General features: G+C 61.9%; 402 protein-coding genes, 12 pseudogenes and 1 riboswitch (1 of these 415 running past the window's edge). Of the genes and pseudogenes, 224 read left to right on the forward strand and 190 right to left on the reverse strand.

Translation table 11 applies throughout. The annotated features are described in order from the left end of the window. The 7 genes and pseudogenes from BGP85_RS09875 to BGP85_RS09905 all read left to right on the forward strand — a co-directional run. On the forward strand, positions 1-770 hold the 3' portion of the coding sequence (locus BGP85_RS09875) for a DUF1302 domain-containing protein (RefSeq protein WP_103446991.1). Its footprint begins 1,096 nt before the window's first position; the window shows 770 of its 1,866 coding nt (coding positions 1,097-1,866); its start codon lies off the left edge, out of view; the stop codon is at positions 768-770. A 48-nt stretch (positions 771-818) separates the two neighbouring features. Then, positions 819-2,177: a DUF1329 domain-containing protein gene (locus BGP85_RS09880; RefSeq protein ID WP_103446992.1), complete on the forward strand. Its 1,359-nt coding sequence runs from the start codon at positions 819-821 to the stop codon at positions 2,175-2,177. 64 nt (positions 2,178-2,241) lie between these two features. Further along, positions 2,242-3,330 (forward strand): WD40/YVTN/BNR-like repeat-containing protein, encoded by a 1,089-nt coding sequence (locus tag BGP85_RS09885; RefSeq protein ID WP_103446993.1) that lies wholly within the window; start codon positions 2,242-2,244, stop codon positions 3,328-3,330. Positions 3,331-3,349: 19 nt separating this feature from the next. Then, entirely contained in the window at positions 3,350-5,875 is a 2,526-nt protein-coding gene (locus tag BGP85_RS09890; protein WP_103446994.1) for an efflux RND transporter permease subunit, read from the forward strand. 48 nt (positions 5,876-5,923) lie between these two features. After that, on the forward strand, positions 5,924-7,564 hold the full coding sequence (locus tag BGP85_RS09895) for a fatty acid--CoA ligase (RefSeq protein ID WP_103446995.1): 1,641 nt from the start codon (positions 5,924-5,926) through the stop codon (positions 7,562-7,564). A 111-nt stretch (positions 7,565-7,675) separates the two neighbouring features. Continuing rightward, positions 7,676-8,743: a BKACE family enzyme gene (locus BGP85_RS09900; protein ID WP_103446996.1), complete on the forward strand. Its 1,068-nt coding sequence runs from the start codon at positions 7,676-7,678 to the stop codon at positions 8,741-8,743. A 10-nt stretch (positions 8,744-8,753) separates the two neighbouring features. Next, positions 8,754-9,772: pseudogene (locus BGP85_RS09905) on the forward strand (AraC family transcriptional regulator ligand-binding domain-containing protein). A gap of 36 nt (positions 9,773-9,808) precedes the next feature. Here the strand turns inward: BGP85_RS09905 and BGP85_RS09910 are convergent. After that, entirely contained in the window at positions 9,809-10,657 is an 849-nt protein-coding gene (locus BGP85_RS09910) for a TauD/TfdA dioxygenase family protein (protein ID WP_103446997.1), read from the reverse strand. A 231-nt stretch (positions 10,658-10,888) separates the two neighbouring features. Between BGP85_RS09910 and BGP85_RS09915 the strand changes: the two genes are divergently transcribed. Continuing rightward, positions 10,889-11,320, forward strand: coding sequence for a multidrug/biocide efflux PACE transporter (locus BGP85_RS09915; RefSeq protein WP_103446998.1), 432 nt, complete (start codon positions 10,889-10,891; stop codon positions 11,318-11,320). A 4-nt stretch (positions 11,321-11,324) separates the two neighbouring features. Here BGP85_RS09915 and BGP85_RS09920 read toward each other — a convergent pair whose 3' ends face one another. Further along, complete coding sequence (locus tag BGP85_RS09920; RefSeq protein ID WP_103448236.1) at positions 11,325-12,071, reverse strand: TorF family putative porin; 747 nt, start codon at positions 12,069-12,071, stop codon at positions 11,325-11,327. Between the two features lie 81 nt (positions 12,072-12,152). Then, positions 12,153-13,892, reverse strand: a complete 1,740-nt coding sequence (locus BGP85_RS09925) for an amidohydrolase (protein ID WP_103446999.1) — start codon at positions 13,890-13,892, stop codon at positions 12,153-12,155. A gap of 105 nt (positions 13,893-13,997) precedes the next feature. Here BGP85_RS09925 and BGP85_RS09930 point away from each other — a divergent pair, with 105 nt between their 5' ends. Then, on the forward strand, positions 13,998-14,903 hold the full coding sequence (locus tag BGP85_RS09930) for a LysR family transcriptional regulator (protein WP_103447000.1): 906 nt from the start codon (positions 13,998-14,000) through the stop codon (positions 14,901-14,903). Positions 14,904-14,906: 3 nt separating this feature from the next. Here the strand turns inward: BGP85_RS09930 and BGP85_RS09935 are convergent, their stop codons facing one another. Then, positions 14,907-15,629, reverse strand: coding sequence for a FadR/GntR family transcriptional regulator (locus BGP85_RS09935; protein ID WP_103447001.1), 723 nt, complete (start codon positions 15,627-15,629; stop codon positions 14,907-14,909). A gap of 102 nt (positions 15,630-15,731) precedes the next feature. Further along, complete coding sequence (locus tag BGP85_RS09940; protein ID WP_103447002.1) at positions 15,732-17,465, reverse strand: IlvD/Edd family dehydratase; 1,734 nt, start codon at positions 17,463-17,465, stop codon at positions 15,732-15,734. Between the two features lie 184 nt (positions 17,466-17,649). Here BGP85_RS09940 and BGP85_RS09945 point away from each other — a divergent pair, with 184 nt between their 5' ends. The 6 genes from BGP85_RS09945 to proP all read left to right on the forward strand — a co-directional run bounded on the left by BGP85_RS09945 (position 17,650) and on the right by proP (position 25,371). Then, positions 17,650-18,972 (forward strand): MFS transporter, encoded by a 1,323-nt coding sequence (locus BGP85_RS09945; protein WP_103447003.1) that lies wholly within the window; start codon positions 17,650-17,652, stop codon positions 18,970-18,972. After that, complete coding sequence (gene araD1, locus BGP85_RS09950; RefSeq protein WP_103447004.1) at positions 18,963-19,952, forward strand: AraD1 family protein; 990 nt, start codon at positions 18,963-18,965, stop codon at positions 19,950-19,952. The genes BGP85_RS09945 and araD1 overlap by 10 nt, the downstream gene beginning before the upstream one ends. A 29-nt stretch (positions 19,953-19,981) precedes the next feature. Beyond that, complete coding sequence (locus BGP85_RS09955; protein WP_103447005.1) at positions 19,982-21,556, forward strand: aldehyde dehydrogenase (NADP(+)); 1,575 nt, start codon at positions 19,982-19,984, stop codon at positions 21,554-21,556. 178 nt (positions 21,557-21,734) lie between these two features. After that, positions 21,735-22,628 carry a PA4780 family RIO1-like protein kinase gene (locus tag BGP85_RS09960; protein ID WP_103447006.1) on the forward strand — a complete coding sequence of 298 codons (894 nt, stop codon included), beginning with the start codon at positions 21,735-21,737 and terminating at the stop codon, positions 22,626-22,628. A gap of 126 nt (positions 22,629-22,754) precedes the next feature. Continuing rightward, positions 22,755-23,729 (forward strand): porphobilinogen synthase, encoded by a 975-nt coding sequence (gene hemB / locus BGP85_RS09965; RefSeq protein WP_103447007.1) that lies wholly within the window; start codon positions 22,755-22,757, stop codon positions 23,727-23,729. Positions 23,730-23,868: 139 nt separating this feature from the next. Next, positions 23,869-25,371, forward strand: coding sequence for a glycine betaine/L-proline transporter ProP (gene proP, locus BGP85_RS09970; protein WP_103447008.1), 1,503 nt, complete (start codon positions 23,869-23,871; stop codon positions 25,369-25,371). Positions 25,372-25,374: 3 nt separating this feature from the next. On the opposite strand, the gene BGP85_RS09975 is transcribed toward proP, so the two are convergent. The 4 genes from BGP85_RS09975 to BGP85_RS09990 all read right to left on the reverse strand — a co-directional run bounded on the left by BGP85_RS09975 (position 25,375) and on the right by BGP85_RS09990 (position 29,752). Next, positions 25,375-26,076: a YoaK family protein gene (locus tag BGP85_RS09975; protein WP_103447009.1), complete on the reverse strand. Its 702-nt coding sequence runs from the start codon at positions 26,074-26,076 to the stop codon at positions 25,375-25,377. A 9-nt stretch (positions 26,077-26,085) separates the two neighbouring features. Beyond that, on the reverse strand, positions 26,086-26,712 hold the full coding sequence (locus BGP85_RS09980; RefSeq protein ID WP_103447010.1) for a riboflavin synthase subunit alpha: 627 nt from the start codon (positions 26,710-26,712) through the stop codon (positions 26,086-26,088). A gap of 81 nt (positions 26,713-26,793) precedes the next feature. Continuing rightward, positions 26,794-28,860: a maltose alpha-D-glucosyltransferase gene (gene treS / locus BGP85_RS09985; protein WP_103447011.1), complete on the reverse strand. Its 2,067-nt coding sequence runs from the start codon at positions 28,858-28,860 to the stop codon at positions 26,794-26,796. An 88-nt stretch (positions 28,861-28,948) separates the two neighbouring features. Further along, entirely contained in the window at positions 28,949-29,752 is an 804-nt protein-coding gene (locus tag BGP85_RS09990; RefSeq protein WP_103447012.1) for a DNA-binding transcriptional regulator, read from the reverse strand. A gap of 315 nt (positions 29,753-30,067) precedes the next feature. Here BGP85_RS09990 and BGP85_RS09995 point away from each other — a divergent pair, with 315 nt between their 5' ends. The 8 genes from BGP85_RS09995 (at position 30,068) to BGP85_RS10030 (ending at position 38,939) form a co-directional block, all read left to right on the forward strand. Then, positions 30,068-31,735, forward strand: a complete 1,668-nt coding sequence (locus BGP85_RS09995; protein WP_103447013.1) for a bifunctional 3-(3-hydroxy-phenyl)propionate/3-hydroxycinnamic acid hydroxylase — start codon at positions 30,068-30,070, stop codon at positions 31,733-31,735. Position 31,736: 1 nt separating this feature from the next. Then, positions 31,737-32,681: a 3-carboxyethylcatechol 2,3-dioxygenase gene (gene mhpB, locus BGP85_RS10000; RefSeq protein ID WP_103447014.1), complete on the forward strand. Its 945-nt coding sequence runs from the start codon at positions 31,737-31,739 to the stop codon at positions 32,679-32,681. A 19-nt stretch (positions 32,682-32,700) separates the two neighbouring features. Beyond that, positions 32,701-33,564 (forward strand): alpha/beta fold hydrolase, encoded by an 864-nt coding sequence (locus BGP85_RS10005; RefSeq protein ID WP_103447015.1) that lies wholly within the window; start codon positions 32,701-32,703, stop codon positions 33,562-33,564. A 15-nt stretch (positions 33,565-33,579) separates the two neighbouring features. After that, positions 33,580-34,374 carry a 2-keto-4-pentenoate hydratase gene (gene mhpD, locus BGP85_RS10010; protein WP_103447016.1) on the forward strand — a complete coding sequence of 265 codons (795 nt, stop codon included), beginning with the start codon at positions 33,580-33,582 and terminating at the stop codon, positions 34,372-34,374. A gap of 11 nt (positions 34,375-34,385) precedes the next feature. After that, positions 34,386-35,318, forward strand: a complete 933-nt coding sequence (locus BGP85_RS10015; RefSeq protein ID WP_103447017.1) for an acetaldehyde dehydrogenase (acetylating) — start codon at positions 34,386-34,388, stop codon at positions 35,316-35,318. After that, positions 35,315-36,325, forward strand: coding sequence for a 4-hydroxy-2-oxovalerate aldolase (gene mhpE, locus BGP85_RS10020; protein WP_103447018.1), 1,011 nt, complete (start codon positions 35,315-35,317; stop codon positions 36,323-36,325). Before BGP85_RS10015 ends, mhpE begins: the two co-directional genes overlap by 4 nt. An 84-nt stretch (positions 36,326-36,409) precedes the next feature. Then, a complete protein-coding gene (gene mhpT / locus BGP85_RS10025) occupies positions 36,410-37,594 on the forward strand; it encodes a 3-(3-hydroxy-phenyl)propionate transporter MhpT (RefSeq protein WP_103447019.1) in 1,185 nt (394 codons plus the stop codon). A 79-nt stretch (positions 37,595-37,673) separates the two neighbouring features. Continuing rightward, entirely contained in the window at positions 37,674-38,939 is a 1,266-nt protein-coding gene (locus BGP85_RS10030; protein WP_103447020.1) for an OprD family porin, read from the forward strand. Here the strand turns inward: BGP85_RS10030 and BGP85_RS10035 are convergent. Then, positions 38,926-39,864: a LysR family transcriptional regulator gene (locus BGP85_RS10035; protein WP_103447021.1), complete on the reverse strand. Its 939-nt coding sequence runs from the start codon at positions 39,862-39,864 to the stop codon at positions 38,926-38,928. The two genes, BGP85_RS10030 and BGP85_RS10035, sit on opposite strands and share 14 nt — an antisense overlap. Before the next feature lie 97 nt (positions 39,865-39,961). Here BGP85_RS10035 and BGP85_RS10040 point away from each other — a divergent pair, with 97 nt between their 5' ends. Beyond that, positions 39,962-40,813, forward strand: coding sequence for a type 1 glutamine amidotransferase domain-containing protein (locus tag BGP85_RS10040; RefSeq protein ID WP_103447022.1), 852 nt, complete (start codon positions 39,962-39,964; stop codon positions 40,811-40,813). Positions 40,814-40,820: 7 nt separating this feature from the next. On the opposite strand, the gene BGP85_RS10045 is transcribed toward BGP85_RS10040, so the two are convergent. The 9 genes from BGP85_RS10045 to BGP85_RS10085 form a co-directional block, all read right to left on the reverse strand. Continuing rightward, complete coding sequence (locus BGP85_RS10045) at positions 40,821-42,977, reverse strand: TonB-dependent siderophore receptor (protein ID WP_103447023.1); 2,157 nt, start codon at positions 42,975-42,977, stop codon at positions 40,821-40,823. Positions 42,978-43,100: 123 nt separating this feature from the next. Then, positions 43,101-43,940, reverse strand: coding sequence for a TIGR03915 family putative DNA repair protein (locus BGP85_RS10050; RefSeq protein WP_103447024.1), 840 nt, complete (start codon positions 43,938-43,940; stop codon positions 43,101-43,103). After that, the gene (locus BGP85_RS10055) at positions 43,931-45,151 is read right to left on the reverse strand and encodes a putative DNA modification/repair radical SAM protein (RefSeq protein ID WP_103447025.1); all 1,221 of its coding nucleotides are present in this window, start codon (positions 45,149-45,151) and stop codon (positions 43,931-43,933) included. Before BGP85_RS10055 ends, BGP85_RS10050 begins: the two co-directional genes overlap by 10 nt. A gap of 73 nt (positions 45,152-45,224) precedes the next feature. Further along, complete coding sequence (locus BGP85_RS10060) at positions 45,225-46,094, reverse strand: SdiA-regulated domain-containing protein (protein ID WP_258035884.1); 870 nt, start codon at positions 46,092-46,094, stop codon at positions 45,225-45,227. 89 nt (positions 46,095-46,183) lie between these two features. Beyond that, the gene (locus tag BGP85_RS10065; protein ID WP_103447027.1) at positions 46,184-47,740 is read right to left on the reverse strand and encodes an ArnT family glycosyltransferase; all 1,557 of its coding nucleotides are present in this window, start codon (positions 47,738-47,740) and stop codon (positions 46,184-46,186) included. A 3-nt stretch (positions 47,741-47,743) separates the two neighbouring features. Next, the gene (locus BGP85_RS10070; protein ID WP_079227811.1) at positions 47,744-48,016 is read right to left on the reverse strand and encodes a lipid-A-disaccharide synthase N-terminal domain-containing protein; all 273 of its coding nucleotides are present in this window, start codon (positions 48,014-48,016) and stop codon (positions 47,744-47,746) included. Next, complete coding sequence (locus BGP85_RS10075) at positions 48,013-48,756, reverse strand: glycosyltransferase family 2 protein (RefSeq protein WP_103447028.1); 744 nt, start codon at positions 48,754-48,756, stop codon at positions 48,013-48,015. Before BGP85_RS10075 ends, BGP85_RS10070 begins: the two co-directional genes overlap by 4 nt. 34 nt (positions 48,757-48,790) lie before the next feature. Continuing rightward, entirely contained in the window at positions 48,791-49,765 is a 975-nt protein-coding gene (locus tag BGP85_RS10080) for an NAD-dependent epimerase (protein ID WP_103447029.1), read from the reverse strand. Further along, a complete protein-coding gene (locus BGP85_RS10085; RefSeq protein ID WP_103447030.1) occupies positions 49,753-51,090 on the reverse strand; it encodes a UDP-glucose dehydrogenase family protein in 1,338 nt (445 codons plus the stop codon). The genes BGP85_RS10080 and BGP85_RS10085 overlap by 13 nt, the downstream gene beginning before the upstream one ends. Before the next feature lie 421 nt (positions 51,091-51,511). Between BGP85_RS10085 and BGP85_RS10090 the strand changes: the two genes are divergently transcribed. Next, a complete protein-coding gene (locus tag BGP85_RS10090) occupies positions 51,512-52,558 on the forward strand; it encodes a class I SAM-dependent methyltransferase (protein ID WP_103447031.1) in 1,047 nt (348 codons plus the stop codon). A gap of 138 nt (positions 52,559-52,696) precedes the next feature. Here BGP85_RS10090 and BGP85_RS10095 read toward each other — a convergent pair whose 3' ends face one another. The 10 genes from BGP85_RS10095 to BGP85_RS10140 form a co-directional block, all read right to left on the reverse strand. After that, on the reverse strand, positions 52,697-53,941 hold the full coding sequence (locus BGP85_RS10095) for a saccharopine dehydrogenase family protein (protein ID WP_103447032.1): 1,245 nt from the start codon (positions 53,939-53,941) through the stop codon (positions 52,697-52,699). A gap of 33 nt (positions 53,942-53,974) precedes the next feature. Then, a complete protein-coding gene (locus tag BGP85_RS10100; RefSeq protein WP_103447033.1) occupies positions 53,975-55,072 on the reverse strand; it encodes a carboxynorspermidine decarboxylase in 1,098 nt (365 codons plus the stop codon). Positions 55,073-55,263: 191 nt separating this feature from the next. Further along, entirely contained in the window at positions 55,264-56,181 is a 918-nt protein-coding gene (locus tag BGP85_RS10105; protein WP_103447034.1) for a pyridoxal-phosphate dependent enzyme, read from the reverse strand. After that, the gene (locus tag BGP85_RS10110) at positions 56,178-56,849 is read right to left on the reverse strand and encodes a helix-turn-helix transcriptional regulator (RefSeq protein WP_103447035.1); all 672 of its coding nucleotides are present in this window, start codon (positions 56,847-56,849) and stop codon (positions 56,178-56,180) included. The genes BGP85_RS10105 and BGP85_RS10110 overlap by 4 nt, the downstream gene beginning before the upstream one ends. Before the next feature lie 186 nt (positions 56,850-57,035). Then, positions 57,036-58,739 carry an amidase gene (locus BGP85_RS10115; RefSeq protein WP_103447036.1) on the reverse strand — a complete coding sequence of 568 codons (1,704 nt, stop codon included), beginning with the start codon at positions 58,737-58,739 and terminating at the stop codon, positions 57,036-57,038. A 136-nt stretch (positions 58,740-58,875) separates the two neighbouring features. Continuing rightward, positions 58,876-59,715: a glutathione-dependent disulfide-bond oxidoreductase gene (gene yghU / locus BGP85_RS10120; protein ID WP_103447037.1), complete on the reverse strand. Its 840-nt coding sequence runs from the start codon at positions 59,713-59,715 to the stop codon at positions 58,876-58,878. 161 nt (positions 59,716-59,876) lie between these two features. Next, positions 59,877-61,079, reverse strand: coding sequence for an NAD(P)/FAD-dependent oxidoreductase (locus BGP85_RS10125; RefSeq protein WP_103447038.1), 1,203 nt, complete (start codon positions 61,077-61,079; stop codon positions 59,877-59,879). Positions 61,080-61,173: 94 nt separating this feature from the next. Next, complete coding sequence (locus BGP85_RS10130; protein ID WP_103447039.1) at positions 61,174-62,229, reverse strand: GlxA family transcriptional regulator; 1,056 nt, start codon at positions 62,227-62,229, stop codon at positions 61,174-61,176. 39 nt (positions 62,230-62,268) lie between these two features. Continuing rightward, positions 62,269-62,871: a helix-turn-helix domain-containing protein gene (locus tag BGP85_RS10135; protein ID WP_103447040.1), complete on the reverse strand. Its 603-nt coding sequence runs from the start codon at positions 62,869-62,871 to the stop codon at positions 62,269-62,271. Between the two features lie 39 nt (positions 62,872-62,910). Continuing rightward, positions 62,911-64,863: an oxidoreductase gene (locus BGP85_RS10140; protein ID WP_103466458.1), complete on the reverse strand. Its 1,953-nt coding sequence runs from the start codon at positions 64,861-64,863 to the stop codon at positions 62,911-62,913. 188 nt (positions 64,864-65,051) lie between these two features. Between BGP85_RS10140 and BGP85_RS10145 the strand changes: the two genes are divergently transcribed. Continuing rightward, positions 65,052-66,095: an ABC transporter substrate-binding protein gene (locus BGP85_RS10145; RefSeq protein WP_103447041.1), complete on the forward strand. Its 1,044-nt coding sequence runs from the start codon at positions 65,052-65,054 to the stop codon at positions 66,093-66,095. A gap of 417 nt (positions 66,096-66,512) precedes the next feature. Here the strand turns inward: BGP85_RS10145 and BGP85_RS10150 are convergent, their stop codons facing one another. Beyond that, the gene (locus tag BGP85_RS10150; protein WP_103447042.1) at positions 66,513-67,910 is read right to left on the reverse strand and encodes a purine-cytosine permease family protein; all 1,398 of its coding nucleotides are present in this window, start codon (positions 67,908-67,910) and stop codon (positions 66,513-66,515) included. 234 nt (positions 67,911-68,144) lie between these two features. Here BGP85_RS10150 and BGP85_RS10155 point away from each other — a divergent pair, with 234 nt between their 5' ends. From BGP85_RS10155 to BGP85_RS10170, 4 genes are all read left to right on the forward strand, one after another. After that, positions 68,145-69,032 (forward strand): EamA family transporter, encoded by an 888-nt coding sequence (locus BGP85_RS10155; RefSeq protein WP_103447043.1) that lies wholly within the window; start codon positions 68,145-68,147, stop codon positions 69,030-69,032. Positions 69,033-69,091: 59 nt separating this feature from the next. Then, entirely contained in the window at positions 69,092-69,412 is a 321-nt protein-coding gene (locus BGP85_RS10160) for a YbjQ family protein (protein ID WP_103447044.1), read from the forward strand. Between the two features lie 135 nt (positions 69,413-69,547). After that, on the forward strand, positions 69,548-69,736 hold the full coding sequence (locus BGP85_RS10165; RefSeq protein ID WP_103447045.1) for a hypothetical protein: 189 nt from the start codon (positions 69,548-69,550) through the stop codon (positions 69,734-69,736). A 160-nt stretch (positions 69,737-69,896) separates the two neighbouring features. After that, the gene (locus tag BGP85_RS10170; protein ID WP_103447046.1) at positions 69,897-70,193 is read left to right on the forward strand and encodes a hypothetical protein; all 297 of its coding nucleotides are present in this window, start codon (positions 69,897-69,899) and stop codon (positions 70,191-70,193) included. Between the two features lie 47 nt (positions 70,194-70,240). Here the strand turns inward: BGP85_RS10170 and BGP85_RS10175 are convergent, their stop codons facing one another. Then, positions 70,241-70,573 (reverse strand): hypothetical protein, encoded by a 333-nt coding sequence (locus tag BGP85_RS10175; RefSeq protein WP_027916800.1) that lies wholly within the window; start codon positions 70,571-70,573, stop codon positions 70,241-70,243. 304 nt (positions 70,574-70,877) lie between these two features. Continuing rightward, positions 70,878-72,014 carry a class C beta-lactamase gene (gene ampC / locus BGP85_RS10180; RefSeq protein ID WP_103447047.1) on the reverse strand — a complete coding sequence of 379 codons (1,137 nt, stop codon included), beginning with the start codon at positions 72,012-72,014 and terminating at the stop codon, positions 70,878-70,880. Between the two features lie 133 nt (positions 72,015-72,147). Between ampC and BGP85_RS10185 the strand changes: the two genes are divergently transcribed. Further along, positions 72,148-73,140, forward strand: coding sequence for a bile acid:sodium symporter family protein (locus BGP85_RS10185; protein ID WP_374755300.1), 993 nt, complete (start codon positions 72,148-72,150; stop codon positions 73,138-73,140). A 23-nt stretch (positions 73,141-73,163) separates the two neighbouring features. Here BGP85_RS10185 and BGP85_RS10190 read toward each other — a convergent pair whose 3' ends face one another. Both BGP85_RS10190 and BGP85_RS10195 read right to left on the reverse strand, forming a co-directional pair. Continuing rightward, positions 73,164-73,757 carry an eCIS core domain-containing protein gene (locus BGP85_RS10190; RefSeq protein WP_103447049.1) on the reverse strand — a complete coding sequence of 198 codons (594 nt, stop codon included), beginning with the start codon at positions 73,755-73,757 and terminating at the stop codon, positions 73,164-73,166. Next, a complete protein-coding gene (locus BGP85_RS10195; RefSeq protein WP_103447050.1) occupies positions 73,744-74,307 on the reverse strand; it encodes a TetR/AcrR family transcriptional regulator in 564 nt (187 codons plus the stop codon). The genes BGP85_RS10190 and BGP85_RS10195 overlap by 14 nt, the downstream gene beginning before the upstream one ends. 87 nt (positions 74,308-74,394) lie before the next feature. Between BGP85_RS10195 and BGP85_RS10200 the strand changes: the two genes are divergently transcribed. Next, on the forward strand, positions 74,395-75,126 hold the full coding sequence (locus BGP85_RS10200) for an SDR family oxidoreductase (RefSeq protein WP_103447051.1): 732 nt from the start codon (positions 74,395-74,397) through the stop codon (positions 75,124-75,126). 26 nt (positions 75,127-75,152) lie between these two features. Continuing rightward, a complete protein-coding gene (locus tag BGP85_RS10205) occupies positions 75,153-75,746 on the forward strand; it encodes a 2-hydroxychromene-2-carboxylate isomerase (RefSeq protein ID WP_103447052.1) in 594 nt (197 codons plus the stop codon). Positions 75,747-75,784: 38 nt separating this feature from the next. Here BGP85_RS10205 and BGP85_RS10210 read toward each other — a convergent pair whose 3' ends face one another. From BGP85_RS10210 to BGP85_RS10225, 4 genes are all read right to left on the reverse strand, one after another. Then, a complete protein-coding gene (locus BGP85_RS10210) occupies positions 75,785-76,330 on the reverse strand; it encodes a cupin domain-containing protein (protein WP_027916793.1) in 546 nt (181 codons plus the stop codon). 78 nt (positions 76,331-76,408) lie between these two features. Next, positions 76,409-77,614 carry an MFS transporter gene (locus BGP85_RS10215; protein ID WP_103447053.1) on the reverse strand — a complete coding sequence of 402 codons (1,206 nt, stop codon included), beginning with the start codon at positions 77,612-77,614 and terminating at the stop codon, positions 76,409-76,411. 87 nt (positions 77,615-77,701) lie between these two features. Continuing rightward, positions 77,702-78,235: a cytochrome b gene (locus tag BGP85_RS10220; RefSeq protein ID WP_103447054.1), complete on the reverse strand. Its 534-nt coding sequence runs from the start codon at positions 78,233-78,235 to the stop codon at positions 77,702-77,704. After that, the gene (locus BGP85_RS10225) at positions 78,232-79,278 is read right to left on the reverse strand and encodes a catalase family peroxidase (protein WP_103447055.1); all 1,047 of its coding nucleotides are present in this window, start codon (positions 79,276-79,278) and stop codon (positions 78,232-78,234) included. The genes BGP85_RS10220 and BGP85_RS10225 overlap by 4 nt, the downstream gene beginning before the upstream one ends. A gap of 130 nt (positions 79,279-79,408) precedes the next feature. Here BGP85_RS10225 and BGP85_RS10230 point away from each other — a divergent pair, with 130 nt between their 5' ends. Continuing rightward, positions 79,409-79,930 (forward strand): sigma-70 family RNA polymerase sigma factor, encoded by a 522-nt coding sequence (locus BGP85_RS10230; RefSeq protein WP_103447056.1) that lies wholly within the window; start codon positions 79,409-79,411, stop codon positions 79,928-79,930. After that, positions 79,927-80,679: an anti-sigma factor family protein gene (locus BGP85_RS10235; protein ID WP_103447057.1), complete on the forward strand. Its 753-nt coding sequence runs from the start codon at positions 79,927-79,929 to the stop codon at positions 80,677-80,679. Before BGP85_RS10230 ends, BGP85_RS10235 begins: the two co-directional genes overlap by 4 nt. Positions 80,680-80,785: 106 nt before the next feature. Here BGP85_RS10235 and xthA read toward each other — a convergent pair whose 3' ends face one another. Then, positions 80,786-81,598 (reverse strand): exodeoxyribonuclease III, encoded by an 813-nt coding sequence (xthA, locus tag BGP85_RS10240; protein WP_103447058.1) that lies wholly within the window; start codon positions 81,596-81,598, stop codon positions 80,786-80,788. 163 nt (positions 81,599-81,761) lie between these two features. Here xthA and BGP85_RS10245 point away from each other — a divergent pair, with 163 nt between their 5' ends. Genes BGP85_RS10245 through BGP85_RS10255 form a run of 3 tightly spaced genes read left to right on the forward strand, consistent with a single transcriptional unit; the run spans position 81,762 to position 87,879 of the window. Beyond that, on the forward strand, positions 81,762-82,412 hold the full coding sequence (locus BGP85_RS10245; protein WP_103447059.1) for a GNAT family N-acetyltransferase: 651 nt from the start codon (positions 81,762-81,764) through the stop codon (positions 82,410-82,412). Between the two features lie 53 nt (positions 82,413-82,465). Continuing rightward, on the forward strand, positions 82,466-84,208 hold the full coding sequence (locus BGP85_RS10250; RefSeq protein WP_103448237.1) for an autotransporter assembly complex protein TamA: 1,743 nt from the start codon (positions 82,466-82,468) through the stop codon (positions 84,206-84,208). Next, the gene (locus BGP85_RS10255) at positions 84,205-87,879 is read left to right on the forward strand and encodes a translocation/assembly module TamB domain-containing protein (protein ID WP_103447060.1); all 3,675 of its coding nucleotides are present in this window, start codon (positions 84,205-84,207) and stop codon (positions 87,877-87,879) included. The genes BGP85_RS10250 and BGP85_RS10255 overlap by 4 nt, the downstream gene beginning before the upstream one ends. Before the next feature lie 37 nt (positions 87,880-87,916). Here the strand turns inward: BGP85_RS10255 and BGP85_RS29800 are convergent. From BGP85_RS29800 to BGP85_RS10270, 4 genes and pseudogenes are all read right to left on the reverse strand, one after another. Then, positions 87,917-87,994, reverse strand: a pseudogene (locus BGP85_RS29800) (DUF2589 domain-containing protein); the annotation flags it as partial. A gap of 73 nt (positions 87,995-88,067) precedes the next feature. Next, positions 88,068-88,536: pseudogene (locus BGP85_RS10260) on the reverse strand (hypothetical protein). 64 nt (positions 88,537-88,600) lie between these two features. Continuing rightward, a complete protein-coding gene (locus tag BGP85_RS10265; protein ID WP_103447061.1) occupies positions 88,601-88,981 on the reverse strand; it encodes a Mor transcription activator family protein in 381 nt (126 codons plus the stop codon). A gap of 233 nt (positions 88,982-89,214) precedes the next feature. Beyond that, positions 89,215-89,673: a hypothetical protein gene (locus tag BGP85_RS10270; RefSeq protein WP_103447062.1), complete on the reverse strand. Its 459-nt coding sequence runs from the start codon at positions 89,671-89,673 to the stop codon at positions 89,215-89,217. Positions 89,674-89,821: 148 nt separating this feature from the next. Between BGP85_RS10270 and BGP85_RS10275 the strand changes: the two genes are divergently transcribed. Further along, the gene (locus BGP85_RS10275; RefSeq protein ID WP_003248064.1) at positions 89,822-90,010 is read left to right on the forward strand and encodes a hypothetical protein; all 189 of its coding nucleotides are present in this window, start codon (positions 89,822-89,824) and stop codon (positions 90,008-90,010) included. Between the two features lie 34 nt (positions 90,011-90,044). Here BGP85_RS10275 and BGP85_RS10280 read toward each other — a convergent pair whose 3' ends face one another. Beyond that, positions 90,045-90,419, reverse strand: coding sequence for a fe2+ zn2+ uptake regulation protein (locus tag BGP85_RS10280; RefSeq protein WP_103447063.1), 375 nt, complete (start codon positions 90,417-90,419; stop codon positions 90,045-90,047). A gap of 203 nt (positions 90,420-90,622) precedes the next feature. Here BGP85_RS10280 and pvdQ point away from each other — a divergent pair, with 203 nt between their 5' ends. After that, entirely contained in the window at positions 90,623-92,935 is a 2,313-nt protein-coding gene (gene pvdQ / locus BGP85_RS10285) for a bifunctional acylase PvdQ (protein ID WP_103447064.1), read from the forward strand. Positions 92,936-93,059: 124 nt separating this feature from the next. Here the strand turns inward: pvdQ and lpxH are convergent, their stop codons facing one another. Together lpxH and BGP85_RS10295 are read right to left on the reverse strand one after the other, a co-directional pair. Continuing rightward, a complete protein-coding gene (gene lpxH, locus BGP85_RS10290; RefSeq protein ID WP_103447065.1) occupies positions 93,060-93,782 on the reverse strand; it encodes a UDP-2,3-diacylglucosamine diphosphatase in 723 nt (240 codons plus the stop codon). Continuing rightward, positions 93,779-94,282 (reverse strand): peptidylprolyl isomerase, encoded by a 504-nt coding sequence (locus BGP85_RS10295; RefSeq protein WP_103447066.1) that lies wholly within the window; start codon positions 94,280-94,282, stop codon positions 93,779-93,781. Before BGP85_RS10295 ends, lpxH begins: the two co-directional genes overlap by 4 nt. A 248-nt stretch (positions 94,283-94,530) precedes the next feature. Here BGP85_RS10295 and BGP85_RS10300 point away from each other — a divergent pair, with 248 nt between their 5' ends. Further along, a complete protein-coding gene (locus BGP85_RS10300; RefSeq protein ID WP_060507419.1) occupies positions 94,531-96,234 on the forward strand; it encodes a glutamine--tRNA ligase/YqeY domain fusion protein in 1,704 nt (567 codons plus the stop codon). 9 nt (positions 96,235-96,243) lie between these two features. Next, entirely contained in the window at positions 96,244-97,626 is a 1,383-nt protein-coding gene (gene cysS, locus BGP85_RS10305; RefSeq protein ID WP_103447067.1) for a cysteine--tRNA ligase, read from the forward strand. Positions 97,627-97,660: 34 nt separating this feature from the next. On the opposite strand, the gene BGP85_RS10310 is transcribed toward cysS, so the two are convergent. The 6 genes from BGP85_RS10310 to BGP85_RS10335 all read right to left on the reverse strand — a co-directional run bounded on the left by BGP85_RS10310 (position 97,661) and on the right by BGP85_RS10335 (position 103,530). Beyond that, the gene (locus BGP85_RS10310; protein WP_103447068.1) at positions 97,661-99,052 is read right to left on the reverse strand and encodes a sensor histidine kinase; all 1,392 of its coding nucleotides are present in this window, start codon (positions 99,050-99,052) and stop codon (positions 97,661-97,663) included. Beyond that, positions 99,030-99,710 carry a response regulator transcription factor gene (locus tag BGP85_RS10315; RefSeq protein ID WP_103447069.1) on the reverse strand — a complete coding sequence of 227 codons (681 nt, stop codon included), beginning with the start codon at positions 99,708-99,710 and terminating at the stop codon, positions 99,030-99,032. Before BGP85_RS10315 ends, BGP85_RS10310 begins: the two co-directional genes overlap by 23 nt. 146 nt (positions 99,711-99,856) lie before the next feature. Further along, the gene (locus BGP85_RS10320) at positions 99,857-100,876 is read right to left on the reverse strand and encodes a branched-chain amino acid aminotransferase (RefSeq protein WP_012272061.1); all 1,020 of its coding nucleotides are present in this window, start codon (positions 100,874-100,876) and stop codon (positions 99,857-99,859) included. A 158-nt stretch (positions 100,877-101,034) separates the two neighbouring features. Next, positions 101,035-102,639 carry an ABC-F family ATP-binding cassette domain-containing protein gene (locus BGP85_RS10325; RefSeq protein ID WP_103447070.1) on the reverse strand — a complete coding sequence of 535 codons (1,605 nt, stop codon included), beginning with the start codon at positions 102,637-102,639 and terminating at the stop codon, positions 101,035-101,037. 163 nt (positions 102,640-102,802) lie between these two features. Further along, positions 102,803-103,156 carry a hypothetical protein gene (locus BGP85_RS10330; protein WP_103447071.1) on the reverse strand — a complete coding sequence of 118 codons (354 nt, stop codon included), beginning with the start codon at positions 103,154-103,156 and terminating at the stop codon, positions 102,803-102,805. Continuing rightward, the gene (locus BGP85_RS10335) at positions 103,153-103,530 is read right to left on the reverse strand and encodes a glyoxalase superfamily protein (protein ID WP_103447072.1); all 378 of its coding nucleotides are present in this window, start codon (positions 103,528-103,530) and stop codon (positions 103,153-103,155) included. The genes BGP85_RS10330 and BGP85_RS10335 overlap by 4 nt, the downstream gene beginning before the upstream one ends. 271 nt (positions 103,531-103,801) lie before the next feature. Here BGP85_RS10335 and BGP85_RS10340 point away from each other — a divergent pair, with 271 nt between their 5' ends. Genes BGP85_RS10340 through ureG form a run of 8 tightly spaced genes read left to right on the forward strand, consistent with a single transcriptional unit; the run spans position 103,802 to position 109,358 of the window. After that, on the forward strand, positions 103,802-104,635 hold the full coding sequence (locus tag BGP85_RS10340; RefSeq protein WP_103447073.1) for an urease accessory protein UreD: 834 nt from the start codon (positions 103,802-103,804) through the stop codon (positions 104,633-104,635). Between the two features lie 9 nt (positions 104,636-104,644). Then, positions 104,645-104,947 carry an urease subunit gamma gene (locus tag BGP85_RS10345; RefSeq protein ID WP_027916767.1) on the forward strand — a complete coding sequence of 101 codons (303 nt, stop codon included), beginning with the start codon at positions 104,645-104,647 and terminating at the stop codon, positions 104,945-104,947. A gap of 19 nt (positions 104,948-104,966) precedes the next feature. After that, a complete protein-coding gene (locus BGP85_RS10350) occupies positions 104,967-105,284 on the forward strand; it encodes an urease subunit beta (RefSeq protein ID WP_103447074.1) in 318 nt (105 codons plus the stop codon). Beyond that, the gene (gene ureC, locus BGP85_RS10355; RefSeq protein WP_103447075.1) at positions 105,281-106,984 is read left to right on the forward strand and encodes an urease subunit alpha; all 1,704 of its coding nucleotides are present in this window, start codon (positions 105,281-105,283) and stop codon (positions 106,982-106,984) included. Before BGP85_RS10350 ends, ureC begins: the two co-directional genes overlap by 4 nt. 10 nt (positions 106,985-106,994) lie before the next feature. Then, on the forward strand, positions 106,995-107,480 hold the full coding sequence (gene ureE / locus BGP85_RS10360) for an urease accessory protein UreE (protein ID WP_103447076.1): 486 nt from the start codon (positions 106,995-106,997) through the stop codon (positions 107,478-107,480). 23 nt (positions 107,481-107,503) lie between these two features. Beyond that, complete coding sequence (locus tag BGP85_RS10365; protein ID WP_103447077.1) at positions 107,504-108,049, forward strand: HupE/UreJ family protein; 546 nt, start codon at positions 107,504-107,506, stop codon at positions 108,047-108,049. Then, entirely contained in the window at positions 108,049-108,723 is a 675-nt protein-coding gene (locus BGP85_RS10370; RefSeq protein WP_103447078.1) for an urease accessory protein UreF, read from the forward strand. The genes BGP85_RS10365 and BGP85_RS10370 overlap by 1 nt, the downstream gene beginning before the upstream one ends. A gap of 11 nt (positions 108,724-108,734) precedes the next feature. Then, complete coding sequence (gene ureG / locus BGP85_RS10375) at positions 108,735-109,358, forward strand: urease accessory protein UreG (RefSeq protein ID WP_027916761.1); 624 nt, start codon at positions 108,735-108,737, stop codon at positions 109,356-109,358. On the opposite strand, the gene BGP85_RS10380 is transcribed toward ureG, so the two are convergent. The 3 genes from BGP85_RS10380 to BGP85_RS10390 form a co-directional block, all read right to left on the reverse strand. Next, entirely contained in the window at positions 109,321-110,901 is a 1,581-nt protein-coding gene (locus BGP85_RS10380; protein WP_258035853.1) for a GGDEF domain-containing protein, read from the reverse strand. The genes ureG and BGP85_RS10380 overlap by 38 nt on opposite strands. A 119-nt stretch (positions 110,902-111,020) precedes the next feature. Continuing rightward, entirely contained in the window at positions 111,021-111,749 is a 729-nt protein-coding gene (locus tag BGP85_RS10385) for a DUF899 domain-containing protein (RefSeq protein ID WP_103447080.1), read from the reverse strand. A gap of 386 nt (positions 111,750-112,135) precedes the next feature. Next, positions 112,136-112,795, reverse strand: a complete 660-nt coding sequence (locus tag BGP85_RS10390; RefSeq protein ID WP_103447081.1) for an HAD family hydrolase — start codon at positions 112,793-112,795, stop codon at positions 112,136-112,138. Positions 112,796-112,899: 104 nt separating this feature from the next. Between BGP85_RS10390 and lexA the strand changes: the two genes are divergently transcribed. From lexA to BGP85_RS10410, 4 genes are read left to right on the forward strand one after another with little or no spacing between them, the layout of a single operon-like run. Then, positions 112,900-113,508 (forward strand): transcriptional repressor LexA, encoded by a 609-nt coding sequence (gene lexA, locus BGP85_RS10395; RefSeq protein ID WP_103448238.1) that lies wholly within the window; start codon positions 112,900-112,902, stop codon positions 113,506-113,508. Further along, complete coding sequence (imuA, locus tag BGP85_RS10400; protein WP_103447082.1) at positions 113,508-114,128, forward strand: translesion DNA synthesis-associated protein ImuA; 621 nt, start codon at positions 113,508-113,510, stop codon at positions 114,126-114,128. Before lexA ends, imuA begins: the two co-directional genes overlap by 1 nt. 6 nt (positions 114,129-114,134) lie before the next feature. Further along, a complete protein-coding gene (locus BGP85_RS10405; protein ID WP_103447083.1) occupies positions 114,135-115,553 on the forward strand; it encodes a Y-family DNA polymerase in 1,419 nt (472 codons plus the stop codon). After that, positions 115,529-118,642: an error-prone DNA polymerase gene (locus BGP85_RS10410; protein WP_219811524.1), complete on the forward strand. Its 3,114-nt coding sequence runs from the start codon at positions 115,529-115,531 to the stop codon at positions 118,640-118,642. Before BGP85_RS10405 ends, BGP85_RS10410 begins: the two co-directional genes overlap by 25 nt. 115 nt (positions 118,643-118,757) lie before the next feature. Here BGP85_RS10410 and BGP85_RS10415 read toward each other — a convergent pair whose 3' ends face one another. Then, the gene (locus BGP85_RS10415; protein ID WP_103447085.1) at positions 118,758-119,579 is read right to left on the reverse strand and encodes an aldo/keto reductase; all 822 of its coding nucleotides are present in this window, start codon (positions 119,577-119,579) and stop codon (positions 118,758-118,760) included. Further along, positions 119,567-120,472 (reverse strand): LysR family transcriptional regulator, encoded by a 906-nt coding sequence (locus tag BGP85_RS10420; protein WP_103447086.1) that lies wholly within the window; start codon positions 120,470-120,472, stop codon positions 119,567-119,569. The genes BGP85_RS10415 and BGP85_RS10420 overlap by 13 nt, the downstream gene beginning before the upstream one ends. Before the next feature lie 140 nt (positions 120,473-120,612). Here BGP85_RS10420 and BGP85_RS10425 point away from each other — a divergent pair, with 140 nt between their 5' ends. From BGP85_RS10425 to BGP85_RS10435, 3 genes are all read left to right on the forward strand, one after another. After that, entirely contained in the window at positions 120,613-121,311 is a 699-nt protein-coding gene (locus tag BGP85_RS10425; RefSeq protein ID WP_027916752.1) for a CoA transferase subunit A, read from the forward strand. A gap of 35 nt (positions 121,312-121,346) precedes the next feature. Then, positions 121,347-122,003, forward strand: coding sequence for a CoA transferase subunit B (locus tag BGP85_RS10430; RefSeq protein ID WP_103447087.1), 657 nt, complete (start codon positions 121,347-121,349; stop codon positions 122,001-122,003). Positions 122,004-122,147: 144 nt separating this feature from the next. Continuing rightward, the gene (locus BGP85_RS10435) at positions 122,148-123,566 is read left to right on the forward strand and encodes a short-chain fatty acid transporter (RefSeq protein WP_103447088.1); all 1,419 of its coding nucleotides are present in this window, start codon (positions 122,148-122,150) and stop codon (positions 123,564-123,566) included. 68 nt (positions 123,567-123,634) lie between these two features. Here the strand turns inward: BGP85_RS10435 and BGP85_RS10440 are convergent, their stop codons facing one another. Together BGP85_RS10440 and BGP85_RS10445 are read right to left on the reverse strand one after the other, a co-directional pair. Further along, on the reverse strand, positions 123,635-124,522 hold the full coding sequence (locus BGP85_RS10440) for a dihydrodipicolinate synthase family protein (RefSeq protein ID WP_103447089.1): 888 nt from the start codon (positions 124,520-124,522) through the stop codon (positions 123,635-123,637). Positions 124,523-124,555: 33 nt separating this feature from the next. Beyond that, positions 124,556-125,338, reverse strand: a complete 783-nt coding sequence (locus tag BGP85_RS10445) for an aldolase (RefSeq protein WP_103447090.1) — start codon at positions 125,336-125,338, stop codon at positions 124,556-124,558. Positions 125,339-125,489: 151 nt separating this feature from the next. Here BGP85_RS10445 and BGP85_RS10450 point away from each other — a divergent pair, with 151 nt between their 5' ends. After that, complete coding sequence (locus BGP85_RS10450) at positions 125,490-126,032, forward strand: helix-turn-helix domain-containing protein (RefSeq protein WP_103447091.1); 543 nt, start codon at positions 125,490-125,492, stop codon at positions 126,030-126,032. 10 nt (positions 126,033-126,042) lie between these two features. Next, positions 126,043-126,882, forward strand: a complete 840-nt coding sequence (locus BGP85_RS10455) for an AraC family transcriptional regulator (protein WP_103447092.1) — start codon at positions 126,043-126,045, stop codon at positions 126,880-126,882. Here the strand turns inward: BGP85_RS10455 and BGP85_RS10460 are convergent. After that, a complete protein-coding gene (locus BGP85_RS10460) occupies positions 126,867-127,448 on the reverse strand; it encodes a LysE family translocator (RefSeq protein ID WP_103447093.1) in 582 nt (193 codons plus the stop codon). The two genes, BGP85_RS10455 and BGP85_RS10460, sit on opposite strands and share 16 nt — an antisense overlap. A 260-nt stretch (positions 127,449-127,708) precedes the next feature. On the opposite strand from BGP85_RS10460, the gene BGP85_RS10465 reads away from it, so the two are divergent. Then, positions 127,709-129,280 (forward strand): TerC family protein, encoded by a 1,572-nt coding sequence (locus tag BGP85_RS10465; protein WP_103447094.1) that lies wholly within the window; start codon positions 127,709-127,711, stop codon positions 129,278-129,280. Here the strand turns inward: BGP85_RS10465 and rarD are convergent. Further along, positions 129,243-130,130, reverse strand: a complete 888-nt coding sequence (rarD, locus tag BGP85_RS10470) for an EamA family transporter RarD (protein WP_103447095.1) — start codon at positions 130,128-130,130, stop codon at positions 129,243-129,245. The genes BGP85_RS10465 and rarD overlap by 38 nt on opposite strands. 32 nt (positions 130,131-130,162) lie before the next feature. After that, a complete protein-coding gene (locus BGP85_RS10475; RefSeq protein WP_103447096.1) occupies positions 130,163-131,749 on the reverse strand; it encodes an EAL domain-containing protein in 1,587 nt (528 codons plus the stop codon). Positions 131,750-132,051: 302 nt separating this feature from the next. Here BGP85_RS10475 and hppD point away from each other — a divergent pair, with 302 nt between their 5' ends. Beyond that, positions 132,052-133,128 carry a 4-hydroxyphenylpyruvate dioxygenase gene (gene hppD, locus BGP85_RS10480; protein ID WP_079227918.1) on the forward strand — a complete coding sequence of 359 codons (1,077 nt, stop codon included), beginning with the start codon at positions 132,052-132,054 and terminating at the stop codon, positions 133,126-133,128. Positions 133,129-133,144: 16 nt separating this feature from the next. Here the strand turns inward: hppD and BGP85_RS10485 are convergent, their stop codons facing one another. Then, complete coding sequence (locus tag BGP85_RS10485; protein ID WP_103447097.1) at positions 133,145-133,954, reverse strand: CSS-motif domain-containing protein; 810 nt, start codon at positions 133,952-133,954, stop codon at positions 133,145-133,147. A gap of 130 nt (positions 133,955-134,084) precedes the next feature. Then, complete coding sequence (locus BGP85_RS10490) at positions 134,085-134,771, reverse strand: type 1 glutamine amidotransferase domain-containing protein (protein ID WP_103447098.1); 687 nt, start codon at positions 134,769-134,771, stop codon at positions 134,085-134,087. 276 nt (positions 134,772-135,047) lie between these two features. Here BGP85_RS10490 and BGP85_RS10495 point away from each other — a divergent pair, with 276 nt between their 5' ends. Further along, complete coding sequence (locus BGP85_RS10495; protein ID WP_374755301.1) at positions 135,048-137,063, forward strand: ATP-binding protein; 2,016 nt, start codon at positions 135,048-135,050, stop codon at positions 137,061-137,063. 6 nt (positions 137,064-137,069) lie between these two features. On the opposite strand, the gene BGP85_RS10500 is transcribed toward BGP85_RS10495, so the two are convergent. The 5 genes from BGP85_RS10500 to mexE all read right to left on the reverse strand — a co-directional run bounded on the left by BGP85_RS10500 (position 137,070) and on the right by mexE (position 145,850). Further along, complete coding sequence (locus tag BGP85_RS10500; RefSeq protein ID WP_103447100.1) at positions 137,070-138,674, reverse strand: response regulator; 1,605 nt, start codon at positions 138,672-138,674, stop codon at positions 137,070-137,072. A 104-nt stretch (positions 138,675-138,778) separates the two neighbouring features. After that, complete coding sequence (locus BGP85_RS10505) at positions 138,779-139,834, reverse strand: HEAT repeat domain-containing protein (RefSeq protein ID WP_103447101.1); 1,056 nt, start codon at positions 139,832-139,834, stop codon at positions 138,779-138,781. Positions 139,835-140,001: 167 nt separating this feature from the next. After that, entirely contained in the window at positions 140,002-141,420 is a 1,419-nt protein-coding gene (locus BGP85_RS10510; RefSeq protein ID WP_103447102.1) for an efflux transporter outer membrane subunit, read from the reverse strand. Further along, positions 141,417-144,596: an efflux RND transporter permease subunit gene (locus BGP85_RS10515; protein ID WP_103447103.1), complete on the reverse strand. Its 3,180-nt coding sequence runs from the start codon at positions 144,594-144,596 to the stop codon at positions 141,417-141,419. Before BGP85_RS10515 ends, BGP85_RS10510 begins: the two co-directional genes overlap by 4 nt. 12 nt (positions 144,597-144,608) lie before the next feature. Then, positions 144,609-145,850, reverse strand: coding sequence for a multidrug efflux RND transporter periplasmic adaptor subunit MexE (gene mexE, locus BGP85_RS10520; RefSeq protein ID WP_103447104.1), 1,242 nt, complete (start codon positions 145,848-145,850; stop codon positions 144,609-144,611). A 357-nt stretch (positions 145,851-146,207) separates the two neighbouring features. Here mexE and BGP85_RS10525 point away from each other — a divergent pair, with 357 nt between their 5' ends. After that, positions 146,208-147,329, forward strand: coding sequence for an MFS transporter (locus BGP85_RS10525; protein ID WP_181005068.1), 1,122 nt, complete (start codon positions 146,208-146,210; stop codon positions 147,327-147,329). Positions 147,330-147,395: 66 nt separating this feature from the next. Here the strand turns inward: BGP85_RS10525 and BGP85_RS10530 are convergent, their stop codons facing one another. The 7 genes from BGP85_RS10530 to BGP85_RS10560 all read right to left on the reverse strand — a co-directional run bounded on the left by BGP85_RS10530 (position 147,396) and on the right by BGP85_RS10560 (position 158,340). Continuing rightward, on the reverse strand, positions 147,396-149,891 hold the full coding sequence (locus BGP85_RS10530; protein ID WP_219811573.1) for an RHS repeat-associated core domain-containing protein: 2,496 nt from the start codon (positions 149,889-149,891) through the stop codon (positions 147,396-147,398). A gap of 319 nt (positions 149,892-150,210) precedes the next feature. Next, a complete protein-coding gene (locus BGP85_RS10535; RefSeq protein WP_219811574.1) occupies positions 150,211-152,742 on the reverse strand; it encodes an RHS repeat-associated core domain-containing protein in 2,532 nt (843 codons plus the stop codon). Positions 152,743-152,850: 108 nt separating this feature from the next. Then, positions 152,851-154,143 carry an MFS transporter gene (locus BGP85_RS10540; protein ID WP_103447107.1) on the reverse strand — a complete coding sequence of 431 codons (1,293 nt, stop codon included), beginning with the start codon at positions 154,141-154,143 and terminating at the stop codon, positions 152,851-152,853. Positions 154,144-154,181: 38 nt separating this feature from the next. After that, on the reverse strand, positions 154,182-155,339 hold the full coding sequence (gene tcuB / locus BGP85_RS10545; RefSeq protein ID WP_103447108.1) for a tricarballylate utilization 4Fe-4S protein TcuB: 1,158 nt from the start codon (positions 155,337-155,339) through the stop codon (positions 154,182-154,184). After that, positions 155,326-156,771, reverse strand: coding sequence for an FAD-dependent tricarballylate dehydrogenase TcuA (gene tcuA / locus BGP85_RS10550; RefSeq protein ID WP_103447109.1), 1,446 nt, complete (start codon positions 156,769-156,771; stop codon positions 155,326-155,328). The genes tcuB and tcuA overlap by 14 nt, the downstream gene beginning before the upstream one ends. A 115-nt stretch (positions 156,772-156,886) precedes the next feature. After that, positions 156,887-157,819, reverse strand: coding sequence for a LysR family transcriptional regulator (locus tag BGP85_RS10555; protein WP_103447110.1), 933 nt, complete (start codon positions 157,817-157,819; stop codon positions 156,887-156,889). A gap of 41 nt (positions 157,820-157,860) precedes the next feature. Beyond that, positions 157,861-158,340 (reverse strand): GNAT family N-acetyltransferase, encoded by a 480-nt coding sequence (locus BGP85_RS10560; protein ID WP_103447111.1) that lies wholly within the window; start codon positions 158,338-158,340, stop codon positions 157,861-157,863. A gap of 121 nt (positions 158,341-158,461) precedes the next feature. Here BGP85_RS10560 and BGP85_RS10565 point away from each other — a divergent pair, with 121 nt between their 5' ends. The 5 genes from BGP85_RS10565 to BGP85_RS10585 all read left to right on the forward strand — a co-directional run bounded on the left by BGP85_RS10565 (position 158,462) and on the right by BGP85_RS10585 (position 162,438). Continuing rightward, the gene (locus BGP85_RS10565) at positions 158,462-159,091 is read left to right on the forward strand and encodes a LysE family translocator (RefSeq protein WP_103447112.1); all 630 of its coding nucleotides are present in this window, start codon (positions 158,462-158,464) and stop codon (positions 159,089-159,091) included. A 21-nt stretch (positions 159,092-159,112) separates the two neighbouring features. Continuing rightward, positions 159,113-159,985 carry an alpha/beta fold hydrolase gene (locus BGP85_RS10570; protein ID WP_103447113.1) on the forward strand — a complete coding sequence of 291 codons (873 nt, stop codon included), beginning with the start codon at positions 159,113-159,115 and terminating at the stop codon, positions 159,983-159,985. A 100-nt stretch (positions 159,986-160,085) separates the two neighbouring features. Beyond that, a complete protein-coding gene (locus BGP85_RS10575) occupies positions 160,086-160,973 on the forward strand; it encodes a pirin family protein (protein WP_103447114.1) in 888 nt (295 codons plus the stop codon). Between the two features lie 78 nt (positions 160,974-161,051). Then, positions 161,052-161,963, forward strand: a complete 912-nt coding sequence (locus tag BGP85_RS10580) for a DNA-3-methyladenine glycosylase family protein (RefSeq protein ID WP_103447115.1) — start codon at positions 161,052-161,054, stop codon at positions 161,961-161,963. A 214-nt stretch (positions 161,964-162,177) separates the two neighbouring features. Then, positions 162,178-162,438: a DUF1652 domain-containing protein gene (locus BGP85_RS10585; protein WP_103448239.1), complete on the forward strand. Its 261-nt coding sequence runs from the start codon at positions 162,178-162,180 to the stop codon at positions 162,436-162,438. Between the two features lie 16 nt (positions 162,439-162,454). On the opposite strand, the gene BGP85_RS10590 is transcribed toward BGP85_RS10585, so the two are convergent. From BGP85_RS10590 to BGP85_RS10605, 4 genes are all read right to left on the reverse strand, one after another. Then, the gene (locus tag BGP85_RS10590) at positions 162,455-163,069 is read right to left on the reverse strand and encodes a Yip1 family protein (RefSeq protein WP_103447116.1); all 615 of its coding nucleotides are present in this window, start codon (positions 163,067-163,069) and stop codon (positions 162,455-162,457) included. Between the two features lie 88 nt (positions 163,070-163,157). Continuing rightward, a complete protein-coding gene (locus BGP85_RS10595) occupies positions 163,158-163,445 on the reverse strand; it encodes a hypothetical protein (RefSeq protein ID WP_103447117.1) in 288 nt (95 codons plus the stop codon). Between the two features lie 190 nt (positions 163,446-163,635). Beyond that, the gene (locus BGP85_RS10600; protein ID WP_103447118.1) at positions 163,636-164,529 is read right to left on the reverse strand and encodes a hypothetical protein; all 894 of its coding nucleotides are present in this window, start codon (positions 164,527-164,529) and stop codon (positions 163,636-163,638) included. Further along, a complete protein-coding gene (locus tag BGP85_RS10605) occupies positions 164,526-167,516 on the reverse strand; it encodes a T6SS effector BTH_I2691 family protein (protein WP_103447119.1) in 2,991 nt (996 codons plus the stop codon). Before BGP85_RS10605 ends, BGP85_RS10600 begins: the two co-directional genes overlap by 4 nt. 313 nt (positions 167,517-167,829) lie before the next feature. Between BGP85_RS10605 and mnxG the strand changes: the two genes are divergently transcribed. The 20 genes from mnxG to BGP85_RS10705 all read left to right on the forward strand — a co-directional run bounded on the left by mnxG (position 167,830) and on the right by BGP85_RS10705 (position 189,921). Next, positions 167,830-173,637 carry a manganese-oxidizing multicopper oxidase MnxG gene (mnxG, locus tag BGP85_RS10610; protein ID WP_103447120.1) on the forward strand — a complete coding sequence of 1,936 codons (5,808 nt, stop codon included), beginning with the start codon at positions 167,830-167,832 and terminating at the stop codon, positions 173,635-173,637. Between the two features lie 18 nt (positions 173,638-173,655). Next, positions 173,656-175,644 (forward strand): cytochrome D1 domain-containing protein, encoded by a 1,989-nt coding sequence (locus BGP85_RS10615; RefSeq protein WP_103447121.1) that lies wholly within the window; start codon positions 173,656-173,658, stop codon positions 175,642-175,644. Beyond that, positions 175,641-176,297 carry an SCO family protein gene (locus tag BGP85_RS10620; RefSeq protein ID WP_103447122.1) on the forward strand — a complete coding sequence of 219 codons (657 nt, stop codon included), beginning with the start codon at positions 175,641-175,643 and terminating at the stop codon, positions 176,295-176,297. Before BGP85_RS10615 ends, BGP85_RS10620 begins: the two co-directional genes overlap by 4 nt. 23 nt (positions 176,298-176,320) lie before the next feature. Next, entirely contained in the window at positions 176,321-176,956 is a 636-nt protein-coding gene (locus BGP85_RS10625) for an SCO family protein (protein WP_103448240.1), read from the forward strand. Between the two features lie 3 nt (positions 176,957-176,959). After that, positions 176,960-178,477 carry a cytochrome c/ABC transporter substrate-binding protein gene (locus BGP85_RS10630; protein ID WP_103447123.1) on the forward strand — a complete coding sequence of 506 codons (1,518 nt, stop codon included), beginning with the start codon at positions 176,960-176,962 and terminating at the stop codon, positions 178,475-178,477. Positions 178,478-178,488: 11 nt separating this feature from the next. After that, complete coding sequence (locus BGP85_RS10635) at positions 178,489-179,130, forward strand: SurA N-terminal domain-containing protein (RefSeq protein WP_103447124.1); 642 nt, start codon at positions 178,489-178,491, stop codon at positions 179,128-179,130. Between the two features lie 236 nt (positions 179,131-179,366). Then, positions 179,367-179,900 carry a response regulator gene (locus BGP85_RS10640; RefSeq protein ID WP_181004477.1) on the forward strand — a complete coding sequence of 178 codons (534 nt, stop codon included), beginning with the start codon at positions 179,367-179,369 and terminating at the stop codon, positions 179,898-179,900. A gap of 60 nt (positions 179,901-179,960) precedes the next feature. Beyond that, on the forward strand, positions 179,961-181,643 hold the full coding sequence (locus BGP85_RS10645) for a GspE/PulE family protein (protein WP_103447125.1): 1,683 nt from the start codon (positions 179,961-179,963) through the stop codon (positions 181,641-181,643). Further along, positions 181,627-182,406, forward strand: a complete 780-nt coding sequence (locus tag BGP85_RS10650) for a hypothetical protein (protein WP_103447126.1) — start codon at positions 181,627-181,629, stop codon at positions 182,404-182,406. Before BGP85_RS10645 ends, BGP85_RS10650 begins: the two co-directional genes overlap by 17 nt. Position 182,407: 1 nt before the next feature. Continuing rightward, positions 182,408-182,950 carry a PilN domain-containing protein gene (locus BGP85_RS10655; RefSeq protein WP_103447127.1) on the forward strand — a complete coding sequence of 181 codons (543 nt, stop codon included), beginning with the start codon at positions 182,408-182,410 and terminating at the stop codon, positions 182,948-182,950. Continuing rightward, positions 182,937-183,500: a type 4a pilus biogenesis protein PilO gene (gene pilO / locus BGP85_RS10660; RefSeq protein ID WP_103447128.1), complete on the forward strand. Its 564-nt coding sequence runs from the start codon at positions 182,937-182,939 to the stop codon at positions 183,498-183,500. Before BGP85_RS10655 ends, pilO begins: the two co-directional genes overlap by 14 nt. Beyond that, positions 183,500-184,009 (forward strand): hypothetical protein, encoded by a 510-nt coding sequence (locus tag BGP85_RS10665; protein ID WP_103447129.1) that lies wholly within the window; start codon positions 183,500-183,502, stop codon positions 184,007-184,009. The genes pilO and BGP85_RS10665 overlap by 1 nt, the downstream gene beginning before the upstream one ends. Further along, entirely contained in the window at positions 184,006-185,898 is a 1,893-nt protein-coding gene (locus BGP85_RS10670; RefSeq protein ID WP_103447130.1) for a secretin N-terminal domain-containing protein, read from the forward strand. Before BGP85_RS10665 ends, BGP85_RS10670 begins: the two co-directional genes overlap by 4 nt. Next, entirely contained in the window at positions 185,895-186,368 is a 474-nt protein-coding gene (locus BGP85_RS10675) for a type II secretion system protein (RefSeq protein ID WP_103447131.1), read from the forward strand. Before BGP85_RS10670 ends, BGP85_RS10675 begins: the two co-directional genes overlap by 4 nt. A 5-nt stretch (positions 186,369-186,373) precedes the next feature. Next, a complete protein-coding gene (locus BGP85_RS10680) occupies positions 186,374-186,748 on the forward strand; it encodes a type II secretion system protein (RefSeq protein WP_103447132.1) in 375 nt (124 codons plus the stop codon). Next, positions 186,723-187,250 (forward strand): type II secretion system protein, encoded by a 528-nt coding sequence (locus BGP85_RS10685; protein ID WP_103447133.1) that lies wholly within the window; start codon positions 186,723-186,725, stop codon positions 187,248-187,250. Before BGP85_RS10680 ends, BGP85_RS10685 begins: the two co-directional genes overlap by 26 nt. Beyond that, a complete protein-coding gene (csgE, locus tag BGP85_RS10690; protein WP_103447134.1) occupies positions 187,247-187,648 on the forward strand; it encodes a curli production assembly/transport protein CsgE in 402 nt (133 codons plus the stop codon). Before BGP85_RS10685 ends, csgE begins: the two co-directional genes overlap by 4 nt. Continuing rightward, positions 187,645-188,058, forward strand: a complete 414-nt coding sequence (locus BGP85_RS10695; RefSeq protein ID WP_103447135.1) for a curli assembly protein CsgF — start codon at positions 187,645-187,647, stop codon at positions 188,056-188,058. Before csgE ends, BGP85_RS10695 begins: the two co-directional genes overlap by 4 nt. A 34-nt stretch (positions 188,059-188,092) precedes the next feature. Further along, positions 188,093-188,944, forward strand: coding sequence for a CsgG/HfaB family protein (locus BGP85_RS10700; RefSeq protein WP_103447136.1), 852 nt, complete (start codon positions 188,093-188,095; stop codon positions 188,942-188,944). A gap of 740 nt (positions 188,945-189,684) precedes the next feature. After that, positions 189,685-189,921 carry a hypothetical protein gene (locus BGP85_RS10705; RefSeq protein ID WP_103448242.1) on the forward strand — a complete coding sequence of 79 codons (237 nt, stop codon included), beginning with the start codon at positions 189,685-189,687 and terminating at the stop codon, positions 189,919-189,921. A gap of 21 nt (positions 189,922-189,942) precedes the next feature. On the opposite strand, the gene alkB is transcribed toward BGP85_RS10705, so the two are convergent. The 5 genes from alkB to BGP85_RS10730 form a co-directional block, all read right to left on the reverse strand. Further along, complete coding sequence (alkB, locus tag BGP85_RS10710; RefSeq protein ID WP_103447137.1) at positions 189,943-190,587, reverse strand: DNA oxidative demethylase AlkB; 645 nt, start codon at positions 190,585-190,587, stop codon at positions 189,943-189,945. A 151-nt stretch (positions 190,588-190,738) separates the two neighbouring features. After that, positions 190,739-192,184: a curlin gene (locus BGP85_RS10715; protein ID WP_103447138.1), complete on the reverse strand. Its 1,446-nt coding sequence runs from the start codon at positions 192,182-192,184 to the stop codon at positions 190,739-190,741. 16 nt (positions 192,185-192,200) lie between these two features. Continuing rightward, positions 192,201-192,671, reverse strand: a complete 471-nt coding sequence (locus BGP85_RS10720) for a curlin (protein ID WP_103447139.1) — start codon at positions 192,669-192,671, stop codon at positions 192,201-192,203. 15 nt (positions 192,672-192,686) lie between these two features. Then, positions 192,687-194,921 carry an Ig-like domain-containing protein gene (locus BGP85_RS10725; RefSeq protein WP_103447140.1) on the reverse strand — a complete coding sequence of 745 codons (2,235 nt, stop codon included), beginning with the start codon at positions 194,919-194,921 and terminating at the stop codon, positions 192,687-192,689. A 32-nt stretch (positions 194,922-194,953) separates the two neighbouring features. After that, positions 194,954-196,282, reverse strand: a complete 1,329-nt coding sequence (locus tag BGP85_RS10730) for a hypothetical protein (RefSeq protein WP_103447141.1) — start codon at positions 196,280-196,282, stop codon at positions 194,954-194,956. 339 nt (positions 196,283-196,621) lie between these two features. Here BGP85_RS10730 and BGP85_RS10735 point away from each other — a divergent pair, with 339 nt between their 5' ends. The 5 genes and pseudogenes from BGP85_RS10735 (at position 196,622) to qhpG (ending at position 202,133) form a co-directional block, all read left to right on the forward strand. Beyond that, a complete protein-coding gene (locus tag BGP85_RS10735) occupies positions 196,622-198,535 on the forward strand; it encodes a sigma-54-dependent Fis family transcriptional regulator (protein WP_103447142.1) in 1,914 nt (637 codons plus the stop codon). Between the two features lie 49 nt (positions 198,536-198,584). Then, a pseudogene (locus BGP85_RS29205) lies at positions 198,585-199,278 on the forward strand (ABC transporter ATP-binding protein); the annotation flags it as partial. A gap of 174 nt (positions 199,279-199,452) precedes the next feature. Then, the gene (locus BGP85_RS29210) at positions 199,453-200,154 is read left to right on the forward strand and encodes an ATP-binding cassette domain-containing protein (RefSeq protein WP_258035885.1); all 702 of its coding nucleotides are present in this window, start codon (positions 199,453-199,455) and stop codon (positions 200,152-200,154) included. Next, positions 200,144-200,815: a subtilisin-like serine protease QhpE gene (qhpE, locus tag BGP85_RS10745; protein ID WP_103447143.1), complete on the forward strand. Its 672-nt coding sequence runs from the start codon at positions 200,144-200,146 to the stop codon at positions 200,813-200,815. Before BGP85_RS29210 ends, qhpE begins: the two co-directional genes overlap by 11 nt. After that, entirely contained in the window at positions 200,808-202,133 is a 1,326-nt protein-coding gene (gene qhpG, locus BGP85_RS10750; protein ID WP_103448243.1) for a flavin-dependent monooxygenase QhpG, read from the forward strand. The genes qhpE and qhpG overlap by 8 nt, the downstream gene beginning before the upstream one ends. Here the strand turns inward: qhpG and BGP85_RS10755 are convergent. Further along, on the reverse strand, positions 202,097-203,590 hold the full coding sequence (locus tag BGP85_RS10755) for an aldehyde dehydrogenase family protein (protein ID WP_103447144.1): 1,494 nt from the start codon (positions 203,588-203,590) through the stop codon (positions 202,097-202,099). The genes qhpG and BGP85_RS10755 overlap by 37 nt on opposite strands. Positions 203,591-204,035: 445 nt before the next feature. On the opposite strand from BGP85_RS10755, the gene peaA reads away from it, so the two are divergent. From peaA to BGP85_RS10780, 5 genes are all read left to right on the forward strand, one after another. Next, positions 204,036-205,601 (forward strand): quinohemoprotein amine dehydrogenase subunit alpha, encoded by a 1,566-nt coding sequence (gene peaA / locus BGP85_RS10760; RefSeq protein WP_103447145.1) that lies wholly within the window; start codon positions 204,036-204,038, stop codon positions 205,599-205,601. A gap of 49 nt (positions 205,602-205,650) precedes the next feature. Continuing rightward, positions 205,651-207,081, forward strand: a complete 1,431-nt coding sequence (peaB, locus tag BGP85_RS10765) for a quinohemoprotein amine dehydrogenase maturation protein (protein WP_103447146.1) — start codon at positions 205,651-205,653, stop codon at positions 207,079-207,081. A gap of 1 nt (position 207,082) precedes the next feature. Next, on the forward strand, positions 207,083-207,406 hold the full coding sequence (qhpC, locus tag BGP85_RS10770; RefSeq protein ID WP_027916687.1) for a quinohemoprotein amine dehydrogenase subunit gamma: 324 nt from the start codon (positions 207,083-207,085) through the stop codon (positions 207,404-207,406). A 32-nt stretch (positions 207,407-207,438) separates the two neighbouring features. Next, positions 207,439-208,560: a quinohemoprotein amine dehydrogenase subunit beta gene (gene peaD / locus BGP85_RS10775; protein ID WP_103447147.1), complete on the forward strand. Its 1,122-nt coding sequence runs from the start codon at positions 207,439-207,441 to the stop codon at positions 208,558-208,560. A 123-nt stretch (positions 208,561-208,683) separates the two neighbouring features. Beyond that, complete coding sequence (locus BGP85_RS10780) at positions 208,684-210,357, forward strand: fatty acid CoA ligase family protein (protein ID WP_103447148.1); 1,674 nt, start codon at positions 208,684-208,686, stop codon at positions 210,355-210,357. A 240-nt stretch (positions 210,358-210,597) separates the two neighbouring features. Here BGP85_RS10780 and BGP85_RS10785 read toward each other — a convergent pair whose 3' ends face one another. The 4 genes from BGP85_RS10785 to BGP85_RS10800 all read right to left on the reverse strand — a co-directional run bounded on the left by BGP85_RS10785 (position 210,598) and on the right by BGP85_RS10800 (position 216,216). After that, positions 210,598-211,041 (reverse strand): hypothetical protein, encoded by a 444-nt coding sequence (locus BGP85_RS10785; RefSeq protein ID WP_103447149.1) that lies wholly within the window; start codon positions 211,039-211,041, stop codon positions 210,598-210,600. Positions 211,042-211,275: 234 nt separating this feature from the next. Continuing rightward, positions 211,276-211,851 carry a molybdenum cofactor guanylyltransferase MobA gene (mobA, locus tag BGP85_RS10790; protein WP_103447150.1) on the reverse strand — a complete coding sequence of 192 codons (576 nt, stop codon included), beginning with the start codon at positions 211,849-211,851 and terminating at the stop codon, positions 211,276-211,278. Between the two features lie 61 nt (positions 211,852-211,912). Next, entirely contained in the window at positions 211,913-215,035 is a 3,123-nt protein-coding gene (locus tag BGP85_RS10795; protein WP_103447151.1) for an efflux RND transporter permease subunit, read from the reverse strand. Between the two features lie 11 nt (positions 215,036-215,046). Next, positions 215,047-216,216, reverse strand: coding sequence for an efflux RND transporter periplasmic adaptor subunit (locus BGP85_RS10800; RefSeq protein WP_103447152.1), 1,170 nt, complete (start codon positions 216,214-216,216; stop codon positions 215,047-215,049). Positions 216,217-216,400: 184 nt separating this feature from the next. Between BGP85_RS10800 and BGP85_RS10810 the strand changes: the two genes are divergently transcribed. Together BGP85_RS10810 and BGP85_RS10815 are read left to right on the forward strand one after the other, a co-directional pair. Beyond that, positions 216,401-217,102: a response regulator transcription factor gene (locus BGP85_RS10810; RefSeq protein WP_103447153.1), complete on the forward strand. Its 702-nt coding sequence runs from the start codon at positions 216,401-216,403 to the stop codon at positions 217,100-217,102. Positions 217,103-217,108: 6 nt separating this feature from the next. Continuing rightward, complete coding sequence (locus tag BGP85_RS10815; protein ID WP_103447154.1) at positions 217,109-218,407, forward strand: ATP-binding protein; 1,299 nt, start codon at positions 217,109-217,111, stop codon at positions 218,405-218,407. Here the strand turns inward: BGP85_RS10815 and BGP85_RS10820 are convergent. From BGP85_RS10820 to wecB, 5 genes are all read right to left on the reverse strand, one after another. Continuing rightward, complete coding sequence (locus tag BGP85_RS10820; RefSeq protein ID WP_103447155.1) at positions 218,382-219,473, reverse strand: GGDEF domain-containing protein; 1,092 nt, start codon at positions 219,471-219,473, stop codon at positions 218,382-218,384. The two genes, BGP85_RS10815 and BGP85_RS10820, sit on opposite strands and share 26 nt — an antisense overlap. A gap of 347 nt (positions 219,474-219,820) precedes the next feature. Then, positions 219,821-220,660 (reverse strand): DUF4434 family protein, encoded by an 840-nt coding sequence (locus tag BGP85_RS10825; protein WP_103447156.1) that lies wholly within the window; start codon positions 220,658-220,660, stop codon positions 219,821-219,823. Next, positions 220,660-223,662: a phage receptor gene (locus BGP85_RS10830; RefSeq protein ID WP_103447157.1), complete on the reverse strand. Its 3,003-nt coding sequence runs from the start codon at positions 223,660-223,662 to the stop codon at positions 220,660-220,662. The genes BGP85_RS10825 and BGP85_RS10830 overlap by 1 nt, the downstream gene beginning before the upstream one ends. Continuing rightward, on the reverse strand, positions 223,659-225,833 hold the full coding sequence (gene nfrB, locus BGP85_RS10835) for a cyclic di-3',5'-guanylate-activated glycosyltransferase NfrB (protein WP_103447158.1): 2,175 nt from the start codon (positions 225,831-225,833) through the stop codon (positions 223,659-223,661). Before nfrB ends, BGP85_RS10830 begins: the two co-directional genes overlap by 4 nt. Further along, positions 225,830-226,984 (reverse strand): non-hydrolyzing UDP-N-acetylglucosamine 2-epimerase, encoded by a 1,155-nt coding sequence (gene wecB, locus BGP85_RS10840; RefSeq protein WP_103447159.1) that lies wholly within the window; start codon positions 226,982-226,984, stop codon positions 225,830-225,832. Before wecB ends, nfrB begins: the two co-directional genes overlap by 4 nt. Before the next feature lie 196 nt (positions 226,985-227,180). Between wecB and BGP85_RS10845 the strand changes: the two genes are divergently transcribed. From BGP85_RS10845 to yiaY, 3 genes are all read left to right on the forward strand, one after another. Beyond that, complete coding sequence (locus BGP85_RS10845; RefSeq protein WP_103447160.1) at positions 227,181-227,612, forward strand: PACE efflux transporter; 432 nt, start codon at positions 227,181-227,183, stop codon at positions 227,610-227,612. A 183-nt stretch (positions 227,613-227,795) separates the two neighbouring features. Next, on the forward strand, positions 227,796-229,358 hold the full coding sequence (gene ilvA, locus BGP85_RS10850; protein ID WP_103447161.1) for a threonine ammonia-lyase, biosynthetic: 1,563 nt from the start codon (positions 227,796-227,798) through the stop codon (positions 229,356-229,358). Between the two features lie 78 nt (positions 229,359-229,436). Continuing rightward, positions 229,437-230,585 (forward strand): L-threonine dehydrogenase, encoded by a 1,149-nt coding sequence (yiaY, locus tag BGP85_RS10855; RefSeq protein WP_103447162.1) that lies wholly within the window; start codon positions 229,437-229,439, stop codon positions 230,583-230,585. Positions 230,586-230,657: 72 nt separating this feature from the next. Here yiaY and BGP85_RS10860 read toward each other — a convergent pair whose 3' ends face one another. From BGP85_RS10860 to BGP85_RS10870, 3 genes are all read right to left on the reverse strand, one after another. Further along, entirely contained in the window at positions 230,658-231,845 is a 1,188-nt protein-coding gene (locus BGP85_RS10860) for a hypothetical protein (RefSeq protein ID WP_103447163.1), read from the reverse strand. Between the two features lie 63 nt (positions 231,846-231,908). Next, on the reverse strand, positions 231,909-232,376 hold the full coding sequence (locus BGP85_RS10865; RefSeq protein ID WP_103447164.1) for a VOC family protein: 468 nt from the start codon (positions 232,374-232,376) through the stop codon (positions 231,909-231,911). A 110-nt stretch (positions 232,377-232,486) separates the two neighbouring features. Beyond that, positions 232,487-234,106 carry an NADP-dependent glyceraldehyde-3-phosphate dehydrogenase gene (locus BGP85_RS10870; protein WP_103447165.1) on the reverse strand — a complete coding sequence of 540 codons (1,620 nt, stop codon included), beginning with the start codon at positions 234,104-234,106 and terminating at the stop codon, positions 232,487-232,489. Positions 234,107-234,244: 138 nt separating this feature from the next. Here BGP85_RS10870 and BGP85_RS10875 point away from each other — a divergent pair, with 138 nt between their 5' ends. From BGP85_RS10875 to BGP85_RS10905, 8 genes are all read left to right on the forward strand, one after another. Continuing rightward, complete coding sequence (locus BGP85_RS10875; RefSeq protein WP_103447166.1) at positions 234,245-235,846, forward strand: putative bifunctional diguanylate cyclase/phosphodiesterase; 1,602 nt, start codon at positions 234,245-234,247, stop codon at positions 235,844-235,846. A gap of 357 nt (positions 235,847-236,203) precedes the next feature. Beyond that, positions 236,204-237,361, forward strand: a complete 1,158-nt coding sequence (locus BGP85_RS10880; RefSeq protein WP_103447167.1) for a hypothetical protein — start codon at positions 236,204-236,206, stop codon at positions 237,359-237,361. A 74-nt stretch (positions 237,362-237,435) separates the two neighbouring features. Continuing rightward, positions 237,436-238,554, forward strand: coding sequence for a glycosyltransferase family 61 protein (locus BGP85_RS10885; RefSeq protein WP_103447168.1), 1,119 nt, complete (start codon positions 237,436-237,438; stop codon positions 238,552-238,554). 232 nt (positions 238,555-238,786) lie between these two features. Further along, positions 238,787-238,963 (forward strand): EPS-associated small membrane protein EppA, encoded by a 177-nt coding sequence (eppA, locus tag BGP85_RS28870; protein WP_181004478.1) that lies wholly within the window; start codon positions 238,787-238,789, stop codon positions 238,961-238,963. 285 nt (positions 238,964-239,248) lie between these two features. Further along, a complete protein-coding gene (locus tag BGP85_RS10890; RefSeq protein ID WP_103447169.1) occupies positions 239,249-239,791 on the forward strand; it encodes a polysaccharide biosynthesis/export family protein in 543 nt (180 codons plus the stop codon). Positions 239,792-239,816: 25 nt separating this feature from the next. Continuing rightward, on the forward strand, positions 239,817-240,935 hold the full coding sequence (locus BGP85_RS10895) for a hypothetical protein (RefSeq protein ID WP_181004479.1): 1,119 nt from the start codon (positions 239,817-239,819) through the stop codon (positions 240,933-240,935). Between the two features lie 20 nt (positions 240,936-240,955). Continuing rightward, positions 240,956-242,521: a GumC family protein gene (locus tag BGP85_RS10900; protein WP_103447170.1), complete on the forward strand. Its 1,566-nt coding sequence runs from the start codon at positions 240,956-240,958 to the stop codon at positions 242,519-242,521. 11 nt (positions 242,522-242,532) lie between these two features. After that, positions 242,533-243,339 carry a CpsD/CapB family tyrosine-protein kinase gene (locus tag BGP85_RS10905; protein WP_103447171.1) on the forward strand — a complete coding sequence of 269 codons (807 nt, stop codon included), beginning with the start codon at positions 242,533-242,535 and terminating at the stop codon, positions 243,337-243,339. 44 nt (positions 243,340-243,383) lie between these two features. Here the strand turns inward: BGP85_RS10905 and galE are convergent, their stop codons facing one another. The 3 genes from galE to BGP85_RS10920 all read right to left on the reverse strand — a co-directional run bounded on the left by galE (position 243,384) and on the right by BGP85_RS10920 (position 248,556). Then, complete coding sequence (gene galE / locus BGP85_RS10910; protein WP_103447172.1) at positions 243,384-244,346, reverse strand: UDP-glucose 4-epimerase GalE; 963 nt, start codon at positions 244,344-244,346, stop codon at positions 243,384-243,386. Between the two features lie 75 nt (positions 244,347-244,421). Further along, complete coding sequence (locus BGP85_RS10915; RefSeq protein ID WP_103447173.1) at positions 244,422-247,025, reverse strand: cellulase family glycosylhydrolase; 2,604 nt, start codon at positions 247,023-247,025, stop codon at positions 244,422-244,424. A gap of 4 nt (positions 247,026-247,029) precedes the next feature. Then, the gene (locus BGP85_RS10920; protein WP_103447174.1) at positions 247,030-248,556 is read right to left on the reverse strand and encodes an O-antigen ligase family protein; all 1,527 of its coding nucleotides are present in this window, start codon (positions 248,554-248,556) and stop codon (positions 247,030-247,032) included. 359 nt (positions 248,557-248,915) lie between these two features. Between BGP85_RS10920 and BGP85_RS10925 the strand changes: the two genes are divergently transcribed. The 12 genes from BGP85_RS10925 to BGP85_RS10980 all read left to right on the forward strand — a co-directional run bounded on the left by BGP85_RS10925 (position 248,916) and on the right by BGP85_RS10980 (position 261,176). Then, on the forward strand, positions 248,916-249,056 hold the full coding sequence (locus BGP85_RS10925; protein WP_258035854.1) for a hypothetical protein: 141 nt from the start codon (positions 248,916-248,918) through the stop codon (positions 249,054-249,056). Next, entirely contained in the window at positions 249,053-250,519 is a 1,467-nt protein-coding gene (locus BGP85_RS10930) for an FAD-dependent oxidoreductase (protein WP_103447176.1), read from the forward strand. The genes BGP85_RS10925 and BGP85_RS10930 overlap by 4 nt, the downstream gene beginning before the upstream one ends. Before the next feature lie 121 nt (positions 250,520-250,640). Next, positions 250,641-251,258 (forward strand): acyltransferase, encoded by a 618-nt coding sequence (locus BGP85_RS10935; RefSeq protein ID WP_103447177.1) that lies wholly within the window; start codon positions 250,641-250,643, stop codon positions 251,256-251,258. Continuing rightward, complete coding sequence (locus tag BGP85_RS10940) at positions 251,251-252,207, forward strand: glycosyltransferase family 2 protein (protein WP_103447178.1); 957 nt, start codon at positions 251,251-251,253, stop codon at positions 252,205-252,207. Before BGP85_RS10935 ends, BGP85_RS10940 begins: the two co-directional genes overlap by 8 nt. 8 nt (positions 252,208-252,215) lie before the next feature. Beyond that, positions 252,216-252,740: a serine O-acetyltransferase gene (locus BGP85_RS10945; RefSeq protein WP_103447179.1), complete on the forward strand. Its 525-nt coding sequence runs from the start codon at positions 252,216-252,218 to the stop codon at positions 252,738-252,740. A gap of 27 nt (positions 252,741-252,767) precedes the next feature. Beyond that, the gene (locus BGP85_RS10950) at positions 252,768-253,745 is read left to right on the forward strand and encodes a glycosyltransferase family 2 protein (protein ID WP_103447180.1); all 978 of its coding nucleotides are present in this window, start codon (positions 252,768-252,770) and stop codon (positions 253,743-253,745) included. A gap of 7 nt (positions 253,746-253,752) precedes the next feature. Further along, entirely contained in the window at positions 253,753-254,700 is a 948-nt protein-coding gene (locus BGP85_RS10955) for a DUF535 family protein (RefSeq protein WP_103447181.1), read from the forward strand. Positions 254,701-254,722: 22 nt separating this feature from the next. After that, positions 254,723-255,928 carry a glycosyltransferase gene (locus tag BGP85_RS10960; RefSeq protein ID WP_103447182.1) on the forward strand — a complete coding sequence of 402 codons (1,206 nt, stop codon included), beginning with the start codon at positions 254,723-254,725 and terminating at the stop codon, positions 255,926-255,928. After that, positions 255,922-257,109, forward strand: coding sequence for a glycosyltransferase family 2 protein (locus tag BGP85_RS10965; RefSeq protein ID WP_103447183.1), 1,188 nt, complete (start codon positions 255,922-255,924; stop codon positions 257,107-257,109). Before BGP85_RS10960 ends, BGP85_RS10965 begins: the two co-directional genes overlap by 7 nt. Continuing rightward, positions 257,109-257,858: a WecB/TagA/CpsF family glycosyltransferase gene (locus BGP85_RS10970; RefSeq protein ID WP_103447184.1), complete on the forward strand. Its 750-nt coding sequence runs from the start codon at positions 257,109-257,111 to the stop codon at positions 257,856-257,858. The genes BGP85_RS10965 and BGP85_RS10970 overlap by 1 nt, the downstream gene beginning before the upstream one ends. Positions 257,859-258,054: 196 nt before the next feature. Beyond that, positions 258,055-259,479, forward strand: coding sequence for an undecaprenyl-phosphate glucose phosphotransferase (locus tag BGP85_RS10975; RefSeq protein ID WP_103447185.1), 1,425 nt, complete (start codon positions 258,055-258,057; stop codon positions 259,477-259,479). Positions 259,480-259,514: 35 nt separating this feature from the next. Then, on the forward strand, positions 259,515-261,176 hold the full coding sequence (locus tag BGP85_RS10980; protein WP_103447186.1) for a phosphoethanolamine transferase: 1,662 nt from the start codon (positions 259,515-259,517) through the stop codon (positions 261,174-261,176). On the opposite strand, the gene BGP85_RS10985 is transcribed toward BGP85_RS10980, so the two are convergent. Next, the gene (locus BGP85_RS10985; RefSeq protein WP_103447187.1) at positions 261,177-262,121 is read right to left on the reverse strand and encodes a LysR substrate-binding domain-containing protein; all 945 of its coding nucleotides are present in this window, start codon (positions 262,119-262,121) and stop codon (positions 261,177-261,179) included. A 146-nt stretch (positions 262,122-262,267) separates the two neighbouring features. On the opposite strand from BGP85_RS10985, the gene BGP85_RS10990 reads away from it, so the two are divergent. Beyond that, entirely contained in the window at positions 262,268-263,644 is a 1,377-nt protein-coding gene (locus BGP85_RS10990) for an L-serine ammonia-lyase (RefSeq protein ID WP_103447188.1), read from the forward strand. Between the two features lie 48 nt (positions 263,645-263,692). Here the strand turns inward: BGP85_RS10990 and BGP85_RS10995 are convergent, their stop codons facing one another. The 6 genes from BGP85_RS10995 to BGP85_RS11020 form a co-directional block, all read right to left on the reverse strand. Beyond that, on the reverse strand, positions 263,693-264,148 hold the full coding sequence (locus BGP85_RS10995; RefSeq protein ID WP_103447189.1) for a DUF1842 domain-containing protein: 456 nt from the start codon (positions 264,146-264,148) through the stop codon (positions 263,693-263,695). A 19-nt stretch (positions 264,149-264,167) separates the two neighbouring features. Then, entirely contained in the window at positions 264,168-264,749 is a 582-nt protein-coding gene (locus BGP85_RS11000) for a DUF1842 domain-containing protein (RefSeq protein WP_103447190.1), read from the reverse strand. A 249-nt stretch (positions 264,750-264,998) separates the two neighbouring features. Beyond that, entirely contained in the window at positions 264,999-265,676 is a 678-nt protein-coding gene (locus tag BGP85_RS11005; protein WP_103448246.1) for a DUF3313 domain-containing protein, read from the reverse strand. Positions 265,677-266,056: 380 nt separating this feature from the next. Further along, positions 266,057-267,352: an NAD(P)/FAD-dependent oxidoreductase gene (locus BGP85_RS11010; RefSeq protein ID WP_103447191.1), complete on the reverse strand. Its 1,296-nt coding sequence runs from the start codon at positions 267,350-267,352 to the stop codon at positions 266,057-266,059. A gap of 14 nt (positions 267,353-267,366) precedes the next feature. Then, the gene (locus tag BGP85_RS11015) at positions 267,367-268,455 is read right to left on the reverse strand and encodes a polyamine ABC transporter substrate-binding protein (protein ID WP_103447192.1); all 1,089 of its coding nucleotides are present in this window, start codon (positions 268,453-268,455) and stop codon (positions 267,367-267,369) included. A 66-nt stretch (positions 268,456-268,521) separates the two neighbouring features. Then, the gene (locus tag BGP85_RS11020) at positions 268,522-269,880 is read right to left on the reverse strand and encodes a glutamine synthetase family protein (RefSeq protein ID WP_103447193.1); all 1,359 of its coding nucleotides are present in this window, start codon (positions 269,878-269,880) and stop codon (positions 268,522-268,524) included. 153 nt (positions 269,881-270,033) lie between these two features. On the opposite strand from BGP85_RS11020, the gene BGP85_RS11025 reads away from it, so the two are divergent. Both BGP85_RS11025 and BGP85_RS11030 read left to right on the forward strand, forming a co-directional pair. Then, a complete protein-coding gene (locus tag BGP85_RS11025) occupies positions 270,034-270,933 on the forward strand; it encodes a helix-turn-helix domain-containing protein (protein ID WP_103447194.1) in 900 nt (299 codons plus the stop codon). A gap of 137 nt (positions 270,934-271,070) precedes the next feature. Continuing rightward, positions 271,071-272,984, forward strand: coding sequence for an AAA family ATPase (locus tag BGP85_RS11030; RefSeq protein ID WP_103447195.1), 1,914 nt, complete (start codon positions 271,071-271,073; stop codon positions 272,982-272,984). 35 nt (positions 272,985-273,019) lie between these two features. Here the strand turns inward: BGP85_RS11030 and BGP85_RS11035 are convergent, their stop codons facing one another. Continuing rightward, positions 273,020-274,405 (reverse strand): aldehyde dehydrogenase family protein, encoded by a 1,386-nt coding sequence (locus BGP85_RS11035; RefSeq protein WP_103447196.1) that lies wholly within the window; start codon positions 274,403-274,405, stop codon positions 273,020-273,022. 107 nt (positions 274,406-274,512) lie between these two features. Between BGP85_RS11035 and ptrR the strand changes: the two genes are divergently transcribed. The 4 genes from ptrR to BGP85_RS11055 all read left to right on the forward strand — a co-directional run bounded on the left by ptrR (position 274,513) and on the right by BGP85_RS11055 (position 277,396). Next, positions 274,513-275,379: a putrescine utilization regulator PtrR gene (ptrR, locus tag BGP85_RS11040; protein WP_218278049.1), complete on the forward strand. Its 867-nt coding sequence runs from the start codon at positions 274,513-274,515 to the stop codon at positions 275,377-275,379. A 60-nt stretch (positions 275,380-275,439) separates the two neighbouring features. Beyond that, positions 275,440-275,892, forward strand: a complete 453-nt coding sequence (locus BGP85_RS11045; protein ID WP_103447198.1) for a hypothetical protein — start codon at positions 275,440-275,442, stop codon at positions 275,890-275,892. A gap of 55 nt (positions 275,893-275,947) precedes the next feature. Then, on the forward strand, positions 275,948-276,694 hold the full coding sequence (locus BGP85_RS11050) for a phytanoyl-CoA dioxygenase family protein (RefSeq protein ID WP_103447199.1): 747 nt from the start codon (positions 275,948-275,950) through the stop codon (positions 276,692-276,694). Between the two features lie 180 nt (positions 276,695-276,874). Next, positions 276,875-277,396, forward strand: a complete 522-nt coding sequence (locus BGP85_RS11055) for an acyloxyacyl hydrolase (RefSeq protein ID WP_103447200.1) — start codon at positions 276,875-276,877, stop codon at positions 277,394-277,396. Positions 277,397-277,426: 30 nt separating this feature from the next. Here BGP85_RS11055 and BGP85_RS11060 read toward each other — a convergent pair whose 3' ends face one another. Both BGP85_RS11060 and BGP85_RS11065 read right to left on the reverse strand, forming a co-directional pair. Continuing rightward, positions 277,427-279,562, reverse strand: a complete 2,136-nt coding sequence (locus tag BGP85_RS11060; RefSeq protein WP_103447201.1) for a TonB-dependent siderophore receptor — start codon at positions 279,560-279,562, stop codon at positions 277,427-277,429. A 245-nt stretch (positions 279,563-279,807) separates the two neighbouring features. Next, on the reverse strand, positions 279,808-280,698 hold the full coding sequence (locus BGP85_RS11065; RefSeq protein ID WP_103447202.1) for a universal stress protein: 891 nt from the start codon (positions 280,696-280,698) through the stop codon (positions 279,808-279,810). Between the two features lie 148 nt (positions 280,699-280,846). Between BGP85_RS11065 and hisN the strand changes: the two genes are divergently transcribed. Beyond that, positions 280,847-281,638, forward strand: coding sequence for a histidinol-phosphatase (gene hisN / locus BGP85_RS11070; RefSeq protein ID WP_103447203.1), 792 nt, complete (start codon positions 280,847-280,849; stop codon positions 281,636-281,638). A 124-nt stretch (positions 281,639-281,762) separates the two neighbouring features. Next, the gene (locus BGP85_RS11075) at positions 281,763-282,494 is read left to right on the forward strand and encodes a hypothetical protein (protein WP_103448247.1); all 732 of its coding nucleotides are present in this window, start codon (positions 281,763-281,765) and stop codon (positions 282,492-282,494) included. Positions 282,495-282,496: 2 nt separating this feature from the next. On the opposite strand, the gene BGP85_RS11080 is transcribed toward BGP85_RS11075, so the two are convergent. Continuing rightward, positions 282,497-283,381 (reverse strand): alpha/beta hydrolase, encoded by an 885-nt coding sequence (locus tag BGP85_RS11080; protein WP_103447204.1) that lies wholly within the window; start codon positions 283,379-283,381, stop codon positions 282,497-282,499. A 519-nt stretch (positions 283,382-283,900) separates the two neighbouring features. Here BGP85_RS11080 and BGP85_RS11090 point away from each other — a divergent pair. Then, positions 283,901-284,857 (forward strand): helix-turn-helix transcriptional regulator, encoded by a 957-nt coding sequence (locus BGP85_RS11090; RefSeq protein WP_103447206.1) that lies wholly within the window; start codon positions 283,901-283,903, stop codon positions 284,855-284,857. A 6-nt stretch (positions 284,858-284,863) separates the two neighbouring features. Here BGP85_RS11090 and BGP85_RS11095 read toward each other — a convergent pair whose 3' ends face one another. Both BGP85_RS11095 and BGP85_RS11100 read right to left on the reverse strand, forming a co-directional pair. Continuing rightward, positions 284,864-286,015: an acyl-CoA dehydrogenase family protein gene (locus tag BGP85_RS11095; protein ID WP_103447207.1), complete on the reverse strand. Its 1,152-nt coding sequence runs from the start codon at positions 286,013-286,015 to the stop codon at positions 284,864-284,866. A 16-nt stretch (positions 286,016-286,031) separates the two neighbouring features. Beyond that, a complete protein-coding gene (locus BGP85_RS11100; RefSeq protein WP_103447208.1) occupies positions 286,032-287,102 on the reverse strand; it encodes an enoyl-CoA hydratase/isomerase family protein in 1,071 nt (356 codons plus the stop codon). A gap of 326 nt (positions 287,103-287,428) precedes the next feature. On the opposite strand from BGP85_RS11100, the gene mdcA reads away from it, so the two are divergent. From mdcA to madM, 9 genes are all read left to right on the forward strand, one after another. Then, positions 287,429-289,090, forward strand: coding sequence for a malonate decarboxylase subunit alpha (mdcA, locus tag BGP85_RS11105; RefSeq protein WP_103447209.1), 1,662 nt, complete (start codon positions 287,429-287,431; stop codon positions 289,088-289,090). Continuing rightward, positions 289,091-289,975: a triphosphoribosyl-dephospho-CoA synthase gene (locus BGP85_RS11110; protein ID WP_103447210.1), complete on the forward strand. Its 885-nt coding sequence runs from the start codon at positions 289,091-289,093 to the stop codon at positions 289,973-289,975. It begins immediately after the preceding gene. 1 nt (position 289,976) lies between these two features. Further along, positions 289,977-290,276: a malonate decarboxylase subunit delta gene (locus BGP85_RS11115; protein WP_103447211.1), complete on the forward strand. Its 300-nt coding sequence runs from the start codon at positions 289,977-289,979 to the stop codon at positions 290,274-290,276. Next, positions 290,269-291,117, forward strand: a complete 849-nt coding sequence (locus BGP85_RS11120) for a biotin-independent malonate decarboxylase subunit beta (protein WP_103447212.1) — start codon at positions 290,269-290,271, stop codon at positions 291,115-291,117. The genes BGP85_RS11115 and BGP85_RS11120 overlap by 8 nt, the downstream gene beginning before the upstream one ends. After that, positions 291,114-291,905, forward strand: coding sequence for a biotin-independent malonate decarboxylase subunit gamma (gene mdcE / locus BGP85_RS11125; RefSeq protein WP_103447213.1), 792 nt, complete (start codon positions 291,114-291,116; stop codon positions 291,903-291,905). Before BGP85_RS11120 ends, mdcE begins: the two co-directional genes overlap by 4 nt. A gap of 1 nt (position 291,906) precedes the next feature. Continuing rightward, a complete protein-coding gene (locus BGP85_RS11130) occupies positions 291,907-292,521 on the forward strand; it encodes a malonate decarboxylase holo-ACP synthase (RefSeq protein WP_103447214.1) in 615 nt (204 codons plus the stop codon). Continuing rightward, on the forward strand, positions 292,518-293,435 hold the full coding sequence (gene mdcH, locus BGP85_RS11135; protein ID WP_103447215.1) for a malonate decarboxylase subunit epsilon: 918 nt from the start codon (positions 292,518-292,520) through the stop codon (positions 293,433-293,435). Before BGP85_RS11130 ends, mdcH begins: the two co-directional genes overlap by 4 nt. 63 nt (positions 293,436-293,498) lie before the next feature. Continuing rightward, positions 293,499-293,900, forward strand: a complete 402-nt coding sequence (gene madL / locus BGP85_RS11140) for a malonate transporter subunit MadL (RefSeq protein ID WP_103447216.1) — start codon at positions 293,499-293,501, stop codon at positions 293,898-293,900. Positions 293,901-293,905: 5 nt separating this feature from the next. Beyond that, positions 293,906-294,670: a malonate transporter subunit MadM gene (gene madM / locus BGP85_RS11145; RefSeq protein ID WP_103448248.1), complete on the forward strand. Its 765-nt coding sequence runs from the start codon at positions 293,906-293,908 to the stop codon at positions 294,668-294,670. Positions 294,671-294,688: 18 nt separating this feature from the next. On the opposite strand, the gene BGP85_RS11150 is transcribed toward madM, so the two are convergent. Next, on the reverse strand, positions 294,689-295,603 hold the full coding sequence (locus BGP85_RS11150) for a LysR family transcriptional regulator (RefSeq protein WP_103447217.1): 915 nt from the start codon (positions 295,601-295,603) through the stop codon (positions 294,689-294,691). Positions 295,604-295,654: 51 nt separating this feature from the next. Continuing rightward, the gene (gene fni / locus BGP85_RS11155; RefSeq protein WP_103447218.1) at positions 295,655-296,701 is read right to left on the reverse strand and encodes a type 2 isopentenyl-diphosphate Delta-isomerase; all 1,047 of its coding nucleotides are present in this window, start codon (positions 296,699-296,701) and stop codon (positions 295,655-295,657) included. 428 nt (positions 296,702-297,129) lie between these two features. Beyond that, positions 297,130-297,339, forward strand: a riboswitch (cobalamin riboswitch). A gap of 96 nt (positions 297,340-297,435) precedes the next feature. On the opposite strand from fni, the gene cobW reads away from it, so the two are divergent. From cobW to BGP85_RS11175, 4 genes are read left to right on the forward strand one after another with little or no spacing between them, the layout of a single operon-like run. Next, positions 297,436-298,503 carry a cobalamin biosynthesis protein CobW gene (gene cobW / locus BGP85_RS11160; protein ID WP_103447219.1) on the forward strand — a complete coding sequence of 356 codons (1,068 nt, stop codon included), beginning with the start codon at positions 297,436-297,438 and terminating at the stop codon, positions 298,501-298,503. Positions 298,504-298,506: 3 nt separating this feature from the next. Further along, a complete protein-coding gene (cobN, locus tag BGP85_RS11165) occupies positions 298,507-302,268 on the forward strand; it encodes a cobaltochelatase subunit CobN (RefSeq protein ID WP_103447220.1) in 3,762 nt (1,253 codons plus the stop codon). 1 nt (position 302,269) lies between these two features. Continuing rightward, a complete protein-coding gene (locus tag BGP85_RS11170) occupies positions 302,270-303,271 on the forward strand; it encodes an ATP-binding protein (protein ID WP_103447221.1) in 1,002 nt (333 codons plus the stop codon). A 35-nt stretch (positions 303,272-303,306) separates the two neighbouring features. Next, positions 303,307-303,939 carry a vWA domain-containing protein gene (locus tag BGP85_RS11175; RefSeq protein ID WP_103448249.1) on the forward strand — a complete coding sequence of 211 codons (633 nt, stop codon included), beginning with the start codon at positions 303,307-303,309 and terminating at the stop codon, positions 303,937-303,939. A gap of 114 nt (positions 303,940-304,053) precedes the next feature. Here the strand turns inward: BGP85_RS11175 and BGP85_RS11180 are convergent, their stop codons facing one another. Continuing rightward, the gene (locus BGP85_RS11180; protein ID WP_054886513.1) at positions 304,054-304,320 is read right to left on the reverse strand and encodes a hypothetical protein; all 267 of its coding nucleotides are present in this window, start codon (positions 304,318-304,320) and stop codon (positions 304,054-304,056) included. A 344-nt stretch (positions 304,321-304,664) separates the two neighbouring features. Between BGP85_RS11180 and BGP85_RS11185 the strand changes: the two genes are divergently transcribed. After that, entirely contained in the window at positions 304,665-305,990 is a 1,326-nt protein-coding gene (locus BGP85_RS11185; RefSeq protein WP_103447222.1) for a sigma-54 dependent transcriptional regulator, read from the forward strand. Here BGP85_RS11185 and BGP85_RS11190 read toward each other — a convergent pair whose 3' ends face one another. From BGP85_RS11190 to BGP85_RS29810, 11 genes and pseudogenes are all read right to left on the reverse strand, one after another. Next, the gene (locus BGP85_RS11190) at positions 305,991-308,192 is read right to left on the reverse strand and encodes an LTA synthase family protein (protein ID WP_103447223.1); all 2,202 of its coding nucleotides are present in this window, start codon (positions 308,190-308,192) and stop codon (positions 305,991-305,993) included. A gap of 120 nt (positions 308,193-308,312) precedes the next feature. Then, a complete protein-coding gene (locus BGP85_RS11195) occupies positions 308,313-309,593 on the reverse strand; it encodes a hypothetical protein (protein WP_099813680.1) in 1,281 nt (426 codons plus the stop codon). Positions 309,594-309,640: 47 nt separating this feature from the next. Next, positions 309,641-310,387, reverse strand: coding sequence for a hypothetical protein (locus BGP85_RS11200; protein WP_103448250.1), 747 nt, complete (start codon positions 310,385-310,387; stop codon positions 309,641-309,643). 46 nt (positions 310,388-310,433) lie between these two features. Next, the gene (locus BGP85_RS11205) at positions 310,434-311,114 is read right to left on the reverse strand and encodes a C39 family peptidase (RefSeq protein ID WP_103447224.1); all 681 of its coding nucleotides are present in this window, start codon (positions 311,112-311,114) and stop codon (positions 310,434-310,436) included. 68 nt (positions 311,115-311,182) lie between these two features. Next, the gene (locus tag BGP85_RS11210) at positions 311,183-312,670 is read right to left on the reverse strand and encodes a heme utilization protein (RefSeq protein ID WP_103447225.1); all 1,488 of its coding nucleotides are present in this window, start codon (positions 312,668-312,670) and stop codon (positions 311,183-311,185) included. A gap of 56 nt (positions 312,671-312,726) precedes the next feature. Then, entirely contained in the window at positions 312,727-313,317 is a 591-nt protein-coding gene (locus BGP85_RS11215; RefSeq protein ID WP_103447226.1) for an adhesin, read from the reverse strand. A gap of 1 nt (position 313,318) precedes the next feature. After that, a complete protein-coding gene (locus BGP85_RS11220) occupies positions 313,319-313,750 on the reverse strand; it encodes a hypothetical protein (RefSeq protein ID WP_103447227.1) in 432 nt (143 codons plus the stop codon). A 297-nt stretch (positions 313,751-314,047) separates the two neighbouring features. Then, positions 314,048-314,599, reverse strand: a complete 552-nt coding sequence (locus tag BGP85_RS11225; RefSeq protein ID WP_103447228.1) for an AAA family ATPase — start codon at positions 314,597-314,599, stop codon at positions 314,048-314,050. Continuing rightward, positions 314,596-315,162 carry a nicotinamide riboside transporter PnuC gene (gene pnuC, locus BGP85_RS11230; RefSeq protein WP_103447229.1) on the reverse strand — a complete coding sequence of 189 codons (567 nt, stop codon included), beginning with the start codon at positions 315,160-315,162 and terminating at the stop codon, positions 314,596-314,598. The genes BGP85_RS11225 and pnuC overlap by 4 nt, the downstream gene beginning before the upstream one ends. 106 nt (positions 315,163-315,268) lie before the next feature. Next, a complete protein-coding gene (locus BGP85_RS29805; protein WP_445482625.1) occupies positions 315,269-316,003 on the reverse strand; it encodes a methyl-accepting chemotaxis protein in 735 nt (244 codons plus the stop codon). Positions 316,004-316,141: 138 nt separating this feature from the next. Further along, a pseudogene (locus BGP85_RS29810) lies at positions 316,142-316,942 on the reverse strand (cache domain-containing protein); the annotation flags it as partial. A gap of 260 nt (positions 316,943-317,202) precedes the next feature. Here BGP85_RS29810 and BGP85_RS11240 point away from each other — a divergent pair. Continuing rightward, the gene (locus BGP85_RS11240) at positions 317,203-318,033 is read left to right on the forward strand and encodes an undecaprenyl-diphosphate phosphatase (protein ID WP_103447231.1); all 831 of its coding nucleotides are present in this window, start codon (positions 317,203-317,205) and stop codon (positions 318,031-318,033) included. Position 318,034: 1 nt separating this feature from the next. After that, on the forward strand, positions 318,035-318,463 hold the full coding sequence (locus tag BGP85_RS11245; RefSeq protein WP_103447232.1) for a DUF1294 domain-containing protein: 429 nt from the start codon (positions 318,035-318,037) through the stop codon (positions 318,461-318,463). Here BGP85_RS11245 and BGP85_RS11250 read toward each other — a convergent pair whose 3' ends face one another. Together BGP85_RS11250 and BGP85_RS11255 are read right to left on the reverse strand one after the other, a co-directional pair. Continuing rightward, a complete protein-coding gene (locus BGP85_RS11250; protein ID WP_103447233.1) occupies positions 318,464-318,823 on the reverse strand; it encodes an MmcQ/YjbR family DNA-binding protein in 360 nt (119 codons plus the stop codon). Then, positions 318,816-319,718 (reverse strand): LysR substrate-binding domain-containing protein, encoded by a 903-nt coding sequence (locus BGP85_RS11255; RefSeq protein WP_103447234.1) that lies wholly within the window; start codon positions 319,716-319,718, stop codon positions 318,816-318,818. The genes BGP85_RS11250 and BGP85_RS11255 overlap by 8 nt, the downstream gene beginning before the upstream one ends. 133 nt (positions 319,719-319,851) lie before the next feature. Here BGP85_RS11255 and BGP85_RS11260 point away from each other — a divergent pair, with 133 nt between their 5' ends. Both BGP85_RS11260 and BGP85_RS11265 read left to right on the forward strand, forming a co-directional pair. Further along, positions 319,852-320,463 carry an FMN-dependent NADH-azoreductase gene (locus BGP85_RS11260; RefSeq protein WP_060507230.1) on the forward strand — a complete coding sequence of 204 codons (612 nt, stop codon included), beginning with the start codon at positions 319,852-319,854 and terminating at the stop codon, positions 320,461-320,463. 129 nt (positions 320,464-320,592) lie between these two features. Next, positions 320,593-321,627 carry an alpha/beta hydrolase family protein gene (locus tag BGP85_RS11265; RefSeq protein ID WP_103447235.1) on the forward strand — a complete coding sequence of 345 codons (1,035 nt, stop codon included), beginning with the start codon at positions 320,593-320,595 and terminating at the stop codon, positions 321,625-321,627. Here the strand turns inward: BGP85_RS11265 and BGP85_RS11270 are convergent. The 3 genes and pseudogenes from BGP85_RS11270 to BGP85_RS29215 form a co-directional block, all read right to left on the reverse strand. Next, complete coding sequence (locus BGP85_RS11270; RefSeq protein WP_103447236.1) at positions 321,598-322,791, reverse strand: MFS transporter; 1,194 nt, start codon at positions 322,789-322,791, stop codon at positions 321,598-321,600. The genes BGP85_RS11265 and BGP85_RS11270 overlap by 30 nt on opposite strands. 197 nt (positions 322,792-322,988) lie before the next feature. Further along, positions 322,989-324,575: an ABC-F family ATPase gene (locus BGP85_RS11275; protein ID WP_027919182.1), complete on the reverse strand. Its 1,587-nt coding sequence runs from the start codon at positions 324,573-324,575 to the stop codon at positions 322,989-322,991. Between the two features lie 20 nt (positions 324,576-324,595). Further along, positions 324,596-324,922: pseudogene (locus BGP85_RS29215) on the reverse strand (site-specific integrase); the annotation flags it as partial. 315 nt (positions 324,923-325,237) lie between these two features. Between BGP85_RS29215 and BGP85_RS11285 the strand changes: the two are divergent. Further along, complete coding sequence (locus BGP85_RS11285) at positions 325,238-325,546, forward strand: hypothetical protein (protein WP_103447237.1); 309 nt, start codon at positions 325,238-325,240, stop codon at positions 325,544-325,546. A 509-nt stretch (positions 325,547-326,055) separates the two neighbouring features. Beyond that, positions 326,056-326,295, forward strand: coding sequence for a hypothetical protein (locus BGP85_RS29445; RefSeq protein WP_103447239.1), 240 nt, complete (start codon positions 326,056-326,058; stop codon positions 326,293-326,295). Between the two features lie 255 nt (positions 326,296-326,550). Here the strand turns inward: BGP85_RS29445 and BGP85_RS11300 are convergent, their stop codons facing one another. Next, positions 326,551-326,994 (reverse strand): winged helix-turn-helix transcriptional regulator, encoded by a 444-nt coding sequence (locus tag BGP85_RS11300; protein WP_103447240.1) that lies wholly within the window; start codon positions 326,992-326,994, stop codon positions 326,551-326,553. 352 nt (positions 326,995-327,346) lie between these two features. Here BGP85_RS11300 and BGP85_RS11310 point away from each other — a divergent pair, with 352 nt between their 5' ends. Genes BGP85_RS11310 through BGP85_RS11320 form a run of 3 tightly spaced genes read left to right on the forward strand, consistent with a single transcriptional unit; the run spans position 327,347 to position 330,297 of the window. Further along, positions 327,347-328,345 (forward strand): NADP-dependent oxidoreductase, encoded by a 999-nt coding sequence (locus tag BGP85_RS11310; RefSeq protein ID WP_103447241.1) that lies wholly within the window; start codon positions 327,347-327,349, stop codon positions 328,343-328,345. 52 nt (positions 328,346-328,397) lie between these two features. Further along, the gene (locus BGP85_RS11315) at positions 328,398-329,186 is read left to right on the forward strand and encodes an SDR family NAD(P)-dependent oxidoreductase (RefSeq protein ID WP_103447242.1); all 789 of its coding nucleotides are present in this window, start codon (positions 328,398-328,400) and stop codon (positions 329,184-329,186) included. A gap of 43 nt (positions 329,187-329,229) precedes the next feature. Continuing rightward, on the forward strand, positions 329,230-330,297 hold the full coding sequence (locus BGP85_RS11320; RefSeq protein ID WP_103447243.1) for an alkene reductase: 1,068 nt from the start codon (positions 329,230-329,232) through the stop codon (positions 330,295-330,297). A gap of 231 nt (positions 330,298-330,528) precedes the next feature. Here the strand turns inward: BGP85_RS11320 and BGP85_RS29220 are convergent, their stop codons facing one another. Continuing rightward, entirely contained in the window at positions 330,529-330,762 is a 234-nt protein-coding gene (locus tag BGP85_RS29220; RefSeq protein WP_103448251.1) for a hypothetical protein, read from the reverse strand. Between the two features lie 435 nt (positions 330,763-331,197). Here BGP85_RS29220 and BGP85_RS11335 point away from each other — a divergent pair, with 435 nt between their 5' ends. Beyond that, positions 331,198-331,893: a lipopolysaccharide kinase InaA family protein gene (locus tag BGP85_RS11335; protein WP_258035856.1), complete on the forward strand. Its 696-nt coding sequence runs from the start codon at positions 331,198-331,200 to the stop codon at positions 331,891-331,893. A 20-nt stretch (positions 331,894-331,913) separates the two neighbouring features. Here BGP85_RS11335 and BGP85_RS11340 read toward each other — a convergent pair whose 3' ends face one another. After that, positions 331,914-332,105 (reverse strand): hypothetical protein, encoded by a 192-nt coding sequence (locus BGP85_RS11340; RefSeq protein ID WP_103447245.1) that lies wholly within the window; start codon positions 332,103-332,105, stop codon positions 331,914-331,916. Positions 332,106-332,329: 224 nt separating this feature from the next. Beyond that, positions 332,330-332,653, reverse strand: a complete 324-nt coding sequence (locus tag BGP85_RS11345; protein WP_103447246.1) for a YceK/YidQ family lipoprotein — start codon at positions 332,651-332,653, stop codon at positions 332,330-332,332. Positions 332,654-333,529: 876 nt separating this feature from the next. Here BGP85_RS11345 and BGP85_RS11355 point away from each other — a divergent pair. The 5 genes from BGP85_RS11355 to BGP85_RS11375 all read left to right on the forward strand — a co-directional run bounded on the left by BGP85_RS11355 (position 333,530) and on the right by BGP85_RS11375 (position 341,678). Next, a complete protein-coding gene (locus BGP85_RS11355; protein ID WP_103447248.1) occupies positions 333,530-334,378 on the forward strand; it encodes a helix-turn-helix transcriptional regulator in 849 nt (282 codons plus the stop codon). An 85-nt stretch (positions 334,379-334,463) separates the two neighbouring features. Further along, positions 334,464-335,858 (forward strand): aspartate aminotransferase family protein, encoded by a 1,395-nt coding sequence (locus BGP85_RS11360; protein WP_103447249.1) that lies wholly within the window; start codon positions 334,464-334,466, stop codon positions 335,856-335,858. Positions 335,859-335,989: 131 nt separating this feature from the next. Further along, on the forward strand, positions 335,990-337,132 hold the full coding sequence (locus BGP85_RS11365; RefSeq protein WP_103447250.1) for a MexC family multidrug efflux RND transporter periplasmic adaptor subunit: 1,143 nt from the start codon (positions 335,990-335,992) through the stop codon (positions 337,130-337,132). Between the two features lie 15 nt (positions 337,133-337,147). Next, positions 337,148-340,288, forward strand: a complete 3,141-nt coding sequence (locus BGP85_RS11370) for an efflux RND transporter permease subunit (RefSeq protein ID WP_103447251.1) — start codon at positions 337,148-337,150, stop codon at positions 340,286-340,288. Beyond that, positions 340,275-341,678 carry an efflux transporter outer membrane subunit gene (locus tag BGP85_RS11375; protein WP_103447252.1) on the forward strand — a complete coding sequence of 468 codons (1,404 nt, stop codon included), beginning with the start codon at positions 340,275-340,277 and terminating at the stop codon, positions 341,676-341,678. Before BGP85_RS11370 ends, BGP85_RS11375 begins: the two co-directional genes overlap by 14 nt. A gap of 88 nt (positions 341,679-341,766) precedes the next feature. Here BGP85_RS11375 and BGP85_RS11380 read toward each other — a convergent pair whose 3' ends face one another. The 4 genes from BGP85_RS11380 to BGP85_RS11395 form a co-directional block, all read right to left on the reverse strand. Then, positions 341,767-342,324, reverse strand: coding sequence for a TetR/AcrR family transcriptional regulator (locus BGP85_RS11380; protein WP_103447253.1), 558 nt, complete (start codon positions 342,322-342,324; stop codon positions 341,767-341,769). Positions 342,325-342,469: 145 nt separating this feature from the next. Then, positions 342,470-344,470: a peptidase U32 family protein gene (locus tag BGP85_RS11385; protein ID WP_103447254.1), complete on the reverse strand. Its 2,001-nt coding sequence runs from the start codon at positions 344,468-344,470 to the stop codon at positions 342,470-342,472. A 104-nt stretch (positions 344,471-344,574) separates the two neighbouring features. Then, positions 344,575-346,671, reverse strand: coding sequence for a TonB-dependent receptor family protein (locus BGP85_RS11390; RefSeq protein WP_103447255.1), 2,097 nt, complete (start codon positions 346,669-346,671; stop codon positions 344,575-344,577). A 59-nt stretch (positions 346,672-346,730) separates the two neighbouring features. Beyond that, positions 346,731-347,096 (reverse strand): RidA family protein, encoded by a 366-nt coding sequence (locus BGP85_RS11395; protein WP_103447256.1) that lies wholly within the window; start codon positions 347,094-347,096, stop codon positions 346,731-346,733. A gap of 134 nt (positions 347,097-347,230) precedes the next feature. Here BGP85_RS11395 and BGP85_RS11400 point away from each other — a divergent pair, with 134 nt between their 5' ends. Further along, positions 347,231-347,926, forward strand: coding sequence for a tRNA (adenine(22)-N(1))-methyltransferase (locus BGP85_RS11400; protein ID WP_103448252.1), 696 nt, complete (start codon positions 347,231-347,233; stop codon positions 347,924-347,926). A 1-nt stretch (position 347,927) separates the two neighbouring features. Here BGP85_RS11400 and BGP85_RS11405 read toward each other — a convergent pair whose 3' ends face one another. After that, entirely contained in the window at positions 347,928-348,188 is a 261-nt protein-coding gene (locus BGP85_RS11405; protein WP_103447257.1) for a DUF2790 domain-containing protein, read from the reverse strand. A gap of 125 nt (positions 348,189-348,313) precedes the next feature. Between BGP85_RS11405 and BGP85_RS11410 the strand changes: the two genes are divergently transcribed. Next, positions 348,314-349,246 carry a LysR family transcriptional regulator gene (locus tag BGP85_RS11410; protein WP_103447258.1) on the forward strand — a complete coding sequence of 311 codons (933 nt, stop codon included), beginning with the start codon at positions 348,314-348,316 and terminating at the stop codon, positions 349,244-349,246. A gap of 1 nt (position 349,247) precedes the next feature. Here BGP85_RS11410 and BGP85_RS11415 read toward each other — a convergent pair whose 3' ends face one another. From BGP85_RS11415 to BGP85_RS11425, 3 genes are all read right to left on the reverse strand, one after another. Continuing rightward, on the reverse strand, positions 349,248-349,799 hold the full coding sequence (locus BGP85_RS11415; protein WP_103447259.1) for a YbhB/YbcL family Raf kinase inhibitor-like protein: 552 nt from the start codon (positions 349,797-349,799) through the stop codon (positions 349,248-349,250). Positions 349,800-349,847: 48 nt separating this feature from the next. Continuing rightward, positions 349,848-350,153, reverse strand: a complete 306-nt coding sequence (locus tag BGP85_RS11420) for a hypothetical protein (RefSeq protein ID WP_103447260.1) — start codon at positions 350,151-350,153, stop codon at positions 349,848-349,850. 111 nt (positions 350,154-350,264) lie between these two features. After that, on the reverse strand, positions 350,265-351,563 hold the full coding sequence (locus tag BGP85_RS11425; protein WP_103447261.1) for an MFS transporter: 1,299 nt from the start codon (positions 351,561-351,563) through the stop codon (positions 350,265-350,267). Between the two features lie 414 nt (positions 351,564-351,977). Between BGP85_RS11425 and BGP85_RS11430 the strand changes: the two genes are divergently transcribed. Continuing rightward, on the forward strand, positions 351,978-352,853 hold the full coding sequence (locus BGP85_RS11430) for an AEC family transporter (protein WP_103447262.1): 876 nt from the start codon (positions 351,978-351,980) through the stop codon (positions 352,851-352,853). Between the two features lie 3 nt (positions 352,854-352,856). Here BGP85_RS11430 and BGP85_RS11435 read toward each other — a convergent pair whose 3' ends face one another. From BGP85_RS11435 to uvrA, 5 genes are all read right to left on the reverse strand, one after another. Next, entirely contained in the window at positions 352,857-353,498 is a 642-nt protein-coding gene (locus BGP85_RS11435; RefSeq protein WP_103447263.1) for a hypothetical protein, read from the reverse strand. Positions 353,499-353,612: 114 nt separating this feature from the next. After that, positions 353,613-354,755, reverse strand: coding sequence for an HlyD family secretion protein (locus tag BGP85_RS11440; RefSeq protein ID WP_103447264.1), 1,143 nt, complete (start codon positions 354,753-354,755; stop codon positions 353,613-353,615). Continuing rightward, positions 354,752-356,401, reverse strand: a complete 1,650-nt coding sequence (locus BGP85_RS11445) for an MFS transporter (protein WP_103447265.1) — start codon at positions 356,399-356,401, stop codon at positions 354,752-354,754. Before BGP85_RS11445 ends, BGP85_RS11440 begins: the two co-directional genes overlap by 4 nt. Before the next feature lie 77 nt (positions 356,402-356,478). Then, on the reverse strand, positions 356,479-358,233 hold the full coding sequence (locus BGP85_RS11450; protein WP_103447266.1) for an L-lactate permease: 1,755 nt from the start codon (positions 358,231-358,233) through the stop codon (positions 356,479-356,481). A 141-nt stretch (positions 358,234-358,374) separates the two neighbouring features. Continuing rightward, on the reverse strand, positions 358,375-360,891 hold the full coding sequence (uvrA, locus tag BGP85_RS11455) for an excinuclease ABC subunit UvrA (RefSeq protein WP_103447267.1): 2,517 nt from the start codon (positions 360,889-360,891) through the stop codon (positions 358,375-358,377). Positions 360,892-361,004: 113 nt separating this feature from the next. Here uvrA and BGP85_RS11460 point away from each other — a divergent pair, with 113 nt between their 5' ends. Further along, entirely contained in the window at positions 361,005-361,295 is a 291-nt protein-coding gene (locus tag BGP85_RS11460; RefSeq protein ID WP_103449915.1) for a hypothetical protein, read from the forward strand. A gap of 318 nt (positions 361,296-361,613) precedes the next feature. Here the strand turns inward: BGP85_RS11460 and BGP85_RS28690 are convergent, their stop codons facing one another. Continuing rightward, positions 361,614-362,186 (reverse strand): T6SS immunity protein Tli4 family protein, encoded by a 573-nt coding sequence (locus BGP85_RS28690; RefSeq protein ID WP_146048975.1) that lies wholly within the window; start codon positions 362,184-362,186, stop codon positions 361,614-361,616. A gap of 375 nt (positions 362,187-362,561) precedes the next feature. Here BGP85_RS28690 and BGP85_RS11475 point away from each other — a divergent pair, with 375 nt between their 5' ends. Continuing rightward, positions 362,562-362,804, forward strand: a complete 243-nt coding sequence (locus BGP85_RS11475; protein WP_103447268.1) for a hypothetical protein — start codon at positions 362,562-362,564, stop codon at positions 362,802-362,804. Here the strand turns inward: BGP85_RS11475 and tnpC are convergent. The 3 genes from tnpC to tnpA form a co-directional block, all read right to left on the reverse strand. Next, positions 362,786-364,321 carry an IS66 family transposase gene (gene tnpC / locus BGP85_RS11480; RefSeq protein ID WP_010792763.1) on the reverse strand — a complete coding sequence of 512 codons (1,536 nt, stop codon included), beginning with the start codon at positions 364,319-364,321 and terminating at the stop codon, positions 362,786-362,788. The two genes, BGP85_RS11475 and tnpC, sit on opposite strands and share 19 nt — an antisense overlap. Before the next feature lie 63 nt (positions 364,322-364,384). Beyond that, positions 364,385-364,720: an IS66 family insertion sequence element accessory protein TnpB gene (tnpB, locus tag BGP85_RS29225; protein ID WP_064613830.1), complete on the reverse strand. Its 336-nt coding sequence runs from the start codon at positions 364,718-364,720 to the stop codon at positions 364,385-364,387. Continuing rightward, positions 364,717-365,037, reverse strand: coding sequence for an IS66-like element accessory protein TnpA (tnpA, locus tag BGP85_RS11490; RefSeq protein WP_064613829.1), 321 nt, complete (start codon positions 365,035-365,037; stop codon positions 364,717-364,719). The genes tnpB and tnpA overlap by 4 nt, the downstream gene beginning before the upstream one ends. A gap of 269 nt (positions 365,038-365,306) precedes the next feature. Between tnpA and ltrA the strand changes: the two genes are divergently transcribed. Together ltrA and BGP85_RS11500 are read left to right on the forward strand one after the other, a co-directional pair. Continuing rightward, a complete protein-coding gene (gene ltrA, locus BGP85_RS11495; RefSeq protein WP_374755302.1) occupies positions 365,307-366,989 on the forward strand; it encodes a group II intron reverse transcriptase/maturase in 1,683 nt (560 codons plus the stop codon). Between the two features lie 68 nt (positions 366,990-367,057). Further along, positions 367,058-367,651, forward strand: coding sequence for a hypothetical protein (locus BGP85_RS11500; RefSeq protein WP_103447270.1), 594 nt, complete (start codon positions 367,058-367,060; stop codon positions 367,649-367,651). Positions 367,652-367,931: 280 nt separating this feature from the next. On the opposite strand, the gene BGP85_RS11510 is transcribed toward BGP85_RS11500, so the two are convergent. Then, positions 367,932-368,933 (reverse strand): metallophosphoesterase, encoded by a 1,002-nt coding sequence (locus BGP85_RS11510; protein WP_103447272.1) that lies wholly within the window; start codon positions 368,931-368,933, stop codon positions 367,932-367,934. Between the two features lie 940 nt (positions 368,934-369,873). On the opposite strand from BGP85_RS11510, the gene BGP85_RS11515 reads away from it, so the two are divergent. Both BGP85_RS11515 and BGP85_RS11525 read left to right on the forward strand, forming a co-directional pair. Beyond that, the gene (locus tag BGP85_RS11515; RefSeq protein WP_103447273.1) at positions 369,874-371,460 is read left to right on the forward strand and encodes a hypothetical protein; all 1,587 of its coding nucleotides are present in this window, start codon (positions 369,874-369,876) and stop codon (positions 371,458-371,460) included. A 390-nt stretch (positions 371,461-371,850) separates the two neighbouring features. Further along, positions 371,851-372,189 carry a hypothetical protein gene (locus tag BGP85_RS11525; protein ID WP_103447274.1) on the forward strand — a complete coding sequence of 113 codons (339 nt, stop codon included), beginning with the start codon at positions 371,851-371,853 and terminating at the stop codon, positions 372,187-372,189. Between the two features lie 190 nt (positions 372,190-372,379). Here BGP85_RS11525 and BGP85_RS11530 read toward each other — a convergent pair whose 3' ends face one another. After that, a complete protein-coding gene (locus tag BGP85_RS11530; protein WP_103447275.1) occupies positions 372,380-373,270 on the reverse strand; it encodes a LysR family transcriptional regulator in 891 nt (296 codons plus the stop codon). Positions 373,271-373,520: 250 nt separating this feature from the next. On the opposite strand from BGP85_RS11530, the gene BGP85_RS11535 reads away from it, so the two are divergent. The 6 genes from BGP85_RS11535 (at position 373,521) to BGP85_RS11560 (ending at position 380,821) form a co-directional block, all read left to right on the forward strand. Next, complete coding sequence (locus BGP85_RS11535; RefSeq protein ID WP_103447276.1) at positions 373,521-374,393, forward strand: TauD/TfdA dioxygenase family protein; 873 nt, start codon at positions 373,521-373,523, stop codon at positions 374,391-374,393. An 811-nt stretch (positions 374,394-375,204) separates the two neighbouring features. After that, positions 375,205-376,557, forward strand: coding sequence for an OprD family outer membrane porin (locus tag BGP85_RS11540; protein ID WP_103447277.1), 1,353 nt, complete (start codon positions 375,205-375,207; stop codon positions 376,555-376,557). 428 nt (positions 376,558-376,985) lie between these two features. After that, on the forward strand, positions 376,986-377,891 hold the full coding sequence (locus BGP85_RS11545; protein WP_103447278.1) for a LysR family transcriptional regulator: 906 nt from the start codon (positions 376,986-376,988) through the stop codon (positions 377,889-377,891). Positions 377,892-377,932: 41 nt separating this feature from the next. Beyond that, positions 377,933-378,748 carry a carbon-nitrogen hydrolase family protein gene (locus tag BGP85_RS11550; protein WP_060501428.1) on the forward strand — a complete coding sequence of 272 codons (816 nt, stop codon included), beginning with the start codon at positions 377,933-377,935 and terminating at the stop codon, positions 378,746-378,748. A gap of 2 nt (positions 378,749-378,750) precedes the next feature. Further along, positions 378,751-379,416 (forward strand): RraA family protein, encoded by a 666-nt coding sequence (locus BGP85_RS11555; protein WP_103447279.1) that lies wholly within the window; start codon positions 378,751-378,753, stop codon positions 379,414-379,416. A 37-nt stretch (positions 379,417-379,453) separates the two neighbouring features. Continuing rightward, positions 379,454-380,821: an MFS transporter gene (locus BGP85_RS11560; protein WP_232877757.1), complete on the forward strand. Its 1,368-nt coding sequence runs from the start codon at positions 379,454-379,456 to the stop codon at positions 380,819-380,821. 215 nt (positions 380,822-381,036) lie between these two features. On the opposite strand, the gene BGP85_RS11565 is transcribed toward BGP85_RS11560, so the two are convergent. Beyond that, a complete protein-coding gene (locus tag BGP85_RS11565; protein ID WP_103447281.1) occupies positions 381,037-381,963 on the reverse strand; it encodes a LysR substrate-binding domain-containing protein in 927 nt (308 codons plus the stop codon). A 637-nt stretch (positions 381,964-382,600) separates the two neighbouring features. Here BGP85_RS11565 and BGP85_RS11570 point away from each other — a divergent pair. The 6 genes and pseudogenes from BGP85_RS11570 to BGP85_RS11595 all read left to right on the forward strand — a co-directional run. Continuing rightward, entirely contained in the window at positions 382,601-384,181 is a 1,581-nt protein-coding gene (locus BGP85_RS11570) for an ABC transporter substrate-binding protein (protein ID WP_103447282.1), read from the forward strand. Further along, complete coding sequence (locus tag BGP85_RS11575; RefSeq protein WP_181004480.1) at positions 384,182-385,309, forward strand: NAD(P)/FAD-dependent oxidoreductase; 1,128 nt, start codon at positions 384,182-384,184, stop codon at positions 385,307-385,309. It begins immediately after the preceding gene. Continuing rightward, on the forward strand, positions 385,278-385,586 hold the full coding sequence (locus tag BGP85_RS11580) for a (2Fe-2S)-binding protein (protein ID WP_197080547.1): 309 nt from the start codon (positions 385,278-385,280) through the stop codon (positions 385,584-385,586). Before BGP85_RS11575 ends, BGP85_RS11580 begins: the two co-directional genes overlap by 32 nt. Further along, a complete protein-coding gene (locus BGP85_RS11585) occupies positions 385,583-386,983 on the forward strand; it encodes an NAD(P)/FAD-dependent oxidoreductase (RefSeq protein WP_103447283.1) in 1,401 nt (466 codons plus the stop codon). The genes BGP85_RS11580 and BGP85_RS11585 overlap by 4 nt, the downstream gene beginning before the upstream one ends. 124 nt (positions 386,984-387,107) lie before the next feature. After that, a complete protein-coding gene (locus tag BGP85_RS11590; RefSeq protein WP_041505939.1) occupies positions 387,108-388,049 on the forward strand; it encodes an ABC transporter permease in 942 nt (313 codons plus the stop codon). Beyond that, positions 388,046-388,201, forward strand: a pseudogene (locus BGP85_RS11595) (ABC transporter permease); the annotation flags it as partial. The gene BGP85_RS11590 and the pseudogene BGP85_RS11595, both read left to right, overlap by 4 nt. A 207-nt stretch (positions 388,202-388,408) precedes the next feature. On the opposite strand, the pseudogene BGP85_RS11600 reads toward BGP85_RS11595, so the two are convergent. From BGP85_RS11600 to BGP85_RS11610, 3 genes and pseudogenes are all read right to left on the reverse strand, one after another. After that, a pseudogene (locus BGP85_RS11600) lies at positions 388,409-388,726 on the reverse strand (DUF421 domain-containing protein); the annotation flags it as partial. A 9-nt stretch (positions 388,727-388,735) separates the two neighbouring features. Beyond that, positions 388,736-389,242, reverse strand: a complete 507-nt coding sequence (locus BGP85_RS11605) for a hypothetical protein (RefSeq protein ID WP_181004481.1) — start codon at positions 389,240-389,242, stop codon at positions 388,736-388,738. Between the two features lie 11 nt (positions 389,243-389,253). Further along, positions 389,254-389,771: pseudogene (locus BGP85_RS11610) on the reverse strand (CinA family protein). Positions 389,772-389,924: 153 nt separating this feature from the next. Between BGP85_RS11610 and BGP85_RS28875 the strand changes: the two are divergent. Next, positions 389,925-390,086 (forward strand): hypothetical protein, encoded by a 162-nt coding sequence (locus tag BGP85_RS28875; RefSeq protein WP_181004482.1) that lies wholly within the window; start codon positions 389,925-389,927, stop codon positions 390,084-390,086. A 54-nt stretch (positions 390,087-390,140) separates the two neighbouring features. On the opposite strand, the gene BGP85_RS11615 is transcribed toward BGP85_RS28875, so the two are convergent. Then, on the reverse strand, positions 390,141-390,995 hold the full coding sequence (locus BGP85_RS11615; protein ID WP_103447285.1) for an SDR family oxidoreductase: 855 nt from the start codon (positions 390,993-390,995) through the stop codon (positions 390,141-390,143). A gap of 196 nt (positions 390,996-391,191) precedes the next feature. Between BGP85_RS11615 and BGP85_RS11620 the strand changes: the two genes are divergently transcribed. The 7 genes and pseudogenes from BGP85_RS11620 to BGP85_RS11645 form a co-directional block, all read left to right on the forward strand. Then, positions 391,192-391,716 (forward strand): hypothetical protein, encoded by a 525-nt coding sequence (locus BGP85_RS11620; RefSeq protein ID WP_004573937.1) that lies wholly within the window; start codon positions 391,192-391,194, stop codon positions 391,714-391,716. Positions 391,717-391,748: 32 nt separating this feature from the next. Next, positions 391,749-392,804 (forward strand): peptidase M42, encoded by a 1,056-nt coding sequence (locus tag BGP85_RS11625; RefSeq protein ID WP_103447286.1) that lies wholly within the window; start codon positions 391,749-391,751, stop codon positions 392,802-392,804. A 105-nt stretch (positions 392,805-392,909) separates the two neighbouring features. Continuing rightward, positions 392,910-393,194, forward strand: coding sequence for a DUF6555 family protein (locus tag BGP85_RS11630; protein ID WP_326384403.1), 285 nt, complete (start codon positions 392,910-392,912; stop codon positions 393,192-393,194). Positions 393,195-393,240: 46 nt separating this feature from the next. Then, entirely contained in the window at positions 393,241-393,399 is a 159-nt protein-coding gene (locus BGP85_RS28880; protein ID WP_181004483.1) for a hypothetical protein, read from the forward strand. A 16-nt stretch (positions 393,400-393,415) separates the two neighbouring features. Continuing rightward, a complete protein-coding gene (locus tag BGP85_RS11635) occupies positions 393,416-393,640 on the forward strand; it encodes a DUF2188 domain-containing protein (protein WP_103447287.1) in 225 nt (74 codons plus the stop codon). Further along, positions 393,637-394,071 (forward strand): DNA methylase, encoded by a 435-nt coding sequence (locus BGP85_RS11640; RefSeq protein ID WP_103447288.1) that lies wholly within the window; start codon positions 393,637-393,639, stop codon positions 394,069-394,071. Before BGP85_RS11635 ends, BGP85_RS11640 begins: the two co-directional genes overlap by 4 nt. Before the next feature lie 82 nt (positions 394,072-394,153). Further along, positions 394,154-394,576: pseudogene (locus BGP85_RS11645) on the forward strand (response regulator); the annotation flags it as partial. Positions 394,577-394,583: 7 nt separating this feature from the next. Here the strand turns inward: BGP85_RS11645 and BGP85_RS11650 are convergent. The 4 genes from BGP85_RS11650 to BGP85_RS11665 form a co-directional block, all read right to left on the reverse strand. After that, complete coding sequence (locus tag BGP85_RS11650) at positions 394,584-395,000, reverse strand: low affinity iron permease family protein (protein WP_103447289.1); 417 nt, start codon at positions 394,998-395,000, stop codon at positions 394,584-394,586. Between the two features lie 120 nt (positions 395,001-395,120). Next, complete coding sequence (locus tag BGP85_RS11655; protein WP_103447290.1) at positions 395,121-396,302, reverse strand: PAS domain-containing sensor histidine kinase; 1,182 nt, start codon at positions 396,300-396,302, stop codon at positions 395,121-395,123. Beyond that, entirely contained in the window at positions 396,299-397,108 is an 810-nt protein-coding gene (locus tag BGP85_RS11660; RefSeq protein ID WP_103447291.1) for an alpha/beta fold hydrolase, read from the reverse strand. Before BGP85_RS11660 ends, BGP85_RS11655 begins: the two co-directional genes overlap by 4 nt. Before the next feature lie 111 nt (positions 397,109-397,219). After that, complete coding sequence (locus BGP85_RS11665; protein ID WP_232877765.1) at positions 397,220-397,717, reverse strand: response regulator; 498 nt, start codon at positions 397,715-397,717, stop codon at positions 397,220-397,222. A 179-nt stretch (positions 397,718-397,896) separates the two neighbouring features. Here BGP85_RS11665 and BGP85_RS11670 point away from each other — a divergent pair, with 179 nt between their 5' ends. After that, positions 397,897-398,175, forward strand: coding sequence for a hypothetical protein (locus BGP85_RS11670; RefSeq protein ID WP_103447292.1), 279 nt, complete (start codon positions 397,897-397,899; stop codon positions 398,173-398,175). Between the two features lie 56 nt (positions 398,176-398,231). Here BGP85_RS11670 and BGP85_RS11675 read toward each other — a convergent pair. The 3 genes and pseudogenes from BGP85_RS11675 to BGP85_RS11685 all read right to left on the reverse strand — a co-directional run bounded on the left by BGP85_RS11675 (position 398,232) and on the right by BGP85_RS11685 (position 401,040). Then, positions 398,232-399,558: pseudogene (locus BGP85_RS11675) on the reverse strand (SDR family oxidoreductase). 32 nt (positions 399,559-399,590) lie between these two features. Then, entirely contained in the window at positions 399,591-399,824 is a 234-nt protein-coding gene (locus BGP85_RS11680) for a PLDc N-terminal domain-containing protein (protein ID WP_103447293.1), read from the reverse strand. A 13-nt stretch (positions 399,825-399,837) separates the two neighbouring features. After that, entirely contained in the window at positions 399,838-401,040 is a 1,203-nt protein-coding gene (locus tag BGP85_RS11685; RefSeq protein WP_103447294.1) for a zinc-dependent alcohol dehydrogenase, read from the reverse strand. A 206-nt stretch (positions 401,041-401,246) separates the two neighbouring features. Here BGP85_RS11685 and ligD point away from each other — a divergent pair, with 206 nt between their 5' ends. Beyond that, entirely contained in the window at positions 401,247-404,027 is a 2,781-nt protein-coding gene (gene ligD / locus BGP85_RS11690) for a DNA ligase D (protein ID WP_181004484.1), read from the forward strand. 331 nt (positions 404,028-404,358) lie between these two features. Continuing rightward, on the forward strand, positions 404,359-404,751 hold the full coding sequence (locus BGP85_RS11700; protein WP_103447295.1) for an NUDIX domain-containing protein: 393 nt from the start codon (positions 404,359-404,361) through the stop codon (positions 404,749-404,751). Positions 404,752-404,810: 59 nt separating this feature from the next. Here the strand turns inward: BGP85_RS11700 and BGP85_RS11705 are convergent, their stop codons facing one another. Then, positions 404,811-405,173: a response regulator gene (locus tag BGP85_RS11705; protein ID WP_103447296.1), complete on the reverse strand. Its 363-nt coding sequence runs from the start codon at positions 405,171-405,173 to the stop codon at positions 404,811-404,813. 149 nt (positions 405,174-405,322) lie between these two features. Between BGP85_RS11705 and BGP85_RS11710 the strand changes: the two genes are divergently transcribed. Together BGP85_RS11710 and BGP85_RS11715 are read left to right on the forward strand one after the other, a co-directional pair. Further along, a complete protein-coding gene (locus tag BGP85_RS11710; protein ID WP_103447297.1) occupies positions 405,323-406,450 on the forward strand; it encodes a sensor histidine kinase in 1,128 nt (375 codons plus the stop codon). A 175-nt stretch (positions 406,451-406,625) separates the two neighbouring features. Continuing rightward, a complete protein-coding gene (locus BGP85_RS11715; RefSeq protein WP_103447298.1) occupies positions 406,626-406,916 on the forward strand; it encodes a hypothetical protein in 291 nt (96 codons plus the stop codon). A 126-nt stretch (positions 406,917-407,042) separates the two neighbouring features. Here the strand turns inward: BGP85_RS11715 and BGP85_RS11720 are convergent, their stop codons facing one another. Continuing rightward, the gene (locus BGP85_RS11720; RefSeq protein ID WP_103447299.1) at positions 407,043-407,552 is read right to left on the reverse strand and encodes an acyloxyacyl hydrolase; all 510 of its coding nucleotides are present in this window, start codon (positions 407,550-407,552) and stop codon (positions 407,043-407,045) included. 207 nt (positions 407,553-407,759) lie between these two features. Between BGP85_RS11720 and BGP85_RS11725 the strand changes: the two genes are divergently transcribed. Then, on the forward strand, positions 407,760-408,032 hold the full coding sequence (locus BGP85_RS11725; protein ID WP_103447300.1) for a PepSY domain-containing protein: 273 nt from the start codon (positions 407,760-407,762) through the stop codon (positions 408,030-408,032). A gap of 48 nt (positions 408,033-408,080) precedes the next feature. Here the strand turns inward: BGP85_RS11725 and BGP85_RS11730 are convergent, their stop codons facing one another. The 4 genes from BGP85_RS11730 to BGP85_RS29235 form a co-directional block, all read right to left on the reverse strand. Then, positions 408,081-408,533, reverse strand: a complete 453-nt coding sequence (locus BGP85_RS11730; RefSeq protein WP_103447301.1) for a four-helix bundle copper-binding protein — start codon at positions 408,531-408,533, stop codon at positions 408,081-408,083. Between the two features lie 109 nt (positions 408,534-408,642). Then, complete coding sequence (locus BGP85_RS11735; protein ID WP_103447302.1) at positions 408,643-410,703, reverse strand: TonB-dependent receptor; 2,061 nt, start codon at positions 410,701-410,703, stop codon at positions 408,643-408,645. Positions 410,704-410,777: 74 nt separating this feature from the next. Beyond that, a complete protein-coding gene (locus BGP85_RS29560; RefSeq protein WP_374755303.1) occupies positions 410,778-411,194 on the reverse strand; it encodes a DUF2946 domain-containing protein in 417 nt (138 codons plus the stop codon). A gap of 259 nt (positions 411,195-411,453) precedes the next feature. Next, complete coding sequence (locus BGP85_RS29235) at positions 411,454-411,705, reverse strand: hypothetical protein (protein ID WP_103447304.1); 252 nt, start codon at positions 411,703-411,705, stop codon at positions 411,454-411,456. A 170-nt stretch (positions 411,706-411,875) separates the two neighbouring features. On the opposite strand from BGP85_RS29235, the gene BGP85_RS29240 reads away from it, so the two are divergent. Next, a complete protein-coding gene (locus BGP85_RS29240; RefSeq protein WP_258035886.1) occupies positions 411,876-411,962 on the forward strand; it encodes a DUF4113 domain-containing protein in 87 nt (28 codons plus the stop codon). A 40-nt stretch (positions 411,963-412,002) separates the two neighbouring features. Here the strand turns inward: BGP85_RS29240 and BGP85_RS11755 are convergent, their stop codons facing one another. Next, positions 412,003-412,347, reverse strand: a complete 345-nt coding sequence (locus BGP85_RS11755) for a con-10 family general stress protein (protein ID WP_103447305.1) — start codon at positions 412,345-412,347, stop codon at positions 412,003-412,005. A 787-nt stretch (positions 412,348-413,134) separates the two neighbouring features. Here BGP85_RS11755 and BGP85_RS11765 point away from each other — a divergent pair. The 3 genes from BGP85_RS11765 to BGP85_RS11775 all read left to right on the forward strand — a co-directional run bounded on the left by BGP85_RS11765 (position 413,135) and on the right by BGP85_RS11775 (position 416,066). Then, positions 413,135-413,365, forward strand: a complete 231-nt coding sequence (locus BGP85_RS11765) for a hypothetical protein (protein ID WP_103447307.1) — start codon at positions 413,135-413,137, stop codon at positions 413,363-413,365. A 62-nt stretch (positions 413,366-413,427) separates the two neighbouring features. Continuing rightward, on the forward strand, positions 413,428-413,637 hold the full coding sequence (locus BGP85_RS11770; protein ID WP_103447308.1) for a hypothetical protein: 210 nt from the start codon (positions 413,428-413,430) through the stop codon (positions 413,635-413,637). A 338-nt stretch (positions 413,638-413,975) separates the two neighbouring features. Further along, on the forward strand, positions 413,976-416,066 hold the full coding sequence (locus tag BGP85_RS11775; RefSeq protein ID WP_103447309.1) for a hybrid sensor histidine kinase/response regulator: 2,091 nt from the start codon (positions 413,976-413,978) through the stop codon (positions 416,064-416,066). 11 nt (positions 416,067-416,077) lie between these two features. Here BGP85_RS11775 and BGP85_RS11780 read toward each other — a convergent pair whose 3' ends face one another. Then, on the reverse strand, positions 416,078-416,770 hold the full coding sequence (locus tag BGP85_RS11780; RefSeq protein ID WP_103447310.1) for a DUF421 domain-containing protein: 693 nt from the start codon (positions 416,768-416,770) through the stop codon (positions 416,078-416,080). Between the two features lie 261 nt (positions 416,771-417,031). Here BGP85_RS11780 and BGP85_RS11785 point away from each other — a divergent pair, with 261 nt between their 5' ends. Both BGP85_RS11785 and BGP85_RS11790 read left to right on the forward strand, forming a co-directional pair. Further along, complete coding sequence (locus BGP85_RS11785; protein ID WP_103447311.1) at positions 417,032-417,400, forward strand: histone-like nucleoid-structuring protein, MvaT/MvaU family; 369 nt, start codon at positions 417,032-417,034, stop codon at positions 417,398-417,400. Between the two features lie 825 nt (positions 417,401-418,225). Then, entirely contained in the window at positions 418,226-418,459 is a 234-nt protein-coding gene (locus tag BGP85_RS11790; protein ID WP_103447312.1) for a hypothetical protein, read from the forward strand. Positions 418,460-418,505: 46 nt separating this feature from the next. Here BGP85_RS11790 and BGP85_RS11795 read toward each other — a convergent pair whose 3' ends face one another. Beyond that, positions 418,506-418,892 (reverse strand): helix-turn-helix domain-containing protein, encoded by a 387-nt coding sequence (locus BGP85_RS11795; RefSeq protein WP_103447313.1) that lies wholly within the window; start codon positions 418,890-418,892, stop codon positions 418,506-418,508. A gap of 192 nt (positions 418,893-419,084) precedes the next feature. On the opposite strand from BGP85_RS11795, the gene BGP85_RS11800 reads away from it, so the two are divergent. From BGP85_RS11800 to BGP85_RS11820, 5 genes are all read left to right on the forward strand, one after another. Next, positions 419,085-419,360, forward strand: a complete 276-nt coding sequence (locus BGP85_RS11800; protein ID WP_103448256.1) for a hypothetical protein — start codon at positions 419,085-419,087, stop codon at positions 419,358-419,360. A 161-nt stretch (positions 419,361-419,521) separates the two neighbouring features. Then, positions 419,522-420,880 carry a DUF4041 domain-containing protein gene (locus BGP85_RS11805; protein WP_103447314.1) on the forward strand — a complete coding sequence of 453 codons (1,359 nt, stop codon included), beginning with the start codon at positions 419,522-419,524 and terminating at the stop codon, positions 420,878-420,880. 20 nt (positions 420,881-420,900) lie between these two features. Further along, entirely contained in the window at positions 420,901-422,076 is a 1,176-nt protein-coding gene (locus BGP85_RS11810) for a restriction endonuclease (protein ID WP_103447315.1), read from the forward strand. 652 nt (positions 422,077-422,728) lie between these two features. Next, positions 422,729-423,736: a putative phage abortive infection protein gene (locus tag BGP85_RS11815; protein ID WP_103447316.1), complete on the forward strand. Its 1,008-nt coding sequence runs from the start codon at positions 422,729-422,731 to the stop codon at positions 423,734-423,736. 50 nt (positions 423,737-423,786) lie between these two features. Next, positions 423,787-425,304, forward strand: a complete 1,518-nt coding sequence (locus BGP85_RS11820; RefSeq protein WP_181004486.1) for a DUF262 domain-containing protein — start codon at positions 423,787-423,789, stop codon at positions 425,302-425,304. 529 nt (positions 425,305-425,833) lie between these two features. Here the strand turns inward: BGP85_RS11820 and BGP85_RS11830 are convergent. Further along, complete coding sequence (locus BGP85_RS11830; RefSeq protein ID WP_103447319.1) at positions 425,834-426,637, reverse strand: tyrosine-type recombinase/integrase; 804 nt, start codon at positions 426,635-426,637, stop codon at positions 425,834-425,836. Between the two features lie 475 nt (positions 426,638-427,112). Here BGP85_RS11830 and qatB point away from each other — a divergent pair, with 475 nt between their 5' ends. From qatB to BGP85_RS11850, 4 genes are all read left to right on the forward strand, one after another. Further along, entirely contained in the window at positions 427,113-427,976 is an 864-nt protein-coding gene (qatB, locus tag BGP85_RS29450) for a Qat anti-phage system associated protein QatB (protein WP_308451369.1), read from the forward strand. Then, positions 427,973-429,349: a Qat anti-phage system QueC-like protein QatC gene (gene qatC, locus BGP85_RS11840; RefSeq protein ID WP_103447321.1), complete on the forward strand. Its 1,377-nt coding sequence runs from the start codon at positions 427,973-427,975 to the stop codon at positions 429,347-429,349. Before qatB ends, qatC begins: the two co-directional genes overlap by 4 nt. After that, the gene (gene qatD / locus BGP85_RS11845) at positions 429,346-430,113 is read left to right on the forward strand and encodes a Qat anti-phage system TatD family nuclease QatD (protein WP_103447322.1); all 768 of its coding nucleotides are present in this window, start codon (positions 429,346-429,348) and stop codon (positions 430,111-430,113) included. The genes qatC and qatD overlap by 4 nt, the downstream gene beginning before the upstream one ends. 69 nt (positions 430,114-430,182) lie before the next feature. Continuing rightward, a complete protein-coding gene (locus tag BGP85_RS11850) occupies positions 430,183-430,785 on the forward strand; it encodes a DUF5677 domain-containing protein (RefSeq protein ID WP_103447323.1) in 603 nt (200 codons plus the stop codon). Between the two features lie 426 nt (positions 430,786-431,211). Here the strand turns inward: BGP85_RS11850 and BGP85_RS11855 are convergent, their stop codons facing one another. From BGP85_RS11855 to BGP85_RS11880, 4 genes are all read right to left on the reverse strand, one after another. Next, positions 431,212-435,786, reverse strand: a complete 4,575-nt coding sequence (locus BGP85_RS11855) for a PIN domain-containing protein (RefSeq protein ID WP_232877466.1) — start codon at positions 435,784-435,786, stop codon at positions 431,212-431,214. A gap of 199 nt (positions 435,787-435,985) precedes the next feature. After that, on the reverse strand, positions 435,986-436,486 hold the full coding sequence (locus tag BGP85_RS28890; protein ID WP_181004487.1) for an HAD family hydrolase: 501 nt from the start codon (positions 436,484-436,486) through the stop codon (positions 435,986-435,988). A gap of 290 nt (positions 436,487-436,776) precedes the next feature. Continuing rightward, on the reverse strand, positions 436,777-437,610 hold the full coding sequence (locus BGP85_RS11870) for a hypothetical protein (RefSeq protein WP_103447325.1): 834 nt from the start codon (positions 437,608-437,610) through the stop codon (positions 436,777-436,779). Between the two features lie 648 nt (positions 437,611-438,258). Beyond that, entirely contained in the window at positions 438,259-438,576 is a 318-nt protein-coding gene (locus BGP85_RS11880; protein WP_146048977.1) for a hypothetical protein, read from the reverse strand. Between the two features lie 910 nt (positions 438,577-439,486). Between BGP85_RS11880 and BGP85_RS11895 the strand changes: the two genes are divergently transcribed. The 3 genes from BGP85_RS11895 (at position 439,487) to BGP85_RS11905 (ending at position 441,235) form a co-directional block, all read left to right on the forward strand. Beyond that, complete coding sequence (locus tag BGP85_RS11895) at positions 439,487-440,083, forward strand: hypothetical protein (RefSeq protein WP_146048978.1); 597 nt, start codon at positions 439,487-439,489, stop codon at positions 440,081-440,083. A 57-nt stretch (positions 440,084-440,140) separates the two neighbouring features. After that, positions 440,141-440,824, forward strand: coding sequence for a metallophosphoesterase family protein (locus BGP85_RS11900; protein WP_103447329.1), 684 nt, complete (start codon positions 440,141-440,143; stop codon positions 440,822-440,824). A 159-nt stretch (positions 440,825-440,983) separates the two neighbouring features. Further along, positions 440,984-441,235 carry a hypothetical protein gene (locus BGP85_RS11905; RefSeq protein ID WP_103447330.1) on the forward strand — a complete coding sequence of 84 codons (252 nt, stop codon included), beginning with the start codon at positions 440,984-440,986 and terminating at the stop codon, positions 441,233-441,235. 20 nt (positions 441,236-441,255) lie between these two features. Here the strand turns inward: BGP85_RS11905 and BGP85_RS11910 are convergent, their stop codons facing one another. Then, entirely contained in the window at positions 441,256-442,239 is a 984-nt protein-coding gene (locus tag BGP85_RS11910; RefSeq protein WP_181004488.1) for a tyrosine-type recombinase/integrase, read from the reverse strand. Positions 442,240-442,401: 162 nt separating this feature from the next. On the opposite strand from BGP85_RS11910, the gene BGP85_RS11915 reads away from it, so the two are divergent. The 4 genes from BGP85_RS11915 (at position 442,402) to BGP85_RS11930 (ending at position 449,245) form a co-directional block, all read left to right on the forward strand. Continuing rightward, positions 442,402-443,400, forward strand: a complete 999-nt coding sequence (locus tag BGP85_RS11915; protein ID WP_103447332.1) for a DNA-binding protein — start codon at positions 442,402-442,404, stop codon at positions 443,398-443,400. 180 nt (positions 443,401-443,580) lie between these two features. Then, positions 443,581-445,650: a hybrid sensor histidine kinase/response regulator gene (locus BGP85_RS11920; RefSeq protein ID WP_103447333.1), complete on the forward strand. Its 2,070-nt coding sequence runs from the start codon at positions 443,581-443,583 to the stop codon at positions 445,648-445,650. A gap of 46 nt (positions 445,651-445,696) precedes the next feature. Then, positions 445,697-446,839: a hypothetical protein gene (locus tag BGP85_RS11925; RefSeq protein WP_103447334.1), complete on the forward strand. Its 1,143-nt coding sequence runs from the start codon at positions 445,697-445,699 to the stop codon at positions 446,837-446,839. 162 nt (positions 446,840-447,001) lie between these two features. After that, complete coding sequence (locus BGP85_RS11930; RefSeq protein WP_103447335.1) at positions 447,002-449,245, forward strand: hypothetical protein; 2,244 nt, start codon at positions 447,002-447,004, stop codon at positions 449,243-449,245. A 792-nt stretch (positions 449,246-450,037) separates the two neighbouring features. On the opposite strand, the gene BGP85_RS29565 is transcribed toward BGP85_RS11930, so the two are convergent. Together BGP85_RS29565 and BGP85_RS29455 are read right to left on the reverse strand one after the other, a co-directional pair. Beyond that, on the reverse strand, positions 450,038-450,400 hold the full coding sequence (locus BGP85_RS29565; protein WP_338402280.1) for an HAD family hydrolase: 363 nt from the start codon (positions 450,398-450,400) through the stop codon (positions 450,038-450,040). After that, positions 450,315-450,728 (reverse strand): hypothetical protein, encoded by a 414-nt coding sequence (locus tag BGP85_RS29455; RefSeq protein WP_308451377.1) that lies wholly within the window; start codon positions 450,726-450,728, stop codon positions 450,315-450,317. Before BGP85_RS29455 ends, BGP85_RS29565 begins: the two co-directional genes overlap by 86 nt. 207 nt (positions 450,729-450,935) lie before the next feature. Here BGP85_RS29455 and BGP85_RS29255 point away from each other — a divergent pair, with 207 nt between their 5' ends. Together BGP85_RS29255 and BGP85_RS29260 are read left to right on the forward strand one after the other, a co-directional pair. Beyond that, positions 450,936-451,145, forward strand: coding sequence for a hypothetical protein (locus tag BGP85_RS29255; RefSeq protein ID WP_103447337.1), 210 nt, complete (start codon positions 450,936-450,938; stop codon positions 451,143-451,145). A 21-nt stretch (positions 451,146-451,166) separates the two neighbouring features. Then, a pseudogene (locus BGP85_RS29260) lies at positions 451,167-451,331 on the forward strand (transcriptional regulator); the annotation flags it as partial. Positions 451,332-451,385: 54 nt separating this feature from the next. Here BGP85_RS29260 and BGP85_RS11950 read toward each other — a convergent pair. After that, positions 451,386-451,796, reverse strand: a complete 411-nt coding sequence (locus tag BGP85_RS11950; RefSeq protein WP_103447338.1) for a helix-turn-helix domain-containing protein — start codon at positions 451,794-451,796, stop codon at positions 451,386-451,388. A 321-nt stretch (positions 451,797-452,117) separates the two neighbouring features. On the opposite strand from BGP85_RS11950, the gene BGP85_RS11955 reads away from it, so the two are divergent. Then, positions 452,118-452,327 (forward strand): hypothetical protein, encoded by a 210-nt coding sequence (locus BGP85_RS11955; protein ID WP_103447339.1) that lies wholly within the window; start codon positions 452,118-452,120, stop codon positions 452,325-452,327. 202 nt (positions 452,328-452,529) lie between these two features. Here the strand turns inward: BGP85_RS11955 and BGP85_RS11960 are convergent, their stop codons facing one another. Further along, positions 452,530-453,576: a hypothetical protein gene (locus BGP85_RS11960; RefSeq protein WP_232896491.1), complete on the reverse strand. Its 1,047-nt coding sequence runs from the start codon at positions 453,574-453,576 to the stop codon at positions 452,530-452,532. Positions 453,577-453,857: 281 nt separating this feature from the next. Continuing rightward, positions 453,858-454,085 carry a DUF7693 family protein gene (locus tag BGP85_RS29815; RefSeq protein ID WP_422121536.1) on the reverse strand — a complete coding sequence of 76 codons (228 nt, stop codon included), beginning with the start codon at positions 454,083-454,085 and terminating at the stop codon, positions 453,858-453,860. A 14-nt stretch (positions 454,086-454,099) separates the two neighbouring features. Here BGP85_RS29815 and BGP85_RS11970 point away from each other — a divergent pair, with 14 nt between their 5' ends. Further along, a complete protein-coding gene (locus tag BGP85_RS11970) occupies positions 454,100-454,351 on the forward strand; it encodes a hypothetical protein (RefSeq protein WP_103447342.1) in 252 nt (83 codons plus the stop codon). A 151-nt stretch (positions 454,352-454,502) separates the two neighbouring features. Continuing rightward, the gene (locus BGP85_RS11975) at positions 454,503-454,820 is read left to right on the forward strand and encodes a hypothetical protein (protein ID WP_103447343.1); all 318 of its coding nucleotides are present in this window, start codon (positions 454,503-454,505) and stop codon (positions 454,818-454,820) included. A gap of 415 nt (positions 454,821-455,235) precedes the next feature. On the opposite strand, the gene BGP85_RS11980 is transcribed toward BGP85_RS11975, so the two are convergent. Both BGP85_RS11980 and BGP85_RS11985 read right to left on the reverse strand, forming a co-directional pair. Next, entirely contained in the window at positions 455,236-455,454 is a 219-nt protein-coding gene (locus BGP85_RS11980) for a hypothetical protein (RefSeq protein ID WP_103447344.1), read from the reverse strand. 340 nt (positions 455,455-455,794) lie between these two features. After that, positions 455,795-456,265: a hypothetical protein gene (locus tag BGP85_RS11985; RefSeq protein ID WP_103447345.1), complete on the reverse strand. Its 471-nt coding sequence runs from the start codon at positions 456,263-456,265 to the stop codon at positions 455,795-455,797. Positions 456,266-456,585: the final 320 nt, after the last annotated feature.

Genomic DNA, 456,585 nt, shown 5'->3' on the forward strand with positions numbered 1-456,585 from the left:
ACATGACCGCCTACGCCGACGACATCGATATCTACGGCATCAGCCTGGCCAAGAACATCGGCCCGGTCAGCGTCGGGCTGGACGTCAACTACCGCGAGAATATGCCGCTGATCAGCAACTTCACCACCATCAACGGGCCGCTGTACGACGCCCTGGCCGGCACCGCTGGTGGTACCAACCTGATCGGTGAAGTGCCAGGCCATGGTGAAACCGGGCTGGCCCGCGGCAAGACCTTCCACGTGGTACTCAACGGCTTGGTGTCGTTCGGCGCCACGCCACTGTGGAACGCCTCGTCGCTGGCCGTGGAGGGCACCATGACCCACCTGGTCAGCGTCGACAAGGGCGAGCAGACCTTCAAGGGCGACTCCAGCTACGAAGGCGTCGACAAGGTCACCACCAACGCCTACACCCTGGCGGTCAATTTCACCCCGACCTGGTTCCAGGCGCTGCCGGGGGTCGATATCACCTTGCCGCTGTCCTACAACGTCGGCCTCAAGGGCAACTCGGCGGTGCAGTTGGGCGGTAACGAAGACTCCGGCAGCTACTCGATCGGCATCGCCGCCGACGTCTACCAGAAGTACAAGTTCGACCTGAAGTACGTCGACTCCTTCGGCAAGTTCGATACCTGCGCAACCGGTACCGACAACAACACCCCGGGCACCAACGGGCGCTACCAGTGCATCCCCGGGCAGATCACTTCGCAGGCCGGCCTGGCGCCGCTGCTGAAGGATCGCGGCATGGTCACCGCCTCGTTCAAGACCACCTTCTGAAGCTCCCTGAACAAAAACACGTCATACAAAAACAAGCGGAGAAACGCGATGAAGTATCTCAACAGCCTGCTGTCGGCCTCGCTTGCGGTCGTGATTGCCGGTAATGCCCATGCCGCCGCCCCGGCGCAGGACGTCGCCCGCTTGGGCAAGGACCTGACCCTGGTCGGTGCCGAAAAGGCGGCCAGCGCCGACGGCTCGATCCCGGCCTACCAGGGCGGCCTGAATACGCCGCCTGCCGGGTTCAAGCAGGGCGATACCCTGCGCCCGGACCCATACGCAGCGGAGAAGCCGCTGCTGGTGATCGATGGCAAGAACGTCGACCAGTACAAGGATGCGCTGACCGCGACCACCGTGGAACTGGCCAAGCGCTTCCCGACCTTCCGCATCGACGTGTACCCGAGCCACCGCACGGCGGCGTTGCCCCAGGCGCTGCTCGACAACACCCTGAAGAATGCCGCCAATGCCAAGTCCCTGCAGGACGGCATGGCCATCGAGAATGTGCTGCCGGGCGTACCGTTCCCGATCCCGCAGTCGGGGGCCGAGGCGATGTGGAACCACCTGCTGCGCTACCAGGGTGTGGCGCAGAAGGCCAAGTACGATTCGTGGAACGTCGACTCCGCCGGCGTCGCGGCCCTGGCCACCACAGGCCTTGCGTACAACGCCTACCCGATCTACGAAGACCTGAACAAGGTCATCGAGCCCAAGGACATCTACTTCCAGACCAAGCTGTACTTCGAAGGCCCGGCGCGCCGTGCCGGTGAGTCGATGATGCTCAAGGACGCCGCCAACCCGCTGGTGCAGGAACGCCGCGCCTGGCAGTACCTGCCGGGGCAGCGCCGGGTCAAGCTGGCGCCGAACCTGGCCTACGACACGCCAAACCCTGGCACCGCAGGCTCGGGCACGTTCGACGACATTTATGTGTTCAACGGTGCGCTGGACCGCTATGACTGGCACCTGGTCGGCAAGAAGGACATGTACGTGCCGTACAACACCTACAAGCTGACCTACATCCACGACCCGAAAACCCTGACCACGCCCAACCATCTGGCGCCCGACCAGGTGCGCTGGGAGAAGCACCGCGTGTGGGTGGTGGAGGGCACCCTCAAGGGCAATGCCCGGCACATCTATGCCAAGCGCCGCTTCTACCTCGACGAGGACAGCTGGGTGGCCCTGGCCTCCGACCAGTACGACGCGCGTGGCCAGCTGTACCGCGGCTCGTTCGCCTTCTTCACCCAGAGCTACGACGTGCAGACGCCCAACAGCAACCCGCACGTGGTCTACGACTTGGTCGGCAGCACCTACAACGTCAATGGCCTGATCGGCCCGCACGGCGGTATCGAGTACATCGCCCCTCTGTCCAAGGCGCAGTGGTCGCCGGAAGCCCTGGCCGGCGCCGGTATTCGCTGACCCCGACGATCCGTCTGACGGTGGCCCAGGCGTGGCCGCCGTCAGGTCTTGCAGAGGATGTGGCATGGCTTCTTTGAACAAGTATGCGCCTTGGGCGCTGGCAATCACGCTCGCCCTGGGCGGCCCCTGCGGTGTGGCCCGGGCGGCCTATGTCGATGTGCTCGACTTGCCGGCCAGGCCCAGCGCGCTGGCCGTGCATAGCGCCCTGCGCGACGTGGCGTGGGCCGGCGATCGGCTGGTGGCGGTGGGCGCTCGTGGCCATATCGTGTATTCCGACAACCAGGGCCAGGACTGGCACCAGGCCAACGTGCCGGTGAGTGCCGACCTCAATGCCCTGGCTTTCCCTACCCCCGAGGACGGCTGGGCGGTGGGCAACGATGGCGTGATCCTGCACAGCCCTGACGGCGGCGTGAACTGGGCCGTGCAGCTTGACGGCCGGCAGATCGGCGCCCTGGTAGCGGCCCATTACCAGGCCCTGGCCAAGGCCCACCCGGACGACGAGCGATGGACGCAGTTCGCCGCCGAAGGCCAGCGCCTGGAAGAAGAGGGCGCCGACAAGCCGTTCCTCGGCGTGTGCTTCGTCGACGCCAGGCACGGCTATGCGGTGGGCGTGTTCAACCTGATTCTGCGCACCGACGACGGCGGTGCAAGCTGGGTGCCGATGCAGGACCGCACCGACAACCCGCAAGGCCTGCACCTCAACGCCATCCGTGCGGTCGGCGATGACCTCTACGTGGCCGGCGAGCAAGGCTTGCTGCTTAAGTGGAACACCCAGCAGCAACGCTTCGTCGCCTTGCCCAGCCCTTACCAGGGCAGCTGGTTCGGCATTCTCGGCAAGCCCGGCGAAGTGCTCGCCTATGGCCTGCGCGGCCATCTGGCCCGCAGCCTCGACGGCGGCCAGAGCTGGACCGAGGTGGACACCGGGCTGGGCCAGAGCATTACCGCCGCCACCCTCGACAACCGCGGCGACTACTGGCTGTTCAGCCAGGCCGGGCATGTGCTGCGCAGCCACGACGGCGGGCTGAGCTTCGCCCTGCAAGCGCAGGTGCCGCTGGCCCCGGTGGCCGGTGCGTTGCAGGCCCGCGGCAACGGCACCGTGCTGGTGGGTGAGCGTGGCGTGCGCGTGCTGCCTGCCCGCCAAGACCCACAATAATTCCAAGAGAGCCCCCGTGATGGCCAACATCAAGCAAGACACCATGCCGGTGATCCGCGACCTGCGGGATTTCGATCGACGCTCCGGCAACCTGCTGGAACGCATGGTCTTCAACTATCGCCCGCTGTTCATGCTGTTCATGGTGCTGGTCACGCTGGTGCTCGGCTATGTGGCGGTCACGCGCCTGGAACTGCGCCCCAGCTTCGAGAAGATGATTCCGCAGAGCCAGCCCTACATCCAGAACTACCTGGACAACCGCAAGTCGCTGCGCGGCCTGGGCAACTCGGTGCGGGTGGTGGTGGAGAATACCCAGGGCGATATCTTCGACCCCGAATACCTGGACGTGCTGAAGAAGATCAACGACGAGCTGTTTCTCGCCCAAGGCGTCGACCGTGCCTGGATGAAGTCGCTGTGGAGCCCGGGCGTGCGCTGGACCGAGGTTACCGAGGAGGGCTTTCAGGGCGGCGCGGTGATGCCCGATGACTATCAGGGCAAGCCGGCCGACATCGAGCAGTTGCGCCAGAATATCAACCGTGCCGGCATCGTCGGCAGCCTGGTGTCGACCGATTTCAAGTCGAGCATGCTGGTGGTGCCGCTGCTCGACCACGACCTGGCCAGCGGGCGCGGCATCGACTACCGGCAGTTCTCGCAGATGCTCGAGCAGCAGTTGCGTGACAAGTACGAGTACGGCGGTGACAGCAAGGCGCGGGCGTCCGGCAAGGAAGGTGAAGGCAAGTACAAGGTGCGGGTGATCGGCTTTGCCAAGCTGATGGGCGACCTGATCGACGGCCTGATCCAGGTGATGATGTTCTTTGCCCTGGCCGTGGTCACATCGCTGGTGATCATCTTCCTGTATACCCGTTGCGTGCGCAGTACGCTGCTGGTGGTGTTCTGCTCGCTGGCGGCGGTGGTGTGGCAGCTGGGCATCGTCGGTTGGCTGGGCTATGCCATCGACCCGTACTCGATCCTGGTGCCGTTCCTGATCTTCGCCATCGGCGTGTCCCACGCGGCGCAGAAGATGAACGGCATCATGCAGGACATCGGCCGTGGCACCCACAAGCTGGTGGCGGCGCGCTACACCTTCCGCCGCCTGTTCGTGGCCGGGGTCACCGCGCTGCTGGCGGACGCCGTGGGCTTTGCCGTGCTGATGCTGATCGACATCCCGGTGATCAAGGACCTGGCGATCACCGCGAGCATCGGCGTGGCGGTGCTGATCTTCACCTCGTTGCTGTTGATTCCGGTGGCACTGTCCTACGTCGGCGTCGGCCGCAAGGCGGCTGAGCGGGCCCTGCGCATCGACCGCCGCGCCGCCGAGCACCGGGGCTTCGGCAAACTGTGGGACGCGCTCGACCGCTTCACCACGCGCAAGTGGGCCACCGGCGCAGTGCTGGTCGCCACGCTGATGGGCGTGGGCGGCTTGTGGATGAGCCTGCAACTGAAGATCGGCGACCTCGACAGCGGTGCGCCGGAGCTGCGCGCCGATTCGCGCTACAACCGCGACAACGCCTACATCACCAGCCACTATGCGCTGTCCAGCGACCTGTTCGCGGTGATGATCAAGACCCCGGCGGAAGGCTGCCTGAGCTACAAGACGCTGATTCTCGCCGACCGCCTGGCGTGGGAGCTGCAGCAGTACCCAGGGGTGCAGACCACGGTGTCGCTGGTCAACGCCGTGCGCCAGATCACCGCCGGTTCCTTCGAGGGCAACCCGAAGATGAACAGCCTGCAGCGTAACCAGGACATGCTCAACTACGCCGCCCAGCAGGCCTCGGTCAACGCCCCCGAGCTGTTCAACAACGACTGCTCGATGATGCCGGTGATCGCCTACCTCAAGGACCACAAGGCCCAGACCCTGGACGACGTGGTGGCCATCGCCGACCGCTTCGCCCGCGACAACAGCAGCCCCGACCGCCAGTTCCTGCTGGCCGCCGGCAGCGCTGGCATCGAGGCGGCGACCAATATCGTCGTGCGCGACGCCAACCGCACCATGCTGCTGTTCGTCTACCTGGCGGTCACGCTGTTCTGCCTGGTGACCTTCCGCAGCTGGCGCGCGACCCTGGTGGCGCTGCTGCCACTGGTGCTGACCTCGGTGCTGTGCGAGGCGTTGATGGTGGCGATGGGCATTGGCGTGAAAGTGGCCACCTTGCCGGTCATCGCCCTGGGCGTCGGCATTGGCGTGGACTACGCGCTGTACCTGCTCAGCGTGCAGCTGCACTACCAGCGCCAGGGCCGCACCCTGGGCGAGGCTTACCAGAACGCCGTGGCCTTCACGGGCCGGGTGGTCGGCCTGGTGGGTATCACCCTTGCCGCCGGTGTGGTCGGCTGGGCCTGGTCGCCGATCAAGTTCCAGGCCGACATGGGCATCCTGCTGACCTTCATGTTCCTCTGGAACATGCTCGGGGCGCTGCTGCTGATCCCGGCGCTGTCGCACTTCCTGCTGCCCGACCAGCGCTTTGTCGCCGCCGCCCCCACGCCCTGCGAGGCCCAACCGCAACCCTGTGACGACGCCCAGGTGCCGCGCGCGCAAGCGCAGGTGCAGGCGTAGCCGGCAGGTCTACTCGTCGAATCGAAAACGGAAATCGGACACAACGTCATGGCCAAGACAAAAATAATGCCGCCGGCACCCGGCGCCGACGCCTACCCCTTGCTGATCAAGCGCCTGCTGATGTCGGGCGTACGGCAACAGCCGGACCAGGAGATCGTCTACGCCGACAAGCTGCGCTACACCTACCGCGAGCTCGACCAGCGCGTGCGGCGGCTGGCCAACGTGCTGCGCGCGGCCGGGGTACAGGCCGGCGACACCGTGGCGCTGCTGGACTGGGACAGTCACCGTTCGCTGGAATGCTTCTTCGCCGTGCCGATGCTCGGTGCGGTGCTGCACACGGTGAACATTCGCCTGTCGCCGGAACAGGTGGCCTACACCATGAACCATGCCGAGGATGACCTGGTGCTGGTGCATGACGACTTCCTGCCGCTGCTGGAGCAGATCCATGGCCAGCTGGGCACGGCCAAGAGCTACCTGCAGCTCAGCGACGACGAGGCGGTGGCTACCTCGCTGCCGGTGCTGGGCGAGTACGAGGCGCTGCTGGCGGCGGCCAGCCCCGAGGCCGAGTTCGAGGACTTCGACGAGCAGTCGGTGGCCACGCTGTTCTACACCACCGGTACCACCGGCAACCCCAAGGGCGTGTACTTCTCGCACCGCCAGCTGGTGCTGCATACCCTGAACCAGCTGGGCACGTTCGCTGCCTACGATGCCCAGCCGCTGCTGCGCTCCGGCGATGTGTACATGCCGATCACGCCGATGTTCCACGTGCACGCCTGGGGCGTGCCCTATACGGCCACGCTGCTGGGGATCAAGCAGGTGTACCCGGGACGGTACGAGGCGGACAAGCTGGTGCGCCTGTACCGCGACGAAGGGGTGACGTTCTCTCACTGCGTGCCGACCTTGCTGCAGATGATGCTCGACAGCGAGCAGGGCCGGCATACCGACTTCAGCCGCTGGAAGCTGCTGCTCGGCGGCAGTGCCCTGACCCAGGGCCTGGCGCGTCAGGCCAGCGAGCGCGGCATGCTGATCTTCAGCGGTTACGGCATGTCGGAAACCTGCCCGCTGCTGACCCTGACTCGCCTGCGCGACGAGCACCTGGCGCTACCCATGGCCGAACAGGTGGCGCAGCGGATCAAGACCGGCGCCCCGGTGGCCATGGTCGACCTGCGCATCATCGATGCCAATGGCTGCGATGTGCCCCACGACGGCGCGTCGCTGGGCGAGATCGTGGTGCGCTCGCCATGGCTGACCCAGGGCTACCTGCACGAGCCCGGCATGGGCGCCGAACTGTGGCAGGACGGCTGGATGCACACCGGCGACATGGGCTCGATCGACCGTCACGGGGTGCTGGAGATCAAGGACCGGATCAAGGACGTGATCAAGACCGGCGGTGAGTGGATCAGCTCCTTGGCCTTGGAAAACCTGATCAGCCTGCACACGGCGGTCAATGCGGTGGCGGTGGTTGGCATTCCCGACGAGCGCTGGGGCGAGCGGCCGGTCGCACTGGTGGTCTGCATGCCTGGCGACAGCCTCGACCAGGTGGGGCTCGAAGCGCACCTGAAGCAGTTTGTCGACAGCGGCCAGATCAACAAGTGGGCGATCCCGCGGCAGGTGCACTTCGTGGCCGACATCCCCAAGACCAGCGTCGGCAAGATCAACAAGAAGCTGATCCGCGAGATGCACCTGTGAATGCAGCGCATACCGCGATTCTGCTGGAAGCACTGGCCCGGCTCTGCGCTGTGGCCGAACAGCCGTCGGTCTGCACCGACACCCTTTGACAATCACAACAAGGAACACCCGATGAACTTCCTCGATGGCCACCTGTTCACCGAAAACCAGCAGCCGCTGATCATCACCGCAGCACCCTATGCACCGTCGTGGGTACCGTCCGACTTCCCCGAAGACATTCCGGTAACCATGGCCGAGCAGATCCAGAAGGCCGTGGACTGCTACAACGCCGGTGCCACGGTGCTCCACCTGCATGTTCGCGAGCTGGATGGCAAGGGCTCCAAGCGCCTTTCCAAGTTCAACGAGCTGATCGCCGGCGTGCGCGAAGCGGTGCCGGAAATGATCATCCAGGTGGGTGGCTCGATCAGCTTCGCGCCGGAAACCGAAGGCGCTGCGGCCAAGTGGCTGAGCGACGACACCCGCCACATGCTGGCCGAGCTCGACCCCAAGCCTGATCAGGTCACGGTGACGGTCAATACCTCGCAGATGAACGTGGTCGAGCACTGGGGCTACCAGGACGTGCGCGGCACCTCGATGGAAGACCCGGCCGTCTATGAAGCCTACAAGGAAATGACCGTGCCAGCCCAGCCGGGCTGGGTCGAGGAGCACGTGCGCCGCCTCAGCGCCGCCGGCATCCAGAGCGCCTTCCAGTGCTACAACCTGAACAGCTTCGAATCGGTCGAGCGCCTGATGCGCCGCGGTATCTACAAAGGCCCGCTGGTGATGAACTGGGTGGCCATCGGCGGTGGCATGGACGTGCCGAACATCTACAGCCTGGCCAACATCCTGCGGGCCGTGCCGGACGGCGCGGTGCTCACCGTGGAAAGCTCGATGCGCAACGTGCTGCCGGTCAACATGATGGGCATCGCCATGGGCCTGCATGTGCGCTGCGGCATCGAGGACAACCTGTGGAACCAGGCGCAGACCGAGAAGATGTCCACGGTGCAGCAGATCGAGCAACTGGTGCGCATGTCGCGCGAGTTCGGCCGGCCGATCGCCACGGCCAAGGAGGCCCGCGAAATCAGCAAGATCGGCGTGTTCTACGACACCGTCGAAGAAAGCCTGGCAGCCAACGGCTTCGCGCCGAACCGCAACGGCGGCCAGCAAGGCTTCCTGCGCAAGACGGCTGAATGCGCGTAAGCCCCGCTGCATGCCCGTGCTGATTCGGGCTGGAGCCCTGTCCCACTACCTTGAGGTGTGCCAGCAGTTCGGGATCGACCCGGTGCCGCTGCTGGCCGAGGTGGGCTTGAGCACGGCCCGGCTACGACATGCCGAGCACCGCCTGTGCGGCGACGCCGCGGTGCGCCTGCTGGAAAACACCGCAGCCGCCAGCGGCTGCCAGGCCTTGGGCCTGAGCATGGCTGCGGCGCGGCAGTTTTCGGACCTGGGCGCGGTCAGCCTGCTGTTGTGCCACCAGCGCTCGCTGCGTGATGTCTTGCAGGTGATGCTGCGTTACCGGCACCTGATGAACGGGTCGGTGGCCATCGATCTGGATGAGCACGGCAGCCGGGCGATCATCCGCCAGGACGTGCTGACCCGCAGCGCAATGCCCAACCGCCAGGCCAACGAACTGGCCATGGGCGTGCTGTTTCGGCTGTGCGCCACCTTGCTCGGCAGGCATTGGCGGCCGTACGTTGTGCATTTCACCCATCCGGCGCCGGCCGACCTGCAGTTGCATCGGCGCCTGTTTACCTGCGAGCTGGTGTTTGGCAGCCACTTCAACGGCATTGTCTGCCCTGACGGCAACCTGGCGCGGGCTGCTGGCCAGGTGGACCCGGCGATGGCGGGCAATGCCCGGCGCTACCTGGTCCCGCTGCAGGAGGACGGTGGGCTGTCACTGGTCGAGGCGGTGCGCAGGGATATCCGCCAGTGGCTTCCCGCAGGCAGGGCGTCGATCGAGCATATCGCCCAGCAGCAGGGCATGAACGTGCGAACCCTGCAGCGCCGCCTGGATGACCAGGGCAGGTATTCAGCGCGTTGATCGGTGAAGCCCGCCGCGAACTGGCCCTGCGTTACCTGGGCAATGCGAACTACCCGCTGCAACGCATCGCCGAGTTGCTGGGCTTTTGCGCACCCACTTCCTTTACCCGCTGGTTCATCGGGCAGTTCGGCATGCCGCCGACAGCCTGGCGCAAAAAAAACGGCAAGCTGCTGGCAGCGTTGCCGTAAAGCAGACCGGTGCCAATGCACCGGTTGTGCGACCCATCAGTAAGGCGTGTCGCCAACGATGCCGGCGCGGTTCATCTTGCGGTGGCAGGGCGGGTAATCCATGACCGCGTAGTGCTGGGTGCTGCGGTTGTCCCAGATGGCAATGCTGTTGGGCTTCCAGCGCCAGCGCACCTGGTACTCCGGGATCGTCGCCTGGCTGATCAGGTAGCGCAGCAGCTCGCCGGCACCCGGGCTGAAGTCCTGGCCGAAGCGTACCCGTTCGGGCGTGTGGTAGTTGCTGAAGTGGGTGGCGAAGCTGTTGACGAACAGCACTTTCTCGCCGGTTTCCGGGTGCGTGCGCACCACGGGGTGTTCGGCATCTGGGTACCGTTCCTTGAGGGCCAGGCGCTTTTCGATCGGCATGGCGGCGCCAAAGCTGGCCTCGATGCTGTGGCGGGCGCGCAGGCCTTCGATCCTGGCCTTGACGTCCGCCGGCAGGCGATCGTAGGCCACCACCATGTTCGCCCACACGGTGTCGCCGCCCACGGGTGGGCACTCAAGGCAGCGCAGCACCGCGCCCATGGACGGGTTCTCGCGCCAGGTGGTGTCGGTGTGCCAGGCGTTCTCGTAGCGGTCTGGCGGGTTTTCTGGTGACTTGTGGATCTGCACCAGGCCAGGGTGGTCCGGGTGGCTGCCGACCACCGGGTGGTCTTCCAGTTCGCCGAAGCGCCGGGCGAACGCCACATGCTCGGCGTGGCTGATGTCCTGGTTGCGCAGGAACAGCACCCGGTGCTTGAGCAGTTGTTGGCGAACCTCGGCGAATAGCCCATCGTCATGGATGACGTCGGCCAGGTTCAGGCCTACCAGTTCCGCACCGATGGTGCAGGTCAGTTGTTCCACTTGCATGATGTGCCTGCTCTCAGAGTCTGCATTGTTGTTGTAAGCGTTGGGTCACGCTGGAACAGACTGTAGGCCGCAGGTGCCGCGTGCTGCTTCACATCAGGTGACAGTCAGCTGTCTTTTCGTGACAACGGGCCGGGCATTGCCTATTGATAAAACCGATAGGTGCTATGTCGCGAGTATCAGTTCCATCAAAGAAAATGTCAGCCACGACGTAACCACATGATGGAATCTGTTATGAAAAAGGTCTCTTTCACCGAACGCATGGTCCATGCCGTCGGCTACGAAATCTTCGCCGTGCTGCTGTGCGCGCCCTTGCTCTCGTGGATCATGGGCAAGTCGCTGGCCACGGCTGGTACCCTGGCGGTCACCCTGTCGGTGATCGCGATGATCTGGAACATGGTCTACAACGCACTGGTCGACCGTTTCGTGGCGACGCCGCGCATCCAGTGGAAAGCGCTGGCGCGCTTCGTTCATGGTCTGGGCTTCGAGGCGGGGCTGGTGGTCTGGTGCCTGCCGGTGGCGGCATGGATGCTGGAGATCTCGCTGCTGCAGGCGTTCATGGTCGAGCTGGGCTTCTTCGTGATCATCCTGCCTTACACCGTGCTGTACAACTGGGCGTTCGACCGCGCCCGGCACTTCATCCTGCAGCGCCGGGCCGTGGCCTGAGGCCTCAGAAGTGTTTGCTGACACCGGCCACCACGGTGGCGCTGCAGACGTCATCGAAGCCATAGTTGCTGGCGCATTCGGCCTGCGACAGGTTGGTATCCATATAGCTCAGGCGCCAGGTGAGGCCGAGGAAGTCGCGGGTGAATCTGGCTTCCCATTCACGGTAGGAATCGCGCGACTGGCCGCTCTGTGACCAGTAGCTCGGGTCTTTGAAGTCGGCGCGGCCGTAGCGCAGTTCCAGGCCGACTTCCAGCGGCAGCACCGTGTGGTAGCCCACCCAGGTGTAGAGGCTGTCCTGATCCTTGCCGTACTGCGTCGTAGCGTCCGTGGAGTAGTAGGCCGCCAGCTTGAAGCCATGCACATCGACGATGGCGTACAGCTCTGACTGGTTGTACCGGCTTTCCTTGGGGTAGGTGTACTTCAGGTAACCCAGGTCCAGGTTGGCGTGCTCACTCATTTGCCAGGCCCAGCCACCGTAGTAGTCGACCTCCTGGCGGGTCTTGCTGTCGAAGCCGAAATCGACGTTCGAGGTCCAGGCGCCCAGATACAGGCCGCTGGCATGGCTGAGCATGACCTCGGCCTGCGCGGCCGGATCGCCCTGGGTTTGCGAGATGCCGCGGCTGCGATAATCACTGACTGCGGCCAGGTCGAGGTCGAGCGCGAAGTCATCGTTGATGGGCAAGGCGATGGCGGCGGGGGCGAGCGCGGCGCAGCCGAATGCGCACACGGCTGCCAGGGTAGCGTGCTTCATGGTCATCCCTATCTTGTGTTGTGGTTGTTGTGGCAGATAGAAAAGGCGGCATGCCGTACAGGCATGCCGAGGTGCAGGGGCTTAGTGGGGGGCGTAGACCTGTTGGCCGCCGAAGTAGGTGGCCAGCACCTGGGTGTCGCCCAGTTGCTGGTCGTTCACCGCGAGCACGTCACGGTCGAGGATGACGAAGTCGGCCTGCTTGCCCGGGGCCAGCGAGCCGATCTGCTGCTCCAGGCCCAGGGCCTTGGCTGCATTGGCGGTGTAGGCATAGAGCATGGTCTGGCGGTCGAGGCGCTCATCGGCATTGAGCACGCCTTGCGCGCCCTTGCGAGTTGCCGCCTGGGCGATGGCCAGCCAAGGGCTGGGTGACGACACTGGCCAGTCGCTGGCGCCGGCGATGGTCACGCCATTTTTCTGCAGCGAATGGGCCGGGTACTGGTAACGGAACGCGGAGGCATCGACGTAGGGTTTGACCATGTCGACGGTGTAGTCGTCGCCGGCGGCCCACAGCAGCTGCATCGAGGCAATCACGTCGAGGGGCTTGAAGCGGGCGAAGTCCTGGGGGTTGACCAGCTGCAGGTGGGTGATCGAGTGATGGATGCCGCTGTTGCCGGCCTTGCGTGCCTGTTCGATGCCGTTGAGTGATTCACGCACCGCACGGTCGCCGATGGCGTGGATGTGCACCAGCCAGCCACGCTGGTCGGCAGCGCTGACCAGCTCACCGAAATGCTTCGGGTCGATCAGCAGTTCGCCAGGTTTGTGCGTGTTGTGGTACGGCTTGAGCAAGGCGGCCGACTGCGCGGGGTACTCCAGCACACCGTCGGCGAACACCTTGATGCCGGGCAGGGTCAGGTTCGGCACGCCAGCGAACTGCTTGCGCACGTTGTCGATGGTCTGCAGGTCGGCGGGGGTGCTTTTCGGGTTGACCACCAGCAGCGCCGCGACATGCGCGTTCAGCCCGCCCTGTTCGGCAAGGGCCTTGTAGGCTGGCAGCACGCCGACGGTCTGGTCGGTGGGTTTGATATCGAACAGCGCCTCGCCAGGCATGCTGTTGGCGGCAGGGTCCATCCAGGCGGTGATGCCCAGGCTGTTGTTGAACTGCACGGCGGCCTGTGCCCCCTTGAGCAGGGTGGCGGCATCGGCCTTGGGCAGGACGCTGGCGACCCGGTCCCAGCCGGCATCGACCAGAAAGCCGTTGGGCTGGCCGTCTTCGAAGGTGCCGATGGTGTCCTTTTCCTGCTTGCTCAGGGTGGCCAGCAATGCCTTGTCGATACCGGCGCGCTTGAGCATGGCCGGGTTGGCCCAGGCGGTGTGGTAGTCCTCGCCGATGAACACGATGGGCGTGGAGGCCCACTCGCCTTGGCCGAAGCGCTCGTTCAGCGCCTTGGCCTGGGCCCAGTAGGCCGAGCTGACCCCCAGGACCTGCAACACCTCGCCGTTGCGCGCTCGCCCGTCATCACGCCAGCCGCGCAGGCGAGCTTCGAACGCATCCAGCGGCGCCGCCTCGCCGCCCATGTCGGCGCCACTGAGTTGCAGGCCGCCGAAGATGGCGTGGGAGTGGGTGTCGATCAGGCCCGGAGTGACGCGCTTGCCTTGCAGGTCGATGACTTGGGTCTGTGGGTCAGCGAGTGCCCGCGCCTGGGCGTCGGTGCCCACGGCGACAATCTTGCCGCCTTCGATGGCGATGGCCTGGGCCTGCGGGTTGTTGCGGTCGGCGGTGAAGATCTTGCCGTTGACCAGCACCAGGTCAGCAGCAGCCAATGCGTGCCCCGAGGCAAAAGCCACGGCCAGCGCCAGCAAACCAGGTAGACATCTCGACATGTGTAGCCTCTTGTATTTATTGGTGTGAGGCGAGCCTACCCAGCCCAGACTTGGCATAGAATCGCCAGAACGCTAAAAAGCCTTTTGCCATTCAGGAAAAACCGCATGGACACCTTGGGTGCGATTTCGATGTTCGTCGCCACGGCCGAGCACGGCAGCTTCAGCCGCGCGGCCGAGGCGCTGGGCAAGACGCCTTCGGCCCTGACCAAGGCGGTCACGCACCTGGAGCGCGAGCTTAGCAGCCAGTTGTTCGAGCGCAGTACGCGGCGCATCGTGCTGACCGAAGCGGGCCGGCTGTACCTGGAAACCGCCCGGCAGGTGCTGAAGAGCCTGCATGAGGCCGGTCAAGAGATCAGCCAGTTGCAGGGGGTGTCTGGCACCTTGCGCCTGACCGCGCCACTGGCGTTTGGCCGGGCGTTCCTGGCCGACGCCTGCGCTGGCTTCATGCGCGACTACCCGCAGATCCAGCTGCGGGTAGAGTTGTCCGACACCTTCGTCGACCTGATCGAAGCCGGTTACGACCTGGCGCTGCGCGAAGGGCACAGCGACCTGCCGGGCCTGATTGCCCGGATCATCGGCAAGAACCGTATCTTTCTCTGTGCCAGCCCTGAATACCTCGAACGCAACCCGCTGCCGGTGACGGCGCACAGCATCGGCCAGCACCAGTGGCTCAAGTACATTCACCCAGCGCTGGATGCCAAGTTTTGGTGGATGCACTGCGAAGGCGTACGCATGCGCCTGCCGTACCCGCAGCGGGTGCGGCTGGAAAGCGACAACTACGACTTGCTGCTGCGCAATGCGCTGGCAGGGCACGGTATCCTGCACACCCCGGAGTGGAGCGTGCGCCGCTACCTGCAGGAGGGGCGGCTGGTGCGGGTGATGGAGCACTGCGTGATCGAGCCGGATGCGTTCGGTGAAGACATCCTGGCGGTCTACCCCAGCCACCGGCGCGCCAGCGGCAAGGTGCTGGCGTTCATCGACTACCTGCAGGGGTACCTGCAGCGGTTGTGAGGCTCAGCCGATCGGGTCCTGGCCGAGCACCTTGCTCAACGCTACCCGTGCATCCTCGAGTTGCACCAGCGAAGCATGCCGGGCACCGAGGGCGTCACCGTTCTGGATGGCAGTGAGGATCGCCTTGTGCCGCGGCAGCGCCAGCTCGTCGAAGTTGGGGCGCTGGTTGGAATAGCGCACCGACTCGCGCAGGGCCAGCGAAAGCATGTTGCACAGGTAGGCGAGCAGGTCGTTGTGAGTGGCGTCGGCGATGCGCGCGTGGAAGTCCAGGTCCGGTTGCAGGCGCTCTTCGTGCGTGCGTGCGGCTTCCATGCGCTGGTAGGCTTCGCTGATCGAGGCGACATCGTCGGCGCTGGCGTTGGTGGCGGCCAGTGCGGCGGCAGCGGGTTCGATGACCCAGCGTACGCTGGACAGGGTGTTGAAGAATTCCTGCTGTGGCGTGGCCTGCATCAGCCAGTGCAGCACGTCGGGGTCGAGCATGTGCCAGTCGTGGCGCGGGCGCACCTGGGTGCCGACACGTGGGCGGGCTTCGATCAGGCCCTTGGCGGTGAGGGCGCGCATCGCTTCACGAAACACCGGCCGGCTGATCGCATAGGCCTCGCACAAGCTGGCTTCGGCGGGCAGTTTCTGCCCCGGTTGGAGCTGGCCGGATACGATCTGCAGGCCGAGGTCCTGAACCAGGGTGGCATGCATGCTCTTGCGCGTGGTGGGCTGGCGGTAGTTCATGTGCGGTGCTGGCGGTCCATCGGAGCGGGGTGGTGATCATAGCATCACTGAACCTGTGCCGGCCTCTTCGCGGGTTCCAGCCGCGAAGGGGCCTGTGCAGCTTCAATGGGAGTGCTTAGGCACCGCAGAACCCCGGCAGCCGACCAGGAAATCGAAGTCGCAGCCTTCATCGGCCTGCATCACATGGTCGATGTACAACTTCGCATAGCCCCCGCTGATCAACTGCTGCGGCGCCTGCAGATCTGCCAGGCGGCCGGCCAGTTCCTCATCGGTGATATCCAGGTGCAGGCGGCCTTCATGGCAGTCAAGTTCGATCCAGTCGCCTTCGCGTACCGCCGCCAATGGCCCGCCCGCCGCAGCCTCCGGGGCCACGTGCAGCACCACGGTGCCATACGCCGTGCCACTCATGCGCGCGTCGGAGATGCGCACCATGTCGGTCACGCCCTGGGCCAGCAGCTTGGCGGGCAGGCCCATGTTGCCCACTTCGGCCATGCCCGGGTAACCCTTCGGGCCGCAGTGCTTCATCACCAGTACCGAACTTGCGTCGACCTCCAGCTCCGGGTCGTTGATGCGCGCCTTGTAGTCCTCGAAGTGCTCGAACACCACTGCGCGGCCACGGTGGCGCATCAACTCGGGGGTCGCCGCCGATGGCTTGAGCACCGCGCCCTTGGGCGCGAGGTTGCCGCGCAGGATGCAGATGCCGCCATCGGCCACCAGCGGCTTGTCGATCGGGCGGATGACCTCTTCGTCATACAGCGGTGCGCTCTGGCAGTTGTCCCACAGGCTCTTGCCGTTGGCGGTCAGCGCGCTGGGGTTGGGCAGCAGGTTGTGTTCGCCGAGGCGACGGATCACCGCAGGCAGGCCGCCAGCGTAGTAGAACTCTTCCATCAGGAAGCGCCCGGACGGCTGCAGGTCGACCAGGGTCGGCGTGCCGCGGCCGACGCGGGTCCAGTCTTCCAGTTGCAGGTCGACGCCGATGCGGCCAGCGATGGCCTTGAGGTGGATCACCGCGTTGGTCGAGCCACCGATGGCGGCATTGACGCGGATGGCATTCTCGAAAGCTTCGCGGGTGAGAATCTTCGACAGGCGCAGGTCTTCATTGACCATCTCGACGATGCGCATGCCCGACAGGTGAGCGAGCACATAACGGCGCGAGTCCACCGCCGGGATCGCCGCGTTGTGCGGCAGCGAAGTGCCCAGGGCTTCGGCCATGCAGGCCATGGTCGAGGCGGTACCCATGGTGTTGCAGGTGCCCGCCGAGCGCGACATGCCGGCTTCGGCCGAAAGGAACTCGTTAAGGTCGATCTGCCCGGCTTTGTAGGCCTCATGCATCTGCCAGACGATGGTGCCGGCGCCGATGTCGCGGCCCTTGTGCTTGCCGTTGAGCATCGGCCCGCCGGTGACCACGATCGCCGGCACGTCGCAGCTGGCAGCGCCCATCAACAGGGCCGGGGTGGTCTTGTCGCAGCCGGTGAGCAGCACCACGGCGTCCACCGGGTTGCCGCGGATGGCTTCTTCCACGTCCATGCTCGCCAGGTTGCGGGTGAGCATGGCGGTGGGGCGCAGGTTTGACTCGCCGCTGGAGAACACCGGGACCTCCACCGGGAAGCCGCCGGCCTCCAGCACGCCTTTCTTCACATGCTCGGCGATCTTGCGAAAGTGCGCGTTGCACGGGGTCAGCTCAGACCAGGTGTTGCAGATGCCGATGATCGGCTTGCCCTGAAACTCATGGTCAGGAATGCCCTGGTTCTTCATCCAGCTGCGGTACATGAAGCCGTTCTTGTCGGCGGTGCCGAACCATTGGGCGGAGCGCAGGGGGCGTTTGCTATCAGACATGACGGGCACCTTATTAGTATTACTATTTGTCGTTATGCATCGACTCTATCGCTAAAAATGCGCCATGTGAAGGGTTGTTGTTTTAAATAGTAATACTATATGATCCTTCCACCGCGCCGGAGGTCTGCCCACAAAACCCCGGCCATGTGCTGTCCCCATTACAAGAACAATCGGAGACCTCGCCATGATCCAGGAGCAGCGGCTCGTCCGCCTGATCACGCTGAAACTCATCCCCTTTCTGGTCCTGCTTTACCTGGTGGCCTACGTCGATCGTTCGGCGGTGGGTTTTGCCAAGCTGCACATGGGGGCCGACATCGGCCTCGGAGATGCGGCCTACGGCCTCGGTGCCGGGCTGTTCTTCATCGGTTACTTCCTGTGCGAAGTTCCCAGCAACCTATTGCTCGACCGCTTCGGCGCCCGGCGCTGGTTCGCCCGCATCCTGCTGACCTGGGGGGCGATCACTATCGGCATGGCATTCATCACCGGGCCAAACGGCTTCTATGTGATGCGTTTTCTGCTGGGGGCGGCGGAGGCGGGGTTCTTCCCCGGCGTGCTGTACTACATCACCCAGTGGTACCCGGTGCGCCATCGCGGCAAGATCCTTGGATTCTTCATCCTGTCGCAACCGCTGGCGATGCTGGTCACCGGGCCGCTGTCGGGCGCCTTGCTGGGCCTGGATGGCAACCTCGGCCTGCACGGCTGGCAGTGGCTGTTCATCTGCATCGGTACCCCGGCGGTGCTGTTGGCCTGGCCCACCCTGCGCCTGCTGCCGGACGGCCCGGACAAGGTGCGCTGGCTGGACGATGCCCAGCGCAGCTGGCTCAAGAAGCAGCTGGCCGAAGACCAGCGCGAGTTCGGCCAGACTCGCCACGGCAACCCGCTGCATGCCCTGAAGGATGGCCGGGTGCTGCTGTTGGCGCTGTTCTACCTGCCGGTAACCTTGAGCATCTATGGCTTGGGCCTGTGGCTGCCGACGCTGATCCACCAGTTCGGTGGCAGCGACCTGGTGACCGGTTTCGTCTCGGCGGTGCCGTACCTGTTCGGCATCATCGGCCTGCTGATCATCCCGCGCAGCTCCGACCGCCTCAACGATCGCTACGGCCACCTGGGTCTGCTGTATGCCCTGGGCGCCCTGGGCCTGTTCCTCAGCGCCTGGCTGACGGTGCCGGCGTTGCAGTTGGCCGCGTTGTGCCTGGTGGCCTTCGCGCTGTTCTCCTGCACGGCGATCTTCTGGACCTTGCCCGGGCGCTTCTTCTCCGGTGCCAGTGCGGCGGCAGGCATCGCCCTGATCAACTCGATCGGCAACCTCGGCGGCTACCTTGGCCCGTTCGGCATCGGCGCGCTCAAGGAACATACCGGCCAGCTGTCCTCGGGCCTGTACTTCCTGGCCGGAGTGATGGTGTTCGGGCTGGTGCTGACCGGCGTCGTCTACAACCGCCTTGAGCGCCGCCAGCGCCAGGCATCCGTGAACATTGCAACCGACAAGCGAGCACAAGCATGCGACTGATCCAATTCGAAACCGCCCCCGGCCAGCGCCGGGTCGGCGTGGTGGAAGGCGAGCGCGCCCTGGAAATCCGCGGCGTCAGCAGTACCCGTGAACTGGCCCTGCAGGCCATCGCCGCTGGCCGCGACATGGTCAGCCAGGTGCAGGCCGCAGGCCTGGGCGAGGGCCATGACTACCTGGCGCTGCTGGCCGAAGGCCGGGTGCTGCCACCGCTGGACCACGAAGACCCAGCGCACTGCCTGGTCACCGGCACCGGCCTGACCCACCTGGGCAGCGCCGCCACCCGCGACAAGATGCACCAGCAGCAGGCCGAGGGTGCCGTCACCGACAGCATGCGCATGTTCCAGTGGGGCCTGGAAGGTGGGCGACCGCCAGCAGGTGAGGAGGGCGCGCAACCAGAGTGGTTCTACAAGGGCGATGGCGCCATTGTCGTGCGCCCCGGTGCCGACCTGCCGCTGCCGGCCTTTGCCGAAGATGCCGGCGAGGAGCCGGAGCTGGTCGGGCTGTATGTGATCGGCGAGTGCGGGACGCCGTTCCGCCTGGGTTATGCCCTGGGCAACGAGTTCTCCGACCATGTGATGGAACGTCGCAACTACTTGTACCTGGCACATTCCAAGCTGCGCGCCTGCAGCTTCGGCCCGGAGCTGCGTCTGGGTGCGCTGCCGGCACACCTGGAAGGCCGCAGCCGCATCCTGCGCGATGGCCAGGAGCTTTGGAGCAAGCCGTTCCTGTCCGGTGAGCAGAACATGTGCCACAGCTTCGAGAACCTTGAGTTCCACCACTTCAAGTACGCCCAGTTCCTGCGCCCAGGTGATGTCCACGTGCATTACTTCGGCACCGCCACGCTGTCGTTCGGCGACGGCATCCAGGCCCGGCCTGGCGACACCTTCGAAGTCAGCCTCGAAGCGTTCGGCCAGCCACTGCTAAACGGCATCGTCGCTGCCGGGCAGGCCGTGCGACCGGGGCTGGTGAAAAGCCTCTGAGCCTTCAATCCTATTAACAGGAGTCAATCATGTCGGGAAGCAACTTCATCGGCGGCGCCCGCAGCGCCGCTGGCAGCGTGCGCCTGCAGAGTTTCGACGCACGCACGGGCGAGGCCCTGCCGGTAGTCTTCACCCAGGCCACGCCTGATGAGGTGGATGCCGCCGCCCGCGCCGCCGAGCAGGCCTTTGCCGGGTATAACGGCCTGGCGCCGGAGCGTCGCGCGCAGTTCCTGGAGGCCATTGCCGGGCAGCTGGACGCGCTGGGCGAGGCGTTCATCGACACGGTCTGTCGCGAAACCGCATTGCCCGCGGCACGCATCCAGGGCGAACGCAGCCGCACCAGCAACCAGTTGCGCCTGTTCGCCCAGGTGCTGCGCCGCGGCGACTATCTGGGCGCACGCATCGACCGCGCACAGCCCCAGCGCCAGCCGCTGCCGCGCCCGGACCTGCGTCAGTATCGCACCGGCGTCGGCCCGGTGGCGGTGTTCGGCGCCAGCAACTTCCCGCTGGCGTTCTCCACGGCAGGTGGTGATACCGCTGCCGCGCTGGCTGCCGGTTGCCCGGTGGTGGTCAAGGCCCACAGCGGCCACATGGCTACCGCCGAGTACGTCGGTGAGGCCATCCAGCGCGCTGCCGAGGCCACCGGCATGCCGGCCGGGGTGTTCAACATGGTCTATGGCGCTGGCGTGGGAGAAGCGCTGGTGCGCCACCCGGCGATCCAGGCGGTCGGCTTCACCGGCTCGCTCAAGGGCGGCCGGGCCTTGTGCGACCTGGCGGCGGCGCGCCCGCAGCCGATTCCGGTGTTCGCCGAGATGAGCAGCATCAACCCGGTGCTGGTACTGCCAGCAGCGTTGCAGACCAGGGGCGAGCAGGTGGCAGCCGAGCTGGCGGCTTCGGTGGTGCTGGGCTGCGGGCAGTTCTGCACCAACCCGGGCCTGGTCATCGGCATGGCCGGGCCAGCCTTCTCGGCGTTCGTTGCCGCACTGGCTGCACGCATGGCAGACCAGCCGGGGCAGACCATGCTCAATGCTGGCACATTGCGCAGCTATGCCAGCGGAGTGGCGCGCCTGCACCAGCACCCAGGCGTACGCCACCTGGCAGGGCCAGAGCAGAGCGGTGACCAGGCCCATGCGCAGCTGTTCCAGGCCGATGTCAGCTTGCTGCTGGGGGGTGATGAACTGCTGCAGGAAGAAGTCTTCGGTCCGACCACGGTGGTGGTCGAAGTGGCCGACGAAGCCGAGCTGCGCCGTGCGCTGGAAGCCTTGCACGGTCAGCTGACCGCCACGCTGATTGCCGAGGCTCAGGACCTGGAGCGGTTTGCAGCGCTGGTGCCATTGCTTGAGCGCAAGGCGGGCCGCCTGCTGGTCAATGGTTACCCGACCGGCGTCGAGGTGAGCGATGCGATGGTGCATGGCGGACCCTATCCGGCCACGTCCGATGCGCGGGGGACCTCGGTGGGGACCTTGGCCATCGATCGGTTCCTCAGGCCGGTGTGCTACCAGAACTATCCGGATGCCTTGCTGCCGGAGGCCTTGAGGAGCGCCAATCCGCTGGGGCTATTGCGCCTGGTCGATGGTGAGTACAGCCGGGAAGCCTTGGTTTAAGGCTGCTGGCCCTTTCGTGGGCGAGCCCGCTCCCACAGGATTTGCGCTTGCCCTGAAATTTGCGCTTTGACTGTGTGAGCCAGCTTGCCGGCGATCGGCCCTTGCAGACAAACGAGCAAGACGCCGCAGCCTGTGAGAGGATGTCCACCACCCCAGCCAGGACCCCGAACGCAGCCTGATGAAGACACCAAAACGAATCGAACCACTGATCGAAGACGGCCTGGTCGACGAAGTACTGCGGCCGTTGATGAGCGGCAAGGAAGCGGCCGTCTACGTGGTGCGCTGCGGTGCCCAGGTACGCTGCGCCAAGGTCTACAAGGAGGCCAACAAGCGCAGCTTCCGCCAGGCCGCCGAATACCAGGAGGGCCGCAAGGTCCGCAACAGCCGCCAGGCCCGGGCCATGGCCAAGGGCAGCAAGTACGGCCGCAAAGAGGCCGAAGACGCCTGGCAGAACGCTGAAGTGGCGGCGTTGTTCCGCCTGGCCGGTGCCGGTGTGCGCGTGCCCAAGCCCTACGACTTCCAGGACGGTGTGCTGCTGATGGAACTGGTGACCGACGCCGATGGCGACGCCGCTCCACGGCTGAACGACGTGCACCTCGAAGCCGAAGAGGCCCGTGAATACCATGCCTTTGTCATCCGCCAGATCGTGCTGATGCTCTGCACCGGTCTGGTGCATGGTGACCTGTCCGAATTCAACGTGCTGCTTGGCCCTGACGGCCCGGTGATCATCGACCTGCCACAGGCGGTGGATGCGGCGGGCAACAACCATGCGTTCAGCATGCTGCACCGGGACGTGGCGAACATGGCGCATTACTTCGGGCGCTTTGCCCCGGAGCTTAAAGCCACCCGTTACGCCGATGAGATGTGGGCGTTGTACGAAGCCGGCGAACTGCGCCCGGACAGCCCGCTGAGCGGGCAGTTCGAGGAAGACGACGAGGCGGCCGACGTAGCCGGGGTGATGCGTGAGATCGATGCCACCCTGCGCGATGAAGCCCGCCGCCGAGCGGCGCGGGATGAGGCTGAGCATGGGCCGGCCAAGGCTGAAGAGCCGACGCCGCCGTGGATGCAGTAATTGCACTAGCGCACCGGCAAAAACCGGCCATTGCCTTTGACGCAAGGCAGTATCTCGTCATCTGGCCTTTTCACTAACGTCCGACAGGCATAAGGTATACGCCGTTAAAAATGCCCTGGAGCTGTCATGTCCAACCGTTTTCCTTCCGTTCGTCCCCGCCGCCTGCGCCAGAACGAATCCCTGCGCACGATCTTCCAGGAAACCGAATTCCGCCTGGAAGACCTGATCTTGCCGATCTTCGTCGAGGAAGGCATCGATGATTTCGTGCCGATCACCAGCATGCCGGGTGTCAACCGCATTCCGGAAAAACTGCTGGCCCAGGAGATCGAGCGTTATGCCCGCGCCGGCATCAAGTCGGTGATGACCTTTGGCGTGTCGCACAACCTGGACGCCATCGGCAGCGACACCTGGAACGAGAACGGCCTGGTCGCGCGCATGTCGCGGATCTGCAAGGACACCGTGCCGGAAATGGTCGTGATGTCCGACACCTGCTTCTGTGAATACACCAGCCACGGCCACTGCGGCGTGCTGCACGACCATGGCGTGGACAACGACGCCACCCTGGCCAACCTGGGCAAGCAGGCGGTCATCGCCGCCGCTGCCGGTGCCGACTTCATCGCCCCGTCGGCGGCGATGGACGGCCAGGTGCAGGCCATCCGTAGCGCCCTGGACGGTGCCGGCTTCCACGACACCGCGATCATGGCCTATTCCACCAAGTTCGCCTCGTCGCTCTATGGCCCGTTCCGTGAAGCGGGCGGTACCGCGCTCAAGGGCGACCGCAAGAGCTACCAGATGAACCCGATGAACCGCCGCGAAGCGGTGCGTGAGTCGCTGCTCGACGAGCAGGAAGGGGCCGATGTGCTGATGGTCAAGCCGGCCGGCGCCTACCTCGACGTGATCGCTGACATCCGCGCCGCCTCGCGCCTGCCGCTGGCGGCATATCAGGTGAGCGGCGAGTACGCGATGATCAAGTTCGGCGGCCTGGCCGGTGCCATCGACGAAGGCCGGGTGGTGCGTGAAAGCCTCGGCGCGATCAAGCGTGCCGGTGCCGACCTGATCCTGACCTATTTCGCCATGGACCTGGCCCGCGAAGGGATCTGATCGTTGCCCAAGCGCCGCTTTTCAGCGGCGCTTCACCTGTTCGCAGAGCGCTGGCGCAGGAAAAAAGCAGTAAGCGCTGAATTATTTAGTGTCCCGTTGTATCAGATCCCATAGAGCTATCAGCAACAGGGAAACGGGCATGAAATCTCGCAAGAAAAGCGTCCAGCCAATCGGCCTCAAGGACATCACCATCGTCGACGACGCCAAGATGCGCAAGGCGATCACCGCCGCCGCACTGGGCAACGCCATGGAGTGGTTCGATTTCGGTGTGTACGGCTTCGTCGCCTATGCACTGGGCAAAGTATTTTTCCCCAATGCCGACCCCAGCGTGCAGATGATCGCGGCACTGGCCACGTTCTCGGTGCCGTTCCTCATCCGCCCGTTGGGTGGGCTGTTCTTCGGCGCCCTGGGCGACCGCTTCGGGCGGCAGAAGATCCTCGCCGCGACCATCGTGATCATGTCGCTGAGCACCTTCGCCATTGGCCTGATACCGTCCTATGCCTCGATCGGCATCTGGGCACCGATCCTGCTGTTGCTGGCGAAGATGGCCCAAGGCTTCTCGGTGGGCGGCGAGTACACCGGGGCATCGATCTTCGTCGCCGAGTACGCCCCGGACCGCAAGCGCGGTTTCCTCGGTAGCTGGCTGGACTTCGGCTCGATTGCCGGCTTCGTGCTGGGGGCGGGTGTGGTGGTGCTGATCAACACCGTCGTCGGCGAAGAGAAGTTCCTCGAATGGGGCTGGCGCCTGCCGTTCTTCCTGGCCTTGCCGCTGGGCATCATCGGCCTCTACCTGCGCCACGCGCTGGAGGAGACCCCGGCGTTCCAGCAGCACGTGGACAAGCTCGAACAGGGTGACCGCGAGGGGCTGGCCTCGGGCCCGAAGGTGTCGTTCAAGGAGGTTGCCACCCAGCACTGGCGCAGCCTGGTGACCTGCATCGGCGTGGTGATCGCCACCAACGTCACCTACTACATGCTGCTCACCTATATGCCCAGCTACCTGTCACACAACCTGCACTACAGCGAAGACCACGGCGTGCTGATCATCATCGCGATCATGGTCGGCATGCTCTTTGTGCAGCCGATCATCGGCCTGATGAGCGATAAGTACGGCCGCCGCCCATTTATCGTGGTGGGCAGTGTCGGGCTGTTCGCCCTGGCCATTCCGGCGTTCATGCTGATCAACAGCGGCGCGCTCGGGCTGATCTTCTCTGGCCTGCTGATCATCGCTGTGCTGCTGAACTTCTTCATCGGTGTGATGGCCTCGACCTTGCCGGCGATGTTCCCCACGCACATCCGCTACAGCGCCCTGGCCAGCGCCTTCAACATCTCGGTGCTGATCGCCGGTCTGACCCCAACCCTCGCCGCCTGGCTGGTGGAAAGCAGCGGCAACCTGTACATGCCAGCGTATTATCTGATGGTGATTGCCCTGATCGGCCTGGCCACCGGCCTGACCATGAAGGAAACCGCCAACAAGCCGCTGCGGGGGGCAGCACCCGCGGCGTCGGACATCGAAGAAGCGCGCGAACTGCTGCAAGAGCACCACGACGACATCGAGCAGAAGATCGAAGACATCGACGCGCAGATCGCCGAGCTCGAGGCCAAGCGCCAACTGCTGGCGCAGCAGCACCCGCGCATCGACTGAGGCTCAGCGTGGCATGTAGCCGCGCTGCCACGAGCGTGGAATGAACCGCGACACCAGCGCCAGCAGGCAGGCCAGGGCGCAACTGGCCGCCATCGCCTGCAAGCCCAGGTGCTGTTGCAGCCAGGCGCCGAGGGCGGCGCCCAGCAGCATGCCGGCCCAGGGCACCAGTTGCACCCGCCAGCCGTTGCGCCGCTCGCCCAGCAGCCAGCGGCCCAGGCCGCGGCCGAAGCGCGACAGGGCGCCGGTGACGTAGGTCAGGCCGATGGGCAGGCCGTTCACCTGCTCCACCACCGCATTGATCATGCCCATGGCCAGGGTGGCGGCCAGCAGCGCCGGGAACGTCGCTGCAAACGGCCACAACGCGGCGCAGGCAAGCAGTGCCGCGACCACCAGCAACACCGGCCAGGCCCGGCGCCGGAAACCGCGGGCCAGCAGCACGCCCAGCGCATTGCCGGCGACGAAGCCCAGTACGGCGCCGCTCAGGCGCAGCACCATGGCCAGGTCTGCCTCACTGATGGCCACGGCCAGGCGCGTGGTGTTGCCGCTCATGAACGAGACGAAATCGCCCAACGCCAGCAGGCCGATGGCATCGGTCATGCCGGCCAGCACCGACAGCCCGGCCACCAGGCCAAGGCCGACGCGGCCACGCAGGACTTGCAGGCGCAGGCGCCTGGCCGTGCGCGCGGGGAGGGTGTTGGGTAGCATGGGCGGGCTTCAGCGCGGCATTTCGCGGGCGAGGGTGCTCTTGATCGTGCGCTCCACCACGTCCACCAGCACCATGGTCTGGTGGTCCACCTCGATGTTCAGCAACTCGCCGGCCTGGTAGCGGGCGAAGGTGGTCTGGCGCAGGGTTTCCGGGATCAGGTTGATGGTCACCACGTTGTCGTCGACGTCAGCGACGGTCAGGCTGCAGCCGTTGACCCCGATGAAACCGCGTGGGAACACGTACTTGCCCCATTGCGGGGGCATGCGGAAGGTGATGAAGGCGCCGGTTTCCTTGATCGACAGTTCGACGACCTCGGCAGTGGTGGCGATGTGGCCGGCCATCAGGTGGCCGCCGACTTCGGCGTTCATTTTCGCCGAACGCTCGATGTTCACGCCCTGGCCAGCCTTGAAGCAGCGCAGGTTGGTGCGTTCGAGGGTGGCGGTCATGGCGTCGAACTTCACCTGGGTGCCGTCGATTTCGGTAACCGACAGGCAGGTGCCCTCGACACTGACGCTCGCACCAATCTTCAGCTCGTCGAGCAGCTCCGGGGTGAGGTCGATGGTGAACTGGTTGTGGCCCGGGTAGGTGGTCACATCAAGGAGAGGGCGAACGGCCTGGACGATGCCGGTGTACATGGAGTTGCTCCTGGGCACAGAGAGGGAAAACATCAGGAAGCTATGCCCATGGCGCTGCAAATGCAAGTTGCCGTACTGGCCTCAGACATGCCCACTGCTGTTCACAATCCTCAAGCACAGTGCCTCGTAAGGGTCCAGGTTGACAGTCAGCCGGCCATCCTCGGTCAGGTCGCCTTCGACCGTCTCGTTGATCATGTCCACCACTGGCCCTGGGGTGAAGCCGGTCAATTGCAGTTCCTCGACAATCACCTCATGGCCGAAGTTCAAGGCACTGATCTGGATGCCACGCCCGGCCGGCAGCTCATGCACCATCACCAGCAGGCCCGGGCTGCTGACATCGGGCACCAGCACCTGGCGGCTGGTGGCGATGCCATAGGCCTGGCGCACGGCCAGCAGCTTCTTCACCTGGCTGGCGAACGACTCGGGGTTGTCCAGCTGGCTGTCGAGGCTGCCATACAGCGAGCGGGCGCGCGGCATCCCGCGTACCGAGGCTTGTGTCTGTGGGGCAAGCCCGGCCAGGTCGTAGCCGCCCCGGTGGATCCAGCGGGTATCACCGTCAACCATGCGCTCGGCTACCGCCTCGGCCGGCAGCGGCAGGGCGCCGACCAGGTCCCAGCCGGACAGCGCGACCACGCCCGGTTGCATGGCGTTGTACATCACCAGCAGCAAATGCATCTTCTGGATCAGCGCGATGTCCGCCGGGCTGATCTGTTCGAGGTCGCGAATGCCCAGCGCCGCGGTGATCAGGCTGGCGGTGGTGCAGGCAATGCCGTTGGTGACGAAGCGCAGGTTGTACGGTGCATGCTCACCCGACAGCCGCTCGTAGATTTCCTCGCGGATGTGCTCGCGCAGAATGCCGCCGGGCAAGGTCTGGCCCTTGTACAGGTACATGTCATGGGCGTGCAGGGTCCAGAAGTGCACCAGCTCGACGGTCAGTTCGTCGTGGTTCTGCAGGGCGTGAATCAGCGACGCCGGGTCGATGCCGAAGGTGTGCATCTCCTTGAGCATCAGGCGCAGGAACTCGGTGTCGCCGGTCAGCAGGGCATGCTGGCAGGCGGGGCGGGTGATGAAGTCGTAGGACAGGTCGGCACCGCCCTTGGACATTTGCGCGATGTCGTCGAGGGTCAGGTTGAGCTCCTGGAAACTGAAGCCGCCGGCCTTGCGGATCATGCCGCCGATCAGCTGGTTGCCGACGATCGACAGCGGGTGGCTCTCGGACCAGGCGCTGCCGCTGGCGCGGGATTCCACGCCGAGAAAGCCGTTGGCATCCAGGCGCAGGCCGCGGGCCCCCAAGCAGTCCAGCGCGTGCAGGGCGTCGCCGATGATCATCTGCTGGGCGGCGAAGCTGGGGTCGAGCCAGTTCAGTGACGGCTGGCCTTCCTTGAAATAGTGCAGGTACACCCAGCGCCGGGTCTTGCCGTCGACCCCGGTGATCGGCGCGGTGGCGCTCCAGTCGGTTTCCTTGACCCCGGGCTCGAAGAAGATCACCCGCTGCAACTGGCCGACGATGTAGTGGCGCAGCTTGAGCTCGTCGCACAGTGCCGGCGCCAGGTTGACCGCATCGCGGCCCTCGGGCACGTCAGGCAGCAGCGGCCAGTCTTCCTCGCGGATCTCGACCATGTGGTAGAGCCCGGGGTAGGCACCGTGGGCCAGTTCGGCCAGGCGAAAGTCGGCGCCCTTGCCGGTGTGCGACGGGATCAAGTCGTCGATGGTCACGGCATTGTGCGCGGCGGCCAGGCGGCTCATCTGTACCAGTTCCTGCTCGTTGCCGTAGAGCGGGTCGATGTCGAAGCTGATGCGGTCGAAGTTGCCGTCGATGCTCGGGGTGAAGTCACGCCCGCGCACGCCGCCAGACTGCTTGATCGGGCCGGTGTGGATGCCCTGCACGCCGATCTCCGACAGGCGCTTCCACAGCGTTTCGTGACCGAGGGCGGCGAGCACCGAGCAGCCTTCGGGCGCGATGATCGCGTCGGGGTAGACCGTCAGCCACACCGAGGCGATCTCGGTGGCGCGGCGTGGCTGCGCTTCGGCGTAGGGATTCTGCCACAGGCGTGACTGGCCGGAGTACAGGCGGGCCCGTTCCTGCGAGGCCTTCAGCATCGAGCGGTCTTCAAGCCATTTGAGGTATGACGGGTCGGGCTGGGTCATTTCGCGTCCTCTTTGCGTGGCGGCACCGGCCAAGGTTATGACGGCATGGCGAGCGGATCGTTCGGCTTGAGGCTAGCGTTGCCTGCAATCAATCATCTTTGCGCGCCTCGCTCAACAGCTGGTCAATCCGCCCGGCAAACCGCTGCAGCGCCGGCAGGTACTTCACCACCGCCTGTTCGATACTCATCGCCTTGGCCACATACACCAGGTTCAGGCACCCCAGCAGCCGCCCACCAGAGTGCAAGGGCACGGCGATCGAGGCGATCTTCTCTTCCTGGTTCCAGGCCATGAAATTCTCCGCATAGCCCCGGTGGCGCACCTTGCGCAGCAGATTGTCGAGCGTCACAGGGTCACGCGCCAAGCGGTATTCGGGCCCTTCACGGCTTGCCAGCAGAGCGATGATCTGTTCGCGCTCGGCGTCGTCGCAAAACGCCAGGTAGGCCTGCCCGGTAGCCGTCTCCAGTAGCGGCAGGCGGCGCCCGACCATGGAGCGGTGGAATGACAGCCGGCTGCAGCGGTGGGTGGTTTCACGCACCACCATGGCATCCACATCCAGGGTACTGATGTCGGTCGGCCACACCACCTCCTGCAACAGCTCGGCGAGCAATGGCGCCGCCGTGGCGCTGATCCACTGCTCATCGCGAAACCCTTCGCTCAATTCGCGCACCTTGAGTGCCAGGCGGAAGCTGTCGTCGGACTCGCTGCGACGCACGTAGCCGTCCTCCTGCAGGGTCTCAAGCAGGCGCCGCACGGTGGTGCGGTGCAGGCCGGTGAGTTCGGCCAGGCGGGTCGGGCTGGCGCCGCCGTCCAGGCGGTTGAGGGCATTGAGCAAGGCCAGGCCGCGGCTCAGCCCGCGCACGCTCTTGTACTCGGAGTCTCGGTCTTTGTTCATAAAAAGCCTTATAAAACAACGATGTGCACCAAGTGCACAGCAGGGCGGTTTTTCATTGTAGGGCAATCCGCAGCATTCCTATACTCGCCACAACAACTACAAATGCCCTGACAGGGGAATACACCATGCGCCATGCCTGCCTGCCGTCCTTACCCGTTGCCTGCGCCTGCCCACATCCAAGCGTAGCGCCGCGCCGCTAATACCCGTACCAGCCAAAACGCCCATTCAACTGCCTTGCGCCTGCCTGCGCGAGGGCGGTAGCGGCTTGCCTGGAGTTACCGGGAGCGCCGTCGGGCCGTGTCGAGGATTACCGCAATGAACACGTCAAATTCAGATCACCTTCAGGCCGACTACACCGCTGACGTGGTGGTCATCGGTGCCGGCCCGGTAGGGCTGGCGATCGCCAATTACCTGGGCCAGGCCGGCGTGCAGGTGCTGCAGATCGAGAAGCTCGACCAGCTGATCGACTACCCCCGCGCCATCGGCATCGACGACGAGTCGCTGCGCACCGTGCAGGCCATCGGCCTGGTCGAGCAAGTGCTGCCGCACACCACGCCGTGGCACGCCATGCGCTTCCTGACGCCCAAGGGCCGTTGCTTTGCCGACATCCAGCCGATGACCGACGAATTTGGCTGGTCGCGGCGCAATGCCTTCATCCAGCCGCAGGTCGATGCCGTGCTGTACCAGGGTCTGGCGCGCTTTGCCAACGTACGCACGCTGTTCTCCCGCGATGTGGTCGAGTTTCAGCAGGACGAGCAGGGCGTGAGCCTGCGCATGAACGGCCCCGAAGGTCGGCAGGAGACGGTGCGTGGTCGTTACCTGGTGGCCTGTGACGGCGGCAACAGCCTGATCCGCCGCTCTCTGGATATTGCCTTCGAAGGCAAAACCGCGCCCAACCAGTGGATCGTCATCGACATCGCCAACGACCCGCTGGGCACGCCAAACGTGTACTTGTGCTGCGACCCGGTGCGCCCGTACGTATCGGCCGCGTTGCCCCACGGCGTGCGGCGTTTCGAGTTCATGGTGATGCCAGGCGAGACCGAGGCGCAGCTGAGCCAGCCGGAGAACCTGCGCAAGTTGCTGGCCAAGGTGCTGCCGGACCCGGACCGGGTCGAGCTGATCCGCAAGCGCGTGTACACGCACAATGCCCGCCTGGCCGGCCAGTTCCGGGTCAAGCGGGTGCTGCTGGCCGGCGATGCCGCGCACATCATGCCGGTGTGGCAGGGCCAGGGTTACAACAGCGGCATGCGCGATGCCAGCAACCTCGGCTGGAAGCTGGCGCTGGTGGCCAAGGGCTTGGCCGGCGAGGCGCTGCTCGACACCTACGAGCAGGAACGGCGCGACCATGCCAAGGCGATGATCGACCTGTCGGTGCTTGCCGGCCACGTGCTGGCGCCGCCCAAGCGTTGGCAGGGCATCCTGCGTGATGGCGTGTCGTGGGCGTTGAACTACCTGCCGGCGGTCAAGCGCTACTTCCTGGAAATGCGCTTCAAACCCATGCCGCAATACGCCAAAGGCGCATTGGTGGCCGAGCCGAACAACAAGGCCACGCCGGTCGGGCGCATGTTCATCCAGCCCAAGGTGGTCATCGAAGCGGGTGAGACGCGCCTGCTCGACGATGTGATCGGCAGCAATTTCGCCTTCATCGCCTGGGGCAACGACCCACTGTGGGGCCTGAGTGCCGAGCAGGTGCAGGCCTGGCGTGCACTGGGGGCCTGCTTCATCCAGGTACTGCCCCAGGTGCAGCTCAAGGCCGGGCGCGAAGTGCCGGATGGGGTGATTCGCGTGGGCGACTGCAGTGGCCGCCTCAAGGAATGGTTCGGTCGCCACCCGGTGTCTATCGTGCTGCTGCGCCCGGACCGTTTCGTAGGTGCGGTGGCCATTCCGCAAACCGTCGGCCAGGCCAGCGACGCGCTGTTGCAGGCGCTGGACGCTCGCCCTCAAACCACCCAGCAGGCGCCGTTGGCGTCCAAGGTGGCCTGAGATGAGCGCCTACCTGCATTGCTTGTCGCACACCCCGCTGGTGGGGTACGTCGATCCGGCGCAAGCCGTGCTGGCGGAAGTGGACGAGGTGGTCTCCGCTGCCCGCGCGCGCATCGCCGCGTTCGACCCGCAGCTGGTGTTCCTGTTCGCCCCGGACCACTACAACGGCTTTTTCTACGACGTGATGCCGGCCTTCTGCATCGGCATGGGCGCCACCGCCATCGGTGATTTCAACAGTGTCGCCGGCCCGCTGGAGGTGCCGCGTGATATCGCCGAGGCCTGCGCCGATGCGGTACTGCAGGCGGGTGTGGACGCCGCCGTGTCCTACCGCATGCAGGTCGATCATGGTTTTGCCCAGCCGCTGGAGTATCTGCTCGGTGGCCTGGCGCAGAAGCCGGTGATCCCGGTCTTCATCAACAGCGTGGCGGTACCGCTGCCGAGCTTTGCCCGTGCCCGCCTGCTCGGCGAGGCCATCGGCCGTTTCGCCCGCAGTACCGGCAAGCGCGTGCTGTTCCTCGGCTCCGGTGGCTTGTCGCACCAGCCGCCGGTACCGGAGCTGGCCCATGTCGATGCGCGCATGGCCGACCGCCTGATGGGCAGTGGCCGCGACCTGCCGGCCAACGAGCGCCAGGCCCGCCAGCAACGGGTGATCAGCGCGGCCGAAGGTTTCGTGCGTGACCAGCACAGCCTGCACCCGCTCAACCCGGCCTGGGACAACCACTTCCTCGACCTGCTGGAGCAGCGCCGCTTTGCCGAACTCGATGGCATGGCTAATGCCGAGCTGTCGGCACTGGCCGGCAAGTCGACCCACGAGGTCAAGACCTGGGTAGCCGCCTTTGCCGCGCTGGCCGCGTTTGGTGACTACCAGGCCAGCGCGCGCTACTACCGGCCGATCCCCGAATGGATCGCCGGTTTCGGCTCGCTCAGCGCCCATTCCCTTACCTGATCAACGGAGGACTCCCTTCATGACCCGCATCGCCATCAACGAAGCCGACAGCAGCCGTTTCGCCCATATCCGCGAAGGTGAACTCGACCTGCAGGTGCACTACAACGACCTCGGCGAAGGCGCCGAGACCGTGGTCATGCTGCACGGCTCCGGCCCGGGTGCCAGTGGTTGGGCCAACTTCAACCGCAACATCGAACCGCTGCTGGCCGCCGGCTACCGCGTGGTGCTGCTGGACTGCCCCGGCTGGAGCAAGAGCGACCCGATCGTCTGCCGTGGTTCGCGCGCGGACCTCAACGCCACCGCGCTCAAGGGCCTGCTCGATGTGCTCGGCCTTGAGCGCGTGCACATCCTTGGCAACTCCATGGGCGGCCACAGTGCCGTGGCCTTTGCCCTGCGCTACCCGCAGCGGGTCGGCAAACTGGTACTGATGGGCGGTGGCACCGGTGGCGCCAGCCCGTTCGTGCCGATGCCCACCGAGGGCATCAAGTTGATCAACGCGCTGTACCGCGAGCCGACCATCGACAACCTGAAGAAGATGATGAACGTCTTCGTCTATGACCCCAGCGACCTCACCGAGGCGCTGTTCCAGACCCGCCTGGACAACATGCTCGCCCGCCGCGACCACCTCGACAACTTCGTCGCCAGCCTGGCCGCCAACCCCAAGCAGTTCCCCGACTTCGGCGCACGCCTGGGCGAGATCAAGGCCCGCACCCTGGTGATCTGGGGCCGCAACGACCGCTTCGTGCCGATGGACGTCGGCCTGCGCCTGATCGCCGGCATCGCCGACGCCGAACTGCACGTGTTCAACAACTGCGGCCACTGGGCCCAGTGGGAGCACGCCGACACCTTCAACCGCCTGGTACTGGACTTCCTCCAGCACTGATTTGAGGTACACCCCATGACCATCGATTCAGCAACCCTCGAACGCCTGGCCGCCGGCCTGCGGCGCGCGCAACAGCAGGGCGAAGCCATTGCCCCGCTGCGCGACGCCATCGGCGCGGAAAACGCCGAGGCCGCCTATGCCATCCAGCGCCTGAACGTGGCCCATGCCCTGGCCACCGGCCGCCGCCTGGTCGGGCGCAAGATCGGCTTGACCAACCCCAAGGTGCAGGCACAGCTGGGTGTCGACCAGCCCGACTTCGGCAGCCTGTTCGCCGACATGTGCTACGGCGACAACGAAACCGTGCCTTTTGCGAGCGTGATGCAGCCAAAGATCGAGGCCGAGATCGCCCTGGTACTGGCCCATGACCTGCCCAGTGCCCAGACCACCTTCGCCGATGTGATCGGCGCCACGGCCTATGCCTTGCCGGCACTGGAAATCGTCGGCAGCCGCATCCAGGGCTGGAACATCCGCTTCGCCGACACCGTGGCCGACAACGCCTCCAGCGGCAGCTTCGTGCTCGGCGGCCCGGCCCGCCAACTGCACGACCTCGACCTGCGCGGCGCGGCCATGCGCATGAGCCGCAATGGCGAGCTGGTGTCCAGTGGCAGCGGCGCCGAATGCCTCGGCCACCCGCTCAACGCTGCGGTGTGGCTGGCCCGCACCATGGCCCGCCTGGGCGAACCGCTGCGGGCGGGCGACATCATCCTCACCGGGGCCCTCGGGCCGATGGTAACGGTGGCGCCGGGCGACCATTTCGAAGCCGAGATCGACGGCCTGGGCCGCGTCGGCGTGACCTTCAGCGGCGAATGACGGAGAACCCCATGAGCCACAAACGCAAAGTCGCCATCATCGGTTCCGGCAACATCGGCACCGACCTGATGATCAAGATCCTGCGCAATGCCAAGCACCTGGAGATGGCCGCGATGGTCGGCATCGACCCGGCCTCCGACGGCCTGGCCCGCGCCGCCCGCCTGGGCGTGGCCACCACCCACGAAGGGGTGCAGGGCCTGACCCGCCTGCCGGTGTTCAAGGACATCGATTTCGTCTTCGACGCCACCAGCGCCGGCGCCCACGTGAAGAACGACGCCTTCCTGCGCCAGCACAAGGCCGAGCTGCGCATCATCGACCTGACCCCGGCGGCCATCGGCCCGTACTGCGTGCCGGTGGTGAACCTTGAGCAGCACCTGCAGGCGACCAACGTCAACATGGTCACCTGCGGTGGCCAGGCGACCATCCCCATGGTCGCGGCGGTGTCGCGGGTGGCCAAGGTGCACTACGCCGAGATCGTCGCCTCGATCGCCAGCAAATCCGCCGGCCCCGGCACCCGCGCCAACATCGACGAATTCACCGAGACCACCAGCAAGGCCATCGAAGTGATCGGCGGTGCGGCCAAGGGCAAGGCGATCATCATCATGAACCCGGCCGAACCGCCGCTGATGATGCGCGATACCGTCTACGTGCTCAGCACAGCCGCCGACCCGCAGCAGGTGGCGGCGAGCATCGAAGAGATGGCCGCTGCGGTGCAGGCCTATGTGCCGGGCTACCGGCTCAAGCAGCAGGTGCAGTTCGAACAGGTGCGCGACTTGAAGCTGCCGGGGCAGGGGACCTTCACCGGCCTCAAGACCTCGGTGTTCCTCGAAGTCGAAGGCGCCGCCCACTACCTGCCGGCCTATGCCGGCAACCTCGACATCATGACCTCTGCCGCGCTGGCCACCGCCGAGCGCATGGCCCTGGCGATGGGAGCCCCGGCATGAACGGCAAGAAGCTTTACATCAGTGACGTGACCCTGCGCGATGGCATGCACGCCATCCGCCATCAGTATTCGCTGGATGACGTGCGCGCCATCGCCAGCGCCCTCGACCGGGCCAAGGTCGACTCGATCGAAGTGGCCCATGGCGACGGCCTGCAGGGTTCCAGCTTCAACTACGGTTTCGGTGCCCACACTGACCTCGAATGGATCGAAGCAGCGGCCGACGCGGTCAACCACGCCAAGATCGCCACGCTGCTGCTGCCAGGGATCGGCACCATTCACGACCTGAAGAACGCCTACGACGCCGGTGCTCGCATCGTTCGCGTGGCCACCCACTGCACCGAGGCGGACGTGTCGCGCCAGCACATCGAGTATGCCCGCGAGCTGGGGATGGACACCGTCGGCTTCCTGATGATGAGCCACATGCAGACGCCCGAAGGGCTGGCGCAACAGGCCAAGCTGATGGAGCGCTACGGCGCCACCTGCATCTACGTGGTCGACTCCGGCGGGGCGATGAACATGGACGACATCCGTGCGCGCTTCCGGGCGGTCAAGGCGGTGCTCGACCCGGCGACCGAGACCGGCATCCACGCCCACCACAACCTCAGCCTCGGCGTGGCCAACTCCATCGCCGCCGTGGAGGAGGGCTGCGACCGCATCGACGCCAGCCTCGCCGGCATGGGCGCGGGTGCCGGCAACGCACCACTGGAAGTGTTCATCGCCGCCGCCGACAAGCTGGGCTGGCACCACGGCACCGACCTGTACGCGCTGATGGACGCCGCCGACGACCTGGTGCGGCCGCTGCAGGACCGGCCGGTGCGGGTGGACAGGGAAACCCTGGCGCTGGGTTACGCCGGGGTCTACTCGAGCTTCCTGCGCCATGCCGAAGTGGCCGCTGCCCGCTATGGCATCAAGGCGGTGGACATCCTCGTCGAGCTGGGCAAGCGGCGCATGGTGGGTGGCCAGGAAGACATGATCGTCGATGTGGCGCTGGACCTGCTCAAGCGCTGACCCCTGTAGGAGCGGGCTTGTCCCGCGAATGGGGCGCACAGCGCCCCCTCTCGACCCCAATACAAAAACAAGACGGGTAATCCCATGACTTCTCCTGCAATCGACACGTCGCGTGTATCGATCACCATCGGCCTGTGCTTTCTCGTCGCGCTGCTTGAAGGCCTCGACCTGCAAGCCGCCGGCATCGCCGCCCCAGGCATGGCCAGCGCCTTCGCACTGGGCAAGCTGCAAATGGGCTGGGTGTTCAGCGCCGGTATCCTCGGCTTGCTGCCCGGCGCCCTGGTCGGCGGCTGGCTGGCCGACCGGGTTGGCCGCAAGCGTGTGCTGATCGGCTCGGTCGCGCTGTTCGGTGTGTTCTCCCTGGCCACTGCCCATGCCTGGAACCTGCCCAGCCTGCTGACGGCCCGCCTGTTGACTGGCGTGGGCCTGGGCGCGGCACTGCCCAACCTCATCGCGCTCACGTCGGAAGCCGCTGGCCAGCGCCTGCGCGGCAGCGCAGTGAGCCTGATGTACTGTGGTGTGCCCTTGGGCGCGGCGCTGGCAGCGGGCATCGGCATTGCCGGCTACAGCGGTGACTGGCAGCGGGTGTTTCATGTCGGCGGTGCCGGGCCGCTGCTGATCCTGCCTCTGCTGCTGCGCTACCTGCCCGAGTCGGGCCAGTTTCGCGCCACGGCCCAGGCCGAGGCCACGGCGAACCTGCGCCGAGAGCTGTTCGGCCAGGGGGCGACCTGGCTGCTGTGGCTGAGCTACTTCTTCACCTTGATGGTGGTGTACATCCTGATCAACTGGCTGCCGAGCCTGCTGGTCGGCCAGGGTTTCAGCAGCCATGACGCCAGCTGGGTGATGTTCGCCCTGCAGATCGGCGCCGCCATCGGCACCCTGGCCCTGGGCCTGGTCCTCGAACGTCTGCCGGCCTGGGCCACGGCGGCGCTGGTGTACTTGGGCATTCTCGCTGCGCTGGCTGGCCTGGGGCTGGCCAGCGAGTTGCGCGGCATGCTTGCCGCCGGCTTTTGCGCGGGCTTCTTCGCCACCGGTGGGCAGGGCGTGCTGTATGCCCTGGCCCCGCATTTCTACCCTGTGCGGGTGCGCGCTACAGGCGTTGGCGCGGCCGTTGCCGTCGGCCGCCTGGGGGCGATGAGCGGGCCGCTGGTGGCGGGCCAGATGCTGGCCCTCGGGGCAGGCTCTGCCGGCGTGCTGCTGGCCTCGGCGCCGGGTGTGGTGATTGCGGCGCTGGCGTTGTTCCGCCTGATCGGCCGGCGCCCCGCCTGACTTCGCGCTGTTCAACCTTGCGTGCTCCCTGCTGGGTCTGCGGCAGGGCTTTCTACAACTACAAAAAAGTAAAGTGACCATGCACAAGGCCCCGAAAACCTGCCTGGCCGTCGGCCTGCTCTGCAGCAGCGCTGCCCATGCCGCTGGCTTCGTCGAAGACAGCCATGCCGAGCTGGTGCTGCGCAACTACTACTTCGACCGTAACTACCTGGGTACCACGCCACAGGCCGCCGCACGCGAATGGGCCCAGGGTTTCATCCTCAATGTCAGCTCCGGGTTCAGCCAGGGGCCGGTCGGCTTCGGCCTGGATGCCAAGGGCATGCTCGGGGTGAAGCTGGACTCCTCGCCCGATCGCGCCGGCACCGGCCTGCTGCCGTTCGACCGAACCACCCGTGAACCCGCCGATGACTATTCAGAACTGGGCCTGACCGGCAAGATGCGCATCTCGCACACCGAGCTGCAAGGCGGCACCATCAGCACCTTTCTGCCAATCGCCTTCGCCAGCCCGACCCGGCTGTTGCCGCAGACCTTCCGTGGTGCCTACCTGCGTTCAACTGATATCGACCGGTTCAGCCTGCACGCCGGCTGGCTCGACCGGATCAACCTGCGCGATTCCACCGACTACCAGAAGATGAGCGTCGCCGCGCCCAACGGCCGCTTCAATGGTGCGGCCACCTCGGACCGCTTCACATTCGTCGGGGGCGACTACGCCTGGTCCGACGCGTTGACGTTGCGCTACTACCATGCCGAACTGGACCAGATGTACCGCAAGGACTACTTCGGCTTCGTCGACGACCGCGCGGTGGGGGCGGGCCGCCTGAAAAGCGATTTTCGCCTGTTCGTCGCCGGTGAGGACGGCGCTGCCAAGGCCGGCAAGGTCGACAACCGCAATACCGCACTGATGCTGACCTACGCCTGGGCCAGCCACAGCCTCGGGGCTGGCTACATGCGCCTGGACGGTGATACTGCCATGCCGTACCTGTACGGCACCGAGCCGCTGGTGATCACCGAGGGTACGCTCAGCTCGGAGTTCATCAACCCCAGGGAGCGCAGTTGGCAGGTCAAGTTCGACCAAGACTTCGCGCCGTTCGGCGTGCCGGGGCTCAAGGGCATGCTGCGCTACGTGCGCGGCGACAACATCGAACTGGCGCATCTGGGTGGCAGTGGGCTGAGCGAGAGCGAGAAGGATGTGGAGCTGTCGTACGCCGTACAGCAGGGCACGTTCAAAGGCGTGACGCTGCGCCTGCGCCATGCCTGGTATCGCAATGACTTCGCGGCGGGGGCGAGCCACCGCGATGACAACGAACTGCGGGTCAATGTGGACTATACCGTCAGGCTCTGGTGATAGCTGCGGGGTTGGCGTCAGTCCGTGCTGCGGCCTGCAGCTGTTGACGAAACCATTGCCGCAGCGGATCGGCATGGGTCCGCTCATGCCAGATTTGCATCACTTCGACCTTGGGCAGGGCCAGGGGCAAGGCGTACATGCACAAGTCTGTGTCACGTTCGGCGGCTTCTTCGGCGACCGAGCGCAGGCAGGTGAGCAGCAGGTCGGTGCCGCGAACGAGCCGTGCCGGCGCGAGGAAACTCGACAAACCGGCCACTATCCGTCGACTGTGGCCGGCAGCGCGCAGGGCGCGGTCCACCAGGCCATCGAGGTCGCCAGTGAGCGTGGTCAGCAGGTGGTCGCAGGCCAGGAAGGCCTCAAGGTCGAGCCCCTGCGTCAGGCGCGGGTTGCTGCGCGATGCCAGCACCACGAAATCCTCGCTGAGCAGGCGTTGCTGATGAAAGGTGTCTGGCAGGTCGGTGTAGAAGCCTGCGATGGCCAGGTCGCAGGTCCCCTTTTCCAGGGCTTCGCGCGGCAACTGGCCACGGGTGTTGTGGGTGATCAACACCAGGTTGGGCGCTTGGCGGCGCAGGACTGGCAAGAGCCTGGGCAGCAGGGTCTGCTCCATGAAATCGGTGCTGTACACGTGCAGGCGGGCAGGGCGGGCGAGAAATTCCTGGCCGTCGCACCGTTCATAGAAGGCGGCCAGGCCTTCGACCAGGCGCTGCACTTCGGGAGCCAGTTCATGGGCACGTGGGGTTGCCGCCAGGCCACGTGGGGCGCGCACAAATAGCGGGTCGCCAAACTGGTGCCGCAACTTGTTGAGCTTGTGGCTCAGGGCTGGCTGGCTCAGGGCCATGCGCGCGGCCGCCAGTGTGGCGTTGCGTTCCTGATACAGCACGTGGAACAGGTACAGCAGGTTGAGATCCTTGCTAGCGATATTCATTTTATGGATCACAGAAATAAAAGCTTTCGAATTATCGAATCATAGCTGCCTGATTAGGATGGGCCCAGTTCCCTCATGACTCGATAGGTAAAACCTGATGAACAAGACGACCTCCCTGGTGCTGGCGGTGACTGGGGCATTGCTCACCGGTGCTGCCCATGCCACGCCAAAAGGCGAAGTGCTGGTACTGCTGTCCAGTGAAAACAGTTTGATGTTGCAGGATGGCAAGCGCTATCCGACGGGTTACTACCTCAATGAATTCGGTGTGCCCGCCGACCAGCTGCTCAAGGCTGGATACAAGCTGGTGCTGGTCACGCCCAAGGGTAATGCGCCAAGCGTGGACGTGCGCTCAATCGATCCCCAGTACTTTGCTGGCGACGACACGGAAATGCGGCGCATCGAGCAGGTCGTGAAAGGCCTGCCGGGCATCAACGACACCTTGTCGGTGAAGCAAGTGCTGGCCGGCGACCTTGAACGCTATGCCGGTTTGTTCATTCCCGGTGGCCATGCGCCGCTGATCGACCTGGCCAACAACCCTGATGTCGGGGCTTTGCTGCGACACTTCCATCAGGCCGGCAAGCCTACCGCCGCTATCTGCCACGGGCCCATTGCGCTGCTGTCGGCGCAACGCGACCCGGCCAGCTACCAGGCCGCCCTGACGCGTGGCGAGCAGCCGGCGGCCGATGACTGGGTTTACCAGGGTTATCGGATGACCATCTTCTCCGACCCGGAAGAGCAGGTGTTCGAAGCTTCGCTCAAGCCGCAGCGCCTGCAGTTCTATCCGGCCAAGGCCATGGCCGGAGCGGGCGGTCACATGACCTACGCCCAGGCCTGGCAGCCTCATGTGCTGGTGGATCGTGAATTGATCACCGGGCAGAACCCATTCTCCGACAAGGCACTGGCCAAGGTGTTGCTGGAGAAGCTGGCTGAGCATCAGCAGGCCGACTGAGGCGGCACTAGAAGCTGTATTTGGCGGTCATCATCAGATTACGTGGCGCCCCCCAGGTATCGCCACCGTAGTCCACCGAACTGGCGACGGCCGAATAGTACTTGCGGTCGAACACGTTGTGGGCGTTGAGTTGCAGGTCGAGATGCTGACTGACCCGGTAGCCGGCCATCAGGTCGGTGACCGCATAGGCACCCTGGACCAGCCTGTACTCACTGCCATCGGCCACGGTGAAGTCGTTGTAGATGCGGCTCTGCCAGGAAATGTTGCCACCGACCCGCAGCTTCTCCAGCGGGCCCTGGAAGTGGTACACGGTGTTCAGCTTGAACATGTGCTCCGGGGTGTCGGTATCGAAACGCTGGTTGACATTGGCGGGGTTGGCGGCGTCCTTGATGGTGTGCGCGCGGGCATAGGTATAGCCGCCACCGATCTGCCAGTTTGGCGTCAGCGCGCCTTGCAGTTCCATGTCGATGCCCTGGCTGCGCACTTCGCCCGAAGCTTCGTAGCAGGAAGTCTGCGGGCAGTTCGCGACGAACACCTGGGTGGCACGGTTTTCCTGGTCGATGCGGAACAGCGCGATGCTGGCATTGAGCGCGCCGTCGAAGTATTCGCCCTTGATGCCGACCTCATAGTTCTTGCCCACGATCGGTTTCACCGGGGTGCCGGAGGTGTCCTTGGAACTTTGCGGGGTGAAGATGTCGCTGTAGCTCACGTACACCGAGTGGTGGTCGTCCAGGTCGTAGATCAGGCCGGCATACTTGGTGACGTTGCGGGTCACCTTGTAATCGCCGTCGCCATCACGGTTGTCATAGTCGTACCAGTCCAGGCGCCCGCCGAGGATGAGCTTGAGCGGGTCGGCCAGGTTCAGCCGGGTGGTCAGGTACACGCCATCCTGGGTGGTGACTTCACGCTGGTTGTCGGTGTGTACGAAGTTCGGTTTACCGCCATTGAGCGGCCAGAACATGTCGTACGGGCTGTAGTTGCGGGTGTCCATGTCGTAGATGCGCTTACTGGCACCTACCACCAGTTCGTGGGTGCGCCCGAGCAGCTCGAACGGGCCGCTGACGAAGCCGTCCAGGCCGGCCTGGTTCTCCTGATGCTTGGATTGGTAGACCGTGCGTTGCAGCGGTGCTTGCAGGCCAGCCCAGCGCGACTGGTAGGACCCGGTGAAGGTCGCATCCTGTTGCGCATAGTTGGCGTTGAGCTGCAGCGCCCAGTCATTGGCCAGGCGATGGCGCAATTCGGCGAACACGGTGTTGATCTCCTGGTCCTTGTTCTCCCAGTCGGTGCCCGGGTTGTAGGAGCGCGAGAAGCCCATGTGGTGGCCGTCGAGGGCGGTGGGCATGGCGCCCCAGAAGTAGTTGGTCTTGTCCTTCTGGTGCGAGAAACCAAGCATCAGGCTGGTGTCATCGGAGAGGTCCGCCTCGGTCACCGCATAGAACAGACCGTGGTCTTCCTCGACGTCATCGATGTAGCTGTTGGCGTCACGGTAGGACGCCACCACGCGTCCGCGCAGGGTGCCGCTGTCGTTTAGCGGGCTGGAGGCATCGACCTCGCCGCGGTAATCGTCCCAGCTGCCGGCGGCGCCGGTCAGGGTGACCTTCTGCTCGGCCAGTGGGCGCTTGCGCACCAGGTTGATGGCTGCCGACGGGTTGCCGGCACCGGTGACCAGGCCGGTGGCGCCGCGCACCACCTCGACTCGGTCGAACATCGCCAGGTTCGGCTGGGCGCCGACCACCCAACCGGTATAGCCGCTGGGGATGCCGTCGTACATCAGGTTGTCGATGTTGAAACCGCGCGAGGAGTAGCTCTGCCGGCCCGGGCCGCTGGAGTAGTCGAGGAACAGGCCGGGGGTGGCCTTGACCACGTCATTGATGCTGGTCATGGCCTGGTCGTCCATGCGCTGGCGGGTGATCACGGTCACCGCCTGCGGCGTTTCACGCATGCTCAGTGGCAGCTTGGTTGCGGTGGACATGGAGCCGGTGGTGTAGGAGCCCGAGCCCTCGGTGGTGCTGCCCAGCGCGTCCGAGCTGATTTCGGTGGCGCCCAGTTCCAGGGTGGTGGGGGTATCTTCGGCTACGGCTGGCGTGACAACAGCCATGCAGATGGCCATGGCGAGCAGGTTGCGAGCGGGAAGGGGGCGCGTGTGCGCGAGGGGCGACAACATGACGGGTGGGCTCCTGATGGTTGCTAATGCACATAAGCATGAGAATGATTAGCAATTAGTTTGTCAGGATGTGTCGCATCTTGGGAAGGCGGTATGCCAGATCCATTACAAAATTTTCACAAATCACCCGGAGCGGGTGATCCTCTTGCCACGCTGGCTGGCCACCTCCAGCGCCTGCCCGTCACGCTGCTTGCCTTGCCGCGCCAGGCCTTCGAGCTGGGGAATCAGCATCCCTTCCGGCAGGTGCCGCCAGAAGCGCCCTGGCATGTGCAGGCGTAGCGCGTCCGGGTTGAGCCGGGCCGGGTTGAAGGTGTGCCGGTAATAGGTACGCCACAGTTCGGCACCGGGGTCTTCGGCATTTTGTGCCCATTGCCGCCAATCGACCGGGCAACGGCGCTGATATTCGAAAGCCTGGCCGTCGAAGCGGATGCCGTCCTGTGGTGTCGCGATCAGCCAGCGCTGGCGCCCGAGGCGGTCGGCGAAGTGCGTGCTGGCGCTCTCCAGGATGTCGTGAGCGGGTTCATGGTAGGCCACCAGGTCCAGCTGCAACTGCTCGGCCAGCGCCTCGGGCAGCGGCACGAAACGTACGAACGCATGCAGGTGGTGCGCCTCGCGGCTGACCTGCTTGATACGCCGCTGCAATTCGCTGCCCAGGCGGTCACCCGCCAGCATGGCCGTGCGGTCGCCGTGGGCCACGCGCCAGAGCACTTCATACAGCAGGTTCCAGCGTTGTTCGCCGCGGTAGCGTGCTGCTTGCTCCAGTTGCGTCAGCAGCGTGGCGGGGACCTTGGCGCGGAATGGGCCAGGGCCTTCGGGCAGAGGTGTGGGCAGGGCCAGCAGGTCCTGGGTCGGGCCTTGCGCCCAGGTCACGTCGGCGGGGTCGATACCGTGGCCGAGCAAGGTGCGGGCCTGGTTGCGCCAAGTGCCGAACTGGTCATCGCAATCGAGCGCAATCACCCCCACAACCCCATCTGCTGTGGCGCCTGAGGTTCGCGCAGGCGCGCCCTGAGCAAGCCGCTGCGCAACTCGCCATCGGCGGGGCGGTAATCGCTGGTGACGATGAACGGCCGTGCCTTGTCCAGCACGCAGCGCAGCTGGATCAGGTCGTCGTAGCGTACGCGCCGCTCGCGGCGCAGTGCCACCAGCCGTTGCACGCTGCGCAGGCCGATGCCGGGAATGCGCGCCAGCAGCGCCGGCTCGGCACGGTTCACATCCAGCGGAAACACCTCGCGGTTGGCCAGTGCCCAGGCCAGCTTGGGGTCGATGTCCAGCGCCAGGTTGCCGGCCTCGCCGAGCAGTTCACCCGCTTTGTAGCCATAGCCACGCAGCAGGAAGTCGGCCTGGTACAGGCGGTGTTCGCGCAGCAGTGGCGGGGCGGCCAGGGGCACGCTGCCAGGGCTGTCGGGGATCGGGCTGAAGGCCGAGTAGTACACGCGCTTGAGGCCATAACCCTGGTACAGCGACTCGGCGTTGCGCAGCAGGGTGCTGTCGTCGGTGGCGTCGGCGCCGACGATCACCTGGGTGCTCTGCCCGGCCGGGGTGAAGCGCGGTGCTTTCGGCTCACCGGCCACGGCCTGCTGGCCCTGATGGATCACGCCCATGGCCTGGCGGATGGTATGCGCCTGTTTTTCCGGGGCCAGGCGCTTGAGGCTGGCATCGGTGGGCAACTCGATGTTGACGCTGAGGCGGTCGGCCAGGCGCCCGGCTTCTTCGATCAGCAACGGGTCGGCGTCGGGGATGGTCTTGAGGTGAATGTAGCCACGGAAGTTGTGTTCTTCGCGCAGCAGGCGTGCCACGCGGATCAGCTGTTCCATGGTGTAATCGGCCGAGCGGATGATCCCGGAACTCAGGAACAGGCCGCTGATGCAGTTGCGCCGGTAGAAGTCCAGGGTCAGGCGCACCACTTCCTCGGGGCTGAAGCGCGCCCGCGGCACGTTGCTGGAGCGGCGGTTGACGCAGTACTGGCAGTCATACAGGCAGAAATTGGTCAGCAGCACCTTGAGCAGCGACACGCAGCGGCCATCAGGGGTGTAGCTGTGGCAGATGCCCATGCCATCGGTCGCGCCCAGCCCATCGCTGCCACGCGAGCTGCGTTTCGGCGCGCCGCTGCTGGCGCATGAGGCATCGTACTTGGCGGCATCGGCGAGAATGCCGAGTTTGGCGATGAGCTGCATGGGGATGTCTCGAAATACTGAATATTCATACAGTATTTCGAGACTTGTACATTTGCAAGGGCCTGAATCGGCTTCAGGGCTTGCTGAGGACGTAGAACAGGTTCGGCTCGCTGACGATATAGAGGTTGCCGGCGCTGTCCATGGTCATGCCTTCGGGCTGCGGCGCATCACGGTGCAGCCCGCCGAGCCAGGAACGCAGCGAGCGGATGCTGACGAAGCGGCCATCACCAGCGAGCTCGGTGATGTTCTTCGACTGGTCGCTGAGTACCAGCAGGTGGCCGGTACGCGGGTCGTAGTAGCCGTCGGACAGATCGGTGGCGTACACGCTGCGCTTGACCCAGTCGCGGCGGTCGCTGACGGTAATTTGCAGGGGGCCGCCGCTGAGCGCCGTGAGCATGCCGGTCACGGTGAACAGCTGGCGTGGGTCGCGCTCCTTGATGGCGAACAGGCGGTCGTGCTGGCGGTCGTAGGTCACACCCTCGAAGCCCTTGTTGCGCAAGGTCGGGTTGATGTCGAGGGTGATCCACTGGGCCTCGCTGGCGTAGATCGGCTGCGGGTGGTCGGGCAGGCTGATCACGTCCAGCCGTTGCTTCTGCTCGTCGCTGATGGCCAGGCGGCCATTGCCCAGGTACGCCAGGCCCTCGGTGTCCTCGAAGTCCACCAGCGGGTAGCGCGCCACGATGTCGCCGGACTTGCTCAGCTCCAGCAGCTCCATGGGTACACCATTGGTGATTGCCAGCAGCCGGTCACGGTCGTAGTCGTAGGTGATGCCGGAGAGGTTGCCCAGGCCAGGGTCCACCACCTTGGCGTCGATCGTGACCTTGAAGTCCGGCAGCCAGATGTTCTTGCCAGGTGCGGTGTCGCCGGTCCAGCGGTTGCTCAGGTGTGCGTAGAGCTGTTGGGGCCAGAACGAGCGGGCGGCTTCGATGCCCAACAGGGCCATGGCCACCAGCACGCCGACTGCGCCGACTTGGCCCCAGCGGTTCAAGCGTCGCCACAGGTGCCGGCGCGGCACTGGCAGGGTCTGGGTCGTCATGGTGCGGGCCTCTGTGCTGCGGTTTGCAGGTTCCCGGGGGTGTTGGCCCAGGCGAAGTGGTAGACCTGTGCAGGTACGGCTGGCTGGCACTGGCCGTTGTCGGCATCGGCACCGACCACGTACCACTCGGCGCGCGAGGTATCGCCCAGCCGGTGGGCCTTGTCGGCGTTGAAGCAGCGGCCCAGTTCGGTTTCCGGGATCAGGGCGAAGGCCGAGGGGTTATGGCGCAGCCAGTACACGGCCGTTTCAGGCTTGGACTGGTTGGCGAAACCGAAATGGACGATGGGTTGTCGGGCGAACAGCCAGTGCCCTTCACGCCAGTTGACCAGCACCAGCTCGGCGCCACCGGTGGCGCGTGCGGCGTCGGCCATCAAGGTTTCGTGGGGGTTTTGGCCTTCCTTGAGCGGCTCGACGAAGCCGCGGGCGAACCACAGGCAGAACCAGGCCACGGCAATGGCGGTGAACGCCTTGCGCCAGCCGGGCCGGCGCTGCAGCCAGCGCTTGACCATCCATGGCACCAGCGGCGCGATGGCCAGTACCAGGCCGGGCAGGGCCGGGAAGATGTAGAGCTTGCGCTTGCCGCTGCTGAGGCTGAAGAACAGCAGCACCAGGGCCACCCAGCCGAGCAGGAGCAGGAAGCGCCCATCGCGTTTCTGCAACTGCCGGCGCCAGGCCGGAACCAGCCACGGCAAGGCCAGGATCAGGGGCAGCCAGTACTGCGGGATGACCTTGACGAAGAAGTACCAGAAGGGCTCGCGATGGTCCCAGGCATTGGCATAGCGGTTGGCGGTCTGGCGCAGGAGAATTTCCTTCAGGTAGGCCAGTTCCGCCGCACCGCCACCGTGGGCGATCGAGACCAGCAGCGGCAGCAGCCACACCGCGCAGCCTGCCAGCAGCCAGACGAAGCCCAGGCTCCAGCGCCCACCCTGGCCGGGATAGGCCACCACGCCGCGCCAGCCTTTGCGCACCGCCCAGGCGTAGGGCAGCAGCATCAGCGCCGGGACAAACCCCACGCCCTTGCTGATGATGCCCAGGCCCATGGCCGCGCAGGCCAGGTAGAACCAGCCCCAGGCAGGCCCGAGCAACAGGTGGCGGACCATGCCGTAGAGGCCCAGCGCCACCCACAGGCACAGGTAGCTGTCGATCTGCCCGGTACGCAGGATGCTGTAGCTCTGGTAGGTCGCCAGGAACAGCAGCGCGGCAATCACGCCGATGCGCCGGGTCCACAGGCGTCGCCCAAGGTCATGCAGCACCAAGGTGATGGTCGCCGCGGACATCAGCCCCGGCAGGTACAGGGCGACCTTGGGCGAGCCGGTCAGGTAGCTGAACAGGGCCACGGTCCACATGAATAATGGCGGCTTGTCGCCGTAGATTTCCGCTGCGCGGTGGGGGATGAACCAGTTGCCGCTCTGGAGCATCTCCAGGGCTACGCCGAGGAAGCGCTCCTCATCGACGTTCATCGGCTGGCGCCAGCCGATGCCGGCACCGACCAGCAGGACAGCGAGTGCAACCAAGGCCAGGCGTTCGGCCCCGAGCGTCTTGAACCTAGGCAAGGGCTATTCCTTCTGCTCTTTGTGTCGGGCAATCAATTGCAGGTTGCGCAGGTAGACCACCAGGCCGAACGACTGGCCGATGATGAACACCGGGTCTTCGCGGTAGATGGCGTAGATCAGCAGTAGGGCACTGCCGAGCATGCTCAGGTACCAGAAGCCCACCGGGATCACGCTGCGCTTCTTGAATTCGCTATACAGCCACTGCAGGACGAAGCGGCCGGTGAACACGACCTGACCGGCGAAGCCGACGATCAGCCAGAGGGTTTCGCGGGTCATCCTTCGAGCTCCTGGGGTTGGGTGTCGAGGCGTGTGCGGCGGATCAGCCACCAGACCCCGACCAGGTCGAGAATGCCGACCAGGGCACGGTCCAGGTTGCCGTACTTGGATACCCCGGCATGGCGCGGGCGGTGGTTCACCGGGTGCACCAGCATGCGACCCTTGTGGCGCAGGATCAGCGCCGGGATGTAGCGGTGCATGTGGTCGAAATAGGGCAGGCGCAGGAAGGCGTCGCGGTCGATCAGTTTCAGGCCGCAGCCGGTGTCCGGCGTGGCGTCCTTGAGCAGGCGGCTGCGCAGGCCGTTGGCAAAGCGCGAGGCCCAGCGCTTGCTGGCGGTATCGCGGCGGTTGACGCGGTGGCCGGCGACCAGCTGGATGCCGCCGGCGAAATCTTCGTTGCCGCGTACCAGGGCGAGCATGCCGGGGATGTCGGCCGGGTCGTTCTGCCCGTCGCCGTCGAGGGTGGCCAGCCAGCGGCCACGGGCAGCCTGGGCGGCATGCCAGATCGAGGTGCTCTGGCCCAGCGAGCGGTCGTGGCGCAGGATGCGCAACTGGTTGAAGCCCTGCTGCTTGAGCTGGCGCAGCATGTTGAGTGTCTGGTCGGTGCTGCCGTCGTCGACCACCAGCACTTCGTAGTTTTCATTGGCCAGTGCCGTGCGGATTTCCGCCAGCAATGCCGGCAGGTTGTCGACCTCATTCTTGGCGGGGATCAGTACCGAGAGGTCAAGTGGATCAGTCATTGAGGCTACCTGTGTTCTTGTAATGATTGCGTGGTCAAACCCGGTAGAAATCCCGGTACCAGCCAACGAAAGCGGCGACGCCGTGCTCCAGCGGGGTGCTCGGCGAAAAATCGATCCAGCGCGTCAGTGAGTCCACATCCGCCCAGGTTTCCAGCACGTCACCTGCCTGCAAGGGCAGGTACTCGCGCCGGGCCTTGATACCCAGCGTGTTCTCCAGGCAATCGACGAATTCCAGCAGGCGCACCGGCTGGCCGCGGCCGATGTTGAACAGCTGGCAGGGCGGTTGCCCGTCTTCAGGGCGTGGCGGCTTCTGGCGCAGGCGCAGGATGCTTTCGACGATGTCGTCGATGTAGGTGAAGTCGCGCGCCATCTGGCCGTGGTTGTAGATCTCGATCGGCTGGCCTTCGAGCATCGCCCGGGTGAACTTGAACAGCGCCATGTCGGGGCGGCCCCACGGGCCGTAGACGGTGAAGAAGCGCAGGCCGGTGATCGGCAACTGGTACAGGTGCGCGTAGCTGTGGGCCATCAGCTCGTTGGCCCGCTTGCTCGCGGCATACAGCGAAATTGGCTGCTCGACTGGGTCATCGATGCTGAACGGCTGCTTGGTATTGGCGCCGTACACCGAACTGCTGGAGGCATAGATCAGGTGCTGCGGCGGGTGCTGGCGGCAGGCTTCGAGGAGGTTGAGAAAGCCGGTCAGGTTGGACTGCCCATACACCGCCGGGTTGTCCAGCGAGTAGCGCACACCGGCCTGCGCCGCCAGGTGGATCACTTCGCTGAACGGCTGCCCGGCGAACAGTTGCTGCATGTCGGCGGCGTTGGCGATGTCGACCGTCTGGAAGCGGAAACTGGGGTAGGCGAGCAACTGTTGCAGGCGCGCCAGTTTGAGCTCGACGCTGTAGTAGGCGTTGAGGTTGTCGATGCCCACCACTTCGATGCCCGCTTCGCACAGGCGGCGTGCCAGGTGGAAACCGATGAATCCGGCCGCGCCAGTGATCAGTACGGGCATGGTGGATTCACCTGGCCACGGCCAATGCCGTAGTACGTGAGGCCGGCAGCGGCCATGTGCTCGGGTTCGAACAGGTTGCGGCCGTCGAACACCACGCGGTCAGCCAGTTGCTGCGGGACCTTGTCCAGGTTCAGCACGCGGTAGTCCTGCCACTCGGTGACGATCACCAGGGCATCGGCACCTTCCAGCGCATCGTCCTTGCACGGCACCAGTTTCAGGTCGGGGCGATTGCCGTAGTGCCGCTGGATCTCCTGCATGGCTTGCGGGTCGTGGGCCTGGACGCTGGCGCCGGCGGCCCACAGTGCTTCGAGCAGCACCAGGCTGGAAGCTTCGCGGATGTCATCGGTGTTGGCTTTGAACGACAGGCCCCACAAGGCGAAGACCTTGCCGTGCAGGCCGCCGGGGTAGTGGCGCTGGATCTTGCTGAACAGCCGGCTCTTCTGCCGCTGGTTGACCGCTTCCACCGCGCCCAGCAGCAGCGGGTCGATGCCTTCGGCCTCGGCGGTCCTGCGCAGCGCCTGCAGGTCCTTGGGGAAGCACGAGCCGCCGAAGCCGCAGCCGGGGTAGATGAAGTCGTAGCCGATGCGCGGGTCCGAGCCGATGCCGCGGCGGACCATTTCGATGTCGGCCCCCAGTTGCTCGGCCAGGTTGGCCATTTCGTTGATGAAGGAAATCTTGGTCGCCAGCATGCAGTTGGCGGCGTATTTGGTCAGCTCGGCGCTGCGCGCGTCCATGACCATGACTTTTTCGTGATTGCGGCTGAACGGTTGGTACAGCTCGCGCAGCAGTTCGACCTCGGCCGGTGCGGCGCCGCCGATGATGATGCGGTCCGGGCGCATGCAGTCATCCACTGCCGAGCCTTCCTTGAGGAATTCGGGGTTGCTGATCACGTGGTAGCGGTCTGCGTCGGCGACCGCCTGGCTGATTCGCGCCTTGATGCGGTCTACCGTGCCGACCGGCGAGGTGGACTTGTTGACGATGACCTTGGGGCCATCGGCATGTTCGAGGATGCTGTCGATCACGCTGAACACATAGCGCATGTCGGCGCTGCCATCGGCCTGGGGCGGAGTGCCGACGGCGATGAAATGCAACCTGGCGTAGTGCACCGCTTCAGCGGCGCTAGTGGTGAAACGCAGGCGACCGCAGGCCAGGTTCTTCTCCAGCAGGGGCGCAAGGCCGGGCTCGAAGATCGGGCAATGCCCCTCGCTGAGCGCCGCCACCCGCTCGGCGTTGATATCCATGCATAACACCGAGTGCCCCACCTGGGCCAGGCATACCGCCTGAGTAAGGCCGACATAGCCGGTACCGAAAACCGTAACCTTCATTCAAAGCTCCATGGTGTGAACCTGTACGGGCAGTACCCCTGCTGACGCAGGTGTTTGGCATTTGGCCGCAGAGATCCTTGGCGAAAAAGTAGAAAAAAAATGTCACATTTTTGTTTAAATCTTGTTACTTAAGCCCGGATATGAAGGCGCCTTGCTCATGCACACGTTTGCTTTGCAAATAAAAGGCAAACGCATCTTCCCGGCGCACAAAAGAGCGCCTGGCGCAGCCTGGAAGTTGAGAGGAAATTGCTCTAAGAAATGTCAGTTGTATGACAGTGGAGGCCGGTAAGTTGCCTCAAGTGGTGGTGGTGCCGAGGGGCTAAACTCATAACGGATATACATCCATTCATCCCACTGACCACCGCTCCCTCGAACCGGACTTGATCGTCGACGGTGGCCTTCTTGCAGAGGAGGGCAGGTCATGGACGAGGCAAGGCTTCACGAATTCATGGGCAAGCTGGTGAGTGACATGGGCGCTGCGGCGACCCTGGCCAATGTGATCCTCGGCGATGAACTCGGGCTCTACCGGGCCATGGCCGACAGCCAGCCGACCAGCCCCGAGGCACTGGCGGCAAAGACCGGCTGCCACCCGCGGCTGGTGCGCGAATGGCTAAACGCCCAGGCGGCCTCCGGCTACATGGTGCATGACAAGGGCATGTTCGTTCTGCCTGAGGAGCAGGCCATGGCCCTGGCCCTGGAAGATTCGCCGGTGTACATGGCTGGCGGCGCGGCGGTCATCGCGGCACTGTTCCATGACAAGGACAAGCTGGTGGCGGCCATGCGTGGCGACGGCGGGTTAGCCTGGGGTGATCACCACCCGTGCATGTTCAGTGGCACCGAACGTTTCTTCAGGCCCGGTTATCGCACCTTTCTTGTGGCGGACTGGCTGCCAGCGCTTGAAGGCCTGGTGGCCAAGCTGCAGGCCGGGGCCAAGGTGGCGGATGTCGGTTGTGGCCATGGCGCTTCGACCCTGGTCCTGGCGCAGGCGTTTCCAGCGTCCAGCTTCACGGGCTATGACTACCACGCACCCTCCATTGCCACGGCCAGCGAGCGTGCGCGCGAGGCCGGGCTGGCGCAGCGTGTGAGCTTCCAGCAGGCATCGGCCAAGGACTATCCGGGGCACGACCACGACCTGGTGTGCTTCTTCGATTGCCTGCATGACATGGGCGACCCTGTGGGCGCGGCGAAGCATGCCTACCGGGCGTTGAAGGCGGATGGCACGGTGATGCTGGTGGAGCCCTACGCCGAAGACTCGCTGGAGGGTAACCTGACGCCGGTCGGGCGGTTGTTCTATGCGGCGTCGACCTTCATCTGCACGCCTAACTCGCTGTCGCAGGAAGTGGGGCTGGGGTTGGGCGCGCAGGCTGGGGAGGCGCGGTTGCGGGCGGTGTTCGAGGAGGCGGGGTTCACAAGGTTCCGGCGAGCCACGCAGACACCGTTCAACCTCATTCTGGAGGCCAGGAAGTAGGTGTAATCCTGTGTCGGCCTCTTCGCGGGACAAGCCCGCTCCTACACGAAACCTGTTGGAGCGGGCTTGTCCCGCGAAGAGGCCGGGCCTGCAAAATGCAGAAGGGGCGCCTGATTGGCGCCCCTTCTGGTTCATAGCTTAAACTTCAGCGTCCCACGGACGATCGCCATTTTCATCTTTCACGCGGGTCGGCAGGCCCATCACGTCCAGCGCCTTGAGGAACGGCTCGGCTGGCAGCTCCTCGACGTTGACCATGCGTTTGGCATCCCACTCGCCACGGGCGACCAGCAGGGCCGCAGCCACTGGCGGTACACCGGCGGTGTAGGAAATGCCCTGGCTGTCGGTCTCGGCGTAGGCTTCTTCGTGGTCGGCCACGTTGTAGATGAACACTTCACGCGGCTGGCCGTTCTTGGTGCCCTTGACCAGGTCACCGATGCAGGTCTTGCCGGTGTAGCCCGGGGCCAGCGAGGCCGGGTCAGGCAGCACGGCCTTGACCACCTTCAGCGGCACCACTTCCAGGCCTTCGGCGGTCTTCACCGGTTGCTCGGAGAGCAGGCCCAGGTTCTTCAGTACGGTGAACACATTGATGTAGTGCTCGCCGAAGCTCATCCAGAACCGCACGTTCGGCACATTGAGGTTCTTCGAGATCGAGTGAACTTCGTCGTGGCCGGTCAGGTACAGGTTCTGTGAGCCTACCACCGGCAGGTCGTCGGTACGCTTGACTTCGAACATGGTGTTACTGGTCCACTGGCTGTTCTGCCAGCTCCATACTTGCCCGGTAAACTCGCGGAAGTTGATTTCCGGGTCGAAGTTGGTGGCAAAGTACTTGCCGTGCGAACCGGCATTGACGTCGAGAATGTCGATCGAATCAATGCTGTCGAAGTATTGCTGCTGCGCAAGTTTCGCGTAGCTGTTCACCACACCCGGGTCGAAACCGACGCCGAGAATGGCGGTAATGTTCTTTTGTTGGCACTCTTCGAGGTGTTTCCACTCGTAGTTGCCGTACCACGGCGGGGTCTCGCAGATCTTGCCCGGCTCTTCGTGGATGGCGGTGTCCAGGTAGGCGACACCGGTATCGATGCAGGCACGCAGCACCGACATGTTGAGGAAGGCGGAACCGACGTTGATCACGATCTGCGATTCGGTCTCGCGGATCAGTGCCTTGGTCGCCTCGACATCGAGGGCGTTGAGCGAGAAGGCCTGGATGTCGGCGGGTACCTTGAGGCTACCCTTGGCCTTGACGCTGTCGATGATGGCCTGGCATTTGGAGATGTTCCGTGACGCGATAGCGATACGACCCAGTTCGTCGTTATGCTGCGCGCACTTGTGGGCCACCACCTTGGCGACACCTCCTGCACCAATGATAAGAACGTTCTTCTTCAATTTACCTTTTGCTCCTTACTCGGAAAGCCGGTCTCACGACAGGCTGGAAACGTAGTCTTCGAAGCCGAAATCGCGAACCACCTCGACGCTGCCGTCGAGCTGCTTGACCACGATCGATGGCATCTTCAGACCGTTGAACCAGTTTTTCTTGACCATGGTGTAGCCTGCGGTGTCGATGAACGACAGGCGGTCGCCAATGGCCAGCGGACGATCGAATTGGTACTCGCCGAAGATGTCACCGGCCAGGCACGACTTGCCGCAGACCATGTAGGTGTGCTCGCCGTCATTGGGGGCCATCTTGGCGTTGAGGCGGTAGATCAGCAGGTCGAGCAGGTGCGCTTCGATCGAGCTGTCGACCACGGCCAGGTTTTTGCCGTTGTACAGGGTGTCGAGCACGGTCACTTCCAGCGAGGCGCTGTTGGTGATGGCGGCTTCGCCCGGCTCCAGGTAGACCTGCACGCCGTACTTCTCGGAGAAGGCTTTCAGGCGCGCGCAGAAGGCGTCCAGCGCATAGCCTTCGCCGGTGAAGTGGATGCCGCCACCGAGGCTGACCCACTCGACCTTGTGCAGCAGGTGGCCGAAGCGCTCTTCGATGTGCGACAGCATCTTGTCGAACAGGCCGAAGTCACCGTTCTCGCAGTTGTTGTGGAACATGAAGCCGGAGATCTGTTCGATCACCTGTTCGATCTTCGCCGGGTCCCACTCGCCGAGGCGGCTGAACGGGCGGGCCGGGTCGGCCAGCAGGTAGTCGGAGCTGCTCACCTGCGGGTTGACGCGCAGGCCGCGGACCTTGCCTTCGGACTGTTCGGCGAAGCGCTGCAGCTGGCCGATCGAGTTGAAGATGATCTTGTCGCAGTTCTCGAGCATTTCCTCGATCTCGTCATCGGCCCAGGCCACGCTGTAGGCGTGGGTTTCGCCAGCGAACTTCTGGCGGCCGAGCTTGAGCTCGAACAGCGAGGACGAGGTGGTGCCATCCATGTACTGCTGCATCAGGTCGAATACCGACCAGGTGGCGAAGCACTTGAGGGCGAGCAGCGCCTTTGCACCGGAGTTTTCACGCACGTAGGCGATCTTCTCCATGTTGCTCAGGAGCTTGGTTTTGTCGATGAGGTAGTACGGCGTCTTGATCATTTAAAGGCCCCCGGCCAGGCCGGCCAAAAAAAAGACCCGCATTGTGCCTTCACTTGCCGCAGATCGAAAGGGCGGATGGTGTATTTCGTCTGCGTGGGGCCAGTAATACAGAGGGAAATGAACATTCTGATGACAGGCTGACCAATGCCGGGTCGAACGCCTGCCAGCCATAATGCAATTCACCCTTGTACTCAATCGACCTGTTCCAACCACGCCCGAATCTGCTCCAGGGTCGCAGTAGCCCCACCACACACAACAACCAGCACGTTCTGGTAGCTGGCTAGCGCATCCGCATCATAAGCCACTGCCAACGCCGCCCCGCACGCCGGCTCCACCAGTACCCGATGGTCCAGCAGGAACCGCTCGCAAGCCTCCAGCGCTGCCCGGTCACTGACCAGGTGGCTGTGCACGGGATGCTGTCGGGTACAGGCCAGTGCCTGTTCGGCGACGCGTTTTGCGCCGAGCGAACTGGCCACCGAAGCGATACGTGGGAGCTCCACCGTGTGCCCGGCCTGCATGGCCACCTGCAGCGAAGCGGCTCCAGTGGTTTCCACCGCCAGCACCGGCACATCGCCCCAGCCATGGCGCTGCAAGCCTTCGACCACACCGCTGAGCAGGCCGCCGCCGCCCACCGACAGCACCACCGCATCCGGCTTGAGCCCGGTCGCCGCCACTTCGTCGACCAGGCTGGCATGCCCGGCCCACAGCAGCGGGTCGTCGAAAGGGTGGATGAAAGCATCGCCTTCACCGACAAGGGTCAACGCCAGCTCGTTGGCCTCTTGCCACGAGCTGCCATGCACCACCACCTTGGCGTCTTCCAGGCGCAGCAGCTGCCTGGCCCGCTCGGTGGTGGTCTCAGGTACCACCACGGTCACCGGCACCCCCAGCTTGCGCCCGGCATAGGCCACGGCCAGCCCGGCATTGCCGCCCGACGAGGAGACGAAATGGCGCGCGCCACGGGCGTGGTGCACCTCGCAGGCATGGCCAACCCCGCGCAGCTTGAACGAGCCGCAGGGCTGCAGGGCGTCGAGCTTGAGCCAGACCGAGCGGCCTGCGGCCAGCGACAGCGGGCGGGATTCGATCAACGGTGTCTCGATGTGCAGGGTCATGGGTTGGCTCCTCGCAATTGTTCCAGGTAGTTGTAAATGGTGTAGCGGGTCACACCCAGCGCCGCGGCCGCTTTCTCCACCCCGCCCTTGACGATGAACAGGCCACGTTCCTGCATGACGCGCACGGCCTCGACCTTGGCCTGTTTGTTCATTCGGCCCTGGCCGGTGCGCTGCAGCGAGTCTTCGATGATCTCACTCATCAGGATGGCCATGTCGGCGGGCTCGCCGGCCTCGGCAGGGGATGCGCCCAGTGGCTGCAGCTGCTGGAGGAAATGCATGGCGGCGTCGAGGCCGGTAATGTCGGTGTTGACGCAGAGGCTGGCGAACGGGTGGCCGTTGCTGTCGCGGAAGATCGCTGTGGCGCTGCGCAGGGTGCGGCCCTTGAGGGTGGTGGGGTAGTCGGGCAGTACCACGGGGGCAGCGCCTTGCTGATCGGCGCTGGCCTGCATCAGGGCCTTGAAGCCCTGGTCCTGCTCGGGGGCGGCGAGGATCGGGCTGCCGACCATGCGGCCGGAGAGGTGGCCGTTGACGATTGCCACCACGGAGTGTTCCGGGTGGTCGAGGTCGTGCAGGAGGATTTCCATGTTGCGCGCGGCAACGCTGCCCAAGGCCTGGAGGGCGGCCTTGAGGACGGTGAGGGTGAGCTGGCGTTCTTCGGCTGGGGACATGGGACATCACGAAATTCAACTTATTGTGTATTTTTACACATTAAGTTGAATTATGCGATGTGCCTTTCCAGGCCCATTCGCGGGACAAGCCCGCTCCTACAGGTACAGCACAGGTCGTGGGCCAGTGCTGTACCTGTAGGAGCGGGCTTGTCCCGCGAATGGGCCGCAAAACGGCCCCTTTATGCCTTAACTCAAGGCTGGCGTACGCGGCGGAATCATCCGGCGCGAGCCGGTCGCCTCGAAGGCCGCAGCAAAGCTCAGCAGCGCATTGTCGCTATAGGCCTTGCCGGCAAAGGTCAGCCCCACCGGCATGCCGATATCGGCCATCACGCCCATCGGCACGGTCACGGTCGGCACGCCCAGGTGGCGGATGGCCAGGTTGCCGTTGGCCACCCAGATGCCGTTGCTCCAGGCGATGTCGGCCGAGGCCGGGTTGACGTCGGCATCGGCCGGGCCTACATCGGCCACGGTCGGGAAAAGCACGGCGTCCAGGCCTTGCGCGTCCATCCAGTCTTCGAGGTCCATCTTGCGGGTCTTTTCCAGCCCGCGCAGGCCATCGGGCAGGGTCTCGATCTGGTCCCAGGTCTTCAGGCCGCGCTTGGCCATTTTGACGTATTCATCCATGCCGGCGGCCAGGTCGTCCTCACGGTTGGGCAGGGTGCCCGGGTCGTGCGGGAAGATCTGCGGGCCATCGACATCGGCCAGGCGGTTGAGCTTGGGGTCATCGTTGGCGCGCAGGAAGTCGTCGAAGGCCCAGCCCGACAGCTCCCACAGTTCGTCATGGAGGAATTCCTTGCTGACGATGCCACGGTTGTAGACGGTCGGCGCGCCAGGGCGGTCGCCCTCGCAGTTGGACACCAGCGGGAAGTCGACTTCCAGCACTTCGGCGCCGGCCGCTTCCAGGGCCTTGCGAGCCTGTTGCCAGAGGGCAATGACGCTGTCGCGGGTGAAGATGCGCTGGCCGGTCGGGCCGCCAATGCCTGGCTTCTCGGAGGTGCCGGCTTCGGCGTCGGCATTGATGTACATGCGCGGTACGCCAAAACGCTTGCCCTTGAGCGCGCTGGCGTCGACGGCCAGGTCCAGGTAGGACGCAGGGCGCACCGAGGAGGCGGCCGGGATCGGTACCCAAGGCTGCAGGCGCCACAGGTCGCCGCGCTTGTCGGCATCGTCGGCAACCACCACGTCGAGGATTTCCAGCAGGTCGGCCATGGTCCGGGCATAAGGCACTACCACGTCCATGGTCGGGGTCAGCGGCCAGTTACCACGTACCGAGATCACACCGCGCGAGGGGGTGTAGGCGCACAGGCCGTTGTTCGAGGCCGGGCCGCGGCCACTCGACCAGGTTTCCTCGGCCAGGCCAAAAGCGCTGAAGCTGGCGGCGGTGGCGGTACCGGCGCCGTTCGACGAGCCAGAGGCGAACGGTGCGGTCAGGTACTTCGCGTTGTACGGGCTTTCGGCGCGGCCGTAGACGCCACGCTGCATGCCGCCATTGGCCATCGGCGGCATGTTGGTCTTGCCCAGGCACACGGCACCGGCGGCGCGCAGACGCTCGATGGTGAAAGCGTCGCGCTGGGCGACCAGGTCCTTGAACGCCGGGCTGCCGGAGGCGGCAGTCAGGCCCTTGACCAGGTAGCTGTCCTTGGCAGTGTAGGGAATGCCGTCCAGCGGGCTCAGGGCCTGGCCCTTGGCGCGGCGGGCGTCGGAGGCCTCGGCTTCCTTGAGCGCTTCAGGGTTGCGTACGACCACGGCGTTCAGGGCGGTGGCGGTGTCGGCGCCATCGTAGGCGTCGATGCGCGCCAGGTAGGCCTTGACCAGCTCGACCGCCGTCGTGCGGCCCGTTTCGAGTGCGTCGCGCAGCTCGGCAATGGAAACCTCGGTTACCTCGATCATGCTTTCACCAAAATTTGTGCAGGTTGGGGCTAGTGCGAGGAGTGTACAAGAAGGGATCAGGGCTGGGAGGTTTGCGCGGGAGAAATGGTTTTTTGCAACGGGGCATTGTCGGGGCCGCGCAGCGGCCCCGTTGCCCTCAATCCAGGTCGGCCGCCGAGTGCCGTTCGGGCACCTGGCTGGCTTCATCGCCCCAGGTGCGATTGACCCGGGTGCCACGCTGTACGGCCGGGCGCTGGGCAATGGCCTCGGCCCAGCGCTGCACATGCGGGTACTCGGCCACCGACAGGAATTCGGCCGCACCATACAGGTTGCCGCGCACCAGCTGCCCGTACCAGGGCCATACGGCGATATCGGCGATGCTGTATTCGTCGCCACCGAGATAGCGGCTGACCGCCAGGCGGCGCTCCAGGACGTCGAGCTGGCGCTTGGCTTCCATGGTGAAGCGGTTGATGGCGTACTCGAACTTCTCCGGCGCATACACATAGAAGTGGCCGAAGCCGCCGCCCAGGTAGGGCGCGGCGCCCATCTGCCAGAACAGCCAGTTGAGGGTCTCGGTGCGTGCGGCCGGGGTGTTCGGCAGCAAGGCGCCGAATTTTTCCGCCAGGTGCAGCAGGATCGAACCGGACTCGAACACCCGCACCGGCGGCTCGACGCTGCGGTCGAGCAGGGCGGGGATCTTCGAGTTGGGGTTGACCTCGACGAAGCCGCTGGAGAACTGGTCGCCGTCACCGATGCGGATCAGCCAGGCGTCGTATTCGGCGCCGCTGTGGCCCAGGGCAAGCAGTTCTTCGAGGAGGATGGTGACTTTGACGCCGTTGGGGGTGGCCAAGGAATACAGCTGCAGCGGGTGCTTGCCGACCGGCAGGTCCTTGTCATGGGTTGGCCCGGCGATCGGCCGGTTGATGCTGGCGAACTGGCCGCCGGAGGCCGCGTCGTTGCGCCAGACCTTGGGCGGTACGTAAGGGTGCTTGCTCATGCAGGGTTCTCCTGGGAAGGCGCGAAGGCAGTCAGTCAAAGACGTTGACCTGCATCTATGCCACGGGTTCGGAGAAAAGCGCAAATGCATCGGGCGCGAGCGTGGGCTGCATGGAAAGGGGGTGGGGTGCATCCGCGGGGCATGCCCGCGAATGCGCTGGGTCAGGCCACGGGAATGGTCGGGTCCGCCGCCGCCAGGGCAGCCGCACGGTCCGCCGTCGGCGGATAGATCCAGATCGAATTGATCTGCGATTTCAGCAGCTTGGCCTCGGCCTTGTCGGTCGGTGGTGACACGGTGCGCTCCCAGCCCTCGGTATACACCGCGCCCCAGGCGCCAAGGTCGAGGCAGGTCACGTACTTGGGCTGGCTGTAGGTCATCGGTGCCACGCCGATCAGCTCGGCCGCTGCGTTGTTGCCGGCATAGCGCCCCAGCGCAATGGCATGCTGGCACGACATCACCGCGAAGTTGCCCTGGTTGTCGCAGGCGGCATAGGCCACGTCCCCGGCCGCGTAGACCGCGGCATTGCCGATGACCTTGAGATTGCCATCGACATGCAGGCGGCCTAGGCGGTCGCGCTCGCCGCTGATTTGTTCGGTCAGCGGGTTGGCCTTGAAGCCCACGGTCCAGATGACCGTGGCGGTGTCGATGCGCTGGCCGTTGTCCAGCAGCACCCCGTCGCGGTCCACCGAGGCGACAGTGGCGCCGCAGATCCACTCGATGCCTAGTGCCGCGGAGGCCTGTTCGATGGCCGGACGGATGCCATCGCCTAGCGCGGCGCCGATCTTCGCCCCACGGTCGATCACAACCACCCGCAGCCTGGTGTCCTCGCCGAGAATGGCGCGCAGGCGCGTCGGCAGTTCCGTGGCGGTCTCGATACCGGTGAAACCGCCGCCGGCCACTACCACGGTGTTGCGTGCGGGGCTCTCGGGCAGGTCGGCCAGGGACTTGAGGTGGGTTTCGAGACGCGTGGCGCTGTCGATCTTGTCGACATCGAAGACGTGTTCGATACCCACCATGTCCGGGCGATTGAGCACGCTGCCGCAGGCCATGATCAGGCGGTCGTAGGGCAGGCTGCATTCGGTGCCGGATGACGTGCGATAGCGTACGCGCTGCTCGGCTTCATCGACATGGAAGGCCGTGCCGTGGACGAAGCGCACGTTCACCGCATCGAACAGTTCCTGCAGCGGCGCGGCCATGGTATGCACTTCAGGTTCGTAGAAGCGCGGGCGTACATGCAGTTCGGCCTGGGGGGCGAGCAGTGTCACCTGGACATCCTTGCGGCCGTGCAGGTCGAGTTGGCGGATGGCGCTCAGGGCGCTCCACAGGCCCGCGAAGCCGGCGCCAATGATCAGGATGTTTTTCATCGTTATGCTCCTGGGGTGTCCATGAGGAAAGACCGGTAGACAAGGTAGACCGTCAGTGCGGTCAACGATGTTACGAGCGGCCAGCTGCCGCACCCTAGGCCAGAGAACCCTGAATTTCGGCCAAGGGTACCGTGCGGGCAAAGCGCGCCCGATAGTCGCGAGGGGTGACTGCCAGATGGCGCTGGAAGGCCAGGCGCATGCGCTCTTCGCTGCCGAAGCCGCACTGGCGGGCAACTTGCTCGATGTGGCCGTCACTGTTCTCCAGCCGCCGCCGCGCCGCTTCGAGGCGGAACACCTCGATGGCCTTGGCCGGGGTGCGGCCGGTTTTCTGCTTGTACACCCGGGTGAAGTTGCGCAGGCTCATGTGCGCCTGTTCGGCCAGGCGTTCGACGCTGAGCCGTGGGTCGTGCAGATGCTGGTTGAGCCATAGGTGCAGCGCCTCGAACGCCCCCGTGTCCTGGCCCTGGGACTTGAGCAGTTCGCTGAACTGGGCCTGGCCACCGGGGCGTTTGAGAAACACCACCAGCTCGCGCGCCACCTGCATCGCGACGTCGCGACCGCAGTCCAATTCGACCAGGGCCAGCGCCATGTCGATACCCGCGCTCACGCCGGCAGAGGTCCAGACGCTGCCCTGCTGGACGAAGATCGACTCATGGTCCACCTCCACGGCCGGGAAGTCGCGGCGCAATACCTCGCACATGGCCCAGTGGGTGGCGGCGCGTCGGCCATCGAGCAGGCCAGCGCTGGCCAGCAGAAAGGTACCGCTGCAGACCGAAGCGGTGCGCCTGGCGTGGTAGCTGGCACGGCGAAGCCAGGTGATCAGCGCGCCGTGATCGGGGAGGCTGCGGATGATGTCGGGGGCGCCGGGCACGATCAGCGTGTCGACGGTTTGCCTCATGACATCGTCCAGCCGCTCGCTGGCTACTACCAGGCCTTCGGCCGTTTGCTGCAGGCCACCTTCAAGGCTGGCGGTGTGCAGCCGGTAGCCTGGCAGGCCGCGCTCGGTCATGGCCTTGGTCGCGGCCCAGAACACGGTCTGCGCGCCGCTGAGGTCGAGCAAGCCCATCTGCGGATAGGCGACGAAGACCAGGACCCTTGGGTGGCCGACGGGGAGCAGTGGTGGGTCAAGTTGCTGGTTGGGCTCGGTCATTGTATCGGGCGTCGCCTGGTGGTGATGGCGTCCTCGGATTCAGAATGTCGGCGGGGTGATCACCCAGATGATCACGGCATCCACCTCGCCAGGGTTGCCATAGCGGTGCGGCTCCTGGCTGGAGAAGCTGAAGCTGTCGCCTTCGCCCAGCAAGAAGTGACGCTCGCCGACCCACACCTCGAAACTGCCCGAGAGCACATAACCCGCTTCGTCGCCTTCATGGCTGTAGCTCTGCTGGCTGTAGGTGCCCGGCGGAAAGCGCGAGTGCAGCATCTCAAGCTGGCGGTTGGGCTGCGGGGTGAGCAGCTGGTCGACGATGCCGTCCTCGTAATGCACGCTCAGCCGGCTGTTGCGCCGCACCACATAACCCTGGTCTTCGGGGGCGGTGCTGGCTTCGCTGGCGAAGAACCACTGGATGGTTACGCCCAGGCTGCGGGCGATGTTGAACAGCGCCGGGATCGATGGGTACGACAGGTTGCGTTCCAGCTGGCTGATGTAGCCAGCGGTCAGCTCGCTGTGCGCCGCCAGCTCCGCCAGGGTCATGCCGCGGCGCTTGCGCAGGCCGCGGATGCGGCCACCGAGGAACTGCGGCGCGCTGCCGCCGTCTTCGGCGGCGGGCGGGAACTGGGGTTGCTGGCTCATGCGCTTCGGTCCATCGGGAAAGCCGCAGTATGGACAGGCTCAGAGTGCCCAGGCAACTGTCAGGCCCTCATGGATCGCCTCCTCGACCGTGCGTGGGGCCAGGCAGTCGCCGATGCGTCGCACCTCCACCAGGCCTGCCAGTTCGGCGGCCAGGGTGTCCTGAGGCTGGTGGCCAAGGCACAGCACCAGGGTGTCGATGCCTTCGAAGATCATCGGTTCGCCGCTGGCGGTGTGCTGCAGGTAGACGGTGTTGTCGTCGCAGCCGTACAGGCGGGCGTAAGGGGTGATCGGGATGCCCAGGCGGTGCAGCTCGCCAGCCAGCTGGTCGCGTACGTACAGCGGCAGGGTTTCGCCGCAGTGGGTGCCGTTTACCGCCAGTTGCACCTGGTGACCGTCGCGGACCAGGCGCTCGGCGATGCCGGGGCCGATCCAGTCGCAGCGCCAGTCGATCACCAGCACCGAGCGGCCGAGGGGCGCTTCATTGCGCAGAACCTGCCAGGCATCCACTACCTGCAGCTCGCCGCTACGTTCGAACGATGGCCAGTAGGGCGTGGCGCCGGTGGCGGCGATCACCAGGTCGGGGCGTTCGCGTTCGACCAGGGTGCGTTCCACTCGCGTATTACGTACTACGCGTACACCGGCCAATTCCATTTCCCGCTGCAGGTTGGTGCTGGCTCCGCCGAATTCGCTGCGTCGGGGCAGCAGTTGCGCGAGCTGTATCTGGCCGCCGAGTTGTGTACTGGCTTCGTACAGCGTGACGTCATGCCCCCGGGCAGCGGCAACGGCTGCGGCCTTCATGCCGGCGGGGCCACCACCCGCCACCAGGATGCGCTTGCGCGCGGTAGCGGGTGCCGGGGTTTCGTACTGCAGTTCGCGGCCGGTTTCCGGGTGCTGGATACAGGAGATCGGCAGCCCCCGGTGGAAATGGCCGATGCAGGCCTGGTTGCAGGCAATGCAGGCGCGCACGTTTTCGACCTGGCCGCGCTCGGTCTTGGCCGGCATCTGCGGGTCGCAGATCAGTGCGCGGGTCATGCCGCAGACGTCGGCCTGGCCACGCGCCAGGATTTGTTCGGCTTCCTGCGGCTGGTTGATGCGCCCGGTGACGAACAGCGGGATGTCCAGGTGCTGCTTGAAGGTTCCGGCCTCGCGCGCCAAGTAGGCCGGGGCGATGGCCATGGGCGGCACGATGTGCACGGCGCCACCCAGCGACGCCGAGGTGCCGGCGACGATGTGCAGGTAGTCGACCTGGTCTTGCACGGCCTGGGCGGCGGCGAGCGATTCGTCTTCGCTCAGGCCCTCGCTGTCGCGCTCGTCGGCGCTGATGCGCAGGCCGACGATGAACTGCTCGTCGGTGGCCGCCCTGACCGCTGCCAGCACCTCGCGCAGAAAGCGCAGGCGCTGTTCCAGGTCGCCGTTGTAGCCGTCGTTGCGCTGGTTGACCCGCGGATTGAGGAACTGCGCAGGCAGGTAACCATGGCTGGCCACCACCTCGACACCGTCCAGGCCTGCCTGGTGCAGGCGCCGGGCGGCGCTGGCATAGCCCTGGACGATCTCGTCGATCATCGCCTGGTCCAGCGCCCGTGGCATCACGCGGAAGCGCTCGTTGGGTACCGACGAGGCCGAGTAGGCCACCGCCAGCAGGCCGTCCGCCGACTCCATGATCTCCCGCCCCGGGTGAAACAGTTGCGACAGCACCACCGTGCCGTGGGCGTGGCAGGCCTCGGCCAAACGCCGGTAGCCGTCGATGCAGGCGTCGTCGGTGGCCATCAGCACGTGCGAGGTGTAGCGGGCGCTGTCATGCACCCCGGCCACCTGCAGCACGATCAGGCCGACACCGCCGGCGGCGCGGGCGCGCTGGTAGGCGATGAGCTTGTCGTTGACCAGGTTGTCGGTGGGCAGGCAGGTGTCGTGGCCGGTCGACATGATGCGGTTTTTCAGGCGTTTGCCGCGGATCTGCAGGGGCTCGAACAGGTGGGCGAAGGCGGTCGTCATGCGGGCAGCTCCGGTACAGTGTCGTTCTTGTTTTTCTCATGAAAGTGTAGCCTCAGTAAAAAATCAACTTGTTTTTTTACTAGTGCCCGACTAGCTTTTTCCCAGCCACGGCAGTGGCGCGTGACCTCACTACAACAAGAAACGGGCCTTCGAGCTGATGCTGGAAGGTACCGACAGGAGGCAACTCGATGCAGGCATTTCCTCGCAGTACCGGCCTTTGCGCAGCACTGCTGGCCTTGGGCCTGGGCAGTGCGCAAGCGGCGCCGCAGATGGTCGTGGTCGGCTATGGCGGCGCCGGTCAGAAAGCCCAGGATGTGGCGATCTTCCAGCCTTTCAGCGCCCAGGACGGCAGCAAGTTGATCCAGAGCGAATACAACGGCGAGATGGCGCGCATCCAGGTGATGGCCGATACCGGCAATGTCGACTGGGACGTGGTGCAGATCGAGGGGCCGGATCTGATGCGCGGCTGCGACGAGGGCATCTACGAGCACCTCGACTGGCAGCGCCTGGGGCATGCCGCCGAACTGATCCCCGCTGCGGCCCAGGACTGTGGCTCGGCGGCGCTGGTGTGGAGCGTGGCAATCGCCTACGACCGCGACAAGCTGGCCCAGGCGCCGACCTCGTGGGCCGATTTCTGGGATGTGCAGAAATACCCAGGCAAGCGCGGCCTGCGCAAGCGTGCGGTGTACAACCTGGAGTTTGCCTTGCTGGCCGACGGGGTCAAGGTCGAGGACGTGTACAAGGTCTTGTCGACCCCGGCGGGTGTCGAGCGTGCCTTTGCCAAGCTCACCGAGCTCAAGCCGTATATCCAGTGGTGGGATGCCGGCGCGCAACCGGCGCAGTGGCTGACCGCAGGCGACGTGGTGATGACCTCGACCTACAGCGGCCGCATCGCCGTGGCCGCCCAGCAAGGCAGCCCGCTGGCGGTGGTGTGGCCCGGTAGCCTGTATGGCATGGATTACTGGGCGATCATCAAGGGTTCGAAACATGTCGACCAGGCCAAGCGCCTGATCAGCTATGCCAACCAGCCGGATACCCAGGTGCGTTACGTCGAGCAGATCCCTTATGGGCCGACCAATACCCAGGCAGCGGCCAAGCTTGACCCGGCGCTGGCCAGTTGGGTGCCGACCTCACCGGAGAACCTGCAGGGTGCCTTGGCGATGAATGTGGAGTTCTGGGTCGACCATGGTGAAGAGCTGGAACAGCGCTTCAATGCCTGGGCCAGCAAATAGGTGTCGGACTATCGCGACTGACTTGCCGGCCTTTTCGCGGGCATTACGTAGGGCGCGGCGACGGCGGCGCCGCAGCGCAGCACGCAGGCTTTCTGGATGGCTTGCCACTAGGGCTTTAGCGGCCTGGGCGCTGATAACCAGGCCCATGACGACAGCGCTGGCCAGTGTATTGCGGATGGGCGCGGGGACTGAAACGCGCATTTTTGACCTCTCCGTTGGAACTTGTTCTTGTAGGCACAAGGGCAAAGCTGGATCGCTGTGTGCTGTAGTGAGTGTTGTCATGTGTGCAGCGATGTATTCCGCTTGGGTCCGGGCGCGAAATGTTGTCAACGGGGAGTTTTCTGCAGGCGAAAAAAAGACCTGTGGGACGGGGCAGGCCCCTCGCCACAGGTCTTTTTGAATCAGAGGGTTAAGTGGTCAGAGCGACTCCGGCACAATCATGCTGGCGGGGGCTTCGGCGGCACGTCGGTGCGCTACGCAGTAGTACAGCACGCTCGGCACTACCAGCCCGATCAGCCACGACACATCCACGCCGCCCAGGTGCGCGACCATGGGGCCGGTGTACAGCTTGGTGTCGATGAACGGCATCTGCACCAGCACGCCAAGGGTGTAGACACTGATGCCAGGCCAGTTCCAGCGGCCATAGCGGCCCTGCGGGTCGGCCAGGGCCGGGATGTCGTAGCGCTCCTTGGTGATGAAGTAGTAGTCCACCAGGTTGACCGCGCTCCAGGGCACGAAGAAGGTCAGCAGGAACAGGATGAACGACTTGAACGCACTGAGGAACGAGTGCTGGCCGAGCAGGGCGACCAGGGTGGCGGCACCGACGATGGCCAGCACGAACACCAGGCGTTGCACGCGGCTGATCGCCAGGTGCCCACGGAAGCCGCTGATGATCGTGGCGATGCACATGAAGCTGCCATAGGAGTTCAGCGTCGAGATGGTCACCTTGCCGAAGGCGATGCTGAAGTACAGCAACGCTGCGGTGGTACCGGCGCCGCCGAGGCCGACGATGTAGGCCACTTCACGCCCGCTGAACTGCCCGCCGGCGATTGCCGCAGCGAACACGCCGAGAATCATCGACGCTTGCGCACCGACGACCGAACCCAGCCCAGCAGCGAAGAAGGTCTTCACCGGCGAGGTGCTGCTCGGCAGGTAGCGCGAGTAGTCGGCCACGTAGGGGCCGAAGGCGATCTGCCAGGAGGCTGCCAGCGACACCGAGAGCAGGAAGGTGGCCCAGCTGAAGTGGCGGTTTTCCAGCAGCTGGCCGATGTCGGCGAGCATCAGGATGCGGCTGAACAGGTAGACGAAGGCGATGATGCCCAGCACGCTGGCGATCCGGCCGATCCAGTGGATTACCCGGTAGCCGGCCAGAGTGGCGAGCACGATCACCGAGGCGAAGATGAGGATGCCGGTGCTGTCACTGACGCTCAGCAACTGGCCGATGGCTTGCCCGGACAGCACCGTGCCGGTGGCAGTGAAGCCCAGGTACATCAGGCAGACCAGCACCATCGGGATGGCCGCGCCGTACACACCGAACTGCACGCGGCTGGAGATCATCTGCGGCAGGCCCAGGCGCGGGCCCTGGGCCGCATGCAGGGCCATGACCGCGCCACCGATCAGCTGGCCCAGCAGCAGGCCGATCAGCGACCAGAACACGTCGCCGCCGAGCACCACGGCCAGGGCACCGGTGACGATGGCGGTGATTTGCAGGTTGGCGCCGAGCCAGAGGGTGAACTGGCTGTACAGCTTGCCATGGCGCTCGGCTTCTGGAATGTAGTCGATAGAGCGCCGTTCGAGCACGGATTTGCGGGACATTGAGTGCTCCACTTGATTATTTTTGTGTCAGGGAGAGGGCCATCGCCGGCACGCTGCGCGGGTGGCGTCTGCCTGATATCAGCATGTCTATACAAGTAGGGTCAAGTGAAGCTTGCAGGCCGTAACAGACCATCTGTTGCGCAAGGGTTGGCTGCAACTGTGCTGGTCCATCGTCGGAAAATGGCCTTATGCTGTTACCAAATATGTCTAGAAAGCCTGAAGAAGGAAGCAGCAATGCCGCTCAAGGACCTGCTGATCGCCCTGGTGGTGATTGTCGCCTGGGGAGTCAATTTCGTGGTCATCAAGGTGGGCCTCGATGGCCTGCCGCCGATGCTGCTGGGGGCATTGCGCTTTCTGCTGGTGGCGTTTCCGGCCGTGCTCCTGGTCAAGCGGCCGAAGCTGCCGTGGCGCTGGCTGATCGCATACGGCGCTACCATTTCCCTGGGCCAGTTCGCCTTCCTCTTTCAGGCCATGTACAGCGGCATGCCTCCCGGCCTGGCGTCGTTGGTGCTGCAGTCGCAAGCGTTCTTCACCCTCGGTTTTGCCGCGCTGTTCCTGGGTGAGCGGCTGCGCCTGGCCAGTGTGCTGGGGCTGGCGGTGGCTGCCAGCGGCCTGGCGCTGATCGGCAGTGAAGACAGCGGCCATGTGCCGCTGGTGGCACTGCTGCTGACCTTGTGTGGCGGGGCCATGTGGGGCATGGGCAACATCATCACCCGCCGCTTTGGCTCGGTGGACCTGGTGGCGCTGGTGATCTGGGGCGGTTTGATTCCGCCGCTGCCGTTCCTGGCCTTGTCGTGGCGGCTGGAAGGGCCGGAGCGCATCGGCCATGCACTGGCCAATATCAGCTGGAGTTCGGTGCTGGCGCTGGCGTACCTGGCATTCGTCGCCACCATGATCGGCTACAGCCTCTGGAGCAAGCTGCTGTCGCGCCACCCGGCGGGCAAGGTAGCGCCGTTCTCGCTGCTGGTGCCGGTGATCGGCCTGAGTTCGTCGGCGTGGTTGCTGGGTGAACGGTTGACGGCGGTGCAGGGCTGGGGCGCGCTGCTGGTGATGCTCGGCCTGTTGGTCAATGTGTTCGGGCCGAAGCTGGGGCAGCGTCTGCGGGCGGCCAGTGCGCAGTAGCGGAAGCGGCCGGCGCATTTGTTAGACTTGGCCTTTTTCGCAAGGCCAAGGAGCGCAACATGATCATCTCCACCACCAGCCAACTCGAAGGCCGCCCGATCGCCGAGTACCTTGGCGTGGTCAGCTCCGAATCGGTGCAAGGCATCAACTTCGTGCGCGATTTCTTCACACGCGTTCGCGACGTCTTCGGTGGCCGTTCGCAGACCCTGGAAAGCGCCCTGCGCGAGGCCCGCGAGCAGGCTACCGAGGAACTCATTGCGCGGGCACGGCAGTTGCAAGCCGATGCCGTGGTAGGCGTGGACTTCGAGATCAGCATGCCGTCGGTGCAAGGCGGCATGGTCGTGGTGTTCGCCACCGGTACCGCCGTGCGGCTGAAGTAGCCAAATGCCACTGGTCGGGTCTGCAGGTTTCGTCCGGGCAGTCCGCTTGTGACCGGCTAGTCTCACTGGCATAGGTCGCGTTTTTCAGGTCAGCCCATTGCTGACCGACGCGGGCGCCACGGAATGGAGACAGGCATGAGCGACACCTTTTTCGAAGACACGAACGATTCATTCCCGATCAACAGCCAGGTACGTTGCGGTCAGGCGGCATTCAATCTGGGCTTTGCCCACATGACCCTGGACGACTCGGAAAACCTCAAGCCTGCACACCTGCAGCGCATCAAGAAGGGCCGTTTCACGCCACGGGTGCCAGCCAGGAAGTAGGCCTCGAAAAAGTGAACCTGCTCACACTACCCCGCCCGATGGCGGGGTTTTTTGTGGGTGTTGCTTGACCCTGCTCATGGTATCGGTGGGTTGCCCTCGCGATGGCGGCGCAGTTGTGGTCTTCTGGCGCGGCATCCAGGAAAGCGAGGATTGATCTTTCATGCGAGTCAGGGACGAGACCTATTGGCAGTGGGCCGACACACAGTTGCACAGCCGCTGCCATGAGGAAGTGCTCAGCGACGGCACTTCGCTGGATATTCAGGTACGCCTGTCGCGGCTCGGCGCGACGCAACTGTTTCTTGGGTTGTATGGGCAGGACGGGCGGGCACTGCTGGAGGAGTACTACGCGTCGCGGCCTGGCGAGACCATGACCCGTGCGTTGGTGTGGGGTGTCGACCGGGCCCGGGCGCTGGCCACGGGGGCATTGCCCATGCCGCGGCAGCGCCGGCGGGCATGAAAAAGCCCGGCCTATGCAGGCCGGGCTTCATAAGTGGCGGCGAACCCTCAGTTGAGCGGTTCGATCACCTTGACTGCCTGCCGCTCACGGGCGGCGGGCCATTCTTGTTGCAGGGTCTGCAGCACGCGGCCGACGAACTCGGTATCGGCGGCGGCCTTCTTGCCGACGTAGCCCTGGCCACGGCGGTAGACCTTGAAGCGGGCGCGCATGCTGGGCAGGTGCGCTTCGAATTCATCTTCGACCGTGTTCGGCGGCAGGCGGTCGATGCGCACCTCGCCGGTCTGGCTGACCCACAGCAGGTGGTCGTCGAGGCTGTCCTTGCGTACCGCGAACAGCTGGGCCAATTGGTCGATAGTCGGATTGTTGTTCAAGTTCATCATAAAGCCCCCATCACCTATTTGTTGTTGATTCTCACAGTTGGCGCCACAGGTTGTAGCGCACTACCAAGGCTGCTACAGCAGCATCGCAACAGGGGCTTTCTCACGCTGCCTTTTGGACAGATTCCCTCTCCACGGACGGCCTGCGTTACCGCGCAAGCCGTCTGGAACACCCTTGCCACCGCTCCCGATCAGGGAGACGGCTTCATCATGCACAAGGCTGATGAACGGCGTCAATGCTTTTGTAGTGAATATTTTCAGGCACTACATTTTTGTCATATTGTCTGGCAATTCATTCAGCGGTGACTCAGCGGTCGAGGTTGGACAGGATCTGGAAGGCCGCGCGCACCCGGGCTTCGTTGGGGTAATTGCGGTTGGCGAGCAGGACAATGGCCTTGCCTTCGGACGGGATGAAGGCGGCGTAGGCGCCGAAACCGCTGGTTGCCCCGGTCTTGTTGTACCAGGCGGCGGGCAGGGCCGGGAGCGCCGGGTTGAGGCGCTGGGTTGCATGGGGGTCACGAATCATGCGCGGGCTGTTGCCATCGACCAGTGTCTCCAGCGTGACCGGGTAAGGGTAGCGTTCCCAGCCCAGGCCCTGGGTCATGGCGCCCACCTTGAAGTAGCCGGCCTGGGTGATGGCGGTGGCCTTGCGCAGGGCCGGTGGCAATTCGTCAGGCTGCATGTGCAGGCGCACGTAGCGCAGCAGGTCGCTGGCGCTGGTCTTGATGCCGTAGGCTTCGTCGGCGTAGGGGCCAGGGCTGACGCGCACAGGGTGGTTCTGCGCGTCGTAGCCCTGTGCGTACAGCGCCTGTGCAGCCTGAGGCACCTGCAGGTAGGTGTGCTGCAGGCCCATCTGCGCAAGCAGGTGCTGAGTCATGACGGCGGCGAATGGCGCGTGTTGCGCACGCGCCGCGAGGTCGCCGAACAGGCCCAGGCTCGGGTTGGAGTAGCAGCGCTGGGTGCCATGCTCGGTGTGCGGCTTCCAGTTGCGGAAGAACGCCAGCGTCTGCTCCGGCGTCTGAACTTCGTCGGGGAACTGCAAAGGCAGGCAGTCGGCGCTGTAGGCGCCAAACTCCAGCACGCTGGCCTCGCCCAGGGGCGCGCCGGCCAGCGCGGGCTGGTAGCGCCGGGCGGGTGCCTGGAGGTCGAGTTTGCCTTCGGCACTGGCCAGGGCGGCGAGGGTAGCGGTGTAGGTCTTGCTCAGCGAGCCGATCTCGAACAACGTGTCGGCGGTTACCGCGCTGCCGTCGGCCTTGCTGGCTACGCCATAACTGAAATAGTAGGCCTGGCCATTGGTGTAGACCGCCACGGCCATGCCGGCGATGTCCTGCTCTTTCATCAGGGGCCGGATGACCTCGTCCACCTGGGCTTGCAAGGGTTCGGCAGCTTGCGCACTGGTTAAGCCGAACAGGATGAGCAGTGGTGCAAGACGTACGAGCGGCATGCGAGGTTCCTTTTTTGGGTGTGGCCGTCGAGGGAGTGTCCGTTGAGCGACACCGATGGGGGTTCCGGCGTTAGCGGGAAAAAACCGAGGACCTTATCGTCTGGCCCTGCACAACCACAAGATGGAAACTGTTATGAAGTATTTGCGCATGTTGTTCGACAACTTCACCCTGTGCCTGCTCGGGGTGGTGCTGATCGCCACCGTGCTGCCTTGCTCGGGCGACGGCGCGGTGTATTTCGGCTGGCTGACCAACCTGGCGATCGGCCTGCTGTTCTTCCTGCACGGCGCCAAGCTGTCGCGCGAGGCGATCATCGCCGGTGCTGGCCACTGGCGTCTGCACCTGCTGGTGTTCTCCTGCACCTTTGTGATGTTCCCGCTGCTGGGCCTGGCGTTCAAGCCGCTGTTCGTGCCTCTGGTAGGCAACGAGCTGTATCTGGGCGTGCTGTATTTGTGCGCGCTGCCTGCCACCGTGCAGTCGGCCATCGCCTTCACTTCGCTGGCCCGCGGTAATGTGCCGGCCGCCATCTGCAGCGCGGCGGCTTCCAGCCTGATCGGCATCTTCCTGACACCGCTGCTGGTGATGCTGCTGCTGGGCGCCAGTGGTGACACCGGTTCGGGGCTGGATGCCGTATTGAAGATCACCATGCAGTTGCTGGTGCCGTTCGTGGCCGGGCAGGTCGCACGCCGTTGGATCGGTGCCTGGGTCAAGAAAAATGCCCGCTGGCTCAAGATGGTGGACCAAGGCTCGATCCTGCTGGTGGTGTACACCGCGTTCAGCGAGGCCGTGGTTACCGGCCTGTGGCACACCGTGTCGCCGCAGCACCTGGCCGGGCTGTTCGCGGTCTGCGGTATCCTCCTGGCGGTGGTGCTGTTCGGTACACGCATGCTGGGCAAGGTGTTGGGCTTCAGCCTGGAAGACCGCATCACTATTCTGTTTGCCGGTTCCAAGAAGAGCCTGGCCACCGGGGTGCCGATGGCTCAGGTGCTGTTCGTGGGGAGCGGCATTGGCGCGATGATCCTGCCGCTGATGCTGTTCCACCAGATCCAGTTGATGGTGTGTGCGGTGCTGGCGCAGCGCTATGCCAGTCGCGAGCAGGTGGGTGAGGGGGCTACTGCTTCTTCCTGAAAGATGTGTGTTGCCGGTGCAGGCTATCGTGCCTGCCCGGAACTGCGCTCGCGCAATGCCTTCCCCACCTCGGCCTCGATCTTGTAGGCCGGCCCTTCCAGCTCCTCGTAGTTGCGCGTATAGCGTCGGGCAAATTCATTCACCCCCAGTTGCTGATACTGCTGCACATGCTTGAGCTCATGGGCCCACAGTGCCACGTTGTCCTCGGCATCGCTGGCGTGGCGGAAGATGATGGTGTCGATCAGCGTCACCGCGTTCACGTCCGGGTTCTGCAGCATGGCGTTGGCCGCCGTGACCTGCTGCTCGTCACCGACCCGGTAGCGCGCGGCATCGAGCACGGCGAAGTCATACCAGGGCTCCAGCTGCGCGCGGATGTGCAAAGGGATCGGTTGAGTGCCGCTGGCAGTGGCCTCGTCGCGAGCCTGTTGCAAGGCAAACGCCAGGCTGCTGGACGCCACGGTCTCGACATCCTTGAGCACCTGCCCGGCCTGGCCGGGGTCGATCGGTGCGCAGAAACAGCCCATCAGGCACACCTGGTACTGACCAGGCGGGCAGGCCTGGTCGGCCAAGGCAGGCGCTGCCAGCAACAGCCCCAACAGCAGGTTAATCCGCTTCATTCAACGCCCTGTCGACAAAGCCCTTGCTGGCATCGAGCAACTGCTGTTGCACCTCTTCACTGGCCAGCATGCGCCCGACCACCAGTGCGCCGACGCACTGACTGATCAGCACCCAGGCCAGCGCCGGGTCTTTCAAGGTTTCGCTCCATGCGGCATGCAGCCCCACCAGCCAGTGCTCGGCCTCTTCGCGCACAGGCTGTTCGGCGCGGGCGATTTCCACCCCCAAGGGCGGCAGCGGGCAGCCGCCCTCGGCATTGTGCAGGTGTGCCAGGCTCAGGTACTGCTGCAGGCAGCGGGCCAAACGTTCGCGGCTGGCACCCTGGTTGGCCAGGCGGGCCAGCGGGCTGTTGCACAGTTCCTGGCGGACTATTTCGGTGAACAGGTCGTCCTTGGACGGGAAGTGGTTGTAGAAGGCGCCGCCAGTCAGGCCGATGGCCTTCATCAGCCCGGCCACGCCGGTGCTGGAAAAACCGCCGCGCTTGGCCAGCGCGCCGCTGCTGGCCAGCAGCTTGTCGCGGGTCTGCTGCTTGTGTTCGGTGGAGTAGCGCATGCACGGCCTCTTCGCGCTGCTTGACGATGGCGGCGATCATAACATAGCGTTCGTTTACTAAACGATCATTCACCAATGGAGGCAGGCATGGCAGAACAACAAAAAGTGGTGCTGGTGATCGGGGCTGGGGACGCCACGGGTGGCGCGATCGCCAAACGCTTCGCCCGTGAGGGTTATGTGGCGTGTGTTACCCGCCGCCAGGCTGAAAAGCTGCAGCCGCTGATCGATGAGATCCGCGCTGCAGGTGGCCAGGCCCATGGCTTCGGCTCGGATGCGCGCAAGGAGGAGGAGGTTGCCGAGCTGGTGGAAACCATCGAGCGTGATATCGGCCCGATCGAGGCGTTTGTCTTCAATATCGGCGCCAATGTGCCGTGCAGCATCCTCGAGGAGACACCACGCAAGTACTTCAAGATCTGGGAAATGGCCTGCTTCGCCGGCTTCCTCACCGCCCAGGCCGTGGCCCGGCGCATGGTCACCCGTGAGCGCGGTACCCTCCTGTTCACCGGCGCCACCGCAGGCACGCGTGGCGCTGCCGGTTTCGCTGCCTTCGCCGGGGCCAAGCACGGGTTGCGCGCCCTGGCCCAGAGCATGGCGCGGGAGCTCGGCCCGCGGAACATTCACGTTGCCCATGTGGTGGTGGATGGTGCCATCGACACGGCGTTCATCCGCGACAGTTTCCCGGAACGCTACGCGCTGAAGGATCAGGACGGCATTCTCGACCCGGCACACATCGCCGACAGCTACTGGTTCCTGCACGCCCAGCCCCGTGATGCCTGGACCTTCGAACTGGACCTGCGCCCGTGGATGGAGCGTTGGTAAGCCTGACTGACCAAGGAGTGTGATGCATGAGCAAGACCGTGGAGTTTTACTTCGACCTGGGCAGCCCGGCCAGCTATCTGGCCTGGACCCAGCTGCCTGCTATCTGCGCCCGGCATGGCGCGACCCTGGTTTACCGGCCCATGCTGCTTGGCGGAGTATTCCAGGCCACCGGCAATGCTTCGCCGGCGATGATCCCTGCCAAGGGCCGCTACATGTTCACCGACCTTGGCCGTTATGCCCGCCGGTATGGCGTGCCATTCGGCCTACCGCCGGGGTTCCCGGTGAACACCCTGCCCCTGATGCGCGGAGCCATCGGCATGCAGCTTCGCGCGTCAGCCCAGTTCGAAGCGTTGTTGGCCGCGCTGTTCAAGGGGCTGTGGGAACAGCGGCGCAACTTGAGCGATGGCTCGGCATTGGATAAAACACTCAGCCAGGCCGGCTTCGACCCTGCGGCGTTTCATGCGCTGGCGGCAGATGGCGAGGTAAAGGCCGAACTCAAGCGGGTGACCGAAGAAGCGGTTGCGCGGGGTGTGTTCGGTGCGCCGACCTGCTTTGTCGACGGGGAAATGTTCTTCGGCCAGGATCGCCTGGATTTCGTCGAAGAAGCGCTGAGCCGTTGAGGCTGCATGGCCTCGCCATGGGCGAGGCCAAGCCGGGCTCAGAAATTGGCCGGGGTGTTGGCGCTGATGATTTCCGCCTCGTCCTGGCCAATGTTCTTGAAGCTGTGCGGCAGGGTGGTGGGGATGTAGTAGCCATCGCCCGAGTTGAGGATGCTCACCTGGCCATCGACCCACAGCTCCACGGTGCCGCGGGTGACCAGGCCACATTCTTCGCCTTCGGCATGCACGATCGGCTCGCCCGAATCGGCACCCGGGGCATACAGCTCGCGCAGCATGCGCATCTGCCGGGCCTCAACGCTGGCGCCGACCAGCAGCATGCGCAGGCCATTACGGCCCAGGTCCGGCTGCTCGCTGGCGCGGAACACGAAGCGCTCTTCGCGCACCGGTTCGTCGAAGCTGAAGAACTCGGCCAGGGTCATGGGGATCCCTTCGAGCAGCTTTTTCAGGGAACTGACCGATGGGCTGACACGGTTCTGTTCGATCTGCGAGATCGTCGAGTTGGTCAATCCGCTGCGGCGGGCCAGTTCCCGTTGGGAGAGGTTGTTGCGTTCACGCACCAGTTTGAGTCGCGTCCCCGTGTCCATAGCCGCCTTGTAATCAGAGGTGTTTAAAATAATTAGCGACGCATTAAAACACACTCTGCACGCTTGCGCGCTGTGCTTTCAGACGCGTTGATCACGCGGCAGCGGCCACAGCCCGACCAGCAGCAAAAGCGCTGCTACCGCCAGGAACGGCAGGCGTGGGTCCAGGGCGTAGACCAGCGTTCCGGCCAGCGGGCCGATCACCGCGCCCATGCCCTGGGCGGCGCCAATCGAGCCAGCGGTGGCACCTTGTTCCGAGGCCTGCATGGCATTGGCCGCCAGCGCGGAAAACGCCGGGAACACAAAGCCCATGCCGGCTGCGGCGACAAAATAGCAACTCCATAGCCAGGGCGCCGTGGTGGCCAGCGCGCCACAGGCGAAGCCCAGTGCCGACACACTGGCGCCGACCCGGATCATCTTCAACGGCGGCCACTCCAACTGGCGCAGCAGCACCTGCGACATGATCAGCGCTACCCCGACAGTGGTCAGGGCAATGCCAGCAGCCTGCGCGGCATCGGTCGGCGTCAGCTGCAAGCGGTCGAGGGCGAAGAAACCGACGACGATCTGCGACACCGTGACGCTGAGCATGGCGCTGAACGCCACCAACAGTGGCCGGCGCAGGCGAGGGTCGCTGAGTCGGACGGGGCTGGGCGCATGGCTTTGCGCAAGGGGCTGCGGCTTGAGCTTGAACAGCAGCACCAGAAATGCGCTGGCCGGCAACAGCGACATGATATGGAACGGCAGGCTCAGGCTGTGCTGTGCCAGCACGGCCGCCAGCGCCGGCCCCACCACCAGGCCCACGGCATTGGCCGCGCCCAGCGAAGCCATGGCCCGCGCCCGGCGCTGAGGCTCGACATGGTCGGCGATCAATGCGTTGCAGCCCACCGGGATGGCGGCGTAGAAGGCACCGATGCAACCGCGTGCCAGCATCAGGCCGACGAACGCCAGGCCCGCCCCCGGCAGCCAGCGCAGCGCCCCTTCGACGAACAGGCACAGCAGCCAGTAGGCCAGGGTGAAGCCGGCGCTGCCCAGCAGCAGGATACGGCGGCGCCCCAGGCGGTCGGACAACCGCCCCCACGGGCGCGCCAGCAGCACCCAGACCACGCCGGCCACGGTCACCGCCGCCCCGGCTTGCCAGGTGGCCATGCCCAGTAGGCGCGAGATCGGCCCGATCAGTGCGACGAAAGCCATCATCGACATGGTGCAGGCCATGTTGGCCAACAGCAGCGGGCGCATGTCCAGGGTGTTGGCGGGTGTCAGTAATGCAGGGTCCTTTGCGACGTTCATAAGGCAGTCCAGGGCAGGTCGACAAGAGAACTGTCGAACTTAATGAGAATAATTGTTGTGTGTCGAGCCCGCCCGGGCATCAGCCTGTCAATCGCTGCGCCGCACGGGGCCTGGCCACATGCTACGCAACACGCCGTCCCGACGCACCAGGGCATGCATCAACGCCGCCCCCAGGTGCACCAGCACGGTGGCGAACAACAGGTAGCCGGCCCAGCCATGGGCCTGGCGCAGTACGGCATACAGTTGCAGGTCGTGCGGGGCGATCGCCGGCAGTTGCAGGGGGCGTGGGTAGCCGCCTGCCGACAGCATCGCCCAGCCCAGCAGCGGCATGGCCAGCATCAGGCCGTAGAGCAGCAGATGCGAGGCGCCGGCGGCAAGGCGCTCAAGCGCCGGCAGATCGGCGGGCAGTGCCGGGTGCGGCAAGGTCAGGCGCAGGCCTATGCGCACGATCACCAGTACCAGCAATGCCAGGCCCGTGGCCTTGTGCAGTTCGACCAGCAGCGGGTGGCGCGGTGACAGGTCGCCGACCATGCTCACGCCGATGAACAGCATGCTGATGATCAGGATCGCCATCAGCCAGTGCACCAGGCGCGCCAAGGGGTGGAAGACTTCAGGTTTCATCGCTGTGCTCCTGCGCCGAGAGACTCGCGGCTGCGGCGGTTGAAGGATTCCGAATAGGCCGCCGAACGGGCGGCGAGGATCGGGTCGGCGGACGGCTCGATGCCGCTGGGCAGGATCAACGGGTCGAAGTTCAGGTCACGGCAGGCACCTTGCTCGGGGGCGTCGACCTGTTCGACCACCAAGGTGCCAGCATCGACGCTGCGGCGCTCGGCTGGCCATGGGCGGGCCGGGTCGTCCACCGCATCGCCCTGGTCGGCCAGCACCAGGCGCAGGGTCCAGCGCAGCGGCCCTTGGGCCAAGCGCTGTTGCAGGTCGTGCTGGAGGAACTGCTTGTCGTCGACTTGGCCGGGCAGGGCGGTGAATGGCGTTTGCGGTTCGAGCTGCCAGCGCACCGGGTGCGCCGTGCCGCTGGCATCGATCAGGCGGAAGGCGTTGATGCTGTGGTACTGGGTGCTGGCGAAGCTGTCGCTAGGCTTGTAGCCCGCTGCCCACTGGCGAAATGCCGCGCTTTCCGGATGGGCGGCGAAGAATGCCTGCAGCTTGGCCGGGTCCGGCTTGCCGGTGGCCGGGTCTGGCGCGCCGGCCAGTACCTGATCGTAGAAGCCTTGCGGGGTGCTGACCGCCAGCACTGGTGGGTTGTTCATGCCGGTACGCCAGATCTGGCCGTCATCGGTACTGAGCTGGATCGCCAGGCTGCGCACCGGTACGCCGGTGTCCGGGGCGAACGGGTTGGCACCGCCGATGGCGAAGCGGCCGATCACCGGCACCCGCGCCTGGCTGAAGGCTCGTGCAGTCGACAAGCTCGCGGCCTGGCCACTGGGCTGGAAGTAGCCGCTGATGCACAGGCCCTTGGCGTGGTTCTTGCGGTAGCCCGGGTGGTGGCCGGCCTGGGCCTCGAAGGTGTCGATGATGCGTTGCGGTGTCAGCTGCGGCCCGCCGACCCAGCCAGCGGCATAGGCGAACCCGGCGCCCAGCGCCAGCATCACGGCGCCGATGCCGGCCAGGCGCAGTGCCTTGGCGGGGCCTTGCAAGGGTGAGTTCATGGTCGTCTTCCGGTTCAGTGAAGGTGCCGGTACGACGGAGCAGGGAAAAACTTATTCCCTCGGCGGGAATAGATTTTCTCGCCAGGCGTCTGCCCCATACACTGACAACCCCAGCGCCCGGTACCTGACCATGCACGATCTGGACGAACAGCAGTGGCGTGAGCTGCTGCAGCGCCTGCGCCGCTTTGCCTTGTGGCTGACCCGCGAGCCCGGCAGCGCCGATGACCTGGTCCAGGCCACGGTCGAGCGCGCCTTGAGCCGCCGTGGCCAGCAACGCGAAGCCGAGGCCCTGCGCGCCTGGCTGTTCACCATTCTTTATCGACTGTTTCTCGACGGTAAGCGCCGCGAGCGCTTGCATGCTCGCTGGCTGTCGTGGTTCGGCCGCGGCGCCGTGGAACACGAAGCGGTGGGCGACAATACCGAGGACATCGTCCTGGCCCAGGCTGATTTGCAGGCCTTCGCCCAGCTGTCGACCGAGCAGCGGGCCCTGCTGTTGTTGGTCAGCATCGAGGGGCTGAGTTACAAGGAAGCGGCCGCAGCCCTGGAAATCCCAATTGGCACGGTGATGTCGCGCCTGTCGCGCGCCCGTGCTGCTTTGCGCGAACTGACCGAGGGCAACCCCCAGCCGCCGGCCTTGCGGAGACTCAAATGACACGCCTGATCCCTGGTGAAGACGAGCTGCACGCCTACATCGACGACCGCCTGGAGCCGGCGCGGCGCGCTGAGATACAGGCCTGGCTTACGGCCAACCCGCAGGAAGCGGCGCGGGTCGAAGCCTGGCGCAACGATGCCCGGCGCCTGCGTGCGGCCTTGGCAGGGTTTGCCGAGCAACCTGGGGCGGCCACGCTCGACCTGCGCCAAGTGCAGCAGCGGGTGCGCCAGCGCCGGCAGCGGCGGCTGGCTTCGGCGGCGGTGTTGTTGCTGGCCATGGGCGTCGGTGGGTTGGGTGGCTGGCAGGCACGACAGGTGACCTTGGCCAGCAATGAACTGCCGATGGCCGATGCGGTACAGGCTCATCGGCTGTTCGCCAGCAGTGAGGCACTGGATATCCAGGCCAGCGACCCGGCGCAACTGCGCGATTGGCTGGGCCGGCATTTCAGCCGTGTGGGGCAACTGCCGGACCTGGCGGGTTACGGCTTTCAGCCGGTGGGCGCGCGGTTGCTCAGTAACGAGCAGGGGCCGGCGGCGCTGCTGGTGTTCCAGGACCGCAACGGCCAGCGCATCAGCCTGTTCCTGCGCTCGCCCGGTGACCGCTATGAGCGTATGCCGCAGGGGCAGCGGGTCGACGGGCAGCTGGAGGCGCGGTACTGGTCGCATGGGGCGTACAACTTTGCCCTGGTCAGTGCGGCGGACGACGGGCGTGGGGCGGGGGTAGGGGAGGCGCTGCGGTTGGGGTTGTAGCGGGAGTGCAGGGCTTGAGGCATGCAGAGCCTTTGAGATCGAGCGTCGCCCGCGCGGCGCTCGGTCTCAAAGGCGACACACCGCTCGCGCCATGCACCCAGACAATTCAACTCAATTCGAGCCAGATCGGCGCATGGTCGGAAGGCTTTTCCATCCCGCGCAGCTCATAGTCCACGCCGGCCGCCTTGATCCGTGGCACCAGGCCCTGGGAGGCCATGATCAGGTCGATGCGCAGCCCGCGCTTGGGGTCGTCCTCGAAGCCGCGGCTGCGGTAGTCGAACCAGCTGAAGCGGTCGGCCACGTCCGGGTACAGGTGGCGGAAGCTGTCCACCAGGCCCCAGCCCTTGAGGCGCTCCATCCACTCGCGCTCTTCCGGCAGGAAGCTGCACTTGCCGGTCTTCAGCCAGCGTTTGGCGTTGTCCGGGCCGATACCGATGTCGCAGTCCTGGGGCGAGATGTTCATGTCGCCCATGACCAGTACCGGCTGGTCGTTGTTGAACTGCCCTTCGAGCAACGCTTGCAGGTCGCTGTAGAAGCGCTGCTTGGCCGGGAACTTGGTGGGGTGGTCACGGCTTTCGCCCTGCGGGAAGTAGCCGTTCATGACAGTGATAGGGTTGCCGTCGGCATCGGCGAAGGTGCCCCAGATGAAGCGGCGCTGGGCATCCTCTTCATCCGTGGCAAAGCCCTTGAACAGGCTCAGCGGCGCCTGGCGCGAGAGCAGGGCGACCCCGTAATGGCCTTTCTGGCCGTGGTAGTGCACGTGGTAGCCCAATGCCTGGACATCGGCCAGGGGGAACTGATCGTCGCTGACCTTGGTTTCCTGCAGGCCGATCACGTCCGGCTGGTGCTTTTCGATCAGCGCCGCCAGCTGGTGCGGGCGGGCCCGCAGGCCGTTGATGTTGAAACAGACGATCTTCATGGAAAGACAATCCTGATAAAAGGCCGGATGCTAGCCGACATCGGCGTTCATCACCAGCATGGCGGCTTGGCCAAGGCGCTGCTAACGTGCTGAATGAGGTGAACGATGCGCTGAGGAGCACCTCCAAGGCACTGACATGCCCTTTCCAGGAGGACGACCCGCCATGCTCGAAGCCACTGCCGCCCAGGCGCGCATCTGCACACTAGATGACGGCTACAGCCGTGAGGCGCGTTCGCTGCTATACAACGCCTATCGCCACGAACCGACCTTCGCCTATATCTTCGAGGCCCAGCGCCCAGGCTACGAACGCCGGCTGCGGGTGATGGTGCGCGAGTGGGTACGGCAGCACTTCTATCTGCAATTGCCGGCCATCGGCCTGCTGCTGGAAGACCGCCTGATCGCCCTGGCCCTGATCGTGCCGCCGCAACGCCGGCTCGGGGTGGCCGACAGCTGGGCCTGGCGTTTGCGCATGCTGCTGGGCACCGGCCAGCATTGCACCCGGCGTTACATGGATTACCAGGCGGCGCTGGCCAGCTGCCTGCCGACCGGGCAGGTGCATATGCTGCCGCTGCTGGGGGTGCATCCGCAATTTCGTGGCTGTCACTACGGCGAACAATTGTTACAAGCTGTTCACGACTGGTGCGCGGAAGACCCCAATACCCAGGGCGTGGTGCTGGACTCTGGCAACGAGCATTACCTGGCCTTTTACGCTCGCCAGGGTTATGAAGAGATAGGCGAGGTGGCTGTAGGGCCAATCCGGGAAAGGGTGTTCTTTCATCCAAATCCAGTGTCATCCATGTCATCAATTGCTTGATGAAGGCCGCCAGGCGCCTCCCTTGAGCGCATGGCTCTGGTAGCATGCGCCGCATGACGTATTCAGGAAGACTAACCTGGGGCCTGGTTTTCTGGGCCGCCAGTTTTGCAGCATGGGGCCAGAGCGAGTTGCTGGTGAAGGTAAAACCTGCCAACAAGGAGCTCAAGGCCAATGTCGAAGGCTATATCGGTACCCTTGGCGACCGCGATGAAGAAGCGCTGCTGCGTTTCAGTCGCGGGGCACAGGAGCAGGCGCGCAAGGCCGCGCAGGCACTTGGCTACTATCAGGCGCAGATCGACACCGAGGTCAAGCCGCCTGCCAAGGCCGATCAGCACCCACAACTGATCATCAAGATCGACCCCGGCGAGCCGGTGCGCCTGCGCAACGTGACTGTGCGCATCGAAGGGCCGGCCAGCGAGATGAAAGCCTTTCGCGTGCCTGACAGCCGCGCCCTGCGTGCGGGCGAACAGCTCAACCACGGCCTGTACGAAGATGCCAAGCGGCTGATCCAGAACCAGGCTTCGCGTTATGGCTTCTTCAGTGGCCACTTCACGCGCCAGCGCCTGGCGGTCGACCCTCAGGCCGGCGTGGCCGATATCGAGCTGGTTTACCAGAGCGGGCCGCGTTATCGCCTCGGGGCGGTGAAGTTCAGTGGCGACACGCCGCTCGACCAAGACCTGCTGCAGCGCATGGTTTCGTTCAAACCCGGTACGCCCTACGATTCCGAACTGGTCGCCCAACTCAACAACGACCTGCAATCGAGCGGCTATTTCGAAGGCGTGCGGGTCGATGCCGCACCCACTGCGGCGGTAGGCGAAGACATCCCGGTGGACGTCCGCCTGGACACCCGCAAGCCCCGCACCATGGGCCTGGGCCTGGGCTTCTCGACCGACGTGGGCCCGCGTGGCAAGGCCAACTGGACGCGGCACTGGGTCAACCCGCAAGGCCACAGTTATGGCTGGGAAACCGAGCTTTCGGCACCGCGGCAGAACGTCGGCCTGTGGTATGACGTGCCCCTCGATCCACCCTTGACCGACAAGCTGCGCTTCGCTGGCGGCTACCAGAACGAAGAAATCGCCGGCACCGACACCCTCAGCAAGCTGTTGACCGTCGGCCCGGAGTGGCACAGCAAGCTGGCCAGCGGTTGGCAGCGGGTGATCTCGCTCAAGTACCAGCGCGAAGAGTATCGCCTGGGCGATGATTCGGGGCTGAGCCACCTGCTGATGCCTGGCGTGAGTTTTTCTTACCTGCGCAGTGACAACCGCATCGACCCGCACAACGGCTACCGTTTGCAGTTCGACACCCAGGTGGCCAAGGAAGGGCTGATGTCCGACACCAATCTGTTGCATGGCAATGTCCTGCTCAAGGGCCTGACCACCCTCGGCCACAACCACCGCTTTCTCGGGCGGGTGCAATTCGGTGGCAGTGCCACCAATGGATACAAGAACAACATTCCGCCGTCGCTGCGCTTCTTCGCCGGTGGCGACCAGAGCGTGCGCGGCTACGACTACCAGACCCTGTCGCCGAAGAACAGCGACGGCGATCGCATCGGCGGCCGCTACCTGGTTGCGGGCAGTGTCGAGTACCAGTATTCGTTGGCCGAAAAATGGCGAGTAGCGACCTTCATCGACCAAGGTAACGCCTTCAACACGTTGGAGCTGCCCAGCCTCAAGACCGGGGTCGGTATCGGTGTGCGCTGGGTGTCGCCGGTCGGGCCGCTGCGCCTGGACCTGGCCAAGGCACTCGATGACGACGGCGGTATTCGCCTGCACTTCTCCATGGGGCCTGAGCTGTGATGCGTGTGTTGAAATTCATTCTGCTGGGTGTGCTCGGCAGTGTGTTGCTGGTGGTCCTGACCCTGGGCATGTTGCTGGGGACCGAAGGGGGTAGCCGCTGGGCGCTGGGCCGGGTGCCAGGGCTGACTATCGATGACTTCCAGGGCCGCCTGGCGGGTACCTGGAAAGCCAGCCATTTGAGCTGGATCGACGGCGGCAACAATGTGCAAGTGGAGGCGCCGCTACTGAGCTGGTCGCCTGCTTGCCTCCTGCGCGCCACGCTGTGTATCGACCAGTTGCAGGCTCAGCGGGTCGACATGGCCTTCGCGCCAAGCGATCAACCGGCCGAAAGTGGCCCGCTGCAGTTACCCGCGCTGCACTTGCCGGTGGCGATCGAGGTCGGTGAGGTAAAGGTGGGCCAGTTGCGCCTGGATGGTAGCGATCTGCTCGGCGATCTGCACCTGGCGGCGCATTGGACCGCTAGCGGGCTGCGTATCGAGAGCCTGCAGCTGCAGCGTGACGATGTGCACGTGCAAGTGCAGGGCGACTTGCAGCCTGAGGGCGATTGGCCGGTACAACTTCAAGGCCAGGTACAGTTGCCTGCGGTGGAGGGCAAAGCTTGGCAGCTGGCGCTGAACGCAAAGGGTGAATTGCAGAAAACCCTATCGCTCGACGCCACCAGCAGCGGCTACCTTGATGCCCGCCTGAGCGGGACGGTTCAGGCCCTCGCCGAACACCTGCCGGCAAAACTGCAGATTCGCGCCGATGCCTTCAAACCAACGGCATCGTTGCCCGACACGTTGCAGCTCAATCAGCTCGTGCTGGATGCCCAGGGCGATCTGCTCAAGGGCTACCAACTGTCGGGTAGTGCCAGCATGCCGGCCGAACAGGCACCGATCGCACTGGCACTGACCGGCAAGGTGGACGCCAAGGGCGCCAGGCTGGATGCCCTGGACCTGGCGGCCAGCGACACCCAGCGCGTCAAGCTGCAGGGCAGCGCTGACTGGCAGCAGGCGTTGAAGGCTGATGCCCAGCTGGAGTGGCAGGATTTTCCGTGGCTGCGCCTGTACCCGCTGGAAACACCGCCGCAGGTGACCCTCAAGCGTTTCAATGCCCAGGTCCAATACCAGAATGGCAATTACCAAGGTACCTTTAACGGTGACCTCGACGGCCCGGCCGGGGCCTTCACCCTGGCCAGCCCGTTCGAAGGTGACCTGGGCCAGGTACGCCTGCCGCAGCTGGCGCTGACGGCCGGGCAGGGCAAGGCGGCGGGCAGTGTCGCGGTGCGCTTCGCCGAGACCCTGGCCTGGGATGTCGACCTGCAGTTGTCGGCCTTGGACCCGGCGCACTGGCTGGCCGAGCTGCCTGGTACCTTGGCCGGGCCCTTGCGCAGCAAAGGTGAAATGAAAGGCGAGCAGCTCAGCCTGGATGCCCAGCTCGACCTCAAGGGGCGCCTGCGCGGGCAGCCGGCGGTGCTCAAGGTCGAGGCACAAGGGGCCGGGCAGAGCTGGACGCTTGGTGCGCTGGCCGTGCAACTGGGCGATAACCGTATCAACGGCAGCGGCAGCCTGCAGCAGCGCCTGGCCGGGCGAGTCGACCTCGACTTGCCGCGGCTCGGCCAGCTGTGGCCGAGGCTGCAAGGGCAGGTCAAGGGGCGCCTGGACGTCAGCGGCACGCTGAACGCGCCGCAAGGCAACCTGACCCTGCAGGGCCAGCAGCTGGCACAGGAAGAAAACCGCCTTCAGCGGCTCGACCTGGAGGCCCGACTGGACAGCGCTCAGCGGGGTGTAATCGACCTCAAGGCCAACGGCATCCGCCTGGGCGACACGGTGCTGGGCACCTTGCAGGCCAATGGCAAGGGCGACATCCGCCAACAGGCGCTGACCCTGGCGCTGGACGGCCCTCAACTCAAGCTCGACCTGGGTCTGGATGGCCAGCTGAGCAAAGGTGACTGGCGTGGCCGCCTGGCCAGCGGCAGGATCCAGGCCGGTGGCCAAGACTGGCAACTGCAGGCACCCGCCCGGCTGCAGCGACTGGCCAGTGGCCAAATGGATTTCGGCGCCCACTGCTGGCGCTCCGGCCAGGCCAGCCTGTGCGGCGAGGACCAGCGCCTGGCGCCCGAGCCGCGCCTGCGCTATCACCTCAAGCAGTTCCCGCTGGAGAGCCTGGCGCAATGGCTGCCGAAGGACTTCGCCTGGCAGGGCATGCTCAATGCCGACGTGAACCTCGATATCCCGGCCAGCGGCCCGAAAGGCAGCGTGCGTGTCGATGCCAGTGGCGGTACGTTGCGCGTTCGCGACAAGGGCCGCTGGATCGACTTCCCTTACCAGGCCCTGCGCCTTGACAGCACCCTGGCGCCACGCCGGGTCGATACACGTCTGGATTTTCGTGGTGAACGCCTGGGCGAACTGAGCCTGAACACGCGTATCGATCCACTGGGCAAGGACAAGCCGCTGTCCGGCGACTTCCGCCTTGCCGGGCTGGACCTGTCGATCGCCCGTCCGTTCATGCCGATGGTCGAACGCCTGGCCGGGCAGTTGAATGGCAGCGGGCGCTTGAGCGGTAGCTTGCTGGCGCCACAGGTCAACGGCAACCTGATGCTCAGTGGCGGTGAGGTCAGTGGTGCCGAGTTGCCGGTCAGCTTGCAGGACTTTTCACTGCAGGCCTTGATCGCCGGCGATCAGGTGCAGCTCAACGGCGGCTGGCGCAGCGGGGCAGCCGGCCGCGGCCAGCTCAACGGCCACCTGACCTGGGGCCAGGCCCTGGGCATGGACCTGCGCCTGCAGGGCCAGCAGTTGCCGGTGACCGTCGAGCCCTACGCCACGCTAGAAGTCGCGCCAGACCTGAACCTGCGCCTGATTGATGACAAGCTGGCGGTGTCCGGTAAAGTGCTGGTGCCCAAGGGCAAGATCGTTGTGCGCGAGTTGCCACCCTCTACAGTCAAGGTCTCGGACGACACCGTCATCGTCGGCCACCAGACCGAAGAGGGCAAACCGCCCATGGCAATGGCCATGGATATTGACGTGGTCGTAGGGCAGGACACCCTGTCGTTCAGCGGCTTTGGCCTGACCGCCAACCTGCTTGGCCATGTGCACATCGGTGACAACATGGACACCCGTGGCGAATTGAGCCTGTCTGATGGTCGCTACCGTGCCTATGGCCAGCGCCTGACCATTCGCCGCGCACGGCTGTTGTTCGCCGGGCCGATCGACCAGCCCTATCTGGATATCGAGGCCATCCGTAAGGTCGACGATGTGATTGCCGGTATCCGCCTGAGTGGCAGTGCCGAGCAGCCGACCACCAGCGTATTCTCGGAACCGGCCATGAGCCAGGAGCAGGCGTTGTCCTATCTGGTGCTCGGTCGCCCACTGGGGACTTCCGGTGAGGACAGCAACATGCTTGCCGAAGCGGCATTGGGCCTGGGCCTGGCAGGCAGTGCCGGGATTACCGGCAGCCTGGCATCGGGGCTGGGGATCGATGACTTCCAGCTGGACACCGAAGGCTCCGGTAACAGCACCAGTGTGGTGGCCAGTGGCAACCTGACCGAGAAGCTCAGCTTGCGCTACGGGGTCGGGGTGTTCGAGCCGGCCAATACCGTTGCGCTGCGTTACAAACTGAGCAAGAAGGTGTATCTGGAAGCCGCCAGCGGGCTGGCAAGCTCGCTGGATATCTTCTACAAGCGAGACTTCTGAGGGGGCGTCAGCGTACGGTGGCGGCCTCGACGAATTCGGCAGCAGCGGCCTCCTGAAGGCCGCGAGTGATATCCCGCAGGTCGATTGCGGTCATGGGCGCGGGTGGGTTGTCCAAGGGGCTGGCTTCTGAGGCAGGAAGAGGCCCCGCTGGCAGGTGCGGGGCGAGCAATCAAGCATCGCGCTGACAATCAGGCATCAGTGGAACCCTTGCCAGTGTCGCTTTCTACGGCGGGCGTGGGTTTCAGAGTTTCGGCCTGTGAGAGGGTGTCCTGACTTTCCAGCGTTGAAGTCTTGATTACGGTCGGCTTGGTGGCGGCTTCGGTGAGGAAGTCGATCACCCGCATCATGGCTTCCGGCGGGTCCTGGCTACGCAGCGAGGTATTGAACGCATAGCGTGCCCGGGTATCGGTCTTGCGGGTTTGCGTGGACTTGCTGACGATGCCTTTGTACTCGCCTTGTTCGTCAACGATGGTTTCGTCGTAGTCGAACTGGATGGCGACCGCTTTTCCATCCTGCACGCAGACCTGCATGAGGGTCTGCATAGGATTTGCTGGCAGTGACCTGCGCCTGGACCATCGCTTGCAGCGGTGCGGCGATCATGCGGTCCATGGGCAGCGCATTGATGACCGAACCGATAAGGCTGTTGTCGATAGACATGATGGTTATCTCTTTTGGCAAGGTAGGGGAGGCGGCCGCTCAGGGTGGCCGCGCGTGAGCACCTTCAGCGAGCGCAATGCTCCTGACGGCGAATGTTGCCTATCTGGCGCAGGCTCAGGCCGTACTTGTTCGCCAGCAGGCTGCGTGACAAACCGTCGGCGCTTTCTTTCTGGATTTGCAGGTTGCGCAATTGCCTCAGGAAATGGTCGGCCTTGGGAATTTCCAGAGCGACACCGGCGAAGCGCTTGATCAAGGCGTCGAGGGCGTCGGCTGGGAGTACGTCGGCGAGCTTGGTGCGCGTTCGGTGCTTGGGAATGTACTTGGGCCTGCCGCCGTAGGCGCAAGTCAGCTGGTAGGCGTTTTCAAGGCCGATGCATTCGATCAGGGCCTGCAACGAATGCGGTAACTGGCCGATGTCGATGGCTGTGAGATCTGGCAGTTCCATATGAGACTTCCTCGCGGTGGGTGGAGCGCGATGCCTGTCGTTGGCATGGAGGAATTCTCGGTGAGCGACGAACGCTGTCGCTAGGCGCCAAGTGGGCTGGCAGTTGTAGTTTTGATGAGCAGGGCTTGCAGGCAACGATGCATAGCGGTGTAGGAAGATGCCTCAGCGCTGCCGTACAGGCCCGATGTCACATAGGGTTGCATTGTCTACCGTGTCTGTAAGTGCCACCCCCCTTACTTGCATGGATAGCTGTTCATCAGGCTTGCACTGCCGAGGTAGGCATGGGCTTTATCGGCCTGCTCCTGCGGCAAGGTGCGCCAGTCGATGATCAGGCAAAGGCTGTTCAAGGGTTGACCATCGAGCTGGCCGATGATCCTGCCGGGGAAAGTCCGCCGATAGCGTGCGAAGGTGCGCTTCACGGTTTCTACCTGATCCGCTTGCACCAGCGTCTGACGAGCCAAGTCCGGTAGCAGCGGCTGGGGGATCGTGAAGTGGGCTTTCCCGGATGTGACTTGCAGGTGCCCTGCAGCACGGGTTCTTTGCCAAAGTTGTTGCCATTGGCTGCTGCCTGCGTGAGTCGCCAGCTGGCTACCTAGCTTGAGCAATTGTTCAGGCGAGGCCTGACCGGTGTCCAGGGCATGAATGGGAAAAGAGGGTGTGAGGAGCATGATGAACAGCGCGAAATTGCGCATGGTGCCTCCAGCATGGATTGGGGAAATCCATGCTTTCAGGCTTGGCTCGCCACGCTAAGCAGGAAATACAGCGCTGCAAGCCATGGCCGTTGTATCATTGCGCCTGCTCATTGCGAGCCAAATGCCCCCGATGTTGAAGGAATTTTCGATGACACACGTGCAGCGCCTCAAATACTCGCTTCTGATCATCCTGGTGGTGCTGGGCCTCATGCTGGGCCTGTCGCATCTGCAGAAGCAAGGCACGATCAGTGAGCAGACCTTCCAGATGCTGGCCATTGCCATTGCGGTGGTCGTGGTGGTGATCAACGGGATTCTGCGGCGCAAGGTCAAGCCCTGACGCCTGCCGGCCGGCCACGCCAGGCGGCCTTCAGTCAGCGCGGCAACGGCTGCTCGAGCACGGCGCGTGCTTCTGGCTTGAGGCTGTAACACTTGTCGCTGCCAAGGCTGATCACACCCTCCGTACACAGCCGCTTGAGCACCTCGCGTACGCTCAGGAACGACAGCGGTATGTCCAGTTGTTCCAGCTGCGCATGTACGCCGCGTACGCCAATGCTGCGCCCGGTGCGGTCTGCGCTGTACAGCGCATCGATCACCTTCAGGCGAATAAGGCTGGTGCGCAGGCCGTATCCGCGCAGCAGTTCGCGAATCTGCACGTTGCCGGCACGCTCGTCCACGCAAGCGGCCGCTCCGTCGGCTGCTTTGCCCGGGGCGCGCCCGGTCTGCACTGAGGGTTGCGGGTTGTACATGTGAATGCTCCTTTTCGTGGACTGTCCCGAAATATGGGTGCCTCACTGATTAGGACGAATGAGAACGGCAAATCTGCAGCTTGCGCCTGAAAAAAGATTTCTGCCGGTTTTCCTTAAAGACGGTTCGCGGCGCGCGTGCGCGTAAAATTTTCATCCAGCCATTCGTCTGATCGGGAATGACCCCCTGAATCCGAGGAGTGCCCGTGTTGCCAATTTCGCGTCCCTTGACCTGTGCCAGCTTGGCGGCTGCCCTGATCGCTTCCAGCGTAGCCGTGCAGGCGCGGGAACCCAGCGCTGATGCCAGTGCGCAGATCCGCCGTACCAGTTTTGGCGTGCCGCATATCGTCGCCAAGGACGAGCGTGGCCTGGGCTATGGCATTGGTTATGCCTATGCCCAGGACAACCTGTGCCTGCTGGCCAACGAAGTGTTGACGGTCAACGGTGAGCGCTCGCGCTATTTCGGCGCCCAGGGCAAGACTGTCGAACAGCGCGATAACCTGGCCAGCGACCTGTTCTTTACCTGGCTCAACACGCCGGCGGCAGTCAGTGGCTTCATGCAGGCCCAGCCAACGCAGGTGCGTGAACTGCTGGAGGGGTATGCCAGCGGTTTCAACCGCGCCCTGGCCGAGCGACGCAGCCAAGGCCTGCCAGCGGAATGTGGCGATGGCCAGTGGGTACGCCCGATCACCAGCCAGGACCTGGTCAAACTGACCCGTCGCCTGTTGGCCGAAGGCGGTGTGGGCCAGTTCGCCGAAGCGCTGGCGGGCGCCCAGCCCCCCAAGCTGGCTGCCCAGCAAGCAGCCCCGGCCTTTGACGTGGCATTGGCCCAGCAGCAGCGCTTTGCCTCCGAGCGCGGCAGCAACGCCGTGGCCGTGGGGGCGCAGCGCTCGGCCAATGGCCGTGGCCTGCTGCTGGCCAACCCGCACTTCCCGTGGGTGGGAGGCATGCGTTTCTACCAGATGCAGCTGACCATTCCAGGCAAGCTGGATGTGATGGGGGCCGCCTTGCCTGGCCTGCCTGTGGTGAACATCGGCTTCAACCGCCACCTGGCCTGGACCCACACGGTGGACACCTCGAAGCACTTTACCCTGTATCGCCTGCAACTGGACCCCAAGGACCCGACCCACTACCTGCAGGATGGCAAGTCGATCCCCATGGCACAGCAGGCCGTGAGCGTCACGGTCAAGGCCGCCGATGGCTCGCTCAGCCAGGTCGAGCGCCAGGTCTACAGCTCCAGTTTCGGGCCGGTGGTGCAGTGGCCCGGTCGACTGGATTGGGATACCCAGGCGGCCTATAGCCTGCGCGATGCCAACCTGGACAACACGCGTGTGCTGCAGCAGTGGTTCCGCATCAACCAAGCCGACAGCCTGGATGCCCTCAAGGGGGCCATCGAGCAATTGCAGGGCATCCCATGGGTCAACACCCTGGCGGTCGATGCCGCAGGCAAGGTGCTGTACCTGAACCAGTCCGTGGTGCCTTATGTCGATCAGCAACTGCTGAGCGAATGCAGCAACCCGGCGGCGCAAGGCTCTCTGGTGGTGCTTGACGGGTCGCGCAGCGCCTGCCAGTGGAAGGTCGATGCCCAGGCCGCACAGCCTGGTATCTTCCCGGCGCGGATGCTGCCAAGCCTGGAGCGCAACGACTTCGTGCAGAATTCCAACGACCCGGCCTGGATGGCCAACCCGGCCCAGCCGTTGACCGGGTTCTCGCCCTTGATCAGTCGTAACGACCAGCCGCTGGGCATGCGCGGGCGTTTCGCCCTCGAGCGCCTGCAAGGCAACGCCAAGTTGGGCGTCGATGACCTGCAGCGCATGGTGCTGGATGACGACGTGTACCTGGCCAGCCTGGTGCTACCCGATCTGCTGCAGTGGTGCAAAGGGGCCGAGGCAGACCTGCAGGCCGTGTGCGCCAGCCTCGCCGAGTGGAATGGCAAGGCCGATCTGAACAGTGGTGTCGGCCTGGTGCATTTCCAGAACGTGGTCGATGCGATGGCCAAGCACCCGCAAAGCTGGCGCGTGGCCTTCGACCCGGCAGACCCGCAGCACACTCCGCGTGGCTTGGCGGTGGAGCAGGGGGCGGTACGCAAACTGTTGCGTGAGGCGGCCTTGGCGTCACTGCAGCAAGTGGCCAAGGCGGGCGTGGAGGAGGGCAGCCGTTGGGGGCAGATCCAGCAGGCCGCCGATGGCACGCCGGTGCCGGGCGGGCCGCAGCAGCTGGGGGTCTACAATGCGATGTTCAGCGTGCCGCACGGGCCGGGCAAGCGTCTGGTGGTCAGCGGTACCAGCTACCTGCAGGTGGTGAGTTTCACTGAAAATGGGCCACAGGCGCGTGGGCTGCTGGCGTTCTCGCAGTCCAGCGAAGCCGGCTCAGCGCACTTCAACGACCAGACCAAGGCATTTTCGGCCAAGCAGCTGGCAGCGCTGCCGTTCACCGAGGCGCAGATCAAGGCGGACCCGGCGTATCGTCAGTATGTGATTAGTGAGCGGGACAAAGGGGCCGTGGTCAGCCGGCCTTGAAGCTTTAGCCTGCGACGGCCTCTTCGCGGGTAAACCCCTTCTCACAGGAATCTCACCGCCTGTAGCTTTGGTGCGGTACTTAATGTGGGAGCGGGTTTATCCGCGAAGAAGTTGGCCTGGACGTTCAGGAGAACTCGAACGGTTCCAAGGCAAAGCCTTGCCCATCGACCTGCAGGGTCCAGCCCCTTCGGTCCCAGTCCCCCAGCACAATGCGCCGCGCCGGTTCGCCATCCACCACCAGCTTGTGAATCGCCGGCCGGTGGGTGTGGCCATGCACCAGCGTGCGCACGCCGTGCGCCGCCATTACTTTCGGCACTTCTTCCGGCGTGACGTCGACAATCTCGGTAGCCTTCATGCGTGTCTGCGCACGGCTTTCGCTGCGCAGCTTGCGCGCCAGTTTCTGTCGGGTGGCCAGCGGCAGATGCCGGAGGATCCACAGGCTCACCGGGTTGCGCAGGTAGCGGCGCATCTTCATGTAGGCCAGGTCGCGGGTGCACAGGGTGTCGCCATGCATCAGCAGCACCTGTTCACCGCCCAGCTCGATCACGCTCGGGTCGGCCAGCAGCGTGCAGCCGGCGGCCTTGCAGAAATCCTGGCCTATCAGGAAGTCGCGGTTGCCATGCATCAGGTAGATCGCCGTGCCGCTGTCGCTGAGCTGGCGCAAGGCCTGGCAGATCGACTGCTGGAACGGGGTCATGGCATCGTCACCGATCCATGCTTCGAAGAAGTCACCGAGGATGTACAACGCCTTGGCGTGACGGGCGCGGCCGTCGAGCAGATCAAGAAACGCCCGGGTGATGTCCGGGCGTTCTTCTTGCAAATGCAGATCGGAGATCAGCAGGATCACTCAATGATCTCGGCTTTCTCGATGATCACGTCTTCCTTCGGCACGTCCTGGTGGCCAGACTTGGAGCCGGTGGAAACGCCCTTGATGGCGTCGACCACTTCACGACCTTCGATCACTTCGCCGAATACCGCGTAGCCCCAACCCTGCACGTTCTTGCCGCTGTGGTTGAGGAAGTCGTTGTCGGCGACGTTGATGAAGAACTGCGCGGAAGCGGAGTGCGGCTCCATGGTGCGGGCCATGGCGATGCTGTACTTGTTGTTCTTCAGGCCGTTGTCGGCTTCGTTCTGAATGCTGGCACGCTTGTCACGTTTTTCATTCATGCCTGGCTCGAAACCGCCGCCCTGGATCATGAAGTTGTTGATCACACGGTGGAACACGGTGTTGCTGTAGTGGCCGGCTTTGACGTATTCGATGAAGTTGGCCACGGTAATCGGGGCTTTTTCAGCGTTCAGTTCAATGACGATGTCGCCGTGGTTGGTGGTCAGTTTGACTTTGGACATGCTGAAATTCGCTCTTTCAAGGCATACGGGAATAGGTTGCGCAGGGCGCGTGTAGTCACCTGACGCAGGATCGGGCAACCGCGACACATGTTCATGGCACATGCTGCACGGCGATCATTTTGCACGGATCGCGATAAAACGCGCCAGTTTGTCGGTGCCCGGCTGTCAGCAGCTTGACTGCTTCGGCTATGATAGGCCCTTTGATTCAATCGGCCTACCCAGGCCGGACACGTGCATTCAAGGATCCTATGAGCAAGCCCACTGCCGACAACGCGCCCAACGCCGCTGCCAAAGGCGCCCCCGCTGTTCCTGCGAACTTCCTGCGGCCGATCATCCAGGCCGACCTGGACTCGGGCAAGCACAGCAGCATCGTCACCCGCTTTCCGCCGGAGCCAAACGGCTACCTGCACATCGGCCACGCCAAGTCGATCTGCGTCAACTTCGGTCTGGCCAAAGAATTTGGCGGTGTCTGCCACCTGCGCTTCGACGACACCAACCCGGCCAAGGAAGACCAGGAATACATCGACGCCATCCAGAGCGACGTCAAGTGGCTGGGCTTCGACTGGGCCGGCGAAGTGCGCTATGCCTCCAACTACTTCGACCAGCTGCACGACTGGGCCGTTGAACTGATCAAGCGTGGCAAGGCCTATGTCTGCGACCTGACCCCTGATCAGGCCAAGGAATACCGCGGCAGCCTGACCGAACCCGGCAAGAACAGCCCGTTCCGCGAGCGCGGCGTCGAGGAAAACCTCGACCTGTTCGCGCGCATGAAGGCCGGCGAGTTCAAGGACGGCGAACGGGTGCTGCGCGCCAAGATCGACATGGCCTCGCCGAACATGAACCTGCGCGACCCGATCCTGTACCGCATCCGCCATGCCCATCACCACCAGACCGGTGACAAGTGGTGCATCTACCCTAACTACGACTTCACCCACGGGCAGTCCGACGCCATCGAAGGCATCACCCACTCGATCTGCACCCTCGAGTTCGAAGGCCACCGCCCGCTGTACGACTGGTTCCTCGACAACCTGCCGGTACCTGCGCACCCGCGCCAGTACGAGTTCAGCCGCCTGAACCTTAACTACACCATCACCTCCAAGCGCAAGCTCAAGCAGCTGGTCGATGAAAAACACGTCAGCGCCTGGGACGACCCGCGCATGTCGACCCTGTCGGGCTTCCGCCGTCGTGGCTACACCCCGGCGTCGATCCGCAACTTCTGCGAAATGATCGGCACCAACCGTTCCGACGGCGTGGTCGACATGTCGATGCTCGAGTTCAGCATCCGTGACGATCTCGACCGCACTGCACCACGCGCCATGTGCGTGCTGCGCCCGCTGAAGGTGGTCATCACCAACTATCCGGAAGGCCAGGTCGAGCAGCTTGAACTGCCGCGCCACCCGAAGGAAGACATGGGCGTGCGCGTGCTGCCGTTTGCCCGCGAGCTGTATATCGACCGCGACGACTTCATGGAAGAGCCGCCGAAGGGCTACAAGCGCCTGGAGCCAGCCGGTGAAGTGCGCCTGCGCGGCAGCTACGTGATCCGCGCCGACGAGGCAATCAAGGACGCTGACGGCAACATCGTCGAGCTGCGCTGCTCGTACGACCCGGACACTCTGGGCAAGAACCCGGAAGGCCGCAAGGTCAAAGGCGTGATCCACTGGGTGCCCGCTGAAGGCAGCGTCGAGTGCGAAGTACGCCTGTACGACCGCCTGTTCCGCTCCGCCAATCCGGAGAAGACCGAAGATGGCGGCAGCTTCCTCGACAACATCAACCCGGATTCGCTGCAAGTGCTGACTGGCTGCCGCGCTGAGCCGTCGCTGGGCCAGGCGCAGCCTGAGGACCGCTTCCAGTTCGAGCGCGAAGGCTACTTCTGCGCCGACCTCAAGGACAGCCAGCCGGGTCGTCCGGTGTTCAACCGCACCGTCACCCTGCGTGACTCCTGGGGCAGCTAAGGAACCGCCGTGCTTACCATCTACAACACGCTGAGCAAGACCAAGGAAGCCTTCAAGCCGCTCGATGGCAACAAGGTGCGCATGTACGTGTGCGGCATGACCGTGTACGACTACTGCCACCTTGGCCACGGCCGCAGCATGGTGGCGTTTGACCTGGTGACCCGCTGGCTGCGTAAAAGCGGCTACGACCTGACCTACGTGCGCAACATCACCGACATCGACGACAAGATCATCAACCGCGCCAACGAAAACGGCGAGGCGTTCGACGCCCTGACCGCGCGCATGATCGACGCGATGCACGAGGACGAGCGCCGTCTGAACATCCTCAAGCCGGACCTGGAACCGCGTGCCACCGACCATATCGCCGGCATGCACGCGATGATCCAGACCCTGATCGACAAGGGCTATGCCTACGCACCGGGCAACGGCGACGTGTACTACCGGGTCGGCAAGTTCGTCGGCTACGGCAAGCTGTCGCGCAAGAAGATCGAAGACCTGCGCATTGGTGCGCGCATCGAGGTCGACGAGGCCAAGCAGGACCCACTGGACTTCGTCCTGTGGAAGGGCGTCAAGCCGGGCGAGCCTTACTGGGATTCGCCGTGGGGCCCTGGCCGCCCGGGCTGGCACATCGAGTGCTCGGTGATGTCCACCTGCTGCCTGGGCGAGAGTTTCGACATCCACGGTGGCGGCAGCGACCTGGAGTTCCCGCACCACGAGAACGAGATCGCCCAGAGCGAGGCAGCCACTGGCAAGCAGTACGCCAACAGCTGGATGCACTGCGGCATGATCCGTATCAATGGCGAGAAGATGTCCAAGTCGTTGAACAACTTCTTCACCATCCGCGACGTGCTCGACAAGTACCACCCGGAGGTGGTGCGCTACCTGCTGGTGGCCAGCCACTACCGCAGCGCCATCAACTACTCCGAAGACAGCCTGCGCGATGCCAAGGGCGCCCTGGAACGCTTCTACCATGCACTGCGCGGCCTGCCGCGGGTTGCCGCCAAGGGTGGCGAAGCGTTCGTCGAGCGCTTCAGCGTGGCGATGAACGACGACTTCGGTACTCCGGAAGCGTGCGCCGTGCTGTTCGACCTGGTGCGCGAGATCAACCGCCTGCGTGACAGCGATGTCGACGCAGCGGCTGGCCTGGCCGGTCGCCTGCGTGAGCTGGGTGATGTGCTGGGCGTGCTGCAGCTGGAGGCCGACGACTTCCTGCGTGCAGGGGCGGAAGGCAAGGTCGATGCGGCTGAGGTGGAGGCCTTGATCCAGGCGCGCCTGCAGGCACGTGCGGACAAGAACTGGGCGGAATCCGACCGTATCCGTGACCAGATCACTGCCATGGGCGTGGTGCTGGAAGACAGCAAGGGTGCCACCACCTGGCGCCTGGCTGACTGATCGGTGTCATTGGGGCCGCAAAGCGGCCCCAACTTTATTTGGCCAAACCGGCCAGGGGGCAGTGCAACACCAATTTCGCCCCACCCAGCTCGCTCTCGCCAATCTCCAGCCCGAACCCGTGCAGGTCGACGATCGCCGCAACGATCGACAACCCAAGGCCGAACCCGGAATGGCGGTGGCCTTCGTCGCTACGATAAAACCGCTTCAACACCGCAGTCCGTTCCTCTTCGGGAATCCCCGGCCCGCTGTCTTCGATGGCAATGTGCACACCCAGTTCATCCTGAGTCGCCTTGATGGCAACCCGACCCTCTTCGGGCGTGAACTTGATGGCATTGCCCACCAGATTGGCCAGTGCTTCGAACAGCAACTCGCGATCACCATGCAGCGCCGGCAACTGGGCAGGCTGTTCAAGATTCAGGCGGATGCCGCCATCTTCGGCCAGCGGCAGATAGAAATCGTGCAGTTCCACCAGCAAGTCGTGCGGATCGAGCTGAACAAAACCGGCGCGACGCTGGCGGTCTTCCAGCTCGCTGATACGCAGCAGGCCACGGAAGCGTGCCATCAGCGTGTCGGTCTCGCCGATCGCCTGGTCCAGCGCTTCGGCTTGTGGCGAGTCGTGGGCGCTCTGCTGACGAATACGGTACAGCTGTGCCCGCAGGCGGGTGAGGGGGGTGCGCAGGTCGTGGGCAATGTTGTCGCAAACGCCTTTGACTTCATGCATCAGCCGTTCGATGCGGTCGAGCATGGCGTTGACGATATCGGCGAGCATATCCAGCTCATCGCGGCGCGCCGACAACGGCAAACGGTGGGTGAGGTCGCCGGCGACGATCAGTTCGGCCTGGGCCTGTATCGCACGAATGCGCTTCAGCGGGCGGCGACGCAGCAGGTACCAACCGGCAAACCCCGGAATCAGGGTTAGCGAGATACCCCACAACAAGGCATGCAGAATGATGCGGGTGACCACGAACAACGAGCCATTGTCGCGGAACAGCACCAGCCAGCGGCCATCCTGCACTTGGATCGCCACGGCATCACAGCTGTCACGTGGCATGTGCGGGTCGTCAGCGTCCAGGCAGCGCTTGAGCTCATGCACCTTGCCGTCCAGCCCAAGGTCAGGGGGAATCGCGCGAATGCGCCCGCCCACCGGGTTGAACTGGGCGTCGAACAGGCCGTAGGCATCGAAACTGCGCTCTTCGAACGCCTGGCTGGCGATCAGGGCATCGTCCAGCTGCTTGCCACTCATGTGCGCGAACAGGTGCTGGCGCTGCAGCATGGAGTGGCGGGTGAGCTTGTTCAGGTAGCTGGAGACCTCGAAATACAGCACCCCCATGAGGATGCTGCTCCAAGCCACGAACAGGAAACTGTACAGCGCCAACAGGCGACTGGTCGACGAACTCCAGCCCTTAGACGGGTTCAGCAATGGCATAACCCGAGCCCCGTACCGTACGGATCAGCGGCGACTGGCCGGCGGAGTCGATCTTCTTGCGCAGGCGGCCGATGTGCACGTCGATCAGGTTGGTGCCCGGATCGAAATGGTAGCCCCAGACTTCCTCGAAGATCATCATCCGCGTGATCACCTGGCCGCTGTGGCGCATCAGGTATTCCAGCAGCTTGTACTCGGTGGGCAGCAGGTTGAGGGTGTGTTCGCCGCGGCGGGCCTCGTGGCTGATCAGGTCCAGCTGCAGGTCGGCGACCTGCAGGCGGGTCTGGGTCATGGGTACGCTGTTGCGCCGCAGCAGCACTTCGACCCGCGCCGCCATCTCGTCCGAGGCGAACGGCTTGGTCAGGTAGTCGTCGCCGCCGGCACGCAGGCCGCGCACGCGCTCGTCGACGTCGGACAGGGCGCTGATCATCAGGATTGGCGTCGCGATCTTCAGGTTGCGCAGGGTGGTGACGATCGTCAGGCCATCGACCTCGGGCAGCATGCGGTCTACGGTGATCAGGTCGTAACCGCCGGCAATGGCCTTGGCCAAGCCCTCGCGGCCATTGTCGGCCCAATCCACTTCCAGGCCGTGGCTGGAGAGTTCGGCGACGATTTCCTGGCCGGTGACGGCGTCGTCTTCGATGGTCAGTACGCGTGGCATGCTCGTTCCTGGGCGTCTATTTGGAGATTTGATTGTGCCAAAGAATAGCCAAACAGCGATTTAAGAAAAATTCATCTACGCCGGGTAAAACAAAACGGGGCATGCCAGTGTCTGGCATGCCCCGTCGATCAGCGTGGCGCAGCGGCTCAGGCGACCTTGACGATCCAGCCTGCCGGTGCTTCGACGTCACCGCTCTGGATGCCGGTCAGCTCGTTATAGAGCTTCTGGGTGACCGGGCCGACTTTTTCCAGGTCGTGGAACACGTGCAGCTTGCCGTTGTACTCGATGCCACCGATCGGGGTGATCACCGCGGCGGTGCCGCAGGCGCCGGCTTCGATGAAGCGGTCGAGCTTGTTGATCTCGACGTCACCTTCGATCACGGTCAGGCCCAGGCGCGATTGCGCCAGTTCCATCAGCGACAGGCGGGTGATGCCTGGCAGTACCGAGGCCGATTTCGGGGTGACGAATTCGTTGTTGGCGGTGATACCGAAGAAGTTGGCCGAACCGACTTCCTCGATCTTGGTGTGGGTCAGCGGATCGAGGTAGATGGCGTCGGCGAAGTTGGCCTTCTTGGCTTCAGCGCCTGGTTGCAGGCTCGCGGCGTAGTTGCCACCGACCTTGGCTGCGCCAGTGCCCTGAGGGGCGGCACGGTCGAAGCTGGAAATCTGGAAGTTGTGCGGCTTCATGCCGCCCTTGAAGTACGAGCCAACCGGGATGGCGAAGACCGAGAAAATGAACTCGGGGGCGGTGCGCACGCCGATGTTGTCGCCGGTACCGATCACGAATGGGCGCAGGTACAGGGCGCCTTTGCCGTGTGGTGGGACGAACTTCTCATTGGCCTTGACCACTTGCTTGCACGCTTCGATGAACACATCGGTCGGCACGTGCGGCATCAGTAAACGCGCGCAGCTGCGCTGCATACGGGCGGCGTTCTGGTCTGGGCGGAACAGGTTGATCGAGCCGTCCTTGCAACGGTAGGCCTTGAGGCCTTCGAAGCACTGCTGGCCATAGTGCAGGGCGGTGGAGCCTTCACTGATGTGCAGCACGTTGTCTTCGGTCAGGGTGCCTTTGTCCCACTCACCATTGCGCCACACGGACAGGTAGCGCTTGTCGGTCTTGATGTAGTCGAAACCCAGCTTGTCCCAGTTAATGCTTTCGTTACTCATGACACCCTCGATTGTCTTGCAAGTGCCCGATCGCTCGGGCTGCTGTTATATGCGCACCACGCCACGATAATACAAACCTTGCGGATCGGGAACCGTGGCAGCGGCCTTGCGTCGCGAAAGGCAGCGAAGCCCCCCGGCAGGAGGGCTACGTTGCAGCCCTATTGCGACACAGGGGCGCTCTTGCAAACGAGATGCAGGTAACCGTCAAGTTTGAGGCGCTCGAGAAACACCGCATCATGGGAGCTGACCAGCAAAGCCCCTTGGAACTGATCCAGCATGCGCTCCAGGGCATCCAGCGAAGGCAGATCGAGGTGATTGCCAGGCTCATCGAGCAGCAACAGATCGACCGGTCGTTCGCCATACAGGATTGCTGCCAGTGCGGCCTTGAGCCGTTCGCCACCGCTTAGCAGGCCGCTGGGGAGCTCGATGCGAGCAGCATCCAGGCCCAGTTGGGCCAGGCGAGTGCGCAGGGTGGCCTGGTCCTGCGCCGGATGGGCCGCTGACAGGTGGTCAAGTGCGCTGTGCCGGCTCGGCAAGGCGCTGCAATGCTGGTCGAGCAGCGCCACTTCGCCGTTTTGGTACAGCTCGCCCGCCGTGAGCGGCAGATTGCCGAGCAGCACCTTGAACAAAGTTGACTTGCCGCTGCCATTGGCGCCGGTCAAGGCCATCCGCTGGCCCAGGCACAGGCGCAGGTCAATCGCCTGGGCGCTGCCCCTGGGCAGTCGCGCCCCTTTCAGTCGCAACACTTCCCCTCCCGCATGGCGTCGAGGTGCTGGCGGGTGAACCACGATCGGGCTGTCCTGCTCGACTTGGCGAGCCGCCTTGCACACCTGCGTCTGCAGCCCTTGCAGGGCCGTGCGATGGTCGCGCCGTTGCTTGCCGGCGGTGGCCTGGCTGCGCTCCTGTTGGCGGTCGACGAGAATTTTCGCCTGGTTGGCATGCTTGGCCTGGCGGCTGGCGCGTGCCTGGTGGCGTTCCAGGCGGTCGCGTTGGCGCTGCATTTCACGGGCTTGGTGCTGGCGTTCCTGTTTGGCGCGGTCGAGTGCCTGCAAGGCCTGCTCACGCTGCTCAGCCTTGTGCCGTTCATAAAAGTCGTAATCGCCGCCGAACGATTGCAGGCCCAGGCCAGACAGTTCGACGATGCGCGTCATGTGCCTGAGCAGCTCGCGGTCATGGCTGATGACCAGCAATCCTTTGTCCCAGGCCTGAAGCATGCGCAGCAGTTCGGCGCGGCCCTCGCGGTCCAGGTGGTTGCTGGGTTCATCAAGGATCAGGTAGTCGGCCTCGCTGAGCCATGCACCCAGCAGGGCGACCCGCATGGCCTGGCCGCCACTGAGGCGGGTGATCGGGTGCTGGTGGTCGAGGTGCCCCAAGCCCAGCTGTTGCAGGTGCTGGTGCAGCTGCTCGCGAATGTTCCAGCGCTCGCCCACGGCCTCGAAATCGTCCGGGTCGACTCCGCCTTGCTCTATGCGCTCCAGCGCGGCGATCACGCCGGCAACCTGGGCCAGGTCGGCCAGCCGCGGGCTGTGTTCGATCACCCGCTGGTCGAGGTAATGGACCCGCCCATGGCGCAGGCAGCGGCCACTGCTGGGCTCGCGCCGGCCGGCCAGTATCTGCCCGAGCAGGCTCTTGCCCACGCCGTTACGCCCGACCAGGCCGGTACAGCGTTGGTCGAGCGACAGGTTGAGGTCGGTAAACAAGGGCCTGCCATCAGGCAAGGCCAGGCAGACGCTGTCCAGCGTCAAAATCGACGTATTCGTCATGCACAACTCCACATATGCCGCGACATCTCCGGGGGCCGGAGGCTGAAGACTGGCCGTCGAAAGGACGGCGGCATCAATGGCGCATTGGACGAATACCTCTTGGAAGTGGATGTGAAAGCCTAACCGAGCGGCGAGGGCGGGTAAAGGCCCGGCAGGCCACTGCTCAACGCAAGCGCCTGCTCCAGTCACCTGCATGGCTGCGCGAGCAGGCTTCTTCACTGTCGAATCGTACATGCCAGGCAACGTGGTCCAGTTTCATACCGGCTTCATCGAGTGCCTGGGCCGTCAACGCCAGCATGCGCGCCTTGGCCTCACCTGCCAGCGCCGCTGCTTTATCGGCTTCTCGCTCGAACACCCAGGTAATGCGCAGGCTGGCCGGGTAGTCATCCGGGTCCAGCTGATGGGTCAGCCAGGTGAAGCCGACGATCTCGCCTTTTGCGGTTTCGCAGGCTTCGGTCAGGCAGCTGACCAGCTCGCGCTCCAGTCGCGCCAGCTCGCGCTTGCTCATGGCTTTCACTGGGCATCCTCATCATCGATCTGCTGGCAGAAGCGCAACAGATTGCCGAACGGGTCGCGGATCTGCATCTGCAGGCCCCAATCGACGCGTTCGGCCTGGGGCCGGGCATAGCTGTACTGCTTGTCCAGCAGTTCGCGCTCCAGTGCCAGCAGGTCTTCGGTGCGGGCGAACACGGTCGAGCCTGGGCAGGCATCGCCGTGGTGCTCACTAAGATGCAGGATCAGGCCGTCGCGGTGAATCTGCGCGTACAGCGGCAGGTCCGGACTGAAGCGGTGTTCCCAGTCGAGTTTGAAGCCCATGAAGTCGAGGTAGAACTCCTTGGCCTTGTCGACCGAAAAGATGCGCAGGATCGGGATGGCGGGGGCGAGTGACATGGCGACTCCTTGGCCGAAGGCAAACGAAGACTTTAGCGCAGCACCGAAACAGGGCCAAGTGCCGCCCCTGCAATGTGCGTTGCAACCCCGTATGCCCCATGCCAGAGCCATCGCCATGAAGGTTTCATCTTCATTCACCTGCGTAGTTGGCCCGCAACCTGCTATATCCAGCCAGCGAAATTTGATCGAGTGGTCAGCCTGCTATCGTCCACAGGTGATGCACATGACCCTCTAAACGGCCGTCAGGCCACAGATATCAAGGGGCCGCAGGATGTCGCTCGCGGAGCAGATCGAACCCACGGAACAGGACGCAGGCTGGAGTGCGCACCTGCAATTGCGCTTCGTCGAGCGTAATGGCGTGACCCGCCTTGGTGCGCGTCGTCACTTTGGCCCGCTTTTGGTGCAGCGTCCGTTCTACCCGGAGGGTGCTCCGTGCCACGTTTATGTGCTACACCCGCCCGGCGGCATCGTTGCCGGTGACCGGCTGGAACTGGACATCCACCTCGAACCCGGCAGCCATGCGTTACTGACCATGCCCGGGGCCAGCAAGTTCTACCGCAGCATCGGCCCCACCGCGCGGCTGGCCCAGCGCTTTCACCTGCAGGCTGGCAGCACGCTGGAATGGCTGCCTCAGGACAGCATCTTTTTCAACGGCGCCCGCGCCAGCCTCGACAGCCGCTTCACGCTGGAGCCGGGTGCGAAGTTGCTGGCCTGGGAAACCTTGTGTCTGGGCCGGCCGGTGATGAACGAGCGTTTCGAGCAAGGCGCCCTGGATAGCCGCCTACGTATCGACCTGCCGGGCGATCCCGGTTTGCACGAGCGGCTGCGCATTTCAGGTGGGCAACTGGCCAAGGTCGGCGGCCACCCGCTGGTCGCCACCTTCTGCGCAGCGCCGGCGACCCCGGCTGTGCTGGAGCAGGTGCGCGCGCTACTCGATGAACTCGACACCCCCGCAGGCGCGACCTTGCTCGGCTCGCTGCTGGTGATCCGCCTGCTCGACCACGACAACCAACACCTGCAACACACCCTGCAGCGCCTCTGGCATGCCCTTCGCCCGGCCGTTCTCGGCCTGGCTGCATGCCCGCCGCGCATCTGGGCCACTTGAGAGAGCGCCATGGAGCTGACCCCGAGAGAGAAAGACAAACTGCTGCTGTTCACCGCCGCGCTGCTGGCCGAACGGCGCCTGGCCCGTGGCCTGAAGCTCAACTACCCGGAGGCGGTCGCGCTGATCAGCGCCGCAGTGCTCGAAGGTGCCCGCGATGGCCGCACGGTGGCCGAGCTGATGAGCCTGGGCCGCGAAGTGATCGGCCGCGAGCAAGTCATGGAAGGCGTCGCCGAGATGCTGCATGACGTGCAGGTCGAGGCGACCTTCCCCGACGGCACCAAGCTGGTGACCGTGCACGACCCTATCGTCTGACCTGGAGCAGGAGCCCAGCATGATCCCAGGTGAAATTCAGGTCGCCGCCGGCGACATCGAACTCAACGTCGGCCGTGACACGGTCAGCGTCAGCGTGGCCAACCATGGTGACCGGCCGGTGCAGGTCGGTTCGCACTACCACTTCTACGAGGTCAACGCTGCGCTGGTGTTCGAGCGTGAGCCAACCCGTGGCTTTCGCCTCGATATCCCAGCCGGTACTGCTGTGCGCTTCGAGCCTGGCCAGTCGCGCACCGTGCAGCTGGTGGCCTATGCCGGCAAGCGTGAAGTGTACGGCTTCCAGGGCAAGGTGAATGGCCCGCTGGAGGGCAGGGCATGAGCCGGATTTCTCGTCGGGCCTACGCCGACATGTTCGGCCCCACCGTCGGCGACCGCGTGCGCCTGGCTGACACTGCGCTATGGGTGGAGGTGGAGAAGGACTTCACAATCTACGGTGAAGAGGTCAAGTTCGGTGGCGGCAAGGTTATTCGCGACGGCATGGGCCAAGGGCAGATGCTCGCGGCCGAGGCCATGGACCTGGTGCTGACCAATGCCCTGATCATCGACCACTGGGGCATCGTCAAGGCCGATATCGGCGTCAAGCACGGGCGCATTGCCGTCATCGGCAAGGCCGGTAACCCCGATGTGCAACCTGGCGTGAACGTGCCGGTCGGCCCGGGCACCGAAGTGATCGCCGCCGAGGGCAAGATCGTCACCGCTGGCGGTATCGATTCGCACATCCACTTCATCTGCCCGCAGCAGGTGGAAGAAGCGCTGACCAGCGGTGTCACCACCTTCATTGGCGGCGGCACCGGCCCGGCCACCGGCACCAATGCCACCACCTGCACCCCGGGGCCCTGGTACCTGGCGCGCATGCTCCAGGCTGCCGACTGCCTGCCGATCAACATCGGCCTGCTGGGCAAGGGCAACGCCTCGCGCCCCGAAGCGCTGCGCGAGCAGATCGCCGCAGGCGCGGTGGGCCTCAAGCTGCACGAGGACTGGGGCTCGACCCCGGCTGCCATCGACTGCTGTCTGGGCGTGGCCGAAGAAATGGATATCCAGGTGGCGATCCACACCGACACCTTGAACGAGTCGGGCTGCATCGAAGACACCCTGGCCGCCATCGGCGACCGCACCATTCACACCTTCCATACCGAAGGTGCCGGCGGCGGCCACGCGCCAGATATCATCCGTGCGGCGGGGCAGGCCAATGTGCTGCCGTCCTCGACCAACCCGACCCTGCCTTACACGGTCAACACCGTCGATGAGCACCTGGACATGCTCATGGTCTGCCACCACCTAGACCCGAGCATTGCCGAGGACGTGGCCTTTGCCGAGTCGCGCATCCGCCGCGAGACCATCGCCGCCGAAGACATCCTCCACGACATGGGCGCCTTCGCCATGACCTCGTCCGATTCCCAGGCCATGGGCCGAGTCGGCGAAGTGGTGCTGCGCACCTGGCAGGTCGCCCACCAGATGAAGCTGCGCCGTGGTCCGCTGACGCCGGACACGAGCTACAGCGATAACTTCCGGGTCAAGCGCTACATCGCCAAGTACACGATCAACCCGGCGCTGACCCACGGCATCGCCCATGAAGTCGGTTCGGTCGAGGCCGGCAAGCTGGCCGACCTGGTGCTGTGGTCGCCGGCGTTCTTCGCGGTCAAGCCGGCCCTGGTGATCAAGGGCGGGATGATCGCCACTGCGCCGATGGGCGACATCAACGGTTCGATCCCGACCCCGCAGCCGGTGCACTACCGGCCCATGTTCGGCGCCATGGGGGCTGCCCGCCACGCCACGCGCATGACCTTCCTGCCCCAGGCCGCAATGGACCGCGGCCTGCATCAGGAGTTGGGCCTGCAGAGCCTGATCGGTGTCGCCCACGGCTGCCGTCGGGTGCGCAAGGCCGACATGGTTCACAACACCTTGCAGCCCGTGATCGAAGTCGATTCGCAGACCTACCAGGTACGCGCCGACGGCGAGTTGCTGGTCTGCGAGCCCGCCAGCGAGCTGCCGCTGGCCCAGCGCTATTTCCTGTTCTGAAGGAGTGAAGATGATTGTCCTGACCCGCCGGATCGAGGCATCCGAGACCGTCACCGGTACCGTGACCCTGGACGTCGACAGCCGTATCAAAAGCCGCCTGCGCGTGACCCTGGACGATGGCCGCGAAGCCGGGCTGATGCTCGAACGTGGCCACCTGCTGCGCGGCGGCGAACTGCTCGCCGATGCCTCGGCAGGCCAGGTGATTCGCGTGCTGGCTGCAGCTGAAGCGGTATCGACCGTGCGTTGTGCCGACCCGCACTTGCTGGCCCGCGCCGCCTATCACCTGGGCAACCGCCACGTCCCCCTGCAAATCGATCCGGGCTTGCTGCGCTATCAGCATGACCATGTCCTCGACGACATGCTGCGCGGCCTGGGCCTGACGGTGGAAGCCGAGCAAGCACCGTTCGAGCCGGAAGCCGGTGCCTACCAGAGCGCGCCACACAGCCACAGCCATGGCCACGACCATCCGTTCGTGCGCCTGCCAGCCCATTCCTGAACCCTTCATCAAAGGAGCCCACCATGAAAAAGATTTTCGCCGTTGCCCTGCTGATGGTCGCACTGCCGGCCTTTGCCCACCCTGGTCACGACGGCAATCCGTTGCAGGATGGCCTGCTGCACCCGCTGACGGGCCTCGACCACCTGCTGATGCTGCTGGGTACCGGTGTGCTGGCCGCACTGACCCGACGCAACCTGACCCTGCCGCTGGCCACCCTGGCCTCGATGTTCGCCGGCGCCGTGTGCGGCCACCTGTTCGGCGATGTGCTGGGCATGGAAACCCTGATCGCCGTGTCCGTGCTGGTGGCGGCCACTGCGGTGCTGCTGCCAAGCCGTCAGCTGCTGTTGGCCACGGCCATGCCGGTGTTCGCACTGTTCCATGGCTGGGCCCACGGTGTGGAAGCCACGCCGAGCGCCTTCTGGATGTTCAGCGCTGGCTTCGTCACCGTCAGTGGCCTGCTGCTGGCCGTCGGCTTTGGCGTTGGCTGCCTGCTGCGCCGCCACAGCGGCCTGCAGAAGGCCTTCGGTGGCGGCATGCTGGCCGGCGCCGCACTGGTACTGGCCGGTTGATGAACAGCGACCTGGCACTGCTGCGCCTGCTGCAGCTGGCCAGCCCCAGCCTGCCGGTGGGTGGTTTCACTTACTCGCAAGGTTTGGAGTGGGCCGTCGAGGCGGGTTGGGTGCAGGGTACTGCCGGCTTCAGCGCCTGGCAGCGCGAGCAGATGCACGACACCCTGGCCTGCCTGGACTGGCCGGTGCTGGCGCGCCTGTACCGCGCCTGCGAGGCGGGCGACGCACAAGCGTTCAGCCACTGGAGCCACTTTCTGCTGGCCAACCGCGAAACCGCCGAGCTGCGCCTGGAAGAACAGCAGCGCGGCTCGGCCCTGGCGCGCCTGCTCGATGGCTGGCAGCTGGGCCAGGACCCGGCCTGGCGCACCAGCCTCGAACTCAGCCAGCTCGGCGGCATGGCCTGGCTCGCCGCGCACTGGCACATCCCGCTGCGTCAACTCGCTCTCGGCCATGCCTTCGCCTGGCTTGAGGGTGCGGTGATGGCGGGGGTCAAGCTGGTGCCGTTCGGCCAACAGGCGGCGCAGACCCTGCTGCGCGACCTTGGCGCCGAACTGCCCGGCGTGCTGGACCAGGCACTGGCATTGGCCGACGACCAGCTCGGCGGTGGCCTGCCGCTGCTGGCAATTGCTTCTTCGCGTCACGAAACCCAATACACCCGTTTGTTCCGTTCCTGAGGACTGCCTCCATGCAAAGCTATCAGCAACCCCTGCGCGTCGGTGTCGGCGGCCCGGTCGGCTCTGGCAAGACCGCACTGCTCGAATGCCTGTGCAAGGCCATGCGCGATCACTACCAGATCGCCGTGGTAACCAATGACATCTACACCAAGGAAGACCAGCGCATCCTGACCGAAGCCGGTGCGCTGGAGCCAGAGCGTATCGTCGGTGTCGAAACCGGTGGCTGCCCGCACACCGCCATCCGCGAGGATGCCTCGATGAACCTGGCCGCCGTCGAAGCGCTGGCGCGCAAGTTTGGCAACCTTGAAGTGATCTTTGTCGAAAGCGGTGGCGACAACCTCAGCGCTACCTTCAGCCCGGAGCTGGCCGACCTGACCATCTACGTCATCGACGTGGCCGAGGGCGAGAAGATCCCACGCAAGGGTGGGCCCGGCATCACCAAGTCGGACTTCCTGGTGATCAACAAGACCGACCTGGCGCCATACGTCGGCGCCTCGCTGGAGGTCATGGAGCGTGATACCCAGCGCATGCGCCCGCAGCGGCCCTGGACCTTCAGCAACCTGAAGAAGGGCGAAGGCTTGCAGGCGGTGATCGACTTCATCGTGGAGCGGGGGATGCTGGGGGTGAGGGGCTGAAGTCCAGCATCTCGACGCGGTTGCGGCCATTCTGCTTGGCCTTGTACAGCATCTCGTCTGCCTGCTTGAGCACGGTCTCGGCCAGCTCGGTGTCGGGCTGGCGGCAGGCCACGCCGACCGACAGGGTGAGGGTGCCGCAGTGGGGCGTGTCAGCCTGCTCGACCGCCTCACGGATGCGCTCGGCAATACGCCGGGCATCGGCCAGGGTGGTGTCCGGCAGCAGCATGGTGAACTCCTCGCCGCCGACCCGGCAGGGCAGGTCATGCAGGCGGGAGTTCTGCTGCAGCACTTCAGCCAGGTGCTTTAGCACGTCATCGCCTGCGTCATGCCCGTAGGTGTCGTTGACCCGTTTGAAGAAGTCGATGTCCAGGGCCAGCACGGCGAATGCCTGCTGGCTTTCCATCAAGGCGGCCAGTGCCAATTGCAGCGCCCGCCGATTTGCCAGGCCGGTGAGCGCATCGCTCTGGGCTTCCTGGCGCAGCTTGCCGAATTTCTCCTGCATCAGGCGCTCGGCGGTGAGCAGGGCGCGGCGAATGGCGGCGGCCTCCACGTACCAGGCGGCGATGGCGCGCAGTTCATCGGCGGTCTCATTGGCTGAAAGGTGCGTGGCGCCGTATGCCAGCTGGCGCAGTGGCTTGATCAGCCGGTAGGTCGTCCACAGCATCAGCGCAAAGCCGATCAGGCTGGCCGGCAGAATGTACAGCAGCACCTTGCGCATTAGCTCATGCAAGGGGGCCAGGGCCAGCGCGCGCGGTTGCTGGGCGACCACGGCCCAGTGCGCGCCAGGTACCGGGGCGAAACCGGCGAGCATGGGGATGCCGATGTAGTTGGGCGTATCCAGGTTACCGGTTTCGCCGCGCAGCGCCGCCTCGATGGTCGGGCTGCCGGTGGCCAGGGCGCCGATGCGTTCATGGTCGGGGTGGTAGAGCAGGCGTTCGTTGGCGTCGGCAACAAAGGCAAAGGTGCCGTCATGTTGGTAGTGCTGGCCGATCACCGTATGCAGTTCGCTTTCTTTCTTGAGAAACACCGAGCCACCGACGATGCCCAGGTAGCGGCCGTCCTTGGCGAAGATCGGCTCGGAGATGAACACCACCAGGTCGCCACCCCGTGAGGTATAGGCAGGGCTGACCTGGGGCCTGCGGGCATCGACGGCCTGCTGGATCTCCGACGCACGCTGGCGGTGGCTGGCGATCTGGCGAATGTCCGGGTACGCCACCAGCACTTGCCCTTGGGCATTGACGATGACGATCGAATTGAAGTCCTCGTCCTGGGTTTGCAGGCGCCTGGCTTCGGCTTGCAGTAACGCCGGGTCATCCAGACCGGCGGCAAGCTGCCAGGCGCTGTAGGTCAGGTGGTTGCGGGCCGAGCGCAGGAACTCGGTGATGCTCGAGGCCACCTTGCTGGCGTAGGCCTGGTTGGCTTGCAGGGAGAACTGCACCAGGGTGGCCAGTTGCACCCGGTAGGCGACATACAAGGTGTTGCACAAGGTGGCCAGGCAAGCCAGCACGACGATGCCGACTACCAGGGTTCGCAGGTCGAGCATGGGTAAGCGCTTGGGCAAGGCGGGCCTGTCCGGCAAGGGCGACGGGCTCAAGTATGGCCGGTTTTTGCCCGGCTGCTGCCCACGTGCCATTGTGCTGCAAGTGGCACGTCGGCGACGGATCACTCATGGCAGCAATGGGGTTTGCCGGGCTGGCCCTCGTAGCGATCGTGGTGCCGTACCCAATCCATGGTCCCGGCTTCGTTGCGCCCCAGTGGCGCGATATCGAGGAAGTTGTAGGTGTTGACCAGGATGTCCAGGCCACGGGCGTAGGTGGAGTAGGTATGGTAGAGCGTGCCATCCGGGTCTTTGTAGAAGGCACTCAGGCCCGGTAGTTCGGCCTCGTTGCCGGTGTACGGCTCGTAGTTGTACTGGCGTTGGTCCTCGGTGCCGACGCTGACGCCGAAGTCCTCGTTGAATCCGCTGCCATTCGATGAATACCAGGGGAACCGCCAGCCCATGCGCTGGCGGAAAGCCTGGAATTCAGCGCAGGGCGCGCGCGACACGGCGACCAGCGAGACGTCGTGATGGGCCAGGTGCAGGTTGGCGCCATCGAAATGATCGGCAAGGAACGAGCAGCCTGGGCAGCCTTCGCTCCAGCCCTCGGCAAACATGAAGTGATAGACCAGCAGCTGGCTGCGCCCGGCAAACAGGTCGGCCAGGCTCAGTTCGCCGTCCGGGCCTTGGAAACGGTAGGGCTGCTCGACCTTGACCCAGGGCAGGGCACGACGGGCAACGGCCAGTTCATCGCGCTGGTGGGTGAAGGCTTTTTCGTGCAGCCACAGCTGACGGCGGGCGGCCAGCCATTGCTCGCGCGAGGCGATCGGGTGTTTAGGATCGGGGGTGCTCATGGGGGCTGACTCCGTGAGGGGATTCAGTGAGTGGTCGATTCGAAGAGGGGTGGATCGACAGGCTTGGAGCAGGGCCGACGAGTGGTCTGCGGGTGTAGGGCGGGAGGGTTGTGGCGCCTGCGAGATCGAGCGCCGCCCGCGCGGCGCATCGCGAGCTACGCTCGCTCCTACGCTTGTTTCGGGCCAATTATTCCTGCACGATTTGCGCGCGAACGCTTGGGCGCATGACGCGATATCGCGTCGTAGCAACAAGGCGGTCGCGCGCCGCTACCACAAGCGTTACTGGCCCGAAACAAGCGTAGGAGCGAGCGTAGCTCGCGATGCGCCGCGCGGGCGGCGCTCGGTTGCCGCCTTGATCAAAAAATCACGGCGACCACATTGCTGCCTCAGCCGTGCATGGTCTCGATCAACTCCCACAGCTGTGGATCATTGAAATCCTTCACCACCAGTTTCGCCCCGGCCGCCAGCAGCCGTTCCGGTGTCTGAGTAGTGGCAACGCCCACGGTAAAGATCCCGGCCCCGCTTGCCGCAGTCACCCCCGGCAACGAATCCTCGAACGCCAGCGCCTCGCCCGCAACAGCTTCCAGGCGCTGCAAGCCGGCCAGATAGGGCAGCGGATCAGGCTTCGCCCGCTCCAGCTCTTCGGCCACCAGCACATGTTCGAAGCGCTCGCCAAGCCCCATGGCCGTGAGCATGTGCTCTGCATTCAGCCGCGGCGCATTGGTCACCACGCACATGCCGATGTCCCAGGCTCGCGCATGGTCCATCAGGCGCAGCAGGCCAGGCATGGGTTGCAGCACAGGTGACAGTACACGGAAAAGCGCTTCCTTGCGGTCGGCCAGCGCTTGGCGCTCGATTGTGTCGGCAAGCGGAAACAATTCGGCAAACAGTTCGCCATTGGCCCGGCCGCTGATCTGGGCATCGAATTGTTCCTGGGTCAGCTCGCGGCCGTCATGGTCATGCAGCAGTTGACGGAAGGCCTGCAAGTGCAGGGTGTCGGTGTCGGTCAAGGTTCCATCGAGATCGAACAGCAGGGCAGTCAGCATCAGGTATCCAGGTATTCAAAAAAACAAAAGCCCGGGGATGATAACCAAACCTGACGACAAAGGGGGCTGTTCAGCGTACGCCGAAAAGAGTACAAATGTACTCCATGGACAAACTCACCCCAAAACGCCGTGCAATCCTCGGCTACATTCGCGAGCGCATTGCCGACCACGGTCAGCCGCCAAGCCTGGCCGATATCGCCAGCCGCTTCGGCTTCGCCTCGCGCAGCGTCGCGCGCAAGCACATCACCGCGTTGTGCCAGGCCGGCTACATCGACGTCACGCCCAATCAGGCGCGGGGCATTCGCCTGGCCGAGCCCCTGCGCCGGCCGGAAATCCTCGAAATTCCCGTGCTGGGGCAGGTGGCCGCCGGTGCGCCGATCGGCCCGGACCTGGGCATTCACGAGCAATTGCTGCTCGACCCCAGCCTGTTCCGTCGCACACCGGATTACCTGCTCAAGGTGCGCGGTGATTCGATGATCGACGACGGCATCTTCGACGGTGACCTGGTCGGCATCCGCCAGCAGGGCGAGGCAGGTGATGGCCAGATCGTGGTCGCGCGCCTGGACGGCGAAGTCACCATCAAGCGCCTGCAGCGCCAGCCCGGCGGTTACCGGCTGTTGCCGCGCAACCCGGCGTATGCGCCGATCGACGTGGGGCCTGAGCGCGAGTTCTTCATCGAAGGCGTGTTCTGTGGCCTGTTGAGGCGCGACTGATGGGCGCGGTGGTCGACCTCGATCGGCTGCTCGACCAGCGTCAGGTCTGGCGTGGACGACAGGGCCAGGTGCGCCCGGCCGGGTTGCAGCCCACTGGCCATGCCATGCTCGACCAGCGCCTGCCGGATGGCGGCTGGCCGGCCGCAGCTCTCAGCGAGTTGCTGTTGGCCAGCCCCGGCTGTGGCGAGTTGCAACTGCTCTGGCCATCCCTGTCACGCCTGACCGTTGAAGGCGGGCGGGTGGTGCTGGTGGCGCCGCCGTTCATTCCCTATGCACCGGCCTGGCAGGCCGCTGGCGTGGACCTGCGCTGGCTGGTGCAGGTCGATGCCGGGCAGGCGGATGCCCTGTGGGCGGCTGAACAGTGCTTGCGTTCCGGCAGCTGCGCAGCGGTGCTGTGCTGGCCGGAGCGTGCCGATGACCGCGCCCTGCGTCGCCTGCAAGTGGCCGCCGAGACAGGGCAGGCACTGGCCTTCGCCTGTCGGCCGCAACAGGCTGCACACAACCCGTCGCCCGCTGCGCTGCGTATTGCCGTGGATACACGCCCGGCGCAATGGCGCGTCCTCAAGTGCCGTGGCGGCATGCCACCGGCCATGCCAATCGCCTGCCCAGGGCGGGGCTGATGCATCATGCTCTGGGCCTGCATTCTCCTGCCCCAGCTGGCGCTGGACTCGATCCTGCGCGAGCGTGACGACGCCGATGCGCCACTGGTGCTGATCGGCGGCCCCGTTCAGCGCCGCTTGCTGCAAGCCGTCAATCCCGCCGCGGCGGCGCTTGGCCTGCGGGCGGGGCAGACACTGACGGCCGCGCGGGCCCTGGCCGACGGGTTCCACTGTGTCGAGGCCGACCCGGCCCGCATCGAGCAGTTGCAGCAGTTGCTGGCGGCCTGGGCCTACCGCTTCAGTGCCCAGGTGAGCCTTCACTACCCACGCGCCCTGTTGCTTGAAGTCGGCTCCAGCCTTCAGCTGTTCGGCCCCTGGCCGCTGTTCGAGGCCCGCCTGCGCGAGGAGCTGGCTGCACTGGGCTTGCGCCAGCGCATCGTGCTCGCGACCAACCCGGTGGCGGCCCGCATGCTTGCCAACGGCCATGATGGCCTGGCACTGACCTGTGCCGACCAGACTCGTGCGGCGCTGGCGCGCATGCCGATCGCGCGGGTCGGGTTGCCAGCGGAAGCTGCCGAAGCCTTTTCCCGCATGGGTCTGCATCAGTTGGGCCAGGTGCTGACCCTACCGCGAGATGCGCTGGCCAGGCGTTTTTCCGCCCAGGTTCAATTGCACCTGGACCAGTTGCTCGGGCTGCGTTCAATGGGGCTCAACTTCTATCAGCCGCCGGACCGCTTCGAAACGCGCCTGGAACTCAACTTCGACGTCGAATCGCACCAGGCCTTGCTGTTCCCGTTGCGGCGCATGCTCAATGACCTGGCGGCCTTCCTCGCCGGACGCGACTGCGGCGTGCAGCGTTTTTGCCTGTACCTGGAGCACGTCGAAGGGCCGGACACTCAATTGCAGGTAGGCCTGCTGGCCGCCGAGCGGGACGCCGCCATGCTGTTCGAGCTGGCCCGTGGGCGCCTGGAGCCGCTGCGCATCCCGGCACCGGTGCGTAACCTGCGGCTGGTCGCCGATGACCTGCCGCCCTTCGTGCCCCAGCACCAGGCACTGTTCGACCCTCGCGCCAAACAGGCCCAGCCTTGGGAGCAACTGCGCGAACGGCTGCGCGCGCGCCTGGGTGATGAAGCCGTCAAAGGGCTGCGCGCCGAGGCCGACCATCGCCCGGAGTGCGCCTGGCAGCCAGCGGAGCAGGGCGCCCAGGGCAGCCTGCCAGCCTTGCCCGGTAGTCGCCCAGGCTGGTTGTTGCCCACACCGCAGGCCCTGGAAGCGACTGATCACATACTGCTCGGGCATGCCGAGCGCATCGAGTCTGGCTGGTGGGACGGTGGCGACGTGCGCCGGGACTACTACTGCATCGAAACCCGCGATGGCCTGCGTGGCTGGGCCTATCAGGACCTGGCCCAACCCGGCCCGCTGTGGCTGCAGGGTTGGTTCGCATGAACGCGCCAGGCTATGCGCCGGGCTATGCCGAGCTCCATTGCCTGTCCAATTTCAGCTTCCAGCGCGGTGCATCGAGCGCCGAAGAGCTGTTCCGCCGCGCCCGCGAGCAGGGCTACCAGGCCCTGGCGATCACTGACGAGTGCACCCTGGCCGGTATCGTGCGCGCCTGGCAGGCCGCCAAGGCGCAACAGTTGCGCCTGATCGTCGGCAGCGAAGTGCGCCTGCAGGATGGACCCAAACTGGTTTTGCTGGTGCAGAACCTCACGGGCTACCAGAACCTCTGCGCCTTGATTACCCGTGGCCGTCGGCGGGCCGGGAAGGGTGACTACCAGTTGTTCGCTGACGACCTGCAGCAATATCATGAGGGTTTGCTGGCGCTCTGGATTGCCGAAGGTTGCGATGACCAGGCGACTGGCCGCTGGCTGCGCGGCCTGTTCGCCGAGCGATTGTGGCTGGGTGTGCACCTGCACCGCGGCAGTGATGATGACCGGCGCCTGTCCCGCATGCGCGAATTGGCGGCGCAGTTGGGCATCCGTGCCGTGGCCTGTGGTGACGTGCACATGCATGTCCGCGGCCGGCGCGCCCTGCAGGACTGCATCACCGCCATCCGCCAGCACTGCAACGTGGCCGAAGCAGGGCGCCATCTGTTCGCCAATGGCGAGCGCCACCTGCGTGCGCTGGAGCAACTGGCCGAGCTGTACCCGGCAGACCTGCTGGCCGAGAGCCTGGTGATCGCCGAGCGTTGCCAGTTCGACCTGAGTGAACTGCGCTACCAGTACCCACGCGAGCTCGTGCCCGAGGGCCATACACCTGCCAGCTGGCTACGCGCATTGTGCGAGCGGGGCTTGCCTCTGCGCTGGCCGTCAGGGCCGAGCAGCAAGGTACGAGCGGTGCTGGACAAGGAACTGGCGTTGATCGAGGAGCTGGGCTACGAGAGCTATTTCCTCACCGTGCATGACATCGTCGCCTTTGCCCGCAGCCAGCACATTCTTTGCCAGGGCCGTGGTTCGGCAGCCAACTCGGTGGTGTGTTTCGTGCTGGGCATCACCGAGCTCGACCCGATGGCGCATCGCCTGTTGTTCGAGCGCTTCCTGTCCCGTGAGCGCAACGAGCCGCCCGATATCGACGTGGACTTCGAGCATGACCGGCGCGAAGAGGTGATCCAGTATGTGTTCCGCCGTTACGGCCGGCACCGCGCCGCACTGACTGCCGTGGTCAATACCTATCACGCTGCCGGCGCTGTTCGTGATGTGGCCCGGGTGCTGGGCTTGCCTGCCGATCAGGTGGATGCCCTGGCCAAGTGCTGCGGCCGCTGGAGCGACCGTATCCCGGACGATCAGCGGCTGGCAGAGGCCGGCTTCGAACCCGGCAGTCCGTCGCTGCGGCGCATCCTGGTCCTGGCCGGTGAACTGATCGGTTTCCCCCGTCACCTGTCCCAGCACCCGGGTGGCTTCGTCATTTCCGAACAGCCGCTGGACCACCTGGTGCCGGTGGAAAACGCCGCCATGGCCGAGCGCACGGTGATCCAGTGGGACAAGGACGACCTCGACATGGTCGGCCTGCTCAAGGTCGATGTGCTGGCCCTGGGCATGCTCAGCGCCTTGCGCCGTTGCTTCGACCTGCTGCAGCGCCACCGTGGTCGGCAGTTGACCCTGGCGACCATCCCCAGTGAAGACCCTGCGACTTACGCCATGATCAGCCGCGCCGAGACCATGGGCGTGTTCCAGATCGAGTCGCGGGCACAGATGGCCATGCTGCCGCGGCTCAGGCCCACCACTTTCTACGACCTGGTGATCGAGGTCGCCATCGTGCGCCCCGGGCCGATCCAGGGCGACATGGTTCACCCGTACCTGCGTCGGCGCCTCAAGCAGGAACCGGTGACCTACCCCTCGGAAAAACTCAAGGAGGTCTTCGAGCGCACCCTGGGCGTGCCGCTGTTCCAGGAGCAGGTGATGGAACTGGCCATGGTCGCCGCCGACTACAGCCCCGGCGAGGCTGACCAGTTGCGCCGCAGCATGGCAGCCTGGAAGCGCCATGGCGGGCTGGAACCCCATCGCCAGCGGCTGGTCGAGGGCATGCTGCGCAACGGTTACGACCTGGCGTTCGCCGAGCGTATCTTCGAGCAGATCAAAGGCTTTGGCAGTTACGGCTTCCCTGAGTCGCACGCGGCCAGCTTCGCCTTGCTGTGCTATGCCAGCAGCTGGCTCAAGTGCCATGAGCCGGCGATCTTCACCTGCGCGCTGGTCAACAGCTGGCCGATGGGGTTCTACAGCCCGGACCAACTGCTGCAGGAGGCGCGGCGGCAAAGGATCGAGGTACGCCCGGTGGACGTGTTCCACAGCGAATGGGACTGCACGCTGGAACCCGATCGCCACGGTGTCTTGGCTATCCGCCTTGGGCTGCGACAGATCCGGGGTTTCAGCGAGGTGGATGCCCGCCGGTTGGAGCAGGCGAGGGCGCAGCGCCCTTGGCGGGATGTCGAAGACCTGTGCCTGCGCGCCGGGCTCGATAGCCGCGCCCGCGCCCGGCTGGCCGATGCGGGGGCACTGCGAGCCTTGGCCGGTGACCGCCACCAGGCACGCTGGCAGGTGGCGGCGGTGCAGGCGCAATTGCCGCTGTTTGCCGAGGTGCAGGCAGTGCCGGAAGCGCCAGTGGCGTTGCCCGTGCCAACGGTTGGCGAGGACCTGGTTGCCGATTACGACACTTTGGGGACGACGTTGGGCCCGCATCCACTCAGGCTGTTGCGTTCACGGTTGCGGGCTTTGGGCTGTCGCAGTTCTGGCGAACTGGCTGGGGTCGAGCATGGCGATGCGATTGCCGTGGCCGGGCTGGTGGTGGGGCGACAGCGGCCGCAGACCGCCAGCGGGGTGACCTTCGTTACGCTGGAGGATGAGTTCGGCATGGTCAACGTGGTGGTCTGGCGTGACTTGGCCGAGCGGCAGCGGAGGGCGCTGGTGGGGTCGCAGCTACTCAAGGTGAACGGGCGGCTGGAGCAGGAGAACGGGGTGCGGCATCTGATCGCTCGGCGGCTGGAGGACATCAGCCCCTTGCTACAGGGGCTGGATGTAAAAAGCCGGGACTTTCATTGATCTTGCTGGCCTCTTCGCGGGACAAGCCCGCTCCTACAGGGATTGCGCGCAAACTGAAGGTTGTGGTGATCCCTGTAGGAGCGGGCTTGTCCCGCGAAGAAGTCCACTAGGTCTATCAGACCATCGCCAGATGCTGCTTGCGCGTCGGTGCCGGAAATGCCCGGTCCATCAACCGCAGGTCTTCAAGGGTCAGGGTCAGCGCCCCGGCAGCCGCATTCAACCGCACATGCTCTGCAGATACCGCCTTGGGAATGGCAATCACATCGTTTTCCCGCGTCACCCAGGCCAGGCTGACCTGCGCCGGCGTCGCCCCATGGCGCTCGGCGATCTCGCTCAGCACAGGATGCTGCAACAACCGCCCGGCCTGGGCCAGCGGGCAATAGGCCATGGTCGGCAAGCCCCGTTGGCGACTCCACGGCAACAGGTCAAACTCGATGCCACGCTGCGCCGGGTTGTATAGCACCTGATTGGTGGCGCAATCGGGGTTGTGCAGTTCGCGCAGGTCATCGACATCGAAGTTGGACACCCCCCAACGGCGGATCTTGCCCTGCTCGCGCAAGCGCTCGAACGCCTCGACTGTCTCCTCCAGCGGATACTGGCCACGCCAGTGCAGCAGATAGAGGTCGATCACCTCGGTACCCAGGCGCTGCAGGCTGCGTTCGCAGGCTTCAGGCACGCCACGGCGGCTGGCGTTGTGCGGGTACACCTTGCTGACCAGAAACACCTGGTCACGACGCCCGGCAATGGCTTGGCCGACCACTTCCTCGGCGCCACCTTCGGCATACATCTCGGCGGTGTCGATCAGGGTCATGCCCTGTTCGATGCCCTGTTGCAGGGCGGCCACTTCGGCAGCCTTGCGGGCCGGGTCTTCGCCCATGTACCAGGTGCCCTGGCCTATGGCCGGCACGCTGCAACCTGCCAGTTTCACGTAACGCATGTCACCTCCGGAGTCTGGGTATGGGAAAGCAGCACCTCGAGCAGCGCCTGGGCTGCAGTGGAAAGCTTGTGGTCGGCGAGGGCGATCACGCTGATGCGCCGCTCGACCGCAGGATCGACCAGCGTCACGCAACGTGCGCCAAGTTCCTGCATCTGGTTGATGCACAGCGCCGGTACCGCGCTGACGCCAAGACCACTGGCCACCATGCGGCCGATGGTCGACAGCTGGTGGCTTTCGAATGCCACCGCCAGTTTGCCGTGGCGTGCCGCGACGTTCTGCTCCAGCAGCAGGCGCACCGCCGACGGGCGCTGCAAGGCAATGAAGTCTTCCGCCAGCAACTGCGCCCAGGTGACCTGGGTTTGCAAGGCCAGCGGTGAATCGGCCGGCACCACGGCGACGAAACGGTCCATGTACAACGGGTGAAAGTTCAGGCCTTCGCTGTTATCCGGCTCGAAACCGATGCCCAGTTCGACGCGGCGATGGCGCACCAGTTCCAGCACCTGTTCGTTGATCACGTCATGCACCGTGACATTGACCTTGGGGTAGCGCTGGCGGAACACCTTGAGCGAATGCGGCAGCAGGTTGCCGGCAAAGGCCGGCATGGCCGCTACCGACACGCGGCCAAGCTGCAGGGTGAAGCGCTGGCGCAGCATCTCTTCGGTGTCGTCCCAGTCGGCCAGCAGGCGCCGGGCCAGCGGCAGCAGCACCTCGCCCTCGGCGGTCAGGCTGACGCTGCGGGTGGTGCGGGTGAGCAGGGCGCCGCCGAGTTTTTCCTCCAGCGCCTTGATGGTCAGGCTCAGGGCCGGTTGCGACACATGCAGGTGTTCACCGGCCTGGGCGAAGCTCTGGTACTTGGCGACGGCGACGAAGGCGCGCAGTTGCTTGACGTTCATGGCAGCCTCGATCGCTGTTTTGGAAAAGTTATCAATCGATGATGAAAACAAAATTAACAAATAAGTCGCCAGCGGTGAAGATGGTCGCACACGCTCACCGACAGCCTCGTCGGTTCAACAACTACAAAAGGCGGATCAGCATGGCCGGACTGGACAAGCGCGTAGCAACCTATGAAGAGGCCCTGGCAGGCCTGACCGACAATATGACGGTGCTGGCCGGCGGCTTCGGCCTGTGCGGCATCCCCGAAAACCTCATCGCTGAAATCAAGCGCCTAGGCGTCAAGGGCCTGACCGTGGTCTCCAACAACTGCGGTGTCGATGGCTTTGGCCTGGGTGTGCTGCTGGAAGATCGGCAGATCCGCAAGATGATCGCCTCCTACGTCGGCGAAAACGCCGAATTCGAACGTCAGCTGCTCAGTGGCGAGCTGGAAGTCGAACTGACCCCGCAAGGCACCCTGGCCGAGAAGATGCGCGCCGGCGGCGCCGGTATCCCGGCTTTCTACACCGCCACCGGCTACGGCACCCCGGTTGCCGACGGCAAGGAAGTGCGCGAATTCAAGGGCCGCAAGTACATCCTCGAAGAATCCATTACCGGCGACTTCGCCATCGTCAAGGGCTGGAAGGCCGACCACTACGGCAACGTGGTGTACCGCAACACTGCGCAGAACTTCAACCCACTGGCGGCCACCGCTGGCAAGATCACTGTGGTTGAAGTGGAAGAAATCGTCGAGCCTGGCGTGCTGCTGCCCAGCGAAATCCACACCCCGGGCATCTTCGTCGACCGGGTGATCGTCGGCACTTTCGAAAAACGCATCGAAAAGCGCACCGTCAAGGCCTGAGCGCCGTCCATCAGAACAACAAAGAGATCCTGACCATGGCACTGACCCGCGAACAGATGGCGCAACGCGTCGCCCGTGAACTGAAGGACGGCTACTACGTCAACCTCGGCATCGGCATCCCGACCCTGGTGGCCAACTATGTACCGGCCGACATGGACGTGATGCTGCAGTCCGAAAACGGCCTGCTCGGCATGGGCGAATTCCCCACCGAAAGCACCATCGATGCCGACATGATCAACGCCGGCAAACAGACCGTCACCGCCCGCCGCGGCGCATCGATCTTCGACTCGGCGCAGTCGTTCGCCATGATCCGTGGCGGCCATGTCGACCTTACCGTGCTGGGCGCCTTCGAAGTGGACGTGGAAGGCAACATCGCCTCGTGGATGATCCCCGGCAAGCTGGTCAAGGGCATGGGCGGCGCCATGGACCTGGTGGCCGGTGCCGACAACATCATCGTCACCATGACCCACGCCTCCAAGGATGGCGAGTCCAAGCTGCTGTCGCGCTGCAGCCTGCCGCTGACCGGTGCCGGTTGCATCCGCAAGGTGCTGACCGACCTGGCTTATCTGGAGATCGAAAACGGCGCCTTCATCCTGCGCGAGACCGCGCCGGGGGTGAGCGTTGAAGAAATCATCGAGAAAACTGCCGGCAAGCTGATCGTGCCGGACGATGTCAAGGAAATGACCTTCTAAAGCATCACACTGTCCCCTGTGGCAGCGGGTTCACCCGCGAAGGCGTCGGTACATTCACCGCCACCTTCGCGGGTGAACCCGCTGCCACAGGGTTTTTGCGTTTTTGCAGAAAAAGTCCGATAAAACCAATAAAAGGAAGTAACCGTGGCCGCTGAAATCCAAGACAGCCGCTCCGCCCGCTTTGCCCTGCGCTGTTCCAACTGGGCTGAACGCTGGTTCCCCGACTCCTGGGTATTCGCCGCCCTGGCCGTGCTGCTGGTGTGCATTGGCGCCCTGGCCATGGGCGCCAAGCCGACCGACACCGCCAAGGCCTTCGGCGATGGCTTCTGGAGCCTGATCCCGTTCACCATGCAGATGGCCTTCGTGGTCATCGGCGGCTACGTGGTGGCCAGCTCGCCACCCGCCGCCAAGCTGATCGACCGCCTGGCGCGCATCCCCAAGAACGGCCGCTCGGCGGTGTGCTGGGTCGCGCTGATCTCGATGCTGGCCTCGCTGCTCAACTGGGGCCTGTCGCTGGTGTTCGGCGGCCTGCTGGTCCGTGCCCTGGCCCGTCGCACCGAACTGAAGATGGACTACCGCGCCGCCGGTGCCGCCGCCTACCTGGGCCTGGGGGCTGTGTGGGCGCTGGGCCTGTCGTCCTCGGCTGCGCAGTTGCAGGCCAACCCGGCCAGCCTGCCGCCTTCGATCCTGTCGATCACCGGCGTGATCCCGTTCACCGAGACCATTTTCCTCTGGCAATCCGGCGTGATGCTGGCCGCCCTGGTGATCGTCTCGCTGGTGATCGCCTACGCCACGGCCCCCGGCCCGAACAGTGCGCGCAGCGCCGAAGACTGTGGCGTCGACCCCAGCTTCACTGCACCGCCGGCGCCCAAGCGCACCCGCCCGGGCGAATGGCTGGAGCACAGCCCGATCCTGATCCTGATGCTGGTGGCCCTGGCCGCTGGCTGGCTGTACCAGGAGTTCGCCACCAAACCGGCGATCACCGCGATTTCCGGGCTGAACACCTACAACCTGCTGTTCATCATGCTCGGGGCCTTGCTCCACTGGCGCCCGCGCAGCTTCCTCGATGCCGTGGCGCGCGCCGTGCCGACCACCACTGGGGTGCTGATCCAGTTCCCGCTGTACGGCTCGATCGCTGCGATCCTCACCCAGGTCAAGGGCGTGGATGAGCAGACCCTGGCCCATCACATCTCGCTGTTCTTCACCCAGATCGCCACCCATGACACCTACGCGCTGCTGATGGGCGTTTACTCGGCAGTACTGGGCTTCTTCATCCCGTCGGGTGGCGGCAAGTGGATCATCGAAGCACCGTACGTGATGCTGGTGGCCAACGACTTGAAATACCACCTGGGCTGGGCGGTGCAGATCTACAACGCCGCAGAGGCGCTGCCGAACCTGATCAACCCGTTCTACATGCTGCCATTGCTGGGGGTGTTAGGGCTCAAGGCGCGTGATTTGATCGGTTTTTCGTTCGTGCAGTTGCTGGTGCATGTGCCGTTGGTGCTGGTGTTGCTGTGGGCACTGGGCACCACGTTGCAATACGTTCCCCCGGTGATGCCTTGAAATAGTTGTGTTATCTGTACCGGCCTCTTCGAGGCGTAATACCGCCGCGAAGAGGCCGGTGCAGGTTTTCAGTCAGTCAGCTTTGCCAACAATGCCGCCAACGCCGCTCGACCTGGCTCGTCCAGCCTGAACACCGGCTTGCGTGGTTCACCCACCGGCAAACCGGTCATTGCCAACCCAGCCTTGATGGTCGCTGGCAACCCGCCTTTGAGAATGAAGTCCAGCAACGGCAGCTGCCGGTAGAACAGCGCCCTGGCCTGCGCCAGGTCTCCCTTCAGCACTGCCTGATACAAACCTTGGTTGAGTGCCGGAATCAGGTTCGGCGCTGCCGTGCACCAACCCTTGGCACCCGCCACGAAGGCCTCCAGCGCAAGTGGATTGCAGCCGTTGTAGAACGGCACCTGGCCTTCCCCCAGCAACTGCAGCTTGTGCATGCGCTGGATGTCGCCGGTGCTCTCCTTGACCATGGTCACATTGGCCACTTCCCGGACAATACGCAGGATCAGCTCCACCGACATGTCCGTGCCGCTGGTGGCCGGGTTGTTGTAAAGCATGATCGGGATATCAATGGCCTCACCGATGGCGCGGTAGTGCTGGAGGATCTCGGCTTCGCTGAGCTTCCAGTAGGCGGCCGGCAGTACCATCACCGCGTCGGCGCCCTGGGCCTGGGCAAAGCGGGCGCGGCGCACGGCACCGGCGGTGGTCAGGTCGGACACGCTGACGATGCTGGGCACTCGTTTGCCGATCTGCGCAAGGCTGTACTCGGCCACCTGCTGCCATTCGCTGTCGCTGAGATAGGCCCCTTCGCCGGTGCTGCCCAAGGGCGCGATGGCCTGCACGCCGCCGTCGATCAGGCGTTCGATGGACTGGCCCAGCGCGGGCAGGTCGAGTTGTTCGCCGCCAGCGCTGAAGGGGGTGATGGTGTAGCCGATGATGCCGTGGATTTCAGTCGTCATTTTAAAAGGCTCCGCAAGCAAGGCATTCAGGGTTCAGTTCAGGCAGTCGACATGGGTGCGCAGGCACTGCCGGGCAAAGTAGTTGAAGGCAGCGGCATGGCGCTTGGGCCGGTCGATCCAGTCGTGGGCTTCACGGCCCAGTGCCGGGGCGATGGGCTTGAGGGTACCGGCTGACATCGCCAGCAATTGCAGACGCGCGGCGCGCTCGATCAGCTGGGCATACACGCAGGCCTGCTCGATGCTGGTGCCGGTGGACAGCTGGCCATGGTGCGAGAGCAGGATGGCGCGCTTGTCCCCCAACGCGGTGCTGATGATTTGCCCTTCCTCGTTGCCCACCGGCACGCCAGGCCAGGCTTCGAGGAAGGCGCAATCGTCGTAGAGCGGGCACAGGTCCATGTGCGAAATCTGCAGCGGGACTTCCAGCATCGACAGCGCGGCGACGTGGGTCGGGTGGGTGTGGATGATGCAGTTCACGTCCGGGCGGGCGCGGTACACCCAGCTGTGGAAGCGATTGGCCGGGTTGGGCATACCCTGGCCTTCGAGCACTTCGAGGTCCTCGTTGACCAGCAGCAGGTTGCTGGCGCAAATTTCATCGAAACCCAGGCCCAGTTGCTGGGTGTAGAAGGTGCCAGGTTGCGGGCCGCGGGCACTGATCTGCCCGGCCAGACCGGAGTCGTGGCCATGGTCGAACAGAATTCGGCAGGTCAAGGCCAGCTTTTCTCGCACATTCCACGTAGTATCGGCAAGCGAGCCTTGCATCTGCGTCAGCGCCTGCTGGACCAGTTGGTCCTTGCTGTGTGTCAGGGTCTTGGCCATGGGTTTTCCTCTGTGGCGTGATGAGCGATGTCAGCGCTGGCCTGTTCCAAAGCTTTAGTCGGTTGGGGAACGGGTCAGCTCGCGACACAAATAATCCTATATGACACAAAGTGTCATAGACAAGCCTGTTGATCCTGGAAAATCGCGTCGCATGCCTAACCGATTGAAATTGTTGAGAAAAAAACTTGGTGTCACGCTTGAGACACTGGCCGAAAAATCCGGCATGACCAAGAGCTACCTGTCCAAGGTGGAGCGTGGCCTGAACACGCCGTCGATCGCTGCTGCGCTCAAGCTGGCACGCGCGTTGAACGTCAATGTCGAAGAGCTGTTCGCCGAGGAGCAGGCCGGGCAGAGCCGCTACAGCCTGGTACGCCAGGGCGAGCGCCAGGCGCTGGTGGGCGATGGCCATGGGCCGGGCTATGCGGCATTGACTCGCCAGTTCGGGCAGCACAGCCTGTTGCCGTTCCTGATCCAGCCGCCGACCGAGTTCAGCGACCCGACCTTCAAGGAGCATGAGGGTGAGGAGTTTCTGTTCGTCCACGCAGGCCAGGTGGAGGTCGATTTCATGAATGAACGGGTGTTGCTGGAGCAGGGCGATGCGCTGCACTTCAATGCCCAGACACCGCACCGCCTGCGTTCGGTCGGCGAGCAGCCAGCGCAGCTGCTGGTGGTGGTGCAGCACAGCAGCGACTGAGGGCAGGGCGATGATCGAGGTGTCGCGGTTCTGGCGGGACCCTGCATTGCCGTTCGTCGAAGCCCGGCGCGTGGGGGATGGGCGTAAGGTCTGTTATGCCGCCCATTCCCATGAGAGCTTTTCCATCGGCGTGATCACCGGTGGTTGTAGTACCTACCTGAGCGGTGCCAGTCAGGTCGAGGTAATGGCCGGTACCACGGTGTTGATGAACCCAGGTGTGGTGCACACCTGCAACCCGATCGCCGGCCAGCCCTGGTCGTACCTGATGCTGTTCGTCGACATGCCGTGGTTGCAGGCTCTGGGCTTCGAATTGCCAGCACAGACAGTCAGTACTTCGCCGTGTTTGTACAGCCGCTTGCTGCAGCTGTTTGCCGACCTGTTCAACAACGAACTGAACGATCGTGAAGATCGCCTGGCGGGTTTTTTCTGCGATCTCCCACGCTATTTGCAGCCATTGGCAGATGAGGCGCGAGTGGACCATCCGCAACTGGACGCGGCAGCGGCGTTCATCCGGGCCCATCGCACAGACCCGCTGAGCCTTGAGGATGTCTGCGCGGCCTGTAGCTTGTCACGCTCTTATTTGATCCGGGCCTTCCGCCAGCGCTTTGGCCTGACGCCACACGGTTATCTGCTGGATCAACGGGTGCAGCATGCGCGGGCGCTATTGCGCAACGGAAGGGCTATCGCCGAGGTGGCGCAGGAGGCGGGGTTCGCCGATCAGGCGCACTTGCAGCGGGCGTTCAAGCAGCACCTGGCGGCGACACCTGGGCATTACCGCGATGCAGTGCCGGCTTCTTCTCGGCTAAAGCCGCGAGAAGGCCGGCCCTGGCGACATCAAACGAGCAAATAGACCGCGCTTCCCACCAGCAATACAGCCAGCCCGCGATTCAGCAACCGAATATACCGTGGCTTGCGAAGATATTGCCGGATCACACTCCCGGCCCAGGCCCAGCAGGCTACCGAAACGAAACAGATCGGCCCGTAGATCCAGGTGAACAACCACAGCAGTTGTTGTTCGCCACCGGTGTAAGCACCCACGCCCGCCACCGCTGCCAGCCAGGCCTTGGGGTTCAGCCATTGCATCGCTGCACCCTGCCAGGCCGAAGGTGCGCGCTGCTGATCTGAGCCATTTAGCTGGCCATCGTCGCTGGCCAGTTTCCAGGCCATGTACAGCAGAAACGCCACGCCGCCCCAATGCAGCGCCACGCCCAGCAATGGCCAGCGTAACAGCAGTTCGTGCAAGCCCAGGCCAACCAGCACCAGCAGCAGGCAGAAGCCCAGCGTCGCACCCGTCACATGCCACAGGCTCGCCCGCAGGCCATGACGGGCACCACTGCCGAGGGCGACTACATTGACCGGCCCGGGAGAAATCGATGCAGCAAGGGCGAATGCGGCCATGGAAAGGGAGAGGCTCATGTTCCGTAACTCCGTGTGTTGGACGATGCCGCCATCCTGCGGCCTTGACCGGCATGGGTATTGAAGAATAGTCCCCTGCGATCCAGCTACAGCTTTTGTAATAGTTTCGCGCTATCAGTAAAACCGGCTGTGCTTGTAGGATCGTCTTCCCTATTTTCAATCAAGGTCTATATGAGCACCTTCGCGGAGCCCCCCAGTCCCTGGCCTTCCCGGCCATCCCCCCTCCGTCCTCGTGACGCTTCCTTCGTGAGTACCCGCTAATGGAATGGCTAGCCGATCCCACGGCCTGGCTAGGCCTGTTGACGCTTATCGTCCTCGAACTGGTGCTCGGTATCGACAACCTGGTGTTCATCGCCATCCTCGCCGACAAGTTGCCGCCGCATCAGCGCGACCGCGCGCGGGTCATTGGCCTGAGCCTGGCGCTGATCATGCGCCTGGGCCTGCTGGCCAGTATCTCGTGGATGGTCACCCTGACCGCGCCGCTGTTCGAGGTGTTCGGCAAGAGCTTCTCCGGCCGTGACCTGATCATGCTGTTCGGTGGTGTGTTCCTGCTGTTCAAGGCCACCATGGAGTTGCACGAGCGCCTGGAAGGGCATGTCACCCAGGCGACGGGTGCCGTGCGTCATGCCTTGTTCTGGCCGATCGTGGCGCAGATCGTCGTGCTTGACGCGGTGTTCTCGCTGGACGCGGTAATCACGGCCGTAGGCATGGTCGAAGAATTGTCGGTGATGATGATCGCGGTGATCTTCTCGATCGGCATCATGATCGTCGCCAGCAAACCGCTGACCCGCTTCGTCAACGCCCACCCGACGGTGATCATGCTGTGCCTGGGCTTCCTGATGATGATCGGTTTCAGCCTGACCGCCGAAGGCCTGGGCTTCCATATCCCGAAAGGCTACCTGTACGCGGCCATCGGCTTCTCGATCCTCATCGAGCTGTTCAACCAGCTGGCCCGTGCCCGCCGCAAGCGCAGCCTGCAGCAGCACCGGCCATTGCGTGAACGTACCGCACATGCCGTGCTGCGCCTGCTGGGAGGCCGCCGGGTCGAAGCTGACGAGGTGGGCGAAGAAATCGCCGACCTGGTCGAAGGTGGCGAGGAGCAGGTCCTGTTCGACCGCCGTGAGCGGGTGATGATCAGCGGCGTGCTGAACCTGGCCGAGCGGCCGATCCGCACGGTAATGACTGCGCGGGCCGAAGTCGACGTGATCGACCTGGCGCAACCCGCGCACGCCATCACCGAAGCGCTGGCCAATTCGCCGTACTCGCGCCTGCCACTGATTCGCAACGGCCATATCGAGGAACCGCTGGGCTTCGTGCACAAGAAGGAGCTGCTCAAGGAGCTGCTGTCCGGCAGCCAGCCGGACCTTGAGCGCATGGCTCGGGCGCCATTGAACCTGCTGGAGAGTTTCAGCATCCTCAACGCCCTGGAGCAGATGCGCAGCCAGTCGACGCACATTGCCTTCGTGATCAACGAGTTCGGTGATTTCACCGGTTTGCTGACCATTACCGACATCCTCGAGTCGATCGCCGGTGAGTTGCCGGATGCCAGTGAGGTGGAAGGCCCGGCGATCGTCGAGGAAGGTGGCAGTTTTGTCGTCAGTGGCGCCCTGAACCTGAGCCAGGTCCAGGCGCGTACAGGCTTCAGCGCCCGCGCCACCGAGGACTACCAGACCCTGGCGGGCCTGGTGATGAGCTTGCTGGACCGCCTGCCGGTGGTGGGTGATCAGCTGGCCTGGAATGGCTGGAGCATGACCGTGGTGGCGGTGGAGGAGCGCCGGGTGCGCCAGGTGCGCCTTACACCGAGCGCCGACGCTGGCGCAGCAGGTGCTTGAAACCTTCGAGCACCAGCACCAGCACCGCGGCCCAGATCGGCAGGTAGGTCAGCCATTGATCCGGGCCGATGGTTTCGCCCAGCAGCAGGGCGACGCCCACCAGCAACACCGGCTCGACGTAGCTGAGCAGGCCGAACAGGCTGAACGGCAACAGGCGGCTGGCCAGTACGTAGGCGATCAGTGCACAGGCGCTGATCGCCCCCAGCAGCGGGATCAGCCCGTAGAGGCCGGGGTGTTGGTGCAGCTCGGCCGTCGACAACGGCCCCTGGGTGACGAAATAAACTGCCCAGGGCAGCAACAGGCACATGTCGCACCACAGGCCACCGAGGTGGTCGGTGCGGCAGCGTCGCCGCAACACGAAGTAGATCGGGTAGCCGATCGTCACCAGCAAGGTTTCCCAGGCGAAGCTGCCATTCTGGTACAGCTCGTGCCCGACGCCCAGCGCGGCGCAGCTGACCGCCACTTTCTGCAAGCGTGACAGGCGCTCGCCATACACCAGGCGCCCGGTCAGCACCATGGCCAGCGGCAGCAGGAAATAGCCCATCGACACTTCCAGGCTACGCCCGTGCAGCGGCGCCCAGAGGAACAGCCACAGCTGCACACCCATCAACCACGACGTACCAACCATGCCCAGCAGCAGGATCGGCTTCTGACGCACGCGGGCGAGCAATTCGCCGACGCGTTTCCAGTCCTTGCTGACCAGCATGAACAGGGTGAGGCAGGGCAGGGTGAGCAAGGTGCGCCAGCCAAAGATCTCTTCGCCATCGAGCGGCGACAGCAAGGAGGTATAGAAATACATCACAGCGAACAGACAGGACGCCATGACCGACGAAATAATGCCTTTTGACACGAATGCCTCGGATAGGGGAGTGAGCAGGTGAATCAGCCGCGCATGATCTCAGGGGGCGCGCCTTGCGGCAACCGCGCGTCGCCGGGTTGTGCGGCGAGTGCCTTGAGGAAGTCGCTTGCAGGCATCGGCCGGCCAAATAGATAGCCTTGCTGAAAGTCCACCCCGCTGCGCGCCAGGTAATCACGCTGGACCTCGGTTTCCACCCCTTCGGCAACGATGCCCAGGCCCAGCTTGGCGGACAGCTCGATGATGCTGTCGAGAATGTGCTGGGACAAGGCGTCGCCACCGATCATGGCCACGAAGCTCTGGTCGATCTTCAGGTAATCGACCTTGAACTGGCGCAGGTAGTTGAGGCTCGACTGGCCGGTACCAAAGTCATCCAGGGCGATCATCACCCCCATGTCATGCAGCTTGGCGAACAGCTCGAGGGCTACCGGAGTGGCTTCGATCAGCTTGCGCTCGGTCAGTTCCAGGGTCAGCCGTACCCGCCCGGGGGGAAAGTGCTGGAGGAAGGTCTGGCAGTCGTCGAGCAGGCTCAGGTCGCGGCAGTGGTCGGCGGTAATGTTGATGCCGATGTGGAAGCCGTCTTCCAGCAGCGCGGTGTAGGGCGCCAGGTTCTGCGCGGTGTGCAGCATCATGGCCCGGGTCATGGCGACGATCTGGCCACTGTGTTCGGCGTAGGGGATGAACAGGTCCGGACGTACCAGGCCTTCACGGGGATGGTTCCAGCGCATCAATACTTCAGCCCCGGCCCAGCGGTAGTCACCCTTGCGCACCACCGGCTGGAAGTACGGCAGGAACTCGTCCGCCTCCAGGGCCCGCTGCAGCTCGGCCCTGGGCGAGCTGGCCCGGCGAATCTGCCAGCGGCAGGCGCCGCCGGCCACCACGCCGAGCGCGAGCAGCAGGCTGAGCAGAGCAGGGTAGTGGCTGCGCAGCAGCTCGCCTTGCTTGCCGGCCTCGTAGCCACCGTGCACGCTGAACGGGTAGCGGGTCGAACCCAGGGTCACATCGGCGGCGGCGGCGACCGGTGGGGCACCGTCATGCACCGCGCCGTCCTTGCCCATCCAGGCGTTGCCGACACGGATCTGCAGCGCTTCCTCCGGGCCTATCAGGCGTAATGCAGTGAGCAGGTGATCGCCATCCACGGTAGTGATCGCACCGCGATCGCCATCGCTGGCCCGGTACACCAGCAGGGCATGGCCAGGCGTTACCGAGTTGCCATTCATCAGCCACAGCCGGCCATCGGTGTAGTCATAAGCGTCCACGGGTTCGTCGAAATCGCCGAACAGCGAACTGCAATACAGGTTGTGGTGCTGGAACAGGTTGGTCGAACGGACGAAAGCATTACGCGTGACCTGGCTGCGCAACGTCAGCTGAGCGTTGGCGCAGGGGCTGCCAGCCAGCGGCAGCAGCACCTGCGCGGCATTGGCGAGGTTGTCTAGAATATGATCGACATGCTCGACCACCTGACGCGCAGTCGCCTGGCTGGAGGCGCGCAATTCGCGCTCGATCTGCCAGTTCATCACCGCCAGGCCGCAGGCAAGCGGCACCACGCCGACGATCCAGGGCATGAGCGTGCGCCAGCTCCAGCGAGCAGGGCGTTTGACCGAGAGGGGCATGCTGGGGTGATCTTCCTGATGACTGACGTGCTGAGGATAGCCGTTTGTCGGCGCCGATGGCGAACTAATGCGCGACAAAGCCATTTACGCAATGTAGAATCGATTTACGAATACAACAATAAGGTCCTTCGTTACTGAGGGATCAACCCCCGCCGAGAATGGGTCCATATGACATACCATGGGTTCAAGCTGATCATTGGTGACTTCCTCGCCCGCAGTGTGCGCGGTATCCCGTGCTCTCCACCATTGCCGTTCCACATCCTACGCATTCATTAATTTTCGCTGCAGATGAGGGTACGAACATGGCTGATATCTTTGACAATCCAATGGGCCTGATGGGCTTCGAATTCATCGAGCTGGCCTCGCCGACGCCGGGCGTGCTGGAGCCGGTATTCCAGATACTCGGTTTCACCAAGGTGGCCACCCACCGCTCCAAGGACGTGCACCTTTATCGCCAGGGCGGCATCAACCTGATCCTCAATAACGAACCTAAGAGCATTGCCTCCTACTTCGCGGCCGAGCATGGTCCGTCGGTGTGCGGCATGGCGTTCCGCGTGCGCAATGCCCATGAAGCCTATGCCCGGGCCCTGGAACTGGGGGCGCAGCCGGTCGAGATCGAAACCGGCCCGATGGAATTGCGCCTGCCGGCCATCAAAGGCATCGGTGGAGCACCGCTCTACCTGATCGACCGTTTCGAAGAAGGCAGCTCGATTTACGATATCGACTTCAATTTCATCGAAGGCGTCGACCGTAACCCGCAAGGGGCCGGCCTGAAGATCATCGATCACCTGACCCACAACGTCTATCGCGGGCGCATGGCTTACTGGGCCGGTTTCTACGAGAAACTGTTCAACTTCCGCGAGATTCGCTACTTCGACATCAAGGGCGAATACACCGGCCTGACCTCCAAAGCCATGACCGCGCCTGACGGCATGATCCGCATTCCGCTCAATGAAGAGTCGTCCAAGGGCGCCGGGCAGATCGAAGAGTTCCTGATGCAATTCAACGGCGAGGGCATCCAGCACGTGGCTTTCCTCACCGACGACCTGCTCAAGACCTGGGATGCACTCAAGGGCTTTGGCATGCGCTTCATGACCGCACCGCCGCAGACCTATTACGAAATGCTCGAAGAACGCCTCCCAGGCCATGGCGAGCCAGTCGACCAGTTGCAGGCCCGCGGCATCCTGTTGGATGGCGCTTCCGAGCCAGGTGACAAGCGCCTGCTGCTGCAGATTTTCTCGGAAACGCTGCTCGGCCCGGTATTCTTCGAATTCATCCAGCGTAAAGGGGATGACGGCTTCGGTGAAGGCAACTTCAAGGCGCTGTTCGAGTCCATCGAGCGTGATCAGGTCCGCCGTGGCGTGCTCAATGCCGAATAAGTGAAGCGCAGCGCCGTCAGTTTTCCTTGCTGGCGGCGCTGCGAACACGCCGGTTACGTTGCCTGAACAAACCCCAGTAAGTGATCGAGCCAGTAAATATCCCAACCAGCGCCAGGGACGGGAAAAGTTGTTTTATCGTCTGGCGCGTCTCTCGCGCCGAATAGCCTTCTGCATAACCCGCCTTGACGGTATAGCCATACTTGGCTGAAACACCTTCTCTGAAAAACTCCTTTTGCGATGGACGTGCCGGGTCGCGACTGTCGCCGTCGGCCCAGATGTACAGATCTGCGAATTCGAGTAATAGGGTCAACCCCGTTTGAAAGGCACGCAGTTCATTGCGCAGCAACATGCCATAGGAGGTGGCAATGACCCCCAGATTCTCTTCTCCAAGCTGATAGGCAAGCAGAACGGCATTGGGCATTGCAGGCGGGTCCAGTACCAGACGAAATTGCGATCGTTGATCTGGAAACATCTGATCCGGTGTGAAAGGCGTTTTCAAGGTGCTGCAATAAACACGCCCGTCAACGGTCAATGCCAGCGAGCGAAGGTGCGCTGCTGTGGCAACCTGATCGCGCAATTGCTCCCGGGCACTCTCGCAGGGAGTCCCTGCCAACATCATGGCAGCAGAAGCTGAAGCGTGTATTCGACTCAGCGCCAAGTCCACTGAATAGATAGCTTCCTTGACGGAGATGCGTGCGGTCTCTTCAAGCTTCTTGTCCTGCTGATAAAAAATGATCATCAGCCCGCTGCCGACCGGTAGCAAACTGATTGCCAATGTCAGCAAGAGTTCTATCAAACTTTGCCCTGCAGTCTTGGTTCTTGACATGAGTATTCAGCCCCCTTTACCGAGCTGACCGAGGTGGGCAGCCCAGTGGAGAGCCTATGAATCAATTACTGCGCCTGCTGTAATCCAATGCCATGCATCTTTTGCGAACTACGCCGCTAAGATGTAGGACCTATTTCGGCTTAAGTGCAGCAATGACCTTCTCGGCCAGCAGGCCCGTCGAGGCGGGGTTCTGCCCGGTGATCAGCCGGTCGTCACAGACCACGTACGGCTTCCAAGGCTCATCGTCCTTGCTGTAGTTGCCGCCCCGGGCAACCAATTCGTTTTCGGTAAGAAACGGCACCACCTTGTCCAGCTCCGCCAGTTTTTCTTCGGTATTGGAAAAGCCGGTAATCTCCCGGCCCTTGAGCAGCAGGCTGTTGTCGCCGAGCTTGATATTCAACAGACCGGCCACGCCGTGACAGACGGCGGCAACAATGCCGTTGTTTTCGAAGATCTTGCGTGCTAGTTCCTGCAGCGGCGGGTTGTCCGGGAAGTCGTACATCACGCCGTGCCCACCGGTGTAATAGATGGCGCAGTAATCACTTGCCTTGACCTTGCCTGGGCTTGAGGATGAGCCCAGACGGCTCATGAACGACTTGTCGTCGTACCATTGCCAGTCCAGCTCCGGAGCCATCTGCAAGCTATGCGGGTCGATTGGCACATAGCCGCCATTCGGGCTCACGTAATCGACTTCATACCCGGCTTTCTGCACGGCCTCGACAAAATGCACAGCCTCCCCCAGCCATAGGCCGGTGGCCCGCTTCAGCGTCGGGTATTTGGCCGTATTGGTCAGTACTACCAGAATCTTATTGCTCATCACCACGCTCCTGGTCTGTCGTTGAAGGGCAATGCTTGGCGCGGGGAAAACCTATTGAGCATAGCTCCGGTTTGCCAAGGCGCCATTTCGCTAATGGCTCTATGCTATTACTCTGTGTCTGCGCGGTGCGCCGAATGTGAAGCGGTTAACTGTGCAGCTATTGCAGTGGCAAAGCGTCGGGCAGATGATGCGCAAACGCAGTCTTCACCCAAGAGCAATGGTGGAATCACGACAGTGTTGGTAAAAGGCACGCTGCACAAACCTTCGGCACAAGGCATGGAACTCGCCACTCGGTCATCAACGGCGGAGGGTATGGCTGAGCAGGTCACGCGGTTCGACTGGCGTAACAGCGCGCTCGGGCCGCTGCCGCATTGGCAGGCACCTTTGCGCATCGCCGTCGACATGATGGTGCTTTCGCCGTTTCCCTGCGCAGTAGTCTGGGGCGCCCAGATGACCGTGATTCACAACGATGCCTACGCGAAGTTGCTTGAATGTGAGGGCCACGCCCTGGGGCAGGCGTTCGACAGACTGTGGGCAAAGTCCTGGAAAGACATTGGCCCTTGGGTGTTCAAGGTGCTTGAAGGTGGCTCGAACTTCGTCGAAGACCAGCCACTAAGGCTAACGAACAAGCAGACGGGTGCCCAAGCCCGCTACGCCTTCAGCTACACACCGTTACGTGATGCACAGCATGAGGTGGTGGGGTTCCTGCACACGGCCAACGCCAGCGTCGATGCCCATGAAGAATGGCGCGAGCAGGCGCTCGCGTTCGAGCGCGAGATCGAGCGCATCATGGCCGATCGTGACCACATCTGGCAGCTTTCTCGTGATGCCATGATCGTCGTTACCCGCGACCTGCGGCTGCAAGCGGCCAACCCGACCTGGTTTCGCATCCTGGGCTGGGCTGAAGACGAGGTAAGCGGTAAACCGATTCTGGAGCTGGTCCACCCTGCCGACAGGGCCGAGGTGGAGGTTGCGGTCATGGAGTACGTAAGTGACGGTAGGCGCGAGCAGCTGGAAACACGCTTGCGTCACAAGGACGGGCACTACCGATTGTTCCGCTGGACGGCGAGTTTCGACGGCACGCTGCTGACGGCCGTAGGGCGAGACATTTCTCAGGATCATGAAGATGCCTTGCAACAGTCCACTAGCCATTTATGGGCAACCCAGCGCCTGGAGTCGGTTAGCCATTTGGCAGGTGGCATGGCACACGAGATGAACAACCTGCTGTCGGGTATCGGCGGCAGCCTGGAGCTCTTGCAGCGGCGTATGGACCAAGGGCGCCTGGAGCAAATCGAACGCTATGTGGCGCTAGCCACTGATTCGGTACAACGCGCCATGACGCTCACTCACCGCCTCCTGGCGTTCTCCCGCCATCAGCCGCTGTCACCCAAGCCACTGGACATCAATCGCCAGCTGACCTCCATGGAACCGCTATTGCGCCAGGTGCTGGGGGCTGAAATGCGGGTGGATTGGGAGCTTGACGTAGAGCCCTGGACCATCAGCCTGGATGTTGCACAGCTGGAGAACGCATTGGTGAACCTGTTTGCCAACGCACGTGAGGCCTGCCTTGAGCGTGGCGTGGTGACACTGCGCACGATCAACAAGCGCCTGGAGGCACCGTTTCCCGATGAGCGAGGCCTAGCCCCTGGTGACTATGTCGCCGTGTATGTCACGGACGATGGCCATGGCATGCCTGAAGGGGACATGGCCCGGGCATTTGAACCGTTCTTCACCACCAAGCCCAAGGGCCATGGCGCCGGGTTGGGGCTGGCGATGGTCTATGGCTTCGTCGGGCAGTCGGGTGGCTACGTGTGGCTCGAGTCAGTACCTGATCACGGTCTCAAGGTCTGTATGTTGTTCCCGCGTTGCCTTGAACACATCGCGCAAGAAGCCCCGCAGCCGGTACCTGCTGTAACTCGAGCAAGAGGTCAACGCGTGCTGTTGGTCGATGACGAGGAAAACCTGCGTTTGGTGATGAAGGAGTACCTGCAGGAACGTGGCTTCGACGTATGCGATGCCAGGGATGCGAACTCGGCGCTCGAGCGCTTCCGTTACCATGGCCCTTTCGACCTGGTGATCACCGACATCGGCCTACCTGGTGGTTTCAGTGGGCGCCAGGTCGCCAGGGCGATGCGCATGTTCGAACCGGATCAGAAGATTCTGTTCATCACCGGGTTCAACGATCAACCGTTGGACCCGCAGCTGTCCGAAACCCCAGGCACGGCGTTGATGCTCAAGCCTTTCGCCTTGGCCAGCTTGATGAACCAGGCTCTGCTGATGCTGAGCGATTGAACGGGCTCAGGGGCTGCCCAGCATATTGGCAACCTGTGCCTGCAACTGCTTGAGCTCGAATGGCTTGCAGATCAGCTGCATGCCCGGCGCGAGAAACCCTTCGCGCGCCATCGCTGTTTCGGCGTAGCCAGTGATGAACAGCACCGGAAGGTACGGGCGGAGCGTGCGGGCGATCTCGGCCAGCTGCCGGCCATTCATGCCCGGCAGGCCAACGTCGCTGACCAGCAGGTCGATCGCCTGTGCTGAACGCAACAGCTGCAAGGCCTCGTTGGCATTGCAGGCACTCAGGCAGGGATAACCCTCATCTTGCAACGACTGGCAAAGCAGGTCACGGACATGGGCATCATCCTCGACTACCAGCACATGGCGGCCTTTGCTGGCAGGTGCTGGTTGCGGCCTGGAGGCCTGGGGCTGTTGTGGGTCAAGATGGCGTGGCAGGTAAAGGTCGACCTGCGTGCCGTGGCCAATCTGGCTGAACAGCGCTACATGGCCGTGGGACTGCTTGCTGAAACCGTAGACCATCGACAGGCCAAGGCCGATCCCCTGGCCCACTGGCTTGGTGCTGAAGAAGGGCTCGAATGCGTGTTCGAGGGTGCTCGCTGACATGCCTTGGCCATCATCGATGATGCTCAGGCAGGCATAGTCACCCGTCATCAGCCCGCCGACGGCGAACTGCAGCGCATCGACCTGACGATTACTGGCTTCGATGCGCAAGTTGCCCCCGTTGGGCATCGCTTCACAGGCATTGACCAGCAGGTTATTCAGCGTTTCCTGCAATTGCTCGTTGTCCGCTTGCACGGCCCAGAGGTCTGCGGGAAGGTTCAGCTGCAGGCATACCGCGGTGTCGAGAATGGCCTCGATACGCTGTGGCTGCAGCAGCGCGAGCAGGTCGATGCGCTGATTGTGCAGCGATTGGCGGGAAGCGAAGGCCAGCAGGCGATGGGTCAGCCTGGCTGCACGGGAAACGGCTTGCTGGCCCCTCTGCAGGATGGCTTCAAGGCCCTCGCTGCGGCCGTGTTTCAGGCGCCTGTCGACCAACTCGAAACAGCCACCGATGCTGGTCAGCAGGTTGTTGAAGTCATGCGCCATACCCCCGGCTAGCTGGCCGACTGCCTCCATCTTGCGGTTCTGCTGCAAGGCCAGGTTGGCGCTCTCCTGTTCTTCGTCGCGCTCATCCAGGCGCTGTTGCAGGTCGTGCATGTGGTCGCGTGACAGGTACTGGCGGCGCCGGCTGCGTAGCGCCGACTGGGTCAGGATCAGCAACCGGTCATCGTTGAATGGTGCGGCCAGCAGGGTCAGGTTGCCCAGCGCAAAGTTATCGGCCGAGGCGGTGGTCGCAGCGGTTTGTGTCAACAACACGATGGGCAGGTCGGACCAGGCTGGTTGCTGGTCGATATAGACGCGCAGCAATTTGGCAGCGTCAACGGTCAGGATCTGCTCGGCGATGATGGCCATGCCGGCGCCTTCTAGCAGGCAGGCCTGCAGCTTGGCCATATCATGCATGCACAGGCAATCCACACCGGCGGCCGCCAGCAACAGTGAAGTATTACTGGCAAGCTGTGCCGGAGCCAGGATCAGAGCACGTTCGTCCATCGTCGCCGAACTGGCCAATGCGATTCTCCTGAAGCGGCCGGCAAGGCCAATCTGTGCCCTTGCTGCCGTCAACTGTCCGATACCCACTGGACCACGGGCACTGCCCCAGGGTTCAACGCAATCTACAGCCCCTGTTGCAGGAAGGGATCGTCCGGGTTCTGCCGTTCCAGTTCAGCGAGCAGCACCTGAACGTTCTGCAACTGGCCGGTTTCCTTCCAGTACTGGATCAGCAGCACCCGTGCCCGGCGATTGGCCGGCTGGCGGCTGAGCAAGGTTTCCAGCTGCTTCTGCGCGGCATCGGATTGATCCAGGTCGTGCAGGGTCACTGCCAGGGTGTAGCGATAGTCGGCATTCTCCGGCTCCAGCTCCACCGCGCGCGACAGGGCCAGCAGGGCGTACTCGCGCTGATCATGGCGGATCAGCCAGAGCCCCAGCTCGTATTGCAGGAACGCCGAGTCCGGGCGCAGTGCCAGGGCGTTGGCCAGCACCTGACGGGATTGGTCATGGTGGCCCTGGCGTTCCAGCAAACGCACCTGGGTGGCCAGGGCGTCGAGGCCATCCGGCGCCATGGCCAGGCTGCGCTGCAGGGCCGCAGCCGCCTGGTCGTAATCATTTTCGTGCAAGTACAGGCGCGCCAGGTGCACTTGGGCCTCGGCGTCGTCGAGTTGTTTTTCCAGAGCCTGCTGGTATTGCTCTAGGGCGGTCTGCAACGGGCCGAAATACAGGCCGATGGCATCAGGGTCGAGGCCGAGCAGGGCATCCACGGCGGCAAAGCGCACGCTCTGCTCGTCATCGTCCAGCAGCGGCCCCAGCACCAGGCTGCGCTGAGAGGGTGGCAGCAGCTTGCGGACGCTGGCAATGGCGGCGCGGCGCACCAGCGGATCGTCGTTCTCCAGGTCCAGGCGGGCCAGCTTCAGTGCCTGCGGCGACGGGTAGTTGGGCAATTCGGCATACAGCGCGGCACGGCGGATCGGTGTCAGGTCATCACGCTGCAGTTGTTGGTACAGCACCCGGGCGGCACCCGGCAAACCGTCATGTGCCTGGCGCAGCGCCTTGCCGTAGCTGTGGGGTGGCAGTACCGGTGGCGCGGGCTTGTCGTCCCGGCGCAGGAAAACGATGGCGAGCGTCACCAGGATCAGCAGCAGTACGGCGATCAGGTAGCGGTGGCGTCTGGGCATCGGGCGCTGCGGTCCATGGCGGTGGGAAGGCAGAGCTTGGGGCAGAATGCCCTGGGCTGCAAGCCGCAGGGGCGCCAAGGGGCCATAAAAAAGCCCCGCGGGCCAAGGCCGGCGGGGCAAACGGTTGGGGGAGGAACCAACCAAAGGAGTCGTGGAAACGGGGCGATTCAGCGTGCGCTGGCAACGGTCTCCGGCTGCCAGCCGCCGCCGAGGGCCTTGTAGATCGAGACAATGCCGCGGTACAGGTCGACTTCGCCCTGGGCCTGGGCGTCTTCGGCGCTCAGGCGTTCGCGTTCGGCATCGAGCAGCACCAGGTAGTCCACCGTGCCTTCGCGGTAACGCACCGAGGCCAGGTCGGCCGCCTTGCGGCTGGCCTCGCTCTGGCGCATCAGCGACAACAGTCGCTGCTGGGTCTTGTCGTAGTCGCTGAAGGCGTTGGCTGACTCTTCCAGGGCCAGCAGCACCTGCTGTTCATAGTTGGCCAGGGCGCCTTCGGCGTCAGCCTTGGCACCGCGCAGGCGGGCCCGCACGCTGCCCAGGTCGAAAGCGGCCCAGGTGATGCTTGGCCCCAGCGCCCAGGCATTGGCGGCGGAGGAACCGATCTGCGAGCCACGGGCGGCGGTAAAGCCGAGGAAGCCGCTGAGGCTCACCCGCGGGAACAGGTCGGCGGTGGCCACGCCGACATTGGCAGTGGCGGCGGCCAGCTGGCGTTCGGCGCTGCGGATATCCGGGCGGCGGCGCAGCAGCTCGCCCGGGTCACCTACCGGCAAGGCCTTGGCGATGGCCGGCAAGGCCTTGGGCGAAAGGTCGACGCTCAGCGCGTCCGGGCGCTGGCCAAGCAGGGTGGCGATGCGGTGCCGCGCTCGGGCCTGTTCGGCTTGCAGTTGCGGCACAGTGGCCTCGACACCCGCGAGGCGGGCATCGGCACGGACGACGTCGAGGTCGTTGCCAACCCCGGCGTCGCGCAGGGTCACGGTGATGCTGCGTGACTCCTGCTGGGTCTTGAGGTTGGCCACGGCGATTTTCTCGCGCAGTTGCGCCCCGCGCAGCTGGCCATAAGCATCAACCAGTTCGGCGATCAGGCTGACCTGCAGCTGTTGCAGGTCGGCCTGGGCCACCGCTTCCTGGGCCTCGCTGGCCTCGATCTGGCGCTGGATACGGCCGAACAGGTCAAGCTCCCAGGCCATGTCCAGGCCCAGGTCGTAGCGCTCCTGGTTGACCCGTTGGGTGGTCTGCCCGGGAACCTGGCCTTTGCCGATCTCGCTGCTGGCGCGGCTGGTGACCACCGGGAGCTGGTCGTTGGCGACGTCATCGTGAATCGCCCGTGCAGCCTTGAGCCGGGCGAAGGCCACGCGCAGGTCGCGGTTGCCGTCCAGCGATGCTTGCACCAGCTGGTTCAGCACCGGGTCGTCGAACTGCTTCCACCAGACGCTTTCGAAGCGACTGCGGTCGAAGGCCTTGGCCTGCACATCAGCGCTGTCGAATTGTGCGGGCTCTGTGTCCGGGGTCTTGTAGTCCGGGCCGACCGCGCAGGCCGCCAGGGCCAGAGCCAGCAGGCTCGGGGTCAATGGTTTGAGCAGGTTCATGCGTGGTTCTCCAGCACGGCTGCGTGCTCGGCCTTGCGGGCCTGGCGACGCTCGACGAAGCGGCGGATCAGGAAGAAGAACACCGGGGTCAGGAACAGGCCGAACACGGTCACGCCGATCATCCCCGAGAACACCGCCACACCCATGGCATGGCGCATTTCCGAGCCGGCACCGGAGCTGAACACCAGCGGCACCACGCCCATGATGAAGGCGATCGAGGTCATCAGGATCGGCCGCAGACGCAGGCGGCAGGCTTCCAGTACCGCCGCCAGCGGGTCGAGGCCCTTGGCTTGTTCATCCTTGGCGAACTCGACGATCAGGATCGCGTTCTTGCACGCCAGGCCTACCAATACGATCAGGCCGATCTGGGTGAAGATGTTGTTGTCACCACCCGACACGATTACCCCGGTGATGGCCGACAGCAGGGTCATCGGCACGATCAGGATCACCGCCAGCGGCAGGCTCCAGCTCTCGTACTGGGCGGCCAGCACCAGGAAGGCCAGCAGCACGCACAGCGGGAACACGAACAGCGCGGTGTTGCCTGAGAGGATCTGCTGGTAGGTCAGGTCGGTCCACTCGAAGGTCATGCCGTTGGGCAGCTCTTGCTTGAGCAGCTTCTCGATCGCCGCCTCGGCCTGGCCGGAGCTGTAGCCAGGGGCTGCAGCACCGTTGATCTCGGCGGTGATGAAGCCGTTGTAGTGCATCACCCGGTCAGGCCCAGAGGTGTCGCTGACCTTGAGGAAGGTCGCCAGCGGGATCATCTCGCCGAGGTTGTTGCGCACCTTCAGCTGGCCGATCTGCTCGGCATCGAGGCGGAACTGCTGCTCAGCTTGGACGTTGACTTGATAAGTGCGGCCAAAGCGGTTGAAATCGTTGGTGTACAGCGAGCCCAGGTAGACTTGCAGGGTGTCGAAGATGTCGGTGATCGCCACGCCGTGGGTCTTGGCCTTTTCCCGGTCGATGGCGGCATCGACCTGCGGCACGTTGACCTGGTAGCTGGTGAACAGGCCCGCCAGTTCCGGTACGTTGTGGCTTTTGGCGATGATGTTCTGGGTTTCCTTGTACAGCGCTTCGTAGCCCAGGTTGCCGCGGTCCTCGATTTGCAGGCGGAAGCCGCCGATGGTGCCCAGGCCTTGCACCGGTGGAGGCGGGAAGATCGCGATGTAGGCGTCCTGGATGTCAGCGAACTTGGCGTTCAGCGCGGCGGCGATGGCCGCTGCCGACTGGCTCGGGTCCTTGCGCTCGTCGAACGGCTTGAGCGGGGTGAACACGATGCCGCTGTTCGGGCTGTTGGTGAAGCCGTTGATCGACAGGCCCGGGAAGGCCACCGAATCGGCCACGCCCGGCTGCTCCAGGGCGATTTCGCTCATGCGCTTGATCACCGCCTCGGTGCGGTCGAGGCTGGCGGCGTCAGGCAACTGGGCGAAGGCCACCAGGTACTGCTTGTCCTGGGCCGGCACGAAACCGGTCGGCGTGGACGAGAAGCCCAGGTAAGTCAGGCCCATCAGCCCGGCATAGAGGAACAGGGCAATTCCGCTGGAGCGGATGACCCGCCGTACGCCGCCAACGTAGCTGTGGCTGGCACGGTCGAAGAAGCGGTTGAACGGGGCGAACAGCCAGCTGCCCAGCAGGCGCTCGAGGAACCGCGAGAAGCGGTCTTTCGGCGCGTGGTGGTCTTTCAGCAGCACGGCAGCCAGTGCCGGCGACAGGGTCAGCGAGTTGAATGCCGAGATCACCGTGGAAATGGCGATGGTCAGCGCGAACTGCTTGTAGAACTGCCCGGTAAGGCCGGAAATGAACGCGGCCGGTACGAACACCGCGCACAGCACCAGTGCCGTGGCAATGATCGGCCCGGTCACTTCACTCATGGCTTTTTGGGTGGCTTCCAGCGGTTTCAGGCCCAGCCCGATGTTGCGCTCGACGTTCTCCACCACAACGATGGCGTCGTCCACCACGATACCGATGGCCAACACCAGGCCGAACAACGACAAGGCGTTGAGCGAGAAGCCGAACAGGTGCATCACCGCGAAGGTACCGATCAGCGAGACCGGTACGGCCATCAATGGGATGATCGAGGCGCGCCAGGTCTGCAGGAACAGGATCACCACCAGCACGACCAGGATCAGCGCTTCGAACAGGGTGTGTACCACCGCTTCGATGGAGCCGCGGACGAACACGGTCGGGTCATAGACGATGCTGTAGTCCATGCCTTCCGGGAAGTCTTTCTTCAGCTCGGCCATCTTCGCCCGCACTTCGTCGGAGATCTCGATGGCGTTGGAGCCTGGGCGCTGGAAGATCGGAATGGCGACCGCCGGCTGGTTGTTCAGCAGCGAACGCAGGGCGTACTGGCTGGAACCCAGCTCGACCCGGGCGATGTCCTTCAGGCGCGTGATTTCGCCATCGGCACCTGCGCGGATGATGATGTTCTCGAACTCTTCCTCGTTGACCAAGCGGCCCTGGGTGTTGATCGACAGCTGGAAACTGGTCGAGCCGGGGGCGGGCGGGGCGCCCAGCTGGCCGGCGGCAACCTGGCGGTTCTGTTCGCGGATGGCCGCCACCACGTCGCTGGCGGTCAGGTTGCGCGACGCGGTCTTGTTCGGGTCGAGCCACACGCGCAGCGAGTAGTCGCCCATGCCGAACAGCTGCACGTCACCGACGCCGCCCAGGCGCGCCAGCTCATCCTTGATGTTGAGAATGGCGTAGTTGGACAGGTAGAGCATGTCGTAGCGGTTGTCCGGCGAGGTCAGGTGCACGACCATGGTCAGGTCGGGCGAAGCCTTGTCGACGGTGATACCGATCCGGGTCACTTCCTCCGGCAGCTTGGGCTGGGTGCGGGTGACGCGGTTCTGTACCTGCACCTGGGCGTTGTCCAGGTCGGTGCCCAGGGCGAAGGTGATGGTCAGGGTCAACTTGCCGTCAGCGGTGGACTGCGAGGACATGTACAGCATGTTCTCGACACCGGTGATGGCCTGCTCCAGCGGCGCGGCGACGGTTTCACCGATCACCTTGGGGTTGGCACCGGGGAAGTTGGCGCGCACCACCACGGTCGGCGGTACCACTTCGGGGTATTCGCTGATCGGCAGCTGGAACAGCGAGATCGAGCCCGCGATCAGCAGCACCAGCGACAGCACCGCAGCGAAGATCGGCCGGGTAATGAAGAATTTCGAAAAGTTCATCGGTGTGGTCCCTTAACCGCGTGGCGCCTGGGCGCTGGCGACTTTTTCGGTGGAGCCCGCTACTTTCTGCGCCGGGTTGCTGGCTTCGAGTGCCTGGCGCTGTTGGGCGAGGGCGGTGAGGGTCTGTTCACTGGCCATCGGCGTTTCTTCCGGGGTTACCGGCGAGCCAGGGCGCACCCGCTGCAGGCCCTTGACCACGATGCGGTCGTCCTTGGCCAGGCCGCTGCGCACGATGCGCAGGCCTTCAAGCTTCGGCCCCAGTTCCACGGCGCGGTAGGCGGCCTTGTTGTCCTTGTCCATGACCAGCACGAACTTCTTGCCAAGGTCAGTGCCGACCGCTTCGTCGTTGATCAGCACAGCGTCGTACTGGGCGCTGCCGACCAGCTTCAGCCGTGCATACAGGCCTGGGGTGAACTGGCCGTCGCGGTTGTCGAACACGGCGCGACCACGGATGGTGCCGGTGCGCGGGTTGACCTGGTTGTCGACGAAGTTCATCTGGCCCAGGTGCGGGTTGCCGGTTTCGTTGGTCAGGCCCAGGTACACCGGGGTGCTCTGGCCGCGCTGACCTTCACGCGCCAGCTGGGTGTACTTGAGGTACACGCGCTCGTCGGCGTCGAAATAGGCGTACACCTTGTCGGTGGACACCACGCTGGTCAGCGGCGTGACATCGGCGGTGACGATGTTGCCGGCGGTGAATTCGGCGCGGCTGACGCGGCCGCTGATCGGCGCGGTGACGCGGGTGAAGCTGAGGTTCAGGCGGGCCAGGTCGAGCTGGGCCTGGATCGCATCGACCCCGGCGCGGGCTTCGGCGGCGGCGCTGCTGCGCGACTCGGCAAGCTCGGCGGAAATGGCATTGCTGTCTCGCAGGCGCTCGCCACGGCGGGCTTCGTTGGCACTGCGGATAGCGGTGGCCTTGGCCTGTTGCAGCTGGGCTTCAAGGCGGCGGACCTCTGCCTGGAACGGGCGTGGGTCGATCTGGAACAGCAGGTCGCCTTTCTTCACCTGGGCGCCTTCGGTGAATGCCACCAGGTCGATCTGGCCGGAGACCCGTGGGCGCACCTCAACGGTTTCCGGCGCTTCCAGGCGGCCGGTGAACTCGTCCCATTCGTTGATCGGCTGCTCGATGACCTTGGCGACGCTGACCTTGGGCGCGGCGGGAGCCTGCACGGCGTCGGGGGTGCGGCCACAAGCGCTGAGCACCACCACTGCCAGGGCAGCGAGGGGGAAGCGCAAGGGTTTGAGTGAGTGATCCATGGAGAACTCCGCCAATGTATTAGTAGTGGGCGGAGTGTGAGTGTCTTGCGCGTGGCGCACGAATCGAACGCAGCGAAGGTTATTATCACGCGCAATGATATGTCTGGATCAATCATCGATGGCGGGCATGTGACGGCGCTTGGGCTTAAGCTCTCTAACAGCAGTACCGGCCTCTTCGCGGGGCAAGCCCGCTCCTACAGGGATTGCGCGACATTCAAGGTTGGCGTTGTACCTGCAGGAGCGGGCTTGTCCCGCGAAGAGGCCGGCACAGCCACCCCCGGCATAGCGACTGAAATAGGCCCCACCGTGCACACTTACCACCGCCTGCCCGGCCCCCTCGGCATCGTCCTCCTCGGCGTGCTGCAAATTCTGGTCTGGGGCGGCTCGTTCTTCCTCATGGCGGTGATGGCCGACCCGATCAGCCGCGACACCGGCTGGCCTAGCCAATGGGTCTACGGTGCGCTGTCCCTGAGCCTGATGGTCTCGGCGCTGCTGGCCCCGTTGTCCAGCCGGCTGGTCGCCCGCTACGGCGGCCGCCCGCAAATGGCCGCCAGCGGCGGGGTGGTGGCGGTGGGGTTGCTGATCATGGCTGCCAGCCACAACCTCGGCCTGTTCCTGCTGGCCTGGGCGGTGATCGGCATCGGCATGGCAATGGGTTTGTATGAAACGTTGTTCGCCACCCTCGGCGGGTTGTATGGCGAAGGCGCGGGCAAGGCGATTACCGGCATCACCCTGATTGCCGGCTTCGCCTCGACCCTTTCATGGCCGACCGTGGCCCTGGCCATCGAACACTTCGGCTGGCGAGCGACCTGCGTGTGCTATGCGCTGGTGTTGATCGTGGTGGTGGCACCGTTGTACTGGCGGGTGCTGCCAGCGGGCGGGCGGGTCGAGGTGCCGGCCAGGGCGCAGGCACAAGGCGAAGCGCTTGGCGTGGACCGCCCGCTGTACCTGCTGTTGACCAGCATGTTCGCCATCGGCGCGATCATCATGACCGCCATCGCCGTACAGCTGGTGGCCGTGCTGCAGGGGCTGGGGCATTCGCTGCCGGTGGCCATCGGCCTGGCGGCGATGCTCGGGCCCAGCCAGGTGGCGTCGCGGGTGCTGCAGATCCTGGCGGGCAAGCGCCACCCGATCTGGACCGCGCTCGCCTGGGTTAGCCTGGTGCTGATCGGGTTGCTGATGGTGACCTTTGTCCCGGCTGCTACGGCGGTGGGCTTGCTGGTGTTCGGCTGCGGCAACGGCCTGCGAGCGATCGTGCGTGGGCTGCTGCCGCTGGCGATGATGCCACCGGCGCAATATGTGCTGCTGATGGGGCGCATGTCGCGGCCTTCGCTGATCGGGCAGGCACTCACGCCTGTGGTAGGTGGCTTTCTGTTCGAGCACTTTGGCTCGATGGGGGTGTTGGTGGCGCTGTGTCTGCTGGCGTTGGTCAATTTGGGGTTGGTGGGGATGGTGATGCGTAAGGTTCGTATTGGCTAGTAAGTAAGACTGTAGTTTTCGGTGTCATATCAGCTACGAAATAAGGGTGAATGGATTGAGTCACATTCATAACCTTGCAGCCATTTTCATTGCTGAGTAGGAGAGGCTGTCAGAATTTTTGCTGGTGACTCGTGCGCGCAGAGAACTGCTTGCATTGAATCTCGATACTGCATCGCTCAGTGGCAAGTAACCCAGACGTTGTTGATCGGTATAGTGCATGGATTGGTCGTCAACTCGGATGATTTTGTAATTATTTTCAGTGGCGATTTCATTGAATAAACCAATTCGGTCTTCGACTTGGTTTTCCAAGAGTCTTCCTTCGTAAGCAATTTTGTAAGAGTCTGCTGACGCGTTGCTATCCAGAAGGTAAAAGAAGTCCTGTGCGCTTACGCTGACTGACTGTATTCCTGACACCCTTCGAAGGTGGCTAATTTCATGGATGATTGTTGCTGCGCGTGTTTCATTTGTAAGGGAGGTTGAGAAAAATTCGTCCAGGATGAGAATGCTGCCTTGGAAATCACTTTTGGCTACTTGCGCATACGTGTTGCTGGCGCCTTCTGTTGCTCGGTTTATCTTCTTGTGCCCTATTTCGGGTGTTGCATATTCTGTTAGCATGCCCGCTATTTTTTTCCAGTTGTTTACTATGTTCGGCAATACATCCGCATATCGCGGTCCAAAGAATGTTTTCATTTCGTTTGCGTATAGAGACTGGCCTGGTTTCACGACTTTTCTGAGCGCGAGGAGTGCTGCATCTAATGCTTGTTTTACTGTTTCTGCTTCGTCTGCGGGGAACTGTGATAAGCCATATGCTGTAATAGTCAGCGTGAGGCCATTTGAGTCTGCATAGGTGCCAGGGTTGTTTTGGACCATGCAGTAAAGGTTCAAACCATCCACTGTCTCAGCCGGGTCCGCACTCAACCAGCGCCCTGCCCAAGACAGGTAATACCGGTAGCCGTAGTAATACAAATCGGTCGCATCGCGCTCCTTGCCCGAAAAACGCACGGTCTTGTAGTCAGCCTCAATCGCACTGCGCGCTGCCCATACCGACGTCTCCCCGTACGGGTAATATTCCTCCCGGCTGATCAGGCTGCCGCTACCATCGAGCTCCAGGCCATGGCTGCCGATAAGGTCGCCATACTGGTAACGCAACTGGTCATCGGCAATCTCAGCCGGCTTGCCAGCCACCCAGTGCAAAACGCGCACTTGCGCATGACCGGTTTGACCCACGCACAAAACCTGAAGGCTTTCTTTCCCCGTCGTTCGCAGTTCCAGATTGGCCAGGTAGATGACCTGCTGGCTGTTCAGCTGTTGCGTGCTGCTCTTCAGTACGCGCTGGCAGCGGGCATCGTAGCGGTAGAGTTCGTGATCGCCCGGGGCGCCGTCGCGCACCACGGGGGTGACTTTCTGCAGTTCTCCCCGGGGTGCCCGCCCGTTGGCACTGACCAGTTGGTACAGGCTGTCGTAGCCGTAGAGGCTTTCTGGTCCCACCCGTTGGTTGCGCCAAATGCGCGTCTGCTGAGACTCGTCTCTGGCATTGAGCACATTGCCTACCGGGTCGTATTGGTAACGCAGGTCCTGCAGCAAGCCGGTTTGACGTTTTACTCGAATGATTGCCAGTCGCTGCGTTCGCGGCTCGTATTGGTAGGTGCAGGTCACGCCGTTGCCGTGTGTCTCGTTCAGCTTTCGCCCCTCGGCCGAGTGGGTCAGCGCCGTCACCACAGGTTGCTCTGCGCTGTTCTTCACGGTCAGCCAAGTGCGCGCCAGCTGCCCGTTCACGCCATACGCCACACGCTGCTGATGGTCAGCCGCATCCCGCGTGTTCAGCACATTGCCCGTGGCATCGGTGCAGGTGACGGTAGTGTACCTTTCTGGCCCAAGCAGTGCATTCCAGGCAGTCGGGTCCGCACCATGCCAATCGACTTGCAGGTCGGGGTCAGTCGCCGCTTGGGGCAAGCGGCGTGTCATCGACAGTGGCACGCCAGAGAGGGCCATGCATTCAGTGGCCATCAGCCCGGCCGTATCGTAGTGACTGATGCAATGCCCGGCGATGTTCCGGTCTTTGTCTGCAGCCGTGCTGGCCGCGTAAATGAAGCGCTGTGTTGTTCGTGGGCCTTCGCTGGCAACCTGCTCGGAAACGGCTAGCGGCCGACCAGGCAGGGTTGGCACCTCGTAATGCCAGGTGTGGCTGACGGCCTGGCTGTGGTCCTCCCTGCTGTCGCCGGTGCTGAGGATGCCGTTCACGATGAGCAGTGGCCGGCCGGCGGTGTCGCTCAGTTTGACGGAGGTACCCGCATCCACGCTGCGGGTGTGCAAGGCATTGCCGCGCAGGTCGTAGTGATAGATGAAGTTGGCAATACCGGCGTTAGCCAAGCGTGGGTCTGCGCTCTGCTTCAGAAAGCCAGATGCAGTGAAGTGGTGGCGGGTGACGCGTGCCCGGGTTACATCCAGTGCGTCCGGATGGCGGTGATAAGTGATCTCGCGCACGCTTGAACCGCGGCCATCGCGGGCTATTGCCTTTGGGGTGTTTTGGTTGACTGCGATTGCCATGTTCCCTATGGACATATTGCCTCGCTCCGGCTGAACGCACCTGCGTGAAGCAAGCATTCCTCATCAAGGATGAGTTGTAACCTGGCAATAATGCTGGGAACGTTTGCGGTATAACGGGCTCAGCTGATGGCTGTGCGACAGTGACTGGGATATTGAGCTTGCTGATGTGGCACTGGTGCTGCAGGTCGCGGCGGAGGGGTTGGTGGTCATGCGTAAAGTCAGAACCCTCGCAGCTGTGACGACAAGGTCCTGAGTCTCTGAAAACTTGGCAAGTTCCCGCGCAATTGTTGTAGAACTCAGCTTACTATCCGTAAATGGACAGAAGCGCTGTGGATCACATCTTGACTGCCAGTTTGACTGCTGCATATGCAATGCTGTCGGCATTCCTGGCCGCAATGCGGGATCGCAGTAGAGGCGTGTTGTTGAAGAAAGTAACTGCATTATTCAGGGTTAAGTAAGCATCTACATTGTGTTGCCTGTAAGTCAGAGTGTTTTTGTTTGCGTCTACGATATGAAGTGATCGGAAGTTTGCTGTCTCGGCGAGAAATAATTCTGGGGTTATGACGTCGCTCGCTTGAAACTTAGGTCTATTCAATAATTTGAAGGAATCAAAGGTTGGTTCTCCGTCGCTCAAGTAGAAAAAGTCATGGGTATTGGGGCCTTTCGCGCTCATGCCGTTTACATATCCAAAATGACTGAATTCATGGATAATTGTTGCCACTAGTGCTTCAGGTGAGTGGCTGAGTGTGAAGAAATTATCAAAAATATACAGGCGCCCAGTTCCGTTGCTTTGTTCTGTCGCGGCAAACACGTTTGGGGTGTTGGTTTGGGCGCGATAGATTTGACTGTATTCTGAGAAGGTGGACGGATATTCGGCAAGTACATCCAGCGTTTGGTTCCAGCTGTTTCTAATGTTGGTGTATTGGGATAGGTATTCGCTGCCGAAATAATGCCTCATTAGAGTTGCATCAGGAATGAATGCTGGATCCGTGACGCTTATCAACGTATTTAGTGATGTTTCCAGGGTTGCTTCAACTAGATCTTTTTCACTGCTTTCAAAGTTGTCCAGTCCGTACTTCAGTATTTTGATGTCTTCCCTCGTCTCAGACGGATCGGCCTGGGGCGACTGCAGCATGAGCCCCTGATCGTCAAGGTAGCTAACAGGGTTGTTGCGAACCATGCAATAGAGATTCAAATGATCCAGCGTGCCTGCCGGGTCCGCACTCAACCAGCGCCCTGCCCAAGGCTGGTAATACCGATAGCCGTAGTAATACAAACCGGTCGCATCGCGCTCCTTGCCGGAAAAGCGTACGGTCTTGTAGTCAGCCTCAACTGCGCTGCGCGCTGCCCATACCGACGTTTCCCCGTACGGGTAATATTCCTCCCGGCTGATCAGGTTGCCGCTAGCATCGAGCTCCAGGCCATGGCTGCCGATAAGATCAGCATACTGGTAACGCCACTGATTATCGGCAATCTCGGCCGGCTTGCCGGCCACCCAGTGCAAAACGCGCACTTGCGCATGCCCGACTTCACCCACGCACAAAACCTGAAGGTTTTCTTTCCCCGTCGTTCGCAGTTCCAGATTGGCCAGATAGATGACCTGCTGGCTGTTCAGCTGTTGCGTGCTACTTTTCAGTACGCGCTGGCAGCGGGCATCGTAGCGGTAGAGTTCGTGATCGCCCGGGGCGCCGTCGCGCACCACGGGGGTGACTTTCTGCAGTTCTCCCCGGGGTGCCCGCCCGTTGGCACTGACCAGTTGGTACAGGCTGTCGTAGCCGTAGAGGCTTTCTGGTCCCACCCGTTGGTTGCGCCAAATGCGCGTCTGCTGAGACTCGTCCCTGGCATTGAGCACATTGCCTACCGGGTCGTATTGGTAACGCAGGTCCTGCAGCAAGCCGGTTTGACGTTCTACTCGAATGATTGCCAGTCGCTGCGTTCGCGGCTCGTATTGGTAGGTGCAGGTCACGCCGTTGCCGTGTGTCTCGCTCAGCTTTCGCCCCTCGGCCGAGTGGGCCAGCGCCGTCACGACAGGTTGCTCCGCGCTGTTCTTCACGGTCAGCCAAGTGCGCGCCAGCTGCCCGTTCACGCCATACGCCACACGCTGCTGATGGTCAGCCGCATCCCGCGTGTTCAGCACTCTGCCCGTGGCATCGGTGCAGGTGACGGTGGTGTACCTTTCTGGCCCAAGCAGTGCATTCCAGGCAGTCGGGTCCACGCCGTGCCAATCCATTTGCATGTCGGGGTCAGTCGCCGCTTGGGGCAAGCGGCGTGTCATCGACAGTGGCACGCCAGAGAGGGCCATGCATTCAGTGGTCATCAGTCCGGCCGTATCGTAGTGACTGATGCAATGCCCGGCGATGTTCCGGTCTTTGTCTGCAGCCGTGCTGGCCGCGTAAATGAAGCGCTGAGTGGTTCGTGGGACTTCGCTGGCAACCTGTTCGGAAACGGCTAGCGGCCGACCAGGCAGGATTGGCACCTCGTAATGCCAGGTGTGGCTGACGGCCTGGCTGTGGTCCTCCGTGCTGTCACCCGTGCTGAGGATGCCGTTCACGATGAGCAGTGGCCGGCCGGCGGTGTCGCTCAGTTTGACGGAGGTACCCGCATCCACGCTGCGGGTGTGCAGGGCATCGCCGCGCAGGCCGTAGTGATAGATGGAGTTGGCAATACCGGCGTTAGCCAAGCGCGGGTCCGCGCTTTGCCTCAGAAAGCCAGATGCAGTGAAGTGGTGACGTGTGATGCGTACCTGGCTTTCATCCAGTTGGTCAGGGTGACGGTAAAAGGCAATCTTGCGCACGACAAGGCCACGGCCTTCGTGGGCCATTACGGTTGGGGTGTTGTGGTTGACTGCCTTTTCGATACGACCCATGGGGCAGCTACCTCGCAAGATCAGGGTGTGACTCGATGCGAGGTAAGCTTCCAGCAAAGTCGTCAGTACGTAACCTGATAAAAATGACAGGTGCCCATGGGCTCAGGGTCAAGGGGCGCTTACCGCTTGCGGCCTTTGCCGACGGTACAGCACGGTCGTCGCGGTGAACCCGCATACCGCCGCGAACATCAGCCAGTAAGCCGGTGAGGCTTTGTCCCCGGTGGCCTGCACCAGCAGCGTCGACACCGCCGGCGTAAAGCCGCCGAACAGCGCGGTGGCCAGGCTGAAGGCCAGCGAGAAGCCGACCACCCGCACGTTCGCCGGCATCACCTCGGTCAGTGCCGCGACCATGGCACCGTTGTACAGGCCGAAGAACATCGAGAAGTACAGCAACACCGCGAGCAGGCGCTCGAAGCTGGCAGCTTCAGCGAGCCAGTGCATGGCCGGGTAGGCGGTCAGCACGCACAGCAGGGAAATTGCCAACAGCTGCGGGCGCCGGCCGATGCGGTCGGAGAGGGCACCGCCGAGGGGCAGCCAGATGAAGTTGCTGACCCCGACCAGCAGGGTCACCACCAGGCTATCGGTGGTGCTCAGGTGCAGCACGGTCTTGCCGAAGGTCGGGGTGTACACCGTGATCAGGTAGAACGTGGTGGTGGTCATCGCCGCCAGCAAACCACCGGCCAGCACCGTGCGCCAGTTGTCGCACATCGAGCGGAACACCTCGGCCGTCCCCGGGTGATGTGCGCGGGCCTTGAACGCTTCGGTCTCCTGCAGCGAGCGGCGGATGATGAAGATGAACGGGATGATCACGCAACCGATGAAGAACGGAATGCGCCATCCCCAGGCTGCCACCTCACTGGTTTCCATGCAGGCGTTGAGGGTATAGCCCAGCGCCGCCGCCACGACGATCGCCACTTGCTGGCTCGCCGACTGCCAACTGGTGTAGAAGCCGGTGCGCCCCGGCTTGGCGATCTCCGAAAGGTACACGGATACGCCACCCAGCTCGGCGCCGGCTGAAAAGCCCTGCAACAGCCGGCCCAGCAATACCAGCAGTGGGGCGAGGATACCGATGCTGGCATAGCCGGGCACCAGGGCAATCAGCACGGTGCCAGCAGCCATGATCGACAGCGTCACGATCAGCCCTTTGCGCCGGCCGACCTTGTCGATGTAGGCGCCCAGCACGATGGCACCCAGCGGGCGCATCAGGAAGCCCGAGCCGAACACCGCGAAGGTCATCATCAGCGAGGCGAACTCGCTGCTGGCCGGGAAGAACGTCTGGGAAATGTAGGTGGCATAGAAACCGAACAGGAAGAAGTCGAACTGTTCGAGGAAGTTGCCGCTGGTGACCCGCAAGATGGCGCCGAGGGTGGCGCCCCGGGTCGGTGTTGTCGTTTTCATCATGGCTCGCTTTTGTTGTTATTGGATGGAGGTTGCCGCGCTCAGTCGTTGCCAGCATTGATCGGGTTGGGCTGACGTTTCTCGATGGCGTGCTTGAGCAACGCGGCGCTGCGGAAAATGCCGTGGGCGAACTTGCTGTAAGGCATGGTCAGGAAGAACGCCATCACCAGCCCCAGGTGCAGGGCCAACAGCAGGCCAAGGGCGCTGGTTTCGCGGAACGCCAGCAGGGCCAGGCCGCTGGCGCTGACCAGCAACAGCAGAGCGATGAAACCGCGGTCCATGGGTTTCTGTTCGGCGTCGCCGTGGTTGGGGTTGCGTCGCAGGTTGAGGTACAGCAGCCCGGCAGGGCCCGCCAGCAGGCCGAGGCCTCCGGCGATGCCAAGCATGACCGGCAGGCTCAGCACCGGGTACGGCGCCTCCAAGCCAAGCAGGTAGTGGTAGAGCGTCGCGCTGCCGGTGGCGGCCAGGCACAACAGGAAACCGTAGAAAGTCAGGTGGTGGAAGCGTCGCCGCCACAGGGTGAAACGGTCATCGGCATTGTTGCAGCCCTCGCCATGTCCTCCGTCGAGGTACTTGAGGCGGGCCACACTGGTAGTCGCTTCCAGTGCAGCGGCGGTTTTTAGCGCGACCGTTGCTGCTGGAGGGGAGATGTCGCGCCAGAACCGGCGCACGCCCAGCGCCAGGGCGATGACTGCGAAGCCGAACACCCCACCGAACATCAGCGCCAGTGTGTTGTGGGCAAAGATGCCATAGAAGTTGCCGCCGGCCATGGGTGTGAACAAGTTACCCATGGCCAGCAGGCTCAGGCACAGGAACAGCACCAGGGCGAAGCCGCTGGCCAGCGCAAGGGTCAGGCCGTTGCGCTGGTACAGACGGCCGAGGGTGCGCGGCCAGGCATATTCGGTGTAAGTGTCGAGGCGCACCTTTGCCATGGCCTTGGGCACGTTGACCTGGAATTCGTGGGGCGCGGCGTACTGGCAGGCGTGCAGGCAGGCGCCGCAGTTGTGGCAGAGGTTGGCCAGGTAGTGGATGTCGGCCTGGGCGAACTCCAGGCGCCGGGTCATCGCCGGAAACACGGCGCAGAAACCTTCGCAATAACGGCAGGCATTGCAGATGCTCATCTGCCGCTGCACTTCGCTTTCGTGCACGTTAAGCACCGGGATCAGTTCACTTTGTGCCTGCGGATCAAACAGCTGCATGGCGTGCCTCCTGGATGTCGACGAAGCCTGCGCTGGCGGCCGCCTGGACGCCGGCGATACGGCCGTACGCCGTGCCGATGGCCATGCCGATACCAGCGGTGTAACCCTTGCCCAGTACGTTACCGGCCATCATTTCTCCAGCGACGAAAAGGTTGGGGCTGGGCTTGCCGGCGAAATGCACGGCGGCGCTTTCGTCGGTCGCCAGGCCCAGGTAGGTGAAGGTGACGCCTGGCTTGAGCGGGTAGGCGTAGAACGGCGGTTTGCTCAGCGGGCGGGCCCAGTGGGTCTTGGCCGGGGTCACGCCTGTGGTGTGGCAATCGTCAAGCGCGGTATGGTCGAAGGTGCCGACCTGGCAGGCACTGTTGAACGCTTCGATGGTCTGGCAGAACTGTGCTTCTGGCAGGCCCAGCTTGCGCGCCAGTTCGGCCAGGGAATTGGCCGTGGTGCCTGGGAACACCGGAGGCATGAAGCGGCCGATGGCCTGCTGGTCGATGATCGAATAGGCCTGCTGACCCGGCTGGCCGGCTACAAGGCGGCCCCAGATGGCATAACGCTTGGGCCAGAAGTCTTCGCCTTCGTCATAGAAACGCTCGCCGTCGCGATTGACCACCACGCCTAGTGACACGCAGTCGATGCGGGTGCAGATGCCACCGTCATACAGCGGCGCGCGGGCGTCGATGGCAACCATGTGTGCCTGGGTCGGGTCGCCGATGATGTCGGCGCCCAGTTCGCCCATGCGCTTGAGCAGGATGCCGGTGTTGAAGCGTGTGCCGCGGATCAGGAAGTTGTCCGACGGCCATTCGCCACGGGCATTCTGGCCCCAGGCTTCACGCAACCACTCACGGTTGGACTCGAAGCCGCCCGCCGCCAACACGCAGGCCCTTGCCTGGATGCGTTCTGCAGGCAGCTGGCGGCCCTCGACCTCGCGGGGGGGCAGGTGAGCTGCGACGAACCTGCCGCCCTGCAGTTCGATATCGTTGACCTGGGCGTTGTAGCGCACCTGCACGCCGAGCCGTTCGGCGCTGCGGAAATAGGCATTCACCAACGCCTTGCCGCCGCCCATAAAGAACGCGTTGGTCCGTGCCACATGCAGGGCACCGGACAGCGGCGGCTGAAAATGCACACCGTGGCTGCGCATCCAGTCGCGGCAGCTGGAGGACGCACGGATGGCTATGCGCGCGAGTTTTTCGTTGGTCAGGCCGCCGGTGACCTTGAGCAGGTCCTGCCAGTACTCTTCTTCGGGGTAGGCATCGACCAGCACATCCTGGGGTGCGTCGTGCATGCAGCGCAGGTTGCGGGTGTGCTGCGAATTACCGCCACGCCAGGCCCTGGGCGCGGCCTCCAGCAGCATGACGCTGGCGCCGGCCTCGCGGGCCATCAGCGCGGCACAGAGGGCGGCGTTACCGCCGCCGATTACAAGAACATCGATCATTGTCGCTCCTCGGTCGCAAGGAGGCATGAACGAAGGGCCCCTTGCGAGTGAGGAGACAGTAGGGCTGTCGGCCGGGCGCCGAAAGGCGGGCTATGGCATGGGGTGTTCAGTTTTTCTAAAGGCTGGCGTCTTCGATCCAGGTCGCGCCCGGCCATTGCCGCTGGCTGACAAGTTGGCGGGCAACGTCGATGATCACCCGTCGGGCGGCCAGCGCGGCGGGTGACAGCTCATCGTCCGCCAGGGTTGCCAGCAGGTTGCGTCGGCCAACGTGGGCGTCGCTGATTTGCGCGACCCGCAGCCCGCTTTCACCGCTGAGCGCCGCTGCAGCGCCTGGTTGGATGGTCGCGGCATGGCCGGCGCGCACCGCATTCATCAGCACGGCCAGGCCATCGACTTCCATGATGATGTTCGGCACCAGGCCGGAGCGTTCGAATGCAGCCATCAGGGTCGAACGCAGACCGTGCTGGGCGCTGGGCATGACCAGTGGCAGCGGGCCCAGGTCGGTCAGTTGCACACTGCCTTCGGGCGCGAGGGGTAGCTGTGGAGGGCTGATGACGAACAGCCGTTCATCGAGCAGCGGCGTCACGCTCCAGCGTTTGCCTCCTTCGAGCTGGAACAGGATGGCGAGGTCGATCTGCCGGGCGTTGAGCTGCGCGGCAAGGTGCCCGGAGAGCATTTCCACCAGGTGCAGCTGGATGTCGGGGTAGCGCTCGCGCATGGCATTGATCAGCGGCAGGGCGAGCACGGTCGCGGTGGTCGGCGGCAGGCCGACGGTGACGTAGCCGCTCATGCGCCCACGGTGGGCGGCGAGGATGGCGTTGTCGGCCTGGCGCAGGCTGAGCTGGGCATGGTGCAGGAACGCCATGCCGGCGCTGGTTGGCGTGACCCCTGTGCTGCTGCGGTTGAGCAGGCGGGTGCACAGCTCGCTTTCGAGCTTGGCGATCTGCTGGCTCAGGACGGAGACGCCGACCTCCAGTTCGAGCGCGGCGCGGCCAAGGCTGCCGTGTTCGATGATCTTGACGAAGTAGCGCAGTTGCCTGAGTTCCAAGGGGGGGCTCCAGAGAGGGGGCGAGAGGCGGGTAAATGCGATCAACCTTGGGCAAATTGCAAAAGCTTGTCGCCATCCAGCCGGTAGCGCACCCACTCATCTTGTGGCTCGGCGCCCAACGACTTGTAGAAACCGATCGCGGGCTCGTTCCAGTCCAGTACGCTCCACTCGAAGCGCGCGCAACCGTTGGCCACGGCTTCGCGTGCGATATGCCGCAGCACATCCCGACCCGCGCCACCGCCACGCTGCTCAGGGGTGATGTACAGGTCTTCCAGGTAGATGCCGTTGCGGCCCTGCCAGGTCGAATAGCTGTAGAAATACACGGCAAAGCCGATGGCCTTGCCGTCGCGCTCGCAGATCAGGCTGTGCACGGTGCTGCCTTCGTCGAACAGGCTGTGCTCGATATCGGCCAGGGTGGCGACCACTTCGTGACGGGCGCGTTCGTACTCGGCCAGCTCGGTGATGTAGGCAAGAATCTGCGCGGCATCGGCGCGAACGGCAGGGCGGATGGTCAGGCTCATGGGGGGCTTCCTTGTTTTGGTGAGCAGTACAGTGATGTGTATCTGCATAATTTAATGTAACTGTACCGGTCGCAGGGCAGGGCGACTCCGTTAGTGTGACAGCACCTGCAACGATTCTGGAATGCCTGCCATGCTTGCCTCTGCCGACCTGCTTACCGCCTTTGTGCTGTTTGCCTTCGTTTCCTCGATCACACCGGGGCCCAACAACACCATGCTGCTGGCCTCGGGCGTGAACTTTGGCGTGCGCCGTTCGATCCCGCATGCCATGGGCATCAGCGTTGGCTTCATGGTCATGGTGTTGGCGGTCGGCCTGGGCCTGGGCGAGGTATTCAAGGCCTGGCCGGCGCTGTACACCGTGTTGCGCTATACCGGTGCGGCCTACTTGCTGTACCTGGCCTGGAAGATCGCCACCTCAGGGCCGCTCGGCGGCGATTCGCCGAGCGCGCGCAAGCCGCTTGGGTTCTGGGGCGCAGCGGCATTCCAGTGGGTCAACCCCAAGGCCTGGGTAATGGCGGTGGGGGCAATCACCACCTACACGCCGGCCCAAGGCTATGTGATGAATGTGGTGGTGATTGCTGCGCTGTTTGCCTTGGTCAACCTGCCCAGCGTCGGTGTCTGGGTGATGTTCGGCAGCGCCCTGCGCAACCTGCTGCAGAACCCGCGCTGGCTGATGCTGTTCAATGTCCTGATGGCCTTGCTGCTGGTGATTTCACTCTACCCGCTGCTGTTTGTAGAATCGGCGTTTTCATGAACCCATGAGTACAGCAAGCCGATGCAGTTGATTCCCTGGTCCTTCGACAGCTCCGAAGGCTTCACCCTGCGTGGCTGGCGCTCACCAGCCAGCGGCAAGCCGTTGCTGCATTTCCTGCACGGTAACGGCTTTTGCTGCCTGGCCTACCAGCCGCTGCTGTTGAGCCTGAGTGAACATTTCGATCTGTGGCTCTGCGATGTCCAGGGCCATGGTGACAGCGACCATGGCGGTGACTTCCGCGGCTGGAACCGTACCGCTGCCCTGGCGGTGGAGGCCTTCGAGGCCGGCCGTGGGGAATATGGCGAGGTTCCCCGGTACGCCGTGGGGCACAGTTTCGGCGGGGTGCTGACCGGGTTGATGCTGGCCAGCCAGCCGGGCTTGTTTGCCCGTGCCGTACTGCTCGATCCGGTGCTGTTCAGCCGGCGCATGATCGGCGTGATGGGCGCGGCTGCGCTGGTCGGCCTGCACCGCCGGCATACCTTGGCGCGCAAGGCCGCCAACCGGCGCAGCCATTGGCCGGACCGTGAGTCAGCGCGGGCATCGCTGCACGGGCGTGGCATCTTCAAGGGCTGGAGCGACGCGGCGTTGCAGGCGTATGTCGAGCACGCGATCGGTGATTGCGGCGAAGGCGTGGTGCTCAAGTGCCGGCCCAGTCGCGAAGTGGAAATTTTCAGCTCGTTCCCGTCGCGCATGTGGGCGCAGCTGGCTGCCATCCAGGTGCCAACCCTGGTGCTGTATGGCGAACACACCTATCCCTTCGTGCCGCACTCGGTGCAGCGCCTCGCCAGCCTCAACCCTGTAGTTAGCGCCGTTCAGGTCTGCGGTGGGCACTGCTTCATGCAGGAAGATCCGGCGATGGCTGCGCAGAAGGTGCTGGTCTACCTGCAAGCGTGATTGGCTGTTCCATTTATGGAACGATCAATGCCGTTTAAGCCGACTACCGGCTGATTGGGCTGATTGGTAAGGTTAACCCAGTTTGGAGAGGAGACTTCTCATGAAAAAGATTCTGGGTATCCACCGCAGCCCCCACGCCCATTGGGTGGGTGATGGTTTCCCGGTGCGCAGCCTGTTCACCTACGACAACCTGGCCAGCAAGATCAGCCCGTTCCTGCTGCTGGACTATGCCGGCCCGTACGACTTCAGCCCGACCAGCGATCGACGCGGAGTCGGTCAGCATCCGCACCGCGGCTTCGAAACCGTGACCATCGTCTATCAGGGCGAACTGGAACACCGGGACTCGACCGGTGCCGGTGGCCTGATCGGCCCGGGTGACGTGCAGTGGATGACCGCTGCCAATGGCATCATCCACGAAGAGTTCCATTCCCCGGCCTTCGCCCGCAGTGGCGGTTCACTGGAGATGGTGCAACTGTGGGTCAACCTGCCGGCGCGTGACAAGCGTGCAGCGGCGGGGTACCAGACGCTGCTGGCGACGGACATTCCGGTGGTGCAACTGGAGGGCGATAGCGGCAGCCTGCGGGTAATTGCTGGCGCCTATCAGGGCCATGCAGGCCCGGCGCGGACCTTTACCCCGATGGATGTGTGGGACATGCGCCTGAAGGCGGGTGCCAGCCTGCAATTGCCGATCGCCGACGGCCACAATGCTGCACTGGTGGTGTTGCGCGGTAGCGTGCGGGTCAACGGCGAGCGCGAAGCTGGCCCGGCCAGCCTGGTGCTGCTGGAGCGCGGTGGCGCGGATGTGGTGATCGAGGCGCTTGAAGGTACCAGCCTGCTGTTGCTCAGCGGTGAGCCGATCGATGAGCCGATCGTAGGCTATGGACCGTTCGTGATGAACAGCCAGGCGGAGATTGCCGAGTCGTTCGATGATTTCCACGCCGGGCGGTTTGGGCAGATGGGGGGCGAGGGTGCTGGCTTGGATCATTGATTGCCTGTACCGGCCTCTTCGCGGGCGTGCCCGCGAAGAGGCCGGTACAAACCCTGCAAACCTTGGCATGATGCAGCAATGGCTCTGTCCCGACTGCACGCCGTCCACCGCTCACTCAATGCCTCCGGCCAGCACACTTTGTGGCTGCGCTACCCCTTGCCCTACCATTGGCCTTCGACCCAGGCCTTCCTGGCTGCCCGCTGCATCCCCGGCATTGAAACCTTCAGCGCTGGCACCTATCGCCGCAGTTTCCCCGTGGCAGGCAAACACGGCGTACTAGAAGCCCGGCCCGCCAGCGGCAATCGCTTGATTATCCAGCTCAGCGGCGTGCCTGCCTCAGCTGTCCCCAGCCTGATCGCCCGCATTCGCCGCTTTTTCGACCTCGACGCTAACCCCGCACGCATTGCCGCCGAACTGTGCCACGACCCCTTGATGGCCCGGCTGATCGCCGCCCGCCCGGGCCTGCGCGTCCCTCAAGGGTGGGACGCCTGCGAGCAAGCCGTGCGCACGGTACTCGGCCAGCAGATCAGCGTAGCGGGCGCCATGACCCTGGCCGGACGCCTGGTAGCGCGTCATGGCCAGCCGCTATGTCTGCCGACCGCAGGCCTGACCCACGTCTTCCCGACAACGAAGGTGCTCGCCAACGCCGACCTGGAAAACCTCGGCATGCCCCGAGCACGCGCTGCCACCCTCGGTACGTTGGCGCGGGCACTGCTGGCAGAACCAGAACTGCTGCGAAAGGGCCAGGCCCTGGAGCCGCTGTTGGCCAACCTCTGCCGGCTGAAAGGCATCGGCCCCTGGAGCGCCCTGTATCTGGCGCTGCGCCAGGCGGGCGCCGCTGATGCGTTGCCGCTGGGCGATGTAGCGCTGGTCAAAGCCTTGCGCCTGCTGGAAGGGCCCGACGCCCAACTGGCCGAACGCGCCCAGGCCTGGCGCCCCTGGCGCGCTTATGCCGCGCAGCATCTATGGGCGTCCCTGGAAGACAAATAGGCCGTTCAGCGACCGCCTGTCGTGAAGTGCCAGCATTCGATCGAACAGGCGAGGCCGATCATCGTTCTTCCACTAAGGTGCTAAAGGATTCTCCGCACGATCATTGCCCCGGCGCATGGACGGCCGCTTGGGCATGCGCAATTTCAATTGGCACCCTGCCTGCCAAAGGCGTACTCACATACAACAGGCCATCCAGTACAGAGAGGGTCGTACCATGTCGTTGATAGGAGTTTCGATGCTGGAAATGCGGCAGATTATCGAGCAGGCCTGCCTGCCCGACCGCTGCGAAGTCAGCTGCCCGGACGGCACTACCCTGACCATCCGCCTGGGTCAGGGGCAAAGCCTGGAGCAGGGCGTGACCCTCTCCGGGATCTCGCTGCAAAACTTGAATAGTTGTCGTGACCTGGTGAACCTGGTTGGCCAGTTGCACACCCTGCGAGACAGCCATCCGGCGGCACTCAGAGCCATCGCCTGAGCACCCTGCGCTCCGGTCAGCCGAGGCTGGCCGGACGCACGTATGCCGGCATGAGGCCGTTGGTCCAGAACAGGATCATTGTCACCAGGATGGTCACCAGCAACAGCAACCCCACACCCCAGACGCAGCTGGCAAACAGCATGGCCTGCTCCTTGCGCAGGCGCAGGAAGGTCTGCAAGCCGCCGTACAGCAATACCGTGGCGTAGGCTGAGGCGGCGACCAGTGCCAGCAGTGCCAACCAGCGGATCGGCACCAGGCCGAACACGCCGGCAAAGAACCACGGCGTAGCGCAATAGGCCGCAAAGCCGATGCACTGATTGAGCGTCGGTCGTGCATCGAAGCCGCGCGACATCCAGCGGATCATTACCCCCATCAGCATCACCCCGACCACCGTGGTGGCATACAGCAGCCCGGCCAGTTGCGCGGCGCTGGCCATGCTCAGGCGCACGCGGTCTTCAGCGGCGAGGCTCCAGCCGAAGGTGGTGGTGCCAACGAACAGGCACAGGGCAGGGATCAGGGCCAGCACCAACAGGCGCGGCAGGTATTGTTGCGGGTGGTCTTCCTCGGCGCGGCGGATGTCGATCCAGGCGTCGGAGGGATGGGTGAAGAGCTTGAGCAACGGGCTGTTCATGACGTTCTCCAGAAGGCAAGGCCTTGTAGTTATGGAGATCCGCCGTTTGCGTCAGGTTCAGCCGGGTGCGTCGCCGTTGATCGACTTGTTACTGCAGCTCCAGCAACAGGTTCAGGCCGCCATCGCCGCATTTGCCTTGATCACGGACCACCCCGCGGTAGCTGCGCCCATCCCAGACGAACGCAACGCTGTGGGCGCGCTCGACCTTGTCCGGCAGTGGCGGGCAGATATGCAGGCGCAGGGCGGGGCGGCCCTGGAGGTTGAGGGCGGCCAGCTGGCATTGGCATTCCACGCTCAGAGCTACCGGCCCGAACAGGGTGTCGCGCACGTAGTCGAGCTGCAGGCTGGCGTTGGGCGCGCGGCCGGGCATCTTCATGGCCGCTGGGTTCCTGCGCGTTGGCACAGCAGGGAAGGCTGGATGGGCATAGGCGACAGGCTCCTGGCAAAAGGATGGCACGTATCATCCTTTGGAAGCTTACTGGAGGCAGATGTTCAACTTGTTTCAGAGGTTTTGTGGAGTGTGCCGACGAAGGGCCGCATGGCGGCCCTGTACTTCGCCGCTCGCTCTATTTGCGTTTGCGCCTGGTGGATTGAATCGGCGCCTGTTCAAACGCCTCGGGTGGTGCGGGTGCTGCCCGCACATTGAGAAGACGACATATCACATACCAACATATGGCTACGGAAAGGTTGTAGGGAAACAGCACGGCCCAGAACGGCAATTGCCAGTTCTTCTTGCCTTGCATTTCACCGGGTTCGCCGGTTCGCCATGGGGCATAGTGGCGCCAGGCTTCTGCTGGAGTGAGACAGATGGCGTGTAGGGGCCTGTGCCACCAGTTGGGCTCTCCCGGTGGAGGAAGCTTGTCGGGGCCGTGGTCCATGAAATGGCGGAGGTATTCCCAGACTTCTTCGACATACTTTATGTCGGATTCGGTGGGTTCATTGCTGTCGATCCAGAGGCTGTCCTCCTGGTGAAGACTGTGGTCTTCCCTACGAGGAGCAAATGCTAGGCCATAGCTTGAACTGAAAGAGGAGCCACCGAACTCAGTACGTTTGAAAACGCCACCCCCCGTGGTGTTCCAGTCGAAATCAATGAGTGTTTTTCTACGTTGGTAATAAACTCTTCTTGTTAGCCTGTTCAGATGGAAATTCGATAGGTTTTTAATTAGGTAGATTCTGTAAGCTAAAAATGGAGTAAAGATCAAAGGCGAGATTAAATATTGAATCATTGAGTGTGGTCTTGATATTAGCGTGTGGCGGTATGCGTCATCCATTACTCCTGGATAGAGGTAAGCTGCTGAGATCAAGGTTATGGCTGTATACAGCTTTCCCATGAAGACGGAGTCGATTATCCACGGGTTCCGCAATACCAATTGAACGCTACTTATACTGATTGCCTGGCCGTTGATTTTAGGTAAGGTTTTTGAGCGGGTGCGCGAGGGGAATAACCATGTCGTCGTCATTGGCTATTCTCGATTGTAAACTGAGCAGTTGAATGTGCCTCATCATCTAGTCCATGAGCAGGGTGATAGATGACTGTCAGCGTGGCATTAGTATGGGTGCGAATTGCGTTTTTGAAGTTTAGTACAAGCCCGCTGCTGGTTAGGTAGCATTCAGGATTTGTCGGGAAAATGGTCATATCCTGCTTGCTGGTTACACTGCTTAACGTCGCGCTCCATGCGCTTTGCGATAATATGAATGCTGGCAGTAAAATCGTAAATTCCACAGTTGGCGATCTTTTAGTGCCAGTACTGTAAACGGCCATGTACCAATCTGCTGGGGTTAATACGGCATGTCCCTTCCAGCGGCTCTCGAGCCCCTGAAGTCCAAGTTTTTCTGTTTCTTTGGGCGAAAGTAATAATGGAAGATAGTAGGCTGCATACCAGTTCTTTATCTCTTCCTTGATGTCGCTGTAATGAGGAAGCTTTTTTTCGAAGTTCAGAGTGATGCCTGGCCGTATTTCGCCGTCATTTAGTCGATTGCCGAAAATACTTCTTGAGGCCCATAATTCTATCGGCCTGTGTAGGCGCTCATTTGCCATGGCATGTAAATACAGGCCGCCCACTATGGCGGCTGTTCCAAGCAATACAATTGCAGCTGCAGCCCATCCGGCAAATGGAATTACTGTTGTGGCCCCTGCGATAGCCAGGCTGCCCTCCAACACCAACGCAGAGCCAATTGCGACAGAGCTGCCACCGAAAAATGTAAGGTCTGAAGCAGTTAGATCGCCATTGGTACTCTGTCGCCTGGACTTTTGTAAGTCCGAAAAGAATCCTAGAACGATTGCGGGATATCCCGAGATCCTCGCAAACAAATTGCTGCTTATGAATTTGGTAAGGCCATTACCGAAAGCCAGGCCCGGCGTCGTCGGGGCGTACCGCAATGTAAGTGCTTTTTGTGTGGCTCTTACACCCACCAGCGTTGCGGCTGTAGCACCGATCACCCCAAAAATTGACGCGGCGAAGCCTAGGGAGTATTCCGGCGCATCGCTCTTCTGCAGGCTGTTATAGGCCGCTTTCAGCGCAAACACGTTGAACCACAGCATTGTCGCATTCAGAACAGTTCCCCCGGCAGAGGTGAGCAGCCCGAATGGCGTTGGTTTTACCGATGAAGTCGTGGTCATCTCCAGTAACACTTTCCTACTGCCCGTGATGCGCAACTGCTTCATTTCCTCAACTTGCGCCATCCCGCTCTTCAGGTATTTCTCCACTTCCTGGCTGAACGGATTCTCAAGGATCAGCTTGTCGGTAATGTTGTATCGCGCCGCGAGCAACCCCAGCGCCTTCTCGGCATTGACCTCGCGCGCTGCGGCCTGCATCTGCTGACGCAGGCTGTTGCTGGCATCCCAGCGCGTCTGTCCGCGCATGCGCTTGAGCACGACGGTACTGACCGATTGGGCGGTGAGGTCGGTGATATTTGCCATGGCTGGAAAGCGGCCGACCAGACCTTCGATGACATTGTCGCTGCCACCAAGCAAGGTGCCGATCGAGTCGGCCTTGTCGCGGAATGGGTTGAACGGTGCCAAGGCGTCGTACAGCGGGCTGTCGTGTTGGTCCAGCCAGCGCTCCAGGCGCTTGAAGCGCAGGTCCTGCTCTTCGGTCCCGGGCACGGGCTGGCCCATCGGGTGAATCAGCAGGGCCAGAGACATTTCCAGTCCGCGTGCGGAGCTGAGATCGTCACGGTCATAGCAGGCCAGCGCGGCCGCCAGGCTGTACGGATCGTCCAGATGGCCGGCTTCGGCGGTGGCCAGCCAGGCGTCGTGATCGTTGCTGGCTTGCAAGGCCAGCTCACGCATCTGGCTGATGCGGTATTCCAGTTCGTCGCGTTCCTCCAGAAACTTAAGGTACTTGGCGGTATCGATGCGCTGTCCCAGTCGATGACCCTGCTCGGAATAGTCTGGGTGGGTGAGCACCCGGAAGCGTTCCTCGTAAGGCGGCTTCGGTCGGCTGTCGGGGCGTATCCTCAGGGCCGCTGTGCCCAGGGACGGGTTGTCGGCCGGGTACATGCTTTCCAGGGTCTTGTTCAGCAACGTCGCCACCAGGTTGCGGTGGTGGAAGTCGCGGCTCTGCGGGCTGAGGCGTTCGGCATCCAGCTGGTAGCACAGCGGCACGTCGGCTTGCTCGGTACCCTGCGCCGGCTTTGTATGGGGCAGCTGTTCGGCGGGCATCAGGTCGCGCAACTGATGCTGGTAGGCCGACACCGACAGGCTCAGGTCCAGGGCCAGGCCTTCGGCGTCGCTGAGCACCACCACGGCGGGAATCTTCGGTTGGGTGTAGGGGTAATGGCGTGCAACGGCGTGCAGGCTGCCTGCGAACAGCGCCGAGGTGCGTGGCTGGCTGCTCCAGCTCAGCGACATGCGTTGCGCGTCCGGCTTGAAGTCTTCGACCCAGGTTTGCAGGGCGCTGACCGGCAGCACATGGGGCTGGGTGGACGGCGCCTGGTTGCCGGCAATCAACTCGGCCATGTTCAGCTGGCGCATGTGCCGTTTGCGCATGGCCAGCGAACCGGTGATGCGCGCAGTCATGGCGTTGCTCCACAGGTGCGGGCTGTAGGCGATCCAGACTTCCTTGGCGCTGGTCTCGCAGGTGTCGGCCCAGACCCAGCCCATCGCCCGGCCGGACAAATAGCGGTCGCGCCGCTGGTAGTGTTCCAGGCAGCGGTAGCGCAACTCCTTGTACTGGCCCTCACCGTCGTACTCGTGGATGACCAGCTTTTCGCCCTGGGTGCCTTTCATGAACACGTAGACATAACCCGGACGGAGGGCGCGCAGGGTGTAGGCGCAGTGCTGCAGTGGAGGGAAGCCTTGCTCCAGGACGAAGCCGGAGTCGCTGTAGCGAAAGGGCGGGGCAGCGCCGGTACGTGGCACGATGGCGTAGCGCACTGGCAGGATCGGTACCCGTGCACTGCAGGCAGGGGGCGATGCGGCGCGGCTCACGGTAGCGTCATTCATCGGGTGATTCCTCGAGCTGGTAATCGGCGATCAGCTGCAATTACGCTGAGGCCGAACACTAGCGAGGAAGCCATTCTTGGAGGAGCGTCACTCTTCCTATTACGTTGTGGGAATTGTCGACACGTAATCGCTCAGTCATTCAGTTCCCCGAAACGCCAATGCCTATCATCCCCCAATTCGGGGAATTCCCATGGGTAATCATCCCCAAATCGTTCCCGCTTCCCTTTCTAACTAACTGAAATTAAACGCCATTCCCTTATGGCACACACCTTGCTGACCTCTTCGCAGTGTTCCTGCGTCGCGGAGGTGCAGCATGTCGACCCCGTCCAAAGGCCCCGTCCTGACGTCATTCGTCCTGGCCCTGTTTGGCTTGGAAGCGCCCGCCGAGGCCGCCGTGCAGTGTCAGCGCACCCTGGTGGCCAACGTGGTGGCGCTGGACCAGCCGCTGATGTTCAACCGCCTTGGCGCGCAGAACGCCAACGGCATGATGTTCGCCCTGCGCGAGGATGTGGTGGACGACCACCAGGTGCCGCTGAGCAAGGGCGGCGCGGCGGTACCGGGCAAGGTCACCTTGCGCCCCGACAAGCGCCCGCGGCCGATCGTGCTGCGGGTGGCCGCCGGTGACTGCCTGACGGTCAACCTGACCAACCTGCTCGACTACAAGGCCAACCCCAACAAGCATGGGATCGAGCCTGAACAAGGCGAGGGCCCGGAAACCGAAGTCGAACATGAGGGCGGTGAACACTTCGTTGCCGATGAGCAGGTGACCGACCGCCACGTCGGCTTCCAGGTCAACGGCATGCAGGCCGTCAACAGCATCGGTGACATCGCCGCCAACACTGGCCGCAACGGCAATTTCCTGGTGGCCCCCGGCAACACCCGCAGCTATACCCTGTTTGCCGAGCGTGAAGGTGCGTTCGCCGCCACCAGTCAAGGCGCGACCTTTGGCGGCCAGGGGGGCGCCGGCAATGTTGCCAACGGCCTGTTCGGCCAGGTGGTGGTCGTCCCCAAAGGTGGGCGAACCTTCCGCAATACCCTCACTGAAGAAGAAATGCGCCTGGCAACCACCGGGCGCACGGCAACCGGCCAACCCGTGATCGACTACCAGGCGCGGTACCCGCAAAGCGAGCCATGGCTTAGTGAAGGCAAGGCCGGAAAGCCGATCATCGCCATGCTCGACGGCAATGAGATCCTCAACAGCGAAACCGATGCCATCGTCATGGGCCCCAACCCCGATGGCAGTTTTCCCAAGACCACCTATCCGCTGGAGAGCATCGGCAAGCGCAACCCGGCACTGCCCAACCGCCTCGAAGCGTTCCGTGATTTCGCCTCGCAGTTCGCCGACGAAGTGGCCGCCACCCAGGCCTTCCCGGGTTATTGGGCCGACCCGGTGATGGGCCATGTGCTGGAGCCGACCCGCGATTCGTTCATGATCAACTACGGCTCGGGTGGCATGGGCGCAGAAGTGGTGGCCAACCGCCTGGGCGTCGGGCCGATGCATGACTGCCTGTCGTGCGCCTATGAGGAATTCTTCCTCAGCGCACATACCGTGGGCGATATCGGTACGTTGGTCGATGTACCGGCCAACGTCGGCCTGGAGCACATCCGCCCAGGTGAAGTGCCGCCGGCCAGCGCTACCGGGGTCAAGGCCAGCATGGCCCTGTACCCGGCGGAGCCGGCCAACGTGCACCACAGCTACATCGGCGACTTCACCAAGTTCCGCAATACCCACAACGGCCACGAGCAGCACATCTTCCACCTGCATGGGCATCAGTGGCTGTTCAACCCCAACGATGACAACTCCGACTACATCGATGCCCAAGGCATCGGGCCGGGCATCGGCTACACCTATGAAATCGCCAACGGCGGATCAGGCAACCGCAACCGCGTGGCCGGCGATGCCATCTACCACTGCCACTTCTACCCGCACTTCGCCCAGGGCATGTGGGCCATGTGGCGGGTGCACGACGTGTTCGAGGAAGGCACTCGCCTGGAAGTCAGCGGGCAAGGCCAGAACGGCTACCACAGCACACCCTTCGCCCTGCGCAGTGGCAAGCCGGCAGTCGGCGCGCGGGCTTTGCCCGATGGCGAGATCGTGGCCGGTACGCCGATCCCGGCCATCGTCCCGTTGCCTGGCAAGGCCATGGCACCGATGCCAGGCAAGGTGGTGGTGATACCCAAGCTCGCCACCGAGCAAGTGGCCGCCGATGACCACGCCCACGAGCCCGCCGCGCCCAAGGCAGTCGGTTCGCTGGCCCTGGTCGACCGTAGCGAGGCCAACCGCGACGCCGACGGCAGCTTGAAGAACCCCGGCTACCCGTTCTGGATCGGCGGCATGGAAAGCAGCGTCGGCAACCGCCCGCCAACCCCGCCGCTGGACATGCTCGATCCGGCCCTGGCCAAGCAGTTGAAGGAGAGCGGCAAGGCCCTGTGGGCCAACCTCGACCCGAACCAGGTCGACGGTTGGGACGGTGGCCTCGGTCGCCACGCGCTGGATGGGGTGTCCGCCGGCGGTGAGGCGGTGACCACCACCACCAAACTCGATTTTTCCAAGGTGGTGCACAAGGCCAGGCCGATCTACCTGCCGGAAGAGGGCACCGACGTCGAACAGGCTGCCATGCAGTTCCACGCCAAGGCCGAGCACGCCAGCTACGCGTTGATCCCCGGCAGTCAGCCGGTGGCCAAGGCATTTCGCACCAACGGCGCGCTGCCGACCGCAGGCGCACCCTTCTACGAACCCTGCATGGACGACCGCGGCAAGCGCCTGACCCAGTCCTCGGGCGTAGGCGAGTTCTTCAGCGGGGAAAGCCTCACCGGCATGAGCTTCCGTGGCGCGTCCGCCTTCACCGCTGACCGCCCGCGCATCTACAAGGGCGCCAATATCCAGTTCGATGCGGTGTACAACAAGGTTGGCTACCACTTCCCGCAGGCACGCATCCTGGCGCTCTGGGAAGATGCCTGGCCGGTGATCACCAAGCAGCGCCCGCCTGAGCCGCTGGTGATGCGCATGAACACCTTCGACTGCACGATGTACACCCACACCAACCTGATCCCGTCGTACTACGAGATGGACGACTACCAGGTGCGCACGCCGACCGATGTGATCGGCCAGCACATCCACCTGCCGAAGTGGGACCTGATCGCCGCCGACGGTTCGGCCAATGGCTGGAACTACGAAGACGGCATTCTTTCGCCCGGCAGCGTGGTGGAACGGTTGCAGGCCATTCGCAGCTTCAACGGCTGCACCGAGGGCGATGCCCGCGAGGGCACGGCCGCCTGCCCGAAAGCCAGGCAGCACCCGTACTTCGGGCGCTTCGGCCGGGCTGACTGGCAGGGCGCGCGTACCGCCATGCAACGCTGGTTCGCTGACCCGCTAATCAACGTGCATAACGTCGACCGGGGCCTGGGCACCATCTTCACCCATGACCACCTTGGCCCATCGACCCACCAGCAACTGGGGCTCTACGCCACCGTGCTGGCCGAGCCGGCCGGTTCCACCTGGTACCACGCCGAAACCGGCGAGAAGCTGTACAACCCGGGCGCCCGCCAGGACGGCGGCCCGACTTCGTGGCAGGCGGTGATCCAGACCGGCGACCATGACGGCGACGGCAAGAACGACAGCTACCGCGAGTTCTTCCTGGAGTACAGCGACTTCCAGCATGCCTATGAAGCGGGCGTGTACGTCGGCGCTGGCCCGGATGGCGTGCCCAACGGCCAGGCCTATCCGGCCACCGCAGACAGCTTCCGCTACGCCATCAACCCGCCGGTGCGGCAGAAGGCTTCCAACCTGCTCGAGTCGGTGGTCGAGTCCCGTGGCGGCTTGAGCCCAGGCTGCCCCAGCCGGCCATGCCCGCAGGCCATTTCGGTGGATGACCCCGGCATGTTCGTCGTCAACTACCGCAACGAGCCGCTGGCCCTGCGCGTGTTCGACCCGAACAAGGTCGGCCCGGACGGCAAGCGCGGCATGCAGGCCGACGGCCTCGGCGGCGACCTGGGCTACGCCCTGCAGAGCCGCACTGACCGGGCGATCCCGGCCATGAACCTGGCGCCTTCGGCGATCACTTCGGCGGTCGGGCCAACCGGCGGCACCACGTTGTTCCCACCCCACATCAACCAGGCCGGTAGCGAGCCGGGTGACCCGTTCACGCCCATGCTGCGTACCTATTCCGGCGACAACGTGCGCCTGCGCCTGCACGCCGGTGGCCATGAAGAGGAGCACAACGTCACCCTGCACGGTGTGAAGTGGCTGCAGAACGGCTCCGGCTTTGGCAACAGCTCCAACTCGGGCTGGAAGGCCTCGCAGATGATCGGCATTTCCGAGCAGATGGGCTTCATGGCACCGGTGTCGATGATCTCCAGCTCCGCGGCCACCAACGGTGATTACCTGTACAGCATGGATGCGGCCCTGGAAGGCTACTGGAACGGTATCTGGGGCGTGATGCGCAACTACACCGCGCAACGCGCCGACCTGTTCCCGTTGCCGAACAACCCGCAGCCGGTGGCCATGCGCAACACGGTCAACTTCGACGGCGTCTGCCCGAAAACCACGGCCAACCCCAATGGCATCGGCACCCGCCCGACGGTCAAGCGCAGCTACGAGATAGTCGCCGCACTGGCCAACGACATTCTCGAGAACCGTAACGGCGTCAGCATCAACGACCCGGCCGGTATCGGCCAGCATGTCGGTGGCCCGCTCAAGGCCAACGGTGGCACCCTGGTGTTCAACAGCCGCAATACGCGTATCCCGCAGGTGACGGTGGTCGACGAGGAGGACGGCACCACCTTCACCGTCGGCGGCCACAGCGCGCCGTTGCATGACCCGACTGCCGTGCTGTACGTGCGCAAGGCGGACCTCGACCCGGCCACCGGCAAGCTCAAGGCTGGCGTCCCGGTGGAGCCGCTGGTGCTGCGCGCCAATGCTGGCGACTGCATCAGCATCACCCTGGAAAACCGCCTGCCGCAGGTGATGCCTGACTTGCCCAGCACTGCGGTGATGCAGAACGTGGTCAAGCGCGACCGCTTCGATAGCGAAGGCGCCACCGCCTTCAACAACAACCTGATGCGGCCGTCCAGCCATGTCGGCCTGCATGCGCAGCTGCTGGCCTACGACATCACCAAGTCCGACGGCGTCAACGTCGGTGCCAACCCGGTGCAGACCGTGCCGCCCCGGGCGGGTAACAGCGGCGCCTACCCGAGCCGGGTGTACCAGTACTACGCCGGCCACCTGGAGCGCGAAGGCAAGCCGCTGCTGCAACTGGGCCGCACGGTGGACAACATCAACACCACGGCGATCGAGTTCGGTGGCCTCAACCTGACCCCGGCGGATGTCATCAAGCAACCGCAGAAGGGCTTGGTCGCCGGCATGAGTGTCCTGCCGCAGACCGCGACCTGGACCGAGGACAGCGCCAGCCGCGCCCAGGCCACGGTGAAGGTCAGCGGCCAGCCCGACTACCGTGACTTGGTCACAGTGTGGCAGCGCTCAATGAACATGCGCTGGGCCGATGGCCGCCCGGTGGAGGGCATCGCCACCGAAGGCAACGGCGTGCCGGGCGATCCGAAGGACAACGGCAACATGGCGCTGAACTACAAGACCGAGCCGCTGTGGCTGCGCTTCGGCCTGGCGCCGGACGCACCGTTCGGCCATGCCGATGGCTTCGGTTTTGCCGACGTGCCCAACGCCCACATGGCCTACAGCAACGCACTGGTCGGCGGCGACCCGCAAACCCCGGTGCTGTATGCCAAGCCTGGCCAGCCGGTGCGCAGCCATGTGCTGATGCCAAGCGGTGGCAGCCGCGGCATCACCTACCAGCTCGACGGTCACCTGTGGCCGCTGCACAACTACCAGGCCGAGAAGAACGACCTCGACGGCTACCCGACGAACCTGCCAGGCATCGGCTCGGTGCGCTTCGGTTACAACCCGATGGCCATGTACATCGGCGCCCAGGAGAGCGTGCTGCCGGCGGCGCACTTCAGCTTCATGCTGCCCAGTGCCGGTGGCGCCAACGCAGTGCCAGGTGACTACCTGTTCCGCGACTATGCCGCCTACGGCAACCTCTCGGGACTGTGGGGCATCTTGCGGGTGACCAATGATGCGCCGCCGGCAAATGCGGCGAGCCAGTAAGGGTAGGGGAGCGCGAGCATGTACAAGAACAAGAAGACTCGGCCTGCAGTACTGGGGGTGATGCTGGGTGCGGTGCTGATCGGTTTGGGCGTGGCTTATGAAAAGCTCTGGTGCGACCCGCGCGAGCTGCTGCAGGAGCCTGGCGACCCGCAGGCCCTGCACCGGCTCAGCCGCGATGGCGTGACGGTGGAGTTCGAGGCGCGCCCCTTGGCCGGCGGCGATGTGCGTGAAGGGGCCTTTGCCAACATCCGCTTCAAGGTCACCGACCAGGCCAGCGGCCAGCCGCTGTCGGGCATGGCGCCGGGGGCCTGGATCGACCCGGCGCAGTCGGCACCGCTCGAAGGCGGCAACCGCGATCAGAGCTGCAAGGCTCGTGTTGCGCTGTTCCTCAAGAGCAGCATCGGCGCTCGCCCGTTGCTGGACCTGAACAGCTACTTCCTGCTGGTGCTGAACAAGGACGCCAGCCTGACCGTGATCGACCCGACGGTGTCGGTGGGCGGCATCACCAGTACCCTGGCGCGCATCGACCTGCCGGGCCGGCCCATGGACTGGGCGGCAACCGGGGATGACAAGCAGGTGTTCGTGTCGATCCCCGAGCGTGGCCAGGTGGCGGTCGTCGATACCGAAACCTTCACCCGTGTGGCGACCCTGGATGCAGGCGAATCACCGGTGCGCTTGGCCTTGCAGCCGGACCAGCACCGGCTGTGGGTTGGTAACAACAGCCGCAACCCGGCCAAAGGCGGGGTGACGGTGATCGACGTCCCGTCGCGCAGCACCCTGAAGTCGTTCGCCACCGGCTCCGGGCACCACGAAATCGCCTTCAGCGCCGACTCGCGCTACGCCTTTGTCAGCAACCGCGACGGCGGCACGCTGAGCATCATCGACATCCCCGGGATGCGCCTGGTGAAAACCCTGGAGGTCGGCCCGCACCCGCTGTCGGTGGCCTACTCGGCGCTGTCCCAGGCGGTCTACGTGGCCGACGGTGAAGAGGGTACGGTGCGGGTGATCGATGCCCGCAGCCACCAGCTGCGCCACATCGTCAAGGCCGAGCAGGGCCTTGGGCCGATGCGCTTCAGCCGCGATGGCCGCTGGGGCATCGTGCTCAACACCATGGACAACCAGGCGCTGGTGATCGACGCCAGTACCGACACGCTGATCCACCGCGTACCGGTGGCGGCCGAGCCGTACCAGCTGACCTTCACCAAAGGCTATGCCTACATCCGCGGGCTGGCCTCGCCCAAGGTCAGCATGATCAACCTGAGCAGCCTGGGCGAAGGGCGCCAGCCGATCGTGCAGGGCTTCGAAGCCGGCCCTGCGGCGCCACGCCAGGCCGGTGACCTGCCAGTGGCCCAAGGATTGTCGGTGTCGCGGGACGACAATTCGGTATTCGTGGTCAACCCGGTGGACAACACCACCTACTTCTATGCCGAAGGCATGAACGCCCCGATGTCTGGCTACAACAACCGTGGCCACCAGGCCCGCGCGACTCTGGTTATCGACCGCAGCCTGCGCGAACTGGCCCCCGGGGTGTATGGCTCGACGGTGAAAATGCCGGCGGCAGGTACGTTCGATGTGGCCTTTCTGCTCAACCAGCCGCAGATCATCCACTGCTTCAGCACCGAGGTGGCCGCCGCGCCGGATGCGAGCAAGCGCCGGGGTGCGCATGCCGAGTTCATCGGCCTTGACCAGCCCATGCCGCAGCAAACGGTGTTCACCGCCAAGGTGCGCATCGTCGGCGACGACGGTCGGCCACGGGTCGGTCTGGACGACCTGACCCTGCGCTATTTCCTGGCACCCTCGTCGCTGCCGCGCAACCTGCCGCTGGTTGAGGTGGGTGATGGCGTGTACCAGGCGCCGCTGACCTTGCCCGAAGCCGGAGCCTGGTACCTGCATGTGCAGTCGCCGTCGCTCGGACGCAAGTTCGCCGAAGAAAACTACACGAGCCTGCGCGTGCTGCCCGCCGCTGCGGCTACTGCTTCCCAGACCGAAGTGAGGAATGTGCGATGAACGCCAAGCATTCTTTCCAGCTGCTTGCCCTGAGCCTGGCATTGGCCAGCAACCTGGCCCTGGCCCATGCCGGCCATGAACACGACAGCCACGCCGGGCAGCCGCCGGCGGCACACCAGGAGAAGGCCAGTGTGCGCTTTGCCGATGTCTCGCTGCTCAACCAGAATGGCATGCCGGTACGCCTGGAAAAGGACCTGGTAGGCGAGCACCTGGTGGTCATGGGCTTCATCTACACCAGCTGCACCACGGTGTGCCCGGTGGTGTCGTCGATCATGGGCAAGGTCCAGCAACAGCTGGGCGGGCGTGTGGGCGAGGAGATCCAGCTGGTGTCGATCAGCGTCGACCCGCAGCGTGACGACGCCAAGCGCCTGCAGAATTATGCCAAAGCCTTCCAGCACGGCCCGGGCTGGAGCTGGCTGACCGGCTCGCAGTACGCGATCACTGAAACCCTCAAGGGCCTCGGCAGCTTCAGTGCCGACCTCAGCCAGCATCCGCCGCTGATCCTGGTGGGTGATGGCCGCACGGGCCACTGGACCCGCTACTACGGCTTTACCGACCCGGCCGTGCTGGTCGAGGAAATCAACCGCCTGAGTGCCCGCCGCGTGCACGCCAAGAGCACCGCCATCGCCGAACACAGTGAGGTGCAGCCATGAGCAGCACAGCCCGCCACACCACGATGCGCAGCACCGACTGGCTGGCCCTGGTGGCCGTGCTGTGGATCCTTAGTTCGGTCGCGTTCGCCCACGAGGGCCATGCACCGCAGGGCCCCAGCCCGCAACCGGCACCGCCGACCATGGCCAGCGGCGGCGGCACCCGCGATGCGCAAACCTGGTTCACCGACACCATGCTCAAGGACCAGAACGGTCGCGAACTGCGCTTCTACAGCGATGTGCTCAAGGACAAGGTGGTGATGCTCAACGTGATATTCACCCACTGCACCGACGCCTGCCCGCTGATCACCCGCAAGCTGCGTGACGTGCGCGATGCCATGGGGCCGCAGCTGGCCCGCCAGGTGACCTTCGTGTCGATCAGTAGCGATCCGCTCAACGACTCCCCGGCAGCGCTCAAGGCCTTCGCCGAGAAGCAAGGCGTGGACAGCACCAACTGGCTGTTCCTCACCGGCGACAAGGCCGATGTCGACCTGGTGCTGGGGCGCATCGGCCAGTTCCTGCCCAGCCCCGAGCAGCATTCGACCCAGCTGATCGCCGGTGACGTGGCTGGCAAGCGCTGGAGCAAGATCCGCCCGGATGCACCGCCTGCGGCCATCGCCCAGCGCATGCAGCTGCTGGCCCAACCGCTGGCCGGGCGTTGAGCCATGAAACCCTGGGCAGTGCTGTTGAGCCTGGCCCTCTGTGGCCCGGCGCTGGCGCTCGACCTTACCCCGAATGAACAGGCCGGCAAGCGCCTGTACCGGCAAGGGGTATCGAGCAGCGACGCACAGCTGATGGCCCGGGTCGGCGCCAGCGACATCAGCGTCCCCGCCAGCGTGCTGCCCTGCGCCAGTTGCCACGGCGCAGACGGGCGCGGGCGTGCAGAAGGCGGGGTGCGCCCACCCAGCCTCGACTGGCAGCGCCTGGCACTGGGGCAGGGTGAGCGGCAAAGCAACGCTCGCAGCTACCCGGCCTACAACGACGGCACACTGGCCCGCGCGATCCAGCACGGCATCGATCCGGCGGGGCAGCGGCTGGACCCCGCCATGCCGCGCTTCGAGCTGACCCTGGCTGACCAGCGCAACCTCACGGCTTATCTCAAACGCCTGGGCGAGGAACGCGACCCCGGCGTGGAAGAAGGCGTGCTGCGCCTGGGCACCTTGCTGCCCGCCAATGGCCCGTTGGCAGATGCCGGGCATGTCGTGCGTGCCGTACTGGAGGATGGTGTGGCGCAGATCAACCAGCAGGGCGGCATTCATGGCCGGCGCCTGGAACTGGTGGTAGCCGATACCGGCACCGATCAGGCCAGTGCCGCACTCGCCTTGCAACGCTTGCTCGATCAGGGCCAAGTCTTCACCCTGATCGCGCCGTTGGCGCCCATGCTCGATCAACAACTGCCGGCACTGCTCGAACAACGGGGTGTGCCGTTGATCGGCAACACACCGCGCAGCGGTGCCAGTTCTCAGATTTTCGACCCCATGCCAGGTATTGCTAGCCAATTGCTGAGCCTGGCCGAACATGCCAGGAGCAGCCTGGGCCTGGCGCCCGATAGTTTGCGCGTGGTGTACGCCGGCAACGAGCAGGCGGCATTGGCTGAAGAGGTGCGCGAACGTTTGCGCCAGCAAGGCTGGGCACCGCCAGCGATCCAAGCATTTGATGGCCAGGCCGTGGAAGGGCCGGGCATCGTCTTCGTCGGCCGTGCCCAGGCTTTTGCCGCGCTGGCCCAGGCGCTACAGGCCGAAGGTCGTGAGCCTTACCTGTTCGCTGCCTCCAGCCAGGTGGCGGGAGCCGTGGCCGGCTTGCCAGCGCAGTGGTCGCAACGGGTGTTCCTGGCCTATCCGTTCGTGCCTGACGATTGGAGCGAGCAGGGCATGGCGGCCCTGGCCGGGCTGCAACGACGCCAAGGCCTCGACCCACGCCAGGCGTCGCTGCAGGTCAACACCATGTGTGCCCTGAAGTTGTTGTCCGAAGCCCTGAAGCAGATTGGCCGCGATGCCAGCCGCGAACAGCTGGTGGCCGCCCTGGAGGGCCTGCACGATGTCGACACCGGCCTGACCCCGGCGCTGGGCTTCGGCCCCGGCAGGCGCCAAGGCATGGCCGGTGCCCATGTCGTCGCAGTGGCGTTGCCCGGGCCACGCTTTACCGCCGTTGCCCCGTACCGGCCGCTGCCGTCCAGCCCTTGAGCGGAGGTGCCATGCATATCCTGTTGCTGTGCCTGTTGCTGGTGGTTGCCAAGGCGAGCTGGGCCGACGTGCCCGCTGCGCGGGTTAACGGCGTGACGATTGACGTGATGCGCCTGGAGCGTTATTTCACCGAGTACCTGCAAGCCCAGGGCAGGACACTGACCAGTATCCGCAACCCGACGCTGTACAAGCGCCTGCGCGACCAGGCCCTGGACGAGCTGATCGACAAGGAGCTGCTCTGGCAGGAGGCGCAACGTTCAGGTATTCACATCAGTGATGAGCAGGTATCAGCGCAAGTTGGCGAAATCGAAGCCGCCTTCGGCAGCCCGGCACTGTTCGAAAGGCGCCTGGCGGATGCAGGTTTCGATCGGGCAGATTACGCTGATTACATGCGCCATGAACTGGCCGCACAGCAGCTGTACGCCCGGCTCAGCGCGGTACACGAGCCCAGCCGGGCCGACGTCGAGGCGTTCTACCAGGCCAACCGCCAAAACCTGCAAGGAGCGCAGAACCAAAGTGATAATTACTCGGTCATACCCGAGCAGGGCCTGCAGTTGGCCAGGGCCGCGCTCATCGGTCAGCTGCAGGCGCAGGCGCGCGATTCCGTGCGCCAACGTTTGCGCGAATCCGCTACAGTGGAAATCGCTGACTGAGCCTTCGAAAGGATTTCCCCAAAGCTGGGGAATAACGGTTTGGCAAAGTGCCATCACTTCCCCCGGATGTGGGGAACCGGGCCTACGCCTGTGTTGCAGGGGTTGGCACAGCCTTGCAGGATCAATGACTTACAGTGGTGCGAAATGAGTATTCACGCCTGGCACGAAGCCTGCTCAAGCCTTATCGAGGCCGCACTTCGCAAACCGGGTAACCGGGCAGCATTTGGGAGTCGACCTTGGTGAACAGAGTATTGGTAGTCGATGACGAACAGACCCTTGCGCAAAACCTGCAGGCGTACCTGCAGGGACAAGGCCTGGATGCTCACGTCGCCCACGACGGTGCCAGTGGTATCGAGCAGGCTCAAAGCCTGGCACCGGAAGTGATTGTGCTGGATTACCGCTTGCCCGACATGGAGGGGTTTCAGGTCCTGGAGACCGTGCGCAAGGACAGGGAGTACCATTTCGTGTTGATCACCGCCCACCCGACTGTCGAAGTCCGTGAGCGCGCCGCCGAACTTGGTGTGAGTCATGTCCTGTTCAAGCCGTTCCCGTTGGCGGAACTGGCCCGCGCGATCTTCGACCTGTTGGGCATCGAGCGCCGGCGCAGGGCCACTGACAATCCAGCCGAAGGGTTTATCGAACGACGCCAGAACAGGAACGAATCGTTCCCCTTGCAGTTGTACGATGGCAGCTGGGTGTTGGCCGATCGCCGCCGTAATGGCGCCAAGCCCCCAGGCCCTGACGACGAACAACTGCTCACCGGGGAATAGCGGCGCCCGCTGCCCTGGCCAAGCCAGCCTGCGACGCGCCCCTGAGCGGAGTCGCAGGCCATGTCAGACGTACTCGATACAGGTGCAGGCAAGCACAGCGCCTACCCCCGCGAACTCCTGGCCCAGGCCCGCCTGCAAGCGGGTGACGAGCGCCTGCTCAACTGCCTGGAGCGCCTGGCCAACGAAACCCCCGACCGCTTCATCTGCCGCCTTGGCCTGACCCTGCATTACCCAGTGCTGGAAACCCAGGCCCTGCTGGCCAGCAGCCCGCGCTTCGACAAGGTCAGCCTGGCCCAGTGCCTGAAGCGCGAGTTCGTGCTGATCGAGCAGGACGGCGAGCTGATCGGCGTCTTCGCCGACCCCTTCGACCACGCTCGCCTGGCCTGGATCGACGACAACCTGCCAGGCGCGCCGTTGTACCTGGCCCACGCGGCCGACCTGGCCACCTTCCTGGCCCGCCACGAAGAAAGCTTCCACGCGGTCGACGCCCTGGACCATGACGCCGAATCCAGCGGTGAGATCGACCCGCTACAACGCCTGTCGCTGACCAGCATCAGCGAAGACCAGAGCAAGGTGGTCAAGCTGGTCAACTCGACCCTGTACGACGCCCTCAAGCAGCACGCCAGCGATATCCACCTGGGCATGACCGGCCAGGGCCTGGTCATCAAGTACCGCATCGACGGGGTGCTCAATGGCGCCGGCAAGGCCAGCGGCAGTGCCTTTGCCGATCAGGTGATCTCGCGCATCAAGGTCATGGCCGAGCTGGACATCGGTGAAAAGCGCGTGCCTCAGGATGGCCGCTTCAAGGTCGCCATCGGCGAGCGGCAGATCGACTTCCGGGTGTCGATCATGCCGAGCATCTTCGGCGAGGATGCGGTGTTGCGGGTGCTCGACAAGCAGGACCTTTCCGACCGCGTCAGTGGCGTGCAGCTGCAGGCCCTGGGCTTTGCCGACGAAACCTTGCGCGCCCTGCGCCGGCTGGCTGCCGAGCCCTACGGCATGATCCTGGTCACCGGCCCCACTGGCAGCGGCAAGACCACCACCCTGTACGCGATGATCAGCGAGATCAACCATGGCGTGGACAAGATCATCACCATCGAAGACCCGGTCGAGTACCAGCTGCCCGGCGTGTTGCAGATTCCGGTCAACGAGAAGAAGGGCCTGACCTTCGCCCGCGGCTTACGCTCGATCCTGCGCCACGACCCGGACAAGATCCTGGTCGGCGAGATCCGCGACCCCGACACCGCACAGATCGCCGTGCAGTCGGCGCTGACCGGCCACCTGGTGTTCACCACCATCCACGCCAACAACGTGTTCGATGTGATCGGCCGCTTCAGCCAGATGCAGGTTGACCCCTACAGCTTCGTCTCGGCCCTCAATGCCGTGCTGGCCCAGCGCCTGATCCGCCTGGCCTGCCCGCACTGCTGCACGCCGTGCGAGGCCGATGAAGACACCCTGACCGCCTCGGGCCTGACCCGTGAAGCGGTAACCGCTTGGAAGTTCGTCCGCGCCCAGGGCTGCGGCCAGTGCCGTGGCAGCGGCTACCGCGGCCGCAGCGCGATTGCCGAGCTGCTGCATCTGGACGATGACCTGCGGCAGATGATCGTCGAACGCCGCCCCCTCTCGCAGATCAAGCAGCTGGCCTGCCAACGCGGCCTGCGCCTGCTGCGTGCCTCGGCCCTGGACCTGGTCCGTGATGGCCGCACCACACTCGAGGAGATCAACCGTGTCACATTCATCTGAACGTTTCTGTGCCGTACTCGGTGCTGAAGGTGTCGGCCTGGGTCGCGCGCACGGCAATCAAACGCAGTGGCTGGGCAGCCGCGAGTTCACCTGCGATGCCGCGCAACCGGCCTGGGAAGCCGCCTTGCAAGCCTTGAGTGCACTGCTGGCCGAGCACGCCGTCAAAGGCGCTCAGCTGCGCGTGCTGCTCTCGGCCCGCTACAGCCGCTTCTGCCTGGTGCCTTGGAGCGATGCCATCGGCCACCCACGCGAGCTGGATGCCTACGCCCGGGCCTGCTTCGAAAACCTCTACGGCCAATCGCTGGATGACTGGCGCATTGTCCTCTCGCCCGAGCCAGCCGGTGCCGCACGCATCGCCACCGCGCTGCCCGAAGCCCTGTTGCAAGGCCTGCAGAGCCTGGGCCGGGAAAGCCGCCTGAACCTGCGTTCGGTGCAGCCTTACCTGATGGCCGCCTACAACCGCTGCTCGGCGCAACTGGAGCAGGGCGACTTCCTGTTCGTGCTCGCCGAACCGCGCCGCAGTGTGCTGCTGCTGGCCGCCGGCGGTGCCTGGCAACAGGTGCTGGCCCAGGGCTGCGCCGACAGTGACCAGGCCCTGCAGGCGCTGATCGAACGCACCTGCGAGCTGTACGGCGAGAATCTGCCCCGGGTCTACCTGCATGCCCCAGGGCGCGGCGACGTGCCGCAATTGGCGGCGGTGCAGCTGTGCCAGCCGGCCGGCGACAGCGACCCGCTGTGCGCCATGTGGCGGGCGGTGGCCTGACATGCGCCACCTCGACCTGGAATTCCAGCCCCGTCGCAGTGGCCCGTTGGCCTGGTCGCTACTGGCCCTGGGCGCCGTCGTCGTCGCTGGGCTGGTGCTGGTGCAACAGCGGCTGCAGGTCGAGCAGGTAGACCTGGAAACCCGCGTGCACAGCCTGGAACTGCAACTGGGCCGCCGCCCGGCCCCGGTCGCCCCGCAAAACAGCGCCGCCAGCCGCGAACAGGCCGAACGCCTGGCCCAGATGCGCAGCGTCTCGCAGCAGCTGCAACGGCCCTGGCAACAGCTGTTCGCCATGCTCGAAGCGCAGCCACAGGAAGACGTGGCACTGCTGACCCTGACCCCGGATGCGCGCAAGGGCCAGGTGCGCATCACCGCCGAGGCACGCAACCTGGAAGCGATGCTGCAGTACCACCTGCGCCTGGAGCAAAGCGACGAGCTCAGCGATGTCTCGCTGCTCAACCATGAAGTGGTGGCCGGGCAGCCTGAGCACCCGGTGCGCTTCAACCTTACCGCCACCTGGGAGATTGGCCATGCACGTCCCTGATGCTGTCAACAGCCTCGTCCTCCAGGAGCGCCTGCGCCGCATCGGCCCGGTTGGCCTGGGCGCCGCCGCCGTCGCCGTGCTCGCCGTCGCTGTCGCCATGGCCGGCGTGGTCCCCGAGTGGCAGGCCGTGCGCGAACTGCGTGCCAGCGAAGCGGATGCCAGCGTGCAGGTCGAACGGGTCAAGCGCGGCGAGCTGAAGATCGCCGTCAAACCCGAGCAGCAGGCGCTGGACAGTCTGCGCCAGCAACTGCCCGGGCAGCCTGAAGCGAGCGAGCTGATCGAGCGCCTCTACCACCTGGCCAGTGCCGAGCACATCAGCCTGGCGCGCGGCGAGTACGCCCTGGGCGTCGATCCGAAGACCCAGCTGTCGCGATACCAGATCATCCTGCCAGTACGCGGCAGCTACCCGCAGATCCGCGGCTTCCTGCGCGGCCTGATCGGCCAGTTGCCGACTCTGGTGCTGGAAGACCTCGAACTGAAGCGCAAAACCATCGGCGATACCGAACTCAACGGCCGGGTGCGCCTGACCCTCTACCTGTCGAGGTCGTGATGAACACACAACGCGCAGTGATGTGGGCCGCGTTCCTCGGGGTGTCGGCAGCACTGGCATGGGCACCCGGGCACTGGTTCAGCCAGCAAGACAGCGTCGCCCCCTTCGCAGGGAAGCCCGCTCCCACAGCGCCGGTGTCGCCTGCAGAACCTGTGGGCGCGGGCTTGCCGGCGAAGGGGCCGGAACAGGCCTCCAAAGATCTGTTCCCAGCCCAGCAATGGACCAAGCCACAAGCCCTGGCCACCGTCAGCGAACAACCCGTAGCCGCCGCGCCCGTCGTAGCTGCGGCCCCCACCGCCCCGGCGCTGCCGTTCCAGTTCGTCGGCCGCATGGGCGACCGCGACGACCTGCAGATCTTCTTGCAGAGCGGGGAAAAGCTGTACGTCGTGCGCAAGGGTGACGTGATCGACAGCACCTATCGCCTCGACAGAGTCTCGGCCAACGAGCTGGACCTGGTTTATCTGCCTTTGCATCAGCCACAGACCTTGTCTGTAGGGAGCGCACCATGAAGTCGTCGAAACTGTGCAAGCCTGCTCCGTTCCTGCTCCTGGCGCTGTGCGTGGCCATCGCCGGCTGCGGTTCCAGCGGGGTGCGCAAGGACAGCGCCGAGCTGATGAAGGAAGGCCAGTACGAAGCGGGTATCGCCCGCCTGGAAGAAGCCTTGCGCGACAGCCCGCGTGACATCGAGCTGAACATCGCCCTGGCCCATGGTCGCCAGACCGCGGTGGAAGCGCTGATCAGCCAGGCCGATGCCGACCGCATCCGCCACGACTTCACCAGCGCGCGCATGGGCTACAGCCGGGTGCTGACCATCGAGCCGAACAACCGTCGCGCCCAGGAAGGCATCCGCCATCTGGAGCTGATCCGCACCCTCGACGAACGCGTAGCTCTGGGCCAGGCCGCGCTGCGCCAGGGCGACCTGTTCGGCGCCGAGCGCTACATGCGCGAAGTACTGCGCCTGGACCCGCAGAACCAGAAGGGCATCGCCCTGCGCACCGACATCGAGAATGTCCAGGCGCGCACCGCCACGCCGTTCCCGCAACTGCGCAGCAAGCTGGAGCGCCCGGTGACCCTGGAGTTCCGTGACGCCGGCCTGAAGACCATCTTCGAGGTGCTGTCGCAGGTTGCCGGTATCAACTTCATCTTCGACAAGGATCTGCGTCCCGACATGAAGGCCACCATCTTCGTGCGTGATGTGCGCATCGAAGATGCCGTGTCGCTGCTGCTGGAGCAGAACCAGCTGCGGCAGAAGATCGTCAACGACAACACCTTGCTGATCTACCCCGATTCGCCGCAGAAGACCAAGGACTACCAGGAACTGGTCATGCGTACCTTCTACCTGACCAGCATCGACGCCAACACGGCGCTGAACATGGTCAAGACCATGCTCAAGACCCGTGACGTGTTCGTCGACGAGCGCCTCAATACTCTGACCATGCGCGACACCCCCGACGCCGTGCGCATGGCCGAAAAACTGCTGCAGTCCCAGGACCAGTCCAACCCCGAAGTGGTGCTGGAAGTGGAGGTGATGGAGGTTGCCACCTCGCGCATCCTCGACCTTGGCCTGCAATGGCCCAACACCTTCGGTGTGCTGAGCGACGACGGCAACCCGGTCAGCGTGCTGGACCAGCTGCGCGGCATCAACTCCAGCCGCATCAGCATCGCGCCGGCTCCGCAGGCCAAGATCAATGCCCAGGACAAGGACATCAACACCTTGGCCAGCCCAGTGATCCGCGTCAGCAACCGTGAGCAGGCACGCATTCACATCGGCCAGCGGGTGCCGATCATCAGTGCCACCTCGGTGCCTTCCACCCAGGGCCCGGTGATCACCGAAAGCGTCACCTACCTGGACGTCGGTCTGAAGCTCGAAGTGCAGCCCACCGTGCACCTGAACAACGAAGTGGCGATCAAGGTGGCGCTGGAAGTCAGTAACGCCACCCCACTGGAAGCCACCCGCCAGGGCACCATCCCGGTTCAGGTCGACACCCGCAACGCACAGACCAGCCTGCGCCTGCACGATGGCGAAACCCAGGTGCTGGCCGGCCTGGTGCGCAACGACCACAACGCCAGCGGCAACAAGATCCCCGGCCTGGGTGACATCCCAGGCCTGGGGCGGCTGTTCGGCAGCAACAAGGACGACATGAGCAAGTCCGAGCTGGTGCTGGCGATCACCCCGCGCATCGTGCGCAACCTGCCGTACCAGAGCCCGTCGGACATGGAGTTCGGCACTGGCACCGAATCGAGCATGCAGGTGCGCCAGACGATGCCGCTGCCACCGCGTGACGTGCCGGGCGACGTACCGAGCGATAGCCGCGACAGCGCGCCGACCGTGCAAAGCCAAGTGGCCAGTGCCCCGGCCACTGCCCCAGCCACGGTCACTGTGAGCACACGGCCATGAAACGCCGCCAGCAGGGTTTCAGCCTGATCGAAGTGGTGCTGACCCTGGCCCTGCTCGGGATGCTCGCGACCATGGCCGCACCCCTGACCGAAACGGTGGTGCGCCGTGGCAAGGAGCAGCAGCTGCGCGAGGCGCTTTACCAGATCCGCGACGCCATCGACGCCTACAAGCGTGCCTTCGACGCCGGGTTCATCGAAAAGCGCCTGGATGCCAGCGGCTACCCGCCGAACCTGCAGGTGCTGGTCGAAGGCGTGCGCGATGTGCGCAGTGCCAAGGGAGCCAAGTTCTATTTCCTGCGGCGCATCCCCCACGACCCGCTGGTGGCGGCCAAGAACCAGGACGACGGCGGTTGGGGCCTGCGCGCCTACGCCAGCAGCCCGGACAACCCACGCGAAGGCGAAGATGTGTTCGACGTGTATTCCAAGGCCCGTGGCAAGGGCCTCAACAACATCCCTTACGGGCAATGGTGACAGCCATGAAACGCAGCAAAGGCTTCACCCTGATCGAACTGCTGGTGGTGATGGCGATCATCGCCACGCTGATGACCATCGCCATGCCGCGCTACTTCAACAGCCTGGACAGCTCCCGCGAGGCCACCTTGCGCCAGAGCCTGGCGGTGCTGCGTGAAGCCCTGGACCACTACTACGGCGACACCGGCCATTACCCGGACTCACTGGAGCAATTGGTTGAGCAGCGCTACCTGCGCAATACCCCGGTTGACCCCATCACTGAGCGCAGCGACGCCTGGCAGCTGGTGCCACCACCAGAAGGCGTGGCCGGTGGCGTGGCCGACATCAAGAGCGGTGCCACAGGGAGGGCGCGTGATGGCAGCCTCTTTGCGCAATGGTAAGGCCAGCGCCGGCTTCACCTACCTGGGCGTGCTGCTGTTGATCGCGATCAGCAGCGTCGCACTGGCCGCTACCGGTACGGTGTGGTCAAGCGTTGCGCAGCGCGAGCATGAGCGCGAGCTGCTGTGGGTCGGTGGCCAGTATGCTCAGGCCCTGCGCAGCTACTATCGCGCCTCGCCGGGCCTGGCCCAGTACCCCAAGGAGCTGGTCGACCTGCTCGAAGACAACCGCTTCCCGGAGGCCAAGCGGCATATCCGCCGTCTGTACCCGGACCCGATCACCAACAGTGACGACTGGGGCCTGCTGCGCGCAATCGATGGGCGTATCACCGGCGTGCATAGCCGCTCCGATGCCACCCCGTTCAAGCGCAGTGGCTTCGAAACACAGTTCTCTGGTTTCGAAGGCCTGGAGCACTACAGCGACTGGCAGTTTGTCGCCGAGCAGGCCTTCAACGAGAGTGCCGGCGGTGCTCGGACCCACGCCGGCCCGGGAGACACGCCATGAAACGCCTGCAGGCCCTGTACCTGTGCCTGCTGTTGGCAGCCGGGGTGCCGGGTACGGCCATGGCCGACGCCGAGGACGAGATGAAGGGTTTTATCGTCGACAACACCATCTCGCACATCGGCCACGACTTTTACTACTACTTCGCCGACCGCCTGCGCGCCACCAGCCGCCTGGACTTCAACCTGGTGGTGCGCGAACGCCCGGATGCCCGCTGGGGCAGCCTGGTGACCGTAGAGTTCGACCGTGACGTGCTGTACCGACGCTTTCTGCCGCCGAACGTCACGCAATTAAAAGAAGAGGCCGTCGCGGCCGCCGACCTGGTCAAGCAGGAAGTCATTCAGCGTAAGCTGCAACGGCTGCTGCAGGACACCACTGATCTGGATAGGGATGAGCTATGAACACGTGCATACCCCGTTGCCTTGCGGCTGGCCTGCTGCTCAGTGCCTGCGCCGCCTCCGCCACCGAGCTGGTGTACACCCCGGTCAACCCGGCGTTCGGCGGCAACCCGTTGAACGGCACCTGGCTGCTGAACAACGCCCAGGCGCAGAACGATTACGACGACCCGGACCTCAAGGACCGCGCATCCGCCTTTGGCGGTACCTCGGCCCTGGAGCGCTTCAGCAACCAGCTGGAGTCCCGAATGCTGTCGCAACTGATGGACAACATCAGCAACGGCAAGACCGGCAGCATGGCCACTGACGCGTTCCTGATCGATGTCATCGATGACTCCGGTGCGCTGAGCATCAAGGTCACTGACCGCGCCACAGGAGAAACTTCGCTCATTGAGGTCAGTGGCCTGAACCCCTGAGAGGGACTGGTCGTTTAGCTGGGGAGAGAGCACCATGAAACGTCTGTTGAGCACTCTACTGATTGTCGCCGCGCTGGCGGGCCTGCAAGGTTGCGGCCTGCGCGAACCGATGCCGGCCGAACAGGACACGGAAACCCCGACTCTGACGCCGCGGGCCTCGACCTACTACGACCTGATCAACATGCCGCGCCCGAAAGGCCGCCTGATGGCCGTGGTGTACGGCTTCCGCGACCAGACCGGGCAGTACAAGCCGACCCCGGCCAGCTCGTTCTCCACCAGTGTCACCCAGGGCGCGGCGAGCATGCTGATGGATGCCCTGAATGCCAGCGGCTGGTTCGTGGTGCTGGAACGCGAAGGCCTGCAGAACCTGCTGACCGAACGCAAGATCATCCGTGCTTCGCAGAAGAAGCCCGACGTGCCCGAGAACATCATGAGCGAACTGCCACCGTTGCAGGCCGCCAACCTGATGCTCGAAGGCGGCATCATCGCCTACGACACCAACGTGCGCAGTGGCGGCGAGGGCGCCCGTTACCTGGGCGTCGACATCTCCCGCGAATACCGGGTCGACCAGGTCACGGTCAACCTGCGCGCGGTGGACGTGCGCACCGGGCAGGTGCTGGCCAACGTCATGACCAGCAAGACCATCTACTCGATCGGCCGCAATGCCGGGGTGTTCAAGTTCATTGAGTTCAAGAAGCTGCTGGAAGCTGAGGTCGGCTACACCACCAACGAACCGGCGCAGCTGTGCGTGCTGTCGGCGATCGAGGCGGCGGTGGGGCATCTGCTGGCCCAGGGGATCGAGCGGCGCTTGTGGCAGGTGGCGGGGGATCCGGGGGAAGGCAAGGCCGAAGTGGACAAGTTCCTTAGCCAGAACCAGCAGCAGTGAATGGCTTGGGGGTTGGCTTGAGGTATCTGGCGCCTGTGAGATCGAGCGCCGCCCGCGCGGCGCATCGCGAGCTGGCGCTCGCTCCTACGTTTGTTTCGGGCCAATAACGCCTGTGACGGGCGCGCGCGACCGCCTTGTTGGTACGGCGCGATATCGCGTCATGCGCCAAAGCGTACGCGCGCGAATCCCACAGAAATAATTGGCCCGAAACAAACGTAGGAGCGAGCGCCAGCTCGCGATGCGCCGCGCGGGCGGCGCTCGATGTCAGCCCCACCCAAGCTTGAGAGCCATACACCACCAGCCATTTCCCCAGCATCGACCGCGTCAGCAGGTGAGGATGTGGCGGCCAGCAGGAGAAGTGTTACTGCACATGCCCTTCGCTTGAAACGCTTCCCCGACACCGGTAGTCTTGGCGCGCTGCTGTAAATCCAGCAGTCGGGTTTGGTCACCCGCAATCATCAAGGCGCACAAGCGCCCGCTCTGAGATACAGTTGGCGCTTTTTTGTGCCCGGCTGTTTCGTTTTATGGCGGCTGTGCGTGGGGCGCCTCCGTGCGCGCCGGTTTCCTTGATTCCCGGTTGACCAACCCGCGTACAGTCGCCACCCTTTCGTTTGGTCACGTTGTGTGGCGGCTCCAGTGAATCAAGGAGCGACACAATGACAAAAGGCTTACCTGATCCTCCCGTACGCGCCACCACGGCGGCCTCCAGTTTCTCCACCTGTGAATCCAGCCATCCACCGTTGTTTGCCGTGCGCTCGGGGGTGGATTACGAAGATGCGTTGGTGCACCTGTCCACGTTGCTGAAAGGAGCGTTTGCGACCAATCTGAAGGCGCTGGAGCTGGCCAAGGGGACCTGTCGTGATCTGTTGTTGAGTAATGACCATGGGCTGGATTCAGCCAAGGCGGTGGTGGAGGCGTTGCTGGACGGGGTTGAGCGGCAGCAGCTGGCCGGGCGGAAGACGGTGTCGGGTATCTGACAGTCGGCCCTGCGTACTGGGTCAACCTGCCTTGCGCAAGGTCAGGTTGATCCGCCGTTCCCCCATCCGCGGATGCCCCCCCGGCTTTATCGGCAACACCCCATGAAAGCGCAGCCGATCTTCGCCGCCCCACACCAGCACATCACCATGGTTCAAAGGTATCCGCTGAGTTCTGTCCGAGCGCTGCAACCCACCAAACAGAAACACCGCCGGCAGCCCCAGTGAGATCGACACGATCGGCTGGCCGAAGTCCTGCTCGTCGCGGTCCTGGTGCAGGCTCAGGCGGGTGCCGGGCAGGTAATGGTTGACCAGACAGGCATCAGGCACGAAACCCTCGAAGCCGGCTGCCGCCGCTGCGCGACCCGCCAGTTCGAGCAGGATCTGGGGCAGGGCGGGCCAGGGCTGGCCGCTGACGGGGTCGATGGGGCTGTAGCGGTAGCCTTTGGCATCACTGACCCAACCTAGCGACCCGCAATTGGTCAACGCCACCGCCATGTTCAGGCCGCCCGGTGTTTGCATGTGCCGGAACGGCGCGGCACGCAGCACCGGGCGTAGAGCGTCGAGCAGCGGCTCGATCACGGCCAGGGCGAAGCCGGGCAGCAGCACGGTGTGGCTGGCCAGGCGTTGCGGCTGGGGGCCGAACAGGTCGAGGTCGGACTGGATCATGGTGCGACGGCGTGATGTGAGGATGTCAGGCATTGTAAGGCAAACACGGCCCCACAGGGATTGCATCAGGCGTGAGGGGCTATACAGAGGCAGAAAAAAAGGAACCGCGACGCCAGGGAGAGGAGACGCCGCGGTTCAAGGGGGGAGCTGGTCAGCGTTGGGTAGCGGTGGCTGTGTTGCCGTTGCCCATCTGGCTGATGGTGGCGCTCTGGTAGGCGCCGCTCTGGTTGACGATGGCCGCGTTGTTGTTGCCGCCCTGGGTCACGTAGGCGACGTTGGCGCTGTCAGCCTGCTTGATGGTGGCGCTGTTGCCACTGCCATACAGTTGGTTGGTATAGCTCTGGTTGGCATAGCCGGACTGGTCCAGGTTGATGCTGTTGCCACTGCCGGTGGACGAGCCGAAGGCGTAGTTGTCGGTGCCGCGCTGGTCGGCGATGAGGCTGTTGTCGCTTCCGTTCTGCTCGAAGTACAGCTCGTTGTAGCTGTCGGCCTGCTTGGTCTCCATGGTGTTGCCGGTGCCTTTCTGGCTCAGCGTGGCCAGTTGGTACTCGCCGTTCTGGGTCAGGTTGGCGCTGTTGCTGGTGCCGTTCTGGTTGATGTTGGCGGTTTGGTTCTTGCCGAACTGGCCGCCCATCTTGTCGCCTTTCCAGTTGCTGGCCAGGACCTTGTTGCCGGTGCCCTTGCTGTTGACGGTCAGGCTCTGGTTGTCACCGGTCTGGTAGGTGAAGCTGCTGTTGCTCTTGCCGCCTTGGGAGACGGTGGTGTTCGAGTTGTTGGTCTCGAACTGATCCGACCAGCTGGCGTTGGACTGGCCCTGTTGATACAGGTTGGCGACGTTGTCCTTGCCGAAGCTCTGGTCGATGTAGCCTTCGTTGGTCTGGCCGGTCTGGTTGACCGTGGCGCGGGCGCCGGTCTGGGTGTCCTGCCAGACCTCCACCGAGTGGCCAGTGCCGTACTGGTCGATGTTGATGGTGCCACCGTTGCCGTCGCGCTGGTCGCCGTAGGCGAAGTTCTGCTTGCCTTGCTGGTAGATCTGCACATAGCCATCGTTGTGCAGGATGTGCTCGGAGGTCGCGTAGTTGTCCTGGCCATCCTGGGTGATGTTGGCGCGGTTGTTACTGCCGCCGAACAGCTGCTCGACGAAGGCTTCGTTGCGCTGGCCGCTCTGGGTGGTGGTGACCTGGCTGCCGGTCTGGGTGTCCTGCCACACGGTCGAGCGGTTTTCGCTGCCTTGCTGGTTCTGCAGCGACTGGTTGTTCTCGCCCACCGACTGGCTGGCGAAGGCGTCGTTGTAGGAGCCAGCGGCCTGCTGGGTGATCTGGCTGCCATTTTCGAACAGCTGCTCGCCGTAGCCGGCGTTGTACGAACCACTGGCGGTCTGGTTGATGGTGCTGGTGCTGTTTTCCTGCACCGCCAGGTGGTTGTGGCCCTTGCCGGTCTGCGTCTGGGTGGCCGCGGCGAACGGCGCAACCGTCTGCTGCACCTCGGCGATGTTCTGGTTGCCGGTCTGCGACTGGTTCGAGGTGCTGTCGTCAGCCATGACCTGGCCGGCCAGGGCCAGGACGATAGCGGCGCTTAGGGGAGCGAGCTTGAACATGGTGGTGCCTCCAGGTCTATCGGTATTGGGTGATCTGAACACGCTGGCCATTGCCGGCTTGGGTCACTGAGCTGCTCAGGCCTGTGCCGGCCTGCTCGATACTGGCGCTGTTGTTGTTGCCGATCTGATCGATGCTGGCGCTGTTGCTGGTGCCGCTCTGACGGATCGCAGCGCTGTTGCCATATCCCTGTTGGCTGATGTTGGCCATCAGGTCACTGCCTTCCTGCAGGATGTACGCCTCTTGCGCGCCCCCGGCCTGGACGATGCGGCCCAGCAGGGCCTGGCCGTGCTGGTCGAGGGCGGCGCGGTTGCCGTTGCCTTGCTGCTCGATCACCGCCGCCTGGCCGGCACCGACCGGCAGCAGGCGGATGATCACCGGTTCACCGAGGTCGCTGCCGGGTGCAAGGTCGGCGTTGTCCATCAGGTCATCGGCCCCGGCCTGGCCCGCCAGGGCCAGGCTCAGCAGCAGTGGATACAGGCGCTTCATGGTATTCTCCTGGCCTTACTGCACAGTCACGTTGACAGTGCGGGTACTGCCCTGGCTGCTCGTCACGGTGGCGGTCGGTGCCGCAGTCGGGACGATCGTGGTGCTGTTGCTCACCGTCAGGCGCCAGCGGCCGGTCACCGGTACCGTGGTGGTGCCGAGGGTCTGCACACCGGTGGTGGTGGTGACCCGCACGGTGATGGTGTTGCCGGTGGTCACCGACGAGGTGCCGCTGACGTCCCAGTTGTACCGGTTGTTCGAGCGGGCCAGGACGGTGGCTGCGGTGACCGTGAAGGTCTCGCCGGCTGCAGGCCGTGGCTGCACGTTGACCGTGACGGTGGCTGGCGCGGAGACCGCACCCAGGGAGTCACGCGCCTGGTAGGTGAAGGTAGTGGTGAACGCCGTCGTCACCGTGGCCGGAGGGGTGTAGCTGACCGTGGTGCCATCAGTGCTCACGGTGCCGCGACCGGCTGCTGGCTGGGTCAGGTTGACCACGTTCAGCGGCACGTTGCCTTCCGGATCGGTGTCGTTGGCCAATACATTGATGGTCAGCGGGGCGGCCAAGGTTGTCACGGTTTCCGGGTTGGCGGTCGGTGCCTGGTTGGGCGCGACGTTGACGGTCACGGTGGCCGGTTCCGACTTCAGGCCCTTGGCGTCCATCGCCCGGTAGGTGAAGGTCGCCACCACCGGCTGCGTGGCACCTGGTGGTGGGGTGTAGGTCACCGAGGTGCTGCCGTTGAGCGCCACGCCACCCAGGCCGGTACCGGGTTGAGTGAGGTCGGTAATGCTTAGTGGCACGTTGCCGTCCGGGTCGCTGTCGTTGAGCAGCAGGTTTATCGTCAGCGGCACCCCGATGCTGGTGCTGCCGACATCGGCCTGGGCCAGCGGTGGCTGGTTGGCCGCTTCGACCGGTGCGGTGCCGACCACCACCACGGGTTCGACATCGACACCGCCATGGCTCGACTTGATGGTGACGGTGGCCGGAGGCTGGGTCAGGTCATTGATGGTGAGGGTCTGCAGCGTGCCGGACTTGGACAGGCGGCCGTAGCCCTGGGCGACCATGTCCGGGATCACCACTCCATCGCTGGAGCGCGCCTCGATCGTCAGTCGTTTGTTGGCCCACTCGTAGCGCGCGGTGCTGACTTTGACCACATCGGAAAGCTTGCTCGAAATGGCGGTCGGCTGGGTGTTGATGTCGCTGCTGCTGGCGGTCACCACGACTACCGGCGGCGGCGCCAGCTGGCTCAGTTGCTGGCTGAAGAACAGCCCGTTGTTGTCCGACGTCATGCTGAACTGGCAGGGCGAGGGCGGGGTACCGACCAGCGCCAGGCCACTGCGCAAGCAGACGCTGGCGGTGTTCGGCGCCTTGGCGAATACCTCCACCCGGGTGCCACTGCCATTGCGCGAGTAGGTGGCCCGCTCCAGCGAGGCTGGCAGCTGCGGACGTTGGTCGAGCACTTTGCCGGAAACCGTGAACAGGCTGGTTTCGATGCGCCCGGGCGGGCCGTCGATGCGGATGAAATTGGTGCCGAAGGGGCTGCCCTTGATCGCTTCCGGCCGGTTGGGGTCGCCGATGAAGGTGTCGGTGGTGCCGGTCTCCGGGTTGACTGCGGTATAGGGTGCGCCGAAGCCTTGGATGAACGGGCCGATCGCACCATTGAGCGCACCGGTGAAGTTGCCCGGGGCGCCGATGCCGATGTCACGGGTGATGTTGATCGCCCGGCGACCGGGTGTGGTGACGTTGACCGTCTCCACGCCGTAGGGGTGGGTGATGGTGTAGGTACCCGCAGTGGGTACCGAGACGCGCAGACGGATGCGGGCAAAGCTCTGCTGGTCACCATCGACCGGGTTGCCACCAGCGAATGCCGCTTCTATGCCCGCCACATAGGCGTCGAGCTCATAGCCGCTGTTGCCAACGGCAGGAATACTGGTTTCCGCCAGGAACCAGAACATCTCCGATGGCCAGTTGTCAGGGAACACCAAGGGCAGGGTATCGTCGAAGACGCCCGGCTCTGGCAGCAGGGTGCACATGTAGGCCGGTGCACCGGGTGCGCCAGCGACCAGGGTGCTGACGGCGTGTGAGCGGCACAATTCCAGTGACAGGCCGTTAGTGTCCTTGTACCACAACGGGAAACCGCCGGTGGCGAAGGTATAGGGGCCCGGGTCGACATCGGACAGGGTAGCCCAGGCCGCACTGCTGAGGGTGAGGGAGAAACCGGCGGCCAACAGCGCACGGCGTTGCCAAGTGTTCATGCTACCTCCTTGAAGGCGGAGCCTTTGTCTGTTCATGGCACCAGCACCACGTCTTCGATGTCGCTGCCGCCGTTGGCACTGGAGACCTGCACCTTGGCCGGCGGAACGGGTGACAAGTTGGCGGTCAGGCTTTTCTGCGCGCCGTCGCCTGTGAAGTTGCCAATGAAGGTGCCGTTGCCGGTGCGGGCAGTCATTGCTGGCGGGCTGGTTTCGTCACTGCTGGTGGCGATCACGCTCAGGGTGGCGTTGGCCAGGCTGTATTCGGCTTTGGTGATGGTGACCAGGTCGGTGAGCGGCATGTCGGCGGTGGTCACGCTGCTGGTGGGGATCGCCACGCTGTTGTCGGCGCTGACCAGCATGCTGGTCGGCAGTGCCGGGTTGAGCGCCGATTGGGCATACCAGGTACCGGTGCCATTGGCTTCGGTCAGTGGCAGGTTAGGGGTCTGGCTGGTCAGGGTGGCGCTGCCTGGCGGTGGCGGGGCCAGCACGAACACGTCCTGCTGGGCACGCAGGTCGCCGTTCTCGGTGTGCCGCGAATAGGTACTGCGCAATGGGATCAACGGGGTGGGCCGGACGACTTCGGAAAGCTTGCCGGAAACAGCGAACAGGTCGGTCCGCAGGTCGATGCCGTTGGGGCCTTCGATCCGCACGAAGTTGGTGTTGAACGGGCTGCCGGTGACGCGCTCGTTGAGGTTGGGGTCGCCAATGAATTTCTCGCTGCCTTCGGTGTAGGGGCCGTTGATGCTACGCAGGAACGGCCCGATATCGCCCTTCAAGGCGCCGGTATAAGTGCCAGCGGAGCCGATGCCGATGTCGCGGGTCATGTTGATCGCCCGGCGCCCGGCGGCGGGTACATCGAACACTTCGACGCCGTAGGGGTGGGTGATCACGTAGGTGCCGGCCACGGGAACGTCGACCCGGATCCGCACGCGGGCGAAGCTGATCTGGTCGTTTTCTGCCGGATCGCCACCGCCGAACGCGGCTTCGAGTGCGCTCACGTAGATCAGGTTGACCCCCCGGGCGACGTCGTTGATGGCAGCGTCGGCGGTGAACCAGAAGGATTCATCTGGCCAGTTGGTCGGGAAGACCAACGGCTTGGTGTCATCGAAGATGCCGGGCGCCGGCAACAGGGTGCACATGTACGACGGTGCGCCAGGGGCCCCGGCAACCCGTGAACTGACGGCCTTGGACAGGCACAGATCGAGGGTGCGGCCATGGGTGTCCTGGTACCAGGCGGCGTAGTGGCCGTTTTCAGGTGTGTAGGGCCCAGTGTCGACGGCATACAGCGCTGCCTGCGCCGGGAGCTGGAACAGGCCGGCGACGATCGCCACTGCCAGCATGTTGGGTATCGGTCGGAGCATGAGTCGGTTCCTCCTGCTAACGGGCCCATGGACTTGGGGCGTCTGGGAGGGCTAGCGCAACAGCCGTGCCAATTTTTTCATAAATGGCTGGAGGGCTTGTGGGACATGGGTTTCAGAGCGGTGGATGAATTTTTGGCAGGGTTTTTGATGGGCGGTGTTCCCCAGGATTGGGGGCAACGGTGGGGCTGGGAGAGCAGGTCTTGAGAGGTGTGGCGCTCGATCTTCCAGGCGACACACCCCTAAAGGCATGCACCTCGACGCCCACCAAAATCTCCCGCACACTGCGGAAAAATTCCCAAGCCCGTAGCCCTGACCCAAGGGCCACAGCTGGAGCAAAAAATGGCGCGACAATTTCCCATAACAAACGCCCAAGACCCGCTGCAGGAATCCCGCCAGGCCCGCCTGCGCCTGGCCCACGAAGGCGAGCTGCCGCTGGGCATGCTGCGCGACGAAATCGACGCCTCCTGGCGCCGCAGCCTCGGCCATGGCCTGGATTGCCTGCAGGGCGAGCAGGTCGGCCTGGGCCTGGAACAGGGCCATGACCTGCGTACGCTGCTGGAACGCAACCGGCTGCTGGTGGACGCGGTCACCCCCGAGCTGGACTACCTGGTCTCGCGCCAGGGCAAAGCCGGCATCATCATCCTCGGTGATGCCCAGGCCAACGTGCTGGCCATCGAAGGGCAGAAGCATGTGCTGCAACGCGAAGGCCTGCGCGACCTGCAACCCGGCAGTTGCTGGAGCGAATCGCTGCGCGGCACCAACGCCATCGGCACCGCCGTGGTCGAAGGCCGGCCGACGCTGATCAACTGCGGCGAGCACTACCTCGACCGCCTGAGCCCGTTCTCCTGTACCTCGGTGCCGCTGCGCGACCCACGCGGCGAAGTGATCGGCGTGCTCGACATTACCCGTGAAGGGGTCATGGCCCAGCCGCAGGACAGCTTGAGCATGCTGATGCTGGCGGCCGGTAATATCGAGAGCCGGATGTTCGGCCTGTGCCACCCCGAGCAGTTGGTGCTGGCCTTTCACAGCCGCCCGCAATACCTCAACAGTGCCTGGCACGGCCTGCTGGCCCTGAGCCTGGACGGCGAGGTGCTGGCCGCCAACGACAACGCTTGCCAACTGCTCCAGGTGCCGCGCCAGGGCCTGATCGGGCGCCGCAGCAGCGACCTGCTGGGTGAGCGCTCACCGGCCTTCATCGCCCGTCTGTGGCAGGGCGGTGTGAGCAACGTGCAAACGGCCAAGGGCGAATTCTTCTTCCGGGCGCTGCAGCTGCCGCGGCACAGCCCGCTCAATGGCAGTGCGGCGCAGGCCAGGCCGGCAGCGGCCAACAAGACACCCGCGCTGGATGCCCTGGCCGGCGCTGATGCGCGGCTGGCGCGCAACCTGCGCATGGCCCGCCAGGGCCTGGGCAACGGTTTGCCGGTGTTGCTGCTGGGCGAGACCGGTACCGGCAAGGAAGTCGTGGCCCGTGCCCTGCACCAGGCCAGCCCGCGGGCCGACAAGCCGTTCGTTGCGGTCAACTGCGCGGCGATTCCCGAGGGGCTGATCGAGTCCGAACTGTTCGGCTACCGCGAGGGCGCCTTCACCGGCTCGCGCCGGGGCGGCATGGTCGGGCGGCTGATGCAGGCCCATGGCGGCACGCTGTTCCTCGACGAAATCGGTGACATGCCGCTGGCCCTGCAGGCGCGGCTGTTGCGCGTGCTGCAGGAACGCCGGGTGGCGCCGCTGGGCGCGGGCGACGAGCAGGACATCGACGTGGCGCTGATCTGCGCCACCCACCGCGACCTCAAGCGCCTGGTACAGGAACAGCACTTTCGCGAAGACCTGTACTACCGGGTCAACGGCGTGTCCCTGCGCCTGCCGGCGCTGCGCGAGCGTGATGACCTGGCGAGCATCATCGAGGGCTTGCTGGACAAGTCCGGCGCCAAGGGCGTGAGCCTCGACCCGGCCCTGGCGGCGCTGCTCGAAGGCTTCGACTGGCCGGGCAACATCCGCCAGCTGGAAATGGTCGTGCGCACCGCCCTGGCCATGCGCGAGGACGGCGAGCAGGTGCTGACCCTCGACCACCTGACCGATTGCCTGCTGGAAGAACTGGCCAGCGGCGCGACGCCCTCCGGCAGTCTCAAGGACAACGAACTGGAATTGATCCGTGGCGCCCTGGCGCGCCACCAGGGCAATGTCTCGGCCGCCGCTGAAGCGCTGGGCATCAGCCGGGCGACGCTGTACCGCAAGCTCAAGCAGTTGCGCGGCTGACATGGGCAACCTATTCGCCAGGCTGGTGGAGTCCAGCAACCCACTACTCATGCGCCAGGCCCTGACCTGGCTGTATGGTTTCGTCCGCCCCCATCGACGGGCCATCGGCGTGCTGCTGGGCTTGTCCTTCGGCGCTTCGCTGCTGGCCCTGGTACAACCCTGGCTGGTCAAGACACTGATCGACGAAGGCCTGCTGGCCAAGGATTATCAGACCCTCTGGCACATGGCAGCGATCATGATTGGCGCCGGGCTGCTGGGCACGGTGCTGGCGGGCGTCAATCGCTACCTGCATACACGCCTGTCGGGGCGCATTCTGTTCGCCCTGCGTGATGACCTGTACCGCCATCTGCAGCAACTGTCGCCGACTTTCTACGGGCGTCGGCGTACCGCTGATGCTGTCCTGGCAACTGTCGCTGCTGCTGGCACTGTTGATCCCGATTGAAGTGCTGTGGCTGCGCTGGATGCGGCGCAAGGTCGAGCGCGAGGTGCGCAACCTGCGCGAGCGCTCGGCTGATGTTTCGTCGTTTCTGGTTGAGACCCTGCCGGCGATGAAGTTCATCCAGGCGTCCGGCCAGCAGAACCGCGAGGCCGGGCGCCTGGACCAGCTGGGGCAGGGCTATATGCGCCAGTTGCTCAAAGTGCAGGTGACCGAGTTCTTCACCCAGGCAATCCCCGGCACCCTGACCTCGTGGTGCCGCGCCTGCGCGTTCCTGGTCGGTGGCTGGTGGGTGATCCAGGGCACCTGGCAGCTCGGTGCGCTGATCGCGTTTTCCACCTACATGGGCATGGCGGTCGGCCCGGTGCAGAGCCTGTTGGGCCTGTACGTTGCGGTGCAACGCATGGCGGTGAGCCTGAGCCGGGTGATGGAGTTGAAGCAGGAAGCGGTGGCCGTGCGCGAGGCCGACTCGCCCAGGCCGATGCCAGAAGGGCCGGGCGAGCTGCGCCTGGAAGGCGTCAGCTTTGCCCATGACGGGCGCCAGGGCGCGGTGTTGGCGCAGGTCGATGCCTGTATTGCCGGTGGCCTGAAGGTGGCCATCAGCGGTGCTTCCGGCGTCGGCAAATCGACCCTGATCGACCTGCTGCAGCGCTTCTACGACCCGGATGCCGGGCGCATCCTGCTCGATGGCGCCGACCTGCGCGAACTTGACCTGGCCGCCGTGCGCCAGCGCATCGCCGTGGTCAGCCAGGACATCGTGCTGTTCCGCGGCACCCTGGCGCAAAACCTGGCGTATGGCGCGCCGCAGGCCAGCCGTGCGGAGCTGGAGCGGGTGGTGCAACTGGCCCATCTCGACAGCCTGGTCGAAAGCTTGCCGCTGGGTTTGGACGGGCTGCTCGGCGAGCGCGGCCAGCAGCTTTCCGGCGGGCAGAAACAGCGGATCGCCATTGCCCGGGCGGTGCTGCAGGCGCCTTCGATCCTGGTGCTCGACGAGGCCACTTCGGCAGTGGACGAAGCCACCGAGCGCGAAGTGATTGCCGCCATCGACGAACTGTTCGCCGGGCGCACGCGCATCCTCATCAGCCACCGCGCCTCGACCCTGGCCGATGCCAACCTGCACCTGCACCTGCAGGGCGGGCAACTGCGCGTATTGCCCCAGGAGGTGATCAGGCATGGCCGCTGAATTCAGGGTCGGAGTGATCGACAGTGGTTGTGGGTCAGCGCAGACCTTGGTCGCTGCCCGGCGCTTCTGGCTGGACGGGGAGGTGCTGTGCGAGGGCGAGTTGCAACCGGACCGGCTCGGCCATGGCAGCGCCGTGCTGGCCAGCTTGCAAGCCGAGGCCGGCGAATTACCGCTGCTACTGGCCCAGGTATTCACCGAGCAAGGCAGCACCAGTGCCCTGCAGGTCGCCGCCGGGTTGTTCTGGCTGGCGGAGCAGGGCGTGACGCTGATCAATCTCAGCCTTGGCTTGCAGCAGGACCGGCCGGTGCTGCGCCAGGCCTGTGCTGAAGTGCAGCAGGCCGGCGTGCTGCTGTGCGCGTCCAGCCCGGCGCAGGGCCGTGCGGTTTACCCGGCTGCGTATCCGGGAGTTATCCGCATCACCGGCGATGCCCGTTGCGCGCCAGGGCAGTGGTCGTGGCTCGGCAGTGCCCAGGCTGATTTTGGTGGCCATGTGGGGGAGCGCGGGCGGGCCGGTGCGAGTCTGGGCTGTGCGGCGGTTAGCGGGCGGATTGCGGCGTTATTGCAGCAACGGCCCGGCCTGGACCGCCAGCAGGTATTTGCCTGGTTGCAGGCCCATGCCGCGTTCAGCGGCCCGGAGCGACGAGGTGCAGCAGATGCCTGAACCACACATCCTGGTGCTGGGCGCCGGGCCGGCTGGCGCCGCTACCGCTCTTGGCCTACGGCGGTTGGGCTACCCGGTGACGGTGGTCTGCGACTGGCGGCGTTTTGCCGCCGTGGAAGGGGTTTCGCAACGGGTGCTGGAAGGCCTGCGTCATGCCGGCCTGGGCGGCGCCCTGGCCGAGGCAGCGGTACCGGCTGCACGCCAGGTACGCTGGAATGGCCAGCATCTGCAACTCAATCAGGAGTTTTTGCTAGATCGCCAGCGTTTCGACCGCGCCTTGCGCGATGACCTGGGGCGGGCAGGGGCAACCTTGCTGGAAGGGCGCGTTCGCGAAGTTTCGCGTGCCGAGGGCTACCAGGTCCGGCTGGACGACGGGCAGGTGCTGCAGGGCGCTTTTCTGGTCGAAGCGCGCGGGCGCCAGGCGCCGTTGGCGGCCGGCCGTTTGCGTGGGCCGGAGACGGTCAGCCTGCTCAACCTCTGGCAGGCTGAGCCAGGTACACCTGCGTCGGCCGTGGAAAGCCTGGACGATGGCTGGGCCTGGATGGCCAGGCTGGCCGATGGGCGTTGCTACTGGCAGATTACGCTGGACGCCCAGGGGCTGCCGGGCAAGGCGGCGCTGCCAGAATATTGCGCCGCACGCCGACGGATGTCGGCGCTGGTGGCTGAGTTGTTCGGTGCGCGAGCGCTGGAACCTGCACAGGTGCACGCCCGCAGCAGCACGGCGATTCTCGCCGGCGACTGCGTGGGGGATGACTGGGTACGGGTGGGCGATGCGGCGATGGCGGTTGACCCACTGTCGGGGAATGGCATTTTCCAGTCGCTGTCATCGGCGTTGCAGGCGCCGGTGGTGATCAACACCTTGCTCCGTCGGCCCGAGCGCGCGGCACTGGCGAAACAGTTTCATCAGCAGCGGATCGAGCAGCTGTTTTTGCGCTTTGCCCGCATCGGGCGGGACTTCTATGGGCAGGAGCTTGAGCGCGCAGGGCAGCCATTCTGGGAGCGCCGTCGAGGCTGGCCGGATGCGCAGCCGCTGCACTTGGCGGCGGACTGGGCGGCAGTGCAGGTGGCGCGGCGGCCGGTGTTGCGGGATGGGCTAGTGGACGAGGCTGAAGTGGTGGTGACGGCGGATCAGCCGTTGGGGGTGTGGCATTTGCAGGGGATCGAGTTGGCGCCGGTAGTCCGTGAGTTGCTGGCTGGTCGATCACCCTTGGCGGCCATGAGCAGCCTGCCAGCAGAGCATCAGAGGATGTTGATGCGCTGGCTGGCAGACCAGGGTGCAGCTCAGAGCTTGATCAGCACTGACTTCAACTCGGTGTAGTGTTCGATGGCCGCAGCGCCCATCTCACGGCCGACACCGGACATCTTGTAGCCGCCGAACGGCAGCGCCGGGTCCAGCGCGCTGTGGCAGTTGACCCACACCGACCCCGACTTGATCCGGGGAATCATCCGGTGCACTGCGCCCAGGTCATTGGACCAGATGCTCGCGCCCAGGCCGTAAGGGTTGTCGTTGGCCATGCCGATCACTTCGTCGATGTCGTCGAACGGCATTGCCACCAGCACCGGCCCGAAGATCTCCTCCTGCACCAGGCGATGGCGCTGGTCGACGTCGACGATCACCGTCGGCTTGACGAAGTAACCCGGACCGAACCCTTCACCGCCACAGGCGATGGTCGCGCCCAGCTCGCGGCCTAGTTCGATGTAGCCGGTCACCCGGTCCTGCTGCTTGGCCGAGATCAATGGGCCCATCTGCACCGCCGGGTCCAGGCCGCTGCCGAGCTTCATGCCGTTGGCGATGCCGGCGATGTCGGCCACCACGTTGTCGAAGTGCTTGCGGTGCACATACAGGCGCGAGCCTGCGCAGCACACCTGGCCCTGGTTGAAGAAGATCGCCGTGGCGGCGCCGGCGGCGGCTTCCTGCAGGTTGGCGTCGGGCATGACGATGGTCGGCGACTTGCCGCCGAGTTCCAGGGTGACGCGGGTCATGTTGTCCATGGCCGCCTTGCCGATCAGCTTGCCCACTTCGGTGGAGCCGGTGAAGGTCAGCTTGTCCACGCCCGGGTGGCGGCTCAGCGCGGCACCGGCGTTCAGGCCGGTGCCGGTGATCACGTTGAATACCCCGGCCGGGTAGCCTGCCTCGTCCACCAGCTCGGCCAGCTTGAGCGCGGTCAGCGGGGTTTCGTCGGCCGGCTTGAGCACCACGGTGCAGCCGGTGGCCAGGGCCGGGCCGAGCTTCCAGCAAGCCAGCAGCAGCGGGAAGTTCCAGGCGACGATGGCGCCGACCACACCCACGGCTTCGCGGCGCACGAAGCCATGGAACTGGTCGTTGGGCATCAACGGCATGGACGCGTCGACGGTGCTACCCTCGATCTTGGTAGCCCAGCCGGCCATGTAGCGCAGGAAATCGATGGCCAGCTGCACGTCCATGACCTTGGCCACGGCGGCGCTCTTGCCGTTGTTCAGGCATTCCAGCTCGGCCAGCTGCTGCGCGTCGCGCTCCATCAGGTCGGCCAGGCGCCACAGCAGGTTCTGCCGCTCGCGGGGGCGCACACGGCTCCACGGCGAGTCGTCGAAGGCTTGGCGCGCGGCGCGCACAGCGCGGTCGACGTCTTCCTGCTCGGCGGCGGGCACTTCACCCAGGACTTCACCGGTGGCCGGGTTACGGAACGACAGGGTGCGGCCACTGGCGGCGTCCTGCCAGTCGGCACCGATGCGCATCTTCAGCTTGCGTTCGAGGAAGGCGCGGGTGGCGAGCAGGATGGGCAGGTCGGAAAGCATGGGGCTGTGCCTCTTGTCATTGGATGTGACCGGTATAAGCGCAATGGCCGTGCCAAGGTCGGCCGATGGCCGCAAGGTGCTGAACTGCCTGGGTTTTGCCGTTGTGCAAGGTTGGGATTGCAGGGCTGCGCTGTTGCACATTGAGACGGTTTGAGACGGTGATGAAACACCGCCGCTCCCACTGGCTCGGTCACTGTAGGAGCGGGCTTGTCCCGCGAATGGGCTGCGCAGAAGGCCCTGTCTCACGATGAAACACCTTGTCGCGAAATGGCACGCTCCGACCACTTGGCCAGCAGGGCCACATAGCTGGGTGGAGGCGCTAAAAGCCTGAAATACAACGCCTTTGCAGCACTTGGCACAGTTTCTGTATCACAACCGTCACATGCACACCTGCTGTACCAAAGCGTGTGAAAACGATAAGAACAACAACCGTGGAGGTCTGACCTTGAAGACGACTCGACTCCGGCGGCATGCGGGCAAACTGGCGCTGGTCGCCGCCGCACTGCTGGGCACCCAGGCCATGGCGGCCGAGCAGGGCCCGAGCCTGTTGCAGAACAAGTGCATGGGGTGCCATATCCCCGAGGGCAACGATACCTACAGCCGCATCAGCCACCAGCGCAAGACCCCGGAAGGCTGGCTGATGAGCATCGCCCGCATGCAGGTCATGCATGGCCTGCAGATCAGCGACGACGATCGTCGCAGCCTGGTCAAGTACCTGGCTGACAAACAAGGCCTGGCGCCAAGCGAGACCGATGGCGTGCGCTACGCCATGGAACGCCGGCTCAACACCGTCGAACACTTCGATACCCAGCTCAGCGAAACCTGTGGCCGCTGCCACTCCGGTGCCCGTGTCGCTCTGCAGCGGCGCCCGGCGCAGGAATGGGAACACCTGATCAACTTCCACCTCGGCCAGTGGCCGTCCCTCGAATACCAGGCGCAGGCGCGTGACCGCGACTGGCTGGAAATCGCCCTCAAGCAAGTGGTACCGGACCTGGCCAAGCGCTTCCCGCTGGACAGCCCGGCCTGGGCCGCCTGGCAGAAAGCCAAGCCGACCGCCGATGCGCTGCCAGGGCAGTGGGCGTTCAGCGGCCACATGCTGGCCAAGGGCGATGTGCGTGGGGTGATGACGGTGGTTGCCGACCAGGGCGACACCTTCAAGGTCGAGGTAAAAGGCAACTACGCCGACGGCACGCCGTTCAACGGCAGTGGTTCGGCGATGCTCTACAACGGCTACGAATGGCGCGGCAACGTCAAGGTCGGCGACAGCAACCTGCGCCAGGTGTTTGCTGCGCTGGACGGCGAAATGAAAGGCCGCATGTTCGAGGCCGATCACGATGAGCGCGGCCTGGACTTCACGGCTGCACAAGAAGGCAAGGCCCGCCTGCTGGCGGTGCAGCCAGCGTTCATCAAGGCTGGTGGTGAGAGTGAGATCACCTTGGTCGGCACCGGCCTGGCCGGCAAGCCTGACCTGGGGGCTGGGGTGGAGGTGACCGAGGTGCTGGAACAGACCCCGACCCTGGTGCGCGTGAAGGCCCGCGCTGCGGCCGACGCCAAGCCTGGCCGGCGCGAAGTGGCGGTGGGGGAACTCAAGGGCGTCGACCTGGCGGTCTACGACAAGGTCGAGGAAGTGAAGGTGGTGCCGGCGTTCTCCATCGCCCGTATCGGCGAGAACGGTGCTTCGGTGCCCAAGGTCCAGGGCCGTTTCGAAGCCGAAGCCTGGGGCAAGGACGCCAGTGGCCAGCCGCTGCGTATCGGCTACCTGCCGGCCACTTGGGCGGTCGAACCGTTCAACGAGCGCGCCGCCGAGGACGAGGATGTCAAGTTCGCCGGGCAGATGCAGGCCGACGGCGTGTTCGTGCCAGGCGGCGCAGGCCCTAACCCGGCGCGCAAGATGGGCACCAACAACGCCGGTAACCTGAAGGTCATCGCCACCCTTGCCGATGGCGGCCAGAAGGGCGAAGGCCACATGATCGTCGCGGTGCAACGCTGGAACAACCCGCCGCTGCCGTAAGGGCAGGGCAAGACGGTTTTTCCAACGGATCGATTATCGGGAGGTCGCCATGGGCGCGCTACTGAACCTGGTCGAACGCAACCTGCACGAAGTGCAGGTCGATGCCGACCGCATGCTGTTCCATATCCCCAGCAGTTCGCTGTTCACCGCCGACGCGGTGACCGGCGGCATCATCGACACCCTGCGCCAGCAAGGCTGCTCGGCCGAGGAGCTGATGCAGCGCCTTGGCCAGCAATTTGCCGGTGATGATATCCAGGACACCCTGCGCGAGCTGATCGCGCTGGAGCTGGTCAGTGACGGCTCGCCGCTGACCCCGGAAATCGCCTTCAAGCAGGTCGAGCGCACGGCGCTGAACACCGTGGTGCTCAACGTCAACACCGGCTGCAACCTCAGCTGCACCTACTGCTACAAGGAAGATCTGGACAAACCGTCCGCCGGCAAGAAGATGAGCACCGCCACCGCCGAAGCCTCGGTGGAGATGCTGCTCAAGGAATCGCCCAACGAGGAACGCTACAGCGTGGTGTTCTTCGGCGGCGAGCCGCTGTCCAACCGGCCGCTGATCGAGCACATGGTCGCCTACTGCGAGCGGCGCTTTGCCGAAGCCGGCAAGCAGGTGGAATTCATCATGACCACCAACGCGACCCTGCTCACCGAAGAGATCATCGACTGGCTCAACGCCCACCGCTTCGGCCTGTCGATCAGCATCGATGGCCCGAAGACTGTGCACGACCGCAACCGTATCACCGTGGGCGGGCAGGGCACCTATGACGTGGTGCGACGCAAGGCCGACCTGCTGCTGTCGCGCTACACCAGCCGCCCGGTGGGCGCGCGGGTGACGCTGACCCGTGGCATCACCGACGTCGAGACCATCTGGAACCACCTGTTCAACGAAATGGGCTTCGCCGAAGTCGGCTTTGCCCCGGTCACCTCCGGCGACATGGCCGATTTCAACCTCACCGGTGAAGAGTTGGTGCAGGTGTTCGCCAACATGAAGGCGTTGGGCCGCCAATACCTGGAGGCGGCGCTGGAGCATCGGAATATCGGTTTTTCCAACCTGCACCAGTTGATCACCGACATCCATGAAGGCCACAAGAAGGCCCTGCCGTGTGGTGCCGGGCTGAAGATGCTGGCCGTGGACCACGAGGGCGAGCTGAACCTGTGCCACCGCTTTACCGGCTCCAGCCTGCCGACCTTCGGCAACGTGCACCAGGGCGTGAAGCAGGCGCAGCTCAACGACTTCCTGTCGCAGCGCCTGGACCGCAGCAACACCGGCTGCGAGAGCTGCCGCATCCGCAACCTGTGCTCTGGCGGCTGCTACCACGAGAGCTACGCCCGCTACGGCGACCCGCAGCACCCGACCTACCACTACTGCGAGTTGATGCGCGATTGGGTCGACTTCGGCATCGAGGTCTACAGCCGCATCATGGCCGCCAACCCGGCCTTCATCGACCGTTACATCACCCCGCGGAAGGCGCACTGACATGAAGCACTTGAAGCCCCTGAACAACAAGGCGCGCATCCTCGAGCAGGCCGCCGCCGAAGACCGCGTCGAAGAAGTCATGGCCATGAGCGCGGTGGCCGGCTGCACCGCCACCACCGACCCGGGTTGGGAAGTGGACGCCTTTGGCGGCGTCAGCTCGCTGTGCCAGCCGATGGAGGCCGACCTGTACGGTTGTTCCGACCCTTGCTGGTGGCCGGCCCAGGTGCCGGACATGATGAGCACCTACCAGGACTGGAACGCCCAGGCGAACAACTCCCAGGAAGACTGGCGCAACCTCGGCACCGTGTTCCCGAAAGACAAGTGACCGGCCCAACAAGAATGACAAGGGGAAACCGCATGAAAGCTGGACGCTGCGCGCAACTCGCGCTGACCATCGCCGCCACGGCCTGCGCCTGGGCGGTACAGGCCGATGATGCCGGGCCGGCCCTCAAGGCTGGCCAGGAATACCTGATCACCACCAACTACCCGAACAACCTGCACGTCATCGACGTGGCCAGCGACACGCTGTACAAAAGCTGCCAGATGCCCGACAAGTTCGGCCCTGGTACCGCGATGATGGCGCCGGACAACCGCACCGCCTATGTGCTCAACAATCACTATGCCGACATCTACGGCATCGATCTGGACACCTGCAAGACCACCTTCCACGCCAACCTGTCCAGCGTGCCGGGGGAAGTCGGCAAGTCGATGTACTCGTTCGCCCTGAGCCCCGATGGCAAAGAGGTGTACGCCACGGTCAACCCGACCCAGCGCCTGAATGACCACTACGTGGTCAAGCCGCCGCGCCTGGAGGTGTTCAGCACCGCTGCCGGCCTGGAGGCCAAGCCGGTGCGTACCTTCCCGATGCCGCGCCAGGTCTACCTGATGCGCGCCGCTGACGATGGCAGCCTGTTCGTCGCCGGGCCGGACATCTACAAGATGGACGTCAAGACTGGCAAGTACACGGTGGCCTTGCCGCTGCGCAACTGGCACCGCAAAGGCTATAGCGCCCCGGATGTGTTGTACTTCTGGCCGCACCAGAGCCCGCGCCATGAGTTCTCGATGCTCTACACCATTGCCAAGTTCAAGGATGCCAAGCAGGACCTGAACGAGGCCGAGCTGCTGTACGGCTACCTGAGCGTCGACCTCAAGACCGGCAAGACCCACACCCAGGAATTTGCCGACCTGACCGAGCTGTACTTTACCGGCCTGCGTTCGCCGAAGGATCCGAACCAGATCTACGGCGTGCTCAACCGCCTGGCCAAGTACGACATCAAGCAGCGCAAGCTGATCAAGGCGGCTAATCTGGAGCACACCTATTACTGCGTGACCTTCGACAAGAAGGGCGACAAGTTGTACCTGGGCGGCACCTTCAACGACCTGGCGGTGTTCGACCCCGAGACCCTGGAGAAGGTGAAGAACATCAAGTTGCCGGGCGGTGACATGTCCACCACCACGCCGCAGGTGTTCATCCGCTAGATCGGTGTTGGCCTCTTCGCGGGACAAGCCCGCTCCTACAGGGGGTAGTCGATCTCCTGTAGGAGCGGGCTTGTCCCGCGAAGAGGACAGTCCAGACAACACAAAAACAACAAGAGAGCGCCCATGCCCCAGCCAAGTTACTCCCAGGGCAATCAGGACAAATCCCTGCTCAGCCAGTGCATCGGCGACGCCTTCGACTCCACAGTCGCCCGTTTCCCCGACCGCGAAGCGCTGGTGGTCCGCCACCAGGCCCAGCGCTACACCTGGCAGCAACTGGCCGAAGCTGTCAACCAGCACGCCCGCGCCCTCATGGCCCTGGGCGTGCAACCCGGCGACCGCTTGGGGATCTGGGCACCCAACTGCGCTGAATGGTGCATCACCCAGTTCGCCAGCGCCAAGGTCGGTGCGATCCTGGTCAACATCAACCCGGCCTATCGCTCCAGCGAGCTGGACTACGCCCTCGGCCAGTCCGGTTGCCGCTGGGTGATCTGCGCCGACGCCTTCAAGACCTCCGATTACCACGCCATGCTGCTGGGTCTGATCCCGGGGCTGGCAGCCGGCCAGCCCGGCGCCCTGGTCTGCGAGTGCTTCCCCGAACTGCGCGGGGTCGTCAGCCTGGCCGCTGCTCCGCCACCTGGCTTCCTTGCCTGGCACGACCTGCAGGCCCGTGCCGAGTCCGTCAGCCGTGAAGCCTTGGCCGAGCGCCAAGCGCAACTGCGCTGCGACGACCCGATCAACATTCAGTACACCTCAGGCACCACCGGCTTTCCCAAGGGTGCCACGCTCAGCCACAGCAACATCCTCAACAACGGCTACATGGTCGGCGAAAGCCTTGGCCTGACCGAACACGATCGGCTGGTCGTACCGGTGCCGTTGTACCACTGCTTCGGCATGGTCATGGCCAACCTCGGTTGCATGACCCACGGCAGCACGCTGATCTCCCCCAATGATGCTTTCGACCCATTGGCGACCCTACGCGCCGTGGCCGAGGAAAAGGCCACGGCACTGTATGGCGTGCCGACCATGTTCATCGCCGAACTGGACCACCCGCAGCGTGGCGACTTCGACCTGTCGAGCCTGCGCACGGGGATCATGGCCGGTGCTACCTGCCCCATCGAAGTGATGCGCCGGGTGATCGGGGAGATGCACATGGCCGAGGTGCAGATTGCATACGGCATGACCGAGACCAGCCCAGTGTCGCTGCAGACCGGCCCCGACGATGACCTGGAGCGCCGGGTGACCAGCGTCGGCCGCACCCAGCCACGGCTGGAGAGCAAGGTGATCGACGCCGACGGAGCCACCGTGCCCCGTGGCGAGATCGGCGAGCTGTGTACCCGTGGTTATAGTGTGATGTTGGGTTACTGGAACAACCCCAAGGCCACTGCCGAAAGCATCGATGAAGAGGGCTGGATGCGCACCGGCGACCTGGCGGTGATGGACGAGCAGGGCTATGTGCGTATTGTCGGGCGCAGCAAGGACATGATCATTCGCGGCGGCGAGAACATCTACCCGCGGGAGCTGGAAGAGTTCTTCTTCACCCACCCGGCGGTGGCCGATGTGCAGGTGATCGGCGTGCCGTGCAGCAAGTATGGCGAAGAGATCGTCGCCTGGGTGCGTTTGCATCCGGGGCATACCGCCAGCGCGGATGAACTGCGCGAATGGGCGAAGGCGCGGATCGCGCACTTCAAGGTGCCCCGGTATTTCCGCTTCGTCGATGAGTTCCCGATGACGGTGACCGGCAAGGTGCAGAAATTCAGGATGCGTGAGATTACTCTTGAGTCGCTGCCAGAGCGCTAGGGACTTTCCGATCAAGTCAGCACAGGCCATCTGACCTGTGCTGGAATAGCCCTCCGTCACACGGCGCAACTGACCACGCTGTTTGCCCTGTCGAATCTGTGGATGGTGCGCCGACAATTATTGCCTGGAGCGGGAGAGGTGCGCCCGTGAGGGCAGGAAACCAAGGCTGTGCCTTGGTTATCCAAGAGTCAGCGGCTGAAAATCGGGTTTTTCGGCCTCTCCAAACCGTCCATTTATTTTTCAGTAGACGACTGAAACCATGCGGGGTTGATTGGCGTCATCCGTTGCGGCGCGCTCACATTTCATGACCCGTATGCCCCGCGTGATGACTTCCTCGTCAGCTTTTACGTGATAGATGTCGGACAGCGGGCATATGGCAGTGGTGGTGTTCTGGACGATCACCCTTATCTGGAAAGTACCCGTAGCGTGGCCCGTAGATTGAATAGGCGCGAAGATCAGAAGCTCATTGCCATTTACCTGGCTTTCAAGGCTGTTGCTGAAAGTGATGAGGTTTGCCGACTTTGCATTCTCGATTTTGTAATGTGTATAGGCCAGGGGTGGTTGGAGGGCGGGGAGCTTTTCATTCAGGGTGGTTTTGTCGAGGTCAATCGGGTATCCGTTGCTACCCTCGCCATCGCTGTACAAAGTCAGCAGCGGCTTTTTCACATTGTCTTTGGTGCTCATGGCGGCTCTCCGAATGTCGAGGCGGTTCAACGGTGTCGAGTCTGACCCAACGGGTGTTTATTGCTTTCTCAATAGGGAGCCTAACCAGTCGTTTTTGAGGTGTCACCTGGCATTTCTGATAGGTGCTTCAGCGCTGCCAGAGGTATTCATTACGGTGGTTGAAATGCAGCTGCGCGGCGCGTTCCGACTGGACCGCACCCTGGCATGGCCGCTCCTGCTCAGGCCGTGCAGGCTTCAGCCTTGCAACAATTCCGGGCTGTTGAAATTGCTCAACCTGCGATCATTGTCGGCACACTCCACCCCTTGCACGGCTTCGCGCAGCAAGGCCTTTTGCAAACTCCGCTCACCCGCCGCCCAGGCCTGCTCCAGCACCGGCAACAACCGGCGCGGCAGGACACTGAACATCGGCTGCCAATACCCGCCCTGGCGCACCATCGCAGCACTGTCACCGGACGCTGCGACTTCCCGCAGCGCGTCGATCAATGCCCGGTCAACCAACGGTGCATCACAGGCCAGCAGCACCACCCACTCATGCCTGGCCACCCTCAGACCGGCAATTACCCCGGCCAGCGGCCCGGGGAAGTCCGCGTCGGCATCGCCCACCAATTGATCGGCATAAGTGGCATAGGCCTGCTGGTTGCGGTTGCAGGAAATCACCAGGTCATCACTGAGCGGCCGCACGGTACGTTGGATATGCGCAATCAACGGCTCGCCGCGCCATTCCAGCAGGCCTTTGTCGCGGCCACCCATGCGCTGGCCGCGGCCACCGGCGAGAATCAGGACGGAGCAGGGGGGCAGGGCATCAGGCATGAAAAAGGGTTCCGGGCAGTCAATGCCCGGAACCCTCTCATTCAACGCCCGGCTTGTCCAGTCAGGCTTCGCGGGTCTGCGGCTGTTCGGCCTTGCTGCGGCCGCGCCCGGCCAGGCGCATCACCACCACGAAGAACACCGGTACGAACACCACCGCCAACGTGGCGCTGAGCATCCCGCCGATCACCCCGGTGCCGATCGCCTGCTGGCTTGCCGAGCTGGCTCCGGTGGCAATGGCCAGGGGCACCACGCCAAGGATGAACGCTAGCGAGGTCATGACGATCGGCCGCAGTCGCAGGCGGGCGGCCTGTACGGCGGCGTCGGCGGCGTCCACGCCCTGGTCGACCAGGTGCTTGGCGAACTCGATGATCAGGATGGCGTTCTTCGCCGATAGGCCGATCAGGGTGATCAGGCCGACCTTGAAGAACACGTCGTTGGGCATGCCGCGCAGGGTCACCGCCAACACTGCGCCGAGCACGCCGAGCGGTACCACCAGCAGCACGGCGGTGGGGATCGACCAGCTTTCGTACAGCGCCGCCAGGCACAGGAACACTACCAGCAATGACAACGCCATCAGCACCGGGGCCTGGCTGCCGGAGAGGCGTTCCTGTAATGACAGGCCGGTCCATTCCAGGCCGGTACCGGCCGGCAGCTGGGCGACCAGGCGCTCAATCTCGGCCATGGCTTCACCCGAGCTGTAGCCCGCCGCCGGTTCACCGGAAATCGCCACCGCCGGGTAGCCGTTGTAGCGGGTCAGCTGCACCGGGCCGCTGACCCACCTGGCCTGGACGAACGCGCCCAGGGGCACCATCTTGCCGCTGTTGTTGCGCACGTGGATCTTCAGCAGGTCTTCCACCTGGCTGCGCTGGTCACCCTCGGCCTGCACCACCACCCGCTGCATGCGGCCCTGGTTGGGGAAGTCGTTGACGTAGCTGGAGCCGACGGCAACGTCCAGCACCGAGCCGATGTCGGCGAACGACACGCCCAGGGCGTTGGCCTGGCGGCGGTCGATCTCCAGCTGCACCTGCGGGCTTTCGGCCAGCGAAGACTCGCGCACGTTGGCCAGCACCTTGCTCTTGTGTGCACCGGCCAGCAGTTCGTCACGGGCGGCCATCAGCGCCTCATGGCCCATGCCGCCGCGGTCCTGCAGGCGGAACTCAAAGCCGGTCGACTCGCCCAGGCCGTCGATCGGCGGTGGCAGCACCGAGTAGGCCACGGCGTCCTTGAGCTGGGTAAAGGCCAGGGTTGCCCGGTCTGCGATCGATTGAGCACTGTCGTCGGCACCACGTTCGGACCAGTCCTTGAGCGTGGTGAAGGCCAGCGCGGCATTCTGGCCACTGCCCGAGAAGCTGAAACCGAGGATCAGCGTGGTGTTGTCCACGCCCGGCTCGTCGGTGTTGTGCGCCTCGATCTGGGCGGCAACCTGCTCGGTGCGCATGCGGCTGGCGCCCGGCGGCAGCTGGATATCGGTAATGGTGTAGCCCTGGTCTTCGGTGGGCAGGAACGCCGTGGGTAGCTGGCTGAAACCATAACCCAGCACGGCCAGCAGCACGCCATACACCAACAGGTAGCGGCCACTGCGCTTGAGCGCTTGCAGCACCCAGCGCTGGTAACCGTTGCTCATGCTTTCGAAGCGGCGGTTGAACCAGCCGAAGAAGCCTTTGCGCTCATGGTGTTCGCCCTTAGCCAGCGGTTTGAGCAGGGTGGCGCACAGGGCTGGGGTCAGGCTCAGGGCGAGGAAGGCCGAGAACAGGATCGACACCGCCATCGACAGCGAGAACTGCTGGTAGATCACCCCCACCGAGCCTTTCATGAAGGCCATCGGCAGGAACACCGCCACCAGCACCAGGGTGATGCCGACGATGGCGCCGCTGATCTGGCCCATGGCCTTGCGCGTGGCCTCCCTGGGCGGCAGGCCTTCCTCGGCCATGATCCGCTCGACGTTCTCCACCACCACGATGGCGTCGTCGACCAGGATGCCGATGGCCAGGACCATGCCGAACAAGGTCAGCACGTTGACCGAGAAACCCATGGCCAGCATCACGGCGAAGGTGCCCATCAGCGCCACCGGCACCACCAGGGTCGGGATCAGCGTATAGCGCAGGTTCTGCAGGAACAGGAACATCACCGCGAACACCAGCAGCATGGCTTCAAACAGGGTGTTGATGACCTGCTGGATCGACACCTTGACGAACGGCGAGGTGTCGTAGGGTATGTCGTACTTGACCCCCTCGGGGAAGTAGCGCGACAGGTCTTTCATCTTCGCCCGCACCAGGGTGGCGGTTTCCATGGCGTTGGCGCCCGGCGCCAGCTGCACGCTGAAGGCGGTGGCCGGCTTGCCGTTCAGGCGGGTGCCGTACTGGTATTCCTGAGCACCGATCTCGACCCGGGCGACATCGCCGACGGTGACGCTGGAACCGTCCGGGTTGGCCCGCAGGACAATGGCGGCGAACTCCTCGGGCGTGCTCAGCTGGCCCCTGACCACGACGTTGGCCGTGATTTCCTGGGTGCCGCGGGCAGGCAGGTCGCCGATGCTGCCGGGGGCGACCTGGGCATTCTGCGCGGCAATGGCTTCGGCCACGTCATTGGGGGTGAGGTTGAAGCCGATCAGCTTCTGCGGGTCGATCCAGATGCGCATGGCGCGTTCGGAGCCGTACAACTGCGCCTTGCCGACGCCCTTGAGGCGGCGGATTTCGTTCATCACGTTACGCGCGAGGATGTCGGACAGTGCTGTTTCATCGAGGCTGCCGTCCTCCGAGGTGAGGGTGCCGAGCAGCAGGAAACCGGTGGACACCTTCTCCACCTGCAGGCCTTGCTGGGTCACCTGGCGCGGCAGGCGCGACTCGACCACCTTGAGGCGGTTCTGCACATCGACCTGGGCCAGGTCGGGGTGGGTGCCGGGCTCGAAAGTGGCTGTGATGGTGGCGCTGCCCAGGCTGCTCTGCGACGAAAAGTACAGCAGGTTGTCGGCGCCGTTGAGCTCCTGCTCGATCAGGCTGACCACGCTTTCGTCCAGGGTGGCCGCCGAGGCGCCCGGGTACACGGCGTAGATTTCCACCTGCGGGGGCGCCACGTTGGGGTACTGCGCCACCGGCAGCTGGGGGATGGCCAGGGCGCCGGCAAGCAGGATGAACAGCGCGACCACCCAGGCGAAGATCGGGCGGTCGATGAAGAACTGCGGCATGGATCAGGCCCTCACTGGCCGGTGTGCTGGACGATGGACTGGGCGTCGGGGTCGACCTGAACCTGGTCGCCCGGTTTGACGTGCTGCAGGCCTTCGACCACCACCCGCTCACCGGGCGCCAGGCCCTCGGTGACCGGCCAGCGATCACCCTGGGCGTTCCCCAGCACTACCTGGCGTTCGCTGATGCGCGACTGCGCGTCGACCACCAGCACCTTCGGCACCCCGGCGCTGTCACGCAGGATGGCCCGCTGCGGCACGCTCAGGCCTTTGGGCTGCACGGCCTGCTCCAGGCGCACGCGCACGTAGCTGCCCGGCAGCAGGTCGAGGTCCGGGTTGGGGAATTCGCTGCGCAAGGTGATCTGGTTGGTGCTCGGGTCGACACTGATGTCGGAGAACAGCAGCTTGCCCGGCAACGGGTAAGCGCTGCCATCGTCCTGAATCAGCGTGGCGCGGGCCTGGCCATCGCCGGCCTGCTGCAGTTCACCGGCGCGCAAGGCCCGGCGCAGGGCGGTGAGCTCGCGGGTCGACTGGGTGACGTCGGCGTGGATCGGGTCCAGTTGCTGGATGGTCGCCAGCGGCGTGGTCTCGTTCTGGCCGACCAGGGCGCCTTCGGTGACCAGGGCGCGGCCGATGCGCCCGGAGATTGGCGCGGTGACTGTGGCATAACCCAGGTTCAGGCGGGCGCGCTCCAGTGCCGCCTTGGCTTCGGCAACCGCCGCGTCGGCCTGGAGGAAGGCGGCGCGGGCGTTGTCGTATTCCTGGCGGCTGACCGCCTTGTCGTCGACCAGCTGGCGGTAGCGCTGCTCTTGCAGGCGCGCCTGATACAGCGTGGCCTCGGCCTTGGCCAGGGTCGCGCGGGCGCTGTCGTGGTCGGCCTTGAACGGCGCCGGGTCGATGAGGAACAGCACATCGCCCTGTTTGACGTCGCTGCCCTCGCGGTATACCCGCTTGAGCACAACGCCCGCGACGCGCGCACGCACTTCTGCCGTGCGCGGGGCGAGGATGCGCCCGCTTAGCTCGGTGCTGATGGCTAAGGGCTGCAGTTGCAGGGTCTCGACCCGGACCTGGGCCACGGGTTGTTTTTCGTCCTGCTCGGCCGCTTCGTCGCAACCGGCCAAGGGCAGGGCAAGCAGCGCCACGAGCGCCAGGGGGCGCAGCTGCGGGGGGAGGGTAATAGGCATGCGGATCTTCCGATGATGACCTTGCGTATACTAAGGCAACCGTTCCGTGGGCAGCTGTTAACACCTGTAGGACCTGTGTGAAAAAGTGTTAAGAACAGTCCTACCGATTTGTAGGTTTCTATACTCTGCAGGTACCTGTTCCGGCCTCATCGCGGATGTATCCGCTCCTACAAGCAAACCCTCTATGCCCAACATTCTTTTGGTCGAAGACGACAGCGCGCTGTCCGAGCTGATCGCCAGCTACCTGCAACGCAACGATTTCCATGTCCGGGTGATTGCCCGTGGCGACCACGTGCTGGAAGCCTTCCGGCAAGACCACCCCGACCTGGTGATTCTCGACCTGATGCTCCCCGGCATCGATGGCCTGCAACTGTGCCGCCTGCTGCGTCAGGAATCACAAAGCCTGCCGATCCTGATGCTGACCGCCCGCGATGACAGCCACGACCAAGTGCTGGGCCTGGAGATGGGCGCCGACGACTACGTGACCAAACCTTGCGAGCCACGGGTATTGCTGGCCCGCGTGCGCACCTTGCTGCGCCGCAGCAGCGTCAACGAACCGCGCCTGGACAACCATCAGATCCTTATCGGTGGCCTGCGCATCGACCTCGCCGAGCGGCTGGTCAGCTGGCGCGGCGAGGAAGTGGAACTGTCCAGCGGCGAATACAACCTGCTGGTAGTGCTGGCCCGCAATGCCGGTGTGGTACTCAGCCGTGATCGCATCCTCCAGCAGCTGCGCGGCATCGAGTTCAACGGTACCGACCGTTCGGTGGACGTGGCCATTTCCAAGCTGCGCCGCAAGTTCGATGACAGTGCCGGCGAGGCGCGCAAGATCAAGACCGTGTGGGGCAAGGGTTACCTGTTCAGCCGTGTCGAGTGGGAGTGCTGACGCACCATGCTGAAGATCCTGGTGCGTCTGTATCTGGTGATCATCGTCGCCTACGCCGGGGCGCTGTTGTTGATCCCCGACACCATTGTCGGCCTGTTCCACGACCGCTTCGTGGCCTACAACCTGGACCAGGCCAAGGGCGTGCAGTCGCTGATCGTCCGCCAGTTTCGCCAGGTGCCAGAAGCGCAATGGCCAGCGGTGGAGGAAGACCTGGCCAGGGCCTTCGCGCCCCTGGAGGTCAAACTGCTGCGCAGCGAAAACGCCGGCCTGAGCCCGGAGGAACAGGCGCGCCTGGAGCAGGGCCAGTACGCCGTGCGCATCGGTGACTGGGGCTATTACCAGACCGTTCTGGCACCGCTGGACAAGGATTGGCTGGTCAGCCTGCACTCGCCGCCAGACCCACTGGACATCAACGTGTTGTCCTGGGGCGTGACCGTGCTGATCGGCGCGGCAATGCTCGGCTGCCTGCTGCTGTGGGTGTGGCCGCACTGGCGTGACCTGGAGCGGCTGAAGGAAACCGCCCGGCGCCTGGGCCAGGGGCGGATGGCCGAGCGCACGCACATCTCGCCGCACTCCAACATCGGCGAGCTGGCAGGGGTGTTCGACGCCATGGCCAGCGACCTCGAACGCCATGTCAACCAGCAGCGCGAGCTGCTCAATGCGGTCTCCCACGAGCTGCGCACGCCGCTGACCCGGTTGGATTTCGGCCTGGTGCTGCTGTTCGACGAGGTGCCACCGACCAGCCGCAAGCGCCTGCTGGAGCTGGTCGGGCATGTGCGCGAGTTGGACGAGCTGGTGCTCGAACTGCTGTCGTACAGCCGCTTGTACAACGCCGACCAGGCGCGGGAACGGGTCGAAGTGTCGTTGCTGGAGCTGGTCGACAGCGTGCTCGGCGGGTTTGCCGAGGAGCTCGATACACGGGGTATCCAGTGGGAAGTGCAGGCCGAGGACAACTTGCCGCGCTTCGTGCTGGACCCGCGGCTGACCGCACGGGCCGTGCAGAACCTGGTGCGCAACGCCATGCGCTATTGCGATGAAAGCCTGTTGCTGAGGTTGCGTCTGGAGGCGGACGGCGCCTGCCTTTTGACCGTGGAAGACGACGGGATCGGTATCCCGGCCGAGGAGCGTGAGCGGATCTTCCAGCCGTTCTATCGTCTGGACCGCAGCCGCGATCGCAACACCGGCGGCTTTGGCCTGGGCCTGGCGATCAGCCGCCGGGCGATCGAGGGGCAGGGCGGGACCTTGACTGTGGCGCAGTCAGCGCTGGGAGGGGCGCAGTTCAGGATTCGGCTGCCAGCTGGCTAGTCCACAGCACGAACTGGTCCTTGCCGCTGTGCTTGGCTTCGTACAGCGCCTGGTCGGCGTGTATCAGCGCCATGCTGAGTGTGTCACCGCTGTCTACCCTGGCCAGGCCGATGCTGATGGTTACCGGTGGCACACCAAGATCGTCGCGCACTCGCTTGCACAGTGCCGTCACGCAGCGCTCGGCAGCCTGCTGATCCAGCCCGGCGAAGAAGATGGCGAATTCCTCGCCACCGAGCCGGGCAAATTCGTGCCCAGCCACCCCTGCCTTGATATGCCGCGCCACGCGCTTGAGCACTGCGTCGCCCACGTCATGCCCGAAGCGGTCGTTGACCCGCTTGAAATTGTCGATGTCGATCATCGCCAGGTATTGCCCGGGTGCGCCCAGGCGTAATTGGCGCTCAGCGTTGGTCATGAACGAGCGGCGGTTGGGAATCTCGGTCAGGGCGTCGAAGTAAGCCTGCTCCAGCAACACTTTGGACAGGTAGAAGTTGTGCAGCTTGGCCTGGCGTATCTGCAGATAGCTGTAGATCACCAGCCCGCTGAGGAACAGCGCGTAGCTCAGCAGCATGGCACCTTCGAGCTGATCGACATCTATGCGGGTGTGGTAGAAGGGGCTGAGCATGACCCAGGTGATGACCATGGCGCAGAAGAACGACCAGCGCCGCACCGGCAGCACCGATACGGCATACAGCACGGTCGAAACACCGAGCACCAGCCACACGGGGCGCAGCGGCTCGGGAATGCCTTCGATCACCAGGCGCATGCCCAGGGTGATGACGGCGATGAACAGCAGGTTGAGCACGTCGAAGTGATGGCTGCGGCGGGTGAAGCGCAGTATCACGGTGAGGCTGCCGAGCAGGGCGATGAACAGGTAGGACAACCAGGTGAAGCCCTGGCCGCCGAGGAAGCTGACGATCAGGTCGAAGACCAGCCAGATGGCGATGCTGACGCAAAACACCAGCATGCAGAATGGTCGCATGGCTTCGAATTCGTGCTGGCGGAACTCGGCGCGCAGGGCGGCGGGGGCGACCTGCTTGCGCACGTGCTCTTCGATGGTCTTGAACATCGGTGGGCTCCTGGGAGGAATGCTCTGCCTGTTACGGCCCTTTCGCGGGGCAAGCCCGCTCCTACAGGAATGAACTGCGCCCCATTTGTTGGACAGTCTGTGATTAGGCTGCTGCAGCCTGACTCCTGTATGCCACGGGAGTCAGGCCGCCCAGCCCCATCTTGATTCGATCAAAGGCATGGATGGCTGAAAGTTTGAACTGCTTGGTGTGCTTGCTCACGTAAAACGCCCCTGAGGTTGGATTTTTTGTCCAACATCAGGGGCGCAGTTCAGGAATAGCGTTGCCTCGGCTTGCACTATTCCTGTAGGAGCGGGCTTGCCCCGCGAAGAGGCCGGTACAGGTCGACTCAATTCAGTGGCAGAACACCCCGGGCCCAAGGCCGGTAGCGCAAGGCAAATACCGCTTCGGCATGGCACCCAGCACCCAGCTTCGGCTCTGCAGCCTCAGCCCGAAACGCCTGCCCCGGCGCACTCACCTGGCGAAATGCCTCGCGCACCACTCCCACCCGGCACGGCAGCGCCTGTTCGTAATTCTGGCGCACCAGCGGCGGCAAGCGCCCGGTCCCGGCACCGTCCTGCCACCACACAGTCAAGCCCAACCTGGCCAGTTGATCCAGCCAGGCGCCATTGACCCGCGGTGCCAGTTTGCCTGCGCTGAACGCGCTGATGTGCAGCGGCTTGTCCAGCCGCCGATTGAAGGCCTGCAACTGGCTGTACAAGGCCTCGCGGCGACCGGCGTCGCGAAAGTGCAGGTCGTCCAGTTCCATGGGCAGGTACCAGCCGGCGACGGGCAGCTGCCAGTCCTTGCGCACCTGCTGGTACTGGCCCAGCGAACGGCCCAGTTGCGCCTTCCAGTAATTGTTCAGGCCGTCACCGTCGAGTTCCTCGATGCGCTGGTAATAGGCCGGGTCCAGGTACAGCCCGAGCACCAGCTCCAGGCCTTGCGCGTGGGCCTCGCGCAGGCTGTTTGCCAGCCAGCCCTGGGCACCGCCGAAATCACTGTCGCCGTAGGCACTCCACTGCACGATCAGGGTCTTGCCACCTTGCGCCTTGGTGGCCCGCCACAATTGCTGCCACTGCGCCGGGGTCACGGCGGCATCGCGGTTGAGCGGCTGGTAGAACAGGCGCTGGTCGGCCAGGGCCGGCAGGCACAGGGCGAGCATGCAGATTGCCAGGAGCGTACGCATCAGAAGGTCATCTCCGCGCCAACCAGCACGCCATTGGCGCTCTTGTAGAGGTTGCCACCCAGCGACTGCTGGTACTCGGCACGCACTTTCAGCGAGCCGCGGTAGGCGTTGTAACGGTCGTCGTCGAACCACCACTGCCAGCGCACACCGACCCCGGCACGGGCGTCCTGGCGCCAGTCGTTGCTCGGGTCTTGGCTTGAGAACTCGAAGAAGCCGTAAGGCATGAGGGTTTGTGGCGAGTTACCAGGCAGCTTCCAGGCATGGCCCTGCTGGAAGCGCGACAGCCAGGCGTGGTCGCCGGCGCGGGTCCACCAGGCGGCATCGAGGTAGAGGAAACGCTCGTTCCAGTCGTCTTCGTCGACTCGCCAGTCGTTGCGCCAGTCGCCTTGGTCGAGGAACGAGGCGGTGGCGCGCAGCAGCAGGTCGTTGCTCGATTCGGCATGGTGGCGCAAGTCGCCCCAGTTGCCGCCGACCTTGGCCGGGCTGAGCAGCTCGCCAAGGCTCAGGCCACTGTAGTGGTCGTCGTCGATCTGCCGTTGGTGGTACAGCTCGGCATACAGGTTGAGGTTGGCCTGGCCCAGCGGCTTGTAGCGCAGGCCGACGCCAGTGCCCATGCTTTGCGCATAGTCGGTGCGGCTCTGCCCACCGAACAGCACACGGCCATAGACCGACAGGGTGCTGCCATTGCGGCTGGGCTCCTCGCCCAGGGCGTGGTCCCACATGGCCAACTGCACGTTCTGCGATTGCGCACGGCGCGATGTGCCGCTGCGCTCGCCGTTGTCGAGGAACTTGTCGTTGGTCGAGGTGCCGGCGGGCGACCAGGTGCTGGCCAGGGTAATGGTGTCGCGCCGCGACAGGGTTTCGTGGGCGCGGCGCTGGCGGTACTTGCGCGCTTCCAGGCTGCCGTATTCGTCGTCGCCATCGACCAGGTTCTCTTCCACGTCGATCACCCGGCGCAGCTCGCGGCGTGCGGCGGCGCTGTTCTCGGCTTCGTCGTAGCGCAGGGCGAGGGTCTCGCCCAGGCGATAGTCCTCGGGGAAGTCGTGGCTGGCGCGCTCCAGATAAGGGATGGACTGGCGACGTTGGGCCTTGTCCGGCGAACCGGCCAGGCGCATGCCGTAGTCGGCACGATAGCGCGGCTGGTTGGGCTCAAGGCGCACCGCTTCGGCCAGCCAGGCGGTGCTCTGCTCACTGTCGCCGGCCAGTTGCGCCGTGCTGGCGGCGGCGTAGTAGTGGTCGGCACGCGGGTTGTGCGCCAGGGCCTGGCGCTGGAAGCCCAGCGCCGCGTTCAGGTCGCCCTGACGTTGCGCGATGGCGGCACCCAGTGCCCAGTCATCGGCGCTGTTGTGCGCGGCGCCGTCCCAGTAGCGGCGGGCGGCGTCGGCATCGCCGGCATTCAAGGCGCCACGGGCGGCGGTCAGGCGGGCGTTGTCGTTCCAGACGCTGGCCGGCAGGTTGCGCCAGATCGGCATGGCCGCTTCGGAGTCACCCGCAGCTTCCAGGGCGTAGGCCAGGGGCAGGCGGTTGCCACTGTCGCCCAGACGTTCGGCGGCCTGGTAATAGACCACCGCTTCACCGGGTTGATCGGGCATGGCGCAGCGGCCCAGGGCGCGGAACTGGCCGGCCTCGCTCGGGTTCGCCGGGATGGCCCGGCGCACGGCGTCGCACTGGCCGTTTTCAGCCAGGCGGCCAAGCAACTGGGCGCGAGTATTGGCGTCGACCCTGGGGATCAGCCCGAGCATGCGCTGGCTGTTCAGCGGGCCATCGTTGCGCGCATAAATATTACCCAAGCGCTGCAGCAAGGAAGGTGTCAGGCGCCCCTGGCGACGGTCATAGGCCTGCTCCAGCAGGGTGCGGGCGCGCTCGCTATGGCCTTGTTGCAGCAACAGATAGGTTGCCTGCTCAAGCGCAGCCAGGTCACCGTCCTGACGGTAGCGTTTTTCCCATTCGGCTGCTGTGCGGGGTTGTGGCGGCTGTACCGGGTCGCCATACAGGCGCTGCTTGAGCACCGCATAAGCGCGCGGGTCTGTGCTGGCCGGGCAGTCCTTGAACTGTTCGCGGGCAACTTCCGGGTCACGGCGTGATAACCAGTCGACGGTCTCCAGGCAAGGCCGTTGCAGTTCGTTGCTCAGCTGCCGTACCAGCGGCGCGTCATCCCCTTCACGGGCCAGCTCCCACAACTGCTGGCGCTGCTCAGGTTGCTGCAACTGCTCGGTGGGCAATTTTTCCAACCAGCGCTGCGCCAGTTGGTTGTGGCCGACGGCGATGGCCCGATTGGCCATGGCCAGGCGCGTCTGGTTGGCGACTTCGGGGGAGGGGGCGCTTTGCAGCAGCTTTTCCAGGCCCTTTTCATCGACCTGCTGGACATAGGCGTTGGCCAGGCGCTGCCAGTCTTTGGGCGGCAGTTGTCCTTTGTCGGCCAAGGGTTGCAGTTGCTCGATGGTTTCCTTCCAGTTACGCAGCTGTTCGGCAAAGTTGGCCCGGGCCAGGCGCAGCACCTGGCCATCGTCGCGCGGCGGCAGCTGGTTGAGCCAGTCCAGGGCTTTGCCGGCACCGCCGAACTTGGCCAGGCTCAGGCTGTAGGCCTGCCACAGGCGTACCCGCTGGGTGCCATCGGTGCTGGCCAGCCAGCCTTCCACCTGGCTGGCAGCTGGCGGGTCCTGCTCGATCCAGGTCAGGCGTAGCTCCAGCAGGGCGTTGGCGTATTCGGGGCCATCGCCGAACTGCTCGGCCATGGCTTCAGCTTCCTTGTAGCGGCGCTGGTGGGCCAGGGCCTCGACCAACAGCGTACGGGCTTCATCGTTGTTCGGTACACGGCTGAGTACATGGCGAGTCAGGCGTTCGACTTCGGCCCAGTTGTCCTTCTTCGCTTCACGGTAGCTGCGCTCCATGAAGGGGTAGCTGGTGAAACGCTGGAACTCGGTCATGGGGGCTGCCTGGGTCGCCAGCGCGGTGGAACACAGCAACAGCCCGGAAAGGGTGAGGGAAAGACGCGGCTTCATGCCACCTCCCGGGTCAGGTCAAAGGCAGCCTGCTGTTCGCTGGCCTGTTCGGCGAGGGCCTGTTGCAGCACCTCTTCGGTAATGATGCCGCGGGCGATCAGGTGCTCGCCAAGGCTCTGCTGCTCGGGGTCGAAATCGATCAGTGCCTGGTTGAACAGGGTGACCGGGACCATGCCGCGTACCTGCAGGAGGGCGCCCAGCATCACCTGGTGGTGACTGACCCGCTCGATCAGATCGGCATCATCCTGGTGCCGCTCCAGCACCGCGAGCATGTCGTGGGTTTCGGGCGTCTGCCAGGGGCTTGGGTAGTGATAGCGCAGGCCCAGAGTGACCCGGCCCTGGGGTGCCAGGCGGCAACTGACCGGGCGTTTCAGTTGGCGGCTGATCACCCCCAGCGACACTTGGCTGACCGGGCTTTCGCTGGCCAGCACCAGGGTGTTGCCGTCTTCGGCGACCGGCAGCACGCCATAGTGCGTGGCCAGCCGGCGTGGCAACTGGGCAATCAGTTGCGGGTCGAGCTTGAACGGGTTGAGCGGTGCCCAGGGCAGGTCGAGCTGTTCGGCCAGCGTCTGTACCAGCTGCTCGCTGGTCAGCCAGCCCCGCAGCAGCAGTTCGCGGCCCAGACGCCGGCGCACCGGGCTGGTGATCGCCTGCTCCAGCTGTTCTTCGGTGATATAGCCTTTTTCCACCAGGCGATGACCCAGTGGTGTGCGCGCTGGCGAGGCGAGGGCGGGGAATTCGTGGGTGGTCTTGTCCCACGCCACCCGCCGCGAATCGCCCATCTCCATGACTTGGCGCAGGGCGCGCAGGTTGGCGAAGAAGTTGACGAAGTTGCTCCACATCATCCGTGGCGCCGACAGCAGGCCTTCGAAAATGCCGTAGTAGCGGGTGACGAACCAGCCGCGCTGGAACAGGCGGTTGATCAGCATCAGGCCGTTGAGCCAGAGCAGGGTGGTAAGCAGCTGGCTATCACTGAGGATCGACATGAAGCGCCAGGAGTCCGGGGCGATCACGGTCACCAGCCACATGGCCAGCAGCACCAGCAGCAACAGATTGACCAGGAAGCTCAGCAGGTAGGCAAACAGGCCGCGGCGGTCGCGCCAAAGGAAGTAGTTGAGCGCACCGGTACGGCTCCAGCCGAGGTTGCTGGTGCCCTGGAAGACGATGCCGACGATCCACCGTGACTTCTGCCGGATCGCGTGCTGCCAATCGCGCGGGAAGTGCTCGCGCACGCAGATCACCTGGGAGAACTCGCGGCTCATGCCCGGCCGCCATTCGTGCTTGAGGGCCAACGCCGGGTCGGTGATGGAGTAGCGGGCGAAGATGCACTTCATGCCTTTCTGCTTCAGGCGAAAGCCGATGTCGTAGTCTTCGGTCAGGCTCTGCACGTCGAAGGCGATGCCATCGCCATCTTCGAGCAGGGCGCTGATGGCACGGCGGCTGAAGCAGGTACCGACGCCAGCACTGGGTACCTGGCCGGTCAGTGCTTCGCGCACGATCACGTCCTTGCCGTGGTTTTCGGCGAACTCGTCGACGTAGTGCCCGGCGGTGAAACCCTTCCATTCCGGCGCGTAGGGGTACACCGGGATCTGGATCATGTCCTTGTTCGGCAACAGGTAGTTGAACAGGCGCAGTTCCATTGGCGAGATCACGTCTTCGGCGTCATGCAGGATAAAGCCGGCGAACTCGATGCGGGCATCGTCCTGGAAGCGCAGGATGGCGTCGATGATGTTGTTCAGGCAGTCGGCCTTGCTGGTGGGGCCGGGGCGCGCGCAGACCACCTTGTGCACGTTCGGGTAGTGCAGGCACACGGCGTCCACATCGGCCTGGGTCTGCGGGTCGTTGGGGTAGGTGCCGACGAAGATCTGGTAGTTCTCGTAGTCGATGGTCGAGGCCGCCAGGCGTGCCATCTCGCCGACCACGCCCACTTCATTCCAGGCCGGGACCATGATCGCCAGGGGTTTTTCCGCTACTTCGAACAGGCGTTTCTCGTCGGCCTTTTCATACTTGTCATAGATGCGGAAACGGCGGATCAGTTTGCGACCCCAGTAGCACAGGTCGATGAAAAGGTCGTCGAGGCCGAGCAGGAACATCAGCGAGGCGAGGATGATCGCCAGGACTTTGAGGCCGAACAGCACATAGGTGAGGAAGTCGATGAAGGCCAGGCTCATGCGTCATCTCGCGGGTTGGCCGTTTCTGCAAACCAGCGCGTCAGGCGCTCGGCGATGCGCTCGCTGGCGTGGCCGTCACCAAACGGGGTATAGACCCGCGCCATGCGTGCGTAGGCCACCGGGTCGTCGAGCAGCTGGCGGGTTTCCTCGACGATGCGTTCGGTCAGCGTGCCGACCAGCTTGACCGTGCCGCCCTTGAGCACGGCGGGGCGCTCAGTGACCTTGCGCAGCACCAACACCGGCTTGCCGAGTGCCGGGGCCTCTTCCTGAACGCCGCCGGAATCGGTGAGGATGATCTGGGCGCGGTTCATCAGCCAGACGAAGTGCGGGTAGTCCTGCGGGGCGATCAGGTGGATGTTGCTGCGGTTCGACAGCACGCCATACACGGCCTTCTGCACCTGCGGGTTGAGGTGCACGGGGTAGACGAACTGCACGTCGGGGTAACGTTCGGCCAGCTGCGCCAGGGCCAGGCAGATGCGCTCGAAGCCGGGGCCGAAGTTCTCCCGGCGGTGGCCGGTGATCAGCACCATGCGCTGCTCGGGGCGCAGCACGCTCAGCGGTGAGTCGGCGGCCGGCTGCCATTGCCGTTCGGCCAGGTGGTCACGCATCCACAACAGGGCATCGATGACTGTGTTGCCGGTGACTTCGATGTGCTCCGGCGGCACGCCTTCGCGGATCAGGTTGGCGTCCGAGTCGCGGGTCGGGGTGAAGTGCAGGTCGGCAAGCACCCCGGTCAGGCGCCGGTTGGCTTCTTCGGGCCAAGGCTGCTGCAGGTTGCCGGTGCGCAGGCCGGCTTCGACATGGCCGATGGGAATGTGCCGGTGGAAGGCCGCGAGGCTGGCGATGAAGCTGGTGGTGGTGTCGCCGTGGACCAGTACGATGTCGGGCCTTACCTGCTCGTAGGCCTCGTCGAGTTTGTCCAGCAGGTCGCGGGCCAGGCCGTTCAGGGTCTGGTTCTGGGTCATTACCTTGAGGTCCTGATCGACACTCAGGCCAAAGGCGGTCAGCACCTGCTCGAGCATCTCGCGGTGCTGGCCGGTGGAGCAGATATGCAGGTCGACCTCCGGCCAGCTGCGCAGTACGCGGGCCAGCGGGGCCATCTTGATCGCTTCGGGTCGGGTGCCGAACACCATCATGACGCTATACGCCATCGTCTTGTTCCTCGTTCATTTCCCTGGACGAAGGGGTGGGACATGTCGCCGCTTGCAAGTGATAGATACAAGCAGTCGCATGCAGGGTTGTCCAATACGTGATCGGTGATGGCGTGCAGCTATCAACTGAATTTCGAGCTTTTGCTTGGGTCGCTCATCTTGTAGTTTTGTAGGCCGATTCTTCTGGGAGCAGAACATGCAAGGCAAGGCGCGCAAGATCGTCCAGGCCATTCTCTACGAAGCCATTGCCGTGGCTTGCGTGGCTCCGGCACTGGAGCTGGCGTTCGGAGCCGGGATGGCGGAGTCGACAGTGCTGTCGGTGCTGATGTCGGGCATCGCCATGAGCTGGAACATGGCCTACAACTGGGCATTCGAGCGCTGGGAGGCACGCCAGCCCAAGCGCGAGCGCACGTTGCTGCGCCGGGGCCTGCACGCGCTGGGCTTCGAGGGCGGGCTGGTGCTGATCCTGCTGCCGCTGGTGGCGTACTGGCTGGATGTCAGCCTGTGGGCGGCATTGATCACCAACCTGGCTTTGTTCGTGTTCTTCTTCGTCTATGCCTTCGTGTTCCAGTGGGGCTTCGACAAGGTGTTCGACGTGCCGCTGTCGGCGCAACAAGCAAAGTGTTGACTTGGCCAAGCCAGGCGGGATAACGTCCTACCCCATGAAAACCTTCCCGCACGTGAACGCCATTATTATTACCGCCATTATCAGTTTGGCGGGCTAGCGCGTACGTGCACCGAACCCGCCCTGGAGGCGGGTTTCTTCTCTCTGACTCCTGGGCAACGTGAACAAGCCAAGGAGTTGCAATCGATGACCAGCCTCAACGTCAGCCCTCGTACCCCGTCCACCCCGCAGCAACTGCTGTCGGAACAGGTGCGCCGCATTCTGTCCGCGCCGGTGTACGACCTGGCCATCGAGACGCCCTTGCAAGCGGCCCCCGCGCTGTCTGCCAGCCTTGGCAACCAGGTGTTGCTCAAGCGTGAAGACCTGCAGCCGACCTTCTCGTTCAAGATCCGCGGTGCCTACACCCGGCTGTCGCGCCTGACCACGGCCCAGCGCGAACGTGGCGTGATCACCGCCTCGGCAGGCAACCATGCCCAAGGCGTGGCCCTGGCGGCGGCGCACCTGGGCATGAAGGCGACCATCGTCATGCCCACCACCACGCCATCGCTCAAGGTCGAAGGCGTGCGCTCGCGGGGTGGCCATGTGGTGCTGCACGGCGAGAGCTTCCCCCATGCCCTGGCCCACGCGCTGCAATTGGCCGACAGCGACGGGGCCACCTTCGTGCCGCCGTTCGACGACCCGGACGTGATCGCCGGCCAAGGCACCGTGGGCATGGAGATCCTACGCCAACAACCAGGTGCGCTGGACGCGATCTTCGTGCCGGTTGGCGGTGGCGGACTGGTCGCGGGCATTGCTGCCTACGTAAAGTACCTGCGCCCCGAGGTCAAGGTGATCGGTGTCGAGCCGGAAGACTCCAACTGCCTGCAGGCTGCCATGGCGGCGGGCGAGCGGGTGATCCTGCCGCAGGTCGGTACCTTCGCCGATGGCGTGGCGGTGGCGCAGATCGGCGCCCATTGCTTCGAGCTGTGCCGGCATTTTGTCGATGAAGTGGTGACCGTCAGCAGTGATGAGCTGTGTGCGGCCATCAAGGATATCTACGACGATACCCGCTCGATCACTGAACCCTCGGGCGCCCTGGCCGTAGCCGGAATCAAGAGGTACGTGGCCCGCGAGGGCGTCACGGGGCAAACCCTGGTGGCCATCGACTCCGGCGCCAACGTCAACTTCGACCGCCTGCGCCACGTGGCCGAGCGTGCCGAACTGGGCGAGCAGCGCGAGGCGATCATCGCCGTGACCATCCCCGAACAGCCCGGCAGCTTCCGGGCCTTCTGCCAGGCGCTGGGCAAGCGGCAGATCACCGAGTTCAACTACCGCTACTACCCGGGCAAGGAAGCGCGCCTGTTCGTTGGCGTGCAGACCCACCCCGTGAACGACCCGCGCGATCAGCTGCTGGCCAGCCTGCGCGGGCAGGGCTACAGCGTGCTCGACCTGACCGACAACGAACTGGCCAAGCTGCATGTGCGCCACACTGTGGGCGGGCATGCAGCGCCGGGGGCCGATGAGCGGGTGCTGCGCTTCGAATTCCCCGAGCGGCCAGGGGCACTGCTGGGCTTCCTGGAGCGGCTGGGCAAGCGCTGGAACATCAGCCTGTTCCATTACCGTAACCATGGCGCGGCCGAAGCGCGGGTGTTCGCGGCGCTGGAAGTGCCCGCCGACGAGCAGGCCGGCCTGCCCCAGGCGCTGGACGAGATGGGCTACCGCTACTGGGACGAAACCGATAATCCGGCTTACCGGCTGTTCCTTGGCTAACGTTGCTCTGGATCAACATCCGCTGCATTGAACGGGCGGATCCTCATGGGTAGACAGACCCACCAGGAGGATCCGGTCATGAGCAGCACCTTCTTCATCCCGCCCGTCAACATCATGGGCATTGACTGCCTTGACGAGGCCATGGCCGCGATTGCTGGTTATGGCTTGCGCAAGGCGCTGATCGTCACCGACCAGGGCCTGGCCAAGGCCGGTGTCGCCGCTCGCATCGGGCGCATGCTGGCCTTGCAGGATATCGACTCGGTGGTGTTCGACGGCGCCAAGCCCAACCCCAGTATTGCCAACGTCGAGGCGGGCCTTGCCGTGTTGCTGCGTGAGCGCTGCGACTGTGTGGTGTCGCTGGGCGGTGGCTCGCCCCATGACTGCGCCAAGGGCATTGCCTTGTGCGCCACCAACGGTGGGCATATCAGCGACTACGAAGGCGTCGACCGCTCACGCAAGCCGCAGCTGCCGCTGATCGCCATCAACACCACCGCTGGCACGGCCAGTGAAATGACCCGTTTCTGCATCATCACCGACGAGAGCCGCCACGTGAAAATGGCCATCGTCGACCGTAACGTCACGCCAATTCTGTCGGTCAACGACCCGGCACTGATGGTTGCCATGCCCAAGGGGCTGACGGCGGCCACCGGCATGGATGCGTTGACCCATGCCATCGAGGCCTATGTGTCGACGGCGGCCACGCCGATCACCGACGCCTGCGCGCTCAAGGCCGTCAGCCTGATCAGCGAGAACCTGCGCCAGGCAGTGAACGATGGCAACGACCTGCAGGCGCGGGAAAACATGGCGTATGCGCAGTTTCTTGCGGGCATGGCGTTCAACAATGCCTCGCTGGGCTACGTGCACGCCATGGCGCACCAGCTGGGCGGTTACTACGACTTGCCCCACGGTGTATGCAATGCCGTGCTGTTGCCGCATGTGCAGCGCTTCAATGCCAAGGTCAGCGCAGCGCGCCTGCGTGATGTGGCCAATGCCATGGGCATCAAGGTGTGTGGGCTGGATGCGGAGCAGGGCGCCGGGGCGGCGATTTCAGCCATCGAGCATCTGGCGGCGGCTGTGGGCATTCCGGCGGGGTTGGCGGAGCTGGGGGCAAAGCTTGAAGATGTTGGCATTCTGGCGCAGAACGCCTTGAAGGATGCCTGCGGGCTGACCAACCCGCGGCCGGCCAGCCAGGACGAGATCGAGGGGATTTTCCGGGCGGCATTCTGATAGTCAGGGCCCATTCGCGGGCAAGCACGCTCCCACAGGCTGTATTTGCTGTGGGAGCGGGCAACTCGGTCTTCAGCGTTCGCGCATGAAGAACCCGGCCACATACTTGCTGAAGGTCTCCAGGCTCTTGAAGTCCGCATAGCGCTTGAAGTTTTCGGCATCGGGCTCCGGGCCGATCGGCTTCTCCAGCAGCGACACCGACAGCACTCGGTCCTGATCCGAGGTCAGCACCAGCTCATCCATCACCTGCCCACCGATCACCGGGCGGCGCATCTGCACCTTCACCCCTTTGCTGGCCATCCAGTCGATCAGCGACACCAGCGCCTTGAGTGGCTCGCGTTCTTCGTCGCGGTACACCGGGAACATCTGCGCGCGCGACAGCACCGGCACGCTGGCCACGTGAATCAATTCATAGAAGTGGCTGCCCGCCGTGGTCGGTGAGTACAGGGCCAGCGCCAACAGCGGGCCCGACGCCCGGCTGCCACCCCAGTACAGGTGATGCCCCTGGAAGTCGAATCCGTCTTCGCTGCGGTTATTGAAAAGCTTGCGCCCCTTGATCTGGTCGACGCAGTCCAGCAGCAGGCCATGGCGACGGTGGTTGCCGAACACCGTGGCTTCGCGCAAGCGGGACTTGAGCATCATCATGTGCTTCATGTCCAGGCGGGTTTCCAGGTAGTTGCTGGCCGGCACCCGTTCAAGCAACGGGTAGCGGCTGGCGACACTGCGCAGCTCGGCGAACTGGCCGGTGAGGTCTTTCTTCAGGTGCGTGGCGTAAAGGTTAAGGCCGCTGGTCTCGATCCAGGTCAGCAGTAACGACAACAGGCGCTGCTGTTCGCGGCGTTCATTGCCTTCGCCCGCCGTACCATCCTCATCACTGGCCTTGCGGTAATCGCCGATAAGGCGCAGCGGGGTGTCAGGTGCCAGCCAGGCGGCAGGCGCGACGGGTTCATCCTCGCGCTCGCTGGCCTCGCGTTCGTCCTTGGTGAACGGGCAGCCGGGCGCATGCTCGGCGGTGCCCGGGTTGTTCTTCAGAAACAGCGTGCCGGTGCTGCCATTGAGGGTGACGTTGAGCACCGGCAAGGCATCCTTGCGGCAATCGCAGGCTAGCCACTGGTTGGCGCTGCGAACCTTCATCAGCAGCTGGTTGGCCTGCAGCAGGCGTGGCCCGGCGAGGCTGCCGGTGGCGAAACCGACCAGCAGTTCCTCTTCGGCCAGGGTCAGGCTGCGCACCTGCGCGGCGGTTTTGTCGATGATTCGCATGAGGCAGCTCCAAGCTACGAGCCTCAAGCTTCAAGCAAACGCGCCGCGCTTTCAACTCGTCACTCAGCTGCTGCCGAACATCTTGGCAGCGCGCGCGCGGATTTCGTCGGGGCTGAGGTCTTCCTTGTGGGTAGAGACGAACCAGATATTGCCGAACGGGTCTTTCAGCGTGCCGCTGCGGTCGCCGTAGAATTGGTCCGTCACCGGATGCAATTGGGTGCCGCCTGCCGCCAGGGCCTGGGCGTAGACCTTGTCGCAGTCTTCGACATACAGGTGCAGGCCGACGCCGGCACCCGCGAGTTTCTGGCTGGCGGTGAGGCCGCCTTCGCGGTCGCAGGGGTCGCCGAGCATCAGCGAGGAGTCGCCGATGCGCAGTTCGGCGTGGCCGACGCGGCCGTCTGGGCCTTCGAGGCGGAACATTTGCGTGGCACCAAAGGCCTTCTTGTAGAATTCAATGGCCTTGGCGGCATCGTTGATGGCCAGGTACGGGGTGATGCTGTGCTGGCCTTCGGGGATGGGTTTGACAGCCATGTTCGACTCTCCTTTGCAATGGGCGCCGATGGGCGCCCTGATGCTTAGAGTCGTTTGCACAGATGGAAAATCGACAATCACCCTAGATCGATTCTCTATAAGCGCGGGTGTCAGAAGATGTAGTCGGTGGTCAGGAAGCTCGATTGGCGGTTGCGGATGATTTCGCTGATCAGTTCCTTGTTGGCCTCCTGGAAGCGGGTCGCGACCAGGGTGCGGATAGAGAACACACGCAAGGCATCGTGCACCGACAGGGTACCTTCGGCGCTATTTTTGCGGCCGTTGAACGGATAGTTGTCCGGGCCGCGCTGACACTGGGCGTTGAGGTTGATGCGGCCGACCTGGTTGGCAAAGATGTCGACCAGGTGGCCGACAGTGGCCGGGTCGTTGCCGAACAGGCTCAGCTGCTGGCCGTAGTCGGAGTCGAGCACGTAGTCGATCACGGTCTGCAGGTCGCGGTAAGGCACCACCGGCACCAGCGGGCCGAACTGCTCCTCGTGGTACACGCGCATGTCGCGTGTCACCGGGTAGAGCAGGGCGGGGTAGAAGAACGAGCCGCGGCTCTGCCCGCCACCTTCATTGAGTACCCGCGCACCCTTGGCCTTGGCGTCGGCCACCAACTGGTCAAGGTAGTCGACCTTGCCCGGCTCCGGCAGCGGCGTCAGCGCAACGCCCGGCTCCCAGGGCATGCCTGGTTTGAGGGCGGCGAGCTTGCGCTTGAACTTGTCGAGGAACGTGTCGACCACGTCCTCGTGCACGAACAGGATTTTCAACGCCGTGCAGCGCTGGCCATTGAACGACAATGCGCCGGTCACGGCCTCTTCCACGGCATTGTCCAGGTCGACCTGAGGCAGGACGATGCCCGGGTTCTTCGCATCCAGGCCCAGTGCCGCACGCAGCCGGTGCGGGCGAGGGTGAAGCTTCTTGAGGTCGCTGGCCGCCTTGTGGGTGCCGATGAAAGCGAACACATCGACCTTGCCGCTGGCCATCAGCGCGCTGACCGTTTCACGGCCACGGCCGTAGATGACGTTGATCACCCCTGGCGGGAAGCTGTCGCGGAACGCTTCGAGCAGTGGGCGGATAAGCAGCACGCCGAATTTGGCCGGCTTGAACACCACGGTGTTGCCCATGATCAGAGCCGGGATCAGCGTAGTGAAGGTTTCATTGAGCGGGTAGTTGTAAGGGCCCATGCACAGTGCCACGCCCAGCGGCGCACGGCGGATCTGGCCGAGGGTGCCTTGTTCGAGTTCGAAGCGGCTGGAGCGACGGTCGAGGTCCTTGAGGGCGTTGATGGTGTCGACGATGTAGTCGCAGGTGCGGTCGAATTCCTTTTCCGAATCTTTGAGGTTCTTGCCGATTTCCCACATCAGCAGCTTGACCACGGCGGTACGCTGCTCGCGCATGCGTGCGAGGAAGGCTTCCACGTGCTGGATCCGCTCGGCCACGCGCATGTTCGGCCAGGTACCACGGCCCTTGTCATAGGCGTTTACCGCCGCGTCCTGGGCGGTGAGGGCGGTGTCGGCATCGAGCAAAGGCGCGCTGCCGAGCACCACCTGGCGCTCGCCGTCCGCTTCCTTCAGCCAGACCGGGCTGCGCACCGTGGCCAGTGGCCCGTCCCAGCGCCTGAGTTCACCGTTTACCAGGTAGTCGCGTTGTTCCAGTGGTGCGCCCAGGCGCCAGTTCTCGGGAATGTCGCCAGCGGCGGGAAACAGCGAATCGAGCAGATGTTCCATGGGTACTGCACCTCATGTGTCTTGGCGGGTGAAACGCTTCAGCTTCGAGCATGCACCCTGGGCAAGAAAAACACCAGTCTGGCTCAATTTTGCGCGCACCGCGCCGATACAGGGGCAATCGCCCATATCTGCAGGCTTATGACCCCGTCCAATTCCCCGATGACCCACGAACAGACACCGACTACCGGCACGCTGCCTCGCGCCCTTCGCCGCTTGTTGCCGGTCGGCGTTTCCCTGGCCGGTATCGGCGTTTCCCTGGCGCTTGGCCATGTGGACATCCAGCGCCAGCACAGCCAGCAGGACGTGAGCCTGTTCCACTCGCCGCTGTTCTGGTTCGCCCTGACCTGCAGTGGCCTGCTCAGCCTGTTCATCACGCAGATCAACCGCAAGCAGCGCCAGCTGCAACAGCGTAACCGCGAGCTGCAGCGCTCGCAGGCGCAGCTGGAACGCTTGGCGCATTACGACACCATCACCGGTTTGCCTAACCGGGTGCTGTTCCAGCAGCAGTTGGCCGAAGCCACTGCCGAAGGCCATGGCCTGGCCGTGCTGCTGCTGGATATCGACGGTTTCAAACAGGTCAACGACAGCCTGGGCCACGCGATGGGCGACCTGCTGCTGCAGCAGGCGACCGCGCGCTTTCTTCAGGAACTCGACACCGGCGACCGGGTATGCCGGCTAGGCGGCGATGAATTCGTGTTCATGCTCCAGGGCACCCAGGGCCAGGTCAGCCATCAGCTGCGGCAGCTGCTGCGCTGCCTGCAGCGGCCGTTCGACCTCAATGGCAATGCCGCGCTGGTAACGGGCAGCATCGGCCTGGCCTGGTGCCCGCAACATGGCGAAGACGTTGGCAGCCTGCTGCGCCATGCCGACACGGCCATGTACGCGGCCAAGGAGGGGGGGCGCAACGCCTGGCGCCCCTACCACCCGGACATGACGGCACGGCTGCACCAGCGCCTGGAGCTGGAGCGCAACTTGCGCCGGGCGCTGCAGGATAACGAGTTTGAATTGTGGTACCAGCCGAAGGTCGACCTGTTCAGCGGCCAGCTGGAAGGGGTCGAGGCCTTGCTGCGCTGGCGTGATCCTGAGCATGGGCTGATACCGCCTGGCGAGTTCATCCCGCTGGCCGAGCGCACCGGCCTGATCATCCCCTTGGGCGAGCGCGTGCTCGACCTGGCCTGTGCGCAACTGGCCGCCTGGCGCGCCGCCGATTGCCTGCCAGGGCCCCTGGCAGTCAACGTGGCGGCGTTGCAGATCGAGCGCAGTGATTATGTCTCCAGCCTGGCCATTGCCCTGGAACGCCATGGCCTGGCCCCCAACCTGCTGGAAGTGGAAATCACCGAGAGCCTGCTGATGGAAAGCCAGCAACAGGCGTGTGCGGCGCTGGCCCAGCTGCAAGCAATGGGCGTGGCCACGGCGGTGGACGACTTCGGCACCGGTTATTCGTCGCTGGCCTACCTGCGTGCCTTGCCCATCGACCACCTGAAGATCGACCGGGCGTTTATCAAGGACCTGCCGGATGACGATGATGCGGTGGCCATCGCCCGGGCGATCATTGACCTGGGGCATGCCCTGGGCTACCGCATCACTGCCGAAGGCATCGAGACCCAGCAGCAGTATGACTTCCTGCGCCATGCCGGGTGTGACCAGGGCCAGGGCTACCTGCTGGGGCGGCCGATGCCGGCCGCCGAGTTGCAGAAGTGGGTGGCACGCAACCCGCTCAGGGCGCGTTTGCCGCGGTAGTGACAGCCTAGCTACAGCGGGATGTTGAACAGCTCATAAGCTGGGCGAGCAAGGGCCTGCTGGCGCAGCGCTTACCTGGTAATGCAACTTTCAGCGTATTGAAACAGTGAGGATATATAGCAAAAGCAGTACGTGGCTTTTGCCTGTGCCAATAAATTTGACGCCATTAATAAAGCTGCAATGCTGTCAAAATGCCGCTTGCCAAGCAGCGCACCTGCATCTTAAATTGTTACTGAATGTGAAGGCGGTGTCCGAAGTTGATTGTTTATAAATCAACACGTTATGCAGGCTTTAAAGCTCCACTCTATTGTTTTCCGATCAGCCCCGTTGACAACATCAAAGGACGTCGAAGAAGACATGAAAGAGAACTTGGCGGCTGTGGCGCGAAAAGTGATCTCGCCTTCCATGCGTTACGAGATCCGGACCGTTTCAAGCAAGTTACGCGAGCTGCTGGCCCGTACCTGCTTCTGGCGCTGGGAAATCTCGCGTTTCCGGCTGCAGCAGGCCAGCCCGTACGAAATCCTCTACATCGGCAGGAAGCAGCAGCGCGAAATGGCCAAGCTGCTGATTGGCGGCAAGGGCCAGCAGCCACCGGCCGAAGCGGCCGATGAGGCTGCCCCGAGTGAGCCCCGGCATGTGGTGGTGGTGAGCGAGATGCCGACTTCCGGTGCGCTGACGGTGCCCCACTACCTGAGCGCCGTGGTGCCCCTGGGCCGTTCGCTCGATGACATCACCGCCCGCTACGACAGTGAACTGCGTCGCAGCATTCGCAAGAACCGCCCGCTCTACCAGATGCGCCAGACGCTGGCCGATGACGAGATCGCCATGGCCGATCAACAGCTGCTGCGGCCCTATGCCAGTGCCCGGCAGGGTATTCATGCGGCGCAGTTTCCAACCGACGAAGTGTTTCGTCTGGCAAAAGGTGTAGGGCGCCTGGACCTGATCACCTGCGGCGATGAGGTCATCGGCTGCCATCTGGGCTGTGAGATCACGCGGGACGGCAAACGCTATTGGAGCACCCTGCGTTTCGGCTATTGCGAAGCGGTGTTCTCAGACCCGAAAAAGTTGCGCGAGGTCAATTCGATCACCACGTTCATGGCCCTCGAGTGGGCGTTGGCCAATGGTTACGACTACTACGATATCGGCATGTGCCTGGCACGGCCGGACGACGGCCTGTTGAAGTGGAAGCGCCGGCGTGGCGGTGACATCGACGAATTGGGCAATCATGCCTACCTGTTCGTCCGCTTGCCCCGCACGGGGACCGCGCAGTTTCTTTGGGACACTCCGTTGTTCGCCGTCGAGGGCAACAAATTGACCCTTCACCTGGGCCTGCCGGACGGGCCCAGTGATGATGAGGTCGCCAGCCGTTATCACGAGATGGTGTTTGGTGGCCTGCACAAGATCTACCTCTATGGCGCCGGGAGCAGTGGTGAGTCGTTCCTGCAAACCCTGCGCAGCCGTTACGCCACGCTACAGTCCCCGCCCATGATGGAAAGGGTTGTCGTTTCCAGCTGAACCGACTTCAAGGCATGCCGGGAGTGCGTGCCTTGCCTCAGACCAGACACCTGTCACTTCGGGGGGGGCGTTTCATGGGCAGCGGTATTTCGAACTTCAGTGGCTCTTCGGTCGCCAGCCAGAACACCTGGACCTTGGCGGCCTACCAGCACATTGTGCGCAAGCGCCTGGCACGCAAGGCTGATATCGATATCAAGCGTGTCGCCGAGAAGGTCTGGGATATCGCACCCGGTGAAACAACGGTATCGCCACCGGCATTCTACTTGCCCAACCAATTGGAGCGGGTAACGGGCTGGGAAGCCAAGCGCTTCTATCCGTATGTGCATCCTGCGCGGACCATGGAAGGCGCGATCACTATGGAGCAAGGGCCGACACGCGGCTATCTGCTGAAGGACGTCTGGCTGATCGACGGTGCGTTGTACAAGGGCAATGCCAGCCATTGGTTGTCGTTGAAGCCGAGCCGGTTCCCTGGCGTCACGGTGGATCACGAAATCGACCGCGGGGCCGTGTACTGCACACAGAATGGCAATACCTGGTTTGGTACCTGGTTGATGGAAGACTGCCCGACCTACGCCCTGGCCTGCGAAGAAGGCGTGCCGGTGACCACCGCGCCCTCGGCTCGCTACCCGCTGTTCAGCCAAGGGCCCGCGTATGAACGCTGGCTGGGCATGCAGCCACTGCGCACGCGTGGCGCGTTCTTCCATGAGCTGGTGCTGTTCGACGACCTCAGCAACAACCGCAACCGGTATTCGCGCTACCGCGCCATGGGTGACAAGTTGCTGTCGCATGTCGACCCGTCGCCGCACCCGGGGGTGTTCATACTGCGTGGCAGCGATGGCGACCTGCGCCTGATGCGCAATGAGCTGGAAGTCGCCTCGCACCTGCAGAAATACCGCGGTTTTCGCATCATCGACCCGATGAAGAGCGATGTGCCAGGTATCGTCGCCGCCTGTGCGGGGGCGAGAACGGTGATTGGCGTTGAAGGTAGCCAGCTGGTGCATGGCGTCAATGTCTTGCAGCCCGGTGGTTCGATACTGGCGCTACAGCCGCCGAACCGCTTCGTGAGCTACTACAAGTACCTGACGGATCGCGACCATCAGCACTTCGGTTTCGTGGTCGGCACACCCCAAGGAGAAGGCTTCACCATCGATATCGATGAAGTGGAGCGAACCCTGGATCTGTTCCCTTATTGATCCTCGATCTGTCGGCAGTCGACTGCCAGGCTGCGCGTAGAAACGCAGCCCTGGCAGGGTGAATCCCAGCAAAATCATGCTGACGGCATTTTGACGAGCCCAGACATGTCCCATTGAGATTTATTATGGTGTCGGATCATTGACGTAATGTCATTGTGCCCATAAGCTCAAATCAACAGCGATCCACTCTTGCGCCAAATCAATAACAACTTACCTCTTGCAGGGGGCGAACATGCGCTCGACTCTGTTCATCAAGTCTTTCTTCCTGTTGGTATTATTGACGGGTGCAGCGCGAGCGGCCGACTCTTACTTGACCGAAAACACCATAGTTCCGCTGTCTTCGGCGGGATGGTTGTTTGCATCCGCAGTGATTGGTTTCATCGCGGTCGCCAATAGGAAGAAGATCTAAGTTTTCTCATTTTTATCACGATGCCAATGCGTTGACGCTAATAGGTGGGTCTTTACGTGTTTTCGGAGGCGCAAGTGCTTGTCAATTTTACAGCTGTTGCTATATTCCAGTAGCCAGCGCCCTAGGTGCGCACAGCAGTAAGAGACAGGCAGGGCGGCATCGCGGTAAAGGGCCTCGAGGATGGGTGAGGCCGTCGCAGCAGGCACGCTGCGAGCGGAGCGAGAGGTTCGTCGTTGTACTCATTCAGTGCTCTTAACCTGGGCCGACTGGCCGGAGGGATCCCTCATGGTACGTTTGCTGATGTCCGTTCTCTGCGCTCTGGTGGTCTGGTCTGGCACCGCTGCCGCCGATACTTCCTCTACTTACCTGTTAAGCCCCGGTGACAAAGTCATGATCTCGGTCTGGCAGGAAGACACCCTGCGTCAGGAAACCGTGGTCCTTCCCGATGGCAGTATTACCTTCCCGCTGGCGGGGCGCGTGGATGTCGCCGGCCTTGAAGCCACCGCCGTGGCGAAAAAGATCGAGACCGCACTGAAGCCATATCTGGCCCAGCCGAATGTCAGCGTGGTCGTCACCAGCACCGCTGGCAATCTGGTGTATGTTCAAGGCAAAGTGATCAAGCCCGGACCGGTGCCGATGGCAGGCCCTACGGCGGTGCTTCAGGCCCTGAGCATGTCGGGTGGAATGGACAAATTCGCCGACGAAAGTGCCATCAAGGTCATTCGCGGCCAAAAGGTCATGCCGGTGCGTTACAAGGATCTGGTTTCTGGGCGTGACATGTCCACCAACTTCCAACTTCAGGCTGGCGATACGCTGGTCGTACCCTGACTCTCCTAATAACTAAGAACGACTTGTGCCTATCAATAAAACAACGAGTGTTGTAACGGCAATCATGATGATGCCGTTCTCCGGGGTGGTTGATGCCGCCAACTGGCAGTCTTCAGTCGAGGTTCCCACGACTGTCGAGTACGACAGCAACCCATTGCTCCTGACGTCCAAGGAGAAAGGTGTGACGCGTACGATCATTGCGCCTGATTACACCCTGGTAGGTCAGTTCGATCGCGATCAGTTGCGCATGGGTGTGGGCATGCATGTGCTGCGTTCATCCGACCGCTCGGTGATGGATGACCGTGAAGACCCGAACCTGCGCCTGGGCTGGCAGCGCGAGACCGAAAGCGGCGGCTTTGGCCTGCTGGCGCAATACGACGAGAGCTCGACGCTGTCCGGTGCGGTGCAGGATACCGGTGTGATAGTAACCACCGACGGCACCCAGAAGATGTCCAGGCTCACGGGCAACTGGAGCAGCGCGGTAACCGAGCGCAGCACCCTGTCCAACGAACTTCGCTACTCCCATGCCAGCTACGACATCAGTACGCTGACCGGTTATGACGAGTACGCCAACGACTTCAACTGGACGTACGCCTGGAGCGAGCGCACTGACATCATCACTGGCTTCGAAGCCCGGCGTTACGAGCCAGACAGCAACAGCACGGCCATCGCCACCAACAGCTATGTCCCCAGCATTGGCCTGAAGTATCAGTTCTCCGACAGCCTGGTCGGCGCCATGCATGTCGGCGTCAACCAGACCAACGGTGCCGGTACTCAGCGCCGTGGTGAAGGCGGCGCATCGCTGACCTACCGTGGCTTGCGTCACGAGGCCAGCTTCAGTGCCGACCGCACCACGATGTCCAACGCCCAGGGCGGTGCTGCCGAAATGGACATGGTGCGTGGCAGCTGGAGCTACCTGCTGACAGAAACCACCCGGGTCGGCGCAGACGCCTGGTGGCAGGACAGCAAAGGGCAGAACCCCAACACTATGCAGACCTACAGCGTCTGGGCCAGCCGGGCGTTTTCGCCGGCCTGGGACCTGCGTTTTTCGTTGCTGTACAAGGAGCGCCAGCAAAGTGGCCTGCCCAATGCCGACGCTACCATTGCTGGTTTGACGCTGACGTATAGATACCCCGACATCTGAATTTCGGATTGGTGGCCACTATGAAATCTGAGTACGAGCTTTCTATCAAAGATTACGTCGCCATCATCAAGGACCGTGCCTTGCTGCTGGCGATCGTCATAGTGGTCGTGGTGGCCGCTACCATCGGGGTGGCGATCAGTGTGCCGCCAATCTATCAATCGACCGGGACCATTCTGGTGGAGTCGCAGCAGATCTCCCCAGACCTGGTCTCGGCCGGCAACAACACCTTTGCCGATGAGCGTATCGAGGTCATCCGCCAGCGGGTGATGACCCGCGAGAACCTGGCGCGGATCATCGAGAAGTACAACCTGTTCGCCGACCGCGGTAGCCGCTTCAGCGAGACCGACAAGATCGAGCAGATGCGCAGTGCGATCGTGGTCGCCACGCTCAGCACGTACGTCAAGGGGCGCGGTGAGGCCACCGTAGCCTTCACCGTATCCTATGAGGACAAACGTGCGGACGTGGCCAAGGAAGTGGCTGACGAACTGGTGTCGCTGTTCCTCAACGAGAACATGAAGCAGCGTACCGAACGCGCCACCGAAACCACCGAGTTCCTCTCCCAGGAAGCTGACAAGCTTGGCGCCGAGCTGGCCGACCTGGAAAACAAGCTGGCGGACTTCAAGCAGGCGCATTCCAATGCCTTGCCTGAAAACCAGCAGTTGCGCATGAGCATGTTGTCGCGCTCGGAACTGGAGTTCCGTGAGGTGGACCGTGACTACAAGGCTGCGCAGGAAGAACTGCGCTATCTGGAACTGGAACTTGCGGCGGCCAACTCCGGCGTGCCTACCCAGGCGGCCAATGGCAGGGCCGTTGCCCCAGACCCTCAGGATCTGCCTGGGTTGAAGGCCGAATACGCCCGACTGCTGACCAAATACACCGAAGCGCATCCGGACGTGGTGGCGATCAAACGCAAGATCGATGCGCTCAAGGCATCGGGTAACCAGGGCATTGCCGCAGTGGCTGGCGGCAACCTCGACGCCGCGCGCGTACGCACCAAGATGGCTGCTGCGCAGTCGCGCATTGCCTCGCTGGCCGATCAGAAGCGCCAGCTGACCACCAAGATGGAAGGCTACGAGGCCGATATCCTCGAGGCGCCGCAAGTCGAGCGCGGCCTGGTGACGCTGCTGCGTGACCATGACAACGCACGCAAGAAATACGAAGAAATCCGCAACAAGCAGATGGGCGCGAAGATTACCGAAAGCCTCGAACAGGAAAACAAGGCCGAGCGCTTCGTGCTGCTGGAGCCACCGCTGATGCCGGAAAAACCGGTCAAACCCAACCGCAAGAAAATCGTCGCCCTTGGCCTGGTGCTGGCACCGGCGGCTGGCGGTGGCCTGGTGATGCTGCTGGAAATGCTCAATCAACGTGTGCGCGGAGTCGGTGCCCTGGAGAGCGTACTGGGCCGGCGCGTGTTGGTGGCGGTGCCGTATATCTCGACCAAGGCAGAGAAAGCCAGGCGCAAGCGGCTGATGTCGATGATGATCGGTGCCGGATTGCTGCTGGTTGCTATCCTGTTGGTGGGCGTCCATATTTTTTACATGCCTTTGGACCTCCTGCTTTTCAAAGCTATGGCTCGGTTTGAATAGGGAGCGCAGCGATGGACAGAAGTACGCCGGCTATTGGTAAGAACATTCACCAGGTATCACCTGTCACGCCCGAGACGCCGCAGGTGCCTTCGGTCATGGAGAAGCCCGGGGAGCTTGGGCAATTCGATTACGTGCAGACAAAGGTAGTGCCGCTGAATGCGGAACACCTGGAGCGTAACCGGATCGTTTCCTTCAACAAGAACTCGAACCTGAGCGGGGCGATCGACCTGCTGCGTACCCAGGTGCTGCAGGCCATGGAAGACAATGGCTGGCGCACGCTGGCGATTACCTCGCCAACCCCCGAGGCGGGCAAGACAGTGCTGGCCGTCAACCTGGCCATGAGCATCGCCCACCACACCAACAAGACGGCCCTGTTGGTGGACTTCGACCTGCGCCGCCCACGGGTTGGCAGCAGTCTCGGCTTGCCGATGGATAAGGCGCTCAACGACGTGCTCGATGGCAAGGCCTGGCTCGAAGAGGCGCTGGTCAACCCGACGCTGCCACGCTTTGTCGTGTTGCCGACGCGAGAGCCGGTACCGATGTCTACCGAAGTGCTGTCGTCAGCCAAGGTCAACAACCTGATCACCGACCTGCGCGACCGCTATGACTCGCGCATCTGCATCTTCGACTTGCCGCCCTTGCTGAGTTCGGATGACGCGATCACCGTGCTGCCGAAGTTCGACTGCGTGTTGCTGGTGGTGGCCAACGGCATGAACAGCAAGAAGGACATCGAGGATTGCCTGTATCACCTGGCTTCATCGAACCTGGTGGGGGCAGTGTTGAACAAGGCGGATGAGCAACTGCGGACGTACTACTGAGGGGTGACCCCTTCGCGTCGAGCCGTCGCGCAAGGGGCTGGCTGTCACTTCCAGGGATACTTCAACTCCCACGCCCACGCATGGTTCACGATCTCATCCAGTAAAGTGTGCGCGGGCTGCCAGCCCAGCACCGACCTGGCCTTTGCCGCATCTGCCACCAGCCGGGGCGGGTCGCCAGCGCGGCGTGGCGCTTCGATGACATTGATCTGCCGCCCGGTCACCGCGCGCGCAGTATCGATCACTTCCTGCACCGAAAACCCCAGCCCGTTACCCAGGTTGAACGCCGTGGTCTCGCCGTTGGCCAGCAGGTAGTCCACGGCCAGCGCGTGTGCCGACGCCAGGTCGGCAACGTGGACATAGTCTCGGATGCAAGTACCATCCGGAGTGTCGTAGTCATGGCCGAACACGGTCACGGCCTCGCGACGCCCGGAGGCCGCCTGCAGGATCAATGGAATCAGGTGGGTTTCCGGCTCATGGCACTCGCCCAGCTCACCGTCCGGGTCAGCACCAGCCGCGTTGAAGTAACGCAAGCTCACTGAACGCAGGCCATAGGCCCGGTCGAAATCTTCGAGCATCTGTTCCACCATCCATTTGGTGCGCCCGTAGGGGTTGATCGGCACCTTGGGGTGTTGCTCGTCGATGGGTACATACTGAGGGTCGCCATACACGGCGGCACTTGAGGAGAAGATCAGCCGCTTGATGCCTGCCCGTACCATTGCCTCCAACAGGCTCAGGGTTGCGCAGACGTTGTTCTGGTAGTACTTGTCGGGGTCTGCCACCGACTCGCCGACCTGGATGAACGAGGCGAAATGGAACACGGCATCGAAGTGATAGTCGCTGAACAGGGCGTCCAGCGCGTGGCCGTCGGCGATGTCCAGGCAGTCCCACTCGATGCCGGGCGCCGGCGCCTGGAGGTCCGCAACCACCACCTCATGGCCGGCACGCAGCAGGTGCTTGACCATGTGTGAGCCGATATAACCTGCACCACCGACAACCAAGTACTTCATCCAATCCTCCTGGAACAGACGCAGCGTCGAATGCCTGGAATACAGGGCTTCAATGACTGTAGATGGCGATATGCCCTATTTCAAGAACAGCCAGTTGGCCATGTGCTGGCCATCGAACGTGATCAGGTAGCGCCCATCCTTGTAGCTCGCAGGCAGGGCATTTTCCTTGCCGTCGCTGTTGCGGCTGAAGAGTTTCAGGCCCGCCGGTGCCTTGATGCTCAGGCTGCCTTCGAGTGGTTCGACGTGGAAGGGCGTGACGTCCTCGGGCCTGGGGATGGCGCGGCTGCCCAGCGAAATGAGCAAGCTGCGCGACTGGGCGAGTGGCTTGCTGTCGAGGCTCTGCACCACGACACTGGCATAGCCGGTTTTCAGCTGGACCTGGATGTCGCCCACGCTCAGCGACTGGCCACCCAGCCAGCCCGTCGCGGCCTGCGTCATGGGCGTATCGATGGTGTAGAGGCCCTGTTGCCAGTTGTGGCGCAGTTCGCCGCTGTCGCTTACGGCTTCGCTGGCATTGGCATCGATCAGTGACTGCCCAGGGTCTTTCAGCACCTGTGCATCTGCGGGAATTGCACTGGCCTGTAACCATGGCAACTCTGGAGTTTGCGGCATGGCGATCTGCAGGCGACCTTTCTCCATGGCGGTGCGCAACATCACCGAGTTGGCCGGTGAGATGTCCTGATTGAACAGGGTCGCCGCGGTGGGTGCGAAAACATAGCGGGTCTTTGCCTGGTGCACGTCCTGGCGCCGATAGAGCAGGGCGGCCGCAGGTAGGGTGGCGATCAGCCCTGGGTCGTTGTAGGCGTTCCAGTTGTCGGCCCGGCGCCATGGTTCGAAGAACGCCTGCTGGCTGTAGGCGTATTGCATGATCGCGTCCCAGCCCTGGTGGCTGCCGGTGCCGGCCACGTAAAGTGGCAAGGTGTGGCGGTCAGGCAGGGGGAAGGGTTCGGCGTTCCACTCGGTGACGGTCATCGGCTTGCCCAGCACCTGGGCCGCGCCCAACCAGTTGATCATGCCGTCGCTGCTCAGCGGATTCTTCTCCAGCTGGCCGAGGCCGCCGTAGCTGTGGGCGTCGACCACATCACCAGCCGTCAATGCGGGTAGCGAGGACAGGCCATTGAGGCCCCAGGTGCTGGTGGTGGCGATCGGCACCTTGACCCCTAGCGTGCTGCGCAGGTAGCCGATCATGTCTGCATAGAAACGCTGCTCCAGGTCGTTGAGGAACAGCTTCGACGGGCCGTGTTCCCAGGCGCGCCAGGTCTTGTCCGCCGGCAGGTCGTGGCGCTGGGCGAAGGCCTTGGCCTGCTCCATGTAGAGGCGGCTGTGCTTGGGGACATTCTTGTCGGGCAGCAGTGCGTTGCCGAAGTGATGGGTGACATCGTTCTCGTTGGTGATCAGCACGGCGGCAATCACCGGGTCGTCCTTGTAGGCGAGCCCGGTGTAGCTGTTGACGTGGGTCAGGTACTGCTCGGCAAAGCGCTTCAAGGCCTGTTGCATGGTGTCGTTGACGAACAGGTAGCCCTTGAGGCCGGCGACAGCATGGTCCTTGGGCAGCTCGTCGAAGCCATAGATGTTGTCAGCCGCCGTGACTGGCCGCGACACATGCAGGTCGAGCCAAACGTAGATACCTTCGTCCTTGAGGCTCTTGATCCACAGGTCGATCTTCTTCAGCGACTCGGCGCTGAGCTGCTGGGTGTCCTTGATCTGCTGCAGGTCGCCAAAGATGTTAGGTGTCACCCACGGGGAGTCGTGGTGGTGCAGGCGAACAAGATTGAAGCCCAGGGCCGACAGGCGCTTGGCCTGTAGTTTGATTTCCTCGTCGGGAGTACGGAACAGCGCATAGGCCGACAGGTTGGTACCCCAGAAGCGTACTGGGGTGCCGTCGGCAAACACCAGCTGCTCGCCATCGGACTTGACGAAGCCGCGTTTGCCGGCCGGTTTTTCCGGCGCATTGAGGAAGGACAGGTCAACCGGTGAAGTGCGCCAGTCGAGCTGGTCATCCGGCCACGTCGTGGGGTCGGTCATGCCAAAGCGTTCAGTGGCGGTCTGGCCGATGGTGATATCCCCGGTCACGCTCAGCTGTGCCTTGATCTGCTGTTGCCCAGGCTTGATCGGGTCGGTGTAGAAGAAGGTGCGCACCTGGTCGGTGTTGCCGCGTTCGAAATAGACCTTGGCCAACGGTGGGTCGAAGCGCATTTCGACGTGGGGCCCTTGGGGGTTCTTGCCCCATGACCAGCCGCGGTTATCTGGCAACAGCACCGGGTCGCCCATTTCCCCGGCAATCAAAGTCGGATCGAAGCGCCAGACGATACCGCCCCCCATCACGTTGCTCTGCCTGCTGTGCGCCTGCAGATCGAAGTCCCAGGTGAGGGTCTGTGCCTGGGATTTCTGGATGTCGGCCTTCAGGTCGAAGTCCAGCTCCTTGTTGCTGCCGGTCAGTGTGTAACGGTAGGGTCCAACGACCTTGAGCGCAGGATAGAACCCGGTCCAGCCCCAGTCCGCGCCCCAGAAGTCGAAGCTGGGCACGAAGGCCGGCCCACCGCCGCGGGTCAGTGTGGGCAGGCCGTTCTGTTCGTCGACACGCACGACCCACTCGGATGCCCAGGCGCCCAGTGGCAATGCCAGCAGGCCGACCAGTAGCGATGTGCGAGTCCATGTACGCAGGGCAAGGCTGGGCATCGAACTACCTCGGTTGAAGGCTGATGGTGGTCACCTGGCTGGTTTCTTCAGCGGCCTGTCGGCGCATCATCTGGATGTAGGCGACGCTGAGCCCGGCAATCGACCAGTACACGATAGGGATTACCGTGATGCTGCTGACGGTGAAAATGGTGACCAGTATCCCCAGCAAGGTTGCCAGCAACACCCGCCCCAGCAGGCGATACGGGTCAGCGTTGTCGCTGATCGCGCGCATTGCCCGGTGGATACCCAGCAGGATGCAGGCGAAAAAGCCAAGGAACAGCCCCAGCCCCACCAGGCCGATGCGCAAGGCCAGGCCGACGTAGGTGTTGACGATGTCGATGATGCCTTCGCCCTGGATCATCGATTGCATTTCCGGGGTGCTGCGGTAGTCGAAGGAGCCGAACAGCGGGTTGCGCTGGATGACGATCCACGAATTGTCGAGCAGGCGTTGGCGGTAGGTGATGTTCTCTGTGTCCACCTTGCCGATGAAGGGCAGCAGGTCGAGTATCTTGTCGCCACCGGGCATGACGCTCAGCAGCGGTATGCTCAGCACCCCGGCCAGGGCCAGCAACGCCAGGCGCGATACGGCGCGCCTGCCCAGCGCGATGAACACCACCACGATCACCCCGGCGCCGATCCACGGACCGCGCGAGAGCGGGGCAAACAGCCCGGCGGCCAGCAGCAGGGCACCCAGGTAGCGGTGCGCAGGCCGTTGCACGAAGTGCTGCACAAACAGGAACAAGCCGATGGCCACGGCCATCACGTAGCCGAGCACGATCGCCTGCCCGGTGGTGACACTGGCACGCAACGAGCCACCACGGCTCAGGTAGGCTTTCATGTCCCATTGCAGGCCCAAGGCATCGAGCAGGGCGTTGTACAGCAGCCAGTTACGTACGTACTCGGCAACCCCGAGCAGCGCCAGGAGAAAGCCCACCAGGACGAACGCGAGCATGGCGTCCTTGAAGTCACTGAGTTCGCGCAAGCCACGGCTGGCCACGTAATAGGGCAGGAACACATCGATGTACAGGCTAAGCACCTGGCGCAGTGTGTCGGTGACAGTGGTTTCGCGCAGCGCCAGTGCGCTGGTCAGCACCAGGCTGGCCAGCAGCAGCTTGTCGGGCAGCAGGCGGCCGAAGCGAATGCTGTCGCTGTGCTTGCGCAGCACCAGCGCCGCCGGCAGCAGTACGCACAGGGTCAGGACGCGTTGGTGGTTGATGTCGAACAGGTAGTTGATCACGCCAAAACCGGGTATTTCGGTCATCGCAGGCGGGATCAGGAACAGCAACAGGAAAAACAGCGCCAGCGGGTTGTGCTCGCGGCGCTGGGCAACCAGCAAGATCACCGTGGCGGCGCCGGCATACAGCCAGAAGCTGTGGGCGAAAAAAGCCGCCAGGGTCAGCACAAACCACAGGTTGCGGCGTCGCTTGAAGTCCGCCAGGGGGATCAGGTCCGTTGCCGGACGCCGGGCCATGAAGAAAACCACACTGGCCACAAGCATAATGACGACCAGGGCTCTTAAATGTTCAGGCATGGGTTGTAGGCACCTATCCCTCGGTGGACTGGATGGAGGCTAGCATCGTGGCTAAATGAAACTATAGTGAGTTATAGCCATTCGGTCAGAGATTGAAGTCATGCAGTCGATTGAAGTTGTGGCGATGCGAAAAATCCAGCACAGGCGCGTGTCGCAGGTTATGCCTATGATTGCGATAGCGGCACTCAGTGCCTCGCTGTCGACGCGCTTTTTCGATTGACCCTGATGGTCGCCCGACAAGGCCCGCGGTAGTGAGCGGGGCATAAGAAAATCAACGGTATGGGGCTGTGATCATGGGGAAGCTGCAGTTTTGTACTCCGTTGCTGGGGCGGAGAGGCTTTCTACGTAATTGTGTCTTGTTGAGTGCCGGGGCAGCGGTGTTCGGTGTCTGCGTCAATGCCAACGCCAATGCGGCGCGCAAACCAGAGCCGAAGGGCGGCTTCGTCATCATCAATGGCTGGGTGTTGCCGGTGGGGTACTTCCAGGACGGACGCTCATGATCAAGGACTACGACACCGACAAGACCCTGCGTAACGCTTACGACTTCTGCATCATCGGTGCAGGCCCTGCGGGGATCACGCTGGCCTTGCGCCTGGCGGCTGCGGGATGGAGCGTGGCGTTGCTCGAAGGTGGCGCGCGCGAGTACACGCCGCGCTCGCAGGCGCTGTACAAATGCACCTCCACCGGCCTCGAGCTGTATCCCGGGGAAGCACGCCTGCGTTACCTGGGCGGCACCTCCAATCACTGGATGGGGCGTTGCCGGCCGTTCACCGAATCTGATTTTGCCGTGCCACCGCCCGTCGACATGCCCGGTTGGCCGATCCCCTACGCTGAAATCCAGCGCTATCTGCCGGGCGCCATGGAGATCGTCGATCTACCCGAGGGCGCGGAGTTTCGCGCAGTGAACCCGGGCCTGAAAGGTGGCGATTTCGATGCCGACCGTTTCCTGCTCAGCCCGCCAACACGTTTTGCGCAGAAATACGCTGCGGCGCTTGACGACACGCCGGGGCTGGATGTGTTCATCAACTGCAACTGCGTCGACCTCCTGTTCGATCAGGCCAACGGCCACTTGAAAGCTATTGAGGTGTCCGATTACGACGGCAAGCGTCAGCCGGTCACCGCGCGCAACTACGTCCTGGCCATGGGCGCCATTGAAAACGCCAGGCAGCTGCTCAACAGCCAGTCGTTGGCGGCCGCGGGCATCGTGCGCAAGGACGGCCTGGTCGGCCGGTGCTTCATGGAGCACCTGAATATCGACATGGGCAAGTTCATCCTGCGCAGCGGAGAGGATACCGAGCCGCGTCAATACTTCACCACCGATGCCTTCGTCGCCGAATACCGCGCCGGCAAGGGCAATGTACTGGCGTCGGTACTCGAAGATGTGAGGACCTATGGCCGTACGGCGGAAGTGAAGCACTTTCTGGAAAACCTGGCCTGCGAAATGGGCGTTGCCAGCAAGATCGAGTTCGTGGCCAAGTTCAGCTGCCCGGGCGATGGCGTGATCACCACGCTGATCGAGCAGTTCCCCAACGTTCAGAGCCGTATCTCGCTGCTGGATGAAAAGGACGAACTGGGTGTGGCCAAGGTCAATGTCAACTGGGTATTGAGCGCCGATGACCGGCACACCATCAAGTGCATCGGCAACGAACTGGCCAAGCAGTTCGCCGAAATGGGCCTGGGTTTCATCAAACTCAGCGATTACGTCTACGACACCAGCCTGCCGCTGGTGTTGTCGCCGCATGCGCATCACATGGGCACCACGCGGATGGCGGCCGCCGCGAAGGACGGGGTGGTAGATACCAACTGCAAGGTGTTCGGCACCGAAAACCTCTATGTCGCCGGCAGCAGTGTCTTTGCTACCGGCGGGGCCTCGAACCCGACCATGCCACTGCTGCAGTTCGCCTTGAGGCTGGCCGACCACCTCAACGAGAAGATGAGCACCATAAAGGGAGCGGCGGCCTGAACCGGCAGAACTGAAGTAGTGGTGTGAAAGGGTTGAGTGCAACAGGGTCAGCACCTACAAGAACGAGACCTTGCGTGCCTCAGGGACAGTCCAGGATCGCTTGATTTGCGAGGCTTGCCATATGTTTGGATGGATACGCAATGCAGTGGCGAATTATGCCAACTCGACCGGGAAAGGCGTCACGGCCTACCTGAAACTTTGCAAACCGACACCGAGGCAGTGGGGCGAATTCCAGTACCGATGGGGCAAGTTCTATTCCGTGGGCAAGAATTTTCACATGAATGTCGGCTGCAACGTCACCGACCCGGCGCTGGTGCGCATCGGCAACAATGTCGGCTTGTCCGATTGCACGCTGCTTGGCCACGACGGCGTAGTCGCGCTGATCGAACTCTGCTATGGCAAGAAGTTGGACTCGGTCGGTGTCATCGATGTCAGGGACAACAGTTTCGTCGGCCATGGCGCGATCGTCATGCCGCGGGTGACCATCGGGCCTGATTCGGTGGTGGCTGCCGGTGCCGTGGTGACCAAGGACGTGGCCCCAGGGACGGTGGTCGGCGGTAACCCGGCCAAGTTCATCTGCACCACTGAAGACCTGATCAAGCGGGTCGAAGAGCGTTGCAATGCCTACCCCTGGATAGACCTGATCAAGCAACGCAAAGGCTCCTTTGACCCGGCACTGGAGTCAACCTTGGCGATGCACCGGCGTCGCTTCTTCTTCGGGGACGGCAGCAATGGATAAGAAGCCTGTCGATGTGATGGTGGTCAACTTCAACACCGCGGCGTTGCTGCAGCCGATGTTCGATGCACTGCGCGCCGCAGGTGGTGAGGCGTTGGCCAGCTACCTGGTGGTGGACAATGCCTCGGTTGACGACTCCGTGGAGCGCCTGGCCAAGGTCTGCCCTGAAGCGCTGCTGCTGAGCAACAAGCTCAACGTCGGTTTTGGCCGCGCCAACAATCAGCTGCTGGCGCACCTGCAAGGCAAGTACGCGCTGCTGCTCAACACCGACGCCTTCGTGGCTGCCGACAGCCTGCAGAAAACCATCGACTACATGGAAGCTCACCCGGAGTGCGGCATTCTTGGTGTGCGCCTGGTGGGTCGGGATGGCGACCTGCAGCCGAGTTGCCGCTATTTCCCGACCCCTTTGAACGTATTCGTCGGGCGCACCGGGCTTGGGCGTTTCTTCCCGGGGCTGAAGATGGTCGATGAAATGGACTGGGACCACGCCTCGGTGCGTGAGTGCGACTGGCTGCCCGGTTGCTTCTACCTGGTGCGCCGTGAAGTGCTCGACCAGGTGGGCCTGTTCGACCCGCGCTACTTCCTTTATTACGAGGAGGTGGACCACTGCAAGCGGGTGAAGGCCGCCGGCTGGAAAGTGGTGTACTTCCCCGACACCACCGTGGTGCACATCGGTGGCGAAAGCTCCAAATCGGTGGCCGAACTGGAAGCGGCGAGCCGGCAGATATCCGGTTATCAGATCGAGAGCGAACTGTTGTATTTCCGCAAGCATCACGGCGCGGCGGGGCTGGCCCTGCACATGCTGCTGGTGAGCCTGGGCGACTTGGTGCTGGCGCTCAAGGCATTGCTCAAGGGCCGCGGCCTGGCTGCGATCAAGGCGTGCTGGCGGCACGCCCGCGCCACCTGGTCACTGTTGTTCAAGACCCAGTTTGCCAGCCAACCCACACGGTAGGTGAAAACATGTTCGATAACATCCGTGCAGACTTGCGCGCGCATGGGGGTGATTGGGGCGCCCAGGGGTTCTGGGTGCTGCTGGTCTACCGCTTTGGCCGCTGGCGTTATGGCGTACGCCCGGCCTTGCTGCGCAAAGTGTGCTCCTTCGTCTACAAGGTGCTGTTCAAGTTCGTGCAGATCATCACCGGGGTCGAACTGCCCTGCGAGGTGGTGATCGGCCGCAACTTCGTCATTGACCACTTCGGCGGCATCGTCATCAGCGGCTATGCGCGTTTTGGCGATGACTGCCGGATCCGTAACGGCGTGGTGGTGGGCCTGAAGAATGTCGACGAACCCATCGCCCCGGTGTTCGGCAACAACGTGGATATCGGCGCCGGCGCCAAGGTACTGGGCAATATACGCATCGGTAACAACGTGACGATAGGCTCTAACGCGGTAGTGCTGATCGATGTGCCGGACAACTGCCTGGCAGTGGGAGTGCCCGCAACCATCAAGGCGCGCAAGCACAGCGATGCGATGCAGTACACGTGACCTAGCCCAAAGCGGACGAGTGAGCTCATGGCGACAGGCATTGGAGTGGTGGTGATCGGCCGCAATGAGGGCCAGCGCCTGGAGCGCTGCCTATTGTCGCTGATGGGGCGTGCGGACCAACTGGTGTACGTGGACTCCGGCTCCTCCGACGGCTCGGTACAGCTGGCGCATCGGCTGGGCGTCGAAGTGGTGGCGCTGGACATGACCCAGCCCTTTACCGCTGCACGAGCGCGCAACGAAGGCTTTGCCTGCCTGCAAGGCATCGTGCCCTGTATCCGTCATGTGCAGTTTGTCGATGGCGATTGTGAAGTAGATGCCAACTGGCTGGGCAAGGCCCAGGCGTTTCTCGACCAGCACCCGGACGTGGCAGTGGTGTGCGGGCGTCGCCGTGAACGCTTCCCGCAACGCTCGGTGTACAACCTGCTGTGCGACCTGGAATGGGACACGCCAGTGGGGGAGGCCAAAGCCTGCGGGGGCGATGCGCTGATGCGTGTCGACGCCTTCATGGCGGTGTCCGGTTTTCGCCCGGAACTAATTGCCGGCGAAGAGCCGGAGCTGTGCGTGCGCTTGCGTGCAGGAGGCTGGAAGATCTGGCGCCTGCCCGATGAAATGACCCTCCACGATGCCGCCATGACCCGTTTCGGGCAATGGTGGCGGCGCAGTCTACGTGCCGGCTATGCCTACGCCGAAGGTGCTTACCTGCATGGCCAGACGCCGGAGCGCCATTGGTTGCGTGAGTCACGGCGCGCCTGGTTATGGGGCCTGAACCTGCCGCTGGCGATACTCGCCATGAGCCTGTTGACGGGCGGTTGGGGGCTGTTGTTGTTGCTGATCTATCCGCTGCAGATCGTGCGCCTGGCCCGCCGGGGCGAGCGTTCGGCGCGGGAAAACTGGTGGCAGGCGGTGTTTCTGGTGCTGGGCAAGTTCCCGGAAATGCTCGGCCAGGCGAAGTTCCTGCTGAACAGGTATGCGGCCGGCAAGGCGCTGCTGATCGAGTACAAATGACATGACGATGACGTTCAGATCGCTGGCCAAGAGTGTGCTCACCTTACAGCCCGGTTATTCGCTGCGCGCGCTCAACAACAAGTACAAGTTGACGGTATCCATGGCCCGGGAGTGGTCCGGCTTGCAGGCCTTTGCCCAGCGCATGTCACGGGCACTGGGCCAGGACCGCTTCGAGCGGCTGGGCGTCGATTGCATTGGCGTCGTTCAGTGGCCTTACATCAGCAAATGCTGGAGCGCCCCGCAGCGTCTGGAAGCGGTGGCGTCGCACTATGAAGTGGTCGCTGCACACTGTGCCCCGTTGCTGCTGTTGCGGCGTGACGAGCACCGGCAGCTGTGCGACCTGTCGGCGTACTCCAGCGGCTGCAGCCTGGTGCTCGACCGGCCGATCTGGTTCAAGCGCGAAGGTGAGCTGGTGATCAACCTGTTCCAGCGCGAACTGCGCGTGGCCTCGCTCGCCTTTACCCTATGCCGTGAAGCGCAGGGCTTGTGCCTGTATATCGGCGCAGTGCAGGGCATCCACAAGGGCGTGGACAGCGAGACCTCGCTGACGATCTACCGCGACCTGACCAAGGACTTCGAAGGCTTGCGCCCCAGAAGCCTGTTGATCGAAGCGATCAAGTGCGTAGCAAGAACGCTGGGGGCCGTGTGTATCTATGCGGTGGGGGACGATTACCGCCACCATCGCCATCCCTATTTTGGCACCGACAAGCATCAGGATCTGGCGGCCAACTACGATGTGATCTGGCAGGAAAACGGCGCCGGTCCTTCGGACCGCGAGGACTTTTTCACCATCCCCTTGGCACCTGCGCAGCGCGCGGTAGAGGAAGTCGCAGCGAAGAAACGGGCCATGTACCGCAGGCGCCATGCGTTGCTGGATGACGCGTTCGGCCAGATACAGGCGGCCTTGGCCGGCAGCCCTGTGCAGCATGGCACGGCAAGCCTGGCCATTCAGTAAACGGACACAGATTCGGGGCACTATGCGCATCGCTTATTTCATCAATCAGTATCCCAAGGTCAGTCACAGTTTCATCCGCCGTGAAATACTGGCACTGGAGCGCCAGGGCATTGAAGTGCAACGTATTGCCTTGCGAGGCTGGGATGCCGAGCTGCACGATGACCAGGACCTGGCAGAACGCGGCAAGACGCGCTATGTGCTGCAGCAGGGGGTGAGGGGCTTGCTGAAACCGTTGGCAGAAATCGTGCGGGCACAACCCAAACGGTTTCTTGGTGCCCTGCGCCTGGCGCTTCGCCTGGGCTGGCGCGCTGATCGCCCATGGCCCTACCACCTGATCTACCTGGCCGAAGCGTGCCGGGTGGTGCAATGGCTGCAGGCCTCCGCTGCGGAGCATGTGCACGCGCACTTCGGCACCAACTCGACCGAGGTGGTGATGCTGGCCAATGCCCTTGGCGGGCCGGCCTACAGCTTCACCGTGCATGGGCCGGAAGAATTCGACAAGGCGCAGATCCTGCACCTGGGTGAGAAGGTGCGGCGGGCCGCTTTCGTGGCTGCCGTCAGCTCTTTCGGTCGTAGCCAGTTGTACCGCTGGGTGGCCCATGAGCATTGGGGCAAGGTCAAGGTCGTGCATTGTGGCCTGGAGCGCAGTTTCCACGAGGGCACCGCGCTTGCACCGCCCGCTGCGCCTCGGCTGGTTTGCGTGGGACGTCTGTGCGAGCAGAAAGGCCAGCTGCTGCTGATCGAGGCGGCGCGTAGCCTGGCGAGCCGGGGCGTGGCCTTCGAACTGGTCTTGGCCGGCGATGGTGAATTGCGTGGCCCGATTGAGGCGCTTATCGCCCGCCATGGCTTGCAGGCGCAAGTGCGCATCACCGGCTGGATCAGCAGTGCACAGGTGCGGGACGAACTCCTCGCCGCGCGTGCCCTGGTGCTGCCCAGTTTTGCCGAGGGCTTGCCGGTGGTGATCATGGAGGCCATGGCGTTGCGCCGGCCAGTGCTTACCACCTACGTGGCCGGTATTCCCGAACTGGTCCACCCGGGTGATAACGGCTGGTTGTTCCCGGCAGGTTCCGCCGAGGCGTTGACCGAGGCCATGCTCGACTGCCTGCAGCAACCGGTGGAGGTTCTGCAGCGCATGGGCGAGGCTGCCTACCAGCGCGTGCTCAAGCGCCACGACATCGATACTGAAGCCGCCAGGCTGGTCGGCCATTTCAAGGTGCCGACATGCTGACCCTGTTGAGCGGGTTGTTGGGCCTGGCGGCGCTGCTGGTCTTGTTGCCGACGCTGGTGCTGTTTACCCAGGTGGTGCTGGCCTGCCTGCCTGCGCCTGTGCGAGGCGCCCGGCAAGGTCCTCGTGCACGGGTTGCCGTGCTGGTGCCCGCGCACAACGAGGCATCGCTGATCGCGTCCACGCTTGCCAGCATCAGGCCGCAATTGCGTGAAGGCGACCAGCTGCTGGTGGTCGCGGACAACTGCACGGACCAGACCGCAAGCCTGGCCCGCGAAGCGGGCGCGCACGTGGTCGAGCGCCAGGATCAACAGCTTCGAGGCAAGGGCTATGCATTGGACTTCGGGGTGCAGCATCTGCGCCAGTCGCCCCCTGAGGTACTGATCATCATCGACGCAGACTGCCAGGTAGGCGCGGGTGCGCTCGAGCACTTGGCGCACTGTTGTGGCGACAACGCCCGGCCCGCGCAAGCGCTGTATCTGATGCATGCGCCTGCCGGCGCCGGGTTGAAGGTGCAGGTCGCCGCCTTTGCCTGGCGAGTGAAGAACCTGGTCCGCCCGCGTGGTTGGGCCCGGGCGGGCTTGCCCTGTCAGTTGATGGGGGCGGGCATGGCCTTTGCCTGGCAAGACGTGTCGGCCGTCAACCTGGCAACCGGGCACCTGGTCGAAGACCTGAAGCTGGGCCTGGAGTGTGCTGCGCTTGGCAAGCCGCCGCTGTTTTGCCCGGAGGCTGTCGTCAACAGCCACTTCCCCACCAGCCAGGAAGGCCTGAGCATCCAGCGCAAGCGTTGGGAGCATGGTCACCTGGGGGTGGTGCTGGCCGAGGGGCCAAGGCTTCTGGGCCGCGCGCTGTTGCAACGCAACTGGCCGCTGTTGGGCATGGCCGCCGACCTGCTGGTGCCGCCGCTGGCCTTGTTGTCAATGCTGCTGATGGCGCTTTTTGCACTCACCTGGCTGGCGTTCGGGGTATTCGATGTGCTGTTGCCAGCGCTGCTTGCCACGCTGGCGTTGGGCCTGCTCGGCGCTGCTGTCATGCTGGCGTGGGTGCGCTTTGCACGGGAGCTGATCCCGTTTGCGGTACTGATGTACACGCCGTTCTATGCGGCCAAAAAGATCCCCCTGTACCTGGGGTTTCTACTCAAGCGCCAGGTGGACTGGGTGCGTTCGAAGCGGGATGACAGCTGATGGAAGCATGGGCCTGGCTGCAACGCTGGAAGTCGGTCATGGGCAAGCTGCGTCTGGTTCAGGATGCAACCGACGAACAACGCCTGCTGGCGTCGCTGAGTTCACCACAGCGGGCAACCGTGCTGGGCTTCGTCAACGCCCATGCCATGAACCTGGTCGCGGGCAAGGCCGATTACTGTCAGGCACTGGCGGCAGCGGACGTGCTGCTGCGTGACGGTGCCGGCATGGCGATATTGCTGCGGCGCCTGGGGCTGGCCCCCGGGCTCAACATGAACGGCACGGACTTCATCCCCAAGCTGCTTGCGGCCTTCAACGGCAGGCGCGTGGCATTCTGGGGGACGTGCGAGCCGTTCCTGTCCGCGGCCGCTCAGCGCTGCGAAGCGCAGTATGGCGTGCACGTGGTGTCACGGCACGATGGCTTTGCCGAGGTGGACACCTACTTCGGCCTCGCCCAGGCTCACCAGCCAGCGCTGATCGTGCTGGGCATGGGAATGCCCAAACAGGAGCAGGTGGCCGCTCGGCTGGCGGCGCTCGACGGCCCCTGCCTGATCGTGTGCGGCGGCGCCATTGTCGACTTTCTGGGTGGCAAGGTAACGCGAGCCCCCCTCTGGGTACGGCGGTTGAACGGTGAGTGGGTTTTCAGGTTGCTCAAAGAGCCGAAGCGCCTGTTTACGCGCTATGTGATTGGTAATCCGTTGTTCCTGTTGCGTGCGCTGCTCTATGCCAGGGCGCCTGCGCATCGGGCTTAGCGATGAAGCTGAATGCTGCCTGTCGGGGTGGTCGAACGGCTCCGCAGCAAACGTCGGGTGCTGCTACAGTGATATCAATCGACACGGGGCGCCGTGCTGCAGAATTTCAAAGGTTTTTCAGGTAGCTGAGGTGAGTTTCCATCGCTTCGTCGTGATGGTCAGGCATTTGCCACACACAGATCAGTGAGGCCTTACGATGGTGTTCGAACCCAGAAGCAGCCGGTCATTGCTCCAGCGTAGAAGCAGCGTCAGCAACGCCATTCAAGCGGGCCTTGACGGGATTGCCGTCACCGGTGTGGCGTGGTATCTGATATACGACCAGTTCGGCTACATCACCTCGGACTACGTGATCATGCTCCTTCTGCTGATCGGTGCGCTGGCGGTCATTTATGACCACTACGCCATCTATCGCAGCAATGTAGGGCTTTCGGTAAAGGCCTTCCGGCTGTTCAAGGCCTGGTCGGCGACATTCTGTTTCCTGGTGGTCATCGCCTTCCTGACCAAGCAGAGCGAAACCTATTCCCGCCTGCTGGTCGTGCAACTGTTTGTCATCGGCTATATCGTGCAGTTGTTCCTGCACGTGGCCATGCGCGAGTTGCAGAAGCGCTTCACCGCCCACGCGCGGCTGGATAACGCGTTAATCATCGGCAATGGCGACCTGGCCAACTTCCTGTATCAAAAGATCAGCAACAACCCGTGGTTCGGTGAGCGGGTGATGGGCTGCATCTGGGTCGATCAGGAAGAGGACTCGGAGCGTGAGGCGCAACAAGATGCAAAGCAGCGCCTGCCGGTGTTGGGCAGCATCGCCGATCTGGACGAGATCATTGCCCAACATGGCATTCGCACGGTGTACCTGGTAACGCCCCTTGGCGGTTCCGCAGTCATTCAGGATGTGTACCTCAAGCTGCTCGACAAGTGCATCGCGGTCAATTGGGTGCCGGACATCTTCTCGTTGCGCCTGATCAACCACAGCGTGCGTGAAATTGCCGGGATTCCGGTGCTGACCCTGTCGGAAACGCCGCTGACCGGGACCAGCCTGTTCCTGAAGAACCTTGAGGACCGCGTGCTGGCCGCGCTCATCCTGCTGTGCGCATCGCCGGTGTTGCTGGCGGTCGCATTGATCATCAAGTTCGACAGCCCGGGGCCGGTGTTCTTCCGCCAGGACCGCACGGGTTGGACCGGGGAGTCGTTCCGCATCTGGAAATTCCGCAGCATGCACGTGCATCAGCCGGAAAACGGCGTGGTCGAGCAGGCGCAGCGTAATGACAAGCGGCTGACCCGGGTTGGCGCATTCATTCGGCGCACCAGCCTCGATGAGCTGCCGCAGCTGTTCAACGTACTGACCGGCGACATGTCGCTGGTCGGCCCGCGTCCTCATGCCTTGCAGCACGACACCCTGTACTCCCAGGACATCGTCGATTACTTCGCCCGCCACAACATCAAGCCCGGCATGACCGGCCTTGCGCAAGTGCGTGGCTATCGGGGTGAAACCAAGGACATCGAGCAGATGATCCAGCGGGTCAATTCGGACATCGAGTACATCAACAACTGGTCGTTGTGGCTCGACTTCGTGATCCTGGTGCGAACGCTCAATGCCTTCACCGGCAAGCAGGCTTACTGACGCCGGAATCCGGCTTGGCGTAAGGGGGAGGGGGCATGAGCCTCTTGTCAGCGGGTGGGGCAGGTGCCGCCAGGCTGTTGAAAGCCGAGTGGCCCTCGCTGGTGTTATGGGCGTTTCTGTTTTCGCCGCTGCTGGCCAGGCTGTTGGCGGATTGCCAATGCGCGAAGATCGACTTACTGGTCTTGTACACCTTTGCCATTTCATTTTTGTGGCTGCTGGCAATCCGTTTCGCATCCGCCAATCAATTCAAGGTGCATTTGCTGCTGTTGCCCTTCTACTTGTTGGCGAGCATCGATCTGTTCGTCGTGCTGAACTTCGGTTCGCGCCTGACGGCGGCCTACCTGTTCATTGCCTTGACCAATTACAAGGAAGCGACGGATTTCTTCGCCACCTACTGGCGCTCGATCGCCGGCATTCTGGCTGTGTTCGTATTGTGCTACGGGGTGGGGCTGGCCGGATTACGTGGCCGTCGGCTGTACCGCAACAAAGCAATTCTTGTGCTGGCGCTAGGCGGCTTGCTGCTGGGCTATGGGGCTTACTTCTACAAGACCGTCAAGGCCAACTCGCTGAGTAAAGGGGCAGTGCTCGACCTGGTGGCGAAAGACCAGAGCACGCCCGTCGGTTACCTTTCGCAGATCGGCCTGACGGCGACCTTGTATGTGGAGTCCAAGGGGTACATCAAACAGCGCCTGGCGTCAGAGGTGAAGATCACCAGCATCTCCGACCAGGCCGATATCGATGCCCTGGTGTTCGTGATCGGCGAGTCTTCGCGCCCGCACAACTGGTCGTTGTACGGCTACCAGAACAGGACCACCCCCCACCTCGATCAGCAACCTGGGCTGTTCAAGTTCAACCGCATGTGCACGACCGCGCCCTACACCTCGGTCGCCGTGCCTTCGCTGCTCAGCCTGGAACCGATCCGTGACTGGGACCTGATTGCGTCGAACAAATCGCTGGTAGGGATCTTGCGCGCGGCCGGCTACGACACCTACTGGCTGTCCTCACAGGAGGTCGACAGCTTTGGTGGGATCATTCCGCAGATTGCCGCTGAAGCTCAATACCGCCAGTACCTGGAACGCAGCTATGACGGATCGCTGATACCGGTGTTACAGAGCGTGCTGGGCAAGGCCAATGGGCACCGGCAGGCGATATTCATTCATATCAAGGGCAGCCACTTCGAATACGCGCGGCGTTTCCCAAGCGACTTCGCCCAGTTCAAGCCTGCCAGCGGTAGCCAGAAAGACCGGATCACCGCCGATTACGACAACTCGGTGCTGTATACCGATTGGCTACTGTCCTCGATCATGCAGCAACTGACGGTCAGCCAGAAGAAAGCGCTGCTGGTCTACTCGTCGGACCACGGCGAGAACCTGCTGGATGACAGCCGGCAACTGTTGGGCCATGGCATAGGCAACGAGTATGACCTGGCGACGTCGGCGTTTGTCTGGTCCAGCGGCAACCTCTCGCCGGCGCAGTCGGGCAAACTGCAGAAGTTGAAGGCCAGGGAAGATCAGCAGGTCAGCATCGCCTCGCTACCGCATACGTTGCTGAACATGACCGGGATATCGATGCCGGGCTATGACAGCACGCAGGACTTGCTCAGCGATGACTTCAAGACCTCGCAATGCCCGCATCTGCTCGGCACCGGCTATGTGCCGTCGTTCAACTTCGACATCAAGCACATCGCCGCCGAGTGATCAGGCGGGTAGCACCAGTGAGTGCAAAGTACGGAAACCTTGGGCTTCTTCCACCAGCCAGTCATGCACCGCACGGGCGCCTGGCTGATTCAACCCGCCTGGCGGGTAGTGCACCATGTAGCGCTTGTGGTTGGCGATGGGGTGGCCGAACGGCACGATCAGTGCGCCGCGCTCAAGCTCGTCATTGAGCAGTGTGCGCCGCGCAATGGCCACGCCGATGCCGGCGATCGCCGCTTCGATGGTCAGGTGGTTGCGGTTGAAGGTATGGCCGCGGCGCACATCCAGCCCGCTGGCGCCGATACCTTCCAGGTAGAATTCCCATTCCGCGTATTCCGAACTGCCGCGCCAGGCGGTGATGTCGTGCAGCAACGGGTAATGCATCAGGTCTGCCGGGCCATGCAGCGGTGGGCGGCCGCGCAGCAGCGTGGGTGAACAGACCGGGAAGATCTGTTCGTCCAGCAACGGGGTCGACAGCATGCCGGGGTAACTGCCGTCGTTGAGGTCGATGGCCAGGTCGAAGTCGCCGGGGTGCAAGGCCTGGGCGCTGTCTTCGGCGACCAGGCGCAGTTCGATGTCCGGGTAGCGCTGCTGGAAGCGCGGCAGCCGGGGGGTGAGCCACTTGGCCAGAAACGAAGGGATCGAGCGCAGGCGCAAGGTGCCGCGGATTTCCCCGGCATCCAGACGCACTAGTTCGGCCTCGATGCTGCCATAGGCCTCGGTGACCGTCTGTGCCAGGCGCTGGCCCTCGGCGCTCAGCTCCACACCGCGCGCCCGGCGCAGGAACAGTTTGTAGCCCAAGCGTTCTTCGAGCTGGCGCATCTGCTGGCTGACCGCACCGGGGGTGATGTGCAGCTCTTCGGCGCAGCGGGTGAACGACAGGTGCCGCGCCGCACAAGAGAAGACATGCAGCCAGACGAACATCTGGCCATTGAGTTGCCGTCGCATTGTTTAGCCCTGCTAAAGCCTTGCTTAGAAAGTTTCGTTGGTCATCTGCCAGCGAGCGCGGCAGTATCGCGCAAATTGGCAATACCGTTCAATTTTCTCAGATAACCGTGCGGCAGCATTCAGCGCCGACACGGTCAGGCATTAGCATGGCTATCAGTGTTTTCGACCTTTTCAAGATTGGCATCGGCCCGTCCAGCTCCCACACCGTAGGCCCGATGCGGGCGGCGGCGAGTTTTGCCCAGGCGTTGCGCGAGCAAGGCCTGCTGGCGCAGGTGCAGCGCATCGAAGTGCGGCTGTACGGTTCGCTTTCCGCCACCGGGGTAGGCCATGCCACTGATCGCGCCTGCCTGCTCGGCCTGATGGGCCAGTGGCCGGACCGCATCGACCCGGCCTCCATCGAACCGCGCATCAACCAGTTGCTGCAGGAGCAGTGCCTGATGCTCGATGGCAGCCATCCGCTGACGTTCCAGTACGCCCGCGACATGCTGTTGCTGGACGAAAGCCTGCCTTATCACCCCAATGCCATGACCCTTGAGGCTTTGGGCGGGCAGGGCTGCCTGTTGCAGCAGACCTACTATTCCATCGGCGGCGGCTTCATCGTCGAGCAGAGCGAGATCGATGCACCGCAGGCCGAGGCCAATACCGTTCACCTGCCGTACGAGTTTTCCAGCGGCGCCGAACTGCTGGCCCTGTGCAAGGCCAGCAACCTGAGCGTTGGCCAACTGATGCTGGCCAACGAGTGCGCCTGGCGGCCAGAAGCCGAGGTGCGCGAAGGCCTGTTGCGGATCTGGGCGGCGATGCGCGACTGTGTCGACAACGGCCTACGCAACGAAGGCGTCCTGCCCGGCGGGCTCAACGTCAAGCGACGTGCCGCACGGTTGCACCGCAGCCTGCAGGAGGCCGGGCAGCCCAACGTGATCGGTTCGACCTTGAGCGCCATGGAGTGGGTCAACTTGTTTGCCCTGGCGGTCAACGAAGAAAATGCCGCCGGCGGGCGCATGGTCACAGCGCCCACCAATGGCGCCGCGGGCATTATCCCGGCTGTGTTGCATTACTACATGAAGTTCAACCCGAGCGCCTGTGACGACGATGTGGTGGCGTTTCTGCTGGCCGCTGCCGCAGTCGGCATCCTGTGCAAGAAGAATGCATCGATCTCGGGGGCTGAGGTCGGTTGCCAGGGCGAGGTTGGCTCGGCCTGCTCGATGGCTGCTGCGGGCTTGGCCGAAGTGTTGGGCGCCACACCGCCACAACTGGAAAACGCCGCCGAAATCGCCCTGGAGCATAACCTCGGGCTGACCTGTGACCCGGTCGGCGGGCTGGTCCAGGTGCCGTGCATCGAGCGCAATGCGATCGCGGCGGTGAAGGCGATCAATGCCGTGCAGATGGCGTTGCGCGGTGATGGCGAGCACTTCATCTCGCTTGACCGTGTCATCCGCACCATGCGCGATACCGGCGCCGATATGCATGCCAACTACAAGGAGACGTCGCGCGGTGGCCTGGCGGTAGCGTTCGTCGAGTGTTGATCGGCGTTGCGCCGGCAAGTGGCCTTGCCGGCGAACGCTGCTTGCGGGTTACACGCTTTCCAGCTGGCTGACGGCAGCCTTCAGCCGCTGCGTCAATTGCGGACGGCCCTGGTGGGTCACATCCGGCGCCTTGCGCACTCGCCCGTGCTGGTCGACCCAGTGGCCGTTGCTGAAGTACCGGTAGCTGGCCGAGCCATTGTTCCAACCGGTTTCCAGCAGACCGTGCAGATGGAAGGTCTGTGCGATCTGGCTGAGCGGGCCGCTGGGGCTGCCGTCCAGGCTCAGGACGATCGACGGCGCGCCGGCCGGCGCGAATTGCAGCTCGCTGTAGTCACCCCACACGTTGGCCTGGAATGGCTGCGACGGGTAGGTGGCCTGGCTGGCGCGAGCCTTGCCGGAGACCTTCTTGGTCACGGTGTTGACCAGCAGGTCGAGGGTCAACGTCGGGGCGCCGACCAAGCCGTTGCTGACGTTCAGGCGAACATGGAACAGTCCGATTGCCATGGTGTCTCTCCTTGTCTACTCAGGCTTTCTTGGCGGCCTTGGTGGCCGGGGACTTGGTCGCTGCGAGGGCCTGATCGAGGCCGCCGGTGGCCAGCTGCTTGAGGTGCGCGAGATCGCCGTTGGCGATGGCGGCCTCAAGGGTGGCGTTGTGCAGTTCGCTGTGCAGGTCGACGTTGGCCAGCTGCTGGATGCGCTGGCCTTCCAGCGTGACCGGGACGTTATCCACGTTCACCCAGCGCTGGCCATTGTAGTACTCGTAGTCGGCCACGCCGTGCTGCCAGCTTGGGTCGAGCAGTGCCCTGAATTTGAACTGCACCGGTGAGTTGGCATGCGGCCCACCCTGGTTGCCCTGGGCGGTGATCAGGATCCTGCCTTCGCTCGGTGGCTGTACGGTGAGGTAGGTGTAGCTGCCCCAGACGTCCAGGTGCAGGTCCAGCGGTGGGTTGATGGCCTGGGTGATCTGGGCCGCGCCGTTAAGGCTACGGTCCGGGGTATAGACCAGCAGGTCCAGTTGCAGGCGCGGGGCGCCGGCGGCGTTGTTGCCGATCTGGTAGGACACCGGGAACAGGCCTACCGAAGGTGCGAGCAGTGAATCAGACATGATTGCCTCCGTTGCATTCGATGAATGAATGACCGTTACACAGCTGCGAAGGTGGGCGGAAAAGGCGGGGAGATGAGGGAGCCGGGCGGCGGTGTTGCTTGCCCGGAGCGAGCGGCCGTTGTCGGCCAGCTTGTGCAACCAGTCCCTGGTCTGCGGTGCCGCCTGCCTGGCAGCCCGCTTGAGTAAAGCAGGGCTGCCTGGCAGTGATGGCGTTTTTGCATTATCTCCGACGAGCGGAGCGGCTTTGTGTTACTTGCTCTTGTTCTTGAGGGTGAGGAAGCTGGCACGCATGTCTTTGGCCCAGCCGTCGAGCACGGGTTTGACATCGTTCAGGGTCAGCTTGGTCTTGTCGTTCTCCAGCTCTTTGCCGGTGCCCTTGCGCACCACCTGGGCCAGTACCTTCTGGTTGGCGCCATCGAGGAAGGCCGCTTCGACGCCGACATCCACTTCCTGGTCGCGGCCGCCCATCGCGGTGTTGACGCCCGCCGAAATCAGCGCGATCGGGATGAATTCGTAAGGTTTGAGGCTTTCATTGCTGGTAGCTACCGCGGTGATCGCCGGGCGTACCACGATGGTGCCCGGGCCGGGCGCCTTGGCCAGGGTCAGCACGCTGCCCATTTCACGGCGCAAGGCATCGTTGAAGTAGCGAGTGATTTCAGCCAGCGTCTGTTGGGAAATGACCGCTGTGGCTTGTGGCTTGGGGTAGAACTGGCTGGGCTCGATGAAGACCTGCGTGTACTGGTTGACATTGACTTTGGGGTCGATCCAGCGCATCACCGGTGCACCAGTTGGGCTTTTGGCTTCCTGCAGGCGACTGTAGTCCTTGAGGAAGCCGGAATAATCCTTCGGGTCCACGCGGTTGCTGGAGCACGCGGCTACAGCGAGCAAAGCGGCACACAACAAGGTAACGCGAGGCAATGATTTCATGATGGTCATGCATCCATTATGGGTCGGCCAGAACAACGCTAGCAGGTGCTTGGCGAATGGCCAGTGGACGTTTGAAAACCCTTTCATGGTTGTGCATGTCTTGAAAATCGTAGTGCCTTTTAGATCGAGCGCCGCCCGCGCGGCGCATCGCGAGCTGCGCTCGCTCCTACGCTTGTTTCGGGCCAATTATTCCTGCGCGATTTGCGCGCGAGCGCTTGGGCGCATGACGCGATATCGCGTCGTAGCAACAAGGCGGTCGCGCGCCGCTGCCACAAGCGTTACTGGCCCGAAACAAGCGTAGGAGCGAGCGCAGCTCGCGATGCGCCGCGCGGGCGGCGCTCGATCTCAAACACGGCGCAGCTTTCAAGGCATACGCCCTGTTATCCCAGCGCCTCCCGCAACCGGTACCACAACATCCCCAGCGCCAGCAGCGGCGAGCGCAGCGCCTTGCCGCCCGGGAACGTCAGGTGTGGCACTGCGCTGAACACATCCAGCCCCTGGCTCTGCCCCAACGCGATGCCTTCGGCCAGCAACTTCGCCGTCCAGTGGGTCACGTTCAGCCCATGGCCGGAATAGCCCTGGGCATAGAAGACGTTGGGGTGTTGGCTCAGCCGCCCCACTTGCGGGAAGCGGTTGGCGGTGATGCCGATCATGCCGCCCCACTGGTAGTCGATGCGCACATCGGCCAGTTGCGGGAACACTTTGAGCACCTTGGGCCGCATGTAGGCCGCGATGTCCTTGGGGTCGCGCCCGGAATAGTGGCAGGCGCCGCCGAACAGCAAGCGGCGATCGGCAGTGAGGCGGTAGTAGTCCAGGCCGACCTTCTGGTCGCACATGGCCATGTTCTGTGGAATCAGCTTGCTCGCCAGTGCTTCCGGCAGCGGTTCGGTTGCCACCACGTAGCTACCGGCCGGCAGCACTTTACCGCTCAGGCGTGGTTCCAGTTCGTCGAGGTGGGCGTTGCAGCCCAGCACCAGGCTCTGTGCCCGCACCTTGCCCCGTGCCGTGTGCAAGGTCACCGTGGGGCCATGTTCGATGCGCAGCACCGGGCTCTGTTCGAAAATACGCACGCCCAGGCCATGGGCCACGCGCGCTTCGCCCTGGACCAGGTCGAGCGGGTGCAGATGGCCTGAGCCCATGTCTACCAGGCCGCCGGCGTACTGGTCGCTCGCGACGATCTCGTGCATGCGCTCGGGCCCGACCAGGCGGGTTTCGTGGCGGTAGCCAAGGCTGGCCAGGTCCTCCTGTTCAGCCTTGAAAGCAGCGAACTGTGCCGGGGTATTGGCCAGTTCGCAGAAGCCCCAGCGCAGGTCGCAGGCGATCGCATATTGTTCGATGCGGCGAGCTACCAGGGCCACCGACTCGATGCCGGCCTGCTGCAGGTAGCGCACACCGTCCTGGCCGACGTAGCGGGCAAAACCGCTGACATCATGGCCGATGCCGCGAATCAGCTGGCCGCCATTGCGCCCGCTGGCGCCCCAGCCGATGCGGCGGCCTTCCAGCAGCACCACGCTGAGCCCGCGTTCAGCCAGTTCCAGCGCGGTGTTGACCCCGGTCAGGCCACCGCCGACCACGCACACGTCAGCGGTCAGTTCGCCGTCGAGGCTGGGGTAGGGCGTCGTGTTGCGCGCCGTGGCGGCGTAGTACGACGCGGTATGTTGGGTATCGAAAGGCATGGCGCGTTCTCGGTTCAACGGTTGGACTTGATCTTGCTCCAGGAGCGGGTCATGACGCGCATGATCTTCGGGCTCGGGGTGCTGGAGATGTACAGCTTGTCCAGTACCGCCTGGGGTGGGTAGATCTCGGGGTTGTCGACCAGCGCCTTGTCCATGTAGGCCTGGGCATCAGGGTTGGCGTTGGCGTAGCCGACCGTTGTGCTGACCTTGGCGATCACCTTCGGGTCAAGCAGGTAGTTGATGAAGGCCAGGGCCTGGTCGGGGTTCTGGGCGTCCTTGGGGATGGCCAGCAGGTCGAACCACAGGTTGCTGCCTTCCTTGGGAATGCTGTAGGCGATCTTCACGCCGTTTTTCGCTTCCGCGGCCCGGTTGGCCGCTTGGAACACGTCGCCGGAATAGCCGAAGGCCACGCAGATGTCACCATTGGCCAAGTCCGAGACGTACTTGGAGGAGTGGAAGTAGGTGATGTACGGGCGCAGTTCGAGCAGGCGCGCTTCGGCCTTGGCATAGTCGCCCGGCTTTTCGCTGCGCGGGTCCATGCCCAGGTAGTTGAGCATCGCCGGGAACAGCTCGTCGGGCGAGTCCATGAAGGCCACGCCGCATTGCTTGAGCTTCTTCAGGTTTTCCGGCTCGAACAGGGTTGCCCAGGAGTCGATATGGTCCACGCCCAGTGCGGCCTTGACCTTTTCGACGTTGTAGCCGATGCCGTTGGTGCCCCACAGGTACGGCACCGCGTACTGGTTGCCGGGGTCGTTCTGCTCAAGCTGCTTGAGCAGCTTCGGGTCCAGGTGCTGCCAGTTCGGCAGCTTGCTGCGGTCCAGCGGCAGGAACGCACCGGCCTGGGCCTGGCGGGCCAGGAAGTGGTTGGAAGGCACCACCACGTCGTAGCCGGTGCGGCCGGCGAGCAGCTTGCCTTCCAGGGTTTCGTTGGAGTCGAACACGTCATAGACGACCTTGATCCCGCTGCTGGCCTGGAAGTCGGCCAGGGTTGTGTCCCCGATGTAGTCGGTCCAGTTGTACACGCTGACGCTGGGCGTGGCCTGTGCGGCGGCGCCGAACAGCAGGGCGAATGTGGCGGGGATCAGGGCTTGCAGATGACGCATGTCGACACCTCGTTGGTCTTGTTCTTGAATTCGGTGCAAGGGGGGGCGGCTGCCGCCCCCGGAAAATCACACGCTCAGCAGCAGGAACTCGCGCTCCCAGGAACTGATGACGCGCTTGAAGTTTTCATGCTCGGCGCGCTTGACCGCCACATAGCCTTGGACGAACTGCTTGCCCAGGTACTGCTGCACGGTTTCGCAATCTTCCATGTGCTGCAGGGCATCCTCGATGGTGATCGGCAACCGCAGGTTGCGCCGCTCATAGGCACGGCCCTGGACCGGCGCGCTCGGCTCGATTCTCTCGACCATGCCCAGGTAACCGCACAGCAAGCTGGCGGCGATCGCCAGGTAAGGGTTGGCGTCGGCACCCGGAAGGCGGTTTTCCACGCGCATGGCATCGGGGCTGGAGGTCGGCACCCGCAGGCCGGCGGTGCGGTTTTCCTCGCCCCACTCGACGTTGACCGGTGCCGAAGTGTCCGGCAGGAAGCGGCGGAACGAGTTGACGTTCGGCGCGAACATCGGCAGCAGCTTGGGGATGTACTTCTGCAGGCCACCGATGTGGTGCAGGAACAGCTCGCTCATGCTGCCATCTTCATTGGCGAATATCGGCTTGCCGGTGGCAATGTCGACCACGCTCTGGTGCAGGTGCATGGCGCTGCCCGGTTCGTCGGTGATCGGCTTGGCCATGAAGGTGGCGGTGACGTTGTGCTTGAGCGCAGCTTCACGCATGGTGCGCTTGAATACGGTGATCTGGTCGGCCAGGTCCAGCGCGTCGCCATGGCGGAAGTTGATCTCCATCTGCGCCGGGCCGTCTTCGTGGATCAGCGTGTCCAGGTCCAGGCCCTGCAGTTCGCACCAGTCGTAGACGTCTTCGAACAGCGGGTCGAATTCGTTGGCAGCGTCGATCGAGAACGACTGACGCCCGCTTTCGGCACGGCCCGAACGGCCCAGCGGTACTTGCAGGGGCAAGTCTGGGTCTTCGCAGCGCTGGGTCAGGTAGAACTCCATTTCCGGCGCGACAATCGGCTGCCAGCCTTTGTCGGCATACAGCTTGAGCACTTTCTTCAGCACGTTGCGCGGCGACAGCTCGATCGGGTTGCCATGCTTGTCGAAGGTGTCGTGGATGACGATGGCGGTGGGCTCGATGGCCCACGGAATCTGGTAGACCGCCGTCGGGTCGGGGCGGCAGATCATGTCGATGTCGGCCGCATCGAGCAGGTTGTAGTAGATGTCGTCGTCGACATAGTCGCCGGTGACCGTCTGCAGCAGCACGCTTTCGGGCAGGCGCATGCCGCGCTCGTGGAGGAATTTGGCGGTCGGTGCGATCTTGCCGCGGGCGATGCCGGTCAGGTCGCTGATCACGCATTCGACTTCAGTGATGCGGTGTTCTTTCAGCCAGGTGGACAGCTGATCGAAGGGGGCGTTCATACAGACCTCTTGGTTGGGTTTCTTGTGTGCGCGGCAGGTGCCGGTGACTTCCCAGGTGGCGCGCTGGAGACTATCTTGAGCGCAGGCCCGTAAAGCCATCTATCCACTTTCTTCGGCAATTGATGCACCAAAATAGTGCAAATAGGACAAAGCGTGACAACGCCCAATGCCTTGCAGGTTCAGGCTTTCCACACCACCGATGTCACCGAACAGGTACGCGCCACCCCCGGGTGGCAGCAGCAGTACCGGCAGATGTCGCCAGGGCATTTCAGCGGTCAGCTGCGCTGCCTGGGGCTCGATGGTGTGGAGGTATACGAAGAGCGCCTGAATACCCGGGTCGAGCAGTTCTTCCGTGCGCCAAGCGGTTCACTGGCGTTCTGTTTCGATCAGAGCGAAAACAGCCTGTACCTGCTCAACGAACAGAGCCGCAATATCTGGATCACGCCGGAAAACTACCAGGAAGTCGCAGTGGTGTTCGACCAGGCGTTTCTTGCCCGCCACGGTCTTGACCCGCAACGGCTCGAAGGGTTGTTCATGGTGCCGTTGGGTAGTGGCCAGAATGCCTTGTTCGGCAGTTGGCTGAGCGCCACCTTGACCCGCCTTGGCCAGGCTGATTGCCCACTGCAGGGGCAGGCACTGGCCGAGCAGCTGCTTGAGGACTGCCTGTTCATTCTCGACAATGCCTGCCAGCGCTTGCAGGGCGGGGCGCTGGGACGGCGCGGCGAGGAGCGGGCGATCATGCAGCGGGTCAGTGAGTGGGCCGCAGACTGCCCGGAAGAAACCCTTAACCTGGTGGAGCTGGCCGAGGTGGCCGGTGTGTCGCTGCGCCAGTTGCAGCAGGCGTTCAAGGCATTCACCGGGATGCCGCCAGCGCACTGGCTGCGGTTGCGTCGGCTCAACGGCGCGCGGCGGGATCTGTTGCGCGGCGGTGAGGTGACCGTGGCTGAGGTGGCCATGCGCTGGTCGTTCTGGCATTTGGGAAGGTTTTCAGAGAGTTACCGGCAGTTGTTCAAAGAGTTTCCGAGCGAGACCTTGAAGCGGCGCAGGGGCTGAATCGTTGGCTATTCGCCATGGCAGTTTGGTCGTTTGTGAGATCGAGCGCCGCCCGCGCGGCGCTCGATCTCACAGGCAACCCAGCATTCAAGCCAGAAAATTGCTATCGTGCCCGGCAGTTTCCACCCGAGGTCCCGATGTTCTACCTGCCTTTGCCCAGCGACCAGGCCGACCGCCTGGCCAGCGCGCCCCCCGCCACCGACTTCTTCCCGAGCGCCAGCCTGCTGGAAGCTGCCGCCGTGCTGTTCGTGCAGAACCTGCCACGCCAACCGGCCAGCGCTTCGGCGGACGCACAAGAGCGCCGCTTCGCCGAGATCGTGCGCATCGCCAATGAAGTCGAAGCCGCCGCGCCGGGCCGATTCCAGCGGCAGGTCGCCCAGCACTTTGACCGCGAGGCGTTCGCCATGGGGCTGGGCATGCTCGGTGAGAACGGCGTCGCCCTGGTGTCGGCCGAAACCGAGTACCAGGCCGATGAGTTCCAGGACGCCGAAGGCCAGTGGAATTTCCAGTTCGCCGACAGCTACCGCCAGCGTGTGACCCCGCTGCACCCGGTGTACCTGCCGTCACTGGCCAGTGACCTTATGCTCAGTGACCAACAGAACCGCCTGCTGCGCGAGTTCCTGTGCGGCGTCGACGAATCGGTTGCCGTGCAGGGTTTCGCTGGTACCGGCAAGACCTTCCTGATCCACCAGTTCGCGCGCTTGCTCGACCCCCAGCGCACGCTGTTGCTGGCCCTCACCGAAGGCCAGCTGCGGGCATTGCAGGCACGGGTGAAGGATGCCCAAGCCTACACTGCGATGACTTTCGGCCAGCTGGCTGACGACATCCTCAACCGTGACCTCACCAGCAACGGCTGGCGCCTGCGCGACCCGTACCGCACCAAACTGTCCTGGCGACCGCAGGAGGCGCAGGTGGTGCGCTGGTTGAACATCCCTGACATCGGCCCGCTCGCCGCACGCGATGTGGTGGCCCTGTGCGTCAAGGCCGTGCGCAGCTTCTGCCGCAGTGGCGACAGCCAGTTGCAGCTGCATCACTTGCCCTGGGCTGGGCCGGGCACCACGCCGCTCGACCAGGAAGTGCTGCTGGAAAAGGCCCGCCTGTACTGGCACGAACTGATCCGTCCGTCCGCCCGTGAAATCCAGCTGCCGGTACGCGACTACCACCGGGTCAAGCTGCTGTCGCTGACGGCCGAGGTGATCGACAGCCGCTACAGCCACGTCATCGTCGACGAGGCCCATGAGCTTTCGGCTCCGATGCTGGCCGTGCTCGATCGCAGCCCGCAGTCAGTGATTGCCCTGGGCGACGAACTGCAGAACCTCAATGGCCTCAGCCCGCACCATGGCAACTTCATCCGCCAGCGCTACATCGACCATTCGCTGCGCGCCGGCCCGGCCATGGATGGCGTGCTCAACCCGTTGATCCAGGCGCACCCGGCGGCGATCCAGGCGGCCTTCAGTGGCAGTGCCGAGCATTACACGCGGGTGAGCTTCTTCGACACGGTGACGGTGCCTGAACAGCCCACCGCGCTGATCGTCGATGACGAGTGGGGCCTGTTCGGCTGGTTCCAGCGCCTGACCCATCAAGGGGTACCGTTCGTGCTGCTGAAAAGTGCGCGCAAGGACTTCGAGCTGTTCGTCGAGGATTGCATCGAGCTGTACCGTTACGGCACCCGGGCGCGCCATCCGATGCTGTTCCGTTACCCCAGCTGGCAGGCGCTGGAGCAGGACAAGGGTGACGACAAGGCGTTTGTTGCCGTGGCCGGCATGCTGCGCAAAGGCTATACCGCCGAGCATTTTGCCAAGGCCAAGAGCCGTTACCGCTGGGACAAGGCGCCGAAGCTGTTCCTCGGGCGGGTGCGGGATGTGAAGAACATGGAGTTCGCCCGGGTGATGGTGTCGCCGGAACTGATGGTGGCGCCGAGCACGGCGGGCAATCGCAACGAGCGGGCGCGGATGCTGGCGGGACTGTATACCGCCTGTTCGCGGGCGCGGCATGAACTGATCGTGCCGGGGGGGATGCTGGACTGGGTCAAGGACCAGGTCCGGGATTGAACAATCAGGGCTGCAAAGCAGCCCCAATCAATGAATCAGTTACGATCCAGCCACACGGTCTGGGCATTGGTGAACTCGCGCACACCAAAGTGCGACAGCTCGCGCCCGAAACCGCTCTTCTTCACGCCACCAAACGCCACGCGGGGGTCGGAAGCGCAGTAGCCGTTGATGAACACGCCGCCGGTATCCAGCGCTGCGGTCATGCGCTCGGCCAGCGCATAGTCGGCGGTGTAGATGGTCGACGCCAGGCCGAATTCGCTGTCGTTGGCCAGCTCGACGGCATGATCGGCATCACGGGCAGTGATGATCGCCGCCACCGGCCCGAACAGCTCTTGCTTGAAGGCGGTCATGTCCGGGGTGACGTTGGCGAACACGGTCGGTGCGTAGAAGTTGCCCACGCCTTCGACCTTGTTGCCGCCCAGCAGCAGGGTGGCACCTTCGGCCAGCGTCGCCTGGACCTGGCCATCCAGCTCGTCACGCAGGTCGTAGCGGGCCATCGGGCCGATGTAGGTGTCGTCTTCCAGCGGATTGCCGATTTTCAGCTTGCGCGTGGCTTCGACGAACTTGCGCGTGAATTCCTCGACGACATCCTCTTCGATGATCAGGCGCTTGGCGGCGGCGCAGACCTGGCCGGTGTTCTGGTAGCGACCGATCACGGCGGCCTGCACGGCGGCGTCGATATCGGCGTCAGCCAGCACGATGAACGGGTCGGAACCGCCCAGCTCCAGCACGCACTTCTTCAGCGCCGCACCCGCCTGGGCACCGATGGCCATGCCGGCACGCACGCTACCGGTCAGGGTCACGGCGGCGATGCGCACGTCGTTGATGGCGCGGGTGACGCCGTCCGGGGTGACGTTCAGTACCTCGAACACGCCTTCAGGCAGGCCGGCGTCCTTGAACAGCTCACCCAGCAGGTAGGCGCTGCCCATCACGTTCGGTGCGTGCTTGAGCACGTAGGTGTTGCCCGCCAGGATCGCCGGCACCGCGCCGCGCAGTACCTGCCAGACCGGGAAGTTCCACGGCATCACCGCCAGGATCGGGCCCAGCGGGCGGTACTCGATGCGGGCTTTCTCGACCTGGGTCGGCTCGGCGGCGAGCATGGCCGGACCGTGCTCGGCATACCAGCGGCACAGGCCGACGCATTTGGCGACTTCACCACGGGCCTGGGCGATCGGCTTGCCGATTTCGCGGCTGATCATCTGCGCGAAGGCTTCGGCCTTGGCTTCGAGGGTGCCGGCTAGGGCGAGCAGGTACTCGCTGCGCTGACCCAGCGACACCTGGCGCCACTGGCCGTAGCCAGCCTTGGCACGTTGCAGCGCCGCTTCCAGTGCGGCGTCGGTGTCGAAGGGGTAGGCGCCGATCTGCTCGCCGCTGAACGGGTCGACGGAGATGGCGTGGGTCAGGCTGCTGATCGCACTCATGGCTGGACACTCTCGTTGTTGTTAATCAGTGAGGCCAGACTAGTGGGCTATGGCTTTAATGAAAACTGAATAATAATGAGTGAAACATTCACGTTTGGAGAATGACTGTGGACCTGGTGCAACTGGAGATCTTCAAGGCCGTGGCCGAGCAGGGCAGCATCAGCGCCGCCGCCCAGCACATCCATCGGGTGCCGTCGAACCTGACCACGCGCATCAAGCAGCTGGAGGAAGACCTCGGCGTCGAGCTGTTCATCCGCGAAAAAAGCCGCCTGCGCCTGTCGCCAGCGGGCTGGAATTTCCTTGAGTACACCCGGCGCATCCTCGACCTGGTGCACGAGGCGCGGCTGACCGTGGCCGGCGAGGACCCGCAAGGCACCTTCGCCCTGGGTTCGCTGGAGAGTACGGCAGCGGTGCGTATTCCGGCCTTGCTGGCCGCTTATAACCAGCGCTACCCAAAGGTTGACCTCGACCTGTCCACCGGGCCCTCGGGGACCATGCTCGAAGGCGTGCTGGCGGGGCGCCTGGTGGCGGCGTTCGTCGACGGCCCGGTGCTGCACCCCACGCTCGAAGGCATGCCGGTGTTCGAGGAGGAGATGGTGATCATCTCGCCGCTCAACCATGCCCCGGTCACCCGCGCCCAGGATGTCAACGGCGCGAGCATCTACGCCTTCCGTGCCAACTGTTCGTACCGCCACCACTTCGAGAACTGGTTCGTCCAGGACCAGGCGGTGCCCGGCAAGATCCATGAAATGGAGTCGTACCACGGCATGCTTGCCTGCGTCAGCGCCGGCGCCGGCCTGGCCATGCTGCCGCGCAGCATGCTCGACAACATGCCCGGCTGCAGCACAGTCTGCGCCTGGCCGATGCAAGAGCAGTTCCGTTACCTCAAGACCTGGCTGGTGTGGCGCCGAGGCACGGTTTCGCGCAGCCTCAGCATGTTCGTGAAACTTCTCGAAGAGCGGCGAACGGCGTGAACATCAGCAGTGGATGGGGTCCAACATTAGGTAAGCCATCTCCCTGAGGAGGAGCTGACCATGCGTAACCATCACTATGCATTTGGCGCCACGTTGCTGATCGCACTGGCGCTGCCCTGGACCCTGGCAGCCGCGGCGGAAGTGGACGACCACAACGCCCCCATCGACATGCAAGCCGTGCAACTGCAGCCGCAGGAGCAGAACGGCGTGCGCTACCTGGAGGGTGGTATCGGCCAGGACGAGGCCAATGCCATGCGCCACACCAAGGGCTATGACCTGCACGTCGAAATGTCGACCGGCGCCCACGGCCAGTTCGAAAGCGGAGCTGCGGTCGATATCCAGAATGCACAAGGCAAGTCGGTGTTGAGCCTTCAGGATGCCGGGCCATTGGTCTATGTCCAGCTGCCACCGGGCCAGTACAAGGTCGTCGGTCAGGCGCAAGGCACTACCGTCCAGCAACGGGTCACGGTGAACGGCAAGACGCCTGCCACTGCCAGCCTGAACTGGCACTGATCGGTAAAACCAGGTGGAGTACATCTGTACTCCGCCTGCATGGGAGCCTGTCGGCATGAGCCTCGACTCACAATTGCAAGCACTGGAGGAGCAGGGCTACGTCTTGCTACGCGACGTTGTCGATGGCGTGCGCGTGGCGTTGCTGCGCTGCGCCATCGATGATCTGCAGCCCCTCCATTGGGACTATCAGGGGCTGTTGGAACACTACAAGTGCGTGTTCAATCGCGACCCGCTGTGGTTGCCATTTCTCGACCTGCCACCCTTGATCGACCTTGCCGAAGCGGCCCTCGGCGCAGACTGCCATGTGATCGGCCAGACCGCCTGGCGCAGCCACCCCGGCTATCCGGGCATGGGCCTGCACCTGGACCATCTGCCCATGGCGTTGCCTGCCTGGCTGGTGGCGCGCGGCGACTTTTGCCAGCCCATGCAAATTCTGACTGCGCAGGTATATCTGAGCGATATCGACCTCGACCTCGGCCCGACCTGGGTGGTGCCCGGCAGCCATCGCGCTGCGCGCCCACCGCTGCCTGGCGAACAGCATTGGCAGGGCCGCGAAGCCCAGCCGGTACTGTGCCAGGCGGGCGACGTGCTGGTGTTTCGCAGTGACATCTGGCACAGCGGCGGCGCCAACTGCAGCAATACCCGCCAGCGCGACATGCTGCAGGTGCACTATGGCCGGCGCATGGTGGCGCAGAAGTTTTCCCCCTACCTGAACTGGCACTTCAACCCACAGGTGCTGGAGCAGGCGACACCCCGGCAACGGCGCTTGCTCGGGGAGCATGAGGAGGCTGAATACGACTGAGGTACCTGGGCACTGCGGGTAAATTCGAACAATGCTGGCAATTCACTTTCAACTTTCTGATTATCTAGACAATAATCAGAAAAGTGTTACCCCGTGTGAGCGGTTGGATGCACCGTTCACCGCAGAAATCGAGGGGCCCAAGCCCCCATTTGCCCGTGTGACCATCAGGAGAAGTCATTGATGAAAACCCGTCTTGCCAGCACGCTGGCCGCTGCCCTTTTGGCGCTCGCCGGCAGCAATCTGGCCCAGGCCGCGCAGATTTCCGGTGCCGTGGGGGCCACCGGTCAAGGCGACATGACCTACCGTCTCGGCATGTCGTTCGACTGGGACAAGCAGTGGATGAAAAGCGACATCGGTTTTGTGACGGGCTATTGGGATGCGGCCTACACCTACTGGGAAGGTGGCGATGCCAGCGGCGCCCACTCGCTGTCGTTCAGCCCGGTGTTCACCTATGAGTTCAGTGGTTTCACCTACACCCCGTATGTCGAAGCCGGGATTGGCCTGGCGGCCTTCTCCAAGACCGAGGTGGGCGACCATGACCTGGGTTCGGCCGTCAACTTCGAAGACCGCATCGGCTTTGGCCTGAAGCTGCCGGGGGCGCAAAAGGTCGGGGTCCGTCTGATTCACTACTCCAATGCCGGCATCAAGCAACCGAACGACGGTATCGAGTCCTACTCGCTGTTCTACAGCAAGAGCTTCTGATGTTTGGGGCCGCCTGGCGGCCCCAGCCTTTCAGAAGGTGTAGGAAACCCCAGCCTGCACCGTGCGAGGCGCCCCCGGGTACACGTAGGTGTTGAACGCCCCTTCGTCATAGCCTTTGTTGAACACGTTCTTCACGTCCAGATTCAACCGCACGTGCTCGTTGACCTTGTAGAAGCTCAGCAGGTCGACCACGCTGTAGCGTTCCATGGTGTAGGTACTGGCCGCCGTCTGCCCGGCGCGGTCATCCACGTACTTCACGCCAACCCCCAGCCCCAGGCCCTTGGCCAGCCCATCCTGGAACTCATAGGTGTTGAGCAGGCTGAAGCTGTTGCGCGGGATGTTCGCCAGGCGGGTGCCGGTGGGGAGGCTGTTGTCCTTGGTCACCTCGGCGTCGACGTAGGCGTAGCCACCGATCATCCGCCATTGCGGGGTCAGGTTGCCGGCCACGTTGATATCCAGGCCGCGGCTGCGCACTTCGCCGGCAGCGACGCTGTAGGTGCCGGTCGGGTCGTTTGCGTCGCGGGTCAGCACGTTTTCCTTGACGATGTGGTAGATCGCCGCGTCCACGCTCAGCTGACGGTTCAGCGCTTCCCATTTCACGCCCAGCTCGTATGACTTGCCCTTTTCCGGGTCGAAGCCAGTACCTTGCAGACTCGCACCGCTGTTGGGCTTGAACGAGCGCGCGGTGTTGGCGTAGACGGCAACCGTGTCGGTGAGGTCGTAGATCAGGCCGAAGCGGGGGGTGACGCCGTTCTCGCCCTTGTTGAAGTCACCGGCATTGTCCAGCTTGTTGTCGTAGTCATGCTCGAAGCGCTCGAAACGCACCCCGGCGAGGGCTTTCAGGCGCTCGGTCAGGGCCACCTGGTCCTGGATGAATGCCGCCCAGGTCTTGAGGTTTTCCTTGTCATGTGTGGTGGTGCGGGTCAGGGCAGGGCGCGGCTGGCCCAGTACCGGATCGAAAATGTCGATCGGGTAGGCACCGGTACCTGCGGCCGAACGCTGGATGATCGAGTTGTAGTCGTAGTCTTCATATTCGATGCCGGTCAGCAGGGTATGAGCGAAGCCGCCGGTGTCGAAGTGGCCGGTGAGGTTGAGCTGGTAGTCGCGGTCGGTCCACTCCAGCTTGCGGTAGTTGAAATTGCGCCCCAAGGTGCGACCGTCGGCCTGCAGGCCGTTGGCTTCCACGGCGTTGCCCTTGAGCGAGCCGTCGAGCCATTGCATGCCGCCACCCAGGGTCCAGCTGTCGTTGAGCAGGTGCTCAAAGCGCAGCTGGACCATGTTGTTGTCGTTGTGCAGCAGGTTGTCGCTGCCCTTTTCCCAGATGTTGGTGTCGCGCGAGGCCGTACCGATCTGGCCGGGCAGGCGGGTCAGGCCGCGATCCAGCGGGTGGTTGTTGCGCATGAAGTCACCTTCGAAGATGACCTTGGTGGCATCGTTGACCTGCCAGCTGATCACCGGCGCAACGTCATAGCGCTCGCTTTCGACATCATCGCGGAAGCTGTCGCCACCTTCGCCCAGCACATTCAGGCGATAAGCCAGCGAGCCATCGGCGTTCAGCGGCCCGCTGGCATCCAGGGTCGCCCGGTGCATGCCTTGGTCATCGAACTGGCTACCAAGGGTTACCTTGGGCTCGGTCAGCGGCTGCTTGCTGACCACGTTGAAGGTGCCGCCGGGGTCGCCACGGCCATACAGGCTGGTGGCCGGGCCGCGGATCACTTCCAGGCGCTCGACGGTGTTGGCATCGGGGGCATTGGGGTAGCCGCGGTTGATCGGGAAACCGTTGCGGTAGAACTCGCCGGTGGTGAAGCCGCGCACGGTGAAGGTGGTCAGTCCCTGGCCGCCGAAGTTGTTGGCCCGGCCAACGCCACCGGCATAGTCCAGGCCGTCCTGCAGGCGGCTGGCACCGGTGTCTTCGAGCACATCCTTGGGCACCACGCTGATCGATTGCGGGGTTTCGTGCAGGGCGGTGTCGGTGCGTGTGGCGCTGGCCGAGCGGTTGGCCTTGTAGCCATACACCGGGCCATCGGCGCGCTCGCTGTCGGCGCTGCTGGTGATGTTGAGAGCCTGGAGTTCGATCTGGGCCGGGTCATTGAGCGATTCGGGCTCGGCGAAGGCCAGCGGGGAGAAAGCTTGAAGCACACAAAGCGAAACGAACGTGCGACGCATCGACGGTACGATCCTGGAGTAGGGCGCTGAGGGGAAGTGTGGGAAGCGCCGAGAAACTACTACGAATCATTATCAAGTGCATTATTTTTAATCAGAACTGCTGTACCAGATACCATGTGCTTGGCAGGACCATCCTTGTTGCGGCTAGACCCGCTCCCACAGCGCCCGCGCAGCCCGTTCAGGCTGGTGGTATACCTGTAGGAGCGGGCTTGCCCCGCGAAGAGGCCAATGCAGGCAGCCGGATCTTAGTGATCGCCCTTGATTGCCAGCACGTTGCAAAGTGGATGCTCCAGCACATGCGCCGTGGTCCCTCCCAGGAACGTCTGCATCGCATCATGCCGATGGCTGCCCATCACGATCACATCGACCCGGCTGTGGCTGACGAACTGGGCAATCGCCCGGATCGCCGCACCTTCGACAAAATGCCGTCGCTCCAGCGGAATCTGGTGGTGGTCGCCCAGCCGGTTGAACGCCGCACGCTGCGCTGTGCGCACACTGCCATCGAACCCCGGCATGGTGACAGTGCCGGCACCAAAGTCGGCGATATGGGTCTTGGCCGCATCGCAGACATGCAGCAGGTGCAGCTCAGCGTTGCATTGCAGGGCCAGGGCATGGGCACTGTGGATCACCTGATCGTCCAGATGCTCGCCTGCACCCAGGCAGTTAAGGTCCACCGCCGCCGCAATCTGCCGGGGCAGCGGCAGGCGGATGTCGCTGACCAGGTGCACGGCTACCGGGCTTTCCCTGAGCAATTGCCAGTCCAGCGGCGTGACCAACAGACGCTTGAGTACCGGTTCGTGCTGCACGTCCTTGATCAGCAGGTCGCAACCCAGCCGTTCGATGCGTTCGAGCACGCTGCCCAGCGGGTCGCGGGTCAGCAGCAGTTCGGTGGAGACATCGAGCCCGGCGTTGCCCAGTTGCTCGGCTTCGTCGGCCAGCCACTGGCGGTTGTCGCCGAGCAGCCGCTCACGCTCGCGGCCGTCGCTCATCAGGCCAAAGGTGTCGACATCGTCGACGAACACATTGATATCCAGCAGGGCACCACTGGACTCGGCCAGTGCCGCCGCGCGCTGCAGCGCCGGGGTATGGCGCATTTGCGGGCCGAGCATGACGAACAGACGTTTGAACTGGCTCATCGCACACCTCCACGTGTGGCAGCCCCCCGGTTCATGCCACGTCATCTGGTCTGTACAGTCTAGACCGCTCTAGCGCTTCGGTCGGTCCACTGCGCTGCGGGTTGTCGGGTATGATGCGCGCCACACCATTTTTCACGAGGCCTGCCCCATGTCCCTGAATGCTGAACAGATCGGCGAATTCCAAGCCTTCGCCGAGCAGCTGGCCGATGCCGCTGCGCTGGCGATCAAGCCGTACTTCCGTGCCAGCCTGGAAGTCGAGGACAAGGGCGGGCGCCTGTACGACCCGGTGACCGTGGCCGACAAGGCGGCCGAGGATGCCATGCGTGAGCTGATCCAGGCACGCTATCCGGCGCACGGCATTCTCGGTGAAGAGGCCGGCGTGGCGGTGGGCAGCAGCCCGCTGACCTGGGTGCTCGACCCGATCGACGGCACACGCGCATTCATCACCGGGCTGCCGCTGTGGGGCACGCTGATTGCTCTGAACGATGGCACGCGCCCGGTGGTGGGGGTGATGAACCAGCCGTTCACCGGTGAACGTTTCGTCGGCACGCCTGCCGGCGCCTGGCGCAGTGGCACGCCGCTGAAGACCCGCGCCTGCGCCGACTTGGCCTCGGCCACGCTGATGTGCACCACCCCGGACATGTTCGACACCGCCGAGCGCAAGGTGGCGTTCGAGGCTGTGGCTGGCAAGGCGCGGCTGATGCGTTACGGTGGTGATTGCTATGCCTACTGCATGCTGGCTTCGGGCTTCGTTGACGTGATCGTCGAGGCGAGCCTGCAGCCTTATGACGTGCAGGCGCTGATGCCGATTATCGAAGGGGCCGGCGGGGTGATCACTGCCTGGGATGGTAGCAGCGCGCAAGATGGCGGCTGTGTGGTGGCCTGTGGTGACCGGACGCTGCATGCGCAGGTAGTGGAGATGTTGCGCCACGCCATGTAATTGATGGGTTACCAGCACTGGCCTCCATTCTCCTCATCCACCGCACTTTTCCGGTTTTTCGGGCTCTATGCTTGGCCAGGCTGCGCCGATCCCCAGCGCGGCCGCCGATTTCGACCCGGTGCCAATGGTTGCAAGCAATCCCCGATTTTTCCCGCGCCTGCTGCTGGCAGGCGCCCTGCTAGGCCTGGCCGGCTGCAGCCAGCAGCAAGGCCACGACATCGTCAGCCAGTTTGGCAACGGCAAGCCCAGCGAGCTGTTCCAGACCAGCGTCGACCGCATGGCCACCCTGGCCATGCGCGACAACTTGCAGAGCCTGTACCTGCTGATGAACAAGCTGTACCTGCGCAACCCCAGCCAGTGGAAGATGTCCGGCTACCTCGACGCCGCCACCGCCGAACGGCAGATCCGCATCGCCATCCAACAGCGCCAACCCCTGGCGCAACTGGGCAACCGCCGCGACCTTGCCGCCCTGAGCTACGCCCTGAGCCCGGAGTTTCGCGGCGACCGGGTCGGGGCCTTCATCTACGCCATCGGCAGCATGCTGATCACCGCGCACGGCGGGCGTACCGAGTTCTACATGACCGATACCCTCGACCCGCTGTTCATCAACAACGCGGCGCGCAATATCGAGAAGGCGACCTGGATGCTCAGTCAGCGCCAGGATGCCAACGGGGTGCTGTTGCTGTTCTCCAACGAGATCTCGGAGGAGGGCAGCAACCTGAGTTCTGCCGTGGAGTTCGGCAAGATCGTGGCACGGCTGGATCTGCTGGCGGAGTTGCTGGATGAGCGTTACCGACGAATCGGCCTGAATTACGCGCAGAGCTTGTTACTGATGAATTTCCTGCCGGTGCAGTGACTTCAACGCAATGCTTGAATGGCACGCCTGTAACGTTGCCCAGCGAGGCTCATGCTGTTGTTATGGGTCGCTCCCGGTACCAACAGCAAGGTCTTGGGCTGCTGCGCGGCATCGAACAGCTCCTGGCTGAAGCGCGGCGGCACGAAGCGATCATCCATACCGTGCACCAGCAGCACGGGCAAGCCGACATCCTTGATCTTGTCCAGCGAATCGAACTTCTGCGACATCAACCAGCGCACGGGCAGTGATGTATTGGCAACAGCCGCTGCAGCATCGCCCAGCGATGTGAAGGTCGACTCCAGGATCAGGCCACGCGCTGGTGCTGCACTTTCTTCCTCCCGCGCCTGCCTAGCCAGCTCGGTGGCCAGCTCGACAGCCACGGCGCCACCGAGCGAATGGCCGAAGATCAGGCGCTTGCCGGCATCAGGCTGCAACTGCACGAAGCGTTCCCAGGCGATACGCGCATCCTCGTATACCGTGGCTTCGGACGGCAGGTCGCCGCGGCTCTGGCCGAAGCCGCGGTAGTCCACGGCCAGCACCGAGTAACCCATGGCATGTAGCTGCTCGATGCGGAAAAGCTGGCCGGTCAGGTTCCAACGCACGCCGTGCAAGTAGAGGATAGCCGGCGCACCGGCGCGTTTGGCGGGCCACCACCAGGCATGCAGGCTCTGGTTATCGGTGAAGCTGCGCGGGCGCAGGTCCAGTTCCTGCACGTCGTTGGGCAGGCCGTGGAACCAGCTGGCCTGGCCGGGCTCAATACGGAACAGCAGTTCGCGTTCCTTGTGCTGCAGCATCGCGCAGCCAGCGGGCAGGCCGATGACCATCAGGCTGACGCACGACCAGGCGAGCCAGCGGCGGCGCAGGTGAGTGAGGAGGCGGGCAGGCATGCTGGGTTTTTATCAGATGCGTAGGGCTTGATGTCGGAAAAGTTACCGAATGGTGAGCTTGCTTGGTTGCAAGCTGTTTCTGGACACTAACGGGCGCTACGCAACTGCTCCAGCAACGACTGGCACTCCTGCAGCAACCATTCGCCCAAGCGCGGGCAACTCAGCGTTTCCAGCTCGCGCCATTGCCCCGCGCCAGTTCCGCGCGCGTAACCAGGGCTGGGCAGGGCGGCAGGAAGTGGCGGTTCACTGACGCTGCAGATTGCGCTGTTGTTTGTAGGAGCGGTGTTCGATTATCGCGCAATAGTGGTCGACCCACTGTCCGCTATTCGCCCATCCAATCCGAACATCTCATTGCCCAACCCCCGCCTTTTTGCTTAGTGTGTCACCTATGCGCCAGTGGTCAGCTGCCCCCAAACCCTGACCCCAGCCCGATAGAATATCCGTGAACGACCGCGACCACGAGCCCAGGGCCAGTAGGAAGCGGCGCCCAGAACAATAACGATGCCGAGTGCCTAGCCTATGGAAAGCCGCCTGCTGAGCGAGCGCAGTAGCGTGTTCCATCACGCCGACCCCTATGCGGTGTCCGACTACGTCAACCAGCACGTCGGCCAGCACTGCATCGGCCTGTCGCGTACCACCCACCCCCAGGCCAGCCTGAGCCATCGCAAGTTCGCCGAACTCGACCTGTGCCGCATCAGCTACGGCGGCAGCGTGCGGGTGACCTCGCCGGCACTGGAATCCATCTATCACCTGCAGGTCCTGCTCAACGGCAACTGCCTGTGGCGCGGGCACCAGCGCGAGCACCACTTGGTGCCGGGCGAGCTGCTGCTGATCAACCCGGACGACCCAGTCGACCTGACTTATTCCGAAGACTGCGAGAAATTCATCCTCAAGGTGCCGACACGGCTGCTCGACACCATCTGCGACGAGCAACGCTGGCAGCGGCCAGATGGCGGCGTGCGCTTCCTGCGCAATCACTACCGGCTGGAAGAGCTGGATGGCTTCGTCAACCTGCTGGCCATGGTCTGCCACGAAGCCGAGGTCATTGACTCGTTACCGCGGGTGCAGGGGCACTACAGCCAGATCGTCGCCAGCAAGCTGATGACGCTGATGAGCACCAATATCCGTCGGGAAAGCCTGGGTACGCCGGGTGCGAACCTGGAGCGGATCCTTGATTACATCGAGCGCAACATCAAGCTGGAGCTGCCAGCCGAAGCGCTGGCAGAGCAGGCCTGCATGAGCGTGCGCTCGTTGTATGCGCTGTTCGATCGCCAGCTGGGCACCACGCCCAAGCAGTATGTGCGCCAGCGCAAGCTTGAGCGGGTGCATGCGTGCCTGAGCGATGGCAGCTGCGCGGTACGCAGCGTCACCGAACTGGCCATGGATTATGGCTTTCTGCACCTCGGGCGGTTCTCCGAGGTGTATCGCCAGCGTTTTGGCCAGCTGCCCTCGGAAACCTTCAGGCAGCGCCAGTGAGAGGGCTTACAAGGGGTAGTGCTTGAGTTCGCGTGCGATCAGCATGCGCTGGATCTCGCTCGACCCCTCGTAGATCTGGGTAATGCGCGCATCGCGGTAGTAACGCTCGACCGGGTAGTCCTCGAGATAGCCATACCCGCCATGCACCTGGATCGCCATCGAGCACACCCGCTCGGCCATTTCCGAGGCGAACAGCTTGGCCTGCGAAGCCTCCGACAGGCACGGCTTGCCTGCCGTGCGCAGCCGCGCGGCATGCAGGATCAGCAACCGCGCAGCATTCACCTGCACCTGCATGTCGGCCAGCAGGTTGGCGATACTCTGGTGCTCATTGATCGGCTTGCCGAACTGGATGCGGTCGCGCGAGTACACCAGAGCCGCCTCGAACGCCGCACGGGCGATGCCCAGGGCTTGGGCGGCGATGCCGATGCGCCCGCCTTCGAGGTTGGACAGGGCGATGGCCAGGCCCTTGCCGCGCTCACCGAGGATATTGGCCGCCGGGATGCGGCAGTTGTCGAAGGTCACCGCGCAGGTGTCGGAGGCGCGGATGCCCATCTTATGCTCGCTGCGGTCAACCTTGAAGCCCGGGTTGTCGGTCGGCACCAGGAAGGCCGACAGGCCTTTCTTGCCCAGCTCCGGGTCGGTGACGGCGAAGACGATGGCCAGCCCGGCACGGCGGGCGTTGCTGACGAACTGTTTGGACCCGTTGATGACCCATTCGCCATTGACCAGCTCGGCGCGGGTACGCAGGTTGTGCGCTTCCGAGCCGGCCTGTGGTTCGGTCAGGCAGAAGCAGCCTATCACCTCGCCAGTGGCCAGGCGCGGCAGCCAGGCCTGCTGCTGTTCAGGGGTGCCATAGGCCAGCAGGGGGCCGCAGCCAACCGAGTTGTGGATGCTCATCATCGCGCCGGTGGCGCCGCAGCCGGCGGCGATTTCCTCGACGGCCAGGGCATAGGCCACGTAGTCGGTGTAGCTGCCGCCGAAGCCCTCGGGTACGACCATGCCGAGCAGGCCCAGCTCGCCCATCTTGCGCACCACGCCATCGTCTATCCAGCCGGCCTTTTCCCAGGCTTGGGCATGGGGGGCGATCTCGCCACGGGCGAAGTCCCGAGCCATGTCGCGGATCATGATCTGCTCTTCGCTCAGTTCCAGGTCTTGCATCTGTGTACTCCCGGGCTCACAGGCCTTCGAAGAATTGGTCGACCCGCTGGCGCGACAGCCCGGCCAGGGTCGGCGGGTTCCAGCGCGGCTGCTTGTCCTTGTCGATGATCAGGGCGCGCACGCCCTCGATGATGTCGCCGTACTGGAACCACTGGCGGTCGATGTGCAGCTCCATGGCGAAGCAGTCTTCCAGCGCCAGGTGGCGCCCGCGGCGCAGCATCTCCAGAGTAACCGCCATGGCCAGCGGCGAGCGGCTTTCCAGCTGTTCGGCTGTCGCCAACGCCCATGGGTGGCTGTCGCCGATGCGCACCGCGCGCAGTTGCTCGACGATCGCCGCCAGGTCGGGCTGGGCGAAGAAGTGGTCGATGACCGGGCGCAGCTTTTCCAGCGGCGCATCGTCGAGCACCTGGCTGCCGAGCTTGGCCAGCAGGTTCTGCAGGTCCTTGAGCGGGTGGTCGCCGAAACGCAGCGTATCCAGGCCTTCATCCAGCGCGGCAAGCTTGTCGCTGGCCAGGTACCAGTCGGCCAGCCCGCAGTACAGGGCATCGGCGGCCTGGATCTGAGTGCCGCTGACGCCCAGGTAGGTGCCCAGTTCACCCGGGATGCGCGACAGGAAGTAGCTGCCACCCACATCCGGGAAGTAACCGATGCCAACCTCGGGCATGCCCAGGCGGCTGCGTTCGGTGACGATGCGCAGGTCGCAGCCTTGGGCCAGGCCCATGCCGCCACCGAGGGTGAAACCGTCCATCAGTACCAGCACCGGCTTGCGGTATCGGTGTATGGCCAGGTCCAGGGCGTACTCCTCGACGAAAAAGTCTTCGTGCAGGGTGTCGCCAGCCTTGTAGCTATCGTGCAGCGAGCGGATATCGCCGCCGGCACAGAAGCCCTTGGGGCCTTCGCCACGCAGTACCACGGCTTGCACCTGTGGGTCTTCGGCCCATTGGTCGAAGTGCTGGCGCAGGCTGCGCACCATGTCCAGGGTCAGGGCATTGAGGCCGGCAGGGCGGTTGAGGGTGAGGTGGCCAATCTGGTTGCGGACTTCGGCCAGTACATGAGCCGTTGCCGAGGTATGAGCGTGCGCGGTCATCGCGTTCTCCCTGCTTTGTTATTGATTTTCCAAGTGAAGTCTGGAGTGCGCTGGAGGATCGCTGGATCCTGGCATGCGAATTTGTCTTACGCAATGGACAAATCTGCAGGGGGATCGTGCGTTTTTGCCTTTGGGCATTCAGCGCCTGGGAGATCGAGCGCCGCCCCGCGCGGCGCTCGCTCCCACAACCGCTGCAAAACCGTCGCCATACACCTCCAACCCCATTCATTACCCTGACCGTAACGATCAACCTTCCAGCTTGATTGATCCGCCAATCCCGCTCGCCCTACTGTGCCCCCACGACAGCGAACCCGTGGAGTCACCCAATGACCATAACGAAGAATCCACCGCCGCAATGGTCCAGGCGACGCGCCGAGAAGCAGCGCCGCCTGGACCGCGTCCGTCACCTGGCCGACGGTGTGGTGCTGCCCACCGAGCGGATCGTCGAAGCCCTCGAACTGCTGATCGCTCCCGGCGACCGCGTGGTGCTCGAAGGCAACAACCAGAAGCAGGCTGACTTCCTCTCGCGTTCGCTGGCCAAGGCCGACCCCGAGCGCCTGCACGACCTGCACATGATCATGCCCAGCGTCAGCCGCGCCGAACACCTGGACCTGTTCGAGCGCGGCATCGCCCGCAAGCTCGACTTCTCCTTCGCCGGCCCGCAGAGCCTGCGTATCGGCCAGCTGCTGGAAGACGGCCTGCTCGAAGTCGGCGCCATCCACACCTATATCGAGTTGTACTCGCGGCTGCTGGTCGACCTGATCCCCAATGTCACTTTGGTCGCCGGCTTCATGGCTGACCGCGACGGCAACCTGTACACCGGCCCCAGCACCGAAGACACCCCGGCGCTGGTCGAGCCTGCCGCTTTCAGCGACGGCCTGGTGATCGCCCAGGTCAACCAGCTGGTGGACCGCGTCGACGACCTGCCGCGCGTGGACATTCCAGCGTCCTGGGTCGACTTCGTGGTAGTCGCCGACCAGCCGTTTTACATCGAGCCGCTGTTCACCCGCGACCCACGCCATATCAAGCCGGTGCACGTGCTGATGGCGATGATGGCGATCCGTGGCATCTACGAGAAACACCAGGTGCAGTCGTTGAACCACGGCATCGGTTTCAACACCGCCGCCATCGAGCTGATCCTGCCGACCTACGGTGAATCGCTGGGGCTCAAAGGCAAGATCTGCCGCAACTGGACACTCAACCCGCACCCGACCCTGATCCCGGCTATCGAAACCGGTTGGGTCGAGAGCGTGCACTGCTTCGGTACCGAACTGGGCATGGAGGACTACATCGCCCAGCGCCCAGACGTCTTCTTCACCGGCCGCGATGGCTCGCTGCGTTCCAACCGCATGATGTGCCAGCTGGCCGGGCAGTACGCAGTCGACCTGTTTATCGGCGCCACCTTGCAGGTCGATGGCGATGGCCATTCCTCGACCGTCACCCGTGGCCGCCTGGCGGGCTTCGGCGGGGCGCCGAACATGGGCCACGACCCCCGCGGCCGGCGCCACGCCAGCCCGGCCTGGCTCGACATGACCGTGCCCGAGACGATGCTTGAGCGTGGCCGCAAGCTGGTGGTGCAGATGGTCGAGACCTATCAGGAAGGCGGCAAACCCACTTTCGTCGAAACCCTCGATGCCGTGGAGGTGGCGAAGAAAGCCGGCATGCCGCTGGCACCGGTGATGATCTACGGCGACGACGTCACCCACCTGCTCACCGAAGAAGGTATTGCCTACCTGTACAAGGCGCGCAGCCTGGAAGAGCGCCAGCAGATGATTGCCGCCGTGGCCGGGGTCACTGCGATCGGCCTGCGCCATGACCCCAAGGACACCCTGCGCCTGCGCCAGCAAGGCCTGATCGCCTTGCCCGAGGACCTCGGCATCCGCCGCACCGACGCCAGCCGCGAGCTGCTCGCCGCGCGCAGCATTGCCGACCTGGTGGAATGGTCCGGTGGCCTCTACAACCCGCCTGCACGGTTCAGGAGCTGGTAAATGACGGCATACGCGATCCCTGTAGAAGCGGCTTCAGCCGCGAAGAGGCCAGCCCAGCAAACCGAACTCTCCCTGTCTGAGCGCTTGGCCGATCTGGCCATCGAGGCCCTGATCGACGAAGCCGACCTGTCCCCCAAACCCGGCCTGGTCGACCGCCGCAGCAGTGGCGCCCACAACGACATGACCCTGGCCCTGATGCACGCCTCGGCGTTGACCTTGTGGCCTTGCCTGCGGCAGATGGCCGAAGCCGCGCAGGCCCATGGTGATATCGGCCCACCACTGCGCGCCGAGCTCGGCCGCATCGGCCGCGAAGGCGAGCAATCCATGCTCGCCACCACGGGCGGCATCAACACGCACCGCGGCGCGATTTGGGCCCTTGGCCTGCTGGTGGCCGCACAAGCGCTCGATGCTAAAGCCGATCCCCAGGCAGTTGCCGCTCGTGCCGGCCGCATCGCCCTGATCGACGATCCGGCAGCCCCCGCTCAGGAAAGCCACGGCACCCACGTCCGTCACCGCTACGGCGCAAGCGGCGCCCGCGAGCAGGCCCAGCAAGGTTTTCCCGCCGTGCTCGAACACGGCCTGCCACAACTGCGCCGCAGCCGCGCCGGCGGTGCCAGCGAAAGCCACGCCCGGCTGGATGCCTTGCTGGCGATCATGGCCGCGCTCAGCGACACCTGTGTGCTTTGGCGCGCCGGCCCGCAAGGCCTGCAAACCCTGCAGGCAGGCGCTCGCGCGGTGCTGCAAGCGGGTGGCTGCGCCAGCCTCGCTGGCCGCCGTCAGCTGCGCCTGCTGGACACACAACTGCTGCAACTGAATGCCTCACCGGGCGGCGCCGCCGATCTGTTGGCCGCCTGCCTGTTCCTCGACAAAGCCGGGAGCCTGTGAAATGGAAACCCTGAACTTTCAATTCCCCGCCGCCGAGCCTGGCCGTGGCCGCACTTTGGTCGGCTGCGTCAGCTCCGGCGACCTGGAAGTGCTGATCGAGCCCGGCAACGCCGGTCGCCTGGAGATCCAGGTGGTCACTTCGGTCAATGGCAGCAGCGCACGCTGGCAGCAGCTGTTCCAGCGCCTGTTCGATGGCCGCACGCTGCCGGCGGTGAAGATCGACATCCACGACTTCGGCGCCACCCCTGGCGTGGTGCGCCTGCGCCTGGAGCAGGGTTTCGAGGAGATTGCCCATGACTGACACCGCCCGCCTGCTGCAAAGCCGCAGCTTCGTCGAACTCGGCGCCCGCCAGCGCGCCCGTGCCTTGCTCGATGCTGGCAGCTTCCGTGAACTGCTCGGCCCGTTCGACCGGTTGATGTCACCGTGGCTGCCACGCCAGGGCATCGTGCCCCAGGCCGACGACGGCGTGGTCATTGCCAAGGGCCTGCTCAATGGCCGCAATGCGGTAATCGCCGCCATCGAAGGCGCGTTTCAGGGCGGCAGCATGGGCGAGGTGGGCGGTGCCAAGATCGCCGGCGCTTTGGAGTTGGCCATCGAAGACAACCGCAACGGCATTCCCACCTGTGCCGTGCTGCTGCTGGAGACCGGTGGCGTGCGCTTGCAAGAGGCCAACCTTGGGCTGGCGGCGATTGCCGAGATCCAGGCAGCAATTGTCGAATTGCGCGCCCATCAACCGGTGATAGGCCTGGTCGCAGGCTCGGTCGGCTGCTTCGGTGGCATGTCCATCGCGGCCGGGCTGTGCAGCCACCTGTTGGTCACCCGCGAAGCACGTGTGGGCCTCAATGGCCCGCAAGTGATCGAGCAGGAGGCCGGTATCGCCGAGTACGACGCCAAGGACCGCCCGTTCATCTGGAGCCTGACAGGGGGCGAACAACGCCACGCCAGCGGTCTGGTGGACGCTTATGTGGCAGATGACGTCGACAGTATCCGCCAGCACTTGCTGCAACTGCTGGACACGCCATCGGCCAACCGTGCCGGCCGCCACGCCTGGTACCTGGAACGCCTGGCCAGCCTGGGCGCCGATTGCCCGCAACTGGACGCCGCTGCGGTGCGCGCCCTCTACCAAGGAGATGCCCCATGAACCGTGCCCTCAACTGGCTGCCGGGCCTGGCCGGTGGTGAAGCGCTGTCGGGTTATCCCGCTTCACTGCGGGTGATCGATGGCGAACTGGACAACCGCCTGGCGCGCTTCATTGCTGTGGTACCGGATGCGCACAACCCGTTCCCCCGGGCGCGAGAGGGCGAAGTGGGCCTGATGGAAGGCTGGGGCCTGGCCAAGGCCGTGAGCGATGCGGTCGAGCTGGACCGCGAGGGCGAGAAGCGCGCCATCGTTGCGATCATCGATGTGCCGAGCCAGGCCTATGGCCGCCGTGAAGAAGCCCTGGGTATCCACCAGGCGTTGGCCGCCGCCGTGCAGGCCTACGCCCAGGCGCGCCTGGCGGGGCACCCGGTGATTGGCCTGCTGGTCGGCAAGGCCATGTCCGGTGCCTTCCTGGCCCATGGCTATCAGGCGCAACGGCTGATAGCCCTGGATGACAGTGGGGTGATGGTGCATGCCATGGGCAAGGCGGCCGCAGCGCGGATCACCTTGCGCAGTGTCGAACAACTGGAGGCGTTGGCCGCGGAGGTGCCGCCGATGGCCTATGATCTTGCCAGCTACGCCTCTTTGGGCCTGCTCTGGCGGCGCCTGCAGGTCGAGAGGGCCGATGCACCGAGTGCTGCTGACATTGCCCAGGTACGTGCCTGCCTGGCCGAGGCTGTGCGTGATATCGGCCATTCGACTGACCTCAAGTCACGCCTGAACGGTGAACACCGCAGCGCCTCCCGCGACGTGCGCGCCCGCCTGCGCAGCCAGTGGCAGGAGGCCTGAGATGAACCTGCCGCAGCCACATGACCTGCTCTGGGGCATGCCCCCGGCCGACCTGCCTGCCGATGCGCCTGCCTGGGCTGTTCGGGCACTGGCAGCCGGGCAGCCGGTGGTGGTGCGGCGTGCCGCCTGTGCCAGCGGCTGGGTGGCAGTGGGCGTGCGCGGGCAGGGGCGTGAGCAGCGCCTGGGCGTGCAGATGCGCGTGCGCGATATCCAGCGGCAGTTGACCCCCGAGTCGTTGCGCGGGGCGGGGCAGAGCCCCTGGCCAGCTTTGCGGGCGCTGGTCTCGGTGGCACCGGTGCTCGATGCCTGCGGGCTGGTTTGGGGGCCGACGGGAGGCGTCGGTTACCAGTTGGCCACCGGCTGTAATGTCGTGCATGACGCTAGTGACCTCGACCTGCTGGTGCGCGCGCCACAGCTCATGGACCGGGCGAAGGCGCGCGAGTTGCTGGATATTCTCGATTGCGGCCCGTGCCGTATCGATGTGCAACTGGAAACGCCAGCCGGTGCCGTGGCCCTGCGCGAGTGGGCTGGCCTGGCGCGCCGGGTGTTGCTGAAGTCAGCCCACGGCGCACGCCTTGTCGCCGACCCCTGGAATGCGCTGGAGTGTGCAGCGTGAGCAGCCTGTTCGCCTTCCCTGGCCAGGGCGCGCAACAGGCTGGCATGCTGCAGCGCCTGCCCGAGGGCGCCACGCTGTTACTGGAAGAGGCCAGTGAGGCGCTGGGCGAACAGGTCGCGGCGCTCGACAGCCATCAGGCGTTGCAGTCGACTCGTGCCGTGCAGCTCTGCCTGCTGCTGGCCGGGGTGGCCTGGGCGCGTTGGCTGCTGCAGCGCAGCCCGGCACCAGACTATGTGGCCGGCCTGTCCATCGGTGCTTATCCCGCCGCCGTGACGGCCGGGGCACTGGAGTTCGTCGATGCGGTGCGCCTGGTGGCCTTGCGTGGCGAGCTGATGCAGCGGGCCTACCCCCAGGGCTACGGCATGACCGCCCTCAGCGGCGTCGACTTGAGTAGTGTCGAACGCTTGCTGGAGGAAGTGGGTGGCGAGGTGTACCTGGCCAACCTCAACAGCAACAACCAGATCGTCATCGCCGGCAGCGACACAGCCATGGCTGAGGTCGCTGCCAAGGCGCGTTGCCGCGGCCAGGGTGTGGCCCGGCGCCTGGCGGTGAGCGTGCCGTCCCACTGCGCATTGCTCGACGGCCCGGCCGCCGAGCTGGCAACGGCCTTTGCCGACGTAGAGCTAAGGCGCACGCGCATCACCTACCTGAGCAGCAGCAGTGCGCGGCCGATCTTCGATCCTCAGCGCCTGCGCGATGACTTGGCCGGCAACATGGCCCGGCTGGTCGACTGGCGTGCTACGTTGCGCAACGCCTATGAACGCGGCGTGCGACTGCACCTGGAGATGCCGCCGGGCAGCGTGCTCAGCGGCCTGGCCCGCCCGGTGTTCGAACAGGGCAGGGTGGTTGCCCTCGAAGCCACTCGCTGGGACACCGTCGACGCGCTGTTGCGCCAGGAGGTGAATCAACACTGACAAACGCCGTGTTTTTCGAAGGACAACAACAAGCAACTTCGACCCAACGCGAGGACAACAATAATGATTATCTACGGTGTGGCCTTCCTGGCCTTGTGTACCCTTGTGGGCCTGTTTATCGGCGAGCTGCTGGGCAAGCTTCTGGGCGTGCCCGCCAACGTCGGCGGAGTGGGCATTGCCATGCTGCTGCTGATCTTCATCGGCAGTTACCTCAACAAGCGCGGCCTGATCACGGCCAAGTCCGAACAGGGCGTGGAGTTCTGGAGCGCCATCTATATCCCCATCGTGGTGGCCATGGCCGCTCAGCAGAACGTATTTGGCGCGCTGTCCGGCGGGCCTATGGCGATTCTTGCAGGTACCGTTGCGGTGGTGGCCAGTTTCGCCATGGTGCCGCTGCTGGACCGCCTGGGCCAAAAAAAGCCTGAGCCGGTTGCAGACAAACCTCTGACAACGCCACAGCGGTGATCGCCATGTACGAATCCATGATGAAGGTAATCGGTGGTTATGGGCTGGTGAGTGGCTTTGCCGTCATTGGTGTGACCATGTGGCTCTCTTACTGGCTGTCCGCCAGGCTTACCCGAGGCCGCCTGCACGGCTCGGCCATCGCGATCTTCCTGGGCTTGGTCCTGAGCTATTTCGGCGGAGTGCTCACAGGCGGGCAGAAAGGGCTGGTGGATATTCCGCTGCTGTCCGGTATCGGCCTGTTGGGTGGCGCGATGTTGCGTGATTTCGCGATTGTCGCCACGGCTTTCGGTGTAAACATCGATGAACTCAAGCGTGCCGGAGTATCGGGAGTCGTTTCGTTGTTCTTTGGCATTGGGGTGTCGTTTGTCGCGGGCGTCGGTGTGGCCATGGCATTCGGTTACACCGATGCGGTCAGCCTGACCACGATCGGTGCCGGTGCCGTGACCTACATCGTTGGCCCGGTGACCGGTGCTGCCATCGGGGCCAGCTCCGAAGTGATGGCGCTGTCGATTGCCGCCGGGCTGGTCAAAGCAATCCTGGTGATGGTGGTCACACCTTTCGTAGCGCCGATGATCGGCCTGAACAACCCCCGCACTGCCGTGATCTTTGGTGGTCTGATGGGCACCTCCAGTGGTGTGGCCGGTGGGCTGGCGGCCACCGACCCGAAGCTGGTGCCTTATGGCTGCCTGACGGCGGCATTCTACACGGCCTTGGGCTGCCTGCTTGGGCCTTCGCTGCTGTTCTTCATCATGCGGGCGGTTGCGGCATGAGGCCTGCGCCGCTCAGGCTCAAGCCAGGGCGGCGCTGTACATTCGGCATTCGGCCAACAAGGCCAATAAGTTCGGCTCCCGTTCCCGGGCCTTCAGAAAGACCACACCGATATGCTGCTGCAGCCGGTAGCGCGGTTGCAGTGCAATCAACTTCACGCGGTTCTCGTATACCGCCGCGATCCGCCCCGGTAGCAGCGCGAACCCAACCCCCGAACTGACCATGCTCAGCAAGGTGAAGATGTCGTTCACCTGCATCGCCACCTTTGGCTCGAACCCGGCCTGCTGGAATACCCGTGCGCCATCGCGGTGGGTGGCGAAGCCTTGGGTCAAGGTGATGAAGGTGGAGTCGGCCAGGTCCGCCAGGTCCACTTCCTGCTGTTCGGCGAACGGTGAATCGGTCGGCACGGCGAGGAAAATGTCGTCGGAGAACAGCGGCAGCTGTTCGCAGGCCGGGTCCGCGACGCTTTCGTCCAGAGATACCAGAATGGCTTCCAGCTCGTGGTTTTTCAGGCGTTGCAGCAGGTCAACGTTGGAGCCCAGGGTCAGGTCGATATTCAGTTCGCTGCGCCGCAGCTTCAGGCCCATCACCAGCTTCGGCACGGTCTTTACCGTCAGCGAATACAGCGCGCCGAGGCGGAAACGCTCGGCATAGAAACCGGCGGCCTCGCGGGTCTGGCGCACCATCTGCTCGGCGTCCTGGATCAGTTGCCGGGCTTTCTTCTCCAGCACGTAGGCGCTTTCCAGCGGGATCAGCTGGCGGCCTTCGTGCTTGAACAGCGGGCAGCGCAGGGCGCTTTCCAGGGAGTGGATGGCGCGGTGCACGCTCACTGCGCTGGTAGACAGATCGGCAGCGGCGCGGCCGAGGTTACCGCTGCGCATGAAGGCGAGGAAGGTCTCGAGCTTTTTCAGGGTCAGTTCTTCGTCGATCAGCATGCACAGGGGCCCGTAGGAAGGGAGCCGCTGATCATGCCACAGCTGCAAGCGTCATGGCGGCGTCAGGTTGCTCGGCAGCAAGCGCGCCCGGCGCAGTTGCGCAAGGTTGCGCGAGCCGGTGCAGAAGCAGGCGATACGCAACTGGCGCAGAAGAATCTCGAAATGTTCCACCACTGCCTGAGTAGAGATCATCGCCGCACTCAGTACATGGGCTGCCTGGCCAACCAGGTCGGCACCAATGCGAATGGCCTTGGCGGCATCGACGCCGTTGGCCACGCCGCCGGAGGCGATCAGGCCGATTTCCGGCACGGCGCGGCGTACCGCCAGCAGGCAGTGCGCGGTCGGGTTGCCCCAGTCGGCAAACGCTATGGCGACCTCGCGCTCGGCGGCGGTGCTGGCGCGCTCGGCTTCCACGGCTGCCCAACTGGTGCCGCCGGCACCGGCTACATCGACCATGGCTACACCTGCGTCGCAGAGCATGCGCGCCACGCGGGGTGAAATGCCCGCGCCGACTTCCTTGGCGATCACCGGCGTCGGCAGTTGGGAGGTCAGGGTTTCGATGCGTTTGAGTACGCCGCGCCAGTCACGGTCGCCTTCAGGCTGTACGGCTTCCTGCAGGGGGTTCAGGTGGATGATCAGGGCATTGGCTTGCAGGGCGTCGATTGCGCGGCGCGCCAGGTCCAGGCCGTCGGCTTCTCGCAGCTGGGCTGCGCCGAGGTTGGCCAGTAGCGGCACATCCGGTGCCAGGCGTCGGAGTTCGTCGGTCAGGCCCTGGTCCTGGTCGCTACGCAGGCTTACCCGTTGTGAGCCCACACCCATGGCGATGCCCAGTGCCTGGGCGGCTTCGGCGAGGTGCTGGTTGATGAAGCGTGCGCGTTCGGCACCACCGGTCATGGAGCTGATCAGCAGCGGGGCACGCAGGGCACAGCCGAACAGCTCGGTGCTCAGGTCAATGTCATCCAGGGCCATCTCGGGTAATGCGCAGTGCTCGAAGCGCAGCGCCGACCAGCCGGGGTCCACGCCGTGCGCGGTGGTACTGGCGGTCAGCACGATATCCAGGTGATCGTCCTTGCGTTGGCTTAGCGGGGTTTTCTTCATGCCGGCTCCGTTTCGATGGGGCAGCAGGGATACAACATATAGATAAGTTGAAAATTGGCACAGCATCAGGCATTGGCGTGTGCCACCGGTTCCTTTCAATGGATGCTTGGTTTGTGGCAGGTGTTCGCCGGTAGTTTTGCAGCGCCTGTCAGATCGCGCGCCGCCCGTGCGGCGCATCGCGAGCTTTGCTCGCTCCTACGTTTGTTTCGGGACAGTAATGCCTGTGACAGGCGCGCGCGACCGCCTTGTTGGTACGACGCGATATCGCGTCATGCGCCAAGGCGTTCGCGCGCAAATCCCACAGGAATAACTGGCCCGAAACAAACGTAGGAGCGAGCAAAGCTCGCGATGCGCCGCGCGGGCGGCGCTCGATCTGTCAGCGCTGCAAGGTTTTCGGCGGACACCAGTTGACCCCCCGCCACCCCCCGCGTAGCCTTGCGACTTCGAGGTTCTTCGGCCCTGCCGAAGCTAAGACGGGAACGCGGTACAAGCCGCGGCTGCCCCCGCAACTGTACGCACCGACAACGGATCGACACAGCCACTGCGCCGCGCGCGGGAAGGCGTCGTCCCGCCAGCTTCTTGCTGCGAAGAGCTGGAACGGTGCAAGCCAGGAGACCTGCCTCGAGACGAATTCGACTTTAAACCGGGCGGGGTGATCCGGTGGCGAACAAGCCCGGCCTGGCCCGCGGCTTTCGTCCCGTGTGCCCGCGCCAACCTGCCAAGGGCAACGCGACATGAAAACACTGGCCAAGCTCCCCGTCACCATCGTTACCGGCTTCCTCGGCTCGGGCAAGACCACCTTGCTCCGCCACATGCTCGACAACGCCCAGGGCCGCCGCATCGCGGTCATCGTCAACGAATTCGGCGAGCTTGGCATCGACGGCGAAATCCTCAAGCAATGCAGCATCGGCTGCACCGAGGAAGAAGCCAGCGGCCGCGTCTATGAACTGGCCAACGGCTGCCTGTGCTGCACTGTGCAGGAAGAGTTCTTCCCGGTGATGCGCGAGCTGGTCGCACGCCGCGGCGACCTCGATCACATCCTCATCGAAACCAGCGGCCTGGCATTGCCCAAGCCCCTGGTGCAAGCCTTCCAGTGGCCGGAAATCCGCAACGCCTGCACCGTCGACGCGGTGATCACCGTGGTCGACAGCCCGGCCGTGGCCGCGGGTACCTTTGCCGCCTACCCGGACCAGGTCGACGCACAACGCAAGCTCGACCCCAACCTGGACCACGAATCGCCGCTGCACGAACTGTTCGCCGACCAGCTGGCCAGCGCCGACCTGGTGGTGCTGAACAAGGCCGACCTGATCGACGCCGAAGGCCTGGCCAAGGTCCGTGCCGAAGTGGCCGAGGAGCTGCCACCGGCGGTCAAGGTGATCGAGGCCAGCAGCGGCCGGCTGCCGCTGGAAGTACTGCTGGGCGTGGGCGCGCAGGCCGAGGCGCACATCGATGGCCGTCGTACCCACCACGATTCCCACCATGACGGCGATGACCACGACGATCACGACCACGACGCCTTCGACTCGATCTCCATCGACCTGCCCGAAGCCGACGAAAGCCTGCTGCTCGATGCCCTGACCCAGCTGGTGGTGGAGTTCGGCATCCTGCGCGCCAAAGGTTTCGCGGCCATCCCCGGCAAGCCGATGCGCCTGCTGGTGCAGGGCGTGGGTACCCGTTTCGACAAGCACTTCGACCGCGCCTGGCGCGCCGACGAGCCACGCATCACCCGTCTGGTGCTGATTGGCCAGGACCTCGATGCCGTGCACTTGGAAGCGCGCCTGCGCCAGGCCTTGGGCGCCTGACCCATGCACCTGCTGCGGACCCAGCCCGGCGGCTTCGTGCCGGACGATAGCATTGCCGACCTCGGCCAGACACCCGCCGATCTGGTGATTCTCTGCAGCGGCGATTCGCACCTGGCATTGCTCGCCGAAACCGCCGAGCAACTGCCGGACGATTTCCCCAGCCTGCGCCTGGCCAACCCGATGCAGGTACAGAACCATGCCTCGGTCGATTTGTATGTCGATGAGGTCCTGCGCCATGCCAAGGTGATCCTGGTGTCGCTGCACGGCGGTGTCGGTTACTGGCGCTATGGCGTCGAACAATTGGTCGAGCTGGCGGCACGGGGCGTGCAGGTGATTCTGGTGCCCGGCGATGACCGCCCGGACCCGGAGCTGACCGGCCTCGGAACAGTCACCGGCGAGCCGGCCGAGCGCCTCTGGCACTACCTGCGCCAAGGCGGCAAGAGCAACGCCGTCAACCTGTTCAAGTGCCTGGCCAACCAGTGGCTGGGGCGCGATTACCGTTGGGACGAACCGCAGCCTTTGCCGCGGACTTCTGTGTATCACCCGCGCAAACCTGGTGCGCTGCCAGAGGACTGGTACAGCCAGTGGAACCCCGAACACCCGGTGGCGCCATTGCTGTTCTATCGTTCACACCTGCAGGCCGCCAACACCGCGTTCATCGACGTGTTCTGCGAGCGCTTGCAGGCCGCCGGCCTCAACCCGCTGCCCATCGCAGTGGCCAGCCTCAAGGAAAGCGCCTGCCTGGAACAGGTTGAGGCCTGGCTGGACGAAGTGGGCGCGCAGGTGTTGATCAACACCACAGGGTTTGCCCTGTCCAGCCCGGAACGCCCCAACCTGCGCCCGTTTCGCCGTGACATCCCGGTGTTGCAGGCCATCTGCGCGCAAGACAACCAACCCGGCTGGGAGGCTAGCGAGCAGGGCCTCGGTGCTCGTGACCTGGCCATGCACATTGCCTTGCCGGAGCTGGACGGGCGCATCATCACCCGCCCGGTGAGTTTCAAGGACATGGCCTGGCGCAGCGAGCGCAGCCAGTCCGACGTAGTCTGCTACCGCGCGCACCCCGAGCGCATGGACTTCGTCGCCGAGCTGGCACGGCGCTGGGTCGAACTGGCGCGCCTGCCCAATGGGCAAAAGCGCGTGGCCCTGGTGCTGGCCAACTACCCGACCCGCGATGGCCGCATTGGCAATGGCGTCGGCCTGGATACCCCGGCTGCCGCGCTGAACATCCTCAAGGCGTTACGAGCCGAGGGCTATCCACTTGCGGAGCTGCCAGGCAGCGGCACGCAACTGATTCATCAGTTGCTCGGCGGCGTCACCAACGACCTCGAACACCTCGATCAGCGCCCCTGCGCCCAGAGCCTGAGCCTTGCGGACTACCAGGCGGCGTTCGAACGCCTGCCCGAGGCCAACCGCCTAGCCGTGCTGGAACGGTGGGGGCCGCCAGAGCAGGATCCGATGTACCGCGCAGGCCGCCTGATGGTGGCTGGTTTGCGTTATGGCCTGACCTTCGTCGGCATTCAGCCGGCGCGCGGCTACCAGGTCGACCCCAGCGCGGTGTACCACGACCCGGATCTGGTGCCACCTCATGGTTACCTGGCGTTTCATTTCTGGCTGCGCCATGCCTTTGCCGCCGATGCAGTCATCCACGTCGGCAAGCACGGTAACCTGGAATGGCTGCCCGGCAAGGGTGTCGGCCTGTCCGCACAATGCTGGCCGGACGCGCTGCTCGGCCCGCTGCCGAACATCTACCCGTTCATCGTCAACGACCCGGGCGAAGGCGCCCAAGCCAAGCGCCGGACCCAGGCGGTGATCATCGATCACCTGATGCCGCCCTTGACCCGCGCCGAAACCTACGGGCCCTTGCGCCACCTGGAGCAGCTGGCAGACGAGTTCTACGAAGCCCAGCTGCTCGACCCGCGGCGCGCGCGTGAGCTGCAGCGCGACATTCTGGAGCTGGTCAAGGCCAACCATATCGACCGTGAGTTGCAGCTGGAAGGCCAGCTGGACGATGCCGCCGTGTGGTTGCCGCGCCTGGACACCTACCTGTGCGACCTGAAAGAGTCGCAGATTCGCGACGGCCTGCATGTATTCGGCCAGTCGCCGCAGGCCCGTCTGCGCATCGATACCTTGCTGGCGTTGCTGCGGGTGGAGCGTGGCGATGGACGCGGTGGCAATGCCAGCTTGTTGCGGGGGCTGGCCAAGGCATTGGCGCTGGGCTTCGACCCCCTCGATTGCGACCTCGGCGAGGCCTGGTCAGGGCCACGTCCGGCGCTGCTGCAGGACGTCAGCGACGGCGCGTGGCGCACTTGTGGCGATACCCGCGAGCGCCTTGAGCTGCTCGCGTTGCGCACCATCGAGCAGGCACTGGAGGGGCAGGCGCAACTGCCCGAGCAGCCCGACTGGCAACCGGTGCACGAGGTGATAAAAGCCCTGCGCGAGCAGGTCGCACCGGACCTGGATGCCTGCGGCGCGGCAGAAATCAATGGGTTGCTTGCCGCGCTGGCAGGGCGTTTCGTACCGGCAGGCCCCAGCGGCGCACCCAGCCGCGGCCGCCTGGACGTATTGCCCACCGGTCGCAACTTCTACACCGTGGATGTGCGCAACCTGCCGACCACCACGGCCTGGCGTCTGGGGTTCGCCTCGGCCAACCTGATCCTCGAACGGCACCTGCAGGACCATGGTGACCACCTGCGCCAGCTGGGCCTGTCGGTGTGGGGCACGGCAACCATGCGCACCGGTGGCGACGACATCGCCCAGGCCATGGCGCTGATGGGCGTGCGCCCGGTGTGGGCCACCGGCAGCCAGCGGGTCGACGACTTCGAGATCCTCCCCCTGAGCCTGCTCGACCGCCCACGGGTGGACGTCATGCTGCGGGTTTCGGGCTTCTTCCGCGATGCCTTCGGCAACCTGATCCGCCTGTTCGATGCGGCGGTGCAGGCCGTGGCAGCGCTGGACGAGCCGGACGACCTCAACCCCCTGGCCGCGCGGGTGCGCAACGAGCGCGCCAGCCTGCAGGCGCAGGGCGTGAACGCCGAACAGGCGGCGCGCCAGGCGGGTTGGCGGGTATTCGGGGCCAAACCTGGCGCCTACGGTGCCGGCGTGCAGAACGCCATCGATGGCCGCTTGTGGCACAGCCGTGACGACCTCGCCGAGGTTTACCTCAACCATGGCGGCTACGCCTACGGTGCCAGCGATGAAGGCACCCCGGCGCGCGCCCAGTTCGCCCAGCGCCTGGGCCAGGTGCAGGCGGTGCTGCAGAACCAGGACAACCACGAGCACGACCTGCTCGATTCCAACGATTACTATCAGTTCCAGGGTGGCATGCTGGCGGCGTCGGAGACCTTGTCTGGCGGGGCAGTGGCCAGTTACCACGGCGACCACAGCCAGGTCGACCGGCCGCGGATCCGTACCTTGAAGGAAGAGCTCAACCGCGTGATCCGTGCCCGTGCCCTGAACCCGAAATGGATCGACGGGGCGAAACGCCATGGCTACAAGGGAGCGTTCGAGCTGGCCGCGACCGTCGACAACCTGTTCGCCTTCGACGCCACCACGCACCTGATCGACGACCATCACTACCAGTCGCTGGCCGATGCCTATGTGCTCGACCCGGCGACTCGCGACTTCATGCGCGAGCACAACCCCGAGGCCCTGCGCGACCTCACCGAACGCTTGTTGGAAGCCCAGCAGCGCGGGCTCTGGGAAGCCCCAGGTGAGTACCGCGAGGCGCTTGAGGCGCAGTTGCTCGACGGCGAGGAACAGGCTTGAAATGAGTGAACCCGTACAATTCCCACTGGCAGCCGTGGTCGGTGCCGAGGACCTCAAACTGGCCCTGTGCCTGACCGCAATCGACCCTAAGATCGGTGGCGTGCTTATCGAAGGCCCGCGCGGTATGGCCAAGAGCACCCTTGCTCGTGGCCTGGCCGACCTGCTGGGCGAGGGCCCGTTCGTCACCTTGCCGCTGGGAGCAAGTGAGGAGCGCCTGATCGGCACGCTGGACCTGGATGCCGCGCTCGGCCAAGGCAAGGCGCAGTTTTCCCCTGGCGTGCTTGCCCACGCCGATGGCGGCGTGCTGTATGTCGATGAAGTCAATCTGCTGCCCGATACCTTGGTCGACCTGTTGCTGGATGTGGCCGCCAGTGGCACCAACCGCATCGAGCGTGACGGCATTTCCCATCGGCACAGTGCCCGTTTCGTCCTGATCGGCACCATGAACCCTGAGGAAGGCGAGCTGCGCCCGCAACTGCTCGACCGCTTCGGCCTGAATGTGGCGCTCGATGGCCTGCCAGCCCCGGAGGCGCGCCAGCAGATCATCCGCCGGCGGCTGGCCTTCGACAGCGATCCGCAGGCGTTCTGCGAGCAGTGGGCCGGTGCCCAGGCGCAACTGCGCGCGCGCTGCCAGGCGGCGCGCCAGGGGCTGGCGGCAATTGCCCTGGACGATCAGGCCCTGGCCTGGATCACCGAGCGCTGTTTCGCCGCCGGCGTCGATGGCCTGCGTGCCGACCTGGTCTGGCTGCGCGCGGCCCGGGCCCATTGTGCCTGGCGCGGTGGCCAGGCGATCGAGGAGGGGGATGTCGATGCCGTGGCTGAATTCGCCTTGCGCCATCGCCGGCGTACGGCGCCCGATGCGCCAGCCACCGCGCCACCCGGTGCAGCGGATGGCCGCGACCGGCAGGGCGAGGGCGGGCAGGGCGATTGGGGCGCCCTGCCTGCGCAGCCTGTCAGCAGCGGTGCGCGGCGAGAGGTGCCGAACTGGGCAAAAAAGCCCTGAGCATCCGCCAACCAGGTTTGAGGATGGCGGATGCCATGCCCCGTGCCGGAAAACTGGCGGGTGCCAGCCGTGGCCGCGCCTGCGCGGCATCCTCAGGCCGGGTGGCTTGGCTGCCGACCTTGCTGAAGGGGCGCCCGAAGCTGCGCCAGGATCTTTGCTGGCAGCAGCGCCAGGCCCAGGCCAATGAACTGTGGCTGGTGGTCGTGGACGCCTCGGCTTCTACGCGGCGTCATCAGGCCCTGGCGCAGTGCAAGGGCCTGCTGGCCGAATTGTTCGACCAGGCCTATCGGCAACGTGCCCGTCTTGCCCTGCTGACGGCCAGCGGCGGTGCACCACAATGGCAGCGCCATGGCCTCAAGGCGTCGGCAAGCCTGCAGCCTTGGTTGCAGGCCCTGGGGGCTGGCGGCGGCACGCCTTTGATCGCAGCACTGGAGCAGGCCCGGCGCTGGCTGCAGGCCCGGCAGAAAGCGCATCCCCACGAGTTGCAGCGCTGCCTGGTATTCACCGATGGTCGCCTGCAGCGCTGGCAGGCCGTGCAGCCGATGCCTTGCGCCACCGTAGTGGTGGACATGGAATTGGCGCCAGTTCGCCTGGGCCGGGCACAACAATTGGCCACGGAACTACAGGCCGATTATCAGCATCTTGAGCAGTTCAAGGTAATGGAGTGAGTTAGGCGAACGGGATAGGTGCGACACTATGCCGCAATAAGAAAGTTGCCTGGCAGGCCAATGAATAGTTGTTCAAGTGCGTGCTGGGCACGCACTTGCAGGGACGCAGCGATATTACTTCGGCATCGACCAAGGCTGCAGGTCATAACCTTTCTGGGACAGTTCGGCACGTACTTCCTCAATCAGGCTGGCCCATTGTGCAGGGTCCGAATAGATACGCGACGATACTTGTTTGCTGCCGATACGGGTGCTGGTCCGGTCAATCACCGCCAGGCTCAGCTCGCCGGTGCCGTTGGGCGCATCCCAGGCAACGCACTGGAAGGGTTCGAAGGCGTGGTCGGCAATCAGCAGTGCCTCGTTGACACGCAGCGGTGCATTCATGGTTCGGTCTCTCTATGGTCCCAAACATCGAAATTAGGTCCGCGTAACTGCTACGTCGCTTCAGGTGTTATCGCGATCCGCAGCGCGGGGTTACTCGTACTGATGCTCCAAGTTAGGGGTGGAGTCACACAGCGCGTGTAAATTTTTTGCGAGTTACAAATTTTTTTGTTTCCCAGCGCCGCTGTGACGCCAATAAATATGAAAAATTCCCCAACGGTTCTGGCCGTGCAGAATCCTGCAGACAGACGGTCGTGGGCGGCGTCAAGTTCGTTGCTACTGTTAATTCGGCGCCGCAACTTACTGTTTTCATGTAAAAAACCAACAATTGGCGCCAAGGAACGGTCATGCACGAGACTGCCGCCCTGCGTCGCTTGCTCATCGTCGACCCCTGCGACGATTGTCACCGTCTGTTACCAAGCCTGGAGAGTGCCGGCTGGGACGTTCACAGCTGTAGCCTCGACCTGGCGTTGGAGCATCGTTGCGATATTGGCCTGCTGCGCCTGCAGGCGTCGCACCTGCGCCATCCTGACGCGGTCAAGGACATGATCAAGCGCAGCAACACCGAGTGGATTGCCGTGCTCAACGCCGAGCAGTTGCGCATGCAGAACGTCGGTGATTTTGTCTGCGAGTGGTTCTTCGACTTCCACACCTTGCCGTTCGACTTTTCCCGCGTACTGGTGACACTGGGCCGGGCGTTCGGCATGGCCCGCTTACGCGGCAAGGGCACTGTGAGGGTGGATGGGCTGGAACACGAGCTGCTCGGAGACAGCCGGCCGATCCTGGAATTGCGCAAATTGCTCGGCAAGCTGGCGCCTACCGAGTCACCTGTGCTGATCCGCGGCGAGAGCGGTACCGGCAAGGAACTGGTAGCGCGCACATTGCACCGGCAATCACAGCGCAGCGAAATGCCGTTCATCGCCATCAACTGCGGTGCGATACCCGAGAACCTGATCCAGTCCGAGTTGTTCGGGCATGAGAAAGGGGCCTTTACCGGCGCCCATCAGCGCAAGGTGGGGCGGATCGAGGCAGCGCATGGCGGCACCTTGTTCCTCGACGAAATTGGCGACCTGCCGCTGGAGTTGCAGGCCAACTTGCTGCGTTTCCTGCAGGAAAAGCACATCGAGCGGGTAGGTGGCAGCCAGCCGATACCGGTCGATGTGCGGGTATTGGCGGCAACCCATGTGGACCTGGAAAAAGCCATCGAACACGGGCGCTTTCGTGAAGATCTCTACTACCGGCTCAATGTGCTGCAAGTGGTGACCGCGCCGCTGCGTGACCGGCATGGCGACCTGTCGATGCTGGCCAATCACTTTTCCCACTTCTACAGCCTGGAAACAGGCCGCAGGCCCCGCTCATTCAGCGATCATGCGCTGGCTGCGATGGGGCGCCACAACTGGCCGGGCAATGTACGTGAACTGGCCAACCGGGTAAGGCGCGGGCTGGTGCTGGCCGAAGGGCGTCAGATCGAGGCCCAGGACCTTGGCCTGCAGGGGCTGGAGCAGGAAGAGCAGCCTCTGGGCACTCTGGAAGACTACAAGCATCGGGCTGAGCGTCAGGCGCTGTGCGATGTGCTGGGCCGGCACAGCAACAACATGAGCATTGCCGCGAAGGTGCTTGGAGTATCACGGCCGACGTTCTACCGGCTACTGCACAAGCACCAGATCCGCTGATCAGCTGGATTGGGCGATATGCCCGTCAGACAAGTCTTCCAGCGGCTCTTCTTCGCCCGGTAGCGCGGTGATCACGCTGAAGTCACTGACCTCGACCTCGCCGCCGCCATAACCGAGCAAGTGAAAGGAAAACGCCTTGCGCATGGTCGGGTTATCGAAGCCGAATTCCATTTCCAGCGGTTTGTCGGCCGTCACCCGGATCTCCTCAGGCAACCCCAGCGGTACATCCTGCTCCAGCTCCTTGGCCTTGAGCTGGATATAGGCCGCGTGCTGCGGGTCCAGCGCACGGACCTTGACTCGCACCCGGGTGTGCGAACCCTCGGGCATTTCCAGGTACTGTGCGCCGATCAGGTTGTCTGCCCAGTCGTCGCGAATGCGTGCCTGCAACTGGATGGCGGACGGGCCGCCGAACTGGTAGCGCAGGTTAAGCGGCGTTTGCAGCAGGGACTGGTCGAGCACCCCGGCCAGCGCACCGATCTGTGGGCCGAGGGTAGCGTCGCCGGGGCCGAGATAGCGGGCCTTGTCGGCGATGAAACCCGGGCTGTCGTAGCGGCGGCAGCGCTGTTGGAAGTCGCACTCGGTGAAGACGCCCTTGCCATCGTGGTAGCGCAGCATGCCGTTGGTGTAGGAAATCATCTCCCGGCCGCTGTCGTAATCACGGTACAGCGAGCGCCCGCCAAGGGCGACCGGGATCGGCAGGGCAAAGTAGTCGAGCAGGGAGGTGGCCAAGTCGATGTGGCCGTAGGTCCCGTTCTTGATGCGCGGCAGTTCTGCCTGTTCGGGTGCCAGGGTCAGGTTGAAGCCCCAGGATGAGGCCAGGCGCACGCCATCGATACCGTGGGATTCGTCCGAGGTAATCACCACCAGGGTGTCCTTGAGCACACCCTGGCGGTCGAGGTTGTCGAGGAAGGCGCCGATCGCATCGTCGAGGTAGGCAACCGCTGCTTGTTTGGCAGTGTCGTAGCGCTGCAGGTATTGCTCGGGGGCGGAGTAGGGCTGGTGGGTGCCCACCGTCAGCAAGGTGAGCATCCATGGGCGGTCTTGCTGGCGCAACTGGCCGACATAATCCAGGGCGCCTTCGAAGAAGGCCCGATCATCCTTGCCCCACGGGAACTCCAGGTAATTCTTGTTGCTGAACCACTCCAGGCCGTGCACCGAGTCGAAGCCGATATGCGGCATGATCCGGTCCTTGGCCATGAAGCGCAGGCCGGCGCCTTGCAGGTAGTGCGTGGTGAAGCCGGCCTGGCGCAGCTGTGCCGGCAGGCAGGCCTGGTTGCGCTGTTGCTGGGTGAGCAGTTCGACACCCTTCGGCGTACCGTTGGCCAGCTTGTCGTAGTCGCCGCACAGCATCGCATACAGGCCGCGGATGGTCTGGTGCGTGTGCAATACGTAGTCCGGGGTGTTCATGCCGCGTTCTGCCCAGTGGCTGAGCTTGGGCATCAGGTCTTCGTCGAAACGGCTGTGCAGGGCCTGGCGGTTGGGGCGCACATAGGCGCCGGGGATGCCTTCGAGGGTGATCACCAGCAGGTTGCGGGCACGACCTGGAGCGGCCAGCAGCTTCTGCCCGCTCAGGTCATGCTGGGTCAGGCCGGCACTGGGTAGCGGCGAGACCGTGGGCGTTTGGCCGGCCCAGTGCTGGACCTGACGCTGCAGGTCGCCAGTGGCGGCAGTCAGCAGCTGGTGGGGAAGATTATACTGGCGCCACTGGTCAGCGTCGCTTGGCGCCAGGTGCTGGCTGCCCCAGTGGGCCGCTAACAGCAATGCCGGGATGGCCCAGGCCTTGCGCGCGAACCGTTCGCCAGGTTGGCGGCGGCTGCGCCAGGCGCTTCCCAGCCAGACCAGCAGGCCGCCCGCCAGCAATACGGGCAGCCAGGCATGGGCCAGGCCGCCGCCGGTGGAGTTTTCCATGAACTGCGGGTCGAACAGATAGGCCAGGTCGGCACTGATCGGCAGCCTGCCAACAGCGCTGACCAGTTCGGCGCAAGCCACCCAAAGCGCGGCCCAGGCCAGCAGAACCGGAAGCGCCAGCCACCACGCGCGGCGATGCAACAGCAACACCAGCAGGCTGCCCAGCGCCAGGTCCGACAGATAGCCATACGGGCTGGACCAGCCCAGCACGGCGCGCACGACCAGAGGAATCACCAGCACCAGTGTTGCCAAGGCGAGCAGCTGGGTACGTGGTGGGCCTTGCAGGTTCTTCACGAAAACTTTCCTTTTGCCATGAAATCGTCACACATTTGTGCGGGATGATAACAGGCCGATACCCGGAAAGCCGTTGGCTACAAGGTTGGTAACCAATTGGGGCGCGCTGCGCCCCGGATGTCAGAAGTAATACGGGAACTTCAGGCTGAAGGAAAAGTCCGGTGCATCGTCTGTCAGGCCAATCGACAAGTTCGGCACGATCGTCAGGTTGTTGGAGGCAGCAAAGGTCAGGCCGACGTTGAAGTTCGCCGCGTTGTAATCGCTGTTGGTGATCGATTGCCAATCGCTGCCGTCGGGCTTGATCTTGCTCTTGCGGGCGAATTGGTCGGTGACCGAGAACGACATACTCATCTTCTCGTTGAGTGCAAAGGCAATACCACCACCGATCTGCCAGGAATCACCGAGTTTCACGTCACCCGGCACTTTGGTATTCACCTGCGGGCTTATGTCGCTGAACGAGTCCTGCATGTTGTAGGTGTACGACAGGCTCCCGAACAGCACGGCGGGGTCGAAGGTCTTGACCAGCGAGATACCGGGCGTGATGGCCCACACACCGTTGCCGGTCGGCAGGTCCTCAGGTACCGACAGGTTGTCGTTGCCCGCCACCTGCTGCAGCTTGATGCCGTACGGGTCCTTGCCGGTTGGTGCCTTCACGCGCAAGGTGGCAACGGCATCCGGCCAGGTCTCGTTCTCATCGAGGAACTTGTAGGCGATACCGAAGTTGACGTCGCCGATGGTCGGGTCGCGAGTGACCGAAGCGTCGGACGTGACCCCCGCAGCCCCGCCGGCACCACCGGACGAGTAGGTGGAATCGCGGTAGACGATGGGCACGTTGATGTCGAACTGCCAACGCTGGTCAACGTTGTAGCGCGCCGTCAGGTCCAGGGTCCAGTTGTCCGCCTTGATGCGGTCGATGTTGATGTTGCCGAGGAAGATCGAGTCCAGCGCCAGGAACCCGTTGAGCACCAGGGCACGGGTGTCGTAATGGGTGTAGGTCAGCCCGGTTTCGACGCTGAACTTGCCGCCACCGAAGAAGCCGCTGGCCTCGTCATACAGGTTGGACACGCTCTGAGCCGGCTCCGAGTTGTCCTGCAGTGACTGCCCATAGGAGGCGCCGCTGCTGCCCGGCGTGCCGGTGGCCACGGTCTGGCCGCCTTTCACCCCCTGTGCGGGGGACTTGGTCAGGCGCTTCGGTTGTGGCTGTGCGGGGGCCTCCTCGACCTGCTTGAGCCGCTGTTCGAGCACCATCAATGCGTTCTGTTGTGCCTCGTAGCGCTGTTTCAGCGCAATCAGTTCCTGTTTGAGTGCTTCGACCTGAGGGTCGGTTGCCGCTTGCAGCAGAGTGGCCGGGGCCAATGTTGAAATACAAACGATAGCTCTGAACGTCGACAAACGGTGCATGGATTAGCCGTCCCTTCTGACTGCATACGATGAGACATGAGCGTAGTTCAGTATCCGAGATTGCGAAGGCCTTTGAGCTGCTCAAGATTGGCGCTCACGGAACCCGCCATTGGCGGACTGTCGCGCAGCACGACATTGAGTGATGTCAGGTTGCTGACACGGTTGCTGGCGCCCAGCAGGGTGGTGTTCTGCATCAGCCCACCCTGGCCCAGGCTTTGCGTTGAATTACCCTGGTTGCCGTTGGCGACGATGTTCATCTGCACGCCACTGCTGGTGGACGACACGCTCAACGAGCCTGCGCCATTGCTCCCGCTCAGGGTGGAGCCAGCAGCCAGGGCCTGGCCCTGTGGCTGAGCGGCTGGCGCTTCATTGCCCTTGGTGACGTTGATGTCGACATTGTTGTTGGCCGCGTTGAAGTCACCTGCGGCACGGACCACCTGGGTCACGCCCTGGGTCGTGTTGAGGCCGCTGCCGCCGCTGACCGTGCCGGTACCGGTGCTGCTGCTCTGCGAGTTACCAGTGCCTTTTTCGTCGATCATCGAGACGTAGAACTGCGGCTTGATGGTCGATTGCTGAATCTGCATCGCCGAAGTCGCGCCAATCACTTCACCGTTGGCGTTCTGCCAGGTGCTGGTCATGACCACGCCAAAGCTCACGATCCGCCCAGGCATCACGTAACGCCCGCGCAGGTTGGCCAGTTCCTGGTCCTTCAGTTCGATCGGTTTGAACGTTTCTGCCTGGGTTGGCAGGCTGGCGGCCAGGCAGATCACTGCCAGCCACAGGGAAGTCTTCATGGAATGCTCCCAGAGCGTCATGCCCTACTTCATTGAAAGAAGGTCATTAGAAGAAGTCGCTTTGAATGAAACCGAAGTCCATCAACTCCGCGTCTGGCACCGGTGTGAAATTGCTCACGCGGTTCTTCGCGCTCAGCGGCAGCGGTGGGTCGAGCAGGATGTTGTTCTTGTCATAGCCTTTGCCGATGACGGCGAAGATGATGCCGTTCCAGCCTTTGACGAAATCGTCGAGCTTGAAGCGTTTGTGGCCCAGGACCGGATCACCGATGTACACCCAGCCTCTGTCGACCTTCTGCATCACCACGAAGTGCTTGTAGCCGCGGATGTCCATCAACACGACCACCGGGATGCGGATGCTGTGCAGGGTGTCGGGGGCGACCTTGTAGCCGCGTGCACGCATGCCCAGGCTTTCCACATAGTGCTTCATGTCGAGCATCGAGAAGCCTTGGGTACGGACCAGATCCTCGTTGGCGTGGGCCAGCATGCCCTCGATCACCTGGTTTTCATCCACGTCCAGCCAGTAGGCCTGGCGCAGGATGGTCGCCAGCGAAGCCGCGCCACAGCTGAAGTCGGTTTTTTGCTGGACCAGGTCGGCGAACTTGCGCTCGCGGATGCTCTGGACCGGTTTGTAGATCACCGCACCACCAGGCAGTACGGACAACGGCATCTGCGAGGCTTCGCCGACGCTGGCGATGCACAACAGAATTGCCAAGGCGATAATGCGCATACTCGACGCCCCCTGCCTTTTTCTTGTTAGAAAGAGGCTCCCCGAAGGGAGCCTCCAGACCGCAGTGGTTACATCGACGTGTTGGAGATGGCCAGCGAGTTGCTTTGCTGGTTGCCCACACCTGCCGCCACGTTCACGCCCAGGTTGCCGCTGCCACCGTTCACCGAACCACTCAGGGTGGCGGTGTTGGTCACAGGGTTGGCCCAGCCGGTCGGGGTCAGCACTTGGAACGACACGGTGTTGCTCAGAGCGTACTCGCTAGACTCGCTGAAGCTCTTCGAGATGCTGTCCGACGACTGCGAAGCTTTTTCGCCGGCTTTGTCGTAGGCCGAGGCACTGGCTTTTTCCCAAGCCGAAGCGTTGGCCTTCTCGTAGGAAGTATCGCGAGCCTTGTCATAGGACGAGTCATGGCTACGGTCATACGAGGAGTCATAGGACTTGTCGAAGGACGAGCTGAGCGACTTGTCGAACGACGAGTTGCTGTTCGACTGATGCGACTTGTCGACCGATGCATCCAGCGATGCACTGAGCGATGCGTCGAAGTCGCTGCTGCGCGAGCGAGTGAAGTTGCCGAAGGTTTGCGACGACGATGCGCTGCCATTGGCGTTGGCATCGAGCGATGCGCTAACCGTGGTGTTGGACGACGAGCTGTGGTCGCGGCTGGACGAGCCGTTTGCAGCCCAGTTGTTGGAGCCACTCGCATTCATGCTGTTGCTGCCGCTGGAGCTGCTGCTGTTGGAGCCGCTGGCGGTCATGCTGCTCGAACCGCTGGAGCTGCTGCTTTTGCTGCCGCTGGCACTGGCGCTTTGGCTGCCCGACGCGCTGTAGCTGGAGCTGGAGCTCTTGTCGACGCTGGCATCGAACGCGCCGCTACGCGAGGCCGAACCACTCGAGGACGTGGTGAAGGTCAGCGTATCGACCCGGTAGGTGCGGTCGGCGGCGTTGTTCACCTGCAGGCCAGGGCCATCCTGGTTAGCCGATGCAGTGGCGGTGGAGTTACCGATAGGCGCAGCATTGTTGGCGATGGCCATGCTGTTTTTCTGTTGGTTGAGGTCGCCGCCAGCGATGTTGATGCCAAGGTTGCCGCTGCTGCCCTGAGCCGAGCCGCTCATGACGGCGGAGCTCTGGGTCGACCAGTTGTTGACCTTGTTGTTGTTGCTGCGCTGGGTGATCTCGGCAGTGGCAGTGGAGGTGCCAAAGACGAAGCTGTTGTCGATCGCAGCGTTGTCGGACGAGGTGTTGGCGATAGCCGAGGCGTTGGCCTGCTGGTTACCGTTACCGGCCGCCACGTTGACGCCCACGTTGCCACTGGCACCAGCGCCCGAGCTGCTCATCTCGGCGGCGTTGACGGTACCTTGGTTGTTGATGGTGTTCCCGGTGCTTCTCTGGCCATCATTTGCATTGGCAGTGGCATCGGTCAGTACCGCACGTGCCGGCGGTGTGTGGTTGTTGTGGTTGTCGTGGCCACGACGATCGTTTTGATTCGCTTGTGCAGCAACAGCCATGACCGCAGCAATTGCGAAAACCAGAGGCTTGATTGCCATCAAGGGTTTCATGGTGTTTCTCCGTCTTTAGGTTAAGTGTTGTTCTTACCTGTACCTAGCTATCTGGGTCAGTTCCCGACCCTTACGCTCAGGGTGTTTGCCGTCTGGTTGCCCACCCCGGCGCTCTGATTCAGCTGGATGACCCCGCGGCTACCGGTGAATGCCTGGTCACCGGTGGTGACATGGCGATAGCCGGGTGAGGTATCAGATGGATCGGAGCTGTTGATCAGCGCCACGTTCTGTTGCAGCAGGACGCTGTCATCGATGCTTTGCGGCTGTGTACTGATGCTGATGCGCAGGGCGTTGGCCTGCTGGGTTGCGGCCCCCGCACTCTGGTTGACGCCCAGTGCGCCGCTGCCATGGCTGAAGGCATTGCCCTGGATGCTGGTACTGGCGCCCATGTTTGGGTCGACGATGGACAATTGGCGTTGGCGGATCTGCGTGGTCGCATTGGCTTGGTGGCCGGTGGCGATTGCCCGGGCGTTGGCCTGTTGCTGGCCATCGCCTGCGGCCTGGTTGACGCTGAAATTGCCTTGGTATTGCGCGCCAGAGCTGTCGATGTTGGCGTCGTTGATTACTGGAACTGGTGATGGTATGGGTGATTGCGCCAGTACCGAGGCACTGCTCAACAGGGCCAGGATTAACAGCGTCTGCCTCATGTCATTTGCCTCCCGTGAGGATCTGCAGTGGGGCAAGACCGCGCTGGACGCTCGAGTTGACCATGTTGGAAATGCCGTTGCCCGAACCGGTGCCACGCCCGGCTGCCTGGTTTGACAGCTGCGTCTGGTTGCCGATTTGGCCGCCGAGGTTGTCGGTCTGTTGGGTAATCAGCGAGGAAATCCCCGTGCCGCTGGTGATGCTGGCGAAGTCCCCATCGCTCAGTTCGTTGGTTTGCCTGAGCACTTGCGCGGAGGGGTTGGCATTGGCGGTGGTGGGGTAGGGGTCGGGCGCCAGGGGCGCACGAATGGCCATGCGCGGTTGCACATCGCGGGTGATCACGATGATGCCGTTATCGGCCTGCGCAGGCAGCGCCGAGCCGAGTGCACAGCCGACCAGCAACAGGCATAAAACGCCTCTATCCAGTTTCCCCATGACGGCTACTCCTTCTTAGAGCGCTGGTCTTGATCAGCGTTGCGAAGGAGGACAGCGAAAGCCGTGCCGGTTTTGGATATCTATTGAAAATCAGCAGCTTGAGCGCATTGCCTGAAGAAACCGTCAAGTTGCTGTATCAGCGCTGAGACAAATTTTCAGTGATTTGGCCTTTGGCCCAGCATTTACGTTACTCGAAGGGCATTTTCAACGAATGTATCACCAGCTTGACACCTCCCCCACAAATGGCTGGGAGCCCACAGAAACGGGGGCTTGGCCTCAGTCGTGTGTGTCATGGGGTTAACATTCGGTGGGGCACAGCGGGGTTTTTCCCTGTAGCAGGTGCTGAACCGCGAGCAGGGCCGTTGCGCTGCGTTGTGGCCAGTCTCCCTCGATGATCTGTAGCGCTTGCCCATTGTGTTCCAGCCATCGGCGGCTGTCATCGAAGAACACCTGGCGGTCGGCAAGCTCCGGCTGGCTGCGCTGACCATCGGCGACCCATCCTACCCCGTGCGGGCTGAGCAGCAGGTGCAGGTCATAACGGCGGGCAAGCAGAGCCTGTTCCAGCCAGGGCGGGCAATCGTCGAACAGGGCGCGGCTCCACAGCATGTTGCTGAGCAGGTGGGTATCTAGGATCAGCAGCTCAGGTGCCTGCTGGCGCGCCTGGTCTTCCCAGGCCAGCTGGCCGCGGGCGATGGTGGGAATGTCGGCATAGCACGTGTCTCGGCATTCCTGGTCGATGAAGTGGCGTACGTACTCGCCCACCACGATACCGCCGAAATGCGCCTGGATTTCACCGCTGAGCCAGCTTTTGCCACTGGATTCGGGGCCGCACAGCACCAGGACCTTCATGGCTGCACCAATGCAGGGTCACGGCGCCATTCCAGCCAGCCACGTACCGCGATCAGCGTCAGTACGGCAAAGAACCCGGCCGTGAAGTACAGCTGCTGGTGCAGGTACTGGCCGACATAGACCACATCCACCACGATCCATAGCGGCCAGCACTGCACGCGCTTCTGCGCCATCCACAGTTGCGCGACCAGGCTGAATCCGGTCAACGTGGCATCCAGCCACGGCAGGGCAGCATCAGTCCAGTTGGCCATCGCCGCACCGAGTGCCACGCTCAGCAGCAGCCCAGCGAGCAACCCGCCGAACAGTGCCGGGGTTGGCAGGCGCGAGACCAGGCGAGCGTCCTCGACCCGGTCCGGGCGCTTCCACTGCCACCAGCCGTACAACTGCAGCACGGCGTAGGCCAGCTGCAGCAGCATGCCCGAGTACAGCTTCACGTCGTAGAACAGCCAGCCATAGATCAGCACCATGACCAGGCCGATCGGCCAGCACCAGGCGTTCTGCTTGACGGTAAGCCACACGGCGGTGACGCCGAGCACGGCGGCGATGAGTTCGAGGCCGGACATCGGCGATCCTTGGTTGGCAAAGGGCGGCGATTGTAGCTTGTGCAGGGCGGGAGGTGTAGCGCGCAACCGGCACCGGCCCGCTCAGGGGCCGGTATTTACAGCCTGTTCAGACGCGGAACTGACGCAGCAGCTGTTCCAGCTCCTCGCTCAGCTGCCCCAGGGCCAAGCCGGCGTCGCTGGACTGGCGCGCGGCATCGGCGGTCTGCTGCGACAAGCCGGCGGTGTCCAGCACATTGCGGTTGATCTCCTCGACCACATGCGACTGCTGCAAGGTGGCGCTGGCGATCGAGGCGTTGAGGGCGGTGAGGTTGTGCAGTGCCTGGCTGAGGGCATCCAGGCTTGAACCGGCCTCGCGGGCTTGTTGCACGGTCTGGCGCGAAGCCTCGCTGCTGGTGTCGATGGCCTTGACCGCCGCATCGGACTGGCCTTGCAGGTGCTCGATCATGGTGTGGATTTCCGCTGTCGACTGCGCGGTACGTTGCGCCAACAGGCGGACCTCGTCGGCCACCACAGCGAAGCCGCGGCCCTGTTCGCCGGCGCGAGCGGCTTCGATGGCAGCGTTGAGGGCGAGCAGGTTGGTCTGCTCGGCGATGGCGCGGATCACCTCCAGTACTCCGCCAATCTTGGTGCTGTGCCCGGCCAGGTCACGGATCACCTGCACGGCCTGCTCGATGGTCGCCGAGAGGCGGTCGATCTGCTGCAGGCTGCCGTGGATGGCCTGCTGGCCGTGTTCAACCTGTTGCTGCGCGGCGCGCATTTCACCGGCGGCCTGTTCGGCCGTCTTGGCCACGTCCTGCACGGCATAGGTGACTTCGTTGACCGCCGTCGCCACCTGGTCCATCTGCAGAGACTGCTGGGCGCTGTGCTGCTGGGCGGCGCCAGCATTGTCGCCGACGTGCCCGGCCGACTGTGCCAGGGCGTGGGCCGCGCCCTGAAGCTGGCCGACCACCCCCTGCAGCTTGCCGTTGAACTGGTTGAAGTGCTGGCCCAGGTGGGTGATCTCGTCGCGGCCGTCGGTATCCAGGCGGCGGGTCAGGTCGCTTTCGCCGCTGGCGATGTTGCCCATGGCCTGCACCGCTTCCTGCAGGGGGCGGGCAATGCTGCGGGCGATGAGCATCACCACCAGGGCCATCAGCACGGCGATGGCCAGGCCGACCAGCGAGGCATCACGCAACTGGCGGGCGAATTCGGCCTGCACATCGTCGACGTAGACGCCGGAACCGATGATCCAGCCCCAGGGTTTGAACAGTTGGATATAGGAGGTCTTGGCCACCGGCTCGCTGGCGCCTGGCTTGGGCCAGCGATAGTCGACCGGGCCGGCGCCCTGGCTGCGGGCGAGGGCGACCATCTCGTTGAACACGGCGAAGCCGTCCGGGTCGCGAATGGCGGAGAGGTCCTGACCGTCGAGCTTGGGGTTGGCCGGATGCATGATCATCTTCGGTCCCAGGTCGTTGATCCAGAAGTAGTCGTTCTGGTCGTAGCGCAGCGCCCGCACTACTTGCAGGGCCTGCTGCTGGGCTGCCTCGCGGCTGAGCGTGCCGGCGGCCTCCAGGCCCTGGTAGTAGGCCAGCACGCCAGCGGCGGTTTGCACCACGTGGCGGGTCTTTTCCGCCTTGGCCTGGTACAGGTCGCCATGGATTTGGCGCAGCATCAGCAAACCGAGCACTGCCAGCATGCCCACCGCTACCACCAGAATCAGCCACAGACGACGGCTGATCGACATCGACCGCAATCCCTTCATCGAATCCACTCCTACCTTGTTCTTTTTATTCAGGTGCATCCAAGCACGCTTTGCAGGCGGCAGGCACTCGACTAATGGCTAAGTGCTAGTTATTGGCTACTCTGCCACAGGCTGCGCGCGCCTTTGTCATACCGCTTTGATAGGATCTCGGCCGGGCAAGATGAAACCTTTAGTCAGGCTGAACTTTTCCCCTGGCGCCGGTCCCAGAAGTCGCTGTAAAAAGGCCGCGCCGCGTGCGGCAACCACAAGCAAATCAAGAATAAGGGGCCTGCAAGCAGCAGTGCCCCACCGGGGGAACAATGGATTTTTGGACGGCCTTTCAGGCAATCATCTTAGGTGTGGTCGAAGGGCTCACGGAGTTCCTGCCGATCTCCAGTACCGGCCACCAGATCATCGTCGCCGACCTCATCGGGTTTGGTGGCGAACGGGCCATGGCGTTCAACATCATCATCCAGCTGGCGGCGATCCTGGCGGTTGTGTGGGAGTTCCGCAGCAAGATCCTAGAAGTGGTGTTCGGCCTGGCCAGCCAGCCGAAGGCACGGCGTTTCACCGGTAACCTGCTGCTGGCGTTCATGCCGGCGGTAGTGCTGGGCGTGCTGTTCGCCGACCTGATTCACGAATACCTGTTCAACCCGATCACCGTGGCGACGGCGCTGGTGATCGGTGGTGTGATCATGCTCTGGGCTGAACGTCGCCAGCACACCGTGGCGGTGGACCATGTCGACGACATGCGCTGGACCCATGCCCTGAAGATCGGCTTCGTGCAGTGCCTGGCGATGATCCCGGGTACCTCGCGCTCGGGCTCCACCATCATCGGCGGCCTGCTGTTCGGCCTGTCGCGCAAGGCGGCCACCGAGTTCTCGTTCTTCCTGGCGATGCCGACCATGGTCGGTGCGGCGGTCTATTCGGGCTACAAGTACCGCCACCTGTTCGAGCCGAACGACCTGCCGGTGTTCGCCCTCGGTTTCGTGACCTCGTTCATCTTCGCGATGATTGCCGTGCGCGCGCTGCTGAAGTTCATCGCCAACCACAGCTATGCGGCCTTTGCCTGGTACCGCATCATCTTTGGCCTGCTGATCCTGGCGACCTGGCAGTTCGGCTGGGTTGACTGGTCGACGGCGCACAGCTGACATGGCTCGGGCACAAAACACGGCGCCACGCGGCGCCGAACGCACAGCGGGCGTGCGCAATGCGCGCCTGAAGCTGTTGCTGCTGGGGGGGCTGTGCCTGCTGCCGGTGCTTGGCGCGGTACAGATGGGCTGGAGCGGGCAGAGCTGGGTGCCATTGGCGTTGTACCCGCTGGTGAGCCTGATCAGCCTGCTGCTGTACTGGCAGGACAAGCGCCAGGCCCAGGGCAATACCTGGCGCACGCCTGAAAAGGTGCTGCATGCCAGCGAGTTGCTGGGGGGCTGGCCCGGCGCGCTGGTTGCCCAGCAGCTGTTCCGGCACAAGACACGCAAACTGTCTTACCAGCTGGTGTTCTGGGGTATCGTGCTGCTGCATCAGGTGTTCTGGCTTGACTACCTGTTCCTGGGTAGCCGCTTTCTGCCGTTCAACTGATCAGCTCAGCAGGCCTGGCTGCAACCGTTTTGGCAACCGTCGCACCACCAGTTGGTGCGAGCGCTGCAGCAGGTCGCACAGTTCATCCCGGCCCATGGGGTAGGGTGGCGTCATGCTGATCCACTTGGCACGTGCCAGATAGGGCGCCGGCCGCACGCCAGGCCGGTCGCAATAACCCAGAAACAGCTCGTCGGCGACCTTGAACGACAAGCCAGCTCCGGCCAGGTCAAGCACCGCGAACATCTTGTTACCGGCCACGGAGAACACCCGGATGCCGCCCCATTTGTAGTCTTCCCGCGCGCCCGGCAGGTTCAGGCAGAATGCTGCAACCTGCTCCTCGGTCATTTTCTGCTTAGACATAACGCTCTCCACATGCTTCGAACGACGCCGCCAGGTGGTCGATCCAGGCCCGCACGGCCGGTAACAATCCACGTCGATGAGGGTAGACCGCCTGCAGGTAGCCGCCTGGCAATGACCAGTCCGGCAGCAGCTTCACCAGCTCGCCGCGCTCCAGTTCCTCTTCGCAGAACATGCTGGGCAGGGCAGTGAAGCCCAGCCCGGCGCGCACGGCGGCGTTGCGCACGACAAAATCGTCAATGGCCAAGCGTGGCTCCAGGGCGATCTCCTGCTGCCGGCCATTGGGCCCGTGCAAGCGGAAGTGCACCAGCCGGTCGGCTTCGGCGGCGCCCAGCACCGGCAGCGTGGCCAACTCGGAGGGCTCGCGGATATGGTCGGCAAAGCCGGGGGCTGCCACCAGTTGCATCTGAGCCTGGCGCAGCCGACGGGTCACCAGTGCCGGGTCTTCGTCGCCCAGATCGCGTACGCGCAGGGCGACGTCGATGCCTTCGGAAATCAGATCGACACGGCGGTTGAGCAGGACCATGTCCAGCTGCACCTGCGGGTACTGTTCGAGGAAACGGCTGATCACCTCGGGCAGGAACGCATGGGCCAGGGCTACCGGGCACGACACGCGCAGGCGCCCGCGCGGTTCGCTGCTCATGCTCGCCACCACCTCGTCGGCAGCCTCGGCCTCCAGCAGCATGGCCTGACAATGGTGCAGGTAGCGCTCGCCGACGGCCGTGAGTTTGAGCTGGCGCGTGGTGCGCTGCAGCAGGCGGGTGCCAAGGCGTTCTTCCAGTTCGGCAATCCGCCGCGACAGGCGCGACTTGGGAATGCCCAATTGGCGCCCGGCTGCAGCAAAACCGCCGGCTTCGACCACCTGGGCAAAATAGAAGAGGTCATTGAGGTCTTGCATGGGGCTGTCTCACTGTTCTACCTGTGGGACAAACTAACGCATTTTTACCGACTTTTCAGCCATTCGCCATCCCGGTAGGATTCTCCCCATCGTGATCGCCCACCGCCGCGGTCTTCATTCACAGGAGAGTCCCATGAAACTGTTGCATATCGATTCGAGCATCCTGGGCGACAATTCCGCCTCTCGCCAGCTGAGCCGCGAAGTGGTCGAAGCCTGGAAAGCTGCAGACCCGAGCATCGAAGTGGTCTACCGTGACCTGGCTGCCGACGCCATCGCCCATTTCTCGTCCGCCACCCTTGTGGCTGCCGGCACCCCGGAAGAAGCCCGTGACGCCGCCCAGGCCTTCGAAGCCAAGCTGAGCGCCGAAACCCTGGAAGAGTTCCTCGCCGCCGACGCCGTGGTGATTGGCGCACCGATGTACAACTTCAGTGTACCGACTCAGCTCAAGGCCTGGATCGACCGCGTGGCCGTCGCCGGCAAGACCTTCCGCTACACCGAAGCCGGCCCGGAAGGCCTGTGTGGCAACAAGAAGGTGGTGCTGGTCTCCACTGCGGGTGGCCTGCACGCTGGCCAGCCGACCGGTGTCGGTCATGAGGACTTCCTCAAGGTGTTCCTCGGCTTCATCGGTATCACCGACCTGGAAGTGGTCCGTGCCCACGGCCTGGCCTATGGCCCGGAACACCGTACCCAGGCCATCGACGCCGCCCAGGCGCAGATTGCCAACGAGCTGTTCGCCGCGGCCTGATCGCCGAGCGAAAAAAAACGGCTGGTGCTCCGAGCACCAGCCGTTTTTTTCATCCAGTTTTCATCTGCCGGTGGTAAGGCCGGATCTATGCTGACGCTATCCTGGGGCCTGCTGCGCGATAGCTGACCGATGAACACTCCCTGCCGTTTGCTGGCATTGCTGCTCGGTGGCCTGTTGGCCCATGCCGAGGCTTCCCCGTGGGTGGCCGGTCTGCATCACATGACCCTCGACGACCCGGTCGACGCCAGGCCGATGCAAGCCCTGGCGTTCTACCCATCCCATGGCACACCGCGCAATATCCGCATCGACGGCTACCCTATCGACGTCGCTGAAGAGGCCACGGTCGCCCTCGGGCAGTTTCCGCTGCTGGTGCTGTCCCACGGCAACACCGGCAGCCCGCTGGCCCTGCATTACCTGGCCACTTCCCTGGCCCGCCGGGGCTTCGTCGTGGTGGCGGTGGTGCACCCAGGCGACAATGCCCGGGACCACAGCCGCCTGGGCACGCTGAGCAACCTTTATGGCCGTCCCTTGCAGGTCAGTGAGGCCATCACGTCCGCCCGTGAAGATGCGTTGCTTGGCCCTTACCTGAATGACGGCAAGGTCGGTGTGATCGGCTACTCGGCCGGCGGTGAAACCGCCTTGATCCTGTCTGGCGCCCAACCTGACCTGGATCGCCTGCGCCGTTACTGCCTCGAGCGCCCAGGTGATACCGATGCCTGCAAGACCCATGGCGTGTTGATTGCCGACCGCAGCGAGCTTTCGCCCAAGGCCGACTCACGGGTTGGCGCGGTGATGCTGATGGCCCCCTTGAGCCTGATGTTCGGCCGCCATGCCCTGGCCGGCGTGAAGGTGCCTGCATTGATCTACAGTGGCGACAGCGACCAGCTGGTGGCGGTGGATCGCAATGCCGAGGAACTGGCGCGCAAGCTGCCGATCACCCCGGACTACCGCTTGCTGGCAGGGGCCGGACACTTCGTGTTCATGGCCCGCTGTGACGAGGAGCAGCGCACGCGCATGGCGGCGCTGTGCAAGGACGCCGATGGTGTCGACCGGCGCCACATTCACCATTCGCTGCAGCGTGATACGGCGGCGTTTTTCACCCAGGCCCTGGGTGCACCGGAGCACGCCGAGCGTTCAGCTGCGGCGACTGCGCCGCGCCAGTAGCAGCGTCAGGCCAACCCCGGCCAAGGCCAGCAGGGCCGCGACGCAGAAAATCGAGGCATAACCCAGGTGCACCGCCACTGCGCCCATCACCGGGCCAGCGATGGCCAGTGCCATGTCGAAGAACACGGCATAAGCCCCAAGCCCCGCGCCACGGCTGCTGCTCGGCACCTGCTTGATCGCTTCGACGCCCAGTGCCGGGTACACCAGCGACAGGCCGAAGCCCGTCAGGCCGGCACCGACCAGCGCCCAGGGCGGTGAGGGCGCCAACCACAGCAGGCTCAGGCCGAGCACTTCGGTGGCCATGCAGGCCATGGCCACGTTGTAGCCGCCAAAGCGGTTCACCGCGTTGACGAACAGCAGCCGCGAAATGATGAAGCACAGGCCGAAGGCGCTCAGGCACCAGGCCGCACCGACCCAGCCTCGCTCCAGGTAATAAAGGGTGACGAAAGTGGTCAGGGTGCCGTAGCCGATCGACGCCAGGGTCAGCCCCAGGCCGCAGGGGGCGACGCGGCCAAAGGCCGACCAGAACGGGAGCCGCTCGCCGCGCGTCACCACGACGTCGGGGCGTTTGCGCAGCACCAGCAAGGCCACTAACGCCAGCACCAGCAAGGCCGGGCCGAGCACGCTGAAATCCAGGCCGGCGACTGCCAGCACACCGACCGGCGCACCGATGGCGATCGCCCCGTACGAGGCGATGCCATTCCACGAGATCACCCGCGCCGTGTGTTCCGGGCCGACCTGGCTGATGCCCCAGCTCAAGGTGGCGACGCCAATCAGCCCCTGCGCCAGGCCCAGCAGCACACGGCCGCCGAGCAGCAGGGCCAGGCTCAGCAGCGGCACCTGCAGCGACCAGGCCGAGAGCAGCGTCAGCACCCCGCAACCGGCGATGCCCAGCAGGCCATAGCCAATCGCCTTCTTGCCCCCCAGGGTATCGGCCACGCGCCCGGCGAAAGGGCGGCTGAGCAGGGTGGAAAGGTACTGCAGGCCGATGGTCACCCCGGCGATCACCGCACCAAAGCCCAGCTGGTCGTGCACATAGCTGGGCAGCACCGCAATCGGCAGGCCGATGCAGAGGAAGGCAATGAAGGTGAAGAAGACGATCGACAGGATCTGCAGGGTAATACTTAAGGTACTGCTGGCGGGGGCAGACTGTTGCGCGGTCATGGGCTCTTTCGCGGGCGGGCGGTTGGGCGTGCCCTAATCATGGCCGCTGCGCGAAGTAAATGAAAGCAGGCTAACGAATTATTCATCGGCGAGAGCCAGCCTGCTCCTACAGGGCGACAGTGTCCCTGTAGGAGCGGGCTTGCCCCGCGAAGAGGCCGGCCCAGCCACCCAAAGGCGATCAGGCCAACTCAGCTACCTCAGACCACGACGCCCTGGCTACGCAGGTAATCGTCATAAGTCCCGCTGAAGTCCACCACACCATCAGCGCTCAGCTCGATGATGCGGGTCGCCAGCGACGACACGAACTCGCGGTCATGGCTGACGAACAGCAGGGTGCCCGGGTAGTTTTCCAGCGCCAGGTTCAGCGCTTCGATCGATTCCATGTCCAGGTGGTTGGTCGGTTCGTCCATCACCAGCACGTTCGGCTTCTGCAGGATCAGCTTGCCGAACAGCATGCGGCCTTGCTCACCACCGGAAATTACCTTCACCGACTTGAGGATCTCATCGTTGGAGAAGAGCATGCGCCCCAGGGTGCCGCGGATCACCTGCTCGCCGCTGGTCCACTGGCCCATCCAGTCGAACAGGGTCATGTCGTCTTCGAAGTCGTGGGCGTGGTCCTGGGCGTAGTAGCCTACTTCGGCGCTGTCGGTCCACTTCACGGAGCCGGCATCTGGGGTCATTTCGCCGACCAGGGTGCGCAGCAGGGTGGTCTTGCCGATACCGTTGGGGCCAATGATCGCTACGCGTTCGCCGGCTTCGACGGTGATGTCGAAGTTCTTGAACAGTACCTTGTCGTCGAAGGCTTTCGCCATCTTCTCGACGACCACTGCCTGGCGGTGCAGCTTCTTTGTCTGCTCGAAGCGAATGAACGGGCTGACACGGCTCGAAGGCTTGACCTCGGCCAGCTGGATCTTGTCGATCTGCTTGGCACGCGAAGTGGCCTGCTTGGCCTTGGAGGCGTTGGCCGAGAAGCGGCTGACGAAAGTCTGCAGCTCGGCGATCTGGGCTTTTTTCTTGGCGTTGTCCGACAGCAGTTGCTCGCGCGACTGGGTGGCCGCGGTCATGTACTCGTCGTAGTTGCCCGGGAACAGGCGCAGCTCACCGTAGTCCAGGTCAGCCATGTGCGTGCACACGCTGTTGAGGAAGTGCCGGTCGTGGGAAATGATGATCATGGTGCTGTTACGCGCCGTGAGGATGGTTTCCAGCCAGCGGATGGTGTTGATATCCAGGTGGTTGGTCGGTTCGTCGAGCAGCAGCACGTCCGGGTCCGAGAACAGCGCCTGGGCTAGCAGTACACGCAGCTTCCAGCCCGGCGCCACTTCGCTCATCGGGCCAAAGTGCTGCTCCAGCGGAATACCCAGGCCCAGCAGCAGTTCACCGGCGCGCGATTCGGCGGTGTAGCCGTCCATTTCGGCAAACTCGGTTTCCAGCTCGGCGACGGCCATGCCGTCTTCCTCGGTCATTTCCGGCAGCGAGTAGATGCGGTCGCGCTCGGCCTTGACCTTCCACAGCTGGCCGTGGCCCATGATCACGGTGTCGATCACGGTGAATTCTTCGTAGGCGAACTGATCCTGGCGCAGTTTACCCAGGCGCGTGTTCGGCTCGAGCATGACCTGGCCGCCAGACGGCTCCAGATCACCGCCGAGGATCTTCATGAAGGTCGACTTGCCGCAACCGTTGGCACCGATCAGGCCGTAGCGGTTGCCGTTGTTGAATTTGACCGAAACGTTTTCGAACAGCGGCTTGGAGCCGAACTGCATGGTGATATTAGCGGTGGAGATCAAGGAGCTTACCTATCAATAACTTACGTGGCTTCTTCGCAGCTACGGACCAATTTCGGACCAATCTGGAGCATGTCCCGCTCCTGCCCGTCGTGGACGAGTTAATCCAGCGCGCATAAGTCGATAAGAGCTTCTGCACGCTATGCCCGAGCTGTTGGGCGATAAATGCGGGGTTGAGACCAGACATTAAGCATATTGTCGCATAGGTGTGGCGGCAGTTATACGGGGGCGGTACCTGATCGCCAACCTTTCAGGATCGGCCGCCATTGGTGGTGCAGGTCCGACGTCGGCTTGCCGTGCTCCCCATTCTTCCCGGGCGGGAGCACGAAGAGGCGTTCGATTCCCGTCCCGGCGAATCGATGACTCGTGCGATGGCCTGGGGTGTTGGGCCGGCGCGCCGGCTAGCAACCGGAGGAGCGCCTACCATCCCAGCCAAAGCTTCTGCAGGGTAGAGCTGTTTTCACCCCCGGCTCTGGTCCGGTATTGAGATCGAGTCAGCCCCTGCTCGCCGTCATATCGCGGCAGTGAATAGAAGGGAGAGGGAAGAGGTATTGCCGATTGTCTGATTCAGCTCACAGGCGCGGTCGGCGGATTTGCGTAAAACTGGGTGTTAGCTATGGTGGCAATACAACACCTAACTACAACTAAAGTCGTAGGAGGACGGCATGAGAATTCGCGGTGATGTGTTTTGGGATTGGGCTGACCCAACGTTGCACCATCGCACTCATGACGAGACTCTAAGCGACGGCACCTCCATCGATGTGCAGGTGAGACTGGCGCGGACAGGAAAAACGCAGATGTTCATCGGCGTGTACGCTCCCAGCGGTATGACTATCCATGAAGAGGCATTCGACTCCAGGCCTGGTGAGTCAATGACAAGGGCGCTGGCATGGGGCGTAGGGCGCGCTCGCCGCGTGGCGATTGAAGGCGCAGCGAATGTTCCGACACGGCTGCCAAGTGACCAGCAGTTGTAAAAAATCGTAATGCTCACCTTCGGCAGTGGATTCAGTGGAGCAGCTCTGTATGCTGTCTCACCAGTCAAAAATCTAAGTTGAAGGTCTGTTCAATGCGCAAGCGAGGCGAAATTTATTGGGATTGGGCCAATCCTGAGTTGCACTTTCGCAACTACGATGAGCGCCTAACCTGTGGCACTCTAATCAACATTCAGGCACGGCTCTCGCTTGAGAACGCTACTCAACTTTTCTTGGGGATCTACGGGGAAAAAGGCGTGCTCTTGCTTGAGGAGCTACACCCAGACTGCCGCGGGCAGAAACTGTCTGCAGCTATGGCTTGGGCGCTGGAGCGTGCTCGCGACTGGGTCGCAGAGACGTTTTCTGCGCCAAAAGCACCAGGGCCGGAGCCACTCCCGCGCAGAGGCTCCCGTCTTCAAAGATAACGAGGTAGGGAAAACGGAACGCTCGTCAGAACGTATCAGTCGTATCTCCATCAGAGGCGCGATTGTGGCGCCCAGTTGGAGAGAATGATGAGCCTTCAGTCCACCAGTCATGACCTTTATGTTCATTCCTACCTTGGTTACCAGGCATCGATTTACGTGCTGTGGGAATCGAGCGTTGAGTTTCCCACTGGGATGTTGGTTGAGGTAGGGAAACCAGGCGCAACAGCCAGAACTCTGCGCGTGAGTCGCTCATTCACCTCGTCAACTGAAGCCATTCTCGAAGGGAAGGTCATGGCTGAACAGTACGTTCAGAGCCAAAACAGGTGATCATGTCCTGCTCGATCGACTAGCAGGGCCCAGCGATCGGCCCTATCGCGACTATGCGCAGGCAAACTGCTGCTGCGTCCCGCCCCGCACCAGAAGGCAGTCCCAACCATCCACGCTATAGGCTCGGCGTGGGGCGTCGATTTTGGGTCGCTTGCAGCCGTTCACGACTGACCGCAATCGACCCAGTGCAGACGTTCACGCTGGAGATCTCGAAGTGGCTTGACTAATCATCTACCGATGGGGCCAGAGGTCGTGTCAGCTTTCGTCAGGTGTAACGATGCGCATGGGGCGTGTGCCGATCTTTGCCCCGGTCACCTCATCCACGGCGACAGCTTTGATTTCCGTGCCTGTTTCCGCGTCGAAGAAGCGAGTCAGCTTGCCACCGCCTCGGTGTTGTCGACCCCATGCACCAATCATGAAAAGCACAGGCAGAAAATCGCGTCCCGCAGCGGTCAGCAGATACTCCTCCCGAGGCGGGTGCTCTGAGTAGCGCCGCTTCTCCAATAATCCTTCCTCCGTCAGTGTCGCCAGCCTGCGGGTCAGCATTGTCGGTGCAATGCCCAGGCTTTTCCGGAATTGGTCAAAGCGAGAGAGGCCAGCATGGGCATCCCGCAGGATCAGTACGCTCCAGGCGTCACCAGCAACAGCCAGGCTGCGGGCGATCGGGCATGGGTTATCGCAACTATTTTTCATGTCCATACTATTTTGATAGTGACCTACCTTCAAAAGGGGAGTATTGTCTGTATCAAATTGATAGTAACACTCCGATGATGAGCCATCCACCCGTTCGGGAGACTTGATTGATGAGCACGAAAAATCCGGCCTTCGCCCAAGCAGCCTCAGCGTCTTCGGGCACTGGCCCCACTCGAATGGCGCGGCCGCCGCAGATCACCAAATGGATATGGCACGCCGACTACCCCGTGCTCAACTGACGATTTACCCCGGTTCAGGCCATGGAGGCGTCTTCCAAAACTACCAGGCCTTTTATCTGCGGTAAGAGACTTTCTCTCTGACGGTCCCAAACAGTAAAAACTTGATGAATAGCCCAACCATGAAAGCACTCACCTTCAAGCGCTATGGCAAATCACCCGACATCGGATTGGCCGATATTCCCCGCCCTACGTTGAAGGGTGACGAAATATTGGTACAGGTCCACGCTGCCGGCCTGAACCCGATCGACAACATGATTCCGACGGGAATGTTCAAGCCTGTGCTGCATTTCCAGCTGCCAGCCACACTTGGTAGTGATCTGGCCGGCATAGTTATTGAGGTTGGTAGCAACGTGAGCCGCTTCAAGCCAGGCGATGCCGTCTTCGCCAGCATCTTCGATCAGGGCACAGGGGCAATAGCTGAGTTCGCGGTTGTGCCGCAGAGTGCTGCCGCCCTGAAACCGGCCAATCTGAGCTTCGTGCAGGCTGCGTCGATCCCAATGGTCGGCCTTACCTCGTGGCAAGCGCTGAAGGAACGCATCAATCTTCAGGCTGGCCAGAAAATATTCATTCCTGCCGGGTCGGGCGGGATCGGTACGTTTGCAATTCAGCTGGCGAAATACCTTGGTGCGCAGGTGGGAACCACCACCAGCACTGGCAACGTTGAGCTGGTGCGCGCTCTGGGTGCGGACGAGGTTGTGGACTACAAGACCCAGGGATTTGAGACCGTGCTGCGCGACTATGACGCAGCGCTCGGAACCGTGAGGGGGGACACGGTTGAAAAATCCATATCCATCCTAAGACCGGGAAGCCGGATCGTCTCGCTGATCGGCCCGCTGGACGCTGCATTTGCCCGAGCCAAACGGCTGAACGTGTTCCTGACCTTCGTATTCGGGCTGATGAGCCGCAAGATCATGCGCCTGGCGAAGAAACGAAACGTCAGTTACTCGTTTCTCTTTGTGCGCCCGGACGGCGCCCAACTCGCCGAAATCGGCAAGCTTCTGGAAGCTCAGCGAATTCAGCCGGTGATCGACAAAGTATTTCCGTTCGAGGATGCAAAGGGTGCGCTTGAGTACCTTGCTCAAGGGCGTTGCAAAGGCAAGGTCGTGATCACCCTGTAACTGCCGCCATGATTCTCACCAAACCCCAAACACAGCCATAAAGGTAACCAGCATGACCACGCGTCCGACCGTACTTATTACCGGTGCCTCCAGCGGTATTGGTGCCACCTACGCCGAGCGTTTCGCCCGTCGCGGCCACAATCTCATCCTTGTGGCGCGCGACAAATCGCGTATGGACGAACTTGCATCACGCCTGCGTAACGATAGCAAAGTGGCCGTAGAGGTTCTGCAAGCAGACCTGACTCGTTCGGCAGACCTGTCCGTACTTGAAAATCGACTGCGCGATGACGCGGGTATCGGCATTTTGATTAACAATGCAGGGATGGCCCAGTCGGGTGGTTTCCTGGACCAGTCCGCCGAATCCATTGAACGCCTGGTCACCCTCAATATTACCGCGCTGACACGACTCGCTGCTGCGATCGCACCGCGCCTTGCGCAGTCAGGCACCGGCGCGATCGTCAACGTCGGTTCGGTGGTGGGTTTTGCGCCCGAGTTCGGCATGTCTATCTATGGGGCTAGCAAAGCCTTCGTGCTGTTTTTGTCACAGGGTCTGAGCCTGGAACTGTCACCCAAGGGCGTATACGTGCAAGCGGTGCTGCCGGCAGCGACCCGCACCGAGATCTGGGAGCGGGCCGGGATTGATGTCAACACACTCCCGGAGGTGATGGAGGTCGGTGAGCTGGTCGATGCTGCGCTCGTCGGTTTCGACCGTCGCGAGTTGGTAACCATACCGCCACTTCATGTTGCCGAGCGCTGGAATGCGCTGGAAGGGGCGCGTCAAGGGCTGATGACTGACATTCGGCAAGCCCACGCTGCAGAACGCTACCAGCCGCAACCTTGAGCGCGTAGTACGACAAATCCAATCCAACACCCGGGAAACGTCTATGAACAACCGCTTGTTCACCCCTGCCCAGCTCGGCAACTTCACTTTGAAGAACCGCATCGTCATGGCGCCGCTGACACGCAGTCGGGCGATCGACAATCTGCCCAATGAACTGATGGCAGAGTACTACCGACTTCGGGCGGACGCCGGACTGATTATTACCGAAGGCACCTCTCCATCACCCAATGGCCTGGGTTACCCACGTATCCCTGGCCTGTTCAACGAAGAGCAAGTCCAGGGCTGGCGAAGAGTGACCGATGGCGTACATCAGGCCGGCGGCCGGATTTTTGTGCAATTGATGCACACCGGGCGGGTCAGCCACCCCGCGAACCTGCCAGCAGGCGCTCGCGTTCTGGCACCTTCGGCGATCACCGCTCCCGGCGAGATGTGGACCGACAGCGAAGGCATGCAGCCGCATCCTGTCCCCCACGCCATGACCGAGGCGGACATTGCCCAGAGCATCGCCGAATATGCAGCCTCGGCCAAACTGGCGATAAAGGCTGGTTTCGATGGCGTTGAACTGCATGCAGCAAATGGCTACTTGATTGACCAATTCCTCAATACCGCATCCAACCAGCGTGATGATCGCTGGGGAGGCCCCGTTGAAAACCGCATCCGCTTCGCGGTCGAAGTTGCAAGGGCAACTGTCGACGCCATTGGCGCGGATCGGGTTGGAATGCGCATTTCGCCGTATGGGGTCTTCAACGGCCAACTGCCAGATGCCGATATGGACGCGCTGTACCTGCTTCTGATCAAGGAATTGAATGCGCTCGGCCTGCTCTATATTCACATCGTCGATCACAGCGCCATGGGCGCGCCGGAAGTCAGTCCTGCCTTGAAAACCAGTATCCGCGCCGCGTTCAACGGCCAATACATACTCTCCGGTGGCTACAACGTCGCGCACGCCAATGCAGATCTCGACGCTCAGCGTGGCGACTTGGTGGCTTTCGGTCGTCCCTTCATATCGAACCCCGACCTGGTTGCCAAGCTCGCATCGGGGCAGAACTTAATAGCACCTGATAGTTCGACCTTTTATACACCTGGAGAAAAAGGATATACCGATTATTGATGCCCGGCGTCCACTAAAAGCAGCCGCACTGAAGCGATAGAGGGGCCTGGCCGCTTTGGGCCTCTTTTGCTGCTGTGTTCTGAAACCTTGTAATTTCTCTGTATTCAATGGTTGCTCGGGTGACGCCGTCGGGAATGCCCGGCGTGATGAGACGATTTTTTACCGCACAATATCTCTCAAGCCTCTGCTGGGGCTAAGGCGCAGTAATGGCACTTCATCCACGCTGACTGCTCAGCCTTCAGGCAGGGTGATGCCGCACACAAATTCTTTCGAGCCAAGACGGTGAGAGCCGTACTCCACAACGTAGCCATCGCCGCGGCGTTCCGCTTCCGCCTTGGCTGTTTTGTGGTCGGCGTAGACGTCGACAAAATGCCATGGATGTCTATCCCGAAGAACGCCCCACCCAAGCACCCAACCTTCCTTGTCAGGATCTGGAGGCAGGTTTTTCGCCCCTGAATTCAACACATAAGTGCAACGCTCACCCCTGTATGCACTTCGTACGGCGTCTTCCAGCCCAAGCGCTTGCGCGGGCGTAGATTGATCCTCGCTACTGTCATCTGCGCTTGAATCCTTCGGTGTGAGAGCCTGGATTCTACCGGTGGCTGGCTCTCTGCCTCTCGTTTCAAGCGTTGCGCTTATTCTATGAATTCAGGGCCAAGCTGCGAATGGTCATAAAGCGTTTCCTGTTATGGACCTGCCTCGACGCTACTACGGCACCACTCTGTTTGGTTACTGGACTTTCGTACAGGGTGGGTGTCTGGTCAGTTTTTCAAGTTTTGAATAGGGCTTAAGCAAAGCCTGGAGCGGGCTTGACTTTAGCCACGTTGTCGATTTGTTTGCGAAGTGACTGTTATATTTTGCATCTCGCTGTACCAAGGCTGGCAAATGAGTGAGTACTCAATGACAAATAATAATTCAACAAGCCTGAGGACCTCCCACCCACCTGTAGAGGACATCCTGAATGCGCCTGGGGACTGGGTGGAGCCCCCCAATATCCGCAGGGGCGGGGAAAGTGGCGTCCTTCGGATTGAGCTGGAGGGCCAGACCTTTTACAAAAAGCAGCAAGTCGGGCATGTCTATCGAAGCCTTTTACACCCGTTTGGGTATCCGACTGTTGCCCGCGAAGCGAAGGCTCTTCGTGCGGCAGCGTCATTGGGCGTGGCCACGCCATCGCTACTCCACGCCGAAGTCCGTAAACGCGACGGAGCTTGGCATGCAGTAATGGTGACGGCAGCTCTGGATGGTTATTTGTCGCTGGATGACTACTATGCCCGTAACCTCGACAAATCACTTGGATTTAGGCGCCACCACGAGATTTTAGAAGCGTATGGCCGAGAGCTTGCCAGATTGAACCTTGGCCGTTGGCAGCACGGTTGCTTGTACTTGAAACATGTCTTTGTTGACTTCAGCGAAGCGTGCGTGAAAGTCGCACTGCTTGACCTGGAGAAGGCCAGGAAGCGCCTCACCGCGAAGCAGGCCGGCCGCCATGACTTGAGACAAGTCAAACGCAGGTCAGGATGGTCGGATGAGGAGTGGGAAGCATTTTGTAGGGGCTACCGATACTCGTTCGGACAGACTGCAGAACAGCTGCTTTGAGGGGCGCATACCGCTATCACTTATGACTTTTCGGATTTCATGCTGTTATGCAAGCCTAACGCACTACTGAGGAAGGCTTGCATTAGCCGATCCTTCTCAATCTCTTCCAGTCGGGCGATAGTCCCTGCGCGCTCTCGAGCCCGCAGCGAATCAACTGTTCTCACCCAGTGTTCCATAGCCTCGGCAAAACTCAGCTTCTCATCGTCGGGCATCTGCGCATCCTTCATGTGAGTGGCTGGAGATGGCAAGGATAGTCCAAGTGGGTGTGGGCATGGGGCGATTGCCGGCGGGGGCTGGAATGACACACCAGTTGCAGGGCAGGGCGTTGACGGACAGCATCAGGCTGCTTTGCGATGCCGGCCAAGTTTGCTACAGCGCCCGGCGCCGCCTATTTAAGCTCCGCCAGCCTGAAATACCCGGGGCCTTTAGCTTTGTATCAATACTCGAGCCTGCGAATAGCCACATTGCCGCGCTTGTACTGCTGGTAGCCGGTGTAGGGCAGGATGACTGTATCGGCAATGCCCGATGCTGCCATGTCCATCAGAATAGGAAACGGCGCCCAATGCGACCCGGTTCGTTGTGGCCCATTCAAGTTGCAGAACTGATAAGCGACGCCACTGTACGCTCGGGTAATCGTATGGCAGTTGGTCTGCCATTTCGCCAGGTCGTCCACGGCTTTCGACTCGTCGGACACTGTGCGCACAGTCCCGCAACCACTCAGGACCATGGCCAGCGCCACCCCCATCCATAGCTTTTTCATCATGCTGCTCCCTTGGTGATGGCCGAATCATAGCGCAACTGTTTAAGTGCCCACATCGTGAGCACCAAGTTGCTCAAGCGCTACCGCGCGAACTCACTCAGTAACTGCGTTCGTTCCACCAGCCAGTCCGCTTCTCGCGGGAGTAGCAGCCAGGCTGATTGGGCGGGTCGCCATCGCAAGGGATGCCCTGCGCCTGGGTGTCCCGGCTACTTCCCGGCGACATGTTCGCGCAGCCTGTGAAGAGCACGCATAGCGCAACCAGTATTGCCAATTCCTTTCGCATCACTTTAATCCATTCCGGTTCAGTCCCTATGGGACGCCTCTGTGCCGGAAAGGACACATCGCCCCCCTCAAGATGCAACTAGACTTTCAATAGTTGGGGGTGGTGAGGTGGGTTATGCGCTACTCGAAAATCAGACCGTTTCTATGGTGGGCTGGTGCCCTGCAGTTTTTCGCGATCGTGGCCGCCATCGAGCACAGGGCATGGGACGTCGTGTTCATCTGCCTGATGGTGATTGCGGTAGGGATATGGTTCGCCAGGGACGTTCAGCGGTTGGAGGCCCACAAGCAGCCAAGCATGAGATAGGCAAGCTGCACGATGTGGAATGGGAATTGCTGTCTCCCTGAAAACCGAGGATTTGGGGAGGCGCTGTGATGACTCAGAACGTTTACCGCTACATGAACTTCGTTGTGGCTGCTGTGCTGGTCCTGACTGCGGTAGCGTCCTGGGTGTTTCTCGAGGCCATCAGCTGAGCCCACTCCTGGGACCAGCCTTACCCTGAACCGGGCCAGGGGCTCACCCCGAAGGGTGATGGTCTGGAACCAGGCCCCATGCAAGAATCCCTGCCACAACAACCCTGGCACGGGACCACGACAATGAGTAAAGACCGGCTGAAATCGCCCGACTGGTACGCGCAGATAGCACGTGTCGTCGACGCCCAGGGGTCGCCAGGTTTTGTCGAGGCGCTGTTCGCCGCGCTCAAGCTGATTGCTCCGTGCCAAGCCATCACCGTGTTCCTCTACCCGCGCAAGGGGTTGCCGTCGGCGCTGTTCGAAAAGGACGAGGAAGGCCCTTGGCTGCCGGAGGGCAACATCCAGAAGTACCTCGAAGGCTACTACCTGCTGTGCCCGTTCTACCGGGCCTGCATGGACGGCATCGCCCCTGGTTGCTACCGCCTCAGCGATGTCGCCCCCGACCACTTCAAGCGTAGCGAGTACTACCTGGCGTTCTATCAGCACGCTCACCTGGAAGACGAACTCAACTTCATCGTGCCGCTCGACGAGCACCTGACGATCGCCGTGGCCCTGGCCAGCACCCGCCGCCTGGACCGCCAACAGGTCAATGACCTCAAGTGCGTGGCGCCGTGGGTGGTGGCCACGGTGCGGCGGCAGTGGAGCCACCTGGATGTCGATGCCCTGGGTGGGCGTTTCGAGAGCGCCCTGGGCCGGCAGATCAACGCCGCGCTGAACAACTTCGGCTCCTCCTTGCTCACCGAGCGCGAGTGCCGCATCGCCCAGTACCTGCTGCGCGGCCACTCGACCCGTTCCCTGGCCGAGCGCCTGGGCATCAGCGAGGACACGGTCAAGACCCATCGCAAGAACCTCTACACTAAACTCGACATCGCCAAGCAGTCCGAGCTGTTTTCGCTGTTCATCGACTCGCTGGCCCAGGCCCAGGAAGGCCTGAGCAAGGACCCGCTGGAAAGCTACCTGCGAAGGCGCTGATCGCGCCGCTTCACCCCACCCGATTTCTACTGTCAGCGGTCTGGCAGGGCCAACTGCACGCCGCGTTTTACCCTGGAGAACAACAATGAACGCACCGTTCCAAGCCAAGCTGCAAGCCCAGCGCGACACCCGTGACTACCAGGCCGGCGATGCCGCCCACCACATCCACGCCTTCCTCGACCAGAAGGCGCTGAACGCCGAAGGCCCGCGGGTGATGGTTGGTGGCGAGCGCCTGCACCTGTGGGACAGCGACGGCAAGCGCTACCTGGACGGCATGTCGGGCTTGTGGTGCACCCAGCTCGGCTACGGCCGCAAGGACCTGACCGCCGCCGCTACCGCGCAGATGGACCAGCTGGCCTACTACAACATGTTCTTCCACACCACTCACCCGGCGGTCATCGAGCTGTCCGAGCTGCTGTTCAGCCTGCTGCCGGGCCACTACAGCCACGCCATCTACACCAACTCCGGTTCCGAGGCCAACGAGGTGCTGATCCGCACCGTGCGCCGCTACTGGCAAGTCGTTGGCCAGCCGAGCAAGAAGATCATGATCGGCCGCTGGAACGGCTACCACGGCTCGACCTTGGCGGCCACCGCGCTGGGCGGCATGAAATTCATGCACGAAATGGGCGGCATGATCCCGGATGTGGCGCACATCGACGAGCCGTACTGGTACGCCGCCGGTGGTGACCAGACCCCGGCCGAGTTCGGCCGCCGCTGCGCCCTGCAACTGGAAGAGAAGATCCTCGAACTGGGTGCCGAGAACGTCGCCGGCTTCATCGCCGAGCCGTTCCAGGGCGCGGGCGGGATGATCTTCCCGCCGGAAAGCTACTGGCCGGAAATCCAGCGCATCTGCCGCCAGTACGACGTGCTGCTGTGCGCCGACGAAGTGATCGGTGGCTTTGGCCGCACCGGCGAGTGGTTCGCCCACGAATACTTCGGCTTCGAGCCAGACACGCTGTCGATTGCCAAGGGCCTGACCTCGGGTTACGTGCCGATGGGTGGCCTGGTGCTGAGCAAGCGCATCGCCGAGGCACTGGTCGAGCGGGGCGGGGTGTTTGCCCACGGCCTGACCTATTCCGGGCACCCGGTGGCAGCGGCAGTGGCCATCGCCAACCTCAAGGCGCTGCGTGATGAAGGCATCGTGCGCCAGGTCAAGGAGGACACCGGGCCGTACCTGCAGCGCATCCTGCGCGAAGTGTTCGCCAACCACCCGCTGATTGGCCAGGTGCAAGGCGCTGGCCTGGTGGCGGCGCTGCAGTTCGCCGAGGACAAGGGTAGCCGCAAGCGCTATGCCAATGAGAATGACCTGGCTTGGCAGTGCCGTACTTATGGTTTCGAGGAGGGGGTGATCATTCGTTCGACTTTGGGGCGGATGATCATGGCGCCGGCCTTGGTGGCCAACCACAGTGAGCTGGATGAGTTAGTGGAGAAGACCCGGATTGCGGTGGATCGCACCGCGCGCGGGTTGGGCATTCTGTAAGTTCAAAAGCGGGGCTGCGCAGCAGCCCCAGGCTTCACAAATCTTCACAAAGTTTCAAATGAGACAAAATTGACTCATTAAGCTTGCGGAAATATCATTCGGGCCGTTTTTATCTATAGCTCGGGTGAATCATGAGGCACTTGCGTGCACTAGGAATGGCCAGTTGCCTGGCCGCTGCCGTCGCTTTAGCCGGCTGCGGCGAGCAGGAAACGCCACCGTCCGCCGCCAACACCACCGTTCCCGTCCAGACCGTCACGGTCGCCGCCGAACCCTTGGCCCTGGCCTCGACCCTGCCTGGCCGGGTCGAGCCGATGCGCGTGGCGCAAGTCCGCGCCCGGGTGGCCGGCATCGTCCTGCACAAACGCTTCGAAGAGGGCGCCGACGTCAAGGCCGGTGACGTGCTGTTCCAGATCGATCCGGCGCCATTCAAGGCCGCGCTGTCGCGTGCCGAGGCTGAACTCGCGCGGGCCCAGTCGGTGATGCTCGAGGCCCAGGCCCGGGTGCGCCGCTACCAGCCGCTGGTGAAAATCGAAGCGGTCAGCCAGCAAGACTTCGACAGCGCCAGCGCCGACCTGCGCAGCGGCCAGGCGGCCGTGCGTTCGGCCCAGGCCGATGTCGAGACGGCGCAGTTGAACCTCGGATACGCCACGGTCAAGGCACCGATCTCCGGCCGCATCGGCCGTGCACTGATCACCGAAGGTGCGTTGGTCGGGCAGGGCGACGCCACGCTGATGGCGCGCATCCAGCAACTCGACCCGATCTACATTGATTTCACCCAGTCCGCTGCCGACGCCCTGCGCCTGCGCCAGGCGCTCAAGGACGGCGTGCTGGCGGCAGGTGAAAACCCGGCCCTGACCGCTCGTGTGGAAGGTACCGACTACCAACGCCAGGGCACGCTGATGTTCACCGACGTTGCGGTTGACAGCGGTACCGGGCAGGTGACCCTGCGTGGGCGTTTCGACAACGCCGACGGCATCCTGCTGCCGGGCATGTATGTGCGTGTGCTGACACCCCAGGGCACTGACAATCAGGCGATCCTGGTCCCGCAACGCGCCATCCAGCGCGGCAGCGACGGTGAGGCACGGGTGATGCTGGTCGGCAAGGGCGGCATCGCCGAGGCCCGCAGCGTGCGTACCGGTGCCATGCAGGGCGCCCGTTGGCAGGTCACCGAAGGCCTGCACCCGGGCGACCAGGTGATCGTCGGCAGCCCGGCGGGCCTGGCTGCCGGCATGCCGGTGGCCCCGTCCCCGGCACAACAGGCCGCGGCGCGGTAAGGCGAGGGTAGCGAGATGTCCAAGTTCTTCATCAAGCGGCCGAACTTTGCCTGGGTCATGGCGCTGTTCATTTCCCTGGGCGGGTTATTGGTGATGCCGCTGCTGCCGGTCGCCCGGTACCCCAACGTGGCACCGCCGCAGATCACCATCACCGCCACCTACCCGGGTGCTTCGGCCAAGGTGCTGGTGGAGTCGGTGACCAGCATCATCGAGGAGTCGCTCAACGGCGCCAAGAACCTGCTGTATTTCGAGTCCACCAACAACTCCAATGGCATGGCCGAGGTGGTGGTCACCTTCGAGCCGGGCACCGACCCGGAACTGGCCCAGGTGGACGTGCAGAACCGCCTGAAAAAGGCCGAGGCACGCATGCCCCAGGCGGTGACCACCCAGGGCATCCAGGTCGAGCAGACCAGCGCGGGCTTCTTGCTGATCTACGCCCTGAGCTACAAGGATGTTGCCGGCAAGGCCGACACCACCGCCCTGGGTGACTATGCCGCGCGCAACATCAACAACGAGCTGCGCCGGGTGCCCGGTGTCGGCAAGTTGCAGTTCTTCTCTTCGGAAGCGGCCATGCGGGTGTGGGTCGACCCACAGAAGCTGGTCGGCTATGGCCTGTCGATCGATGACGTGAGCAACGCCATCCGCGGGCAGAACGTGCAGGTGCCGGCCGGCAGCTTCGGCAGCACGCCGGGCAGCAGCGAACAGGAACTGACCGCCACCTTGGCGGTGCAAGGCACCCTGAACGACCCAGAGGCCTTTGGCCGTGTGGTGCTGCGCGCCAACCCCGATGGCTCGCTGGTGCGCCTGGCTGATGTTGCGCGCCTGGAAATTGGCCTGGAGAGCTACAATTTCTCCTCGCGCCTGGACGGCAAGCCGGCGGTGGCCGGCGCGGTGCAGCTGGCGCCCGGTGCCAACGCGCTGAAAACCGCCGAGCTGGTCAAGGAGCGATTGGCCGAGCTGAGTGAGTTCTTCCCCGAAGGCGTCGAATATTCGGTGCCATACGACACCTCGCGCTTTGTCGATGTGGCCATCGAGAAGGTCATCCATACCTTGATCGAAGCCATGGTCCTGGTGTTCCTGGTGATGTTCCTGTTCCTGCAGAACATCCGTTACACCCTGATCCCGTCGATCGTGGTGCCGGTGTGCCTGCTCGGCACGCTGATAGTGATGAAGTTGCTGGGCTTCTCGGTGAACATGATGACCATGTTCGGCATGGTGCTGGCCATCGGCATCCTGGTCGACGACGCCATCGTTGTGGTGGAAAACGTCGAGCGGATCATGGCCGAGGAGGGGCTGTCGCCGGGGCAGGCGACGATCAAGGCCATGGGCCAGGTGTCGGGCGCCATCATTGGCATCACCTTGGTGCTCTCGGCGGTGTTCCTGCCGCTGGCGTTCATGGCAGGCTCGGTGGGGGTGATCTACCAGCAGTTCTCGCTGTCGCTGGCCGTGTCGATCCTGTTCTCCGGCTTCCTGGCGCTGACCTTCACCCCGGCCCTGTGCGCCACGCTACTCAAGCCAGTGGCCCCTGGGCACCACGAGAAACGCGGCTTCTTCGGCGTCTTCAACCGTGGCTTCGCCCGCCTTACCGAGCGCTACTCGGGCATGAACAGCGCGCTGGTCAAACGCGCCGGGCGCTACATGCTGGTGTACGCCGGCATCCTGGCGATGCTCGGCTACTTCTACCTGCGCCTGCCGGAGTCGTTCGTGCCGGTGGAAGACCAGGGCTATGCCATCGTCGACGTGCAGCTGCCACCAGGTGCCAGCCGCGTGCGCACCGATGCCACCGGCCAGGCGCTGGAGCAGTTCCTGATGTCGCGCGAGGCGCTGGCCTCGGCGTTCATGGTCAGTGGCTTCAGCTTCTCGGGCATGGGCGAGAACGCCGCACTGGCGTTCCCCACCTACAAGGACTGGTCAGTGCGCAGCAAGGAACAGTCAGTTGACGCCGAAACCGTCGCCATCAATACCCAGTTCGCGGGCTATGGCGACGGCGCGATCATGGCGGTCAACCCACCGCCCATCGATGGCCTGGGCAGTTCCGGCGGCTTTGCCTTGCGCCTGCTCGACCGTGGTGGCCTGGGCCGTGAAGCCCTGTTGGCGGCGCGTGACCAGTTGCTGGGCCAGGCCAACGGCAACCCGGTGATCCTCTACGCGATGATGGAAGGCCTGGCCGAGGCGCCGCAACTGCGGGTCGCCATCGACCGCGAGAAGGCCCGCGCCCTGGGTGTGAGCTTCGAGACCATCAACAACACCCTCGCCACCGCCTTCGGTTCGGCGGTGATCAACGACTTCACCAACGCCGGCCGCCAGCAGCGCGTGGTGGTGCAGGCCGAACAGGGTGAGCGGATGACACCTGAAAGCGTGCTGCGCCTGTACGCACCGAACGCCGATGGCCAGCAGGTGCCGTTCAGTAGTTTCGTCACCACCCGCTGGGAAGAAGGGCCGGTGCAGATCGTGCGCTACAACGGCTACCCGTCGATCCGCATCGCCGGCGACGCCGCGCCGGGCTACAGCACCGGTCAGGCCATGGCCGAGATGGAGCGCCTGGTCAGCGATCTGCCACCGGGTATCGGCTATGCCTGGACCGGCCTGTCCTACCAGGAAAAGGTCTCCAGCGGTCAGGCCACCAGCCTGTTCGCCTTGGCCATCCTGGTGGTGTTCCTGCTGCTGGTGGCGTTGTATGAAAGCTGGGCGATCCCATTGACGGTAATGCTGATCGTACCCATTGGTGCCTTGGGCGCGGTGCTGGCGGTGATGGTCACCGGCCTACCCAACGATGTGTACTTCAAGGTCGGCCTGATCACCATCATTGGTCTGGCAGCGAAGAACGCAATCCTCATCGTCGAGTTCGCCAAGGAACTGTGGGAGAAGGGCTACAGCCTGCGCGACGCCGCCATCGAGGCCGCGCGCCTGCGCTTCCGGCCGATCGTGATGACCTCCATGGCGTTCATCCTCGGCGTAGTGCCCCTGGCCATTGCCAGTGGTGCCGGTGCCGCCAGCCAGCGGGCCATCGGCACCGGAGTGATCGGCGGCATGCTCAGTGCCACCTTGCTGGGTGTGGTGTTCGTGCCGATCTGTTTTGTCTGGGTGCTGTCGCTGCTCAAGCGCAAGCCGGCGCCGCACGCTCAAGCTGCCGAGGTGAATGATGGTCATGCGTAATCTTGTGGTGCCGTTCGCCCTGGCCGTGCTGGCCAGCGGCTGCTCCCTGGCACCGACCTATGAGCGCCCCGAGGCACCAGTGTCCAAACAGTGGCAAGACGGGGCAGGGCATGCGGGCCGGCAGGTGGACCAACTGGACTGGCAGGCGTTTATCGTCGACCCGGCCCTGCGCCAGCTGGTTGGCACGGCGCTGGGCAACAACCGCTCGCTGCGCCAGACCCTGCTCGATATCGAACAGGCCCGGGCGCAATACCGGATCCAGCGGGCCGATCGCGTACCAGGCCTGAATGCCAGCGCGTCGGGCAATCGGCAGCATGTGCCGGGCAGCCTGTCCAATGATGGACAGGAGGGCGTGACAAGCACATATCAGGTGGGCGTATCGCTGCCGGAATATGAAGTCGATCTGTTCGGCCGGGTGAAGAGCCTCAGCGATGCCGCGCTGGAGCAATACCTGGCCACCGAGGCAGCCGGTCGCGCCGCACGTATCGCCCTGATCGCCGAAGTCAGCCAGGCCTACCTGAGCCTTGACGGTGCCGAGCGGCGCCTGGCCCTGACTCGCCAGACCCTGGCCAGCCGCGAGGATTCGCTGGCGCTGATCGGCCAACGCCGAGCGGCAGGCGCCGCCACCGCGCTGGACCACCAGGAAGCGCTGGGCCTGGTCGAGCAGGCCCGCGCCGAACTGGAAAGCAATTTGCGACAGCAACGCCAGGCGTATAACGCCCTGGTGTTGCTGGTCGGCAGCGCGGATGCGGGCAAGGCCATCCCGGCCGAACGCCAGGCTGCGCCGAGCGTGCTGCAGGACATCTCGCCTGGCGCGCCGTCGGCGCTGCTGGAGCGACGTCCGGATATCCTCGCCGCCGAGCATCAGCTGCGGGCGCGCAATGCCGACATCGGTGCAGCACGGGCCGCGTTCTTCCCGCGTATCAGCCTGACCGGCAGCTTCGGCACGTCGAGCGCGCAGATGTCCGGCCTGTTCGACGGCGGTTCGCGCAGCTGGAGCTTCATGCCGCAGCTGTCGTTGCCGCTGTTCGATGCCGGGCGCAACCAGGCCGGGCTGAGCCTGGCCGAGGCGCGCAAGGATTCGGCGGTGGCGGCGTATGAGGGCACGATCCAGTCGGCGTTCCGCGAGGTGGCCGATGCCTTGGCTGCAACCGACACGTTGCGGCGTGAGGAAGTGGCGCGGCGGGCGTTGGCCGATACCAGCCGGGCGACCTTGGCACTGGCCAAGGCACGCTATGAAGGCGGGATCGACAGCCACCTGCGCTACCTGGATGCCCAGCGCAGCGATTTCGTAAATGAGGCGGCTTACATCGAGGCCAGTACCCAACGCCAGCTGGCGTTGGTCGACCTGTTCCGCGCCCTGGGCGGCGGGTGGCCGGCGCGCGGCTGAGCACAGGCTCCTTTGGTTGGATGATCAACCGCGTTGGCCCTTGAGACTTGTGCCCAGGGGCCTTTTTTGTGTCAGGCCAGCACCGATCTCAAGCCCTGGCCAAAGCCCCATGCAGGAACAACTGCTCCAGCGCCACCGCCGAATTGGCACTGGCCGCTCGCCCACGCCGCTCGGCATCGACCATGCCGTAGATCTGGGTGATGAACATCTCGGTAAACACCGCCGCACTGATGTCGATACGCAACACTCCCAGCTGCTGCGCCCGCAGGAAGAAGCCATCCATTGCCTTGGTATAGGCTAGCCAACGGAGGTCTTCACTGTCCCCCAGCAAGGTATCGGGCCGGTACTGGAACATCAGGAATACCAGCATTTCACGGTGCTTGAGGTGCTCGGCGATCAGGTGGCGCACGGCGTCCAGCGGTTCGGCGGTGGTCAGCGCGGCATTGCTGATGACTTGGTTGAGCACCTGCTCGCCGTGGTTCTCGAGCATGGCCACCAGGTTGTCGCGGGTGCCGCAGAAGCGGTGCAGGGTGGCCTTGCTGACGCCAGCGGTCTCGGCCAGCTCCTTGAGGGTTGCGCGGGGGTGGACCACGATGGCGTGGGCCAGGGCCTTGAGTAGGCGTTCGTCGTGGGGCGTGGGTTGCATCGATGGGCCTCGCATGGGTGCATGCTTGGCATTGTGCAGGAAACAGGAGGGGGATCAAGCCCTGGTGTCTCATCTGAGACATTTTTGTGTCTTTGTCGGACCTTTCGCGGGCGCGTCCCGCGAAGAGGCCCTTACAGACTCTAAATCAATGCGGCCCGCGCGGAATGGTCTTGAGCAGGTCTTCCGGGCTGATGTGTCCCACCACCTGAGCCACCGCGCTACCTGGCGTCGGCAAGTCGATGATGTGGTTCTTCATCTTGCCGATCACATGCATTTCGCACGGCTTGCAGTCGAACTTCAGGGTCAGCACTTCATCGCCCTGGATCAGCTGCATCGGTGCCACCTTGGTGCGCACGCCGGTCACGCCCTTGGCCTGCTTGGGGCACAGGTTGAACGAGAAGCGCAGGCAGTGCTTGGTGATCATCACCGGCACTTCGCCGTGTTCCTCGTGGGCTTCGTACGCCGCGTCGATCAGCTGCACGCCATGGCGGTGGTAGAAGTCGCGGGCCTTCTGGTTGTACACGTTGGCCAGAAACGACAGGTGCGACTCCGGATACACCGGTGGCGGCGTGGTCTCGGCCTTGCGCCCGCCACGTGGGTGCGCCTTCACGCGGGCTTCGGTCAGCGCCTCGATGGCTTCGCGGCGCAGGGCCTTGAGCTGCGAGTTGGGGATGAAGAACGCCTGCGGTGCATCCAGCTCGATGCGGTTGGCGTGGTACATCGTGGTGCCCAGCTGGCCGAGCAGGTCATGCAACTGGTCCAGTGCCTGCTGTGGCTTGTTGGCAGCGCCGAAGGGGCCGTCCAGTGCCACCTGCACGCTGACGCCTTCCTCACTGCTGAGGGTCAGCATCAGGCGCTGTTCGCGCAGCACCGCGTGCCATTCCACGCCCACACGGCGCTCCGATGAAGTACGCTGCAGGGCCTGCTGCCAGTTGTGGTCGAGGTTGCGCGACAGCGGGTGGTTCGGCCGCAGCTTGTGCAGGCCTTCCGGCATTTCGTTGGGCTCGACGCGGTAGCGGTAGCGCTTCTGGCCGTCTTCCTCGAATTCGCCACGCGGCTCGGCGATGTTGGCGCGGAAACCCACCACTTCACGCTTGACCAGCACGTTGAGGCCGTCGCCGTTGGTCAGCGGCACCTCGGTGACGACCTGCATGTCGCGCTTACCGACCTTTTCCACCACACCCACGGCCAGGCCGGTGAAGGTTGGCGAGTCGAAGGCACCGATGTCGACCTTGCGGTCGGTGACGAAGTAGTCGGTGCTGCCGCGGTGGAAGGTTTTGTCCGGGTCAGGCAGGAAGAAGTGCTCGGTACGGCCGCTGGAGGCGCGGGCCAGTTCCGGGCGGCCTTCGAGGATGGCGTCGAGTTCCTTGCGGTAGTGGGCGGTGATGTTCTTCACATAGCCCATGTCCTTGTAGCGGCCTTCGATCTTGAACGAGCGCACGCCAGCATCGACCAGGTCGGCCAGGTTGGCGGTCTGGTTGTTGTCCTTCATCGACAGCAGGTGCTTCTCGAACGCCACCACGCGGCCCTGGTCGTCCTTCAGGGTGTACGGCAGGCGGCAGGCCTGGGAGCAGTCACCGCGGTTGGCGCTGCGCCCGGTCTGGGCGTGGGAGATATTGCACTGGCCGGAGAAGGCCACGCACAGCGCACCGTGGATGAAGAACTCGATGGCCGCGTCGGTTTCGCTGGCGATGGCGCGGATCTGCTGCAGGTTCAGCTCGCGGGCCAGTACCAGCTGGGAGAACCCGGCCTGGTCGAGGAACTTGGCCCGCTCCAGGGTGCGGATGTCGGTCTGGGTGCTGGCATGCAGCTCGATGGGCGGGATATCCAGCTCCATCACCCCCAGGTCCTGCACGATCAGCGCGTCGACGCCGGCGTCGTAGAGCTGGTGAATCAGCTTGCGCGCCGGTTCCAGCTCGTTGTCGTGGAGGATGGTATTGATGGTGGTGAACACGCGTGCATGGTAGCGATGGGCGAACTCGACCAGTTCGGCGATATCGCTGACTTCGTTGCAGGCGTTGTGGCGCGCGCCGAAGCTCGGGCCGCCGATGTAGATGGCATCAGCGCCGTGCAGGATCGCCTCGCGGGCGATGGCCACGTCACGGGCAGGGCTGAGCAGTTCCAGGTGATTCTTTGGAAGGGACATGTCGTTATAGGTTCGGGCTGTCACGGTTTAGGGCGGCATTGTAGCGGTGAAATGCCTGGCTGGCACCTTCGGGTGCCGAGAGGTGTACAGCCAAGCCCAAAAAGTCAGAACTGATATTCCAGCCCGGCCCCGGCATACCAGGACCTGCCCGGTGCGGCCTCGTAGTAACGGCCATTGCCATCGCCGACAATCACCGACCCGACATACTGCCGGTCCAGCAGGTTGTCCAGGCGCACCAGCTGATGGAACGTCCACGGTCCGACATGCTGCTGGAACTGCGTGCGCCAGTTGAACACTGTATAACCCGGCGCCGCATGCTGGTCATTGGTGTCCTCGACATACACCTTGCTCCGGTACTGACCTTCGAGCCCCATGCTGATGCCATCACGCGGCTTCCACACCAGCTCGCCAAAAAGGCTGGTGCGCGGCACGCCAGGCAGTTGGTTGCCCTTGTCGATGGACGTGGTGCCCTGGGTGAAGGCTTCGTCATAGGTGGCATCGAGCAGGGTGTAGGCCAGGTTGGCCTGCCACTGCGGGCTCAGTTCACGCTGCACGCTCAGCTCGAAGCCACGGCGCAGGGTCTTGCCGGCGTTGCGGTAGCTGGTGCGGCCATCGGTGGAAGCCGCGACCACGATCTCGTCCTTGGTACGGATCTCGAAGATTGCGGCATTGATCCGCGTGCGCTCATCCGGGCGCATCTTCAGGCCCAGTTCGTACTGGGTGCTGGTGGCCGGTTCCAGATTGAAGTTGAAGCCTTCCAGGGCGCCGGGCGCATAGGCCATCTCGGCCTGGGTCGGGGTTTCGAAGCCTTGGCCGGCGCTGATGTAGCCATGCAGGTCGGGGGTGAAGGCGTACATCACCGACAGGGTCGGGGTGGTGCGCTGGTACTTTTTCGAACCGCTGGCATCGCCGTTGGCCAGGAAGTGGTCGTCCACCTCCATCTCCATGCTGCTGTGGCGCAGGCCGGCATCCACGGTCCAGCGATCCAGTTCCCAGTGGGCCTGCACGTACGGGTCGAGGCTGGTGGCGGTGTCCTTTTCATCACGGCGCAGATCGCCTTTCACGCCCAGGGTGTCGCCGCTGAAATTCTGGAAGCCACGGCGGTCGTCGCGGCTGCGGTCGTAGTCGGCACCGAAGGTCAGGGTCAGGTTGCCGGGGGCGGCGCTGACCGGCTGGATCCAGCGCAGAGTGCCGCCATGGAATTCGCGGTCGAAGTCGACCACGCCGCCACCGCGGTTGTTTGCCGGGGTGCCCTTGGGGATCGACAGGTACTGGATGACGCTGCGCTTGCCCGCATACAGGTTGAACTGCAGGGTCGCATCGCCGAAGTAACGCTCGTAATTCATGCCCACCTGCTGGTGGTGGATGCTCTTGCGCGTGTCGTACTCCTCGGCGCGCGCCGCCACCGAACGTGGGTCGTGATTGTAGGCATCCCAGGTCTGGCCCAGCGGGTCTTCGGTACTGTTTTGTTCCAGGGTGCTGAAGATCAGCGCCAGGCGGCTGTCCTCGTCCGGTTTGACGTGCACCTTGGCGAAGGTCTGGTCGCGGCGGGCGGCGCTGTGGTCGCGGTAGCCGTCGGTGTCCATGCGCGAGGCATCGACCAGGAAGCCGGCCTGCTCGCTGCCGCCTTCGCTGTAGACGTGGTTCTTGTTGAAGCCATCGCTGCCGAAGGTGGTTTGCGCGCCCACCTTGGGCGGCCCCGAACCATCACGGGAGAACATCTGGATCACACCACCGGCATTGCTGCCGTAGAGGGCGGAGGCCGGGCCGCGCAGCACTTCGATGCGGTCAGCCACGTCCAGGTTCAACGAGGCCGCCTGGCCCTGGCCATCGGGGGTACTGGCCGGAATGCCGTCGCTGAGCAGCTTGATGCCACGGATGCCGAAGGCCGAGCGGGCGCCATAGCCACGCGATGAGATCTGCAGGTCCTGGGCGTAGTTCTGGCGGTTCTGCACCACCAGGCCAGGCACGCGGTTGAGCGCTTCCGACAGGTTGACGCCCAACTGGCCATCGGCGATCTGCTGGCGGTCGACGGTGTCGATGGAGTAGGGCAGGTCGAAGCTCGGGTTGGGGGCGTAGCTGCCGGTCACCACCACCGGTTCGAGAAGATTGAAGGTGGTGACGGGTTCGGCCTGGGCCAATGGGCACAGACCGGGAAGCAAGGCAATCAGGGCCTTGCGGCGAAACGGGGGGAATTGCATGCAGCGTCCTGCTTTCGAAAAGAAGGCCCCGCCCGCAGGCGGAGCCAGTAAAACGGTAATCAGCGTTTGGCGGCCATGGCGGTCACTTCGACGCGCATTTGCGGGTAGGCGAGCGCAGCCACGCCAACCGCAGCACGCACCGGCCATGGCTTGCTGAAGAAGCGCTGGTAGACCTCGTTGAAGGCAGCACGGTCGGCCATGTCGGTCAGGTAGATGGTCAGGTGCATGACCCGGTCCATGCCGCTGCCGGCCTTTTCCAGGGCGTCCTTCAGGGCCTGCAGGGTGCTCTCGCTCTGCTGGGTGATGTCGGCATCGAGATCGGCCGGGATCTGCGTGGTCACCAGGATGCCGTTGTACTCAGCCACGTCGGAGGAAATGGACTCGGCGTCGGAATCCGGTGTGTAGATAAGATCTGCCATGGGTATTCGCCTTGCAACGGAAGGAAAGCGGCAAGCCTACGCGAGCCTGTCGCAAGGGTCGAGCCGATGGGCGCTTATGCATTGAAATGCTGCGCCCCGGCGGTCAGAATCGCCGCCGATTGTTGAGCAAGGTGCTGAAGTTGAACGAACAGACATTATCGATGCGCCTGGAGCGTGTGGCGGCGCATGTGCCGCAGGGCGCACGCCTGGCCGATATCGGCTCGGACCACGGCTACCTGCCGGTGGCGCTGGCGCTGCGCGGTGTGATCGAAGCCGGGGTGGCCGGCGAGGTGGCGCAGACGCCGTATGCCTCAGCCCAGCGCAACGTGCGCCGCAATGGCCTGACGGAATCCGTCACCGTACGCCTGGCCGATGGCCTGGAGGCAATCGAGCCCGACGACCGCATCACCGCCATCAGCCTGTGTGGCATGGGTGGCAAGACCATGTGCGAGATTCTCGAGCGTGGCAAGTCGCGCTTGAACGGCAGCGAGCGCCTGATCCTGCAGCCCAATGGCGATGAGCGCGAATTGCGCGGCTGGCTGATGGACAACGGCTACCGGATCGTCAGCGAAGAATTGCTGCGGGAAAACCGTTTCGACTACGAGATCATCGTCGCCGAACCTTGCGAGGTGGTGGCCTACAGTGCCGAAGAGCTGTATTTCGGCCCTGTGCTGATGCGCGAGAAAAGCCCGGCATTCGTGACCAAGTGGCAGCGCATGTTGCGCCAGAAGCAGCAGAGCCTGGCCAACTTCGAGCGTGCCCGCGATGCCATTCCGCAAGAAAAGCTGCGTGACTTCGCCCGGCAGATCGGCTGGATCAACGCGGTGCTGGCCTGATTCACTGCTGCGAGCAGTTACCCATTTCGCGGTAGTCGACTTCGCGTTTCTGGCCCTGGTGATCGACGTACACCATGTGCGCGGTACCGACCTGGCAGTCGGCGGCGTTGCTGGCCGGGGTGATCGAGATGACCTTGGCCACATCCAGCGGCATGCCGTATTCATAGTTGCTGGCGGTCGGCTGGCTGGCCGGGGTATCGGCGAAGGCACCGAACGCAGCAAGGGCGGCAGACAGGGCGACAACAGCGATCGAACGTTTCATGGCAGGCTCCTTTTTCAATGTTTTACCAATGATGTATTCATTGGTGATCCTCAATAAATGGGCTAAGTCGTGATAGATTCCTGCCTGGAACGTACGAATAAGACCGATCAAGGAGCCCAGCCCCCATGGACATGCTGCACGCCATGCGTACCTTTGCCCGGGTGGTGGAGTGCGGCAGTTTCGCCGCCGCCGCCAATGCCCTCGACATTTCTGCGGCGCAGGTGTCGAGGATCGTCGCGGAGCTTGAGAACCAGCTGCAGACCCGCCTGCTGCACCGAACCACCCGTCGTTTGCGCATGAGCGAGGCGGGCGAGCGTTTTCTGGAACGGGCGCGGCAGATCATGGCGCTGACCGACGAGGCCATGGACGAAGCCCGCGGCGCGCACCTCACCCCGCGGGGCCGCCTGCGCCTGCATTGCCCGCATGGCCTGGGCATGTTGTTGATGCCGCTGGTGGCCGGCTACAACGCCCTGTGCCCGGAAGTGGCCATCGAGTTGACGCTGTCACAGCGCAACCCCGACCCCCTGGCCGAGGGCCACGACGTGGTGATCACCGTGGACGAGGCCTTGCCCGATTCGCAGCTGATTGCCGTGCCTTTGGGTACCATCTTCAGCATCCCCTGCGCGGCGCCCAGCTACCTTGAAACCCATGGTGTACCCGAGCGGCCGCAAGACCTGCACGAACACCGCTGCCTGCGCATGGCCTATCCGATGCATGAAGGCGACTGGGTATTCCCTCAGGGCGTCGACCACTGCGTGATCGCCCCGCGCGACAGCTTCCTGACCAACGTCGCCGACGCCATGCTGGTGGCCAGCGAACTGGGCATGGGCATTGGCCTGTTGCCGTTCTACACCGCCAGCCAGGCCATCGAGCAAGGGCGCCTGCGGCGGTTGCTGGCGCCGTACCGGCTACGTGAGAATGCGCTGTATGCGATCTACCCGTCGCGCCATTACCTCGATGCCAAGGTGCGGACCTGGATCGACTATCTGAAGGAGCAGCTGCCGGGGATGTTTGCCAGCCATGAGCGGATTGTCGACGACTCGCAGTTCTGGCGTTGAATCAGTGGCCGTAACGGCCGACCAGGCTCTGCGCACCTAGCGCATGGTCTTTGAGCAGTTCCATCAAGCCGCCGCGATCCAGCTCCGGCGGCAAGGTGCCCAGCGGCAGGTCAGTGGCAATCAGGGTCAGTGCATAGTGGTGTGGCCTGTCCCCGGCGGGCGGGCAAGGCCCGCGATAGGTCATGGTGCCGTGCGAATTGCGCCCGACAATCAGCGCCTGGCTGGTCTGCCAGCCGGCGCCTGCCTCCAGCCCGTCGAGCGCCGGGTCGATGTCGTAGGCGAGCCAGTGCACCACGCCCAGGCCCTTGCCGCCGTCCGGGTCGAACATCACCAGGGCCAGTGACAACGTGCCGTTGGGCAGGTTCTTCCAGCTCAACTGCGGCGTGCGCCCCTCACCGGCACCACAGGCCGGATCCGGCCCGACCTGCTGCAGGCCGATGACACCGCCATCGGTGAACGAAGACGAACTGATCGACAGCGCGGCAGAGTCGCCGCCGGCAGCCACGGCGGTGCCTGGCAGTAGGGCGGCTAGCAGCCAGGGTTTGAGGTTCATGACGGTTCCTCGGCAGGCCTTTGCGCCGCAGTGTAGACCAGCTGCCGGTCAGTGGCTGTCCTGGTCTTCGGCAGTGCCGCCGGTGTGCCCGGCGCCGGAGCCTGTGGCTTCACCGGTGCTGTTGGAGCCACCGGCCGCGCCATCGGCGGCATCCGAGTTGCCGCTGGTGTCGCTGCTGTCATTGTCCTGGGCGCTGCCCGGGCTGTTGACGCTGCTGCCTTCCCCGGCGGTCTTGCCGCCGCGTTGGTCGGTTTTCGGATGGCTGTCGGTGTTGGTTGCGTCTGTCGCGGCGTAACTGGTGGTGGCGGCGATCCCCATGGCGAGGGCGAGCAACAGCGAGTGAATGCGAATCATGGCAACTCTCCTGGGCGGATGATCTGTCATTCGTTTGGCTGGCGGAGGGCGCTGGGGTGCCCCATGGGCGACGAGCGGTCGAAAAAAGGGCCGCGATGGCGGCCCCTTGGTTCACTTGGTTTCTGGCTGCGCTGTCGGTGCAGCGGTTTCCACCGGTTCCAGCGGCGGATGCTCTTGTGCTGCATGCATCAGGTCCTCGGTCACTCGCAGCTCTGCGCCGGTCGGCGAGAACGTGGTCGATGCGGTGAACGGTGCCGGGTGCTCCGCTGCCGGGCGCTTGCCGCGACGCCAGAGGAAGAAGCACACCATCCCCAGGTTGACCACGGCAAAGGCCCAGAACAGCCCCACTTCGCCGAATTCGGTCATCGCCGGCGAAATCGCCAGCGGCGCCATGGCCGAGCCCAGCGAGTTGATCAGCAGCAGGCCCTGGATCATCGGTACCAGGGCGTCGGACGGAGCGCGGTCGGCAGCATGGCTGACCGCCACCGGGTATAGCGCGAACACGCCGCCACCGAGCAGGAACAGCATGGCCGGCAGCAGGGCCGAATCCGACGGCAGGAACACCGTGATCAGCGACAGCACCATGCACAGCGCAGCCAGGGCGATCAGCACATCCTGGCGGTCCTTGCGGTCGGACCAGCGGCCCACCGGGTATTGCAGCAGCATGGCGCCGAGGATCACCCAGGCCATCATGTTGCCGACCTCACCGACATCCAGGCCGATGCGCTGCAGGTACAGCGGCAGCAGGGCGTAGATACCGGCAATGACCACACCGGAGCCGAAGCAGCCGACCAGCCCTGACGGCGCCACGCCCAGCAGTTGCCGTGGCTTGAGCGGCTCGACCTGGTCCAGCAGCGGCGATACCCGCGGCAGGATCACGATCGGCAGCACCGACAGCGCGGCCAGCATGCCGGCCAGCATGAACGGTGCGCTGTCGCCCAGGTGGGTGATCACGCCGAGACCGGCCTGGGCGATCACGCCTGCGCCGTAGAAGGCGATCATGTACAGCGCCAGCAGGCGTCCGCGGATCTTCGCGTCACCGGCCAGCAGCAGCCAGCTTTCGATCACCAGGAATACGCCGACGGCCGCCCAGCCATTGATCAGGCGCAGCACCGACCACCAGGTGGCGTCGTAGAACAGCCCTTGCAGCAGGATGGTCGCGGCGATCAGCGAGGCGAAGCTGGTGTAGGCGCGGATATGGCCGATGCGCAGGATCAGCCGGTCGTTGAAGATGGCGCCGAGGGTCAGGCCGATGAAGTAGGTAGACGAAACGATACCGATGGTCGTTGCCGATTCGCCGGCAGCGTCCAGGCGCAGGGTGGTAAGGGAAGACATGAAGCCGTTGCCCAGGGCAATGATGAACAGCCCGAGCAGGGGCGCCAGCGCCATGGCCAGCAAACGCGGAGACATACATACCTCAAGTTGATGTGGCGATTCAGGGAGCGCCTCTTCGAACGCGCACGCCAAACGGACCCATCTAGGGCCGAAGAAGTGCACGGATGTGCCTGGGCTGGATGCGACCTGGGCAAGACTCAACCGCTGGACCCTGGAATAGCCGGGCCGGGCGGGGTGGGTTGAGCCATATTTCACATGGGCGTCATGTGTTCAGGCCTGGACTCTGTCGTTGCTGCCGGTTGCCACCGTTCAAGGCGACGGGCGAAAAGGAAGCGCGATTCTACGGGTTGTGATCGATTTGCCCAAGAGGCTAAGGCCTGCGACGCGACGACGCAGGGCGGGATGCGACAGCTTTGTGCCCCAATCCGACATCCCAGGCGCCTCTAGCCTGCGGCATAATCGGCATTCTTAACAAGGAAGGCCCGCCCCATGCTCGCTTCGCTGTTCGCCGTCCTCGCCCCGGTCTTCATCGTCGCCGGCATCGGCTTCGCCTGGGCTCGCAAAGGCCTGGATTACCCCACCGAATTCATCGCCCGCATGGTCATGACCGTCGGCACGCCATCGCTGGTGCTGTCGACCCTGAGCCGCACCGAGCTGGACGCCACGGCCTTCACCAGCATGGCCCTGGCCTGCCTGTTGTGCACCGTGGGCATGGCTGTGGCCGGGCTGCTGGTGTGCCGCGTTTCAGGCCAGCACTGGCGCGTACTGCTGCCGGCGTTCATGTTCCCCAACACCGGCAACATGGGCTTGCCGATCAGCCTGTATGCCTTCGGCGAGCACGGCCTGGCCCTGGCCGTGGCGTTCTTCCTGACCTTGTCGATCGTGCAGTTCACCGTGGGTATGGCCATTTCCGGTACGGTCGCCTCGTTCAAGGCCTTGTTGCGCAACCCGATCGTCATCAGCCTGGGCGGCGCCATGCCGATCATCTTCCTCGACTTCGAACTGCCGCGCTGGCTGGCCAACACCGCCGACCTGCTGGGCGGCATGTCGATCCCGCTGATGCTGCTGACGCTGGGCGTGTCACTGGCCAGCATCCGCCCGCAGCATATCGGCGGCGGCTTGGTGCTCGGCGGCCTGCGCATCGTGTTGGGCGCGGCGGTGGGGTGGGCGGTGGGAACAGCCCTAGGCATGCAGACAATGGAACGGGCGGTGTTGATGGTGCAGTCGGCGATGCCGGTGGCGGTGTTCAATTACCTGATGGCGGTCAGGGCCAACCGGCAGCCGGAGCAGGTGGCCAACCTGGTGATGTGTTCGACCGTGCTGTCGTTCGTCTGGCTGCCGGTGGTGCTGGCCTGGTGGATGTAGGCCTTATTTGTCGAACAGGCGCTCGTGCACCCAACCGTTGTTGGTCAGCACCATCACGCGCTTTTCCCTGGCAGGCGTGTCGTTGGTCGCTACAGCCTTGCCCAGGTCACGGATGCCGGCCTTGACCTCGTCATTGGCCGCCCAGTCCGGCAACCCGGTGATCTTGTAGGCATAGGTCACATCGGAAACGGTGTGCCCCATCATCTGCCCCGGCTCGCTGAACTGCTCGATCGACGTTACCTCGGCCTTGCCGAAGCACAGCCCGCCGCGGGTCTGGCCGTTGAGCATCTTCTGGGCATCGGCCTTGTAGTACTTGCGCCCCTCATCGGTGAGGTCGTAGGCGTAGTAGATGTCGGTACGGGCCGGTTGCCACAAGCGCTCCGGCACTTCGACCCGGGAGATCTCCTGCTCGCTGACGATGCCCACCCGGGCCAGGGCATGCAGCGCCTTGTTGGTGCCGGTGACGTCGAAGTCCTGGGTCTTGGTGGGGAAGTCGGTGACCACAAAGCAATGGGGATACTGCGTGTCGAGGTAAGCCTGGGCTGCTTTATGGAAATTGGCCTCGCTGGCCTCGCTGGCGTCCTGGGTGTCCGAGCAGCCGGCCAGGGTGGCCAGCAGTGCCAGCGGTACGATCTTCCTGTGCATGATGAAACGTCCTTGGATTGCGAAGATAAACCGGTGGGCGGGAATTAAAACCCACGGTCTAGAGCGGCGCAATCGTGGCAGTACGGCATCTGGACAGGGTTCACAAAGCCGCTGTCAATGGTGCCCTTGCGGCTCCCGGGTATCGATGCCCACCACCACCGACATGCCCGGGCGCAGGCGTGCGGCGTCTGGCTGGTCGGGGTCGACGGTAATGCGCACCGGGATGCGCTGGGCAATCTTCACGAAGTTGCCGGTGGCGTTGTCGGCCTGCAACAGGGCGAATTCGGAGCCGGTGGCCGGCGAAATCTGCTGTACATGGCCGTAGAGCTTGAGGTGGTTCAAGGCGTCCACGGTGAAAGTCACCGGCTGGCCGATGCGTACATCGGCCATCTGGGTTTCCTTCATGTTGGCGATCACCCACAGGGTGTCGGGCACCAGCGCCATCAGTTGCGCACCCGAGTTGACGTAGGCGCCCAGGCGCGTGCCAATCTGCCCCAGCTGGCCGTCGCGCGGGGCGGTGACGCGGGTGTTGTCGAGGTCGATGCGGGCCAGCTCGACGGCGGCCTTGGCGTTCTCCACCGAGGCCTCCAGCGAGGCGCGGTTGACGATCACCGTCTCGCGGTCCTGGCGGGCGATTTCCAGCGCGGCCTTGGCCTGGGCCAGGTTGGCGACGGCGGCAGCCTCGCTCGCGCGGGCCAGGTCCAGCGAGCTGCGCGACACCGAACCATCGCTGACCAGCGCCTGGTTGCGGCTGAGGTCGGCCTTGGCCTTGGTCGCCTGGGCCGATGCATCTCCGATTGCCGCCTGGCGTTGGGCGATGGTGGCTTCGGCGCTGTTGCGCTGCTGCAGGTTGTTGGCCAGCGCCGCCTGCTGCTGTTGCAACTGGGCGATGGCCTGGGCCAGGCGTTGCTTGTAGATGCGGTCGTCGAGCTGCACCAGCAGGTCGCCAGCCTTGACGAACTGGAAGTCATGCACTGGCACATCGACGATGTAGCCGCTCAGCTGCGGGCCGATGATTGTCACCTGGCCGCGCACCAGGGCGTTTTCGGTGCTTTCGATGCTGCTGCTGAACGGCGGCAGGTTCCAGGCGTAGAGCACTACGAGGATGCCGACCAGGGCCACGCTGGCGAAGCTGATCGTAGACAGGATGCGCACCCGCCGCGTGCGCACCGGGCTGGTCGGTTCGCTGGGCGGCGTGCTGCCTTCCGGGGTTTCGGCGATGGCGGTGGTGGTCGTGGTACGGGTTTCTTCGGTCATCGGCTGGCAGTACCGCTGGTGGAGTCGGATGAAGCAGCCTGGCGGGCGACATACCACAGCCAGGAGCCGCGAATGGTAATCCAGATCATGGTCAGCACGGCGATGCAGCCGATCAGCACGAACACGTCGTTGTAGGCCATTACGTTGGCCTCGCGGGTGGCGGCATTGGCCAGCACGCGCATGCCGGCCTCGCTGCGCAGCGCCGGGTCGGCGAGGATCCCGGCATAACCGCCGCCGCCGCTTTGCACGCGCGCATTGACCAGCGGTTCGAGGTAGCTGAGGCGGTCCATCAGGTGGCTGGAATGGAACTTCTCGCGCCAGGTCTGGAAGGTGCCCAGCAGCGCCGCGCCGATCAGGCCGCCGAGGTTGTTACAGATGCCGAACAGCACCGAAAAGCTCACCAGGTTGCGCGGGTTGGCGCGTACATGGCTGATGCCCAAGGCCATCGACGGGCCAAGGAAGAAGGTGCTGCCGAAGGCCAGCAGGAACTGGCTGAAGTACATCTGTGCCGGGCGCGTGAGGTTGCTCGAGCTGCTGTCCATGAATGCCCCGGCGGCCATCGCCAGCAGCGAGACGAACAGCGGGATCACCAGGTGCTTGGGGTCGATGGTCAGCGCACTGCTGGCCAGGCCCGCCACGGCGCCAAGCAGCATGATCCAGTACAGCGAGCGCATCTGTTCGCTGCCCATGTTCAGCATCTGCAAAAAGCCCACCGCACCGGTGGACTGCTCCGAGGTGACCATGCGAATCAGAATGACGCACAGGCCCAGGCGAATGATTGCGCCACTGCCCAGCCAGCGCGTCATCAGCAGCGGGTTCTGGCGGTTGTGCTCGATGGCAAGGCCGGTGAAGATCAAGGCAATCGACGAGGCCAAGGCGATGCCGATCCACGGTGCCTCCAGCCACCAGTCGATGCGCCCCAGCGAGAGCGCGGCGCAGAGCAGGGCGACGCCACTGGCCATCAGGGTAAAGGTGAGGAAGTCCAGCGGCTCGAAGGTCTTGAAGCGGTCACCGGGGGGCAGCTTGAGCAGCAGCACGCAGCCCAGGGCTGCCAGTGCCAGGCCCAGTTCGAACAGGTACAGGCCACGCCACTCGGCGATCTGCAGTAGGTCTTCGGAGAAGATCCGTGCCAGCGGCAGGGCCAGTTGCGAGGCGCCCAGGCCCAGCACCATGGCCTTGAGCCGCCAGCGTTCGGGGAACGCCTGGATCATGTAGTACAGGCCCAGCGAACTGAGCGCCGCGCCGACCATGCCGTGGGCAGCGCGCACGGCGATGGCCGAATTGAGGTCGTTGACCAGCAGGTGGGCGAAGGTGACCAGGGCATACAGCACCAGGAACACCTCGGTGAAGGCGCGCAGGCCGAACTGCTGACGGAACTTGACCAGCAGCAGGTTGATCGACACGTTGGTCATGACATACGCCGCCGGCAACCAGGCCATCTCGGCACTGGTCGCGCCCAGCGCGCCCTGCAGGAACACCAAGTTAGCGGTGACCAGTGCGTTACCCAGGCCACCGGTAATCGCCACCAGCAGGCCGACCACACCGTACGCCAGGCGCTTGGCCGGCGTGTGCAGGGGCGTGGAAGGGGAGCCGGGGAGGCTGGGCTTCTCGTGCGGGAGCCACTGGCGCGGGGTGTATTTGTCCATGCAACTGACTGTAACACTGCCTCATGCGTTTTTTGTAGGAGCGGCCTTGTGTCGCGAAGGGGCCGCTCCTGCAAGCCCTAGTGGCCCACCACCATGGCGGTGAACGGCGCTACATAGGCCTGCAAGGTCACCAGGCAACCCACCAGCACCGCCAACACGATCGACTGGAAGAACACATAACGCAGGATCTCGCCCTCATGCCCATACCAGCGGGTGGCAGTGGAGGCCACGACGATCGACTGCGCATCGACCATCTTGCCCATCACTCCGCCCGAGCTGTTGGCCGTTGCCATCAGCACCGGACTCAGCCCCAGCTGCTCCGCAGTCACCCGTTGCAGCCCGCCGAACAGCACGTTGGAGGCCGTGTCCGAGCCGGTCAGCGCCACGCCCAGCCAGCCGAGCAGGGTGCCGAACATCGGGTAGAAGATGCCCGTGGCGGCAAACGCCAAGCCCATGGTCGCGTCCAGCCCCGAGTAGCGGGTGAGGAAGCCCAGCGCGAGCATGGCGACGATGGTGATCAGCGAGTAACGCACCACCCAAAGCGTGCGCAGATATTGCCGCCCCAGCTCCAGAGGCGAGTAACCCATCAACAGCCCGCCGAGGATGGCCGCGAGGAAGATGCCGCTACCGGTGGCGGTGAACCAGGTGAACTTGTACTGGGCGTCTTCTTTCTTCGGCGTGGGTACCACAGGGGGCACTTTCTCGATCTGCTGGTGGATCGAGTCGAAGGTGAATACCGGGGCGAACACCGGGTTACCTTCACGCAGCGGCTTGCCTTGCGGGTCGAGCATGGCCGCGCCGCTGGCCGGGTCGAGCGCCGGGCGGGTGTCGAACAGGTTCTTGAAGCCCGCCGTGCCCCAGGCGAACACGAACACGGTCAGGATGATCCACGGCAGCCAGGCCTTGAACACGCTGCGCTGGTCGCTCTGGGTAAAGGTGGTTGCGGCGCCGGCCTTGCCGTCGTCCTCGACCTTGGAGTCGTCCACCCGCCCGGTGAGCGCCGCCGAGGTGTGCACGGTGGCCGGCTTCCACACCCGCAGGAAGCCAGTCAGGCAGGCCATGGAGATCAGCGCGGCGATCACGTCCACCAGCATCGGCCCGTGGAAGTTCGACACCACGAACTGCGGCACCGCGAACGTGACCCCGGCCACCAGGATCGCCGGCCATACTTCCAGCATCTTGCGCCATCCGGCAAACGCCCAGATCAGCCAGAACGGCACGATCACCGAGAAGAACGGCAGTTGCCGACCGACCATGGCCGACAGTTCCATTTCATCCAGCCCGGTGACCTTGGCCAGGGTGATGATCGGTGTGCCCAGTGCGCCGAACGCCACCGGTGCAGTGTTGGCGATCAGCGCCAGCCCTGAAGCCGCCAGCGGCGAGAAGCCCAGGCCGATGAGGATCGCCCCGGTCACCGCCACGGGCGTGCCGAAGCCCGCCGCGCCCTCGAAGAAGGCACCGAAGCAGAAGGCGATCAGCAGCAGCTGCAGGCGGCGGTCGTCGGTGATGCGTGCCAGCGAGTCCTGAAGCACCTTGAACGAGCCGTTCTCGGTGGTGAGCCGGTGCAGGAAGATGATGTTCAGCACGATCCAGCCGATCGGCAGCAGGCCGTTGGCTGCGCCGTACAACGCTGCGGAACCGGCCATGTTGGCCGGCATGCCGAAGGCGAAGATCGAGATCAGCAGCGCCGAGCCCAGGGCGAGCAGGGCGGCGATGTGTGCTTTGATGTGGAAGAAGGCCAATGCCGCCAGCATCACCACCACCGGCACGGCGGCCATGAGCGTGGAGAGCACGGGGCTTGCGAACGGATCGTAGATTTGCTGCCAGACCATTTGCCACCTCGTTTGTTGTTATTGAGGTATCGCGATTTTTGGGCAGACGGCATGCAGGGATGCCAGAGGGAGTATAGAAAGGAATTTTCACCTGTTCCGGCCTCTTCGCGGGGCAAGCCCGCGAAGAGGCCAGCACAGGCGCTACAAGGCGCGAGCCAGAAACGCGGCAGTACGACTGTCACCACACCCGGCCACCACCTGCGGCGTACCACTGACCACCACCTGACCGCCAGCATCCCCGGCCCCCGGCCCGATGTCGATCACCCAGTCACTCTGCGCCACCACGCGCATGTCGTGCTCGACCACCACCACACTGTGCCCGGCCTCGACCAGGCGATTGAGCTGCACCAGCAAGCGGTCGATATCTTGCGGATGCAGCCCGTTGGTAGGTTCGTCCAGCACATACAAGGTCGCGCCACGGGCCACGCGTTGCAGCTCGGTGGCCAGCTTGATCCGTTGCGCCTCGCCACCGGACAGCTCGGTAGCCGGCTGCCCCAGGCGCAGGTAGCCCAGGCCGATGTCCTGCAGCACCTGCAGGCAACGCCGCGGCGCCGGCTGCTCGGCGAACACCTCAAGCGCCTGCTCGACGGTCAGCTGCAGCACCTGCGCGATGTTCATGCCCTGCCAGCTCACCGCCAGTGTCTCGGGGTTGTAACGTGCACCGTGGCAAGTCGGGCAGGGCGCATAGACGCTGGGCATGAACAGCAGTTCGACACTGACGAAGCCTTCGCCCTCGCAGTTCTCGCATCGGCCCTTGGCCACGTTGAACGAGAAACGACCCGCATCGAAACCGCGGGCCTTGGCCTGTTCGGTAGCGGCAAACAGCTTGCGGACATGGTCGAACAGTCCGGTGTAGGTGGCGAGATTAGAGCGCGGCGTGCGGCCGATCGGCTTCTGGTCCACCTGCACCAGCCGCTTGATGCTGTCGAGCCCGGCAGTGACACGCCCAGCGCTGAATTGCTCGGGCTCATCTTCAAGGCTTTGCTCGTCAGGTTCAGCCGTCTGTCCGGCCTGACCGAGATGGGCACCGACCAGCTCCAGCAAGGCCTGGCTGACCAGGCTCGACTTGCCCGAGCCGGAAATGCCGGTGACCGAGGTGAAGCAACCCAGCGGGAAGCGGGCGCTGAGGTTGTCGAGGTTGTTGCGGGTGATGCCTTCCAGTGCCAGCCAGTCGTGTGGCTGGCGTGGCGCACGTGAGGTACGCTGCTGTACGGCGAACAGGTAGGCGGCTGTGCGCGAGGCCTCGACCTGTGCCAGGCCGGCGGGCGGGCCACTGTAGAGAATCTGCCCGCCATGCTCGCCGGCAGCAGGGCCTACATCCACCAGCCAGTCGGCGCGGCGCATGGTATCCAGGTCGTGCTCCACCACATACACCGAGTTGCCCGCCTGCTTGAGCCGCTGCAAGGCATCGAACAGCGCTTCGCTGTCGGCCGGATGCAGGCCGGCGGAAGGCTCGTCGAGCACGTAGATCACGCCGAACAGCTGCGAATTGAGCTGGGTTGCCAGGCGCAGGCGTTGCAGCTCGCCGAACGACAGCGTCGGCGTGCTGCGCTCCAGCGCCAGGTAGCCCAGGCCCAGGTCGATCAGGGTGTCGATGCGCTCCAGCAACTCATTGGCGATGCGCTGTGCGGCCAGGCGCTTTTCCAGGGTCAGGTTATCGTCGTGCTGCTCCAGGTAGCCCGGCGCAGCCACCTGGCGAAACACCTCGGCCAGCGCCTGCAACGGCAGCCGCGACAGCTCGCCGATGTCGCGGCCGGCGAAGGTCACGTCCAGCGCCGCACGCTTGAGCCGTTTGCCCTGGCACACCGGGCAGGGGCTGGGGCGCATGTACTGCGACACGCGCTTGCGCATCTGTGCGCTCTGCGAGTGCATGAAGGTATGCAGCACGTAGCGCCGGGCACCACTGAAGGTGCCCTGGTAGCTCGGTTCGAGCTTGCGCTTGAGTGCGGCGCGGGTTTGCGCCGGTGTCAGGCCGGCGTACACCGGCACGGTGGGGGTTTCTTCGGTGTAGAGAATCCAGTCGCGCTGCTCCTGCGGCAGGTCGCGCCAAGGAATGTCGACGTCATAGCCCAGCGTCACCAGAATGTCGCGCAGATTCTGCCCCTGCCAGGCCATCGGCCAGGCCGCCACGGCACGCTCGCGGATGGTCAGCGACGGGTCGGGAACCATGGTCGCCTCGGTCACGTCATAGACCCGCCCCAGCCCATGGCACTCCGGGCAGGCGCCTTGCGGGGTGTTGGGCGAGAAGTCCTCGGCATACAGCATCGGCTGCCCGGTAGGATAGCTGCCGGCGCGGGAGTAGAGCATGCGGATCGAGCTGGATAGGGTGGTGACGCTGCCCACCGACGAGCGCGCGCTGGGCGTGCCGCGTTGCTGCTGCAGGGCCACGGCCGGGGGCAGGCCTTCGATGGCGTCGACGTCCGGCACGCCGACCTGGTCGATCAGGCGCCGGGCATAGGGCGCGACCGATTCGAAGTAGCGGCGCTGGGCTTCGGCGTAGAGGGTGGAGAAGGCCAGCGAGGACTTGCCCGAGCCGGACACCCCGGTGAACACCACCAGGGCGTCGCGGGGGATATCGACGTCGATATTCTTGAGGTTGTGCTCGCGGGCGCCACGGACGCGGATGAAGCCGGTGGGAGTGGTGGGGCGTGGTGGCATGGCGCTGTCCTTGGGGGTGGGGAGCGCTCAAGTTAACAGCAATTCCAAAAGCAGGGGCGCTTGCACGGGTGGTTCTGGGTAGACTGCGCCTTTTCAAGGAGCACCGCCCCCGCATGAAGCCTTTTGTAACTCGCCTGTCTCGCTACCTTGGTTTTACCTCTCTCGCCATTGCGGTAGTCGGTGTGCTGTTCTCGCTGTATGTCGCCGTCGATTCAGGCGGCTATGTGCCGTTTCTGGGCAGCGACCCGGCCATGTGGGGCCTGGCGTTCTTCTGGCTGACCAACGTGATCACTCTGGTGCTGAATGCCGCAGTGTGGCTGTGCGGACGCCGACCTGCCTGGCTCAGTTGGACCATTGCGGCGCAGATGCTGTTGGCGATCGGGTTGCTGTTCGTGGAGGGTTGAGCGCTTTGCAAGTGGCGAAGATCGACTGCGCACTCAAGCCCCTTCAAAGTGTTGGCCGCTTTACTGCTTTATGTGCGAAGTCCAGGCGAAGCTCGGGGTTGTCATTGCCGTAAGGTATTCCTGGGTAGTACCAAGTAGCGTTGATTTCAGTAAGGTAACCATCCGCAGAAAGGAGGACGCGAGCACTCCGACAAAGAAGCCGCAGCCTATCGGCAAAGCAAAGCAAAGCAAAGCAGGCTAAGCGATGCCGTGTCTCTCGTTTCGCACGAGTCTGTGTTGACTGTGACTATAAGGGCGCTTCTCAGTACCGTCATCTGCTTACTCCGGAAGAGGTTTGAAACTGTCCAGGAGCTTATCCCAAAAGGCCAATGCCTCATCATTTGATTTGAAGTTGCTTCCATTTTCATGAGTGCCTAGTTCAATGGCGATATAGGGACGTGTGTTGGACTCCAATGTGCCGCCGTGCTCAAACTGGAAGGCATAAAATGTTTTGCCTTCTATTGTGGCGCTAACGGCTATCTCTTCGCCCTCGAGGCCGCCGGCCATTCGTTTGTTCATGCGTAGAGTCTGCAGGTGGCCGTTATTTGATAGTTCGCCTACTATAGAGTCATATTTTTTATTATGAAATCGCTCAAGAAGACTCGGTTCTCTCTCGGTAATGCTTCGTGTAAGAAAGCTTACATAGTTTCCAGTGTGTCCTTCAATCTGAGCGCCCATATAGATCGACTCGAAAAATTGATCATTTGGGAGAGTGGAGTAACCAGCTTCCAGAGCGAATGCACCGTGTGGAGGCGCTGCCTCAGGACGCCTGGAATAGATAGAGTTGCTCAGCTTGCGCAGGTTTTCCACAGCTTCAGGCACACCCTTTGGGGTGACGCGCTTGATCATCATGAATCGCCCCTGGTTTCGTAGACACCTCCAAGCCTCATAATGAGGCCCAAATAGGAGGTGCCATGAGTCGTCAGCGTTACCCCGAAGAATTCAAGATCGAAGCCCTAAGCGTCGACACAGCAGTGCTATGCAGCTGTCTCCAGTAGAGTATGAGAAACGCTATTTCCTGAGCTTGGAGAGTGTCTAGGAAAGCAGGGGCGATTCACAGCGCGCAAGGGAAAGCATCGTGAGAATGATCTCGAACATTCAGCGATTGGAGGCTAAGCACCATACTGACCGTTCCGGCATCATTCAGCGGCTGAAATCGAGTTTTCGGTTCCTTCGTACAACCTAGCTTTCTCATATTGGTAACCTCGCAAATCATCGAGATTCCTCATGATCAAAAGCAGCTCGATTCCTTGGAGCCCCGTTCGCTCCACGCTCGTAGAAAAATTCAGTTTCGGTGACATTAAACAGATCGTGGGATACGGGAATCTCGATATGTCCCGATTAGCGCATCTGGAGCAGAGGCAACAAAATGGCGCTACAAAATCCCAGCTGTTGAGTGAGATCGACAAGCAGGTTGGAAGTAAGCGTCCGGCGAACTCACCTTGCGTAAGTCAGGCCGGCACCCACTGATGCGGCAGCAACTGTCCGATCTCACTGGCCCGTTGGGTCGGCAGCCGCGTCAGCACATCTTTTAGATAGGCATACGGATCATGCCCATTCATGCGCGCCGACTGGATCAAACTCATGATTGCCGCAGCCCGCTTACCGCTGCGCAGGGATCCCGCAAATAACCAGTTCGAGCGCCCGAGTGCCCATGGCCGTATCTGGTTTTCGACCTGGTTGTTGTCGATGGGCACAGCCCCATCATCCAGGTAGCGCGTCAGCGCTACCCAGCGTTTCAGGCTGTAATCGAGGGCTTTGGCCGTGGCTGATCCATTGGGCACCAGGTCGCGCTGAGCCAACATCCAGTCATGCAGTTTTTTGAGGATCGGCACCGCCAATTCTTGTCGTATTCGCCAGCGCTCTTCATCACTCATGTCCCGCGCCTGACGTTCGACCTCGTACAAGCCGCTGATCGAGTGCAGGGCCTGTTCAGCCAGCTGACTTTTGTTCGCCACGTGCAAATCAAAGAACTTGCGCCGGGCGTGGGCCATGCAGCCGATTTCAGTGATGCCTTGTTCGAAACCGGCTTTGTAGCCAGCGAAGTCGTCGCAGACCAGCTTGCCGTTCCAGTCACCTAGGAAGTTGCGCGCATGTTCGCCAGCACGGCTTGGGCTGAAGTCGTAAACCACCGCTTTGAGCGCTGAAAACGGCGTCGTGCTGTAGGCCCAGACATAGGCCCGGTGGGTTTTCTTCTCGCCTGGCGCAAGCATTTGCACCGGTGTTTCATCAGCGTGGATCACGCCCTGGTTCAGCACGGCTTCACGCAGTGCATCGACCAGTGGCTGAAGCCGCACGCCGGTTTGTCCGACCCACTGGGCCAGGGTCGAGCGAGCAATTGCCAGCCCGGCGCGGCCAAAGATTTTCTCCTGCCGGTACAGCGGCAAGTGATCGGCAAACTTGGCCACCATCACGTGGGCCAACAAACCTGCGGTCGGGATACCTTTGTCGATAACCTGGGCTGGCACCGGTGCCTGGATCAGGGTTTCGCACTGGCGACAGGCCCATTTGCCCCGCACATGTTGCTCGACGGTAAACACGCCCGGCGTGTAATCCAGCTTCTCGCTGACGTCTTCGCCGATGCGTTGAAGTTGGCAGCCACAGACGCACTGGGTGTTTTCGGGTTCGTGACGAATCACCGTGCGTGGAAACTGCGGCGGCAAAGGCGCACGTTTCGGGGATTGCCGTGGTTCGGCCTGTGGCGCATCTGGGAGAAGCTGTTTTAGCTCGGCCTCGATAGCTTCAAGGTCTGTGTCGAGCAGGTCATCCAGCAAGCTGCTTTGCGCCGGGCTGATTTGCTCGCTGCGCTTGGCAAACTTGTGCCGTTTGAGCAGGGCGATTTCGAACTTGAACTGTTCGATGAGGATTTCATCGTTCTGAATCTTCCTGCTCATCGCCTCGACCTGGGATTGCAATTGCAACGCCTGTGCCGCCAAAGCACGAAGCTGTTCCGGGGTCATCTGGTCGAGGTTGGGCGAGAAAGTCATGCCGCCGATTGTGCCAGAGCAGGCGCGGGGCGACGACAAGTAGACCGGCCAAATGGCCGGCGGTTACAGCATGCTGATCACGCCGCCTGAGCCGACGCGCTGCCACGGCAGGCCCAGCACCAACGCCTGGAGTTGTTCGCTGTCGAGTTCGACCTTGCAGCCGTGGCGAATGCCGGGCCAGTGGAACTTGCCTTGGTTCAGGCGCCGCGCGGCAAGCCAGACACCGACGCCATCGTGCACCAGCACTTTCATCCGGGTAGCCCGGCGATTGGCGAACAGATAAGCGCAGTGCGGCTTCGCCGCACCGAACACCGCAATCACCCGGGCTAATGCCGTCTCGGTGCCGGCGCGCATATCCATCGGCTCGGTGGCCAGCCAGATGGCATCGATGCGGATCATTGAGCCACAGCCCGAATAAATTGCGCACAACCCTCGGGATCCGAGGCTGGCCATTTCACCGTGATCACTTGCCCGGCCACGGGCAACTCGATGATCACTGACGCTTCGACTGGCCGTTTAGGTGCGGCTTTTAGCGGGACGAAAGCTGGTAGTGAAGCCGCTGCGGGCTGATCTCGATAGAGCGGCAGCCATTTGCGGATGACGTTGGCATCGATGCCGTGGTTGATGGCGACACTGGACACGGTTGCGCCAGGTTGCAGGCATTCCTGAACGACCTGGGCTTTGAACGGTTTCGGATAAGAGCTTCGTTGGCGCATGGAAATCCTGGCGATGAGGGTGATCGCGTCCGCTTAAAAATACGCGGACACCATCGCCCTTAATGCTGGAGTTCGGAAGGTGAGTTCGCCGGACGCTTAGAGCGCCAGTTAAAGCTGGCGGAGGATAGTCGATGAAAGTTCGATACTGGTAAGAAATGGCGAATCAACCAGGCCCCGAGTCATGCACGTTGCACCGTGAGGTGCAGGGTGAAGCGTTGACAGGGGAAACCGATGGGCCAGCCATTGAGCCGCGTAATCAGGAATTCGGGATGCCGATGCTGTTAAGCGAAGCAGAAGGCAACACGGAGCATGGCGTTATACGCCAGTCATGCTCTGATCCCGCGCGGTCGGAGACCCTGTGCACGTCGGGAAGTCCTCCACACAGAAACTGGGAGATCTCAGCGGCGCCCGGTGCGCAAGCACCGGGCGGAGCAGGAAAGGCCAAAAGCTGTAACCCTGCTGTCTACGCCGCCGAGAAGTCGGATACGTCCGTAGTACCTGAGAAGCCATCGAACAAAGGGCCTGGCCCGGCGGAGATAGTGGAGGAAAGGGACGTAGCCAAGGGAAACACCGACACGCCCCCCGCGCCCCGGACACTGAGCCGGATCAGTTGCGCGTCGATGGGACTTGAAGGTGTACGTGAAGCAGCCCGAAGGAACAAGGGTACGCAGTTCACGGCATTGCTGCACCACGTCACACCGCAGTTATTGGCGCAGAGCTTCTATGCCCTGCGCCGCGATGCAGCGGTGGGCGTGGACGGCATGTCGTGGCGAGAATATGAGGAAGGTCTTCTCCAGCGGGTAACCGATTTGCACGCAAGGCTCCACAGTGGAGCCTATCGGGCAACGCCATCGCGGCGGGTCTACATTCCCAAAGCCGATGGCAGGCAACGCCCGTTGGGCATTGCCTCTCTGGAGGACAAGATCGTACAGCAGGCAGTCGTTACCGTTTTGAATGCGATCTATGAAGAGGACTTTCTGGGATTCTCGTACGGGTTTCGGCCGGGACGCAGCCAGCATGATGCGCTAGATGCGTTGACGGTCGCGCTGAAGGGCCAGAAGGTGAACTGGATATTGGATGCGGATATCACGTCGTTCTTTGATGAGATCGACCATGAATGGATGCTGATGTTTCTGGGACACCGGATTGCAGATCGGCGCCTGCTCGGGCTTATCTGCAAATGGCTCCAAGCGGGTGTTATGGAGGATGGTCGTAGGGTGGTTGCGACCAAGGGGACTCCCCAAGGCGCAGTGATATCGCCATTGTTGGCGAATATCTATCTTCACTACGTGCTGGATCTGTGGGCAAGGCAGTGGCGCCAGCGGCATGCCCGTGGCGATGTGATTGTTGTGCGCTACGCGGACGACAGCGTGGTGGGTTTCAGGACGCAATGGCAGGCTCAGCAATTTCTGGTGCAGTTGCAGGAGCGCTTGGCCAGGTTCGGTTTATCCCTCAACGCCTCGAAGACACGGCTGATTGAGTTTGGTCGTTTTGCTGCGAGAAATCGTAGGAAGCGAGGGTTAGGTAAACCGGAGACGTTTGACTTCCTGGGCTTCACGCACTGTTGCAGTACCAACAGAAGCGGTGGTTTTCAAATACTGCGACTGACGGTCAAGAAGCGAATGCGTGCGACGCTGCTGGCTATTCGGGATGAGCTGAAGCGCCGACGTCATGAGCCCATCCGGGCTCAAGGGCAATGGCTTACTTGGGTGGTCAGGGGGTACTTCAATTACCACGCGGTGCCGGGAAACCTGATACGTCTTGGTGGTTTTCGTTCAGCGGTCTGCCGTCTATGGCGGCAAGCCCTCAAACGGCGCAGCCAGCGTAATAGGCTTCAATGGTCACGCTACGGACGCCTTGCCGACCTCTACATACCTAGACCTAGAAATGCACATCCTTACCCTGAGGATCGCTTCGCGTCACATACCCGAGGCAGGAGCCGTATGCGGTAGTTCCGCACGTACGGATCTGTGCGGGGGGCGGCAGGTAACTGCCGTCCCTACCGCGACCGGTTGGAACAATGGGCGAAGCCGATCTCGGAGCTTTTGTCTCCATCTGTTGCGAAGAGATGATGCGGCGTAAAGCTGATGTGGTTGAGGAACTGGAGCGCGTTCTCAGCCGAATCGGATGGAAGTTTTCTGGAACAACCCTCATTCCAGTGGACATTTTTGACGTAGCAGATCTAGCTTCGATCCCTGAGCAGGCGAGGGCGGACATCCAGAAAGCGTCCAGCAGGCTCCGCGATGGTGACCTCAGTGGGGCGCTCTCGGCTGCGTGTGGGGCTTTAGATTCCGTGACTGCAGATATCTACTCCATCTGTAACTTGGGTGATCCTAACAAGGCGTCATTCCAAGAGAGAGTGAAGCGATCCGTGGATGCGCTCAATGTGAAGAGCCGCCTGGTTCAAGAGTTAGTGGACATCGGCTGGTCTGAGGCCGACTACAAGCCACTCGCCAATAACCTCGAGGGATCGCTGAATCAAGCCGCATTTGTCATGCAGAAGCTGAGATCAGACATGGGCGATGTACACGGTACCAAACCAGTCATCAACGCCTTAGTTTATGACTCAATCAAATGGTCTGCGCTTCTGCTGAGAGCTCTAGCACTCCACTAGAAATTGGGAATTTCCTGACGTGCAAGCGGAGCGCGCGAGGCGTGAGGATCGAAGCCTTCCGGGCCAAGACGAATGCGAAGCGGGCGGCTTGGTTCACGAGAGCCGACCCAACGGGCACGCCCAGAAATGCTCGAGATACCTATTCGTAGAGCTTAAGCCGACATACCGGCTTGCCGCACCTTGTCAGAATGAACGTGTTGCCTTTCTCTGCGAGCTTGAGCACACGACGAAAACGCCGACGCGCCTGGCTTATGCTCATCACGTACTCCATGCAAACCTCTCAACCTAACAACCGGCGAAGAAGCGCTTCGACCTGAGTGTTCTCATGCTTAGCACATAGCTCGTCGAGCTTGGCGCCCCGACGCTCACCAGTCGTAAGGCTCAAACCATGCAGCGCGTTAAGCAGTCGCTGCTGCTCCTCAAGGCCTTCGCGAACCTCTTGCCACATCGAACTGACCAGCTTCACCAATGACTCCAGTTCAGCAGCTTGAACCTGTGTCTCGATGAGCTTGTTACTGTTCACCGTCGTCTTGAGAGCTTCTGCGCGCTGCTCAAGCTCCTCGAGCTGCTCACTCAAGCACTCAGCCTGGTCGATCGACGTGGCAACACCATCAATGAAGATTTTGTCTTCCTGAATGCTGTAGATGGCCAGCGAACCATCGGCGCCGCCGGTGACATCCAGCGCCAGCACGTTGCCTAACCTCAACGGCCGCGGAATCCACGTATGCCCGGTACAGACCCGCCATACGCCCGGGACACCTTCACGATGGTGCTTAACGATGCGATCTCGCCCCCACAGAGCGATCTCCTCCATCGCGGAATTGTTGAGTTGTTCCAGAAAGGTCGACCAGGCCATGCCCGTCGGCACATCAGCATGCACGACACCCACAACACCCCGATCCGACTGAACCTCAATGGCGATCGGCAAGCTCCGGAGCTTCCCAATGATCATCGCTTTGGACTCATCAGCAATCGTCATCCACCAGCCCGCGCCATGCGCAGAATAGCGAGCGTTGGGATTAGCCTCATAAGCGTCGATCAGCATTCGCTCGTGGTTGCCTTGGACGCTGAAGAACCAGGGCTCGCCGAGCAGCTTCAGCCCATCCAATACACCAGGCCCGCGGTCAATCAGATCGCCCACAGCGATCAGCCGATCCTTAGCTTTATCGAAGCCCAATGCGTGCAGCCCGCGGTGGAGGTCTGTGATTTTGAAGTGGATGTCTCCGACTACAAAGTCGCGACCGAGGGGATTTTTTGGAAGCTGGAGAACCTTAGAATTCATGGGGCAGGGTACGTCTCCGGTGCCGATGCCGGCAGGTCGATAGCCCGCCTATTTTCCGCTTATCCAATGCAAACGTCGAGGAGCGCTGCCCCTTCAGTCACGTCTCCCGTGATGATCCCAAATGGGAACATTAAGGGCGTTTTTATGGGTTAATGTCCCAAAACTGGATCACAATGGAGAGCGCTGCGCTGGCGCTGAGACGAAAAATATTCGTCGCCGCCTTATGATTTATTACCTGCACTTTATTGCCTGCTCCTCACAACCGCCTCGACCTCGGCTATCACACGACGTGTGCCACCGCTATACGGCAGGCTCGGAATGTTTTTCCCCAATCCAACGGCTGCAAATACTGCTCTACCTTGTGCCATACGCAGTAGTCCTAACCTAGCAGAAGACCAAACCCCTCTGTATTCGTTTCAGGTTCTGCAGGGTTGCGTTGCCGCTGTCGACGCTGGCAAAGGCTTGGAAAAACAGGGGGAAGTGCAAAAAGCCGAAGGTAAATGAGAGTCGCAGCGCGAGGAGAGCTAAGCCCTGCTCACACGTGTGAAAGGCACGATCAATACGACCACAACCATGAAGCGGAGGGTAGTCATGAGTAGAGTCGGGATATCCTGAATCCCAACCTTAACCGAAACTGCATTGAATGGCCAAAGCACGATCACCAGTAAAACGACTGTGATGTATCTTGCAGGCAAAGGGATTTATTTTTCATCAGCTTTTTTTGATCTTTGGCTACGGTTCGATGGCCTTATGAGACTATGAAATCCTACACCCGATTTACCTTTGGGCGAACCAAGCCTCTGGAAAATTCTTTTTCACATTGGTGAAAATCGCTTATGATAGCAGTATGCCATTCAGCCGTGCAAGGGCTCGTCAAGCCAGGCGCATGATGCCTACAGATTTATTGTTTTCAGCCAGTTGGGTCTACTAGGGATAAATAATGATTGATATCACGAAGATGGCGAACTCTGGGTATTTTTTGTCGCACGCTGATTTTTACGGTAGAGATCGTAGTTTTACAAAAATCTTGGCGGGTAATGATAGAAAGGCTTTGGCTTCAGTTTTGTCCCGTATTTCCTTTGTTCAGAAGGACGAACTCAGCTTTCGCCAGTGGGGAATTCAAACGTTGTGCAAAACGGCTGCAAAAAAATCTGCAGCAGCGGAGCGCACGGTGTTCACTAGGCTTCAATGCTGGCGTTTGTGGTCGCTGCTGTTTAGTGAATGGATTCCAGGGAGCAAGTATATTACTCGAAGACGGGACTTTGATGTTATCCATGAGTTGTTTGCCAAGCTGAATGATAGGCCTGATCATGATAATGATGATGGTCATCAGGTCTTTCTAAAGTCGATCACAGGGAATTCGAGGGACAACTACGTCTCCAAGCTAGGGCGGACACAAAGTATATTCTTCACAGAGAGTCCTTTGACGCCATACATCAAGGTATTCGAGGAGAGTATTGGAGTCTCGATTGAAACTTATGTGAACGTAATTTTTCACATCTTGGCGCGCTGGCACGGAATTCGTGAGGGCCAGGACACGCTGCCAAGTCTTGAGCGATGGGCTGTTTCTGCAAAATCTCTGAGCATGGAGTTAAATGTTTCAGTAGAGGAGGTGTCTGCAATCTTAAAGGAAATCTCGTTTACCACAAGCGAGGGTAGGAAGTTTGCAGAGGAGTTCATCGATCAGCCTAATGAGTTCATGTTTTTTAGGGCGCGCCCACTTTTTGAAATTAAGAGCGGCCTATTTATCCCTGTGGAGGGTAAGCTATGCGAGGAACTGCTGTTTGAGAACTTAATGTATCGAATTCATAAGGCAAATGGAGAAAAGAATGAATTTTTGATATTATTCGGCGTTCAGTTTGAACGATACGCTCAGCAATATGCTGCTAAATTCCTTAAAGACCTGCCTAATTATGAACTGATCGAGGAGTTTAGTTTCGGTTCAAAAAAGAGACCTGGCAAATCTTCTGACATTATAATTTCAGTTCCTGCTGAACAGGCTGTGGCAGTGTTTGAACTGAAGTCAGCTCGTCCGCTTTATGCTAGCCTGTCACGCGATGGTGATCCAGACAGCATTGAGAAGAGCATGTACAAGCTTTTTGAATATCCCATTTTGCAAGCTTTCGAAGCTGTTCAGAAAATCATCAAGGCTGAAGCGCACCCGGCATTTACGAAAGACGCTAAGTATGCTTTTGTAAGCGTCACCATGAATAACTACCCCATGACTTTGTACAGACTCAATATTCAGGACGGGTTCGGCAGGGATATGTCCAGCGCTATGTATTCTTTTGATATCGAGACCTTCGAGGTCTTAATGCGCGCAGCTCGGCATTCTGCAGAATTTAATGTGTTGGGCTTGTTGCATGAGTGCGGAAAAAAGAGGGACGAAATGATGATGTCGGCAAAAACGGTATTTAGTCGTTACATTGACTACATGGTAAGCGAGGGGTCTACTCAGGAAGAGTTTTACCATGCTGTGCAGCTGGATATTTGTCGCAAGAATTTTGCGTACTTCCAACGCCCATAATTTTACTAAGGTTTTGCGCGGGAAAGTTCAAGCTTTGATTGTGATTCAATTGTGACTTTAACTATCATCGATGACTCAGATGGTCAGTTGTATCCAACTGACCATTGATGAGTTTTAGTGCATGCATAAATGTGACTTGCACGGTAAGCGATCCATGAACCCCACCTACCGCAAGGTGAGGCCATCGTTTACCGTGGCATTTCCGGTGAACAGTTCCACGGCAACAGCGCTTCATAATCTGCCACGGCGTCGGGACGCATCATGGCGTGCGGGCTCCAGAATGAAATCGGGAGCACAGCATCGGCAATCAGCTGAGCGCTTTGAATGTGGGGTTCATGGAGCGCTTACTTGAAAAGCAGGGCGTTAAGCAAATGCACCGGCCCAGTACAAATGAATGCTCATCTCTGGGAAAAGGTATCTGCATACGTTTCTGAAAGCCGAAATCTGGCCAAGCTGGCGAGGGCGGAGCTACGTCATTTGAGTGATGCTCAAGCATCATCGATCTCGGAGATTCGTCAGCATCAACAGGTGCAGCTGCAGCGCCTTGTGTCTCAATCGGCAGGTGAGGTGGGACTGAGCGATGAAGGGCTGGGGCGCCTCAGTGAAGAACTACAGGTACTGCTGGACTGCTTCATCAAGCTGGAGGCAGACCCCTCGGCAGATCCAACCTGGTATGTCAGAGGGCAGTTGAAAAGAATGGCGGCGATGTTACTGGTTAGGCGGGACTGATCTGCGCTGTCAACGTCGAGACTTGAGCGGAGCTGCGGCGCTAATATGGGCTGCACGCTATGCGTTCATGACCTCTCACTGCTTTGCAGTACGGTCATTGCCCATGACATAGCGGGCCAGTCGGAAAAAAACCGAGCTACACGATAACTTCAGGCCTACGGTATTAAGAAGAAACCTTCAGGCTTGATTCTCATGCTTCGCTGTCGATAAGCGATCGGCATAGCTCAATAATGCTGTCCCTATTGACGGTTGGATCATCGACGCTCCACGCCAGGCCCAGCCCAATGTATCGCTCGAGCCCCTCAACCTCGCGCAGCTCAAAGTTTTGCCCGGGAATGGATTTAACCCATTCGGGAACGAACCCTACACCAATCCCAGCGGTAATCATGGCCAGCATCGCTTGGGTGTCGTTACAGCTGTAAATCACTCGTTGATTCAGGTCGTACTTCTTGAATTCCTCAGGGAAATTCTCATCGGTCTCGGATTTGTACGCCCTTGAGAACGCGATAATTTTCTGCTTTCGCAAATCGACCGGTGTGATGGAGCTCTTAGCGCTCAGTGGGTTTTTCCGTGCGATTGCTAGCAAGTATTTTTCACGATGGATGGACTGCCAGCGTAGAGAACCAATGTTTTCGACCGGACGAATGAACCCGAGATTTATGTTGCCACGCTCTATCTCTCTGACGATGCCCACCGTGTTGCCGTTGTGAATATGGATTCGAGCATCCGGGAAGCGTTGATTGATTCTCGCAATGAAATCGGGGAGCACACCGAACGTTGCAGGATAAATGGTACCGATAGTGATCTGACTGATGTCCTTACCTGCGACTGCTTGGGTAGCAAGGCAGGTGCGGTCGATGTCACGCAAAATGTCGATGCACCGTGAATTGAAAAGTATCCCGGCTTCTGTCAATTGCACGCGTCGGGTTGACCGTGTGAGTAGTGGAACACCTAGCTGCTTCTCAAGCGCTTGAATTTGAGCCGTCACGGCTGGTTGGGCGATCTGCAGCCGGATGGCCGCTCGGCCAAAATGCAATTCTTCCGCGACGGCCAGGAAGGTCTTGATTTGCCGTAGATCCATTGTCTGCTCCCAAGGTGGCTGCTCTTGATTTATAGACAAAGCGGATGAATGTCAAATTGATTGATCACTTCATTGGATGAGTGATGGTGCTAGGCAGCGATCTGTGTCCCACCGGGCCTGCTGTTTCAATCGCGCAGGTGATTGATAGAAATTTATGATTAATGGTTGATTATTATTATTGGATGCCTGTCTGATCGGGACGATAGCTTAGGGGCTCGATCCTAACCTTCAGCTCGTGAGGAAAAAGAGCATGCTGACCAAGAACAAGATCACGACTAGTCCAAACGGCAGTAGCGTTTGTGCGGACATCGTAGGGTTCGACTTCAACGACTACGATGCTCAAGATATCGCCGAAGTGCGCAAGATCTGGCTCCAGTACGGGATTGTCCGTTTCCGTGATATCGACATCACCGATGAGCAGCACATCAAATTTTCCCACCACTTCGGCGAAGCGGTTATTCACCCGAAGCAGCTGCAAGAGGGCGCTCATCCGACGCAAAAAGAGATTCTGGTCATCGCCAACACCACAAAAGATGGTAAGCCCTCAGGTGCTCTGGGTAACAGCGAAGCGACCTGGCACACCGATACGTGGTTTTACGAGCGTCCACCTGCAGGCGCGTTGCTGCGGGCCATTGCACTTCCGCCTGCTGGCGGTGACACCTATTGGGTATCGATGTATCAGGCCTACGAGACCCTGCCTTCCTATTTGCTCGATGCAGTCAAAGGCCGGCAGATTTTCTTCCAGAGCGTCTATGACTCGGCGGGCGATCTGCGTCTGAACAGACAGCTGCCCAAATCGGACGATATCCGTGAATGGCCGGGGATTGTTCACCCGCTCGTGCGGGTGCATGGAGACAGTGGCCGGCAAGCTCTGTTCTTGGGGGCAAAGGGTGTGCGAGAGCAAGACTCCTGGATCGTAGGTTTGCCAATGGATGAAAGCAACGATCTCGTTGCCCAGTTGTGGCAGCACACTTTGAAAGGTGAGGTGTTTGTGCAGAAGTGGCGTCTTGGTGACATGGTTATGTGGGACAATCGCTGCACCATGCATCGTCGCGACTCGTTCAGCCCCGAGCACATTCGCATTATGCACCGCACTACCACTGCAGGTGAGCGCCCGGTGTAACCGGCGAATTAAGGTTGCGAGTTCCTTAGCCCTGATTTGGCCTGGTTTTTCTCGAGTTGTACCTATGCCGGGTCAAGTTTCGGGGGGGCTTCGCCTTCTATCATAAGACTTGTAATTGGCTAATCACTTTGTGAGTAGCCAATTATATGTGTTCAGGCCTCAATAATTAAGTTTCGCTCTGGGTGTTAATAACTCACCTCATTTAAAAAGCGCCAACCTCTTTCCTGACTAACCTTCAACTGATGACAGGGTGCACACAGTGCACCTCGACCGTCGTTCGCCTAAGGCTCCCGCACAGCGAGTCAATTTCCGTTTCCTTCCCACTCCTGAGTCATCGCCGAATGTCCTAGGGGCTGCCTTTTTCGTGTGGGCCACTCTGTTTACTCGATTGCGCTCTAAGAGTTTACATCTTGGGCTTGCCTTTCCAAATGTGCTCAAGATACCTGCACTGAATCAATCCTGAGTCGTTACGTACAGGCGGCTAGGTAACACTCCTACTCACCACAATGGCGCACCACGCTTCGGGATAGTGCGTGATGATACGGATGTCTACGTTGCCTTTGATGAAAGTATAGCTTTACAGCATTAGCCTATGTGTATAGGCAATAGTTGGGAGTAAATGAAGATTTAATAGGCCCGTAAACAAAGGGCTTAGCACTTTGCTGGCACCGTTCTTGCTATTTTGTTGTGTGCGTATCAGATGCTCAATAGGGAAATTGAAATCCATTGTATGTGGGTGGGGTTTATTTGTGCGCCAAACGAAACATATAAAAAATGCCAATCAACAATAAGCAGAGTTTATAGAGACGGAGTGGCGGTGGTGACAAAAGTAAAAAGAATACTGGCTGCTTTTGCATGCGGCACCCTGGCCCAACAAGGCTACGCAGTAGGTTTCCTTGACGATAGTAAGGCGTCCATCAGTTCTCGCACCTTGTACTACGATGGGGATCAAAGGAGTACCGGTGGCGTGGATCAACGGCAAACATTGACGGGGTTAAGGCTTGACTTCCAGTCTGGGTACACCCAGGGAGCGGTAGGGCTGGGGGTAGATTTGCAGGCGCTTGCAGGGTTCAACTTAAGCGGTGGCAGTTCACCACATGATGCCTCCACGGTAAATACTGTTTCCCCAGTAAAGACTGACGGTTCTCCTGTCGATAACTGGTCTAGAATCGGAGGAAACGCTCGCTTCAAATACTCGAAGACTGAAGTAAAGGCTGGTAATGCGCTGGCCTTCAATCTTCCTGTGCTCATTTCAAACGACGGTCGCCTGTTGCCTGCAAACTTCCAAGGGGCTGCAGTGACGTCTAATGAGTTCGACAACATCACTCTGACCGGCGGATTCTTGAATCGTGCTATTGGTCGAGCATCTAGCAACTGGGCAGGAATCGCTGGCGGAGGGAGCAAGGGTAGTGATGGTTTCACGTTTGCTGGAGGTGATTGGAACGTCAGAAAAAACTTAAAGCTGCAGTACTACCATGCCCAGCTAGAAGATTACTACAACCAAAACTTCTTCGGACTCATTCATTCGCTTGATGTTGGTGTTGGTCGATCGTTGACAACCGACTTAAGGTACTTTAAGAGCGATTCTGACGGTAAGAACGGCACGGATAGCCGTTATGCCATGCGCACCGGCTATAACGAAAATGGGAAGATCGACAATAAAACTTGGTCGCTGGCCTTCACCTACAAAGATGGAGGTCACGCGCTGACCTTGGGGCATCAACAAGTCAGTGATAAATCTGGCTTTGCAACTGTCAACAGCAGCAATGTGGTCGACGGTCGAGGTCGACCAGAGGGTGAGGGGGGCGTTCAGTCGCTGTACCTCTACACTGACGTTATGGTGAACAGCTTCATTCGTGCGGGCGAAAATTCAACCTTTGGTATTTATAGCTACGATTTCGCAGCCTTGGGTGTTCCGGGTCTAAAGGCGGGTTGGACATATGTAAGTGGTAAAGATATTCGCGGTACGGGTAATACGACGACAGGTAGATACAGTGAATGGGAAAGTGACTACCGTCTAGATTATGTTGTGCAGTCTGGAACACTCAAGGGCCTTGGCTTTACCCTCCGTAAGGGTATCTTTAGGACAGAGCTACCGGCCTCGACATTAAAGGATCAGGATCAAGTTCGGCTGTTCGTTAACTATACTTATGCGCTCTGGTAAAGCCGGCTAGGTATGTCTGGGTGGCGTTCGAAGTCATCGATCTTAGTTGTTTTGATCAGTGATTTCGTTCGTTGCCGTGCCAGTAAATAGCATGCTGAATTCATGTGTTCAGTGACGATGCTGGCGCTGCGCTGGAGTGGCGTATAAGGAAAAATTATAGGGTGGTGCGATTTTTTGATTATCTATGATGGTCTAGGTGCCACAAACTGAACCTACAGCATTCATCAAGGGCAGTCAGCCCCATCGGATCTGCCCCACCAATGGATGCAAGGGGCTGAGTCAGCACTGCAGGACGCAACGTAGGCAACCGCTGAGGATGCGCTCTGTAAGGTCTAGCCTGGTTGTACCAGGCTAAATCTGCCAGATGGTTAGGGTATTTACTGAGCGCGACGGATATCAAACAAAACCGTCTGCGATAGGGAGTACATATGCCTATTAAATTAAGGCAGATCGAAGCGTTTAGGACGGTCATGCGGGAGGGCAGCATGGTACGTGCAAGTGCGGCTATGGCCGTGACCCAGCCTGCGATCAGCTATATGATTTCTGGTCTCGAAACTGCCGTTGGTTTTCCCCTTTTTAGCAGGCAAGGAGGAAAGCTTAGTGCAACGCCAGAGGCAATCCAGTTACTAGCCGAGGTTGACCGGCTCTATCAAGGGCTCGAGTCCGTAGAGGCAGTAGCCTATAAAATCGCGAATTATGGCAACGCTGAGTTGCGTATCCTCATTACCCAAGCATTGTCCGCTGGGCGGATTGTGAACGGTATTGGAAAATTTGCAGCGTTGCATCCAGGCATAAAAATTGACTTGGACGTTGAGCATCGAGCGCTCATTACCCATCGAGTCAATTCAGGTCAGGCAGATCTCGGCATACTGTCGATCTCGAGTGGTCTCGAAGACCAAAGCTCGACGTTGTTTAGCAGCCCAATTATTTGTGTGGCGTCACCCACTGCTCAAATTTCGCAAGCCTCGACAGTTACCGCTGCGCAGCTGGCGGGAGTCCCCTTGGTAGGGCTCAAATCAAATGGACTCATACGGCCAATGGTCGATCAATGGTTCCATGAGGCTGGAGTGACGCCTAATTATACGATCGAAGTCGGTGGAGCCGGCACGGCTATTGAGTTGGTCAGAGGCGGCCTCGGAGTTACTTTTGTAAGTAGTTTCAGCTTAATGGAGCGGGCTGACAGTCAGCTTCAATCCTTTGAGTTGGAAAAGTCGCTGGAACTTAAGATTGGGGTTATCACCTCATCGTCTGTGCATCCAAACAGGGCGGCGCATGCGCTAGTTCAATATCTGACGCAACTATATTCGGAAAGTGTGTCGGGTGAGTGTTCCTGAGGCGCCTGCCTCAAGTGTTAAGCAAATAGTGAGGGTTGATTGTGAAAGTTTCTCTTATTCAGGTGAATTCGGTACAGGATAAAGCGTTTAACTTGGCCGAAGCTGATCGTCTTGCGCGAGAGGCAATTGATCGCGACGGTTCACGTCTGGTTGTCTTCCCTGAGCACTTTGATTGGGCTGGCGGTACGCCTGAGCAAAAGATCGCAGCTGGTGAGCCTCACACTGGTGGGCCGGCATATGAGATGTGCAGAAAGCTAGCGCAGGACTGCAACGTCTACGTTCACACCGGTAGCTTCTACGAAAGCACTCCAGACGGCAGCCGCGTTTACAACACCTCCGTCGTCTTTGATCCCAAAGGTAATGAGTTGGGTCGTTACCGCAAGATCCACCTGTTCGATATCGTAACCCCGGACGGTATGCGCTATGGCGAGTCCAGCGCAGTAGCGCCAGGTACCGAGGTGACGGTAGTCGATATTGACGGTCTGAAGTATGGCTTTGCCATTTGCTATGACATCCGCTTCCCAGAGCTTTTCCAAAAGCTTGTTGCATTGGGTGCTGACGTCATCGTGCTACCAGCAGCATTCACGCTTCAAACGGGCAAAGACCACTGGGATGTGCTCTGTCGCGCACGGGCAATTGAAACACAGTGCTACTTCCTGGCTCCAGGTCAAACGGGCCCATTTGAACAGTCGGGTGAGACTCGCTACTCCTACGGCCACTCACTTGTCTGCGATCCTTGGGGGCATATCATCGCCAAAGCGTCCGATGGCGTGGGCTATGTGACTGCAAATATCGAACCTGAGCGAATTGCAGCAGTTCGCAAGCAAATTCCACTCGCCTCCCACAAGGTACTTTAAAAATGAAAAAGTTCCTCATTGGCGATATGCCGGATCCAATCAGCCCTGAGCTGGAAAAAATCCTACTTGAGGTCGAGACCGCTACTGTCGGTCATCTTCGTCACTGGGGATTCATGGATGGAGAAATTCAAGCGCTGGGTAATAGTAAGCGCGTTGTGGGTACGGCGGTCACTTTGGCACTTCCTGCTCAAGATTCTACGTTGTTGCACTACGCTACCAGCTTGCTCAAGCCAGGTCACATTGTGGTGATCGATCGTTTGGGTGATCGCAAGCATGCTTGCTGGGGAGGAGGGGTCACGCAGGCAGCTGTGACTGCTGGTGCAAGCGCCGCAGTCATTGACGGCATGTGTACCGACCCACATGAGATTCAAGAGCATGATTTCCCGGTCTGGAGTCGCGGCGTGTCTCCGATTACAACTCGTATCTATGGGTTGGGTGGCAAGTTGAACATGCCTGTCTCCTGTGGTGGTGTGGCTGTATGTCCCGGCGACATCGTGATCTGCGATGAGAACGGAGTCCTTGTCTTGAGCCCTTCAGAAGTTGATGACGTTGTGCAAACGGCATTGGCTAAACAGGTTCGCGGTGTCGAGAACTGCCGACGGATCAGAGAAGGGGAAAAGCTCGGCGACTTGTCGGGTGCGACAGCGATTGTAGAAGCAGATGCGTAGCCGGATTTGATCCGCGCTTCAAACCTTGCTATGCGGGATGGAAAATAAAAACGAATCGGTGCTCCGTACGGTGAAATTACGTGCGGCGCCCTCACTTGATAGAAGAAAAATCATGACTAAAACAATATCTACCAGAAAAACCTGGTTCGCCGTGGCCACTTCTGGAAGTGGGAACTTGTTGGAAGTTTACGATTTTGCAGTCTATGCATTTTTTGCTACGACCATTGCTAAGTTGTTCTTTCCAAACGTAGATGAAACAACATCCTTGTTGCAGACGTTTGCGGCTTATGGCGCCGGTTTCATCGCTAGACCGCTCGGTAGCTACGTGATTGGTCGCATTGGGGATAGAAGAGGGCGCAAGCCCGCGATGCTGCTGACGATTATTTGCATGGCCATCGGCAGTATTGGTATTGGTTTGATTCCGACCTATGAAACTATTGGTGTTGGTGCGCCGATTCTGTTAGTCGTGTTGAGATGCCTTCAAGGGTTCGCCGCTGGTGGCGAATGGGGTACCTCTGCCTCTTATATCGTCGAATGGTCTCCGGCAGGTCGAAAAGGGTTTTTTGGAAGCTTCCAGAGCGTCAGTTCTTCTGGAGGGGCGCTGCTTGCATCCCTGGTGGCATCGGCCCTCTTGCTGATCCCTGCTGAAGACCTCTTGGACTGGGGATGGCGAGTTCCATTCATCGCTGGCGGTTTGGCGATCTTTGCTTTCAGTCTGTTCCTGAGGGCTCATGCCGAAGAGACCCCTGAGTACGTCAATAGCAAAACGGAAGTGGTAAATCCGACCGAGACCAAGCCGTATGTACTTGGCTTGCAAGCATTTGGCTTCACCATTTTCTGGACGACCCTGTCCTACCTGGTTTCTGCGTACATGGTAACGTACACGCAGAATCACGCAGGTCTCACCAGGACTGAAGCACTGATCTCGAGCAACATTGCACTGCTCCTACAGATCATGCTGATTCCGGTGGCGGGCGCTCTGTCCGACCGATTCGGGCGTAAGCCTCTGCTCCTCCTGGGGTGCATCGGTACAGCTACACTGGCTTACCCGATTCTGAACATGATGTCTGGTGGTGCAAGCTTCCATCAGGTTGTCATGCTGCAATGTTGCTTGAGCGCACTGTTTGCAATGTACTCAGGCCCAGGGCCAGCTACTATCTGTGAGATTTTCCCGACTCGCCTGCGCAACACCTGGATGACCGTGGGATACACGTTGGCAGTATGTTGCTTTGGCGGTTTCGCACCGATGATCTCGACCTGGTTGATTTCTGTAACAAAAGTTGCGGCATCCCCAGCGTTCTTGCTCATTCCTGCTGCTGTCGTGTCGGCCCTGGTGATTCTGAAGCTGCCCTCCAGCCGTATCAGCGGTTTTAAGCCCACCGCTAGGGCAGGAGCATCCTACTGAGCCACATAGCATCTTCGACTCCTGCATTTTGAGCAATCAACATGGTTAGGAGGGGGGCGACGAGGCTCAATGGCATCTCTTTAGAGATATTGACTGAGCGTGACAGCAATGTCCGCTCAGTTTTTTAGTTGGTGCAGCTTATTTTGATTGATCTCGTAGAAGTTCGACTTTCTAACGCGCTTGAAAAATGGAGAGTGAGGCGCTAGCAAAGCTTATTAACTTCGGATTAGCAAGTGAGCGGGAAGCATGTTTAGAATCTCTTTTTTTGCATGATCAATGAACGGTTTTAGTATTAGTGTGGATGAGTTTCTCTGAGAGATTACTATGGAGTAATCATTCCTGATGGCAGGCTCGAAATTTACAAATTTTACGCCATTGCCTGTATAACCACAGGCCGTTAGCGGGTCGATAATAGAAATGCCGACGCCTGCTTCAACCAGCTGCAGGACTGCAGCAGAGGTCTGTGTTTCACAGTTTATATGCCGTTTCACGCCATGAGACAGCATCAAGGAGTCGATCCTCATCCGGGATTCCATAAGTGGCATCATGGAGATGAATCGTTCGCCTTCAAAATGCTCTGGTCGTAAGACTCTTTTCGTCGCAAGACTGTGATTTTTTGGCACAGCCGCGACCATTTTTGCGGATACCAGCGTCTCACTGTTTCCCGATTTAGTTGAGCGTGCCGGGAACATGGCGAACCCCAGGTCGCATTGATCCCTTTGCACCATGTCCAGAACTGTGGGAGAGCTGTGCATACGCATTGAGACGAGCGCTTCGGGGTGGGCCACCGTGAAGCTATGAATCGCGCGCGGCAGAAACGAGAGCGCCATGCTTGGCGCCGCAGCAATTTCCAGCCGTCCCATTTTTAAAGACTTTATGTTAGTAGCCGCATTAGCGATGCGCTCGATGCTTAGCAATGATTGCTCGACATCTTTGACGAGCAGAGCCGCTTCAGGCGTCGGTACCAGTCGCCCTTTAGTTCTTGTGAAAAGAGTAAGGGCTATCCGCTCTTCTAGATCGGCAATCAACCTCGTGACCACCGGCTGGGTCACCTCAAGCATTTCTGCTGCGCCAGTAACCGATTTTCGCACCATGATCGCCCGAAACGCCTCAAGGTGACGAAGAGTGATCCTGTTCTCCATAGCACACCACCAATCGATAGCATAAAGACATGAGCTTTTAGCTTACGGTAGCGACTTGGACTTATCAAAAGCTTTTCGAGGCCAGTTGCAGAGGGTCTAAGCCGCTATCTCATCTATTCTAAAGAAACATTCCTTGCCATCTACCACTCGGCAAGCTTGTTTCGAGGCGCGCATCGTTTGGTGGGAATCGGAAAGAGTCCGCCATGAACTGATTGGGCGGGCGAACAGGGCAGGTCAGTGCGCAGTCACGGGAGCGTTGCTGTCAATTAATGCTATTGCGTCTTATTTGCGTTGACTTCGAATAGGATTCTACTTCACAAATGTTACGGAAGGTAGCGGTTTGAGTGACGACGTTTCATTTTGGAGCGCTTCATGCCCTGTTACGTCCACGCGCGGTGCATTTGAATGGAAGAGTTCTCATCTGCCATAGGAAAAAGACATTATTTGATGTTTTTGTGGCTATAGAGTCAGCATTCATAAAAATAAAAAACTAATAAAATCATCTAGATATGATCGGCTGGCCCACCCATTGCTAAAAAGCATATAGGTGAAGGGGCCGAACCATGCCTCTCCGACCTAGCCACGCTGACCGATCTGACTGGTTGAAATCAGCATCATTACTTCCGGAGTCGTGAAAATGAAATCATTAGGTTTGGCCCTCCGAACGAGCGCTGTTGCCGCGTTGATAACGCTGTCAGGGGTCAGCCCTTTGGCACTGGCCCAAGATGACGTACGGGCAACCATCTCGGTCAGCCCAGGTATTGCTGATATCACCAGTCTTGACCCTCATCGCGCCTCGCTGATCGGTGATAAGGGTATCGTCGCCGAGATGTTCAATGCTTTGGTGCGCTTCCCGCCAGGCAGTTCGGATCCTGCTGCCTTGGAGGCCGACCTTGCCGAGCGCTGGGAAAGTTCTGACGATAAGAAGGTTTGGACGTTCTTTCTGCGAAAAGGGGTGATGTTCCACGGTGGTTATGGCGAGCTCAAGGCTAGCGACGTGGTTTATTCCCTTGAAAGGGCATCAGACCCGAAGCGCTCCAGTTTTTCAGCGAACTTCACTGTCATAGACAAAGTCGAGGCTTTGGACGACTACACGGTTAAGGTAACTCTTAAGTACCCGGATACCGCGTTCCTTGGCCGAGTTTCAAACTACCACGGCGGCCAGATTGTCAGTAAGGCGGCGGTCGAGAAGCTGGGCGAGCGCTATGGCCAAGCGCCGATCGGAACTGGCCCGTTCGCCTTTGGTGAGCATATCACCCAGCAGTATGTGAAATTGGTGGCAAACGATCAGTACTTTCGCGGCAAGCCGAAGCTTGGCGCAATCGTGTATCGGATGATTCCTTCCGACAGTGCTCGTGAGTTGGCGTTTGCATCCGATGAGCTTGATCTGATGCTGGGTAAGCGTGAGCAGCGCTGGGTAGAGCGAAGCAGGGCGCGTGGTGTGACCGTGGACGTTTTCGAGCCTGCGGAATTTCGTACCCTCTTCCTCAACCGGAATATCAAGCCGTTAGATGATATCAAGGTTCGTCAAGCTATCGCGGCGTCGGTCAATATCGATGAAATCATTCGCTATGCCGGTAAAGATGTCGCTGATGGCGGGTGCTCCGTTGTACCTAATGGTTACCAAGGGCTCGATTGCAGCGCCGGCCCATATGCCTACGATCCTGCGCACGCGAAAGCCCTGCTGGCCAGCGCTGGCTATCCCAATGGGTTGAAGCTCAAAGCGGTGGTTTCCAACGCGGCACCCCAACTGCCAATTATGGAAATCATTCAGGCGCAGCTGGCCAAGGCGGGCATTAACCTGGAGATGGAGGTCGTGGATCATGCGACTTACCAAGCCAAAAGCCGTCAGGATCAAAGCGCAATTGTGTTTTACGGTGCCGCCAGGTACCCAGGCGCGGACTACTGGCTCACGGAGTTTTATGATTCGGCGTCTGCCATCGGCGCGCCTGCCGCGATGTCGAACTTCGGGCACTGCACTGTAGCTGATGATGCCATTCGCAAAGCCCGGGTAGAGGCGGATCCTCAGACTCAGCTCGATTTGTGGAAGAAAGCGCAGGTTCAGATTCACGACGACGTTTGCGCAATCCCTTTGTTTGGTCTTAAGCAGGTCTGGGCGAAAGCTGCCAGCGTGGATTATGGATACGTTCTGCAAGGCGCATTGAATCTGCAGCCCCCAGTGACCGAACTCACTACTGTGAAGCGTGGTGGCCAGTAAATGACTCCGCAATTTGATGTGATCATCGTTGGCGGAGGCATGGTAGGTGCCGCCATCGGCTACGGCCTCGCAAGTGGTAAGCGGCGTATCTTGATGCTGGATGGAGCTGATACCGATTACCGCGCGGCCAAGGCCAACTTTGGTCTGGTGTGGGCTCACGGCAAGGGGATGCGAGACCCTGACTACCAGCGGCTGTCGCTCAACGCGGCCAAAACATGGCCAGCATTTGCATCGCAGCTTGAAGAGGAAAGCGGAATCTCGCTGGACTACGAGCAGAAGGGCGGCTTGAACTTCTGTCTGAGTGATGACGAGTTTGAGGCTCGAGCTAAGGCAATGGATGCCTGGAACAGGCAAACGCCAGAACTCGCCCCTTCAGCCCATATGCTGGATCGAGCTGAACTGCTGCGTCGATTCCCAACCATGAAGCTTGGCAAGGCTGTTGTTGGTGCGAGCTTTGGCGAATTCGATGGGCATGCGAACCCGCTTCGGTTGCTTGCCGCCATGCATAAAGCCTTTATGGGACGTGGCGGCCAACTGCAGAGCAATCGCCCAGTCACCCAGATTCGACGCCTTTCTGGTGGGGGCTTTGAAGTTCATGCAGGGGACTACCGTGCCCAGTGCGAGCGAATCGTAGTGGCGGCTGGACTGGGGTGCGCTGCGCTTGGGCCAATGGTGGGCCTGAACGTGCCTATTCGCCCGCAGCGCGGCCAACTGCTGGTCACTGAGCGCCTTGCACCGCTACTCCCGATCCCCGCTAGTGGATTGCGCCAAACGGCGGAAGGTACGGTGATGATCGGCGTTACCCAGGAGGAGGTTGGTTTTGACCTGGCCACAACTACTGAGGGCGCTGCGCGAATAACGCGCAAGGCTTTGAAGATTTTGCCTGAGCTTGCACAAGCCAAGTTGGTTCGCCAATGGTCTTGTCTGCGGATCATGACGCCGGATGGAAATCCTGTGTATGCGCGCTCATTGACTCACCCAGGGGCAGAGATCGCCACCTGTCACTCAGGCGTGACCTTGGCGTCCTTCCACGCCAATGAGTACGCGAAAGTCTTCGACGCCAAATCAATTCCCGCTGATTTAGAGATTTTCCATTATGGACGTTTCGATCTTCAAAAAACTTCCTGAACTGCACGCCGTCACGATCACGATTTATGTGGATGGCGTTCCAGTGATGGCTGAGCAAGGTGAAACGGTAGCAGCGGTGTTGCTGAGACAAAGCACTGCAGTCAACCGCACCTCCCCTGTGAAAGGAAGCCCGCGCGCGCCCTATTGCATGATGGGCGTTTGCTTCGACTGTCTTGCAGTAGTGGATGGGAACGCTTCTACCCAGACTTGCTTGGTGACAGTGAAAGAAGGAATGCGCGTTGAGCGGCAGTATGGCCGCCGGAGTGTAGTGTCGTGAGCCGAAAGTTTGATGTGATTGTTGTCGGTGCTGGCCCTGCCGGCATGAGTGCAGCCATTGTTCTTGGCGAGCAAGGCCTGCAGGTGCTGGTGGTGGACGAACAGCCAGCACCAGGCGGGCAGATTTGGCGTGCTGTTGAAACTGTCGCGCATACCACTACGGGAGAAATTCTCGGGGCTGAATACAAGGTCGGCGCGGAGCTGGTACAACGCTTTCGGGCGTGCGGAGCGACGTACGAGCCTAATACTCAAGTGTGGAAGATTGAGCCTGGCTGGACTGTGTTCATCAAGCGCGATGGTGTAGCTGAAGCAGTCAGTGCCGGGCAGGTGCTCCTGGCCACCGGTGCACAAGAGCGTCCAGCCCCATTTCCAGGGTGGACTCTGCCCGGTGTCCTAACCGTCGGCGCCGCCCAGATCCTCCTTAAAACGTCTCGCCAGATCCCGGCAGAGCCCGTCTGGGTAGTGGGTAGCGGGCCGTTACCACTGCTGTACATGGCGCAGCTCATTCGAGCGGGTGGCAAGGTCGCCGGTTGGCTGGACACCACCCCGCCAGGTGGGTGGCGCCGCGCGCTTCCTTGGGCAAGCTCGATGCTTGCTGAGTTCAAGGAAGTCAGCAAGGGCCTTGCGTGGTTGCATGAGATCCGCCGCTCGGGAGCTCGCCGAATCAAAGGCGTTACAGAGCTGCGAGCCCTGGGTGATGGCAAGCTTCAACAGCTTCAATTCAAGCTTAAAAGCGGGGAACTCTGCACAGTGCCGGCGAGCGTCCTCCTATCCCACGAAGGAGTGATTCCCTCAATTCACATTACCCAATCGCTTGGCTGCCAACACAGCTGGAGTAAACAGCAAAGGTGTTTAGTTCCAGACCTGGATGAGTGGGGCGAGACCGATCAACCGGGCATTTTCGTTGCGGGTGATGGTGCAGGAATCGGCGGCGCCAAGGCAGCGTGTGTCAGGGGTGAGCTGGCAGCAATCGGTATGGCTAAACGTGCCGGTCGTATGGCTGCAGACGCCGTTGCACAACAGACGGAAGCGTTGAGCCGTCGTCTACAGACACTGTTACGCCTGCGGCCAATGCTGGATTCGATGTATCCACCGCGCGCAAGCATTTACTCCCCATCCGACGAGACGGTGGTCTGTCGCTGTGAGGAGCTGACGGCGGGCGACATTCGTAAGGCCTGCGCAATAGCCCAGCCAGGGGTCAATCAGCTCAAGGCGTTTACCCGCGCCGGAATGGGCCCCTGCCAAGGTCGACAGTGCGGTTACACCATCGCGAACATCGTTGCAGCCGAGCAACAAAAAGCAGTTGAGGATGTTGGTTTCTACCGGATCCGACCACCCCTTAAACCAATAACACTTGGGGAACTGGCCTCACTTGATGTGGAGGAGAAATTGCCATGATTCGCAGCTTGAAACACCTGATGAGGCCGCCGCTTGGAGGCTTACCGCGTGCAGTGGTAACCCAACGGCTGAGCACGACCGTGACAGTGTCAACGACTGAGCTAACGATCGATGGAGAGCTGTCATGATTCAGTTTGCGATTAAGCGACTGATGCTCGCTATTCCAACCTTGCTGGCCATGCTGACTGCTGTCTTTGTACTCGTCCGCCTGGTGCCTGGTGATCCTGCTGCAGTCATGCTCGGTGACCAGGCCAGTGCCGAATCATTGGCGGCCATGCGCGAGCAGTTGGGCCTAAATCAACCAATCGCGATGCAGTACATCCACTTCCTTGGTGACATGCTCTCGGGGAATTTTGGGGCCTCCATGACCAGCGGCAGAACAGTGCTGCAGGAGGTGTCCCTGGTGCTGCCGTGGACGCTCCAATTGACGTTTGCATCCGTACTGATTGGCCTTGTGTTCGGGTTGCCGCTTGGGGTTTGGGCGGCGCTGCGCCGCAACGCCTGGCCAGACTACGTTGGCCGCATTCTGTCATTGACTGGGTTGTCGTTCCCCGCGTTTGTGTCTGCCATGCTGATGCTGCTGGTTTTCGCCATCCATTTCCGTTGGTTCCCTGTAATCGGAAGCCTGGTCGACGGAGGATTTCTCTCCCAGCTCCACGCTCTCACGCTGCCTGCGTTGAACCTGGGGTTGATCATGACGGCCTATGTGATGCGCGTTACGCGCTCCTCGATGATCAGCGTGCTTGGGGAAGATTACATCCGCACAGCCAAAGCTAAAGGAGTTCGTCCTATGCGCTTGGTGTTGCGGCATGGCTTGCGTAACGCACTTATCCCGATTGTGACGGTTGTGGGCCTCTATTTTGGGACGCTCATCGGCAACTCCGTGTTGACCGAAATCGTGTTTAACCGTCCGGGCCTGGGGAAACTGATTCTGGGGGCTTTGAATACCCGGGATTACACCTTGCTCCAAGGGCTGATGGTCGTATTCGCACTGTGCGTGATCGTCGTAAACATCATCACCGACATCGTTTACGGGTTGGTTGATCCTCGGGTGAAAATCAAATGACTAGTCTCACTGCGCCACTCGTAGCCAAGCCCACGACACTTTGGCAAGCACTGTTTCAGAACCGCCTTTCCTGGATTGGAATTGGCCTGCTGGTGGCGATCGTTCTGGTGGCATTGTTCGCGCCTCTGATTGCGCCTCATGATCCATTGCAGCAGAACATCGGTAAGCGAACGGGCATTACAGGTTGCGTAACGGCAGCCAGTTATGCGGCAACAACTCGGCGATCTCACTGGCGCGCTGCGTCGGCAGCCGCATCAGCACATCCTGAAAGACCCTCTTAAAAGGCTAGAAGTGGTGTCCACTTAAATAGGTGGACACCATCGCCTTTGGCGGTGGGGTCAGAAAGGTGTGTTTGCTGGCCGGTTACTGCGGTGATGCAGAAAGCGCCCATTCTCTACAACCAGGGTAGCGTGCCCGTCCAGAAGTCTGGCTAAGGGCTTGGAGTTGAGCTTTGCGAGTGAAAGACCGACGTCCAAAACGATCAGCGTGGCAATTACCAACATGGCATTGGTGAACGAAAAGTCTTCGCCTAGAAGAGCCTGCTGGGTGGCCTCCCCGATTATCAGCAGCAAGACGAAGTCAAAGGTCGTCAGGTCGGCCAGTGAGCGCCGCCCGGCTACGCGAAACAGCAGCATAAGGGCGACGTACATCCCGGCTGCGCGGAGGATCGAATCCATGACGCACTCCTAGGGGTAAAGGAATGTGGAGAAGTGAACGGCGCTTTCAGGGCCAGCCCTGACACTGCCCTCCAGCGTCCCCACGTGTTCACTTCGAAGGGTTAGGTACAAGGTGGCGATCCCATCTTGCTTAGTTCCCAATTGGAACAGCATGGCCTGGCCATGCGACATCGACCGTTGCGGCTCCGGTTGTAACGTCTCGATACTGGCGTCACGGAGCAACGATCCCTCGAGTTGTACCTCCACCGGCTGACCAGGGATACCCTGAACGGTGATGAAAAGGTTGTCTGTTGTGCCGCTTCGGCTGAGGCGCTGGTACTCAACCCGTACCCGACCATCCTGGCTCACCACCTCGGCATCGCTCAACGGGCCATTACCGAATAGGCCTGCCAAGGCAAGCAATACGATGGCCACGAGTACATACCACCCCACGCGCTCGAAGCGCCAGACGCGCTGCTGCATCGGCATATCTTCTTGAACAGGATGATGCCTGGATAGCAGTTCATCTTCCGACATGATCACAGCCCTCAGGCGCGCTCGCCGCGTAGCCAGCGCTGGTGATAGTGGGAAAGCCGGGTCAACCCGAACAGGGCGCCTTGGCGCATGACTTCAGACCGCTCGCCGAAGAAACGTTGAGTGCGCGTGAAAACGGCAATTGGCTCGCCGGCGAAAGCCCACGCAAAGCACATCGTTCCTGGCGGTATCCCAGATTCGGGCGCCGGCCCGGCTACCCCGGTGGTGGCGATCACCACATTCGCATCGCTGTCTCTCAAGGCGCCCAAGGCCATTTCCCAAGCTACTGCTTCGCTGGTCAGGCCGTATCGTTCGATGGTTTCGGCGCTGACTCCCAGCAGCCGCTTCTTGGCGCTGGGTGAGTAGACGACATAGCCGCTTTCCAGCACCTCCCCGGTACCCGGTACCCGGTACCCGGTACCGCCGCCAACAAAGCTACAAGGCAGCCTGCAGTGCACGATTCTGCTGTGCTCAAAATCAGTTTGTTGTTTTTGAGATAGCCGAGGGCGGCCAGTACAGGGTCGTTTTCCATTTCAGTGTCGACTCGCTTGTTTTGCGGTGGACGCGAGCCTGGAGTAATTGGTTCATCGCCCCTGTTGCCCGCCCATCTCCTGGAGTGTCACTGACCTGAACTTTGCCCCGTAGATTGGCTTCCCTTGTTCAAAGGCAATGGGAGGAGAGCAACATGAAGAAAGTGAGCGACAGGCAAAAAGAAGGTGCGCTGACAAGGCCGCATGGAGAAGAGGAGCGAGACAACGATGCCCATCGTCCGGATGGATCAACGGGTACAGCCCATGACTCGACAGCGCAAAAAACGGCCCGCGATCACGATCAGCACAAACGTTGAAACTGCCACGCAAATAAGAGGGTGAGGCTCGCCAGGACGGCGAGCCTCTTTTCGCTAAAGGATTGGTTTGCCGCCAGTCACTGCATAACGTGACCCAGAGATGTAACTGGCCTCATCTGAGCCTAGCAGCACGTAGATAGGAGCGACCTCCACCGGTTGTCCGGGACGACCCAATGGTGTTTTGGAACCAAAGTGTGTTACCGCTTCGTCCGGCATGGTGGAAGGAATTAGAGGCGTCCAGATAGGCCCTGGCGCAACGCTGTTGACCCGAATACCTTTCTTGCCTAGCAGTTGAGCCAGGCCCGCAGTGAAGTTGGCAATGGCCCCTTTGGTCGTGGCATAGGCCAACAGGCTGGGGGATGGATCGTCGGAATTGACCGAGCTCGTATTGATGATCGAACTGCCCTTGGGCATGGAAGGCAGTGCTGCCTGGCAAATCCTGAAGATTGCGGTGATGTTGGTATCGAAGGTCTTCACCCATTCGTCATCGTCGATATCCTCCAGCGTCTCGTGGGACAACTGGAACGCCGCGTTGTTGACCAGTATGTCGATACGCCCGAACTGGCTGACGGTCTTTTCGACAATGTCGTAGCAGTGCTGTTTCTGCGCCAGGTCTCCGGGCAACAACAGGCACTGACGGCCTGCGGACTCAACCCAGCGCGCGGTTTCTTGCGCGTCTTCATGCTCATTCAGATAAGCGATGGCAACGTCGGCACCTTCACGGGCATAGGCAATCGCTACAGCCCGCCCAATGCCGCTGTCTGCTCCGGTGATGAGTGCAACTTTGCCTTCGAGTCGATTGTGGCCGGTATACGACTCACCACAGTCGGGGTAGGGCTCCATCTTGCGCTGTGAGCCAGGGACATTTTGAGGCTGCGAAGGGAAGGGCGGGGTAGGGAAGTCTCGCATGGTAGAAGCTCCTGCAGTTGAGAACGTTCATACCGGTTCGAAAGGCCTGGCCTCCGCGTGTTGGTTTCAATCTGCCGTTGGTACGACGAGCGGTGCGGGATATCAATCCAATTGAATTCCATGCTCCATCGCCTGTTCTACCGGACTCAGCTCCAGGCTCATCTCTTCGCTTGGAGCCTAATTCCCGGAGTAGCGAGTGCCTCGAATCATTACCCCTGCGACCCCTGAGCACGAGATCAGCGAGCACAATGCCAGGATGTTTGGCTCTCCCAAGGAGCGTTTGGATTTCTACCGGCGTGAGATCCAGTACGAAACCAGCATCCTGGCCAACCGCACGGATGCCTATCTGGCGGCGCAGTCATTCCTGGTCATCGCCTTCGTCTCTTCCATGGGCAACCTCAATCAAGGATGGGGCGAGATGTTCACCCTGATCGTGCCCGCGTTCCTCGCCTTACTCGGCGTACTGAGCTCGCTCAACGCCTGGCCTGGCATCCGAGCGGCGTACAACATCATCGATCACTGGCAGCTCAAGCAGAGCCACCTGCTGCGCAGCGAGCCGTTGATGGGGTTGGCTTACGACGAGTCACCGCTGTTCTGTGAGGCGGAAACCTCGCGTGCAGGGCATAGAAAGTCATTGCTGTTTTCGCTACGGACGCCCTGGATCTTTCTGGTGTTCTGGGTGTTATTGGGTAGCTACTCGGTTTACATCCAGCTGGCTTGAACTCGTTTGCGTGCAAACATGGAGGTAACGTTTTGAAGACTGAGGCATTACTGACAGAGCTCCTCAACGCCCGAGGGCCGGGCGGACAAGAAGATGAGGTGCGAGACATTTGCCTGCGGGAGCTCAGCCGTTTCTGTGAGGAGGCCCATATTGACCCTGCTGGCAATGTGGTGGGGGTGATTCGTGGGGGCCGCGCTTGTAGCCCCGAGCCAGCCATACGCGTTATGGCCCACCTCGATGAGATCGCGATGATTGTCAAAAATGTGCTGGAGAACGGCACCCTGGAGGTGCTCGCTCTAGGTGGGTCGCAACCGATAAGCTTTGGCGTCTGCCCTGTCGATATTCTGGGCGATGAACGCATCCTGCCGGGTGTTTTGTCCTACGGTTCAATGCACAACAGCGGTCGGACTTCGAATGGAAGAGACGTGCTGGCAGGTAATGTTCAGTGGAAAGATGTCTACATCGTCACGCGCAAGAGCAAGTCGGAACTCCAGGAGCTAGGCGTTCGGCCTGGTACTCGAGTCGTGCTCAGTCAGCACTGGCGTAAGCCCTTCAAGGTAAATGACTGTATTGCGGCTCACTTCCTCGACGACCGAGCTCCGCTGAGCGCTGTCATTCTCTGCGCGGAGCTGCTGAGTGAACGGCGAGAAAGACTGAAGCAGGACGTCTGGTTCGTGCTTACGACGCTGGAGGAAGAGTCGAATGCCGGCGCCATGTACGCAGCTTCCCGGCTGCCCGGTGACACCACAATCGCCGTCGAGGTCGGCCCTGTACTAGAGGAGTACGGCACGGAGCTTTCGGTCAACCCGATCATCAATACCGGCGACCAGAAGGGATACTACAGCCGCACCGTGGTGCAGGGCCTGATCGCCGCTGGACGAAAGGCCGGTTATGAGCCCCAGGCGGCATTGCTCGTTGATTTTGCGTCGGATGCGAGTGCGGTATTGAGTGCCGGCATCGATGCCCGGGCCGGTTGCATTGCGATACCGACCGAGAATACCCATGGCTTCGAGATGGTGCATGTGGAAGGGATCACTGCCTGCGCTGAAACCTTGTTCGAATTTCTTACAGGCAGTCAGGACAAATAGCCCCCACGCGCCGTACATGCAAAGAATGCCTTACCGCCTGCCATTTCGATGGAATTATTTCATTCCCGGTTTGCTCAATAGCGCATGACTAGGGAGGGAATTCTGGTGGTGGGACAGCAGCTCTATGTAATTGAGTACGAGCTTCACAGTGAGCCTCGGTCATTCATTATCCGTCTGGAGAAAATGGACAACGGCGTCGCCTGGCACTGGGCCAGCTGTGATGCCGGCGTGGGCATCATCCCGCGTTTCAGTCAGCAGAACATCAAACTGGTCAGTCGCCCGATGGCTGAGCGTTACGGAGTTGCCAAGGTGAAGTGGAGACTGGCTGGGGAGGGCCCCGAATTCGTTCCGCAACCTATCGATGTAGGCAAATTCTCAGGTGCTACCTAAGGGGCCTGAAGATCTGTATTCCATCAACGTGCCTGGAGGTGTTGCCATGCAGCCTAAAACAGAAGGCTCAGAAGAGAAGGGCCCAAGCGACGTGCCCTTCATTAACGACCCTGAAAAGCCCACGTCGCCGCCGCTCAATGACGCTGATGCAACGGAGGCTGCCGAGGCAGAGGAAGACATCCAGGATGACGGCGAATCCCTTTAACCAAGAGGAGCACACGATGGACAATTACCACGTCAGCCCGACACCAGAAGGATGGGAATTGAAGAAAGCCGGTGCTGAACGCGCCTCCAGACGAGCGGCGACGAAGCACGAGCTCGTCAGCGCCCTTGCGGATTTCTTTGATGGCAAAACGGCGTCGGTGAAGATCCATAAAGCGGATGGCACTATCGAAGAGGAACGCACCTACCCACGATCTGCTGATCCGCGCCGTAGTAAAGGTTGAAGACTATAGCTGCCTGTGACCTCGGCATTGAGGTCACGGATGCCCTTGGCGTGTTCAGATGGTTGCTAGCCAGTTTTCTCATGGGAAAGCGCATCCGCTCCGCCGTAGCAGTGGAGGCGTACCGTATTCTTGTCGATCAGCAGGGTCTGGATACGCCGCTCAAGCTTGCCCAGACTTCTCATTCGACACTGGTCAGACTCCTCGGCCAGGCCGGGTACGCACGATACGATGAGTCTACCGCTCGACGATTGCACGCCTTGAGCAAGAAGGTAGAGGCAGAACTGGATTCCCAACTAAATGCACTGCGGGAAGTATCAAATGCTGAGGAATTCAAGCGCTGGCTACTGAGTTTCGAGGGCGTAGGCCCGAAGACCGTGGACATTTTCATGCGTGAAGGCTTGGCCCATTTGACGATGTTGGAAGGCCATTGAACATGGGTGGCCTTTAGCCCCCATCGACGCATGTCCCGATGAGTGAAACACTCGAAAATCTAACCGTGGACTGGGGAAGGTGATGAAGCTCGACATCGAGGGTTTGTCGTTGTCAGGTAAGACGGTAATTGTGGTAGAAGACGACCCAACGCTTCAGACCCTGCTGGTGGACATCCTCATCGAGTTGGGCGCCACCTGCGATGCGTTCGATAACTCAGAAGATGCCTTGATTCACTTGATGGGACTGAAGAGCGACTGCTCGTTGATCGTTGTCGACCACGGGGTTCCGGGAAGCATCAAAGGGATGGAGTTCATTTCCATGGCACACGAAAGGTGGCCTGGACTACCCGCCATCCTGGCCTCGGGCTACCAGCTTGATGCTTCTCAGGTCACACCACCCGTTATCTACCTCTTCAAACCGTGGTCGATAGACGAGCTCGCTCAAGCTATTGGCCAGGCGCTTCACCCTGCAGATGAACCTTCAACTCTCCTGCCGTTCGACCAACAAGGTCTTAGCGCTGCAGGTTATCCCGATCCACATCGTCCGTCTGATGCTCAGCAGGCGCCTGATGGTGGGGATCACATTCGCTGCCCATCGCCTGATACTCCTTGCGAAGCTTATGAATCTGTCGATTGTCGAGCGCTTCGAGATCCAATACCGACTGCTCCGCAGATTTCGTAGCGCGAATAAGTTCGTCGAGCTTCACGTGGATGATGTCGTTATCCCGGTTCTGGGTGTTCTGGATGAGGAAAACCATCAGGAATGTGATGATGGTGGTCGACGTGTTGACGATGAGTTGCCAGGTATCGTTGTAGTGGAACCACGGCCCGGATGCAGCCCACATGGCAATCAACACCACAGCGATCAAAAAGGTGCTTGGTTTACCGGCGTGGTTGGCGAGCCATTGGCAGAACTTGGCGAATTTCATCACGTAATCTCCACTGCGATCTATAGGGTTTGACCGCAGTGAAGGGCTGAAATCTTTTTTTACGTTTACCCACAACAGGGGCAATCTGTGGAGATGGTTGTCAGCGGGCTGTTGACCGACTCAACTCCCGACCCCAGTCAACGGCATCTGAATTTCGAAGGCTGTGCCCGTCACAGGTGCGGAATGGACGGTGATCGTTCCGCCGTGGGCGTTGGCGATCTCGCGAACGATGAAAAGTCCAAGGCCGACGGATCTCACGTTTTCTGTGCGATCACTGGCTCGGGTCATGGGCTCGAAGAGGTCAGGTATCAGAGATTCAGTTATGACTTGTCCGTGATTGTGAACCGAAATCCATAACGCCTCACGTCTGATCTCGGTCGTGATAGTTATAGGATGTTTGAGGTCACCATAGGCCACGCTGTTCGCGACTAGGTTGCCTATCATCTGTTGCGTTCTATCTGGATCGACGTCCGCAAAGCCTGGGCATTTTGACAGGTGCCGAATTTTGGCGTGAACGAAGGCTACTCGCAATTCGCCGACGCTTTGGTCTACGAGTAGGGAAACATCGACGAGCTGACGCTTGATCCCTATCCCTTGACCGATTCGCACCGAGGCTAGATCAAGCAGATCTGCGATCATTCTTTGAGCGCGTTCAGAAGACGAGACTATGTTGCTCAACAACCTCTGCTCTCTTTCACGTCGCTCCCCACGACTCAAAAGCTCTGAGGCCATTTTGATAGCCGTGAGGGGATTCTTCAGGTCGTGGCTGGCAATGGCGATCATCTGTTCGGCAAATGAAGCTCTTCGCTCAGCTCTCTCATAGGCCACAGCAAGCTCAGCCTGCGCGCTTCTCAAGGCGGACTCAGCCATCGATTTTTCTAACAGCAGTTCCTCCGCACGTTTGCGTGCCGCAAGCAGTTCGCGTTCGTACCGATCACGCTCTATGGTTCCGAAAAGAGCCAGCTCGTTGCGAACACCCTCAGGGTGTTCTGTTCTCACACCATTGAGCAACATGGTGATGACATGCCCCTTGGCATGCAGAAGATCGAGCTTCACTTCTGCGACCGAACCTTGAAGCCTCATCAAGGGGGCCCAGTGGGTCTGATGGAAAATGCGCCCACCCATTGTCAGCAGCTCTTGGAACCGCCGCCCACAAAGACCTGACGGACTACAACCGATCCATGCGGCGAAGGTGCGATTGGCGCGGAGAATGGTGCCGTCCTCGGTAGTTACCACCAGACCGCAGGGTGCCTGCTCTAATAGTGCCTCTGCATCTTTGAAGCCCCACGAATCTTCGGTCATGGGGTAAATGTCCATGGGGAAAGAAAGGCATCCATCGCTTCTATGCAAGCGTGGGGCGCACTCATATGTGGACAGTGACCTATGTTAGGCACCAGGCAGAGCTCGCTATTGGGTAGAACACTGTTCAGATACTCGCCTACTGCGATGGGGGCAATGAGGTCTTCGGTGGATTGAAGGATCAAAGAAGGAGTTCGCAGGCCAGCCACGTCCTTTCGATTGTCAGAAAGGAAGGTTACGCGGGCAAATTGCTTGGCGATTTCGGGATCTGTTCGACAAAAGCTGTTGGTCAGCTCTTCGCTCAGTTCCGGCTGCCCTGGTGCGCCCATGATGACAGGCGCCATGGTGCTCGACCATCCGAGATAGTTACTGTCCAGGGTATCGAGCAAGGAATGAATGTCGGCTTCATTGAACCCGCCGGCATAGCCATCGGAGTCGATGTAACAAGGTGAAGGCCCTATCATGACGTGTGCAGCTGTGCGGCCAGGGCGGGCTCCATCGGCCAAAGCGCAGATCATTGCGCTCACTGAGTGACCTACCAAGATGACTGGGCCTATGGCAAATTCATCGATGATCTCATTCAAGTCCTGGGCGTACCCATTCAGGGTGCTGTACTTCTCTACGCAGTAGGCGCCTAGATCCGAACCTCCAGCACCGACGTGGTCGAGAAGGATGACGCGAAAACGCTCTGAGAAATGCGGAAGAATGTAATTCCACATGGATTGATCACAGCCAAAGCCGTGCAAAAAGATCAACGTGGCGCCGCCGCTCCCCGAGACCTTCACATTATTCCTTTTCTGAAGATCCACAACGCTGGCCTTTTTCTATCTCGTAACCGGGCAGGTTAGAGTGTCTTGATAGTGCGCACGCACTGGGTTAAGTAGCAAGCCTTATCCACTGGTGAAAATCAGGCTATGAGTTCAAGTGGGTGACGTGATCGTGGATGGCAGGTCTGCCAAGCTTGCGGTGATGACTTCATGCAACCGTGTCAAGGGCCAGGGCTTGGGCAAGAACACTGCGCCCTCCGGTAACACCCGACCGGCGAACTCGTAGTAGCCACTCATAACGATGATACGAGTCCGAGGGGCTTGCTGATTAGTTATCCATGCCAGATCCACGCCATTAAGTAAACCCGGCGTCTGAACGTCACTGAGCAGCAGCGCCCAATCCTCGTCATCCAGTTTTTCACGACCTTCATCAGCGGTAGCTACCGCTGTAACGGAGGCTCCCCAATCTTCGAGATAGAGGGTGAGAAGCTCGCGAATCATGGGTTCGTCCTCAACGACGAGGACACGGGGTGAAGAGGATGTAGATGCGTGATCCAGCTTTTTCATGACAATACTCAAAATCCGCCTGCCTGAAGGGAAGGACATCCAGGTCTTCTCGCTGGTCTCCAGCAAGACGTAGCAGCGCGCCATCAGTCTGACATCGCGACTCTTCAATAAATTCACTTGAAAGGTGTGTCACGCTACTCATCCGAGAGCGCGACTGTGGCTAACGTGCTCATGTGAGTCTGGTTGCGAGCCGCTGACACTGCTGTGCTGAACCTCTGGGAGCAAGGGTGACTCAACCCTCCATCAGCGTATGAGGCCTCCTGATGCGAACGCTTGAGAAAAACCTGTCTGCCGCCCAATTGCTGAAGCTCAATTGTTTGGCGGTTTGGTATCGGGTGCTTGAAGACAGGGCATTGCGCATGGACTCGCCTGACGACTATCACGAGGAATTGCTTCGCCAGGCCGATGAGATGGATCGTCGAGGGATTATCTGCTGGCAGGAATGGCGCGATCTTCGTCTGGAGGCTGACGCTGCCTACTTGAGAGCGGTAGCAGGGGAGGACTATCGTCCGGTGAATCCCACGAGCTCGTCAGCAGAGTAGGATCGAACGTGATCTCGCAATGAAACCACGCTCATTCCTCTGTAAGCAGACCTTCTCTATCTATCCCTGCGTCGTGAATGTGTGAATGTAAAACCCACGAGGATTCCCAGCACGGCTGCGCCGATGAGCAGCGGCGTTTTGTCTTTCGGCTTTCTCCAGCCTCCGTCGATACCCCTCCTGCCACTTGGAGGCTCGAAGAGGTTGCCTGATGATGCTTCGGCTACGGGGCTGCGATTTATCCCCCAGCGCGTCAGCTTCCCTGACAACAGAGGCAGCCCTGGTATCAGGTAGCTGGCCAAATGCGCGAGGCGCGCCGCAACGCCAACCGTGGTGTGAGCACGAGGCGATATTGCGCAGGCCACCATAGCCTTCGCCACCATTTCGGGATCGTATACGGGGCCTGGCGGTGTCAGCGCATGCCCGGTGTAATTGCCGCCGTCTCGGAAGCCTGGTGTGTCCATGACTGCTGGATAGATATCGCAGACATGGATGTTGGGATACTCAGTCAGCTCGCCTCGCAATGCCTCGGTCAGTCCACGCAAGCCGAACTTGCTCGCCGAGTACGCGGCGGCATAGGGTTGGGCCACCCAGCTGCCCAGCGACAGCGTGTTGATGAGAAGGCCGCTGCCCTGCGCCTTGAAGAAGGGAAGGGCGACGTAGGCGCCTCGCAGATATCCGATCAGATCGGTCTGGATGACCTGCTCGTGCGCCTCCAACGGCGTTTCTTCAAAATTGCCGACCGCGCCGACCCCGGCATTGTTGACCCAGATATCGATACGTCCTTGGCCAAATTCGGCGGCCTGCGCCGCCAGCGCTTGAACCTGGTCGCAGTGGGTGACGTCGGTCATGACCGCTATGGCATCCGTACCGCAATCGGTGCATTCATCCAGGGCGTCAAACAACGCCTCTTCGTCGCGTGCGGCGAGTACCAGGCGAGCACCTTTGCACGCAAAGGCATGGGCGGCGGCTCGACCTATACCGCTGGAAGCGCCAGTGATGACCACGACCTTGCCGCGCAGAGGCCCTTTGAGCGGAGCGCCACGGTCAGACGCTTCTCGTTTCGCAGCCGAGGCGCTGGGGGCAAAGGGGGCAATGGGGGTGGCTGGCCTCGCTCCGCGAGAGCTCAAGGGAGGTGCCATCGACCCGGGTCAACGTCAGCCCTTCGACCGTGCCTGCCGCTCGGTTTGGAAATACGGGCTCACCTTCGGCATCCAGGCTGTCGTAGATGAAGCGCGTACCTTCGAGCCAGCCCACGGCGGTGAGAAGCTCAGGGCCCAGGTAATATTTCCCGTCTTGAAAGAAGCCTGGAAACTGATGAGCGCGCTCCACGTTTTCCACGCGATAGCGCTCGCCTGATTTCATGCCAGTTGATTGATCGATCATGTTGAAACCCCTGTAAGTGGAGCTCGGAAATGTCAGCCTTTGCTGTGCTCGTCGGAAGTGGGCCCAGTACCTCGCTTGATACCGCGCGGGCCAGCAACGCCCCAGATACCCAGGCCAACCAGGGGTAGCGCCAGGATCAGAAGCGCCCAGGCCGCTTTGACAGCATCGCTCTTGTCGCTCCGGAACACGCTGACGATGGCCCACAGGTCGACGAGCAGAAGAATGACCGCTACGGCAATCCAGAAGTAGCTGGCGAGATCGTTCATGAGATTGCCTCCTCTACACGTAGTCAGGGCCCAAGGTGCCCACTGCCGCGCCTGGCACGAGGATGACCTTGCGGCAGTTGTCCTGCTTCTGATCGAACATCTTGTAGCCCATAGCTGCCTCTTCTAGCGCAAGGCGGTGGGTGACAATTAATTCGGGCTGAAGGCGTCCTGCTTCGATATGCTCGAGCAACTCGGGAAGGTATTTTTGAACATGGGTTTGTCCCATCTTGAAGGTCAGGCCTTTGTCGAAGGCATCACCGAACATGAAGGCGTGTATGAACCCCGCATAGACCCCGGGCACGCTGACGACGCCGCCACGCCGCACGGCAGCAATGCTCTGGCGCAATGCTTTGCCACTGCTGCCTTCCAGCTTCAAGGCCGTCATCACCGTTTCCGTAGTGCTGCCTTTGGCTTCAAATCCCACGGCGTCGATGACCGCGTCCACGCCACGCATTCCAGGTGTCTGGCGAATGATGCTGTCGGCAGGATCGTCGTCCTGCTCGAAATTGATCGGTATGACGCCATAAGCCTCGCGGGCATAGGCCAGGCGGTAGTCGTTGTCATCGACCATGAAGATGGTCTGTGCCCCGAGCATTCGCGCACAGGCGGCACTCAGCAAGCCCACTGGCCCGGCGCCGTAGATCGCCACCGATGATCCCTGGCCTATTTCGGCATTGATGACCGCCTGCCAAGCGGTGGGCAGAATGTCCGAGAGGAACAGAACCTTGTCATCGGCCAGGTCGGTGGGCACTTTGAATGGGCCGACGTTGCCCTTGGGCACCCTTACGTAATCCGCTTGGCCACCAGGGATACCGCCATAGAGATGGCTGTACCCGAACAAAGCGGCGCCCGGGGGAATGCCTTTCTTGTTGATGATCGAGCCCCGCCCCGTGTTGGTGGTTTCGCAGGCAGCGAACAGCTCGTGCTGACAGAAGAAGCAGCTGCCGCAAGCGATCACAAAGGGAATCACCACGCGGTCGCCGATCTGGAGATTAGTGACTGCATTCCCGGTGTCCTCGACGATGCCCATGAACTCATGGCCGAAGATATCGCCCGCTTCGGTTTCTGGAATTTTGCCTCGGTAGAGGTGCAAGTCGGAGCCGCAAATGGCTGTGGCGGTGACCCTGAGGATAATGTCGTCTTCTTGCTCGATGATGGGATCAGGGACGTTATCGACTCTGACGTCGTTTGCACCGTGGTAGGTGAGTGCTCTCATGAAAGTCAGCTCCTGCAGCCGCGTATTTCCGTGATTGGTATGCAGGTGAAGCCATGACAGATGGCAAAGTTCAGACCAACAAGTCCGGTGGTACTTAAAACTAATTCTCAACGCCCCCTTTCAAGCTGAACATTCCTGATCACGCCGGTATCGAACGATCTGAGTACGTGCGAGAAGGGCAGGCCGATTAAACGAGGAGCGTGGCGATGGACGACACGATGTTGGCATTCATGGTGTTCGCTGCCTCACGGCCTGAGGTGCTTGAGCAGATGCAAGCGCTTACAGAAGCGGAGGCATTGGAGGCTGGCGAAGCACTCCCGGATCTGCGTGAAACCATGGCCGTACAGATCCTCCGTGCTGAAGCCAAGGCTCAGCGCAAAACCTTGGGCAAACTCGTTGAAATGATTTTGGGCAAGGCCGTCATCGAGCCCGATGCTCCAACCAATGCCGATGCCTCCAGCCTTGAAAAATACAACCGGATGCGAGATTTCGACGCGTCTCCTGAGCCCTCTGGAAATCGTAAGCAGTCGAAGCGGAAGGTTCAGGCCCTCCAATTTTGCGTCCAGAAGCATGACGCCACGCGGCTGCATTACGACTTCCGCCTGGAGCTCGATGGCACTTTGAAGAGTTGGGCGATCCCCAAAGGGCCTTGTCTGGATCCGAAGGTGAAGAGGCTGTCGGTGCACGTGGAGGATCATCCATTGGACTATGCCTCGTTCGAAGGCACCATTCCCGAAGGCCATTACGGTGCCGGTGATGTGATCGTCTGGGATCGCGGCATCTGGATTCCTCAAGGCGATCCAGCTGAGGCGTATAAGAAGGGACGCCTGAAATTTCAGCTTCAAGGGGAGAAGCTGTCCGGCCTTTGGAACATGGTTCGAACCAACATCGAGGGTAAGCAGGAGCAGTGGTTCCTCATCAAGCATCAGGACGAGTCGGCTAAACCGCTGGCTGACTTCGATGTAGTAGCGGAACAGCCGAACAGCGTACTCAGCGACCGTACCGTCATCCCCAAGAAACGAGGTAAATCGAGGTCATCAGCGTCCGTTGATTCAGCAGCTAAAGCAGAGCCGCTTCGAACGGCTCATGCCGTGCCGGCAGACCTTCCAGAGAAGCTCGCACCGCAGTTGGCCACGCTCGTCGAGTCGAGTCCCCAGGGAAGTGAATGGCGCTTCGAAATCAAGTTCGATGGCTATCGGATGCTCTGCCGAGTCGAAGCTGAGGACGTGCGCCTGTTCACCCGCAATGGTCATGACTGGACTGATAAGCTGCCGAAGCAGGCCGCAGCCATCAAGGAGCTTGGGCTGGAAAGCGCCTGGCTGGATGGCGAGATCATCGTACCGAATGCTGACGGCGTGCCCGATTTCCAGCTGCTGCAGAACGCGTTCGACGCGGGCAAGAGCCAGGGCATCATCTACTACCTGTTTGACCTTCCATACCTCAACGGCGCCGACCTGCGCCTGGTGCCTGTAGAGCAGCGACGAGATGCTCTCAAGGGCATCATGGACAGCAACGAAAATCCCTTGCTCCGATTCTCCGACGACTTCACCCAGGACGTGGACGCACTCATGAACAGCGCGTGCCAGATGAAGATGGAGGGCCTGATTGGGAAGCGCTCCGGTAGCCCCTACGTATCGAGGCGCAGCGACTCTTGGATCAAGTTGAAGTGTAAGCATCGCCAGGAGTTCGTGATCGTTGGCTACACCGATCCTAAGGGCGCTCGAAGCGGCTTTGGGGCACTGGTGCTGGCCCTGACTGAAAAGGACAGCGGAGAGCTTCGGTACGCCGGCAAGGTTGGCACCGGGTTCACCGAGTCGACCCTCTCCACCATCTTGAAGACGCTGCATCCCTTGGAGCAGAAGAAGGTGCCGGTGGCGAATCCGCCAAAGGGTGTCGACGCCAAGGGCATCCACTGGTTGAAGCCGGAGCTCCTGGCTGAGGTCATGTTCGCTGAGATTACCTCAGATGGGGTGGTGCGGCACGCCGTCTTCCATGGCCTCCGCACTGACAAACCCGCCAAAGACATCACGGAAGAGAAGCCGGCGCCCGCGCCAAAAAAGGCGATATCTGCCAAGGCGGAGGCGATCAAGCCAACAAGCAGTAAGGTTAGGATTACGCACCCCGAGCGAGTCATCGACCCCAGCAGCGGCCTCACAAAGCGTGATCTGACCGAATACTATGCCCAGGTCTCACCTTGGCTCCTGCCGCACCTCAAAGATCGTCCCATCGCGCTCGTGCGAGCACCAGAGGGCATCACTGGCGAACTGTTCTTTCAGAAGAATGCTGATCGCCTGGCGATACCGAACATCACGACCGTGCCAAAGGCTGAGGCAGGGAAAGCAGGCATGGTGATTAACAGTGTCGAAGCTCTGGTCGGCGCCGTGCAGATGAGCACCATTGAGCTGCACTCCTGGAACGGCACAACGGCCCACATCGATCAGCCGGATCGCTTTGTCCTCGATCTCGATCCAGATCCTGCTTTGCCCTGGAAGTCGATGGTCGAGGCCACACAGCTCACCTTGGTGGTGCTGGACGAGCTTGGATTGCAGTCGTTCCTGAAAACCAGCGGTGGCAAGGGCATCCACATCATGGTGCCGCTGACGCCAAAGGCCTCTTGGGAGGAAGTGAAGTCGTTCAGCCAGGCCGTGGTTAAGTACATCGCCCAGCTCATCCCCGACCGGTTTTCGGCTGTGCTGGGCCCGAAGAACCGCATTGGCAAGATCTTCATCGATTATCTACGCAACGCTAAAGGCGCTACGACGGCCAATGTTTATGCGGCCAGAGCTCGTGAAGGACTACCGGTATCTGTCCCGATATACCGAGAGGAAATCGTCGAGCTCAAGTCAGCAGGAAGGTGGAACATCAGCAATCTTCAGGAGCGCCTGGATGAGCTTGCCGGAGATGATCCATGGGCAGGCATGGCCAGCACCAAACAGCTCATCACCTCGGAGATGAGGCAGCGAATCGGCATGAAATATGAGGAGTAGAAAGATGGACAGCTACCACGTCAGTCTCACAGCACTCGGGGGGAGCTAAAAAAGCCGGCGCTGAGCGGGCATCGAAACGCAGCGCCACGAAGCAGGAGCTGGTGAGCTCACTCTCAGATTTCTTTGAAAGCGAAACCGCGTCGGTGACTATCCACAAGGCCTAAGGGAGGAGGAGCGAACCCAGCCACACTCTGCTGATCAGAGGCGTACCAAGGGTTAATGTGTCGATGAGATTGAACGAGTCGTCCCATGGATACGTCTTCAGGGAAGAAGCCCACTCTCACTATCACGAGATTGGGACTAACTTGGTAATGACGATTCGAGTGTGTGCATGCGGGACAAGCGAAAACGCAGAATTAAATTTAGGGCAACGATAATCTGTCTCCGAAGCGGCAAGGTACTGCTTGTTCGGAAAAAAGGCGGCAAGTGGAATTTCCCAGGTGGTTCAATTGAGCCTGGCGAGTCTCCACATACAGCTGCAGCGAGAGAGCTGCGTGAAGAAACGTCTATTGAAGGGCATGGACTGCTTTCTTTATGCTCGATCAGAGTTGGCTCAGTCGTGCATCACATCTTCACAACTCGTTTCCACGATAATGAGAAGGCTGTGGCCGATAATGAAATAGTGGCTTGTAGGTGGGTGCCTCGAAGTGAAATCAGGCCTGCGATGCTCAGCACGGCTGCCGCTGAGCTCATGGCCATGCAGTTGCCGGCGTTGAGCGCTTGATATTCCATCGCAAATCTTGGACGCTCAATGGCCTCCACGAATGATTGATAGTCCTGCCCTCATCGAGCAAGAAGCAACTCTTTCATTGCGTCGCTGAGGTTGTCCAAGGTGCAGGGTTTATTAATGAATCGCGCATTACCTGGTAGAAACCCTGGCGGCAAAACGGTATGACCTGAGACGATAATCACAGGCAGCTGAGGGTATTCCGACCAGATAGCATTGGCTAACCCGAGACCATCGATGTGCCCAGGCATTCGCACATCAGTAATGACCAGGGATAGGTTCGGAATTTTCTCTAAGGCCTCCAAGGCCTCATCTGCATTGGCGCACTCGGTGACTGCGTGACCAAAGTGCGTTACCGCTTCGCTCATCAACCAGCGAAGAACGTCGTCATCTTCCACTACAAGTACATGGCTTTTCATCGATTCCCCCTCTTCCTAACTGTCTAGATGCGGCTTATAACAAGTCGTTTCCAAAAGCAGACGGAAGGCGTGCAAGCGGTTTCTTCGCCTGCTTCACTCATTGGGCTAGGCTGATTGGACGTCTGATAGGGGAGATGGGAAGAGGCGCAATGAGACTGTACGATTTCATTGATAGCGACATGGAGAGCATTCTCCAGGCTTGGGAAGATTTCGCACGCTCGGTCGAGACGGAATTACCCACGCAGAATGCAGCGGGTCTTAGGAATCATTCCGAGAAGATTTTACGTACCGTTGCTTCCGACATGCGTACCGCTCAGACCGCACACCAACAGTCCGAGAAGGCGCAAGGCAGAGGCCCTCAAAAGTCCGGTGAGACGGCGGCTCAGACTCACGCGGTCACCCGCTTGATAGCGGGCTTTTCCATGGATCAAATGGTCTCGGAATACCGTGCTTTGCGCTCAAGTGTTCTCTCACTGTGGTTGGCACAAGAGACGTTCAGGGACGGGCATCACGTTCAGGATATGATCCGGTTCAACGAGGCAATAGACCAGGCCCTGGTCGAGTCCATTGCAGCCTACGGTGCTGCAGTGGAATCCACCCGAAAAATGGTGCTGGCTGTGCTTGGCCACGATTTGCGCTCACCGTTGGGAGCGGTGCTCATGGCTGGCGATCTGATCCTGCGTCAGGACGAATCTGGGGAGAAGGTGAAGCTGCTCGCGTCCCAGGTCTGTAACAGCGCTCGTCGGGCCAACAGTATGGTAAACGACCTACTGGATCTCGCGCGCTGCAACCTCGGAACGGGTATTCCGGTTCACCTGCAGCAGGTGGAACTGAATTCGATCTGTCGCTCTGTCATTGACGAACTGCGCTCAGCCTTCCCGCAGGCAAGGATCGTACTGGAAGAGGACGTACCTATAATCGGGCAGTTTGATCCAGAGCGAATGGCCCAAGTCTTCTCCAATTTGATTGGCAATGCGCTACGCCATGGCGATTCTACGCGTCCCATCCATGTATCTCTGGTGAATCTAGCCGGTGTTCCATATGCCAGCGTTCACAACTCGGGAGAGCCGATTCCGGAGGAGGTGAAGCCTTACCTCTTCAAGCCGGAAGGTAGGTACTCTAGCTACGCGGAAGGAGATAGGAGCTCGTCTGCAGGGTTAGGACTCGGTCTATTCATCGCGGCGGAAATTGTTGCCAGTCATGGCGGCAGGATCGAGGTCGAGTCGACAGCGGAGAAGGGGACGACGTTTGAGGTTTTCCTGTCTTCATTGACGTAATCCATCGGCCTTCTCGGCAATGCGTAAAGGCCACAACCCATCTCAAGGGGGCTGATTTGCATCGGTTTCATGGCCGGCTGTCTGAATCCGAGTTTCTGATCCAGTTCGCAGTTGATTCGTCATCATTCGACGCTATCGTTGACGGACTATAAGACTAAAGTCGTAGGAGAGCGGCATGCGAATTCGTGGTGATGTTTTTTGGGATTGGGCTGATCCAGTGCTTCATCATCGGTCTCATGATGAGGAACTGGACGACGGCACCACGATTGATGTCCAGGTCAGGCTCTCACGTACCGGTCAGACGCAGATGTTCATCGGCGTTTATGCTGGTGGCGGCATGGCGTTGCATGAAGAAGCCTTTGACTCCCGTCCAGGCGAGTCGATGACCCGAGCATTGGCTTGGGGTGTTGGGCGTGCAAGGCGTCTGGCCACTGACGAACGTCCTGCGGTGAAAAAAGTGGCCTAGAGGTTCAGCCTAAATCAAAGTGGTCGTTGGCTTGTGATGCTGCCGACCACTTCCATGACCAGACTGTCGCGACAGAGTGTCCTGCCTTCTGATGCACCTACTGCCAGGCGCACCACTCAAGCGATCCTAAATCTGATGGCTGTAGAACAAGGCGAATGATTCGATGCCATCGTTCGGCTGCTTGATCCCGGCGTTGGAATAATGAACCGCCCGTATCCCTACACGCTGCTCATCACCGATTTTCAAACCTACTCCAATTCGGTCTTCGAAGGTAAAGGCTGAGCCAAGATCCTGGTCACCGACCTTTGTGCTGGAAAAGATCGCTATGCCAATGCCTGCCTCGATGAAGGGTTTGATTTTCCCTCCGGCGAACTCGTAAACGAATACTGGTGAGAAGGACAGCGAATGAGCGCCGCCTGCCGCATCGCCAGCCTCCCAATAGGTGTATCCGGCATCCCAGTATCCCGTCAGCCTGCCGGTATCGGATTGAAGCCAGCTTTTGTCCCACTCCATTCCCATGCCGACCCTGGCTGTAAGGCCACCCTGACTTGTTGCTCCCAAGGAGCCAGATAGCTCGGCTGCGGAGACAGCACAGGCTGCCATTGTGAGAAGAGCTCCGATAAATAAGTGCTTCATGCAGGTAATCCACGGTAGTTATTGTTAGCAACCTATCTGAATCAAAGTGATATCAGATCGTTCCGCTCCATGAGCGAAATACCGAGGCTTTGGCCGCTTTGCCGTCGTGATAGGTCGGAAACCCAAGCGCTGGCATCTAACACAAACTGAACGGCGAGATCAGCGAGCGGGTCGGATCGTTAACTGTCATAAAAAAGGATGTTAGAGATGAAAGCGATGACTCGACTGTTCACTGGCGTCGCCATGATTGGTGCACTGGCAAGCACTTCTGCATGGGCAGATCAGCCTGGCGCAGATTGGAAGGTGACCAAGGATCAGGCCGAAGCCACTTTGAAAGGCGCCGGCTATACACAGATCACCAAGATCGAGGCCGATGATGGTCATTGGGAAGGTGAGGGCATGAAGGCTGATGGAAAGCAGTATGAGTTCCAGGTCGACCCACACGACGGGAAGATCATCAAAGATCAAGTGGATAATTGATCCACTACATTGCTCTAGCAGCCCACGCCTTGGCGTGGGCTTTTTTTCTTACGCGGCGAGAGCGTTGCACTCTTTCACACAGGCAGCACATGAATCAGCGCACGCCTTGCATTCGGCATGCCTTTCTTCGTATTTCCGGCACTGCTTCTCACAACTGGTGCACACTTCTGCAGTGACCTTGGCCATCGCAGGAGTGAATTTCGACTTCTGAGCGGCGAGTTTCATCAAGGCATCGCAGGTAGCCAACAACTCGCTTACCGATTGAGCGCAAGCGGCCATCTGCTTGTCGCCCTGGCTTAGCAGTGTGATGCAGTGAGCCAAACAGGCTTCCCCGGTTTTCAGGCAATCGGCGCTGGTGTTTACGAGGCCAGCGAAGTCCTCTGCATCAGTTGCACCATGTTCATGGTGGTGTTCATGGGTTTCTGTGGCTGCCATCACCGAGGCGGTCATGGCTACCGCAACAGTACCTGCAACAGCTTTCAGCATTTCACGTCGTTGCATTGCTCGTTCCTTTGAGTGGAGTCGGCAGGGTGCCGGCGGGGCTTCCGCACGCTGCCCCCGACCGATCCAAACATAGTCCCAATTCGTGAAAGCCGAAAGTTGTCGACAGTTAAAAATCGAGCGTCAACCCGGCGTATAGGGCGCGGCCATCGCCTGGCGAGTGCAGTGAGGCTTTCGCACCATCCGGGTCATACCAGGCGTACTCGTAGTAGCGATTGGTGAGATTCTTCAGCTGGAGATCCACGCTCATCGATTCACTGAGCTTGTAGGTCGCCCCTATGTTCATGAGGACGTAACCACCGTAGGTACCTTGGGTGTTCTCTCGCTCCAGGTAGTAATTGGTTTGACCGTTGGCCCATGCTGATAATTGAAGCACCGGGGTGGCTTGGTAGCTGATACCCGTATTCCAAAGGTGGTGCGGCACATGGTCGATCTCCTTGCCCTTGCTTTGCGGCAGTGTGCTGCTGGGCTCTAGGATTTTCGAATACTGCCAGGAATAGGACATCCACATTTCAGTGCGCTCATCCGGGTGGAGGTTGATCTGCAGGTCATAGCCCCACCGTCGTGTTTCCCCCACATTGTCAGAATCGCCGCTGGGGTCGTTTAGGCGTCGGCTGACTTCACCCGAAGCGTCCTGTTGCCAGTAAGCGACGCGACCATCCATCCAGCTGACCGGCGTGAACTTGATGCCGGTCTCCCAGCCTTCGTTGATCGATGGATCAAGGTCTTCATTACGCGGCGGTACCTTGTAGGCAGCTGCACCTGTGCCTACCTGGAAAGTGCGGCCCCAGTTCGCATAAAAACTCGCAAACTTCCAGGGTGAGTAGACGACACTGAGCTTCGGCTGCTTGATAAGGCCGTAGTCGTTGATGTCGTAATCTTGGTCGGTGAGCTTGTTGGTGAAATCGCCGCTGATCTTGTCGACGCGGTAGGCCGGGACAATCTTCAGCGACTCAAAGGGCTCGATTTCGGCCTGGACATAAGCCCCAACTGTATTGAAGTCGAAATCTTGGTCGCGAGTCTGGATCTGCCGCACGCGGTTGATGGTGTTGTAGCGCTCGCTGCGGTTTTCCTGCTTCTGCACATCGCTACCACCCTCCAGGGCGAACGCGTGCAACCAATCAACCTCGGGCCGCCAGGTCAAGGAGGTGATGGCGCCGTATTGGGTTTCGTAAGCGTCACGCTCCTGCTGAGAGCTTGTGCTCCAGTATTGTGTCCAGCGGCGGTCATCGAAGGTGTTCACATAGGTTTTTGCCGACCAGGACAGTGTCTCTGCCAAGTCGGTGTCGAAATGCACGCTGATCTGATTCATCCGCCGCGTACCCTTGTCCGTGGCGTTGTACGGGTTGCTCATACGCGGGTGGTGCCGGGCGTTGTCTTCGGTCAGGTAACCAGCCTCATCTGCTTCGGCCTCGTAGTGCCGAGCGATCAATCCGAGGCGGTAGCCGCCGTCATCAGGGGTATAAAACCACTTGCCACCGAAGCTGTAGCGTCCGGTGTCTGCATGATCCCGGTAACCGTCGACCTGTTGACGAGCGAAAAAGTAGTTCTGTGTCCAGTTACTGGTTTCGATGCCCTTCGCCAGTTGGACTTCTCGGGTATCGAAGCTGCCGTAGCGCAGGCGAGCCTTGTTGTAGTTACCGCCTGTACGAGTATTGATGTTGACGTTGCCAGCGATGTTGTTCAGCCCGTAGCGAGCGTCACTGGTTCCTCGGACGATTTCGATGTTGTCGATGTCCATGGGGAACACCGAATCAATGAACGGCATGTTGCCGTCGTTGGTGTTGCTCGGGATGCCGTCAATCAGCAGCTTGACCGCGTTGACCTCACCCTCCCCATTGAATCCCCGGAATGAGATCTTCCCCGAGGTGGTGCCTTGGTTGAACTCGGTGAGCATCACGCCAGGTGCTCGGCTGAACAGCTCCCAGCTGTAGGTCACGGGCATTTTTTCAAGAATGTCGCCACCGAGAATGTCGACTGAACTGAGCACGCTGCTGGTGGCTAGAGGGCCGGTGCTTGATCCTGTGACGTTAACCGCACCGAGGGTCAGCGTGGAGTTTTCTGGAGGTAGGGTCTCGGCATTAGCACTCGAAAGCGGACTGATGGTCGAGGCGCAGGTGATGGCGAGCACGGGCAATACAGCGCGCGCGGAATTACGGTACGCAGGCATGAAATGTGTTCCTGGTAAAAGTCGAATGCGACCGGCTCGCGCAGAAGCGAACACGATCAGAATGGAGCGACTGTTTAAACCAGGGGGGAGGCGCGAGGATTGAGGCTGGGCCACTGATGTCGGGGGAGCGGAAGGAGAGGTACATTCCCTAGTAGTACAGCATCAGGCCAAAAGCGTGGAAACAGATGCTTGAAGTAGTCGCCCGGCACACCAGCCTGCCCGGCATGACAGCAACAGCAGTCACCACTTTGTACCTTGCCGAGCGCATGACGGGAGAGATCTGTCTGATCGGCTTTGATATGTGCCAGGAAGGATTTTGGCAAGCTCTGCAGGCCATGAATGCTGCAGAAACTTCCGAGGATCAAAGACTCGTCAACTGGATCGTTACGTAAACTACGGTCGAGCGGCATCATCAGCAGGTTGAACAACACTGCAAAGCAGGCGAGCAACAGCAGGTGGGTACGAATGCGCGAGACCATAGTCCCTTCCATTGGACGAGCACCGGGATTAAGCCGAAATCAGCACAGCCTGTAAAACACTTTTAGAGGCGATCCGCGATCCGCACAACGCTTTAAAAACCGATCCCGGCAGCTATGCGATTTACGTCAATGCCCTTGCCTTGTCCGTTTGGGAGGAGGAAGAATCCCCTCCAGGTTGGTCATACCGGTCGGGCGAGGTCTACCAATCGGACTCGCTCCTAATTGCTAGGCTGACTCTCTGATCGTGAGGCAAGGCTGAGTCGTGGTGTGACTAGGATTGTTGCCAGAGTGATGAGCGGACTCGCTGCCATTCTACCCAGCATTCCTCTGGCACGATATCTTCATAACCCCGCTCACTGTCTAACGCTAAAGCGGTACTGAAGGGCACTGCGGTTGCGGTTGCACCATCTCTAATCCCAAGCACCTCATCCTCAGTGAGCGGTGACCCTTTGCGATCCTCCGCTGCCTTAAGCACGGCAATCAGAGGCGGTATAAACACTACACAGATCGGATCATTAGACAAGGTTTGCCTCCTGTAGGAAGTAATCAGAAAGGATTTCTGCAGCCTACAGACCTAGCAAGCACACGCAAAGCCTAAAACAGCCGGTGGTGAGTGAGAAACTTATGAGCGTGCTCGATGCTGTGAGCACCAAGTGGTGAGGGGGACGATGCGTTTGGCAAGCGTGCTTGGGTATGCGGCGGGAGATGATAAGCCAGAGCTTCACAACGCGGGTCGATGAGCTCTTGACTGTATACAGTAAAGAGGGCTGTAGCACCTGAGCAAGGCCAGGGTTTCCATTTTCCCTGGCCCTGAGCAAACTTAGCGGTTGTCTTCAGTCATGCCGCTATCCTCGTCCTGTACCGCTTGCGAGGCTTCATCAATGTCGCTGTGGTCATTGTCGGACTTAGGCCCAGTGGTATGTCCGCCCGTACCGCCTTGATGGGCTGCACCACCTGCTCCCTGTTGATCACCTTGCTGGCTGCCGATTGAGCCCAGGCCACCACCTTGGAATTCACGTTGCCTGTCCATGTCGAACTGCCCGCCCGGCATCTGTCCGCCTCTTTGCCCTGGCTCAGATGGCCGTTGTGGATCGTTCTCGAAGCCACCGGGATTGTTTTGAGCGGTGCCGCCTTGCTGACCGGTCTTGTCTTGATCGTTTGCCATGATCTCGCACCTCGTGGGTTCACACAGAGAACCTGTGTTTACTTCGGACGCCGTGCGGAATCGGCTGGCTCCCTTTTCTTTTGTATTAGCTGACCGGGGGCGCGAAAGGTCGTGAAGCGCAACGTATTGCGCGATAAAGGGCGCTGCGAAGGCAGTGACAAATTGCGGACAAAAGAAAGCCCGCTGCTAGGCGGGCAAGGGAGCTTCTATCACACGTAGGGATAGCTAACGTTCCCACACTGCATGTGAAAAAGCCGTGAAGACTATTGGACGCGACGGGCTATCACCCACGGTTTGAGTGAACCCAGGCTGTGTAAGCCGAAACTAGGTTTTGTGGGATGCTTGGCAAACCCTGCTCAATCTCGTCCAACCTTGACGGACTACTTACCCAATCGGTGACCCAGGTGATCAACCTCAACCGGGATGCGGGGCAGGGAGCTACCTGCTGCTCAAGCTCGTCCGCGATACGTGACACACACTCGATGCTGTCGTCGAGCTGGGTAATCTGATCCATGATTCCGCTCCTTGGGTGATAGCCCAAAGATAACACGTCGAAATCGGGTGCCATCGAAGCGTGACAAATCTCGACCCCACATTCATTGCGGCGTGGAGTTACGTCACCAGGAACAAGCTCTCCATCTGGGCCAGCCATCGCCACTGCCAGCGAAAACCTACCTCGTTCCAGCGACTGATCTGTTCCCATCGCAGGCGTATTTCGTCCGAAGTACCTATGCAGCCGAGCATTTTCAGAATACTGTACGCATATACAGCAATAGAGAATGCCGCCATGACAGGCACCAACCTGCCCGTAATGTCGATCCAAGAGTGGCGGCAGCTGCTCAACGACACCCGGGCACTGCTCCTCGCGCCGAAGAAACATCACAGGGAGCTTCTGCATCACGCTTATGCGCTACGTGATACGCATGCCGTGGACTCTGGAACCTTGGCCGATATGCTGGAGCTTGCGGACGAAGCTTTGATGTACGCCCACTCCGTCCAAGCGGATCAGCAGTGGTAGGCCGAATACACGCCTTGGTGGCACGGCGTCGTGAGGGATAGCCATGGCGAAAGGGAGAGATTGTGAAAAAAGATCTGAGCATGGTGCTCATGCCCGACCACCCTCTGTACGCCGAGGCTGTGGAAGCACTCAAGCTGTACCACCAAGCCCAAGCTGATGGGGTAATTGGAGCGGAGCTGGAGCGCCTTCGGTTGATGGCTGAACATCGTTTCCAGGCGGTCACCGACTACCAGCTGCACGCCCTTGGCGGGCCCGCAGTGAAAGGCCATTAGCAAGCGGCCTTCCTATCGGTCGACAATAGCAAGGGATGCGTTTTCCCAATGGCTGTTGACCTTCGATGGCCTTTACTCGACAACCGTTGAAATGTTATCCGGGAAGCCACAGCGCACTTCGAGCGTGCCGAAGTCACTAGGCCGCAAACTCATCTGTGACGGAATTGATTCAGCTTCTGGTAGGAATGAGTCGTTGCGCTCGGGTAAAAGTCTCTGTACACCTTGATCTACAACCTCGTCCGTGAATCGCGGGACGATGTATCACATCGTCTGATGGCGTTTAACGGAAACCCTCAGCCTTCATAGCTATGATCTGGAGGCAGTGACAGAGGTGAGTGATGGACAAAGATGGGTTTCAGCAATCCCCGACGCCCCAGGCGGCAGATCGTCAGTCTGTGAGCGAGACGTTTGAGGACGACCCTTCAGAGAAGCTGCGCCTCGTTCTGGAGGCCGCTTCAGTTGTCGGTACTTGGGTCTGGGATATTCCGAACGACCGGGTTACGGCAGACGAACGCTTCTCTCGGTCTTTTGGTATTCCTGCCCAGAAGTGTGAAGCGGGTATCCCAATAGCTGAAGCCTTCACATCGATCTATCCAGAAGATCGTGAGCGCGTTTCTCGGGAGATTGAAGGTGCGATGTCGCGTGGCGGCACGTTTCGCTGTGAATATCGAGTTCGCAACGATGCCGGTCACTATCACTGGATCGAAGCCAACGGACATGCCGAACTCGATGCCCAGGGGCAGGCTGTACGTTTTCCAGGCGTGCTCATGGACATCGAGTCACGGAGGGCTGCAGAGGTCGAGCGGGATCGTGTGTCGGCGCTGTTGCGCACCTTCACAGCCGCAGTACCGGGTGTTGTCTATGCGAAAGACCTGGAGGGTAGAGTCCTCATTGCGAACCATGGGGCGACAGAACTGATCGGTAAGCCTCCAGAATTTTATCTGGGGAAAACTGATCTTGAGTTCCTGGAAGACAAGGCCCAGGCACGCCAGGTGATGCAAACCGACCAGGAGGTCATGCGTGGCGGCAAGGCTGTCCAGATCGAAGAGCGGATCGATATGCCAGACGGCTCTGCGACTACGTGGCTGTCCGTAAAAGCCCCTCTCCTTGATGAGGCTGGGGAGGTCATAGGGCTTATTGGTTCCTCAATCGATGTCTCCGCTCGAAAAGAGGCCGAGGCGGCGCTTTTGAACTTGAACCGGACGCTGGAGGATCGCGTCAGCGAAGCCGTAGCCCAACGCGAGGCCGCACAGGAAGCACTGCGCCAAGCGCAGAAAATGGAAGCGATAGGTCAGCTCACCGGGGGCATCGCTCACGACTTCAATAATCTCCTGGCAGGCATCACAGGCAGTCTGGATTTGGCCAAACTGCGGGGAAGGGAAGGGCGCTCGGCGGACGTCGAACGCTACCTAGAAATCGCGCACCAGGCGGCCCATAAAGCGGCAGCACTCACTCACCGGTTGCTGGCTTTTTCACGCCGTCAGCCATTGCAGCCCATCCGTACGGACATCAATGATTTGATAGGTGGCCTGACGGATCTCATACAACGTACCGTAGGGCCGTCGATTCACCTACAGGTCGAATTTACGGCAGATGCTGCCACCTGCCTGGTTGACCCCGTGCAGGTCGAGAACTCACTGCTGAACCTTTGTATCAACGCGCGGGATACCATCGGCAAAAAGGCTGGCAAGATCATAATCACGACAGCCAACGTGACACTTGAGGAAGGCCCCGATTTGGATTCGGAGCTGAAGGCTGGTTCGTACCTGACGATTAGCGTAATCGACAATGGTATGGGCATGTCTCCCGAAACGTTGTTGAAAGCTTGTGAACCGTTCTTCACTACCAAGTCCACGGGTGAAGGCACTGGACTGGGATTGTCGATGGTTTACGGATTTGCCAAGCAGTCGGGAGGACAGGTCAGGATTTTTTCAGAGGAAAAGGTAGGTACGAGGGTTCACCTTTCTCTGCCAACTTCTCTGGGAAAGCCAGAGCCCACTGGCAGCGCGGAGAGCCTTTGCGATTTTTCACCCCAATGGTCAGACCGCACTGTACTGATAGTCGATGACGAGCCATCAGTACGTTTGTTCGTCAGTGACGTTCTCAGTGGTTTGGGGTGCACGGTTATCGAGGCTACTGACAGCCAGGCTGGCCTGCAGCTGCTGGCCTCCGATACACGCATCGATCTGCTGGTGACCGATATAGGCCTGCCCGGTGGGTTCGACGGGCGGCAGATGGCAACGTTTGGACGACAAGCCCGTGAAGGCCTGCCAGTCATTTTCATGACTGGGTACGCGAGCCCCTCGGTGTTTGAAGATGACGTATGGCGGGATACATCAGCAGTGTTGATCAAGCCATTCGCCATGGATGACTTGGTCGCCAATGTCCACAAGATGTTAGGAAGGCCTGCCCAGCCCACGCGCACCTAAGTGGAGGTGGTCTAGCGGTTGCGTAACGTATCCAATGCAGGTGACCAGACGTTGTGTCCGCAGCGTTCACAGACGGCCGAGTCCAGAGGTTCAAGGAAGCTCGGGAAGCCGCAGCTGACGCAACAGTGTAGGCCCGCGTTGGGCGGCGCCTGGTACTCTGGACGGTGTTCAACTGGCAGGACTGACAGGCCCGGACGCGTGTCCTCAGGGTTGTAAAAATACAAGCTGAGGTCGCCATCCGTCTCCAATAAGCCCAGGCGCACCTGGCCGAGATGTTCTACACCTTGTTGGCGCAGCTCCATGAACAGCTCGTTCGACGAGATGTTCAAGTTCCGCAGTGAATGGATCTCGTACATTCCGTCCTTTACGACCGTGATCGGTAACCCATCGATCCATGCCTCGCATGTTCTGCTGCGCCTCATCATGTAGACGGTTCCGCGATAGAGCAGCAATAGCGTGAGGAAAACCAGTGCAACCGGGAGGAGGGGTACATCTTCGTAGAAGGTCACATCGCCTGCGGCTGAACCCAAGGTGAGAATTACCACGAGCTCGAACCGGGACAGCTGCCTGATTCCACGTCGACCACTGAATTTCAGAAAGAAGAACACGGCTAGAAACGCCGCTGAAACGCGGAGGGCGACCTCCAAGAGGAAGGTCAGCGGGAACTCGCCAATGAGCATCCTTTGCAGATCAAATGAAACCATTCACTGTATTCCACCCGTTTCAATCTTCTGTTACAGATTGACCGGCAACTCTCGACCTTGGTTCATGCGGTGGTGTAGGCGAGACAGGCATTCATGTTCACCGGGAGCGAAGCAGCTCTTCCATCGCCCGCCAGGCTCGGCTATTCGCATTGCTGATTCGATTGAACAAGAGCGGCTATGCATACTCAAAATTTAAGTAGAGCGAGCTGAAAATGGTTTACAGTAACCCACTAATTTCATCCGGTTTTTGAGGAAATATCTATGTCACGTCTCGCAGAATACCGTAAGCTCGAGCAAACATTGGCCGCACAATTGGCCGAACTGGAAGCTATGAAAGGCTCCTCCGAGTTGCAGGCAGAAATCGAATTTGAGACCAAACTGCGTGATCTGCTGAACAAATACGGTTACAGCCTGCGTGACATCATCAACATCCTGGATCCACAGGCCAACCGCCGTGCCGCTGCTCCGGCCGCCGCTGAAAAGGCCCCTCGTCGTGCGCGTCAGGTCAAGCTGTACAAGAACCCACACTCCGGCGAAGTCATCGAAACTAAGGGCGGGAATCATCGCCAGCTGAAAGAGTGGAAGTCAGAGTACGGCCCTGACGAAGTGGAGAGCTGGGTATCAAAGTAAGTGGGAATGAGATGAAGGAGCCTCCGGTTGGGGGCTTTTTTATGGCTGGGAACGAGGTCTTGTCTGCTGAGCCCAGCCCACTTGCGGCACCTCATGCGTAACCCCGCTGGCTATGCAGGATCGCGAGTCTACTTTCGGAAGGGCGGGTAGCAGAGGCTCAAGACGATCAGTGACTGCATGCGCCGCAAGCTTAGGGGCGCGTTGACTCGATGCCGGTTTCGAAATTCGCCATCGGTCTGCAGCCTTTTAGCCCGCCAAGGCGGGATGTGAGCGATGCCTCGTCGTGTGCGGCTAGAGCTGGTTCGCCCAGCAGAGCAGGCATTTTTGTGTAGGTGACAGGGGATTAGAAAAGGGCTCACGAAAAATAATTTCAAAACACCCCCTTGAAATTTTTTTTTCGAGACGGAGTATATATTTTGTAGTCAAAAAAAGCAGTGTGCTAGGGGCCCTCACCGTATCCGGCGCTGCTCCTACCGCTTCCACCACTTCCATCGCTGGCCTTTAGTTATCCCCTATAATTACTGGCTGCTTCTTGATCAGCAATCTTGTCCTCGCGCCTTGATTGACTGACTATGGTTTGGGAGACTCGGTAATTAGTCGCCTTCTCCGGCCTTCAGGCCGGCTAGCTTTGTTTTGTACTCAAGTTTAGAGCCGCCCCAATTTTTTTTGAGATGAGATCGGGTGGAATGCTCTACACAGGCTATGCCGGAACAGAGGTAGGCTTCCCGAGCCGCGCCTGGCTGCTTGCGCAGTCGTAGATCGGTTTGCATGCTCTTCAGCTTCGCAGGCAAACGGGCCGAAGCCTGAGCACATAGAGGGTTTTTCATGCGCGAAGACCATAAGGCTCAGCTCACAAAAGCTACAGAAGGGCTGCACTATTGCGACTTGATCCTAACGGCCCAAGAGGCCAGGGATCTGCAGGCGCTCGTTCAAGAGCTCCAAGCAACGGGTAAGCACCCTGGGCTCAGTGGTGTGTTCAGAACCATTCTGGAAGAAACTTGGAGCGGTGATGAACCGTGGCCAACGATCTCATCACCATCGAAGCCCGAGCTCGATTGAGTTCATGTCACTTCCAACGAGCGGCTGCTCGAATGCTGTCTGTAGTTCAGGAAGCTTGAAAGCAGATCTGTGTTTGGAGGGCAAGGGAGGCTTGGTGTTTACGAAGCTTGCGGGCAGGTGTGCAATGGGTGGCGTGATCCAAACCCGGTACACCCCCATCGCGTTCCAGGCCTTCAATCTCCGAGCGGAGGTCGTCGATGAGTTCGACTGCGGATTTGCCAGACTCCTGGCTCAAAGTGAGTGTCAGCAACGTCAAGGAGCTCAACTCAAGACGCTGGCTCACCTGTTCGAGCTTGTCCAGCGTCAGACTTGATCGAGCGCCTTCCAATTTGGACAGGAACGTCCGACTCGTATCACCAAAGTCGCGCTGCGAGAGGTTGCGCTTGCAGCGAAGTGCCCGCAGGACGATGGCGAATGATGACTTCAGTGACATGTACGGCTCCTCCGTATGACTTTCCTCAGTGACCTTAACACCGCAACCGCTGTTCACCTCGTAAGCTTCGATACCAGCCGGGCTAGGCGGCGGGAGGGTGGGCGCCATTCGGTCGAAAGACTGTTTATGCGTACAGTATAGCTCGCTAAGCTCGATAGGAGAACATTTGTACTCTTGATGGTGGCGAGCGCTATGAATCACTCAGATGAGACCGACGACGACCGCTTCGCTTTCTTTTCACGTGAGGAGCTGCTGGAGCAGCAGTGTCTTTTGCTTGAAAACGAGCTGGTCGTGATGGGGGAGGAGTTGACTGCCCCTCGCGAAAAAATCGCGACATTGGTTTTGATGTGGACGGGCATTAAAAACGAGCTTCGCCAGGCAGAGTTAGAGTTGCGGCAGGCAAAGCATCAGCTTGATACCCGCACCACCGGACGCTTGTTAACACCTTCACCCTTGCCGCCTTCGTGATGGCTTTCTAATTCCACTCCGGTTACGCTCATTCGCAGCAGGGAAGAGGTGCAATGAGCTAGAGCCGTTTGGGTCTTGCACGGTGATTCGCTGTAGAGCGTTCAGATATCTACCTGGTGCTCTCCGGTCTATGCATTCGACTCATACCGAGGAAGGAACCCATGTCGTTTAGTGACTATCTGAAAGGCCCAGCTCACCGACAGCGCGCTGAAGCTCTTGAAGCACAGCTTGCGGAGCTTCAGCTGCAGCATTCGCAACTGCAAGAGCTCGTTACGAAGATCGGTGCCATGGACGTAGTGAATATCCAGCAGCTGATTGCGCAAGAGCAATCCAGGCTCTCGGGCATACGCGAGGAGACCCAACGTGCGCAGAGGGAGTTGGCTGCTCTCGCACAGCGCTCGACTGATCTGCAGGGACAGATACTGGTCTGGGAAGAGACGCTGCTCCTGGAAAGCTTTGCCCTATATGAGCCTAAGTTCAAGCTAACCAGCAGCCAGGAATACAAGGCTCGACTGGATAACGTCCGTGATCGTCAGAAAATCCTGATCAAGAATGGGCAGGCAGCCACCGGCAACATGAACTGGACGGTGAACAACAGCCAGGCCCAAGGCCGCAAGCTTGTGAACGATATGATCAAGCTGGTGATCCGCTCGTTCAACAACGAGGCCGATGCCTGCGTAGCCAACGTGAAGTTTGACAACGTCGAGCTCGGCGAGAAACGAATCCTCAAATCGTACGAAGCCTGCAATCGGCTGGGCAAGGTTATGAGCGTAGAGATTTCTGGTATCTACCTGGATCTCACGCTCGATGAGCTGCACCTTGCTCATGAATTCCAGATCAAGAAGCAAGAAGAAAAGGAAGAGGCAAAACGCGCCCGAGAGAAGCTTCGAGAGCAGCAGAAGCTCGAGCAAGAGATTCGCGCGGCGCGAGAGAAAATCGCCAAGGAGCGTAAGCACTTCACCACCGCAATGCGTGATCTCCAGGCCCGCCTTGAGCAAGTGCAATCTGATGAGGAGCGTTCAGCGCTGCTAGTGAAGCTGGCCGAGGTTGAGGCCGGTCGAGCCGAGCTTGAGAGCGAAGAGAAGCTCATAGATTATCGCGAGCAGAATGCCAAAGCCGGGTATGTGTATGTGATCTCTTACCTCGGCGCATTCGGCGAGGGCATTTACAAGATTGGTATGACACGCCGCCTTGAGCCAATGGATCGAGTCGATGAGCTGGGTGACGCATCGGTGCCATTCTGGTTCGACGTGCATGCGATGGTGTTCTCGAACAATGCGCCCGCGTTGGAAGCAAAGCTCCACGACCACTTCGCTTCTGGTCGCCTCAACAAGGTCAACGGGCGCAAAGAATTCTTCCGAGCTGACATTGCTGAGATCGAGAGGATCATCCGGGAAAATTATGATGCGGTCGTCGAGGTCACCCATGAGGCGCCGGCGGAGCAGTATCGTGAAAGCCTTCGCATGGCATTGCCCAAGCCGGCAATTCAGCAAGCAGAGCGGGTGGCCGCGCAAGGCTAAAGACACAGGGACGATTTATCGTGATCTATCAATGCAATCATTGTCATCGCTCGACCTTTGAGGCCCACTGCCCCCAATGCGGGGCTTCAGAGCCTGCCTCCCAGGCTCAGCTTGTTCAGCAAGGTATGACGCCGCTTGACCCGTCGTTCTATCCCGATTTTCAGTACCAGTCGAAGGGATTTCTGAAAGACATCTGGGGCAAGAAGAAGGAACAGGCTCAGCTCAATGAGCTGCTGAACAGCGTTCTCAGAAAGTACGCAGAGCTGAAACAGCCGTATTTCACCAACTTCATTCACACCACCCGCGATCCTGTAGGGGGAGGTGGAGATGATGCAGCGGTGCCAGGCGCGCGGATGAATGGCGTTTACTCCGAACGTGAGCTTTTCAGGGAGGTTTTGATTCGGAGGGGGTTCGACGAGCTCGAGCAACTACCTACCTTGCTAGACAAACTACTCCTCACGACCGCGTTCAATTCTGTGTACGCCGGCTTTTCTCGCGAGGTCACTCGTCACATCCGATCCGACCTGGCCAGCTCGCTGAGGTCGTGGATCGAAGAAGCTGGTACGACTTTCCGAGCTGACCTAGCGTTGTTTTACTACTACCTGTGGGAGAGCGATGCTTCCTTCCCGGGTCTGCAATTCAACCCTCAGGCTGCCACCACGACCGGCGTTCCGTTGCTCCCGCTTCAGGCTTTCCAGTTTGGATTGGGCCTTTGCGAAGAAATCTACTTCGACATCCTGGTTGAGCGATTGGGAAGCCAGCTTGAGCATTTCAACCCAAATCGCTTCATCACCATGTACCTGGTCGATGCGATGGATGGATTCCAGTTTGAGGCGTTCCTGGTCGAGATTTTCCAAACCATCGGTTACGACGTCCGAGAGACACAGAAGACCGCTGATCAGGGCGCGGATCTGTTCGTAAGCCGATTCGGTAAGACGATGGTAATCCAAGCCAAAAACTACAGCGGCTCTGTAGGCAACGCTGCAGTGCAGCAAGCCATCTCTGCCAAAGCGTTCTATGGCTGCGATGAGGCGATGGTTGTCACCAACTCCTACTTCACCAAGTCAGCCAAGGAATTGGCAGCTACGGCGGCGGTGCGACTGGTCGATCGCGAATGTCTACAGACTTACCTCGACGACTACAACCAAAAACTCATCGAGGTGTTCCAGGCCGAAGCCGAGGCAGAGGAGGCGTGAGCTGGGCAGCACTCGCTCTGATGTAATGCAAGTGCACTGATGTTTTGGTTTTCCGTAAACGTATGAGCCTACGAGACCTTCTTTATGTATCCACAGGCACCCGATGGTTGCTATTTCGTCGTAAAAGCTCAGCATCTGGCGGTGCAGGAATCCGTCCCTGAACGATGAACAGCGTGAGCCTTGATGCGAGAATTGCTTTCCACACTCAGCAAGACCTGTAAAAAAGCAGGTACCATAGTCGAGTGGTGCAATCAGGAGCAAGGGTTGCCAATCAGGCTCGCGTTTGCGCTTTGGGTGGTTGATGACCAGGCGTAGGGCGACATGGCCTACGGCGTGCGAAGTGATGGCAAAGCCTCGGAGTTTTCTCCAGCGCCGAGTCTCAATTACCCGCATTGGGTATGGGGCTTTGAAAGATCCGCTTTCAATTTTACATAGGTATTACTTTTCTTCTCTCTTTGAGCGTCTCGGCTTGCCTAGTCACGAGATGCCGCTTTGGTCTCAGCTCACCTGAATTTGGTGGGTGTAGAGAAAATGCCGATGTTTCGGCTCAAAAGGGTGGCGATGAAACGTCAAAATAGTATCATGAGCTTAATCGCACGTTCTCCCGTACGATGCGACTCATCCTTATGCTCTGCAAATGTGACAGGATAATATGAGCCAGACTCCGCCCCCCTCTAAAATACGATCAAAAGAGCCGTCATTTTTTGGAGATGTTTCAAAATTACTTCTAATTTTACTTGTGGTGCTTTTAATTTGGTCGGGTGCTTGGTATTGGATAGATACCCACGTAATAGGTGAGAATTTAGAGAAGTCGGTCGAGGCTAGAGGTCAATTCGGTGATAAATTTGGAGCAGTGAACGCGCTGTTCGCAGGATTCGCCTTTGCTGGTATTATTTTTACTATATTTATGCAGAATCGTGAGATTAAGCAAACAAAAAAAATGTTGGAAGAGCAGTTGAAGGATTCTAATAAGCAGCGTTTCGATAGCACCTTTTTTCAGCTGCTCACGTTACATAATGATATAACCTCAAAGCTATCTGATACTGAGTCTCTTGGCCGGGAAGCATTCCGCTCGTTCCACTCTCGTATCATATTGTCCGATCCGGATTTTCAATGCTTTCCGGCTTTGCAAAAACTAGATCGGGAAGAAATTCGGCGCATAAAAGATTCCAGAGTTATTCTAGAAGGGGCCGCTGTCAAGCTGGATGCTGCAGATGTTGCCAATCTGCAGACGGTTTTGGAGGGAGGGGTTGCTGGTCTTGAGAATTATTTGGATGACTCAATAACTCTTCAAGAAAATAAAATCCGGCAAGCCTACACTAAAGCTGCAGAGTTGCATGTGGACAAATATTCCCACTATTTCAGAAACCTTTATCACACATTGCGATTCGTTCGGGAGTCACCACTTATCGATGACTCAGAACGTCCGCGGTATGCCAAGTATGTACGCTCGCAGCTTTCTGAGCCAGAATTGTTATGTTTGTTCTATAATTCCATAACGAAGATTGAGCTTCCCGGCAGAGAGAAAATGGAGTTAGGGTATCCTAAAATGGGTAAGTTGCTGCACCATTACGATATACTGCAGAACTTGCCGCCGAGGAGCCTTTTGCACCCTTCGCACCTGACTATCTTTAAGGCAAATAATGGAGGGGTGGCGTAATGTCTCAGAGAGAGCCGAGGCCTGAAGTTTACAGGCTCGAAGAGCTTGCAATGCTTGTTAAGTCTGGCGATATAAAACTACCAAAATTCCAGCGCTCTTTCGTGTGGCGGCGCAGTGACATGCTTCAACTCCTAGATAGTATCTACAAGGGGTATCCGGTAGGAAGCTTGCTATTGTGGAATAGCTCGCAGCGTTTGAAAAGCGAACGCGAAATTGCAGGTCTGAAGGTCGATGAAGAGTCCACTGTCTATCCAACGAGCTATCTTCTGGATGGTCAGCAAAGGTTGACAACTATTTGCGGTGCTTTGTATTGGGAAGGCTCAGGTCTAAATAGTATCTGGAATATCCATTTTGACCTAGAGACTGAAGAGTTTGTGCATCCTAAAGGTGCTGAAAGCATATCAACGTACCCGTTAAATCAATTGCTTGAAACTCATAAGTTTATTAAGCAATGCATGAAGTTTGCTCATCATGAAAAGCATTTACTATACACTGAAAGGGCAGAGCGACTCCTTCGAATCATTAAGGATTACAAAATAGCAGTTGTCAAAATCGGGGATATGTCTATCGAACAGGTTGCCCCGATCTTTGAGCGTATAAATAGTACTGGTCGTAAGTTAACTATTGTCGACTTGATGATGGCTGCTACATGGAGTAACGGCTTTGATCTTTCTTATGAGATAAAATCAATACAGTCGAAGTGTATAGAGACTGGTTTTTCTGGGCTTTCAGGGCAGATGATCCTTCGATCAATTGCAGCCTCTGCTGGATTTGGTGTCAACAAAGATGACATTCAAAAACTCCGGGCGTTAACGCCTGAGGCGCTAAAATCAGCCTCTGATAGCTGCAGTGCTGCGATTCTTAAGTCAGTTGCATGGCTTAGGTCAGAACTTTTAATTCGTGATGCTAACTACCTTCCTTATGGACTATTTTTTACTTTCTTGGTAGAGATTTTCAGGCTCGATCCATGTCCTTCTGATGATAAGTTAGCAGAGATAAAAAGTTGGTTCTGGTTTACGTCTGCTACCCTTTATTTTGGTGGGGCCAGTACTGGAGATATCTCGCGGGAGCTAGTTAGCGTAAGAGACTTTTCCCAAGGGGCGAGCTCGTTCCTGTATAAGAAAAGCCAGATAAATATTGGTAATTTAATATATGATAAGTTTAACTTAAAGAATGCGAGCAGTATTGCATTTTCTCTATTATTAATCTCTAGGCGCCCGGAGCATACCGTTACGGGTAAAAATCTAGATTTAGAAATCTTGTCAGAAAAAAATGCTAGGCTTTTCGGGAAGATTGCGCCAAAGGGAATTGAGGATTTGAATATCTCGATTGTCGTTGAGCCTTCAAAGAATTTTAATGTTGTGACAGAGGCTGGCCCTAACCTAGCTGAACATTATTTGGATGCTGAGTGCCTCAAAAACATCAGCGAGGCGAATTCTGAAGGTTTCATCTGGCATCGGGCGGGCTTGATTGCTGATGCAGTAATGAATCTTACAGGTTGTGAACCCCTTTTAAACCTTTCAGATGTGGCTAGTGACGAGGAGGAAATTAATAGTGACGCGGAGTGACGCAGGTTAACCTACTTTAGTTGATCGATTGATCGGCCAGGGCTTAGGGGTTGAGATAAATTATGGCGCCTAAGCTCTGAAATTAATTAAGCGATCCTTGTTTTACAACCTCGGACGCTGAGCATTCGTAGTCACTTGTCATCGGAGGAAATGAATTTAATGGCAACAACTTGGGGGCTGCATCGTCTATAGGCCTTCTATCCTGAGTTTGTAGGCTAGTGAACGAGCAGTTGCGCTCGGTGCTCGTCGCGGAGGGGGATTAGTACATGGAGGTCGTAGAGTTGATACAGTTGTTGCCAGCGCTCGACCCTTACATGAAAGTGCTGATGACGCATGTAGATTAGAGGCTTGAAGACGTAGTTGCCTACTATGAAGATCTGGTATGCGAAGAGCGGGTGTTCGGATATTACCATCTCGATGGTTTCCCAAGGCGCTGACGCAAGCACTGCTGAGAGAGTGATCGTCATCGACATGTGTGAACGCCTTGAAGACTGGGTCAATGAGCGGTGATGCCACTGCACCTGCCGTCTCATCCCTCCAGCTTTCTGATAAGGCCGCCAAACTGCTGAGCTGGCTCCACATAGCGAAGGGCTGATTTCATGTCGCTCCACCCCACGTACTCCATGAGCGTTTTGATGTCCCAGCCTGAGCTTGCAGCCCACGTAGCAACCCCGCGTCGGATCGAGTGAGCACTATAGATCTGGGAGGGTAGGCCACAGCGCTCAAGTGTGTCGCGAAGCAGAGGTATCAGGCTGTGGGCTGCAAGTGGTCTCTCGCTGATGTTGCCCCAGCGATCGATACCTCTGAACACACCTCCGCGGCTAAGGCCAGCAATCTCGATCCAGTTCAGGTAAGCCTCGACAGGGCAAAGCTTGCTCAGCGATGGGGTTCTGTACTCGCGCCCGATGTTCTGCCGATCTCCCTTGCTAGACCCGAGGTAAAACTTAATCCCGACGTAGCGCTCGGCATGCGTGTTTTCGATCGTGAGCCTGGCAAGCTCGTCCCCGCGGAAGCCTCTCCAGAATCCTATCGTCAGCAGAGCGATATCGCGACTCGCCTTGAGAAGAGCGGTCATGTTGCCGACGGATCTTGCCTGAGCAGCCTCATCCTCGAGATGCGCGACTGCCTTCTCAAGATGCAGCAACGCTAGCGGGGCGGCTTGCTTCTGCTGGACGGGGTGCAGCGCCCTGATGCCTTTGAGCAACTGCCTGAGCTTTGGTGCCTTGGTCGGATCTGGGAAGCCGTTGCTCTGATGCCAGTTGGCGAGCGCAGCCAAGCGCTGCTTGAGGGTGCTAAGCGCCAGCTGGTCAGCGTACTCAGCGATGTACCGCACCACTGACTCGGTTGTAGTGGGCAGATAGGGGCATTGGAGGGGGCGAGGAGCACACCGGTGAGTTCCCCGCGAATCTCATCTGGCAGCCAGGTCTCCAGTGGACGACGAAAATTGGCTTCCAACTCTTGTGCGGTCATCACTACATGGTCAGGGTGCAGTCGGTGTAAGTGAGCGCTGGCCTGCCTGAGCAGCTCGAACCCCTCAACACGATTGCGCGCGCACTTGGACGCGGCGTCAGCAAGCCGCCACAGGAGATTCCTCCGGTACGCTTCTCTATCCAAGTGATAATCCTCCTGTAATCCCAGGAGTTGCTAGCGGCCCGCCAATCAAATGGTCAGACGCCCACGCCTAGTCGTTCAATACTGGCTCATTCATTCGGTTTTGCCAGACATTCTCAAAAAACCATGGGACGCGACGGTCGAGAGGCGGCCAATCGCGTACTGGCCTTCAGCGGCAAATCATAAGGATTGATGATATGGGTACCTCCAAAGGATATGGAGGCCCGAGCTCCGGCTTGGTGCCTTCCTGGATTGATGATGTCGCGCAGCCAGCCGCACCAGCAGCTCAACCGAACGGGCCAAGCCAATCAAATCCATCTCAGCCCGGTTCTGCGCCATCACAGTCAGGCTCAACTCCGTCAGCACCAGTGAATAATGACGGCACGGGCTCACTTCGGGGTGCACGCAGTAGCTTCACCCGATTCGCCCGCACAGGAAGCCCCAGCGATTTGGGGAATGCCCTGTCTTCCTATGTGCGTAAAGGCGTAGGAGGATCATCTAGAGGCGCGCGTCGCATGGGGACATCCCGCGCTACCGCGGCGAAGCTGCTGAGTATCTTCGGTGATGTTCAGCGCAACGGGGCAGCAGAGACACTGCGGCGGTTGCAGCTCACCGTGGCTCCAGGGCAACCGGCCTCCCAGGTGCTCCTCACTCTGCTTGAATTCATTTGCCCACCTGGCGGCGCGATTGACGAAGGTGTTGCTCGCCAAGCTGCACTGAAAACGATCGTCGAACTGGACGAGGCAGGCAGCGGTAGCTTCGAGGATATGACTCAAGCTGATCGGCAAAACTTCTTCCTCGACTTCGTAGCGAATTCGATTGAGAGCATGATCATGGCGGACTTGGGTGGCAGGGGCATCACCATGCCGGATGATGTTGAAGCAGTTGAGCGCATCCAATCTCAACTGAGTTCATTCATCACGGGCTGTACACGAGGCCAGCTCGCCAACCGTTTGGAGCAATGGCCGGCGCCCACAGACCAAGAGGTCAATCAGGTAACTTCTGCGATCTATGAGGCGGCATTCGATCTAATCGCGACTGCGGCGGAGGGGCTGGAATGAGGCATCACAGCATTATTTGCCGACTTGGCCAAACGGATGACCAGGATCTGGATCTTCTGGAGCCAGGCAGTGTCATCACCAACATCCCGTTCTTGGACGGACTTGGACGACTGCAGTTCGGGATTGGCCAGGCCATTGACCAATTGGCTAATCTGGGCCTGGGCCCAGGAGAGACTGCCGTCGACCTGGCACTCTTGGCGGCGACTCTTACCGCGGCGGACACTAGGATCTCGAGGGACACTGAATCGGAGAATGCCTGGACGAGAGAGATCGACCTCTACGTCCCCGTTGCAGATCCCGCATTGTGGACAGCAACCTCCGATTTGCTGGTCTCAACATTGAAATTCCTCACCGGTGACCGCTGGCGCCTAGTGTTTCGCGAGCGCCCGACAGGGATCGAGGAATTATCTCCCGCTCCGGAAACCTTGAGAACAGACGAATCTGACAGCGTTTGCCTCTTCTCGGGGGGGATGGACAGCTTTATCGGCGCGATCAATCTACTAGGTGGCGGCGGCAAGCCGCTACTTGTTAGCCATTACTGGGACACCAACAGCACCAGCACCTATCAGAACGACTGCCGGGCTGCGCTGCAGGAGAGGTTTTCCGAGACGTCGATTAACCACGTCCAGGCCCGCGTTGGGTTCCCGCACGACCTTGTGGAGGGTGGTGGTAGCGAAGACACACTTCGAGCGCGCTCCTTCCTATTCTTTGCACTGGCGGCCATGGCCGCAGAAGCGATCGGTGAGTCGATCACCATCCATGTTCCTGAAAATGGCTTGATCTCCCTGAACGTACCGCTAGATCCGCGCCGCCTGGGAGCATGCAGCACTCGTACGACCCATCCTTATTACATGGCGCGGGTAAATGAGTTGTTTGGACGCCTAGGGTTGAGCACAAGGTTGTTTAATATGTTCAGCCATCTCACCAAGGGTCAAATGGCAGAGCTGTGCACCGACCCCGCGTTCCTCGCGGATCATGTGCATCTCACAATGTCGTGCTCATCGCCCGGAAAGGCGAGGTACCATCCCGACCCCGCGAATCGATCACCCAAGCACTGCGGGTTCTGCGTCCCCTGCATCATAAGGCGGGCAGCAATTCACCGCGGTTGTGGGCCGGATCAGACACGGTATGTCATCCCAGATCTGCATGCGCAAGCTCTGGACACGAACAAGTCGGATGGCGAACATGTGCGCTCATTTCAGCTGGCCATCGCGCGCCTCAAGCGTGCACCCCAGCGCGCCAAGTTCGCCATCCATGAGCCCGGGCCGCTGATCGACCATCCAGATAACTTGGATGACTTTGAACAGGTCTTTCGAGAGGGGTTGCTGGAAGTCGACGATTACCTTGAGGGCGTGACCGCCGTACCACTATGAAGCCGCAGAATAAATCGATTCCAAAGTGGGTAGACTTCCATTGCCACCTCGACCTCTATCCCGATCACGAGCGCCTCATCGTGGAGTGCGATCAGGCAGAGGTTGCCACCTTAGCTGTGACCACGACACCGAAAGCATGGCGACGCAATCGTGAGATCGCGGCATCGTCTCGGCATGTCCGCGTAGCGTTGGGGCTTCATCCTCAATTGGTGGCAGAGCGTGAGTCTGAACTGCCTCTTCTGGAGCGCCTGCTTGAGGAGACTCGATACGTAGGCGAGGTAGGCCTTGACGCCGGGCCCCAATTCTATCGGAGCTTTGAAGCCCAAGAGAGGGTATTTAGGAGGGTGCTTGAGGCTTGCTCGGAGCAAGGCGGTAAAATCCTCACTGTTCACAGCGTGCGCTGCGTGGGAAAGGTGCTAACCCATATCGAGAAATTGCTCCCGAGCGACCGTGGGAAGGTGGTACTCCACTGGTTTACCGGAAGCCCCAGTGAAGCTAGGAGGGCTGTCGAGCTTGGATGCTACTTCTCGATTAATTCGCAGATGCTTGCCTCCGCCAAGCATCGGAGCCTCGTCGCCTTGCTCCCGTCCAACCGAATTCTCACCGAGACGGACGGCCCATTCGTTCAAAGCGAAGGGCGTCCAACCAGACCTGCTATTGATATTCCCAAAACGGTACGGACGTTGGCACTTATTCGAGGGCAATCATCTGAGCAAACTGCAATTCAAATCATCAGCAACTTGCGTGATTTGATACGCACCTAAATCAAACCCATCTGCATGCAGTCTTATGCAGTCATTTGCTAGTCAGCATAAAGGAATACTACTACTTTCATGAATGAATTAATTGATGCTATAAATACCTCGCGATCAGCTCTATTGTCAGTCACTAACACTTCAAAGAGTCCGGAGTTTGCGACTGCCTTACAGTTCTGGACGAAAATCTTGGAAAACTGTGAAGCCGTTGCGCTGCTGCTTAACCATAATTTTAATGTGCAAGCGTTTGCCGTCCATCGAATTTCTATTGAACATTTAGCAAATTTTGCCGCATTGCTGAAGGGCTTGTGCACCGTCGAGCAGCTTCAGAAGAAATCGGAGGCAGATATCGTAAAGCAGGCGAGACTACTGAGTGAGGGCGAAGATAAATCGCCTGTCTTGACCGATGAAAACAAAAACGCCTTGGCTGGGTTACGAGATAGGCTTACAACAAAAGAGGACGAAGAAAAGTCACAGAACACATTTAATCTGCTAGCTGAATGCGGGTTGAGTTGCCTCTACGTTGAATATCGGATCATTTCACTAGGCGCTGCTCATTCAACTTTAGTTTCTATCATTCAATCAAGTTCGACGGAGGAAATTGATAAAGTCAAAAAAAGCGTTGTTAATCTGCTTAAATTTCCTACGGCCTTGCTAGGCGAATTCATGGAGAAGCGTTAGGAGTTCATACCTCGTAAGCAGCGATAAGCTGTTCGTAGCGACCCTGGGAGTATTTTTGAGTACACATATCGGTGAGTACAGGGTCGCACGACACATAATGCTTGACGAAGGTTGAAGAAAGTAAGTGCCTGTCATTGTGTTTCCGCCCTCCCGAAAATACGGGATGAGTGCGACTGAAGGTTGTTTCGAAAAATGACTGTGGCAATAAAACTGGGTGCAAGCCTATATTCGCGAGCGAGGCGCCAGGTAACTGTGGCTGCGTCGGCCGATAGCCTTGCTGGCCTTCAGTTACTCCGCTCAGCTACCCGCATGGATATGAATCGTCATAGGTATTTCTCTAGCTCTTCTTTGACCAGCTTATCGAGCACCTTTTCTCACGCGAAAATGCGCTCATTCTAGGCATCGTGCTTCAACAAGTGAGATTTCTCATACCTCTGTATCGCCAGTCCTGACTCGCGCTTCCGCTTGCCCGAGCGTATCAACCGAGGCCTGCTCCCGGATAGCATTCTCAGCCTGCTGTTCTAACTTGTCAGGTGCCCGCCCAGAAGCCTCCGTTTCACTCTGTGGGTCGTCAGGGGATGACACTCGAGCCAGGAGCGCGCTCTGGTCATTCACGGTGTAAAGAGGAGCGATGCGCAGGAAAAGAATCTGAGCGTTCAGCGCCCTAGGTTGTTCCGGACGCTGAGCGGTCTGTTTGGTACTAATCAGCATGCGCTTGATGAGCGTGAAATAGGTAGGTGTAAACCCATAATCCTGAAGATAGGCGAACCCTTTCAGGCTACGTTCTAGAAAATCCGTGGGGCAATGTGGATGCCGGAACAGAGGCTCCAGAAGATGCGAAATCAGCTCAAGCATCATTGGAAAATCACACCTGCCGGTTACGAACAACTGGCTGATAAATCCGATTACCATGAATGCTGCAGAGTCAAAATCTACAGCAGGTGCCGCGAGGTAAAACCGCAAGCTTCTGATGCCCATATTCGCGAAGGCTAGACCTTGATCCATCATCGCGATCAGACTCGGAATGTCTACTGAGACGAAGCTGCGACATGCTGCAATCAGCTTGATCAGTGCGCAGGAGTATTCAACGCGCCTAAGCACACCAATATCCTGCATCCCTTTGAGCAGCATTTGGGTCGATGCCGAGTGCACACCAAGTGCCAAGGCCAGTTGAAGCATCCGTGCATCCAGAGAGAGCAGACCAGCGTTGTACTCTTTGCACAACATCAGGGACGCATGCTCCTCCACATCAAGTACGTCCCGGAGCCGATCTAGCTCAGGCGTCGTATGGAGTGGGCCATAGCAAGGCACCACGGTGCAAGAACTGGAAATCGCAATATCGATACTGCTTAGGAAAGCTTGCTCGCGAGCGTGATCATCTTCGGTTTCCTCATGGAATCCCAGCTGCCCCTCATGGGTGAACATCGTGCCGCGCTTGCGGAAGGCCGACGACATTTCGATCTTCATGTCGAGCGATCGTCTAGTTGCGGTGCTGACATAGACTGTCGCCAGGTGACCGAGCACATCCAAAAGCCCCAGCATCGCCAGCTGGGTCAGCATCGACAGATCAACTACCCAGGTGGAGCCATTGAGAGAGCAGGGCAGGACGTCGTGACCTGTCCCCGCGACAGTAGAGACTTGCAAGGACGGGCCATCCAGAGGCCAACCCCGCACGAGATCAATGATGTCTCGCCCCAAGCGATTCGCAACCAGACCTAGGGTAAGCGGATTTTGCTCATAGAGCTTGAGTATGCTCTCACCTTGGGATTGATGCTGATCGAGATGCTGTAGGAAGACATTCAAATCCATTTCACCATTGGCATCGGTCGGGATTCTCATCGAAACCAAGGTCTTGCTCGGAACGACGGAGTCCCGAACCCGATTATGAGAAAGCTCCATTAGCCGCTGGTGAATCGTCATGATGCGCCTCACCTCTAAAACCTGCGTGCCCATCAGGTAACTGAACGTCACCTTCTCCGATACACCAAGGCCGATCAGGCCTAACGCAAACTCCGAATCCGGTGCGATAAACTCACCTACGGATGGATAGTGCGTGTCTCTACCATCGATGCTGACATGCCGGATTTCCCCATGCTCGTCAGCCAGCTCTACAGATGCTCCGGGCTCTACTACAGCTAGCGTCTGCTTAACCATGCCCATAATCGAGTCCGCTTCTTCAGTCAGCGTCAGCATCACCTTGACGTGGGTCGCTGCCAACTCAACATCTTCAAGGTTATTCCGCATGGTGTGGGCAATACGAGCCAGTCCTTTTTCTGCTTGGCCATGGCGCATCTCGATGCTGGCCAACAGCAGCAGGTCTGTCGGTGAACCTGCAAGTTCCGGCGGAATTTCTGAAATGAGTACGTTCAGGTCGACAACACCTTCGCATGCGGCAACCCGGATCAACGTGAGCCAGGGGTTAGCATCTTGGCGGTGCTCAGAAACGGTTAGCTCCGCAATCTCGCGCATGCGAGCCCAGTCACCGGCACTGTTGAACAGAAACAAAGCCTGTTCCCGGGCTTCAGGCGACTGCCGCCAAGCCGTTGGCATAGAGTCGAGTAGATTCCTCGCCTGCGCATGGCGACCCACCAGGATGTAGCAGTGCAGCAAATCAACGTGCAGCGGCGTAAATGACTCGGCTGGGAGCAGCTTTTCGAACAGAAAAATTGCATCTTCGTATCGGTGAGCACGAAGCATTGCTCGAGCCGCCATTGCTAGCTTTTGAGGTTCTGTGGACGCTGGCGCTAGCTCTGCGATTCGATCTACATACTGATTCCGGAGTGCGTCATCGTCCTCGTACGCTCGACTGGCGAAGCACAGGTCAATGACGGAGGTACTGGCCGGAGAGAAATCACGCTCGGCAAGTTCCTTGCGGACGGTTGCCGCATCTGCTGTCTGCAACAGCATCTCCCAACTGAGCCGCCGAAGCATGGCCGATACACGAGTCACAATGTCAGACGGAGTCCGCCTTGCCGCCTCATTACGCGCTACCTGTAGAAGATCATGACGGGACTGGGCCATGCAGGCATGACCAAAGCGGAGCAGTGACTCATCAGGCAAAGTATCGATCACAGCAGAGAATTGATCGGTTACTTCCCTCCATCGTTGGAGGTCGCACATAGCCTCGACTTCAACCCGAGTCACAGCGGTCGTTATGCTGGCGCCCTTTATTTTGGCTTGCTGAACGAGCTCGAGCGCTTCCGCGGGACGCTGCAGTAACACCATCGCGTAGGCTAGATTAGCGATAACCTCGCTCACTGTCTTAGCGCTTTGCGAAGCCCAGATCGTATTGTCTCGATCATCAAAGCAAGCCATAGCGTCCGACAAGACTGCTACATGGTGAGCAGATAACGACCTCAGGTTCACTCGCGCCTCATCTTGCGTTGCGAGGCGGATGGCGAAGCGCAGGTAGGACTCAAGGATGAAAAACGTGCAGTCTTTCTTTTCCATCGCTATACGAATGAAGCGAACAGCGCCTTCATCGTCATCCATACCACTGAGAGACGATGCCAGCAGCTGCCATGCCGATGCCTTGTCAGCAAAGATACTTGGAATTTCGTCCTCGCTCGTCAACCGCTCTCCGGCAAGTAACCGAGCGTTGGTCGTCACAGCCCAGATATGAAAGGACTCAGGGAAACGATCTAGCAATACGCGACCGATATCTACCGCTGCTTGATACTCCTCTCGCAACATTCGTGCGCGAACCATAGCAGCGGCTACTCGATCATCTGTGCCACAAAGGCTAGCGGCGGTATCGAAATCTGTCGCTGCGGCTTCGTCAGTGCCTAGGTGCCAGAGGGAGAGTCCACGCAGTAAATACCATCTGGCCTTCTGGTGATCGTCGAAGTCCTTCAGGTCGCTCTCTAAAAGCTCTAATTGCTTCAAGCTGTCTTGGTATAGGTGCTCTCTCTGCCCTTCAGTAATCCGATCCAATTGTCGCGATATGAATGTGTCCGCTGATGATGCAAGGGCCGAAGGCAGATCGTCTGACATGATCAAGCCTTGAGCAGTTGCAGACACGGAACGCAGTTCACCTAGATGGCCATCAGTATCTGGAGTCAAGGTGAGGGCAGCTGCCAGCTTGCCGCCTCCACCGGTGAGCCTCAGGCAATTGTCTGCGTGGAAACCATTCCAAATTGAACGAGTGTGTTGGAATTCCAGGGCCAGGGCGCCCAGATGACGCTGTGCTGTTGCCTCCGAGATTTCGCCTGCAGAACTATTGAGTTCTGCGCATGCAGCCTGAAGCGAGGCCCACACATCACTGCTCTGGCGCGAGAAAATCCGCTGGCTAATGAGCTGCTTTTGGTTGTCGACTTCTATTGAGCTGTCGGAGTCCAAGTCATGCGGCATGAATTTGAGATGAAGAACGAATGGGTATAGGTCGGACTTGTCTACCTCAGAGCCAGTCTGGAGCTCCACTGCCCGTTGGATCGCAGCGTACGCTTTACGGTTGCTCTCGTTACTAAATTTCTGAGCATGGACACGCACATACCAGTCATCAGCTGAGGCAGACACCATCGCGTAGCGCACAACCTCTACAGCACCTTGCATTGAGGAGCTGCTTGAAGCGTGATAGACGATGAGCAGCTCATCCAGGTTGCGCTGAAACCCTGGCTTGCAGAAGTCTAACCAGGCGAGTCCAACCGCCTCGTTGAAGATCTTGTTGTCGGTGGGCTTCAGCGAGCGCTTCATCTGCAGACGCTGCTTTGCGGTCTGCCTAGTGAAAGGGTGAAACAAATCGATGATCAGATCATCAGTGTCATGATCGAAAAGTCGCCCTTGGAAAAGTAGCCGGGTGATGACATAGCCATCCCGAGCACCTGGGCATTGCGAACCAAGACACATGGCAAGCAGGCGGACAGCTTGAACACGGCGCTCGAATGACCCGCCACGATCGCCGGTAGAAACCGGACTCGCTACATTTTTTCGACCGCCTTTTGCAGCCGCATCACTTGGGGCTAGAGCTACCCTTGCGGGCTTTTTCCTTGGAGCCTTGGCCATACCTGGTTCGCAATCCTGAGGTTCGGGCGTATTTTAACGGGCAGAGCGTGCGGTGCGTAGCCGTTTTGCACCGTGACCGCATGATGATCGCTAATGACTCAGCCCTTGTTTGCCAATGGGTATGCAGAGGTGGTGCTGGCGCTTATCGAAAGCTGGTGAGTATTTGAGTGCTAGGCGCCCATGACTGTCGGTATTTTGTTCATGCCGACATTAAGTTTGATCTCCCCAGCCGTGCCTGTTGCTCGGATTGCCCGACAACCAGTTTCGCGAATTGCATCAGGTTTCGGATTGCTTCAGTTCCGGATCGATTTAGATAGAAGCCTTTGATGCCAATAGCTCGAGGCCCATCGCGATCGCACCTTGGTGAATCTCCGATCATTGCTACCTGAGCCGCACCTTCGAACAAGTGGCCAGGGACTACCCCGAGATCGTTGCACACGGAGCGGTAGATTGTTGGGTCAGGCTTGATGATCCCGAGCTCGTAGCTGAACGCGTAGGCGTTGAAATCTGGCAGGAGCTGCTTCCCAACCATCCGATGTACACCGATGCAGTGGATGCTTTGAAACGCTACCACCAGGCTCAAGCCGACGGTGTGACGGGGACTGAGCTTGAGCGCCTTCGTCTCATGGCGGAGCATCAGTTTCAAACAGTCACCGACTACCAGTTGCGCGCGCTCGGTGGGCCTGCAGAGCCCAGCCATTAGAAGCTCCTGCTACACGCCGTACCGCTTGTTCCCTCCAGAGGTGATGCAGTAGCGACCGCCTCTGGGGCCTATACAGAGTCGACCAGAAGAGCAGTGGCACGATGATCCATATTTGGGGGTTGTGCTGAGAAGCAGAGGGTTTTGTATGAGATCCACGGTGTGGTTGGCTGTCGAGGCTGACACGCGCCCATTCCTGTTGCTGCTCATAGACTTGAGCCGCGTCTGCAGAAGCTATCAACTCACTGAGTAGCGGTTTGCCTCTGGTAACCTTGATGTGGTTCTGTGACTTAGTCAGCGACGCGTGCTAGGGCTCTCGCATCGTAAATGGGTAGCGTTGCCCTTTTAAGTAGGGTCTGCACGAAGAGGTTTAGGGAGTGTTTCGAGCATTTGCCTTTCCGCCGTTCGAGATAGAGATCTCGAGATGCCCGCCAGGCTAAAGCAATCAGCCCAAATAAGATTGCTGCATATATCGTAATTGTCGCTCCAGCCAGCGTATAAGCAGGCAGATCATTAATAAATGGATTGGTTCGCATCTTCAGGCTTTCACTATAATCTAGAAACTTATAGAATGCGTTCATGGCTATACTCAAAAAACCTAGAGTGAAAAAGCTTCCGTACAACCGCCCCATGAAGATGTAGTTTAGAATTTTTTCGCCCAAGGTCGTAGACTCGTCCTTGAATTTCTTTCCCAGCCGTACAGCTTTTTCGAGGTTTTCAACAACCTCCAAAAAAGACTCCTGGCGGATCATGAAGTGACTTTGAAGCCAAAGAGTTTTGTAAGCCTCTAGCTTCGCTCTGGAGTACTTGGATTCGTAGGCGATAACTCCAAACTTTTTCAGCATAAAATCGCGGTACTCACCATCGTATTTGATTGCGAGGAGATAAACTCCCGCTACAAAAAAGGCCAGAGCAATGAAGCTCAATAGCAGTATTTCAATGAGCGATGAGTTCCGATAAAAAGTTGAGAGCGCCAAAATCACAGATGCAAGAGAAAAGCATATAAATGCAAATTTGTATGACTTTGTTTTTGGCCCGGAAACAATCGTGGATATCCCAAATGCTAGATTAAAGCTAATTGCTGTTTTTTCAATTTTTTCAAGAGTGAGTGCTTCCGTTTTCATACTGCTCCTTGATTTTTGCGAAGGCTGACGCTACGGGTTAGAGTGCTTAGCGCGACTCGAAACAGGGGGTGAAATGCGAGATAAACTTGTATCACATTCATGGGCTTAAGTTTTTTTTAAAGGCTTCCAAGGTTGGGCGTCACTTAATTATACTTGCAAATGTCATGTTTGAATTTCTCAGGAATTGCTACGCGGGCTAGAAGGGGGTGGGTGAGGAGTATTGTTGGCTCTTGCTCTACAAGCTTAGGTGCGATGAGGATCTTTTCGCGCATTGGGTCGAGATAGAGTATCGCGGCGTCCAGGCTGTAGTTTGAGCATGGGGATTTATAATTGAAGTCACCTTGGTGGGCGATGTGGTACAAGATTTGGTTTCTGCGGCGATCAGGCTCTATGACATATATGATCATGGATAGGATCAGCATAAAGCCGATAGCGTTTGCGAACAATGAAAGTCCGAAGTGTGGGGATTCCTTCCTCCAGCGAGCTGCGACGTATGATGCGAGTGCAAAGATTAACAAAATACATGTAATGGCAATGCAAGGGTTTTTCAATCTTATCATTACATGCATGAATGTCGACGCTGATACAGTTAGTGGTAGCAAGGCAGGGTCTACGCTAAATATTTCATTCACATTACCCAGAGCGTCCTTATGAGAAAACCAGATCACCAAGCCTGCAACTGAAAGCCAGAGCAGCATGCTTGATTTTTAGGCCCATAAGCGGTGCCGCCAGCCTCAACTCCTTGAGACTTATGAATACGTAGGCATTTATGATCATCGTGGCAGTCAATGCGAGGATCATGTAATCAGCAAACGGCATTGCGAATGCGTCAATCAAGATGGCAGAGAACAGCACCAGAGTAGCCAGGGCGGAAGCAATCGTGAGCGCTGATACCCGAGAGGGTAAATTGAGATTCTTCGGGCTATCAGATTCTTGCGATGGGTTTAGTAGTGGTTGCGAGCTCATTTTTATGGCCTGCCAGCTGAACGAACTCAGGTTATCGGCAGGCTGGTGCATCGCAGGAGGGTATAGATCAACTGGCAACCGGACGCTTTTCGGAACCAAATCACAATGAAGCCGAAATGGTGTGATTTGGGGGCGGTATGGGGGGCGACGGTAGCCAGGCTACACGCCTGAAAAATGATCAATTAGTGCACGATCTGATAGAGGCACGGCGAGCCGTGAAAGAGGCGAAGGCTGTGGATGACGCACAGCAGCTTCGTATTGCACGAGCGAAGGTTGACGCAGCTAAAGTGGCTCTGGGAGAAAGGGGCCCTGTTTGGTGGAACGACGGCACTCCAGACTACAACCGCCAGCGGGTCATCACTACGTCCTACGCTGACTGGTACGCCTCCTTGGGCGATCAAGCCTGATAATCAATCGAATTCGCCAATCCCCGCAGGGGCTACGTGAGCCTGTAAGATCAGTAGAGCGATGTGCCGGCCAGATCTGTAGTCGGTAAATGACATTAAAGGAGCAACACCTGGTGTTCAGGACGGTCATGGAATTGATCTTTGTGGTAAGCGTGGCTGTCACTGTCCTCGCTTTCGTATTTTTACCGTGCATGATTCTGAGTCTCGGGGCGCTGCTCGTGCTAGGCATCGACGACAGATTTGTGAGCCCCGTTGTGGCTTACATCGCATTCCCAGAGGCCGTTGTCATCAGTGGGTATCTACTGCTTCGCTACTGGAGGCAAATCACTGAATTCGTGAAGTCGATTTCACCCTGATGCCTCTTGTCCTGAACCAGCGATTTCTCGCGCTCGGATACCCTCTCTTTCGAGCTTCAGGCGCGGCGCTCGTACTGATGGGATTGGAGGTCTAGCTGGAATTTCCGGAGTGATCCCAAGTGACGTGGAAGCTTTACGAGAAATACAGTGCATCACCGCATTCAGAGCAGTGTCCGCACACTCTTGCAGTCCCAGCGGTTGGGCAAGTCTGCCGTGATCCTTGCCGGCAGAGCTTTAGCCACTACGTATGTGCTTGCCGAAAGCACAATGGCGAGTGAAACTGCGGCTCTACCACCGTTTGTCAGGGTTTCACCTATGATATTGAGGTACAGCGTTGACCCAATGATGCCTTGGGCAGCCTATGAATCTGCAAAAAGATATATGGGGCGTCTTAACAGGCTTGGTGGCTTGGTATTGGCGGTAGCTGCGAGCAAATTTGTTGGGTTCGTAGTCACCGCGCCAACGGCAATGGCGGTTTCTGCTGTGGTGATAGCTCTCGCCTTTCTTCTTGCTAACGACTATCGACGCTACGATAAGGAGTTAGTCAGAAATACCAACCTTTGGGGGCTTCTCAAGCTGCTTAGCCATGCATGGCAGTTTTGGGTCGCAGTATTTTTCTTTGCAAGTCTCGGGATTGGATCTGTGAAGTGGACAGAGCTTGGGTTTTGGTCTGATCTCGCGTCCTGGGTCGGTGCGTTTGGGCTGCTCTACGAGTTCCTCTTCAAACCGAACGTCAATCCTTAGGCCGTTCGCGCTGAGCAAGGTGATGATCAGCGTGGAAACTGCAGTAGAGTTAAAGAAATGATCTGGTTTCTAGGCGATGTGCATGGGCGCTTTGATCACGTGATTCGGCTTGTGAAGCTCCACCGGCCAGATGCTGTAGTCTTCCTTGGCGATCTCGAATGTAGCCTGCCTTTGGACATGATCCTACGCCCGATCCTTGAGCTGACAGAGATCTGGTTCATTCACGGCAACCATGACACGGATCGTCCAGCCTATTGGCATAACCTCCATGGCTGCGGCCTTGCTGAACGCAGCCTTCATGGCCGAGTAGTAGATATTGCGGGCCATCGCATAGCGGGGCTAGGTGGCACCTACGAATCCCAAGTCTGGCTACCAGGCAGCCCTGATACCGGCATCCAGAATTACGCAGACTACCACGACCGCCTGGCGCTCAGACCTCAGCACGAAGACATCGTGGCGACGAAGAAGCAGCACGCGCTTTCTGCAATCTACCCGGATGACTACTTCACGCTCGCGATGGATAGGGCCGACATTATGGTTTGCCACGAGGCTCCCAGCTGCCATCCTCACGGTTTCTCAGAGATCGATGAACTCGCCCAGGCAATGGGCGCAAAAATGGTCGTGCATGGACATCATCATGATTGCCTGGATTACAGGTCAGAGTGGCCCACGCTTGGTTTTGAGGCTCATGGCGTGGCATTCAGATCTATCATGGCCATCGACGGCTCGGTCATCTGTTAAGGCTTGGTGCCTGTACGGTGCGGAAAGCTGCTTGGTCATAGCCATCGGCGTTTCGGGCTCGAAGAGACCGGCTGCATCATCCCGAAGCCTTCTATCCTGAGCTTGTAGGGTAGGGAGCGAGCAGTTGCGTTTTGTGATCGTCGCGGAGTGGGGGAGTGCATGAAGGTTGGTGAGTTGATCCAGTTGCTACAAGCGTTCGACCCTGAGATGAAAGTGCTGATGACGCGTTCGGATTCGGGACTTGAGGACGTAGTTGCGTGCTACGAAGACCTGGTTTGCCAGGGGCGGGTGTTCGGGTATGACCAGCTTGATGATTTCGTCCTTTCCAAGGGCGCTGACGCAAGCACCGCTGAGAGAGTGATCGTCATCGACATGTGTGAGCGCCTGGAGGACTGGAGCAAGAAACAGTGACGCCATTGCACCTGTCCGTCTCATCCCTCCAGCTTTCTGATTAGGCCGCCAAACTGCTGAGCCGGCTCCACATAGCGAAGGGCTGATTTCATGTCGCTCCAGCCCACGTATTCCATGAGCGTTTTAATATCCCAGCCTGAGCTTGCAGCCCACGTGGCAAACCCGCGCCGGATCGAGTGAGCACTGTAGATTTGTGATGGTAGACCGCAGCGCTCTAAGGTGCCGCGCAGGAGGGGGATCAAGCTATGTGCGGCGATCGGCTGCTCGCTGATGTTTCCCCAGCGGTCTATTCCCCTAAACACCGCACCGCGAGTTATGCCGGCAGCCTCGATCCAATTTAGATAGGCCTCAACTGGACAGAGCTTGCTCAACGATGGCGTCTTGTACTCACGGCCAATGTTCTGCCGGTCACCTTTGCTTGATCCCAGATAGAACCTGATGCCTTCATAACGCTCGGCATGAGTGTTCTCGACTGTCAGCCTGGACAGCTCGTCTCCGCGGAACCCCCTCCAAAAACCAATAGTGAGCAATGCAATATCACGCGTTGATTTCAGCAGGGCTGCCATGTTGCCGCTGGCTCTCGCTTGGGAAATTTCATCCTCCAGGTGAGCAACCGCCTTTTCCAGCTGTACCAGAGGAAGAGGGGCCGCCTGCTTCTGTTGTACCGGATGAAGCGCCCGGATGCCCTTTAACAATTGCCTGACCTTCGGTGCCTTGGTGGGATCCGGGAAACCGTTGCTTTGATGCCAGTTGGCGAGCGCAGCCAGGCGCTGCTTAAGCGTGCTGAGCGCCAGCTGATCAGCGTACTCAGCGATGTACCGCACGACTGACTCGGTGGTAGTCGGCAGAAAGCCGCCCCACGTCACCTCGTAGTGGGTGAGGGCAGCCGCATAGCTCTTCGACGTGTTCTCTCGAACGCTCGCCTCCAAGTACTTATCTGCCTTGCTGGCGCGCTCAACCACGTAATCCTCCAATTCGAGCCCCCGGTGGCTCGGTTTTGCCATTTGTACCGCCTTCCGGGGCATTCTACCCCCGAATTCAGCCATCACAAGCGATAATCCTCAATTATGTCTTGCCAAAAATTAAAGAATTCTTGATGTCTGAAGGTGTTAAAGTGGCACGTAATTACATGAAACGTAAAACAGTACGAAATCGTAGGGGCAGACATGGCTAGAGGCGGCATTAACCTGGTACTGGTGCGGAAGGCTCGCGAGGCGCTGCTGTCGAGAGGTCAGAACCCTAGCATCGACGCGATACGCATAGAGCTCGGAAATACCGGCTCAAAGACAACAATTCAGCGCTTTTTGAAGGAGATTGAAACGCATGACCCCCGCCCATCAGCTTCGCCCTCGCGCTTAAGTGATGAGCTCACGGAGCTGGTGGGCAAGATGCTCGAGCGCTTGCTGGAGGAGGGGAACGAAGCCCTGGCGCATGAGCGAGCCGCATTTGAGCTTGAACGCAAAGCAATGAAAGCTGAGAGCAGTACACTTCAAAGTAATCTTGAGCAATCGCAGTTGGAGATCGCCAAGCTGCAGTCAGCCCTGCAGGCTCAGCACGAAGAACTCAAGATCGTTCAATCCAGCCTTCAAACCGAGATCACTCGAAACGCCCGGATCAGCCAGAGCTGCAGCGACCTTGAGATTCGCGTGCAAGAGAAGGACGCCCAGATCGAATCTCTGGAGGAGAAGCACACGCATGCCAGAGAAGCACTCGAGCACTACCGAGCAGCGGTAAAGGAACAGCGCGACCAAGATCTCAACCGTCACGAAACTCAGATCTACCAGATGCAGCAAGAGGTGACAGTTCTCCAGCAGACGCTGATGGTTAAACAGGAAGACGCCACCCGGATGATCCGCGATAACGAGCGATTGATCGCCGAAAACCGCCAGCACGCCAAAGAGGCCAGCCAGCATCGTGACGCTATCGAGCATCTGAGAGGCGACCTAGGGATCGCCAATGCTGCAACTGCTCGCGCGGAAGGGGCCAAAGAGCTGCTGGCTCAACAGCTCGAAACCAAGAGTAAAGAGGCTACCGATGCCCATCTGGCTGGAACAGCAGCACAGCAAAAGGCAGAAGAATTGAAGGCACTGCTCGATCAGTCTGAAACCGAGCTAGAAGCACTTCGCGCTGCGATTGAAACCAAAGAAGGGTCAGAAAGTCAGTAAGCCTCGAGCCGAGACGTATCAGTGGAGTACAAATGTACTCTAGCCGTATTTCAGGCATACGCGCTTTTTTACACTTTCACCTGGCGGGGGGCTCAGTTGCCATTACCTCAAGCGGCGCATCACGCTCTAAAATGATTCCCATCGGCTAATCGATCATGGATGTAAGTGAAGAGGCAATTTATGGATCGCGAAGGCCCTGGCACTCCAGGCACCTTTGATGCTCCGGCATCACCACATCAGGATCACGCATTTCCGACAACCGCCTCGGAGCGCCTACAGCTGGCGCTTGACGCTGGCGCCATCATCGGCACATGGGTATGGGATATTCCGGATAATCGGGTTACCGCTGATGAGCGGTTCTCCCGCTCCTTCGGGCTGGCTGCGGACAGGTGTCTGGCCGGCATCCCGATCGAAGAAGCGTTTTCGTCCATACACCCTGATGATCGTGATCGAGTCTTGGCTGACATCCAGGACGCCATGCGCCGCGGTGGCGCTTATCGGTGTGAATACCGGGTGAAGCAACACGAGGGCGGCTATCGCTGGGTCGAGGCTAACGGCCGTGCCGAGCTCAATTCGGACGGCCTGGCTGTGCGCTTTCCGGGGGTGCTGATGGACATCGAGTCACGCCGCTCTGCCGAGGCCGAGCGCGACAGAATGTCAGCCTTACTCCGCACATTTGCCGCAGCAGTACCTGGCGTTGTCTACGCCAAAGACCTAGAAGGCAGACTGCTGGTCGCGAACCATGGAGCAACGCAGCTGATTGGTAAGCCACCTGAATTTTACCTTGGCAAAACCGACCTAGAGGTTCTGGAAGACAAGGCGCAGGCCCGCCAGATCATGGAAACCGATCAGCGCATCATGCAGAGCGGGAAGGGCATTCAGATTGAAGAGCGCGTGGACATGCCGGATGGCTCGGCTACCTACTGGCTTTCAATGAAATCTCCTCTTCGCAATGAATCAGGTGAAATCATCGGCCTGATTGGTTCATCCATTGATGTAACGGCAAGGAAGAAAGCGGAGTCGGAGTTGCTGCAGCTCAATCACACGCTGGAAGCACGCATAGGACAAGCCATTGCCGAGCGTGAAGCAGCTCAAGCAGCGCTTCGCCAGTCACAGAAAATGGAGGCCGTAGGACAACTGACCGGAGGTATCGCTCATGACTTCAATAATTTGCTGGCTGGCATTACAGGCAGCCTGGATTTGATCAGGCTTCGCTTGAAGCAGGAGCGCATTTCGGACGTCGAACGTTACGTGACAGTGGCACACGGCGCGGCTCATAGGGCTGCCGCTTTGACCCATCGACTTCTAGCGTTCTCCCGTCGCCAGACGTTGATGCCTGTCCACACCGATGTGAATACCCTGATCAGTGACATGGAAGAGCTGATTAGCCGCACAGTGGGGCCTGGGGTTGAACTGAAGGTGGAGCTGAATGCAGCATCAAGCATTTGTCTGGTCGACCCCGCACAAGTAGAGAACTCGCTCCTGAACCTGTGCATCAATGCCCGTGATGCCTTGGAGGGTGGCGGCTACATTTTCATCAGAACGTTCAACCAGGAGCTGGCGCAAGGGGCAGAGCTGGATCCTGAGCTGGCGCCAGGCAGCTATTTCACGGTTTGTGTCGCTGACAATGGAACCGGCATGAGCGCTGAAACACTGACCCGGGCATTTGAACCGTTTTTTACCACCAAGCCCGTGGGCGCCGGCACTGGCCTCGGCCTGTCCATGATCTATGGTTTCGCCAAGCAATCCGGAGGGCAGGTCAGGATTGAGTCTGAGGAGGGAACTGGAACCCGGGTCTTCCTTCAGCTACCAAGCCATACGGCTCAATTCCCTGCGCCACAACCTGTTGAGCAGCAGCCCGAGTCGAAAATCTCGTCATCTGGGGAGACGGTGCTAGTCGTCGACGACGAGTCTTCCGTTCGCCTGTTCGTGAGTGAACTGCTGGGCAGCTGTGGCTACATTGTCATAGAGGCTGCTGACAGCCTGGCGGGACTTCAGCTGCTTGGATCGGACACCCGCATCGACCTGCTTGTAACAGACATCGGCCTACCTGGTGGCATCGACGGTAAACAGATGGTCGATACAGGACGCAGCACCAGGCCTGATCTACCCGTGCTATTCATGACCGGCTTCGCGCAGCCTCATGTCCTGGAAAACGCCAAATTAGAGCCGTGTACGGCAGTACTGACCAAACCCTTCTCACTCGAAGCCTTGATGCTGAGTGTGAACAACCTGCTCAGGAGAACTTGACGGCCAGAGGAGGAGAGGGCTCTGGCGATATCAACGGAGGATCACCATGGCGGTTCTATTCTTTTTACCTTGGACGTCGGTGGCTGAGGAGCTGCGGATCGCAGGGATGCGCCTGATACCGTATGCGCGGGGACGACTGCCCGGCGAATTGATGGGAATCTCGCAACAAGTGCTGGATAGCGTGCTAGGAAATTACGGTGATCGCGGCCGAGGAGCTCAACCCGCTCAGCCAATTCATCGAGCAGCGTTTCTCCTTTGGAGGGATGACGCACCGGGGTTAGAAGTATCCGACTCCCAGATCCAGCAGCGATTGGTTGAAGGATCATATTTCGCATTTTCCGCGATGGCGAGCCGAAGGCTATGCTCAACGTTTGAGTATTACAACTCGGACACTCTCCAGATCGTGGCGCAGCGCTTCGATGCCCACTCGCCCGCACATTCTTGCATCACAACCCGAAGACGGGACGGCGGGACACAAAACATGCTGGCGGGGGGCGGGGGGCTGAAATTCATTCGACCTTACCACGTCGACAATTCGGCACGCATTTCAGTAGATGTCCCGCTGTTGGAGGCTTTGCTGCGGTTACCAGATGGTGAACTAAAGCAACGAATTGATGAGGCGATTGTTGCCTTTCTGAGGGCCAACACCGATGCAACCTCAATGGACGAGCGCTCAGAACTCATCTTGATGAGGATCGCATTTGACACGTTGCTTGCTGCCTCGCATGACAAACCAGCATTTCGCAGGGCTGTCACCGCGCATTTTGATGAGGTGCCAAACCCACCTATATGGCACAAGGGAAGCCTGGGAGAGGCTACATGGCGCGAGCACTGGAATAGTCCGATAGGCCGCCCCCTGGATGCTTGGGTTCACGATTTCAGTGCAGCGCGCAACGCTGCGGCGCATGCCTCGAATACGACTCAGAAGGGAAGTCTGTGGCCTCGCCACAACCACCTTCTCTTCGCGAGCTGGTTACTACCTTTAATCGTCAAGAAGCTGCTCGCCCATGAGGGTTTGTATGAGCTCAGCGACGAGGACAAGGTCGCACGTGCAGGCTTTGAGGTCTTTTTGGCGCATGACCTGCTGGCGCTGGCAGACAAGAAAAGCGAGATACTCGGGTGGCAAAAAGCTGAGGCCGAGCTGTTCCTACCTTTATTCGCGGAGCGCCTGCGCAAGGCATGTGAGTAAAGAAACCTTCGGCGTCAATCGGTGCGAAACGGAGGTTAGATACGCTACGTAGGTGAGCGGTCAGGGGAAAGCGCGTCCCTTGATAAGACAACCTCCACTGGAGTACAAATGTGCTCTAGGCATTCATCTAAAGACATTTCGGTATACCGTAAGGAGCTAGGGATGCGTTCACAAGCAGCGCGCGCGCGGCTTCGAAAGCTCCAGGCATCAACGCTGCTGCGTCTCCACCAAAAGCGGATTAGATTCGCTCAATGGGGGTTGGATCATGGAGTCAAGCTGACTGGGACTGTGTTGCTGGCAATTACGATCTGCGTATTCATAGCAATGCCCCACCTGCAAACGCTGGCCGGCTCCTATTTCACCGTTACTGAAAATCTCGCAACACTCAGATCTTTACTTAGCGGCACGGGAGCTGCATTGATCGGAGCTGCAACCATCGGATTTTCATTAGTTGTGTTTGCAATGCAAATCAATGTGGAGCGCATGCCTCACGGCCTGTTCCGGCAATTGAGTGCAGATCCACGATTACTCGGGGCATTCCTGGGATCTTTTGTGCTCGCGCTGCTGATAGCGGGAACATCCCTTGCTGTGACTCCAACCTGGGCTGTCCCCCTGATCGCCGCAGCAGTGCTGGGCGTTGGCGCTATCGTAGTACTGTTTCTCTATGCCTATCGAAGAGCTCTTCAGATTATTAACCCGATCGAGCAACTGTCGATTATGACGGGTACCGTTCTTCGCGATTTACAGAAGTGGGGCAGGTTCGCAGACCTTTCGGCCATCATGCATGAGGAGAAATCCGAGCCAGGCTCTCCACTTGCGGATGCAGGCGGTTTAGGTCAACTCAATCAGCCTAGAGTGATGTTCTTTTTGGCCAACGCCGGCTGGGACGCCAGCGCTAGGCAGGCTATAAATTACGCAATGTCCTACACAAAACGCTTTGCTGTGCAGGGCGACTACCAGGTAACCGAGAACGCCTTCTCCAAGATCTTGGAGATCAACGCTGCATACTGCCAGGCCAAGCTTGGCACCTTCATAGCTACAAATCCTCTTGTCGAGCTTCCTGGAACCACCGACGCTTTTATTAACCATACGCTTGAGCATCAGCGCCAGGCGATGCAGGCTGCATTGATTGATAGTGATGAGCGCTTGGCGCAAAACGCTCTTTGCACCTTGGGCGGACTGCACGCCGTGTACTTGCAGATTGAGTACCCGGGCTTAGCCCCCACAAAGCACCATGCAATGCTTGCTGCCGGGTACCTATCATCCGCAGTGGAGAGTGTCTCAGCACGGGAGTTTCCTGACGTCATGATGGAGGGTATTCGCCAGATGGGACGCGCGGCGAGGGTAGCGATCCACCATACCGATTCCGCAGAGATTGTTAGCTTAGTTCAGAAGATAGGCACGCTGTCGTACGTGGGGGCGCTCAAAACCAGTCACCAACCCGTCACTCGTATCGCCATGGAGCAGCTTTCGCTGATTACCTACGAACTTCTGACTAAAGGCGAACACAACATTGACTACCCCGTTCGTGAGTTGCGTTCAAGTGTCCGTGCCGCAGCGAAGATTTTTCTGCATACCGCTGACTCGCCGCTTGCCGGCGTCCATAGCAGCACTCTGGGCCCTTATTTCTCAGCTACCCAACTCCCGTCTTTCTTAATGCAACTCCAACACCTGGCGAACCAGATCCTGGCGGCGCCAGAGAACGATGAGCTGGCTAATCGGATCATCGACAATATCGAAACCTGGGCTGACCAGCTCTACGACACTCAGAAAGATCTCCTATTGCTTGCAGTGGAAAAGCGATCTCAATTCACCTTCGATGCCATCACTTGGATCATTGAGGTGTCGAATTTACTTAATGCTGTGTCGAACGCACCGGCGTGCTCTGAGGGAGTAGATGAAGATCTGCGAAAGCATGCCGGGTGGCTTGTTTCTACGCTGTCTTGGTTGCCTGAGGACGAAGAGTCCCTGATATTCGTCGAAACCTTTTCGCTGACAGAAAGCTTGTTCAACGCTGCGCTGGAAGGCTACCGACGTGACTGCATCGAGTTCTATCTGGATTGCCAAAATCTGTTACTTGGCTGGGCGAAGAAAGCCGGAAACCATGAGCGCGGCAAAGATATCGTGGCAGGCTCGATTAAAGCGCTTCTGGCGCTGGCGCTCATTGAAGGAACGCCTGAAGCGCTGGATCGCATGAAAAACCGTTTCAGTAAGACGCTTGCGAGCAAAGGGGCACCCACTGAATACATGCGCGTCCAAGCTGCGCAAACCATCAGAGATTCAGCTTATCGATTAGGCCAACACTGGGTCGGTCGAGCATTTGATCACATCCTTCTCAAGCAAGATCACGCAAAGGTGGCAGCATTGCTTGGGGACATTGCAGACATTCTGAACCCTAAAACCTAGTCGCGCTGCTGATTACCCTTCAGATCTGTGTTCATAGACTATGACCTCAGGCGTGCGCCATCCTTAACTGAGGGCAGGGCCCCACCCTTTGCCAGGAGCGAGCATGCCAACTTGCTAATGATCAGCGGCCTGTCCCGTTGCTCAGAGTGATGAGCGTACTCGCTGCCACTCCGTCCAGCACTCTTCCGGGACGATGTCCTCATAACCCCGCTCCTTTTCCAACGCATAGGCGGCACTGAAGGGCACAGCTGTCGCGGTTGCATTGTCTCGAATCTCAAGCACCTCGGTCTCGCTGAGCGGTGCGCCTTTGCAATCCTCGGCCGCCTTAAGCAGGCATACAAGCGAAGGCACAAAAACGAGACATAGTGGATCTGTAGACAAAGGCTTGCCTCTTGGTAGGGATTGGACGCCACATTTTACCTGTCTAAGACTGAGGTGCGAAGCGCATCAATGTCCAAGCGGCGCCGCTCCCCGATGGTTGACTGATTACCAACTGATCGTGACGGCCCATTAACGCAACGATGCGGCGGCGGGGATCGATAGCGGGATCCGCAGAAGAGTCCCTTGAGCCAACGCCCCAGTGTTCCGTACTTACCCAAGCCTGAGTCAGCGGCGCAGCTGCCGCGTCAATGAGCTTCGCCAGACAGCTGGCGGTTTGGGGCGCAATAAGGCCATTCAATTCCGCGGCCTTTCTTGCCAGCTTCTCAGCACTGGCCAAGATGGAAGGCGGGATGATCAGCGAGGGAGGTATACCCCCGTAGTTACCGCTCGTATTTGGAGATGGATGCTGACTCATCGCCCCAGCTCCCTAGGTGTGTTCCATTTGAATGAGCCTGGCAACTGACCGGTCTCTGTGGACTGCGCGACGACCAGCTCCGCAAACTGCACGAGGTTTCGGATGGCTCCGGTACCTGATCGATCAAGATGAAAGCCTTTGATGCCAACACTGCGAGGGCCATCTCGGTCGCAGTGCGGCGAATCGCCGATCATTGCTACTTGTGCCGCATCTCCGAATAGGTGGCCAGGTACGACGCCAAGATCACGGCATACGGCGCGGTAGATTGTAGGGTCAGGCTTGGTGACTCCGAGCTCGTAGCTGAACGCGTAGGCATTGAGATCTGGCAGGAGTCTCTTTACCGCCGGCCCATAGAGCAGCTAGGTTGCTGCAGACGGTAGTGGCGATCCCGTGCTCACGGAGGAGGGTGATTGCATCGAGAGCATCCTGGAAGACCTCGATCGATTCAATCTCGCGTTGAAGTTCAGACTCGATTTCAGCCATGCGCGTCGCTGCGATCTGGATGCTGAGGAGGTCAGCAGCTTCTCGAATCCCAGCATCGAGGGTGAGCAGTTTGTGGGCATCGCCAGAGGTAGGGCGACGGCCAAGCTTTGCACCTTCTCGCAATAACTGGCGATACGGATGCGAGGGGGAGGTGATCCGGAGGGTTGTGCCGAAGGCGTCGAAGATAACTGCTGTGATTGCCATGCCTATCTCCATATCGACTGTCGGTGCGGATTTCTCAGAACTCTGAAGGCCCTGGTTTGCCGGGGCTGTAGCGAAGAAACTGCCGAAAATTTGCAGATTTTTTTGCGGATATTCTTCAGCGCCATCTGGGCTTGGTGTGAACGATCCCTCGGTACATGAGTACACTAAGCACCAACACTAGGATGCCACATCACTGAGGCTCAAGAAGTGAAGAGAACGCTGTTGGGTATGGCTGAAGCCGGCGAGCCACTGTTGAGGCAGGCTCTGGACGCAATTCGAGCTCATAACGAGGCGCAGGCTAGTGCGAGGCCGGCAGCAGAAATTGAACGCCTACGCCTTGAGGCTGACCACCTGTACCAGACGCTCATCGACTATCAACTGCACAAGGCCGGCACCCTTGGTGAGCCGATTCATTAGGTAGAGGGCCCTACTGCGGAGATTCGCCCAATCCGTAACGATGATGATTACCGAGCAGCCCTCAAAAAGGTCTCGCCCCTTTTCGACCACGAACCAGAACTTGGTACCGAACAGGCTAAGGTTTTCGAAGCCATGGTCTTGCTGATCGAAGCATACGAGGCCGAGCATTATCCAGTTGGTTCTCCGGCTTCTCCCTGAGCAATCGTGTCGGTACGTGAGGAGTTGAGCTGGGGCGTACTTTTAGTCCGCGAAAGTGAGCTCTGCCTGCCTAGACTCCCAGACGCCTGCTTGAATCGCCTTTGGAGCATTCAAACGAGGACGGCGAGCAGCCTCAGGTGCTTCCACCTTAATACGAAGGCCTGGCAGCCCACCATCACGCTGCAATTCGGCAAGCTCTTCCGTTAGCTTTGACATCAGGTCTACGGGCGTTCGACCTGTGTCCTCACTGAGTGTCAGGGTGAGGAGCGTCAGTGGGCTCAGTTGGAGACGACTACTGATCTGTTCGAGCTTGTCCAGGGTGATGCTGGATTTACCTAGCTCGAGTTTCGAGAGGTACGTACGACTTGTTGTGTCGGCGAAGTCACGCTGACTGATGTTGCGCTTGCTGCGCAGCGAGCGAAGTACACTGGCGAAAGAGGTCTTAAGAGTCATCAGGCTGGCTCGTCGGCTCGGGCGTGGATGTACATTTCCTTTTACTCCGTTCAAGGAGAAGCGGTCATCTGGAAGGCGCTTTCGATAGCAAGCTATGCATGCCATCAGAGCCTACCATGATTGGAAATTCGAACAACCGACGCGTATGCCTAGATCATGGGACGGTAGAGGGCTCTGTCGTATCCCTCGGAGACGTCGTGAGCAAGGGGCGGATCATCGGATACGAGTTGCTCAACTGGGATACAGTTGAGCTCGACGCACCAGTCTCGAGCCATTGTCTGCGACCGAGCTATCCATACACAAGGCATCGGAGTAATCAAGATGAAGAAGAATCTCAGCAAGGTTTTGCTTCCAGACCATCCGATGTACACCGATGCAGTGGATGCTTTGAAACGGTACCACCAGGCTCAAGCAGATGGTGTGACGGGGGCTGAACTGGAGCGCCTTCGTCTGATGGCGGAGCATCGGTTTCAAGCTGTCACCGACTATCAGTTGCACGCGCTCGGTGGGCCAGCAGAGGCCAGTCACTAGTGATGCCTGCTAGGCGCCGTACGGCTTAGGCCTCGACCGCCGCCTTACGTGGTAAGCGGAATGCAAATGATTGATATAGCGGTGAATCGACTTTGAGCACATGCCCCTGTGACTACACTACAGATGTGTGATGGGTGGGACACCCAGCCCCCCCCCACCTAGCAAAAAAGCTAGATTGCCTGGGCTAGGGGGCAGTGTGAAATCACAATCCAGCTTCAGCCGCTTTGCCATCACGATCGCGGAAAAGCTGGGTAATGTCTTGTGGGGATGGTGGGTTAGCGACTGTCAGTGGTTTGAGCTTGTTCTTAATGGGGGCGCCCATGACGATATGGTTAACGTACATGCGACGCTCATCGCATGGCTCGTCCCCTTTAGCCCATGCGCTCTGGAAGGCCGATTGCATGATGTAGCTATAAGCCGCTTTGCATGACGCTCTATAGCTTCGTTCCTGTTCTTTCCAGAAGTCCTTCTTCTGCAGGCTGGTAACGTCCGAGGGTGTCCAACCCTCTTTGGTCGTCCGCTCAGTCCAGTAGTCGTTGATGCAGCTCCGGATATTGTCTTCGCTGGCCCTTATCGCCGCTTCGAATGCCGACTGCCAGTCGGCATAGACGGGTGCAGGACATACCAGGTCTTGTTCATACTTGACTAGGCCATCTTGGTAGTTCCGCGCCAACAATGCATCCAAGGCTCCCCCGGGAGCCCGGGCTTGTTTGGTAGCCTCAGTCTGCAGTTGGGTTAGGGTAGTCTTCGCAAGGTCGACGGGCTGCAGATCCAAGGATTCTAGCTTTTGAGCTACAGCGCCTGCTTCTTCTTCTTTAAACACATTCAGGCTGTACGTGCTGTCGGTTCTGGTCAGGATTTGAACAATGCTACCTGGCAGTTTCAGATCACCCAAAAGGCTCTGTAGCTTCAACGCATAATGCTGGTTTTGCAGCATGGACAGGGAAGACTCAGCCGTTTTGGCCTCGGCTACAGCCTTGCCGGCCCGGAGCTTTGCGTCACGAGCCGACTTCTCAGCGTCGACTAGTTTCTGGTTTAGCGTCGCGATCTGGCCCTCGATGGCAGAACGCTGATCAGCCAGTTCTTTGTTTCGCGCTTCGCCTGCAGCCAAGGACTCGGTCTGCTTATCCATCTGTTGCTGAAGCTTCCGCTGCTCGATCTGAAGGCGGGCGAGATCCTCGGAAACGACCTCTTTTTGGAAGACGGGCCTGACGGTAAAAATGTAGCCAACAACGACGACGATCAGCATCAGAACCTGGGAAAGGTTGGCTATGACCGCTGTGTACGATAGGGCTTTATCCACCCGTGAGATGCCAGCAACTGGGGTCGGATGCTGCGGTGCATTGCTGTTTGAGCGCCGTTTTCCCAGAAATCGTGCGTATCGGTTACGGGCTGCCACTTTTTTTCCTAATGGGTGTACATATCTGAGGGCTGGCGCTATCGCGCGGCTGGCAAATGGTACGGAAATCTGCGGCCTTTCGCCGATTTTTTAGCACGCCGAAAGCAAGCTACCTCGCCAGGTCAGGTGCTCTAACTGCCGAACCGCCATTCCCCCACATCGACTTCGAAATGACAGGCGTAGAGCTGCTCCCAGAGCTGGCTACCGACCTTGGTCATTGTCCGGCGTCCGAGAACGACTTCTCGCAACACCTGGCAGACTTCCCGAGCTGTCACTGCGCCGGGGGAGTGGGCATCACAGTGGTCTAGAGTCATACGCAGCTTTCCTCGCTCATTCGATCGAGGATAATACCTTTGCATAGAGGGGCGACGTCATGGCTTCAATCGACGAAAGCTTGGATGAGGCTCGCATCATTGAAAGGGCCCTGCTGCGTATCAAAGCCATCGGCTTAGCCAAGGGCGTAGACGAGGTCACGTACAGGTTTGGCCTTGCTACTGGATATATCGCGGCAGCCCTAGACTGCGGGATTTTGAGCAACGATCAGTGGGAGCGGCTTCTGGTTCTTGCGGAACAGACTCAGGAATCACATCCTCGCTCGAACGGTAGCTCTGGCAGGTTCGATTGATGGAAATGCCAGCGGAGTACAAATGTACTCTTAGCGGATGCAGCAGACTCATTGCTGCTCCTCGGCTGGCCTTTCTGCATGGAAGAAAGCCTTTTGCTGCTTCTGGCGCGCATCGGCTGCCAGGAAGGTAACAGCTCACGAGATTTGCGCCATGCATCCAACAACACCAGACGGTCGCTACTTCGTAGTTAAAGGTCAGCTCTGGCGCTGCAGCAATTCCGCGCTGTCTGATGAGGAGCGTCAGCACCTGGTGCATGATCTGATGGAAGCACGGCGAGCCGTGAAGGAAGCCAAAGCACTGGATGACGAAGACAAGCTGCATGCCGCTCGAGCAGCGGTGAATGTGGCGAAAGTGGCGCTAGGGGAGAGGGGCCCGGTATGGTGGGATGACGGTAGCCCGGATTACAACCGCCACAAGGCAATTAACACGCCCTATGCTGAGTGGTACCGCTCTTTGCCCGAGCCATAGCGATCGTATGCGGGGAGCTGATTTAAGGCGTCGTGGCACACAGGCACTAAGGTGGCGCTTGCCGAAGCACCATCTTCCTTTCTGCACCGAGTTCAAGGTGCCCATCAGCGGAGACGATTGCGTCTGCCCTAGGCGTTGACCCGTTTCTTGGTGACGGTCTACCCGGCAGCGAACCGGAACCTGTTGCTCAGAGAAATTATCGCTAGGAGATAATTATTGCTGAGCCATAATTTCAAATAATTTCCCGGCCTCCTGATCGGCCCTCCTGCTTTTGGCTGGTGATCCGATCAGATAGGGACTGAAGCAATCCAATGTGGTGGCGTCATAGCCGGCGTTCAGCCGAATTCTCGAATGGCGTGCTGCAGCTGCATCCTTACGTCTCAGCCCTGCATCGATTGTTCGGGCGGGAGCCCGCCTAAGGCTTTACGCTCGCCGCTACTAGTTCCGCTATGCCTTCGCGCACGGCATCGATGTTGTCGTCCAGGGTGGCAAGGGCTCCATTGACGTTGCCCACAACCGTTGCAGCTCCTCGGTCATCAACCCATTTGGCTAGCTCTTCGACGGCGGCGCGTAAGGCATCCTGGTTATGGCTGAGGCGTTCAAGGACTTCAGCGGCTGTCCGTAGCTCTTTCATGAATGGTGTGTCCTGGTGAGGTTGGCAGCAGACCTTGTATCACGATTTCGCTCAGTGAGTAGTTAGCGGAGCGAGCGTCAGCATCTAGTGCTCAATCTGATGAATGCACAGCGAGCCGTGAAAGAGGCGTAGGCAGCCAGCGATGCAGATCGGTTGCGGACTACTCGCGCGGCGTTGCGTGACACAAAGGTGACCTGAGGAGAGCGGAGCAGCGTGTGATGGGGTGATGCCAGTCCAGACTTTGATCACCACCAGGTAGTGAATGGTACCGCTCATTAGCCATTCAAGATGAACAGCTTCGGCCGAAACCGGGCTGATGAGCCCGGTCGGGTTCAAGTTTTTACGCCGGTAGGGCTGGCTTTCCAGCAGAAGGAGGAACAAGCCCGAGCTCTGCCAGCGCCTTGAGTCCGTTAGCGTCTACCACTTGAGTGATATCCGAGGTTTTCCAACCGGCTATCTCGTTTTTGAAGATCTCCGCCGAGCGGAATGGCAGTGTGGAAACAGCCTCAAGCATGCCAACGCAGCGGTTTTGGTAACGGTCGAAGTCATCTACCTGCAGAAAATAACAGCCGCTGTAAGATGAGAAAACGAGCTTAGCTGAAGTGCGAAGACGCAGCTGCTCCCTTAGAAGTTCGAGGGCGAATCCTGTGCCGCGCACAGCTTCAACGGCAATGATCAAGCGATTCGGGCACAGAGGCAGCTCATGAGTTGCTCCGTCCTGAGGAGCATGCGACGAGTGACGCTCACCAGTATCAGCGACGCCCACCTGAGGTATGCTTGATCCAGACTCATCGACCTGATTGTTTTCCATGTTTCTTCATATCCTGAGTTTGGTAGGTGGCAATCGCTCACAAGTGATCAGGGTATACGTGACTCCACTCGCTGACAACGAAGGGACGTGGGGGTGCGCATGAGACTTCGATCAGCTTTAAGCGGGACTTCTAGCCAGGCAGAGGTCACGGCACACGCCGGAGGCTCGGTTCACGACAGCCGGCTCCGAAAGGGCACAGTCCCGCTTAAAGAAGCCGTGGGTGAGATGGGCCCTCAGCTCCTTCCGGGTAGCAGCGGACAGGTGCCTGGCCGGCATCCGGATCGAAGAAGCGTTTTCATCCATACTCCCTCATCACCGTG

This window comes from Pseudomonas putida, from assembly GCF_002906855.1.
GTDB classification, from domain to species: Bacteria; Pseudomonadota; Gammaproteobacteria; order Pseudomonadales; family Pseudomonadaceae; genus Aquipseudomonas; species Aquipseudomonas putida_N.

Bases quoted from the DNA above. Each gene is read 5' to 3' on its own strand.
- BGP85_RS09935 (WP_103447001.1), bottom strand. From the start codon at position 15,629: ATGAACTACCGCCAGCCCACCACGCGCAAGAGCATGCATGCCACCCTG.
- BGP85_RS11460 (WP_103449915.1), top strand. From the start codon at position 361,005: ATGAAGCCTTTTGTAACTCGCCTGTCTCGCTACCTTGGTTTTACCTCT.
- treS (WP_103447011.1), bottom strand. From the start codon at position 28,860: ATGACCCAGCCCGACCCGTCATACCTCAAATGGCTTGAAGACCGCTCG.
- BGP85_RS11805 (WP_103447314.1), top strand. From the start codon at position 419,522: ATGTCGTTTAGTGACTATCTGAAAGGCCCAGCTCACCGACAGCGCGCT.
- BGP85_RS09990 (WP_103447012.1), bottom strand. From the start codon at position 29,752: ATGAACAAAGACCGAGACTCCGAGTACAAGAGCGTGCGCGGGCTGAGC.
- BGP85_RS11850 (WP_103447323.1), top strand. From the start codon at position 430,183: ATGAATGAATTAATTGATGCTATAAATACCTCGCGATCAGCTCTATTG.
- BGP85_RS11515 (WP_103447273.1), top strand. From the start codon at position 369,874: ATGATTGATATCACGAAGATGGCGAACTCTGGGTATTTTTTGTCGCAC.
- BGP85_RS11925 (WP_103447334.1), top strand. From the start codon at position 445,697: ATGGCGGTTCTATTCTTTTTACCTTGGACGTCGGTGGCTGAGGAGCTG.
- BGP85_RS11790 (WP_103447312.1), top strand. From the start codon at position 418,226: ATGCGCGAAGACCATAAGGCTCAGCTCACAAAAGCTACAGAAGGGCTG.
- BGP85_RS10785 (WP_103447149.1), bottom strand. From the start codon at position 211,041: ATGAGCACCAAAGACAATGTGAAAAAGCCGCTGCTGACTTTGTACAGC.
- mhpE (WP_103447018.1), top strand. From the start codon at position 35,315: ATGAACGGCAAGAAGCTTTACATCAGTGACGTGACCCTGCGCGATGGC.
- BGP85_RS11705 (WP_103447296.1), bottom strand. From the start codon at position 405,173: ATGAAAAGCCATGTACTTGTAGTGGAAGATGACGACGTTCTTCGCTGG.
- BGP85_RS10235 (WP_103447057.1), top strand. From the start codon at position 79,927: ATGACACGCCTGATCCCTGGTGAAGACGAGCTGCACGCCTACATCGAC.
- BGP85_RS10670 (WP_103447130.1), top strand. From the start codon at position 184,006: ATGAAGTCGTCGAAACTGTGCAAGCCTGCTCCGTTCCTGCTCCTGGCG.
- mobA (WP_103447150.1), bottom strand. From the start codon at position 211,851: ATGCCTGATGCCCTGCCCCCCTGCTCCGTCCTGATTCTCGCCGGTGGC.
- BGP85_RS09980 (WP_103447010.1), bottom strand. From the start codon at position 26,712: ATGTACACCGGCATCGTCCAGGCCGTTCGCCCTCTCCTTGATGTGACC.
- BGP85_RS11220 (WP_103447227.1), bottom strand. From the start codon at position 313,750: ATGGGGAAACTGGATAGAGGCGTTTTATGCCTGTTGCTGGTCGGCTGT.
- BGP85_RS10060 (WP_258035884.1), bottom strand. From the start codon at position 46,094: ATGGCCCTGTTGGGCATCGAAGCCGCCCGCTCGTTCTGGCCCCAACAG.
- qhpE (WP_103447143.1), top strand. From the start codon at position 200,144: ATGGCCGCTGAATTCAGGGTCGGAGTGATCGACAGTGGTTGTGGGTCA.
- BGP85_RS11390 (WP_103447255.1), bottom strand. From the start codon at position 346,671: ATGCAATTCCCCCCGTTTCGCCGCAAGGCCCTGATTGCCTTGCTTCCC.
- BGP85_RS11970 (WP_103447342.1), top strand. From the start codon at position 454,100: ATGGCTTCAATCGACGAAAGCTTGGATGAGGCTCGCATCATTGAAAGG.
- BGP85_RS28890 (WP_181004487.1), bottom strand. From the start codon at position 436,486: ATGGCTGGGCTCTGCAGGCCCACCGAGCGCGCGCAACTGGTAGTCGGT.
- imuA (WP_103447082.1), top strand. From the start codon at position 113,508: ATGGGCGCGGTGGTCGACCTCGATCGGCTGCTCGACCAGCGTCAGGTC.
- BGP85_RS10030 (WP_103447020.1), top strand. From the start codon at position 37,674: ATGCACAAGGCCCCGAAAACCTGCCTGGCCGTCGGCCTGCTCTGCAGC.
- BGP85_RS10125 (WP_103447038.1), bottom strand. From the start codon at position 61,079: ATGAAAAACATCCTGATCATTGGCGCCGGCTTCGCGGGCCTGTGGAGC.
- BGP85_RS11715 (WP_103447298.1), top strand. From the start codon at position 406,626: ATGCGAATTCGTGGTGATGTTTTTTGGGATTGGGCTGATCCAGTGCTT.
- BGP85_RS10890 (WP_103447169.1), top strand. From the start codon at position 239,249: ATGGTACGTTTGCTGATGTCCGTTCTCTGCGCTCTGGTGGTCTGGTCT.
- BGP85_RS11015 (WP_103447192.1), bottom strand. From the start codon at position 268,455: ATGCGTCATCTGCAAGCCCTGATCCCCGCCACATTCGCCCTGCTGTTC.
- mdcE (WP_103447213.1), top strand. From the start codon at position 291,114: ATGAACCGTGCCCTCAACTGGCTGCCGGGCCTGGCCGGTGGTGAAGCG.
- BGP85_RS11110 (WP_103447210.1), top strand. From the start codon at position 289,091: ATGACGGCATACGCGATCCCTGTAGAAGCGGCTTCAGCCGCGAAGAGG.
- BGP85_RS10900 (WP_103447170.1), top strand. From the start codon at position 240,956: ATGAAATCTGAGTACGAGCTTTCTATCAAAGATTACGTCGCCATCATC.
- BGP85_RS11800 (WP_103448256.1), top strand. From the start codon at position 419,085: ATGAATCACTCAGATGAGACCGACGACGACCGCTTCGCTTTCTTTTCA.
- BGP85_RS10335 (WP_103447072.1), bottom strand. From the start codon at position 103,530: ATGTCACTCGCCCCCGCCATCCCGATCCTGCGCATCTTTTCGGTCGAC.
- BGP85_RS10415 (WP_103447085.1), bottom strand. From the start codon at position 119,579: ATGCGTTACGTGAAACTGGCAGGTTGCAGCGTGCCGGCCATAGGCCAG.
- BGP85_RS11310 (WP_103447241.1), top strand. From the start codon at position 327,347: ATGAAAGCACTCACCTTCAAGCGCTATGGCAAATCACCCGACATCGGA.
- BGP85_RS10620 (WP_103447122.1), top strand. From the start codon at position 175,641: ATGAACGCCAAGCATTCTTTCCAGCTGCTTGCCCTGAGCCTGGCATTG.
- BGP85_RS10475 (WP_103447096.1), bottom strand. From the start codon at position 131,749: ATGCCCCTCTCGGTCAAACGCCCTGCTCGCTGGAGCTGGCGCACGCTC.
- eppA (WP_181004478.1), top strand. From the start codon at position 238,787: ATGCGCTCGACTCTGTTCATCAAGTCTTTCTTCCTGTTGGTATTATTG.
- BGP85_RS10615 (WP_103447121.1), top strand. From the start codon at position 173,656: ATGTACAAGAACAAGAAGACTCGGCCTGCAGTACTGGGGGTGATGCTG.
- mhpB (WP_103447014.1), top strand. From the start codon at position 31,737: ATGAGCGCCTACCTGCATTGCTTGTCGCACACCCCGCTGGTGGGGTAC.
- araD1 (WP_103447004.1), top strand. From the start codon at position 18,963: ATGCGACTGATCCAATTCGAAACCGCCCCCGGCCAGCGCCGGGTCGGC.
- BGP85_RS10315 (WP_103447069.1), bottom strand. From the start codon at position 99,710: ATGCCACGCGTACTGACCATCGAAGACGACGCCGTCACCGGCCAGGAA.
- BGP85_RS11985 (WP_103447345.1), bottom strand. From the start codon at position 456,265: ATGGAAAACAATCAGGTCGATGAGTCTGGATCAAGCATACCTCAGGTG.
- xthA (WP_103447058.1), bottom strand. From the start codon at position 81,598: ATGAAGATCGTCTGTTTCAACATCAACGGCCTGCGGGCCCGCCCGCAC.
- BGP85_RS11020 (WP_103447193.1), bottom strand. From the start codon at position 269,880: ATGAACGCCCCCTTCGATCAGCTGTCCACCTGGCTGAAAGAACACCGC.
- BGP85_RS10280 (WP_103447063.1), bottom strand. From the start codon at position 90,419: ATGTACAACCCGCAACCCTCAGTGCAGACCGGGCGCGCCCCGGGCAAA.
- BGP85_RS11270 (WP_103447236.1), bottom strand. From the start codon at position 322,791: ATGACCGCGCAACAGTCTGCCCCCGCCAGCAGTACCTTAAGTATTACC.
- BGP85_RS10800 (WP_103447152.1), bottom strand. From the start codon at position 216,216: ATGCCTATTACCCTCCCCCCGCAGCTGCGCCCCCTGGCGCTCGTGGCG.
- BGP85_RS09955 (WP_103447005.1), top strand. From the start codon at position 19,982: ATGTCGGGAAGCAACTTCATCGGCGGCGCCCGCAGCGCCGCTGGCAGC.
- BGP85_RS10390 (WP_103447081.1), bottom strand. From the start codon at position 112,795: ATGCTGACTGCCCTGCTGTTCGATCTCGATGGAACCTTGACCGACACC.
- BGP85_RS10090 (WP_103447031.1), top strand. From the start codon at position 51,512: ATGGACGAGGCAAGGCTTCACGAATTCATGGGCAAGCTGGTGAGTGAC.
- BGP85_RS11030 (WP_103447195.1), top strand. From the start codon at position 271,071: ATGTTCTACCTGCCTTTGCCCAGCGACCAGGCCGACCGCCTGGCCAGC.
- BGP85_RS10150 (WP_103447042.1), bottom strand. From the start codon at position 67,910: ATGTCCCGCAAATCCGTGCTCGAACGGCGCTCTATCGACTACATTCCA.
- BGP85_RS11570 (WP_103447282.1), top strand. From the start codon at position 382,601: ATGAAATCATTAGGTTTGGCCCTCCGAACGAGCGCTGTTGCCGCGTTG.
- BGP85_RS11380 (WP_103447253.1), bottom strand. From the start codon at position 342,324: ATGCAACCCACGCCCCACGACGAACGCCTACTCAAGGCCCTGGCCCAC.
- BGP85_RS10930 (WP_103447176.1), top strand. From the start codon at position 249,053: ATGATCAAGGACTACGACACCGACAAGACCCTGCGTAACGCTTACGAC.
- lexA (WP_103448238.1), top strand. From the start codon at position 112,900: ATGGACAAACTCACCCCAAAACGCCGTGCAATCCTCGGCTACATTCGC.
- BGP85_RS10200 (WP_103447051.1), top strand. From the start codon at position 74,395: ATGGCAGAACAACAAAAAGTGGTGCTGGTGATCGGGGCTGGGGACGCC.
- BGP85_RS11355 (WP_103447248.1), top strand. From the start codon at position 333,530: ATGAGTAAAGACCGGCTGAAATCGCCCGACTGGTACGCGCAGATAGCA.
- ltrA (WP_374755302.1), top strand. From the start codon at position 365,307: ATGCCGATGCTGTTAAGCGAAGCAGAAGGCAACACGGAGCATGGCGTT.
- BGP85_RS11665 (WP_232877765.1), bottom strand. From the start codon at position 397,717: ATGGCGCGCTGCTACGTCTTGCTGGAGACCAGCGAGAAGACCTGGATG.
- BGP85_RS28690 (WP_146048975.1), bottom strand. From the start codon at position 362,186: ATGATGATCAAGCGCGTCACCCCAAAGGGTGTGCCTGAAGCTGTGGAA.
- BGP85_RS09920 (WP_103448236.1), bottom strand. From the start codon at position 12,071: ATGAAGCACGCTACCCTGGCAGCCGTGTGCGCATTCGGCTGCGCCGCG.
- BGP85_RS11255 (WP_103447234.1), bottom strand. From the start codon at position 319,718: ATGCAAGACCTCAATGACCTCTTCTATTTTGCCCAGGTGGTCGAAGCC.
- BGP85_RS11425 (WP_103447261.1), bottom strand. From the start codon at position 351,563: ATGTCTCCGCGTTTGCTGGCCATGGCGCTGGCGCCCCTGCTCGGGCTG.
- BGP85_RS11680 (WP_103447293.1), bottom strand. From the start codon at position 399,824: ATGAACGATCTCGCCAGCTACTTCTGGATTGCCGTAGCGGTCATTCTT.
- BGP85_RS09945 (WP_103447003.1), top strand. From the start codon at position 17,650: ATGATCCAGGAGCAGCGGCTCGTCCGCCTGATCACGCTGAAACTCATC.
- BGP85_RS10665 (WP_103447129.1), top strand. From the start codon at position 183,500: ATGAACACACAACGCGCAGTGATGTGGGCCGCGTTCCTCGGGGTGTCG.
- BGP85_RS11050 (WP_103447199.1), top strand. From the start codon at position 275,948: ATGAGCCTCGACTCACAATTGCAAGCACTGGAGGAGCAGGGCTACGTC.
- BGP85_RS11150 (WP_103447217.1), bottom strand. From the start codon at position 295,603: ATGCTGATCGACGAAGAACTGACCCTGAAAAAGCTCGAGACCTTCCTC.
- pilO (WP_103447128.1), top strand. From the start codon at position 182,937: ATGCACGTCCCTGATGCTGTCAACAGCCTCGTCCTCCAGGAGCGCCTG.
- BGP85_RS10205 (WP_103447052.1), top strand. From the start codon at position 75,153: ATGAGCAAGACCGTGGAGTTTTACTTCGACCTGGGCAGCCCGGCCAGC.
- BGP85_RS10370 (WP_103447078.1), top strand. From the start codon at position 108,049: ATGAACAGCGACCTGGCACTGCTGCGCCTGCTGCAGCTGGCCAGCCCC.
- BGP85_RS10685 (WP_103447133.1), top strand. From the start codon at position 186,723: ATGGCAGCCTCTTTGCGCAATGGTAAGGCCAGCGCCGGCTTCACCTAC.
- mhpT (WP_103447019.1), top strand. From the start codon at position 36,410: ATGACTTCTCCTGCAATCGACACGTCGCGTGTATCGATCACCATCGGC.
- BGP85_RS10045 (WP_103447023.1), bottom strand. From the start codon at position 42,977: ATGTTGTCGCCCCTCGCGCACACGCGCCCCCTTCCCGCTCGCAACCTG.
- peaB (WP_103447146.1), top strand. From the start codon at position 205,651: ATGGGCGCGCTACTGAACCTGGTCGAACGCAACCTGCACGAAGTGCAG.
- BGP85_RS11635 (WP_103447287.1), top strand. From the start codon at position 393,416: ATGGACAATTACCACGTCAGCCCGACACCAGAAGGATGGGAATTGAAG.
- BGP85_RS10015 (WP_103447017.1), top strand. From the start codon at position 34,386: ATGAGCCACAAACGCAAAGTCGCCATCATCGGTTCCGGCAACATCGGC.
- BGP85_RS11475 (WP_103447268.1), top strand. From the start codon at position 362,562: ATGATCAAAAGCAGCTCGATTCCTTGGAGCCCCGTTCGCTCCACGCTC.
- BGP85_RS11560 (WP_232877757.1), top strand. From the start codon at position 379,454: ATGGAAAATAAAAACGAATCGGTGCTCCGTACGGTGAAATTACGTGCG.
- BGP85_RS11775 (WP_103447309.1), top strand. From the start codon at position 413,976: ATGGACAAAGATGGGTTTCAGCAATCCCCGACGCCCCAGGCGGCAGAT.
- BGP85_RS11755 (WP_103447305.1), bottom strand. From the start codon at position 412,347: ATGGCAAACGATCAAGACAAGACCGGTCAGCAAGGCGGCACCGCTCAA.
- BGP85_RS10720 (WP_103447139.1), bottom strand. From the start codon at position 192,671: ATGAAGCGCCTGTATCCACTGCTGCTGAGCCTGGCCCTGGCGGGCCAG.
- BGP85_RS11335 (WP_258035856.1), top strand. From the start codon at position 331,198: ATGACAAATAATAATTCAACAAGCCTGAGGACCTCCCACCCACCTGTA.
- qatD (WP_103447322.1), top strand. From the start codon at position 429,346: ATGAAGCCGCAGAATAAATCGATTCCAAAGTGGGTAGACTTCCATTGC.
- BGP85_RS10040 (WP_103447022.1), top strand. From the start codon at position 39,962: ATGAACAAGACGACCTCCCTGGTGCTGGCGGTGACTGGGGCATTGCTC.
- BGP85_RS11055 (WP_103447200.1), top strand. From the start codon at position 276,875: ATGAAAACCCGTCTTGCCAGCACGCTGGCCGCTGCCCTTTTGGCGCTC.
- BGP85_RS11500 (WP_103447270.1), top strand. From the start codon at position 367,058: ATGGGCGAAGCCGATCTCGGAGCTTTTGTCTCCATCTGTTGCGAAGAG.
- BGP85_RS11960 (WP_232896491.1), bottom strand. From the start codon at position 453,576: ATGCTGATCGTCGTCGTTGTTGGCTACATTTTTACCGTCAGGCCCGTC.
- cobN (WP_103447220.1), top strand. From the start codon at position 298,507: ATGCACCTGCTGCGGACCCAGCCCGGCGGCTTCGTGCCGGACGATAGC.
- BGP85_RS11545 (WP_103447278.1), top strand. From the start codon at position 376,986: ATGCCTATTAAATTAAGGCAGATCGAAGCGTTTAGGACGGTCATGCGG.
- BGP85_RS11370 (WP_103447251.1), top strand. From the start codon at position 337,148: ATGTCCAAGTTCTTCATCAAGCGGCCGAACTTTGCCTGGGTCATGGCG.
- BGP85_RS29815 (WP_422121536.1), bottom strand. From the start codon at position 454,085: ATGCAAAGGTATTATCCTCGATCGAATGAGCGAGGAAAGCTGCGTATG.
- BGP85_RS10295 (WP_103447066.1), bottom strand. From the start codon at position 94,282: ATGTCCAAAGTCAAACTGACCACCAACCACGGCGACATCGTCATTGAA.
- BGP85_RS09930 (WP_103447000.1), top strand. From the start codon at position 13,998: ATGGACACCTTGGGTGCGATTTCGATGTTCGTCGCCACGGCCGAGCAC.
- BGP85_RS11955 (WP_103447339.1), top strand. From the start codon at position 452,118: ATGAAGAAGAATCTCAGCAAGGTTTTGCTTCCAGACCATCCGATGTAC.
- BGP85_RS09960 (WP_103447006.1), top strand. From the start codon at position 21,735: ATGAAGACACCAAAACGAATCGAACCACTGATCGAAGACGGCCTGGTC.
- BGP85_RS11815 (WP_103447316.1), top strand. From the start codon at position 422,729: ATGAGCCAGACTCCGCCCCCCTCTAAAATACGATCAAAAGAGCCGTCA.
- BGP85_RS10115 (WP_103447036.1), bottom strand. From the start codon at position 58,739: ATGATCGAGGTAACCGAGGTTTCCATTGCCGAGCTGCGCGACGCACTC.
- BGP85_RS10170 (WP_103447046.1), top strand. From the start codon at position 69,897: ATGCGAGTCAGGGACGAGACCTATTGGCAGTGGGCCGACACACAGTTG.
- BGP85_RS10495 (WP_374755301.1), top strand. From the start codon at position 135,048: ATGGAACTCGCCACTCGGTCATCAACGGCGGAGGGTATGGCTGAGCAG.
- BGP85_RS09910 (WP_103446997.1), bottom strand. From the start codon at position 10,657: ATGCAAGTGGAACAACTGACCTGCACCATCGGTGCGGAACTGGTAGGC.
- BGP85_RS11100 (WP_103447208.1), bottom strand. From the start codon at position 287,102: ATGACCGCGCACGCTCATACCTCGGCAACGGCTCATGTACTGGCCGAA.
- BGP85_RS10590 (WP_103447116.1), bottom strand. From the start codon at position 163,069: ATGAACAGCCCGTTGCTCAAGCTCTTCACCCATCCCTCCGACGCCTGG.
- BGP85_RS10560 (WP_103447111.1), bottom strand. From the start codon at position 158,340: ATGAGCCTGACCATCCGCCCTGCCGTTCGCGCCGATGCCGCGCAGATT.
- BGP85_RS10995 (WP_103447189.1), bottom strand. From the start codon at position 264,148: ATGGCAATCGGACTGTTCCATGTTCGCCTGAACGTCAGCAACGGCTTG.
- BGP85_RS10535 (WP_219811574.1), bottom strand. From the start codon at position 152,742: ATGGGTCGTATCGAAAAGGCAGTCAACCACAACACCCCAACCGTAATG.
- BGP85_RS10345 (WP_027916767.1), top strand. From the start codon at position 104,645: ATGGAGCTGACCCCGAGAGAGAAAGACAAACTGCTGCTGTTCACCGCC.
- BGP85_RS11420 (WP_103447260.1), bottom strand. From the start codon at position 350,153: ATGATTCGCATTCACTCGCTGTTGCTCGCCCTCGCCATGGGGATCGCC.
- ureC (WP_103447075.1), top strand. From the start codon at position 105,281: ATGAGCCGGATTTCTCGTCGGGCCTACGCCGACATGTTCGGCCCCACC.
- BGP85_RS11975 (WP_103447343.1), top strand. From the start codon at position 454,503: ATGCATCCAACAACACCAGACGGTCGCTACTTCGTAGTTAAAGGTCAG.
- BGP85_RS11855 (WP_232877466.1), bottom strand. From the start codon at position 435,786: ATGGCCAAGGCTCCAAGGAAAAAGCCCGCAAGGGTAGCTCTAGCCCCA.
- BGP85_RS10105 (WP_103447034.1), bottom strand. From the start codon at position 56,181: ATGACCCTGCACATCGAGACACCGTTGATCGAATCCCGCCCGCTGTCG.
- qhpC (WP_027916687.1), top strand. From the start codon at position 207,083: ATGAAGCACTTGAAGCCCCTGAACAACAAGGCGCGCATCCTCGAGCAG.
- BGP85_RS11120 (WP_103447212.1), top strand. From the start codon at position 290,269: ATGACTGACACCGCCCGCCTGCTGCAAAGCCGCAGCTTCGTCGAACTC.
- BGP85_RS10215 (WP_103447053.1), bottom strand. From the start codon at position 77,614: ATGAACGTCGCAAAGGACCCTGCATTACTGACACCCGCCAACACCCTG.
- BGP85_RS09895 (WP_103446995.1), top strand. From the start codon at position 5,924: ATGGCCAAGACAAAAATAATGCCGCCGGCACCCGGCGCCGACGCCTAC.
- tcuB (WP_103447108.1), bottom strand. From the start codon at position 155,339: ATGCAGCTGTTTGATCCGCAGGCACAAAGTGAACTGATCCCGGTGCTT.
- BGP85_RS10265 (WP_103447061.1), bottom strand. From the start codon at position 88,981: ATGGAACTGCCAGATCTCACAGCCATCGACATCGGCCAGTTACCGCAT.
- tcuA (WP_103447109.1), bottom strand. From the start codon at position 156,771: ATGATCGATGTTCTTGTAATCGGCGGCGGTAACGCCGCCCTCTGTGCC.
- BGP85_RS11820 (WP_181004486.1), top strand. From the start codon at position 423,787: ATGCTTGTTAAGTCTGGCGATATAAAACTACCAAAATTCCAGCGCTCT.
- BGP85_RS10325 (WP_103447070.1), bottom strand. From the start codon at position 102,639: ATGACGAATACGTCGATTTTGACGCTGGACAGCGTCTGCCTGGCCTTG.
- mexE (WP_103447104.1), bottom strand. From the start codon at position 145,850: ATGGATCACTCACTCAAACCCTTGCGCTTCCCCCTCGCTGCCCTGGCA.
- BGP85_RS10230 (WP_103447056.1), top strand. From the start codon at position 79,409: ATGCACGATCTGGACGAACAGCAGTGGCGTGAGCTGCTGCAGCGCCTG.
- BGP85_RS11240 (WP_103447231.1), top strand. From the start codon at position 317,203: ATGGATTTTTGGACGGCCTTTCAGGCAATCATCTTAGGTGTGGTCGAA.
- hemB (WP_103447007.1), top strand. From the start codon at position 22,755: ATGTCCAACCGTTTTCCTTCCGTTCGTCCCCGCCGCCTGCGCCAGAAC.
- BGP85_RS11415 (WP_103447259.1), bottom strand. From the start codon at position 349,799: ATGAACCTCAAACCCTGGCTGCTAGCCGCCCTACTGCCAGGCACCGCC.
- BGP85_RS11575 (WP_181004480.1), top strand. From the start codon at position 384,182: ATGACTCCGCAATTTGATGTGATCATCGTTGGCGGAGGCATGGTAGGT.
- BGP85_RS10135 (WP_103447040.1), bottom strand. From the start codon at position 62,871: ATGAGCCAGCAACCCCAGTTCCCGCCCGCCGCCGAAGACGGCGGCAGC.
- BGP85_RS10430 (WP_103447087.1), top strand. From the start codon at position 121,347: ATGGCACTGACCCGCGAACAGATGGCGCAACGCGTCGCCCGTGAACTG.
- BGP85_RS09940 (WP_103447002.1), bottom strand. From the start codon at position 17,465: ATGTCTGATAGCAAACGCCCCCTGCGCTCCGCCCAATGGTTCGGCACC.
- BGP85_RS10885 (WP_103447168.1), top strand. From the start codon at position 237,436: ATGGGCAGCGGTATTTCGAACTTCAGTGGCTCTTCGGTCGCCAGCCAG.
- tnpA (WP_064613829.1), bottom strand. From the start codon at position 365,037: ATGCGCCAACGAAGCTCTTATCCGAAACCGTTCAAAGCCCAGGTCGTT.
- BGP85_RS11910 (WP_181004488.1), bottom strand. From the start codon at position 442,239: ATGGCAAAACCGAGCCACCGGGGGCTCGAATTGGAGGATTACGTGGTT.
- BGP85_RS11320 (WP_103447243.1), top strand. From the start codon at position 329,230: ATGAACAACCGCTTGTTCACCCCTGCCCAGCTCGGCAACTTCACTTTG.
- ligD (WP_181004484.1), top strand. From the start codon at position 401,247: ATGGACGACACGATGTTGGCATTCATGGTGTTCGCTGCCTCACGGCCT.
- BGP85_RS11590 (WP_041505939.1), top strand. From the start codon at position 387,108: ATGATTCAGTTTGCGATTAAGCGACTGATGCTCGCTATTCCAACCTTG.
- BGP85_RS11130 (WP_103447214.1), top strand. From the start codon at position 291,907: ATGAACCTGCCGCAGCCACATGACCTGCTCTGGGGCATGCCCCCGGCC.
- BGP85_RS11510 (WP_103447272.1), bottom strand. From the start codon at position 368,933: ATGAATTCTAAGGTTCTCCAGCTTCCAAAAAATCCCCTCGGTCGCGAC.
- mhpD (WP_103447016.1), top strand. From the start codon at position 33,580: ATGACCATCGATTCAGCAACCCTCGAACGCCTGGCCGCCGGCCTGCGG.
- BGP85_RS11720 (WP_103447299.1), bottom strand. From the start codon at position 407,552: ATGAAGCACTTATTTATCGGAGCTCTTCTCACAATGGCAGCCTGTGCT.
- BGP85_RS11180 (WP_054886513.1), bottom strand. From the start codon at position 304,320: ATGAATGCACCGCTGCGTGTCAACGAGGCACTGCTGATTGCCGACCAC.
- BGP85_RS10080 (WP_103447029.1), bottom strand. From the start codon at position 49,765: ATGCCCGTACTGATCACTGGCGCGGCCGGATTCATCGGTTTCCACCTG.
- BGP85_RS10735 (WP_103447142.1), top strand. From the start codon at position 196,622: ATGGCGCGACAATTTCCCATAACAAACGCCCAAGACCCGCTGCAGGAA.
- BGP85_RS11115 (WP_103447211.1), top strand. From the start codon at position 289,977: ATGGAAACCCTGAACTTTCAATTCCCCGCCGCCGAGCCTGGCCGTGGC.
- BGP85_RS10110 (WP_103447035.1), bottom strand. From the start codon at position 56,849: ATGTCCCCAGCCGAAGAACGCCAGCTCACCCTCACCGTCCTCAAGGCC.
- BGP85_RS10190 (WP_103447049.1), bottom strand. From the start codon at position 73,757: ATGAAGCGGATTAACCTGCTGTTGGGGCTGTTGCTGGCAGCGCCTGCC.
- BGP85_RS10490 (WP_103447098.1), bottom strand. From the start codon at position 134,771: ATGAGCAATAAGATTCTGGTAGTACTGACCAATACGGCCAAATACCCG.
- BGP85_RS29805 (WP_445482625.1), bottom strand. From the start codon at position 316,003: ATGGACCAGGTGGCGACGGCGGTCAACGAAGTCACCTATGCCGTGCAG.
- BGP85_RS11530 (WP_103447275.1), bottom strand. From the start codon at position 373,270: ATGGATCTACGGCAAATCAAGACCTTCCTGGCCGTCGCGGAAGAATTG.
- BGP85_RS11880 (WP_146048977.1), bottom strand. From the start codon at position 438,576: ATGAGCTCGCAACCACTACTAAACCCATCGCAAGAATCTGATAGCCCG.
- BGP85_RS11035 (WP_103447196.1), bottom strand. From the start codon at position 274,405: ATGAGTGCGATCAGCAGCCTGACCCACGCCATCTCCGTCGACCCGTTC.
- BGP85_RS10085 (WP_103447030.1), bottom strand. From the start codon at position 51,090: ATGAAGGTTACGGTTTTCGGTACCGGCTATGTCGGCCTTACTCAGGCG.
- BGP85_RS10970 (WP_103447184.1), top strand. From the start codon at position 257,109: ATGGAAGCATGGGCCTGGCTGCAACGCTGGAAGTCGGTCATGGGCAAG.
- pnuC (WP_103447229.1), bottom strand. From the start codon at position 315,162: ATGTCCGGCCTCGAACTCATCGCCGCCGTGCTCGGCGTCACCGCCGTG.
- BGP85_RS10440 (WP_103447089.1), bottom strand. From the start codon at position 124,522: ATGACGACTGAAATCCACGGCATCATCGGCTACACCATCACCCCCTTC.
- BGP85_RS10455 (WP_103447092.1), top strand. From the start codon at position 126,043: ATGATCGAGGTGTCGCGGTTCTGGCGGGACCCTGCATTGCCGTTCGTC.
- BGP85_RS11175 (WP_103448249.1), top strand. From the start codon at position 303,307: ATGCCCCGTGCCGGAAAACTGGCGGGTGCCAGCCGTGGCCGCGCCTGC.
- BGP85_RS11365 (WP_103447250.1), top strand. From the start codon at position 335,990: ATGAGGCACTTGCGTGCACTAGGAATGGCCAGTTGCCTGGCCGCTGCC.
- BGP85_RS10695 (WP_103447135.1), top strand. From the start codon at position 187,645: ATGAACACGTGCATACCCCGTTGCCTTGCGGCTGGCCTGCTGCTCAGT.
- ampC (WP_103447047.1), bottom strand. From the start codon at position 72,014: ATGCCGCTCGTACGTCTTGCACCACTGCTCATCCTGTTCGGCTTAACC.
- uvrA (WP_103447267.1), bottom strand. From the start codon at position 360,891: ATGCCACCACGCCCCACCACTCCCACCGGCTTCATCCGCGTCCGTGGC.
- BGP85_RS10420 (WP_103447086.1), bottom strand. From the start codon at position 120,472: ATGAACGTCAAGCAACTGCGCGCCTTCGTCGCCGTCGCCAAGTACCAG.
- BGP85_RS11700 (WP_103447295.1), top strand. From the start codon at position 404,359: ATGCGGGACAAGCGAAAACGCAGAATTAAATTTAGGGCAACGATAATC.
- mnxG (WP_103447120.1), top strand. From the start codon at position 167,830: ATGTCGACCCCGTCCAAAGGCCCCGTCCTGACGTCATTCGTCCTGGCC.
- BGP85_RS10510 (WP_103447102.1), bottom strand. From the start codon at position 141,420: ATGAACCTGCTCAAACCATTGACCCCGAGCCTGCTGGCTCTGGCCCTG.
- BGP85_RS10810 (WP_103447153.1), top strand. From the start codon at position 216,401: ATGCCCAACATTCTTTTGGTCGAAGACGACAGCGCGCTGTCCGAGCTG.
- BGP85_RS11315 (WP_103447242.1), top strand. From the start codon at position 328,398: ATGACCACGCGTCCGACCGTACTTATTACCGGTGCCTCCAGCGGTATT.
- BGP85_RS10425 (WP_027916752.1), top strand. From the start codon at position 120,613: ATGGCCGGACTGGACAAGCGCGTAGCAACCTATGAAGAGGCCCTGGCA.
- BGP85_RS11385 (WP_103447254.1), bottom strand. From the start codon at position 344,470: ATGTCCCTTCCAAAGAATCACCTGGAACTGCTCAGCCCTGCCCGTGAC.
- BGP85_RS10715 (WP_103447138.1), bottom strand. From the start codon at position 192,184: ATGTTCAAGCTCGCTCCCCTAAGCGCCGCTATCGTCCTGGCCCTGGCC.
- BGP85_RS09925 (WP_103446999.1), bottom strand. From the start codon at position 13,892: ATGTCGAGATGTCTACCTGGTTTGCTGGCGCTGGCCGTGGCTTTTGCC.
- BGP85_RS10865 (WP_103447164.1), bottom strand. From the start codon at position 232,376: ATGGCTGTCAAACCCATCCCCGAAGGCCAGCACAGCATCACCCCGTAC.
- BGP85_RS10225 (WP_103447055.1), bottom strand. From the start codon at position 79,278: ATGAACTCACCCTTGCAAGGCCCCGCCAAGGCACTGCGCCTGGCCGGC.
- BGP85_RS10570 (WP_103447113.1), top strand. From the start codon at position 159,113: ATGCAGTTGATTCCCTGGTCCTTCGACAGCTCCGAAGGCTTCACCCTG.
- BGP85_RS10700 (WP_103447136.1), top strand. From the start codon at position 188,093: ATGAAACGTCTGTTGAGCACTCTACTGATTGTCGCCGCGCTGGCGGGC.
- BGP85_RS10960 (WP_103447182.1), top strand. From the start codon at position 254,723: ATGCGCATCGCTTATTTCATCAATCAGTATCCCAAGGTCAGTCACAGT.
- BGP85_RS10460 (WP_103447093.1), bottom strand. From the start codon at position 127,448: ATGAGCCTCTCCCTTTCCATGGCCGCATTCGCCCTTGCTGCATCGATT.
- BGP85_RS11440 (WP_103447264.1), bottom strand. From the start codon at position 354,755: ATGACCGAAGAAACCCGTACCACGACCACCACCGCCATCGCCGAAACC.
- BGP85_RS09885 (WP_103446993.1), top strand. From the start codon at position 2,242: ATGGCTTCTTTGAACAAGTATGCGCCTTGGGCGCTGGCAATCACGCTC.
- BGP85_RS10945 (WP_103447179.1), top strand. From the start codon at position 252,216: ATGTTCGATAACATCCGTGCAGACTTGCGCGCGCATGGGGGTGATTGG.
- BGP85_RS11210 (WP_103447225.1), bottom strand. From the start codon at position 312,670: ATGAAACCCTTGATGGCAATCAAGCCTCTGGTTTTCGCAATTGCTGCG.
- BGP85_RS10630 (WP_103447123.1), top strand. From the start codon at position 176,960: ATGAAACCCTGGGCAGTGCTGTTGAGCCTGGCCCTCTGTGGCCCGGCG.
- BGP85_RS10600 (WP_103447118.1), bottom strand. From the start codon at position 164,529: ATGACGACGACATGGTTATTCCCCTCGCGCACCCGCTCAAAAACCTTA.
- BGP85_RS10300 (WP_060507419.1), top strand. From the start codon at position 94,531: ATGAGCAAGCCCACTGCCGACAACGCGCCCAACGCCGCTGCCAAAGGC.
- BGP85_RS10310 (WP_103447068.1), bottom strand. From the start codon at position 99,052: ATGCCATTGCTGAACCCGTCTAAGGGCTGGAGTTCGTCGACCAGTCGC.
- BGP85_RS10515 (WP_103447103.1), bottom strand. From the start codon at position 144,596: ATGAACTTTTCGAAATTCTTCATTACCCGGCCGATCTTCGCTGCGGTG.
- BGP85_RS10005 (WP_103447015.1), top strand. From the start codon at position 32,701: ATGACCCGCATCGCCATCAACGAAGCCGACAGCAGCCGTTTCGCCCAT.
- BGP85_RS11170 (WP_103447221.1), top strand. From the start codon at position 302,270: ATGAGTGAACCCGTACAATTCCCACTGGCAGCCGTGGTCGGTGCCGAG.
- BGP85_RS11950 (WP_103447338.1), bottom strand. From the start codon at position 451,796: ATGACTCTTAAGACCTCTTTCGCCAGTGTACTTCGCTCGCTGCGCAGC.
- BGP85_RS10580 (WP_103447115.1), top strand. From the start codon at position 161,052: ATGGCTCTGTCCCGACTGCACGCCGTCCACCGCTCACTCAATGCCTCC.
- BGP85_RS29455 (WP_308451377.1), bottom strand. From the start codon at position 450,728: ATGGCAATCACAGCAGTTATCTTCGACGCCTTCGGCACAACCCTCCGG.
- BGP85_RS09890 (WP_103446994.1), top strand. From the start codon at position 3,350: ATGGCCAACATCAAGCAAGACACCATGCCGGTGATCCGCGACCTGCGG.
- BGP85_RS10605 (WP_103447119.1), bottom strand. From the start codon at position 167,516: ATGAATGACGCTACCGTGAGCCGCGCCGCATCGCCCCCTGCCTGCAGT.
- BGP85_RS11215 (WP_103447226.1), bottom strand. From the start codon at position 313,317: ATGAGGCAGACGCTGTTAATCCTGGCCCTGTTGAGCAGTGCCTCGGTA.
- BGP85_RS10825 (WP_103447156.1), bottom strand. From the start codon at position 220,660: ATGCGTACGCTCCTGGCAATCTGCATGCTCGCCCTGTGCCTGCCGGCC.
- BGP85_RS11920 (WP_103447333.1), top strand. From the start codon at position 443,581: ATGGATCGCGAAGGCCCTGGCACTCCAGGCACCTTTGATGCTCCGGCA.
- proP (WP_103447008.1), top strand. From the start codon at position 23,869: ATGAAATCTCGCAAGAAAAGCGTCCAGCCAATCGGCCTCAAGGACATC.
- BGP85_RS11060 (WP_103447201.1), bottom strand. From the start codon at position 279,562: ATGCGTCGCACGTTCGTTTCGCTTTGTGTGCTTCAAGCTTTCTCCCCG.
- BGP85_RS10195 (WP_103447050.1), bottom strand. From the start codon at position 74,307: ATGCGCTACTCCACCGAACACAAGCAGCAGACCCGCGACAAGCTGCTG.
- BGP85_RS10405 (WP_103447083.1), top strand. From the start codon at position 114,135: ATGCTCTGGGCCTGCATTCTCCTGCCCCAGCTGGCGCTGGACTCGATC.
- BGP85_RS11345 (WP_103447246.1), bottom strand. From the start codon at position 332,653: ATGAAAAAGCTATGGATGGGGGTGGCGCTGGCCATGGTCCTGAGTGGT.
- tnpB (WP_064613830.1), bottom strand. From the start codon at position 364,720: ATGATCCGCATCGATGCCATCTGGCTGGCCACCGAGCCGATGGATATG.
- BGP85_RS29240 (WP_258035886.1), top strand. From the start codon at position 411,876: ATGCGGCGGGAGATGATAAGCCAGAGCTTCACAACGCGGGTCGATGAG.
- BGP85_RS11340 (WP_103447245.1), bottom strand. From the start codon at position 332,105: ATGCCCGACGATGAGAAGCTGAGTTTTGCCGAGGCTATGGAACACTGG.
- BGP85_RS11905 (WP_103447330.1), top strand. From the start codon at position 440,984: ATGAAGGTTGGTGAGTTGATCCAGTTGCTACAAGCGTTCGACCCTGAG.
- BGP85_RS09915 (WP_103446998.1), top strand. From the start codon at position 10,889: ATGAAAAAGGTCTCTTTCACCGAACGCATGGTCCATGCCGTCGGCTAC.
- BGP85_RS11730 (WP_103447301.1), bottom strand. From the start codon at position 408,533: ATGCAACGACGTGAAATGCTGAAAGCTGTTGCAGGTACTGTTGCGGTA.
- yiaY (WP_103447162.1), top strand. From the start codon at position 229,437: ATGAGCAGCACCTTCTTCATCCCGCCCGTCAACATCATGGGCATTGAC.
- BGP85_RS10100 (WP_103447033.1), bottom strand. From the start codon at position 55,072: ATGATCAAGACGCCGTACTACCTCATCGACAAAACCAAGCTCCTGAGC.
- BGP85_RS10625 (WP_103448240.1), top strand. From the start codon at position 176,321: ATGCGCAGCACCGACTGGCTGGCCCTGGTGGCCGTGCTGTGGATCCTT.
- BGP85_RS11005 (WP_103448246.1), bottom strand. From the start codon at position 265,676: ATGAAATCATTGCCTCGCGTTACCTTGTTGTGTGCCGCTTTGCTCGCT.
- BGP85_RS10505 (WP_103447101.1), bottom strand. From the start codon at position 139,834: ATGCCCAGACGCCACCGCTACCTGATCGCCGTACTGCTGCTGATCCTG.
- BGP85_RS11285 (WP_103447237.1), top strand. From the start codon at position 325,238: ATGAGAATTCGCGGTGATGTGTTTTGGGATTGGGCTGACCCAACGTTG.
- BGP85_RS10575 (WP_103447114.1), top strand. From the start codon at position 160,086: ATGAAAAAGATTCTGGGTATCCACCGCAGCCCCCACGCCCATTGGGTG.
- BGP85_RS10350 (WP_103447074.1), top strand. From the start codon at position 104,967: ATGATCCCAGGTGAAATTCAGGTCGCCGCCGGCGACATCGAACTCAAC.
- BGP85_RS10385 (WP_103447080.1), bottom strand. From the start codon at position 111,749: ATGAGCACCCCCGATCCTAAACACCCGATCGCCTCGCGCGAGCAATGG.
- BGP85_RS10320 (WP_012272061.1), bottom strand. From the start codon at position 100,876: ATGAGTAACGAAAGCATTAACTGGGACAAGCTGGGTTTCGACTACATC.
- BGP85_RS11795 (WP_103447313.1), bottom strand. From the start codon at position 418,892: ATGTCACTGAAGTCATCATTCGCCATCGTCCTGCGGGCACTTCGCTGC.
- ureE (WP_103447076.1), top strand. From the start codon at position 106,995: ATGATTGTCCTGACCCGCCGGATCGAGGCATCCGAGACCGTCACCGGT.
- BGP85_RS11090 (WP_103447206.1), top strand. From the start codon at position 283,901: ATGGAAAGCCGCCTGCTGAGCGAGCGCAGTAGCGTGTTCCATCACGCC.
- BGP85_RS09995 (WP_103447013.1), top strand. From the start codon at position 30,068: ATGAACACGTCAAATTCAGATCACCTTCAGGCCGACTACACCGCTGAC.
- BGP85_RS10935 (WP_103447177.1), top strand. From the start codon at position 250,641: ATGTTTGGATGGATACGCAATGCAGTGGCGAATTATGCCAACTCGACC.
- BGP85_RS10920 (WP_103447174.1), bottom strand. From the start codon at position 248,556: ATGCCTGAACATTTAAGAGCCCTGGTCGTCATTATGCTTGTGGCCAGT.
- mdcA (WP_103447209.1), top strand. From the start codon at position 287,429: ATGACCATAACGAAGAATCCACCGCCGCAATGGTCCAGGCGACGCGCC.
- BGP85_RS11535 (WP_103447276.1), top strand. From the start codon at position 373,521: ATGCTGACCAAGAACAAGATCACGACTAGTCCAAACGGCAGTAGCGTT.
- BGP85_RS11565 (WP_103447281.1), bottom strand. From the start codon at position 381,963: ATGGAGAACAGGATCACTCTTCGTCACCTTGAGGCGTTTCGGGCGATC.
- BGP85_RS11185 (WP_103447222.1), top strand. From the start codon at position 304,665: ATGCACGAGACTGCCGCCCTGCGTCGCTTGCTCATCGTCGACCCCTGC.
- BGP85_RS11900 (WP_103447329.1), top strand. From the start codon at position 440,141: ATGATCTGGTTTCTAGGCGATGTGCATGGGCGCTTTGATCACGTGATT.
- BGP85_RS10985 (WP_103447187.1), bottom strand. From the start codon at position 262,121: ATGCGACGGCAACTCAATGGCCAGATGTTCGTCTGGCTGCATGTCTTC.
- BGP85_RS10070 (WP_079227811.1), bottom strand. From the start codon at position 48,016: ATGACCCGCGAAACCCTCTGGCTGATCGTCGGCTTCGCCGGTCAGGTC.
- BGP85_RS10815 (WP_103447154.1), top strand. From the start codon at position 217,109: ATGCTGAAGATCCTGGTGCGTCTGTATCTGGTGATCATCGTCGCCTAC.
- BGP85_RS10830 (WP_103447157.1), bottom strand. From the start codon at position 223,662: ATGAAGCCGCGTCTTTCCCTCACCCTTTCCGGGCTGTTGCTGTGTTCC.
- BGP85_RS11410 (WP_103447258.1), top strand. From the start codon at position 348,314: ATGGACATGCTGCACGCCATGCGTACCTTTGCCCGGGTGGTGGAGTGC.
- BGP85_RS10365 (WP_103447077.1), top strand. From the start codon at position 107,504: ATGAAAAAGATTTTCGCCGTTGCCCTGCTGATGGTCGCACTGCCGGCC.
- BGP85_RS28875 (WP_181004482.1), top strand. From the start codon at position 389,925: ATGAAGAAAGTGAGCGACAGGCAAAAAGAAGGTGCGCTGACAAGGCCG.
- BGP85_RS10940 (WP_103447178.1), top strand. From the start codon at position 251,251: ATGGATAAGAAGCCTGTCGATGTGATGGTGGTCAACTTCAACACCGCG.
- BGP85_RS10880 (WP_103447167.1), top strand. From the start codon at position 236,204: ATGAAAGAGAACTTGGCGGCTGTGGCGCGAAAAGTGATCTCGCCTTCC.
- madM (WP_103448248.1), top strand. From the start codon at position 293,906: ATGTACGAATCCATGATGAAGGTAATCGGTGGTTATGGGCTGGTGAGT.
- BGP85_RS10270 (WP_103447062.1), bottom strand. From the start codon at position 89,673: ATGCGCAATTTCGCGCTGTTCATCATGCTCCTCACACCCTCTTTTCCC.
- BGP85_RS11225 (WP_103447228.1), bottom strand. From the start codon at position 314,599: ATGAAGGTCCTGGTGCTGTGCGGCCCCGAATCCAGTGGCAAAAGCTGG.
- hisN (WP_103447203.1), top strand. From the start codon at position 280,847: ATGTCCCTGAATGCTGAACAGATCGGCGAATTCCAAGCCTTCGCCGAG.
- BGP85_RS10875 (WP_103447166.1), top strand. From the start codon at position 234,245: ATGACCCCGTCCAATTCCCCGATGACCCACGAACAGACACCGACTACC.
- BGP85_RS11605 (WP_181004481.1), bottom strand. From the start codon at position 389,242: ATGTCGGAAGATGAACTGCTATCCAGGCATCATCCTGTTCAAGAAGAT.
- BGP85_RS10210 (WP_027916793.1), bottom strand. From the start codon at position 76,330: ATGGACACGGGGACGCGACTCAAACTGGTGCGTGAACGCAACAACCTC.
- BGP85_RS10950 (WP_103447180.1), top strand. From the start codon at position 252,768: ATGGCGACAGGCATTGGAGTGGTGGTGATCGGCCGCAATGAGGGCCAG.
- BGP85_RS10380 (WP_258035853.1), bottom strand. From the start codon at position 110,901: ATGCTCGACCTGCGAACCCTGGTAGTCGGCATCGTCGTGCTGGCTTGC.
- BGP85_RS10965 (WP_103447183.1), top strand. From the start codon at position 255,922: ATGCTGACCCTGTTGAGCGGGTTGTTGGGCCTGGCGGCGCTGCTGGTC.
- BGP85_RS11670 (WP_103447292.1), top strand. From the start codon at position 397,897: ATGCGAACGCTTGAGAAAAACCTGTCTGCCGCCCAATTGCTGAAGCTC.
- BGP85_RS11245 (WP_103447232.1), top strand. From the start codon at position 318,035: ATGGCTCGGGCACAAAACACGGCGCCACGCGGCGCCGAACGCACAGCG.
- BGP85_RS11300 (WP_103447240.1), bottom strand. From the start codon at position 326,994: ATGGACATGAAAAATAGTTGCGATAACCCATGCCCGATCGCCCGCAGC.
- hppD (WP_079227918.1), top strand. From the start codon at position 132,052: ATGGCTGATATCTTTGACAATCCAATGGGCCTGATGGGCTTCGAATTC.
- BGP85_RS09975 (WP_103447009.1), bottom strand. From the start codon at position 26,076: ATGCTACCCAACACCCTCCCCGCGCGCACGGCCAGGCGCCTGCGCCTG.
- BGP85_RS09900 (WP_103446996.1), top strand. From the start codon at position 7,676: ATGAACTTCCTCGATGGCCACCTGTTCACCGAAAACCAGCAGCCGCTG.
- BGP85_RS10755 (WP_103447144.1), bottom strand. From the start codon at position 203,590: ATGCTTTCCGACCTGCCCATCCTGCTCGCCACCCGCGCCTTCCTCGAA.
- BGP85_RS10160 (WP_103447044.1), top strand. From the start codon at position 69,092: ATGATCATCTCCACCACCAGCCAACTCGAAGGCCGCCCGATCGCCGAG.
- BGP85_RS11735 (WP_103447302.1), bottom strand. From the start codon at position 410,703: ATGCCTGCGTACCGTAATTCCGCGCGCGCTGTATTGCCCGTGCTCGCC.
- BGP85_RS28880 (WP_181004483.1), top strand. From the start codon at position 393,241: ATGCAGCCTAAAACAGAAGGCTCAGAAGAGAAGGGCCCAAGCGACGTG.
- BGP85_RS11555 (WP_103447279.1), top strand. From the start codon at position 378,751: ATGAAAAAGTTCCTCATTGGCGATATGCCGGATCCAATCAGCCCTGAG.
- BGP85_RS11930 (WP_103447335.1), top strand. From the start codon at position 447,002: ATGCGTTCACAAGCAGCGCGCGCGCGGCTTCGAAAGCTCCAGGCATCA.
- BGP85_RS10595 (WP_103447117.1), bottom strand. From the start codon at position 163,445: ATGAAGATGCCCGGCCGCGCGCCCAACGCCAGCCTGCAGCTCGACTAC.
- BGP85_RS11000 (WP_103447190.1), bottom strand. From the start codon at position 264,749: ATGTCTGATTCACTGCTCGCACCTTCGGTAGGCCTGTTCCCGGTGTCC.
- BGP85_RS10145 (WP_103447041.1), top strand. From the start codon at position 65,052: ATGCAGGCATTTCCTCGCAGTACCGGCCTTTGCGCAGCACTGCTGGCC.
- nfrB (WP_103447158.1), bottom strand. From the start codon at position 225,833: ATGAGCCTGGCCTTCATCGACTTCCTCACCTATGTGCTGTTCGGCCTC.
- qatC (WP_103447321.1), top strand. From the start codon at position 427,973: ATGAGGCATCACAGCATTATTTGCCGACTTGGCCAAACGGATGACCAG.
- BGP85_RS29560 (WP_374755303.1), bottom strand. From the start codon at position 411,194: ATGGAAGGGACTATGGTCTCGCGCATTCGTACCCACCTGCTGTTGCTC.
- alkB (WP_103447137.1), bottom strand. From the start codon at position 190,587: ATGATCCAGTCCGACCTCGACCTGTTCGGCCCCCAGCCGCAACGCCTG.
- BGP85_RS11095 (WP_103447207.1), bottom strand. From the start codon at position 286,015: ATGCAAGACCTGGAACTGAGCGAAGAGCAGATCATGATCCGCGACATG.
- BGP85_RS10870 (WP_103447165.1), bottom strand. From the start codon at position 234,106: ATGGAACATCTGCTCGATTCGCTGTTTCCCGCCGCTGGCGACATTCCC.
- BGP85_RS10585 (WP_103448239.1), top strand. From the start codon at position 162,178: ATGTCGTTGATAGGAGTTTCGATGCTGGAAATGCGGCAGATTATCGAG.
- BGP85_RS11205 (WP_103447224.1), bottom strand. From the start codon at position 311,114: ATGCGCATTATCGCCTTGGCAATTCTGTTGTGCATCGCCAGCGTCGGC.
- BGP85_RS11980 (WP_103447344.1), bottom strand. From the start codon at position 455,454: ATGAAAGAGCTACGGACAGCCGCTGAAGTCCTTGAACGCCTCAGCCAT.
- galE (WP_103447172.1), bottom strand. From the start codon at position 244,346: ATGAAGTACTTGGTTGTCGGTGGTGCAGGTTATATCGGCTCACACATG.
- BGP85_RS10275 (WP_003248064.1), top strand. From the start codon at position 89,822: ATGACACACGTGCAGCGCCTCAAATACTCGCTTCTGATCATCCTGGTG.
- BGP85_RS10860 (WP_103447163.1), bottom strand. From the start codon at position 231,845: ATGCGAATCATCGACAAAACCGCCGCGCAGGTGCGCAGCCTGACCCTG.
- BGP85_RS29445 (WP_103447239.1), top strand. From the start codon at position 326,056: ATGAGCCTTCAGTCCACCAGTCATGACCTTTATGTTCATTCCTACCTT.
- BGP85_RS10680 (WP_103447132.1), top strand. From the start codon at position 186,374: ATGAAACGCAGCAAAGGCTTCACCCTGATCGAACTGCTGGTGGTGATG.
- BGP85_RS11250 (WP_103447233.1), bottom strand. From the start codon at position 318,823: ATGTCTAAGCAGAAAATGACCGAGGAGCAGGTTGCAGCATTCTGCCTG.
- BGP85_RS11265 (WP_103447235.1), top strand. From the start codon at position 320,593: ATGAACACTCCCTGCCGTTTGCTGGCATTGCTGCTCGGTGGCCTGTTG.
- BGP85_RS11710 (WP_103447297.1), top strand. From the start codon at position 405,323: ATGAGACTGTACGATTTCATTGATAGCGACATGGAGAGCATTCTCCAG.
- BGP85_RS11075 (WP_103448247.1), top strand. From the start codon at position 281,763: ATGGTTGCAAGCAATCCCCGATTTTTCCCGCGCCTGCTGCTGGCAGGC.
- BGP85_RS10655 (WP_103447127.1), top strand. From the start codon at position 182,408: ATGCGCCACCTCGACCTGGAATTCCAGCCCCGTCGCAGTGGCCCGTTG.
- BGP85_RS11655 (WP_103447290.1), bottom strand. From the start codon at position 396,302: ATGACCGAAGATTCGTGGGGCTTCAAAGATGCAGAGGCACTATTAGAG.
- BGP85_RS10905 (WP_103447171.1), top strand. From the start codon at position 242,533: ATGGACAGAAGTACGCCGGCTATTGGTAAGAACATTCACCAGGTATCA.
- BGP85_RS11870 (WP_103447325.1), bottom strand. From the start codon at position 437,610: ATGAAAACGGAAGCACTCACTCTTGAAAAAATTGAAAAAACAGCAATT.
- BGP85_RS29210 (WP_258035885.1), top strand. From the start codon at position 199,453: ATGCCAGAAGGGCCGGGCGAGCTGCGCCTGGAAGGCGTCAGCTTTGCC.
- BGP85_RS11525 (WP_103447274.1), top strand. From the start codon at position 371,851: ATGAATGCTCATCTCTGGGAAAAGGTATCTGCATACGTTTCTGAAAGC.
- BGP85_RS11260 (WP_060507230.1), top strand. From the start codon at position 319,852: ATGAAACTGTTGCATATCGATTCGAGCATCCTGGGCGACAATTCCGCC.
- BGP85_RS11010 (WP_103447191.1), bottom strand. From the start codon at position 267,352: ATGCCTTTCGATACCCAACATACCGCGTCGTACTACGCCGCCACGGCG.
- BGP85_RS09880 (WP_103446992.1), top strand. From the start codon at position 819: ATGAAGTATCTCAACAGCCTGCTGTCGGCCTCGCTTGCGGTCGTGATT.
- BGP85_RS10955 (WP_103447181.1), top strand. From the start codon at position 253,753: ATGACGTTCAGATCGCTGGCCAAGAGTGTGCTCACCTTACAGCCCGGT.
- BGP85_RS10980 (WP_103447186.1), top strand. From the start codon at position 259,515: ATGAGCCTCTTGTCAGCGGGTGGGGCAGGTGCCGCCAGGCTGTTGAAA.
- BGP85_RS10155 (WP_103447043.1), top strand. From the start codon at position 68,145: ATGCCGCTCAAGGACCTGCTGATCGCCCTGGTGGTGATTGTCGCCTGG.
- BGP85_RS11405 (WP_103447257.1), bottom strand. From the start codon at position 348,188: ATGAAACGTTCGATCGCTGTTGTCGCCCTGTCTGCCGCCCTTGCTGCG.
- fni (WP_103447218.1), bottom strand. From the start codon at position 296,701: ATGAAGAAAACCCCGCTAAGCCAACGCAAGGACGATCACCTGGATATC.
- BGP85_RS10565 (WP_103447112.1), top strand. From the start codon at position 158,462: ATGCCTGCCATGCTTGCCTCTGCCGACCTGCTTACCGCCTTTGTGCTG.
- BGP85_RS10795 (WP_103447151.1), bottom strand. From the start codon at position 215,035: ATGCCGCAGTTCTTCATCGACCGCCCGATCTTCGCCTGGGTGGTCGCG.
- BGP85_RS11375 (WP_103447252.1), top strand. From the start codon at position 340,275: ATGGTCATGCGTAATCTTGTGGTGCCGTTCGCCCTGGCCGTGCTGGCC.
- yghU (WP_103447037.1), bottom strand. From the start codon at position 59,715: ATGAGCAAGCACCCTTACGTACCGCCCAAGGTCTGGCGCAACGACGCG.
- BGP85_RS11195 (WP_099813680.1), bottom strand. From the start codon at position 309,593: ATGCACCGTTTGTCGACGTTCAGAGCTATCGTTTGTATTTCAACATTG.
- BGP85_RS10450 (WP_103447091.1), top strand. From the start codon at position 125,490: ATGCCTAACCGATTGAAATTGTTGAGAAAAAAACTTGGTGTCACGCTT.
- BGP85_RS10445 (WP_103447090.1), bottom strand. From the start codon at position 125,338: ATGGCCAAGACCCTGACACACAGCAAGGACCAACTGGTCCAGCAGGCG.
- BGP85_RS10465 (WP_103447094.1), top strand. From the start codon at position 127,709: ATGGAATGGCTAGCCGATCCCACGGCCTGGCTAGGCCTGTTGACGCTT.
- BGP85_RS10140 (WP_103466458.1), bottom strand. From the start codon at position 64,863: ATGACGACCGCCTTCGCCCACCTGTTCGAGCCCCTGCAGATCCGCGGC.
- BGP85_RS11450 (WP_103447266.1), bottom strand. From the start codon at position 358,233: ATGGTCTGGCAGCAAATCTACGATCCGTTCGCAAGCCCCGTGCTCTCC.
- BGP85_RS11765 (WP_103447307.1), top strand. From the start codon at position 413,135: ATGACAGGCACCAACCTGCCCGTAATGTCGATCCAAGAGTGGCGGCAG.
- BGP85_RS10035 (WP_103447021.1), bottom strand. From the start codon at position 39,864: ATGAATATCGCTAGCAAGGATCTCAACCTGCTGTACCTGTTCCACGTG.
- BGP85_RS11430 (WP_103447262.1), top strand. From the start codon at position 351,978: ATGCTCGCTTCGCTGTTCGCCGTCCTCGCCCCGGTCTTCATCGTCGCC.
- wecB (WP_103447159.1), bottom strand. From the start codon at position 226,984: ATGGCGTATAGCGTCATGATGGTGTTCGGCACCCGACCCGAAGCGATC.
- ureG (WP_027916761.1), top strand. From the start codon at position 108,735: ATGCAAAGCTATCAGCAACCCCTGCGCGTCGGTGTCGGCGGCCCGGTC.
- BGP85_RS11435 (WP_103447263.1), bottom strand. From the start codon at position 353,498: ATGCACAGGAAGATCGTACCGCTGGCACTGCTGGCCACCCTGGCCGGC.
- BGP85_RS10075 (WP_103447028.1), bottom strand. From the start codon at position 48,756: ATGACTGATCCACTTGACCTCTCGGTACTGATCCCCGCCAAGAATGAG.
- BGP85_RS10780 (WP_103447148.1), top strand. From the start codon at position 208,684: ATGCCCCAGCCAAGTTACTCCCAGGGCAATCAGGACAAATCCCTGCTC.
- BGP85_RS10990 (WP_103447188.1), top strand. From the start codon at position 262,268: ATGGCTATCAGTGTTTTCGACCTTTTCAAGATTGGCATCGGCCCGTCC.
- BGP85_RS10675 (WP_103447131.1), top strand. From the start codon at position 185,895: ATGAAACGCCGCCAGCAGGGTTTCAGCCTGATCGAAGTGGTGCTGACC.
- BGP85_RS11915 (WP_103447332.1), top strand. From the start codon at position 442,402: ATGGCTAGAGGCGGCATTAACCTGGTACTGGTGCGGAAGGCTCGCGAG.
- BGP85_RS10725 (WP_103447140.1), bottom strand. From the start codon at position 194,921: ATGAACACTTGGCAACGCCGTGCGCTGTTGGCCGCCGGTTTCTCCCTC.
- BGP85_RS10485 (WP_103447097.1), bottom strand. From the start codon at position 133,954: ATGTCAAGAACCAAGACTGCAGGGCAAAGTTTGATAGAACTCTTGCTG.
- BGP85_RS10635 (WP_103447124.1), top strand. From the start codon at position 178,489: ATGCATATCCTGTTGCTGTGCCTGTTGCTGGTGGTTGCCAAGGCGAGC.
- BGP85_RS11780 (WP_103447310.1), bottom strand. From the start codon at position 416,770: ATGGTTTCATTTGATCTGCAAAGGATGCTCATTGGCGAGTTCCCGCTG.
- BGP85_RS10130 (WP_103447039.1), bottom strand. From the start codon at position 62,229: ATGACCGAGCCCAACCAGCAACTTGACCCACCACTGCTCCCCGTCGGC.
- csgE (WP_103447134.1), top strand. From the start codon at position 187,247: ATGAAACGCCTGCAGGCCCTGTACCTGTGCCTGCTGTTGGCAGCCGGG.
- BGP85_RS11580 (WP_197080547.1), top strand. From the start codon at position 385,278: ATGGACGTTTCGATCTTCAAAAAACTTCCTGAACTGCACGCCGTCACG.
- BGP85_RS11615 (WP_103447285.1), bottom strand. From the start codon at position 390,995: ATGCGAGACTTCCCTACCCCGCCCTTCCCTTCGCAGCCTCAAAATGTC.
- BGP85_RS11725 (WP_103447300.1), top strand. From the start codon at position 407,760: ATGAAAGCGATGACTCGACTGTTCACTGGCGTCGCCATGATTGGTGCA.
- BGP85_RS10845 (WP_103447160.1), top strand. From the start codon at position 227,181: ATGCAAGGCAAGGCGCGCAAGATCGTCCAGGCCATTCTCTACGAAGCC.
- BGP85_RS10340 (WP_103447073.1), top strand. From the start codon at position 103,802: ATGTCGCTCGCGGAGCAGATCGAACCCACGGAACAGGACGCAGGCTGG.
- BGP85_RS11080 (WP_103447204.1), bottom strand. From the start codon at position 283,381: ATGCCTGCCCGCCTCCTCACTCACCTGCGCCGCCGCTGGCTCGCCTGG.
- BGP85_RS10530 (WP_219811573.1), bottom strand. From the start codon at position 149,891: ATGTCCATAGGGAACATGGCAATCGCAGTCAACCAAAACACCCCAAAG.
- BGP85_RS11200 (WP_103448250.1), bottom strand. From the start codon at position 310,387: ATGAAGACTTCCCTGTGGCTGGCAGTGATCTGCCTGGCCGCCAGCCTG.
- BGP85_RS10820 (WP_103447155.1), bottom strand. From the start codon at position 219,473: ATGTTCAAGACCATCGAAGAGCACGTGCGCAAGCAGGTCGCCCCCGCC.
- BGP85_RS11445 (WP_103447265.1), bottom strand. From the start codon at position 356,401: ATGGACAAATACACCCCGCGCCAGTGGCTCCCGCACGAGAAGCCCAGC.
- BGP85_RS10250 (WP_103448237.1), top strand. From the start codon at position 82,466: ATGACGTATTCAGGAAGACTAACCTGGGGCCTGGTTTTCTGGGCCGCC.
- ilvA (WP_103447161.1), top strand. From the start codon at position 227,796: ATGACCAGCCTCAACGTCAGCCCTCGTACCCCGTCCACCCCGCAGCAA.
- BGP85_RS10055 (WP_103447025.1), bottom strand. From the start codon at position 45,151: ATGCAGCTCATCGCCAAACTCGGCATTCTCGCCGATGCCGCCAAGTAC.
- BGP85_RS10165 (WP_103447045.1), top strand. From the start codon at position 69,548: ATGAGCGACACCTTTTTCGAAGACACGAACGATTCATTCCCGATCAAC.
- BGP85_RS10975 (WP_103447185.1), top strand. From the start codon at position 258,055: ATGGTGTTCGAACCCAGAAGCAGCCGGTCATTGCTCCAGCGTAGAAGC.
- BGP85_RS10915 (WP_103447173.1), bottom strand. From the start codon at position 247,025: ATGCCCAGCCTTGCCCTGCGTACATGGACTCGCACATCGCTACTGGTC.
- cobW (WP_103447219.1), top strand. From the start codon at position 297,436: ATGAAAACACTGGCCAAGCTCCCCGTCACCATCGTTACCGGCTTCCTC.
- BGP85_RS10730 (WP_103447141.1), bottom strand. From the start codon at position 196,282: ATGCTCCGACCGATACCCAACATGCTGGCAGTGGCGATCGTCGCCGGC.
- BGP85_RS11360 (WP_103447249.1), top strand. From the start codon at position 334,464: ATGAACGCACCGTTCCAAGCCAAGCTGCAAGCCCAGCGCGACACCCGT.
- BGP85_RS11685 (WP_103447294.1), bottom strand. From the start codon at position 401,040: ATGAGAGCACTCACCTACCACGGTGCAAACGACGTCAGAGTCGATAAC.
- qhpG (WP_103448243.1), top strand. From the start codon at position 200,808: ATGCCTGAACCACACATCCTGGTGCTGGGCGCCGGGCCGGCTGGCGCC.
- BGP85_RS11045 (WP_103447198.1), top strand. From the start codon at position 275,440: ATGCGTAACCATCACTATGCATTTGGCGCCACGTTGCTGATCGCACTG.
- BGP85_RS10185 (WP_374755300.1), top strand. From the start codon at position 72,148: ATGAAGTATTTGCGCATGTTGTTCGACAACTTCACCCTGTGCCTGCTC.
- BGP85_RS11650 (WP_103447289.1), bottom strand. From the start codon at position 395,000: ATGAAATTCGCCAAGTTCTGCCAATGGCTCGCCAACCACGCCGGTAAA.
- BGP85_RS11065 (WP_103447202.1), bottom strand. From the start codon at position 280,698: ATGAGCCAGTTCAAACGTCTGTTCGTCATGCTCGGCCCGCAAATGCGC.
- BGP85_RS10540 (WP_103447107.1), bottom strand. From the start codon at position 154,143: ATGATGAAAACGACAACACCGACCCGGGGCGCCACCCTCGGCGCCATC.
- madL (WP_103447216.1), top strand. From the start codon at position 293,499: ATGATTATCTACGGTGTGGCCTTCCTGGCCTTGTGTACCCTTGTGGGC.
- BGP85_RS11785 (WP_103447311.1), top strand. From the start codon at position 417,032: ATGTCACGTCTCGCAGAATACCGTAAGCTCGAGCAAACATTGGCCGCA.
- BGP85_RS10175 (WP_027916800.1), bottom strand. From the start codon at position 70,573: ATGATGAACTTGAACAACAATCCGACTATCGACCAATTGGCCCAGCTG.
- qatB (WP_308451369.1), top strand. From the start codon at position 427,113: ATGGGTACCTCCAAAGGATATGGAGGCCCGAGCTCCGGCTTGGTGCCT.
- BGP85_RS10245 (WP_103447059.1), top strand. From the start codon at position 81,762: ATGCTCGAAGCCACTGCCGCCCAGGCGCGCATCTGCACACTAGATGAC.
- peaD (WP_103447147.1), top strand. From the start codon at position 207,439: ATGAAAGCTGGACGCTGCGCGCAACTCGCGCTGACCATCGCCGCCACG.
- tnpC (WP_010792763.1), bottom strand. From the start codon at position 364,321: ATGACTTTCTCGCCCAACCTCGACCAGATGACCCCGGAACAGCTTCGT.
- BGP85_RS10645 (WP_103447125.1), top strand. From the start codon at position 179,961: ATGTCAGACGTACTCGATACAGGTGCAGGCAAGCACAGCGCCTACCCC.
- BGP85_RS10220 (WP_103447054.1), bottom strand. From the start codon at position 78,235: ATGAAACCTGAAGTCTTCCACCCCTTGGCGCGCCTGGTGCACTGGCTG.